402 protein-coding genes, 9 tRNA genes, 1 other RNA gene, 6 pseudogenes and 1 other annotated feature (2 of these 419 cut by a window edge) are annotated in these 461373 nt (G+C 52.6%); of the genes and pseudogenes, 199 read left to right on the plus strand and 219 right to left on the minus strand.

Going from position 1 to position 461373, the window contains the following annotated elements:
* Together glnS and nagE are read right to left on the minus strand one after the other, a co-directional pair.
* On the minus strand, nt 1-1084 hold the 5' portion of the coding sequence (gene glnS / locus AC3ITF_RS15800; protein WP_117342232.1) for a glutamine--tRNA ligase. It extends 584 nt beyond the left edge of the window; only the first 1084 of its 1668 coding nucleotides appear in the window; its start codon is at nt 1082-1084; its stop codon lies off the left edge, out of view.
* Between the two features lie 212 nt (nt 1085-1296).
* Nucleotides 1297-3243, minus strand: a complete 1947-nt coding sequence (nagE, locus tag AC3ITF_RS15805) for a PTS N-acetyl glucosamine transporter subunit IIABC (RefSeq protein WP_117342231.1) — start codon at nt 3241-3243, stop codon at nt 1297-1299.
* A 344-nt stretch (nt 3244-3587) separates the two neighbouring features.
* Between nagE and nagB the strand changes: the two genes are divergently transcribed.
* The 12 genes from nagB to AC3ITF_RS15865 all read left to right on the plus strand — a co-directional run bounded on the left by nagB (nt 3588) and on the right by AC3ITF_RS15865 (nt 10531).
* Nucleotides 3588-4388, plus strand: coding sequence for a glucosamine-6-phosphate deaminase (nagB, locus tag AC3ITF_RS15810; protein WP_003022803.1), 801 nt, complete (start codon nt 3588-3590; stop codon nt 4386-4388).
* Nucleotides 4389-4449: 61 nt separating this feature from the next.
* Nucleotides 4450-5598 (plus strand): N-acetylglucosamine-6-phosphate deacetylase, encoded by a 1149-nt coding sequence (gene nagA / locus AC3ITF_RS15815; protein WP_115259090.1) that lies wholly within the window; start codon nt 4450-4452, stop codon nt 5596-5598.
* An 8-nt stretch (nt 5599-5606) separates the two neighbouring features.
* Complete coding sequence (nagC, locus tag AC3ITF_RS15820) at nt 5607-6827, plus strand: DNA-binding transcriptional regulator NagC (protein WP_115259091.1); 1221 nt, start codon at nt 5607-5609, stop codon at nt 6825-6827.
* 103 nt (nt 6828-6930) lie between these two features.
* Entirely contained in the window at nt 6931-7683 is a 753-nt protein-coding gene (gene nagD / locus AC3ITF_RS15825; RefSeq protein ID WP_096757877.1) for a ribonucleotide monophosphatase NagD, read from the plus strand.
* 253 nt (nt 7684-7936) lie between these two features.
* A complete protein-coding gene (gene asnB, locus AC3ITF_RS15830) occupies nt 7937-9601 on the plus strand; it encodes an asparagine synthase B (RefSeq protein ID WP_096757878.1) in 1665 nt (554 codons plus the stop codon).
* Between the two features lie 223 nt (nt 9602-9824).
* A tRNA-Met gene (locus tag AC3ITF_RS15835) sits at nt 9825-9901 on the plus strand.
* A gap of 8 nt (nt 9902-9909) precedes the next feature.
* Nucleotides 9910-9994: transfer RNA gene (locus AC3ITF_RS15840), tRNA-Leu, on the plus strand.
* Nucleotides 9995-10017: 23 nt separating this feature from the next.
* A tRNA-Gln gene (locus AC3ITF_RS15845) sits at nt 10018-10092 on the plus strand.
* A gap of 36 nt (nt 10093-10128) precedes the next feature.
* Nucleotides 10129-10203: transfer RNA gene (locus tag AC3ITF_RS15850), tRNA-Gln, on the plus strand.
* 21 nt (nt 10204-10224) lie between these two features.
* Nucleotides 10225-10301, plus strand: a tRNA-Met gene (locus AC3ITF_RS15855).
* Nucleotides 10302-10345: 44 nt separating this feature from the next.
* Nucleotides 10346-10420 (plus strand) — tRNA-Gln (locus AC3ITF_RS15860).
* Between the two features lie 36 nt (nt 10421-10456).
* Nucleotides 10457-10531: transfer RNA gene (locus tag AC3ITF_RS15865), tRNA-Gln, on the plus strand.
* A 120-nt stretch (nt 10532-10651) separates the two neighbouring features.
* Here the strand turns inward: AC3ITF_RS15865 and ubiF are convergent.
* The gene (ubiF, locus tag AC3ITF_RS15870; RefSeq protein ID WP_115259092.1) at nt 10652-11827 is read right to left on the minus strand and encodes a 3-demethoxyubiquinol 3-hydroxylase; all 1176 of its coding nucleotides are present in this window, start codon (nt 11825-11827) and stop codon (nt 10652-10654) included.
* Between the two features lie 145 nt (nt 11828-11972).
* On the opposite strand from ubiF, the gene miaB reads away from it, so the two are divergent.
* The 5 genes from miaB to lnt all read left to right on the plus strand — a co-directional run bounded on the left by miaB (nt 11973) and on the right by lnt (nt 17708).
* Nucleotides 11973-13403: a tRNA (N6-isopentenyl adenosine(37)-C2)-methylthiotransferase MiaB gene (miaB, locus tag AC3ITF_RS15875; protein WP_096757880.1), complete on the plus strand. Its 1431-nt coding sequence runs from the start codon at nt 11973-11975 to the stop codon at nt 13401-13403.
* A gap of 254 nt (nt 13404-13657) precedes the next feature.
* Complete coding sequence (locus tag AC3ITF_RS15880) at nt 13658-14704, plus strand: PhoH family protein (protein ID WP_167456046.1); 1047 nt, start codon at nt 13658-13660, stop codon at nt 14702-14704.
* Entirely contained in the window at nt 14701-15168 is a 468-nt protein-coding gene (gene ybeY, locus AC3ITF_RS15885; RefSeq protein ID WP_115259094.1) for an rRNA maturation RNase YbeY, read from the plus strand. Before AC3ITF_RS15880 ends, ybeY begins: the two co-directional genes overlap by 4 nt.
* 98 nt (nt 15169-15266) lie before the next feature.
* A complete protein-coding gene (corC, locus tag AC3ITF_RS15890; RefSeq protein WP_096757884.1) occupies nt 15267-16145 on the plus strand; it encodes a CNNM family magnesium/cobalt transport protein CorC in 879 nt (292 codons plus the stop codon).
* 24 nt (nt 16146-16169) lie between these two features.
* Nucleotides 16170-17708, plus strand: coding sequence for an apolipoprotein N-acyltransferase (lnt, locus tag AC3ITF_RS15895; protein WP_137362427.1), 1539 nt, complete (start codon nt 16170-16172; stop codon nt 17706-17708).
* Nucleotides 17709-17742: 34 nt separating this feature from the next.
* On the opposite strand, the gene AC3ITF_RS15900 is transcribed toward lnt, so the two are convergent.
* Nucleotides 17743-18084 carry a hypothetical protein gene (locus AC3ITF_RS15900; RefSeq protein ID WP_170974161.1) on the minus strand — a complete coding sequence of 114 codons (342 nt, stop codon included), beginning with the start codon at nt 18082-18084 and terminating at the stop codon, nt 17743-17745.
* On the opposite strand from AC3ITF_RS15900, the gene gltI reads away from it, so the two are divergent.
* The 5 genes from gltI (at nt 18079) to rihA (ending at nt 22337) form a co-directional block, all read left to right on the plus strand.
* Nucleotides 18079-18987, plus strand: coding sequence for a glutamate/aspartate ABC transporter substrate-binding protein GltI (gltI, locus tag AC3ITF_RS15905; RefSeq protein WP_096757887.1), 909 nt, complete (start codon nt 18079-18081; stop codon nt 18985-18987). The two genes, AC3ITF_RS15900 and gltI, sit on opposite strands and share 6 nt — an antisense overlap.
* 158 nt (nt 18988-19145) lie before the next feature.
* A complete protein-coding gene (gene gltJ, locus AC3ITF_RS15910; protein WP_096757888.1) occupies nt 19146-19886 on the plus strand; it encodes a glutamate/aspartate ABC transporter permease GltJ in 741 nt (246 codons plus the stop codon).
* Entirely contained in the window at nt 19886-20560 is a 675-nt protein-coding gene (gltK, locus tag AC3ITF_RS15915; RefSeq protein WP_096757889.1) for a glutamate/aspartate ABC transporter permease GltK, read from the plus strand. The genes gltJ and gltK overlap by 1 nt, the downstream gene beginning before the upstream one ends.
* Nucleotides 20560-21285 (plus strand): glutamate/aspartate ABC transporter ATP-binding protein GltL, encoded by a 726-nt coding sequence (gene gltL, locus AC3ITF_RS15920; RefSeq protein WP_096757890.1) that lies wholly within the window; start codon nt 20560-20562, stop codon nt 21283-21285. Before gltK ends, gltL begins: the two co-directional genes overlap by 1 nt.
* A gap of 116 nt (nt 21286-21401) precedes the next feature.
* On the plus strand, nt 21402-22337 hold the full coding sequence (rihA, locus tag AC3ITF_RS15925) for a pyrimidine-specific ribonucleoside hydrolase RihA (RefSeq protein ID WP_117342226.1): 936 nt from the start codon (nt 21402-21404) through the stop codon (nt 22335-22337).
* A gap of 60 nt (nt 22338-22397) precedes the next feature.
* Here the strand turns inward: rihA and AC3ITF_RS15930 are convergent, their stop codons facing one another.
* On the minus strand, nt 22398-22880 hold the full coding sequence (locus AC3ITF_RS15930) for a zinc ribbon-containing protein (RefSeq protein WP_115259097.1): 483 nt from the start codon (nt 22878-22880) through the stop codon (nt 22398-22400).
* Nucleotides 22881-23115: 235 nt separating this feature from the next.
* Here AC3ITF_RS15930 and leuS point away from each other — a divergent pair, with 235 nt between their 5' ends.
* The 4 genes from leuS to nadD are packed head-to-tail and all read left to right on the plus strand — an operon-like array spanning nt 23116 to nt 27980.
* Nucleotides 23116-25698 (plus strand): leucine--tRNA ligase, encoded by a 2583-nt coding sequence (gene leuS, locus AC3ITF_RS15935; RefSeq protein WP_115259098.1) that lies wholly within the window; start codon nt 23116-23118, stop codon nt 25696-25698.
* Between the two features lie 14 nt (nt 25699-25712).
* The gene (gene lptE, locus AC3ITF_RS15940) at nt 25713-26306 is read left to right on the plus strand and encodes an LPS assembly lipoprotein LptE (RefSeq protein WP_117342225.1); all 594 of its coding nucleotides are present in this window, start codon (nt 25713-25715) and stop codon (nt 26304-26306) included.
* Nucleotides 26306-27337: a DNA polymerase III subunit delta gene (holA, locus tag AC3ITF_RS15945; RefSeq protein WP_115259100.1), complete on the plus strand. Its 1032-nt coding sequence runs from the start codon at nt 26306-26308 to the stop codon at nt 27335-27337. Before lptE ends, holA begins: the two co-directional genes overlap by 1 nt.
* Nucleotide 27338: 1 nt before the next feature.
* On the plus strand, nt 27339-27980 hold the full coding sequence (nadD, locus tag AC3ITF_RS15950) for a nicotinate-nucleotide adenylyltransferase (protein ID WP_115259978.1): 642 nt from the start codon (nt 27339-27341) through the stop codon (nt 27978-27980).
* Here nadD and cobD read toward each other — a convergent pair.
* A complete protein-coding gene (gene cobD, locus AC3ITF_RS15955) occupies nt 27955-29049 on the minus strand; it encodes a threonine-phosphate decarboxylase CobD (protein WP_489176450.1) in 1095 nt (364 codons plus the stop codon). The genes nadD and cobD overlap by 26 nt on opposite strands.
* Before the next feature lie 96 nt (nt 29050-29145).
* Between cobD and AC3ITF_RS15960 the strand changes: the two genes are divergently transcribed.
* The 10 genes from AC3ITF_RS15960 (at nt 29146) to lipA (ending at nt 38602) form a co-directional block, all read left to right on the plus strand.
* Nucleotides 29146-29757, plus strand: coding sequence for an adenosylcobalamin/alpha-ribazole phosphatase (locus tag AC3ITF_RS15960; protein WP_117342222.1), 612 nt, complete (start codon nt 29146-29148; stop codon nt 29755-29757).
* Between the two features lie 254 nt (nt 29758-30011).
* A complete protein-coding gene (gene rsfS, locus AC3ITF_RS15965) occupies nt 30012-30329 on the plus strand; it encodes a ribosome silencing factor (RefSeq protein ID WP_096757898.1) in 318 nt (105 codons plus the stop codon).
* 3 nt (nt 30330-30332) lie between these two features.
* The gene (rlmH, locus tag AC3ITF_RS15970) at nt 30333-30800 is read left to right on the plus strand and encodes a 23S rRNA (pseudouridine(1915)-N(3))-methyltransferase RlmH (protein WP_003022725.1); all 468 of its coding nucleotides are present in this window, start codon (nt 30333-30335) and stop codon (nt 30798-30800) included.
* A gap of 30 nt (nt 30801-30830) precedes the next feature.
* Complete coding sequence (gene mrdA / locus AC3ITF_RS15975; RefSeq protein WP_096757899.1) at nt 30831-32732, plus strand: peptidoglycan DD-transpeptidase MrdA; 1902 nt, start codon at nt 30831-30833, stop codon at nt 32730-32732.
* Nucleotides 32733-32734: 2 nt separating this feature from the next.
* Nucleotides 32735-33847 (plus strand): peptidoglycan glycosyltransferase MrdB, encoded by a 1113-nt coding sequence (gene mrdB, locus AC3ITF_RS15980; protein WP_096757900.1) that lies wholly within the window; start codon nt 32735-32737, stop codon nt 33845-33847.
* A gap of 10 nt (nt 33848-33857) precedes the next feature.
* On the plus strand, nt 33858-34949 hold the full coding sequence (gene rlpA / locus AC3ITF_RS15985) for an endolytic peptidoglycan transglycosylase RlpA (protein ID WP_489175823.1): 1092 nt from the start codon (nt 33858-33860) through the stop codon (nt 34947-34949).
* Between the two features lie 142 nt (nt 34950-35091).
* Complete coding sequence (dacA, locus tag AC3ITF_RS15990) at nt 35092-36303, plus strand: D-alanyl-D-alanine carboxypeptidase DacA (RefSeq protein ID WP_096757902.1); 1212 nt, start codon at nt 35092-35094, stop codon at nt 36301-36303.
* 106 nt (nt 36304-36409) lie between these two features.
* Entirely contained in the window at nt 36410-36673 is a 264-nt protein-coding gene (ybeD, locus tag AC3ITF_RS15995) for a DUF493 family protein YbeD (protein WP_003022706.1), read from the plus strand.
* Nucleotides 36674-36789: 116 nt separating this feature from the next.
* Nucleotides 36790-37431, plus strand: a complete 642-nt coding sequence (gene lipB, locus AC3ITF_RS16000) for a lipoyl(octanoyl) transferase LipB (protein WP_117342219.1) — start codon at nt 36790-36792, stop codon at nt 37429-37431.
* Nucleotides 37432-37636: 205 nt separating this feature from the next.
* The gene (gene lipA, locus AC3ITF_RS16005) at nt 37637-38602 is read left to right on the plus strand and encodes a lipoyl synthase (protein ID WP_049269752.1); all 966 of its coding nucleotides are present in this window, start codon (nt 37637-37639) and stop codon (nt 38600-38602) included.
* A 97-nt stretch (nt 38603-38699) separates the two neighbouring features.
* Here the strand turns inward: lipA and tatE are convergent, their stop codons facing one another.
* Entirely contained in the window at nt 38700-38903 is a 204-nt protein-coding gene (gene tatE, locus AC3ITF_RS16010; RefSeq protein ID WP_045441030.1) for a twin-arginine translocase subunit TatE, read from the minus strand.
* A 128-nt stretch (nt 38904-39031) separates the two neighbouring features.
* Nucleotides 39032-39820, minus strand: coding sequence for a deaminated glutathione amidase (locus AC3ITF_RS16015; protein WP_489175824.1), 789 nt, complete (start codon nt 39818-39820; stop codon nt 39032-39034).
* Between the two features lie 90 nt (nt 39821-39910).
* On the opposite strand from AC3ITF_RS16015, the gene crcB reads away from it, so the two are divergent.
* Complete coding sequence (crcB, locus tag AC3ITF_RS16020) at nt 39911-40294, plus strand: fluoride efflux transporter CrcB (protein WP_096757905.1); 384 nt, start codon at nt 39911-39913, stop codon at nt 40292-40294.
* A gap of 51 nt (nt 40295-40345) precedes the next feature.
* Here crcB and cspE read toward each other — a convergent pair whose 3' ends face one another.
* Nucleotides 40346-40555: a transcription antiterminator/RNA stability regulator CspE gene (gene cspE / locus AC3ITF_RS16025; RefSeq protein ID WP_000034826.1), complete on the minus strand. Its 210-nt coding sequence runs from the start codon at nt 40553-40555 to the stop codon at nt 40346-40348.
* 188 nt (nt 40556-40743) lie between these two features.
* The gene (gene pagP, locus AC3ITF_RS16030; RefSeq protein ID WP_117342216.1) at nt 40744-41307 is read right to left on the minus strand and encodes a lipid IV(A) palmitoyltransferase PagP; all 564 of its coding nucleotides are present in this window, start codon (nt 41305-41307) and stop codon (nt 40744-40746) included.
* Nucleotides 41308-41768: 461 nt separating this feature from the next.
* On the opposite strand from pagP, the gene dcuC reads away from it, so the two are divergent.
* Nucleotides 41769-43151, plus strand: a complete 1383-nt coding sequence (dcuC, locus tag AC3ITF_RS16035) for an anaerobic C4-dicarboxylate transporter DcuC (protein ID WP_096757907.1) — start codon at nt 41769-41771, stop codon at nt 43149-43151.
* Nucleotides 43152-43267: 116 nt separating this feature from the next.
* On the opposite strand, the gene dpiA is transcribed toward dcuC, so the two are convergent.
* Nucleotides 43268-43948 carry a two-component response regulator DpiA gene (gene dpiA / locus AC3ITF_RS16040; protein WP_096757908.1) on the minus strand — a complete coding sequence of 227 codons (681 nt, stop codon included), beginning with the start codon at nt 43946-43948 and terminating at the stop codon, nt 43268-43270.
* The gene (gene dpiB, locus AC3ITF_RS16045; RefSeq protein WP_096757909.1) at nt 43917-45578 is read right to left on the minus strand and encodes a sensor histidine kinase DpiB; all 1662 of its coding nucleotides are present in this window, start codon (nt 45576-45578) and stop codon (nt 43917-43919) included. Before dpiB ends, dpiA begins: the two co-directional genes overlap by 32 nt.
* 386 nt (nt 45579-45964) lie before the next feature.
* Here dpiB and citC point away from each other — a divergent pair, with 386 nt between their 5' ends.
* The 10 genes from citC (at nt 45965) to uspG (ending at nt 54814) form a co-directional block, all read left to right on the plus strand.
* Nucleotides 45965-47041 carry a [citrate (pro-3S)-lyase] ligase gene (gene citC / locus AC3ITF_RS16050; RefSeq protein ID WP_115259108.1) on the plus strand — a complete coding sequence of 359 codons (1077 nt, stop codon included), beginning with the start codon at nt 45965-45967 and terminating at the stop codon, nt 47039-47041.
* Nucleotides 47038-47334, plus strand: a complete 297-nt coding sequence (citD, locus tag AC3ITF_RS16055) for a citrate lyase acyl carrier protein (protein WP_489175825.1) — start codon at nt 47038-47040, stop codon at nt 47332-47334. The genes citC and citD overlap by 4 nt, the downstream gene beginning before the upstream one ends.
* The gene (locus AC3ITF_RS16060; RefSeq protein WP_115259109.1) at nt 47331-48239 is read left to right on the plus strand and encodes an aldolase/citrate lyase family protein; all 909 of its coding nucleotides are present in this window, start codon (nt 47331-47333) and stop codon (nt 48237-48239) included. Before citD ends, AC3ITF_RS16060 begins: the two co-directional genes overlap by 4 nt.
* Before the next feature lie 9 nt (nt 48240-48248).
* Nucleotides 48249-49781, plus strand: a complete 1533-nt coding sequence (gene citF / locus AC3ITF_RS16065) for a citrate lyase subunit alpha (protein ID WP_115259110.1) — start codon at nt 48249-48251, stop codon at nt 49779-49781.
* A gap of 3 nt (nt 49782-49784) precedes the next feature.
* Nucleotides 49785-50336 carry a citrate lyase holo-[acyl-carrier protein] synthase gene (citX, locus tag AC3ITF_RS16070; RefSeq protein WP_135912400.1) on the plus strand — a complete coding sequence of 184 codons (552 nt, stop codon included), beginning with the start codon at nt 49785-49787 and terminating at the stop codon, nt 50334-50336.
* Nucleotides 50308-51213, plus strand: a complete 906-nt coding sequence (gene citG, locus AC3ITF_RS16075) for a triphosphoribosyl-dephospho-CoA synthase CitG (protein ID WP_117342211.1) — start codon at nt 50308-50310, stop codon at nt 51211-51213. Before citX ends, citG begins: the two co-directional genes overlap by 29 nt.
* A 23-nt stretch (nt 51214-51236) precedes the next feature.
* Nucleotides 51237-52700, plus strand: a complete 1464-nt coding sequence (citT, locus tag AC3ITF_RS16080; protein WP_115259113.1) for a citrate/succinate antiporter CitT — start codon at nt 51237-51239, stop codon at nt 52698-52700.
* Between the two features lie 123 nt (nt 52701-52823).
* Nucleotides 52824-53630 (plus strand): ribonuclease I, encoded by an 807-nt coding sequence (rna, locus tag AC3ITF_RS16085; protein ID WP_489175826.1) that lies wholly within the window; start codon nt 52824-52826, stop codon nt 53628-53630.
* Nucleotides 53631-53776: 146 nt separating this feature from the next.
* Nucleotides 53777-54187, plus strand: a complete 411-nt coding sequence (rnk, locus tag AC3ITF_RS16090) for a nucleoside diphosphate kinase regulator (protein ID WP_003022104.1) — start codon at nt 53777-53779, stop codon at nt 54185-54187.
* A gap of 198 nt (nt 54188-54385) precedes the next feature.
* Nucleotides 54386-54814: a universal stress protein UspG gene (gene uspG / locus AC3ITF_RS16095; protein ID WP_096757918.1), complete on the plus strand. Its 429-nt coding sequence runs from the start codon at nt 54386-54388 to the stop codon at nt 54812-54814.
* Nucleotides 54815-54944: 130 nt separating this feature from the next.
* Here uspG and ahpF read toward each other — a convergent pair whose 3' ends face one another.
* Nucleotides 54945-56510 (minus strand): alkyl hydroperoxide reductase subunit F, encoded by a 1566-nt coding sequence (gene ahpF, locus AC3ITF_RS16100; protein WP_489175827.1) that lies wholly within the window; start codon nt 56508-56510, stop codon nt 54945-54947.
* Between the two features lie 241 nt (nt 56511-56751).
* Nucleotides 56752-57315 carry an alkyl hydroperoxide reductase subunit C gene (gene ahpC / locus AC3ITF_RS16105; protein ID WP_115259117.1) on the minus strand — a complete coding sequence of 188 codons (564 nt, stop codon included), beginning with the start codon at nt 57313-57315 and terminating at the stop codon, nt 56752-56754.
* 371 nt (nt 57316-57686) lie between these two features.
* Here ahpC and dsbG point away from each other — a divergent pair, with 371 nt between their 5' ends.
* The 4 genes from dsbG to AC3ITF_RS16125 all read left to right on the plus strand — a co-directional run bounded on the left by dsbG (nt 57687) and on the right by AC3ITF_RS16125 (nt 61534).
* The gene (gene dsbG / locus AC3ITF_RS16110; RefSeq protein WP_181625103.1) at nt 57687-58433 is read left to right on the plus strand and encodes a thiol:disulfide interchange protein DsbG; all 747 of its coding nucleotides are present in this window, start codon (nt 57687-57689) and stop codon (nt 58431-58433) included.
* A 204-nt stretch (nt 58434-58637) separates the two neighbouring features.
* Nucleotides 58638-59543: a DNA-binding transcriptional repressor CitR gene (gene citR, locus AC3ITF_RS16115; protein WP_117342209.1), complete on the plus strand. Its 906-nt coding sequence runs from the start codon at nt 58638-58640 to the stop codon at nt 59541-59543.
* 165 nt (nt 59544-59708) lie between these two features.
* The gene (locus tag AC3ITF_RS16120) at nt 59709-60932 is read left to right on the plus strand and encodes a phosphoadenosine phosphosulfate reductase (RefSeq protein WP_137400279.1); all 1224 of its coding nucleotides are present in this window, start codon (nt 59709-59711) and stop codon (nt 60930-60932) included.
* Complete coding sequence (locus tag AC3ITF_RS16125) at nt 60917-61534, plus strand: IbrB-like domain-containing protein (protein ID WP_096757924.1); 618 nt, start codon at nt 60917-60919, stop codon at nt 61532-61534. The genes AC3ITF_RS16120 and AC3ITF_RS16125 overlap by 16 nt, the downstream gene beginning before the upstream one ends.
* On the opposite strand, the gene AC3ITF_RS16130 is transcribed toward AC3ITF_RS16125, so the two are convergent.
* The gene (locus AC3ITF_RS16130) at nt 61535-62695 is read right to left on the minus strand and encodes a pyridoxal phosphate-dependent aminotransferase (protein ID WP_489175828.1); all 1161 of its coding nucleotides are present in this window, start codon (nt 62693-62695) and stop codon (nt 61535-61537) included. It abuts the gene before it with no gap.
* A 132-nt stretch (nt 62696-62827) separates the two neighbouring features.
* On the opposite strand from AC3ITF_RS16130, the gene AC3ITF_RS16135 reads away from it, so the two are divergent.
* Nucleotides 62828-63916: an oxidoreductase gene (locus tag AC3ITF_RS16135; RefSeq protein ID WP_489175829.1), complete on the plus strand. Its 1089-nt coding sequence runs from the start codon at nt 62828-62830 to the stop codon at nt 63914-63916.
* Nucleotides 63917-64027: 111 nt separating this feature from the next.
* Here the strand turns inward: AC3ITF_RS16135 and AC3ITF_RS16140 are convergent, their stop codons facing one another.
* The 7 genes from AC3ITF_RS16140 to entC all read right to left on the minus strand — a co-directional run bounded on the left by AC3ITF_RS16140 (nt 64028) and on the right by entC (nt 71439).
* A complete protein-coding gene (locus AC3ITF_RS16140; RefSeq protein ID WP_096757928.1) occupies nt 64028-64225 on the minus strand; it encodes a YbdD/YjiX family protein in 198 nt (65 codons plus the stop codon).
* A 63-nt stretch (nt 64226-64288) separates the two neighbouring features.
* Nucleotides 64289-66394 carry a pyruvate/proton symporter CstA gene (gene cstA, locus AC3ITF_RS16145; RefSeq protein ID WP_489175830.1) on the minus strand — a complete coding sequence of 702 codons (2106 nt, stop codon included), beginning with the start codon at nt 66392-66394 and terminating at the stop codon, nt 64289-64291.
* A 184-nt stretch (nt 66395-66578) separates the two neighbouring features.
* A complete protein-coding gene (entH, locus tag AC3ITF_RS16150; protein WP_115259979.1) occupies nt 66579-66992 on the minus strand; it encodes a proofreading thioesterase EntH in 414 nt (137 codons plus the stop codon).
* Nucleotides 66993-66994: 2 nt separating this feature from the next.
* Nucleotides 66995-67750, minus strand: a complete 756-nt coding sequence (gene entA, locus AC3ITF_RS16155; protein WP_489175831.1) for a 2,3-dihydro-2,3-dihydroxybenzoate dehydrogenase EntA — start codon at nt 67748-67750, stop codon at nt 66995-66997.
* Nucleotides 67750-68607, minus strand: coding sequence for an isochorismatase (locus AC3ITF_RS16160; protein WP_115259126.1), 858 nt, complete (start codon nt 68605-68607; stop codon nt 67750-67752). The genes entA and AC3ITF_RS16160 overlap by 1 nt, the downstream gene beginning before the upstream one ends.
* 12 nt (nt 68608-68619) lie before the next feature.
* Nucleotides 68620-70230: a (2,3-dihydroxybenzoyl)adenylate synthase EntE gene (gene entE, locus AC3ITF_RS16165; protein WP_297712887.1), complete on the minus strand. Its 1611-nt coding sequence runs from the start codon at nt 70228-70230 to the stop codon at nt 68620-68622.
* 33 nt (nt 70231-70263) lie between these two features.
* Complete coding sequence (gene entC / locus AC3ITF_RS16170) at nt 70264-71439, minus strand: isochorismate synthase EntC (protein ID WP_489175832.1); 1176 nt, start codon at nt 71437-71439, stop codon at nt 70264-70266.
* A 187-nt stretch (nt 71440-71626) separates the two neighbouring features.
* Here entC and fepB point away from each other — a divergent pair, with 187 nt between their 5' ends.
* Entirely contained in the window at nt 71627-72583 is a 957-nt protein-coding gene (fepB, locus tag AC3ITF_RS16175) for a Fe2+-enterobactin ABC transporter substrate-binding protein (protein WP_117342199.1), read from the plus strand.
* Between the two features lie 27 nt (nt 72584-72610).
* Here the strand turns inward: fepB and entS are convergent, their stop codons facing one another.
* Nucleotides 72611-73849, minus strand: a complete 1239-nt coding sequence (gene entS, locus AC3ITF_RS16180) for an enterobactin transporter EntS (protein ID WP_181631464.1) — start codon at nt 73847-73849, stop codon at nt 72611-72613.
* Nucleotides 73850-73959: 110 nt separating this feature from the next.
* Here entS and fepD point away from each other — a divergent pair, with 110 nt between their 5' ends.
* Genes fepD through fepC form a run of 3 tightly spaced genes read left to right on the plus strand, consistent with a single transcriptional unit; the run spans nt 73960 to nt 76750 of the window.
* A complete protein-coding gene (fepD, locus tag AC3ITF_RS16185; protein WP_096757936.1) occupies nt 73960-74967 on the plus strand; it encodes a Fe(3+)-siderophore ABC transporter permease in 1008 nt (335 codons plus the stop codon).
* Nucleotides 74964-75956 carry an iron-enterobactin ABC transporter permease gene (fepG, locus tag AC3ITF_RS16190; protein ID WP_170974162.1) on the plus strand — a complete coding sequence of 331 codons (993 nt, stop codon included), beginning with the start codon at nt 74964-74966 and terminating at the stop codon, nt 75954-75956. Before fepD ends, fepG begins: the two co-directional genes overlap by 4 nt.
* Nucleotides 75953-76750: an iron-enterobactin ABC transporter ATP-binding protein gene (gene fepC, locus AC3ITF_RS16195; RefSeq protein ID WP_115259131.1), complete on the plus strand. Its 798-nt coding sequence runs from the start codon at nt 75953-75955 to the stop codon at nt 76748-76750. The genes fepG and fepC overlap by 4 nt, the downstream gene beginning before the upstream one ends.
* Before the next feature lie 46 nt (nt 76751-76796).
* On the opposite strand, the gene wzz(fepE) is transcribed toward fepC, so the two are convergent.
* The 4 genes from wzz(fepE) to fes form a co-directional block, all read right to left on the minus strand.
* On the minus strand, nt 76797-77930 hold the full coding sequence (gene wzz(fepE) / locus AC3ITF_RS16200; protein ID WP_489175833.1) for an LPS O-antigen length regulator Wzz(fepE): 1134 nt from the start codon (nt 77928-77930) through the stop codon (nt 76797-76799).
* A 227-nt stretch (nt 77931-78157) separates the two neighbouring features.
* Nucleotides 78158-82048, minus strand: coding sequence for an enterobactin non-ribosomal peptide synthetase EntF (entF, locus tag AC3ITF_RS16205; protein ID WP_489175834.1), 3891 nt, complete (start codon nt 82046-82048; stop codon nt 78158-78160).
* On the minus strand, nt 82045-82263 hold the full coding sequence (locus AC3ITF_RS16210; RefSeq protein ID WP_096757939.1) for an MbtH family protein: 219 nt from the start codon (nt 82261-82263) through the stop codon (nt 82045-82047). The genes entF and AC3ITF_RS16210 overlap by 4 nt, the downstream gene beginning before the upstream one ends.
* A 30-nt stretch (nt 82264-82293) precedes the next feature.
* The gene (fes, locus tag AC3ITF_RS16215; RefSeq protein WP_489175835.1) at nt 82294-83511 is read right to left on the minus strand and encodes an enterochelin esterase; all 1218 of its coding nucleotides are present in this window, start codon (nt 83509-83511) and stop codon (nt 82294-82296) included.
* A gap of 252 nt (nt 83512-83763) precedes the next feature.
* Here fes and AC3ITF_RS16220 point away from each other — a divergent pair, with 252 nt between their 5' ends.
* Nucleotides 83764-86019 (plus strand): TonB-dependent siderophore receptor, encoded by a 2256-nt coding sequence (locus tag AC3ITF_RS16220; RefSeq protein WP_117342194.1) that lies wholly within the window; start codon nt 83764-83766, stop codon nt 86017-86019.
* 49 nt (nt 86020-86068) lie between these two features.
* Nucleotides 86069-86722: an enterobactin synthase subunit EntD gene (gene entD / locus AC3ITF_RS16225; protein WP_489175836.1), complete on the plus strand. Its 654-nt coding sequence runs from the start codon at nt 86069-86071 to the stop codon at nt 86720-86722.
* On the opposite strand, the gene AC3ITF_RS16230 is transcribed toward entD, so the two are convergent.
* Together AC3ITF_RS16230 and AC3ITF_RS16235 are read right to left on the minus strand one after the other, a co-directional pair.
* A complete protein-coding gene (locus AC3ITF_RS16230) occupies nt 86712-87791 on the minus strand; it encodes an alpha/beta hydrolase (RefSeq protein WP_489175837.1) in 1080 nt (359 codons plus the stop codon). The genes entD and AC3ITF_RS16230 overlap by 11 nt on opposite strands.
* 83 nt (nt 87792-87874) lie before the next feature.
* Nucleotides 87875-88579 carry a GNAT family N-acetyltransferase gene (locus tag AC3ITF_RS16235; protein WP_489175838.1) on the minus strand — a complete coding sequence of 235 codons (705 nt, stop codon included), beginning with the start codon at nt 88577-88579 and terminating at the stop codon, nt 87875-87877.
* A 267-nt stretch (nt 88580-88846) separates the two neighbouring features.
* Between AC3ITF_RS16235 and AC3ITF_RS16240 the strand changes: the two genes are divergently transcribed.
* The gene (locus AC3ITF_RS16240) at nt 88847-89965 is read left to right on the plus strand and encodes a YbdK family carboxylate-amine ligase (protein WP_489175839.1); all 1119 of its coding nucleotides are present in this window, start codon (nt 88847-88849) and stop codon (nt 89963-89965) included.
* Nucleotides 89966-90031: 66 nt separating this feature from the next.
* On the plus strand, nt 90032-90280 hold the full coding sequence (locus AC3ITF_RS16245; RefSeq protein WP_115259141.1) for a DUF1158 domain-containing protein: 249 nt from the start codon (nt 90032-90034) through the stop codon (nt 90278-90280).
* Between the two features lie 21 nt (nt 90281-90301).
* Here the strand turns inward: AC3ITF_RS16245 and AC3ITF_RS16250 are convergent, their stop codons facing one another.
* Together AC3ITF_RS16250 and AC3ITF_RS16255 are read right to left on the minus strand one after the other, a co-directional pair.
* Nucleotides 90302-90643, minus strand: a complete 342-nt coding sequence (locus AC3ITF_RS16250) for a RamA family antibiotic efflux transcriptional regulator (protein WP_045440915.1) — start codon at nt 90641-90643, stop codon at nt 90302-90304.
* A 16-nt stretch (nt 90644-90659) separates the two neighbouring features.
* Entirely contained in the window at nt 90660-91772 is a 1113-nt protein-coding gene (locus AC3ITF_RS16255; protein ID WP_489175840.1) for an MBL fold metallo-hydrolase, read from the minus strand.
* Nucleotides 91773-91961: 189 nt separating this feature from the next.
* On the opposite strand from AC3ITF_RS16255, the gene AC3ITF_RS16260 reads away from it, so the two are divergent.
* The 4 genes from AC3ITF_RS16260 to AC3ITF_RS16275 all read left to right on the plus strand — a co-directional run bounded on the left by AC3ITF_RS16260 (nt 91962) and on the right by AC3ITF_RS16275 (nt 94993).
* A complete protein-coding gene (locus tag AC3ITF_RS16260) occupies nt 91962-92543 on the plus strand; it encodes a TetR/AcrR family transcriptional regulator (RefSeq protein ID WP_115259143.1) in 582 nt (193 codons plus the stop codon).
* The gene (locus AC3ITF_RS16265) at nt 92543-92911 is read left to right on the plus strand and encodes an MmcQ/YjbR family DNA-binding protein (RefSeq protein ID WP_115259144.1); all 369 of its coding nucleotides are present in this window, start codon (nt 92543-92545) and stop codon (nt 92909-92911) included. The genes AC3ITF_RS16260 and AC3ITF_RS16265 overlap by 1 nt, the downstream gene beginning before the upstream one ends.
* Nucleotides 92912-93030: 119 nt before the next feature.
* Nucleotides 93031-93684 carry an oxygen-insensitive NAD(P)H nitroreductase gene (gene nfsB / locus AC3ITF_RS16270; RefSeq protein ID WP_115259145.1) on the plus strand — a complete coding sequence of 218 codons (654 nt, stop codon included), beginning with the start codon at nt 93031-93033 and terminating at the stop codon, nt 93682-93684.
* 64 nt (nt 93685-93748) lie between these two features.
* Entirely contained in the window at nt 93749-94993 is a 1245-nt protein-coding gene (locus AC3ITF_RS16275; protein WP_115259146.1) for a mechanosensitive ion channel family protein, read from the plus strand.
* A 3-nt stretch (nt 94994-94996) separates the two neighbouring features.
* On the opposite strand, the gene AC3ITF_RS16280 is transcribed toward AC3ITF_RS16275, so the two are convergent.
* The 6 genes from AC3ITF_RS16280 to AC3ITF_RS16305 all read right to left on the minus strand — a co-directional run bounded on the left by AC3ITF_RS16280 (nt 94997) and on the right by AC3ITF_RS16305 (nt 102295).
* Nucleotides 94997-95977 (minus strand): LacI family DNA-binding transcriptional regulator, encoded by a 981-nt coding sequence (locus AC3ITF_RS16280; RefSeq protein WP_137362454.1) that lies wholly within the window; start codon nt 95975-95977, stop codon nt 94997-94999.
* 75 nt (nt 95978-96052) lie between these two features.
* On the minus strand, nt 96053-97204 hold the full coding sequence (locus tag AC3ITF_RS16285; protein ID WP_489175841.1) for a Gfo/Idh/MocA family protein: 1152 nt from the start codon (nt 97202-97204) through the stop codon (nt 96053-96055).
* Nucleotides 97201-98229 (minus strand): sugar phosphate isomerase/epimerase family protein, encoded by a 1029-nt coding sequence (locus AC3ITF_RS16290; RefSeq protein WP_117342187.1) that lies wholly within the window; start codon nt 98227-98229, stop codon nt 97201-97203. Before AC3ITF_RS16290 ends, AC3ITF_RS16285 begins: the two co-directional genes overlap by 4 nt.
* 15 nt (nt 98230-98244) lie before the next feature.
* The gene (locus AC3ITF_RS16295; protein ID WP_115259150.1) at nt 98245-99486 is read right to left on the minus strand and encodes an MFS transporter; all 1242 of its coding nucleotides are present in this window, start codon (nt 99484-99486) and stop codon (nt 98245-98247) included.
* Between the two features lie 165 nt (nt 99487-99651).
* Nucleotides 99652-101046 (minus strand): phenylalanine transporter, encoded by a 1395-nt coding sequence (pheP, locus tag AC3ITF_RS16300; protein ID WP_096757960.1) that lies wholly within the window; start codon nt 101044-101046, stop codon nt 99652-99654.
* Nucleotides 101047-101212: 166 nt separating this feature from the next.
* Complete coding sequence (locus tag AC3ITF_RS16305) at nt 101213-102295, minus strand: YncE family protein (RefSeq protein ID WP_115259151.1); 1083 nt, start codon at nt 102293-102295, stop codon at nt 101213-101215.
* A gap of 300 nt (nt 102296-102595) precedes the next feature.
* Between AC3ITF_RS16305 and AC3ITF_RS16310 the strand changes: the two genes are divergently transcribed.
* The 3 genes from AC3ITF_RS16310 to AC3ITF_RS16320 all read left to right on the plus strand — a co-directional run bounded on the left by AC3ITF_RS16310 (nt 102596) and on the right by AC3ITF_RS16320 (nt 114508).
* On the plus strand, nt 102596-103771 hold the full coding sequence (locus AC3ITF_RS16310) for a coiled-coil domain-containing protein (RefSeq protein WP_153879365.1): 1176 nt from the start codon (nt 102596-102598) through the stop codon (nt 103769-103771).
* Nucleotides 103772-104385: 614 nt separating this feature from the next.
* Nucleotides 104386-104964, plus strand: coding sequence for a helix-turn-helix transcriptional regulator (locus AC3ITF_RS16315; protein ID WP_146717197.1), 579 nt, complete (start codon nt 104386-104388; stop codon nt 104962-104964).
* Nucleotides 104965-105160: 196 nt separating this feature from the next.
* Entirely contained in the window at nt 105161-114508 is a 9348-nt protein-coding gene (locus AC3ITF_RS16320) for an autotransporter outer membrane beta-barrel domain-containing protein (RefSeq protein ID WP_489175842.1), read from the plus strand.
* A 145-nt stretch (nt 114509-114653) separates the two neighbouring features.
* Here the strand turns inward: AC3ITF_RS16320 and AC3ITF_RS16325 are convergent, their stop codons facing one another.
* The 6 genes from AC3ITF_RS16325 to rclA form a co-directional block, all read right to left on the minus strand.
* Nucleotides 114654-115421: a putative bifunctional diguanylate cyclase/phosphodiesterase gene (locus tag AC3ITF_RS16325; protein ID WP_117342181.1), complete on the minus strand. Its 768-nt coding sequence runs from the start codon at nt 115419-115421 to the stop codon at nt 114654-114656.
* Between the two features lie 96 nt (nt 115422-115517).
* Nucleotides 115518-116099: a helix-turn-helix transcriptional regulator gene (locus tag AC3ITF_RS16330; RefSeq protein ID WP_170973020.1), complete on the minus strand. Its 582-nt coding sequence runs from the start codon at nt 116097-116099 to the stop codon at nt 115518-115520.
* A gap of 21 nt (nt 116100-116120) precedes the next feature.
* Nucleotides 116121-116816: a flagellar brake protein gene (locus AC3ITF_RS16335; RefSeq protein WP_115259155.1), complete on the minus strand. Its 696-nt coding sequence runs from the start codon at nt 116814-116816 to the stop codon at nt 116121-116123.
* Between the two features lie 388 nt (nt 116817-117204).
* Entirely contained in the window at nt 117205-117765 is a 561-nt protein-coding gene (rclC, locus tag AC3ITF_RS16340) for a reactive chlorine resistance membrane protein RclC (protein WP_115259157.1), read from the minus strand.
* A gap of 11 nt (nt 117766-117776) precedes the next feature.
* Nucleotides 117777-118013 carry a reactive chlorine resistance periplasmic protein RclB gene (gene rclB / locus AC3ITF_RS16345; RefSeq protein ID WP_170973021.1) on the minus strand — a complete coding sequence of 79 codons (237 nt, stop codon included), beginning with the start codon at nt 118011-118013 and terminating at the stop codon, nt 117777-117779.
* Nucleotides 118014-118190: 177 nt separating this feature from the next.
* Complete coding sequence (gene rclA, locus AC3ITF_RS16350; protein ID WP_489175843.1) at nt 118191-119516, minus strand: reactive chlorine resistance oxidoreductase RclA; 1326 nt, start codon at nt 119514-119516, stop codon at nt 118191-118193.
* Between the two features lie 236 nt (nt 119517-119752).
* Between rclA and rclR the strand changes: the two genes are divergently transcribed.
* The gene (gene rclR, locus AC3ITF_RS16355; RefSeq protein WP_181618844.1) at nt 119753-120607 is read left to right on the plus strand and encodes a reactive chlorine-specific transcriptional regulator RclR; all 855 of its coding nucleotides are present in this window, start codon (nt 119753-119755) and stop codon (nt 120605-120607) included.
* A 43-nt stretch (nt 120608-120650) separates the two neighbouring features.
* Here the strand turns inward: rclR and AC3ITF_RS16360 are convergent, their stop codons facing one another.
* The 4 genes from AC3ITF_RS16360 to AC3ITF_RS16375 form a co-directional block, all read right to left on the minus strand.
* Entirely contained in the window at nt 120651-123794 is a 3144-nt protein-coding gene (locus AC3ITF_RS16360) for a CusA/CzcA family heavy metal efflux RND transporter (RefSeq protein WP_174360612.1), read from the minus strand.
* An 11-nt stretch (nt 123795-123805) separates the two neighbouring features.
* Complete coding sequence (locus tag AC3ITF_RS16365; protein WP_117342175.1) at nt 123806-125107, minus strand: efflux RND transporter periplasmic adaptor subunit; 1302 nt, start codon at nt 125105-125107, stop codon at nt 123806-123808.
* 75 nt (nt 125108-125182) lie between these two features.
* The gene (gene cusF, locus AC3ITF_RS16370) at nt 125183-125530 is read right to left on the minus strand and encodes a cation efflux system protein CusF (RefSeq protein ID WP_115259162.1); all 348 of its coding nucleotides are present in this window, start codon (nt 125528-125530) and stop codon (nt 125183-125185) included.
* A gap of 32 nt (nt 125531-125562) precedes the next feature.
* Nucleotides 125563-126945 (minus strand): efflux transporter outer membrane subunit, encoded by a 1383-nt coding sequence (locus tag AC3ITF_RS16375; protein ID WP_181539949.1) that lies wholly within the window; start codon nt 126943-126945, stop codon nt 125563-125565.
* 181 nt (nt 126946-127126) lie between these two features.
* On the opposite strand from AC3ITF_RS16375, the gene cusR reads away from it, so the two are divergent.
* The 7 genes and pseudogenes from cusR (at nt 127127) to AC3ITF_RS16410 (ending at nt 132147) form a co-directional block, all read left to right on the plus strand.
* Complete coding sequence (gene cusR, locus AC3ITF_RS16380; protein ID WP_489175844.1) at nt 127127-127810, plus strand: copper response regulator transcription factor CusR; 684 nt, start codon at nt 127127-127129, stop codon at nt 127808-127810.
* Entirely contained in the window at nt 127800-129251 is a 1452-nt protein-coding gene (locus tag AC3ITF_RS16385; RefSeq protein WP_489175845.1) for a Cu(+)/Ag(+) sensor histidine kinase, read from the plus strand. The genes cusR and AC3ITF_RS16385 overlap by 11 nt, the downstream gene beginning before the upstream one ends.
* Before the next feature lie 144 nt (nt 129252-129395).
* Nucleotides 129396-129722: a copper-binding protein gene (locus AC3ITF_RS16390; RefSeq protein ID WP_489176451.1), complete on the plus strand. Its 327-nt coding sequence runs from the start codon at nt 129396-129398 to the stop codon at nt 129720-129722.
* A gap of 52 nt (nt 129723-129774) precedes the next feature.
* Nucleotides 129775-130155: pseudogene (locus AC3ITF_RS16395) on the plus strand (DUF302 domain-containing protein); the annotation flags it as partial.
* Nucleotides 130156-130490: 335 nt separating this feature from the next.
* Nucleotides 130491-130997, plus strand: a complete 507-nt coding sequence (locus AC3ITF_RS16400; protein WP_117342170.1) for a hypothetical protein — start codon at nt 130491-130493, stop codon at nt 130995-130997.
* Nucleotides 130998-131011: 14 nt separating this feature from the next.
* Nucleotides 131012-131263: a membrane lipoprotein lipid attachment site-containing protein gene (locus tag AC3ITF_RS16405; protein ID WP_096757980.1), complete on the plus strand. Its 252-nt coding sequence runs from the start codon at nt 131012-131014 to the stop codon at nt 131261-131263.
* Nucleotides 131264-131343: 80 nt separating this feature from the next.
* Nucleotides 131344-132147 (plus strand): MBL fold metallo-hydrolase, encoded by an 804-nt coding sequence (locus AC3ITF_RS16410; protein WP_137400225.1) that lies wholly within the window; start codon nt 131344-131346, stop codon nt 132145-132147.
* Nucleotides 132148-132225: 78 nt separating this feature from the next.
* On the opposite strand, the gene AC3ITF_RS16415 is transcribed toward AC3ITF_RS16410, so the two are convergent.
* Complete coding sequence (locus tag AC3ITF_RS16415) at nt 132226-134670, minus strand: trimethylamine-N-oxide reductase 2 (protein ID WP_096757982.1); 2445 nt, start codon at nt 134668-134670, stop codon at nt 132226-132228.
* A gap of 21 nt (nt 134671-134691) precedes the next feature.
* On the minus strand, nt 134692-135786 hold the full coding sequence (locus AC3ITF_RS16420) for a NapC/NirT family cytochrome c (protein ID WP_489175846.1): 1095 nt from the start codon (nt 135784-135786) through the stop codon (nt 134692-134694).
* 445 nt (nt 135787-136231) lie between these two features.
* Here AC3ITF_RS16420 and uspF point away from each other — a divergent pair, with 445 nt between their 5' ends.
* The 4 genes from uspF to AC3ITF_RS16440 all read left to right on the plus strand — a co-directional run bounded on the left by uspF (nt 136232) and on the right by AC3ITF_RS16440 (nt 139985).
* Nucleotides 136232-136660, plus strand: coding sequence for a universal stress protein UspF (uspF, locus tag AC3ITF_RS16425; RefSeq protein ID WP_096757984.1), 429 nt, complete (start codon nt 136232-136234; stop codon nt 136658-136660).
* 406 nt (nt 136661-137066) lie between these two features.
* Nucleotides 137067-137429 (plus strand): GtrA family protein, encoded by a 363-nt coding sequence (locus AC3ITF_RS16430; protein WP_489175847.1) that lies wholly within the window; start codon nt 137067-137069, stop codon nt 137427-137429.
* On the plus strand, nt 137426-138346 hold the full coding sequence (locus AC3ITF_RS16435) for a glycosyltransferase family 2 protein (RefSeq protein ID WP_489175848.1): 921 nt from the start codon (nt 137426-137428) through the stop codon (nt 138344-138346). The genes AC3ITF_RS16430 and AC3ITF_RS16435 overlap by 4 nt, the downstream gene beginning before the upstream one ends.
* A 1-nt stretch (nt 138347) precedes the next feature.
* Nucleotides 138348-139985 carry a DUF3329 domain-containing protein gene (locus tag AC3ITF_RS16440; protein ID WP_489175849.1) on the plus strand — a complete coding sequence of 546 codons (1638 nt, stop codon included), beginning with the start codon at nt 138348-138350 and terminating at the stop codon, nt 139983-139985.
* Nucleotides 139986-140029: 44 nt separating this feature from the next.
* Here the strand turns inward: AC3ITF_RS16440 and AC3ITF_RS16445 are convergent, their stop codons facing one another.
* Nucleotides 140030-141316: a hypothetical protein gene (locus AC3ITF_RS16445; protein ID WP_489175850.1), complete on the minus strand. Its 1287-nt coding sequence runs from the start codon at nt 141314-141316 to the stop codon at nt 140030-140032.
* A gap of 38 nt (nt 141317-141354) precedes the next feature.
* Here AC3ITF_RS16445 and AC3ITF_RS16450 point away from each other — a divergent pair.
* Nucleotides 141355-142488 (plus strand): annotated as a pseudogene (locus AC3ITF_RS16450) (site-specific integrase); the annotation flags it as partial.
* Nucleotides 142489-142503: 15 nt separating this feature from the next.
* On the opposite strand, the gene AC3ITF_RS16455 reads toward AC3ITF_RS16450, so the two are convergent.
* Nucleotides 142504-142580: transfer RNA gene (locus AC3ITF_RS16455), tRNA-Arg, on the minus strand.
* A 39-nt stretch (nt 142581-142619) separates the two neighbouring features.
* On the minus strand, nt 142620-142799 hold the full coding sequence (locus tag AC3ITF_RS16460; RefSeq protein WP_115259164.1) for a hypothetical protein: 180 nt from the start codon (nt 142797-142799) through the stop codon (nt 142620-142622).
* Between the two features lie 37 nt (nt 142800-142836).
* Between AC3ITF_RS16460 and fimW the strand changes: the two genes are divergently transcribed.
* From fimW to fimZ, 4 genes are all read left to right on the plus strand, one after another.
* Complete coding sequence (gene fimW / locus AC3ITF_RS16465; RefSeq protein WP_117342168.1) at nt 142837-143430, plus strand: fimbria biosynthesis transcriptional regulator FimW; 594 nt, start codon at nt 142837-142839, stop codon at nt 143428-143430.
* A gap of 164 nt (nt 143431-143594) precedes the next feature.
* The gene (locus tag AC3ITF_RS16470) at nt 143595-144320 is read left to right on the plus strand and encodes an EAL domain-containing protein (RefSeq protein WP_182292460.1); all 726 of its coding nucleotides are present in this window, start codon (nt 143595-143597) and stop codon (nt 144318-144320) included.
* 22 nt (nt 144321-144342) lie between these two features.
* Nucleotides 144343-145065 (plus strand): fimbria biosynthesis regulator FimY, encoded by a 723-nt coding sequence (gene fimY / locus AC3ITF_RS16475; RefSeq protein WP_489175851.1) that lies wholly within the window; start codon nt 144343-144345, stop codon nt 145063-145065.
* A 590-nt stretch (nt 145066-145655) separates the two neighbouring features.
* Nucleotides 145656-146288: a fimbria biosynthesis transcriptional regulator FimZ gene (fimZ, locus tag AC3ITF_RS16480; protein WP_117342165.1), complete on the plus strand. Its 633-nt coding sequence runs from the start codon at nt 145656-145658 to the stop codon at nt 146286-146288.
* A 37-nt stretch (nt 146289-146325) separates the two neighbouring features.
* On the opposite strand, the gene sfmF is transcribed toward fimZ, so the two are convergent.
* The 6 genes from sfmF to fimA form a co-directional block, all read right to left on the minus strand.
* Nucleotides 146326-146844, minus strand: a complete 519-nt coding sequence (gene sfmF, locus AC3ITF_RS16485; protein ID WP_489175852.1) for a fimbria assembly protein — start codon at nt 146842-146844, stop codon at nt 146326-146328.
* Nucleotides 146845-146854: 10 nt separating this feature from the next.
* A complete protein-coding gene (gene fimH / locus AC3ITF_RS16490) occupies nt 146855-147862 on the minus strand; it encodes a type 1 fimbria D-mannose specific adhesin FimH (RefSeq protein ID WP_117342163.1) in 1008 nt (335 codons plus the stop codon).
* A 13-nt stretch (nt 147863-147875) separates the two neighbouring features.
* A complete protein-coding gene (locus AC3ITF_RS16495) occupies nt 147876-150488 on the minus strand; it encodes a fimbrial biogenesis usher protein (RefSeq protein WP_489175853.1) in 2613 nt (870 codons plus the stop codon).
* Between the two features lie 6 nt (nt 150489-150494).
* Nucleotides 150495-151187: a type 1 fimbria chaperone FimC gene (gene fimC / locus AC3ITF_RS16500; protein ID WP_489175854.1), complete on the minus strand. Its 693-nt coding sequence runs from the start codon at nt 151185-151187 to the stop codon at nt 150495-150497.
* A gap of 41 nt (nt 151188-151228) precedes the next feature.
* Entirely contained in the window at nt 151229-151762 is a 534-nt protein-coding gene (fimI, locus tag AC3ITF_RS16505; protein WP_489176452.1) for a type 1 fimbrial protein subunit FimI, read from the minus strand.
* Between the two features lie 77 nt (nt 151763-151839).
* Complete coding sequence (fimA, locus tag AC3ITF_RS16510) at nt 151840-152394, minus strand: type 1 fimbrial major subunit FimA (protein ID WP_115259167.1); 555 nt, start codon at nt 152392-152394, stop codon at nt 151840-151842.
* A 574-nt stretch (nt 152395-152968) separates the two neighbouring features.
* Here fimA and folD point away from each other — a divergent pair.
* From folD to AC3ITF_RS16525, 3 genes are all read left to right on the plus strand, one after another.
* Nucleotides 152969-153835 (plus strand): bifunctional methylenetetrahydrofolate dehydrogenase/methenyltetrahydrofolate cyclohydrolase FolD, encoded by an 867-nt coding sequence (gene folD, locus AC3ITF_RS16515; RefSeq protein ID WP_096757996.1) that lies wholly within the window; start codon nt 152969-152971, stop codon nt 153833-153835.
* A 1-nt stretch (nt 153836) separates the two neighbouring features.
* Nucleotides 153837-154049, plus strand: a complete 213-nt coding sequence (gene ybcJ, locus AC3ITF_RS16520; protein ID WP_096757997.1) for a ribosome-associated protein YbcJ — start codon at nt 153837-153839, stop codon at nt 154047-154049.
* 124 nt (nt 154050-154173) lie between these two features.
* The gene (locus AC3ITF_RS16525; protein ID WP_096757998.1) at nt 154174-154698 is read left to right on the plus strand and encodes a metal-dependent hydrolase; all 525 of its coding nucleotides are present in this window, start codon (nt 154174-154176) and stop codon (nt 154696-154698) included.
* 91 nt (nt 154699-154789) lie between these two features.
* Here the strand turns inward: AC3ITF_RS16525 and cysS are convergent, their stop codons facing one another.
* A complete protein-coding gene (gene cysS / locus AC3ITF_RS16530) occupies nt 154790-156175 on the minus strand; it encodes a cysteine--tRNA ligase (RefSeq protein ID WP_115259170.1) in 1386 nt (461 codons plus the stop codon).
* 172 nt (nt 156176-156347) lie between these two features.
* Here cysS and ppiB point away from each other — a divergent pair, with 172 nt between their 5' ends.
* Both ppiB and lpxH read left to right on the plus strand, forming a co-directional pair.
* Complete coding sequence (ppiB, locus tag AC3ITF_RS16535; protein WP_115259171.1) at nt 156348-156842, plus strand: peptidylprolyl isomerase B; 495 nt, start codon at nt 156348-156350, stop codon at nt 156840-156842.
* Between the two features lie 2 nt (nt 156843-156844).
* Entirely contained in the window at nt 156845-157567 is a 723-nt protein-coding gene (gene lpxH, locus AC3ITF_RS16540; RefSeq protein WP_181490485.1) for a UDP-2,3-diacylglucosamine diphosphatase, read from the plus strand.
* Nucleotides 157568-157767: 200 nt separating this feature from the next.
* On the opposite strand, the gene AC3ITF_RS16545 is transcribed toward lpxH, so the two are convergent.
* On the minus strand, nt 157768-162801 hold the full coding sequence (locus AC3ITF_RS16545; protein ID WP_489175855.1) for an Ig-like domain-containing protein: 5034 nt from the start codon (nt 162799-162801) through the stop codon (nt 157768-157770).
* A 314-nt stretch (nt 162802-163115) separates the two neighbouring features.
* Nucleotides 163116-163700 (minus strand): hypothetical protein, encoded by a 585-nt coding sequence (locus tag AC3ITF_RS16550; RefSeq protein ID WP_181625549.1) that lies wholly within the window; start codon nt 163698-163700, stop codon nt 163116-163118.
* Between the two features lie 372 nt (nt 163701-164072).
* Here AC3ITF_RS16550 and AC3ITF_RS16555 point away from each other — a divergent pair, with 372 nt between their 5' ends.
* The 5 genes from AC3ITF_RS16555 (at nt 164073) to mnmH (ending at nt 168255) form a co-directional block, all read left to right on the plus strand.
* Entirely contained in the window at nt 164073-164918 is an 846-nt protein-coding gene (locus tag AC3ITF_RS16555; RefSeq protein WP_117342275.1) for a winged helix-turn-helix domain-containing protein, read from the plus strand.
* Complete coding sequence (locus tag AC3ITF_RS16560) at nt 164902-165393, plus strand: hypothetical protein (RefSeq protein WP_135912434.1); 492 nt, start codon at nt 164902-164904, stop codon at nt 165391-165393. Before AC3ITF_RS16555 ends, AC3ITF_RS16560 begins: the two co-directional genes overlap by 17 nt.
* Nucleotides 165394-165499: 106 nt before the next feature.
* Nucleotides 165500-166009, plus strand: a complete 510-nt coding sequence (gene purE / locus AC3ITF_RS16565; protein WP_096758002.1) for a 5-(carboxyamino)imidazole ribonucleotide mutase — start codon at nt 165500-165502, stop codon at nt 166007-166009.
* The gene (gene purK, locus AC3ITF_RS16570) at nt 166006-167073 is read left to right on the plus strand and encodes a 5-(carboxyamino)imidazole ribonucleotide synthase (RefSeq protein WP_096758003.1); all 1068 of its coding nucleotides are present in this window, start codon (nt 166006-166008) and stop codon (nt 167071-167073) included. Before purE ends, purK begins: the two co-directional genes overlap by 4 nt.
* Nucleotides 167074-167169: 96 nt before the next feature.
* Nucleotides 167170-168255: a tRNA 2-selenouridine(34) synthase MnmH gene (gene mnmH, locus AC3ITF_RS16575; RefSeq protein ID WP_153879377.1), complete on the plus strand. Its 1086-nt coding sequence runs from the start codon at nt 167170-167172 to the stop codon at nt 168253-168255.
* On the opposite strand, the gene AC3ITF_RS16580 is transcribed toward mnmH, so the two are convergent.
* From AC3ITF_RS16580 to ybbA, 6 genes are all read right to left on the minus strand, one after another.
* Nucleotides 168252-168911 carry a methionine ABC transporter permease gene (locus AC3ITF_RS16580; RefSeq protein WP_005125237.1) on the minus strand — a complete coding sequence of 220 codons (660 nt, stop codon included), beginning with the start codon at nt 168909-168911 and terminating at the stop codon, nt 168252-168254. The genes mnmH and AC3ITF_RS16580 overlap by 4 nt on opposite strands.
* Entirely contained in the window at nt 168904-169920 is a 1017-nt protein-coding gene (gene sfbB / locus AC3ITF_RS16585) for a virulence-associated ABC transporter ATP-binding protein SfbB (protein ID WP_135912437.1), read from the minus strand. Before sfbB ends, AC3ITF_RS16580 begins: the two co-directional genes overlap by 8 nt.
* Nucleotides 169921-169982: 62 nt before the next feature.
* Nucleotides 169983-170813 (minus strand): MetQ/NlpA family ABC transporter substrate-binding protein, encoded by an 831-nt coding sequence (locus tag AC3ITF_RS16590; protein WP_096758006.1) that lies wholly within the window; start codon nt 170811-170813, stop codon nt 169983-169985.
* Between the two features lie 283 nt (nt 170814-171096).
* Nucleotides 171097-172230 (minus strand): porin, encoded by a 1134-nt coding sequence (locus AC3ITF_RS16595; RefSeq protein WP_135912438.1) that lies wholly within the window; start codon nt 172228-172230, stop codon nt 171097-171099.
* Between the two features lie 190 nt (nt 172231-172420).
* Nucleotides 172421-174835 (minus strand): putative ABC transporter permease subunit YbbP, encoded by a 2415-nt coding sequence (gene ybbP, locus AC3ITF_RS16600; RefSeq protein ID WP_489175856.1) that lies wholly within the window; start codon nt 174833-174835, stop codon nt 172421-172423.
* Nucleotides 174832-175518 carry a putative ABC transporter ATP-binding protein YbbA gene (gene ybbA / locus AC3ITF_RS16605; RefSeq protein ID WP_115259178.1) on the minus strand — a complete coding sequence of 229 codons (687 nt, stop codon included), beginning with the start codon at nt 175516-175518 and terminating at the stop codon, nt 174832-174834. The genes ybbP and ybbA overlap by 4 nt, the downstream gene beginning before the upstream one ends.
* Here ybbA and tesA point away from each other — a divergent pair.
* From tesA to AC3ITF_RS16620, 3 genes are read left to right on the plus strand one after another with little or no spacing between them, the layout of a single operon-like run.
* Entirely contained in the window at nt 175486-176112 is a 627-nt protein-coding gene (gene tesA, locus AC3ITF_RS16610) for a multifunctional acyl-CoA thioesterase I/protease I/lysophospholipase L1 (RefSeq protein ID WP_220131787.1), read from the plus strand. The two genes, ybbA and tesA, sit on opposite strands and share 33 nt — an antisense overlap.
* A 28-nt stretch (nt 176113-176140) precedes the next feature.
* Nucleotides 176141-176911 carry an SDR family oxidoreductase gene (locus AC3ITF_RS16615; RefSeq protein ID WP_135912439.1) on the plus strand — a complete coding sequence of 257 codons (771 nt, stop codon included), beginning with the start codon at nt 176141-176143 and terminating at the stop codon, nt 176909-176911.
* A gap of 59 nt (nt 176912-176970) precedes the next feature.
* Nucleotides 176971-177825: a co-chaperone YbbN gene (locus AC3ITF_RS16620; protein ID WP_115259180.1), complete on the plus strand. Its 855-nt coding sequence runs from the start codon at nt 176971-176973 to the stop codon at nt 177823-177825.
* Between the two features lie 105 nt (nt 177826-177930).
* Here the strand turns inward: AC3ITF_RS16620 and fetB are convergent, their stop codons facing one another.
* Both fetB and fetA read right to left on the minus strand, forming a co-directional pair.
* Nucleotides 177931-178710 (minus strand): iron efflux ABC transporter permease subunit FetB, encoded by a 780-nt coding sequence (gene fetB, locus AC3ITF_RS16625; RefSeq protein WP_117342149.1) that lies wholly within the window; start codon nt 178708-178710, stop codon nt 177931-177933.
* On the minus strand, nt 178697-179374 hold the full coding sequence (fetA, locus tag AC3ITF_RS16630; RefSeq protein WP_137362753.1) for an iron efflux ABC transporter ATP-binding subunit FetA: 678 nt from the start codon (nt 179372-179374) through the stop codon (nt 178697-178699). Before fetA ends, fetB begins: the two co-directional genes overlap by 14 nt.
* A gap of 132 nt (nt 179375-179506) precedes the next feature.
* Here fetA and AC3ITF_RS16635 point away from each other — a divergent pair, with 132 nt between their 5' ends.
* Genes AC3ITF_RS16635 through AC3ITF_RS16650 form a run of 4 tightly spaced genes read left to right on the plus strand, consistent with a single transcriptional unit; the run spans nt 179507 to nt 183730 of the window.
* On the plus strand, nt 179507-180424 hold the full coding sequence (locus AC3ITF_RS16635) for an SPFH domain-containing protein (RefSeq protein ID WP_096758014.1): 918 nt from the start codon (nt 179507-179509) through the stop codon (nt 180422-180424).
* On the plus strand, nt 180421-180873 hold the full coding sequence (locus tag AC3ITF_RS16640; protein ID WP_117342146.1) for an NfeD family protein: 453 nt from the start codon (nt 180421-180423) through the stop codon (nt 180871-180873). The genes AC3ITF_RS16635 and AC3ITF_RS16640 overlap by 4 nt, the downstream gene beginning before the upstream one ends.
* Before the next feature lie 26 nt (nt 180874-180899).
* A complete protein-coding gene (locus tag AC3ITF_RS16645; RefSeq protein ID WP_489175857.1) occupies nt 180900-183044 on the plus strand; it encodes a PA5441 family protein in 2145 nt (714 codons plus the stop codon).
* A complete protein-coding gene (locus AC3ITF_RS16650; RefSeq protein ID WP_489175858.1) occupies nt 183014-183730 on the plus strand; it encodes a DUF3142 domain-containing protein in 717 nt (238 codons plus the stop codon). Before AC3ITF_RS16645 ends, AC3ITF_RS16650 begins: the two co-directional genes overlap by 31 nt.
* On the opposite strand, the gene cueR is transcribed toward AC3ITF_RS16650, so the two are convergent.
* A complete protein-coding gene (gene cueR, locus AC3ITF_RS16655; protein ID WP_181618827.1) occupies nt 183727-184137 on the minus strand; it encodes a Cu(I)-responsive transcriptional regulator in 411 nt (136 codons plus the stop codon). The genes AC3ITF_RS16650 and cueR overlap by 4 nt on opposite strands.
* 109 nt (nt 184138-184246) lie before the next feature.
* On the opposite strand from cueR, the gene copA reads away from it, so the two are divergent.
* The 3 genes from copA to ybaK all read left to right on the plus strand — a co-directional run bounded on the left by copA (nt 184247) and on the right by ybaK (nt 188377).
* Nucleotides 184247-186748 carry a copper-exporting P-type ATPase CopA gene (copA, locus tag AC3ITF_RS16660; protein ID WP_135912444.1) on the plus strand — a complete coding sequence of 834 codons (2502 nt, stop codon included), beginning with the start codon at nt 184247-184249 and terminating at the stop codon, nt 186746-186748.
* 153 nt (nt 186749-186901) lie between these two features.
* Complete coding sequence (locus AC3ITF_RS16665) at nt 186902-187696, plus strand: TraB/GumN family protein (RefSeq protein WP_146717220.1); 795 nt, start codon at nt 186902-186904, stop codon at nt 187694-187696.
* Nucleotides 187697-187897: 201 nt separating this feature from the next.
* Nucleotides 187898-188377 (plus strand): Cys-tRNA(Pro)/Cys-tRNA(Cys) deacylase YbaK, encoded by a 480-nt coding sequence (gene ybaK, locus AC3ITF_RS16670; RefSeq protein WP_489175859.1) that lies wholly within the window; start codon nt 187898-187900, stop codon nt 188375-188377.
* A 107-nt stretch (nt 188378-188484) separates the two neighbouring features.
* Here the strand turns inward: ybaK and ushA are convergent, their stop codons facing one another.
* Nucleotides 188485-190137 (minus strand): bifunctional UDP-sugar hydrolase/5'-nucleotidase UshA, encoded by a 1653-nt coding sequence (gene ushA / locus AC3ITF_RS16675; protein ID WP_135912446.1) that lies wholly within the window; start codon nt 190135-190137, stop codon nt 188485-188487.
* Between the two features lie 162 nt (nt 190138-190299).
* Here ushA and AC3ITF_RS16680 point away from each other — a divergent pair, with 162 nt between their 5' ends.
* The gene (locus tag AC3ITF_RS16680) at nt 190300-191520 is read left to right on the plus strand and encodes an MFS transporter (RefSeq protein ID WP_115259189.1); all 1221 of its coding nucleotides are present in this window, start codon (nt 190300-190302) and stop codon (nt 191518-191520) included.
* Nucleotides 191521-191745: 225 nt separating this feature from the next.
* Complete coding sequence (gene ybaL, locus AC3ITF_RS16685) at nt 191746-193425, plus strand: YbaL family putative K(+) efflux transporter (protein WP_115259190.1); 1680 nt, start codon at nt 191746-191748, stop codon at nt 193423-193425.
* 104 nt (nt 193426-193529) lie between these two features.
* On the opposite strand, the gene AC3ITF_RS16690 is transcribed toward ybaL, so the two are convergent.
* Nucleotides 193530-194834: an inosine/guanosine kinase gene (locus tag AC3ITF_RS16690; RefSeq protein WP_135912448.1), complete on the minus strand. Its 1305-nt coding sequence runs from the start codon at nt 194832-194834 to the stop codon at nt 193530-193532.
* A 153-nt stretch (nt 194835-194987) separates the two neighbouring features.
* Between AC3ITF_RS16690 and aes the strand changes: the two genes are divergently transcribed.
* Nucleotides 194988-195947: an acetyl esterase gene (gene aes, locus AC3ITF_RS16695; RefSeq protein ID WP_115259191.1), complete on the plus strand. Its 960-nt coding sequence runs from the start codon at nt 194988-194990 to the stop codon at nt 195945-195947.
* Here aes and hemH read toward each other — a convergent pair.
* From hemH to AC3ITF_RS16735, 8 genes are all read right to left on the minus strand, one after another.
* Nucleotides 195944-196906, minus strand: a complete 963-nt coding sequence (hemH, locus tag AC3ITF_RS16700; protein ID WP_137400398.1) for a ferrochelatase — start codon at nt 196904-196906, stop codon at nt 195944-195946. The genes aes and hemH overlap by 4 nt on opposite strands.
* 222 nt (nt 196907-197128) lie before the next feature.
* The gene (adk, locus tag AC3ITF_RS16705; RefSeq protein WP_115259192.1) at nt 197129-197773 is read right to left on the minus strand and encodes an adenylate kinase; all 645 of its coding nucleotides are present in this window, start codon (nt 197771-197773) and stop codon (nt 197129-197131) included.
* Between the two features lie 236 nt (nt 197774-198009).
* Nucleotides 198010-199884, minus strand: a complete 1875-nt coding sequence (htpG, locus tag AC3ITF_RS16710) for a molecular chaperone HtpG (protein ID WP_117342134.1) — start codon at nt 199882-199884, stop codon at nt 198010-198012.
* A gap of 110 nt (nt 199885-199994) precedes the next feature.
* Nucleotides 199995-200600 (minus strand): recombination mediator RecR, encoded by a 606-nt coding sequence (recR, locus tag AC3ITF_RS16715; protein WP_096758029.1) that lies wholly within the window; start codon nt 200598-200600, stop codon nt 199995-199997.
* Nucleotides 200600-200929, minus strand: a complete 330-nt coding sequence (locus tag AC3ITF_RS16720) for a YbaB/EbfC family nucleoid-associated protein (protein ID WP_046276079.1) — start codon at nt 200927-200929, stop codon at nt 200600-200602. The genes recR and AC3ITF_RS16720 overlap by 1 nt, the downstream gene beginning before the upstream one ends.
* Before the next feature lie 62 nt (nt 200930-200991).
* Entirely contained in the window at nt 200992-202917 is a 1926-nt protein-coding gene (dnaX, locus tag AC3ITF_RS16725) for a DNA polymerase III subunit gamma/tau (protein WP_135912452.1), read from the minus strand.
* Nucleotides 201595-201659, minus strand: a sequence feature (DnaX frameshifting element). Its footprint overlaps the gene before it by 65 nt.
* Nucleotides 202918-203126: 209 nt before the next feature.
* Nucleotides 203127-203678, minus strand: coding sequence for an adenine phosphoribosyltransferase (apt, locus tag AC3ITF_RS16730; protein ID WP_096758032.1), 552 nt, complete (start codon nt 203676-203678; stop codon nt 203127-203129).
* Nucleotides 203679-203872: 194 nt separating this feature from the next.
* The gene (locus AC3ITF_RS16735; protein ID WP_096759456.1) at nt 203873-204250 is read right to left on the minus strand and encodes a DUF454 family protein; all 378 of its coding nucleotides are present in this window, start codon (nt 204248-204250) and stop codon (nt 203873-203875) included.
* A 69-nt stretch (nt 204251-204319) separates the two neighbouring features.
* Here AC3ITF_RS16735 and priC point away from each other — a divergent pair, with 69 nt between their 5' ends.
* The gene (gene priC / locus AC3ITF_RS16740; protein WP_096758033.1) at nt 204320-204847 is read left to right on the plus strand and encodes a primosomal replication protein N''; all 528 of its coding nucleotides are present in this window, start codon (nt 204320-204322) and stop codon (nt 204845-204847) included.
* A gap of 14 nt (nt 204848-204861) precedes the next feature.
* On the plus strand, nt 204862-205023 hold the full coding sequence (rsmS, locus tag AC3ITF_RS16745; protein WP_117342132.1) for a pleiotropic regulatory protein RsmS: 162 nt from the start codon (nt 204862-204864) through the stop codon (nt 205021-205023).
* Between the two features lie 46 nt (nt 205024-205069).
* Here the strand turns inward: rsmS and mscK are convergent, their stop codons facing one another.
* Both mscK and acrR read right to left on the minus strand, forming a co-directional pair.
* Nucleotides 205070-208435 (minus strand): mechanosensitive channel MscK, encoded by a 3366-nt coding sequence (gene mscK, locus AC3ITF_RS16750; RefSeq protein WP_489175860.1) that lies wholly within the window; start codon nt 208433-208435, stop codon nt 205070-205072.
* 126 nt (nt 208436-208561) lie between these two features.
* Nucleotides 208562-209206 carry a multidrug efflux transporter transcriptional repressor AcrR gene (acrR, locus tag AC3ITF_RS16755; protein WP_096758037.1) on the minus strand — a complete coding sequence of 215 codons (645 nt, stop codon included), beginning with the start codon at nt 209204-209206 and terminating at the stop codon, nt 208562-208564.
* Between the two features lie 141 nt (nt 209207-209347).
* On the opposite strand from acrR, the gene acrA reads away from it, so the two are divergent.
* The 5 genes from acrA (at nt 209348) to AC3ITF_RS16780 (ending at nt 215677) form a co-directional block, all read left to right on the plus strand.
* Nucleotides 209348-210541, plus strand: coding sequence for a multidrug efflux RND transporter periplasmic adaptor subunit AcrA (acrA, locus tag AC3ITF_RS16760; protein WP_096758038.1), 1194 nt, complete (start codon nt 209348-209350; stop codon nt 210539-210541).
* Between the two features lie 22 nt (nt 210542-210563).
* A complete protein-coding gene (gene acrB / locus AC3ITF_RS16765) occupies nt 210564-213713 on the plus strand; it encodes an efflux RND transporter permease AcrB (protein WP_096758039.1) in 3150 nt (1049 codons plus the stop codon).
* 488 nt (nt 213714-214201) lie between these two features.
* Nucleotides 214202-214576 (plus strand): Hha toxicity modulator TomB, encoded by a 375-nt coding sequence (gene tomB / locus AC3ITF_RS16770; RefSeq protein WP_115259201.1) that lies wholly within the window; start codon nt 214202-214204, stop codon nt 214574-214576.
* A gap of 27 nt (nt 214577-214603) precedes the next feature.
* Nucleotides 214604-214822, plus strand: coding sequence for an HHA domain-containing protein (locus tag AC3ITF_RS16775; protein ID WP_002892050.1), 219 nt, complete (start codon nt 214604-214606; stop codon nt 214820-214822).
* A 381-nt stretch (nt 214823-215203) separates the two neighbouring features.
* A complete protein-coding gene (locus AC3ITF_RS16780; protein ID WP_096758041.1) occupies nt 215204-215677 on the plus strand; it encodes a YlaC family protein in 474 nt (157 codons plus the stop codon).
* 73 nt (nt 215678-215750) lie between these two features.
* Here the strand turns inward: AC3ITF_RS16780 and ykgO are convergent, their stop codons facing one another.
* Together ykgO and AC3ITF_RS16790 are read right to left on the minus strand one after the other, a co-directional pair.
* Nucleotides 215751-215891 carry a type B 50S ribosomal protein L36 gene (gene ykgO / locus AC3ITF_RS16785; RefSeq protein WP_005125190.1) on the minus strand — a complete coding sequence of 47 codons (141 nt, stop codon included), beginning with the start codon at nt 215889-215891 and terminating at the stop codon, nt 215751-215753.
* A 1-nt stretch (nt 215892) separates the two neighbouring features.
* On the minus strand, nt 215893-216153 hold the full coding sequence (locus tag AC3ITF_RS16790) for a type B 50S ribosomal protein L31 (protein WP_115259215.1): 261 nt from the start codon (nt 216151-216153) through the stop codon (nt 215893-215895).
* 184 nt (nt 216154-216337) lie between these two features.
* Here AC3ITF_RS16790 and AC3ITF_RS16795 point away from each other — a divergent pair, with 184 nt between their 5' ends.
* A complete protein-coding gene (locus tag AC3ITF_RS16795; RefSeq protein ID WP_115259216.1) occupies nt 216338-217891 on the plus strand; it encodes an EAL domain-containing protein in 1554 nt (517 codons plus the stop codon).
* A gap of 53 nt (nt 217892-217944) precedes the next feature.
* Here the strand turns inward: AC3ITF_RS16795 and AC3ITF_RS16800 are convergent, their stop codons facing one another.
* Nucleotides 217945-218298 carry a DUF1428 domain-containing protein gene (locus AC3ITF_RS16800; protein WP_115259217.1) on the minus strand — a complete coding sequence of 118 codons (354 nt, stop codon included), beginning with the start codon at nt 218296-218298 and terminating at the stop codon, nt 217945-217947.
* Between the two features lie 82 nt (nt 218299-218380).
* Complete coding sequence (gene yczE / locus AC3ITF_RS16805; protein WP_182037762.1) at nt 218381-218992, minus strand: membrane protein YczE; 612 nt, start codon at nt 218990-218992, stop codon at nt 218381-218383.
* An 88-nt stretch (nt 218993-219080) separates the two neighbouring features.
* On the opposite strand from yczE, the gene yczR reads away from it, so the two are divergent.
* Nucleotides 219081-220508, plus strand: a complete 1428-nt coding sequence (gene yczR / locus AC3ITF_RS16810) for a MocR-like transcription factor YczR (protein WP_096758046.1) — start codon at nt 219081-219083, stop codon at nt 220506-220508.
* 50 nt (nt 220509-220558) lie between these two features.
* Here the strand turns inward: yczR and ffs are convergent.
* Nucleotides 220559-220655, minus strand: an RNA gene (gene ffs / locus AC3ITF_RS16815) — signal recognition particle sRNA small type.
* Nucleotides 220656-220739: 84 nt separating this feature from the next.
* On the opposite strand from ffs, the pseudogene AC3ITF_RS16820 reads away from it, so the two are divergent.
* Nucleotides 220740-221129 (plus strand): annotated as a pseudogene (locus AC3ITF_RS16820) (MGMT family protein).
* A 31-nt stretch (nt 221130-221160) separates the two neighbouring features.
* Here AC3ITF_RS16820 and AC3ITF_RS16825 read toward each other — a convergent pair.
* Nucleotides 221161-221730: a YbaY family lipoprotein gene (locus tag AC3ITF_RS16825; RefSeq protein ID WP_115259223.1), complete on the minus strand. Its 570-nt coding sequence runs from the start codon at nt 221728-221730 to the stop codon at nt 221161-221163.
* Between the two features lie 212 nt (nt 221731-221942).
* Between AC3ITF_RS16825 and tesB the strand changes: the two genes are divergently transcribed.
* Complete coding sequence (gene tesB / locus AC3ITF_RS16830; RefSeq protein WP_096758049.1) at nt 221943-222803, plus strand: acyl-CoA thioesterase II; 861 nt, start codon at nt 221943-221945, stop codon at nt 222801-222803.
* Between the two features lie 74 nt (nt 222804-222877).
* On the opposite strand, the gene amtB is transcribed toward tesB, so the two are convergent.
* The 5 genes from amtB to decR all read right to left on the minus strand — a co-directional run bounded on the left by amtB (nt 222878) and on the right by decR (nt 228807).
* The gene (amtB, locus tag AC3ITF_RS16835; RefSeq protein ID WP_096758050.1) at nt 222878-224164 is read right to left on the minus strand and encodes an ammonium transporter AmtB; all 1287 of its coding nucleotides are present in this window, start codon (nt 224162-224164) and stop codon (nt 222878-222880) included.
* A gap of 31 nt (nt 224165-224195) precedes the next feature.
* Entirely contained in the window at nt 224196-224534 is a 339-nt protein-coding gene (glnK, locus tag AC3ITF_RS16840) for a P-II family nitrogen regulator (protein WP_096758051.1), read from the minus strand.
* 226 nt (nt 224535-224760) lie between these two features.
* Nucleotides 224761-226539, minus strand: coding sequence for a SmdB family multidrug efflux ABC transporter permease/ATP-binding protein (locus AC3ITF_RS16845; protein ID WP_174360588.1), 1779 nt, complete (start codon nt 226537-226539; stop codon nt 224761-224763).
* Nucleotides 226532-228304 carry a SmdA family multidrug ABC transporter permease/ATP-binding protein gene (locus AC3ITF_RS16850; protein ID WP_181688413.1) on the minus strand — a complete coding sequence of 591 codons (1773 nt, stop codon included), beginning with the start codon at nt 228302-228304 and terminating at the stop codon, nt 226532-226534. Before AC3ITF_RS16850 ends, AC3ITF_RS16845 begins: the two co-directional genes overlap by 8 nt.
* Nucleotides 228305-228348: 44 nt before the next feature.
* Nucleotides 228349-228807: a DNA-binding transcriptional regulator DecR gene (decR, locus tag AC3ITF_RS16855; protein ID WP_164496612.1), complete on the minus strand. Its 459-nt coding sequence runs from the start codon at nt 228805-228807 to the stop codon at nt 228349-228351.
* Between the two features lie 112 nt (nt 228808-228919).
* On the opposite strand from decR, the gene AC3ITF_RS16860 reads away from it, so the two are divergent.
* Nucleotides 228920-229975, plus strand: coding sequence for a PLP-dependent cysteine synthase family protein (locus AC3ITF_RS16860; protein WP_489175861.1), 1056 nt, complete (start codon nt 228920-228922; stop codon nt 229973-229975).
* Nucleotides 229976-230026: 51 nt separating this feature from the next.
* Here the strand turns inward: AC3ITF_RS16860 and cof are convergent, their stop codons facing one another.
* Nucleotides 230027-230845, minus strand: a complete 819-nt coding sequence (gene cof, locus AC3ITF_RS16865) for an HMP-PP phosphatase (RefSeq protein ID WP_115259227.1) — start codon at nt 230843-230845, stop codon at nt 230027-230029.
* 123 nt (nt 230846-230968) lie between these two features.
* Here cof and AC3ITF_RS16870 point away from each other — a divergent pair, with 123 nt between their 5' ends.
* Nucleotides 230969-232669 (plus strand): SgrR family transcriptional regulator, encoded by a 1701-nt coding sequence (locus tag AC3ITF_RS16870; RefSeq protein WP_153879392.1) that lies wholly within the window; start codon nt 230969-230971, stop codon nt 232667-232669.
* A 64-nt stretch (nt 232670-232733) separates the two neighbouring features.
* Nucleotides 232734-233429 (plus strand): 7-cyano-7-deazaguanine synthase QueC, encoded by a 696-nt coding sequence (gene queC, locus AC3ITF_RS16875; protein WP_117342123.1) that lies wholly within the window; start codon nt 232734-232736, stop codon nt 233427-233429.
* A 104-nt stretch (nt 233430-233533) separates the two neighbouring features.
* On the opposite strand, the gene fadM is transcribed toward queC, so the two are convergent.
* From fadM to bolA, 9 genes are all read right to left on the minus strand, one after another.
* Nucleotides 233534-233932 (minus strand): long-chain acyl-CoA thioesterase FadM, encoded by a 399-nt coding sequence (fadM, locus tag AC3ITF_RS16880; RefSeq protein ID WP_096758059.1) that lies wholly within the window; start codon nt 233930-233932, stop codon nt 233534-233536.
* A 106-nt stretch (nt 233933-234038) separates the two neighbouring features.
* Nucleotides 234039-234413, minus strand: a complete 375-nt coding sequence (locus AC3ITF_RS16885) for a helix-hairpin-helix domain-containing protein (protein WP_096758060.1) — start codon at nt 234411-234413, stop codon at nt 234039-234041.
* Nucleotides 234414-234559: 146 nt separating this feature from the next.
* Complete coding sequence (ppiD, locus tag AC3ITF_RS16890; RefSeq protein ID WP_489175862.1) at nt 234560-236434, minus strand: peptidylprolyl isomerase; 1875 nt, start codon at nt 236432-236434, stop codon at nt 234560-234562.
* A 203-nt stretch (nt 236435-236637) separates the two neighbouring features.
* Nucleotides 236638-236910: a nucleoid-associated protein HU-beta gene (gene hupB / locus AC3ITF_RS16895; RefSeq protein ID WP_003021629.1), complete on the minus strand. Its 273-nt coding sequence runs from the start codon at nt 236908-236910 to the stop codon at nt 236638-236640.
* A gap of 208 nt (nt 236911-237118) precedes the next feature.
* Nucleotides 237119-239473, minus strand: coding sequence for an endopeptidase La (gene lon / locus AC3ITF_RS16900; RefSeq protein ID WP_096758062.1), 2355 nt, complete (start codon nt 239471-239473; stop codon nt 237119-237121).
* A gap of 187 nt (nt 239474-239660) precedes the next feature.
* On the minus strand, nt 239661-240935 hold the full coding sequence (gene clpX, locus AC3ITF_RS16905) for an ATP-dependent protease ATP-binding subunit ClpX (protein ID WP_489175863.1): 1275 nt from the start codon (nt 240933-240935) through the stop codon (nt 239661-239663).
* A gap of 251 nt (nt 240936-241186) precedes the next feature.
* Nucleotides 241187-241810: an ATP-dependent Clp endopeptidase proteolytic subunit ClpP gene (clpP, locus tag AC3ITF_RS16910; RefSeq protein WP_096758064.1), complete on the minus strand. Its 624-nt coding sequence runs from the start codon at nt 241808-241810 to the stop codon at nt 241187-241189.
* A gap of 247 nt (nt 241811-242057) precedes the next feature.
* Complete coding sequence (gene tig, locus AC3ITF_RS16915) at nt 242058-243356, minus strand: trigger factor (protein WP_096758065.1); 1299 nt, start codon at nt 243354-243356, stop codon at nt 242058-242060.
* 346 nt (nt 243357-243702) lie between these two features.
* Nucleotides 243703-244020: a transcriptional regulator BolA gene (gene bolA / locus AC3ITF_RS16920; RefSeq protein ID WP_096758066.1), complete on the minus strand. Its 318-nt coding sequence runs from the start codon at nt 244018-244020 to the stop codon at nt 243703-243705.
* A 307-nt stretch (nt 244021-244327) separates the two neighbouring features.
* Here bolA and AC3ITF_RS16925 point away from each other — a divergent pair, with 307 nt between their 5' ends.
* The 7 genes from AC3ITF_RS16925 to cyoE all read left to right on the plus strand — a co-directional run bounded on the left by AC3ITF_RS16925 (nt 244328) and on the right by cyoE (nt 251944).
* Complete coding sequence (locus AC3ITF_RS16925) at nt 244328-244906, plus strand: lipoprotein (RefSeq protein WP_096758067.1); 579 nt, start codon at nt 244328-244330, stop codon at nt 244904-244906.
* Between the two features lie 43 nt (nt 244907-244949).
* Nucleotides 244950-246425, plus strand: a complete 1476-nt coding sequence (ampG, locus tag AC3ITF_RS16930) for a muropeptide MFS transporter AmpG (RefSeq protein ID WP_137362732.1) — start codon at nt 244950-244952, stop codon at nt 246423-246425.
* A 725-nt stretch (nt 246426-247150) separates the two neighbouring features.
* Nucleotides 247151-248098, plus strand: coding sequence for a cytochrome o ubiquinol oxidase subunit II (cyoA, locus tag AC3ITF_RS16935; RefSeq protein ID WP_115259235.1), 948 nt, complete (start codon nt 247151-247153; stop codon nt 248096-248098).
* Nucleotides 248099-248117: 19 nt separating this feature from the next.
* Complete coding sequence (gene cyoB / locus AC3ITF_RS16940) at nt 248118-250109, plus strand: cytochrome o ubiquinol oxidase subunit I (protein WP_096758070.1); 1992 nt, start codon at nt 248118-248120, stop codon at nt 250107-250109.
* Nucleotides 250099-250713 carry a cytochrome o ubiquinol oxidase subunit III gene (locus tag AC3ITF_RS16945; RefSeq protein WP_096758071.1) on the plus strand — a complete coding sequence of 205 codons (615 nt, stop codon included), beginning with the start codon at nt 250099-250101 and terminating at the stop codon, nt 250711-250713. The genes cyoB and AC3ITF_RS16945 overlap by 11 nt, the downstream gene beginning before the upstream one ends.
* Complete coding sequence (locus tag AC3ITF_RS16950) at nt 250713-251042, plus strand: cytochrome o ubiquinol oxidase subunit IV (protein ID WP_096758072.1); 330 nt, start codon at nt 250713-250715, stop codon at nt 251040-251042. The genes AC3ITF_RS16945 and AC3ITF_RS16950 overlap by 1 nt, the downstream gene beginning before the upstream one ends.
* An 11-nt stretch (nt 251043-251053) precedes the next feature.
* Entirely contained in the window at nt 251054-251944 is an 891-nt protein-coding gene (gene cyoE, locus AC3ITF_RS16955) for a heme o synthase (RefSeq protein ID WP_096758073.1), read from the plus strand.
* 94 nt (nt 251945-252038) lie between these two features.
* On the opposite strand, the gene AC3ITF_RS16960 is transcribed toward cyoE, so the two are convergent.
* From AC3ITF_RS16960 to AC3ITF_RS16970, 3 genes are read right to left on the minus strand one after another with little or no spacing between them, the layout of a single operon-like run.
* Nucleotides 252039-252398 carry a DUF1493 family protein gene (locus tag AC3ITF_RS16960; protein ID WP_489175864.1) on the minus strand — a complete coding sequence of 120 codons (360 nt, stop codon included), beginning with the start codon at nt 252396-252398 and terminating at the stop codon, nt 252039-252041.
* The gene (locus AC3ITF_RS16965; protein WP_174360582.1) at nt 252398-252847 is read right to left on the minus strand and encodes an STM2901 family protein; all 450 of its coding nucleotides are present in this window, start codon (nt 252845-252847) and stop codon (nt 252398-252400) included. Before AC3ITF_RS16965 ends, AC3ITF_RS16960 begins: the two co-directional genes overlap by 1 nt.
* 11 nt (nt 252848-252858) lie before the next feature.
* Nucleotides 252859-253341 (minus strand): Hcp family type VI secretion system effector, encoded by a 483-nt coding sequence (locus tag AC3ITF_RS16970; protein ID WP_489175865.1) that lies wholly within the window; start codon nt 253339-253341, stop codon nt 252859-252861.
* A gap of 183 nt (nt 253342-253524) precedes the next feature.
* Between AC3ITF_RS16970 and AC3ITF_RS16975 the strand changes: the two genes are divergently transcribed.
* On the plus strand, nt 253525-254889 hold the full coding sequence (locus AC3ITF_RS16975) for an MFS transporter (RefSeq protein WP_174360580.1): 1365 nt from the start codon (nt 253525-253527) through the stop codon (nt 254887-254889).
* A 94-nt stretch (nt 254890-254983) separates the two neighbouring features.
* On the opposite strand, the gene AC3ITF_RS16980 is transcribed toward AC3ITF_RS16975, so the two are convergent.
* Nucleotides 254984-255475 (minus strand): YajQ family cyclic di-GMP-binding protein, encoded by a 492-nt coding sequence (locus tag AC3ITF_RS16980; protein WP_096758076.1) that lies wholly within the window; start codon nt 255473-255475, stop codon nt 254984-254986.
* A gap of 174 nt (nt 255476-255649) precedes the next feature.
* Here AC3ITF_RS16980 and panE point away from each other — a divergent pair, with 174 nt between their 5' ends.
* From panE to AC3ITF_RS16995, 3 genes are read left to right on the plus strand one after another with little or no spacing between them, the layout of a single operon-like run.
* Entirely contained in the window at nt 255650-256561 is a 912-nt protein-coding gene (gene panE, locus AC3ITF_RS16985) for a 2-dehydropantoate 2-reductase (protein ID WP_117342117.1), read from the plus strand.
* Nucleotides 256524-257114 carry a protein deglycase YajL gene (yajL, locus tag AC3ITF_RS16990; RefSeq protein ID WP_096758078.1) on the plus strand — a complete coding sequence of 197 codons (591 nt, stop codon included), beginning with the start codon at nt 256524-256526 and terminating at the stop codon, nt 257112-257114. The genes panE and yajL overlap by 38 nt, the downstream gene beginning before the upstream one ends.
* A gap of 32 nt (nt 257115-257146) precedes the next feature.
* On the plus strand, nt 257147-258229 hold the full coding sequence (locus tag AC3ITF_RS16995; RefSeq protein ID WP_489175866.1) for a hypothetical protein: 1083 nt from the start codon (nt 257147-257149) through the stop codon (nt 258227-258229).
* A 105-nt stretch (nt 258230-258334) separates the two neighbouring features.
* Here AC3ITF_RS16995 and thiI read toward each other — a convergent pair whose 3' ends face one another.
* The gene (gene thiI / locus AC3ITF_RS17000; protein ID WP_135912466.1) at nt 258335-259783 is read right to left on the minus strand and encodes a tRNA uracil 4-sulfurtransferase ThiI; all 1449 of its coding nucleotides are present in this window, start codon (nt 259781-259783) and stop codon (nt 258335-258337) included.
* Between the two features lie 194 nt (nt 259784-259977).
* On the opposite strand from thiI, the gene xseB reads away from it, so the two are divergent.
* Genes xseB through AC3ITF_RS17020 form a run of 4 tightly spaced genes read left to right on the plus strand, consistent with a single transcriptional unit; the run spans nt 259978 to nt 264037 of the window.
* A complete protein-coding gene (xseB, locus tag AC3ITF_RS17005; protein ID WP_096759458.1) occupies nt 259978-260220 on the plus strand; it encodes an exodeoxyribonuclease VII small subunit in 243 nt (80 codons plus the stop codon).
* The gene (gene ispA, locus AC3ITF_RS17010) at nt 260221-261120 is read left to right on the plus strand and encodes a (2E,6E)-farnesyl diphosphate synthase (protein ID WP_115259240.1); all 900 of its coding nucleotides are present in this window, start codon (nt 260221-260223) and stop codon (nt 261118-261120) included. It begins immediately after the preceding gene.
* A gap of 24 nt (nt 261121-261144) precedes the next feature.
* Nucleotides 261145-263007, plus strand: coding sequence for a 1-deoxy-D-xylulose-5-phosphate synthase (gene dxs, locus AC3ITF_RS17015; protein WP_115259241.1), 1863 nt, complete (start codon nt 261145-261147; stop codon nt 263005-263007).
* 55 nt (nt 263008-263062) lie between these two features.
* Nucleotides 263063-264037, plus strand: coding sequence for an aldo/keto reductase (locus AC3ITF_RS17020; RefSeq protein WP_489175867.1), 975 nt, complete (start codon nt 263063-263065; stop codon nt 264035-264037).
* Nucleotides 264038-264095: 58 nt separating this feature from the next.
* Here AC3ITF_RS17020 and pgpA read toward each other — a convergent pair whose 3' ends face one another.
* The 6 genes from pgpA to nrdR form a co-directional block, all read right to left on the minus strand.
* Nucleotides 264096-264614, minus strand: a complete 519-nt coding sequence (gene pgpA / locus AC3ITF_RS17025) for a phosphatidylglycerophosphatase A (protein ID WP_096758084.1) — start codon at nt 264612-264614, stop codon at nt 264096-264098.
* Nucleotides 264592-265569: a thiamine-phosphate kinase gene (thiL, locus tag AC3ITF_RS17030; protein ID WP_096758085.1), complete on the minus strand. Its 978-nt coding sequence runs from the start codon at nt 265567-265569 to the stop codon at nt 264592-264594. The genes pgpA and thiL overlap by 23 nt, the downstream gene beginning before the upstream one ends.
* Nucleotides 265570-265645: 76 nt before the next feature.
* Nucleotides 265646-266065, minus strand: coding sequence for a transcription antitermination factor NusB (gene nusB, locus AC3ITF_RS17035; RefSeq protein WP_096758086.1), 420 nt, complete (start codon nt 266063-266065; stop codon nt 265646-265648).
* Nucleotides 266066-266084: 19 nt separating this feature from the next.
* Complete coding sequence (gene ribH, locus AC3ITF_RS17040; RefSeq protein ID WP_003021575.1) at nt 266085-266555, minus strand: 6,7-dimethyl-8-ribityllumazine synthase; 471 nt, start codon at nt 266553-266555, stop codon at nt 266085-266087.
* 86 nt (nt 266556-266641) lie between these two features.
* Nucleotides 266642-267745, minus strand: a complete 1104-nt coding sequence (gene ribD, locus AC3ITF_RS17045; protein ID WP_096758087.1) for a bifunctional diaminohydroxyphosphoribosylaminopyrimidine deaminase/5-amino-6-(5-phosphoribosylamino)uracil reductase RibD — start codon at nt 267743-267745, stop codon at nt 266642-266644.
* A gap of 3 nt (nt 267746-267748) precedes the next feature.
* Nucleotides 267749-268198 (minus strand): transcriptional regulator NrdR, encoded by a 450-nt coding sequence (gene nrdR / locus AC3ITF_RS17050; RefSeq protein WP_096758088.1) that lies wholly within the window; start codon nt 268196-268198, stop codon nt 267749-267751.
* A 154-nt stretch (nt 268199-268352) separates the two neighbouring features.
* Here nrdR and AC3ITF_RS17055 point away from each other — a divergent pair, with 154 nt between their 5' ends.
* Both AC3ITF_RS17055 and AC3ITF_RS17060 read left to right on the plus strand, forming a co-directional pair.
* A complete protein-coding gene (locus AC3ITF_RS17055) occupies nt 268353-268892 on the plus strand; it encodes a SadB/YajI family lipoprotein (RefSeq protein ID WP_181820033.1) in 540 nt (179 codons plus the stop codon).
* Nucleotides 268893-269190: 298 nt separating this feature from the next.
* A complete protein-coding gene (locus AC3ITF_RS17060) occupies nt 269191-270069 on the plus strand; it encodes a nucleoside-specific channel-forming protein Tsx (RefSeq protein ID WP_115259246.1) in 879 nt (292 codons plus the stop codon).
* Nucleotides 270070-270246: 177 nt separating this feature from the next.
* On the opposite strand, the gene secF is transcribed toward AC3ITF_RS17060, so the two are convergent.
* The 5 genes from secF to queA are packed head-to-tail and all read right to left on the minus strand — an operon-like array spanning nt 270247 to nt 275710.
* Entirely contained in the window at nt 270247-271218 is a 972-nt protein-coding gene (gene secF, locus AC3ITF_RS17065) for a protein translocase subunit SecF (protein ID WP_096758091.1), read from the minus strand.
* A gap of 10 nt (nt 271219-271228) precedes the next feature.
* Complete coding sequence (secD, locus tag AC3ITF_RS17070; protein WP_096758092.1) at nt 271229-273076, minus strand: protein translocase subunit SecD; 1848 nt, start codon at nt 273074-273076, stop codon at nt 271229-271231.
* A gap of 27 nt (nt 273077-273103) precedes the next feature.
* Entirely contained in the window at nt 273104-273436 is a 333-nt protein-coding gene (yajC, locus tag AC3ITF_RS17075; protein ID WP_052283894.1) for a preprotein translocase subunit YajC, read from the minus strand.
* 22 nt (nt 273437-273458) lie between these two features.
* Nucleotides 273459-274586, minus strand: a complete 1128-nt coding sequence (tgt, locus tag AC3ITF_RS17080) for a tRNA guanosine(34) transglycosylase Tgt (RefSeq protein ID WP_096758093.1) — start codon at nt 274584-274586, stop codon at nt 273459-273461.
* Between the two features lie 53 nt (nt 274587-274639).
* On the minus strand, nt 274640-275710 hold the full coding sequence (queA, locus tag AC3ITF_RS17085; RefSeq protein ID WP_096758094.1) for a tRNA preQ1(34) S-adenosylmethionine ribosyltransferase-isomerase QueA: 1071 nt from the start codon (nt 275708-275710) through the stop codon (nt 274640-274642).
* Between the two features lie 93 nt (nt 275711-275803).
* Here queA and acpH point away from each other — a divergent pair, with 93 nt between their 5' ends.
* Both acpH and AC3ITF_RS17095 read left to right on the plus strand, forming a co-directional pair.
* Nucleotides 275804-276385: an ACP phosphodiesterase gene (gene acpH / locus AC3ITF_RS17090; RefSeq protein ID WP_096758095.1), complete on the plus strand. Its 582-nt coding sequence runs from the start codon at nt 275804-275806 to the stop codon at nt 276383-276385.
* Between the two features lie 167 nt (nt 276386-276552).
* Complete coding sequence (locus AC3ITF_RS17095) at nt 276553-277155, plus strand: peroxiredoxin (RefSeq protein ID WP_048212444.1); 603 nt, start codon at nt 276553-276555, stop codon at nt 277153-277155.
* 46 nt (nt 277156-277201) lie between these two features.
* Here the strand turns inward: AC3ITF_RS17095 and malZ are convergent, their stop codons facing one another.
* The 5 genes from malZ to phoB form a co-directional block, all read right to left on the minus strand.
* Entirely contained in the window at nt 277202-279019 is a 1818-nt protein-coding gene (malZ, locus tag AC3ITF_RS17100; protein ID WP_489175868.1) for a maltodextrin glucosidase, read from the minus strand.
* A 138-nt stretch (nt 279020-279157) separates the two neighbouring features.
* Nucleotides 279158-280531 carry a proline-specific permease ProY gene (gene proY, locus AC3ITF_RS17105; protein WP_181219087.1) on the minus strand — a complete coding sequence of 458 codons (1374 nt, stop codon included), beginning with the start codon at nt 280529-280531 and terminating at the stop codon, nt 279158-279160.
* 81 nt (nt 280532-280612) lie between these two features.
* Complete coding sequence (gene brnQ, locus AC3ITF_RS17110; RefSeq protein WP_115259249.1) at nt 280613-281932, minus strand: branched-chain amino acid transporter carrier protein BrnQ; 1320 nt, start codon at nt 281930-281932, stop codon at nt 280613-280615.
* Nucleotides 281933-282344: 412 nt separating this feature from the next.
* Complete coding sequence (gene phoR / locus AC3ITF_RS17115) at nt 282345-283640, minus strand: phosphate regulon sensor histidine kinase PhoR (protein ID WP_096759459.1); 1296 nt, start codon at nt 283638-283640, stop codon at nt 282345-282347.
* 50 nt (nt 283641-283690) lie between these two features.
* Nucleotides 283691-284380 carry a phosphate response regulator transcription factor PhoB gene (gene phoB, locus AC3ITF_RS17120; protein WP_096758099.1) on the minus strand — a complete coding sequence of 230 codons (690 nt, stop codon included), beginning with the start codon at nt 284378-284380 and terminating at the stop codon, nt 283691-283693.
* Nucleotides 284381-284572: 192 nt separating this feature from the next.
* Between phoB and sbcD the strand changes: the two genes are divergently transcribed.
* From sbcD to araJ, 3 genes are all read left to right on the plus strand, one after another.
* A complete protein-coding gene (sbcD, locus tag AC3ITF_RS17125) occupies nt 284573-285775 on the plus strand; it encodes an exonuclease subunit SbcD (protein ID WP_489175869.1) in 1203 nt (400 codons plus the stop codon).
* Nucleotides 285772-288903, plus strand: coding sequence for an exonuclease subunit SbcC (gene sbcC / locus AC3ITF_RS17130; protein ID WP_181694952.1), 3132 nt, complete (start codon nt 285772-285774; stop codon nt 288901-288903). Before sbcD ends, sbcC begins: the two co-directional genes overlap by 4 nt.
* A 193-nt stretch (nt 288904-289096) precedes the next feature.
* On the plus strand, nt 289097-290281 hold the full coding sequence (araJ, locus tag AC3ITF_RS17135; protein ID WP_137400420.1) for an MFS transporter AraJ: 1185 nt from the start codon (nt 289097-289099) through the stop codon (nt 290279-290281).
* 5 nt (nt 290282-290286) lie between these two features.
* On the opposite strand, the gene mak is transcribed toward araJ, so the two are convergent.
* Nucleotides 290287-291195, minus strand: a complete 909-nt coding sequence (gene mak / locus AC3ITF_RS17140; protein ID WP_135912475.1) for a fructokinase — start codon at nt 291193-291195, stop codon at nt 290287-290289.
* 125 nt (nt 291196-291320) lie between these two features.
* Between mak and rdgC the strand changes: the two genes are divergently transcribed.
* Nucleotides 291321-292232 carry a recombination-associated protein RdgC gene (rdgC, locus tag AC3ITF_RS17145; RefSeq protein WP_489175870.1) on the plus strand — a complete coding sequence of 304 codons (912 nt, stop codon included), beginning with the start codon at nt 291321-291323 and terminating at the stop codon, nt 292230-292232.
* Nucleotides 292233-292285: 53 nt separating this feature from the next.
* On the opposite strand, the gene ppnP is transcribed toward rdgC, so the two are convergent.
* The 5 genes from ppnP to AC3ITF_RS17170 form a co-directional block, all read right to left on the minus strand.
* A complete protein-coding gene (ppnP, locus tag AC3ITF_RS17150; protein WP_115259253.1) occupies nt 292286-292570 on the minus strand; it encodes a pyrimidine/purine nucleoside phosphorylase in 285 nt (94 codons plus the stop codon).
* A 71-nt stretch (nt 292571-292641) separates the two neighbouring features.
* Entirely contained in the window at nt 292642-293319 is a 678-nt protein-coding gene (locus tag AC3ITF_RS17155) for an AroM family protein (protein ID WP_115259254.1), read from the minus strand.
* Nucleotides 293320-293532: 213 nt separating this feature from the next.
* Nucleotides 293533-293724, minus strand: a complete 192-nt coding sequence (gene yaiA / locus AC3ITF_RS17160; RefSeq protein ID WP_096758106.1) for a protein YaiA — start codon at nt 293722-293724, stop codon at nt 293533-293535.
* Between the two features lie 26 nt (nt 293725-293750).
* Nucleotides 293751-294296, minus strand: a complete 546-nt coding sequence (gene aroL, locus AC3ITF_RS17165; RefSeq protein WP_115259255.1) for a shikimate kinase AroL — start codon at nt 294294-294296, stop codon at nt 293751-293753.
* A 185-nt stretch (nt 294297-294481) separates the two neighbouring features.
* Nucleotides 294482-294937 carry a YaiI/YqxD family protein gene (locus tag AC3ITF_RS17170; protein ID WP_096758108.1) on the minus strand — a complete coding sequence of 152 codons (456 nt, stop codon included), beginning with the start codon at nt 294935-294937 and terminating at the stop codon, nt 294482-294484.
* Nucleotides 294938-295118: 181 nt separating this feature from the next.
* On the opposite strand from AC3ITF_RS17170, the gene proC reads away from it, so the two are divergent.
* Nucleotides 295119-295928: a pyrroline-5-carboxylate reductase gene (proC, locus tag AC3ITF_RS17175; protein WP_096758109.1), complete on the plus strand. Its 810-nt coding sequence runs from the start codon at nt 295119-295121 to the stop codon at nt 295926-295928.
* A gap of 15 nt (nt 295929-295943) precedes the next feature.
* On the opposite strand, the gene adrA is transcribed toward proC, so the two are convergent.
* The 5 genes from adrA to AC3ITF_RS17200 all read right to left on the minus strand — a co-directional run bounded on the left by adrA (nt 295944) and on the right by AC3ITF_RS17200 (nt 300786).
* Nucleotides 295944-297059 (minus strand): diguanylate cyclase AdrA, encoded by a 1116-nt coding sequence (gene adrA, locus AC3ITF_RS17180; protein ID WP_489175871.1) that lies wholly within the window; start codon nt 297057-297059, stop codon nt 295944-295946.
* A gap of 99 nt (nt 297060-297158) precedes the next feature.
* A complete protein-coding gene (gene psiF, locus AC3ITF_RS17185) occupies nt 297159-297479 on the minus strand; it encodes a phosphate starvation-inducible protein PsiF (protein ID WP_096758111.1) in 321 nt (106 codons plus the stop codon).
* A gap of 97 nt (nt 297480-297576) precedes the next feature.
* Entirely contained in the window at nt 297577-298992 is a 1416-nt protein-coding gene (gene phoA / locus AC3ITF_RS17190; protein WP_181517477.1) for an alkaline phosphatase, read from the minus strand.
* Nucleotides 298993-299098: 106 nt separating this feature from the next.
* The gene (locus AC3ITF_RS17195; protein WP_096758113.1) at nt 299099-299341 is read right to left on the minus strand and encodes a sigma-S stabilization anti-adapter protein IraP; all 243 of its coding nucleotides are present in this window, start codon (nt 299339-299341) and stop codon (nt 299099-299101) included.
* 248 nt (nt 299342-299589) lie between these two features.
* Nucleotides 299590-300786, minus strand: coding sequence for a multidrug efflux MFS transporter (locus AC3ITF_RS17200; RefSeq protein ID WP_096758114.1), 1197 nt, complete (start codon nt 300784-300786; stop codon nt 299590-299592).
* A 301-nt stretch (nt 300787-301087) separates the two neighbouring features.
* Here AC3ITF_RS17200 and ddlA point away from each other — a divergent pair, with 301 nt between their 5' ends.
* Entirely contained in the window at nt 301088-302182 is a 1095-nt protein-coding gene (gene ddlA / locus AC3ITF_RS17205) for a D-alanine--D-alanine ligase (protein ID WP_489175872.1), read from the plus strand.
* Between the two features lie 22 nt (nt 302183-302204).
* Here ddlA and AC3ITF_RS17210 read toward each other — a convergent pair whose 3' ends face one another.
* Nucleotides 302205-302423 carry a DUF2754 domain-containing protein gene (locus tag AC3ITF_RS17210; RefSeq protein WP_115259258.1) on the minus strand — a complete coding sequence of 73 codons (219 nt, stop codon included), beginning with the start codon at nt 302421-302423 and terminating at the stop codon, nt 302205-302207.
* A 265-nt stretch (nt 302424-302688) separates the two neighbouring features.
* On the opposite strand from AC3ITF_RS17210, the gene AC3ITF_RS17215 reads away from it, so the two are divergent.
* A complete protein-coding gene (locus AC3ITF_RS17215; RefSeq protein ID WP_115259259.1) occupies nt 302689-303012 on the plus strand; it encodes a DUF2755 family protein in 324 nt (107 codons plus the stop codon).
* Here AC3ITF_RS17215 and AC3ITF_RS17220 read toward each other — a convergent pair.
* On the minus strand, nt 302997-304100 hold the full coding sequence (locus tag AC3ITF_RS17220) for a DUF1615 domain-containing protein (RefSeq protein WP_096758117.1): 1104 nt from the start codon (nt 304098-304100) through the stop codon (nt 302997-302999). The two genes, AC3ITF_RS17215 and AC3ITF_RS17220, sit on opposite strands and share 16 nt — an antisense overlap.
* Nucleotides 304101-304114: 14 nt before the next feature.
* Nucleotides 304115-305335 (minus strand): peptide antibiotic transporter SbmA, encoded by a 1221-nt coding sequence (sbmA, locus tag AC3ITF_RS17225; RefSeq protein ID WP_096758118.1) that lies wholly within the window; start codon nt 305333-305335, stop codon nt 304115-304117.
* A gap of 383 nt (nt 305336-305718) precedes the next feature.
* Here sbmA and ampH point away from each other — a divergent pair, with 383 nt between their 5' ends.
* On the plus strand, nt 305719-306876 hold the full coding sequence (gene ampH / locus AC3ITF_RS17230; protein WP_096758119.1) for a D-alanyl-D-alanine-carboxypeptidase/endopeptidase AmpH: 1158 nt from the start codon (nt 305719-305721) through the stop codon (nt 306874-306876).
* A 1-nt stretch (nt 306877) separates the two neighbouring features.
* On the opposite strand, the gene iprA is transcribed toward ampH, so the two are convergent.
* Both iprA and ehaB read right to left on the minus strand, forming a co-directional pair.
* The gene (gene iprA, locus AC3ITF_RS17235) at nt 306878-307501 is read right to left on the minus strand and encodes a hydrogen peroxide resistance inhibitor IprA (RefSeq protein WP_115259261.1); all 624 of its coding nucleotides are present in this window, start codon (nt 307499-307501) and stop codon (nt 306878-306880) included.
* A gap of 82 nt (nt 307502-307583) precedes the next feature.
* Nucleotides 307584-310508: an autotransporter adhesin EhaB gene (ehaB, locus tag AC3ITF_RS17240; RefSeq protein ID WP_489175873.1), complete on the minus strand. Its 2925-nt coding sequence runs from the start codon at nt 310506-310508 to the stop codon at nt 307584-307586.
* A gap of 492 nt (nt 310509-311000) precedes the next feature.
* Between ehaB and hemB the strand changes: the two genes are divergently transcribed.
* Nucleotides 311001-311975, plus strand: coding sequence for a porphobilinogen synthase (hemB, locus tag AC3ITF_RS17245; RefSeq protein WP_117342100.1), 975 nt, complete (start codon nt 311001-311003; stop codon nt 311973-311975).
* Between the two features lie 81 nt (nt 311976-312056).
* Here hemB and tauD read toward each other — a convergent pair whose 3' ends face one another.
* The 4 genes from tauD to tauA are packed head-to-tail and all read right to left on the minus strand — an operon-like array spanning nt 312057 to nt 315469.
* Nucleotides 312057-312908 (minus strand): taurine dioxygenase, encoded by an 852-nt coding sequence (gene tauD, locus AC3ITF_RS17250; protein WP_115259265.1) that lies wholly within the window; start codon nt 312906-312908, stop codon nt 312057-312059.
* On the minus strand, nt 312905-313732 hold the full coding sequence (tauC, locus tag AC3ITF_RS17255) for a taurine ABC transporter permease TauC (RefSeq protein WP_115259267.1): 828 nt from the start codon (nt 313730-313732) through the stop codon (nt 312905-312907). Before tauC ends, tauD begins: the two co-directional genes overlap by 4 nt.
* Nucleotides 313729-314496, minus strand: coding sequence for a taurine ABC transporter ATP-binding subunit (gene tauB, locus AC3ITF_RS17260; RefSeq protein WP_115259269.1), 768 nt, complete (start codon nt 314494-314496; stop codon nt 313729-313731). Before tauB ends, tauC begins: the two co-directional genes overlap by 4 nt.
* Before the next feature lie 10 nt (nt 314497-314506).
* On the minus strand, nt 314507-315469 hold the full coding sequence (gene tauA, locus AC3ITF_RS17265; protein WP_181490518.1) for a taurine ABC transporter substrate-binding protein: 963 nt from the start codon (nt 315467-315469) through the stop codon (nt 314507-314509).
* A 335-nt stretch (nt 315470-315804) separates the two neighbouring features.
* Between tauA and AC3ITF_RS17270 the strand changes: the two genes are divergently transcribed.
* The 8 genes from AC3ITF_RS17270 to AC3ITF_RS17305 all read left to right on the plus strand — a co-directional run bounded on the left by AC3ITF_RS17270 (nt 315805) and on the right by AC3ITF_RS17305 (nt 326065).
* The gene (locus tag AC3ITF_RS17270; RefSeq protein WP_115259273.1) at nt 315805-316434 is read left to right on the plus strand and encodes a response regulator transcription factor; all 630 of its coding nucleotides are present in this window, start codon (nt 315805-315807) and stop codon (nt 316432-316434) included.
* Nucleotides 316434-317975 (plus strand): MASE1 domain-containing sensor histidine kinase, encoded by a 1542-nt coding sequence (locus tag AC3ITF_RS17275; RefSeq protein ID WP_137400427.1) that lies wholly within the window; start codon nt 316434-316436, stop codon nt 317973-317975. Before AC3ITF_RS17270 ends, AC3ITF_RS17275 begins: the two co-directional genes overlap by 1 nt.
* Nucleotides 317976-318060: 85 nt before the next feature.
* Nucleotides 318061-319365, plus strand: coding sequence for an MFS transporter family glucose-6-phosphate receptor UhpC (uhpC, locus tag AC3ITF_RS17280; RefSeq protein ID WP_489175874.1), 1305 nt, complete (start codon nt 318061-318063; stop codon nt 319363-319365).
* Complete coding sequence (locus AC3ITF_RS17285; protein ID WP_181219069.1) at nt 319362-320393, plus strand: ABC transporter substrate-binding protein; 1032 nt, start codon at nt 319362-319364, stop codon at nt 320391-320393. Before uhpC ends, AC3ITF_RS17285 begins: the two co-directional genes overlap by 4 nt.
* Nucleotides 320394-320529: 136 nt before the next feature.
* Nucleotides 320530-322608: an ABC transporter permease gene (locus tag AC3ITF_RS17290; RefSeq protein WP_489175875.1), complete on the plus strand. Its 2079-nt coding sequence runs from the start codon at nt 320530-320532 to the stop codon at nt 322606-322608.
* A gap of 11 nt (nt 322609-322619) precedes the next feature.
* Nucleotides 322620-323666 (plus strand): ferric ABC transporter ATP-binding protein, encoded by a 1047-nt coding sequence (fbpC, locus tag AC3ITF_RS17295; RefSeq protein WP_489175876.1) that lies wholly within the window; start codon nt 322620-322622, stop codon nt 323664-323666.
* 202 nt (nt 323667-323868) lie between these two features.
* Nucleotides 323869-324591, plus strand: coding sequence for a hypothetical protein (locus AC3ITF_RS17300; protein WP_489175877.1), 723 nt, complete (start codon nt 323869-323871; stop codon nt 324589-324591).
* Between the two features lie 7 nt (nt 324592-324598).
* Nucleotides 324599-326065, plus strand: coding sequence for a PAAR domain-containing protein (locus tag AC3ITF_RS17305; RefSeq protein ID WP_489175878.1), 1467 nt, complete (start codon nt 324599-324601; stop codon nt 326063-326065).
* A 435-nt stretch (nt 326066-326500) separates the two neighbouring features.
* Here AC3ITF_RS17305 and AC3ITF_RS17310 read toward each other — a convergent pair.
* From AC3ITF_RS17310 to AC3ITF_RS17355, 10 genes and pseudogenes are all read right to left on the minus strand, one after another.
* Nucleotides 326501-326626, minus strand: a pseudogene (locus AC3ITF_RS17310) (hypothetical protein); the annotation flags it as partial.
* A gap of 35 nt (nt 326627-326661) precedes the next feature.
* Entirely contained in the window at nt 326662-327594 is a 933-nt protein-coding gene (mmuM, locus tag AC3ITF_RS17315; protein WP_115259286.1) for a homocysteine S-methyltransferase, read from the minus strand.
* A complete protein-coding gene (gene mmuP, locus AC3ITF_RS17320) occupies nt 327581-328984 on the minus strand; it encodes an S-methylmethionine permease (protein WP_117342092.1) in 1404 nt (467 codons plus the stop codon). The genes mmuM and mmuP overlap by 14 nt, the downstream gene beginning before the upstream one ends.
* A gap of 277 nt (nt 328985-329261) precedes the next feature.
* Entirely contained in the window at nt 329262-330476 is a 1215-nt protein-coding gene (gene mhpT, locus AC3ITF_RS17325; protein WP_181506158.1) for a 3-(3-hydroxy-phenyl)propionate transporter MhpT, read from the minus strand.
* Between the two features lie 68 nt (nt 330477-330544).
* Nucleotides 330545-331558, minus strand: a complete 1014-nt coding sequence (gene mhpE / locus AC3ITF_RS17330) for a 4-hydroxy-2-oxovalerate aldolase (protein WP_096758134.1) — start codon at nt 331556-331558, stop codon at nt 330545-330547.
* Entirely contained in the window at nt 331555-332505 is a 951-nt protein-coding gene (gene mhpF, locus AC3ITF_RS17335; protein ID WP_096758135.1) for an acetaldehyde dehydrogenase, read from the minus strand. Before mhpF ends, mhpE begins: the two co-directional genes overlap by 4 nt.
* Complete coding sequence (gene mhpD, locus AC3ITF_RS17340; RefSeq protein ID WP_115259290.1) at nt 332502-333311, minus strand: 2-keto-4-pentenoate hydratase; 810 nt, start codon at nt 333309-333311, stop codon at nt 332502-332504. The genes mhpF and mhpD overlap by 4 nt, the downstream gene beginning before the upstream one ends.
* A 9-nt stretch (nt 333312-333320) precedes the next feature.
* Nucleotides 333321-334187 carry a 2-hydroxy-6-oxonona-2,4-dienedioate hydrolase gene (mhpC, locus tag AC3ITF_RS17345; protein ID WP_096758137.1) on the minus strand — a complete coding sequence of 289 codons (867 nt, stop codon included), beginning with the start codon at nt 334185-334187 and terminating at the stop codon, nt 333321-333323.
* A 28-nt stretch (nt 334188-334215) separates the two neighbouring features.
* On the minus strand, nt 334216-335160 hold the full coding sequence (gene mhpB, locus AC3ITF_RS17350; RefSeq protein ID WP_096758138.1) for a 2,3-dihydroxyphenylpropionate/2,3-dihydroxicinnamic acid 1,2-dioxygenase: 945 nt from the start codon (nt 335158-335160) through the stop codon (nt 334216-334218).
* Nucleotide 335161: 1 nt separating this feature from the next.
* Nucleotides 335162-336826 (minus strand): bifunctional 3-(3-hydroxy-phenyl)propionate/3-hydroxycinnamic acid hydroxylase, encoded by a 1665-nt coding sequence (locus AC3ITF_RS17355; protein WP_489175879.1) that lies wholly within the window; start codon nt 336824-336826, stop codon nt 335162-335164.
* A gap of 191 nt (nt 336827-337017) precedes the next feature.
* Here AC3ITF_RS17355 and AC3ITF_RS17360 point away from each other — a divergent pair, with 191 nt between their 5' ends.
* The gene (locus AC3ITF_RS17360; protein ID WP_135912487.1) at nt 337018-337830 is read left to right on the plus strand and encodes a DNA-binding transcriptional regulator; all 813 of its coding nucleotides are present in this window, start codon (nt 337018-337020) and stop codon (nt 337828-337830) included.
* 29 nt (nt 337831-337859) lie between these two features.
* On the opposite strand, the gene AC3ITF_RS17365 is transcribed toward AC3ITF_RS17360, so the two are convergent.
* The 11 genes and pseudogenes from AC3ITF_RS17365 to AC3ITF_RS17415 form a co-directional block, all read right to left on the minus strand.
* On the minus strand, nt 337860-339848 hold the full coding sequence (locus AC3ITF_RS17365) for a putative bifunctional diguanylate cyclase/phosphodiesterase (protein WP_489175880.1): 1989 nt from the start codon (nt 339846-339848) through the stop codon (nt 337860-337862).
* Nucleotides 339849-339865: 17 nt separating this feature from the next.
* Entirely contained in the window at nt 339866-340360 is a 495-nt protein-coding gene (locus AC3ITF_RS17370; RefSeq protein ID WP_096758142.1) for a putative pterin-binding protein, read from the minus strand.
* Nucleotides 340361-340618: 258 nt separating this feature from the next.
* Nucleotides 340619-341095, minus strand: a complete 477-nt coding sequence (locus AC3ITF_RS17375; protein ID WP_096758143.1) for a cold-shock protein — start codon at nt 341093-341095, stop codon at nt 340619-340621.
* 73 nt (nt 341096-341168) lie between these two features.
* Nucleotides 341169-341414 carry a YmjA family protein gene (locus AC3ITF_RS17380; protein WP_115259298.1) on the minus strand — a complete coding sequence of 82 codons (246 nt, stop codon included), beginning with the start codon at nt 341412-341414 and terminating at the stop codon, nt 341169-341171.
* A gap of 988 nt (nt 341415-342402) precedes the next feature.
* Nucleotides 342403-342645, minus strand: coding sequence for a hypothetical protein (locus AC3ITF_RS17385; RefSeq protein ID WP_181637147.1), 243 nt, complete (start codon nt 342643-342645; stop codon nt 342403-342405).
* Nucleotides 342638-343282: pseudogene (locus AC3ITF_RS17390) on the minus strand (VENN motif pre-toxin domain-containing protein); the annotation flags it as partial. The gene AC3ITF_RS17385 and the pseudogene AC3ITF_RS17390, both read right to left, overlap by 8 nt.
* Nucleotides 343283-343323: 41 nt before the next feature.
* Nucleotides 343324-343557, minus strand: a complete 234-nt coding sequence (locus AC3ITF_RS17395) for a hypothetical protein (protein ID WP_489175881.1) — start codon at nt 343555-343557, stop codon at nt 343324-343326.
* Nucleotides 343554-344217, minus strand: a pseudogene (locus AC3ITF_RS17400) (VENN motif pre-toxin domain-containing protein); the annotation flags it as partial. The gene AC3ITF_RS17395 and the pseudogene AC3ITF_RS17400, both read right to left, overlap by 4 nt.
* A gap of 5 nt (nt 344218-344222) precedes the next feature.
* A complete protein-coding gene (locus tag AC3ITF_RS17405; RefSeq protein ID WP_181629290.1) occupies nt 344223-344477 on the minus strand; it encodes a hypothetical protein in 255 nt (84 codons plus the stop codon).
* Nucleotides 344474-354385 carry a hemagglutinin repeat-containing protein gene (locus tag AC3ITF_RS17410; RefSeq protein WP_489175882.1) on the minus strand — a complete coding sequence of 3304 codons (9912 nt, stop codon included), beginning with the start codon at nt 354383-354385 and terminating at the stop codon, nt 344474-344476. Before AC3ITF_RS17410 ends, AC3ITF_RS17405 begins: the two co-directional genes overlap by 4 nt.
* 12 nt (nt 354386-354397) lie before the next feature.
* Nucleotides 354398-356017: a ShlB/FhaC/HecB family hemolysin secretion/activation protein gene (locus AC3ITF_RS17415; RefSeq protein ID WP_489176453.1), complete on the minus strand. Its 1620-nt coding sequence runs from the start codon at nt 356015-356017 to the stop codon at nt 354398-354400.
* A 343-nt stretch (nt 356018-356360) separates the two neighbouring features.
* Between AC3ITF_RS17415 and AC3ITF_RS17420 the strand changes: the two genes are divergently transcribed.
* Both AC3ITF_RS17420 and AC3ITF_RS17425 read left to right on the plus strand, forming a co-directional pair.
* The gene (locus AC3ITF_RS17420) at nt 356361-357137 is read left to right on the plus strand and encodes an MBL fold metallo-hydrolase (RefSeq protein ID WP_115259307.1); all 777 of its coding nucleotides are present in this window, start codon (nt 356361-356363) and stop codon (nt 357135-357137) included.
* A gap of 18 nt (nt 357138-357155) precedes the next feature.
* Complete coding sequence (locus AC3ITF_RS17425) at nt 357156-358109, plus strand: GlxA family transcriptional regulator (protein ID WP_115259309.1); 954 nt, start codon at nt 357156-357158, stop codon at nt 358107-358109.
* Nucleotides 358110-358115: 6 nt separating this feature from the next.
* Here AC3ITF_RS17425 and AC3ITF_RS17430 read toward each other — a convergent pair whose 3' ends face one another.
* Nucleotides 358116-358724 (minus strand): class I SAM-dependent DNA methyltransferase, encoded by a 609-nt coding sequence (locus AC3ITF_RS17430; protein ID WP_117342080.1) that lies wholly within the window; start codon nt 358722-358724, stop codon nt 358116-358118.
* Nucleotides 358725-358898: 174 nt separating this feature from the next.
* Here AC3ITF_RS17430 and AC3ITF_RS17435 point away from each other — a divergent pair, with 174 nt between their 5' ends.
* The 3 genes from AC3ITF_RS17435 to AC3ITF_RS17445 all read left to right on the plus strand — a co-directional run bounded on the left by AC3ITF_RS17435 (nt 358899) and on the right by AC3ITF_RS17445 (nt 364512).
* On the plus strand, nt 358899-359969 hold the full coding sequence (locus tag AC3ITF_RS17435) for a LacI family DNA-binding transcriptional regulator (RefSeq protein WP_181517492.1): 1071 nt from the start codon (nt 358899-358901) through the stop codon (nt 359967-359969).
* Between the two features lie 154 nt (nt 359970-360123).
* Entirely contained in the window at nt 360124-363201 is a 3078-nt protein-coding gene (locus AC3ITF_RS17440) for a beta-galactosidase (protein WP_489175883.1), read from the plus strand.
* A gap of 57 nt (nt 363202-363258) precedes the next feature.
* Nucleotides 363259-364512, plus strand: coding sequence for an MFS transporter (locus AC3ITF_RS17445; RefSeq protein ID WP_117342077.1), 1254 nt, complete (start codon nt 363259-363261; stop codon nt 364510-364512).
* Between the two features lie 69 nt (nt 364513-364581).
* Here AC3ITF_RS17445 and prpE read toward each other — a convergent pair whose 3' ends face one another.
* From prpE to prpB, 4 genes are all read right to left on the minus strand, one after another.
* A complete protein-coding gene (prpE, locus tag AC3ITF_RS17450; protein ID WP_117342076.1) occupies nt 364582-366468 on the minus strand; it encodes a propionate--CoA ligase in 1887 nt (628 codons plus the stop codon).
* Nucleotides 366469-366507: 39 nt separating this feature from the next.
* Nucleotides 366508-367959, minus strand: a complete 1452-nt coding sequence (locus tag AC3ITF_RS17455) for a bifunctional 2-methylcitrate dehydratase/aconitate hydratase (protein WP_489175884.1) — start codon at nt 367957-367959, stop codon at nt 366508-366510.
* Nucleotides 367960-367998: 39 nt separating this feature from the next.
* Complete coding sequence (gene prpC, locus AC3ITF_RS17460; RefSeq protein ID WP_115259321.1) at nt 367999-369168, minus strand: bifunctional 2-methylcitrate synthase/citrate synthase; 1170 nt, start codon at nt 369166-369168, stop codon at nt 367999-368001.
* A 118-nt stretch (nt 369169-369286) separates the two neighbouring features.
* Nucleotides 369287-370171: a methylisocitrate lyase gene (gene prpB / locus AC3ITF_RS17465; RefSeq protein ID WP_115259323.1), complete on the minus strand. Its 885-nt coding sequence runs from the start codon at nt 370169-370171 to the stop codon at nt 369287-369289.
* 251 nt (nt 370172-370422) lie between these two features.
* Here prpB and prpR point away from each other — a divergent pair, with 251 nt between their 5' ends.
* Entirely contained in the window at nt 370423-372018 is a 1596-nt protein-coding gene (gene prpR / locus AC3ITF_RS17470; protein ID WP_135912495.1) for a propionate catabolism operon regulatory protein PrpR, read from the plus strand.
* Nucleotides 372019-372066: 48 nt separating this feature from the next.
* Here the strand turns inward: prpR and yahO are convergent, their stop codons facing one another.
* Nucleotides 372067-372342 carry a DUF1471 family periplasmic protein YahO gene (yahO, locus tag AC3ITF_RS17475; RefSeq protein ID WP_115259327.1) on the minus strand — a complete coding sequence of 92 codons (276 nt, stop codon included), beginning with the start codon at nt 372340-372342 and terminating at the stop codon, nt 372067-372069.
* Nucleotides 372343-372705: 363 nt separating this feature from the next.
* On the opposite strand from yahO, the gene AC3ITF_RS17480 reads away from it, so the two are divergent.
* The 4 genes from AC3ITF_RS17480 (at nt 372706) to AC3ITF_RS17495 (ending at nt 376830) form a co-directional block, all read left to right on the plus strand.
* The gene (locus AC3ITF_RS17480) at nt 372706-373338 is read left to right on the plus strand and encodes a LysE family transporter (protein ID WP_115259329.1); all 633 of its coding nucleotides are present in this window, start codon (nt 372706-372708) and stop codon (nt 373336-373338) included.
* 91 nt (nt 373339-373429) lie between these two features.
* Nucleotides 373430-374818, plus strand: coding sequence for a diguanylate cyclase (locus AC3ITF_RS17485; RefSeq protein ID WP_115259331.1), 1389 nt, complete (start codon nt 373430-373432; stop codon nt 374816-374818).
* A gap of 218 nt (nt 374819-375036) precedes the next feature.
* Nucleotides 375037-376128 carry a 4Fe-4S binding protein gene (locus tag AC3ITF_RS17490; RefSeq protein ID WP_137362778.1) on the plus strand — a complete coding sequence of 364 codons (1092 nt, stop codon included), beginning with the start codon at nt 375037-375039 and terminating at the stop codon, nt 376126-376128.
* 192 nt (nt 376129-376320) lie between these two features.
* A complete protein-coding gene (locus tag AC3ITF_RS17495) occupies nt 376321-376830 on the plus strand; it encodes a hypothetical protein (RefSeq protein WP_115259990.1) in 510 nt (169 codons plus the stop codon).
* 127 nt (nt 376831-376957) lie between these two features.
* On the opposite strand, the gene foxA is transcribed toward AC3ITF_RS17495, so the two are convergent.
* The 3 genes from foxA to AC3ITF_RS17510 all read right to left on the minus strand — a co-directional run bounded on the left by foxA (nt 376958) and on the right by AC3ITF_RS17510 (nt 380935).
* Nucleotides 376958-379066 (minus strand): ferrioxamine B receptor FoxA, encoded by a 2109-nt coding sequence (gene foxA, locus AC3ITF_RS17500; RefSeq protein ID WP_117342072.1) that lies wholly within the window; start codon nt 379064-379066, stop codon nt 376958-376960.
* 121 nt (nt 379067-379187) lie between these two features.
* A complete protein-coding gene (locus AC3ITF_RS17505; RefSeq protein ID WP_489175885.1) occupies nt 379188-380171 on the minus strand; it encodes a helix-turn-helix transcriptional regulator in 984 nt (327 codons plus the stop codon).
* Between the two features lie 200 nt (nt 380172-380371).
* A complete protein-coding gene (locus AC3ITF_RS17510) occupies nt 380372-380935 on the minus strand; it encodes a DJ-1/PfpI family protein (protein WP_181219028.1) in 564 nt (187 codons plus the stop codon).
* A 399-nt stretch (nt 380936-381334) separates the two neighbouring features.
* Between AC3ITF_RS17510 and AC3ITF_RS17515 the strand changes: the two genes are divergently transcribed.
* The 3 genes from AC3ITF_RS17515 to AC3ITF_RS17525 all read left to right on the plus strand — a co-directional run bounded on the left by AC3ITF_RS17515 (nt 381335) and on the right by AC3ITF_RS17525 (nt 383889).
* Nucleotides 381335-382447: an agmatine deiminase family protein gene (locus AC3ITF_RS17515; protein WP_489175886.1), complete on the plus strand. Its 1113-nt coding sequence runs from the start codon at nt 381335-381337 to the stop codon at nt 382445-382447.
* Nucleotides 382448-382689: 242 nt separating this feature from the next.
* Nucleotides 382690-383226: a tetratricopeptide repeat protein gene (locus AC3ITF_RS17520; RefSeq protein WP_135912505.1), complete on the plus strand. Its 537-nt coding sequence runs from the start codon at nt 382690-382692 to the stop codon at nt 383224-383226.
* 405 nt (nt 383227-383631) lie between these two features.
* Nucleotides 383632-383889: an Arm DNA-binding domain-containing protein gene (locus AC3ITF_RS17525; RefSeq protein ID WP_489175887.1), complete on the plus strand. Its 258-nt coding sequence runs from the start codon at nt 383632-383634 to the stop codon at nt 383887-383889.
* 378 nt (nt 383890-384267) lie between these two features.
* Here the strand turns inward: AC3ITF_RS17525 and AC3ITF_RS17530 are convergent, their stop codons facing one another.
* From AC3ITF_RS17530 to AC3ITF_RS17550, 5 genes are all read right to left on the minus strand, one after another.
* Nucleotides 384268-387300: a UvrD-helicase domain-containing protein gene (locus AC3ITF_RS17530; protein ID WP_489175888.1), complete on the minus strand. Its 3033-nt coding sequence runs from the start codon at nt 387298-387300 to the stop codon at nt 384268-384270.
* Between the two features lie 177 nt (nt 387301-387477).
* Entirely contained in the window at nt 387478-390609 is a 3132-nt protein-coding gene (locus tag AC3ITF_RS17535; RefSeq protein ID WP_489175889.1) for a type I restriction endonuclease subunit R, read from the minus strand.
* Entirely contained in the window at nt 390609-391790 is a 1182-nt protein-coding gene (locus tag AC3ITF_RS17540; RefSeq protein ID WP_489175890.1) for a DUF4268 domain-containing protein, read from the minus strand. Before AC3ITF_RS17540 ends, AC3ITF_RS17535 begins: the two co-directional genes overlap by 1 nt.
* Nucleotides 391783-393126 carry a restriction endonuclease subunit S gene (locus AC3ITF_RS17545; protein ID WP_146717484.1) on the minus strand — a complete coding sequence of 448 codons (1344 nt, stop codon included), beginning with the start codon at nt 393124-393126 and terminating at the stop codon, nt 391783-391785. The genes AC3ITF_RS17540 and AC3ITF_RS17545 overlap by 8 nt, the downstream gene beginning before the upstream one ends.
* Nucleotides 393116-394825 (minus strand): class I SAM-dependent DNA methyltransferase, encoded by a 1710-nt coding sequence (locus AC3ITF_RS17550; RefSeq protein ID WP_146717485.1) that lies wholly within the window; start codon nt 394823-394825, stop codon nt 393116-393118. The genes AC3ITF_RS17545 and AC3ITF_RS17550 overlap by 11 nt, the downstream gene beginning before the upstream one ends.
* A gap of 333 nt (nt 394826-395158) precedes the next feature.
* Between AC3ITF_RS17550 and zorA1 the strand changes: the two genes are divergently transcribed.
* From zorA1 to zorD, 4 genes are read left to right on the plus strand one after another with little or no spacing between them, the layout of a single operon-like run.
* Nucleotides 395159-397348 (plus strand): type I Zorya anti-phage system protein ZorA1, encoded by a 2190-nt coding sequence (gene zorA1, locus AC3ITF_RS17555; protein WP_146717486.1) that lies wholly within the window; start codon nt 395159-395161, stop codon nt 397346-397348.
* 13 nt (nt 397349-397361) lie between these two features.
* Nucleotides 397362-398102 carry a type I Zorya anti-phage system protein ZorB1 gene (gene zorB1, locus AC3ITF_RS17560; RefSeq protein ID WP_146717487.1) on the plus strand — a complete coding sequence of 247 codons (741 nt, stop codon included), beginning with the start codon at nt 397362-397364 and terminating at the stop codon, nt 398100-398102.
* Nucleotides 398099-399781: a type I Zorya anti-phage system protein ZorC gene (gene zorC, locus AC3ITF_RS17565; protein WP_489176454.1), complete on the plus strand. Its 1683-nt coding sequence runs from the start codon at nt 398099-398101 to the stop codon at nt 399779-399781. Before zorB1 ends, zorC begins: the two co-directional genes overlap by 4 nt.
* Entirely contained in the window at nt 399781-403023 is a 3243-nt protein-coding gene (gene zorD / locus AC3ITF_RS17570; protein ID WP_146717488.1) for a type I Zorya anti-phage system protein ZorD, read from the plus strand. The genes zorC and zorD overlap by 1 nt, the downstream gene beginning before the upstream one ends.
* A 156-nt stretch (nt 403024-403179) precedes the next feature.
* On the opposite strand, the gene AC3ITF_RS17575 is transcribed toward zorD, so the two are convergent.
* From AC3ITF_RS17575 to proB, 3 genes are all read right to left on the minus strand, one after another.
* Nucleotides 403180-403255, minus strand: a tRNA-Thr gene (locus AC3ITF_RS17575).
* Nucleotides 403256-403369: 114 nt separating this feature from the next.
* Complete coding sequence (gene proA, locus AC3ITF_RS17580; RefSeq protein ID WP_096758187.1) at nt 403370-404623, minus strand: glutamate-5-semialdehyde dehydrogenase; 1254 nt, start codon at nt 404621-404623, stop codon at nt 403370-403372.
* An 11-nt stretch (nt 404624-404634) separates the two neighbouring features.
* A complete protein-coding gene (proB, locus tag AC3ITF_RS17585) occupies nt 404635-405738 on the minus strand; it encodes a glutamate 5-kinase (RefSeq protein WP_096758188.1) in 1104 nt (367 codons plus the stop codon).
* Nucleotides 405739-406026: 288 nt separating this feature from the next.
* On the opposite strand from proB, the gene phoE reads away from it, so the two are divergent.
* Entirely contained in the window at nt 406027-407082 is a 1056-nt protein-coding gene (gene phoE, locus AC3ITF_RS17590; protein WP_117342053.1) for a phosphoporin PhoE, read from the plus strand.
* Between the two features lie 56 nt (nt 407083-407138).
* Here phoE and crl read toward each other — a convergent pair whose 3' ends face one another.
* From crl to gpt, 3 genes are all read right to left on the minus strand, one after another.
* Nucleotides 407139-407540 carry a sigma factor-binding protein Crl gene (gene crl, locus AC3ITF_RS17595; RefSeq protein ID WP_096758190.1) on the minus strand — a complete coding sequence of 134 codons (402 nt, stop codon included), beginning with the start codon at nt 407538-407540 and terminating at the stop codon, nt 407139-407141.
* A gap of 57 nt (nt 407541-407597) precedes the next feature.
* Nucleotides 407598-408842, minus strand: coding sequence for an esterase FrsA (gene frsA, locus AC3ITF_RS17600; protein ID WP_489175891.1), 1245 nt, complete (start codon nt 408840-408842; stop codon nt 407598-407600).
* A 99-nt stretch (nt 408843-408941) separates the two neighbouring features.
* A complete protein-coding gene (gene gpt, locus AC3ITF_RS17605; protein ID WP_115259349.1) occupies nt 408942-409400 on the minus strand; it encodes a xanthine phosphoribosyltransferase in 459 nt (152 codons plus the stop codon).
* Between the two features lie 262 nt (nt 409401-409662).
* On the opposite strand from gpt, the gene pepD reads away from it, so the two are divergent.
* Nucleotides 409663-411120 (plus strand): cytosol nonspecific dipeptidase, encoded by a 1458-nt coding sequence (gene pepD, locus AC3ITF_RS17610; protein ID WP_115259350.1) that lies wholly within the window; start codon nt 409663-409665, stop codon nt 411118-411120.
* Between the two features lie 103 nt (nt 411121-411223).
* Here pepD and dinB read toward each other — a convergent pair whose 3' ends face one another.
* The 11 genes from dinB to lafA all read right to left on the minus strand — a co-directional run bounded on the left by dinB (nt 411224) and on the right by lafA (nt 420532).
* Nucleotides 411224-412279, minus strand: coding sequence for a DNA polymerase IV (gene dinB / locus AC3ITF_RS17615; protein ID WP_146717490.1), 1056 nt, complete (start codon nt 412277-412279; stop codon nt 411224-411226).
* 64 nt (nt 412280-412343) lie between these two features.
* A complete protein-coding gene (locus AC3ITF_RS17620; RefSeq protein WP_117342049.1) occupies nt 412344-412991 on the minus strand; it encodes a DNA primase in 648 nt (215 codons plus the stop codon).
* A gap of 57 nt (nt 412992-413048) precedes the next feature.
* Entirely contained in the window at nt 413049-414047 is a 999-nt protein-coding gene (lafU, locus tag AC3ITF_RS17625) for a putative lateral flagellar export/assembly protein LafU (RefSeq protein ID WP_135912521.1), read from the minus strand.
* Nucleotides 414048-414049: 2 nt separating this feature from the next.
* Nucleotides 414050-414913: a flagellar motor stator protein MotA gene (gene motA, locus AC3ITF_RS17630; RefSeq protein WP_117342047.1), complete on the minus strand. Its 864-nt coding sequence runs from the start codon at nt 414911-414913 to the stop codon at nt 414050-414052.
* Nucleotides 414914-414942: 29 nt separating this feature from the next.
* Nucleotides 414943-415659, minus strand: coding sequence for a FliA/WhiG family RNA polymerase sigma factor (locus tag AC3ITF_RS17635; protein ID WP_146717491.1), 717 nt, complete (start codon nt 415657-415659; stop codon nt 414943-414945).
* A gap of 20 nt (nt 415660-415679) precedes the next feature.
* The gene (locus AC3ITF_RS17640) at nt 415680-416144 is read right to left on the minus strand and encodes a flagellar basal body-associated FliL family protein (protein ID WP_117342045.1); all 465 of its coding nucleotides are present in this window, start codon (nt 416142-416144) and stop codon (nt 415680-415682) included.
* 7 nt (nt 416145-416151) lie between these two features.
* Nucleotides 416152-417333, minus strand: a complete 1182-nt coding sequence (locus AC3ITF_RS17645; RefSeq protein WP_489175892.1) for a flagellar hook-length control protein FliK — start codon at nt 417331-417333, stop codon at nt 416152-416154.
* Entirely contained in the window at nt 417330-417647 is a 318-nt protein-coding gene (locus tag AC3ITF_RS17650; protein WP_117342043.1) for a flagellar protein FliT, read from the minus strand. The genes AC3ITF_RS17645 and AC3ITF_RS17650 overlap by 4 nt, the downstream gene beginning before the upstream one ends.
* A gap of 4 nt (nt 417648-417651) precedes the next feature.
* Nucleotides 417652-418044 (minus strand): flagellar export chaperone FliS, encoded by a 393-nt coding sequence (gene fliS, locus AC3ITF_RS17655; RefSeq protein ID WP_117342042.1) that lies wholly within the window; start codon nt 418042-418044, stop codon nt 417652-417654.
* Between the two features lie 33 nt (nt 418045-418077).
* Entirely contained in the window at nt 418078-419412 is a 1335-nt protein-coding gene (gene fliD / locus AC3ITF_RS17660) for a flagellar filament capping protein FliD (RefSeq protein ID WP_117342041.1), read from the minus strand.
* Nucleotides 419413-419617: 205 nt separating this feature from the next.
* Nucleotides 419618-420532: a lateral flagellin LafA gene (gene lafA, locus AC3ITF_RS17665; RefSeq protein ID WP_117342040.1), complete on the minus strand. Its 915-nt coding sequence runs from the start codon at nt 420530-420532 to the stop codon at nt 419618-419620.
* 565 nt (nt 420533-421097) lie between these two features.
* Between lafA and AC3ITF_RS17670 the strand changes: the two genes are divergently transcribed.
* Nucleotides 421098-422048 carry a transcriptional regulator gene (locus AC3ITF_RS17670; RefSeq protein WP_135912525.1) on the plus strand — a complete coding sequence of 317 codons (951 nt, stop codon included), beginning with the start codon at nt 421098-421100 and terminating at the stop codon, nt 422046-422048.
* Complete coding sequence (locus tag AC3ITF_RS17675) at nt 422026-422505, plus strand: hypothetical protein (protein ID WP_489175893.1); 480 nt, start codon at nt 422026-422028, stop codon at nt 422503-422505. The genes AC3ITF_RS17670 and AC3ITF_RS17675 overlap by 23 nt, the downstream gene beginning before the upstream one ends.
* Here AC3ITF_RS17675 and AC3ITF_RS17680 read toward each other — a convergent pair.
* The 12 genes from AC3ITF_RS17680 to AC3ITF_RS17735 all read right to left on the minus strand — a co-directional run bounded on the left by AC3ITF_RS17680 (nt 422502) and on the right by AC3ITF_RS17735 (nt 432633).
* Nucleotides 422502-423503 (minus strand): flagellar hook-associated protein, encoded by a 1002-nt coding sequence (locus AC3ITF_RS17680; protein WP_297712616.1) that lies wholly within the window; start codon nt 423501-423503, stop codon nt 422502-422504. The two genes, AC3ITF_RS17675 and AC3ITF_RS17680, sit on opposite strands and share 4 nt — an antisense overlap.
* An 89-nt stretch (nt 423504-423592) precedes the next feature.
* A complete protein-coding gene (gene flgL / locus AC3ITF_RS17685; protein ID WP_117342036.1) occupies nt 423593-424522 on the minus strand; it encodes a flagellar hook-associated protein FlgL in 930 nt (309 codons plus the stop codon).
* Nucleotides 424523-424536: 14 nt separating this feature from the next.
* Nucleotides 424537-425913: a flagellar hook-associated protein FlgK gene (gene flgK / locus AC3ITF_RS17690; RefSeq protein WP_117342035.1), complete on the minus strand. Its 1377-nt coding sequence runs from the start codon at nt 425911-425913 to the stop codon at nt 424537-424539.
* Between the two features lie 97 nt (nt 425914-426010).
* Nucleotides 426011-426313, minus strand: coding sequence for a rod-binding protein (locus AC3ITF_RS17695; RefSeq protein WP_117342267.1), 303 nt, complete (start codon nt 426311-426313; stop codon nt 426011-426013).
* 8 nt (nt 426314-426321) lie between these two features.
* Nucleotides 426322-427458, minus strand: a complete 1137-nt coding sequence (locus AC3ITF_RS17700; RefSeq protein ID WP_117342034.1) for a flagellar basal body P-ring protein FlgI — start codon at nt 427456-427458, stop codon at nt 426322-426324.
* Nucleotides 427458-428123 (minus strand): flagellar basal body L-ring protein FlgH, encoded by a 666-nt coding sequence (gene flgH, locus AC3ITF_RS17705; RefSeq protein WP_117342266.1) that lies wholly within the window; start codon nt 428121-428123, stop codon nt 427458-427460. The genes AC3ITF_RS17700 and flgH overlap by 1 nt, the downstream gene beginning before the upstream one ends.
* A 66-nt stretch (nt 428124-428189) precedes the next feature.
* Nucleotides 428190-428975 (minus strand): flagellar basal-body rod protein FlgG, encoded by a 786-nt coding sequence (gene flgG / locus AC3ITF_RS17710; protein ID WP_117342033.1) that lies wholly within the window; start codon nt 428973-428975, stop codon nt 428190-428192.
* Between the two features lie 30 nt (nt 428976-429005).
* A complete protein-coding gene (locus AC3ITF_RS17715; protein ID WP_135912530.1) occupies nt 429006-429743 on the minus strand; it encodes a flagellar basal body rod protein FlgF in 738 nt (245 codons plus the stop codon).
* A gap of 11 nt (nt 429744-429754) precedes the next feature.
* Nucleotides 429755-430957 carry a flagellar hook protein FlgE gene (gene flgE / locus AC3ITF_RS17720; RefSeq protein WP_117342031.1) on the minus strand — a complete coding sequence of 401 codons (1203 nt, stop codon included), beginning with the start codon at nt 430955-430957 and terminating at the stop codon, nt 429755-429757.
* Between the two features lie 22 nt (nt 430958-430979).
* The gene (locus AC3ITF_RS17725) at nt 430980-431852 is read right to left on the minus strand and encodes a flagellar hook capping FlgD N-terminal domain-containing protein (protein ID WP_117342030.1); all 873 of its coding nucleotides are present in this window, start codon (nt 431850-431852) and stop codon (nt 430980-430982) included.
* Nucleotides 431852-432283, minus strand: coding sequence for a flagellar basal body rod protein FlgC (gene flgC, locus AC3ITF_RS17730; protein WP_117342029.1), 432 nt, complete (start codon nt 432281-432283; stop codon nt 431852-431854). Before flgC ends, AC3ITF_RS17725 begins: the two co-directional genes overlap by 1 nt.
* A gap of 2 nt (nt 432284-432285) precedes the next feature.
* Complete coding sequence (locus AC3ITF_RS17735; RefSeq protein WP_117342265.1) at nt 432286-432633, minus strand: flagellar basal body protein; 348 nt, start codon at nt 432631-432633, stop codon at nt 432286-432288.
* Between the two features lie 82 nt (nt 432634-432715).
* Here AC3ITF_RS17735 and flgA point away from each other — a divergent pair, with 82 nt between their 5' ends.
* From flgA to AC3ITF_RS17785, 10 genes are all read left to right on the plus strand, one after another.
* Nucleotides 432716-433486, plus strand: coding sequence for a flagellar basal body P-ring formation chaperone FlgA (gene flgA / locus AC3ITF_RS17740; RefSeq protein ID WP_146717494.1), 771 nt, complete (start codon nt 432716-432718; stop codon nt 433484-433486).
* An 82-nt stretch (nt 433487-433568) separates the two neighbouring features.
* Nucleotides 433569-433859: a flagellar biosynthesis anti-sigma factor FlgM gene (gene flgM, locus AC3ITF_RS17745; protein WP_146717495.1), complete on the plus strand. Its 291-nt coding sequence runs from the start codon at nt 433569-433571 to the stop codon at nt 433857-433859.
* 12 nt (nt 433860-433871) lie between these two features.
* Nucleotides 433872-434300: a flagellar protein FlgN gene (flgN, locus tag AC3ITF_RS17750; protein ID WP_117342026.1), complete on the plus strand. Its 429-nt coding sequence runs from the start codon at nt 433872-433874 to the stop codon at nt 434298-434300.
* A 138-nt stretch (nt 434301-434438) separates the two neighbouring features.
* Nucleotides 434439-435383 carry a lysine-N-methylase gene (locus AC3ITF_RS17755; protein ID WP_135912532.1) on the plus strand — a complete coding sequence of 315 codons (945 nt, stop codon included), beginning with the start codon at nt 434439-434441 and terminating at the stop codon, nt 435381-435383.
* 47 nt (nt 435384-435430) lie between these two features.
* A complete protein-coding gene (locus tag AC3ITF_RS17760; RefSeq protein ID WP_489175894.1) occupies nt 435431-437992 on the plus strand; it encodes a glycosyltransferase in 2562 nt (853 codons plus the stop codon).
* A gap of 29 nt (nt 437993-438021) precedes the next feature.
* Entirely contained in the window at nt 438022-439092 is a 1071-nt protein-coding gene (locus AC3ITF_RS17765) for a glycosyltransferase family 2 protein (RefSeq protein WP_153879449.1), read from the plus strand.
* A gap of 2 nt (nt 439093-439094) precedes the next feature.
* Nucleotides 439095-440207, plus strand: coding sequence for a DegT/DnrJ/EryC1/StrS aminotransferase family protein (locus tag AC3ITF_RS17770; protein ID WP_153879450.1), 1113 nt, complete (start codon nt 439095-439097; stop codon nt 440205-440207).
* Nucleotides 440204-441472 (plus strand): ATP-grasp domain-containing protein, encoded by a 1269-nt coding sequence (locus AC3ITF_RS17775; protein ID WP_181218993.1) that lies wholly within the window; start codon nt 440204-440206, stop codon nt 441470-441472. The genes AC3ITF_RS17770 and AC3ITF_RS17775 overlap by 4 nt, the downstream gene beginning before the upstream one ends.
* Before the next feature lie 3 nt (nt 441473-441475).
* Complete coding sequence (locus AC3ITF_RS17780; protein WP_489175895.1) at nt 441476-442669, plus strand: sulfatase-like hydrolase/transferase; 1194 nt, start codon at nt 441476-441478, stop codon at nt 442667-442669.
* Nucleotides 442670-442708: 39 nt separating this feature from the next.
* Nucleotides 442709-443440: a class I SAM-dependent methyltransferase gene (locus tag AC3ITF_RS17785; RefSeq protein ID WP_489175896.1), complete on the plus strand. Its 732-nt coding sequence runs from the start codon at nt 442709-442711 to the stop codon at nt 443438-443440.
* A gap of 50 nt (nt 443441-443490) precedes the next feature.
* On the opposite strand, the gene AC3ITF_RS17790 is transcribed toward AC3ITF_RS17785, so the two are convergent.
* From AC3ITF_RS17790 to AC3ITF_RS17825, 8 genes are read right to left on the minus strand one after another with little or no spacing between them, the layout of a single operon-like run.
* Nucleotides 443491-443886: an FAD synthase family protein gene (locus AC3ITF_RS17790; protein WP_146717502.1), complete on the minus strand. Its 396-nt coding sequence runs from the start codon at nt 443884-443886 to the stop codon at nt 443491-443493.
* A complete protein-coding gene (gene fliJ, locus AC3ITF_RS17795) occupies nt 443883-444326 on the minus strand; it encodes a flagellar export protein FliJ (protein ID WP_489175897.1) in 444 nt (147 codons plus the stop codon). Before fliJ ends, AC3ITF_RS17790 begins: the two co-directional genes overlap by 4 nt.
* A gap of 2 nt (nt 444327-444328) precedes the next feature.
* Nucleotides 444329-445672: a flagellar protein export ATPase FliI gene (gene fliI, locus AC3ITF_RS17800; protein WP_489175898.1), complete on the minus strand. Its 1344-nt coding sequence runs from the start codon at nt 445670-445672 to the stop codon at nt 444329-444331.
* Complete coding sequence (gene fliH, locus AC3ITF_RS17805) at nt 445665-446375, minus strand: flagellar assembly protein FliH (RefSeq protein WP_489175899.1); 711 nt, start codon at nt 446373-446375, stop codon at nt 445665-445667. Before fliH ends, fliI begins: the two co-directional genes overlap by 8 nt.
* A gap of 3 nt (nt 446376-446378) precedes the next feature.
* Nucleotides 446379-447395 carry a flagellar motor switch protein FliG gene (locus AC3ITF_RS17810; RefSeq protein ID WP_117342014.1) on the minus strand — a complete coding sequence of 339 codons (1017 nt, stop codon included), beginning with the start codon at nt 447393-447395 and terminating at the stop codon, nt 446379-446381.
* Entirely contained in the window at nt 447373-449043 is a 1671-nt protein-coding gene (fliF, locus tag AC3ITF_RS17815; RefSeq protein WP_181218985.1) for a flagellar basal-body MS-ring/collar protein FliF, read from the minus strand. Before fliF ends, AC3ITF_RS17810 begins: the two co-directional genes overlap by 23 nt.
* Before the next feature lie 4 nt (nt 449044-449047).
* Entirely contained in the window at nt 449048-449410 is a 363-nt protein-coding gene (gene fliE / locus AC3ITF_RS17820; protein WP_117342012.1) for a flagellar hook-basal body complex protein FliE, read from the minus strand.
* A gap of 47 nt (nt 449411-449457) precedes the next feature.
* Nucleotides 449458-450444, minus strand: coding sequence for a sigma-54 interaction domain-containing protein (locus tag AC3ITF_RS17825; protein ID WP_117342011.1), 987 nt, complete (start codon nt 450442-450444; stop codon nt 449458-449460).
* A 597-nt stretch (nt 450445-451041) separates the two neighbouring features.
* Here AC3ITF_RS17825 and AC3ITF_RS17830 point away from each other — a divergent pair.
* The 7 genes from AC3ITF_RS17830 to flhA are packed head-to-tail and all read left to right on the plus strand — an operon-like array spanning nt 451042 to nt 457289.
* A complete protein-coding gene (locus AC3ITF_RS17830) occupies nt 451042-451905 on the plus strand; it encodes a FliM/FliN family flagellar motor switch protein (protein WP_489175900.1) in 864 nt (287 codons plus the stop codon).
* Entirely contained in the window at nt 451898-452269 is a 372-nt protein-coding gene (locus AC3ITF_RS17835) for a FliM/FliN family flagellar motor switch protein (protein ID WP_117342009.1), read from the plus strand. Before AC3ITF_RS17830 ends, AC3ITF_RS17835 begins: the two co-directional genes overlap by 8 nt.
* Nucleotides 452266-453024, plus strand: coding sequence for a flagellar type III secretion system pore protein FliP (gene fliP / locus AC3ITF_RS17840; RefSeq protein WP_117342008.1), 759 nt, complete (start codon nt 452266-452268; stop codon nt 453022-453024). Before AC3ITF_RS17835 ends, fliP begins: the two co-directional genes overlap by 4 nt.
* Nucleotides 453025-453026: 2 nt before the next feature.
* Nucleotides 453027-453299, plus strand: a complete 273-nt coding sequence (locus tag AC3ITF_RS17845; protein WP_117342007.1) for a flagellar biosynthetic protein FliQ — start codon at nt 453027-453029, stop codon at nt 453297-453299.
* 1 nt (nt 453300) lies between these two features.
* Nucleotides 453301-454083, plus strand: coding sequence for a flagellar biosynthetic protein FliR (gene fliR / locus AC3ITF_RS17850; protein WP_117342006.1), 783 nt, complete (start codon nt 453301-453303; stop codon nt 454081-454083).
* A complete protein-coding gene (flhB, locus tag AC3ITF_RS17855; protein ID WP_137363204.1) occupies nt 454073-455212 on the plus strand; it encodes a flagellar biosynthesis protein FlhB in 1140 nt (379 codons plus the stop codon). Before fliR ends, flhB begins: the two co-directional genes overlap by 11 nt.
* A complete protein-coding gene (gene flhA / locus AC3ITF_RS17860; RefSeq protein ID WP_117342004.1) occupies nt 455196-457289 on the plus strand; it encodes a flagellar biosynthesis protein FlhA in 2094 nt (697 codons plus the stop codon). Before flhB ends, flhA begins: the two co-directional genes overlap by 17 nt.
* A gap of 37 nt (nt 457290-457326) precedes the next feature.
* Here flhA and AC3ITF_RS17865 read toward each other — a convergent pair whose 3' ends face one another.
* Nucleotides 457327-458088, minus strand: a complete 762-nt coding sequence (locus AC3ITF_RS17865) for a C40 family peptidase (protein WP_096758196.1) — start codon at nt 458086-458088, stop codon at nt 457327-457329.
* Between the two features lie 348 nt (nt 458089-458436).
* Between AC3ITF_RS17865 and dpaA the strand changes: the two genes are divergently transcribed.
* A complete protein-coding gene (gene dpaA, locus AC3ITF_RS17870) occupies nt 458437-459177 on the plus strand; it encodes a peptidoglycan meso-diaminopimelic acid protein amidase (protein WP_117342003.1) in 741 nt (246 codons plus the stop codon).
* On the opposite strand, the gene AC3ITF_RS17875 is transcribed toward dpaA, so the two are convergent.
* Together AC3ITF_RS17875 and lpcA are read right to left on the minus strand one after the other, a co-directional pair.
* Nucleotides 459148-459915, minus strand: coding sequence for a class II glutamine amidotransferase (locus AC3ITF_RS17875; RefSeq protein WP_115259356.1), 768 nt, complete (start codon nt 459913-459915; stop codon nt 459148-459150). The genes dpaA and AC3ITF_RS17875 overlap by 30 nt on opposite strands.
* A 111-nt stretch (nt 459916-460026) precedes the next feature.
* Nucleotides 460027-460605, minus strand: coding sequence for a D-sedoheptulose 7-phosphate isomerase (gene lpcA / locus AC3ITF_RS17880; protein ID WP_096758199.1), 579 nt, complete (start codon nt 460603-460605; stop codon nt 460027-460029).
* Nucleotides 460606-460844: 239 nt separating this feature from the next.
* On the opposite strand from lpcA, the gene fadE reads away from it, so the two are divergent.
* Nucleotides 460845-461373, plus strand: partial view of an acyl-CoA dehydrogenase FadE gene (gene fadE, locus AC3ITF_RS17885; protein WP_181625021.1) — the 5' portion only. The gene runs 1916 nt beyond the window's last position; 529 of the gene's 2445 nt are visible here — the first part of the coding sequence; it begins with the start codon at nt 460845-460847; the stop codon falls past the right edge of the window.

Consider the following 461373-nt stretch of genomic DNA (forward strand, 5'->3'; position numbering starts at 1 on the left):
TTTCACCCTGCGGATAGTTTTCGATAACCAGTTTCACTGGATCGATAACCGCCATCGCGCGCGGTGCGTTTTCGTTGAGATCTTCACGAATACAGGATTCCAGAGAGGCGATCTCAATGGTGTTATCCTGCTTGGTCACGCCAATACGTTTACAGAACTCACGGATAGCGGCAGCAGTATAACCACGGCGACGCAGGCCAGAGATAGTCGGCATACGCGGATCGTCCCAGCCTTCAACGTGCTTGTCGGTGACCAGCAGGTTCAGCTTACGCTTGGACATCACGGTATATTCCAGATTCAGGCGCGAGAATTCGTACTGCCGCGGGTGAACCGGAATGGTGATGTTGTCCAGTACCCAATCGTACAGACGACGGTTGTCCTGGAACTCCAGCGTACACAGGGAATGCGTGATGCCTTCCAGCGCATCGCTGATGCAGTGGGTAAAGTCGTACATCGGGTAGATGCACCACTTATTACCGGTCTGGTGGTGCTCGGCAAATTTAATGCGGTACAGCACCGGGTCGCGCATGACGATAAACGGCGAGGCCATATCGATTTTCGCGCGCAGGCAGGCTTTCCCTTCTTCAAAACCACCGGTACGCATTTTTTCGAACAGCGCGAGGTTCTCTTCAACGCTACGATCGCGGTACGGGCTGTTTTTACCAGGCTGCGTCAAGGTGCCACGGTATTCACGGATCTCGTCAGCTGACAGTTCGTCGACGTACGCCAGGCCTTTGTTGATAAGCTCTACCGCATAGGCATGCAGCTGGTCGAAGTAATCCGACGAGTAGCGAATATCGCCAGTCCAGTGGAAACCTAACCATTCAACGTCATTTTTGATGGATTCAACGTACTCGATGTCTTCTTTAACCGGGTTCGTATCATCAAAACGCAGGTTGCACTGGCCCTGGTAATCTTGCGCAATACCAAAGTTCAGACAAATGGATTTCGCGTGGCCAATGTGCAGATAGCCATTTGGCTCCGGCGGAAAACGGGTATGGATAGTGGTGTGCTTACCACTGGCCAGATCTTCATCGATGATCTGACGAATAAAGTTACTCGGGCGGGCTTCAGCCTCACTCATCGTGGATTCCTCAAAGCGTAAACAACGTATAACGGCGTATGATCTTATAAGCAGGACTGACTGACAACCTTTAGTTACGCAAAATACGTATCAGACAGTCATTATGCGGGCATTTGCTGCAAAAAAAAGCGGCGGAGATTGCTCCCCGCCGCTGGTGACGCATTTCATGTTGCCGGATGGCAGCGCTTACGCCTTCTCCAGCCTACGCGCGATTACTTACTTTTAATCTCGTACAGTGGCGTTTGACCGGCAACCACATGGCCTTCGGCTTTAATCACCAGGCCACCGAAGTCATCGCTGTTGCTGCAGACAACCGGGCTAATCATTGAACGAGCATTGGCGTTCAGGTATTCCAGATCCATTTCCAGGATTGGCTGACCTGCTTTGACTTCCGCACCTTCTTCCACCAGACGCGTAAAGCCTTTACCTTCCAGCGCCACGGTATCGATACCCATGTGGACCACGATCTCCGCGCCTTTCAGCGTTTCCAGGCAGAACGCATGGTTGGTATTGAAGATTTTCACAATGGTACCCGCTGCCGGAGAAACCACGATTTTGTCGGTTGGTTTCACCGCCACGCCGTCGCCGACCGCTTTGCTGGCGAAGGCTTCATCAGGCACCTGCTCCAGCGCAACCACGTCACCGGTAATCGGAGAAACCAGCGCTTCAACGGTGACAGCATTCGCCACAGCCTGCGGTTTTGCAGCCGGGGCTGCTGCAGGCGCGCTGTCAGCAGACGCTGCGGCAACTGGACCACGTGCGACAACTTTCTTCATTTCGTCGCCAATAGATTCCGCTTTCGCGCCGACGATGACCTGAATAGTCTGCTTGTTCAGCTTAACCACACCGGAAGCACCCAGGCGTTTACACATTGCATCGCTCACTTTCGCGGAGTCGACAACGGTCAGACGCAGGCGAGTGATACAGGCATCAATGGCTTTCAGGTTATCGGTACCGCCAACCGCAGCAATGTAGCTGGTGGCCAGTTGTGCTAAACCTTCTTCGGTGTTGCTGTTGGCTTCGTCAGTAACAATTTCATCGTCTTTATCTTCGCGGCCCGGCGTTTTCAGGTTAAACATACGAATAACCGCGCTGAACAACACAAAGTAGATGACGAAGAACACCAGCCCCATCGCGACCAGCATCCAGACGTTCTTACTTGCAGCCGGCAAGTTGTACATCAACACGTAGTCGATAGCACCTGCTGAGAAGGAGAAGCCCGCGTGGATCCCCAGTAATGTCGCAACGAACAGGCTGATACCCGTTAACAATGCGTGCAGGAGATACAGCAATGGTGCCAGGAACATGAACAGGAATTCCAGCGGCTCGGTCACACCGGTCAGGAACGCGGTGATGGCCACGGACAACAGCATACCGCCAACCATCGGACGACGCGCTTTCGGAGCGGCAAAGTACATTGCCAGTGCCGCACCCGGCAGACCAAACATCATGATCGGGAAGAAGCCGGACATGAACATACCTGCAGTGCCGTCACCCGCGTAGAAGCGGTTGATGTCACCGTGGAAGACCGCACCTGCCGCGTTGGTGAATTCACCAATCTGGAACCAGGCGATGGTGTTCAGAACCTGATGCAGACCGGTTGGGATCAGCAGACGGTTGATGAAACCAAAAATACCGGAACCCAGCGCGCCAGCGCCCACGATCCACTCACCACCCGCATGGATGGCATTTTGTACCGGCGGCCATACGTAGCCGAAGATAGCCGCCAGAACCAGACAGAAGAAACCGGTGGCGATTGGCACAAAGCGTTTACCGCCGAAGAAGCTCAGGAAGTCAGGCAGTTTGATGCCAGACCAGCGGTTATACACGGCACCGCCGACCAGACCGGTAATGATACCTGCCAGCACACCCATATTGATCGCCGGGTTAATGGTAACCATTGCTTTGGTCAATATGAAATAACCAACGGCACCTGCCAACGCTGCCGCACCCGCACTGTCTTTAGACCAGCTGGATGCCACACCGATGGCAAATATTAACGCGAGGTTATCAAAGATGGCCCCACCCGCTTGCGCGATGAAGGCGACGTTAAGCAAATCTGGTTGGCCAAATCGCAGCAACAGTGCCGCGACAGGCAGCACAGCGATGGGGAGCTGTAACGCCCTACCCAGCCGCTGGAAAAAACCTAAAATATTCATTTTATTCCCCCTACGAGACCCCGATTAGGCTCCTTTGAAGCCATATTTTTATTGTGCGACCAATTCTGACAGCAAGATATTCTGGAACAACGATATTAACCATTCATCTACATTCAGAGTGTGTGGAAAATTAATTCGTATCGCAAATTAAAAGCGTGTTTTTTGTGATTACAGTCACCAAATATCGTTATTAACCCTCCCTTCCACTGGCTAACTACGAAAACTTATTTTATCATTCAAAAAATCGAAACGGATTGATCCTTACCGATGCAAAACCAGGTTACGCTTAATACTGCACAGCGACTCAATCCGCCAACTGCTTACATTGACTACTGAGGTGAAGAATGAGACTGATCCCCCTGAATACCGCTGAACAAGTCGGCAAATGGGCTGCTCGCCATATCGTTAACCGTATCAACGCGTTCAAACCAACGGCAGATCGTCCGTTCGTTCTGGGCCTGCCGACTGGCGGCACCCCACTGACAGCCTATAAAGCATTAGTCGAAATGCACAAAGCGGGCCAGGTTAGCTTCAAACATGTTGTCACATTTAATATGGACGAGTATGTTGGCCTGCCGAAAGAGCATCCAGAAAGCTACCACAGCTTCATGCATCGCAACTTCTTTGATCATGTTGATATTCCAGCAGAAAACATCAACCTCCTCAATGGTAACGCACCAGATATCGATGCAGAATGCCGTCAGTATGAAGAAAAAATCCGTTCCTACGGTAAAATCCACCTGTTTATGGGTGGTGTAGGCAACGACGGGCACATCGCATTTAACGAACCGGCGTCGTCTTTAGCCTCTCGTACGCGTATCAAAACGCTGACCCACGACACACGCGTGGCGAACTCTCGTTTCTTTGACGGTGACGTAAGCCAGGTGCCGAAATATGCGCTGACCGTTGGCGTGGGTACACTGCTTGATGCCGAAGAAGTGATGATTCTGGTGCTGGGCCACCAAAAAGCGCAGGCTCTGCAGGCTGCCGTTGAAGGTAACGTCAACCATATGTGGACCATCAGCTGCCTGCAACTGCATCCAAAAGCCGTTGTGGTTTGCGATGAACCTTCCACAATGGAACTGAAAGTGAAGACGCTGAAATACTTTAACGAGTTAGAAGCCGAAAATATTAAAGGTCTGTAATGCTGTTTCCGCCCAGCCGAAAGCGTTGCAGGGCGGCATTTTTTTGAAATCGGGGGTCGGAATGTATGCTTTAACCCAGGGCCGGATCTTTACCGGTCACGAAATTCTTGATGACCATGCGATTGTCGTCGCTGATGGCCTGATAGCCAGCGTTTGCCCACTGGCTGAATTACCGCCGGAGATTGAACAACGCTCATTGAATGGGGCCATTCTTTCCCCCGGTTTTATTGATGTGCAGTTAAACGGCTGCGGCGGCGTGCAGTTCAACGATACGGCAGAAGCTGTGACCGTTGAAACACTGGAAATCATGCAGAAAGCCAACGAGAAATCGGGCTGCACTAACTACCTGCCTACGCTTATCACCACCAGCGATGAGTTGATGAAACAAGGCGTTCGCGTGATGCGTGAATACCTGGCAAAACACCCGAATCAGGCATTAGGACTTCACCTTGAAGGCCCATGGCTGAATCTGGTGAAAAAAGGTACCCATAACCCAAGTTTTGTTCGTCAGCCTGACGCTGCGCTGGTCGACTTCCTGTGCGATAATGCCGATGTGATCACCAAAGTCACGCTGGCACCAGAAATGGTTCCTGCTGACGTGATCACCCGACTGGTCAATGCCGGTATTGTCGTTTCAGCGGGTCACTCAAACGCGACGGTAAAAGAAGCCAAAATCGGTTTCCGTGCGGGCATTACCTTTGCAACACACCTGTTCAACGCCATGCCTTACATTACTGGCCGCGAACCGGGTCTGGCTGGTGCCATCCTTGATGAAGCCGATATTTATTGCGGTATCATCGCCGATGGTCTGCACGTCGATTACGTTAACATCCGTAACGCTAAACGCCTGAAAGGTGACAAGCTGTGCCTGGTGACCGACGCCACCGCGCCGGCGGGTGCAAATATTGAACAGTTCATTTTCGCTGGTAAAACAATATACTACCGCAATGGACTGTGTGTGGATGAGAACGGCACCCTGAGCGGCTCGTCATTAACCATGATTGAAGGTGTACGTAATCTGGTTGAACATTGCGGCATTGCGCTGGATGAAGTGCTGCGTATGGCAACACTCTACCCCGCTCGCGCCATCGGCGTGGACAAGCAACTCGGCAGTATCGCCCCTGGCAAAGTCGCCAACCTGACCGCGTTCACACACGACTTTAAAATTATCAAGACCATCGTTAATGGCAACGAGGTCGTTACAGAGTAAGAGAAAGAATGACACCAGGCGGACAAGCTCAAATAGGTAATGTTGATCTCGTAAAACAGCTTAACAGCGCGGCAGTTTATCGCCTGATTGACCAGCATGGGCCAATCTCGCGCATCCAGATTGCCGAACAGAGCCAGCTTGCTCCCGCCAGCGTAACTAAAATTACGCGCCAGCTTATTGAACGCGGGCTGATCAAAGAAGTGGATCAGCAGGCCTCCACCGGGGGCCGCCGCGCTATCTCTATCGTCACTGAAACACGCAATTTCCACGCCATTGGCGTGCGTCTTGGCCGTCATGACACTACGCTAACGCTGTACGATATGAGCAGCAAAGCCGTCGCTGAGGAGCACTACCCCTTACCCGAGCGCACCCAGGAAACGCTGGAACATGCGCTACTCAATACCATTGCCACCTTTATGGACAGCTGCCAACGGAAAGTCCGTGAGCTAATTGCCATCTCCGTTATTCTGCCAGGCCTGGTTGACCCAGAAAGTGGCGTCATTCGCTATATGCCGCATATTCAGGTTGAAAACTGGGGGCTGGTCGAGGCGCTGGAAAAACGGTTCCAGGTGACCTGCTTTGTTGGTCACGATATCCGTAGTCTGGCACTTGCCGAGCACTATTTCGGGGCAAGTCAGGACTGCGAAGACTCCATTCTGGTGCGAGTGCATCGCGGAACCGGTGCCGGGATCATCTCCAATGGCCGCATTTTTATTGGCCGTAACGGCAACGTTGGCGAGATTGGCCATATTCAGGTAGAGCCGTTGGGCGAGCGCTGTCACTGCGGTAACTTTGGTTGTCTGGAAACTATCGCGGCCAACGCGTCCATCGAGCATCGCGTGCAAAACTTACTCAAGCAAGGTTATCCAAGTCGGCTAACGCTTGATGATTGCAGTATCAAATCTATCTGTAAGGCTGCCAACAAAGGCGATAACCTGGCATCGGAAGTGATTGAGCACGTGGGCCGCCACCTGGGTAAAACTATCGCTATAGCCATCAACCTGTTTAACCCACAAAAAATCGTTATTGCTGGTGAGATTACAGAGGCAGATAAGGTCCTGCTGCCAGCGATCGAAAGCTGCATTAATGCCCAAGCGTTGAAGGCATTTCGCCACAATTTACCCGTGGTTCGCTCCACGCTGGACCACCGTTCCGCCATTGGCGCATTTGCGCTGGTGAAACGCGCCATGCTCAACGGAACGTTGCTACAACGTTTGCTGGAAAGCTAATACACCTCACTCTTCAAGCTGCCTCTGTATCGCAGAGGCAACTCGAATAATTGAGTGTATTTTATGTATAGTAACGCCTTCTTATTTTGATGTCGGATTGTCCATGGCCATTAAGAATGTAATTTGTGATATCGACGGCGTGCTGATGCACGACAATGTTGCCGTACCGGGTGCGGCAGAATTTTTGACCGGCGTGATGGAGAAAGGCTTGCCGTTAGTCCTGTTGACTAACTACCCTTCGCAGACCGGACAGGATCTGGCAAACCGCTTTGCCACCGCAGGTGTCAATGTTCCTGACAGCGTGTTTTATACCTCCGCCATGGCTACCGCCGATTTCCTGCGTCGCCAGGAAGGAAAAAAAGCCTATGTTGTCGGTGAAGGCGCACTGATCCACGAACTGTACAAAGCGGGCTTCACCATTACCGACGTTAACCCCGATTTTGTGATCGTCGGCGAGACGCGTTCCTACAACTGGGACATGATGCATAAAGCGGCATACTTTGTGGCCAATGGCGCACGTTTCATTGCCACCAACCCGGATACGCACGGTCGCGGTTTTTATCCTGCCTGTGGTGCGCTGTGCGCCGGTATTGAGAAGATTTCAGGCCGTGAGCCCTTCTACGTAGGTAAACCCAGCCCGTGGATTATCCGCGCGGCACTCAACAAAATGCAGGCGCACTCGGAAGAGACCGTCATTGTTGGCGACAACCTGCGTACCGATATTCTGGCTGGCTTCCAGGCCGGTCTTGAAACTATCCTGGTGCTGTCTGGCATTTCCACCCTTGATGATATCGACAGCATGCCGTTCCGACCAAGCTGGATCTACCCGTCCGTTGCCGAGATAGATGTTATTTAAGCAACGCTGTGCCGGATAACCCTAAGAACACGTTAACCGGCACACTAAATAACCCCATCTAATAAAACCGCCATTTTTCTGGCGATTCATCAATAAATACGCTCATTACATACTCTTTTTTCACTATTCAACAATCATCATTGAGTTTTTTCTTTTCTCCTCACCAAACTCCTTGCGCCCTCTGCGGCTTTACGGCATTTTCTTTATTAAGCAAACATAAAAAGCATCACGCAACGGGTTAACGGAGAAGGTTATGTGTTCTATTTTTGGCGTATTTGATATTAAAACCGACGCAGTTGAGCTGCGTAAAAAAGCCCTCGAGCTGTCTCGTCTGATGCGCCACCGCGGCCCGGACTGGTCGGGTATTTACGCCAGTGATAACGCGATCCTGGCACATGAACGTCTGTCCATTGTCGACGTTAACGCCGGTGCTCAACCGCTATACAACGTGAAAAAGACGCATATCCTGGCGGTAAATGGCGAGATTTATAACCATCAGGCGTTACGTGCTGAATACGGCGATCGCTATCAGTTCCAGACCGGTTCCGACTGCGAAGTTATCCTTGCGCTGTACCAGGAAAAAGGGCCTGAATTCCTTGACGACCTGCAGGGCATGTTCGCCTTCGCACTGTACGACAGCGAGCAGGATGCGTATCTGATCGGCCGCGATCACATTGGGATTATCCCTCTGTACATGGGTCATGATGAACACGGCAACTTGTACGTGGCGTCTGAGATGAAAGCGCTGGTTCCTGTTTGCCGCACCATTAAAGAATTCCCGGCCGGTAGCTACCTGTGGAGCAAAGACGGAGAAATCCGTCAGTACTATCAGCGCGACTGGTTCGAATACGATGCCGTAAAAGACAATGTGACGGATAAAGACGAACTGCGTCAGGCGCTGGAAGATGCGGTTAAAAGCCATCTGATGTCAGATGTGCCTTATGGTGTGCTGCTGTCTGGTGGCCTGGATTCGTCCGTGATTTCCGCTATCACCAAAAAATATGCAGCGCGCCGTGTTGAAGATCAAGAGCGCAGTGAAGCCTGGTGGCCGCAACTGCACTCCTTCGCCGTGGGCCTGAAAGGCGCACCGGATCTGAAAGCCGCTCAGGAAGTCGCCAACCACCTGGGGACCGTACACCACGAGATCCATTTCACCGTACAGGAAGGCCTGGATGCCATCCGCGATGTGATTTATCACATTGAAACCTATGACGTCACCACCATTCGCGCCTCAACACCGATGTACTTAATGTCAAGAAAAATCAAAGCGATGGGCATTAAAATGGTGCTATCAGGCGAAGGTTCTGATGAAGTATTTGGCGGCTATCTTTATTTTCACAAAGCACCGGACGCAAAAGAACTGCACGAAGAAACAGTACGTAAACTGCAGGCACTGCATATGTTCGACTGCGCCCGAGCCAACAAAGCCATGTCGGCCTGGGGCGTTGAAGCCCGCGTACCGTTCCTCGACAAGAAATTCCTCGATGTCGCGATGCGCATCAACCCACAGGATAAAATGTGCGGTAACGGAAAGATGGAAAAACATGTCCTGCGTGAATGTTTTGAATCCTACCTGCCAGCCAGCATTGCATGGCGTCAGAAGGAGCAGTTCTCTGACGGCGTCGGTTATAGCTGGATTGACACGCTGAAAGAAGTGGCGGCAGAGCACGTTTCCGATCAACAACTGGAAACCGCCAGCTTCCGCTTCCCGTACAACACACCATCGTCTAAAGAAGCGTATTTGTACCGTGAGATTTTTGAAGAGCTGTTCCCGGTAGCCAGCGCCGCCGAGTGTGTGCCGGGTGGCCCGTCCGTCGCCTGTTCTTCTGCCAAAGCCATCGAATGGGACGAAGCGTTCAAAACCATGAACGATCCATCAGGCCGTGCGGTTGGCGTGCACCAGTCGGCTTATAAGTAAGCCCATCATCCACTAAGAGCCCTGAGGGGCTCTTTTTTTATGTCGGTTTTACGTGCGGAAAAACAATTAATAACGAATAATTGCCGAATATTGCGTCACGCTGTTCGCAACCTAACCAAACAGTCACATTCCAGCTATTTTCAATGAAAAAGGGGTTGACGCTTCAAGGCTCAATACGCATAATGCGCCCCGCAACGCCGATAAGGTAACGCGAAAAAAAGATGGCTACGTAGCTCAGCTGGTTAGAGCACATCACTCATAATGATGGGGTCACAGGTTCGAATCCCGTCGTAGCCACCATCTTTTTTGCGGGAGTGGCGAAATTGGTAGACGCACCAGATTTAGGTTCTGGCGCCGCAAGGTGTGCGAGTTCAAGTCTCGCCTCCCGCACCATTCACCCGTAAGCGTTGCACGGATGGGGTATCGCCAAGCGGTAAGGCACCGGTTTTTGATACCGGCATTCCCTGGTTCGAATCCAGGTACCCCAGCCACTTTTCTTCGATATAGCGGTTCACCGCAACGGTCATTGGGGTATCGCCAAGCGGTAAGGCACCGGTTTTTGATACCGGCATTCCCTGGTTCGAATCCAGGTACCCCAGCCATCGAAGAATATGATAGTATTTGGCTACGTAGCTCAGCTGGTTAGAGCACATCACTCATAATGATGGGGTCACAGGTTCGAATCCCGTCGTAGCCACCATATTAAGGGCGTATCGATTTAATTCGGTAAATCCAAAAAATTGTTGGGGTATCGCCAAGCGGTAAGGCTCTGGTTTCTGATACCAGCATTCCGAGGTTCGAATCCTCGTACCCCAGCCAATTTCAAAAAGTCGTCCACTTTGTGGGTGCACCCGTTGGGGTATCGCCAAGCGGTAAGGCTCTGGTTTCTGATACCAGCATTCCGAGGTTCGAATCCTCGTACCCCAGCCATTTTAGAAAAGCTCGCTTCGGCGAGCTTTTTGCTTTTCTAACGCCGGGTGACGGCAAGCCTTACCCGGCCTACATGACGCGTAGGCCTGATAAGCGCAGCGCCATCAGGCACCACTTGAGCTACAACCCTAATGCATACTTCAGCGCCTGACGTTTTAAAACGCCTGCACGCTCGGCGGCCATTAGACCAAGATTGCGCATAATACGCAGCGGCTGCAGGTTGTTGCTGAATCCGGCGTAAAACAGATCCATACCACTTTGCATGATGAAGTTATCGGTCATACGACGCGTTTGGTAGCGCTTCAGTACCCGCTGACTGGCCCACTGCTCACCATAGCTACGGGCGTTCACCAGCACATCAATTAACGCATCGACATCACGGTACCCCAGATTCACCCCCTGCCCGGCAAGCGGATGAATGGTGTGCGCGGCATCGCCCACCAGCGCCAGTCCTGGCTGTACATACTGCAACGCGTGGCGACGAGTAAGTGGAAACGCCCCTGCGGCAACAGGCGTAACGTCACCCAGACGTGAAGGGAAATATTTTGCGATTTCCGCCTGGAGCTGCGCCATATCGAGACTCTGCAACTGGCGGATGCGGGCCGGAGAGTCATACCACACCAGCGAAGCCCAGTTATCGAACAGCGGTAAAAACGCCCGCGGTCCGTCAGGGGTAAACTGCTGCCAGGTACTGTCTCCCGGTGAATTCTCGCATTGCACGGTAATCAGCATGCAGGATTGCGCGTACTGCCAGGCATGGATGCCAATCCCGGCCATTTGACGTACCTGAGAATTCGCGCCATCGGCACCAATCACCAGTTTTGCCGTTATCTTTTCACCGCCAGTCAGTTCAAGCTCATGCCGATCGTTATGTTGATGCAGAGAAATCAGTGATGCCGGCACGCGCAGGGTCACGTTGGGATGCGCCTCCATCGCCTGCCACAACGCCTGTTGCAGGACGTTGTTTTCGACCATATAGCCCAGCAATGGGAGTTTTAGCTCTGCCGCATCAAACACCACATGGGCATTCTCCCACTCCCAGGTTTCCAGACGACGATATGGATGAGTGCGCATGCCCTGCACCGCATCCCAGACACCCAACCCTTTCAGCAACGATGCAGACGCGGAGCTAATGGCTGAAATACGGATATCGGGCTGACTGTCAGCCACAAACGGCACGGGCGCGGCGTGCTCTATTACCGTCACCCTGAATCCATGCTGCGCCAGTCCCAGCGCCAGCGCGCCGCCGACCATCCCCCCGCCGACAATGGCAATTTCCGTTGGTTGATTTGTCATGGTCAATCATCCTGTTACATGTATTGTGTAAGTTTACAGGATTTTTTACCCCTTGAGGCTGACATCCGTCATACTGGTCACAACCGCGCCAACGCAGTACACTATGCGCCCTGCATTTCAGCCACAATTTCGCAAGAGCAAGTCGATGACTAAAAAACTCCATATTAAAACCTGGGGCTGTCAGATGAACGAATACGATTCATCGAAGATGGCCGATCTGCTGGATGCCACTCACGGGTATCAACTGACCGACGTGGCGGAAGAAGCGGATGTGCTGCTGCTGAATACCTGCTCAATTCGCGAGAAGGCTCAGGAAAAAGTTTTCCATCAGTTAGGTCGCTGGAAACTCTTAAAAGAGAAAAACCCGAATCTGATTATCGGCGTGGGTGGCTGTGTCGCCTCCCAGGAAGGCGACCATATTCGTCAACGTGCACACTACGTCGACATTATTTTTGGGCCACAAACCCTGCACCGCCTGCCGGAAATGATCAACAAAGTGCGCGGTAGCACCAGCCGTAGTCCAGTGGTGGATATCAGCTTCCCGGAAATCGAAAAGTTCGACCGCCTGCCGGAACCGCGTGCTGAAGGTCCAAGCGCGTTTGTGTCCATCATGGAAGGCTGTAACAAATACTGCACTTACTGCGTGGTGCCCTACACCCGTGGTGAAGAAGTCAGCCGTCCGGCGGACGATATCCTGCTTGAAATTGCCCAACTTGCGGCGCAGGGCGTACGTGAAGTCAACCTGCTGGGGCAAAACGTTAACGCTTGGCGCGGTGAGAACTACGACGGCACGACCGGCTCATTCGCAGATTTACTGCGTCTGGTAGCGGCGATCGACGGCATTGACCGTATCCGTTTCACCACCAGTCATCCAATTGAGTTCACCGACGATATCGTTGAAGTCTATCGCGACACCCCGGAGCTGGTAAGCTTCCTGCACCTGCCGGTACAGAGTGGCTCAGATCGCGTACTAAACCTGATGGGACGTACCCATACCGCGCTGGAATACAAGGCAATCATCCGCAAACTGCGCGCTGCACGCCCGGATATTCAGATTAGCTCCGACTTCATCGTGGGCTTCCCTGGCGAAACCACACAAGATTTCGAGCAGACCATGAAGCTGATTGCCGACGTTAACTTCGACATGAGCTACAGCTTTATCTTCTCAGCTCGTCCTGGCACGCCTGCCGCCGATATGGTTGACGACGTCCCGGAAGAAGAGAAAAAGCAACGTCTGTATATCCTGCAGGATCGCATCAACCAGCAGGCCATGGCCTGGAGCCGCCGTATGCTCGGCACCACCCAGCGTATTCTGGTCGAAGGCACGTCGCGTAAAAGCGTAATGGAGCTGTCGGGTCGTACTGAAAATAACCGTGTGGTGAATTTTGAAGGCACCCCGGATATGGTCGGTAAGTTTGTGGATGTTGAAATTACCGACGTCTGGACTAACTCCCTGCGCGGTAAAGTCGTGCGTACCGAGGACGAAATGGGCCTGCGCATCGCAGAAAGTCCGGAGTCGGTCATTGCGCGTACCCGCAAAGAGAACGATCTGGGTGTCGGCATTTATCAGCCGTAATTACCATAACCCCTCCTCTATCCCCTAAAGCGACAAACGAGCAAATCCCCAGGAGCATAGATAACTATGTGACTGGGGTGCGCGAGTGCAGGCAACGCCTCTGCGGCTTGAAGTATGACGGGGAGGGTCTTGTATTTCCTCTCTACGCCCCCATCTTCATTGCAATGCTTGCGCCTTTTCCCTGTGGCGTGAATAATTTCCCTACATGCCGGTAAATGTTCGACGTCCGGCGATATCTGCATAAGAGGAACGGTTTGAACATAGACACTCGCGAAATTACCCTTGAGCCCGCAGACAATGCCCGTCTGTTGAGCCTGTGCGGTCCTTTTGATGACAACATCAAACAGCTGGAACGTCGCCTTGGTATCGAAATTAACCGCCGCGACAACCACTTTAAGCTGACCGGTCGCCCGATTTGCGTTACCGCTGCGGCAGATATTTTACACAGCCTGTACGTCGATACCGCGCCAATGCGCGGCAAGACGCAGGACATCGAGCCGGAACAAATTCACCTGGCAATCAAAGAAGCGCGTGTCCTTGAGCAGAGCGCAGACAGCGTGCCGGAGTTTGGCAAAGCGGTGAATATCAAAACCAAGCGTGGCGTGATCAAACCGCGTACGCCGAATCAGGCGCAGTACATCGCCAATATTCTCGACCACGACATCACCTTCGGCGTCGGTCCTGCAGGGACGGGTAAAACCTACCTGGCGGTAGCCGCCGCGGTCGATGCGCTCGAGCGTCAGGAAATTCGTCGTATTCTGCTGACCCGTCCGGCGGTTGAAGCCGGTGAAAAACTGGGCTTCCTGCCGGGCGATCTCAGCCAGAAAGTCGATCCTTATTTACGTCCGCTGTATGATGCGCTGTTCGAAATGCTCGGTTTTGAGAAGGTGGAGAAGCTTATCGAGCGTAACGTCATTGAAGTCGCCCCGCTGGCTTATATGCGCGGCCGTACGCTGAACGATGCGTTTATTATCCTTGATGAGAGCCAGAACACGACTATCGAACAGATGAAAATGTTCCTGACCCGTATTGGCTTCAACTCCAAAGCGGTGATCACCGGCGACATTACCCAAATTGACCTGCCGCGCAGCACCAAATCCGGTCTGCGTCATGCCATCGAAGTGTTGGCTGAGGTCGATGAGATTAGCTTTAATTTCTTCCATAGCGAAGACGTGGTACGCCACCCGGTGGTTGCCCGTATCGTGACGGCGTATGAAGCCTGGGAAGAAGCAGAACAAAAACGTAAAGCCGAACAGGCAGCGGAACGCAAGCGTGAAGCCCAGGAACAGGAACAAAAATGAGTCAGGTTATTCTCGATTTACAGCTGGCATGTGAAGATAACGCCGGTTTACCGGATGAGCGCCAGTTTCAGGCATGGCTGGATGCGGTGATCCCGCAGTTTCAGGAAGAGTCAGAGGTCACCATTCGCCTGGTCGATGACGCTGAAAGCCACGAACTGAACCTGACCTATCGCGGGAAAGACAAGTCAACCAATGTGCTGTCCTTCCCGTTTGAGGCCCCACCGGGCATCGAACTGCCGCTGCTGGGCGATTTGATCATCTGTCGTCAAGTGGTCGAAAAAGAAGCGCAGGAGCAAGGTAAGCCTCTTGAAGCCCACTGGGCACACATGGTTATACACGGTAGCCTGCATCTCTTAGGCTACGACCATATCGAAGACGACGAAGCGGAAGAAATGGAATCCCTCGAAACAGAGATTATGCTTGCTCTGGGCTATGAGGATCCGTACATTGCCGAGAAGGAATAACCTGCTACCGGTCAAGCCGGTGACAGGTCACCACGCCGGGCACTGAGTTTACGTGCCTTGAGCAATCTATTAACTAACATGAGAACCCATACGACGCCATGAGCGACGACAATTCACACAGTAGTGACACCTTACACAGCAAAAAGGGATTCTTTTCCCTGTTACTGAGCCAACTTTTCCACGGTGAACCAAAAAACCGCGACGAACTGTTGGAGCTGATCCGTGATTCCGGGCAAAACGACCTTATCGATGAAGATACGCGCGATATGCTCGAAGGGGTGATGGACATTGCGGACCAACGTGTTCGCGACATCATGATCCCCCGGTCCCAGATGATCACACTGAAACGCAACCAGACTCTGGATGAGTGTCTTGATGTCATCATCGAGTCCGCCCACTCGCGTTTCCCGGTGATCAGCGAAGACAAAGATCACATTGAAGGGATTCTGATGGCGAAAGACTTGCTGCCGTTTATGCGCAGTGATGCCGAAGCTTTCAGCATGGAAAAAGTGTTACGCCCGGCGGTTGTCGTACCTGAGAGCAAGCGTGTTGACCGCATGCTGAAAGAGTTCCGCTCTCAGCGGTACCATATGGCTATCGTTATCGACGAGTTCGGCGGTGTCTCGGGTCTGGTGACCATTGAGGACATTCTTGAACTGATCGTCGGTGAAATCGAAGATGAATACGACGAAGAAGACGATATCGATTTCCGTCAGCTTAGTCGCCACACCTGGACCATTCGTGCGCTGGCCCCGATCGAAGACTTCAACGAAGCCTTCGGCACCCACTTTAGCGACGAAGAAGTCGATACTATTGGCGGTTTGGTGATGCAGGCCTTTGGTCATCTGCCCGCACGTGGAGAGACTATCGACATTGATGGCTACCAGTTCAAAGTTGCCATGGCCGACAGCCGTCGTATTATTCAGGTTCATGTCAGAATTCCGGACGACTCACCCCAGCCAAAACTGGACGAATAAACCCGAAACTGGATCAAAGACTACATGGCATTTGCCCCCTTAATTGAACGCCAGCGCATTCGCCTGCTGCTGGCGTTATTATTCGGTGCCTGCGGGACGCTGGCGTTCTCTCCGTATGACATCTGGCCTGCGGCGATTATTTCGCTGATGGGTCTGCAGGCCTTAACTCTCAACCGTCGCCCACTCCAGTCTGCCGCTATCGGCTATGTCTGGGGAATGGGTCTTTTTGGCTCCGGCATCAACTGGGTCTATGTCAGCATTGCGCAATTTGGCGGTATGCCAGGCCCGGTTAACGTATTCCTTGTGGTATTGCTTGCGGCATACCTCTCGCTGTACACAGGTTTGTTTGCGGGCGTTCTGTCGCGCCTGTGGCCAAAAACCAGCTGGCTGCGGGTGGCGATTGCTGCCCCGGTAGTCTGGCAGATAACCGAATTCCTGCGCGGCTGGGTGCTGACCGGCTTCCCATGGCTACAGTTTGGCTACAGCCAGATTGACGGCCCGCTGAAAGGCCTGGCGCCGGTAATGGGCGTCGAGGCGATTAACTTCCTGCTGATGATGGTCAGCGGCCTGCTGGCGCTGGCTTTAGTCACACGTAACTGGCGTCCTCTGGTTGCTGCCGTGGTATTGTTCGCTCTGCCCTTCCCGCTGCGCTACATCCAGTGGTATACACTGGAGCCAGAAAAAACCACCCAAGTTTCGATGGTGCAAGGTGACATTCCGCAGTCGCTGAAGTGGGATGAAGGTCAGCTCATCAACACGTTGAAGATTTACCTTGATGCCACGCAGCCTGAAATGGGCAAATCACAGCTGATCATCTGGCCAGAGTCCGCTATTCCTGATCTGGAGATCAATCAGCAGCGGTTCCTCGGCATGATGGATGACCTGCTAAAATCTAAAAACAGCACGCTAATCACCGGTATTGTTGACGCGCGCCTTAACAAGCAAAACCGCTACGATACCTACAACACCATCATCACGCTGGGTAAAGACAGTCCGTACAGCTATGACTCCAGCAATCGTTACAACAAAAATCACCTTGTCCCGTTTGGTGAGTTTGTGCCGCTGGAATCGATTCTACGCCCACTGGCGCCGTTCTTTGACTTACCCATGTCATCCTTCAGCCGAGGGCCGTATGTGCAGCCACAGCTGCAGGCGCACGGCTTTAAGCTGACGGCGGCAATCTGCTACGAAATTATTCTTGGCGAACAGGTACGGGATAACTTCCGCCCGGATACGGACTACTTGCTGACCATCTCCAATGATGCCTGGTTTGGTAAATCCATCGGTCCATGGCAGCACTTCCAGATGGCACGCATGCGGTCACTGGAGCTAGCGCGTCCGCTGTTGCGTAGCACTAATAATGGCATCACGGCGGTGATTGGCCCGCAAGGTGAAGTGCAGGCCATGATCCCGCAGTTTACCCGACAGGTACTGACCACCAGCGTTACCCCGACAACGGGTCTCACGCCGTATGCGCGTACCGGAAACTGGCCGTTATGGCTGATTACCGCGTTGTTAGGCTTTGGCGCGATCGTCATGAGTCTGCGCCAGCGTCGTAAATAATCTCTGCTCTCGTCATATTGCCGGATGTTGGCGCTCACGCGCCTTGTCCGGCTAACACATCCCCTCTCCTCTCCCATTCTGGCACGCCTATTGCTTTGTTATACAAGGCAAACGCTGTTTTGGTTGAATGTGCAACCTGGTCGCACCAAATTTGAGCACAGGTAGCACCTGAAATGTGCAACAAGATATTTTTGCCCTCAAACGGTGCGGCGCACTTCGCAAAAATAAACAATAACACAGCAAATTCTTTACATTCATCCAAACTAAATGTTAACAAACACATACAAGACTGCACTTTTAAGTAGCAAACAATAACAACATCACAATGGGTATCAATGCGTCCCTGACGCAGACGATAAAGGAGTTGGATATGCAATTACGTAAGCTCGCCACTGCCATGCTGGTCGTGGGAATGTCTGCCGGTCTGGCGCACGCGGAAGATGCCGCCCCTGCGGCAAGCAGCACCCTGGACAAGATCGCTAAAAATGGCGTCATCGTCGTCGGACACCGTGAATCCTCGGTCCCGTTTTCCTACTACGATAATCAGCAGAAAGTGGTCGGTTATTCACAGGATTACTCCAACGCAATTGTTGAGGCCGTGAAGAAAAAGCTGAACAAACCTGACCTGCAGGTGAAGCTGATTCCGATTACCTCCCAGAACCGCATTCCGCTGCTGCAAAACGGCACCTTCGACTTTGAATGTGGTTCCACCACCAACAACGTTGAACGCCAGAAACAAGCGGCATTTTCTGACACCATTTTCGTTGTCGGCACCCGCCTGCTGGCGAAAAAAGGCGGCGACATCAAAGATTTCGCTGACTTGAAAGGCAAAGCGGTGGTTGTGACTTCCGGTACCACCTCGGAAGTGCTGCTGCATAAGCTGAACGAAGAACAAAAAATGGATATGCGCATCATCAGTGCGAAAGACCACGGTGACTCTTTCCGTACCCTCGAAAGCGGTCGCGCCGTCGCCTTTATGATGGATGACGCCCTGCTGGCTGGTGAACGCGCGAAGGCGAAGAAACCGGACAACTGGGAGATCGTCGGCAAGCCACAATCTCAGGAAGCGTACGGCTGTATGCTGCGTAAAGACGACGTCGCGTTCAAAAAGCTGATGGATGACACCATTGCGCAGGCACAAACTTCAGGTGAAGCAGAGAAGTGGTTTGATAAATGGTTTAAAAACCCTATTCCGCCAAAGAACCTGAATATGAATTTCGAACTGTCGAGCGAGATGAAGGCCCTGTTCAAAGAACCAAATGATAAAGCACTCAACTAACTAAAATAAATGGGGCGAGTTCACCTGGCCCTCACGATTGTCGGGAAGCATGGACAGACTATACGCTGAGTGGCCGTTCCCCACTCAGCGCGAAAAATGAGCTTCTCAACAATCTTCGAGGGTAGCGCTGCTACCCTTTTTTTTTCTGGAGTAGATTTATGTCTATAGACTGGAACTGGGGGATTTTTTTACAAGAAGCCCCGTTCGGCAACACCACCTATCTCGGCTGGCTCTGGAGTGGTTTCCAGGTCACCGTCGCGCTTTCAATCACCGCATGGATTATTGCTTTCCTGATAGGTTCCCTATTCGGCATCTTACGCACCGTTCCCAACCGTTTCCTTTCCGGGATAGGCACGTTGTATGTTGAACTGTTTCGTAACGTTCCGCTGATCGTACAATTTTTTACCTGGTATCTGGTAATCCCGGAACTGCTCCCAGAAAACATTGGCATGTGGTTCAAGGCTGAGTTGGATCCCAACATCCAGTTTTTCCTCTCCTCAATGCTCTGCCTGGGGCTGTTTACCGCCGCCCGCGTTTGTGAGCAGGTGCGCGCCGCGATTCAGTCTTTGCCTCGCGGACAAAAAAACGCCGCGCTGGCGATGGGGCTGACGCTACCGCAGGCCTATCGCTATGTTCTGCTGCCCAACGCCTACCGCGTGATCGTACCGCCGATGACATCAGAAATGATGAACCTGGTGAAAAACTCCGCCATCGCCTCAACCATCGGTCTGGTCGATATGGCAGCACAGGCAGGCAAGCTGCTGGATTACTCTGCCCACGCCTGGGAGTCGTTTACGGCTATCACCCTTGCCTACGTCTTGATTAACGCCTTTATTATGCTGGTGATGAATCTGGTTGAACGTAAAACTCGCCTGCCTGGCAATTTGGGAGGCAAATAATGTACGAATTTGACTGGAGTTCCATTGTCCCCTCCCTGCCGTATCTGCTGGATGGGCTGATGATCACGCTGAAAATTACCGTTACGGCGGTCATTATTGGCATCGTTTGGGGAACTATCCTTGCGGTAATGCGTCTGTCCAGCTTCGCGCCCATTGCCTGGTTTGCGAAGATCTACGTGAACGTATTCCGCTCTATTCCGCTGGTCATGGTGCTGCTGTGGTTCTATCTGATTGTACCAGGGTTCTTACAGAACGTATTAGGCCTGTCACCGAAAACCGATATTCGTCTGATCTCAGCGATGGTGGCGTTTTCGATGTTTGAAGCGGCGTACTACTCAGAGATTATCCGTGCCGGGATCCAGAGTATTTCTCGTGGACAGTCCAGCGCCGCGCTGGCGTTAGGGATGACCCACTGGCAGTCGATGAAGCTCATTATTCTGCCGCAGGCATTTCGCGCGATGGTGCCGTTGCTGCTAACCCAGGGCATCGTTCTATTCCAGGATACCTCGCTAGTCTACGTATTAAGTCTTGCAGATTTCTTCCGTACCGCCTCCACCATTGGCGAGCGTGACGGCACACAGGTCGAGATGATCCTGTTCGCTGGCGCCGTCTATTTTGTATTCAGTCTGAGCGCATCGTTGTTGGTCAGCTATTTGAAGAAAAGGACAGTTTAATGATTACCCTGAAAAATGTTTCTAAATGGTATGGTCACTTTCAGGTTCTGACCGACTGCTCCACGGAAGTTAAAAAAGGTGAAGTGGTGGTAGTTTGCGGTCCGTCAGGCTCCGGTAAATCGACGCTGATCAAAACGGTAAACGGCCTGGAGCCAGTGCAGCAGGGTGTGATCACCGTTGACGGTACCGTCGTGAATGACAAAAAAACCGATCTGGCCAAACTGCGTTCTCGCGTGGGCATGGTCTTCCAGCACTTTGAACTGTTCCCACATTTGTCGATCATCGAAAACTTGACCCTGGCCCAGGTAAAAGTACTTAAACGCGATAAAAAGCCTGCTCGCGACAAAGCACAAAAACTGCTTGAGCGCGTAGGACTGTCGGCCCATGCCGATAAGTTTCCGGCCCAGCTTTCTGGTGGACAGCAGCAGCGCGTGGCCATTGCCCGGGCGCTGTGTATGGATCCTATCGCCATGTTGTTTGATGAACCCACCTCAGCGCTCGATCCAGAAATGATCAACGAGGTGCTGGACGTCATGGTCGAGCTGGCTCATGAAGGGATGACCATGATGGTGGTCACCCACGAAATGGGCTTCGCTCGGAAAGTGGCGAACCGGGTAATCTTTATGGATGAGGGTAAGATTGTGGAAGACTCGCCGAAAGAAGAGTTCTTTGCCAATCCAAAATCAGACCGCGCCAAAGACTTCCTCGCCAAAATATTGCATTAATCTTTCCGGCGCGCACATCAAAGTGCGCGCCAAATCACGCTTTCTTTCTTCGCATCTCGAATCACATACAGCCCGGCGTTAACCTTGTCACGAAGTCCCACCCACAAGGAGTCACAATGGCACTTCCGATCCTTTTTGATTGCGATCCAGGTCATGACGACGCTATCGCAATGGTTCTCGCCCTCGCCTCACCGGAACTTGATGTTAAAGCCATAACATCCTCAGCGGGCAACCAGACGCCTGATAAAACCCTGCGTAATGTGTTGCGTATGTTAACGCTGCTCAACCGATCGGATATTCCCGTTGCCGGAGGCGCGTTGAAGCCCCTGATGCGCGAGTTGATAATTGCCGATAACGTTCACGGAGAAAGTGGCCTAGACGGCCCCGTACTGCCGGAGCCGGCATTTGCCCCGCAAAGTTGTACAGCCGTGGAGTTAATGGCGAAAACCCTGCGCGAAAGTCCGGAACCGGTCACGATTGTATCAACTGGCCCCCAAACTAACGTAGCACTGCTGCTGAATAGCCACCCCGAGTTGCATAAGAAAATCGCCCGTATTGTGATTATGGGCGGCGCGATGGGACTCGGAAATTGGACACCGGCTGCTGAGTTCAATATTTATGTTGATCCCGAAGCGGCAGAGATGGTGTTTCAATCAGGTATTCCGGTAGTGATGGCTGGGCTGGACGTCACACATAAAGCACAAATTCATCGTGAAGACACCGAGCGATTGCGCGCGATTGGCAATCCTGTGGCGAGCATTGTCGCTGAGTTACTGGATTTCTTCTTCGAATATCACAAAGACGAGAAATGGGGATTCAAAGGCGCACCGCTACATGATCCATGCACCATTGCCTGGTTACTGAAGCCCGAACTGTTTACCACCGTTGAACGCTGGGTCGGCGTAGAGACGCAGGGAAAATACACGCAGGGAATGACCGTAGTGGATTACTATTTCCTGAGCGGAAATAAACCCAACGCCACGGTTATGGTTGACGTTGACCGGCAAGGTTTTGTCGATCTGCTGGCCGAACGGCTCAGGTTTTACGCCTGACATTTATCATTAAGTGCGTAGGCCGGATAAGACGCGTCGCGTCGCATCCGGCACAAAAAATCACGGCTCAAATGGTCTGCGCTGGAACTGATCGTGACCACATTTCGGGCATAGCGGCAGCACGTCTGGCGTGTAAACGGCTAAATGGAAGTGGCATTTCTCACAGACCAGATTCCCCAACCCGACCACCTCACCACTGTGATAAACCCCGTGATGACTCAGGTCCTGGAATACTTCGCGCCATTCAAGCTGGGTTTTATCGGTAATATCCGCCAGTTCTTGCCAGATACTCTCTTTGATGACCCGCATAAAAACGCTGTCAGTCTCCTCATCAAGACTCTCTTCATAACTGATCGCGAACTCTTCAAGGTCGCGTCTGACGGCCCTGGTGAGTTCTTCTACCTCGGTTCGCGTTAACTCCCCGGTCTGCATAACTCGCTGACGAGCCTGGTCCACCAGCGCATCGATATCGCGTTCACCATTGCGTAGACGTTCGCTAAGTGACGTCACCAGTTCACGGTAATATTGAGCAACCTTGTTCATCGCTTCGCCTCCTGGGTCGTTAACTGTCTATAATAATAGACGTTATTTACACTACGCTTTGCAAGACTGTCCACAGAGTATGTAAATTCGTGCAATATTTATCCTTGCGGGAATTCAATGCTGAATGCGCGAAAGGCTGTTTTGACGCGGACGTTTGGGCTATGCTATGCGGATCTGAAACACCACATCTAAAGCTACGTTTGTAGCTGTATTGAAAACAGGACCACTGGCTGCCATGCAAGAGCAATACCGCCCGGAAGAGATAGAATCCAAAGTACAGCTTCACTGGGATGAGAAGCGCACATTTGAAGTTACCGAAGACGAGAGCAAAGAGAAGTATTACTGCCTGTCTATGCTTCCCTATCCTTCTGGTCGACTACACATGGGCCACGTACGTAACTACACTATCGGTGATGTGATCGCCCGCTATCAGCGTATGCTGGGCAAAAACGTTCTGCAGCCGATTGGCTGGGATGCATTCGGCCTGCCAGCTGAAGGCGCGGCGGTGAAAAACAATACCGCGCCTGCTCCATGGACGTACGACAACATCGCTTACATGAAGAACCAGCTCAAAATGCTGGGCTTCGGCTATGACTGGAGCCGTGAGTTGGCGACCTGCACCCCGGAATATTACCGTTGGGAGCAAAAGTTCTTCACTGAACTGTACAAAAAAGGTCTGGTGTACAAGAAAACCTCTGCGGTCAACTGGTGCCCTAACGACCAGACAGTACTGGCGAACGAACAGGTTATTGACGGCTGCTGCTGGCGTTGTGATACCAAAGTTGAGCGAAAAGAGATCCCGCAGTGGTTCATCAAAATCACCGCATACGCTGACGAACTGCTGCGCGACCTGGACCGTCTGGATCACTGGCCTGACACCGTAAAAACGATGCAGCGCAACTGGATTGGCCGCTCTGAAGGCGTGGAGATCACCTTTGATGTCAACGGTTATGACAACACGCTGACCGTTTACACCACCCGCCCGGACACCTTTATGGGTGCCACTTATCTGGCCGTTGCCGCAGGTCACCCGTTGGCGCAGAAAGCCGCGGCGAATAACCCGGAACTGGCGGCGTTTGTTGACGAATGCCGCAACACCAAGGTTGCCGAGGCTGAAATGGCGACCATGGAGAAGAAAGGCGTCGACACTGGCTTTAAAGCGATTCATCCGCTGACCGGTGAAGAGATCCCGGTTTGGGCTGCAAACTTCGTGCTGATGGAATACGGTACAGGTGCCGTGATGGCCGTGCCGGGTCACGATCAGCGCGACTACGAGTTCGCAACCAAATATGGTCTGAGCATCAAGCCAGTTATCCTGGCGGCTGACGGTTCAGAACCGGATCTGTCTGAGAAGGCACTGACCGAGAAAGGCGTGCTGTTTAACTCTGGTGAGTTTAACGGTCTCGATTTCGAAGCGGCTTTCAACGCCATTGCCGACAAGCTTGTCGAAAAAGGTGTGGGTGAGCGTAAAGTTAACTACCGTCTGCGTGACTGGGGCGTTTCCCGTCAGCGTTACTGGGGCGCTCCAATCCCAATGGTCACGCTGGAAGATGGCACCGTGTTGCCAACCCCAGAAGATCAGCTGCCGGTTATTCTGCCGGAAGATGTGGTGATGGACGGTATCACCAGCCCGATTAAAGCCGACCCAGAGTGGGCAAAAACCACCGTTAACGGTATGCCGGCTCTGCGTGAAACCGACACCTTTGATACCTTTATGGAATCATCCTGGTACTATGCGCGCTACACCTGCCCGCAGTATCAGGAAGGCATGCTGGACTCTAAGGCTGCCAACTACTGGCTGCCGGTTGATATCTACATTGGCGGTATCGAACACGCCATCATGCACCTGCTCTATTTCCGTTTCTTCCACAAGCTGATGCGTGACGCGGGCATGGTAAACTCTGACGAACCGGCTAAACAGCTGCTGTGTCAGGGCATGGTGCTGGCGGATGCCTTCTACTACGTCGGTGCCAACGGCGAGCGTAACTGGGTTTCTCCGGTTGATGCTATCGTTGAGCGCGATGAAAAAGGCCGTATCGTGAAGGCGCAGGACGCCGAAGGTCATGAACTGGTCTATACCGGCATGAGCAAGATGTCCAAGTCAAAAAACAACGGTATCGACCCGCAGGTGATGGTTGAGCGTTACGGCGCAGACACCGTGCGTCTGTTCATGATGTTCGCCTCTCCGGCTGATATGACGCTTGAATGGCAGGAATCCGGTGTTGAAGGAGCTAACCGCTTCCTGAAACGTGTCTGGAAACTGGTTTACGAACACACCAGCAAAGGTGATGTTGCGGCCCTGAACGTTGACGCATTGAGCGACGATCAGAAAGCGCTACGTCGCGATGTTCACAAAACTATTGCGAAAGTGACCGATGATATCGGCCGTCGTCAGACCTTTAACACCGCGATTGCGGCGGTTATGGAACTGATGAACAAGCTGGCGAAAGCACCGCAGGAAGACGAGCAGGACAGAGCTCTGATGCAGGAAGCGTTGCTGGCCGTTGTGCGTATGCTCAACCCGTTCACCCCGCACGTATGCTTCACCTTGTGGCATGCGCTGAAGGGCGAAGGCGATATCGACAACGCACCGTGGCCGGTTGCTGACGACAGCGCAATGGTCGAAGACTCAACGCTGGTTGTGGTGCAGGTGAACGGTAAAGTACGTGGAAAAATCACCGTTCCAGTCAACGCCACCGAAGAGCAAGTGCGTGAACGTGCTGGCCAGGAGCATCTGGTAGCAAAATATCTTGATGGCGTTACCGTACGTAAAGTGATTTATGTACCGGGTAAACTCCTCAATCTGGTCGTTGGCTAAGCGCGGGAGGAAGCGTGCGACATCTGACAACTCTGTTGTTATCCCTGGTGGTGCTGGTCACCGCTGGGTGTGGTTGGCATCTGCGTAGTACTACGCAGGTACCGCCCACAATGAAAACTATGATCCTGGACTCTGGCGATCCGAACGGCCCGTTAAGCCGCGCGGTACGCAACCAGTTACGTCTGAACGACATCGAACTGCTCGAAAGCGGTTCTATGCGTAAAGACGTGCCGTCCCTGCGTCTGGGCGGCGTGAGTATCTCGAAAGACACGGCATCGGTATTCCAAAACGGTCAAACCGCCGAATACCAGATGGTGATGACTGTCAAAGCTTCCGTTCTGATTCCGGGTCACGACATTTATCCGATTAGTGCCAAGGTCTATCGTTCGTTCTTTGATAACTCACAGGCTGCACTGGCGAAGGATAACGAGCAGGATATGATCATCAAAGAAATGTATGACAAAGCGGCCGAACAGTTGATTCGTAAGCTGCCAAGCATACATATTGCTGATACTCAGTCATCCAGTGATGACGTACAGCCTGCTGAGAATGAAACAGCCGCGCCAACGTCTTCTCAGGCGCGTGTTTCCACCACGCTGGGTAACTGATGCTCAAGTTGTACCCTGAACAACTCCGCGCACAGCTCAAAGAAGGGCTGCGCGCGGCGTACTTATTACTGGGCAACGATCCCCTCTTGTTGCAGGAAAGCCAGGATGCCGTCCGTCTGGCCGCCACTGTGCAAGGATTCGAAGAACACCACACGTTCACCCTCGATACCAGCACTGACTGGGGGGCTATTTTTTCCCTCTGCCAGGCCATGAGCCTATTTGCCAGCCGGCAGACATTACTTCTACAACTGCCTGAAAACGGCCCTAATGCCGCCATTAACGAACAACTCGCCACGCTGGTTACCCTGCTGCATGACGATCTGCTGCTGATTGTTCGCGGCAACAAGCTGACCAAAGCACAGGAAAATGCCGCGTGGTATACCAGTCTGGCGAGCCATGCTGTTCAGGTGAGCTGCCAGACGCCAGAGCAGGCGCAGCTCCCTCGCTGGGTTGCCGCCAGAGCGAAACAAAGCAACCTGCAACTGGACGAAGCCGCCAATCAGCTATTATGTTATTGCTATGAAGGTAACCTATTAGCCCTGGCGCAGGCGCTGGAGCGGTTATCATTGCTGTGGCCTGATGGAAAACTCACGTTGCCTCGTGTGGAGCAAGCGGTTAACGATGCGGCGCACTTTACCCCCTTCCATTGGGTCGATGCGCTGTTGATGGGCAAAAGTAAACGCGCGCTACATATCCTGCAGCAACTGCGCCTTGAAGGCAGTGAGCCGGTTATTCTGCTGCGCACGATACAGCGTGAATTACTGTTACTGGTCAACTTGAAAAGGCAATCAGCCCACACACCATTACGCGCCTTGTTTGATAAGCATCGGGTATGGCAAAACCGCCGCGGCATGATGGGTGATGCACTAAACCGGCTGTCATCTGAGCAATTACGCCAGGCGGTACAGTTGTTAACGCGCACGGAAATTACGCTTAAACAAGATTATGGTCAGTCAGTATGGGCCGAGCTTGAGGGACTTTCTCTTCTGCTCTGCCATAAATCACTGGCAGATGTTTTTATTGATGGTTGATATGAAATCATTACAGGCTTTGTTCGGTGGCACCTTTGATCCGGTGCATTATGGTCATCTTAAACCCGTGGAAATTCTGGCTAATCTGATTGGCCTATCACGGGTGATTATCATGCCTAATAATGTGCCGCCGCATCGTGCGCAACCCGAAGCCTCCAGCGCACAGCGTAAACAGATGCTTGAGCTGGCAATTGCTGACAAGCCTTTGTTTATCCTGGATGAACGTGAGCTAAAACGAGATACGGCCTCTTACACCGCCCAAACTCTCAAGGAGTGGCGCGAGGAACAAGGGCCACTCGCGCCGCTGGCGTTTATTATTGGTCAGGACTCACTGCTCACCTTTCCTTCCTGGCACGATTCCGACACCATTCTGGACAATACCCATCTCATCGTCTGCCGACGACCGGGGTATCCGCTGGAGATGGCGCAGGCGCAGCACCAGCAGTGGCTCGAACGTCATCTGACTCATTCGCCAGATGACCTGCACCAGCTTCCTGCCGGGAAAATTTACCTGGCAGAAACCCCTTGGTTCAATATCTCCGCTACCCTTATCCGCGAACGACTGGAACACGGTGAGCCGTGTGACGATTTAATGCCAGACTCCGTGCTGGACTATATCAATCAGCAAGGGTTGTACCGCTAAGCGTGTAGCGTAATGCCGCCAGCAGGCGGTTGTTCTCTTCAGCGCCACGGACAGCCACCCGGTAGTAACGCGCATCCAGCCCCGGATAGTTAGCGCAACTGCGGATCAACACATGCTGTTCCAGCAATGATTTTTGCAAATCTAAACCCGGTCTTTCGCAGCGTAACAGGCGATAATTTGCCCGTCCGGGATACACCGTCAGGCCAGGCAGATTTTGCAGTTGTTGATCGAATCGGTTCCCCTCATGCGCCAGCCATTCCCATGTCGCCTGCTGATAGACGCTATCGTGGAGAATCATTTCGCCCGCCAGTGCGGCAAAGGCATTGATTGACCAGGGCATTTGCCGGCTGCGCAGGTGTGCTACCGCCTGCTCGTTGCTGTTAACCAGATATCCCAGGCGCAGGCCGGGTATCGCATAAAATTTGGTGAGTGAACGCAAAACCCAGATGTGCGGATTCTCTTGCAACAGCGGAATAAACCCCTGTTCCCCGGCGATAAAATCGATAAACGCTTCATCGAGGATCAATGCGATCCCGAGCTGTTTACAACGCCGAGCTATCTCCTGCAACAGGTGATGTTCGGGCAACAGCCCGGTGGGATTGTTAGGTGTACACAGGAACAGGCAATCCAGCTCCGGGGTAAGAGCATCGAGAATCTCTCCGGTCAGCTGCCAACCGTCCTCTTCGCGCAGCGCAAACTCGTGTATTGCGCATTCGCCCCATTGCAGTGCCCGGCGATATTCCGCAAATCCGGGAATGACGATCATCGCATGACGCGGCTTAAGACCATCAACCAACGTAAAGATCGACTCCGTCTCCCCGTTACCGGCGAGGATCCACGACGCAGGAACATGATGGTGCTCCGCCAGAGTGGCATGCAAATGGGCGTAATCCACATCCGGATAGCGCTCAGCACGGTCCAAATTGTCGATTAGTGCGCGTTTTAAGCTTGCCGGCATACCCAGCGGGTTAATATTCGCGCTAAAATCCAGCAATTGCCCAGGCGAGATGCCCAATAATGCGGCGGCTTCCCGGGTGTTACCGCCATGCGCGCTCTTTAATAAAGACATCATGCCGCTCCAGTTTTAAAAGGGTATTTTATTGAAAAGTCACTGCGCAATCAGGGCAAATATCATGTTTTGTGCGAATAGCCTCACGAGGGAAAAATGAGACTCTGGTTAGTACGTCATGGAGAAACCGACGCCAACGTTGCCGGGTTATACAGCGGTCATGCCCCTACATCGCTCACTCAGCGGGGAATAACCCAAGCTGAAACACTGGCCGCACTATTACACAACGTTCCTTTCGACCACGTCCTCTGCAGCGAGCTTGAACGCGCGCGCCATACCACGCAGTTGCTCTTAGCAGGGCGCGACGTTCCACTGCGGATCATGCCCGAGCTTAATGAAATGTTCTTTGGCGACTGGGAAATGCGCCACCATCGCGATCTGGCGCGTGAGGACGCAGAAAACTATGCGCTGTGGTGTAACGACTGGCAGAATGCGACCCCCACCAACGGCGAAGGTTTTCAGGCATTTTCACAGCGAGTTGAGCGCTTCATTGCCCAACTTGCTGATTATAAAAATTCGCAGAACCTTCTGGTGGTCAGCCATCAGGGCGTACTCAGCGTGCTGATCGCCCGGCTCATGTCAATGCCCGCGGCATCAATGTGGCATTTCCGCGTTGAACAAGGGTGCTGGAGCGCAATTGATTTCTGCGACGATTTTGCGGTGCTGAAAGTGTTAAACAGCCGAGCCATCTGGCGCGAGGGGGAGTGAATACACGGTTTTTTCTGTCGAAGGGGCTCGCGCCCATTGACACCCCATGACAGGCTGCTATTCTCCGCAGCCTGACTTTTCCCGCCTTTCAGAGCTTTGCAGAAATTGTTTTACAAAAATGGCGATGCATTCTGTTGCGTGGGGTGGGATGATAGCGCACCTCAAAAGCGCTTTCGGAGACATTTGTCCCGATATCGCCTCTGGTTCAGGTATACTAACAAGCCTTTTTAACTCTTTTCACCCAGGGGGAACACTTGCAGGGTAAAGCACTTCAGGATTTTGTAATCGACAAAATTGATGACCTTAAAGGTCAAGACATCATCGCCTTAGACGTTCAGGGCAAATCCAGCATCACTGACTGCATGATTATCTGCACCGGCACATCCAGCCGCCATGTCATGTCTATCGCTGACCACGTTGTTCAGGAATCTCGCGCCGCTGGCCTGCTGCCGCTTGGCGTTGAAGGTGAGAACGTGGCCGACTGGATCGTCGTCGATCTCGGCGAGGTGATTGTCCACGTTTTACAGGAAGAAAGCCGTCGCCTGTATGAACTGGAAAAACTCTGGAGTTAATGCGTGAAGCTGCAACTTGTCGCTGTGGGTACGAAAATGCCTGACTGGGTGCAAACCGGTTTTACGGAGTATCTCCGTCGGTTTCCAAAAGACATGCCTTTTGAGCTTATCGAGATCCCAGCAGGAAAACGCGGCAAGAACGCGGATATTAAACGCATACTCGATAAAGAGGGTGAACAGATGCTGGCTGCCGCTGGCAAAAATCGCATCGTCACCCTTGATATCCCAGGAAAACCCTGGGACACGCCGCAACTGGCAACCGAGCTGGAACGCTGGAAACTGGATGGTCGTGACGTCAGTCTGCTGATTGGCGGACCGGAAGGATTGTCTCCAGCCTGTAAGGCTGCCGCGGAGCAAAGCTGGTCACTCTCTGCATTAACCCTTCCCCACCCTCTTGTTCGGGTTCTGGTGGCAGAGAGTCTGTACAGAGCGTGGAGCATTACCACCAACCACCCTTATCACCGTGAGTGATCATTGAGTCTTGAGTAGATTAAGCAGCGGATGAAACTACAGAATTCTTTTCGCGACTATACGGCTGAGTCCGCGCTGTTTGTGCGTCGGGCGCTGGTTGCTTTTTTGGGGATTTTGCTGCTCACTGGCGTGCTGATCGCCAACCTGTATAACCTGCAAATCGTTCGTTTCACCGATTATCAGACCCGTTCAAACGAAAACCGCATCAAACTGGTGCCAATCGCCCCCAGTCGCGGCATCATTTATGACCGCAACGGCATTCCCCTGGCCCTCAACCGCACCATTTACCAGATAGAAATGATGCCTGAGAAGGTCGATAACGTTCAGCAAACGCTGGATGCGCTGCGGGAAGTGGTTGATCTCAATGACGACGATATTGCCGCCTTTAAAAAAGAACGAGCACGTTCCCACCGCTTTACGTCCATTCCGGTGAAAACCAATCTGACGGAAGTGCAGGTTGCACGCTTTGCCGTCAATCAATATCGTTTTCCCGGTGTGGAAGTCAAAGGCTATAAGCGCCGTTACTATCCCTACGGCTCTGCGCTAACTCACGTCATTGGTTACGTCTCAAAAATTAACGATAAAGACGTTGAACGCCTGGACAAAGACGGCAAGCTCGCCAACTACGCCGCTACCCACGATATCGGTAAGCTGGGTATTGAACGTTATTACGAAGACGTTCTGCATGGTCAGACCGGTTACGAAGAAGTTGAAGTCAACAACCGTGGTCGCGTGATTCGCCAATTGAAAGAAGTGGCGCCTCAGGCCGGGCACGATATCTATTTAACGCTGGATTTAAAGCTCCAGCAGTATATTGAAACCCTGCTGGCCGGCAGTCGTGCCGCCGTGGTGGTCACTGACCCGCGTACCGGCGGCGTGCTGGCGCTGGTTTCTATGCCCAGCTACGATCCCAACCTGTTTGTGGACGGTATCTCCAGCAAAGATTATGCAGGGTTGCTCAATGACCCCAATACCCCACTGGTTAACCGCGCGACGCAAGGTGTTTACCCCCCTGCCTCAACCGTTAAGCCTTACGTGGCGGTATCCGCACTAAGCGCGGGCGTGATTACCCGTAATACCGGGCTGTTCGATCCAGGCTGGTGGCAGTTGCCCGGTTCTGAAAAACGTTATCGCGACTGGAAAAAGTGGGGGCATGGTCATCTGAACATAACCCGCTCACTGGAGGAATCTGCGGATACGTTTTTCTACCAAATCGCCTATGATATGGGGATAGACCGTCTTTCAGAGTGGATGAGTAAATTCGGCTATGGCCATTATACGGGGATCGATCTGGCCGAAGAGCGAGCCGGTAATATGCCAACGCGTGAATGGAAGCAAAAACGGTTTAAAAAGCCATGGTACCAGGGTGATACTATTCCGGTGGGCATCGGTCAGGGGTACTGGACAGCAACCCCTATTCAGATGAGTAAATCGCTGATGATTCTTATCAACGACGGCGTGGTAAAAGTCCCGCATCTGCTGATGAGCACCACGGAAAACGGCAAGCAGGTGCCATGGGTTCAGCCGCATGAGCCGCCGGTGGGTGACATTCATTCCGGTTACTGGGAAATTGCCAAAGACGGTATGTACGGTGTTGCAAACCGTCCTAACGGTACCGCGCATAAATATTTTGCCGGTGCACCGTATAAAATTGCGGCAAAATCCGGTACCGCTCAGGTCTTCGGTCTGAAAGCCAATGAAACCTATAATGCGCATAAAATTGCCGAACGTTTACGCGACCATAAGCTGATGATCGCATTTGCGCCCTACGATAAACCCGAGGTCTCTGTCGCGATTATCCTCGAAAACGGCGGGGCCGGTGCGCCTGTAGGTACCATCATGCGCCAGATCCTTGACCATATTATGTTGGGCGACAACAACACCAATCTGCCTGCGGAAAACCCGGTGGCTACCGCAGCTGAGGACCAATAATCGTGACGGATAATCCGAACAAAAAAACGTTCTGGGATAAAATTCACATCGATCCCACGATGTTGCTTATTTTGCTGGCACTGCTGGTTTACAGCTCGCTGGTTATCTGGAGCGCCAGCGGCCAGGATATTGGCATGATGGAGCGTAAGGTCGGCCAAATAGCCATGGGTCTGGTCATCATGGTGGTGATGGCGCAGATCCCTCCCAGGGTCTACGAAGGCTGGGCCCCCTATCTCTATATTGTCTGTATTATTCTGCTGGTAGCGGTAGATGCCTTTGGGGCCATTTCTAAAGGCGCACAGCGCTGGCTGGACCTCGGCATTGTGCGTTTTCAGCCGTCTGAAATTGCTAAAATTGCAGTCCCGCTGATGGTAGCACGCTTTATCAACCGTGATGTTTGTCCGCCGTCGCTGAAGAATACCGCTATCGCGCTGGTGTTGATTTTCATGCCTACGCTGCTGGTTGCCGCGCAACCTGACCTCGGGACCTCTATCCTTGTTGCCCTTTCCGGCCTGTTTGTGCTGTTCCTGTCGGGCTTAAGCTGGCGCTTAATCGGCGTGGCCGTGGTTCTGGTCGCCGCATTTATCCCGATACTGTGGTTCTTCTTGATGCATGATTACCAGCGTCAGCGCGTAATGATGCTTCTCGACCCTGAAACCGACCCACTGGGCGCGGGATATCACATTATTCAGTCTAAAATTGCTATTGGTTCCGGCGGTCTGAGCGGCAAAGGCTGGCTGCACGGTACGCAGTCACAGCTTGAATTTTTACCCGAACGCCACACCGACTTTATCTTTGCGGTGTTAGCCGAAGAGCTTGGGCTAGTAGGGATCTTAATTCTGCTGGCGCTGTACATTTTGCTGATTATGCGTGGGCTATGGATTGCCGCCCGAGCGCAAACCACTTTTGGTCGCGTCATGGCCGGTGGTTTAATGTTGATATTATTCGTTTATGTCTTCGTAAATATTGGTATGGTGAGCGGTATTCTGCCCGTAGTAGGGGTTCCACTCCCGCTGGTCAGTTACGGAGGCTCTGCACTGATTGTGCTGATGGCCGGGTTCGGGATTGTGATGTCGATCCACACCCATAGAAAAATGTTGTCAAAAAGCGTGTAAGGGGTACGCAATGCGTAAGCAGTGGCTTGGAATCTGCATCGCAGCAGGAATGCTCGCGGCGTGTTCGAATGATGATGGTCAGCAACAGGGTGCTGTCGCGCCGCAACCAGCGGTGTGTAATGGTCCGATTGTTGAAATCAGCGGAGCCGATCCGCGTTTTGAACCCCTGAACCCAACGGCTAATCAGGATTACCAGCGTGATGGTAAAAGCTATAAAATTGTTCAGGATCCCTCTCGCTTTAGCCAGGCCGGATTGGCCGCAATCTATGATGCGGAACCCGGCAGCAATTTAACCGCATCTGGTGAGGCATTCGATCCCATGCAGCTCACCGCTGCGCATCCGACATTACCGGTTCCCAGCTACGCCCGAATTACCAACCTGGCAAACGGCAGGATGATCGTCGTACGGATTAACGATCGTGGTCCTTATGGCAACGATCGCGTGATTTCACTTTCACGCGCTGCGGCCGATCGTCTGAACACCTCGAACAATACGAAAGTGCGTATTGATCCGATAATCGTCGCGCAAGACGGTTCGTTGTCAGGCCCTGGTATGGCGTGTACGACGGTCGCAAAACAGACTTACGCCCTGCCGTCTCGTCCTGATTTAAGCGGGGGTAACACTATGCCTTCTGCACCGGACGCAGACCAGCCGCAAGGCGATATTCGTCCTATCAGTAATTCAACGCTGAAAAGCGATGACGCTACCGGTGCGCCAGTTAACAGCAATGGTTTCCTTGGTGCGCCAACTACGCTCGCCGCAGGCGTGCTCGAAGGCAGCGAACCCACACCGGCTCCACAGCCCGTAACAACAGCGCCTGCAACAGTGTCAGCACCGGTATCTGCTCCGGCCGCTGCTACACCCGTTGCTGCAACCAATGGCCGTTATTTCGTTCAGGTGGGTGCCGTCAGCGAGCAGGCCCGTGCGCAGCAGTACCAAAAACGACTGAGCCAGCAGTTTGGCGTGCCGGGCCGCGTGGTACAAAACGGTGCCGTATGGCGTATCCAGATGGGGCCGTTCACCAGCAAAGCGGAAGCCAGTACATTGCAGCAGCGCCTGCAATCCGAAGCGCAATTACAGTCCTTCATCACCGGCGTGTAGTAACGTAAAGCAGGCACCCATTCTGTCAATTTCTGTCAATGACATTAACAAAGTCATGTGGAAAGTCGGATGCCTGTAAGTTACGCATTTGCTATAGTAGGGCACTTTTTTTACTTTCATCACGGACGTCGTAGTTCAGACCATGAAGACCACTTTTTCCGCTCGTTTCGTGCAGCGCATCGCGCTCACCGCGGCTCTCTGCGCAGCCTCTCTCTCTGCTGCCCATGCCGATGACCTGAATATTAAAACCATGATCCCGGGCGTTCCGCAGATCGACGCGGAGTCCTATATCCTGATTGATTACAATTCAGGAAAGGTTCTGGCCGAACAGAATGCGGACACTCGCCGCGACCCCGCCAGCCTGACCAAAATGATGACCAGCTATGTCATCGGTCAGGCCATGAAAGCCGGGAAATTCAAAGAAACCGATTTGGTCACCGTGGGCAATGACGCGTGGGCTACCGGTAACCCGGTGTTTAAAGGTTCATCGCTGATGTTTCTGAAACCGGGAATGCAGGTTCCCGTTTCACAATTGATCCGTGGTATTAACCTGCAATCCGGCAACGACGCGTGCGTGGCAATGGCTGACTTTGCTGCCGGTAGTCAGGATGCTTTCGTCGGCCTGATGAACAGCTATGTTAATGCGCTGGGACTGAAAAACACCCACTTCCAGACCGTCCACGGTCTGGATGCTGAAGGTCAGTACAGCTCAGCACGTGACATGGCGTTGATTGGTCAGGCGCTGATTCGCGACGTGCCTAACGAATACTCTATCTACCGAGAAAAAGAGTTCACTTTCAACGGCATTCGTCAGTTAAACCGTAACGGCCTGCTGTGGGATAACAGCCTGAATGTTGACGGGATTAAAACCGGTCACACCGATAAAGCGGGCTATAACCTGGTGGCATCCGCAACCGAAGGTCAGATGCGTCTGATCTCTGCCGTCATGGGCGGTCGTACCTATAAAGGTCGTGAAACCGAAAGCAAAAAGCTGCTGACCTGGGGCTTCCGTTTCTTTGAAACCGTGAACCCACTGAAGGTCGGCAAAGAATTTGCCTCTGAACCGGCCTGGTTTGGTAATACCGATCGTGCCTCGTTAGGTGTTGATAAAGATGTCTACCTAACCATTCCGCGCGGCCGTATGAAAGATCTGAAAGCGAGCTATGTGCTGAACACCACTGAACTGCACGCGCCGCTGCAGAAAAACCAGGTTGTCGGCACCATCAATTTCCAGCTCGATGGCAAAACCATTGAACAGCGCCCGCTGGTGGTCCTGCAGGAAATCCCTGAAGGCAACTTCTTTGGTAAAATCATTGATTACATTAAATTAATGTTTCATCACTGGTTTGGCTAAAAATTGAGCACTTGAAAGTGTGATTTACGTCCCCATATACTAGGTATCCAGATAACTCCCACTCAGCGTGGGAGTTATTATTTTTTGATGTAACGCCGGAGCTGACATGAAAACCAAACTTAACGAACTGCTTGAATTCCCTACTCCATTTACTTACAAAGTAATGGGGCAGGCGTTGCCGGAGTTGGTTGATCAGGTGGTTGAAGTGGTACAGCGCCATGCGCCAGGTGATTACTCTCCAACAGTAAAACCGAGCAGCAAAGGCAACTACCACTCGGTCTCTATCACCATCACTGCTACGCACATTGAGCAGGTTGAAACCCTGTACGAAGAATTAGGCAACATCGACATCGTACGTATGGTGCTGTAACAGCCTGTCGGTTACCCGTTGCATTCTGCTCGGGTAACCTCTCTCTCCTTCCCCTGTGATATACTTTCCCCTCTTTATATTCTCTACTCGATGTGAGTATCTACGGAGATACCGTTTTGTATCAGGATAAAATTCTTGTCCGCCAGCTCGGTCTTCAGCCTTACGAGCCCGTCTCTCAGGCCATGCACGAATTCACCGATACCCGCGATGAAAACAGTCATGATGAAATCTGGCTGGTAGAGCATTATCCGGTCTTCACTCAGGGGCAGGCAGGCAAAGCAGAACACGTTCTGGTGCCGGGTGATATCCCCGTTATTCAGAGCGATCGTGGCGGTCAGGTAACGTACCACGGCCCAGGGCAACAGGTGATGTATGTCCTGTTGAACCTCAAACGCCGAAAACTGGGCGTTCGCGAACTGGTCACGTTGCTGGAACTAACCGTGGTAAACACGCTTGCAGAAATGGGTATCGATGCACACCCACGAGCCGATGCGCCAGGCGTTTACGTCGGTGAAAAGAAAATCTGTTCGTTAGGGTTACGGATTCGTAGAGGATGTTCATTCCATGGCTTAGCGCTTAACGTGGATATGGATTTGTCGCCTTTCCTGCGCATCAACCCTTGCGGCTACGCCGGAATGGAGATGGCGAAAGTTTCACAGTGGGACAGTCATGCCACCACCGAAAGCGTTCGTCCTCGTTTGCTGGCAAACATATTAGCGCTACTCGGTAACCCACCACACGAGTACGTCGCAGACTAAAAACGGGGCAGACATTGCCGCAGCATATGTTGTGGCAAATGGCACAAAACAACAACTATTTTACATTTTGCCAGCCTGTCAGGCTGCTTTCTGGCCCGTTTCAATGATATACTGCGTATCACTAATTCAAAAATAGTTGATAAATACAACATTCCCTTGAATTGAAACGCTTTCCTTCGTTATTCGCAACTGGAACACGCAAGCTATGAGTAAACCCATTGTGATGGAACGCGGTGTTAAATACCGCGATGCCGATAAGATGGCTCTTATCCCGGTAAAAAATGTGGCAACAGAGCGTGAAGCCCTGCTGCGTAAACCGGAATGGATGAAAATAAAACTGCCAGCGGACTCCACTCGCATCCAGGGCATCAAAGCGGCAATGCGCAAAAATGGCCTGCACTCTGTCTGCGAAGAAGCGTCCTGCCCTAACCTGGCTGAATGTTTCAATCACGGCACCGCAACCTTTATGATCCTCGGCGCGATTTGTACCCGCCGCTGCCCATTCTGTGACGTTGCCCACGGCCGTCCGGTTGCCCCGGATGCCAACGAACCGTTAAAACTGGCTCAAACTATTGCGGACATGGCGCTGCGCTATGTCGTCATCACCTCCGTCGATCGCGACGATCTGCGCGATGGCGGTGCTCAACACTTTGCGGACTGCATCACAGCTATCCGTGAGAAAAGCCCGTCGATTAAAATCGAAACGCTGGTACCTGACTTCCGTGGTCGAATGGACCGCGCGCTGGATATCCTCACCGCAACGCCGCCAGACGTGTTTAACCACAACCTTGAAAACGTACCGCGTATTTACCGCAATGTACGTCCGGGTGCAGATTACAACTGGTCACTGAAGCTTCTGGAGCGTTTCAAAGAAGCCCATCCGGAGATCCCAACCAAATCAGGTCTGATGGTGGGTCTGGGTGAAACCAACGCGGAAATCATTGAGGTCATGCGTGACCTGCGTCGTCATGGCGTTACCATGCTAACGCTGGGGCAGTATTTACAGCCAAGCCGTCACCATCTGCCGGTTCAGCGCTATGTTAGCCCGGATGAGTTCGATGAAATGAAAGCGGAAGCCATGGCGATGGGCTTTACCCATGCAGCTTGCGGTCCATTTGTACGTTCTTCATATCATGCAGACATGCAGGCAAAAGGGCTGGAAGTGAAGTGATCGCGTAATACTCACTTACATTTCAACAATAAAAAAACCGGCAAATTGCCGGTTTTTTTCATGCAGAGTTTGCAGTACGAGCATCATGCTCCTGACATCACTCTTTATGAGAAAGCTTCTCAGCCTGAACGCTACCATCTGCATCTTTCTTCGCATCGGCATTTTCATCGTTCATCGCTTTCTTGAAGCCTTTAATTGCCGTTCCCAGGTCTCCACCCAGAGTACGTAACTTCTTGGTACCAAACAGCAGAACGACCAGTGCGGCAACCACCAGCAGTTTGGTAATACTAATCTCACCCATAGATACCTTCTTCACTTAAACCAGGCTGCATAAAGCGCCATATTAACCTGAGAATTTTAACGGCCTTTCGACGCGGGCACACAATAGCAATCTGTAACAAGGTGAATCAAGTCTTGTTTAAAAAAACGTCATAATAATTGCGGTGGCGCAAAGCGTCGGTTGCGTAACACCGGAAGTTGCGCCCTGACCTGTCGCACTCGCTCGGCAGAAACCTCAGTAACAATCAGCGCGGGTGTTTCTGCGGCAGCGGCAATCGTCACGCCAAACGGATCGATTATCCGGCTTTGACCAATATTCTTATTGCCACACTCACCGGCAGCAATCAGATAGCAGGTCGCATCCAACGCTCTGGCCGCCAGCAGCGTAGCCCAGTGATGTTCTTTTAGCGCACCGCGTACCCAGGCCGCAGGGAGTACCAGAATATCTGCCCCCTGCAAAGCATGTGCTAATGCCAGCTCAGGGAAGCGTAAATCGTAACAGGTCATCACACCGACTTTAAGACCTTCCACGTCCAACAGCGGCGGTACGACATCGCCTGCATCAACATTACGCGACTCCTGAATCGAAAAAGCATCATAGAGATGTAATTTGGCGTAATGAGCCACAACCTGACCTCTTCGTAGCGCCACCAGCATGTTAAACGCCCGTCCCGGCAGCGAGGGAACATGAATCGTCAGGATCGTTGTCATCTCATTCTGCACGCTTTCTCGCAGTAATCGCGTCAGAAATCCCCCTTCCAGCCATTGAGCAGATTTCACTGACAGGTCAGGGTCAAGATCGTCACGGGCCAGCAACGCTTCGGGTAAGACCAACAATGAGACGCCCTCGCCCGCGGCCTGGGACATCAATGATACGCACGTTTCGGCATTTTTCTCCCATGAGGGACCCACGGCGAATTGCCCTGCAGCAACGAACATACTCCCTCCTGAAAAAACGGTTAGGCTCGCCAATAATGATTATTCAGCGTTACACTCACACTATATACAATCAAATAGCAGGATTATGCAGTGTCACAACTCCTTTTAGCGGTTTTTATTGGCGGTGGTACAGGTAGCGTAGCCAGATGGCTGTTGAGTATGCGATTTAACCCCCTTCATCAAGCGATTCCCTTCGGCACGCTGGCTGCAAACTTAATTGGGGCGTTTATCATTGGTATGGGGCTGGCGTGGTTCAATCGCATGACCCACATTGACCCTATGTGGAAGGTATTGATTACGACAGGCTTTTGCGGCGGGCTGACCACCTTCTCAACGTTCTCAGCAGAGGTGGTGTTTTTACTGCAAGACGGACGTTTTGGCTGGGCAATGGTGAACGTACTGATCAATCTGTTGGGGTCTTTTGCGATGACCGCCCTGGCGTTCTGGCTGGTTTCCGCTTCTTCGGCACACTGAAGATAAAAAAACCCGCAATTAAGCGGGTTTTGAATTCTTGCTGTCGTATGCTTACAGAGCGGTTACGTTTGCAGCAGAAGGGCCTTTGGCACCGTTAGTGATTTCGAACTCTACACGCTGACCTTCAGCCAGAGTTTTAAAACCATTGGTCTGGATTGCAGAGAAGTGTACGAACACATCTTTGCTGCCATCTTCCGGAGTAATGAAACCGAATCCTTTGGACTCATTAAACCACTTAACGTTACCTTTAATCTTAGACATCAAAATTACCTTTACATGAAAAATAGACACAAATGCTGTGTCGGGTATCAGTACAACAATTGTGGTGGACTTTGTCCAGTCGAACTTTGCCAAAAAGTGATAAATGTCGCGTTATTTTTGCAGTAACGTTCGTAACCAATTGTTTTTTAATGGTTTATACTTAGCTGTATAACAATTCACATCGTTCATCAAAACTGGAAACGCATCCAGGCAAAATAGACATTCCCGTTATTATACGTACCGGGTATGTAGGTCATCTGAAACGTTGCCGGACCATAACCTATCGATGCCAGTGGCAGTATCACCGGCACAGGAATGTAGTTCCAGTTATCACGCGCGGTGAAACCGGCGGTAAAGCCCAGACCAGTATGGAAGTTATCATCGGCCAGCGGGCGCCAGGTTTTTTCCCAGCCATATCCTCCGATGGGTTCCCACTTATTGTAGGAATCCTTAAAGGCCATAATATACAGCCCGTGCCAGTTGCCTTTATCATCCCAACGGGACTGACCAAATCCCGCTCCCCAGGGGCGTTCATTGTAACGATCTGTTTTATCTTTATCGTAGGCAAATCGCGCATGCCAGGTTATGGCGGGCACGTACAGGTCATAATGCTCCGGCTGCTGCCAGGTTTCACTGACATTATCTGTGAAGGTATCAAACCAACCTTTATCTTCAGCTGTGGCCTGTGGAATAACAGCCAACTGAATAAAAACAAATGAAATAAACAGGAAATAGCGCTTCGCGACAATCACAACGTAATTACCATTCTGGGGTTCTGCATTAATTGTAGCAAAGCCATCCTTAATGTTAACTTAACGAAAATGCTTAGGGTTAAAAATCAGAATATTCCCTTCGTATGCGCGTAGTTTATTTCCCTTATATTTCCCGAGCCTTATCTGAAACGGTCATTACTCTATTAATATCAATAAATTGTTCATTTTACATGCAAAAGTTAAATAAATTAACAATTAGAAAACAAAACAAGATCAATTCAATGTCAAATCCCACACAACCACAGACGACTTCACACTTTTTGATTGCAGCATTCCCGGTTCATCCGCTATGTTGAAAAAATGGCTCAGCCATTGGTTTAATCCGTATTTTTATTGATTTCAATCAGCGAGGGTTATCCGTTTATTAGGCACATTCTCTCACCGTTTTATGCTTTTTTTAGTTTTTTTACTTTCTGGGCGTCAATATGACAGGGGAAATAATGTTGACATTTATAGAACTCCTTATCGGAGTTATGGTTATTGTGGGTGTAGCGCGCTACATCATTAAAGGTTATTCAGCGACCGGCGTACTGTTTGTCGGTGGCCTTGTTTTACTGATTATCAGCGCCCTGATGGGTCATAAAGTTTTGCCTGGTAGTGCCGAAAGCACGGGCTACACAGCAACAGACATCGTTGAATACATTAAAATTTTGCTGATGAGCCGCGGTGGCGATCTCGGCATGATGATCATGATGCTGTGTGGTTTTGCCGCCTACATGACGCATATTGGTGCAAACGATATGGTGGTTAAACTGGCTTCCAAACCACTGCAATATATCAACTCACCCTATGTGTTAATGATTGCCGCCTACTTTGTCGCCTGCCTGATGTCACTGGCGGTTTCTTCAGCGACGGGGCTGGGCGTACTGCTGATGGCAACCCTCTTTCCGGTCATGGTTAACGTGGGTATCAGCCGTGGTGCTGCGGCGGCCATTTGCGCCTCCCCTGCCGCCATCATTCTATCCCCCACTTCTGGTGATGTGGTTCTCGCCGCCAAAGCCGCAGAAATGCCGTTGATCGACTTCGCATTTAAAACCACGCTGCCGATTTCCATTGCCGCCATTATCGGCATGGCGATTGCCCACTTTTTCTGGCAGCGCTATCTGGACAAAAAAGAGAACGTTTCTCACGAAATGTTAGACGTGGCCGAAATCACCACCACCGCGCCATCGTTTTACGCCATCCTGCCGTTTACTCCGATTGTCGGGGTTCTCATTTTTGATGGTAAGTGGGGACCGCAACTGCACATCATTACCATTCTGGTGCTGTGCATGCTTATTGCCGCAGTGTTGGAGTTTGTCCGCGGGTTCAATACCCAGAAGGTTTTCTCAGGTCTGGAAGTGGCCTACCGCGGCATGGCTGATGCCTTTGCTAACGTGGTAATGCTGTTAGTTGCCGCCGGAGTTTTCGCCCAGGGTCTGAGCACTATCGGCTTTATTCAGAGCCTGATCTCGATCGCCACCTCGTTTGGCTCCGCAAGCATTATTCTGATGCTGGTGCTGGTTATTCTGACCATGCTGGCAGCAATGACCACCGGCTCCGGTAATGCCCCGTTCTATGCCTTCGTTGAGATGATCCCAAAACTGGCGCACTCTTCAGGCATTAACCCCGCTTACCTCTCCATCCCGATGCTGCAAGCGTCGAACCTGGGGCGTACGATCTCCCCGGTCTCTGGTGTGGTCGTTGCCGTTGCGGGTATGGCGAAGATTTCACCGTTTGAAGTGGTCAAGCGCACGTCTGTGCCGGTGATGGTCGGGCTACTGATTGTCATTATCGCCACGGAAGTGATGGTGCCCGCTACAACCGCCGTGATTGGAGGTTGATAGCGAACAAAATGTAGGCCGGATCAGGCGGTTACACCGCTATCCGGCATTGCAACCGCACGTTGCCGGATGGCGATGCTAAAGCATCTTATCCGGCCTACGTCAGAAATCCGCATTTAGCCGCCATGATAAATACGCTGCGGCCGCCCAACCTTCCCGTGAATAATCTCCGCAATAATCAAATGCCGGCTGGCACAGTACTCCAGATAACGCCTGGAGGTTGTGCGGCTGATGGTCAACGCCTGTGCAATGGTCTCCGCAGTATGGTGTACCGTCGGATCAGCGAATAATTTCAGCACCGCATTCAGCGTTAGCGCATCAATACCCGTAGGCAAATCCCCTTTTGGTTCACCCCGCGCATAAGCGTTAAACATTTCATCAATCTGCTTTTGACTGGCACTGTCGTTACCCGCCAGCATGCGTCTGCGCTGCTGATAGCGCGTTAGCGTCTGCCCCAGTCGCTCGTAGGCAATCGGTTTGACCAGATAATCAAACGCCCCGCCGCGCACCGCCTCTGACACCGTATCCATGTCACTGGCAGCCGTAGTAAACACCACGCCGCCAGGGTAGCGTGCCTGAGTCAACTCATGTAGAAGGGTAATGCCCTTACCGTCCGGTAAATAGTTATCGAGAAGAATCAGACCGGGCTTAAAACGCGCGATCATCATCCGCGCCTGCTCCAGGTTCCCCGCCAACCAGATCTGGCTGAAACCGGGTATATGGCGGATATATTCAGCATGCATCTCCGCCAGCAGCGTTTCATCCTCAACGATCAATAGCGTTAATGGTTCCGTCATCGTTTTTTTTCACTTTCGGAAGAAATAGAGAAAATAAAGTGCCGCAGGGGGTGTTATCTTCAAGCGTAATAACCCCATCACAGCGCCTCACATAACTTGCAATCAGATACAAACCGATGCCATGTTCACCTGGTTCATCGGTACGGGTGCTCACACCCTGTTCAAATATTTTTTCACGTAACGCTTCCGGTACGCCGCACCCTTGGTCGGCAACTTCAATGATGACCTCTTCCCCTTCATCACTCAGAAACAGTTCAACAACCTTATTCCCTTGTTGGGTACGTAAGCTGGCCTCAAATGCATTATCAAGCAGATTGCCAACAATTGCTGCAAACTCTGTGCTATCCAGCCCTTCGGGAAGTTGATGAAGTTGACTTCCGGGAACAATCGTCATTTTGAGCCCCAATTCCCGCGCACGCTGGACTTTACCAAACAGCAGACCGGCAACCTGGCGATCGGCAAAGGCACCGCGCAGGTCATCAATCAGCTGCTGCTGGGCCTGGGATTCCCCCTGCACCATCTCAAGCACGCGATCGTATTCTTTCATTTGCAGCAGGCCATTAATGGTCGACATCCAGTTCAGATGTTCATGACGCAGTGTTCTCAGGCTCTCAACATATTGTTTGATTTGTGTCAGCTGGGCATTGAGGGTGGCTATTTCATCTTTGCTACGAAAACTGATAATCGCCCCGAGTAATTCATCGCCGGAACGAATAGCCTCACGGTTGGCGATAACGCTTAGCCCGTTAAAATTCACCATCGCATCCTGACGTTGCTCCGCAATCTGCTGCGTAAAAAAGTCCGACGGATTAACAACCTCATCAATGGGTTTCCCCAACCACTGCCGCCCTGGCGACGGAAGCCCCAGCATTTTTCGCGCACTGCGATTGATAGCAGTTATGCACCCGTCCAGGTCAACGGCAATCAAGCCTTCGTATACCGAGCTAAATAACGCGTCCTGTTGGCGCACCACACGGGCAATTTGTTTGGGCTCCATTCCCAGCATCTGGCGGCGAATATGGGCGGCAAAAAACCAGGAGAGCAGCATCAGTAACAACAGCAGCAGAAGAAACACACCCGCCATCGGCAGTAAAAAATCCGATCGCCAACTGTCGATTTTACTGATCAAATAACCTATCGAAACCACGCCAATAATCTTGCCATCATCATCAAAAATGGGCGTTTTAGCGCGCATTGCCAACCCAATAGATCCCGTCCCGGTAATAAAGTAGCTTTCCCCATTTGCCAACGCACCGGGCTTGGTGAACTGCATTGGGTAGCCAATTTTTTGCGGATTCGGATGGTAGAGGCGAATAGAGTTCTCATCACCGATCACCACATAATCGAAATCAGTCCCGCTCTGAAGCTTGTCGGCAATGGTCGCCAGACGCGTGTAATCGCGATGCTTCACCGCAGTGATGATGCTGTCGTTAGAGGCGATGATTTTCGCCTGGTTCATTGCCATATCACGGACGTGCGTTGTCAGGTAGTCTTCAAAACTGGCGGTGAAGTATTTCGCCAGCGCGGCGATGATAAAAATGGAAACGACCAGGATCAGCAGGAAAATACGCAATGGAAACGCCAGTCTGCGGAAAAAAGAAAACCGTGTTTTATTTTTATGTTGTGACATAATTTTTCCTCAACGACGTTAACCGCAACTTATTTTTTTGTATTTGTAATGAAAATGTTTTATTTACAAGTCACGCCATAAAATAGGATCGTTACAGATTCCCCACCTTAAATCAATTAAACAAATTAAAACCACGCGCTATTTCAGGGTTAAATTAATTAAAAAACTTAAAACCATAAAACACATAAAAACCTTCTAACGTATTGTGAAATAAATCAAAATTTACCTCTAAAATACCCCTTACGATGTATGCAGTAGGGAAAAAAAGAAATACTCCGTAATAAAAAAACTTCCCTTCATTTGCAAACAAAACGTTATCAGGTTGCTAAGCCTGGCAACAAAACCTAAAAGCCAGTAACAAATATACCATCAGGACACTTTTTACTATGTTCGGTAATAATATATTCTCGCACGTGAAGCGCTCAGAAAATAAAAAGATGGCGGCTATCGCTCAATTTCTGAAAGAGAATGATTTGAGCGTGGATACGACCGTTGAAATATTTATCACCGTCACCCGTGATGACCGCCTGATTGCCTGCGGCGGTATTGCCGGAAATATCATTAAATGCGTGGCTATCAGCGAAACCGTGCGCGGCGAAGGCTTAGCCCTGACGCTCGCCACTGAGCTGATCAATCTCGCGTATGAGCGTCACTGTACACATCTCTTCATTTATACCAAAACCGAATACGAAGCGCTGTTTAAGCAGTGTGGCTTCTCTACGCTGACCAGCGTACCGGGCATTATGGTGCTGATGGAAAACAGCACCACGCGTCTGAAGCGTTACGCCGAATCGCTGACAAAACAGCGTCGCGAAGGAAAAAAAATTGGCTGTATCGTCATGAACGCCAACCCTTTTACCAACGGTCATCGTTTTCTGATCCAACAGGCAGCGGCACAGTGCGACTGGCTACATCTGTTTCTGGTAAAAGAAGACACCTCACGCTTTCCGTATGAAGACCGTCTGGATCTGGTACTTAAGGGAACAAAAGATATTCCGCATTTAACCGTGCATCGCGGATCGGAATACATCATTTCTCGTGCCACGTTCCCGTGCTACTTCATCAAAGAGCAGAGCGTCATTAACCACTGCTACACCGAAATAGACCTGAAAATCTTCCGCCAGTATCTGGCCCCGGCACTTGGCGTCACGCACCGCTTCGTCGGTACCGAACCATATTGCACCGTCACCTCCCAGTACAACAACGACATGCGCTACTGGCTGGAGACCCCAACGCTCCCCGCCCCACCGATTGAACTGGTGGAAATTGAGCGGCTGTGCTTCCAGGAGATGCCGATTTCCGCCTCCTGGGTACGCAAGCTGCTGGTTAAAAAAGATCTCACGGCTATCGCCCCTCTGGTTCCTGAAGCCACGTTGCACTACCTGCAAAACATGCTTGAGAGAACCTCGCCAGGCGCGGTAGTCCGCCAAAATACCCCCGCATTAGCAACAGGTGAAAAATGAAAATAAAGCAGGCAGCCGTCGCAGGCACTCTCGAGTCCGGTGATGTGATGATTCGCATCGCCCCGCTCGATACGCAGGATATCGACCTGCAGATTAACAGTAGCGTTGAAAAACAATTTGGTGATGCCATTCGCACCACCATCCTCGACGTTCTGTCCCGCTACAACGTACGCGGCGTGCAATTAAATGTTGATGATAAAGGCGCACTGGACTGCATTTTACGTGCGCGACTGGAAGCATTACTGGCCCGCGCCAGCGGCATTCCGGCACTGCCATGGGAGGATTGCCAGTGATTTCTGAATCTTTGCAACAACGTAAATCCCGCACACGCCGTAGCATGTTGTTCGTACCGGGCGCCAATGCCGCAATGATCAGCAACTCGTTTATCTACCCGGCAGATGCGCTGATGTTCGACCTGGAAGACTCCGTCGCACTGCGCGAGAAAGATACCGCGCGTCGTCTGGTGTACCACGCGCTGCAGCACCCGCTGTATCACGACGTTGAAACCATTGTTCGCGTAAATGCCCTCGATTCTGAATGGGGTATCAATGACCTCGAAGCGGTCGTTCGCGGTGGCGCTGACATCGTGCGTTTACCTAAAACGGATACTGCGCAGGATGTTATCGACATCGAAAGCGAAATTCTGCGTATCGAAAACGCCTGCGGTCGCGAACCTGGCAGCACCGGTCTGCTCGCTGCTATTGAATCACCGCTGGGCATCACCCGCGCCGTTGAAATCGCTCACGCCTCTGAACGTCTGATCGGTATTGCACTGGGTGCAGAAGATTACGTGCGTAATCTGCGCACCGAGCGTTCGCCGGAAGGCACCGAACTGCTGTTTGCCCGCTGCTCTATTTTGCAGGCGGCACGCTCTGCGGGCATTCAGGCATTTGACACCGTTTATTCCGATGCCAATAACGAAGCCGGTTTCCTGCATGAAGCCGCACACATCAAGCAGTTGGGTTTTGACGGTAAATCGCTCATCAACCCGCGTCAGATCGACCTCCTGCACAACCTGTATGCGCCAACGCGCAAAGAACTGGCGCACGCCCGTCTGGTTGTAGAAGCCGCTGAAGCCGCCGCTCGCGAAGGCCGTGGCGTTGTCTCCCTGAACGGCAAGATGGTCGACAGCCCGGTTATCGAGCGCGCCCTTCTGGTTATCTCCCGTGCAGAACTTTCCGGCATTCGCGAAGAATAAGGCAAAAAAATGACGCAGAAAATCGAACAGTCTCAACGACAGGATCGCGTGGCGACCTGGAGCCGTCATGCTGAAAGCGACCTTTCCGCTTTCCACAGCAGCGCAAAAGTCGCGTTACAGGCGCAAAAACCCCGCGACAAAAAACTGTGCGCTAACCTGGAAGACGCTATTCGCCGTTCAGGTTTACAGGATGGAATGACTATCTCTTTCCACCACGCTTTCCGCGGTGGCGACCTGACCATTAACCTGGTGATGGATACCATTGCCGTCATGGGCTTTAAAAACCTGACGCTGGCGTCCAGCTCCCTGAGCGACTGTCACGCTCCGCTGGTGGAACACATTCGTCAGGGCGTCGTCAGCCGCATTTATACTTCCGGTCTGCGTGGTCCGCTGGCGGAAGAGATCTCCCGCGGTTTACTGGCTGAACCTGTGCAGGTCCACTCTCACGGCGGTCGCGTACACCTGGTGCAAAGCGGTGAGTTAAGCATTGACGTAGCCTTCCTCGGCGTACCGTCCTGCGACCAATTTGGTAATGCTAACGGCTACACCGGTAAAGCCTGCTGTGGCTCACTCGGCTACGCCCGTGTCGATGCCGATAACGCTAAACAGGTGGTCCTGCTGACCGAACAACTGCTGAGCTACCCGCATAATCCGGCCAGTATCACCCAGGATCAGGTGGATCTGATCGTGCAGATCGAGCAGGTCGGTGATGCGGACAAAATTGGCGCCGATGCAACCCGCATGACGACCAACCCGCGTGAGCTGCTGATCGCTCGCAGCGCGGCAGAGGTGATTGCCAATTCCGGTTACTTCAATGAGGGCTTCTCTTTGCAGACCGGTACCGGTGGCGCCTCGCTGGCCGTAACCCGCTTCCTGGAAGACAAAATGCGCAGCCGCGACATCCGCGCCGACTTCGCACTGGGCGGCATCACTGCCACCATCGTTGACCTGCATGAAAAAGGGTTAATCCGCAAACTGCTGGATGTACAGAGCTTCGACAGTGCCGCCGCAAAATCCCTGGCCCGCAATCCAAACCATATTGAGATCAGCGCTAACCAGTACGCTAACTGGGGTTCGAAAGGCGCATCGGTTGACCGTCTGGATGTCGTAGTGCTGAGCGCACTGGAAGTGGATACGAACTTCAACGTCAACGTGCTGACCGGCTCCGACGGTGTGCTGCGCGGCGCATCCGGTGGCCACTGCGATACCGCTGTCGGTGCTGCACTGTCGATTATCGTCGCCCCATTGGTTCGCGGTCGCATCCCGACGCTGGTTGATAACGTGCTGACCTGCGTCACCCCTGGCTCCAGCATTGACATCCTGGTCACTGACCACGGTATCGCCGTCAACCCTGCACGTCCTGAACTGGCTGAACGTTTGCAGGAAGCGGGGATGAAAGTGGTCTCCATCGACTGGCTGCGCGAGCGTGCACAGCAGCTTACCGGTCAGCCACGCGCCATCGAATTCACCGACCGGGTGATTGCCGTTGTGCGTTACCGCGACGGTTCAGTGATTGATGTTGTGCATCAGGTGAAGGAATAAGCCATGCACCTGCTCCCTGAACATGCCACCTGCCACGCGGTTTCTATTCCCGAGCTGCTCGCCAGCCGCGATGAGAGACAAGCACGGCAGCATGCCTGGCTCACCCGCCACTGCGCGCCACTGGTCTCTTTTACCGTGGTCGCACCGGGTCCGATTAAAGACAGCGAACTCACTCGTCGCATTTTTAATCACGGTATCACTGCCTTGCTCACGCTGGCGGAAAAATCGGGCTGGATAGTCAGGGAGCAATCTACGCGGGTTTCTGCCAGCGGGCCGGAAGGTCTGTTGTCTATAGAGGCCCCGGCACACGACCTCAAGCTCGCCACCATAGAGCTTGAGCATTCACACCCGCTGGGACGGTTATGGGACCTCGATGTCCTGACTCCGGAAGGAGAAATCCTGTCTCGCCGTCATTTCACGCTCCCTGCCCGCCGCTGCCTGCTGTGCGAGCAAAGCGCAGCCGACTGCGCGCGGGGTAAAACCCACACGCTTTCCGAGTTACTTATTCGCATGGAGGAACTGCTGCATGATGCCGATTCCCGCAACATCGACTAAATCCGCCGTTCTTCCTCAGGATTTACCAGAAGCGTACGCGACGCTCGCGTGGCGTGCCATGCTGACGGAAGTCAACCTGTCTCCCAAACCCGGTCTGGTGGATCGTATTAACAACGGCGCGCACAAAGACATGGCGCTGGATGACTTTCACCGCAGCGCCGAGGCGATCCACGCCTGGCTGCCGCGTTTCGTCGAATACGGGGCCTTCAGCGCGCAACTGGTACCTGAAGATGTGCTGAAAGGACTGCGTCCGGTGGGGATGGCCTGCGAGGCCGAGATGTTTCGCGCCACTGCCGGGGTGAACACCCATAAAGGCAGTATCTTTTCGCTGGGATTGCTGTGCGCCGCCATTGGTCGCCTGCACCAGCTCAGCCAGACCGTCACACCTGAAACCATTTGCTCTACAGCAGCAGCCTTTTGCCGCGGCCTGACCGAGCGCGAACTGCGCCAGAACAATCAACAACTCACGGCTGGCCAACGTCTGTATCAACAACTGGGATTAACCGGGGCTCGCGGTGAAGCCGAAGCGGGCTATCCATTAGTGATCCACCACGCGTTACCGCACTACCGCGCGTTGCTGGCTCAGGGTCGCGATCCTGAACTGGCATTGCTCGATACCTTACTGCTGCTTATGGCAATCAACGGCGATACCAACGTAGCTTCCCGCGGTGGCGCTGAAGGTCTGCGCTGGTTACAGCAGCAATCTGCCACATTATTGCAGCAAGGGGGAATTCGCACCCCCGCCGATCTCAATTACCTGCACCAGTTCGACCAACAGTGTATTGAACGCAACCTCAGTCCCGGGGGCTGTGCCGATCTGCTGATTGTCACCTGGTTCTTAGCTCAGATTTCACAAGTTCATCATTATCACCATTAAAGATCCTTTCCGGAGAATCATTCATGTCTTTATCAAAAGATAGTATATGGAAGTTACTGGCCCCGCTGGTCGTCATGGGTGTCATGTTTCTTATCCCCGTCCCTGATGGAATGCCCCCGCAGGCCTGGCACTACTTTGCCGTGTTTGTGGCCATGATTGTCGGTATGATCCTCGAGCCTATCCCGGCAACAGCGATCAGCTTTATCGCCGTGACAATTTGCGTGATCGGCAGCAACTACCTGCTGTTTGATGCCACAGAACTGGCAGACCCCACCTTTCACGCCGGCAAACAGGCGCTGAAGTGGGGTCTGGCTGGCTTCTCCAGCACCACCGTCTGGCTGGTGTTTGGTGCGTTCATCTTCGCACTGGGTTATGAAGTCACCGGTCTGGGTCGTCGTATCGCGCTGTTCCTGGTGAAGTTCATGGGGAAACGTACCCTGACACTGGGCTATGCGATTGTTATTATCGACATCCTGCTGGCACCATTTACACCGTCGAACACCGCGCGTACCGGTGGTACCGTTTTCCCGGTTATCAAGAACCTGCCGCCGCTGTTTAAATCATTCCCGAACGATCCGTCAGCTCGCCGTATCGGCGGTTATCTGATGTGGATGATGGTGATCAGTACCAGCCTGAGCTCCTCTATGTTCGTTACCGGCGCTGCGCCAAACGTACTGGGTCTGGAATTCGTTAACAAAATTGCCGGTATTCAGATCAGCTGGCTGCAATGGTTCCTCAGCTTCCTGCCAGTCGGTATTATTTTGCTGATCGTTGCGCCGTGGTTATCCTACGTTCTGTACAAACCCGAAGTCACTCACAGTGCAGAAGTTGCCGCATGGGCCGGTGACGAACTGAAAACCATGGGTAAACTAACCCGTAAAGAGATGACCCTGATCGGTCTGGTGCTGCTGAGCCTGGGTCTGTGGGTATTCGGCGGCAAGCTGATTGATGCCACCGCCGTGGGTCTGCTGGCGGTTTCTCTGATGTTGGCTCTGCACGTGGTACCGTGGAAAGACATCACCCGCTATAACAGCGCATGGAACACGCTGGTCAACCTTGCCACCCTGGTGGTAATGGCCAACGGCTTAACCCGTTCCGGTTTTATCGACTGGTTCGCTAACACCATGAGCTCACACCTGGAAGGCTTCTCGCCTAACGCGACCGTGATCGTGCTGGTGCTGGTGTTCTACTTTGCTCACTACCTGTTTGCCAGCCTGTCTGCGCATACCGCGACCATGCTGCCAGTAATTCTGGCGGTCGGTAAAGGGATCCCGGGCGTGCCAATGGAGCATCTGTGTATTCTGCTGGTGCTGTCCATCGGTATCATGGGTTGTCTGACACCGTATGCCACCGGCCCTGGCGTGATCATCTACGGCTGTGGTTATGTGAAGTCCAAAGACTACTGGCGTCTGGGCGCCATCTTCGGCGTTATCTATATCGCCATGCTTCTGCTGGTCGGCTGGCCGATTCTGGCAATGTGGAGCTAATCGTACTTCTTAGTCCTTAGCAAAAACGCGTAACGAAAATGATGCCGCTCAGCTAAACCTGAGCGGCTTTTTTTATGATTTAATAGATGACATTCAGAAATTATATAAGTATCCGAATTCATCATGACATCGACATGGCGTTATTGCTCTTTGCTGGCGGCACTTCTGCTGCCGGTTTCTGCGGCCCAGGCCGAACAACTTCAGGCAAAACAGTACGGTGACTTTGATCGCTATGTGCTGGCGCTCTCCTGGCAAACCGGTTTTTGTCAGAGCCAACACGAACGTAATCGTCAGGAACCCGACGAATGCCGCCTGCAAAAAGAAACTGCAAATAAAGCAGATTTCCTGACCGTTCACGGTCTGTGGCCTGGCCTGCCAAAATCGATTGCTGCCCGCGGTGTAGATAATCGTCGGTGGATGCGCTTTGGCTGCGCCACGCGCCCTATACCAAACCTGCCGGAGGCTCGTGCCAGTCGCAAATGCGCCGCGCCAGAAACGGGGCTTTCGCTGGAAAGCGCCGCAAAACTGAGCGCTGTGATGCCCGGCGCTGGCGGAACATCGTGTCTCGAACGTTACGAATATGCCAAGCACGGCGCCTGTTTTGGTTTCGATCCTGACGCGTACTTTGGCACTATGGTGCGAATGAATAGTGAGATAAAAAATACCGAACTCGGCAAATTTATTGCCGACAATTACGGAAAAACCGTCAGCCGCAACGCATTTGACGACGCCGTCGCGAAAACCTGGGGTACAAAAAGCGTGAAGGCAGTGAAGTTAAGCTGTCACGGTAATCCGGCCTACCTGACTGAAATCCAGTTTACGCTCAAGGCAGCCACCATTAATGCCCCGCTTTCCGCAGCATCGTTCCTGCCGCAAGCGCATCCTGGAAACTGCGGCAAGCAGTTTATCCTCGACAAAGTCGGTTATTGATCGCCTGAATGTGAACTAAATCACTTCAAACCTGGGGTAAGTCTCAGTATCATCATAAAAGCTAAACCCTTGCCGCCTGACGGTGAGGGTTTTCTTTTGGGATTATTTACCTGCGCACCCGCAGTATCGACGACATGGAGTAATAAATGTCCAGACCAACTATCATCATTAACGACCTCGATGCTGAGCGCATTGACCGCCTGTTGGAGCAACCTGCGTTTGCGGGTTTACCGATTGCTGACGCCTTAAACGCCGAGCTGGATCGCGCCCAAATGTGTTCTCCAGAAACCATGCCGCACGATGTCGTCACCATGAACAGCCGCGTGAAATTCCGCAATCTGAGCGATGGTGAAGTCCGAGTGCGTACCCTGGTGTATCCGGCCACGATGACCGACAGCAGTACTCAACTGTCGGTGATGGCCCCGGTAGGTGCTGCCCTTCTGGGTCTGCGCGTTGGCGACACGATCCACTGGGAACTACCAGGTGGTACATCAACCCATCTCGAAGTCATCGAACTTGAGTACCAGCCTGAAGCTGCGGGCGACTACCTGCGCTAACTCTGTTATAGCAAAGCTACTCGCTTTATCTTACAGGGGATGCTTACGCATCCTCTTTCCGATGATATCCCCGCCCCTCATTGACATTATTGCTGCTTTCCCTTTCCTGCTCGCAAAACATAAATCTGTGTCGTGACTGACAGAATCATTTTTAATACTATGCTGTTATGTGTTCATGTAATGACAAGGAGAATGTTTATGTACAACACAATCATAATGCCTGTTGATGTATTCGAAATGGAACTAAGCGACAAGGCTGTTCGCCATGCAGAATTTCTGGCACAGGAAAATGGGATTATCCATCTTCTGCATGTGCTTCCTGGCTCCGCCAGCCTGAGCCTGCATCGTTTTGCTGCTGACGTTCGCCGTTTTGAGGAACATCTGCAGCACGAAGCGGAAACCCGCCTGCAAACGATGGTCGGTCACTTCAGTATTGATCCTTCTCGCATCAAACAGCACGTTCGCTTTGGTAGCGTACGTGATGTAGTCAACGAGTTGGGCGAAGAGCTGAACGCCGATGTGGTGGTCATTGGATCGCGCAACCCATCAATCAGCACCCATCTGCTGGGTTCTAACGCCTCCAGCGTAGTCCGCCACGCCACCCTGCCGGTGCTGGTCGTTCGTTAAAAAAAGGGGCTACCTTTCGGTAGCCCCTTTTTATTCCGCATCGATGTTATTTCACCGAATCGGTAAGCCTGAAACGCGTTTGCGACCTCAGGCATTTTCCTTCTTTTGCAGGTGAGTCTTACTTTCTTTCTTATTGTACGGTGGAGCGAATCAGGTAATCAAAGGCGCTCAGTGAGGCTTTTGCACCTTCGCCGGTAGCTATGATTATCTGTTTGTACGGCACGGTGGTGCAGTCACCCGCAGCGAAAACCCCTTTCACGCTGGTTTCACATTTGGCATCAATAATAATTTCGCCCATGCGATTACGCTCAACGGCACCTTCCAGCCAGTTGGTGTTTGGCAGCAGGCCAATCTGCACAAAAATACCCGCCAGTTCCACATTGTGGACGTCGCCGCTGACGCGATCGCGGTATTCCAGACCGGTCACCTTGCTACCGTCACCCTTCACTTCAGTAGTTTGCGCATTCAGAATAATGTCGACGTTTTTCAGGCTACGCACTTTATTTTGCAGAACCTGATCAGCCTTCATTTCCGGCGCAAACTCAAGCAGCGTCACATGTTCAACTATACCGGCCAGATCGATAGCCGCTTCAACGCCCGAGTTACCGCCGCCAATCACCGCCACGCGTTTGCCTTTAAACAGTGGGCCATCACAGTGCGGGCAATAGGTTACGCCTTTGGTCCGATACTTATCTTCGCCCGGTACGTTCATGTTGCGCCATTTGGCTCCGGTGGCAATAATAATGCTGCGTGCTTTTAGCACCGCGCCGGAGGCCGTTTCAATCTGGTGCAAGCCGCCTTCCTGCGCAGCAGGAACCAGCTTGCTGGCGCTCTGGCTATCAATCACATCAACATCATAGTCATCAACGTGTGCTTTCAGCGCGCCTGCCAGTTTTTGACCTTCGGTTTTCGGCACCGAGATATAGTTTTCGATATCAACGGTATCCAGCACCTGACCGCCAAAGCGTTCACCCATCAAGCCGGTACGAATACCTTTACGTGCGGAATACACTGCCGCCGCCGCCCCTGCAGGACCCGAACCGACGATCAGCACATCATAGGCATCACGTTTATTCAGCTCTTCTGCCGCGCGCTTCTCAGCACCGGTATCGACTTTGGCGACGATTTCCGTCAGCGTCATACGCCCCTGACTAAACTCTTTGCCGTTCATATACACGGCCGGAACGCCCATCACGTTGCGATCGGTAATCTCATTCTGGAAAGTACCGCCATCAATCGCCGTATGCTTGATACGCGGGTTCAGCACCGACATCAGGTTCAGCGCCTGCACCACGTCAGGACAGTTGTGGCAGGACAGTGAATAATAGGTTTCAAACTCAAAATCGCCATCGAGATCGCGGATCTGCTCTAGCAGAGACTGCGCTTCTTTTGACGGATGACCACCGGTCCACAGCAGCGCCAAAACCAGAGACGTAAACTCGTGGCCCAGTGGAGAACCGGCAAAACGCGGTCCCTGGTGAGAACCTGGATTAGTAATCAGAAACGATGGCTTACGTACTGCCAGCGTGTTGTCTTCTTTAAAGGTTACTTTCTCTGACAGTTCAGCAATTTCAGTTAGCAGTTCCTTGATTTCTGCCGATTTAGCGCTGTCATCCAGCGTAGCAATCAGCTCAACAGGTTTGGTCAGTTTCTCAAGGTAAGCCCTGAGCTGGGTTTTCATATTTGTGTCGAGCATTGTTCTTCCCTCTCTGAAAACATCATCATGCAAGCCGATTTCACGGGACTGCATCAATGCAACTTGCATCATGATGCTGGAATAAAATGGGCGCGCCTGCGCCCATGACTGACGTAATTTCCTAAGTATTTCGCGTCAGAGCAAGGCGGCTAGCCTGGTAACCCCCGGGAGCTTACAGAAGTAAGTGACCGGGGTAAGCAGGTGACGCCAACACGGCTATGACGTGAAAGACGACGGAAATTTAGATTTTACCGACCAGGTCCAGGGACGGCGCTAATGTAGCTTCACCCTCTTTCCACTTCGCCGGGCACACTTCGCCAGGGTGAGAAGCGACATACTGCGCGGCTTTAATTTTACGCAGCAGGTCAGACGCATCGCGGCCGATACCTTCAGCGGTAACTTCGATCGCCTGGATGATACCCTGCGGGTCAACAACGAACGTAGCGCGGTCAGCCAGACCTTCATCTTCACGCATGTTGTCGAAGTTACGGGTCAGGGCGCCAGTCGGGTCACCGATCATCGCGTATTTGATTTTGGCGATGGTGTCAGAGCTGCTGTGCCAGGCTTTATGCGTAAAGTGGGTATCGGTAGATACAGAGTAAACGTCTACGCCCAGCTTCTGCAGTTCTTCGTAATGGTCTGCCACGTCGCCCAGTTCAGTCGGGCATACGAACGTAAAATCAGCCGGGTAGAAGAAGAAAACACTCCAACGACCTTCGATATCTTTCTCGGTAACTTCGATGAACTCACCGTTTTTGAACGCCTGGTTTTTGAAAGGTTTAATTTTGGTATTAATCAAAGACATCTGTACTTCCTCCGTGTTTTCGTTGAGGGATAAGTTAACGAAAATCTTTCATCAGGGCTAATGCGTTTCCTTTATCAAATCAATAAGCGTTAACTAACAACCGACTCAACAAAATGTTGTGAAACCGTAGCAAAAAGTAAAAAGGCCCCCTTTGCAGGGAGCCCATTACCCGAGTTACCCGCAGATAACTTCAGTGCCAGCGGACTGGCTAAGTGTTGCGCTCTACATTACCTTAACAAAGGTTGTAACAGCGATTGGGATTACATCACCCCACTCAAGAAAGGGCAATCGACAGACCGTCGGTCTTACCTATGGCTGTGATAGGTTTTGCATTTCAGCCCCCTTTCCTTTTGATTTTATAAGGAAAATCAATGTTTAAACGTATATTACTCTTCGCTTTGCTCCCTGCCGTCGTGCACGCCGAAGAACTCCCTGCCCCGGTAAAAGCCATCGAAAAACAGGGCATTACCATCCTCAAGCCGTTTGACGCGCCGGGTGGAATGAAAGGTTACCTGGGAAAATACCAGGATATGGGAGTGACTATCTATGTCACGCCTGACGGGAAACACGCCATTTCCGGCTACATGTATAATGAAAAAGGCGAAAACCTCAGTAATACATTGATAGAAAAAGAAATCTATGCACCTGCAGGCCGTGAAATGTGGCAGCGCATGGAAAAAGCGTCGTGGATTCTGGACGGGAAAAAAGACGCGCCGGTTATTGTCTATGTTTTCGCCGATCCCTTCTGCCCATATTGCAAACAATTTTGGCAACAGGCACGTCCATGGGTTGATTCAGGAAAAGTACAACTCCGGACATTGTTGGTCGGCGTAATCAAGCCCGAGAGTCCGGCAACCGCCGCAGCAATTCTGGCCAGCAAAGATCCGGCTAAAACATGGCATGACTATGAGGCCTCTGGCGGTAAACTCACGCTGAAAATGCCAGAGACGCCCCCTTCCGAGCAGCTGAAGGTATTGAATATCAACCAAAAATTGATGGATGACTTGGGCGCTAACGTCACGCCGGCAATCTACTACATGAGCAAAGACAACACATTACAACAGGCCGTCGGGCTGCCGGATAAAGAAAAACTGGACATTATAATGGGTAATAACTAAAACTAATATTATGAGTGATTGTTATCGTTCTCATTTCAATCACTCATGATGCATTTTCTACTCGTCAAATTAATACTGACTGTGATACTTTAGTTTAAGTTAACTATTCATTAAGCGCATAAAAGATTCTTAAAAGAAATAATTTGCAATTCAAATATATAAAAATGAAATATTTCCACATAAAATAACAATGAGAATATACATATGGCTAACCTCTATGACCTTAAAAAATTCGATCTCAACCTATTGGTTATTTTTGAGTGTATTTATCAACATTTGAGTATCAGTAAGGCCGCCGAAACGCTGTATATCACGCCATCCGCCGTAAGTCAGTCGTTGCAAAGACTACGCACACAGTTTAATGACCCTCTATTTATTCGGTCTGGTAAAGGGATCACGCCTACGGTGACAGGCATCAACCTGCACCATCATCTTGAGCAAAATCTTAACAATCTGGAGCAAACGATAAATATCATGCATAGCTCCAGCCTGAAAAAGAAGTTTGTCATTTACTGCCCACAACTTGTTACCGGTTTTAATATAAGAGAGTTAATTCATTATCTGAGAGAGGATGCCGATGTCGAAATTGAACATCATGATATATTAATGTCAGCAGAAACGGCTGAAAACATATTGGCTTATCGCAAAGCAGATCTGGTCGCTACTATTGTACCCGTGCGCAATCGTTCCATTATCTGCGCCCCGTTCAAAACCATCGAAGGTGTATTGGTTTGCAGTAGCAACCACCCCAGAATAAATGCTTCAAGCACACTTAAACAAGTACTGGAAGAACAGTTTACCTCTCTTCTCTCTGAAGAACTGGGTATGAAAGAGTACCAGTCAAAAACTAACGAATTTATGGCCAATCGTAATATAGGGTTTAGCAGCGACTCTCTTATTTCAATTACCAACGTCATTTCCAGCACTGATATCATCGGTATTATTCCCAGAGTCATTTTCGAGCACTACGCACCTATTTTCAATCTAAAAGAAATAGATATTGGTATAAAGATACCGTCAGCCGAACTTTTTCTGATGTATAATCGCGCCTCACTTAACAACAGCGGTTTTGCTGAATATATAAAAAGAATTATACCCGAGAGCGAATGAGCCAACATCGTTTATTTTTTAATTCAATGCATGCGCGATATGAATCAATGGAACCCATACACCAAGTAAATATATTTAAAAAAGTTGCGTGACCCGTAAATTAGCATATCTTATTGCAACCATTTATTATGTATAAAAATAATAAAGTTACGACCTGAGCTTGATATGTCTGTTTATAAAATACCGCTAAGTAAAAATGTACTTGAAGCCGCTCAGGAGCGCATTACGTGGACGCTGGAAACGCTGCCGCGCATTTGTGTTTCATTATCAGGTGGCAAAGATTCAGGGGTGATGTTGCATCTGACGGCCACACTGGCCCGTCAGATGCATAAAAAAATTCACGTATTATTTATCGACTGGGAGGCCCAGTTTTCCTGCACTATCGACTATGTGCAGGCATTGCGCGAACATTACTCCGACGTTATTGAACGGTTTTATTGGGTCGCCTTGCCGTTAACCACGCAAAATTCACTCTCGCAATTTCAGCCGGAATGGCAGTGCTGGGAGCCGAATACGCAATGGGTTCGCCAACCGCCAGCAGATGCCATTACCGATCCCGAGTTCTTCCATTTCTATCAGACCGGAATGACCTTTGAACAATTCGTTCGCGAGTTCGCTGACTGGTTTTCAGAAAAGCGGCCGGCCGCAATGCTGGTCGGGATCCGTGCCGACGAGTCATATAATCGCTTTGTCGCGATTGCCAATTCACATAAGCAGCGGTTTGCCGATGATAAACCCTGGACCACCGCCGCGCCTGGGGGACATACCTGGTACATTTATCCCATCTATGATTGGAAAACGGCCGATATCTGGACCTGGTTTGCTAAAACAAATATGACATGCAACCCCTTGTATAACCTGATGTACCAGGCCGGTGTCCCGACGCGATACATGCGCATTTGCGAACCCTTTGGCCCGGAACAGCGCCAGGGCCTTTGGCTCTATCACGTTATTGAACCGCAGCGATGGGCAGCCATGTGCGCCCGCGTGAGCGGCGTTAAAAGTGGGGGTATTTATGCCGGTCATGACAACCATTTTTACGGACACCGGAAAATATTAAAACCGGATCATTTAAGCTGGCAAGAGTACGCCATGCTGCTACTAAACAGCATGCCAGAACAGACAGCTGAGCACTATCGCAACAAAATCGCCGTCTATATTCAGTGGTATAAGAAAAAAGGTATGACCGATATCCCGCAAAATCAAGACGGTGATATTGGGTCCAGAGATATCCCCTCATGGCGGCGAATCTGCAAAGTCCTGCTGAATAATGATTACTGGTGTCGGGCGCTTTCTTTTAGTCCAACAAAGTCAAAAAGCTACCAACGCTATAACGAACGCATGAAAACAAAACGTCAGGAATGGGGGATTTTATGCAACAACGATTAACACAGGAGCTCCTCGGTTTTCTTTCTGAACTCCCCGAAAAAGAGCGAATTGAGGCCATTAATGAATTCAGAATAGCCATCCACAGCGTCAGTCCTTTTCGCGAAGAGCCGGTAGATTGTGTGTTATGGGTCGAAGGAAATCATATTACGCCTAACGACTACAACCCTAATAACGTGGCGCCGCCGGAGAAAAGACTGCTGCTGAAATCCATCGAGGCAGATGGATTTACCCAACCCATCGTTGTGGTTCACTCAACGGAAGAAGAATATGAAATCATTGATGGTTTTCATCGACATGAATTAGGCAAAAGCAAACCCTCGCTGAGATCCCGACTAAAAGGTTATTTACCCATCACCTGCTTGCAGCGTGAACGCCATGAACGCATGGCGGCAACGATTCGTCACAACCGTGCTCGCGGACGGCATCAAATCCACGCCATGTCTGAAATTGTCCGTGAATTATCACTCCTCGGCTGGAGTGAAGAAAAAATCGGTAAAGACCTCGGGATGGACAGTGATGAGGTATTACGTCTCAAGCAAATCAACGGTCTGCAAGAATTGTTCGCCGACCGCCGATTCTCCAAAGCCTGGACGGTGAAGTAACTACAGCGCGGCCAGGCGTTCTGCTGCCGCCAACAGCGTCGATTCCTGCTTGGCAAAACACAGGCGAATCAACTTGTGTGGGAAAGGATCGGCGCAAAAAACTGACAGAGGGATCGCTGCTACCCCCACCTCTTTGGTCAGCCACTGGCAAAACGCCACATCATCGAGATCCGAGACGGCACTGTAATCGATCAGCAAAAAATACGTCCCTTCGCAGGGCAAAATGTCCAAACGACTGTCACGGAGTGCGTTCACCAGCACATCACGTTTTCGCTGATAAAACGCGGGCAGGTCGCGGTAATGCGTTGGATCGGCCCGCAGCATATCCGCCAGTGCCAACTGCGCTGGCGTATTGACCGAGAAGGTCAAATACTGGTGTACCTTACGTAATTCGACGCTGATGTTTTTTGGCGCCACACAGTACCCAACCTTCCATCCGGTCATATGGTAGGTTTTGCCGAATGATGAGACCGCAACCGCACGCTCGCGCAGCTGCGGATGTGCCAGCACGCTGGCATGCCCTTGCGCGGCAAAGCAGATGTGTTCATAGACTTCATCGCTTACCACAAAAATATCGCGTGCTTTAATGGCCTGCCACAGCACATCAAAGTCTGCTTTTTGCCAGACGGTGGCAGAGGGGTTATGCGGTGTGTTGAGGATCACCAGTCGGGTCTTGTCGCTCAACAACGCGGTAAATGCCTGCCAGTCCACGCGAAAAGATGGCGGCTGCAGCGCGATACGTTTAACCACACCACCAGATAGCGCCACAGCGGGCGCATAGCTGTCATAGCTCGGGTCAAAACAAATCACTTCATCGCCGGGTCGCACTAAGGCCGTAATCGCCGAGTACAATGCTTCCGTCGCTCCCGCCGTCACCGTAACCTCACTGTCAGCATCCGGTTTATAGCCGTATAACTCGGCGGTTTTGTCGGCGATGGCTTCACGCAGCGGCTGCACACCTGTCATGGGGGCATATTGGTTCGCCCCTTGCGCTACATGGTACGCCAGGCGTTCTTGCAGATAGTGCGGGCCGTCAAAATCCGGGAATCCCTGCGACAGGTTAATCGCCTGATGTTCCTGCGCCAGGGCGCTCATTTGCGAGAATATGGTAGTGCCTAAATTGGGGAGCTTGCTTTGCACAATCAGCGAGTTATTACTCATTATTGTTATCCTGACGTGTGATGTTGTGGTTGAAGCCACTATAACACGATGTTAGTATTTGGCAATCAAGACGTTTAGACGTCTATATAAAAATAACCTGCGTGGACAGGACAGCCAAAAGGACAACACAACATGAGTCAGAGCGAAATTCGCGTCGTCGTCGGCCCGGCCAATTACTTTTCCCATACCGGCAGCCTGTCCAGACTGCATGATTTCTTCACCGCCGACATACTGTCACGTGCCGTCTGGGTGTATGGCGAGCGAGCTATCGCCGCTGCCCGTCCCTATCTGCCTGGCGCATTTAATTGTGACGGGGCAAAGCACCTGCTATTTACCGGTCATTGCAGCGAAACAGACGTTCAGCAACTGGCAGAAGATGCCGGTGATCACCGCAGCGTGGTGATTGGCGTGGGCGGCGGCACATTACTCGACACCGCCAAAGCGCTGGCCCGTCGTCTCGGTTTGCCTTTCGTAGCGATCCCAACCATTGCCGCGACCTGTGCGGCCTGGACGCCGCTCTCCGTGTGGTACAACGATGCCGGTCAGGCGCTGCACTTCGACATTTTCGATGACGCCAACTTTCTGGTGCTGGTGGAGCCGCAGATAATCCTCAATGCACCAGAGGAATACTTACTGGCGGGCATCGGCGACACGCTGGCGAAGTGGTACGAAGCAGTCGTGCTGGCACCGCAGCCCGAAACGTTGCCGCTGACCGTGCGCCTGGGGATTAACGGCGCGCTGGCTATTCGCGACGTGCTGCTGCAATACAGCGAGCAGGCGCTGGCTGATAAAAAGCAGGGGAAACTCAGTCAGGCGTTTTGCGATGTGGTGGATGCAATCATTGCCGGCGGCGGCATGGTGGGCGGTCTGGGCGAGCGTTACACCCGCGTGGCGGCGGCACATTCGGTGCATAACGGTCTGACGGTGCTCCCGCAGACGGAGTCGTTTTTACACGGTACCAAAGTGGCCTACGGCATCCTGGTACAGAGTGCGCTGCTGGGGCAAGACGATGTACTGGCTCAACTCACTTCAGCCTACCAGCGTTTCAATTTACCCACCCGGTTGGCCCAGTTAGACGTGGATATAAATAACCGTGCTGAGATCGATAAGGTGATTGCGCACACATTGCGCCCGGTGGAATCCATTCACGCACTGCCGGTCACGTTAACACCAGAAACCCTGCGCGCGGCGTTTGAGAAGGTGGAATCGTTTACGGTGTGAGTGCGATGTGGGTTACCTGATGGTGGGTTGCCTGATGGCGGCTTCGCCTTATCAGGCCTACGCAATGCGGTGTTGTAGGCCGGATAAGCGTCAGCGCCATCCGGCAAAAAATCAACAGCACTTCGCGCCGCCTTTGCCCCCATAGCGCGCATCCTGACGCTCACGGAAGAATTCTTCGTAGGTCATCGGCGCCTGCTCCGGATGCGTGACGCGCATATGCTCAACATAGTTGTCATAATCCGGCACGCCAATCATCAGGCGGGCGGTTTGACCTAAATATTTCCCGGCTTTTGCGAGTGTTTCAAACATAGTCATTCCCTGTCATGCAAACGCCCTCCCCGCTGCGGAGAGGGCTTGTGGGTTATGAGAATATTAGTGCGCGCCTTTCGCCTGCGCCACGATCTCTTCGACATTCTCTGGCATCGGTTCGTACGGCGTTTCTTTTGACGTCGGTTTGTCCTCTTTCAGCGCAACCCTCGCCGTTTTAATGGCGAACAGACCCAGAACCACCACCACCACCATGAAGAAGATGGTCAGTCCAGCATCCAGACGGTTGTTAAACACCAATTGTGAAAGCTGCGACTGGGTGTATTGCGCCGGAATGTTACCGCTGTCGATCATCGCCTGGAACTTGTTGGCGATCGCCAGGAAGCCAATTTTGGTATCCGGGCTAAACGCTTTCTGCCAGCCGGCGGTCAGAGTACAAATCAGCAGCCAGGCGGTTGGCACCAGCGCCACCCATGCGTAGCGCTGACGTTTCATCTTGAACAGTACCACCGCACACAGCATCAGCGCCATGCCAGCCAGCATCTGGTTGGCGATACCAAACAGCGGCCACAGGGTATTGATACCGCCTAATGGATCCACCACGCCCTGGTGCAGGAAGTAACCCCAGGCCAGCACGCACAGCGCCGTTGCCAACAGGTTCGCAGGCAGTGAATCAGTACGCTTCAGGCCTGGTGACACCACGCCCAACAGGTCCTGCAACATAAAGCGTGCAGCACGTGTACCAGCATCGACCGCGGTCAGAATAAACAGGGCTTCGAACAGAATAGCGAAGTGATACCAGAACGACACATCCATCATGCCACCCAGCGCACCGTGCAGAATGTACGCCATCCCTACCGCCAGCGTAGGCGCACCGCCCGCACGAGAAATAATGGATTGCTCGCCCACTTCGTTAGCGATTTGATGCAGGGTATCCGGGGTAATGGCAAAGCCCCAGCTACTGACCACCTGCGCCGCAGAAGCGACCACATCCACCGTGCCTGCAGGTGCCAGCACCGCCATCGGGCTGTTCATCGCAAAGTACACGCCCGGATCGATGATACACGCAGAGACCAGCGCCATGATGGCGACAAAGGACTCCATCAGCATCCCGCCGTAGCCGATAAAACAAGCCTGCCCTTCATTTGCCAGCATCTTCGGCGTGGTGCCGGACGCAATCAGCGCATGGAAGCCAGAAACCGCCCCGCAGGCAATGGTAATAAACAGGAATGGGAACAGGTTGCCCGTCCACACCGGACCGGTGCCGTCAACGAATTTGGTCAGCGCAGGCATGGTCAGCGTTGGACGCATGATCAGAATGCCCACCGCCAGGCCGACAATGGTACCAATTTTCAGGAAGGTAGACAGGTAGTCACGCGGTGCCAGCAGCAGCCACACCGGCAGTACGGCGGCCACGAAGCCGTAACCCACCAGCATCCAGGTCAGCTGTACACCGGTAAAGTCAAAGTACGGTGCCCAGGTTGGGCTTTCAGCCACCCAGCCGCCGGAAATAATGGCAAACACCAGGAATACCAGGCCGATAATCGACACCTCACCAATGCGACCCGGACGCAGATAGCGCAGGTAAATGCCCATAAAGATCGCCAGCGGGATGGTAAACGCTACGGTGTAGGTTCCCCACGGGCTGTGGGTCAGCGCTTTCACGACGATCATCGCCAACACCGCGAGGATAATCACCATGATCATAAAACAGGCCACCAGCGCAATCACACCCGCCGTTGGGCCCATCTCTTCTTTCACCAGTTCGCCCAGGGAACGGCCATCGCGACGGGTGGATACAAACAGCACCATAAAGTCCTGCACCGCGCCCGCCAGTACCACCCCGGCCAGTAGCCAGATCATGCCCGGCAGGTAGCCCATTTGCGCTGCCAGCACCGGTCCGACTAACGGACCCGCTCCGGCAATCGCCGCAAAGTGGTGACCAAACAATACTTTTTTATCGGTAGGAACGTAATCCAGACCGTCGTTATGCCGCACGGCTGGCGTCATACGCGTCGGGTCCAGTGCCAGCACATTTTTCGCGATGTACAGGCCATAAAAACGGTAGGCAATAAGATAGACACAGACCGACGCCACCACAATCCACAGCGCGTTGATCTGTTCACCACGGTTTAACGCAATATATCCCAGGGCAAATGCTCCGATAACGGAGAGCAATGTCCAGAGAAGGTATTTCCCTGATTTATTCATGGTTGTTGTCCGTTTGCGTGATCCAGAAAGATGTTACATTTTGTTTCTATAACACCTTTCCTGAATTTAACAACCTGACAACTACATAAACCCGAGACTCTACTGACTATTTACATTGCATTGTTAACTAGATCACTTCATTTACCTGTTAAGCCTGCAATTTCATTTTACGATGTCGGCAATGTCACCCCATCACCGCCGTGCCTAAGCGACAGGTACAGCAGCGCCGTCCTTGCTCATCAAAAATCACGATCTCCCAGCTTTGGTTCTGCCGCCCGAGATGTAGCGGCTGACAAACGCCGCGCACTTTTCCCTGCGATACCGCACGATGGTGGGTAGCATTGAGTTCCGTACCGACCACACATTGTCCATCGCGGGTCATCATGTAGCCCGCCATCGATCCCAGCGTTTCCGCCAGTGCCGCCGACGCGCCACCGTGCAGCAGACCAAACGGCTGATGGGTACGATGGTCCACCGGCATTTCAGCTTCCAACACGTCATCGCCCAGCCGGGTATAGACCACGCCTAAATGCGCCACCAACGTGTTCTGGCTGGTGGCATTGAGTTCATCGAGCGTGAGGTGTCGTTTCCAGATCATCATTACGCTCCCAGCGTCGAGCCGCCGTCCACCACGATATCCTGCAAGGTGATATGGCTGGCCAGATCGGAGGCGAGGAATAAGACAGTGTTGGCGATTTCCTGCGGACGAGCAATCTTACCCAACGGAATGCCAAGCTTAAACTGCTCGCCAAACCCGCGAATACGCTGCTGTTCGGCGTCGTCACTGACCCACAGCGTACGTTGCATATCGGTGTCGGTCGACCCCGGCGAAACTACATTACAGCGCACGCCACTCGTAGACAGTTCCAGACCGACGGTCAATGCCAGGCTTTTCAGCGCGGCTTTTGACGCGCCGTAAGCGCTCATACCGATGCGTGGCGTATGTGCCGCATCCGATGCAACGGTGACTATCGCCCCGCCCTGCTGGCGGCGAAACTGCGCCATGGTGTGCTGAAACAGATTGAACGCGCCGCCCACATTGACGGCGAAGGTCTGCTGCCAGTCCTCAACGCTCAGCGTGTCGGTTGGCCCCATACGTAAAATCCCGGCGGCGTTGACCAGCACGTCCAGCCGCTCGGTGTTCGCCAGCAAGCGCTCGCACACCTGCGCCACCTGCGGTGCGTCCGCCACATTCATTACCTCGGTGGCAAACGGATAAGCTTCACCGTCAAACGCCAGATCGAAGCCGGTCACCCGCGCACCCGCGTCAACAAACGCCAGCGCCGTGGTGTAACCAATGCCTTTTCCTGCGCCGGTGACCCAGACGGTTTTGCCTGTGAAATCAAACCCAACCATTACTTCACCTCGCGGGAAAGCAGTTTCCACCAGGCGTCAATGGTCGGATTTTTCGCCAGCATCACGAAGTCGATATCGCCATGCACTTTACGCCAGCGGGCGGCCAGCGCCATCATCCGTACCGAATCCAGACCGTAGTCGATCAGATTTTCGTCATCCAGCGGCTCATCGGATTCATCCAGCAACGGCAGAATAACGCTGCGTAGCGCCTCTTTACTGGCAGGCACCGGCGTTGGCAAGAGTTCCTGCGTCATCACCACCCGCCCAGAGCGTCCGGCAACATATTTCAGCGACATCAGGTGTTCATCGCGGCTAAAGTCAGCCAACGCATCGGCCACCATAAACGGCTTAATGTCGCGCATGAACGCGTCGGTTGCGGTGGTCATACAGCCAATATGCGCGTAGACGCCGGTAATAATCAGCTGATTACGCCCAGTTTCTTTCAGCATCTGTTCCAGCGGGGAGCGATGAAACGCGCTGTAGCGCCATTTCACCAGGATTGTATCCGCTTCGTCCGGGGCCAGCGCGTCGACAATCTTCTGCTGTTCCGGCGAGCGCGTCAGCCCCGGTCCCCACATATCGTTCAACAGGGCACGGTCTTCATCGCTTTGATCTTTCGGCTGGGCAGTGTAATAGACCGGAATGTTATGCGCTTTGCAGTACTGGCGCAGCGCGGCAATATTGGCCACTACCTGCTCCATCATCGGGCAGTTATCGCCCCAAAAACCGATAAAATAGTCCTGCATGTCGTGGATCAGCAGCGCAGCACGCTCGGGTTCAAACGCCCAGTCAACTTTATTGGCGGGAACATCAAGCGCGGTGGGCAGCGCATAAGCCTGCAGTTTAGGAATTGCCATCTCTTTTCTCCTTCAGGCCAGTGAACGTGATGCCAGCCACTGACGTAATTGTTTTTTATCCACTTTCCCGACCGGGGTTAGCGGCAGCGACGCCACGCACTCGACGCGGTCCGGTAATTTGAACTCCGCCACGCCCTGCTCACGCAGGAAACGACGCACCTGAACTGCGCGCAGCGGTTCTTTCACCACCAGACAGGCACAGCTTTTCTCGCCCATCAACTCATCGTCCACGCTGACCAGCGCCGCATGAACCACCGCCGGGTGGCGCAGTAACAGGTTTTCTATCTCTTCGGCGGCGATCTTCTCCCCGCCCCGGTTGATCTGATCCTTCTCGCGCCCTTGTACGGTGATGTAACCATCATGATCGATGGCGATCAGGTCGCCTGAGCAGTAGAACCCGTTGGCATCAAAGGCGCTGGCGTTGTGTTCAGGACTGTTGAAATAGCCGCGGAAGGTATACGGCCCGCGCGTCATCAGGCGTCCGGTCTCACCCTGCGGCAAAGGATTACCGTCGGCATCAGCCACCCAGACCTCGTCATCCGGGCACATCGGGCGTCCCTGGGTATTGATGATTCGCTCAGGACTGTCGTCCAGACGGGTGTAGTTCACCAGCCCTTCCGCCATGCCGAAGACCTGCTGTAACTGACAGCCGATCTCTGCCGGAATACGGGCGGCAAGCGAAGCAGAAAGCCTCGCCCCACCGACCTGCAACAGTTTCAGCGATGCCAGTTGCGCATGACTGCCCCATTCTGCAATCGCCTGCAGCCACAGGCTTACCGCCGGGGGAACCAGCGCCGTGACGTTAACCTGATGCTTCTCAATCAGCGGGAAGCACAGCGTGGCGCTCGGGTCCGTCGCCAGCACCACGGTTCCACCGGCGAGGAACACGCCCAGCGCGCCCGGTGAGCTCATGGCGTAGTTATGCGCGGCCGGGATCGCACATAGATAGCGCGTTTCTTCGGTAAAATGGCAAATTTCGTTGCTGCGCCGCACGCTGTAGTAATAATCGTTATGGGTACGCGGGATCAGCTTCGGCGTCCCGGTGGTGCCACCGGAAAGTTGGAAATACGCCACTTCATCGGCAGGCGATGGCGTGGCGGTAAAATTGTGAGCAGGCTGGCTTATCGCATTTTGCAGGTTGTGTTCACCCTCGTCATTGAGCAGCAGCACCACGCGTAGCGAGCTGTGTTCACTCACAAATGCGTTCAGGAAGTCATCCGCAGCAAACAGCGCATGTGCGCGGTCAGCAATCAGCAGCACCGGTTTGATTTGCGTCGCGTAGGCGTTGAGCTCAGTGCGTTGATGGCTGTACAACCCAAAAACCGGAGCCACGCCCAGCTTGAGCAGCGCAAAGAAGGTGATATACAGCTCCGCCACATTGCCCAACTGCACCAGCGCGGTTTCACCGGGTTTAATGCCCTGACGACGCAGGCTGCTGGCAAGATTGTCTGCTGACTGGTTAAGCTGGCGGTAGCTCAGATGCCGCGCTCCATCAATCACCGCCGTATGGTCACTGTCGGCATGACGGGTCAGAATGTCGGTCAGCGGCAGATCCTGCCAGTAGCCTTTTTCACGGTAACGGCGGGCAAATTCTTCCGGCCAACGGGTGAAAGGAATACTCATTATCGCTCCTTAGAGGCCTGGTCAATAAGGCTCTTAATGCAGTCCAAAAACATTCAACATGGTCGAAAGCTTGGCACCCGTTTCACGCCATTCGGCAACCGGGGAAGAGGCAGGCACAATGCCGGCACCGGCGAAGAAACGCACCTGATTACGCAACAGCTTCGCGCAGCGGATCGTCACCACCCACTCGCCGTTGCCCTGCGCATCACACCAGCCGACAATGCCGCCAAACAGTTCGCGCTCGAACGGCTCCAGCTCGGCAATCAGTTTCTGCGCAACGTGATGTGGAAAACCGCTCAGCGCTGGCGTCGGGTGCAGCAGGCAGGCCAGCGTCAGGGCGTTTTCCTGCGCGTTAGCCTTACCTTCAAATGGCGTACCGAGATGCCAGAGCGTGGGCGTGGTGACCAGTTGAGGAGAAGACGGCAGTTGCAGTTCACGACTGCGATCGCGCAGTACCGTTTTCATAGCCTGCGTCACGAGATCGTGTTCATGGCGGTCTTTCTCGGAGGCCAGCAGGCGGATCCCGGCTTCTCTGTCCAACACGTCATCCGGCTGACGCCGCGCCGAACCCGCCAGTGGCAATGAACTGAAATGGTCACCGTCTTTACGTAACAGCAACTCCGGACTGGCGCCGATCAATACGCCGCCATCTTCGATCGGCACATGGAAGTTATAACTTGCCGGATTTTGCGCCACCAGACGCTCCAGCAGCGCACCGCTGTCAATGTTGGCGTCGGCGGTGATATCGATCAGCCGCGACAACACCACTTTGTCCACTTCCGGGGTGGCGGTCCGGGCCGCCGCCTGGGCGACCATGTGTTCAAATACGTCCTGCTCGGGAATCGCTTTACGTTCCACGACGCTCAGCGACTGATGCGCGGTAAAGTAGCGCGACGATTGTTGCTTCGCCGTGCGGGAGAAGCTCTGCCAGGACTGGGGGATAAACAGCGACGATGGCTGGCGGGTATCAAAGGGGATGGCCCCAACCATGATGGGATTAGCGATACCCTGCGATTTGGCATCGGCAAACAGGGCGTGCATTTTTTGCTGGAACGGGCTGTCCGGTGAATCCCCATCAACTGCCGGTTCCGCATAGCGGGCAAAGCATCCTGACGTCGTAAAGCTACGGTACGGCGACATAAAGAAAAAACTGTCGGGAGCAAGTGTTGCCATAGTCTGCGGTATTTCCTCGGCCAGTGACGTATCCATATCATCCTCCAAAAATGATAAAGGTTTTAATAATGATTATCATTTATATTTTCGGTCGCTAACCTAAAAGCAAAGCGCCGGTATGTCAACTCTTGCCGTCACACAATGTGCGACTTAGGCTTGCATCCCTGCCCGCTAACAATGAAAATGAGAAGCATTAACTATATTGATAACAGGAAACTTATTCGTGCAACTCCCCGCGTTTTACCGAACGGCGCTCTTATTGGTTGGGCTGTCTCTTTCAGGAATTTCTTTAAGCCATGCTGCTGACTGGCCGCGTCAGGTCACCGACAGCCGTGGGACTCATACGCTGGAACAGAAGCCACAGCGCATTGTCTCCACCAGCGTGACGCTGACCGGGTCGCTGCTGGCCATTGATGCGCCAATTATCGCCAGCGGGGCCACCACGCCGAATAACCGCATCGGCGATGCACAGGGTTTTTTACGCCAGTGGAGCGAGGTGGCAAAAGCCCGCAAGCTGAGCCGTCTGTATATTGGCGAACCGAGCGCCGAGGCCGTTGCCGCACAAATGCCGGACCTGATTCTGATCAGCGCCACCGGCGGTGATTCTGCCCTCGCCCTGTACGATCAGCTGTCCACCATTGCCCCCACGCTTATTATTAATTACGACGACAAAAGCTGGCAGTCGCTGCTGACGCAGTTAGGTGAGATCACCGGGCATGAACAACAGGCGGCGGCACGCATTGCCGAGTTTGATAAGCAGTTGCAGGCGGTTAAGCAGCGCATTACCCTGCCGCCACAGCCGGTCAGCGCGCTGGTGTACACCGCCGCCGCGCACAGCGCCAACCTGTGGACGCCAGAGTCTGCGCAGGGCCAGCTGATGGAGCAGCTCGGTTTCACGCTGGCACCGCTGCCTGCCGGACTGCATACCAGCCAGAGTCAGGGTAAACGTCACGACATTGTGCAACTTGGCGGTGAAAACCTGGCAACCGGACTGAACGGCGAGGCGCTGTTCCTGTTTGCAGGCGACAGCAAAGATGCCGACGCCATTTACGCGAACCCGCTGTTGGCACACCTGCCAGCCGTGCAGAATAAACGCGTCTACGCACTGGGCACTGAAACCTTCCGTCTGGATTACTACAGCGCCACGCTGCTGCTGCAACGCCTCTCCGCACTGTTTTAATCTTTAGTGCCGGATGAGGTTTACGCCTTATCCGGCATTCACCGGCATCTGCCGAAAACGACGGACCTCACTCAACAGCAACAGCAGCAACAGACCAACGATAGCCAGGCCGAATCCACTGACGCTTGCCGACGCGACCGGCGTCATCATCGCACCCAAACCGCCTAACAGCGCTGCGCCGATGGCATCACCGGTGACGTTCTGTGCGGTCCACAAACCGTTAATACGCCCGAGCATCGCTTCCGGCGTCTGCGTCTGTAACAGGGTGTACTGCAACAGAGAACTCACCGCGCTCAGCCAGCCAAACAGCGCCAGGCAGACCACGCCCAATTGCCAGACCGGCATCAGTCCAAACAGACCAATTGCGAGGAAGGACGCCACGGTCGACGTCAGCATAATCAAACCAGGACGCACGCTGTGCGCCAGTTGCCCACTGGTCAATGCGCCGATGGCGGCACCCAGCGGGATCGCCGCATACAGCAGACCAATCTGGGCGCTCGACATCTGCCAGCTCATCGCCAGCGCCGGGTAAAGTACGCGCACAGCGCTGGCCATGGTCAGCAGGCCGCCCAACAGCGCAATGCCGCCAATCAGCGGACTGGCAAGCAGGAAACGAAATGCTGCCAGCAGGGATTTCAATGGGTGTTCACGTGGCTGGGGCGGCGGCGGTAATGCAGGAAGGCTCAACAACGGCAGTAAGGTAATAAAAGTGCCTGCCGCCGCCAGACCATAGTTCCAGGCCACGCCGCCGGTGGCGAGCAGTACCCCACCTGCCATCGGCGATATCACCGATCCCAGGCGCACCGTCAGCATGGTGATGGCCCCCGCCTGCATCAGGTTTTCACGCCCAACCAGCGCCGGCGTTGCCGCCAGCAGCGCCGTAACGCCCAATGAAGCAAAAAAGCCGTCCCATAAACCGAGGATATAAATTGCCAGCAGCGACGGTTCCGGGAGCAGCGCATTCAGACACAGACCAATAAAGCCAATGCCGCAGGTGCCACGCGCCAGCAGGATCACTTTTTTACGCTCATAGCGGTCGGCCAGCACGCCGCCGATCATCAGGCCAATAAACATCGCGCTGCCGGTGAGCGTTACCGACAAACCAACCTGCCAGGTCGACTGGGTCATCATCTGGATCTGTACCGGCACCGCCACGCCGAGTAGTCCCAGAGAGACGATGGAAATAAAACGGGCAAGGAAAACGGCGCGAAATGCAGGGTGGGTCTTTAGCAGGCTGAGATTGAGCAGCCAGGATTGTCGATTCATTACAGAGCCTTACCAGGTACTTTTTCAATATCCATTCAATGGCTGCACATGCTAACATACCTAAATAAGATCGATAACGATAATTACTATCATTATCAAGGATAGTTGATATGTCATGCTCTGTTTCCGCGACACGCGCCTTTGCCGTGCCCGGACTGTTGTTATTACTTGTTGTCACCACGGTATTAAGTCTGGTTATTGGCGCCAGGTCGCTCCCTGCCTCCGTGGTGCTGGATGCGCTCACCGGCAGTTGTCATAGCGCTGATTGCACCATTGTGCTGGACGCGCGACTCCCGCGTACGCTGGCAGGATTGCTCGCAGGCGGCGCGCTGGGACTGGCGGGTGCCTTGATGCAAACGCTGACCCGGAATCCGCTGGCCGACCCCGGTATTCTTGGCGTCAATTCTGGTGCCAGCTTCGCTATTGTGCTGGGGGCCTCGCTGTTCGGTTTCTCCTCCCCGCAAGAGCAACTGCTGATGGCCTTTTCCGGGGCGCTAGCCGCGTCGCTGATTGTCGCCTTTACCGGCAGCCAAGGGGGTGGTCAGCTCAGCCCGGTTCGCCTGACGCTGGCTGGCGTGGCGCTGGGGGCAGTACTGGAGGGATTATCCAGCGGCATCGCCCTGCTCAACCCTGACGTCTACGATCAACTGCGTTTCTGGCAGGCCGGTTCGCTGGACATTCGCAGTCTGCAAACCCTGAAAGTGGTCCTGATCCCGGTACTGATCGCCGGAGCCGTAGCCCTGTTCCTCAGCCGTGGTCTGAACAGTCTGAGCCTGGGCACGGATACCGCCACTGCGCTGGGCAGTAAAGTCGCCCGTACGCAGTTTATCGGTCTGCTGGTAATCACCGTCCTGTGCGGAAGCGCGACCGCGATTGTCGGCCCTATCGCTTTTATCGGCCTGATGATGCCGCATATGGCGCGCTGGCTGGTGGGAGCCGATCACCGCTGGTCGCTGCCCGTCACCTTACTGGCAACGCCTTCCCTGCTGTTAATTGCCGATATTATCGGTCGCCTGATTGTGCCCGGTGAGCTACGCGTATCGGTGGTCAGTGCGTTTATCGGCGCGCCGGTGCTTATTTTTCTGGTACGCCGTAAGCAGCGTGGAGGTGGCGCATGATGCACCTTTCTCGTCGACTGATGATCAGTTGCCTGCTGCTGGTTGTGGGCTGTATCGCCGTCGGATTATGGAGCCTGCGTAGCGGCGTTGTGACGCTGGAAACGCAGCAGATCATTGCCGCCCTGCTGGGCGATGCACCGCGCAACATTACGCTGGTGGTGACGGAATGGCGTTTACCGCGCGTGCTGATGGCACTACTGATTGGCGCGGCTCTGGGCGTCAGTGGCGCAATATTCCAGTCACTGATGCGTAACCCTCTGGGCAGCCCGGACGTGATGGGCTTCAATACCGGCGCCTGGAGCGGCGTGCTGGTGGCGATGGTGCTATTTGGCCAGCATCTTACCGCCATTGCGCTGGCGGCCATGCTCGGCGGGGTCCTGACCTCGCTGGTCGTCTGGGCGCTGGCCTGGCGCAACGGTATAGAAACGTTCCGCCTGATTATCATCGGCATCGGCATTCGCGCCATGCTGGTGGCGTTTAACACCTGGCTGCTACTGAAAGCCTCCTTAGAAACCGCGCTGACGGCCGGACTGTGGAACGCCGGATCGCTCAATGGTCTGACTTGGGCGAAAACCTGGCCATCCGCGCCGCTGATTATTCTGATGCTGGTGTGCGCCACGCTGCTGGTGCGCCGCCTGCGCTTGCTGGAAATGGGTGATGACAGCGCCTGTGCGCTGGGCGTCAGCGTCGAACGTTCGCGTTTAATGATGATGCTGGTGGCGGTAGTACTGACCGCCGCCGCCACCGCGCTGGCGGGGCCTATCTCGTTTATTGCCCTCGTCGCACCGCATATTGCCCGTCGCCTTAGCGGCACTGCTCGCTGGGGATTAACCCAGTCAGCGCTGTGCGGCGCACTGTTACTGCTGACGGCCGATTTATGCGCCCAGCAGCTATTTTTGCCTTATCAGCTTCCGGTCGGCGTTGTCACCGTAAGCCTCGGCGGTATTTATCTTATCGTCTTGTTAATTCAGGAGTCCCGCAAAAAATGACCGAATCAGTAGCCCGTTTGCGTGGCGACCAGTTAACGCTAGGGTATGGCAAGTTTACCGTGGCAGAAAACCTCGACGTGTCGATCCCCGACGGTCACTTTACCGCCATTATTGGCCCCAACGGCTGCGGGAAATCAACGCTGCTGCGCACATTGAGCCGTCTGATGACGCCAGCGCACGGCAAGGTGTGGCTGGATGGTGAACATATTCAACATTACGCCAGTAAAGAGGTGGCGCGTCGCATTGGCCTGTTGGCGCAAAACGCCACTACGCCGGGCGATATTACCGTACAGGAGCTTGTCGCCAGAGGCCGTTATCCGCATCAGCCGCTGTTCACCCGCTGGCGTAAAGAAGATGAAGACGCGGTGATGAACGCCATGAAAGCTACCGGGATCACCCACCTGGCAGCACAAAGCGTAGATACGCTTTCCGGCGGACAGCGCCAGCGAGCGTGGATCGCCATGGTGCTGGCGCAGGAAACGTCAATCATGCTGCTTGACGAGCCGACCACCTGGCTGGATATCAGTCATCAAATAGATCTGCTGGAACTGCTCAGCGAGTTAAACCGCGAGAAGGGCTATACGCTGGCCGCCGTGCTGCACGATCTGAACCAGGCCTGCCGTTATGCCACGCATTTAATCGCGCTTCGTGAAGGGAAGATTATTGCCGAGGGTGCGCCGAAGGAAATTGTTACGCCGCAGCTTATCGAAAAGATCTACGGACTGCGCTGCATGATTATTGACGACCCGGTGGCCGGAACGCCACTGGTGGTGCCTCTCGGGCGTCAGAAATAACGTTATTTATTGTATGGCGACGTGTTCGTCGCCATACAATAATAAATCACACCAGTTGCTGCCCAAGGATCGCAATATCACGTTTACGCGATAGCATGGCATAATTCAGCAGCGTCCCACCGCACGCCGCCATTCCCCCCAACAGCGCCGCCAGAATAACGATCATGGATTTCGCGGGGCCGTCTTTTTTCACTGGCAGAGACGAGGCAAGTTGATATTTAAACGGTGAGAATTTGACGTCACTGACATTCATCGCCAAGAGCTGTTCAACGTGATACTGGCGGTTACGCAATTCACCGTTGATCTCTGCTACATCGGTTACTGATTTTTCGATTTCTAATTTACGCGCAATGCCATCCGCACCCAGCGAAATAGAGAAATCAGGATCGTCCTTCACGGCTTGTCCATTACTGTAAACCGGTTTTTTGATGCCAGCCGCATTCGCAATCTCGAGCGAATAATTCAATCTCTGAATGTTTGCATCCAATTGATTCTTCAGCCTGATTCGATCCATCGCCAGTCGTTCTTTCTCAAAGCTGGTTTTGATGGCCAATTTATTGCGAATATTCTCCAGCGTTTCTGTCACAACACGGTCAGAAATAAACTGGATATACCCTGCCAGCACGGCCTGGGCTTCTTCAGCCAGCGGTGCGGTAAAGCTTAGCGTCCACGCGGTATACAGCGAGGTTTCATTCTTCTTACCCTGATTTGCATCAACCGCTTTCATTTTTTCACTGAGGCGTGCTATCGCCCGATGCAAATTCATTTCGTCTATATCAGCGCCTTTCAGCTGATCCATCACATAAGGTGAAGAGCGCAGGTACTCTTCCAGCAGCGATGGCGACTGAAATTTCTTGATAAACAGGTTAAATACATCATCACGGCTTACCTTAATATCCATATCGAGTACGCGTAAACTCGTCAACGTATTCTCGAGTCCTTGCCACTGTACAGCTTCGGCCGGGGTGACAATTGCCTCACTGGTCCATTTCTGCGGAAGCAGGAAAGACACCAGAATCCCCACACAGGCAAACGCGAAGACGGTAGCAATAATCTTGTTCCTGGCGCGCCACAAAATCTCGAGCAGGTTGAATAAATCAATTTCATTACCGCTTACCGTAGTCTGCGGATACGCAGCTAATTCTGAATCATTATCTTTCTTTATTTTTAATGATGACATGTTGTGTAACCTGAATTTCTGGCCAAAAGAAACGTCTTCCTGTAGACAAAGTCTACCAGCTAATAAGAATTATCCGAAACACTCTTTGCCCCTAATAACCTGCCAGATATTATATTCAGAATTTATTAAGCCTTATGGTCTCACAGATCAGCATAAACAAAACAACCCCATAACATTTTATTTACATTATGAGGTTATTCAAATAAGCCAATAGTGAGTATTCCCGGCTACGCAGGCGGAGCGATCAACCTGTTTATTATCGGCCCAATACTCTCAAACGCTGCCGGCGAAATAATATCAACGTGTGCACAGTCCTGACGGTAGATATCCAGACTGGCTATCCACGGCGACCAGCTGTGTTTAGGGCTGACGCCCTGCGGTAGCGTACGTTCGGCCACAAACAACGTAGCATGACCGTCAAAAGCCACGCTGTGCGCGGTGGTTAACAGACGCACCGCATCGGCATAGTTACCTTCAATGGTGCTAAACAGCGTGTCGGACGCATTGCCCTGCTGGGCCGCCAGAAACGCCTCGCGTTCGCGTTCGATTTCCGCCAATACGGCAGGATCCAACCCATTGGCCTCTTTTTCCTGCCAGTTTTGCGTTTCCGGCGGCCAGGTATCCAGCAACCCCAGGAATGCAACCTTCTCTCCCCTGGCATGCAAGCGTGCCGCAATACCCTGCGCCAGCGTGCCGCCCAGCGAATACCCCAGTAAATAGTAGGGGCCGTGAGGCTGCTGCTCCAGCAACGTTTTAAGATGGTATTCACAGACCTCATCGAGATTTGCTGCCGTCTGCATCGGCCCACTAGGCCGTGGCGACTGAATGCCAGTAATTGACCACTCAGGGTTCAAATAGCGCGATAACACGCTAAACTGCCAGGCAAAGCCGGACGCTGGATGGAAACAGAACAGCGTTGGGCCGTGGCTGGTGCGCAGCGGTAGCAGCGCTTCAAACCCCAGTTGCTGTGACTGTGCGTCATCGTTGCTGTCCAACAGCGTACTGAGTTGTTCAACGGTGGAAGCAACCATCACCTGCCCTGGCGTCACCTGACGTTCAAATATGCGACTCAACTGCGCCGCCAGCTTCATCGCCAGCAACGAATGACCGCCGAGCGCGAAGAAGTCTGCTGCTACATCATTAACTTCACAGCCCAGCAGCGCGGAAAAGGCCTCGGCAATGGTGGTCTCCGTGCCCGGGTATGGCGCGCGTCCTGTCGTGCGCGGCGTCAACTGCGGCATCGGTAAGGCTTTACGATCCAGCTTACCGTTGGCGCTGAGCGGTAACTCCGCCAGCTGCAATAACACGGACGGCACCATATGCGCAGGCAGCGTTTCACGCAGTCTCGCCTGTAGTGCGGGAATATCCAGCGGTAACCCCGAATGCGACACCAGATACCCGACCAGCTGGCGCGCATCGCCGCCGGTAGCTACCGCCTGATTGAATACGCAGGCATGGGCCACGGCATGCTCGACATCCGGTAGCGTCTGCATTACCCGATCAATCTCACCCAGTTCAATGCGCTGCCCGCGAATTTTTAGCTGGTCATCGCTTCTCCCGAGGTATTCCACCGCACCACTGTCCTGCCAACGCGCCACGTCCCCGGTACGGTACATGCGTTCACCGGGCGCAAACGGATCGGCAATAAAACGGCTTGCCGTCAGGTCCGGGCGCCCCAGATACCCCTGCGCCAGTTGGATCCCTGTCAGGTACAGATCGCCCGCCACGCCGACGGGCACCGGGCGCATCATGGCATCAAGGATCCGCAGGCCCGTATTCCAGACCGGATAGCCAATCGGCACGCTGTTACCGGTCACGGCGGCAAGTGCATCTCCGCATGCCGGATACCAGCTGACATCCACCGCCGCTTCGGTCGGGCCGTACAAATTGTGTAGCGGTGCGTGGGTCAGCTGTTCCCACTCGCGGCACAGTTCTGCTGGCAGGGCTTCGCCGCTGCAGAACACCTGTTTCAGCGTAGTGCAGCTTTCCCGCGCCGTCTCCGGCGTCAGCGAGGCAACAAACGCCGCCAACATCGACGGTACAAAGTGCGTGGTGGTCACGCCATATTGTGCAAAGAACTGCTGCATCGCCAGCGGGTCACGATGCGCCTCAGGCTCCGCCATCACCAGCTTTGCGCCCGCAATAAACGGCCAGAAAAACTCCCACACCGAGACATCAAAACTGCATGGCGTTTTTTGCGCCACCACATCATCGGCGGTCAGCGGATAGTGATTTTGCATCCACAACAGGCGGTTAACGATGGCGGTTTGCCCCACCATCACTCCCTTTGGTCTGCCGGTCGAACCCGAGGTAAAGATAATGTAGGCGGTATGTTCTGGGCGCGACACCGCGCGCGGCGAGATATCCTCGCGAGACAGCGGCGCGTTATAGCACAGACTGTCCAGCCCCGGAATATCGCGAAAGCGGGACAACTGTTCCTCGGTGGTGACCAACAGCGACGGGCGCGCGTCTTCCAGCATCATCCGCAGACGATCGTCCGGATAGCCGGTATCCAGCGGCAGCCAGGCGGCACCCGCTTCCACAATGCCGTGTAATGCGAGCGTCAGGAACACAGAGCGCGGTAAGGCCACGGCAACGCTGTCCCCTGGTCGCACGCCGCGTTCACGCAGTACCTGCGCCAGTGCAACAACCTGCTCACGCATTTCGCGGTAGCTGAACTGATAGCGAGCGTCGGCCAGCGCCGGCGCATCCGGTGTTTTCGCGGCCTGTTCCGCCACCAGCGCGCTGAGCGTGGTGAACGGAATATCAATCGCCGTCTCGTTTATTTGCGCCAGCTGTTCTTGCTCTGACGGCAACAACATATCGGCATCGCCGCAGCGCAGCGCCGGGTTGTCGGCAAACTGGCCCATCAGCGCGGTTAAACGCGACGCATGTTGCGCCAGCGTCGCCTCATCATAACGCTGTTTATTGGCGAGAATTTCAATGCTCAGACCGCCGTTTTCATCCGGGAACAGCGCCAGTTCCAGATCGTTAACCGGCCCGGTCGCCAGCGTATGGGTTTGTGCCTGGATGCCGGGAAGATCCAGCTGGTAGTCAAAGATTTTCACGTTCAGTACCGGACCAAACAGCGCCTCTTCACCGGCCGCTCGGCCGCCGTCGCGCACAATTTGCTCCGCATCATAACGCTGATGACGACGCATCTTCTTGAGCTGCCCGGCCAGTCGTTTCGCCAGTTCAGGTAGGCTTTCCGCGGCATCAAGATGCACACCGAATGGCAGCACATTCAACACCGGCCCGGTTGCCGTTAGCGCCGCCGACCCCATGCGGCGCATGAAAATAAACCCGGCGGCATAATCCATCCGGCTGCATAAACGCCCCAACCATAGTGCCACCAGCGCCAGCGCTAAATCCGCACGCTGAATGTCAGGCATGCGCGCGGCAAGCTGGCGGAATACGCCGTCGGGGGCGGTCAACTGCATGCGAATAATATCCGCGCTGGTCGCCCGGCCCGGCAGGGGTTTGCCCGACAGCGAAGCCGGTGACGGCAACTGCTCTCGCTGCCCGGCCCAGAATGCGCCGTCACGTTGATACGCCTCGCTGTGGCGATACTGCTGATACTCTTCCACCACCTCGGCAAAGGGGGTAAAAGGTGATTCCGGCGTCGGTTCGCCGCGCTGCCATGCGCGGTAAATGGCGGCTATCTGGCGGGTGATGGCAGGAAAACTGAAACCATCCACCAGCAAATGATGATAGCGCTGATACCAGTACCAACGGTTATCTGCCACTTGAATAAGTTGATGGCAGACCAGGGGTTTTGCGCCATCGGCACGAATGTCTTGCTGCAAGTCAGCCTGCATCAACGCCCGAGCGGCGTCGTGCGGACTGGCCATGTCACGGACATCGATAATCTCGGGTTGCGTAAAAGTGAACGTTGGATCAACCCACTGCCAAACCTCGCCGTTGTCTTCGCAAAACCGCATACGCAGGGTATCAGCATGCCCCAGACCGACGACAACCGCTTTCGCCAGCAGCGGTGCGTTCAGTTCCCCGGTTAATTCCACGTAGTGCGCGACGCTCCATGCTGAAGGCAACGTGGAGAGTTTTTCCGCCATCCAGATCCCCGGCTGGGCCGCGACTAACGGTAAGCGCTGAGTCATTCTGCCTCCTGTACATCGGCATAATTTGCAGGTGTTAGCGTGGTCCAGTTTTCCGCGAGCCATTGCTGGCAGGCTTCCTGGGATTGCGGTTCGCATGCGATGGCCCAGCCAGCAGGAAGCGAGCACTGCTGCGGCCAAAGGCTAAACTGACGTTGGGGATTTTGCAGAATGTAAAACTGACCCTGCGGGTTATCGAAAGGGTTACTGAATTCCATACTCAACTCCTGTCGTGGAACATCGTCCGGTTAAATCGTATCGGTGAGCGGCTGCCAGAGCGTCATCAGCCCGTGCATTAAGCCGCCGCGCCAGCAAAGCGCGTCGTGTCCACCTTCAACCTGACGCCAGAAAATAGACCGTGGTGCATGCGGTAACTGTGCGAAGAGCGCCTGATTGGCGCGAAAAATAATCGGTTCACGAATTCCGGCTTCCAGAACAATACGCAGCCCCTGCGCGCTCAACGTTCCGGCCCTCAGTTGTTCAATCACGATCCCATCCTGATGCCCTGCGCGATGCGGCCACCAGTAAGATCCGGACTGACTGAGCACGCAGCCAAAACGTTCCGGCCAGTTCAGACCGGCATACAGCGAGGACAATCCCCCAAAGCTTTGCCCGGCGACGACCGTGCGCTGCGGCTCGTCACTGAACGCGGCAGTCGCGTTCACCAGCGGCAGTAACTCCTGTTGTACCGCCAGCCAGAAATCGGCATTGCACGGCAGCTCGCGACTGCGATGAGGCGTATCGATGGCATCAATCAGGAGATAAACGGCAGGAGGGAGCTGATGTCGCTGGGTCAGTGAGGTCAGCGCGGGCCAGACCGGCATGCTGTGCGCCCAAAACTGTCCGTCCAGCAGGACTGCCAGCGGACGTTCCCCGGGATTTGCCTCGCCGGTGGTAAACACCCACACGCGGCGCGTATTACCTAACCTTTCGCTGTGCCATTGCAAGCAAAGCGCTGGTGAATCCGGAGGTTGGGGACTGTCCCAGCCAGGCTGAACGGGGGCGTCGGGCATTTCCAGCGCTGAGACCGCATGCCCGCGCCCGCCTTGCCAGCTTTGAGGATTGAGAGGATCGGCGATGGCCTGCGGCAACAACTGTCGCCAGCCTTCGCGTAATAACGTTCTGTCCGGAGTGTCGCCTGCGTTCAACGTGGCAAAAATGTCGTCTCGTGTAGAAGGGATGAAACAGTAACTGCCGCGCCAGCGGGAGTTCAGGGTAATGCTCCAGCACCAAACATCTGTACCGTCAATACGTTGCATCGACTGGGGAACGGCATTTTGATGGTGGTCGGTCACGCCGGTAATGTAGACCCACACGCGACGAATTGTTGAGTGTTTTTCCGTTCCCTGCGGGTCACGCCACCAAAACGTCACGCGGTAATCGCCGCTGTCCTCACGCACCCATTCCGGGCCATTTTTTGACTGCCACCACGCCTCGCTTCCCATCATTAACGCCGTCACCGTCATAACCCCATGTTTATTGTGCAATTTTAAATCTAATCGTGAAATATATTGATAATATTATTGATAACTATTTGCATTTGCAATAGCGTATTGTCGCGCTGTGGGAAGCGCGTACAGTTTTTCACCACTCATAAACCGACCTGACGCTGCGAACTTTTTCTGGAACGGATGGTTTTCGCAGGAGCGGGCGACATCAGGCCAAATGCCCCACAACGGCATATTGGTTCACGTGGCTAAAAGAAAGCAGGACATACAATGAACAACAAGATTCATTCACTGGCCTTATTGGTCAATTTAGGGATTTACGGGATAGCGCTGCCAGCCATGGCAGAAGATAAAACCGATAGCACCGCCGTCTCGCATGAAGATACCATCGTCGTTACCGCCGCCCAGCAGAACCTGCAGGCACCAGGTGTTTCCACCATCACCGCTGATGAAATCCGTAAGAATCCTCCCGCGCGCGATGTGGCGGAAATCATCCGTACCATGCCTGGCGTTAACCTGACCGGTAACTCAACCAGCGGCCAGCGCGGCAACAACCGTCAGATTGATATTCGCGGCATGGGGCCAGAAAACACCCTGATCCTGATCGACGGCAAGCCGGTCACCAGCCGCAACTCCGTACGTCAGGGCTGGCGCGGCGAGCGTGATACCCGTGGCGATACCGCCTGGGTGCCGCCGGAAATGATCGAGCGTATTGAGGTGCTGCGTGGTCCTGCCGCGGCGCGTTACGGTAACGGTGCTGCGGGTGGTGTGGTGAATATCATCACCAAAAAAGGCAGCAACGAGTGGCATGGTTCCTGGGATACCTATTTCAACGCCCCAGAACACAAAGAAGAAGGCTCCACCAAACGTACCAACTTCAGCCTGAATGGCCCACTGGGCGGGGATTTCAGCTTCCGTCTGTACGGTAATCTTGATAAAACGCAGGCTGACGCCTGGGACATCAACCAGGGTCACCAGTCAGAACGTACCGGGACCTATGCCAACACCTTACCGGCGGGTCGTGAAGGGGTCATTAACAAAGATATTAATGGCGTAGTGCGATGGGACTTTGCCCCACTCCAGTCTCTCGAACTGGAAGCCGGTTACAGCCGTCAGGGCAACCTGTACGCGGGTGACACCCAAAACACCAACACCAACCAGTTGGTGAAAGATAACTACGGTAAAGAGACCAACCGTCTTTATCGCCAGAACTACTCCCTGACCTGGAACGGCGGCTGGGATAACGGCGTCACCACCAGCAACTGGGTACAGTACGAACACACGCGTAACTCCCGCACCCCGGAAGGATTAGCTGGCGGCACGGAAGGGATCTTCGATCCGAAAGCGTCGCAAAAATATGTCGACGCCGACCTGAGTGACGTCATGCTGCACAGTGAGGTCAGCATTCCGCTGGATCTGCTGGTCAACCAAAATCTGACGCTCGGTACCGAGTGGAACCAGCAGCGTATGAAAGACATGCTGTCCAACTCGCAAACCTTTATGGGCGGTAATATTCCTGGTTTTAGCAGCACCAACCGCAGCCCGTACTCGGATGCCGAGATCTTCTCTCTGTTCGCCGAAAACAACATGGAACTGACCGACAGCACCATGCTGACGCCGGGCCTGCGTTTCGATCACCACAGCATCGTGGGCAATAACTGGAGTCCGTCTCTGAACCTGTCTCAGGGACTGGGCGACGACTTTACCCTGAAAATGGGCATCGCGCGGGCCTATAAAGCGCCGAGCCTGTACCAGCTCAACCCGAACTATATTTTGTACAGTAAAGGCCAGGGCTGCTACGCCACCGGTTCCGCCAGCGGCATCGGCTGCTACATGATGGGCAACGACGACCTGAAAGCGGAAACCAGCATCAACAAAGAAATTGGCCTGGAGTTCAAACGCGACGGCTGGCTGGCTGGAGTCACCTGGTTCCGCAACGATTACCGCGATAAAATCGAAGCCGGTACCGTACCGTTGAACCGTATTAACAACGGTAAAACAGATATCTACCAGTGGGAAAACATTCCTAAAGCGGTAGTAGAAGGCCTGGAAGGTACGTTGAACGTCCCGGTTAGCCAAACCGTTAACTGGACCAACAACATCACCTACATGCTGCAAAGTAAAAATAAAGAGACCGGTGAACGTCTGTCGATTATTCCGCAGTACACGCTGAACTCCACGCTGAGCTGGCAGGCGCGCGACGATCTGTCCTTGCAGTCCACCCTCACCTGGTATGGCAAACAGCAGCCGAAGAAATACGATTACCAGGGCAAACCAGTGACCGGCAGCTCGGCTGATGAAGTCAGCCCGTACAGCATTGTCGGCCTGAGCGCGACCTGGGATGTCACCAAAAACGTCAGCCTGACCGGTGGCGTGGATAACGTCTTTGACAAACGCCTATGGCGCGAAGGGAATGCCCAGACCACGGGTGATATTGTGACCGGAAATTATATGGCGGGCGCAGGCGCATACACCTATAACGAACCGGGCCGCACCTGGTTCATGAGCGTTAACACGCACTTCTGATAACGTTTTTCCCTCTCCTCCATCGAGGAGAGGGAATTCGTGAGCCATCATGCACACAACCCACATTCCACTGTCCTTCGCCAGCCATACGCTGCATCTCGTTGAATTTGCCCCCGACAGCCTGCATGAACACGATCTGCTGTGGCTTCCTCATTACGCCCAGCTCGCAGCCTGCGGGCGTAAACGACAAGCGGAGCATTTAGCGGGGCGTATTGCCGCCGTCCATGCGCTGCGTGAATATAGCAGTAAAGCCGTGCCCGGCATCGGCGAACGCCGCCAACCGCTGTGGCCACCGGGTCTGTTTGGCAGCATCAGCCATAGCGCCTCGACCGCGTTAGCAGTTGTCTCGCCGCATCCCATTGGGCTAGACATTGACGCTATTTTTACACCCGACACCGCTACCGAACTGGCTGACAGCATTATCGACCACCATGAACGACAGGTTTTGCAAGGTTGCCCGGTCCCCTTTCCGCTCGCCTTAACCCTGGCGTTCTCCGCCAAAGAGAGCGTATATAAAGCGTTCAGTGCGCAATCTCGCGGACTGCCGGGCTTTGCCAGCGCCAAAATCATCGCCCTCACCGCCACGCACTTAACGGTGCAAATAATGCCGTCATTTTCGGCAAACCTCGGCGGACTGAACGTCAACGTGCGCTGGACCTCACGCGATAACAGCGTCATTACCCTGTGTGACGCTACTTTTTAACAAACTCACCAATCGCCTGATACGTAGCCTGCGCTTCCTGCGGGACTTTATCTTCCAGCATCAAATAGGCATGAGTCATCCCCGGAAAGTGAACGTGCTGTACGGGAATGCCCTCAGCTTGCAGTTTGGCAACAAAGGCAAAGTCCTCATCGCGCAACGGATCCAGCCCGCCGCTAAAGAGTAATGTGGCCGGAAAATCTTTACGCAATGGAAAATAGAGCGGTGATGCCAGTTTACGATCTTCATCATTCTGGAAATACTGCTGGAAGTACCAGCGTATTTTGCTTTCATCGAGCAGTTTCCCTGTGCCATTTTCCTTCACGGACGGCCAGCCTAGCGTGTAATCCAGACTCGGGTAGATCAGCACCAGCCGATTAATCAGCCCCGGCTGATGACGGGAAAGCGACGCGGCGAGCGTTGCGCTGAAAGCACCACCACCGCTGTCACCGACCAGGGTCAGTTGACGCTGATAGGGAATGTGCTGACGCTCGAGCAATGAATAGACATTTTCGACCACGGCTTTAGCATCGGAGAGACCTGCCGGATACGGGTTTTCCGGTGACCGCCGATAGTCGACCGACACCACCGTGTTGCCGGTTGCCGTCGCCAGATGCCGGGCTACGGGATCGTAGACCTCCACTGATCCACTCAGGTGTCCGCCGCCGTGAATAAACACCAGCACCGCAGGCGAACCGGCTAATGACGGACGATAAATACGTACCGGGATGCGACGCTCCCCGGTATCCACTTCATCATTGATGACCGCTGCCATGGGGTCGGAAGTGGTGACGTTGGCTTTGGTCAAAGCCGCTAATCCTGCTCGCGAACTGAGCGTGTCGTAAACCGGTTTATCAGTCGTGGGTTGGGCGGCGAGAAATGCCGCCAGAGGCGCTGGCGGGGCTTGCGTCAGCGGGCCATGTTCCTGTTGCCAGCGTTGCTGATAGCGCTGTTGCTGCTCCTGCAACGCGTCGGCGCTGACCGCTGCGCTGAAAAGACTCGCCGCCATGGCGACTGCGGCGGGTTGGACTAAGGCCTTGCCGGATAACCCTAATCGGCTACCTGATTTCATGGTACGTTCTCCGTTGAACCGTTTCGCGAAAGAGTATAGCCGTTGCTAATAATCTGTCTGAACGGTTATGGCGGATGACGGCGTTATCCCTGCCGACACGCAGCCAGCGACTGACGCTGCTGACCCTGCGCATCAAAGTTTTCCGCGGCCAGCCAGCGTTGTAAAACGGCATCACATTGTGGCCACTCGCCGTCAATCATCGATAGCCAGTCGCTGTCGCGGTTACGGCCCTTGCGCACAATTTTCTGGCGGAAACGCCCTTCAAAGACAAAACCTAAGCGTTCTGCCGCCCGTCGCGACGCATCGTTCAGCGAGTCACATTTCCACTCCACACGACGATACCCGAGGGCAAATGCCTGACGCAGCAGCAGCCAGACGGTTTCCGTCCCCAGCACCGTATTTTTCATCCGCGGCGACCAGGTTACATGACCAATTTCGACCGAGCCGTTCTCGCGGTCCATCGCCATAAAGCACACCAGCCCGACGGCGCGCCCCGAGCGCAAATCGATAACCGCGTAGGGAACCAGCCCGGCGTCAGTAGATTTTCCCTTCACCCAGTGGGCCGCTACCGCAACGCTCGTCGGCCGCTCGCTGGCAAGCCAGGTCCAGTCACGTTCGTCCGGCGCTTGCGCATAGGCGTCAAATAAATCGGCGGCATGGCGGTCTGCATCCAGCACCTCAAGACGGCAATATCGCCCTTCCAGCACAACCCGAGGCAGCACTGCCGCCCCATTCCAGTCCGGCAGGGCATTGCCTACCGTCTGTCCATACAGATTAATTTCCGGCACTGCTCACCCCCGTTGTGAAAGCAAAAAACAGTTATAGCACCTGTCATTTTGCGTTCAAAGCGCAGGATGTGGATTTCCCTTATCGTACGGAAAACCGCCAGTCCTTCTATACTCTAAGGATTTCGAGTTGCAGGAAGGCGACAAGACTGCAAATTCCTGGGAGCTTACTAAAGTAAGTGACCAGGATGAGCAAGCGCTGTCAACGCACCTGCGGCTCGAAAGACGACGAGTAAATACTGATTAAAAATCAACGCTCAAGGGAACGCTATGTCACTACCCGACTTTCATGTCTCCGAACCGTTTACATTGGGCATTGAGCTGGAAATACAGGTGGTTAATCCGCCAGGCTATGACCTGAGCCAGGACTCTTCCCGACTGATTGACACCGTAAAACCGCAGCTCACCGCCGGAGAAGTGAAGCACGATATCACCGAAAGTATGCTGGAGATGGCAACCGGCGTCTGTCGTAATATTGATCAAGCGGCAGCAGAGTTTTCCGCCATGCAGCAGATAATCCTGCAGACCGCGGCGGAATATCACCTCGACATCTGCGGTGGCGGCACGCACCCGTTTCAGACATGGCGGCGTCAGGAGGTGTGCGATGACGAGCGCTACCGGCGCAACCTGGAGAACTTTGGTTATCTCATCCAGCAGGCAACGGTGTTTGGCCAGCATGTTCACATAGGTTGTACCCACGGCGACGACGCCATTTACCTGCTGCACGGCCTGTCACGCTTTGTGCCGCATTTTATTGCGCTCTCTGCCGCCTCACCGTATATGCAAGAAGCCGATACGCGATTTGCCTGCGCTCGACTCAATATCTTCTCAGGATTTCCCGATAACGGTCCGATGCCGTGGGTTAACAACTGGCAGGAATTTGAGGGATTATTTCGTCGACTGGCCTACACCAGCCTCGTTGACAGCATTAAGGATTTGCACTGGGACATCCGCCCCAGTCCGCACTTTGGCACGGTAGAAGTTCGCGTAATGGATACCCCGCTCACCCTCGAGCATGCGATCAACATGGCCGGACTCATTCAGGCTACGGCCCACTGGTTGTTGAAAGAGCGTCCCTTCAAACATCAGGAGCGTGATTACCTGCTGTATAAATTTAACCGTTTTCAGGCCTGCCGCTTTGGTCTGGAGGGGATCGTTACCGACGTGCATACCGGCACTCATCACCGACTGGCGGATGACACACTTCGATTGCTGGAGCTTGTCGCCCCCTCGGCGGATAAAGTGGGTGCCGCCAGTGCCATTGACGCCTTACACCAGCAGGTAAAAAATGGGCACAACGAAGCGCAGCGCATGCGTGATTTTGTGGCCGATGGCGGATCGCTAAGCGGACTGGTGAAAAAACATTGTGAGATCTGGGCGGGGCGTTAAGCGAGGGGTTTGCGTTAGCACGGGAGATCCCGGACAATGGTCTTTTAACTCAAGTTTAACAATGTTATGAAACACCCGCTTGAATCACTGATGACCGCCGCCGGGATCCTGCTGTTGGCCTTTCTGTCCTGCCTGCTGCTGCCCGCGCCTTCGCTTGGCCTGGTGCTGGCGCAAAAACTCGTCGCCACTTTACATTTGATGGATCTTAACCAGTTTTATACGTTGCTATTTTGCTTGTGGTTTTTACTGCTTGGGGTGATTGAGTATTTTATTCTGCGTTTTATCTGGCGACGCTGGTTCTCGCTGGCGGATTAGCCCCGCGAGAACCTTTCGTCGTTAATGCGTACGGCTGTGGTTTTCTTTGCGGTACGCCCCAGGTGGCTGGCTGAACGTACGGGTGAAGATACGCGTAAAGGTTTGTTGCGAATCGAAGCCGTACTTCAGGCAGATATCGTACACTTTCTGGTCGGTATCACGTAAATCACGCGCCGCCAGCAGCAGCTTACGCTCGCGAATGTAGCGCCCGAGGCTCTCGCCTTTATACTGCATAAACAGACGCTGCAGATGCCATTTTGAATATCCCGCGTGGCGGGCAATATCATCAATGCGCAATGGTTGATTCAAATTATCATCAATCCATTCGACAATCGTCTCGATAACTTGTGCAGAAATCGTCATCGTTATCTCCCTTTTTTCATTGAGCCGCTGGCTGCCACCAGGCCGTGAACGGTTGGTCCGGTTCGGACAGTACTACCGGCTCACCCAGCATCGGCGTCAGCAGACGGTAATCTTTGAGACGGCTGGCCAGCGCCAGACGCTTGTAGGGATCGTCCCAGCTATGTTTCGCCAGTACAAAACGACCGGCATGACCGGGCACAACGGCTTTGGCATGGAGATCGGCGGATGCCTGCGCGGTCTCTTCCGGCATCATATGAATGAACTTCCAGTCCTGGTCATATTGACCGTTCTCCATAATCGCCACATCGACCGTGCCGAACTGTTCGCCAATCGCTTTAAAATGCGGCCCGTAGCCGGAGTCTCCACTGTAATAAATATTTTGCTCTGGCGTTTCCAACATAAAGCTGGCCCACAGGGTCTGGTTACGCTTGATGCCGCGCCCTGAAAAATGCCGTGCTGGCAGGACATGCACAATCAGTGAGTCCGTCACCCTGACGGACTGATTCCAGTCCCGCTCTTCAATTATCTTGCTGTTCATTCCCCAGTACCGCAGATGCGACCCGACGCCAAGCGGCGTAATCACCCGCTTAATCTTCGGCATCAACGCCTTTATGGTGGCAAGATCCAGATGGTCATAGTGGTCGTGCGAGATGATGAGCAGATCGATTTCGGGCATGTTTTGAGCCGTCCACGGATACTCCCCGGCAAAGGCTTTATTCAGAAATGAAAACGGCGCAGCGTAGTTACTCAATACCGGGTCGATGAGAATGCGTTGACCCGCCAGCTGCAAATACCACGAGGAATGACCCAGCCAGACGAGAGTATCCTGCTGCGGTGACAGACGCGCGAGTTCGGTTGCCACCAGCGGCAATGGTTGCGCAGGGCGGGCATTTTCGCGCTTCGCGACCAGAAATTCCCACCAGGCTGCCAGCATGCTTTTGTTGCCGGTGTAACCCAGCGTGGGCACCTGATTATGAAACTGTCCGTCACGGTAGTGTGGTGACTGTTCAACCTCACTCAGTTGTGCCCCTTGCGGCGCCTGACCGAATCCGGCATTGAGTACAAACGGTAAACTTGCAGCTGCAGCAATGAGCATAATAACAACCACACAAACGGTGAGACGCCTCATATCCTGACCTTAAACGCGCCCCTTTCCGCTGGTTTGCGCGACTGACTCTTGATTATGAGTGAGTAAGCACTCATTATAGAAATCGCAAGTTCGCCGTCAAGATGATTTTCAATCTTTGACATTCACCGTTGCGGTGCTGCGAAGGCCGTGATTCAATCGTGTTTTTAACAGGCTTAAGGGTAAAGTGTAGTGGCTCGTCCGAAGAGTGAAGATAAAAAATTGGCATTACTGGAAGCAGCAACCATAGCATTTGCGCAGTCCGGCATTGCGGCCTCTACCGCCGTCATTGCCCGCAATGCAGGCGTTGCTGAGGGAACTTTGTTTCGCTATTTCGCGACAAAAGATGACCTCATCAACGAACTTTACCTCCATTTAAAGCACGATATGTGCCAGTCAATGATGGCTAACCTGGACCGTTCAGTGACCGATGCCAAAACCATGATTCACTTCATCTGGAATAGCTACATTAGCTGGGGCCTGCATCACACCGCCGGGCATCGTGCCATCCGTCAGCTTGCCGTCAGCGAGAAAATCACCAAAGAAACCGAGCAACGGGCTGAGGATATGTTCCCCGAACTGCGTGATTTTTGTCATCGCTCGGTGCGCCCGGAGTTTATGTCCGACGAGTATCGCGCCTTTGGCGACGCGTTTTTTCTGTCACTGGCTGAAACCACAATGGAATTTGCTACCCGCACCCCTGCCCGCGCCGATGAATACATTGCCATGGGATTTGAAACCATGTGGCGCGCCCTCACCCGCGAGGAAAAATAATGGACGGCCAGACATTACATGCGTGCGCAAAACGCCTTGCGCTTGAACTGCCGTTTACCGAACACTGCTGGCCGTTTGGCCCGGAATACGATGTCTTTAAGGTCGGCGGCAAGATTTTTATGCTGGTCTCAGAGCATCACGGACGCCCGCTGGTCAACCTGAAGTCAGACCCGCAAAAGTCGCTACTCAATCAGCAGATCTACCCCAGTATTGAACCCGGTTATCACATGAATAAAAAGCACTGGATTTCAGTTTATCCCGGTGACGATATTACCGAGTCCTTACTGGCAGACCTGGTGAATGACTCGTGGCATCGGGTGGTGGACGGCCTGCCTAAGCGGGATCAAAAACGCCTGCGTCCCGTCTGATTTATCGCTAACCCCGATAAGTGTTTATGCCTTTTTCTGTCTTATCTTTTTGCCGCTTTCCCTGTACCCTGCTGAAACAAAACGCACCCGCAGGGTAAGAAAAACGACCAGGAGTTTTTATGGATATTGTTTCTGTCGCCTTAAAACGCTACTCCACCAAGGCATTCGATCCGACCAAAAAACTGACCGCTGAGCAGGCAGAAAAATTAAAAACGCTGCTGCAGTTCAGTCCGTCCAGCACCAACTCGCAGCCGTGGCATTTTATCGTGGCCAGCACTGACGAAGGCAAAGCGCGCGTAGCCAAAGCCGCCGCCGGCGGTTTTGTGTTCAACGAACGTAAAATCCTCGACGCGTCCCACGTCGTAGTGTTCTGCGCCAAAACAGCGATGGACGATGCTTGGCTGGAACGTGTAGTGGATCAAGAAGAAGTCGATGGTCGTTTCGCCACGCCGGAAGCCAAAGCCGCCAACCACAAAGGCCGAACCTTCTTTGCCGATCTGCACCGCAAAGAGCTCAAAGATGATGCGCACTGGATGGCAAAACAGGTGTACCTGAACGTCGGTAACTTCCTGTTAGGCGTGGCGGCAATGGATCTCGATGCGGTACCCATCGAAGGCTTTGATGCCGCGGTTCTCGATGCAGAATTTGGTCTGCAAGATAAAGGATTCACCAGCGTGGTTATCGTCCCGGTGGGCCACCACAGCGTAGAAGACTTCAACGCCGCGCTGCCAAAATCACGTCTGCCGCAGGAAACTACCCTGACGGAAGTCTGATCCTCACATTTGCATAACCTCCACACAGCGGTCATCATAGACCGCTGTTTATTAAGGAGACGTTATGCAGGAATTGATATCTCAGGTAGAAGACCTCGGCATTGAAATGAATCACACCACTTCGCTGGTGATGATTTTTGGCATTATTTTTATCACCGCCATTATTGTTCACGTTATTTTGCACTGGGTGGTACTACGCGCATTTGAAAAACGCGCCAACGCCAGCTCCCGCCTGTGGCTGCAAATCATCACGCAGAACAAGCTATTTCACCGCCTGGCGTTTACGCTGCAAGGTATCATCGTCAATATACAGGCCGCGCTCTGGCTACAAAAAGGCAGCGAAGCCGCAGAGATATTAGTCACCTGCGCCCAGTTGTGGATCATGATGTACGCCCTGCTGTCGGTCTTTTCTCTGCTCGACGTTATTCTTAATCTGTCGCAAAAACTCCCCGCCGCCTCGCAGTTGCCGCTGAAAGGCATCTTTCAGGGGATCAAGTTAATCGGCGCGATTCTCGTCGGCATTCTGATGATTTCACTGCTGATTGGTCAATCACCCGCCATCCTGATAAGCGGTCTGGGTGCCATGGCGGCAGTCTTAATGCTGGTGTTTAAAGACCCGATCCTCGGTCTGGTAGCCGGAATACAGCTTTCGGCCAACGATATGCTCAAACTGGGCGACTGGCTGGAAATGCCGAAATACGGCGCAGATGGTGCGGTGATCGATATTGGTTTAACCACCGTCAAAGTACGCAACTGGGATAATACCATCACCACCATTCCCACCTGGTCGCTGGTCTCTGACTCGTTTAAAAACTGGAGCGGCATGTCAGCGTCCGGCGGTCGGCGAATTAAGCGCAGTATCAGCATCGATGCCACCAGCATTCGTTTTCTCGATGAAGATGAGCGCCAGCGATTGCATAAAGCGCATCTGCTGAAACCGTATTTGACCACGCGCCTTCAGGAAATTAACGAGTGGAACCAGCAATTAGATGCGCCTGAATCCGTCTTGAATCATCGCCGGATGACCAATATCGGGACGTTTCGCGCCTACCTGAACGAATATTTACGTCACCATCCGCGCATTCGCAAAGATATGACGTTAATGGTGCGCCAGTTAGCTCCGGACGACCACGGGTTGCCGATTGAGATTTATGCTTTTACTAATACAGTGGTGTGGCTGGAATATGAAAGTATTCAGGCTGACATCTTCGACCATATTTTTGCTGTGGTCGAAGAGTTCGGATTACGTATTCATCAGTCGCCGACCGGGAATGATATTCGCGCCCTGTCAGGGGCGTTTCAGCGTTAATCTTTAGCTACTGGCGCGCGCAATATAGCGCCAGTCCATCATCACCCTTTCTGTTGGGGCATCGGGGTTATCGATTTTATTCAGTAATAACCCCACCGCCTTGCGGCCAATATCACGCGAAGGTTGCTCAATAGTTGAAAGCTGTGGGGAGACCATTTCAGCCAATTCCGTACCGTCAAAGCCCACCACGGCGATATCCTGCGGGATCTGTAACCCGGCGTTGCTAATAGCACGCATCGCACCGGCTGCCAGCGTGTCCGATACCGCAAACACCGCGTCGGGTTTCGCCTCGGCCGCCAGCAGGTTTTCCATCGCCGCGATCCCGGCGCTGGAACTTAACTCACGGGCGTACTCCACTGCCTGATACTCCAGCGATAACGCATGCAGCGCCGCCTTGTAGCCGCGTTCACGCAAACGGGCGTATTTGTAGCTCAGGTCATGGTTGATCAGCGCAATACGCCGATAGCCCTTGTCTACCAGATGCGATATCACCGACTGCGCGGCGTCTACATCGTTAATGCCCACACAGGAAACCGCACCTTTATCGGCATATTCCGCACACTGCACCCACGGAGCATCGCCAATCAGGGTGGTCAGTTCCGGTAATTTTGAGAAGGCATCCATGGTGATGATGCCATCAACAATTTTACCTGACAGCAGCTTCAGCGCTGACTTCGAACGCGCTGTATCGGAACCGGAATTACACAGCAGAATGCGATAGCCATTTTTCTCCGCCTCCTCCTCAATACCTTTCACCACCTCGGCACAAAACGGGTTGGCAATGTTGGAGACCATTACGAGGATCATCGAGCTTCGCGCCGTGCGCAATTGACGAGCCAGCAGGTTGGGCTGGTAATTACTTTCCTTAATAGCCTGCAGCACACGTTCGCGGTTTTTGGCCTTGACGGACTCACTGTTATTCAGCACACGTGATACCGTCGCTACCGACACACCGGCAAGCTGGGCGATTTTTTGAATAGACATAACGACGACACATCCTGCGTTTTACGCTTTGTGCTGAGGCTACCATAAAATCACCGCCCGGCGAACCGGACCGGTTTAACGCTGTACCGACACCCAGCGCTGCTGTTGATGGCTTTTTATAATCGCATCAATGATGTACATCACGTCTGCGCCATCCTTGAACGAGGCAAAACGTCGGGCCTGTGGCGCGGGCATTTGGCCTGTCTGTACGGCCTGATAGAACTGCAGCATCATATTTTTAAACGCATCCGGCCAGCCCTCAATATGCCCACCGGGGAAATGCGCGCTGGCGGCGACATCGGCATTCATTAGCCCCGGATCGTCCGTCAGGATCTGGTTCGCCTGTTGGCGGTGGCCCACCCACAGTTGCTGCGGCGTTTCCTGATCCCAACTCAACGCACACTGGCTGCCGCTAATCTCAAAGCTCAGATGGTTTTTGCGCCCGGCGCTAACCTGCGAGACGCTAAAGCAGCCTTTGCTGCCGTCGTCAAACCGCACCAGCACCGACCCGCGGTCTTCGGTGGTCACCGGTTTATCCTCCAACTGCCGACCAACCGTCTGCGAATTAAACGTCGCACCACCGGCCACGTCCGCTTTCCGCGTGGGCCAGACGATCGCGAGATCGGCCATCACCTCAACAATGCGTTTACCGGTGACAAACTGCACCGTGTCGCACCAGTGCGAGCCAATATCGGCCACCGCCCGCGAGCCGCCGCCCAACGCCGCATCAACCCGCCAGTTGTAGTCGGTCTCCAGCAGCATCCAGTCCTGTAAATAGCTGCCCTGCACGGCAAACAGACGTCCAACGCTGCCATTGCGTACCATGCTGGCCGCCTGCTGCACCATCGCAAACTGGCGATAGACAAAACTCACGCCGTGCACGACCCCCGCCTGCTCCGCCAGCGTCACCAGTTCATGGGCCTCTTCGGGGGCCATGCACAGCGGTTTTTCAGAAAATACGTGCAGCCCGGCACGCAGTATCTGCCGGTTGATGTCGGCATGCAGATGATTCGGCGTACAGTTGTGGACCACCTGTAGCCCCGGGTGCGCCAACAGCGCTTCCACACTGCCATATGCATGAGGCACCTGTAGAACGCTGGCCCGCGCCTGAGCCACCGCCAGCGAACTGTCGCAGAGTGCCACCACCTGCACATTCCCCAGTCGACGCAGCGCCTCAATATGCGCAGGCCCAATAAACCCGCTGCCAATAATGCCAACCTGGATCATTTGCGTACCTCATCGCCTGCGGCGAAATCATCAAATGCGTGGGATGAAACCGGAATAATATGCCGCTGAATAAACTCACGGCCTTCGCGGGCGCCGGTTTCTGCGTCTTTCAGGCAGCATTCCCACTCCAGTACCGCCCAGCCGGGATAATCATATTGTGTGAGCTTGCTGAAAATCGTTTTGAAATCAACCTGCCCGTCGCCTAATGAGCGGAAGCGTCCAGCGCGGTCGATCCACGGCTGGTAACCGCCGTAGACGCCGCTGCGGCTGCTGGCTCGATACTCCGCATCCTTGACATGAAACGCTTTTATGCGCGAGTGATAGGCGTCGATAAATCCGAGATAGTCCATCTGCTGCAACAGCAGATGGCTGGGATCGTAGAGCATATTGCAGCGCGGATGATTATCCACCAGCGCAAGAAAACGCTCGAACGTGATGCCATCATGCAGATCTTCGCCGGGATGAATTTCAAAACAGACATCAACCCCCTGCTCATCAAAACCGTCGAGAATCGGCCGCCAACGGTCAGCCAGTTCCTGAAATGCCTCGGCAAAACGCTGCGCATTATGCGGCGGCCAGGGGTAAAAATAGGGCCACGCCAGCGATCCGGAAAACGTGGCGTGTGCCGTCAACCCCAGTTTTTGCGAGGCTGCCGCAGCCTGGTGTAACGTCCGCGTCGCCCACGCCTGTCGGGCCTGAGGATTACCGCGTACCGCCTGCGGCGCAAAACCATCAAAAGCGTCATCGTAGGTGGGATGAACGGCAACCAGTTGGCCTTCGAGATGGGTGGATAATTCGCTGATCGTCAGTCCGTGCTGCGCCAGCATTCCACGAATATCATCGCAGTAAGTCTGGCTAACAGCGGCCTGTTCAACATCGAACAGCGACGCATGATTACACGGCATCTGTATGGCTTTGTAGCCCAGACCCGCGGCCCACTGCGCCAGCCCGTCCAGGGTATTGAACGGGGATTGCCCGCCGATAAACTGCGCCAGAAAAATCCCCGGTCCCTTAATGGTTCTCATAACCCCTCCTGAATATTACGCCTGCTCTTTCTCGTCATACTTGAAAGAGAAAAGGAAAATCACGGCAATCACCGCCGCGGCAACCGCCGGGATCCACCAGAACGGGATCCATGACTCAGGTACTGCCTGCCCCGCCACCAGACGGTTATACAGCGCACCGGAAATTTGCGAGCCCAACAGCATGCCGATCCCGTAGGTAAACATTACGATCATGCTTTGCGCCTGGCCTTTCACCTTTTCCCCGGCAATACGGTCGGTGTAGATAAAGCCGACCACAAAGAAGAAGTCGTAACACACCCCGTGCAGCAAAATACCGAGATACAGCAGGATGCGCCCTTCTTCGCTGATGCCCAGCGCAAAGAAGGCGTAACGCACAAACCAGGCACACATGCCGATCAGTAACATGTATTTCACGCCCAGCCGTCTGAACAGGAATGGGATCACCAGCATGAAGAAGATTTCGGACATCTGACCGAACGACATCGCGGTACTGACATCCCCAACGCCCGCATCCGCCAGAAACGATGCGGTGTACGCGTAGTAGGTCCCCAGTGGTACCGAGATTAACGTAGCGCAGAGTGAGAAGACGAAGAAGTGACGGGTTTTGAGTAAGGCGAAAGCATCGGCGCAAAACAGATCGCGGACTTTTACCGGCAACCCTTTTGCGGGCGCAGGCGTGTTTGGCAGCGTCAGGCTGTAGAGCGCCAGAATCACAGAGATAACCGCCGCCAGCGTAAAGATGCCGGTGGTATCCGAAATGCCTGTCACGCCGATAAAGATCCCCGCAACAATCCAGCCTATGGTGCCAAACACCCGTACTACCGGGAAGGTTTTGTCTTTATCCGACAGGCTGTGAAACGCAATATTATTGGTCAGCGCCAGCGTCGGCATGTAGCACAGCGTGTAGCCAAACAGCAGGCCAATCAGCAGCGCACCGTTTTGCGCTACCAGCGCCTGCGGCACAAACCACAGGATCGCCGCCCCGGCGAGATGCATCACCGCCATCACTTTTTGCGAGGCAAAAAAGCGATCCACCAGCATACCTAAGACAAACGGCGACAAGATTGAGGCTATCGGTCCGGCGGAAAACGCATCGCCAATCAGCAGCGACATGTTGTGCTGGCTCATCACCAGTCCCAGCGTGACGGACCAACTTCCCCAGATAAAGAACTGTAAGAACATCATCAGCGACAGCCGCGGCACCAGCAGCCGGTACTGTACGCTCTGTTTTCCACTACTCTCGGTTGTCGACACCATTTTTTGCCCCACCCTTAAAAAAGTAATCGATTACAAATAGGTTCAAATGAAAAGTAATCGATTACAAAACAAAGATCCTGTCAGTAAGAACAGAACTGGGAGATCAATCACGATAAAGTTCAGGGAGTGACCGATCTCATCGCAAAGGATGAGATCGGTAAGGGATTAGCGGGCTTTACGGCGCAGCAGTTTGAAGGCCACAAACAAGAACAGGATCCATGCCGGTAGCAGCATCGCCGACAGACGCATCTCATCCATGGTGCACATCAGCACCAGAATCATGCCGAGGAACGCAATACACAGGTAGTTTCCGGCCGGGTACAGCAGCGCTTTAAACTGAGTGTCACGCCCTTTGCGACGCATTGCCGCGCGAAAGCGCAGGTGCGCCAGGCAAATCATGATCCAGTTCAACAGCAGCGTCGCCACGACAAGCGCCATCAGCAGGCTGAAGGCCTTTTGCGGCAGCGCGTAGTTGATCAGCACCACCAGCGAGGTGATCGCCCCGGAAAGCACCAAAGAGTTAACCGGTACGCCGCGACGGCTGACGCGGGTCAAGAACTTCGGCGCATTGCCCTGCACGGAGAGGCCAAACAGCATGCGGCTGTTGGAGTACACGCCGCTGTTATACACCGACAGAGAAGCCACCAAAATAACGAAGTTCAGCGCGGAAGCCACCACGTTGCTGTCAAGATTATGGAAAATCATCACAAACGGGCTGCTGTTTGATTTCACTTCAACCCACGGGTATAGCGCCAGCAGCACCACCAGTGAACCGATGTAAAACAGCAGAATACGATACACCACCTGGTTTACCGCTTTCGGAATACTTTTTTGCGGATCCTGCGCTTCTGCCGCAGTAATACCGATCAGTTCCAGTCCACCAAAGGAGAACATGATCACCGCCAGCGAGAGGATCAGCCCGTTCCAGCCGGTGGCAAAAAAGCCGTTATAGCGCCAGAGGTTATCGATACTTGCCTGTTCGCCACCGTGACCAGAAAACAACATCCAGACGCCGAAGCCAATCATGCCAATAATCGCCAGCACTTTGATCAATGCAAACCAAAACTCGGTTTCGCCATACAGTCGCACGTTGACCAGGTTGATGGCATTGATGATCACGAAGAATACGGCGGCCCAAATCCAGGTAGGCACATCGGGAAGCCAGTATTGCATGTAGATCCCAGCCGCCGTCAGTTCAGCCATGCCGACCAACACAAACATCACCCAGTAGTTCCAGCCAGACAGAAAACCGGCAAACGGTCCCCAGTATTTATAGGCAAAGTGGGCAAACGATCCGGAAACGGGTTCTTCAACCACCATTTCGCCCAGTTGGCGCATGATCAGAAACGCGATGATCCCGGCTACGCCATAGCCCAACAGCACCGCCGGTCCTGCCATTTGAATCGCCGGGCCAATGCCCAGAAACAGACCCGTACCAATTGCGCCGCCCAGCGCAATTAACTGAATATGGCGGTTTTGCAACCCCCGCTGAAGCGTCGGCTCACTCGTTGACGCGGCATCGGACACGCTGGTGTCGGATGCAGATGACGCGTTTTTCACGCCCTACCCCTGTGTCGTTTATATTGAAGGGGCTTCTTTTAACATTTCAACCTGGTTGTCGCAAGGCGCAATCGTTTGGATACGCCGGGCATCCTTGCCCAACGCACCGAGGCGCAGGAAAAAAGTCACCAATCAACGGGCGTTAGCGGAAGCCAACGCGTTGTTGTTATTTATTCAGATCAATACGCACCACGTTATCGGGTGCATCCGTGGAGTGGTCTTTATTGAATTTCTGCTTCACAGTGACAAACAGCGTTTGCCCATCCGCAGAGAGCAGCAGGCTATTCGGGTTCGGCGGCAGATCCCAGCTTTTCTTCACACTGTAGTCGGTTGCATTCAGGCTAAGTAGTTTCCCGGCATCACGCTGGGTAATATAGATTTCGTTGCGCTTTGCATTGAATTTCACCGCTAACGAATCGCCAACATCGAGTTGCTTGAGCAATTTACCGGTGTGGATATCCAGCACCAGAGTCGTTTTCGCTTGCGAGTTATCGGTGACAAACAAACGGCCCGTTTGCGCGTCTTCTGCCATATTCAGCAACAGCGCAGGTTTCTCACCCAGCGGCTTCCAGCGTTTCTCTATACGCTGATTACGCGGGTTGATCACCAGGATTTCGCCACCGCCATTGGCGGCATAAATACGCTGAGTGACGTCAGAGTAATGCAGACCGGTCATCCATTTACCGGTGTTTTTGATACGGGTTTTCAGCTTCAGGGTTTCGGCATCCACCACCCAAATTACCGCCGGGTCAGCCACCGCGCCAATATAGAGCAGGCCATTATGCAGCAGCACCTGGCGCGCACCGTACGGGAAACCTTCGGCATTACGTTCCGGGAACAGTACACGATTTTTCACTTTACCATCGGCGGTATTCAGGGCGCTCAAGCCGCCGTCCAGTGAGTTAGTAACGTACACCGTTTTACCGTCTGGCGAGAGCGCCATACCAAAGTTTTTCATATCGGTATGGCTTAGACCGAGCGTCTTGAGCGTTTTCGGATCCAGTTTGTAAACCACCCCGCCCTGGACATCTTTAAATCCTTCCGCACTGGCAACATACAGCGCATCGCCCGCCGGACTCAGCGCCATTTCATACAGACCATCAGCCAACGCACGCTGCTGGACATCAGTAGCAGCTGGCGTCACCGCTTTTTCCTGTACCGCCGTACGACTGGCTGGCGTTGAATGTGCGGCACAGCCACTTAGCGCTGCGGCAATCAGCAATGCCAGAGCGGATGTTGTTTTTTTCATTGCGGGGATCCTTACCAGAGTGTACGGAAATGGTTAATAACAAAAGAGAATGAGAACTATACGCATTATCTTTATTGAATCAAGAATAATTAGCTCGTGAATAAAAAAGATGAAACGGAGGTTTGAAGAGTGCGACTGACGCGCGCTACCTCCGCTTTCTTATAATTACCGTGAATTATTCTGGACGAAAAGGCACCGCAGGCCACAAAATGCACCTTACTGTTTTTTCAACATTTTTAAACGCGTTCCCCAGGTCAGGTTCCTGTCACGCGCTTTAAGCCACGCCGGGCAGCGACCGTCATGAATAAGATCATTAAACGTCTTGAAATCATCAAAAGTGCCATCGAACTGGAAGATGATGAGATCATTTTCCAGCAACTAGTGCATTTGAAAAATGACACGTTGACGGACGTACCGAAGACGATCGTTCAGGCGCTTGAAGCACGACGCTTCAGCGATGCCCTGCATGAAATCACCGGCTGGCTGCAATCACAGCGAGCGGTATCAACGTGGCAAGATCCCGGCATCGCTGCCAGCAAACTTGAGCTAAAAGCACTTGAAACTCAGTTGCGCGACTTAATTGATAAACGCAATGCACGCATTCAAATCCTTGATGACTTCAACGACTTGTATCATCAGCACCTTGGGCCACTGATGAGTCGTATTCTCGAGTTGCGTAAACATCTGGCCGCCAGTGCGCAACGTAAGCAGGAAGCTGAGCGCAAACGCCGGGAAAAAGATTATCAGTCCTGTCAGCACTTTATTTCTCAGGCGGTCGATCAACTGGCGCAACTCAAACAGCAGTGGATGAGCCAGCGTTCAGACTCGCGCGAATCAGTGGAAACCCGGCAGCGCATTCAGCAGCAAACGGAGCTTATCACCGCCCTGCTGGCGGAAATTCGCGAACTGGAAAACGACTTTTCCCGCCAGGATGACAGCGCCACCCGCCAGGCGCAGGAAGAAGCCCGTCACGAATATGATGAATATCAGGAGCAACAGCAGGACGCGCAGCATCGTTATAACCGCGAACGGACACTTTCTCATGATGAGCGCAATGAACTAAAACGCCTGTGGCGGCAGGCCAGTCGCCTGTGCCACCCGGACGTGGTTGCGGATGACCTAAAAGATAAAGCGCACCAGATGATGGTACAGTTGAATCAGGCGCGACAAAATGCCGATCTGGCCGCCGTTCGTACGCTGCTTACCCAGTTGCAAAACGGTCTCGAACCGATGATGGCAAGCGACCGCCTCAACGATCTGCAACATTTACGCCGCAAGATACAGCAGCTCAGAGAGCAAATTAGCAGCTTGCTCAACGAGATTAGCGAACTGGAAGCTGAGAACGCCTGGCGTCTCGCCGCCTCTGTGACAGATAAGGAAGCCTACTTTGCCGACCAACAACGGGCGTTAACCGAGATCCGCAATACGCTGGAAGATCAGGTACGCCAGGTCGAGCAAGAACTGCTGGCCGGATAAGCCGACGACGTACAAAAAACAAGCTAATCGCTATTCTTTCGTGTGATTTTCAAATTAAGCACAAAAAGACAATTTTAGAATTAAATCCTTGAAACTTATAAAATCAAAGAACATAACACCATAAAACAAAATGAAGACGTAAATAAATTTGAATATGGCAATATTTTCATCCCTCCCCTATACACCCTCCGCGCCAGCCTGGTTTAAGTTAAGAATTATCTTACAGCGTTCTCATTGTGCTAAAAATGAGCCCTATCCAACTGAATTACGCTCTTTTTTGGCGACCTTCTTAGCCACACCTATCAGAATCCCCTGTGTCTCTAGGGTTATCCAGTCCGCAATTTTCTCGATTCATAAGCGAAATCTATCAATCATCTGCCCAGAGGTGATTTAAACGATTTATCTTAAATTTTAACAAAGTGTAATATCAACATTAAGAATAGTTAAAGATTTTAATAAATACAGAAAGTATCTGTTGAAACCGAAATTAATAAGGATACGTTCAAAACACAGAACGGGATATTCGTTTTAATTAACATTTCACGCATCGCGAGGAACTCTTTTTAATAAAAAAAAGAGGCGATTGCTTGCATCAAAATTTCAAGGAGATCGTTATGTCTAAAGCTATATTTTTGGGTGACTCACTTTACCCATGGCTTGGCATGCGAGAAATTTTACGTGGTTCAGCATTATTTACGGATATCACGTACCACTCCTCTCAGACGCTTTCTGCCGTCAACATACATTCTCATAAATTGGATTGCATCATTATTAATCCTGGCAATTCTGATTTTTTAAAATATGCCAGAGTTATCCGCAACATGGCCTTACGCCCTGCGACGATGATTATCGTTCTGGCCGATGAAGCCACTTTTTCACTTTTTCAAACCGTTTGCGGGATGAACATGCATTTTCTCGATCAAGACGACTCTCTTGATCAACTTTTGCACGCATTCACCTCTATCACTCAAATAAAAAAATCACGCACTATCAAAGCAGTACATAACAAAATAACCGCAAACGAATTTAACGTCATGATGATGTTGGCCCGCGGTTGGACGCTGACTCAAATCGCCGGCGCATCGCAAAAAAGTGAAAAAACCATTGGGGCGTACAAAAGCAACATTGCCAGAAAGCTTGGCAAAACCAATACCCGGCTCAAGTACACCATCTCGCACTATAGCCAGCCGTAACTGACTTATTTAAGGACGACCATAACGATTATTTTTTAAAAGGGACTCACTTTCAGTTCGTCTTTTATTCCGCGAAACCCGGAAGGCATCCCCATTTTTAAAAATCGACCTGCCAGGTAGCACTCCCGCGTGCCAACCATAGCCAACAACTCAACGTAATAACGCATGCAATATAAAATGCAGATAAGGGTTATATATGAATAAAGTTTACAGCATTATTTGGAACGCGGTACTCGGTATCTGGGTTGTCGTTTCTGAATTAACCAAAGGCAAGAAAAAAAGCAGTTCGCGTAAAACTGTCGCGGTATTGGCGGCCAGTGCATTAAGCGGTGCTTCAATGCTGGCATCTGCGGCACCGATTATCGATACAGGTGAGCACAATATTTATACTGACTATCAGAGAGGTATTTCAGCTGAGGTAAATGAAGGAATTCATAATTATGGCTTCTTATATGAAGATAACTCTACCGGTCAGGCGCTCAACATCAGCGGCGCAATCCCAACGATTGCCCCAGGTCAAAGCGGCGTTGTGGAGTCAACCACCATCAGAGAGCTGCTGCAAAACGGAAAAATCACCCTAAAAGCCACCGGGCCGGATCAGAACGTCAAAACGATCTCCACCGTGGAGCAACTGGCAGAATACCTGACTCATACTCAATCGGCGAAACCTTCGCAGAGCATAGATTTTGATGTTTTTGATCCGGCGCTTCCGGGAGAACCCGAGCCAATTAAAGTCTTCGATACCAGCGCATTAGCCGGTTTTATCACCGAATCACAAATCGGTGATGCGGTGTTGAACACTTATGATCCACAGCAAACGCAAATCTATAAGCAATTTGGTATCGCTCTGGCGACAAACGGAGGCATCGCCAATCTGAATATTGGCAACGACACGCTTAACGTACGTGACAAGGCCAATACCATCGAATTGCTGGCCAAGGACTCCTCACTGCTGCAAGCGCAGGGCGCCAACAGCCAGGTGAACTGGCAGTCCGATAACTACATAAAATTCAACGCTGCCCCGGTTGTACCAACGGAAACATTTCACGGCTCACGGACCACCTCCGTATTTGGCACTGATGTAACGCTAATGGCTTACGGTTATAACGATGCCGGTGAGGTTATCGAAACAGGTACCAAAACGTTCTCAATTACAACGGCCGCGGAGCTGGCTAAGTTCAATAGCTGGCTGTTAGGCGAAAGTGATGACGCCGCACAAAAACCGGATGGACAAAAAGTCAGCCAGATCCAGCTGTGGCTGGATGCCGAAAATAGCCAAATAACGACGGTATCCGCTGCGCAAGCGAAGTATGCCAAGTTGATTGAAAACGTGCTTAGTTCCGGTAAAGAATCTGATGTTATCACCTGGGATTACAACGTCTGGACCGACGGCCTGTCGCATACGAATAACACTACCGCCGGGCGTGGTGAGCTGCACGCTATCTATGCCAACGGCACAGGGACTACCGGCACCCTAAACCAAGGTGCGATGATCGCCGTTGACGGCAGCATTAATGGCGTAATGAAAGCCATTGACGGTGGGGTTATCACTAACCTCGGCGAACTGAACGCATTGCGTTCCTCCGGCGGGCAAAGTTTGGCCATCGGCATGTTGGCGAAAGACGCGACGGCAACCAACCACGGAACGATCAACTCCGGGTTGTTTATTGATAAAGACGGTAATCAAAAGGTCAACAGCTATGGCGCATTTGGTATGCAGGGACAAGGCGCCAGCACCATTACCAACAACGGCACCATCAACCAGGCCATCACCACCGATAACTTCGGTACCGCCTCTGCCGCCGACCCCTGGAGCAAGGATAGTCCCGATACCTCGCTGACGCTGGCCATTGGCATGCAACTGTCCAACGATGCGCAGGGCGTGAATAACGGCGTTATCAATATCGTCGACGGGAGCAAAAACGGTGCATCCTATGGTAAAGGTACTGCCTTTGGCGTAGAAGTCGCCGACAACGCGACCTTTACCAACGCGCAGAATGCCTCTATTTATCTTGGTCGCAACGCCAATGATCTGTCCCTGGATGCCACCCTGCCAGGCGGTTCCAGCCCAAGCGCCGGGATCATGACCAAAAGTGCCAGCGAGGTCATCAATAAGGGGCTCATCACGCTGGGCGTCGGCATACGCAACGCTGCGGGGATCTTGATCGGCAACGCGACAGGCAACGTGCTGAATACCGGCAATATTGTGGTCAATGGCGATGGTCGTGGAGGGAATATCAAGAACTACGGCATCACTGTTCGTGACAGTGGCGCTGAAAATGGTCAGATCATTCGCAATGACGGCAAGATCAACGTCAATGGCACCAACAACGTCGGCATTCACGTCAGCGCGACGAAAAAAAATGCCCTGGTGACCACCAGCGACTCAGGCTCTATTGTGGTAGACGGTACCGGCGGTGTGGGTAACCGTAACTACGCTATCTGGGCTGAGGGTGGCGTTAATGGTCAGGCGACGGTCAACGTCGATTCCGCTATCACACTTAACAAAGCCGGGAACATCGGCGTGCACGTGCGTGATAACGCCATCGCGAATGTCGACACCCTGAGCAGTCCACTATTCAACAGCACCAACCAGATTGGTTATTACCTGTATGGCAAAGGGGCTACCGCCAACATTGGTCAGGCGGTGATGAATGACAACGGTCAGGCTAACACCACTATTTTTCGTATCGCTAATGGTGCAAAACTTGCAGGTAATACGACCAACCCGAAAGATAATTCGAGTTCCAATCTCGACCTGACCTTAAGCGGCAAAAACTCCGTCGGAGTCCTCGCCACCGGCGCAGGCAGTAGTGTAGACACCGGCGAAGCCACGTTTAGCGTGAAAGGCTCCGATTCCGCAGCCCTGCTGATTGAAGGCGGCGCAACAGGTAACATCAGCGATAAAACCACCATCAATTTAACCGGTGAAAGAACCATTGCCGGGATTGTTGACGGTCAGGCGCATCAGTTGAATGGCGACGACGAGCAAGGTAACCCGACTGAAACTACCCTCACCTCAAACGCGAAGATCACCTCTGAAACTGGCGGTAACGAGGTTATTGCCTATGTGGCAAGAAATCTCGGCAATCTGACCCTTGGTGCCAACGCCATTATCGATCTAGCCAGCACCGACAGCATCGGTGTTGATGTACAGCAAGGCGGGCGTTTCACCAACAATTCCGACAATGCCCTGCATGTCAGTAACGGTATCGGTGTTCGGGCTTCGGGAGCCAGTGCGCAGATTAATAAACTGGGCCAAATCCTGGTCGATGATGGTACTGCCGGTGTTCTACTGACTGAAGGTGCCAGTTTACTGATTAATGGCATTTCCGGTGACAGTATTACCACCAACGGTTCCGCTGACGGTATTCGCCTCGCCGATAAAGCCGGTGCGCTGTCCGCGCAAAGCGTGATGATCCGCGCCGATGGAACTGGCGCAGGCATTCAAAACGATGCCAACAACAACAATATCCTGCTGCGCAACGTGACCATTGACTCCAACGATGGCGCGGGGATCCGCACCAGCGTGGCGCTCACCATGACCGATCGTGACAGCGAGGGAAATATCCTCAACGTTCACGGGAAAGGTACCGGCTTCGCCTTTGAACAACGTAATGGCGGCGAAACATCGGGCGACCTGAGCATAGGCAAAGGCTATACCATTGAGGTCCTTAAGGCTGAAGGCAGCGGTATTCGCGCGAATACCGATGGCGCGCTCACCACCAATGCCGATATCAATGTACGTGACGGCGCAGGCGGCTCGGCGATCATCGCGAAGAACGTCCGCGCCGTCAGCAATAGCGGCAAAATTATCTCTGCCAGCACCAGCGCACCGGTGATTGATGCCAGCGGTGACAGCAATAAAAAAATCACCAACACCGGCACCCTGCAGGCCATCAACGACACGGCCGTAGCCATTCAGTCTGGTAAAGGCAATGACGCCATTGATATCAGCGGCGGTGTGACCAGCGGCGTGATCAACACCGGTGAAGGCACGGACACCTTTAACTGGCAAAGCGGCACCTTTGCGGGCGAGGTGAATTTCGCCGGCACCGGCGGCAACAATAAAGCCAGCATCGGCAATGTGACGCTGGATAAAACGCGCCATATCGTGACAGCCGAAGGTAAAGGTAACGCCCTCACCTTCAGCGATACAAAAGATGCGAAGATTGGCACGCTGGCGAGCGACAACCTGAATACCGGCACCAACATTGGCACCGGCTGGGACTCGCTGACCATTACCGGGTCAAACGCGGATGTCCGCGTCGTTGAAAATCTGAGTCTGGCGAGCAAAACCATTGCCGTAAACAATGGTGCAACGCTGCGTACCGGCGACCACGTCGAGTCCACCAGCACCGCCGCGACCATTGGCAATTATGACGTGAAAACCCAGGGCACCAGCAGCAGGGTTATCTTTGATACCCAGGGCGATACGTCAGCCGCGCAAATTTACGACGGCGTCATCAGCGGTGACGGGAAATTTGAACGTGCGGCAGGTGGGACTACGATCTTCACCGCCAACAACACCTACACCGGTTCCACCTCCATTGATCAAACGGGGACGCTGCAGTTAGGTTCCGGCGGCGATACCGGCGAAGTCAGCGCCGTATCAAACATCCTCGACAACGGCGTACTGGCGATTAATCGCGCCAATAATGTGCTGCTCGGCGGCGTGATTTCGGGTATCGGCGCGCTGCAGCAAATCGGCGGTGGCATTACGCGCCTGGCGGGCGATAACACCTATACCGGTGACACCACCGTCACCCACGGTACGCTGCTGGTAAACGGTAATCAGAGTGCGGCTACGGGCGCAACCATCGTCAGCGGCATGTCCACGCTTGGCGGTAACGGCACTATCGGCGGCAATGTGCTGATGAACGACGCCTCGACCCTCAGCGCGGGTGACGGCGGTGCGGGAACGTTAACCATTAACGGCGGCCTGCAACTGGGCAGCAAAACCACCTCCGCCTTCGAGCTGGGTCAGGCGTATACGCCGGGTGGCGCGCTGAATGACCTGATTACTGTCAGCGGCAATCTGCAACTGGACGGGACGCTGGACGTCACCACGTCTCAGGGCGGTAATTTTGGACCGGGTGTCTACCGTATTTATAACTACGGCGGTACGCTGGATAACCGGACGCTGGAGCTGGGCGCGGTGCCAGACAGTCAGGATAAGAGCAACATTTTTGTCCAGACCGCTATCGACAAACAGGTCAACCTGGTCAACGCCAACGGCGTCACGCTGCAATTCTGGGACGGCGCAACCGTCAACCAAAGCCACGGTAAATCGGGCATTGAAGGCGACAGCAAGATTGACGGCGGCGATGGCAAATGGATGGCGATTGGCGATCAGGGTGACAACAACTGGACAACGGCCACCGGCGAGGGCAACGCGCCGTGGGCGCAGAAATCCTTCGCCGTGTTTACCACCAAAGGCGGTACCGTCACCGTGGATGACGCCAAAGGTGACGTCAATTTCTCCGGAGCACAGTTTGACGCCGACGGCTATGTCGTGAAAGGCGATGCGCTCAACGCTTATGCCACCACCGAAACGGCCACACATGCGGGTCAAACGCCGGGCACCGGTGAACTGCTGCTGCGCGTCGGGGCCGGTGGCGCGGGACAAAACTATACCGCGACCATTGAATCTATCCTTCGCGAGGCCAGCGCCCGCGATCGGCTGACGCTGGTGAAAACCGACCTCGGCCGTCTGATCCTCAGCGGTGATAACGAATATCGCGGCGGCACGCGCATTGACGGCGGCACCTTGCAAATCTCCGCCGACAGCAACCTCGGCCAGAGTGGCACGGATTTGGTCATCAATAACGCCTCCACGCTGCAACTGGGCGCTGATTTGACCAGCAACCGTACCATCGAGCTGGGCGCCAATGCTAACGCGGCGGTATTTGATCTCAATTCGCACCATTTCACCCCAACCGGCGATATTACCGGTGATGGCAAGCTGAAAGTGACCAGTAGCTCAAGCGATGCGGGCAGTACCTTAACGCTTGACCGCGCCAACAGCTACCAAGGGGAAACCGAAATTGCCGGGACCGGAAATAGCCATAATGTGACGGTTAACGTCAGTAAAACCGGGGCGTTCGGCAGCAATGAAAGCAGCACTGTTAACGTCACTAACGGCGCAACGCTGAACATCAATGGTGCAGACACCAGCCTGACATCGCTGACCATGAACATCGCCGACAGTCTGTTAACGCTGGCCGATACCGTCACTGCCGCCAGCGCCAACCTGAATCTGACAGGTAAAGCGAAAGCAGTATTACGCGATAAAACCACCGCCGCTAACGCGACGGTCAACGTAGCGAAAGACAGCACCCTGGCACTGGAAGACAACGCCAGCGGCGGCAATGCCACGGTAAACAACAGCGGCCTGATGACCGCGGCTGATAACGCGATGGCGGAAAATACGGTGGTCAAAAACCTGGCGGACGGCCTGGTGGATGTCAGCGCAGTCAACAGCGCCACCTCCATCGGTTCACTGTCCGGTGCGGGTAATGTCGAGCTGGGTAACAAGCAACTGTCGCTGGGTAATCTAAATCTGGCTGACACTATCAGCGGCGTTATCAGCGGCAACGACGGCAGCCTGGTGAAAATCGGCGACGGTACGCTGACCCTGACCGGCGACAACACCTGGACCGGCATCACGGATGTTGACCAGGGCGTGCTGCTGGTCAATGGTAATCAGTCTGCCGCAACCGGCCAGGTCACGGTGAAAACCGGCGCTACGCTCGGCGGTAACGGCATTATCGGCGGCGCGGTGGATGTGCAGGATAACGGTCACATTACCGCCGGTGCGGCCATCAACAGCGTCGGTAAACTGACCACCGGTTCGCTGACGCTAAGCGATAACGCACAGCTGGATTATCAGTTTGGTCAGGCCTATACCCCAGGCGGAGCTTTCAACGATCTGATTGATGTCAACGGCGATCTGACGCTTGACGGCAAGCTCAACATCGAGACCTCACCGAACGGCAGTTTTGACGTTGGGGTTTATCGCGTGATCAACTATACCGGCACGTTGACCAATAACGTGATGGATATTGCTAACGCACCGGAAGCCGCGGACAGCCTGTATGTACAAACCTCGGTTAAAAATCAGGTAAACCTGGTCAACCATGCCGGGCTGACGCTGCGCTTCTGGGACGGCACCGGCGGTGAGAACGGCAACCTGAAAAACAACGGCGTGATTAACGGTGGCGACGGGATCTGGCAATCCAGCCAGGGGAATGACAACTGGACCACCGATGAATCCACGCCAGAAGGCGCGCTGAACGCGCCATTTACCGATGCCGCGTTTGCCGTCTTCCAGGGCGAGGCAGGCAATGTGACGGTCGATAACAGCAAAGGCGACGTCATCATCAGCGGTGCACAGTTCGCCACCGACGGCTATCGCGTCGGCGGAGAGGCTATCACCACCGATACCGCCAATACGCTGATCCGCGTTGGCGATGGTACGGTAGACGGCGTTAACTACACCGCCACCATTGACAGCGTGATCCGTGGCACCGGCGGTCTGAATAAAGGCGATCTTGGTACGCTGATCCTCACGGGCGACAATACCTACAGCGGTGGCACCACTATCACTTCAGGTACGCTTCAGGTAGCCGGTGATACCAACCTTGGCGCAGCAGATACTGGCATCACCTTTAATGGTGGTACGCTGAAATATGGCGACGCGTTCGATACCGCACGTCAGGTAACGCTGGAATCCGGTGGCGGGACGTTCGACACCAACGGGCACGATGTATCCCTGCTGACCGAAGTCGAAGGTCATGGTCAGTTGATTAAAACCGGCAAAGGTTCACTCACCCTGACGCTGGATAACACCTACACCGGCGGTACCACCATCAACCAGGGCGTATTACAACTCGGCACCGGCGGCGATATCGGCAGCATTCAGGGTGATATCGTTGATAATGGCGTACTCAGCGTCAATCGCGCTGATACCCTGGCATTAACCGGTGATATCAGCGGCAAAGGTCAACTGCACCAGACCGGCAACGGCACCACCGAGTTGCAGGGTAAAAACAGCTACAGCGGCGCAACGCTGATTACCCACGGCGTGCTGCAAGCGGGTGATACCAACACCCTGAGCGCGGCGTCGCACCACTATGTGGTTGCGGACACTACGCTTAACACCCAAGGCTACAACCAGACGGTAGCCGGGCTGAGTAACGGCGGCGATGTGTCGCTTATCGGTCAGCAAATTGGTACAACCTTAACCGTCAAAGGAGACTACACCGGCGAGAAAGGCACTATCAACATGGCAGCCACGCAGAATGGTCGCGGCGCGGGTATTGCCGATCGCCTGATTATCGACGGCGGTAAAGCCAGCGGGAAAACGTTGCTTGATGTTGACGGCTCCGGCCTCGGCGCGCCTACCGTGGGTGACGGCATCGAAGTGGTCACCGCGCTGAATGGCGCCACCACCACCGCGCAGACCTCGCGAGACGCCTTCCATCTTGCCGCTGAACGCATGGCTGCAGGTGCATTTGAGTACCAACTGCACGCCGGTAACGCGCAAGGTCAGGGTGAAAACTGGTATCTGAGAAGCGAATACCGTCCGGAAACCATGCTGTACTCCGGCCTCGCCAGCGTCGTTCGCCAGGGTGACATCAGCCTGCTGGGTAACATGCACCAGCGTATGGGTGACGAGGTGAAACCGGGTATTGATGAAGATAACCGCGCGTGGGCCAGAATGATTGGTTACTCCGGCAAAACCAAGCTGGATGATGCGACAGGGACACAAACCAATTCACATACCATGGGCATCCAGGTCGGCGTCGATATGTACGCCAATGAAAGCTGGAAAGCCGGGATGTATGCCAGCGTGCTCGACATCGACAGTAGTGTTAAAGGCACCAAAACCGGCAGCGATGGCAAAGGCGGTAATATCGACGACAACGCGTTTTACGTTGGCGGTTATGCCACTTGGTTCTCGGATGACGGAATGTATGTCGACAACGTCCTGCAGTACGGTAACCATAAATCCCGTCTGTCGGCATCCGGAAATAACGGCTCGCACACGGTGAAAGGCAATACGCTGACGGCCTCAACGGAAGTGGGCAAGTCATTCCGCTTAGGCGCCAGCGCCTGGAGTCTGGAGCCTCAGGCGCAGTTGATCTATCAGTACAGCAACTTCGATAACAGTACGTTGGATGGCGTCACCCAAACGAAGGTCAAGATGGATACCGCCGATTCGTTTACCGCGCGTCTGGGTGTGCGTCTGGTCGCAGACTATGATACCAACCACGGCAAATTCCAGCCTTACGGCCGGGTGAACGTCTGGCAGGGTCTGGGTTCAAAAGACAAGACGCAGTTTAGCAATGCGGTTGCCACCACTACGCTGGAATCGTCACAGCAGTACTCCAGCACCGAAGTCGCCGCCGGTCTGAGCTGGTCTATTGACCGGAATGTGCAGGTCTACGGTGAATTGGGTACGCAATTCAGCAACGGCAGCAGTAAGTCGCAGATTGAAGCCCCGGTGAATGCATCTATTGGCTTTAAGAAATCGTTTTAATCTAACGTAAACGTAGCCAGCCCTCTGTTATTACAGAGGGCTTTTTTATGCGCGAGGGAATCAACATCGGTTGTCCGGCGGTTGTCCGGATAACGCGCGTGCGCCGCCATCAGGAAAAAGGCGTTATAGCCCAGGGAGAGAGTGATTAACGGCTAAATTGGGTTAACAGTGCGGGAATGTCTTCGGCCATCACCGGAGGAGAGATGAAAAAACCCTGAATTTTATCGCAGCCAATCAGCGTCAAACGTTCTAACTGGGCATGGGTTTCTACCCCTTCAGCCAGCACTTCAATGCCAAAATTGTGAGCTAATGAAATAATACCCTCAACGATCTTTGCCGATCGGGTATCGGGCTCGATGCCTGCAACAAATTCTTTATCAATCTTTAAGGTATCAAACGGATACTTCAGCAGATAATTAAGGTTCGCGTGCCCGGTACCAAAATCATCAAGCGCCAGCTTCACCCCAATCGCCTTCAGTTCTGTCATGTTTTTAGCGGCTATCTGGCTGTCGCACAGCGGCGACGTTTCCGTGATCTCTATTTGGCATCGATGAGCAGGCAGTCCACTGGCGGCGAGATTTTGTCTGACACGTTGTGGGAGCAGTGGATCGCAGAATTCAAGGGCAGAAATATTAACAGAGAGAGAAAGAGGGTCTGGCCAGGAGGCGGCAATATCCCATGGAGGGTTGCTTACCATCTCCTCTATGGAAAATATATTGCCGCTATTTTCCAGCACCGTAATAAAAACATCAGGGGAGATCATGCCCATCTGCGGGCTATTCCAACGCATTAACGCTTCAAACCCACTAATAGTGTGGGTTTGTAAGTTAAAAATAGGTTGATAAACCATATAAAGCTGACTGGTATTGAATGCTTTTTCAAGCGCCGTTAGCACATCACTGGAATCTAACACACCCCTTCCCCCCCATCACCACAACAAAAACCAGTCGAAATCACTCCCAAATTGTATCTACTTTTACGTATTTCACATCAGAAAAGAATATTCAGATCAGGGTAAAAAAGACAAGCTATGGGTAAACCTAATAATTAATTTATTTAAATCAGAGGTATTGGCCAGTCCCAGTTTCGTAACGACCCGCATCTTGTGCGCTTGAATCGTTTTATAATTCAAACTGACTAATTCAGAAATTTCTCTGGCAGTATAACCACTTACCAACAGATTGAGGATCTGCTGTTCTCTTTCCGTGAGCCTTTTCTGCGACCGATACAGTCGGGGATTCCATTTCCCAACCGCCAGCGTAGCCAGTTGTCCAAAATCACGCAGTGATGATTTTTCCGTCAGGACAATGGTCTTTTCCACATATAATAACTCAACACATAATTTCGCCACCAAACTGTCAGCGACAATGACAATAACGTTATTATAAAATTTAAATCGGTTTTTATTCAAAAACTGCACAATTGCAGAACACGGTTGTTCATTGTTAATGATATTAAAAACCATTGTTTGATGTTGGCACAATGATGATTGCTGCAACATATCCTCAAACGGGAATGTTTTGATAGGGATATGTTTACTTGTCAGATAGGCGAACATACCGCTGCCCACAAAATTATCAGTGCCGCACATCAACATCCTGTTCACCGTTCCTTATAAACTTCGAATCTTATTACTCATTAAAAATTTGATGATTATTTTCTCGACTTCCGCCTCTTCACGACGGTTCTTATAGTCAAACTCGCACGATATCTGGTAGCAGGAGTACAACTGATTATCATCATCAAACTCATTGATCATGACGACATCAATCACTTTGAGATCAAGCAGTAAACTGCCAAACACATCAAAATCCAGGGTGGCACCTTTAATAACCGCATCTTTATAAAGGAATCGTGCATTCACATCCTTAACGATTAATGCGCAGCCCCCCTGAGAAATATTTTTAATCTTCAGTGAGTAATTTTCGCCGTTTTTGTAACGACCAGAACAGAAAAAATCATAGCCCTTGAGGAAGGAGAAACGCTGATTTTGTCGCTGTTGCGCAAAGAAAATCATATCCGGGATAAGGTACGACAACCCTGCTTGCGCATCACCTGCGGACGCCTGTTCGTATCTGGCGCTAAATTTAACAATCCCGCTATCACTGTGCAGGATGAAGTATTGGACCTTTTCAGGAACGATGTCTTTGTGCGGAGAAAGCACAAAGCGCTCGAAATCAATCTTTTCTAACTGTGTGATAACGCTGTTGTTTTCACATAAGACTTCCAGTTTAGTCTTCTTGTGCAACTCTTCGCGCAGGATCGCTATGATTTCAAACTTGTTGTCCTTTGCTAATCCAAAGCTCATTCTCAAACCCTTATTTCCATATTTAAGAAATGTTCCGGTCTTGTTCGCAGACAAAAACACGAAATCAGCATCCACTCCTGGCGCTTAATTACCTTAGTGGATTCCATGTCAAACTGTTGATAAAAATTTAAGTTTTTAACTATCTTTAATGTTTTATTGATATGTAAAAACGTTTGATACGGGTTAATTCTAGCTGAAGTGAAGTCTAAAACCACGCGAAGTTGCGCAACAAGCATAACAAAAAAGAATAACAAGACGTTTTCAGCAGGGGTTTGGGGATAACGAATTTAGCTTATGGCAAAAAAAAGCCAGCATCATGCTGGCTCCGGTAATTACCGTATTAAACTCTAGTGGCATACTATCTTACAGAGGGTACAACGTGAGAAAATCAGTACTGCTGCTTAACGAGGGTCCGAGCTGAATCCGCAATAATCATTACTGCACCCGCCAGCATTAATGTATCTTTTAACACTAGCCGCCCGGCCCCCGATAAATACGGGAAACCGTGGTGCAGATCGCCTAGCGGCATAACCCATGCTTCAGGCGTGGTGATTAAAAAGGACAGGGTGACAATCGGTGTAGCGAATGCCAGAATCCCGCCGATTAATCCTAACCTGCGGCTGAGCGGATTTGCCAGCACCAACAAGGCAATAATTATCTCAACCACGCCCAGTCCATTAGAGAAGCTGTAGGTATTATTCGCTGCTTGCCATTCCCGCTCCTGCGGTTTAAATTCCCCTTCATGCGTCAAATGCTGCTGATACTCTTGCGGATGTTCATAAAAAAATGACATTAGCGGACTGTTGGCCACGAATGGCGTAATACTGTCGGCTTCGTATGGAACGAATTTTAATAATCCAATCCAGATAAACACAATGGCGATGCTCAGGCGAATCAGGGTTAATCCGATGCGATCGGCCTTGCCCAGTAAGCGAAGATATTTTTCCATACCAACCGCCCTTACTTGTACAAAATCGCCGTAGCGTAAGTGCTGCTGTCAATACGCATTGAGGTGATTTTCCACGATGATGCCTGTTTCTCCTGCGCCAGTTTTGCAATGGCCTCCTCAATCACAGAAGGCGCGGCGGAGACGGCTGACACGCTAACGTGGGCAATTTCGGTTGGCGACTGCGCCAGCGCGGAAAACGTGACAGGTGCAGTCAGTAAAGAGGTCATCAGTAAAGTTGCTTTCAACATATTCATTTCTATTTCCATTAACCAGTCAATTCAGTGTTAATATAATAAACTCACACATTCTATTTATTGCCATCCGTAACGCCAGAATAACTGTTCATACGTATTATTTAGGTACTGTGCTACACGCATAAAAAAAGCCCCACACGGGTGGGGCAAAAAGGCAGACACAGCGTTTTATTATTTAACTAATGCGAATAGATCGTTTAATGATTCGCTCATGCTCGGGTGGGTAAATATTTGGTCACGTAAAACGGTATAGGGTAATCCGGCATCCATAACGGTTTTAACGATATTAATCATTTCATGTGAATCTACACACAATAGCGATACACCTAATATCCGTTGGGTATTCACATCAACCACGGCTTTGAGCATACCGCGCGTATCATCCATCACCCGAGCCCGCGGGATCGCCGTAACGGGTAACGTCACGACCTGAACCTCCGCCCCGCTGGCTCTGGCCTGCGCTTCACTCATCCCCACGCGAGAAAGCGGCGGTGTCATAAACACGGAATACGGCACATTCTGGCGGTCGCCGGTGTTGCGCAACCCATCGCCCAATAAACTGTCGCGCACAATGCGGAAATCATCCAGCGAGATATAGGTAAATTGCAATCCGCCAGTCACGTCGCCCACGGCCCAGATATTATCTGCCGAGGTGCGCAGATATCTATTCACGATAATTCCGCCCCGCTCGTTGACGTCCACGCCAGCATTTTTCAGTTGCAGTGCTTCCGTTGCCGGTTTACGCCCCGAGGCGATCAGTAGCGCGTCCACCGAATGCGTCTCTTCTGGCATCTGTATCTGTACCGCACCGTCCTGGGACGATACCGAGTGTACATTGGCGTTCAGAATCAGCTCGACACCTTTGTCGCGCAAAATGCGGGCAATGGCATCAGCGACATCCCGGTCTTCACGCGGTAAAAATAGCGGCGCGGCTTCAAAGATAGTGACCTTGCTTCCAAAATTGGCAAACATGGACGCGAATTCCACGCCAATGTACCCGCCGCCCAAAATCCCCAACCGCTGAGGACGCTGCGCCAGATTCAGCAACCCAGTGCTGTCGAATACGCCAGGTGTGCTGGATAATCCTTTAATATCAGGCATCGTCGACTGCGCACCGGTATTAATGAAAATCTTCTCGCCGCGGAGTTCACGCGTGCCGGTCGCCTGGATGACCCGCACAGTATGGTTGTCAACAAACTCAGCGCGCCCTTCAATCACATCGACATTGTCCAGACCGGCAAGGTTATGGAAGTTTTTATCACGCAGAAAGCGAACAACGTCTGTTTTGCGTTGCATTGCGGCGGCAAAGTCATGCTGCATTTCGGCATCATGCACCAGCGTTTTAGTGGGTATACAGCCGATATTGATACATGTCCCGCCATACATGGTGTTGGACTGCTCAATAATCGCCACCTTCCAGTCTGCTTTTGCCAGCGTCGCCGCCAGCGTTTTACCTGCTTTGCCAAAACCAATAATGATCGCCTGATACTGATTCATACTGCCTCTTTGCAAAATCACTGTTCATTTGTTAACCCGAAGTATAAGGACTGACGAACATGAACAGCGTATCCATAACGCGCTTATTTATGTCAAATCGTCTAAAGTGAACCATGCAAATTTGTGAAAGCACAAACCATATTACCAACTAACCATTTGATGGTATTAATTTAATATAAAATTATAGCGATAATGGCGATATCTCCCCAAGGGTATAAAATTGTTCAGGAGTCTTTATGGACGCGCTTAGCCGATTATTAACGCTTAATGACCCGCAGGGGTCTATTGATAAAAACTGCTTGTTGAGCAGAGACTGGCAGTTGCCACATGCGGCGGGAGAGCTGTCGGTTATTCGCTGGCATACGGTAACTCAGGGTGCGGCTCAGCTTGATCTCCCGGACGGCTCGTCCTACACGCTGCATCCTGGCGCAGTGGTTATGCTGGCACAAAACTCCGCCCACAGGCTGTGCCAGTCAGGCGAGGAACAAACGCATCTCGTCTGCGGAAGCCTACGGTTGCAGGCATCTTCACGCTATTTTTTAACCGCACTGCCGGAATTGCTCATTCTGGCCCCCGAGGAAAATAGCCCTGTTGGTCAGTGGCTGAGAGCCATGATTGAACTGCTGCAACGGGAATCAATGAGCACGCTGCCAGGTTCTGAGGTGGTATGCAGCCAGCAATGCGCCACGTTGTTTACCCTTGCTGTACGCGAGTGGCTGACACGGGCCGCACCGGGTAAAAACATGTTGAATCTGCTGCTGCATCCCAAACTGGGGGTTATCGCTAACCTGATGCTGGAGTTGCCCGCTCATCCGTGGACTGTCGAAGAGCTGGCGCAGCGCGCGCATATGTCGCGGGCCAGCTTCGCGCAACTGTTTCGTGAAGTCTCAGACTCCACGCCGCTCGCGGTCTTAACCACATTGCGTCTGCAATTCGCCGCCCAGATGTTAGCGCGTGATTCACGGCCGTTGATCGTGATTGCTGAGGCGGTGGGCTATGCCAGCGAATCTTCGTTTCACAAAGTTTTTCTGCGTGAATACGGCTGCACGCCGGGTGAGTACAGAAAGCGGGTCAAGGCGCTGGAAAAATAGCGTTGCGCCGTATTACGTTCTCCGGCGCAACGCTATTCAGGCGTTATTTCTGCGAACGATGGCGGTGCAGCCACATCAGCTTATACGCCGCCGGAATGATAAACAGCGACAGCAGCGGCGCGGTGATCATACCGCCAATCATCGGGGCGGCAATCCGGCTCATCACCTCCGACCCGGCCCCGGTACCCCATAAAATCGGCAGCAGGCCGGCAATAATCACCGCCACGGTCATCGCTTTGGGGCGCACGCGAAGCACCGCCCCGTGATACAGCGCCTCATCCAGCTTAGCCACCGTAAAGGTCTGCGGATTTTCCAGCGCGGGCTCCGCCTCAATGGCGTGGCGCAAATACATCAACATCACCACGCCAAACTCGGCGGCAACACCTGCCAGCGCAATGAATCCAGTGCCGGTCGCCACCGACATATGGAACCCCATCCAGTAGAGGAACCAGATCCCACCCACCAGTGCGAATGGCACGCTGGTGATAATCAGCAACGCTTCACCAAAACGACGGAACGCCAGATACAGCAGCACGAAGATGATCATCAGCGTCATCGGCACCATCAGTTTGAGCTTATGGCTGGCGCGTTCAAGCAGCTCAAACTGGCCCGAAAACGCCACGCTGGTCCCTGGTTTTAGCTGGACGTTTTCGGCAATCGCTTTTTTCAGATCGTTTACCACCGAGACCATGTCACGATCGCGGGCATCGATGTAGATCCAGCTGGTCGGGCGTGCGTTCTCGGTTTTCAACATCGACGGACCTGAAACAACCTTCACATCCGCCACATCCGCCAGCGTGATTTGTTGCTTCATGGGCGTCAGGACCGGCAATTGCCGTAACGCTTCCGGACTGTCGCGATAGCTTTGTGGGTAGCGAAGATTGATCGGATAGCGGGCAATCCCTTCCACCGTTTCGCCCACCATCGCGCCGCCGACTGCCGAGGTAATGAACAGCTGTACATCACCTACGGTCATGCCATAACGCGCGGCCTTTTCACGTTGAATATCGACGCTGAGATAGCGCCCGCCTTCCAGACGTTCCGCCAGCGCAGATGCGACACCCGGCACGGTCCTCGCCACCTCTTCGATTTGCTCCGCCGTGGCGTCAATGTCCGCCAGCACGGTGCCCGAGACCTTAATCCCGATTGGACTTTTGATCCCGGTAGACAGCATGTCGATGCGGTTACGAATCGGCGGTACCCACAGGTTCGCCAGGCCCGGCAGCCGGACCGTTTTATCCAGTTCCTCGATGATTTTGTCCATCGTCATCCCCGGACGCCACTGATCCTGCGGTTTCAACTGGATGGTGGTTTCAACCATTTCCAGCGGCGCGGAATCGGTGGCGGTTTCAGCCTTACCGGTTTTACCAAATACCCGCGCCACTTCCGGCACGGTCATGATCAGCTTGTCGGTTTTTTGCAGCATATCCGCCGCCTGCGCCGCCGAGATCCCCGGCAGGGTCGACGGCATATACAGCAGGTCACCTTCGTTGATCTGCGGTAAGAACTCGCCGCCGACTTTATTGAGCGGGAAAATAACCGTCAGGATCGACAACACCGCCACCAGCAGGGTGGCCTTCGGCCAGTGCAGCACCTTCAGCAACAGCGGATGATAAATGCGGATCAGAAAACGGTTAAGCGGGTTACTGCTTTCCGCCGGGATCGTGCCGCGGATCCAGAATCCCATCAGGATTGGGATCACCACAATCGCCAGCAATGCGGCCCCAGCCATGGCATAGGTTTTGGTGAACGCCAGCGGGCCAAACAGTCGCCCTTCCTGCCCCTCAAGGGTGAAAATAGGGATAAACGACAGGGTAATAATCAGCAAACTGATGAATAGCGCTGGTCCCACTTCCACCGAGGCGTTGGTGATCACCTGCCAGCGCGTGGCGTTATCCAGCTTTTCTCCCGGATGCTGATGCGCCCACTCTTCCAGCCGCTTATGCGCGTTCTCAATCATCACAATCGCGGCATCAACCATCGCCCCTACAGCAATGGCGATGCCGCCAAGCGACATAATGTTGGCGTTCAGTCCCTGGAAATGCATCACGATAAACGCAATACACAGCCCTAGCGGCAGGGAAATAATGGCGACCAGCGCCGAGCGGATATGCCACAGGAACAGCGCACACACCAGCGCCACAACGATAAACTCTTCCAGCAACTTGTAGCTCAGGTTATCAATCGCGCGGTCGATAAGCTGACTGCGATCGTATGTTGTAACTACCTCAACGCCTTCCGGCAGGCTGCTTTTCAGCGTCTCAAGTTTGGCTTTGACGGCGGAGATTACGTCACGTGCATTTTTACCCGAGCGCAGGATCACCACACCGCCCGCCACTTCGCCTTCACCATTCAGTTCGGCGATGCCACGGCGCATTTCCGGTCCAATTTGTACGCGGGCAACATCGCGCAGGTAAACCGGCACACCGTCAGCCCCAGATTTCAGCACAATAGTATTGAAGTCATCGAGGGTTTGCAGATACCCGCTGGCTCGCACCATGTATTCCGCTTCCGCCATCTCCACGGATGAGCCACCCGCCTCCTGGTTAGACGCATCCAGCGCCGATTTCACCTCAGCCAGGCTGATACCGTATTGCGTCAGCTTCATCGGGTCGATAACCACCTGGTACTCTTTGACCACGCCGCCTACCGACGCCACTTCTGCGACATTGGGAATCGTTTTCAACTCATACTTTAAAAACCAGTCCTGCAGAGAACGCAGTTCGGCCAAATCGTGTTTGCCGCTGCGGTCCACCAGCGCATATTCAAAGATCCAGCCGACGCCGGTGGCATCTGGCCCCATTTCCGCGCTGACGCCTGCGGGCAGTTTTCCCTGCACCTGGTTGAGATATTCCAGTACGCGGGAGCGTGCCCAGTAAGGGTCGGTGCCGTCTTCAAAAATGACATACACGTAAGAGTCACCAAACTGCGAGAAACCGCGCACCGTTTTCGCGCCAGGCACCGACAGCATGGTGGTGGTCAGAGGATAAGTGACCTGATTCTCAACGATTTGTGGCGCTTGTCCCGGATAGCTGGTTTTAATAATCACCTGCACATCAGAGAGATCCGGCAGTGCATCTACTGGGGTGTTGATAATGGTCCATGTTCCCCAAATACTGAGGAACAACGCCCCCATCATCACCAGAAAACGGTTAGCCACTGAGCGGCGAATAATCCATTCAATCATGTGTTATATCCTCAGTGTGAATGGGTCGCCGGGGTCGGCATTGCGGGCATAGCCGCGGCGTCTGGCGTCCCACTCTTCCGGGCGCGCATGCGGTCCAACGCCCCGGCGATATTCGCCTCGGAATCAATCAGGAACAGGCCGCTGGAGACCACCTTCTCACCTTCCGTCAGACCGGAGCGGATAGCCGTTAGCCCCTGAGATTCATGGAATACGGCAACCTGCTTCGGCACAAAGCGTCCGTCGTTATCCACGGTGATCACCCGCTGCTCGCTGCCCGTATCAATCAGCGCTTTGGACGGGATCAGCAGCATCGGCTCACTTTGTGTTTTCAGCTTGAGGTAAGCATTCATCCCCGGCTTGAGTGCCTCGTCAGGGTTTTCGACCTGCAAACGTAACTGGAGGGTACGCGTCGTGGCATCCACGCTCGGCAAAATACTCCACTTGCTGATGGTGAATGTTTTATCCGGCCAGGCGGGTACGGTAATCGCAAACTGCGAGGCGTCTTTAATCAGCCAGGCGATAGACTCCGGGACCGATGCGCTGACCCACACCGGATCCATGCCCTGAATTTTTGCTACCACGTTATCTTTCGAAATGTTCATGCCGGTGCGCAAATCAAAGGCGGTGATCACCCCATCGATGGGCGCGCGCAGGGTGAAGCGGGTTTGAATTTTCCGCGTCGATTTTAAGCGCTGGATGTCCTGTTCGGGCATCCCGGCCAGACGCAATCTTTCGAGAATACCGTCGACTTGAGTGGCGGTACCGCCGGTCTCGCGCAGCAGAAGATATTCGCTCTGCGCTTCAACCCAGTCGGGGATGGTCAGATCAATCAGCGGCGCGCCTTGCTTAATTTTATCGCCAACGGTCAGCGGATACACTTTTTCGATAAATCCCGCTGAGCGGGCCTGCACAATCACAAACTGATATTCGTTATAGCTAACGTTGGCCGGGAACGTTTGTGCATACTGCAGCGGTCCACGACGTACGGCCTCGGTTTTTAGCCCCAGATTTTGGGTTTGCGTCGGATCGATTCGCACCCCTGCGGCGGCGTCGCTCGCGGTCTCTTCATCGGCATATTTCGGGATCAGATCCATATCCATAAACGGCGATTTACCCGGCTTATCAAAACGGGTATTCGGATACATCGGGTCATACCAGAACAGGACTTTACGCGCTTCTTTTTGCGCATCGGGGCCACTGTCAGTCGGGACGTTTGCTGATGACAAATAAGGATAGATACCGACGGCAATAACCCCACCGACAATCATGCTGGCAAGAATAAGCGCGGTATTTTTAATATTTAAAGACGCCATAGTGATTTCCATTGCGCGAGTGTCTCACCCGCGTTCAGAGAAAACGGGTGAGAATAAAAGAGACCTGCGACTGCGTTATTGACTGACGTGAATATCACGTAATACAGAGAGATTTCCCTGTTGAACAAAGGTAAAGGCGACCTTATCGCCGGGCTTAATATCATCAGCCTTCGTTTCCGGGACCAGCGTAAATCGCATGGTCATCGCAGGCCAGTTCACCGCCGGAATAGGTTCGTGCTTGATGGTGATTTTTTTGCTCGCCATATCAATAGATTCAATCACGCCCGTGGCGCTGATGACTTGCTCCTGCTGGGTAGCGGGCTGCATATTCATCATCTCGCCATGCTGATGCTCATTGGCCTGAGCGTTAAACATGACCACAGACAACACAGTAAACAAAGCGGCTTTAGCGGTACTTTTCATGTCATATACTCCTGAGAATTTATAATTAAATATCATTCAACCCAGCCGCCGCCTAAGGCAGCAAACAGCTTAATTTCATTAACCTGCTGGGCGTAATTAAGATCGAGCAGTGATTGCCGGGTAGCGAATAAAGAACGCTCTGCGTCCAGTACTTCGATATAACTCACCGCACCATGTTGATAGAGCGCTCTGGCGCGTTGCAGCGTGATTTGCAAAGAGTCCAGATAGCGCTGCTGAGCGGTAATTTGATCTGCCAGGCTTTGGCGCAACACCAGCGCATCCGCCACTTCTTTAAACGCGTTCTGGATTTTTTGTTCGTAATTCACCACCGACTGCTGCTGACGAATTTCGGCCAAATCGAGGTTTGACTGATTACGTCCGGCGTTAAAAATCGGAATATCGATTTTGGGTACGAAATTCCACATGCCGCTGGCGGCATTAAATAAGCTGGAGAGGTCACTGCTGCTACCCGATAGCGAACTGGTGAGAGTAATGGACGGGAAAAAGGCCGCCCGTGCAGCACCGATGTTGGCATTTGCCGCCATTAATGCATGCTCGGCTTCTAAAATATCCGGTCGCTGAAGCAGTATTTGCGATGGCAGCGACGGCGGCAGCGTCACCGCGTTGATATCACCGTGGCTACGTGCCCGGTCATCCGGTAATTTCCCGTAGGAGCCAAGCAACAGTTGCAGCGCATTATTCGCCTGCGCCAGTTCGCCTTTACGTTTGGCGATATCGGCGCGCGTGCTTTCAATTACGCCCCGCGCCTGTTCCAGCGCCAGCACGTTGGTGCTACCGGTTAACAGTTGTTTCTCAACAAAAGCGTATGAACGCTGATAGTTTTGCAGCGTCTCTTCGGCAATTTTCAGCTGCGCGTAAGCCAGTCGCTGGTTGAAATAACTTTGCGAGACGTTGGAAATTAACAAGATATGCACCGCCCGACGCGCTTCTTCACTGGCAAAGAAATTCTGTCGTTCGGCTTCACTCATATTTTTCAGGCGACCGAAGAAATCCAAATCGAAACTGAGATTCAGCCCGGCCTCAAATTCTTTCTGCGTGCTGGTTTCGCCTTTAAATTTGCCGCTATAGGTACCGCTGGAGCCAGCATTAAGCTGCGGATAGCGGTCTGCGTCCGTCACCCCATATTGTGCTCGTGCTTCCTGAACCTTGAGGGTGGCCATGCGCAGATCACGGTTATTCAGCAACGCCTCGCCAATCAGCGCTTTCACCTGATCATCAACGAAAAAGGTGCGCCAGCCCGTATCCTGGTATCCCTGTGGTGCCGGTACCAGCGCATTCTGGCTCAACGAAAATTGCTGCGGTATCGGCATTGCCGGACGCTGATACTCCGGCGCCAGCGAACAACCGGCCAGAATAAAAACAACGCTGAGAGTAAGAAGCTTAAATTTGCACATAGTTCTTTTCGTCCAAACCGGACTGGAATGTGAATTTATTACCGTGCACCTTACCGAATCGACTCTGTTTAAGCGGTGACAGGAAAATGACAAAGCTGTCATTTTCCCAATAACTCATTGCTATCCGATCCCGCTTCTCTAGAATTGAAACCCGCACAGCCAGTGGGTGAAGGAGAATGTGATGAAGATTTTGGTCGTCGAAGATGAGAAAAAAACCGGCGAATACCTGACGAAGGGCCTGACGGAAGCCGGTTTTGTTGTCGATTTGGCGGATAACGGCCTGAACGGGTATCACCTGGCCATGACCGGCGATTATGACCTGATCATCCTCGACATCATGCTGCCTGACGTGAACGGTTGGGATATCGTGCGTATGTTGCGCAGCGCTAACAAAGGCATGCCGATTCTTCTCCTCACCGCGCTGGGCACGATTGAACACCGGGTCAAAGGCCTGGAACTGGGGGCGGATGATTATCTGGTGAAACCCTTCGCCTTTGCCGAACTGCTGGCTCGGGTCAGAACACTGCTGCGCCGTGGCGCGGCAGTGATTGTCGAAAGTCAGTTTCAGGTTGCGGATTTAATGGTTGATCTGGTCAGCCGAAAAGTCACCCGCAGTGGCACCCGCATTACCCTTACCAGCAAAGAATTTACGCTGCTCGAGTTTTTCCTGCGCCATCAAGGGGAAGTATTACCCCGCTCGCTGATTGCCTCACAGGTCTGGGACATGAATTTTGACAGCGACACCAATGCGATTGACGTCGCCGTAAAGCGCCTGCGTGCCAAAATTGATAATGACTTTGAACCGAAGCTGATTCAGACCGTACGCGGTGTGGGGTATATACTTGAGGTACCGGATGGCTATTAAACGCCTGCAGCGCCCTTTTTCGCTGGCCACGCGACTGACCTTTTTTATCAGCCTGGCAACCATCGCTTCGTTTTTCGCCTTCGCCTGGATAATGATCCACTCGGTGAAAGTCCATTTTGCCGAGCAGGATATCAACGATTTAAGAGAGATCAGCACCACGCTGGAACGGATCCTTAATCAACCCAACGAACCGGAATCCCGGCGGCTGGAAATCTTAAAAAACGTGGTTTCCGGTTACTCTAACGTTATTATTTCACTGGAAGATGCTAACCAAAAAGCCATTTTCCATTCACCTGGTGCGCCGGATCTGCGTCAGTTTATTACCCATGCGAAACCGGATAAAAACGCCGGTAATAATAATGTCTTTTTAATCTCCGGCCCCATGCTACGCACGCAAAATCACGAGCACGGGGAAAACACGCCCTCCAACTGGCGCATGATTCGTTTGCCGGTAGGCCAGTTAGCGGACGGCAAACCGGCCTGGACGCTGTATATGGCGTTATCAATAGACTTTCATCTGCACTATATTAACGATCTGAAAAACAAGCTAATTATGACGGCGTCGCTGATCAGCATGATGATTATTTTCATCGTATTGTTCGCCGTCTATAAAGGTCATGAACCGATCCGTAACGTCAGTCGCCGTATCCAGAACATTACCTCCAAGAATCTCGATGTCCGCCTCGATCCCCAGGCCGTACCGATAGAGCTGGAGCAGCTGGTCGGGTCGTTTAACCATATGATCGAACGCATCGAGGATGTGTTTAAACGCCAGTCTAATTTCTCAGCGGATATTGCCCATGAGATCCGCACCCCCATCACCAATCTGGTCACCCAAACGGAAATCGCACTTAGCCAGCCCCGTAGCCAGAAAGAGCTGGAAGATGTGCTCTATTCCAATCTCGAAGAGTTTGGCCGAATGTCGAAGATGGTGAGCGACATGCTGTTCCTGGCACAGGCGGACAATAATCAATTGATCCCGGAAAAGACGGCACTCAACCTGGCGGATGAGGTCGGTAAGGTGTTTGACTTCTTCGAGGCGTGGGCAGAAGAGCGCGAGGTAAGTTTACGCTTTGAGGGCCGCGCATGCTGGGTGTCTGGCGATCCGTTAATGCTGCGCAGAGCCCTGAGCAATTTGCTGTCGAACGCCATGCGTTACACTCCCAAGGGCCAGTCGGTGACCGTACGGGTAAAAGAGGCGGACGAACAGGTACACATCATTGTCGAGAATCCCGGCACGCCCATCGCCGCGGAGCATCTGCCGCGACTGTTCGACCGTTTCTATCGCGTAGACCCATCACGACAGCGTAAAGGTGAAGGGAGCGGTATTGGCCTGGCGATTGTGAAATCAATTGTCGCGGCCCATCAGGGAAAGGTGGCGGTCACCTCTGACACCCGCGCCACCCGCTTTATTCTGACACTGCCAAAACACGCAAATTAGCCCTGCAGGGTGGCACGAATGTGCCATCCGCTGACCTGCTGGCATTTTTATTGATTCTCTGACGTAACCGTCATAATTCTGTCACCTCGCTGAGCGCGCCTGCTTATTATCATTTCTTCCGTAAACCCATACTGGAGAAATATGATGAACAAGATGTCTTCTTTTTTTGCTATTGCATTTTTTATCTCAGCTGGCGTGAATGCCGCAGAAAGTGTTGATACCCATCAACAGGCGGCGATGGCCCATGAAATGATGAATAATAGCGATGCCCCTGCCCATCAGAAAATGGTGCAGGCACATCAGATGCAAGTACGTAATAGTCAGTCCACTAAGGCCGTTGCGCCGTCATTTCCACAAATGGATGAGCATGAAAAAGCAATGGTTGTACATGAGTCAATGAATAACGGTCATGCGTTTTCACATCAGCAACAGGCAGAAAAACATCGCCAACAGATCCCCGCGCAGGGATAACTCATGTACTATTCTGGATGAATAACACCACTCTCCCATTACGGATGGAAATTCCATGAATAAGCTATTCAGCGCCTTTGATTTTCAGCAAACACGTCAGCGCCTGCTGGCCAACATAAAATCACATGGCCTTGTTTTATTTGGTGAGTTTGATCATGCCAAAGCTGCTGCCGAGGTGGAATTAATACTTCCACCCACTACGGTACTTATTTTTGGTAACCCCAAAGGGGGTACTGCGCTAATGTTGCAGCATCCAGAATTAGCGCTCGACTTACCCTTCAGAGTATTAGTTAGCCAGCAACCGGACGGGCTGGTTTGGGTCGGTTTTCATCCGGTCGAAACGCTGGAGAAATACGGGCTGGATACGCATGCTATTCAGGCACTAAAAAAACTGGAAAATCTTGTAGAACAAAGCATTGCCAGCATTGACTGAGTCACACACGCAGGCTTATTGTTCAATAAGTCTGCATTTCTCATTACCTCCTTCATTCTTTCTCTCCTCGATTAATGTCAATATTAATATTCCATTAAATCGCACATCAAAAATTAAACAACCTCCAGAATAATAAATGAATTGTATACAATACGTAAAATACCTACGTATTATGTTGTATATCCCCATAATTTAACGCCCTCAGAAAATATAAATTAGGAATCCCCCTGGTATGCACCGTTAATATTTAATGGGAAACTTTCTTCGTCATAAACATGACAGCAATAAAATCAATATTCCTATAAATAAATTTAATGATGATAGTGAGTAACAGAATGAATAAACGTCTGCTGGCCATCTTTGTTCTGGGTCTGACAACCGCGACAACTGCATGCGCCATTACCCCGGCGATGCAGAAAAAATATGAACGCTCAGGCTGTACGCAAATGAGTGAACTCAACGGTTGCGATGTGAATAAATCCTATGAGTGGAACCGCGATCACGGGTTTATCGACAATGCGGAAAACCATCATCAGCGCCATCATCGTCATGATGAAGACCGCCAGAACAGCGGTAATCAGGATAATCATGACCAGGCCGGTATCGACGGTAAGTTCACCGGTAATTACGTGGCTAAATTTGAAAACGGTCAACGCAGCGTTGATATTCACGTAGAAGATTCCGGCGTTTACATCAACGGCAATGAAGTACGCGATGTGAATACCTATAAAGATACGATGACCTTCCGCGTGGGGTATGCCACTTACACCCTGAAAGCGAACGGCCGCGGTAGCTGGAACGATAGCGACGCCGGTAACGCTGGCAAGATTGTGCGTGAATAACGGATGACACCACAATGAAAAAACTGATATCTGCACTGGTAATCATGGCCAGCCTGGCAGGCTGTGCTGAGCATCCGTACCTGTCTGCCGCAGCCGCAGGTGTAGGCGCTGCAGCGGTTGCCACGGCGATTGCTAACCACAAGAATCGTGAATCCAAACGCGATAAAGAGCATAAACGCCAGGAGCAGGAAGACAGAGAAAACCAGCACGCCTGGCGACATCACCACCGGCATGACGACGACAACGACCAGTACTATCGCCGCTGAGTAGCCCCGAAGAGCGCTGAGATCACAGCGCTCTTACTTTCCGTGCGTTACAGTATGACGCTTTAATGCCGGAGTCTGGTATGGCTTTAACCCTTACGGTATTGCTTGAAAACACACGCGCTGCCGGTGCTGACAAATCATTGCAGGCAGCCCCTGGGTTAAGCCTGCTCGTCCAGGATGAAACAACCTCTGTTTTGTTTGATACCGGGCCGGATGACAGCTTTAAGCTGAATGCCGCGAGAATGGGCGTTGACCTGTCTCAACTTACCGCCGTGGTACTCTCGCACGGGCATTACGATCACTGTGGCGGCGTGCCGTGGCTGGCGGATAATACGCACGTCATCTGCCATCCACACATTGCCTGCGAGCGTTATTCTGCAATCACCGTTGCCGGATATAGCCAAAAAATCAAAAAATTATCACGCGAGAATGATTACTCTCGCCTGCATATGACCTATACCCGCGAGCCATTCCCGATTAGTGAGCGCTTTCTGTGGTCCGGAGAAATAAACGTGCCGACGCCACAGGCTTACGGCGTTATTCAGGAGCAAACACCCCAACCGGATTACATCACCGACGAAGGCGTATTGATTTATCAGTCTGAGCGTGGACTGATCATTATTACCGGCTGCGGGCATCGAGGAATAGAGAACATCGTCCGCCATTGTCAAAACATTACGGGTATCACCAGGATCTACGCCCTGATCGGCGGCTTTCATTTACGCGCGGCGTCGCCGCAAAAATTGTGGAAAACGCGTCGGTTTCTCCGTCAACAAAAGCCCGAAAAGTTGCTCGGCTGTCATTGCACCGGTTCGTGGGGACGTTTTTGGCTGCCCGGAACAGACGCGCCAGCAACGGGAGATGTGATTGTTCTGGCTGAGTAAAAACGGCATACCCAATAAGGAAAACGGAAGCCTCGCGGCTCCCGTTTTATCTTCGTAACAGGAGTGAGTTAACTATCACTACATCGTAACGATAGCGGGCTCATCAAATACGGTCAGTTTTGGCGCTTCGCCGGTATATTTTTCTGCATACACCAGACTGGTATTGCCTGCACAGCCATTCGCCAGTCTTGAGGTTGGAATATCTGCCGTCAATACGTTGGCGCCGCCGTTTTTACAGATACCGTTTTCAATATCTGGCCAGGCCCCTTCATGAATACAGATGATCCCTGGTTTGATTCCATCGCTGACGTGCGCCCCAACCAGCACCTGTCCACGACCATTCCAGACGCGTACCAAATCCCCTTCGACGATACCTCTGGCTTTTGCATCGTCCGGGTGAATAGTCACCGGTTCGCGATTAGCAATCGCGTACTCTTTACGCAGCGCAGCGTAGTTCAGCTGGCTATGCAGACGATGCGCCGGATGCGCCGTCAGTAACTGCAGCTGATCCTTATCCGCAGAACCTTTCCACTCATCCGGTTCAATCCATGACGCATGCGGCGGACAGTCTTTGTATTTATAGCCCTCAATCGTTTTCGAGTAGATTTCAATCTTACCGCTCGGCGTACCGAGCGCGTTCATCACCGGATCGCTGCGGAAATCGGCGTAGCGCACATATTTGTTGTTCTTCTCATTTTCCCGCATTTCTATCAGTTTATTCTGCTGCCAGAATGCGTTGAACTGCGGCATAGCCACACGCTGGGCGCGGGCGGCTTTTTGCGCAACGTCGTAGAATTGCTTCAGCCACGCCATTTCGTCTTTGCCTTCGCTATAGACTGCTTTTCCGCCAGGCTTGAGCATTTCGGCCAGATCAGCAAATACGTCAAAGTCATTCCGCGCTTCAAATTGCGGCTCAATGACCTGCTTCATCGGCACCAGGTGCTGATTACTGTAATCGCCGGTCATGGTCAGATCGTTACGCTCAAACGAGGTGGTGATCGGCAGGACAATATCGGCATGTTTGGCTGCGGCCGTCCAGTAGCACTCCGAGATAACAACCAGTTCGGGCTTCTGCCAGGCTTTAATTAAGCGGTTGGTATCCTGATGATGAGTAAAGTTAGCGCCACCCGCCCACCAAATCATTTTGATCTCCGGGAAGGTCTGCTCTTTACCATTATGCTGATATTTTCCGCCCGGATTCTCCAGCGCTTCGACGATGCGCGCTACAGGCAGGTTCGTCACGGCATCAGAAACCGCCCAGTCATTTCCTGCTGACGAGCCGCCCTCAATTTTGGCCGAAATCGCCGGTAATACCCCGCCGGTACGCGTCGGGTTTCCACCGTTGGAGTAGTGATAAGAGAAACCAAAACCACCGCCTTCGGTACCAATTTGCCCGAGCATTGCCGCCAGCGTCACCAGCATCCAGTGTTTTTGCTCACCGTATTGCTGACGTTGGATCCCCCACCCAGCCATCAGCATGGTTTTGTTACTGGAGAAAATGTCTGCCAGTTTCTCCAGCTGTTCCGCAGGTACGCCACACACACCTGATGCCCATGCAGCGGTTTTCTCAATACTGTCGCTCTTGCCCAGCAGGTACTCTTCAAACTGCGGATATCCGGTGGTGTATTTTTCCAGGAATGCTTTGTCGTGGAGATTTTTCTTCACCAGCGTATGGGCAATGCCGAGCATCATCGCAACGTCAGTGCCCATGTTAGGCGCGATCCAGGTGGCATTGTCCCCAAAGAATTCAATCGTTTCAGAACGCATCGGATCGATTGCGATGACGCTTTTCCCTGATTTCTTCAGCAGATTAAAATATTCGATACCTTGTTCGTCCGTACTGCTCCAGGCAATTTTTAATGTATTCAGCGGGTTCATACCCCACAGCACTACGACCTGGCTGTGTTCCAGCACCATAGGCCAGGTGGTTTGCTGTTCGTAGACTTCAACCGATCCCACAACGTAGGGCATGATGACCTGCGCGGCCCCAGTGGAATAATCCCCGGTATGCCCGGCATATCCACCCGCCATGCTCATATAACGTTGCAGCAACGTTTGTGCTTTATGCAAAACCCCGCTGGAGCGCCAACCGTAAGAGCCAGCAAACACCGCGGCTGGACCGTAACTGCTGCGGATCCGGCTATGCTGTTCATGAATCAGTTTTAGCGCCTGCTCCCAACTCACCCGCACAAAAGGATCGCTGCCGCGTTTGCCGTCCGCTTTACCCGGATTTTCCAGATAGCTTTTGCGCACCATCGGATATTTTACGCGGATATTGGTGTGCACCTGGTCCGGCGCAGTTTGTTGTAATGAATTCGGTACTGTTTTCGGTAATGCACCTTTTGAAGAAACAACCTTGCCGTCTTTTACTTCCACATACACAGCTCCCCAACGTGCGGCCGTCAGGATTGCCCCGCCATTTTGGCCTTCCGCCCAGGCTGGCATCGGGATCACCGAAGAAATCGCCATAGTCCCGGTTGCCGCGCCAGCCGTCTTGATAAAGTCACGTCTTGTGAGTTTCATGATTTCTCCTGGTGTTATCGCTTATTTGTTCATGTCTTTCGCGTTGTACTGGAAGTAACGGCTCAGGATATCCAGTTCGTTTTCACTGATATTGGTGCGCGCGCCCATCCCTTTTGCCACTGAAGGCCAGGCGTTGAGCGTAAAGTGATTAGCAGGAATCGGTGCATGGCAACCTGCGCAATACACATTGTCGAGCTTGCGGGCGTAATCCCACATCGGTTCGCGACTGGCGAGCGCGGAGCCACTCCATTCTCCTTGCAGAGCCACGTCCCGCCACGTATTGCCGTAGTCATCCTTTTTCCAGTCGGAGAGAACCTTGAGCGATTGCTGTCCTTTTTCACTGAGGCTTGCAAGGATCAAACGCTGCCCAGCCGCGTAGTAAATAACCTGTTCACTTCCCTGCATCTGGCTGCCGCGGATCTCCACCAGCCGTGAATTTTCCATTGATTTCAGTACCTGCATTTGGGTCGCCGGATAAACCGTTCCCAGATCCCCGAGTGGGGTATTACTGACGGCATAAAGTTTTTCTGCCGTTGCAGGCGTAGAGGCAGACTGTGCTTCGAGCCCTTTTAGAGCACTGTCATCCATTTTTATTTCAGGAGGGAAATGAGCGACGCCTTTGTGGCAATCAATACAGGTTTGTTTTTCCGCAATCCCCATTTTGTGCATTTTCTGCGCATCGGCGCTTTGTGCAGCAAGATCCATCGCATCCATACTGTGGCAACTGCGACAAGTCGCCGAGTCGCTGGCTTTCAGTTGCGCCCACACGGTTTGCGCCATTTCCAGGCGATGTTCTTCAAACTTTTCTGGGGTATCAATTTTCTTAGTAACGAACTGATGATAAACATCTTTTGTTGCCCGGAGTTTGGCAACCAGGAAATCAAGTCCTCCTTGTGGAATATGACAATCCGCACATTCAGCGCGAATACCTTTCTTATTTTGAAAATGGACCGAACCGGTATATTCCTCATTAGGTGCTTGCATCGTATGGCATGACAGACAAAATTCAGTACTCGACGTTTTATGTAATGTCCATTGCCCAGCCAAAACGATCACAGCCCCCAGAACAATGCACAGCAGCATTGTCCATAGAATAGTTTTATTTATTTTTCTCATTTTTCATTCCCACAGGCAACCTACCCTTTAATAGGTAGACAGTAATTACACTGGCTGGGTTACTTATTGATATTCATCAAGGCCAGAAGGAAATGAGAATCAGCAGATAGGCAAGTTTGAAGGCGATCGCATATTTATTACAACAGAGGTTTTTCTTTAAAATTCAACATAAAAACAGAACAATAAACCTAGCGATAAGTTTAATAACCCATTATTAAATAAAATATCAGTTTAAAAAGTGGAAGACCCAGTCCAGGGGCATCTATCCCCCCCAAAAAATACTACGTTATATAAATAAATACATAATGAAAAGGAAAAAAATGAATCTCTTTCACCAGGTATGAGATAGGGAGATAAGCACCTATTCTTGATCTGGCTGCTTATTATACAGGTTATCAATTCGCTACACTCAGGATGGCGGTATAACAAACAAGAGGTGGTGAATATGTATCGTTCTATTCTGGTGCCGATTGATATCTCTGAAACCGATGTAACGCGTCAGGTGATCCCACAGGTCGAGGCGCACGCAAAAACCGCAAAGGTCCATTTTTTAGCCGTTATCCCTACTGTCCCATTCTACGCATCACTGGGACTGGCCTACTCCAATGAATTCCCGGACAGAAGTGGCATTCAAGCTAAGGCCACCGAAAAGCTGCAAGAGATTGTTAAACAATTCAACATTCCTGCCGGCAGGACGGAACTGCACGTCGTTTACGGCCCGCCTAAAGATCAGATCTTAAAGTTAGCGGAAGCGGTAGATGCAGAACTCGTCATCATCGGTTCGCATAAGCCGGGTTTTAGCACTTATCTGCTGGGTTCAACGGCCTCCGCCGTGGTGCGCCACGCAAAATGCCCGGTGCTTGTAGTGCGGTGACATGCCGACAAAAGACCATACATACGGGAGCGAATCAGCTCCCGTTCTTATTCGTTTCGGATTTCCTGAGTCTCGCAGAAAAAGTCAAATACGGAGCGAATGGTGGTTTGTTGCAATGGCGAATACGACAGGGATGATTAGAGAGGAATGCTGTAAAATGGTACGCCCTGTAGGATTCGAACCTACGACCTACGGCTTAGAAGTTCCTAGAACCACCTTCTAAGTTAATAACATACCCCGCCAACACTGCGCTCACACGTCCCATCTTCGAAAAACATGCAAAGCCTTACAAACCGATGCAAAGCTTTGTGTGTCCCGTTTTTGTCTCACCCACCAACATCACAGGTCGATCGTTCCCCATTCAGATGCTAAACTTTCGGCCTCTAAGAATTCACTGATTTTTATAATGTTAAAGCTATTCGCCAGGTACACATCAATAGGTGTTATCAACACGCTCATCCATTGGGTAGTGTTCGCCATTTGCATATACGCATTTCATACGGGGCAGGCTCTCGGTAACTTTGCAGGATTCGTTGTATCTGTGTCGTTCAGTTTCTTTGCTAATGCAAAATTCACCTTCAAGGCATCAACCACAACTATGCGCTACATGCTCTACGTCGGGTTCATGGGAACTCTTAGTGCGGTTGTTGGCTGGGCAGCAGATAAATCAGGCCTGGTACCAATAGTAACGCTCGTAACCTTTTCCGCTATCAGCCTGGTATGCGGTTTTATTTACTCGAAATTCATTGTCTTTAGGGATGCGAAATGAAAATTTCTTTGGTCGTTCCGGTCTTTAACGAAGAAGACGCTATACCTATTTTTTATAAAACGGTTCGCGGTTACGACGAGCTGAAAAAATATGAGGTGGAAATAGTCTTCATTAACGACGGTAGCAAAGACGCAACAGAATCAATCATAAACGCGCTTGCTGTTGCCGATCCGCTTGTGGTTCCTCTGTCATTCACCCGTAATTTCGGAAAAGAGCCGGCACTTTTCGCCGGGCTTGACCATGCAACTGGTGACGCAGTAATTCCAATTGACGTCGATTTGCAGGACCCAGTGGAGGTCATCCCAAACCTGATCGAAAGGTGGAAGACTGGCGCTGATATGGTGCTTGCAAAGCGCTCTGACCGTTCAACTGATAGCCGACTGAAGCGGAAATCTGCAGAATGGTTCTATAAACTTCACAACAAAATCAGCAATCCGAAAATCGAAGAGAATGTTGGCGACTTCCGGCTTATGTCCCGCGAAGTAGTTGAAAACATCAAGCAAATGCCAGAGCGTAACCTTTTCATGAAAGGGATTTTGAGTTGGGTCGGCGGTAACGTAGAAGTGGTTGAATACGCACGAGCAGAACGCGTTGCTGGAACAACAAAGTTTAACGGGTGGAAACTGTGGAATCTTGCGCTGGAAGGAATTACCAGTTTCTCCACGTTCCCTCTTCGTATCTGGACGTATATTGGACTGAGTGTTTCATTATTCGCATTTCTGTACGCAGGGTGGATGATTATCGATAAGCTAATCTGGGGTAATCCAGTCCCTGGCTATCCATCGTTAATGACCGCTATCCTCTTCCTTGGTGGAGTGCAATTGATTGGGATTGGCGTTCTTGGTGAGTATATGGGGCGCATTTACATTGAGACCAAGAAAAGACCAAAATACATATTGAAAAGGAAGGGGTTATAACGTGTATTGCATTAAAAAAAAGGAATCTCAGACGTTTCTTTTATCGCTTGCTATTTGTTTTGCGCTAACATTTTTAATAGCGCTAAAAACACCTATGCATTCTGATGACTATCTCTATGCTATAAAGGGCTTAACGCTTGAAAGTCATTACAACCATTATGTAAAATGGAGTGGCAGGGTTGTTTCAGACTATATAAGTCCGATTCTTCTGCTTCTTCCTCATTGGTTGAGAGCGATTATTAACTCACTTGCCTTGGTTGTTTTAATTTGGTCTATAGTTCTTTTCGGGAAACAAGAAAAGAATATTAACTTCAAAGACTCCATTTCAGTCCTGTTAATATCAGCTCTGTACTACATTGCCAATAGCAACCTTGGGCAAACAACTTTCTGGATTGTTGGCTCTGCAAATTACCTATGGACAAATATGTTCATAGTTTGCTTCTTATTGTGCATTAAAAGAAAAGTAAATGTTGTAGTAACTTCTTTGTTCGCCTTCTTTGCTGGATGCTCAAATGAGAATACATCTGTCGTAGTTATTCTCTTGACTGCTTCATATGTGATTTACCAGTTCATCATAAGAAATGGAGATTATAAAAAAACCATCTGGTATTTGGTGTTGAATGTTATAGGTTGCTTGGTGCTATTACTTTCTCCAGGTAATATGGAGCGAGCAAAGTTCTTTGAGGAATGGTTCAGCAAGCCTCTTATTAGTAGGCTATTCGAGCATGTAACTTATAGAATTCCAACCATGGCAGAGCACTTCTGGGCGTTACTGTTGGTTATGGCAGTTGTCTCTATCTTATTTTCTCTTAGAAATAATAGCGATAAATCCCGAATAAATATTAACTCCACTCTATGCTTGGTTTTTGTGGTCGCAGCAATTGCATCCATGTTGGTAATGTTTGCCGCGCCATCTTACCCCCCGCGATCAGGAAATGGTACTCTTGTACTTTTGATGATTTCGCTTTCTTTGATGATTGGGCAAACAGTATCTGAAGATAATAAAAAAACAGTTGGTTGTGGCCTTGTATTAATATTGTTATCAATAATGCCTTTCTTCGTACCTGCGTATTACCTAATGCACAAAGAGTATTCAAATACGTTTGACCAAGACAAGATTAGAATGGCTCTAATTGAAAGACTTAAGAATGAAGGCCGCCGCGACTTTAAAATTCCAAATTTCTTCTTTGGCCAACTATCTAGCGACAGATATAAATTTGATTTGTATCATAACAAATGGTCATACGGTGCTTTCTTTGGAGTAAATTCCATAGATGTCGGCTACTCCAACTTTGATTACTCATCAATTTTGAATAGCAAAGAAATTGTTGTCAACAAAGAGCTAATACCGAAACAAGCTATATTGAAGAAATTATACATATCTAACAAGGGGTATCTGATATTTATTACCAATCGTAATATGTCACTACCTGACAATGGAGAAGATAAGCTTTTCATACATGTATACTATAAAGACAAGAGTAAATTTAAAAATTACGACTGCTATCCCAAGTCGATGATGATTGATAAAGATTTTGTCACTGGCATAAAAGCAGATACCAGCAACGTAGATTACATACATGTAGGCGTTTTTAGTGGCTCGGTAAGAAAAACAGATTTAATTATTAAAGTTGATTAATAAAAAACCCCCGGCAAAGTAATCATATCTATGCCAGGGGTTTTTTACGCAGATGCGTTCATCTTAAGCCAACTCGTACCATTCCATTGCCATGCTATTACTGGATCAGAAGGAAATGATGCAGGTGATGCTCGGTAACACATAAAACCAATTGGAGTTATTGTTACAGGGATTGTTGGCGTCCCACTATTTCTCATTATTGACTTACTCCATCCGCAAAATGTTGGTAACATGCAAGCGTTATAACTACTAAAATAAGAGCAACCAATAACTCCTGTTTTACCAGCATCAACCGTGATCCTTAATCTATACGCCTTTGTTTTATCATTAGTTGGAGCCGATATGCGGTATAATCTCCATCCATTACTAGTTCCCATTAGAGTATATTTATCAATAGGCATATAGATAGTATTGGAACCTGACTGGTCCTCGATAACAATTTCCACCGGATCATCGCCCCTGTAGAAAAATGCCCCTCTTATATATCCTGACTGTGTTTTAGTAAGGTTGGCAATTATTCTACATCTCACCGATGCATTACTTACTCCAAAGTATCTTCCTGCCCCACCTGGTTCCAATGCATCATCAAATGATATTGCCTCTCCTGGTATTGTTAGCAGTGAATAATCCTCTGGAAATCCTTTCTCGTTAAGAACAGACCAATCACCAGATGGACAAAGGTTATTGCAGGATAGGCTTATAGTCTCACCTCCTTGCTGCCCTGCAGTTGGATCTAATCCAAGCGCTGATGTCATATGGCTCATAGTTGATACCCAGCCATTGAACTGAACTCTACCACCAAATATTGACCAAGGCCCCCTAACCTTGCCGTTACCAGTCACTTCTCCATATAGTCCATATACATAGTTTAACTGAGCAGGAATAGATTGGTTATCAAGTAGGTAATCAGATGACCCTGATGTGTCAACACTAATAAACACATTTGCATTACCCTCATAGTTACCACCTCCAGATCCAACCCCTTGGCCAAGAATTACCAAACCACCACCGCTAATTTGAGTGAAGGTATTTTGGTTTACAGAGCCTTCAAAAATATTAATATAAAGCTTACCGCCTCCGGAAGTCGTCCAGGTCTTTATACGAGAGAAGTTATTCCAATAACTACCGCCCCCCCATGTCGAAAGCCCAGGGATTGGAAGAGCACTTGTTGAACCCTTTATTGTTACATCACCTATAGTATCAATATTCTCAACATTTATATGCTGAATACCCTGGAAGATTAGGTTCTTACACGATATTCCTCTGATATGGTTTCCTTTCACATGCAGAATCGTAAACTCACCATTTGGCACCCTGCCATCCCATACCATGTCACACCTAATAATCATCCTACCAAGCAACGCATGATTACGCGTCCTACTCGACACCGGGCGGGAAGCGAATTAAGGAAAGCCTTGGGACTTCCGACAAGCGGCTCGCTACTGAGCTACATGACAAGCGCAAAGCTGAATTGTGGCGAGTAGACCGACTCGGAGATTTCCCTGACGTAATGTTTGATGATGCCTGCATGCGATGGCTGGAGGAAAAGGCAGAGAAGAAATCACTGAAGGATGACCGCAGCCGTATGGCTTTCTGGCTGGCGCATTTTGAGGGGATCCGGTTAAAGGATGTGACCGAGCAAAAGATTTACTCAGCAGTGAACAAGATGAGCAACCGCAAGCAACTTGAGATATGGAAAATTAAAGCTGCAGCGGCGCAGAAGAATAGAGAACCAGCGCCAGTCTATTCAGCTAAACCGGTCACCACCTCCACCAAGGCCAAACATCTGGCATTGATGAAGGCAATTCTGCGGGCGGCAGAACGTGACTGGAAATGGCTGGAGAAAGCGCCGGTAATCAAGGTTCCATCGGTGCGCAATAAACGCGTCCGGTGGCTGGAGGCAGATGAGGCGAAAAGGCTGATTGATGAATGTCCGGAGCCGTTAAAGTCGGTTGTTAAGTTTGCGCTGGCAACCGGCCTGCGTCGTTCGAACATCATCAATATGGAATGGCAGCAGATCGACATGCAACGTCGTGTTGCCTGGGTGAACCCTGAAGACAGCAAGTCAAACCGCGCTATTGGCATAGCGCTGAATGACACTGCCTGTAAGGTTTTGCGTGACCAGATTGGCAAGCATCATAAATGGGTGTTCGTGCATACGAAAGAAGGCATCCGGCCTGATGGGTCAAAAACGCCAACCGTGAGAAAGATGCGCGTCGATGATCAGCGTGCATGGAACGCAGCTTGCCGCCGGGCCGGTATTGAGGATTTCCGATTCCACGACCTGAGACACACGTGGGCCAGTTGGCTGATTCAGTCCGGAGTGCCGCTTTCTGTTCTGCAGGAAATGGGAGGATGGGAGAGCATCGAAATGGTACGTCGATACGCTCACCTTGCGCCGAACCATTTAACGGAACACGCGAAGCAAATTGACTCAATTTTCAGTGATGATGTCCCAAATATGTCCCATCTGGAAAATAAGGAACTTGCAGAAAATGGTTAAGTTACTGAAATATAATGGTACGCCCTGTAGGATTCGAACCTACGACCTACGGCTTAGAAGGCCGTTGCTCTATCCAACTGAGCTAAGGGCGCATTGCGAAGTGAAGACTTCATGCGGATGAAACGCGTGAATTATACGGTCAGCGCCTGCTGAGTCAATGCCTTTTGTTCTGGTTGCTTGCGAAGTGTACGAATGGTGGTTTTTTCTGCTCGTCCACGGGTATCCAGGAAATCACCTGGTAACAACTGAGGCGCCGTAAAGCCCGGTTTAAGGTTAAATGTATTTAGAAAATTAATGATTTTGCTTAACATTCTCCTACACCCTTCCCTGCGGTTTAGGATCCCTTCAATGTTAAGTATCGCCATCAAAGACGAAAATAGTCACTTCGAACATGGTCTGAAAATCATCATTACTCGTCTGACGAATCAGTGGCGTCAGGAGATTTGCTTCTTGCCTGTCGACGATATCGATCGTGCAGACATCGCCTTTTTATCGCTGGATGAAGAGTGGCTCAGCGCGGGCTGTTACGAAATTCCCCACCACACCCGTCACCAGCATCGGGTCATTATTTGCAGCAAATGCGATAAAGATAAGCTGATGTTCAGGCCCTGCCTGTACATGCTACCGCTGATTTATCGCGAAGATGATGTCGAAGAGATCGGCAAAAAAATGGTACTCATTTTGCAAAAACGCGCACTCCGTTCCAGCGTCCCTGCCACCATCTGTCACTACTGCACCACCCGCAACTTTTCCATTGCAGAGCGTCAGTTTTTAATGTTCCTCGCCAGCGGATATACCTCCGCCGAAACCGCACAGCTTCTTGCACTTAGTGAGGTAGAAGCGAAGGTAACGCGTCGGAGTATTATGAGAAAACTGCAGGTGAAAAATGAACAACAATTCTTAAGATACATCAGGGTTAACCTGAGTTTTCTACAAAATTGAACCGTTTCTTATGCGCTGGAAACTTTATGAGAAATGTCTCATGTGCAATTAAGTATATGCGCCTACTGCCCCCATTTCTATGCTGCCACAATAATGCCTATGTGTTATTTCCGGGGTAAAAATAAAACACTCTCGGTAATATTTGCTCCGCGTGGGAGAATATCATGATGCCGAGCCTGTTATTGTGCAACGATAAATATGAGTACGCACATCCTTCAATAAAAAATGATGCTAACGTTCTACTTTCAACACTGAAATTAGAACCCATTGTCGAGTTATCGACTTCGCACCGATACGGCTTTGAAGTCCTGACCCACCTCCCGCGAAAAATGAATAGCGAGAACTATTTTCGCCAGCTTTCTTTCGCACAACAACAAAGCCTGTTTTATCGCCAAATAGCCAACATCGTACATTATCAGCCCGGCTACGTTTATTCACTGAACCTGCCGATGAAGGCCTTTCTGAACTGGACGTCATTTCATTGCCGTGATGTTACGTATCCACCTAACCTTGTCATCGAAATACAGGACCCTGCTACATTCCTTTTGCTCAATGTTGCTCAACGCCATGTGGCGTATAACGCTATGCAGCATGTTGAAGCGTCAGGCACCCCTATCTGGATGGATGACGTCAATGAAGAATTACTCATCGCATTCATTGAGGCTAATTGGCACCTGTCAGGCATTAAACTGGATAAAAATACCTTTTGGACACTGAGTAAAAAACCCAGCAGGCTCCAGCAGATCATTAAGAAAGGACAAGCAATCGCAAATCAGGTGATTGTCGAAGGGATTGAAACCCAAACGCACAAGGAAATTGCCCAGCGAGCCGGCGCAAAATTGGGTCAGGGGTATTTATGGACCGCCATTTATCCAGGGCAGGAGAAATAAAACGGAAAGGAAAACAGGAAGGATGCGCAGCGTACTACGTCGGGAACGACATCGCCGTTTACAAAACACTCACTGTACCCATCAATATCATCACTGTGCGCCGCAGGTATTTGACCGGCTTGAGTATCTGGCACAAAAAATCAATTATACATTACCGGGAGACACTGTATCTCAGGCAATTATCACCACTGATTACTATCTCGCATTTACACTGAACCGCTATTTATTTTCAGGTACCCGTACGGCTGTTTTCCAGAATTTTGAGTCGGCGCTCGACAGTCTGCAATCCCCTGAATCCAGTCAGTTAGTGATTGATATGGAAGGATTGCCATTCTCATATTTCGAGACGCTCCAACAGTTACGCCTGCTGGTTAAACAGCGTAATGACATACAGATTTTTTTATTACTCAACGATAATGACGAAAGTCTGGGTAAATTTATTGCCATGACCGGTCCTTTTTATGTTCTCCCCCGCCGTCAGCGCCTTGCAGACATACGTCACGCTTTATTATCGCCAAATCTAAATAATATTCATTCTTCGCGTTTAAACCTGGCTGACTGGGAGATGGTTTCATTACTATTGCAAGGTGAATCCTTAAAAAAGATTGCCTGCATACAAAACCGGCCTTACCACCGGGTTATCTATCGTCTGAATCAACTGATTACGCACCTCGGATTGCCACACCGCCAACGTTTTTTGCATCTGATACACCGTCTTAACGCTACCTCTCATCATTTAATTTAACACCATAAACCTTTGTGAAATAAGATTTTTTAGGAAATTACTTATTTATTACTGAGACGCCCCATGTAATTTTTACATAAATTTAATATTTACAACTAATCCTGGTATTATGCCTGCGGCGTGCAAAGCACTTAACCCTACGAACTCTGTGCATTACGTCGTAATGGCCATCTAAGACCTCCTTAACAAAACCTAAACAATCAGCCTGTTGTGTTGTTTTTAGTATTTTAAAAAAACTTTCAATCTGCCATAATTAAAACAGAAGGAAAATAATACTAACAATCGTAAGCATATTGGGTTCTTTCAGGATATCGTAACAGCCATTAAGAAGTTACTTACCGCAAGACTTTTCCGAATGAGTAGAGTAGGTATAATCCCTACTGTTTAATGATTAATTGTAAATTTTTCCTGGTGTGAAATGGATATTCCACACACTCATTGTTCTTACCAAGAACGGCTGAATAAACAAGGATGAAGTCTTATTTATTCGGTTCTTCTCGCAGAACAACCCTTGGCTATTTGACAATATTAATAACGCCTGATGTTTTATCAAAATCGCAAGATACACGAACAGTTTGAGGCATACAACAATGAAACCAGCATCCGTTATCATTATGGACGAACACCCTATTGTCAGAATGTCGATAGAAGTGCTGCTCGAAAAAAATAGTAATATCGAAGTGGTACTGAAAACTGACGACAGTCGTACAGCAATTGATCACCTACGCACCTATCCTGTCGATCTCGTCATTCTGGACATTGAACTGCCTGGTGCCGATGGATTTACCCTACTCAAGAGAATTAAATCACTGCAGGAAAAGACGCGGGTTCTGTTTCTGTCCTCAAAATCAGAATCTTTTTACGCCGGACGCGCTATCCGGGCAGGTGCAAATGGTTTTGTCAGTAAACGCAAGGACCTGAATGATATCTACAATGCGGTGAAAATGATCTTATCCGGTTATTCTTTTTTCCCGTCAGATACGCTTAACTTTATTAATAACATTAATATACGTAAAGGAGAGCTGAATGACATGCCGCTTTCCAATCGCGAGGTCACGGTGCTACGTTATCTGGCAAATGGGTTATCCAATAAAGAAATTGCAGAGCAGCTATTACTCAGCAATAAAACGATCAGTGCGCACAAAGCCAATATCTACTCCAAACTTGGTTTGCATACCATTGTCGAGCTGATCGATTATGCGAAAATGCATGAATTAATGTAACACCACTCCCGACGAGATGACGTTCGGGAGTGAGTGGTCAGTTATAGTTGATCATAAACGTCGCATCAGCCCTGGCAAGTCCGGGCTGGACCCCATCCGCTAAGGCAATATAGTTGGCGAAAAAGGTCAGTGTGGCATTGCCATTTTCGTCAATACTCACCGTCTGGCTCACCTGTTCGAGCGGCAACCGTGTACGATCGCTGTCATGCAGTTCAATCGCCACCTTTTGCGCCATCGCCGTATTATCCAGCGCCAGTAGCGTGGTACCCGCTGCCGGCGTACCGGAAAAGGTGATTGACGCCGACCCAGGCGGGCAGCCTTCCAGCTTTAGCGAAAAAGGAACCGGTTGGGTGGTATCACCACTGGTTTTTAACTGCTTTGTCGGCCAGGTACCGAGGTCCACGTATTTATTGCTGTCGCTGGCAATCACGGCACAGGTAAAGTCCACTACATTACCGCGCAACTCAATATTGATCTCGCCCAACGACGTATCCGCCCGACTTAGCGAGGTAAACGACAGCAAGGCAGCAACCACCAACAGTATGCGAATGACCATTGCGCGCCTCTTAGTCATAATCTACTCGCAGATATCCACGGGCAGTAAATGGCCCTTCCGCCGGTTTATTGCCCGTCACGCTAACCGGCCACGCCCGGATACTGACGCTCGCCGCGGCGTTATCATCCAGGCGAAACGGAATGGTGCTGGACAGGTTGTTAGGGGTTAGCGGTACGCCGCTGCTGTCGGCAACAATAAAGCCTAAATCGGCGTTGTCCGACACCATCATTTGCCCCGAAGATCTTTCAGCCTCCACGCGCATGGTCAGGTAGGCCTGCGCGGCAACATTGGTACATTTTATGGCCATCGTTTTAGTCTGCGGGTTAACGCCTTCTGGCCGATTTCCAGCCCCAGCTTTGCTAAACAACGACGCGCCGATATCACCAAAATCAAACTCGACAACCTGTCCGGCATTCACTTCGCAGTTTTGCGGCACCTCGACCTTGCCGCTGTAGCTGATGGTGTATACCGGCACACTCAGGGCATCGCCGATGCTGGTCGTGACATAGACCCTAAACATCGTTTGGCGGGGGATTGGTACCATGTTAATAAATGAGCGGATCACTTTTAATTTGAATACCAGCTTTGAATCCATGACGCCAAAGGGTTTCTGCTTAGGTACGTTTGGGTGAGTTCCCATACGAATATCGTTACGTGGAGGATAAAACAGCCCGGCATAGCTGTCGGTGATACTCATAGCCCCCAACAGGTAATCATTCAGCTTCAAATACTGAAAGCCCCCTTCCGTACTTTGCACCGGGAGTTCCGTCACGTAGCTGCGGTAGGTGTAATTTACCGTCGTCCCCGCAGGACAGGTCGCATTAACCCCAACCCAGCCGGACTTTTCCGGCAACGTCACGACCTGACCGGGGCGGTTATTACTGCTGTTAAAGACGTTCGACAGATCGTAAAACACATCCGTCGGCGTGCCATTCGAATTCTGGCAGACCGTGGCCCATGACGAATTTGCCAGCAGCAGTAAAGCGCTCCCGAGTAACCAACCAGTTTGTCGTTTCATCGTATTATTCCTTTCATGCCGACGGGCGTTCGCAGGTCACATTGGTGAGCGTTACCGCCTGTTTCAGGCTCTCCTCAGGCAAGGCATAGTGCGCCGTACAGCGCGCGTTCGCGCCTTCGCCCCACTGGATCAGCAACTCACCTTTTAGCGGCAAACCGCTCAGGTAGATTTGTCCATCGTCTCCCACCATGCTGGTTACGCCGCTGGCGGTTTCACGCACAATGGAGCCAAACGGCACCGGTTTACCCGCCTGTTGCACCGTAATTAACGCGCGTACGCCGATACGTGTATCAAACGCCGCTCTTACCAGCGCCCCCTGTGTCGGTACTACGCTGCTGACGTTATTTTCCACATCGGTATGGTTGTTCATTGAATTGGTATCCAGCGCCACACGGTTATAGCGATAGACGGTGGCGTACGGCATGACCGCGTAGCCACGCCAGTCGGTCTGCACCCCGGTCTGGTTCTCTATCCTTACTCCCTGGGCGCCTGGTGCTTTGATCAGCACATTGGTATCGCCCAGCGGCTGGCTCAGGGTGATTCCGTCCGCATGCCCAATCACGCCGCCGGAGAGCTGCCAGTTATAGTCATGCTGGTCGCGGTCGTAGTTGTATCCCATACCCAGCGTGCCATAGGTCGCCTGCCAGTTTGCGCTGGCGCTACCGCTGTAACCGTTGGTGCTGCTGTGCCCCTGGTTTACGCTGTAGCTCAGGTTGCGCCCGTCAAGCAACGTCCCGCCAATCCCGCTCTGCCAGCTGTTTTGTCCGTTGCTATTGCGGTTAGCGTTGAAGGTGGCATAGGTGCGATCGAGCGCGTTATCGCGCGTGTAGCGTCGCCCGGTCAACAGGCTAAACGGCACCGACATATTGAAGGCCAGAATCCTGTCGGTGTCGGCAATCCCTACCGATTCGTTCCACGACCAGGAGAGCGAATAGCTAATCCCCTGCCAGCCGCTGGCATAGCCGAGCTGATACCAGGTGTTGGTATCGGACGTATTCCAGTAAGTTTGCTGACTGCCTGAGACATACAGCGATCCGTAATCTCCGAGATTCTGCGAGATGTTGATCTGAAAACGGCCTTTTTTGCTGTAGCTCAGATTGTGATAGCTCTGGACCACCGGCACTTTATGGCGATTGCCTTCGCTGTCGTATTCGTACTCGTAACCTTCCATATTGCGATACGCCACGTCGTCGAGGGTATAAAACCCCCGGGTCGAATAGCGATATCCCAGTAACTGGAAGTTGGTGCCGACATTATTCAGTGATTTTGCGTACAGAAAACGCAGCGATTGCCCCTGGTGGGTACTGTCATCCGCCAGTTGGCTGCGCGCATGGGTTAAATCGACGGAGACCGCGCCCCAGTCGCCGAGGTTGCGCCCAGTACCGAACACCAGCGCGCGGTAACGAGAGGCCAACTGCGTGCCGCCATAGGCCGTATAGCCTTCAGGTAGCCCGGCGATTAACGTGCCCTGGACAAAAAACGGTGATGACTGCTGGCTGTTACCGCTGCGGAAATCCCCGGCCACCAGGTCGTATTTCAGTCGCCCTTCGCGCTGTAACAGTGGAACCGTGGAGTACGGGACGGTATAGCGCTGCTGGCTGCCATCTTTTTCATCTACCGTCACCTCCAGGTCACCGCTGGACGACGTCGGGTTAAGATCGGTAATCGAGAACGCCCCAGGCGACACATAGCTTTGATAGATAACATAACCGTTCTGGCGAATGGTCAGTTTCGCCGCCGTACGGGCAATGCCGCGAACCGTTGGCGCGTACCCCTGCAAGCTATCCGGATACATGCTGTCTGACGAGTAGAGCCGCGCCCCGCGAAACCCGACGCTGTCAAAGACGTCGTTACCGGTGTTGCTGTCGCCCATCACCAGCTCACCTTTCAGCGGGATAATGGCGCGCTGAAGCCAGGTACCGATGTTTTTCCAGCTCTGCGAGTGATATCCGTCGCCTTTGGAATAGCTCCAGGCGCCGTTGTTTCTCAGCCGCCAGGGGCCATAGTTCAGGCCGCTCAACATGCTTAAGAAATAGCTGTCAGAATCGCTGCCACGACTGCCGGTAAAGCTGTAGTTCACCAGCGCAGCCGGGATCCCTTCATCCCATTCCTCAGGCGGAATATATCCCCGCGCGCTATTCAGCATACTGGCCTGCGGCAAGCTGATGTTCAGGCGCAGCGTAGAGAAATCGAAGGCGATTTCGCTGCCGGGGATAGCCTCGGGCAAATTAATACAGGTACTGTTCGGGTCCTGACTGAGCGCCGGAAACGCCGCCGTGTTGACCCCCAGGCGCTTAACCCAATCGAGACCAAAACATGGCGTCAGCCCACCAGATTTCTCGCCGGTACTCGCCTTACTGGTGGCAAAATGAACATCCTGGGTGGCAATAAATTCATCATTGCGCCAGATATCCACGCGGTAGACGCCCTCAGGCTGGTGATTCCCTTTTTCAAAACGCGACAAATCCGCCACGGACGCCGTATCCGCAGATAAAAATGCCGGGTTAAAATAGCTTTCCCCGTGGCCTGACAGCGGAAATAAGGCAGCCAGCGTGGACAACGCCACGCCCGCCAGCGGTGGCGTAATCCCCGGTAACCGGCCAGGTAAGTACGTTGTCTTATTCATCGTTTATCAACGCACGCTAACCGTTTTGGCAGGTGTCACTGCGCCGTAGTCATTAACCGTCTGGAACGTCACGCTGCCCTGAACGCCCGCAGGCAGCGGGATCTGCGCCGCGTTCTTCGGTGCCACCATGACGTTATCAACCTTCGTTTTTCCCACATTGAGGTTAACCAGCGTGACGTAATACGCTGACGGATTCGTAATTTTCAGCTGCGTGCCGGAACGGGAAAATTGCAACATGCCGGGCGCGTCTTCCGGTACCTGTGGCAGGTTATTTGGGCGGACAAAGAGTTTAATACGCGACAAAATCGCCAGTTGCAGAACGTTTTTACCCTCAAGGCTGTCTTTATTGACTGACGGGATCGCCTTCACGTTCATCCAGAACAGCGATTCGCGGTCTGTAGGCAGTGGCTGACCGGCATAGATAATGCGCAGCGTATTTTCACTTTTGGGCTCGCTGACAAACAGTGGAGGCGTCACCACAAAGGCTTTTTCTTTAACGCCTGCGCTATTCTCAATCCATGAATTAACCAGGAAACGTTCTTTAGTATCGCTATTGCTAATAGCCAGCGATGTTTGTTTAGCCTCGGCGGGATAAATAACGCGGGTAGCACCTAATGCAATTCCCCCAGCAGCCTGAGCACTGCAGGAAACAAATAAGGCGAGGAAAATAATAAAACCTGATTTAAGATAATTAAACATGGCTACAAATACCTTTGGTGTGATTATCGTTGGTAAATAAATCAGGGATAGACCAACGTAAACCACACGTCTGAACGAAGCGTTCCTGGCGTTATCTTTTCCGAGACAGCCCGATAGCGCGCGGTGAAGTGAAACGTCATTTCCTGCGTTAAAATTGGGGCGTAATGACGCGGCAGCGCATTCGGAATAATTTGTCGTTGCCCCTCATCAAATAATGCCAGGCCAATACCCGAGGCCGCAGACGCCTCACCGCTGGCCAGAAAGACCTGCGGATCTTCTGCAGGCGTGACGCCGGCAAACGCAATCCCAACATGGTCATAAACGTCGGCACTGCAGGACGTTAAGCGCAGTGAAAACGGTACGCTGGTCGAGGCAAAGCTTCCCGGTTCGCCAAATGCATTGGTGCGATACTGCCCCATCTGTATCCGCAAGTTCTGGCTATCGGTGGCCACCGTACAGGCCCCATTGACCAGTTGCCCACGCAGGTGAAGGCGACCGCTTTCCAGTATTACCGTGTGTGCAAGCGCAGGCATTACGCACAGCATTCCCGCCAGCGTCATGCCTTTGAAAATCAGTTGCCACATCCTTCGTCATCCCCGGATATTGCCTCATCCATTGAGGCTGTCGTCTTCCTTGCGCCAATCAGAACGGCTTATTCGTACTTCATGATGAAGGTGGCGTCGGCGTTTGCCTGGCCTGGCGTGGCGCTTGCAGCGGTCGCTTTATAACGTGCGGAGAAACGCAGGGTGTTGGTGCCTTCTACCAGCGCCTGGGCAGTAGAGAAGGTGGCACCATCTGGCTTCAGCGCGGTAGACGCGTTGTCCAGAATTTCGATGCCTACACCGCCAGCGGTGGTGGTGTTATTCCCTGAAGATACCGCCAGCAGAGCTGAGTTGGAGGCATCCGCCTGACCCGAAAACGCCACAGCTGCCGTCGCGGCAACCGCAGGATCGCAGTCGTTCAGCACGATGGAGAACGGAATCTGTGCCGTGGTATCGCCGATGGCTGCAAAGCTGGCGGTACGATATTGCCCTAATGTCACCACCTGATCGGCTGACTGTGTGCTTACCGCACAAGCTGCATTGACCAGTTCACCTTCAAAATGAACAGTACCGCCGCTCACGCTGACCGGATCGGCTGCGACTGCGGCCCCTGCAACTAACATCAGGCTGGCAATAACAGAAGTATTTATTAATTTACGTTTCATGGATTTCCCTTGAATTACACACATCCGGTTCCGGTATCCTGCCGGCTCCGTTTGAATCATTATCGACATAAAATGTCAGGCAAATTATCTCTGCATCCTGTAAAGATATATATCGAAAGAGAATTAATGATGCTTGACCCCAACTCTCCTGAGCGCGAGATTCACTAATTAATCTTTACGAATATGACAATTCGTCACAGGGATAAATTAAACATTTCAATTAATGAAAAATACCTGCAAATCCTTGTAATGGCCCTGGCTAATTCTTATTGGGATCTAAGAAATGTCTGGGTAAATATTACTTAAACACCACCACAATGGTACGTAACAGACTGGTTTACGACGCATTACCCATGAAAACAGAAGGGTGATGAGTTGTTTCACTAACGTTAAAATTAATTAGCGTACTCAGTAATTATTCCTGTCTTTACGATATTGACACCTCACCCGTTCGCACAGCGAGACGTTCCTAATCTCACCTAAAAATGCAAACGAAAACTGACAGCACGCCGCGCTTCTGACAAAATAGTGACATCCCCTTCGATTTAACGTAACAGACGGAATCCTCTCTCTGATGGCAGCAAAGATTATTGACGGTAAAACGATTGCGCAGCAGGTACGCTCTGAGGTGGCTCAAAAAGTTCAGGCGCGTTTAGCGGCTGGATTACGCGCCCCAGGCCTGGCTGTTGTGCTGGTAGGTAGCAACCCGGCTTCGCAAATTTACGTAGCAAGTAAACGCAAAGCCTGCGACGAAGTGGGGTTCGTCTCCCGCTCCTATGACCTGCCTGAAACCACCAGCGAGGCGGAACTTCTTGAGCTCATTGATACGCTCAATGCGGATGCCGCCATCGACGGTATTCTGGTCCAGCTGCCGTTACCGGCGGGGATCGACAACGTTAAGGTGCTGGAACGCATTGCACCGGATAAAGACGTCGACGGCTTCCACCCGTATAACGTCGGTCGCCTGTGCCAGCGTGCACCGCGCCTGCGTCCGTGTACGCCTCGCGGCATCGTGACACTGCTTGAGCGTTACAACATCGATACCTACGGCCTGAATGCCGTGGTGATTGGCGCCTCAAACATTGTCGGTCGTCCGATGAGCATGGAGTTGCTGCTGGCGGGCTGTACCACCACGGTAACCCACCGCTTTACCAAAGATCTGCGTCGCCACGTAGAGCATGCTGACCTGCTGATTGTCGCCGTCGGCAAACCGGGTTTTATTCCCGGTGAATGGATCAAAGAAGGTGCGATTGTGATTGATGTCGGCATCAACCGTCTGGAGAATGGCAAGGTTGTTGGCGATGTGGTCTTTGAAGATGCCGCTGCGCGCGCCGGGTATATTACACCGGTGCCGGGTGGCGTTGGCCCGATGACGGTCGCCACACTTATCGAAAACACGCTTCAGGCGTGCGTTGAATACCATGATGTAAAGGACGTTTAAGATGGCCACATTTTCACTGGGTAAACACCCACACGTTGAACTCTGCGATCTGCTAAAGCTGGAAGGCTGGAGCGAAAGCGGCGCCCAGGCAAAAATTGCCATTGGCGAAGGGTTAGTGAAGGTCGATGGAGTAGTAGAAACACGTAAACGCTGCAAAATCGTTGCCGGACAGACCGTGAGCTTTGAAGGTCAAAGCATTAACGTCGTGGCATGATCCCAGGGCCGGATGGCGGTTCACACCACATCCGGTCCGTTCCCCCTGATTTTCAGATAATTAACTTCACCTTCACTTCACGCCAGGCTGTTAGCCTATCGTTTTCTTATACGAAGCGACTATCATGCCAACCATCGTTACCCACGCAGCTGTACCTCTTTGTTTAGGATTGGGTCTGGGGCTCAAAGTCATTCCCCCACGCTTGTTGTTTGCCGGGGTTGTACTGGCAATGCTGCCTGACGCCGACGTCCTGTCGTTTAAGTTCGGTATTGCCTACGGCAACGTATTCGGTCACCGCGGATTTACCCACTCGCTACTGTTCGCCTTCGCGGTGCCGTTACTGTGCATCATGATAGGTCGACGATGGTTTAAAGCCGGGCTGGTTCGCTGCTGGTTATTTTTGACGGTGTCGTTGCTGTCACACAGCCTGCTGGATTCGGTGACCACCGGAGGTAAAGGCGTTGGCTGGCTGTGGCCATGGTCAGATGAGCGCTTCTTTGCGCCGTGGCAAGTGATTAAGGTTGCGCCGTTCGCGCTGTCACGCTACGCCACGCCGTATGGGCATCAGGTGATTATCTCGGAATTAATGTGGGTGTGGCTGCCGGGAGCCGTCATGATGGGTGTGCTGTGGTGGTACAGACGTCACTAATAGTGCCTGATGGCGCTACGCTTATCAGGCCTACCGATCATTCCATCGTAGGCCGGATAAGCCGTTAGCCGCCATCCGGCAATTGAGAGAATTACTTACGACGCCAGGTGGTGCCTTGTGGACCATCTTCCAGCACAATACCCATCTCGTTCAGACGGTCACGTGCCGCGTCGGCCGCCGCCCAGTCTTTCGCTTTACGGGCATCTAAACGCTGTTGGATAAGCGCTTCAATCTCAGCGACCTCACCGTCATCCGCCTGCGCACCGCTTTGCAAGAACGCTTCCGGATCCTGCTCCAGCAGGCCCAGCACGCCGGACAACTTGCGCAGATGCGCGGCCATAGCGTTAGCCGCCGCCATATCTTCACCCTTCAGACGGTTGACCTCACGCGCCATATCAAACAGCACCGAGTAGGCTTCCGGCGTATTGAAATCATCGTTCATTGCTTCAATGAAACGCGCTTCAAAGGCATCACCACCGGCTGGCGCCACGGATTTGTCAGTACCGCGCAGCGCGGTGTACAGACGCTCCAGTGCAGAACGTGCCTGCTTCAGGTTCTCTTCGCTGTAGTTCAGTTGGCTACGATAGTGGCCGGACATCAGGAAGTAGCGAATGGTTTCGGCGTCGTAGTATTTCAGCACGTCGCGCACGGTAAAGAAGTTGCCCAGTGATTTGGACATTTTCTCACGATCAACCATCACCATCCCGGAGTGCATCCAGTAGTTGACGTATTCGCCGTCGTGCGCACAGGTGGACTGGGCAATTTCGTTTTCATGATGCGGGAACATCAGGTCAGAGCCGCCGCCGTGAATATCGAAATGGTTGCCCAGCTGTTTGCAGTTCATCGCAGAACATTCGATGTGCCAGCCCGGACGGCCTGCGCCCCAAGGAGATGGCCAGCTCGGCTCGCCCTCTTTGGACATCTTCCACAGCACGAAGTCCATCGGGTTACGCTTCACATCCACCACATCCACGCGGGCACCCGCCTGCAGCTGATCCAGATCCTGGCGCGACAGCTGACCGTAGTGCGGATCGGTCGGCACGTCGAACATCACGTCGCCGTTATCAGCCACGTAAGCGTGACCTTTGGCGATCAGCTGTTCGGTGATTTCAATAATTTCCGCAATATGATGCGTCGCACGCGGTTCGAGATCCGGGCGCAGGATATTCAGCGCGTCGAAGTCGTTGTGCATTTCCGCGATCATCCTGTCGACCAACGCCACAAAGCTTTCGCCATTTTCATTAGCGCGTTTAATGATTTTGTCGTCGATATCGGTAATGTTACGCACGTACTTCAGCTTATAGCCGAGGAAGCGCAGATAGCGCGCAACCACGTCAAAAGAGACGAAGGTACGTCCGTGACCAATATGACAGAGATCGTAAACGGTGATACCACACACGTACATGCCGACTTCCCCGGCATGAATAGGTTTGAATTCCTCTTTTTGGCGCGTCAGTGTATTAAAGATTTTTAACATCGAAGATTCCGTGTAGACGTGTGTGGATAACAAAGCCCTATAATACCTATAAATTGGCCCCGAAGCAGCACACTTTGCAAGGTGATCGAATCTTGCGGTTATGCTATAACACACCCCTAACTCTGACCCTGACCAGGGTCGAAGCACCACTCTATCGGAACAGGATGCAAAAATGGTTACTTTCCACACTAATCACGGCGATATCGTAATCAAAACATTTGATGATAAAGCGCCTGAAACAGTTAAAAACTTCCTGGACTACTGCCGCGAAGGTTTCTATAACAACACCATTTTCCACCGTGTGATTAATGGTTTCATGATTCAGGGCGGCGGTTTTGAGCCTGGCATGAAGCAAAAAGAAACCAAAGAGGCTATCAAAAACGAAGCCAACAACGGTCTGAAAAACACCCGTGGTACGCTGGCGATGGCCCGTACTCAGGCTCCGCACTCCGCAACGGCGCAGTTCTTCATTAACGTTGCCGACAACGACTTCCTGAACTTCTCCGGCGAAAGCATGCAGGGCTGGGGTTACTGTGTATTTGCTGAAGTGGTTGAAGGTATGGACGTGGTTGATAAAATCAAAAACGTTTCTACCGGTCGCAGCGGCATGCACCAGGACGTACCGAAAGAAGACGTTATTATCGAAAACGTGACCGTCAGCGAGTAATCGTGGCGACACTGTTTATTGCAGATCTTCACCTCTGCACGGAAGAACCGGCGATTACCGCCGGTTTTCTGCGTTTTTTAGCCGATGAAGCACGAACAGCCGATGCGCTGTATATTCTTGGCGATCTGTTCGAAGCTTGGATAGGCGACGATGACCCCACTCCGCTGCACCATGAAATCGCCGTCGCAATAAAATCGCTGGCTGATTCCGGCGTCCCCTGCTTCTTCATTCACGGCAACCGTGATTTTCTGCTCGGCAAGCGTTTTGCCCGCGAGAGCGGCATGACCTTGTTACCCGAGGAAAAAGTGCTCGACCTGTATGGCCGCAAGGTGCTGATCATGCATGGCGACACGCTGTGTACCGATGATGCCGGTTATCAGGCATTTCGCGCTAAAGTGCATCAGCCCTGGCTACAAACACTGTTTCTTGCTCTGCCGTTGTTTGTTCGCCAACGCATTGCCGCAAAGATGCGCGCCAACAGCAAAGCCGCCAACAGCAGCAAATCGCTGGAAATTATGGATGTGAATCCGCAGGCCGTGGTTACCGAGATGGAAAAACACCAGGTCCAGTGGTTAATTCACGGGCATACCCATCGCCCGGCGGTGCATGAACTGACAGCCAATAGACAACCTGCGTTCCGCGTAGTATTAGGTGCGTGGCACAGCGAGGGTTCAATGGTTAAGGTCACGCCCGACGACGTTGAGCTGATCGCGTTTGCATTTTAAATACATCACACAATCTGGCTCCGGTTAGCAAAATGTTCGCTCACTGTCGCAACAACTCAGTACCTCATCCTCATCTCGCCACCGTTTTACCACGAAGACGCTAATTGTCAGACTTTAGCCGTTTGGCCAAACAGAACTGACTACACCTCCCCACAAAACGTAGGGAGGTGTGATGGTTACGTCGTCAGTTCCCTGTATATTTAGAAATCCTCAATGCACAGGAAACGTGATTTAGCAGATATTCCTGCCCCCCCGGAATAGACTCCGTTAATAAGATAACGTACCCACAGATAGGGGGCTGCATTATTAGTCGTTTTTATCCAAAAACGTACGCTATCGGTATAAATATGAGACGGAATTACAGATTGCTCATATTTAGACTTAGTACCCCAGAAATCACTAAAACCATCTCTCGCATCTGCCGGGAGTCTCATGTTCAGTGAAGCACATGCTTCCAGGGCATCGGGATAGAATACCTCATTGTCATAAACCGAAATCCATCTATCAAGTTTGAAGGTATGGCGAATAATGCCAAACGTTTTCCCATTCTTAGGTGTGGCCGTCACAGTGACCTCCCTGGCCTGATGGCTTGCTATCGTCGTTTTTAGCATCACCACGCCGCTCCCATCAACCGTTGCCCAATCCGCATTGGTACGCCAGTTATAATCCGTGCGATCGCCGCCCCCCTGTAAGTCCAGGACAAACTGAGCACCGTAGAAACCCTCTTTGGGGTGATTCAAGCCCATATTTGTATCTCTGCTATGGAGTCCCCTCACATTACGAAAAACTGGCATAACATCATAATTTGTTGTAACAATATCTGACGCCCAGCCATTGAGTCTAAATGATGCCTGTAGATCTTCACCTTTAACGCTCGCCGTTATCGTGAATGAGTAAGAACCATTACTATTCATCTCCAGTTTATTTATTACGGTATCTGAACCAGGCGTTTTGAATGTTGCATCACTTAAAACGCTCTCAGGGTCCATCCTGACCACATTTCGATTTCCATCTCGTAGAATTAGGGTGAATATCATCTCTTGATTCACCAAATAACCATTAGCGTTGCGGGTTAATGTTGACGTTGAGGCAACAGGTTCTCCGGCAACAATGCTATAAGGCAGCGACGTCACGCCAGTGTCCCAGTCGCTAAGCTGAAGCTTTGCGGTAGCACTACTCGTCACCTTCACGGCGGTGAACGTCGCGATATATTTCCCACGCCCTTCGTCCTGCCAGCTACTTCCCTCTTTTATGGTTGCATTGTTTACGTCAACGGTACTCGAACTCAGCTTATCCACTTGATTAATAACAGCATTTCCATGCTCATCATTAAGTGTTACGGTCACAACAACATCATCACCAGAGGTATAGGTATCCTTATCCACAGCCACTTCTGACCTCGAGAACGCCGCCTCTCCAACAACAAATGCCGTCTCCTTGCTGGCGGCATTATTGCCTACCGTTGCCGTCACGATAATTTTCCCGGCCACGGTGCTGGTCAGCGTGGTGCTGGCCTTACCGTCATCGCCCGTGGTCACCACCGCAGACGCAAACATAACCCCGGTGTTATCTGCCGTGAACGTCACGTCGGCCTTTGCCACCGGATTGCCCTGCGCATCCGTCACCAGCGCCACAACGGCGTTGCCTGCCTGCCCGTCCGCCTTCGCTCCGGAGGTGACGCTCAGGTTGCTGTCGGTGATGTTGGCGGTGTCCCGGTCGGCGATAAATGCCGTCTCCTTGCTGGCGGCATTATTGCCTACCGTTGCCGTCACGATAATTTTCCCGGCCACGGTGCTGGTCAGCGTGGTGCTGGCCTTACCGTCATCGCCCGTGGTCACCACCGCAGACGCAAACGTGGCTCCTGTATTATCGGCCGTGAACGTCACCTCTGCCTTTGCCACCGGATTGCCCTGCGCATCCGTCACCAGCGCCACGACGGCGTTGCCCTCCAGACCGTCTGCCTTCGCTCCGGAAGCGACAGTCAGGTTGCTGTCGGTGATGTTGGCGGTGTCCCGGTCGGCGATAAATACTGTCTCCTTGCTGGCGGCATTATTGCCTACCGTTGCCGTCACGATAATTTTTCCGGCCACGGTGCTGGTCAGCGTGGTGCTGGCCCTGCCGTCATCGCCCGTGGTCACCACCGCAGGCGCAAACGTGGCTCCTGTATTATCGGCCGTGAACGTCACCTCTGCCTTTGCCACCGGATTGCCCTGCGCATCCGTCACCAGCGCCACAACGGCGTTGCCTGCCTGCCCGTCCGCCTTCGCTCCGGAGGTGACGCTCAGGTTGCTGTCGGTGATGTTGGCGGTGTCCCGGTCGGCGATAAATGCCGTCTCCTTGCTGGCGGCATTATTGCCTACCGTTGCCGTCACGATAATTTTCCCGGCCACGGTGCTGGTCAGCGTGGTGCTGGCCTTACCGTCATCGCCCGTGGTCACCACCGCAGACGCAAACGTGGCTCCTGTATTATCGGCCGTGAACGTCACCTCTGCCTTTGCCACCGGATTGCCCTGCGCATCCGTCACCAGCGCCACGACGGCGTTGCCCTCCAGACCGTCTGCCTTCGCTCCGGAAGCGACAGTCAGGTTGCTGTCGGTGATGTTGGCGGTGTCCCGGTCGGCGATAAATGCTGTCTCCTTGCTGGCGGCATTATTGCCTACCGTTGCCGTCACGATAATTTTCCCGGCCACGGTGCTGGTCAGCGTGGTGCTGGCCTTACCGTCATCGCCCGTGGTCACCACCGCAGGCGCAAACGAGGCCCCTGTATTATCGGCCGTGAACGTCACGTCGGCCTTTGCCACCGGATTGCCCTGCGCATCCGTCACCAGCGCCACTACGGTGTTGCCTGCCTGCCCGTCCGCCTTCGCTCCGGAAGCGACAGTCAGATTGCTGTCGGTGATATTGGCGGAGTCCTGGTCGGCGATAAAGTGCGTTGTCGTGTCGGTTGAACTTCCGGATTCACGTATAGATGCGTTGACCTTATACTCTCCGGCAGTCTGAGTTCTGATAATCGCATTCACCAGACCCTCATCATTACTTGCAAACGTGTCTGCCGTAACCGTCGCTTCCGCCGTTTCGCCAACGGCGCTAATATCCACGATCACCCCCCCGGCAATATTTCCCCGGGTATCCGTCACCTTTATCGTTACCGCATTGCTGTCCATTCCGTTGGCTTTGGCACCCGCCGTAACCCTCAGATCACCTTCAGCAATATGCGCGGCTGATTTGTCTACGACAAAGTGCACCGTAGTCGACAACGCAGCTCGCGTTGCCGATCCTGAGCGAACGGCAACATTCGTTTCTCCGGCACGCTCATTGGTGATCTTCAGCGTCGTTTTACCCTTTGCATCGGTTAACAATGATGTATCGACCACACCATCATTATCTGCATCCGCTTCAACGGTAAAATTCGCCAGCGGATTACCCTGCGCATCCAGAACAACAGCTTCAATTTCGTTCGAACTTAAACCATCCGCATGAGCATGATTTTTGGTCACGTTCAGACCACTGATCATTGCAGTATTAGCATCAGCGGCAAATAATACCTGTGCTTCCCTGGTACTCCCGTCATCCGTTGTGACCGTCACAGAACCCTTTTTTGCTACCTTACTGCGCAGCATGACCGTTCCCTTTCCATCCGCATCCGTGGTAACAGAGAGCACTTTGCTGTTCGATTGCGTATCGGTATAAAGCGTGGCCGAGGGGTTGTTATTCTCATCCGTCAGGCCCGATACGCTGAAAGTCAGCTGTTGCCCAGGCACGCCTAAACCAGACTCATCGTTTACGGCGGCCGTCAGTGAAACAAACTGGCTGTTATCTGCGATAACGGGGATCTTCGGCGTGACGACAAGTTCCCCCATCTCGTGGTGAGAGGGGCTAACACGGATAATTGTGCTGGCTGTATTCGAACGATTACCTTTATTATCAAAGCTTACCGCAGTCAGCGTGTATTCCTGCGCAGCCCCACTACGTGTCCCTTGGGTATAAGCAGGGATACGAACGTCAATTTCTCTTTCTGAACGTTTCTGCAGGGTCCCTCCCTGCTCTACGAATCCTGGCGATGACGTCCATTGCGTCTCTTTCAGCCCATATTTATCCTTGTGCAAGGTAACAGGAATACGGATCAGCTCTGAAGAGCGCGCCTCTGTAACATCCGGCAAACTGATACGCAGCACTTCCTGCTGACGATACTCAAGAACAATATTGTTGTTACGATCAACCAGATCGTATCGGCTGCCAGCCAGACTACGCATTGCCGCCACTGATGACGGATCGATCTGCTGATTCCACGGCATACCCAGTTGATAATTAAAACCGATCCCCATACGGGTATCATTTTTGCCCGACTGCCCCTGACGCTGCTCAGCGTTTAAACTCAGTAACGGGATCGGCGTGTATTCAAGGCCGGCCGTGACCGCAAACGGGTTACGTTGGCGATTATTCTTTCCAAATAGTGCAACGTCTTTGCCATAGTACTGCTCCCAGGTCAGCTTCCCCCCCAGTTGCGGGGCAAACGGTAACCAGCCTTGTGTCCGAACATCCCAGCCATTCGCCGGGCGTTCATCATAATCTCTGACATCCGGGGAATCCTTCCAGCCGGTGAGTCTGAAATAACCATTCGCACTTAATTTAACAAAGTCACGCCAATATTCCGCACCAATACCGGCGCGGGCATGTTCGCGGGAGAGGTCATAGTCGCCAAACGTATTAACGCCCAGCATATAATCAGAGATGAAGTGACGAATCCCCACCCCCAGATTCGACTGGTTGCGGTCATCCGTACGATGGAGACTTCCCTGGGTAAACACCACCCTATCCCCCCGATCGTAAAGTGGAACCAGCAGGTCAAGCTGAGAATTTTTCAGCGACAGTTTTTTGTCAGTCTCCAGCTGCACGCGGGCGGTTCCGAAGCGGTTCAGGAGCTCCTGCACCTCACTACTGGCCGCGGTGGTTGCCATGCTGTTGCCCAGGGTAACGGCCGCATCCGTATCAGGGTTGTTAGCCAAAAAGCTCCCGGCGCGGGACGCAATTCCGGCAATATTTTTCTCGCGTTCATTGTCAACTGAAGGGAGCGGGTCGTTTTCACCCCAGGCTATCTCAGGAAACGGGGTTAACGGCACATCCAGTTCATCACCCGCCTGCAATGCATTAAAACCGCGCGAAAAGGTACGTAATTGATTGAGTCTTTTCAGCGCATCCGTACTCATGTTGAATTTCGCCGCAACGGAATCCACACTTTCGCCAGGCTGGAGAATATACACCTGGGTTGGAATATCTACTGTAGAATTTGCCGATGGTGTATTAAGAAATCGCCGTTCGCTTCCCGTACCAGCAATCGCTGGCGTGAACGCAACCGTCACGGGGAATAAGAACTGGGTTATTATATTAATCCAAACAAAACGTCGAAAAAAATTTCGCATACATTAAAATACCTGTATAAAAAGAATGCACCATCCCCTCCTTGACAGAAAGGATATAATTACGTAATTTATATAAAAGTTGGCCAGCATGGCCGCGATACCGTCAACCATTATTTACACATTATAAATTAAGCTATTTCAATTCCGATAAATTGCCTGACTTCAGTAACATGTTGTAGATTGAGTTTACGGGCGATCACTCCCACTCGCGAATAAACCGTCTTGTTATTCGCATTAAGAAATGTTGCCACTGCAGATATATTCGAATGCTGCGCAACTGCAATAGCAATCTTCTTCTCTTTTTCAGTCATCATGGAAAGTTCCTGCACCCTGGCTATATAATCTTCAATATCTGTCCAGGTCATCGAGCGGCCACTCTTGATACAACACAATATTTCACTCAAACCATCATCTCGATCAAAAGCTGTAATAGGTGCCAGAACCTTAGAATGAACGCTAATACCTTTCATCAGAAAGACATTCTGTTCAATATCCATATACTCAATAACATCCAATAACTCACCAAACGAATAAAACGAGTCGATATCAACAATGCATATTTTGTAGTTAAAATCACACTTTTTAAGCACATATCTAAATGCTAATTTTATATATGTGTTTTTCGACAGAATTTTATACCTCATAACAACAATACAACTCATTAACAATGAAAGCAGATAAAAACCTTTGTCTGAAAGACTTAAAGAGACCATCAAAAACCTGAGTTGTTCTCCCGAGTGGTCTGGTGATTGTCATTGTGTTGCTCCTTATACGCACTAACTCAGGCGTGGCGAGAAGTGTGAACGTTAGAGACACGCCCTCAGCTAAAACCGTTCAGTCCTTACTCATTTACTTATACGACTAATCCTAACAACTCAATGCCGCAATAAGATACTTGTATCGAAAATTTAAGCATTTACAGACACATAAACTTAAATACAGTTAAAGTACAAACAATTTAACTACGAAAATGTGAGGGTTATCTAAATGTGCTATCATGCCAACATCAATGCTGATAAGAAAACAGCACGAGGAATGCAGGTGGTTTAAGCCATTATGTCACCATGAGGCACGGAGAGGCAGGAATGGTTTATTTGATTGATAAACGGATAAAATATCGTACTGAGGATGGCTCAATATGGCCGTTGGGCGATGAGGAATCAACTGTCATTTTGACCCTCACCATGAACCGACTCCTGGCATGTCTTCTTAATCGCCATGGACAAGTCCTGACCCGTAATGAACTGCTTGATGATGTTTGGGATGCCCATGGTCTGCGTTCATCAAATCATACACTGAATAAATACATATCCGAACTCAGAAAATGTTTTTCCCGTTTAGGTATTTCTGCCGAATGTATTACGACCGTACCCCGGGTTGGTTTTATGTTCAGCCGTAATATTGACGTCCAGATTATCGATAATGATATTCCTGAAAGCCTCTCTCAGTCTGAAACGGTATTGCAACAGGAAAACACCCTACAGATAAGCAAACAAGCAGAAGAAAGCCGTAGCGATCTGGTAGAAAAAAAACAAACACCCTATCAGCGATTCAGATACACAATATTATCGTTAATTATTGTAATAATGAGCATTATCATGTTAACAGAGAAATACTGGTATCCCGAGAACCGAACCGCAGACATAAAAGATACCCCGAGATATTTTTTATTTAACTATGAAACGTGTCCAGTCTACACCATTCAGAAAAATTCAATTTCACTTACAGAGAAGAAAAAAAGATTGTTTCTGGAACTCGTTAGACGAGAAAATATATCATGTCTTACCGGTGCTTCTTTTACTTACCATGCTTCTGAATCTTATTTGTATGGTAAAGAAGGGCGTGTATTTATTAGTCGCTGCACCTCTAAAGATAGAAACTATATATCTTGCCTGAACTATTACTGGAGCGGTCATGAAAGTAATATATAAACAAAAATGGCTGTTCCCCTTTATGCTGTTATTGCTATTAGCATTCTCATTTTACAGATTTATATTCAATCGGTACCAGACTCCCGGTTTAGATATTAACTGTGCAACAATTATACATTACGATCATCTAGATCCCATCTTTATCTCTACTATTGAAATGAACTTTCGTCTGGGTAAGGATCACAATGGTAAAGTAATATTATCAGGAAATATCAAAACGGGTAGCAATGTACAAACCATCTCGCGAATGGCCGTGTTTGATTATGAAATAACCTCCCCAAACGAGATTTCAATCTATAATGTGGAATATATGAAGAACGCGCGCGATACCGCAAACGATGAGTTATTTAGAAATAGCTTCTTTTATGCTCAGAAAGGAACAAGTAGACAAATGCACCTGAGTCCGTCAGGTAATGCGTGGTTAATCGGAAACCTGCAGTCACCCTTTGCGTTATGTGTAAATAAAGAGGGATAACTACGCGTTCCCTCCTCCTGCGCAATCGTTTTCCTTGACGTTAAAACATGCTATTCTCTGTGGCCTCAAAAGTCGAGTGTTGTGCACCACAGGAGTTTTCAGACGCATGTCTTCCCGCAATAATCCGGCGCGTGTCGCCATCGTGATGGGGTCCAAAAGCGACTGGGCTACCATGCAGTTCGCCGCCGAAATCTTCGAAATCCTGAATGTCCCGCACCACGTTGAAGTGGTCTCTGCCCACCGCACCCCCGACAGACTGTTTAGCTTCGCCGAAAGTGCTGAAGAGAACGGCTATCAGGTGATTATTGCAGGCGCAGGCGGTGCAGCACATCTGCCCGGTATGATTGCCGCCAAAACGCTGGTACCGGTATTAGGTGTTCCGGTGCAAAGCGCAGCGCTGAGCGGCGTAGACAGCCTGTACTCCATCGTGCAGATGCCGCGCGGTATTCCGGTGGGCACGCTGGCGATTGGTAAAGCGGGCGCGGCGAATGCGGCCCTGCTGGCGGCACAAATTCTGGCGACACACGATAAAGAACTGCATCAGCGTCTGCATGACTGGCGTAAAGCACAGACCGACGAAGTACTGGAGAACCCGGACCCGCGAGGTGCGGCATGAAGCAGGTTTGCGTACTCGGCAACGGTCAGCTAGGACGCATGTTGCGCCAGGCCGGTGAGCCGCTGGGGATTGCGGTCTGGCCCGTCGGGCTGGATGCCGAACCCGCTGCCGTTCCCTTTCAGCAAAGCGTGATTACCGCCGAGATTGAACGCTGGCCGGAAACCGCACTAACCCGCGAACTGGCGCGCCATCCGGCGTTCGTCAACCGTGATATTTTCCCGATTATTGCCGACCGTCTGACGCAAAAGCAGCTGTTTGACAAACTGAAGCTGGCTACCGCGCCGTGGCAGCTGTTGGCAGACAAAAGCGAATGGTCTGCGGTATTTGAAACGCTGGGAGAGCTGGCGATCGTCAAACGCCGCGTCGGCGGCTACGACGGTCGCGGGCAGTGGCGTTTACGCGCCCACGAAACAGAACAACTGCCGGACGACTGCTACGGCGAGTGTATCGTCGAGCAGGGTATTAACTTCTCCGGCGAAGTATCGCTGGTTGGCGCCCGCGCCCACGACGGCAGCACCGTCTTCTATCCGCTGACCCATAACCTGCATCAGGACGGCATTCTGCGCACCAGCGTCGCGTTCCCGCAGGCCAATGCCAAACAGCAGGATCAGGCCGAGGCGATGCTGTCTGCCATCATGCACGAGCTGGGCTATGTTGGCGTAATGGCGATGGAGTGTTTTATCACCCCGGAAGGCTTGCTGATCAACGAACTGGCCCCGCGCGTACACAACAGCGGACACTGGACACAGAATGGCGCCAGCATCAGCCAATTTGAACTTCACCTGCGCGCCATTACCGACCTGCCGTTACCTGTGCCGGTGGTGAACAGTCCGTCAGTGATGGTGAATTTAATTGGCAGCGACCTGAATTATGACTGGCTGAAACTGCCACTGGTGCATCTGCACTGGTATGACAAAGAGGTGCGCGCAGGTCGTAAGGTCGGTCACCTGAACCTGACCGATAGCGATACCGCTCGCCTGAGCGCCACGCTGGAAGCGCTGATTCCCCTGCTACCGCCGGAATATGCCAGCGGCATTATCTGGGCACAGTCCAAACTAAAATAAGCCATTAATGCCGGGGAATGGAATTTGTCCTTCCCCGGCCCCTCCTCTGGCGCGTAAAATCCCCTCCATTGCTGTTTTGTATTTTCAGGATTGAACATGAACGATGGAACGGACTATCGCGCGATTCTGCTCGCCGGTACGCCCTTAATCGATGTACGCGCCCCCGTTGAGTTTCAACAAGGTGCGATGCCGGGTGCAATCAACCTTCCCCTGATGAACGATGACGAACGTGCCGCGGTCGGGACCTGTTACAAACGTCAGGGACCGGACGCTGCGCTGGCACTGGGACATCAGCTTGTGAGCGGTGACATCCGCCAGCAGCGAATGAATGCCTGGCAAGCGGCGTGTCGCCAACACCCTGAGGGAATTTTATGCTGCGCACGCGGCGGTCAGCGTTCACACATTGTGCAGCAATGGCTGCGTGAATCCGGCATTGACTACCCGCTGGTCAGCGGCGGTTATAAAGCCCTGCGTCAGGCTGCGATACAAATAACCGAAGAGTTGGTGCAAAAACCAATTGTCTTAATTGGCGGCTGTACCGGCAGCGGTAAAACGCAGTTGGTGCAATTGCAGCCAAACGGCGTGGATCTCGAAGGTCTGGCGCACCATCGCGGCTCTTCTTTTGGTCGCACGGTTGAGCCGCAACTGAGCCAGGCCAGTTTTGAAAACCTGCTGGCGGTCGAGATGCTGAAAACCGACAGCCGTCAGGACCTGCATCGCTGGGTGCTGGAAGATGAAGGCCGCATGATTGGCGCCAATCATTTGCCCGAGTGCTTGCGCGAGCGCATGACTCAGGCCGCGATTGCGGTGGTTGACGATCCCTTTGAACTTCGCCTTGAGCGGCTGCGTGAAGAGTATTTTGTCCGCATGCACCACGATTTCACCCAAGCGTACGGGGAAACCCAGGGCTGGCAGGAATACAGCGAATACCTGCACCACGGTCTGTTCGCCATCCGCCGTCGTTTAGGGTTACAACGTTTTGCGGAACTGACCGAACTGCTCGACGTCGCGTTGAACGAGCAACAGGCCAGCGGCAGCACCGACGGTCACATGGGCTGGCTGGTGCCGTTACTCAACGAATATTACGATCCGATGTATCGTTACCAGTTAGAGAAGAAAGCCGCGAAAATCGTCTTTCGCGGCACATGGCAGGAGGTGAATGACTGGGTTCAGACGCATTAATGCCGGTCGCGCTTATCCGCGCGTTTCGCCAGCCAGTCGCCCAGCACCTGAACAACCTGTACCAGAATAATCAGCGCCACCACGGTGACGATCATGACCTGGGTTTCGTAGCGGTAATAACCGAAGCGAATCGCCAGGTCACCAACGCCGCCGCCACCAACAATCCCGGCCATCGCGGAATAGCCGATCAGGCTGACCAGCGTTATCGTCAACCCACGCAGCAGGCCGGCACTGGCTTCCGGTAACAGCACCGTACAAATGATGCGCATCGGGCTGGCGCCAAAGGCCTCCGCCGCTTCAATAATGCCTTTATCGACCTCGCGCAGGGCGCTGTCCACCAGTCGGGCATAAAATGCAATCGCCGCTACCGACAGCGGTACCGACGCCGCAATCGGCCCGATGGTATTGCCGAGCAAAAACTGAGTTAACGGCAGCAGCAGCACCAGCAGGATCACAAACGGCACCGAACGGATGATATTCACCAGCACGGAGCTGAGCAGATACACAAAACGGTTCTGCCAGAATAAATGACGGTCGGTTACGAAGATTAAAAAACCCAGCGGCAGGCCGCCAACAATTGCCAGCACCGTTGAGATGCTCAGCATCTGGAAGGTTTCATTGAACGCCAGCGTCAAATCCGGCAATAAATCATCCACGAATCACCTCCACCTGTGCGGTACGTTGACGAATGTGCTCCACGGCGACATCGACCGCCGCAGGATTATGCGGCGCGGTCAGTTGCACCACCAATATCCCCAGCGCCCGCTCGCCAATATATTCAATTTTGCCGTGCAGGATATTCACCGCCACGCCAAATTTCACCGCCACCTCGGACAGCACCGGCTGTTCTGCCGAATCGCCAATAAACAGAATTTTTAACAGCTGCCCCGGCAAATGTTGCCGCAGGCGATCCGGTAGCGTCAGGTTGAGCGTGTGTGATACCAGCTGTTGGGTAAACGCGTGCTGCGGATGGGCAAAAACATCAAACACCTCGCCGGATTCCACTACCTTGCCACCGGACATCACCGCCACGCGATCGCAGATAGATTTGATCACGTTCATCTCGTGGGTGATCAGGACGATCGTGATCCCCAGTTGGGCGTTGATCTGCTTGAGCAGTGCCAGAATGGTAGCGGAGGTTTCCAGATCCAGCGCCGAAGTCGGTTCATCGCAGAGCAGCACATCCGGGTGGTTGGCAATCGCACGGGCAATACCCACACGCTGCTTTTGCCCGCCGCTGAGCTGCACCGGATAACGGTTGGCCTTATCAGACAGTCCCACCAGGGCCAGGATCTCCGTCACGCGTGGGGCAATTTTACTGCCCTCCCAGCCTGCAGCCTTCAGGCTGAAGGCCACATTTTGCGCCACGGTGCGGGTATGCATCAGGTTAAAGTGCTGGAAGATCATGCCGATACGCTGACGCGCCTTGCGTAAATGACGTCCCTCAAGCGCGGAGATTTCCACGCCATTCACTTTTACGCTTCCCTCGCTCGGGCGCGTTAAGGCGTTCAGGGTACGCAGCAGGGTACTTTTTCCCGCGCCGCTGGTCCCAACAATACCGAATATCTCGCCTGCGCCGATCCGCAGGCTGACGTCATCCACCGCGCGGGTTGACGGCCCACGGCCTGCGGCGAAGTCCACGCAAACCTTCTCTATCTCAATCATAGCCACCTCAGAAATGCGAAAAGGGCAGTCATCGCTGCCCTGTTAACCCATTGGCGCAGCGATTACTGGGCTGCCGACATCCATTCCGGTTTCTGGAAGGCGCTGTAAATATTTTTCGGGTCGTCAATCACCGCGCGATAAGCCGGTGATTTCACCGCCTCAACAATGTCTTTGGCGAACGGTTTATCCGCATCTTCACTGCGTACCGCGATGATATTTTTCAGGTTTTCATCCAGGTGCTCTTGCTTCAACGCACTCGCGAGATCCAGTTTTGCGGCAACGGCGAAGTTACCGTTGACCAGCGCGCCGGTCACGCCGTCGAGCGTACGCGGCAACTGCGCAGCTTCCAGCGGTTTGAAAATCAGCCCTTTCGGGTTGCTGGCGATATCACGCTCGGAAGCTTTAGTGGGATCGATATTATCTTTAATGGTGATCAAATCGATGGATTGCAGGAAGCGCAGCCCGCGAGCCAGGTTGGTAGGGTCGTTGGAAAGCGTAATCACGTCCCCTTTCTTCAGCTCATCCAGGCTTTTGATTTTATGTGAGTAGAACCCCATTCCGGCCGTCGGGACCACAATCAATTTGCTCAGCTTCAGGCCTTTGTCGGCAGTGAATTTGTCAAAGTACAGCGAGTGCTGGAACAGGTTGGCGTCAATGCTACCGTTGGAAAGCGCCATATTGGGCTGGACGTAGTCGCTGAATTCGCGCACCACCACCTTGTAGCCCTTTTCTTTCAGCGTCGGGGCAATAGCCTGTTTTACCATGTCACCATAAGGACCCGGCGCGACGCCGAAAACGATAGTCTGTGGATCGCTATTGGCGTGAGCAAACTGTAAGCCGCAGGCCAGTAATAATGCTCCGGTCGCGATGCGTAAATTGTGGCGCAATCCCATAATCTCTCCATTTTAACGTTGTGATGTGGTGTCTCACGCCGTTCATGCGGCGTTGTTGTTGTTGACCTGCCTAACAGGCTGATTGTTAACATGACACAGATCACAACCTGCTGTCCTTGAAATTATTTCATGATGTTGCAGAGTGTGTAATTGAAGGGGAAGGCATGAAAAAAGCCGGATGGCGGCACAAGCACCTTATCCGGCCTACAAATAACTCGATTACGCTGCTCTCGTAGGCCCGATAGCACACGCGCGTCAGGCATTCCGTTTGGCAGGTGTTCGATTAGAAATCGTAACGCAGACGCACCAGGTTCATGTCGCCCAGGTTGTCGGTGCTGGAGGTAAAGACGTGTTCGTAATCTACACGGAAGCCGTAGTCCAGCTGGAAGCTGATCCCCACGCCGTTGTCGGTACGCAGGTAGTTACGGCCATTCACGTATTCAATACGATCGCCCATAAAGTAAGGCTGAACGGATTTCAGTGCATACTGGCCAACCGGGAAAGTGTAACCGGCAAAGTATTCCAGACCCCACGCGTCACCGGCAAAATAGTCGTTAACCGACACTTTCTTGGTGGTCATGAAGTTTTGATACCAGCCGCCACCCAGGGAGAAGGTCCAGTTGTCCGGTTTCCAGCTCAGCGCAGTACCCACGATGTTCTGATCGTACGTTTTGCTGCCATTGCCGCGCATTTCCGCACGGGTGTAGTTCCACGCCGTACCCCAGGTTAAGTCATCGGTAATGTGGTAATCGGCACCCAGCGAGCCGCCGCCTTTACGTTTGTAGCGCAGACCGTTGTTCGGGTTGTAGTCATCGCTGAAAAGATAAGAGGCATAGAGATCTACATCGCCCACGGTTTTCTTATACTTCAGTGATTTACGCGTACGATATGAACCATCGTAGTCGCCATTAATCCCGTTACCTGGTGCCTGACCGATCATGTCGTAGTCCCAGATATCTGTTTTCGCACCGACCACATCATAGTAAATGCTGTTCTGTTGACCAAAGGTCAGCGTACCCCAGGTCGCACTCTTCAGCCCGGTGTACAGCATACGACGCGTGGTGTCGTTGGCGCCGTCGGCATGGTGATTATCCCAGTCGAACATCGCCGGGAAGTTAACACCCAGCTCGTAGTAGCTTACCCAACTGATGTCATCAAACAGATAGTAGTCTGCGGCGAAGCGGAAACGGGTACCGCCATCGAAACCGTTACGCTTGTAGCCATTCTTGCCATCGTCGCCCGCCATGTTCTGGAACTGGGGACGGATACTGCCACCGACGGTGAAGTTAAGACGGCTCAGCGGATTACCCGCCTGCGGATCTTGTTTCAGGACGGTGATTTCCGCCTGGGCGGCGAACGTCGTTAATGCCACTACTGCGCCGATCGATACCGCCAGCGCTGTTTTTTTTATAGTCATGGATTGTTTTACCTTGATAGATAGCCTGCCAATTATTCAGCACGCAAATATTAACGTTTATTAATACTCGCGTGTTGGCGGGTTTTTATTGTTCCGTGCGGTTAAATATCAAGGAGTTATCAATTTGTGCGGGATAACCGAAAAATACGCCCCGGTGTAAAAACCGGTGCGTAATCATCACTAAAATGAATTAATTGTTAAACTGACGAAACAGGGCCTTGCCTTTTAGCAGACGTGCGCCGAGCCACCCACCGCATAATGACAGCAGCAACGCCCCGCAAACCGGTAAGATGACCCACAGCCGCCAGTCAGGCTCCCACGGGAAATCAAACACGCGGGTTTGCAGAACCGCCAGCGCGGTTTCTGCGCCAATGGCCGCAACCAGCCCGGAGACCATCCCCAGCATGGCGAACTCGCACCAAAGCGTGGTGCGCAGCAATTTCTTGCCCGCCCCCAGCGTCCGCCAGACCACCAGTTCCTGATGCCGCTGACGCATGCCGACCTGCACCTGTGCCAGCAGCAACAGCATGCCACAAGCGGTAACTAGCACCACCATCACCTCCAGCGCCCGGCTGACCTGTTCAAGCACCTGGCCAACCTGTTTGAGGATCGCGCCGATATCCAGCAGGCTGATGGTCGGAAACTCGCGGTTAAGCTGCGTCAGCATGCCGTTGCCATTTTCCCAACGGAAGCTGGTCAGCCAACTTTGCGGCTGCCCGTCCAACGCGCCCTGCGGGAAGATAAAGAAGAAGTTAGGCCGCAGGCTTTCCCAGTCCACCTTACGCAGGCTACTGACCGTAGCGCTGAAATCCTGGGTGTCACCCATAAAGGTCACGCGATCGCCAAGTTTGACGTTCAGTCGCTTCGCCAGCCCTTCTTCCATCGACACTTCACCTGCTTTTGGCGGCCAACTTCCGGCGGTTAACGGGTTATGATCCGGACGGGTATCCTGCCAGGTCAGGTTCAGTTCGCGGTTAAGCGACTCATCCTGATTACCTTCGGTTGCCTTGTCATTGATGGCGGTCAGACGCGCCCGCACAATCGGGTAGAACGACTCAGGGATCACCTGATGCTCGGACAGGAACGCCTTCAGCGGCCCCACCTGTTCAGTGGCAATATTGATGAGGAAGTAGTTCGGGCTTTCCGGCGGCATTTGCTGCTGCCAGCGGTCGAGCAGATCGCCCCGTAACACCAGCAACAGCGCCAGTAGCATAAAAGAGAGCGAAAAGGCCGACAGCTGACTCAGCGTTGACCACGGCTGGCGCAGTAAGCGACTGACCGCCAGACGCAGCGGCAGCGAGGTGAGCGTCAGGCCGCGCAGCAGGTTGAGCAGCATCCAGCCCAGCACGCCGCACAACAGCGCCAGCACCACCGCACCGGCCAGCACCGCCCACAGTAGCATGCTTCCGCCCATCAGCCCGGCCAGCAGCGCAACCACCACGATCGTCGCCACGGGCAAATAGATCTTCAGCGGCCAGACGTTGGCCACCACGTCGCGGCGCAGCACCCGCAGCGGCTGCGTGGCCAGCAGCAGACGATAGGGACGCAGCCCGACCAGCAGTGAAATGACGGTTATGGTGCCGAACGCCCACAGCCACGGCCACAGGCTGGCAGGCGGCAATTCACCCGGTAAAACGGGCCTGAGCAGCAGCACCAGTATGCGTTCAAACAGTAGACCACACGCCCCGCCGGTGATACCGGACAACGCCAACACCATCAACCACTGGCCGACAATCAGCTTGCGTAGCTGCGCCCTGCCCGCGCCGAGCGTTTTTAGTATCGCCACCAGATCGTAGCGGCTGCGGCAGTAATGATTCATCGCCACGGCAACGGCGGCAACCGCCAGCAGCAACGTTAACAGTGCCGACAGCAGCAGGAACTGTTGCGAGCGTTCGAGAGATTTCCCCAGCGCGCCTTCATCTTGTTCCAGCCCGTACCAACGCTGCTCCGGTTTTAACTGCGGCAACAGCCACTTTTCATAATCTTCCAACTGCTGCGGCGTGCCGCCAAATTTATAACGCCAGGTCACACGGCTTCCAGGCTGGACGGCCCCCGTTTTTTCGACATCGGCAAGATTCATCATCAGACGCGGCGCGATCTGAAACGGGTTAAACCCGGAATCCGGCTCCTGTACCACCTCGCCAGCAATACGCAGCGTGGCGTCCCCGACATCAATGGCATCACCGATTTTCAAATTGAGCAGCGCCATCAGACGCGGGGCCAGCAGCACTGAACCGGGCTGCGGTTTCAGCCCTGGCGGGTTGGTTTGCAGCGCACCATACAGGGGGTACACGTCATCCACCGCTTTGACGTTCGCCAGTTGCGGAGTATCGGCGGCAAAGGTCATGGTGGCGAAGGTCAGCTGTTCGCCCACCTTCAGGCCGCGCTGTCGCGCCTCGTCAATCCAGGCTTTCGGCACGTCCCGCGAGCTTTGCAGCGCCCGGTCGCCCGCCATAAATTCGCGGCTTTGCTGGCTCAGCCCTTTTTCCATGCGGTCGCTGATATTCCCCAGCGCCAGCACGCAGGCCACCGCCAGGCTGAGCGCCAGCCAGACAATTAATAATGAGGGCGAGCGCCATTCGCGCCAGAACCAGCGTGCAATCATGCCTCCTCCTGTAGCAGCCCGTTAACCAGACGTAAACGCCGGTCGCAGCGCGCCGCCAGCTGCGGGTCATGCGTGACCAGAATCAGGGTGGTGCCGTGTTCACGGTTGAGAGAGAACAGCAGATCGGCAATTTTGTCTCCAGTTTGCCGATCGAGGTTGCCCGTCGGCTCGTCGGCAAACAGCACGTCCGGGCGTCCATTAAACGCCCGCGCCAGCGCCACGCGCTGCTGCTCCCCGCCGGACAGCTGGGCCGGAAGGTGGTCAAGGCGTTTGCCTAACCCCAATTGCTCCAGCAAAGCTTTGGCTCCAGCCTGACTGCTGCCACTGTTTTCCCCGCGCAATAACGCCGGCAGTTCGACGTTCTCGAGTGCGTTGAGGGTCGGAATGAGCATGAAGGACTGAAAGACAAAGCCGACATGCTGCGCGCGCAGCTGCGCCCGGGCTTCTTCGTCCATACTGTGCAACGGTTGCCCGACCAGGTTGACTTCGCCGCTTGTGCCATCGTCCAGCCCGGCGAGGATCGCCAGCAGCGTGGATTTCCCCGAACCCGACTCACCAATCAGCGCAATGGTCTCGGCGCGTTTGACAACCAGTTCAACTCCGGTAAGGATGGATAGCTCCTGATCACCCTGACCGACGGATTTCTTAAGATGATGAACTTCAACAATGTTTTCCGCTGGCATTTGCCCTTCCTGTTCCTGGTTCTGTTAACTTTCCGCGCCGCCGCGGCGGACACGTTATTAATTCTGGGTGACAGCCTGAGTGCCGGATACCGAATGTCGGCCAGCGCAGCGTGGCCAGCACTGCTGCATGATAAATGGCAAAACAAAACATCGGTGGTGAATGCCAGCATTAGTGGCGACACCTCACAGCAGGGCCTGGCGCGTCTGCCCGCATTACTGCAACAACACCAGCCACGCTGGGTGCTGGTCGAACTGGGCGGCAATGACGGCCTGCGCGGGTTTTCACCTGCGCAAACTGAACAAACCTTGCGTAAAATTTTACACGACGTCAAAGCGGCAAAGGCCGAACCGCTGCTGATGCAAATTCGTCTGCCAGCCAACTACGGTCGCCGGTATAATGAAACCTTTAGCGCAATTTATCCAAAGCTCGCCAGCGAGTTTGATATTCCTCTGCTGCCCTTTTTTATGGAAGAGGTCTATCTGAAACCCCAATGGATGCAGGATGATGGTATCCACCCTAATCGTGACGCCCAGCCGTTTATCGCCGACTGGATGGCGCAACATCTCACACCTCTAGTAAATCACGACTCGTAAAACAACGGAGATCCTGACAGGTAAAGTTATGCAAAAATCGGTCTTAATAACAGGATGTTCCAGTGGAATCGGCCTGGAAAGCGCGCTTGAGCTGAAGCGCCAGGGTTTTCAAATTCTGGCAGGCTGCCGCAAACCCGACGATGTCACACGCATGAACGGCATGGGATTCACCGGCATCTTGCTGGATCTGGACTCTACAGAAAGCGTGGATCGCGCAGCCGATGAGGTGATCGCCCTGACCGATAATCGTTTGTATGGGATCTTTAATAACGCCGGATTCGGCGTGTATGGCCCGCTGCCAACCATCAGCCGCGAGCAGATGGAGCAGCAGTTTTCCGCCAACTTCTTTGGCGCGCATCAGCTGACCATGCGCCTGCTGCCCACCATGTTGCCCCACGGTGAAGGGCGTATTGTGATGACGTCCTCGGTGATGGGCCTGATCTCCACGCCGGGACGAGGTGCCTATGCCGCCAGCAAATACGCGCTGGAAGCCTGGTCCGATGCGCTGCGTATGGAGTTACGCCACAGCGGCATCAAAGTCAGCTTGATTGAACCCGGCCCTATCCGCACCCGTTTCACCGAGAACGTTAACCAGACACAGAGCGATTCCCCGGTAGAAAACCCCGGTATTGCCGCACGGTTTACGTTAGGACCTGAGGCCGTGGTCGCCAAAGTGCGTCATGCTTTTGAGAGCGATAAACCGAAACTGCGCTACCCCGTCACCCTGGTGACCTGGGCAGTCATGCTGTTGAAGCGCCTGTTGCCAGGTCGTGTAATGGACAAAATTTTACAGGGCTGAGTTGAAGCCAGCGCGTCTGCCCCCATGTAAAAACAAATCGACGAATAGAGAGTGACTCCATGTCCGTACAAAATATTGTCAATATTAACGAATCTAACCTGCAGCAGACCCTTGAACTGTCGATGACCACGCCGGTCCTGTTCTATTTCTGGTCTGAACGCAGCCAGCACTGTCAGCAATTGACGCCGGTGCTGGAAAGCCTGGTCGCGCAGTACAACGGTCAGTTTATTCTCGCCAAGCTGGACTGCGACGCCGAGCAGATGATCGCCTCGCAGTTTGGCCTGCGTGCCATCCCAACGGTGTATCTATTCCAGAACGGTCAGCCGGTGGACGGTTTCCAGGGTCCGCAGCCGGAAGAGGTGATCCGTGCGCTGCTCGAGAAAGTCCTGCCAAGTGAAGAAGAGCTGAAAGCACGCCAGGCCATCGAATTCATTGAAGCTGGCAACCACGCTGACGCACTGCCGCTGCTGAAAGAAGCCTGGCAGATGTCCAACCAGAGCAGCGAAATTGGGTTGCTGCTGGCAGAAACGCAAATCGCCCTGAACCGCTCCGACGATGCCGAAGCGGTGCTGAAAACCATTCCGTTACAGGATCAGGACACCCGCTATCAGGGTCTGGTCGCCCAAATTGAACTGCTGAAGCAGGCGGCAGACACGCCGGAAATCCAACTGTTGCAGCAGCAGGTCGCAGACAACCCGCAGGATGCCGCACTGGCCACCCAACTGGCGATCCAACTGCATCAGGTCGGACGTAACGAAGAAGCGCTGGAGCTGCTGTTCAGCCACCTGAGAAAAGATCTTGCTGCCGCTGACGGCCAGGCGCGTAAGACCTTCCAGGAGATCCTCGCCGCATTGGGCACCGGCGATGCGCTGGCGTCGAAGTATCGTCGTCAGCTGTACGCGTTGTTGTACTAATCCGCGTGATGTTGCCCGATGGCGCTTGCGCCTATCGGGCCTACAAATTCTACAAATACCGATCCCGTAGGCCGGATAAGGCGGTAGCCGCCATCCGGCTTCACATTACGTCTTCTTCAGATGCGTTACGACTAATTGGTGACGCGAATTATAGAACTTCCGATAGGTTAAATAGCAGGCGATAATGGTCGACAGGCTGGCGGTAGAAAGCAGCATGAAGGTCACCATAATCTGATATTTGATCGCTTTTACCGGATCGATACCGGCAAAGATTAACCCCGACATCATCCCCGGCAAGCTCACCAGACCGACGGTTTTCGCGGAATCAATGGTTGGGATCAACGACGCACGAATACTGTCGCGAATTAACGGCGCGGAGGCAATCTTCGGCGTGGCACCGAGGCTCAACTTTTCCTGAATTTGCTGCTGCTCGCTGTTAAATCGCTGGCCCAGATTGTTATAACACAGCCCGACCGCCACCATCGCGTTGCCCGCAATCATGCCGGAAATCGGGATCACCTGCATCGGCGTGAACGCAATGGAGCCTGACAGCACCAGTACCGCCAGCGTCAGTCCGGCCCCTGCCGTTATTGCAATAAACGACGAGATAAAGGCGTTGCCGATATATTTACTGCGTTTTTGCGCGTTATAGGCGGCGTTAAGACAGATAAACAGCACCATCAATAAGGTCAGAATACTGTGATTCACGCCAAAGATATATTTCAGCACGTAGCCGACGATAATAAGCTGGATAACCGCCCGACAAACGCTCCAGAGAATATCTTTTTCCAGCGCCAGTTTTTCTTTATGGCTAATCAGAATAGCCACCACCACCAGCATCATCGCTAATGCCAGCGACTCATTGGTAATATTATGCTCGTTCATTGCGTGTTTCCTGCATTTCTCCGGCATGCGGTTGGAGGGTTATGACATTATCCGCATGATTAATTTCATCTTTGTCGTGCGTCACCCACAACACCGCCATATTTTTCTCGCGAACGTAGCGATGTATAAGCTCATTTACATTCCGCTTATTGGTTTCATCCAGCGCGCTGGTGATTTCATCGAGCAGCAGAATTTTGGGCAAAAACTGCAAATTACGAATGAGCGAGACGCGTTGCTTTTCACCGCCGGACAGTTCATTGATGCCTTTTTTGAGGATCGTCTCGGGCAGCTCAAAGCGCGCCAGATCGTCGAGAAATGCCTCTTCTTGTGGGTGTTTATGCCGAATTTGCCACGGAAAAATGAGATTGTCGTAAACGGTGTCGCCAAACAATGCGGGGGTTTGCGCACAATACGAGACCTGCTGTCGATACGCTTCGGGTTTGAGCGTGGATATCTCCTTTCCCTCAAAGAGGATCTCACCGTTGCTTGGGCTAATTAACGAGGCCACAATCTTCAGCAATGTGCTTTTACCGCAGCCGGATGGGCCTGTTATAAGCTTAAATTCCCCGGCGTGGAGATTAAAACAGATATTATTGAGAATCTTCGTGTTACCCGCCTGCCAGCCGACATCGTTGAGCTGGAGCAAAATACTGCTTTCTTCCATTATCATTCCCTTTTCACCGCTTTCGTGCAGACAGTCTATCCCTGTAATTTATTATTGGGGAGCCACCTTGATAAATCGGGTATAATTTGACTTATCAGGCAGTAAAGGACAGCGTAACAGGAGGTTTTATCGATGCTCATTTTCATCCCCATTCTCATTTTTGTCGCGCTGGTGATTGTTGGCGCAGGCGTCAAAATCGTCCCTCAGGGATACCAGTGGACGGTGGAACGCTTTGGTCGTTACACCAAAACCCTGCAGCCAGGCTTAAGCCTCGTGGTACCGTTCATGGACAGGATTGGTCGTAAGATCAATATGATGGAGCAGGTTCTCGATATTCCGTCGCAGGAAGTTATCTCCAAAGATAACGCCAACGTATCCATCGATGCGGTGTGCTTTATTCAGGTGATCGATGCGCCAAAAGCGGCGTATGAAGTCAGCAATCTGGAACTGGCGATCATCAACCTGACGATGACCAACATCCGTACCGTTCTCGGCTCGATGGAGCTGGACGAAATGCTTTCCCAGCGCGACAACATCAATACGCGTTTGCTGCATATCGTTGATGAAGCCACCAACCCGTGGGGCATCAAAATTACCCGTATTGAAATCCGCGATGTGCGCCCACCGGCCGAGCTTATCGACGCCATGAACGCCCAGATGAAAGCCGAACGAACCAAGCGCGCCTATATTCTTGAGGCCGAAGGGATCCGCCAGGCCGAAATCGTCAAGGCCGAAGGTGAGAAGCAGTCGAAAATCCTGAAAGCGGAAGGTGAACGCCAGTCCGCGTTCTTGCAGGCCGAAGCGCGCGAACGTTCCGCCGAAGCTGAAGCCCGTGCAACGCAGATGGTGTCTGAGGCCATTGCCGCCGGGGATATTCAGGCCGTGAACTACTTCGTGGCACAGAAATACACCGAAGCGCTGCAACAAATCGGTTCGTCCAATAACAGCAAAGTGGTGATGATGCCGCTGGATGCCAGCAGCCTGATGGGCTCCATTGCCGGTATTAGCGAACTGATTAAGGACAGCGCCAGCGAGCGGAACAAATCATGATTGCGATGATTCTGGTTCATCCACACCTCTTCTGGCTCAGCCTCGGCGGTCTGTTACTGGCCGCTGAGATGTTGGGCGGCAACGGCTATCTGCTGTGGAGCGGTGTGGCGGCAGTCATCACCGGTCTGGTCGTCTGGCTATTGCCGCTCGACTGGGCCTGGCAGGGCGCGATGTTCGCCGTCTTAACGCTGCTGGCAGCCTGGCTGTGGTGGAAGTGGTTGGCAAAGCGTGTGCAGGAACAAAAACCGGCAGACAGCCATCTCAACCAGCGCGGACAGCAACTGGTCGGCCGCCGGTTTGTGCTGGAAACGGCGCTGGTGAACGGGCGCGGACATATGCGCGTGGGCGACAGCTCCTGGCCGGTCAGCGCGCGTGACGATTTGAGTGCAGGAACACAGGTTGAGGTGATTGCCGTTGAAGGCATTACCCTGATTATCAGAGCCTTATAACCCACATAATGACAGGAATAAAGATTATGGTCAGGAAGACACCCCTCGCCTTTGCCGTGTGTACCTTGCTGGCGGGTGCCCCACAGGCATTCGCCTCTTTTGATATGGAAGACTGTAAATGGAGCGATGCGAGCTGTCTGCTGAAAGGCATCCCGGTCCTCAGCCCGGAAAACGACACCCGTGATAACCTGCTGCGTCTGTTGAGCCAGGAGAAATCATTCACCCTGCCGGTGCAGTCACTGCCTGCGGATGTTACCCGCTCCCGCGATTACTATTTTGCATATCATCCACAGTGGGATGAAATATCTCCGCCGCCAGCCGACGCCCCAGTGCAAAGCAAAGATGATGCGCTTGCCCGCCAGATGGCCGAACTGCAGATTACCGTCGAAGAGACAAACGCCGACGACGCAGAGCATGAGAACCGCCATGTGTCGAATACGACAGCCAGCGTCAGCCAGTTCTTTGCCGCACTGCTGGCGGATACTACGTTAACAGCTGAACAACGCCAGGCGTTAGCCCGGGCACGCCTGGGACTACTGTCCGGCGCGAGCGCTGAGCAAATTACATCCTCGCTTGCCACCATCCCTGCCGACGCCTCTGCGCAACAATACAAAACCTATCTGATCGCCGCCGCCCGTTTCTATGAAGGCGACTACGTCACTGCCGAACAGGATTTCACGCAGCTAGCCACCAGCAGTAGTCCGTGGCTGGCAGAAACCGCGCAATACATGCTGATGCGCACCGCGTTGAACAAGAGCAGTCAGAACAGCATTGGCCAATTCGGCGATTTTGATATCGCAAAAATTAACCGCGAAGACGCTACTCAGGCTCAAACGCTGGCGCAGGCCTATCTGCAGCGATTTCCCCAAGGGCTCTACGCCGACTCCGCACGCGGCATGCTGCGCCGGATTAACTGGTATTTACAGGCGTGGCCGCAGTTGGTCGGGTTGTATGAGCAGACGCTCCAGCAGTCGGCTGACGCACAGCAACTGCGTGAAATCGTCATCGAATACGATAATGTATTCGGTATGCAATTCTTTGAAGACCCCGTGGTAGAGGCCTTCCCCGACGCGCCGCTGGTCAGCTATATCGAACTGCTGCGCGCGCTGCGTTTGAATGGTGATTACAAACTGACATTAACCCAAGAACAACTCGACGCCAGCAAACCGGTATTTGAGAAGAGCGGAAAACTCGCCCTGTGGCAGGATCTACAGCTGAATATGTGGATGGCAACGGGCAATTACGCAGCCATTGTGCAGGCGGTAACCCCGGCGCAAAAACTCCCCGCACACGACATTCTCGCCTTCAGTGAGCAGGTGATGTACGGCGCAGCGCTGATGGGGCAACAGCAGTGGCCCGCCGCCCGCGCGTTCTGGCAGCAGCTACTGAAAATCAGTCAGGACCCCGAACAGCAGCAGTATGTACAGGCCAAGCTGGCGGCAACGCTGGTTTACAGCGGCGACATTGCGTCTATTTTCGCCCCGGACAGCGCGGTGACGAACCTGCGTTTTCGTTCGCAGGTGCTAAAAGCACAGGCAACACCAGAGCTGCTGCGCCAGCAGGCCACTCGCGGCCCCAACAACGAAGAACGCACCATCGCCCTGCATACATTGTTGGTACGCGATCTCACCGAGAATCGTTTTAGCGACTGGTTGAACGACAAAAAGCTGGCTGGCGCGATTACGCCACCGGTGATTGGCGAGTCGTTTGCTGATGTAAATCTGAGTACCTTTGACTGGAACGGCGACGCCGCCCAGGCCGGTTATACCTGCCGTAGCCTCGATGAAACGGTCACTGTGCTAAGCAAAAAAGCGGATGATGCCCACGCGCTGAACTGCCTGGGGGAATTCTTCCGTACTTCGCAAACCCATGTGGATCTGCAGGCAGACAGTGCCGGTAACGACGTGCTGGGCACGGGCATCTCACGCAAAGAGCCGTTCGGGCAGTTTGACCGCCAGCGTTATTATCAGCAGGTGATCGCTTCCCCCAACGCAGAAGTCGAAGACAAAAGTTTTGCGCTGTACCGGGCCATCATGTGCTATGCACCATCGGGTTATAACGAATGCGGCGGTGAAGAGGTGGACAAGTCGCAGCGTAAAGACTGGTACACACAGTTGAAGACGCAGTATCCAGGAAGCCCGTGGGCGCAAAAACTCAAATACTACTGGTAATTGCGCTGCTGAGCGGACAGGCTCAGGCCGCAGAAACGGTAGCTGCCCGTGAACATCAGGCCTTTTGGTTATGGTCCGGGGTAAAAGCCAGCGACGAGCTGCGGGACGCGCAAACGGTGTATCTGCACCAGGGGGAAGTGCTGACCCGCTCGGGCCTGGTGGTCTTTCAGCGTCTGGGTCTGCCGGTCAGCCGCCTGACCTTTCCGTCAATTTGGCTGACCGTGCGTTTTACTACCCTCGACGTGCCGGATGCGATCCCGGCACGTATCGTGCGGCTGTTGCAGCGCTGGCTGGCCGCAGGCAACCACGTGGTCGGTCTACAGGTTGATTTTGACGCGGCAACCCATCAGCTCGCCGATTACGCCCGATTTCTGCAACAGTTGCGCCAACAGCTGCCGCCGGAGTTCGCTCTTGGGGTAACCGGACTGCTGGACTGGGCCAAGACCGGCGATGTCGCCACGCTGAATGCGCTACCGGTTGATGAACTGGTGGTGCAAAGCTATCAAGGACGTCACACGGTAGCCAATTATCAGGCGTATCTGCCCGCACTCACCCGGTTACGCATTCCGTTTAAGCTCGGGCTGGTACAACACGGTAGTCGGAATGTGCAGGCGGAAGCGCAGTTGGAGACATCACCGTGGTATCGCGGCACGGTGGTCTTTATGCTGCAACCGCCTCGCCTTTAGGCCTTCGCTTTGTGGTGGCAGCAGCCGGAGAGATTATCGATGATCGGGCATTCGGCGCTGTCATCGCCGGGACAGCTGTCCGCCAGCGCCAGCAAATGCGTGCGCATCGCCTGGAGTTCATTAATGTGCTGCTCAATGTCCGCCACTTTTTCCAGGGTGCGCTTTTTCACATCTGCGCTGTGGCGTGCCGGATCGTTAAACAGGTTTACCAGCTCACCGCACTCTTCAAGGTTAAAGCCAACCTGCCGCGCCTGACGCAGCAACGTCAGTTCGTTCAGATGTTGCTGCGTATAGGTGCGGTATCCGTTTTCGCTGCGCATCGGCGGCGTCACCAGCCCTTTCTCTTCATAAAAGCGGATAGCTTTACTGGTTAAACCGGTTTTTTTAGCAACATCGGATATATTCACATCTTCCCCCTTGACCTTCCCCTTGATGGAAGGTTTAACCTTTATAACAGTTAGTCAAAACGATTGCCAAGGTCAATAAACCACCGACCAATCATAGAGGATTATTGTTATGTCTCAAACCATCGACCTGACCCTGGACGGATTGTCCTGTGGTCACTGCGTTAAACGCGTCAAAGAAAGTCTCGAACAACGTCCGGACGTTGAGCAAGCGGATGTCACTGTTACCGAAGCACACGTTACCGGTAGCGCCAGCGCCGAAGCGTTAATTGAAACCATCAAACAAGCTGGCTATGGCGCAGAGTTAAGCCACCCAAAGGCTAAACCGCTGGCGGAGTCATCAATCCCGTCGGAAGCGCTGACAGCGGTCTCTTCTGAGCTTCCGGTAGCGACGGCTGAAGATGACAGCCAACAGTTGTTGTTGAGCGGCATGAGCTGCGCCAGCTGTGTTTCCCGGGTACAAAATGCGTTGCAAAACGTACCGGGCGTCACGCAGGCACGGGTAAATCTGGCGGAGCGTACTGCGCTGGTAATGGGCAGCGCTTCCGCCGAAGAATTAGTCCAGGCCGTAGAGAAGGCCGGCTACGGCGCTGAAGCCATCGAAGACGATGTTAAACGTCGTGAACGCCAGCAGGAAACGGCCGTTGCCACCATGAAACGCTTTCGCTGGCAGGCAGCCGTTGCGCTGCTGCTGGGCGTACCGGTGATGGTGTGGGGCATGATGGGCGATAACATGATGGTCACCGCCGATAACCGTAGCCTGTGGCTGGTCATCGGTCTGGCGACGCTCGCCGTGATGGTCTTCGCAGGCGGTCACTTTTACCGCAGCGCATGGAAAAGCCTGATGAACGGCACCGCCACCATGGATACCCTGGTGGCGCTCGGAACCGGGGTGGCCTGGCTCTATTCAATGAGCGTTAACCTCTGGCCGCAGTGGTTCCCGATGGAAGCACGCCACCTCTATTATGAAGCCAGTGCGATGATTATCGGTCTGATTAACCTCGGACATATGCTGGAGGCGCGCGCCCGTCAACGCTCCTCCAAAGCACTGGAAAAACTGCTCGACCTCACGCCACCGACCGCGCGCGTGGTGACAGAAGAAGGCGAAAAAAACGTCCCGCTGGCCGATGTTCAGGCAGGCATGTTACTGCGCCTGACCACCGGTGACCGCGTCCCGGTGGACGGTGAAATCACCCAAGGCGAAGCCTGGCTGGATGAAGCCATGCTCACCGGCGAGCCAATCCCACAACAAAAAGGCGAAGGCGACAGCGTCCACGCCGGTACGGTAGTTCAGGATGGCAGCGTGCTGTTCCGCGCCAGCGCTGTCGGCAGCCATACCACCCTGTCGCGCATTATTCGCATGGTCCGTCAGGCGCAAAGCAGCAAGCCAGAGATTGGCAAGCTGGCTGACCGCATCTCCTCGGTGTTCGTTCCGGTGGTGGTAGTGATTGCGCTGGTCAGCGCCGCAATCTGGTATTTCTTTGGCCCGGCACCGCAGATTGTCTATACGCTGGTGATTGCCACCACCGTACTGATTATCGCCTGCCCGTGTGCGCTGGGTCTGGCAACACCGATGTCGATTATTTCCGGGGTCGGTCGTGCCGCAGAGTTTGGTGTTCTGGTCCGCGACGCCGATGCGCTGCAGCGTGCCAGTACGCTTGATACCGTGGTGTTTGATAAAACCGGGACGCTGACCGAAGGGAAACCGCAGGTTGTCGCCATCAAAACTTTCGGTGATATCGATGAAGCGCAGGCCATCCGTCTGGCCGCAGCCCTTGAACAGGGTTCCAGCCACCCGCTGGCCCGCGCGATTCTGGATAAAGCCGGCGATGCGGCCCTGCCGCAGGTCAATGGGTTCCGTACGCTGCGCGGCTTAGGCGTTAGCGGTGAAGCGGAAGGTCATTGGCTGCTGCTGGGCAACCAGACGCTGCTCCATGAACAGCAGGTGGTCACCACGGAGATGGAAGCTGAAATCACCGCGCAGGCCACTCAGGGGGCGACTCCGGTGCTGCTGGCGATTGACGGCAAAGCGGCCGCACTGCTCGCGGTTCGTGACCCGCTGCGCAGCGACAGCGTGGCGGCACTGCAGCGCTTGCACCGCGCCGGGTATCGTCTGGTGATGCTCACCGGGGACAACCCAACCACCGCTAACGCTATTGCCAAAGAAGCAGGCATCGACGAGGTGATCGCAGGCGTTCTGCCGGACGGAAAAGCAGAGGCGATTAAACGCCTGCAAAGCCAGGGACATCAGGTGGCGATGGTCGGTGATGGGATCAACGATGCGCCAGCACTTGCACAGGCCGACGTAGGGATTGCCATGGGCGGTGGCAGCGATGTCGCCATTGAAACCGCGGCGATTACGCTGATGCGCCATAGCCTGATGGGCGTGGCGGATGCGCTGTCTATCTCGCGGGCCACCCTGCGGAACATGAAGCAAAATCTGCTCGGCGCATTTATCTATAACAGCATTGGTATTCCCGTTGCCGCCGGGATCCTGTGGCCGTTTACCGGTACCCTGCTTAACCCAGTAGTGGCTGGGGCGGCGATGGCGCTCTCTTCCATCACCGTGGTAAGCAACGCGAACCGACTGCTGCGCTTTAAACCCAAAGAGTAACCCTGTGCCGGATGACGCTAACGCTCATCCGGTCTACAAAATGCAGGTGATATCGTAGGCCGGATAAGACGCTTTCGCGTCGCCATCCGGCGATTCACGCATTGCACCTTCCCGGACCACGCGCTAGCATGGGATTTTTCAACGGGAGGTCGTATGGATCTGTTATACCGGGTAAAAGCATTATGGTCTGCACTACGCGGTCACCATTATACCTGGCCTGCTATCGACATCTCGTTGCCCGGCGATCGCCATTTTCATCTGATTGGCAGTATTCATATGGGCAGCCGTGAAATGGCCCCTCTGCCCGCCAAACTCCTGAAAAAGCTCTACCGCGCCGATGCGCTGATCGTCGAAGCCGATGTTTCCGGTGACGATGCGCCGTTTGCTAACCTGCCCACGTTTGCCGCTCTGGAAGACCGCATCAGCGACGAACAGCTCCGCCACGTGCAAAAAGTCAGCGCTGAGTTGGGCATTTCCCCTTCCCTGTTTTCCACCCAACCTTTGTGGCAAATCGCCATGATATTGCAGGCAACCCAGGCGCAGCAGTTGGGGTTACGTGCGGAATACGGAATTGATTACCAACTGCTGAAACAGGCGAAGCAGGTGCAAAAGCCGGTTATCGAGCTGGAAGGTGCTGCCAGCCAAATCGATCTTTTATGTCAGCTACCGGATAACGGTCTGGCGTTGCTGGACGATACCCTGACACACTGGCATACCAATGCCCGTCTGCTGCAACAGATGATGGGTTGGTGGTTAAAAACACCGCCGCAGAATAACGATCTCACGTTACCCAATACGTTCAGTCAGTCGTTATATGACGTCCTGATGCACCAGCGAAATGAGGCATGGCGGGACAAGCTTAACGCGTTGCCCGCAGGCCATTATGTGGTGGCAGTAGGCGCACTGCATCTTTATGGAGAAGGGAATTTGCCGGAGATGTTGCGATAAAAAAATGGCCAATATTTCTATTGGCCCGTCAAAGAGGAATTTCATCATTATTATTATGCCGACGCTTAAAGCATCGGTGTAGGTCGATTGTCGCTCAAAGTCAGCATCCTGCCAATACTATTGCGCAAGATGGTACTATTTTTTCGACCGCCATCAGGCGTATGCTTTAGTCGTATTTTGTCTGAGCCAGGAAAAATTGCTATGACACCCGCCGTTAACTTACTCGAAAAAAACAACATTTCGTTCCAGATTCATACCTATGATCACGATCCGTCAGAGACTAATTTTGGTGATGAAGTGGTGCGTAAACTGGGTCTGAATGCGGATCAGGTCTATAAAACGCTGCTGGTTGCCGTGAATGGCGATATGAAACATCTGGTCGTCGCCGTCACGCCGGTAGCCGGACAGTTGGATCTGAAAAAGGTCGCCAGGGCGCTGGGCGCGAAAAAGGTCGACATGGCCGACCCAATAGTGGCGCAGCGTACCACCGGCTATCTGGTGGGCGGCATCAGCCCATTAGGGCAGAAAAAAAGATTGCCGACGCTTATCGACGCCCCCGCCCGGACGTTTGACACTATTTATGTTTCCGGCGGCAAACGCGGGCTGGATATTGAACTGGCGGCGGACGATTTGGCCAAAATTCTGGATGCGAAATTCGCCGATATCGCACGCCGCGATTAACCTGTTTTGGAATGATTGCCTGATGGCGCGCAGCTTTAAGGCCTACAAACCGCATTGACTCGTAGGCCGGATAAGGTGCTTGCACCGCCATCCGGCACTGCGCTCAGTTATTGCCAGCTAACTTCACCCTTCGGCTCAAACGCACTGGCATCCAACGGTGAATTCTTCTGCACATACTCTTTCAATACTTCCGCATCGATAAACCCGGTATTCACATAACCCGGTTTGTTATCAATTCGCGGATAGCCATCACCGCCGGTGGCGTTGAAACTCAGCGTCGCCATGCGATAGGTTTTGGCCGGGTCGACGGGCTCACCGTTGATTTTCAAATCGTTAAGCTTGCCGTCTTTCGCCACAAAGCTAACGTTGGCAAATTGCGGATAGGCCCCCGAGTCCGGCTTCATTTGCGCGACGGCGGTCAGATAGTCAACCACCTCTTTACCACTCATATCGGCATAGACCACTATGTTGCCAAACGGCTGAACCTTGAGCACGCTTTTATAGGTAATATCGCCGCCTTCAATGGAGTCACGGACGCCACCACCGCTCATCACGCCAAAATCAGCACCGGTGCGCGCCATTTGCGCCGCCAGTAGCAGACGCCCCATATTGGTCTGAACAAAACGGACTTTGCTGCGGTCTCCTTCCAGACGCCCATTAACGCTACCAATTTTGACCTCCAGCTGCGCTTTGCCTTTATTCTGGAACGGCGTTAGCAGGGATAGCATTTGCGGGTTTTCAGCGATTTCCGGGGTGAAAAGTACGCGCTCACTTTTGCCGTTATCCCAGGTCACTTTCTTCTTCAGGTTTACCGGAATGAGCTGGTAGTTGACCATTTTCATTTCGCCGTTGCGGAATTCAAAGTCCGCGCGGCCTACGTATTTTCCCCACTCGTGCGCTTGGACGATCCAGATACCATTTTGTTTATCTGGCGCACACGGGGTACCTGGTACGTAATCCACCTGCTTTTTGTTTTCCGATGCCATGCACACCGGATCCTGTGAGTGACCACCCACAATCATCGCCAGCGCGCCTGCGGGCAGGCTACGCGCCATTTCCACATCGCCTGGAGCGTTGGAGCCGTGGTTGCCGTTGTCGTAATGCCCCATGTGCGTGGTGGCAATAATGACATCGGGCTTTTCACCCATATTGAGTTCCTGAATCACCAGTTTGGCTTCATCCGCAGGTTTACGGAACTCGATGTCGGTGAAGAACTCCGGGTTGCCAATTTTCGCCGTGTCGTCGGTGGTTAAACCGATAACGGCAATTTTTAAATCCTGGCGCTTAAAGATGGCCCAGGGTTTGAATAAACGCTCACCGGTGCTTTTCTGGTAGATGTTGGCGGAGAGGAGCGGGAATTTGGCCCATTTTTCCTGCTGTCGCAACACGGTCAGTGGATTATCAAATTCGTGGTTTCCCACCGCCATCGCGTCATAGCCAATCAGGTTCATGCCGCGAAAATCCGGTTCAGCATCCTGAAGATCGGACTCCGGTACACCGGTATTAATGTCACCGCCGGAAAGCAACAGGACGCTTCCGCCCTCGGCTGCCACCTCATGACGAATACCGTCCACCAGCGTTTTTTGCGCCGCCAGCCCGTATTCGCCGTATTCGCTGCGCCAGAAGTGGCCGTGATGATCGTTGGTATGCAGAATGGTTATTTTATAGGTTTTATCTTTTTCGTAAGCCTGAGCAGGCTGACCTGCCAGCGCAAAGGCGGCAAATAATGCCAGCGCCACGCCCCGTTTCAAAAATTTCATGCTTCTCTCCCTGACCCAATATCAACCGCTGAAATTACAATGATATGAAATAATAGCCGAAAATGTTTTCAGAAATGAGACTTCCTTCAAACACCTTCCGCAGGTATGTTAGTCGGATAATAATTACACCTGTTCCTGTCTCATCATTACTGAAGTGGACCTATGGCTACCAATCAAACCGCTCAACCGCTCCCCGGCTCTGCTGCGCCGTCGCAAAAAGCACGCACCTCGTTTGGCATTTTAGGGGCGATCAGCCTTTCTCACCTGCTCAACGATATGATCCAGTCGCTGATCCTGGCGATTTATCCGCTGTTGCAGTCAGAGTTCTCGCTGAGCTTTATGCAGATCGGGATGATTACCCTGACTTTCCAGCTCACCTCCTCGTTGCTTCAACCGGTGGTAGGTTACTGGACAGACAAATATCCGATGCCATGGTCACTGCCTATTGGCATGTGCTTCACGCTGAGTGGACTGGTATTGCTGGCAATGGCCGGTAATTTCCATATGGTGCTGCTCGCCGCCGCGCTGGTCGGCACAGGTTCATCGGTGTTTCACCCGGAATCGTCTCGCGTGGCACGGATGGCTTCCGGCGGTCGCCATGGTCTGGCCCAGTCTATTTTCCAGGTGGGCGGTAACTTCGGCAGTTCTCTGGGGCCATTGCTGGCGGCTGTCATCATCGCGCCATACGGTAAGGGTAATGTAGCGTGGTTCGTGCTGGCCGCGTTGTTAGCGATTGTGGTACTGGCGCAAATCAGCCGTTGGTATTCGGCCCAACATCGGATGAGTAAAGGTAAGCCGAAAGTCGCCATCGTTAACCCGCTACCGCGCAACAAGGTGGTGCTGGCGATTAGCATCCTGCTGGTGCTGATTTTCTCCAAATACTTCTATATGGCGAGCATCAGCAGCTATTACACCTTTTATCTGATGCAAAAATTCGGATTATCGGTACAAAATGCGCAGTTCCACCTGTTTGCGTTCCTGTTTGCCGTTGCGGCAGGGACGGTTATTGGCGGACCGCTAGGTGATAAAATCGGTAGAAAATATGTCATTTGGGGCTCTATCCTCGGCGTAGCGCCGTTTACCCTCGTTTTACCCTATGCAACGCTGGAATGGACCGGGATTTTAACCGTGATCATTGGTTTTATCCTGGCATCGGCCTTTTCTGCCATTCTGGTATACGCTCAGGAGCTGCTTCCGGGGCGTATCGGCATGGTTTCTGGGCTGTTTTTCGGTTTTGCCTTTGGCATGGGCGGCTTAGGGGCCGCGGTGTTAGGGCTGGTTGCCGACCATACCAGTATTGATTTGGTCTATAAAATATGTGCTTTCCTGCCTCTTCTGGGGATACTGACCATATTCTTACCTGATAACCGACATAAAGCCTGATTTTATGGCGGCCAAAAGTAAACTTTGGCCGCCATCACTTACAGTGACCATCAGCGTTTGCTCTATGCTCCCCCCCGCAGTTATCCGATCCGTGCTTTTTTACGACTAAATTCCTGTTTTCATCAAATTTCAATAATTATTCATAAACATAAACATTAAAATTGTCATAAACTATTACTCGTAATTAGGGTTTTCAGGATCACCACAGCAATCAAAGGAGACGGAATGCATCACGCCACCCCGCTTATCACCACCATTGTTGGCGGCCTTGTGCTCGCTTTTATATTTGGCATGCTTGCCAATAAACTGCGTATTTCTCCTCTGGTGGGATATCTGTTAGCGGGCGTTCTGGCCGGTCCATTTACACCTGGTTTTGTTGCGGATACCAAGCTTGCGCCGGAACTGGCAGAACTTGGCGTGATCCTGCTGATGTTCGGCGTGGGGCTACACTTTTCGTTGAAGGATTTAATGGCGGTAAAGTCCATCGCCATTCCCGGTGCGATAGCCCAGATAGCCGTGGCGACGCTGCTGGGTATGGCGCTTTCAGCTGTGCTGGGCTGGTCGCTGATGGTCGGTATCGTCTTTGGATTATGTCTGTCTACCGCCAGTACCGTGGTGCTACTGCGCGCGCTTGAAGAACGACAGTTGATTGACAGCCAGCGCGGGCAGATCGCCATTGGCTGGCTGATTGTTGAAGACCTGATGATGGTGCTAACGCTGGTTCTCCTGCCAGCCATCGCCGGTATGCTGGAAAAAGACAACGTTGGCTTTGCGTCACTGGCCGTTGATATGGGCATCACCATCGGTAAAGTAATCGCGTTTATCGCCATTATGATGCTGGTCGGTCGTCGCCTGGTGCCGTGGATCATGGCCCGTAGCGCCGCCACGGGCTCGCGTGAACTGTTTACCCTGTCGGTACTGGCACTCGCATTAGGTATCGCGTTTGGTGCCGTAGAAGTATTCGATGTTTCCTTCGCACTGGGCGCGTTCTTCGCCGGTATGGTGCTGAACGAATCTGAACTGAGCCACCGTGCGGCGCATGACACCCTGCCGCTGCGTGATGCATTTGCGGTGCTGTTCTTTGTTTCCGTCGGCATGCTGTTCGACCCATTGGTCCTGATCCAGCAACCGCTGGCTGTGCTGGGCACGCTGGCAATTATCATCTTTGGTAAATCCCTCGCCGCCTATTTCCTGGTGCGCCTGTTCGGTCACTCTCAGCGCACAGCGCTCACCATTGCCACCAGCCTGGCGCAGATTGGCGAATTTGCTTTTATCCTCGCCGGCCTTGGCATGGCGCTTAACCTGTTACCACAGGCGGGACAAAACCTGGTGCTGGCCGGGGCCATCCTGTCCATCATGCTAAATCCAGTGCTGTTCGCCGTGCTGGAAAAATACCTCGCAAAAACCGAAACGCTGGAAGAGCAGACGCTGGAAGAAGCTATCGAAGAAGAGAAGCAAATCCCGGTCGATATCTGTAATCATGCCCTGCTGGTCGGTTTTGGCCGCGTCGGTAGCTTGTTAGGTGAAAAACTGATGGCTGCGGGTATCCCGCTGGTGGTTATCGAAACGTCGCGGACTCGCGTGGACGAGCTACGTGAACGTGGGATCCGCGCGGTACTGGGCAATGCAGCCAACGAAGAGATCATGAACCTGGCACATCTGGACTGTGCGCGCTGGCTGCTGCTGACCATCCCGAATGGTTATGAAGCCGGTGAGATTGTGGCTTCCGCGCGTGAGAAGTGCCCGACGATTGAGATTATCGCCCGCGCGCATTATGACGATGAAGTGGAATACATTACCGAGCGTGGTGCTAATCAGGTGGTGATGGGTGAACGTGAAATCGCGCGCACCATGCTGGAACTTATTGAAACGCCACCAGCGGGTAACGTTGCTACCGCCAGTTAATGTTGTGTGCCGGATGGTGCTAGCGCTTATCCGGCCTGCGGGTACACCGCATTATGCAGGCCCGGTAAGCAATAACGCCACCGGGCAATGTCGCGCAATACCGCTTAACGCTCCCAGTAAGCCTCTTCGAGGCTGTCTTCCTTCTCCGGCAATCCGCGCGTCAGGCGCGGTGAATGCTGGTTCAGCACCTGATAACTCACGCGATTGGCATATTTACACACCTGCGCTAACGAGGAATAGGTCAGCCAGGTGTACTTGTGCTTGCTGGAGTTCGGCACATTGCCGCGATGGTAGCTGTTTGCCGTAATATCATGCAGCAAGGCCGCCAACGCACCGTCACCCGCGCCGTTGGTGTTCATGATTTTCTCAGGGCCACCCATGTACGGGGCAATGTGCGAATAAATGCGCAACGGGTTGATACAGTCTTTATGGCGCATCGCGCGGCTGAACTCGTACTGGTTGAATTCGGCAATAGCGCCCGGCAGCAGCGGATGCTGCGTTTTGCGTTTGACCTCATCTTCCGTAAACCCAGCCATATACAGGCCCACCGGACCGGCGGTACACAGCACCAAATCCACCCAATCCAGCGCTTTGTCAGATGCCAGCAGCGGGTCATTCAGGCCGGTCAGCGCTTCGGCTTCTTCTTCGTTCATCGCCAGAATGGAGACATTCTCTTTCAAGAATTCCTGCCACCACTGCGGGTTATCCGCAATAACGAATTTGGTTCCTAAGGTCAGCACCACCGGGACATTGTGCTTTTTGGCGAACTCAATGGCCTTCATGGTCGCTTCCGGCATCGGCTCGCCCGGTTCGCAGCGCACCAGATATGAGGTCAGCACCAGCGCAGAGGCACCGGCAATCACCGACTCGGGAATGCTGTCTGCCCGCAGTTTGTTCATGTGACCGGGGCTGATGGCGAAGGTACGCTCGCCGGATTCGCCAATCAGCGTGAAGCAGCGACCAATCGGCCCGTCAACGCCCTGCAGGTAGTTCAGATCGGTACGGCTGGAGGTATTGCATAAATAGCGATACGCGTAGCTACCAATCTCAATGTTGCTACACATGACGCCCAGCAATACAGAGCGGTCATCCGCCAGTACCGAATAGTTGTGCATGGTGTTACCGATGGTTCCGCCCGCAAACTGATGGGTGATTAAATTGTCACGCACCAGTTCCTGATAGAGCGCCTCAGCAACATCATCAGCAATCACCAGAGAATGCCCGGCGCTTAATCCATAACGCTTCACAAAGTCGTCATCGACTTTGGCTTCTATATCCACCAGAGTCTGGTCGATACCGACGACCCAGGCGGCGCTGGTCTCGTTTTCAGGCTGAATTTGTTGCAGCAACGGATCGCGCGCGCTGACGGGAAAATAGTGTTTGGATTTGCGTTTGCCGGGAAATTTCATGGTCGATTTTACGGGTGGTTAACTGAGCGATGCATGGTAGCACATTCCCTCCTGCGCGCGCGATGCGGTGCTAATTTTCAATATCGGGCGGCGAGATCGCAGTTTATCTGCCGTTAATTTCTACAATACATCACCTTTTACAAGGAGCGTTTTATGCAGCCGGAAAACAAGATCCCCGTCCTCGACCTTATTTCAGACGAAATGAAAAGCGTGGTGAACTTTCATCGCGATGACCTGCCGCCGTGGCCCGCCGCGGATGATTTCGTTGCCCAACGCCAACACTACGTGCATGAGCGTCAGTTCTGGAATGCCGATGCTCCGCAGATGAGTACCCGGGAGTGCGTCATTTCTACCGCGTGCGGCCCGGTGGCGACGCGGATTTACTCCCCCCAACCCCATAGCCAGGCCACGCTGTACTATTTGCACGGCGGCGGTTTTATTCTCGGTAATCTGGATACGCACGATCGCATTATGCGCTTGCTGGCGAGTTACACGCGCTGCACTGTAATTGGCATCGACTATTCACTTTCGCCGGAAGCGCGCTTTCCACAGGCCATCGAAGAAATTGTCGCGACCTGCCAGTACTTTCATCACCATGCCGCTGACTATGCGCTGAACGTAGAGAATATCGGTTTTGCCGGTGATTCCGCAGGCGCCATGCTGGCGCTTGCCAGCGCACTGTGGCTACGCGATAAGCAAATTGCCTGCGGTAAGGTCGCGGGCGTGCTGTTGTGGTACGGGCTGTACGGTTTACGGGATTCGATCAGCCGACGACTGATGGGCGGAGAATGGGATGGCTTAACGCGAGACGATCTGCAGATGTACGAAGACGCCTATCTGCGCAGCGTCGATGACCGCGAGTCGCCGTACTATTGTTTATTTAACAACGATCTCACCCGCGATGTGCCGCCGTGTTTTATCGCCAGTGCAGAGTTTGACCCGCTGATTGACGACAGCCGCTTACTGTTCCAGACGCTCCAGGCGCATCGGCAGCCCTGTCAGTACAAAATGTACCTCGGCACGCTGCACGCCTTCCTGCATTACTCGCGGATGATGAAAACCGCCGACGATGCCTTGCGGGATGGCGCGCGTTTCTTCAGAGCGCAGCTTTAGCGATAGGCAGCGGTCAGTTTCAGCATCATTTCGATGTGTTCCGGTGCGTCATTCAGCGCCGGAATATATTCGTATTTCTGCCCGCCCGCTTCGAGGAAAATTTCTCGGTTTTGCTCGGCGATTTCTTCCAGAGTTTCAAGGCAATCAGCAGCAAATCCCGGACACATGACCTGGATATGCCGGGTTCCTTTTTCCGCCAGCATTTTGAGCGTTTCGTCGGTATACGGCGTCAGCCATGGTTCCCGACCGAAGCGTGACTGGAAGGTCATCATCACCTTTTCCGGCTGCAGCCCTAACGCCGACACCAGCTCCCGCGTGGTGTCGCGACAGCGTTGCGGGTAATCATCGCCTTCATCAGCGTAGCGCTGTGGAATACCGTGGTAAGAAAGCAGCAGTAAATCGGGTTCGCCGTGCCGGGCAAACGCATCACGGGCGCTTTTGGCCAGCGCATCAATATACGCGCTGTCGTCTGCGTAATCGCGAATAAAGGAGACGCCGGGGATCGCACGCTTGCGCGCTAAAATGCGCGCCAGTTCATCCCACACCGCGGCCACCGTTGAACAAGAGTATTGCGGATACAGCGTTAACACCACAATGTGTTCAACGCCGCTCGCTAGCAGTTCGTCGACCGCGCTTTCCAGCGAGGGGGAACCGTAGCTCATCCCCAGCGCAACCGGCGTATCCGGCAGGCATTTTGCCAGCGCCTGTTGCTGACGGCGGCTGTAGACCATCAGCGGCGAGCCTTCATCCATCCAGACTGACTGGTATAGCTTCGCGACGCGCGGCGCGCGCAGCGGCAGGATCACTCCGCGCAGCAGCGGCCACCACAGCAGACGGGGAGTATCGACCACGCGTGTGTCGCTTAAAAACTGGCGCAGATAACGTTTAACTGCTTCGGGTGTGGGGGCATCGGGGGTGCCGAGATTTGCCAGCAGGATACCGGTTTTCGTCTGACGCATTACCGCCTCGTATTGATTCAAATTGTTGATAATTGTAGCGGAAAAGCGAGGAAGAAGAACTAATTGCTGCGAGAGGTAAGAATATGCCTGATGGCGCTAATGATACCGGTAGGCCGGATAAGGCGTTTACGCCGCTATCCGGCACCGATTGCCTGATGGCGCTGCGCTTATCAGGCCTACGAAATAATGGCAGGCCTGATAAGGGGTTCACAACGCTAAAACTTAACCGAGGATTTTTTCCAGGTCAGCGCGAACAGCGGCAACAGCCTGCGTACCGTCAACTTTCGCGTATTTGGTTTGACCCGCTTCCGCTTCTTTCTGGTAGTAACCAATCAGCGGGGCAGTCATCTGATGGTATTCAACCAGACGCTTACGCACGGTCTCTTCCTGGTCATCTTTACGGGTGGTCAGTTCATCGCCGGTCACATCGTCTTTGCCTTCAACTTTAGGTGGGTTGAATTTGATGTGATAAACACGGCCAGATGCCGCGTGAACGCGACGACCAACAATACGGTCAACGATCAGTTCGTCCGGTACCGCGAATTCCAGAACGTAATCCACAACGATACCCGCTTCTTTCATGGCGTCAGCCTGCGGAATAGTACGTGGGAAGCCGTCCAGCAGGAAACCATTACGGCAGTCTTCCTGTGTAATACGCTCTTTGACCAGCGCGATCACCAGCTCATCGGTCACCAGTTTACCGGCGTCCATGATGTCTTTCGCTTGTTTGCCCAGCTCGGAGCCAGATTTCACGGCAGCACGCAGCATATCACCGGTGGAGATTTGCGGAATACCATATTTCTCCATGATGAACTGAGCCTGAGTCCCTTTACCCGCGCCCGGAGCGCCAAGCAGAATGATACGCATTACGAAAATCCCCTTAAAGGTTGTCGATATTTTAAAAAAGCGCTAAACGATACCACCATCACGCAATTGGCTCAAGAAAGGCGCTTGACGCTGAAACGTTTAACGGTGGGAAAATTGAAAATAAGAAGAGAAAATGCCGGATAGCGGTGTAAATACCTTATCCGGCCTACGGTATACGAGATTTTGTAGGCCGGATAAGCGTTAGCGCCATCCGGCATCACATAACGCAACCGCTATCAGGACACCAGCAGCTGGTTCATGCGACGGATAAACTGGTTAGGATCTTCCAGCGTGCCGCGTTCTGCGAACAGCGCCTGATCCAGCAGCAGTTCAACCCACTCTTTAAACTGCTCATCATCCTGGGTATCCGCCGTGCGTTTAACCAGCACGTGGTCCGGGTTGAGTTCAAAGATGTATTTCACTTCCGGCACGGCCTGGCCCGCAGCGGCAAACAGCTTCGCCATTTGCGTGCTCATTTCGTCCGCATCGGTGGTTACGATAGCCGGTGTGTCGGTCAGACGGTGCGTCAGGCGCACTTCTTTCACGCGATCGCCCAGCAGGTTTTTCACGCGCTCAACGAACGGGGTCAGCGCTTTTTCAGCTTCTTTTGCCGATTCGTCGACTTCATCCGCCAGTTTGTCGATAGACTCGTCAGCTTTAGCAACGGACTGGAACGGCTTGCCGTCGAACTCGGTCAGGTAGTTCATCATCCACTCGTCGATGCGATCGGACAGCAACAGAACTTCGATGCCTTTCTTACGCAGCAGTTCCAGGTGCGGGCTGCTCTTCGCCGCCGCATAGCTGTCAGCGGTGATGTAGTAAATCTTCTCCTGTCCTTCTTTCATCCGCGACACGTAGTCTTCCAGCGACACGGTCTGTGCAGAAGAGTCGGTGTGCGTAGAAGCAAAGCGCATCAGCTTGGCGATGGTTTCCTGGTTGGCGTGGTCTTCCGCCGGACCTTCTTTCAGGACCAGGCCAAACTGTTTCCAGAAGGTCTGGTATTTTTCTGCATCGTCTTTCGCCAGTTTTTCCAGCATCTGCAGTACGCGTTTGGTCAGCGCGCTGCGCAGGTTACGGGTGACGGTGCTGTCCTGCAAGATCTCACGGGACACGTTCAGCGGCAGATCGTTGGAATCTATCAGACCGCGCACAAAACGCAGGTAGTTCGGCATGAACTGCTCGGCGTCGTCCATGATGAACACGCGCTGGACGTACAGCTTCAGACCGTGCTTGTGATCGCGGTTCCACATATCCCACGGAGCCTGCGACGGGATGTACAGCAGGCTGGTGTACTCCTGCTTACCTTCCACACGGTTGTGGCTCCAGGTCAGCGGGTCGGTGAAGTCATGAGCGATGTGCTTGTAGAATTCGTTGTACTCGTCGTCTTTGATTTCCGACTTGTTACGCGTCCACAGCGCCTGCGCCTTGTTGATTTTCTCCCAGGAAACCACGGTTTCACCGTCTTTCTCTTCCTGTTTTTCAATCTCTACCGGCAGGGCGATATGGTCAGAATATTTGCTGATGATGGAGCGTACACGCCAGTCATCGAGGAACTCATCTTCCCCTTCACGCAGGTGCAGGGTGATTTCGGTGCCGCGATCGTCTTTGGTAATGTCGGCCACGGTGTATTCACCTTCGCCCGCAGACTCCCAGAACACGCCGTTCTCCGGCTTGTCGCCCGCTGCACGGGTGCGCACGGTGACTTTGTCAGCCACGATAAATGCAGAATAGAAACCAACCCCGAACTGGCCGATCAACTGGCTGTCTTTCGCCTGATCGGAACCCATAGATTCGAGGAAAGATTTGGTACCGGATTTAGCAATGGTCCCCAGATGATCGATAACGTCATCGCGGTTCATCCCCACGCCGTTGTCGGCGATGGTCAACGTACGCTTATCTTTATCGAAGGAGACACGCACGCGCAGTTCACCGTCACCTTCATACAGGTCCGGGTTAGACAGCGCACGGAAACGCAGCTTGTCTGCCGCATCGGAGGCGTTAGAGATAAGCTCACGCAGGAAGATTTCTTTATTGGAATACAGAGAATGGATCATCAGGTGCAGAAGCTGTTTTACTTCTGACTGAAAACCACGAGTTTCTTGTCCTTTCATGTAGATCTACCTCAACAATGCCATTTTTAATGGTAAAAACACGTTGAGAGTGAAATGGGGACAGGGAATGATAATTTCAAGCGGAAACCGCCGTCGCGGCTTCCGTTTGTTCAGAATTTAATCTTATGACGCCCGGCAAGAGAGTGCGACAGCGTGGTGCCATCGACCATTTCCAGCTCACCGCCAACCGGTACGCCGTGGGCGATACGGCTGGCTTCAACGTCATATTGCATGCACAGCTCGGCAATGTAGTTGGCGGTAGCCTCGCCTTCGACCGTCGGGTTGGTCGCCAGGATCACTTCATTGATGTGCTCAGACGCCAGTCGCTGCTCCAGACGATCAAGCCCGATATCATCAGGCCCGATGCCATCCAGCGGCGACAGGTGTCCCATCAGCACGAAATAACGGCCGGAAAACTGCCCCGTTTGCTCAATGGCGTAGATGTCCGCAGGACTCTCTACCACGCAAATTTGGCCGTTTTCCCGGCGACGCGGATTCGCACAGATGTTGCATACTTCTTGTTCTGTGAAGGTGCGGCAATCAGCACAGTGGCCGATTTCCGACATCGCCTTCGTTAACGACTGCGCCAGACGCATCCCGCCGCTGCGATCGCGCTGAAGTAGCGCGAACGCCATGCGCTGCGCTGACTTCGGGCCAACGCCCGGTAGGCAGCGCAGTGCTTCCATAAGCTGAGTTAACAGCGGGCTGGTTTGCATCAGAACGGCATCTTAAAGCCAGGCGGCAGCTGCATACCAGAGGAAACGGAGGCCATTTTCTCTTTCTGGGTCTCTTCAATGCGACGAGCCGCATCGTTGAATGCCGCAGCAACCAGATCTTCCAGCATGTCCTTGTCGTCTTCCAACAGGCTTGGGTCGATTTCCACACGACGGCAGTTATGCGCGCCGTTGATGGTCACTTTCACCAGACCCGCACCCGATTCGCCGGTCACTTCCAGCTTGGCCACTTCTTCCTGCATCTGCTGCATTTTTTCTTGCATCTGCTGGGCCTGTTTCATCAGGTTACCCAGACCGCCTTTACCAAACATAGGCTTCTCTCTCAATCACGTTAAGGGATGACAACCATAAAACCATGGAAAATGGCTTACGATCAAATGGGGCGAATACTCTCTTCGTCCAGCTCCGCATCGAAGAAACGACGCAGCGTCTGAATGTTATTATCCGCAATAATTGACTCACGCGCCTGCGCAAGTTTTTCTTCATAAATGGCCTGACGCCACTCCAGCGGCGTGCGCACCGCAGGATTATCATCTTCAACGATGGTCAATTCAACCGCTGAGCCCGTTAAGCTGCTCAATGCTTCAGCAAGTCGTTGCTGCGCACCGCTGGAATTGAGGTGCCGCTGCGTGGAACGCAGGTGCAGGCGAACCTCGTTGCCATTCTCTTCTTTCCAGGCATTGAGCGCCACCTGCTCCACCAGCTTAGGCAATGAAAGCTGACTGACCTGCGCGGCCCACGGGTCGCGTTCAATGGCTTCCGCCGCCAGTTTTGCCGCCAGTTCCGGTGTTTTTTCATGTTCCAGCGCTTTTTTCAGCGCCTTTGGCGTGGCAACAACTTCTTTGACTTCTGCAACCGGATTGGTCGTCTTCCAGCGATAGGCTTCTTTTTTCGCCGGTGCCTTCTCCAGCGTAGAGGCCGCCGGGCGCGCCTGAACGCGTTCCGTCACCGACGCCAGTCTTTCCAGCGCAGCATTATTCACCGGCCGCGCGCGGGATGCGGCTGCCGGTTCACTCTTTTTTGCTTTGGTCGCTCCCTGAGCACGCTGCAGCTGACTACGCGCAGCCAGCACCTGGCTGGTTGCCTCAGACAACGGCACGTCCTGATGCGCAGGCGCAGGTTGTTGCTCCGGGGCCTGTGTCGGTGCCATGATCGCGGTAGGAGCCGCGGGTGCAAACGACTGGCGAGGGACTTCGGGTTCCGGTAGCGGGACGCGCGGGTGAAAAGCCAGCGCCCGCAGCAGCGTCATTTCTACGCCCATACGCCTGTCCGGCGCATACGGCAGCTCTTTACGTCCAATTAACAGAGTCTGGTAATACAGCTGAATATCGGTCGGCGGCACGGTCCGCGCCAGTTCGCGCATACGTTGTTCAATGGCGGCCATATCGCTACCGAGCGCGGAAGGCGTGAGCTGAACCATCGCAATCCGGTGCAGCAACGCCAGCATCTCAACCAGCAGCGCTTCCCATTCAATACCACGCGCGGCAGCGTCATTAACCAACGTCATGGCGCGTTCGCCATTCCCGGCAACCACCGCCTCAACCAGAGACAGCGCTTGATCGTCGTCAAGCGTACCGAGCATGGTACTCACCGCCTGAGTTGAGACCTGACCGTCGCCACTGGCAATCGCCTGATCGGTCAGGCTTAGCGCATCGCGCAGGCTCCCGTCCGCCGCGCGCGACAGCAGCTGCAGTGCACGCGGTTCGTGGGCGATGTGTTCCTCATTGAGTATATGCTCAAGCTGATGGCGGATCTGCTCAACGTCCAGCGCTTTAAGATGAAATTGCAGACAGCGCGACAGGATAGTGACCGGCAGCTTCTGCGGATCGGTAGTCGCCAGCAGGAACTTAACGTGCGCTGGCGGCTCTTCGAGCGTTTTCAGTAAGGCGTTAAAACTGTGGCGCGACAGCATGTGCACTTCGTCGATCAGATAGACTTTGAAGCGTCCACGTGCGGGCGCGTACTGGACGTTATCCAGCAGATCACGGGTATCTTCAACCTTGGTGCGCGACGCGGCGTCAATTTCAATCAGATCGACAAAACGTCCCTGCTCGATTTCACGGCAGTTGTCACACACCCCGCAGGGCGTGGCGGTAATGCCGGTTTCACAGTTGAGTCCCTTCGCCAGCAGACGGGCGATAGAGGTTTTACCGACACCACGGGTGCCGGAAAAAAGATAAGCATGATGAATACGCCCTAACGACAAGCCGTTAGCCAGTGCCGTCAGCACATGTTCCTGGCCGACGACGTCAGCAAAGGTTTGTGGGCGCCATTTTCGGGCTAAGACCTGATAACTCATTGGCAGGCTCTGAAAGGCTGGAGGGTGGATTCACAGGGGAGTAATGCTAACACAACCTCGCAGCGACGGCGAGGTTGACACGTTATATTCGGGCGTTATCGTTGCAGTCAGTTTGGTTTCGGGCAGCGCACAGAAACCGGAGCGTACACGTAGTACGTGAGGATTTTGAGCACTGACCGGGGCCAAAATGGCAAAAAAGATAGTCCGACTTAGTGGCCCGGGAAAGGGACCAGGCTGTAGCAGGTCAGCCCTTGTTTTTCCAGGCGCTGTTCGCCACCCAGATCGAACAAATTGATGATGAACGCCGCATCGGTCACTTCACCACCCAGACGGCGGATCAGCTTCACGGTCGCTTCGATGGTTCCGCCGGTCGCCAGCAGATCGTCTACAACCAGAACTTTGTCGCCCGGTTTGATAGCATCAACATGGATTTCCAGCTGATCTGTGCCGTATTCCAGCTCATAGCTTTCAGCAATCACTTCGCGTGGCAGTTTATGGGGTTTACGCACCGGAACAAACCCAACGCCCAACCCCAGGGCGACTGGTGCGCCAAACAGGAAGCCGCGCGCTTCGGTGCCGACAACTTTCGTGATACCCGTATTTTTGTAACGCTCAACCAGCAGTTCAATGCTGAGTGCGTAAGCTTTCGGGTCTTCCAGCAAGCTGGTGACATCGCGGAAAAGAATGCCCGGTTTTGGGTAGTCGTTGATGCTTTTGATGCTATCTTTGAGAAACTCAAGCTGCTGTGCAGTTGCGGTCATAAGTTTGTGCCTGATTGATACGGTATTACTTCACGGCGCACTATATACTTCATCCTCGACGCGTCTTGAATGACTTTGTGTATATATAAAGAGCAAAGGTTACATCTGTTTAACCTTTGACCGCCTGCGCCCGTGCTCGAAAACGGTCAAATTTACTGGCTGCGGGAGACAATTGCAACAGCGATTATTATGCTTCAGTGCTTTTGTTGCTCTTCATCAATCACCGGGATCCGCCACATAAAAATCAACAAGCAGGCGAGAATAACCAACAGCAGTCCGCGTACCCACATCATCTCAACCAGCCACAGCGAAACGCCAAACGTCAGCAAAATAAACACAATGGCGCGCGGCTTTGCCCCTGACGGCATCGCACGGTGTTTCTGCCAGTGGCGCAGATAACCGCCGAACCATGAACGGTACAGCAGCCAGTCGTGAAAACGCGGCGATGAGCGGGCAAAGCACCAGGCGGCCAGCAGCATAAACGGTGTTGTGGGCAACAGGGGCAAAACCACACCCAGTGTGCCTAATACTACCGCTATCCAGCCAATGATGATTAGAATAATGCGTCGCATAATATCAATACTTAACACAGAGAATCGCTACTTTAGCATAACGGTTCTCATTTTCATCGGAGTGTTATCGTGAAAACCGCCCTGCTGCTTCAGACGCTCGAAAGCCAGCTCAACAGCCTGCGGCAGCGTTGCGCCCCTCTTGCGCATCACGCAACGCTTAGCGCCCGCTTCGATCGCCAGCTTTTTCGCACCCGCAGCACACGGTTACAGGCCTGCCTGGATGAAGCCGATGCTAACCTGAGCGCGTTACGCCATGCCGTTGAACACCAGCAGCGTCCCCAGGTAGCCTGGCTGGCTGAACATTTAGCGTCTCAACTGGAAGCCATTTCCCGTGAGACCGCCACCTGGTCGCTCAGAGAATGGGACAGCGCGTCGCCAGGGCTTGCCCGCTGGCAGCGCAAACGCGTTCAACATCAGGAATATGAGCGCCGACTGGTCGAGATGACACGCGAACGTAAGGCTCAACTGGCTCGGGCAACTAATTTTGAGGAGCAGCAGCGCCTGCTACGAGAAGTGGAAGCCTTCGAGGCGCGTCTGGCACGCTGTCGCCATGCGCTGGAAAGAATAGAAAACGTGCTCGCACGTATCACCCGTTAATCGTCGGAGAATGTATGTCACTTGAAAGCGCCCCGGACGAAGTCAAACTGGCCGTCGATTTGATTGTCTTACTTGAAGAGAATCAGGTTGCGCCTGAAACCGTGCTGAAAGCACTAGAGATCGTTAAGCGGGATTATGAAACGAAACAGCTCGCCTCATCCAAAAAAGAACGGTAGCAGGATTGCCTGATGGCGCTGCGCCATCAGGCAATCACATTTCCTATTAGCCTACTGAAGGCGTCGGATCATCACCGTTGATGATATCGCGCTTAACTTCAGTCACAGTATCCCCTTTGGCGTTGTGCAGGTGCACTTCGAGTTGGTTAAAGGCGATATCAATGTTGTTTTCACGGCACAAGCGGTCAACCGCGCGGTTAAGTTCATCAACCGTGTGGCTGCGGTCGCGCAGTTCACGGACATACAGACGCAGTTCGTGATCCAGCGTGCTGGCACCGAAGGCGGTGAAGAACACGGCTGGCTCAGGATCGTGCATCACTTTCGGGTGTTCCATTGCCGCCTGCAGCAGCACTTTCTTCACTTTATCGAGATCTGAACCGTAAGCGACCCCAATGCGGATAACCAGACGCGTGGTGGTATCTGAAAGCGACCAGTTGATCAGTCGCTCGGTCACAAACGCTTTGTTCGGGATGATCACTTCTTTGCGATCAAAGTCGGTAATGGTGGTCGCACGAATACGAATCTTACTGACTGTCCCGGAATAAGTGCCAATCGTGACGGTATCGCCGATACGCACCGGGCGTTCGAACAGAATGATCAGACCCGAGACAAAGTTACCGAAGATTTCCTGTAAGCCAAAACCGAGACCGACCGACAGAGCCGCGGCCAGCCACTGCAATTTATCCCACGATACGCCGAGCGACCCGAAGACCGTCATCGCACCGATAGCAATGATCGCGTAGTTGAGGATTGTGGTGATCGCATACGATGCGCCCTGGCGCATTTTCAGGCGCGACAGCACCAACACTTCCAGCAGACCCGGTAAGTTGCGGATCAGCGCCCAAGCCACCATTGAGGCAATAATCGCAAACAGCAGGCTGCCCATAGTGACATCTTTCACCACCGCGGCACCGGCTTCTGTGCCGTTGTAATGCCAGAGCGTGATACTGTCGAGATAGCTGAACACGGTGATCAGATCGGACCATATAGCCCAGAACAGCACGCCAAACAGGGCCACCATCAGCAGCATGGTAATACGCAGCGTTTGCTGGTTGACCTGCTCCAGCGCAATGGTAGGTTCTTCCTGCGGCTCAGCGCCTTCGGCCCCTTCTTTCACCAGGTTCTCACGACGGGCAAGTGCACGACGCCAGGCAATTCGGCGCGCCGCAACGCTCAATCCGCGCAGCACCGTCTGGTACAGCAGGTTCCAGATGATCACCAGATACACAGTCTCAATCCAGCGACCGGATAAACGCAGCGTGGTATAGAAATAACCGGTCGCCGTCAGCACCATTAGCGCGATCGGAATAATCGACAATACGGTTATCGTCACCAGGCGCAGACCGTGCGATTCCTTATCACGCCAGCTCTCACGACACATTGGCCATACCAGGAAGGCAATAAGTAGCAAGTTAAAGAAAATAACAATCTGCCCAAGCACATCATCCATCAGATTGAGAGGCGAAAGCTCAGCGACCACCGACCAGAAATTCAGCGGCAGCAGTGCCAGGCTAATACGCACGATCTGGCGACGCCAGTGGCTGGTCTGTTTCGCGGGCATGCCGAAGTGGCGGATCGCCACGCCGTCTTTTTCCAGCACCTTCCAGCACAGGCCAAACACCAGCCAGAAGACGGCCATTTTCTTGCTAAATGCCCATAGCAGATCGCTGACGTTCAGTTGCATAGTCAGCAGAATCAAGCCCACGGCAAGGATAATCAGGCATGCGGGCAATGCGCGAATCAGATCGATCAGTATCGCTTTAGGTGTGTTGAGCTGGCTGTCATTGCGCAAGTTACCCACCGCGGCGGCGAGTTTCGCCTGGTACGCTTTCAGCCACTTCAGGCGCCAGCGGATAAGCCCGGCTACCAACAGCAGCGGCAAACCGGCCAGGAATGCGATAAACACCGCCGGCCAGGCTTTTTCCCAGTTCACGGTGATTTTCATCGACTTAAACTGGTCTTTGAGCGTTTGCGGGAAGGATTTCACCCAATCCCAGTCCATTGGGCGGTTGCTGTTAACCCAGAAAATTTGCTGAGTGAGGATGCTCTTGAGGTTCTTCGACACGCTCATTAACTGCTGCTGGTTGATCTGCAGGTTAATCGCCATCATCAGCTGATTTCCCAACTGCTTATTCAGCTGGTCCAGCAGTTCACGGCGCATATCCACAACCTGCAGCAGCGCATCATGAACTTCGCCGTTCACTTCATTGCTGTGCCCTTCTTCCAGTTTGGCAACGAAGGTATCATTCTGGAACAGCGCATCACGCTGCTGGTTGACTTCAAATTGCTCCAGACGCAGATCGGCAATGCGGTTAGTCATATCAGCAAGCTCGTCTGCCGACGGCAGCGTTTGCTGCTGCTGATACAGAATGCGCGATAGCAGCAGACTGCCCTTCAGCACAGCGATTTGTTCTTTAATATTGCGTTCCGATTGCAGCGCACGATCAAGCCAGTTTTTGACTTTAATGTTTTGCTGCATCAGTGAGTTGCCGTTTTCCGTGGCGGAAATCAGGCGCTGGCTAAGCTGATGGTTAATATCCAGTTCCTGTTTTACCAACGGATTGGTCTGGATACGATCCGCTTCATCTGGCGTCACTGCTTCCTGCGCGGTTTTTTCGGTTAACGTCAGACGTTTGCTGTTCACCGCTTCCTGCAGCAACTGGAGCTGATGTTCGAGCCTGTTGGTGTTGGACGTCACGTAATCCCGTTGTTTTTGCAGGGTATCCTGCAAAACCGTGTTGCCCTCCAGGCTTTTACGCTGCTGGTCGATTTGCGCATTCAGCAACGCCTGCTGCGCCTGAAGCAGCACCTGCTGGCTGGGGCGTAATGCCGCCTCGCCAACGCTGGTTCCATCCAGGCGATTGCGGATTTGCTGCATTTGCTGCGAGGCGGTGTACATCGCGTTTTGCACGCGCTCAGGCTGCGTCTGCAACGAGACCAGTTGGCTGTTATAAGCGGCCAGATCGTTTTGCGCGCTTTGCAGGTCATCCAGCACCTGGGCGACGCGCGACTCGAGTTGTCGCAGAGAGAGCGCGCTCAGTGTTTTTCGCGTTTCATCGTCATTATCGACATCGCTGAGCGAATTTAACGCCGCCGTCGCCTCGCGCATTTTTTCCGGCGCCTGGGCCACTTTCTGGCGTAGTTGAACGGTCTCGTCCTTCACGCGTTCAATTTTATCGAGCGTGGCGAGGGTATCGATGAGATCCTGCTGAACCAATTTATCCTGCGCAGAAAGGTCTTTTTGTTTATTCAGCGTGTCTAGCTGGCTCTGAATATCCGCTTTCGTCGGCAGTTCGCCATTCTGTTGCGCTCGCGCAAATGCTGATGACTGGCAAGACAGCAATAGAATGAAGAAAATAATGGTAATAGCAATGAGATGCTGTGAACGTTTATAAAGCTGCAACATAGTCATGAGGATGAATGTTTCTAACCAGAAAAGTGACCGAAAATAGTCAAGCAGCTAGAATATCACGGCTGTGATGGACAAAATAGCGGGGGTGAAAATGTCCAGGAAAATTCCTGGAGTGAAACCCTCTGGTCAGCAGGTCTCAGGCACACGAAGCGTAGGGCACAGCAGACACATTTCCAGCAGCACAGCGACATATTCACGCGCGTCTTTTTTCAGATCAAAAGACTCTGGTGCAAATAACCAGTTTTCTAAAATGCCGGAAAGATAGCTGCGCAGTAACACCGCCACACGACGCGTGTTCAGGTTCTCCGGCAACATTTTTGCGTTCATACAGTTGCGAAGGGTTTGCTCGATGCGATCATAGTTTTCAAGACACAGGCTACGTTGTGCCAACTGAACAGAGGCTATTTCCCCGACAAACTCGCATTTGTGGAATATAATCTCCATCAGCAAACGCCGGCGTTCTTCTGTCACGGTAGCTTCAAGAACGTAAACTAAAATTTCTCTTAATACTGATAGTGGATCGTCAGGGAATTTTGCCTGATACTCAGACTCTAGTTCATCAATATTGGGTTTTGCCAGCTCCCAGATTTCACTGAATAAATCCGACTTGTTTTTGAAATGCCAATAGATTGCACCACGCGTGACGCCAGCGGCTTTTGCGATCTCTGCAAGCGAGGTGGAAGAGACCCCTTGTTGCGAGAACAAACGCAGAGCTACATCGAGAATGTGTTGACGCGTTTCCTGCGCTTGTTGTTTGGTTTTTCGTGCCATATGTTAGTGAATTTACAGGCGTTAGATTTACATACATTTGTGAATGTATGTACCATAGCACGACGATAATATAAACGCAGCAATGGGTTTATAGGCTTTAAGCCATTGATCAATTTGAAATCGGACACTCGAGGTTTACATATGAACAAAAACAGAGGGTTAACGCCTCTGGCAGTCGTTCTGATGCTCTCAGGCAGCTTAGCGCTAACAGGATGTGACGACAAACAGGCCCAACAAGGGGGCCAGCAGATGCCAGAGGTTGGAGTTGTGACGCTCAAAGCTGAACCTCTACAGATAACAACTGAACTCCCGGGTCGCACCAGTGCTTTCCGCATTGCAGAAGTTCGCCCTCAGGTTAGCGGCATCATCCTGAAGCGTAATTTCACAGAAGGCGGTGACATTGAAGCGGGTGTGTCTCTCTATCAGATTGATCCTGCTACTTACCAGGCCGCATATGAAAGTGCAAAAGGCGATCTGGCTAAAGCGCAGGCGGCAGCTAATATCGCTCAGTTGACGGTGAATCGTTATCAGAAACTGTTGGGTACCAAGTACATCAGTCAACAGGAATACGATACCGCCAAGGCCGATGCGCAACAGGCAAATGCTGCCGTTATTGCCGCGAAAGCCGCAGTAGAAACGGCGCGTATTAACCTGGCGTATACCAAAGTCACGTCGCCAATTAGCGGCCGTATTGGTAAGTCTGCCGTTACGGAAGGTGCCCTGGTGCAAAACGGTCAGGCGACCGCGCTGGCAACCGTACAGCAGTTGGATCCGATCTATGTCGACGTCACACAATCAAGCAACGATTTCCTGCGACTGAAACAAGAGCTGGCGAACGGCAAGCTGAAGCAAGAGAACGGTAAAGCGAAAGTGGAACTGGTGACCAGCGACGGCATTAAATTCCCGCAGTCCGGTACGCTGGAGTTTTCTGACGTGACAGTTGATCAGACCACCGGTTCTATCACGCTGCGCGCCATCTTCCCTAACCCGGATCACACCTTACTACCGGGTATGTTCGTCCGTGCTCGTCTGGAAGAAGGGATCAACCCAACGGCAATACTGGTTCCGCAGCAAGGCGTAACCCGTACACCGCGCGGTGAAGCCAGCGCGTTAGTTATCGGTGCTGATGACAAAGTGGAAACCCGCCAGATTGTGGCAGCACAAGCAATTGGCGATAAATGGTTGGTCACAGAAGGACTTAAGCCAGGCGACCGCGTGATTGTCACGGGGCTGCAAAAAGTACGTCCAGGCGCGCAGGTAAAAGCGCAGGAAGTCACCGCGGATAACAACCAGCAAGCCGCAAGCGGTAGCCAGCCTGAACAGTCCAAGTCTTAACTTAAACAGGAGCCGTTAAGACATGCCTAATTTCTTTATCGATCGCCCCATATTTGCGTGGGTGATCGCCATTATCATCATGTTGGCAGGGGGGCTCGCGATCCTCAAATTGCCGGTAGCGCAATATCCAACTATTGCACCGCCTGCAGTGACGATCTCCGCGACCTACCCTGGCGCTGATGCGAAAACAGTACAGGATACTGTTACGCAGGTTATCGAACAGAATATGAACGGTATCGATAACCTGATGTACATGTCCTCCAACAGTGACTCCACGGGTACCGTGCAGATCACCCTTACCTTCCAGTCAGGTACGGATGCGGATATCGCACAGGTGCAGGTACAGAACAAACTGCAGCTGGCGATGCCGTTACTGCCTCAGGAAGTTCAACAACAAGGGGTTAGCGTAGAGAAGTCTTCAAGTAGCTTCCTGATGGTTGTCGGTGTTATCAACACCAACGGCACCATGACCCAGGAAGATATTTCAGACTACGTGGGCGCTAACATGAAGGACGCCATCAGCCGTACTTCAGGTGTGGGTGACGTTCAGCTGTTCGGTTCCCAGTACGCAATGCGTATCTGGATGGATCCGAACAAACTGAACAACTTCCAGCTGACGCCGGTTGATGTGATCAACGCCATTAAAGCGCAGAACGCCCAGGTTGCAGCCGGTCAGTTAGGTGGTACGCCACCGGTGAAAGGCCAGCAGCTTAACGCGTCAATCATCGCGCAAACCCGTCTGACCTCTGCCGATGAATTCAGCAAAATTCTGCTGAAAGTGAATCAGGACGGTTCTCAGGTTCGTCTGCGTGACGTGGCGAAAGTGGAGTTGGGTGGCGAGAACTACGACATCATTGCGAAGTTTAACGGCAAACCGGCTTCCGGTCTGGGTATCAAACTGGCGACAGGTGCTAACGCCCTGGATACCGCTAGCGCCATCCGCGCTGAACTGGCGAAGATGGAGCCGTTCTTCCCATCAGGCCTGAAAATTGTTTACCCGTATGACACCACGCCGTTCGTGAAAATCTCAATTCACGAAGTGGTGAAAACGCTGGTGGAAGCAATCATCCTCGTGTTCCTGGTTATGTATCTGTTCCTGCAGAACTTCCGCGCGACGTTGATTCCGACCATTGCCGTACCGGTGGTCTTGCTGGGTACCTTTGCAGTGCTGGCCATTTTCGGCTTCTCGATAAACACCCTGACGATGTTCGGGATGGTGCTCGCCATCGGCCTGTTGGTGGATGACGCCATCGTGGTGGTCGAGAACGTTGAGCGCGTTATGGCGGAGGAAGGACTGCCGCCGAAAGAAGCGACGCGTAAATCAATGGGCCAGATTCAGGGCGCACTGGTGGGCATCGCGATGGTGCTGTCAGCGGTATTTATCCCGATGGCATTCTTTGGCGGATCTACCGGGGCAATCTACCGTCAGTTCTCCATCACCATTGTTTCTGCAATGGCGTTGTCAGTACTGGTGGCGTTGATTCTGACGCCGGCTCTTTGTGCCACCATGCTCAAACCGATCGCTAAGGGCGATCACGGAGAAGGCAAAAAAGGCTTCTTCGGCTGGTTTAACCGCATGTTCGATAAGAGCACCAACCACTATACCGACAGCGTTGGCGGCATTCTGCGCAGTACGGGTCGTTATTTGGCGCTGTATCTGATCATTGTCGTCGGCATGGCTTATCTGTTCGTTCGCCTGCCAAGCTCCTTCTTGCCGGATGAAGACCAGGGGGTATTCCTGTCCATGGCTCAGCTACCTGCAGGTGCTACGCAAGAGCGTACCCAGAAGGTGCTGGACGAAATGACGGATTACTATCTGACCAAAGAAAAAAATAACGTTGAATCAGTATTTGCCGTTAACGGCTTCGGTTTTGCGGGACGCGGTCAGAACACCGGTATTGCCTTCGTGTCGTTAAAAGACTGGAGCGAACGTCCGGGTGATGAGAACAAGGTCGAGGCAATCACCGCTCGCGCGATGGGGGCGTTCTCGAAGATTAAAGATGCGATGGTCTTTGCCTTTAACCTGCCCGCAATTGTCGAACTGGGTACCGCAACTGGTTTTGACTTCCAGTTGATTGACCAGGGTGGTTTGGGCCATGACAAACTAACACAGGCGCGTAACCAGCTGTTTGGTGAAGTGGCTAAGCATCCGGATCTGTTGGTCGGTGTTCGTCCTAATGGCCTGGAAGATACGCCGCAGTTCAAGATCGATATCGATCAGGAAAAAGCGCAGGCGCTGGGCGTTTCCATTAGTGATATTAATACAACGCTGGGTGCAGCATGGGGCGGAAGCTACGTGAACGACTTCATCGACCGCGGTCGTGTGAAGAAAGTTTACGTCATGTCTGAAGCGGAATACCGTATGTTGCCGGAAGATATTGGAAACTGGTACGTTCGCGGTAGCGATGGACAAATGGTACCGTTCTCCGCCTTCTCTACCTCACGTTGGGAATATGGTTCACCGCGATTGGAACGCTATAACGGTCTGCCTTCCATGGAAATCTTAGGCCAGGCCGCACCGGGTAAAAGTACCGGTGAAGCAATGGCAATGATGGAGCAACTGGCAAGCAAACTGCCGTCCGGTATCGGCTATGACTGGACCGGGATGTCCTATCAGGAACGACTGTCTGGCAACCAGGCTCCGGCCCTGTATGCCATTTCACTGATCGTCGTCTTCCTGTGTCTGGCAGCACTGTACGAGAGCTGGTCAATTCCGTTCTCCGTTATGCTGGTGGTTCCGCTGGGGGTTATCGGTGCGTTGCTGGCCGCGACGTTCCGCGGATTAACTAACGACGTTTACTTCCAGGTAGGCCTGCTCACAACCATTGGGTTGTCGGCGAAGAACGCGATATTGATCGTCGAATTCGCCAAAGACTTGATGGATAAAGAGGGTAAAGGGTTGATCGAGGCGACGCTGGATGCAGTTCGTATGCGTTTACGTCCGATCCTGATGACCTCGCTGGCCTTTATTCTTGGCGTTATGCCGTTGGTTATCAGCTCCGGCGCAGGGAGTGGCGCGCAGAACGCCGTTGGTACTGGCGTAATGGGCGGGATGGTTACAGCAACCGTACTGGCTATCTTCTTCGTTCCAGTGTTCTTTGTGGTGGTTCGCCGCCGCTTTAGCCGCAAGAATGAAGATGTTGAACACAGCCACCCGGTTGATCACCATTGATTCATCGCTAATGAAAAGGCCGCGCAAGCGGCCTTTTTTCTGGAAAAATCATAAAAATCACTTATTGTGATTACGTTTATTTTCTGCCGAGTGAATAAGCGATATAATCCCTGTAGGCTTAAAGGCTATTCTTAAGAATTCTTGAGGTTTCTTATTTTACCTGAATAATTATTAAGATTAATCCTAGCAGCTAATCTGCATTGTTAGAGGTTGCCTTTGATTGCTAAAGCTAACTCCGTTAACCTGATGATTGCCCGAACAATAAAGAAGTTGTTCCATTTCGAATACCTTCATTTTTAAGGTAAAATGTAAAAAGGGTGCCACATCATAATTTTACGCAATTGTAATTTTTCATGATATGACGATGAAATCTTTTTTAGAGTAGATTATAGTTAAATCATCAGGCGTCACGGGCAAGTTTCAGGTAGTTTGTTGTATCCACCCCGAAGGTGTTCGGTTAGTTTAAACCACTAAGAAGGGGATGCGCTATGGACGAGTACTCACCCAAACGGCATGATATCGCGCAGCTTAAATTTCTCTGCGAAACCTTGTATCATGACTGTCTTGCAAACCTTGAACAAAGCAACCATGGCTGGGTTAATGACCCGACTTCAGCAACCAGCCTGCAGCTCAACGAACTGATAGAGCATATTGCAACCTTCGCACTTAATTATAAAATTAAGTACAATGAGGACAATAAGCTGATTGCGCAGATTGATGAATACCTGGATGACACTTTTATGTTGTTCAGCAATTATGGTATTAATACGCAGGATTTGCAGAAATGGCGAAAGTCCGGAAATCGACTGTTTCGCTGTTTTGTCAATGCCACCAGGGCTAATCCTGTTAGTTTGTCTTGTTAAAAAATATTACAATCATAGGTAAGAGTTATGTCTGATAAACCATTAACTAAAACAGATTATTTGATGCGTCTTCGACGCTGCCAGACAATTGACACGCTCGAGCGCGTTATTGAGAAAAATAAATATGAATTGTCCGACAATGAACTGGCTGTATTTTACTCAGCAGCAGATCATCGCCTTGCTGAATTGACGATGAATAAGCTGTACGACAAGATTCCAACTTCCGTTTGGAAATTTATTCGCTAATTGTTCACGAGGTTAAGTCAGGTATCGCGTTAGATTTGTTTGTCTGGCTGACCACCTCCTCATATTTACAATAGTTATTTAATTCAAATCAGGTGACTTCGATCACAATAAGGTAATGGGAACGCTCCCCTGTGCGCATTGCATTTTATTGTTTTGCCATAATGAACGTTCGGCAAACAGAAGATGCAGACTGTCCTGCATAACCTGTTGGGTCAAAAACACCGTTGTAGGCGGCAATCCTGCGCGCCTCATCAAAACGCTATACGTTCAAATGTAACTGTTATGCTAAATTGTGGTTAATCTGTTACTTTTTTCAGGCACTATCCCCTCTTAAAATGGGTCGATCCCACCTGAATATTGAAGACATCACGAAGGCAAGAGATGACAGAAATACAGCGCCTGCTCACCGAAACAATTGACGACTTAAATGTGCGCGAAAAGCGCGATAACAGACCGCGCTTTAGCATCAGCTTCATTCGCAAGTATCCGGGACTGTTTATTGGCATGTATGTCGCCTGGTTCGCCACGCTGGCGGTTATGCTGCAATCAGAAACGCTGGTCGATTCAGTGTGGTTGCTGGTGGTATTGTTTGTCATCCTCAATGGTTTTTTCTTTTTTGACGTCGCGCCGCGTTACCGTTTCGAAGACATCGACGTGCTGGACTTCAGAGTCTGCTATAACGGCGAATGGTATAACACCCGTTTTGTTCCGCCAGCGCTTATCGAGACCATTCTGCATTCACCGCGGGTGGATGGCGAACGTAAAGCCCAATTGCAAAAAATGATGGCGCGGAAAGGCGAACTCTCTTTCTACGACGTCTTCACGCTAACTCGCGCAGAAGCTGCCGGTCAGTAGCTTGCCTACCAGCCAATAAAAAAGTGCGTACCCGCTGGCACGCACTGGTTTCCCTGAAATGTTGGCAAAATGTCTAACGTCTTTTCTTCCTGCCCTGCACCGCTTTAAATCGCGGATTCGTTTTGCAGATAACATACAAACGCCCTTTGCGTTTGACTATCTGACAGTCAGGGTGGCGCTGTTTGGCACTTCGAAGTGAATTAAGAACCTGCATATTAACCTCGCTTAGTGCCAATAAAATGGCCAAAACGTTTCTGGAAGCGCGCCGCACTGCCTTCGTTGTCGAACGTCTTCTGCTTCCCGGTGTAGTACGGGTGTGATTTAGACGAAATATCAAGGGTCACGTAGGGATACGTTTGCCCCTCAAATTCAATCTCACGTTCCGTTTTGATGGTCGAACCGACCTTAAAGTACTCATTGGCACTGGTGTCGTGGAATACCACAGTACGATAAAAAGGATGGATATCCGGCTTCATAGCAACCTCTAATTGTTACATTATAACATAACAATAAAGTACACTACTCTCGTCCCTGGCTCAACCTCATTTACACAGTGGGTAATTAATCTGGAAATACCCCTCTTAAATCTATTAGGTCATTCGAATAGATTTTTCACTTTCGGATATACTTTCCCTACGCTGTGTAAATAAGGATATCACTGTGACAACACGACATTTGATCGGCCTGGTGACCGGAATACTGATTCTGTCCATCCTTGCGCCAGTGGGTTTGAGTCTGTGGCTGGCGTATCGTCAGGTTGAAACTAAATTTATGGACGAGCTTGATTCTTACACCAGCCGGGTTGCTTTGCGCACAGAAAGGGTCGGCGAGCAGGCGAAAAAAGCATTACGCCAGATTGAGACCTTCAAGGGAGAACCTTGCGGAACGGAACATTTACTGGAAATGCGTCGTTTGTCATACAGCTATCGTTACATTCAGGAAGTGGTGTACCTCAAGGACAACGTCCCGCAATGCTCTTCCCTCGAGAATAAAAGCCGTGCTGTCGCCTTCCCTGCGGCGATGAAAGTCACCGAGGATGGCTACCGTGCCTGGTTAACCACGGATAACGACTTAGGTATCCAGCGTTTTATGGCTGCATTAGGCAGCGAAAACTATGTGGTGATGGTCGATCCCGCCACGTTCATTGACGTTGTTCCGTTTGGTTCGTGGCCGATTGATGTCGCCATTATTGGCGCCGATAAAAGCAGGATTGTCACCAGTAGCGGAACGCTACCAGAAGATATTTTGCAAAATTTTCAACAAGATAATGCCACTACGCATTTGCAAAAAGAGGGCGTTATTTACAACGCCCGCCCCTTCCCTGCATTAGGTATTACCGTCGTCAGCTGGGCATCTACGCTGCCGCTGAAAAAAATATGGCACCGACAGGCGCTTATCTGGCTCCCGGCGGGAATTCTTATCGGTCTGCTGACCGCCGCCTTTGTTCTGCGTATTTTACGTCGTTTGCAGTCTCCCCATCATCAGTTGCAGGAGGCTATCCAGCGCCGTGAAATTAAGGTGTACTATCAGCCGATCATTTCTCTTCGTACCGGGAAAGTGGTAGGTGCCGAAGCGCTGGCCCGTTGGCCGCAGCCCGATGGCAGTTTTCTCTCACCAGAGATTTTCGTCGCGCTGGCACAGCAGACCGGCCTGACAACCCCTCTCACTCGCCTGATTATCGAAAGCGTGTTTGACGATCTGGGCAAATGGCTTCATCACCATCCGGAGCAGCATATCTCCATCAATCTTGAAGCCGATAATCTGACATCAGAAACGCTGCCAGGTCTGCTCAGCCGGAAGGTGAATCACTATCAGATAAACCCGTCGCAAATTGCACTCGAACTCACAGAACGCGCCTTTGCCGATCCGAAAACCAGCGCTCCGTTCATCGCCAAGTACCGCCAGGCAGGCCATTCGATTTACATTGATGATTTTGGCACCGGTTATTCCAGTCTCAGTTACTTGCAGGATCTGGATGTCGATATTTTGAAGATCGATAAATCGTTCGTGGATGCGTTGGGATACAACAACGTGACGCCGCATATTATCGAGATCGCAAAAACGCTGAAGCTGGAAATGGTGGCAGAAGGTATCGAGACGAAAAATCAGGAAGAGTGGCTACGACAGCATGGCGTGCAGTACGGCCAGGGCTGGCTATACAGTAAGGCATTGCCAAAGGCAGAGTTTATCCTGTGGGCGGAGACACGACTGTAGCCGACATGCGAAAAGATTGAGATGGCTGGCGGCACGCCGCACAGCCAGTCACGTCAGTCATCCATAATGGGCGAGAATCCACCGTAGATCATGCGCTTGCCATCAAAGGGCATCGATTCGCCAAATTCCTTCATTCGGGGATCGGACATCATCTTCTGATTCGCCGCGTCACGGACTTCTTTTGAAGGATACTCAATCCAGCTGAATACCACTTCTTCATGATCCTGCGCTTTTACCGCCATGCGAAAATCGGTCAATTTGCCGTCAGGGACATCGTCTGCCCAGCATTCCACCACGCGCAATGCACCGAACTCCTTGAAAAGCGGAGCCGCTTTTGCCGCCATCGCGATATACGCCTCCTTGTTTTCAGCGGGTACGGCAACCACAAAACCATCAACATACTTCATGAGAAAAGCCTCCGAAGTTTACTGCGCGGCAAGCCAATTCTGGCCGCGTCAGTCGAGATTAAGTTTAGTCGTCAGCTCGCGATCATGCCGTAGGTTCATTCCGAACCCGAACACGTGACTGCGGCTGATGCCGAAACCACGGCAGACAAAGCTGAATGAGCGGACCAATCGCCAGTGCATACAGCACCGTACCAACGCCCAGGGTTCCCCCGAGTAGCCAACCGATAAACAACACCGACACTTCGATGGCCGTTCGAATTCGCCTCACCGGCCAACCAGTACGCGCGTGAATGCCGGTCATCAGACCATCACGTGGGCCAGCACCGAACCCCGCACCGATATACAGACTGGTCGCTAAGGCGTTCAGTATCACCGCAGATACCAACAGACCGCTGCGGGCAAACAGGGATTCAAATCCCGGGATTACCATCAGCGCCACATCAGCAGCCAGCCCAATCATAATGACATTACTCAATGTGCCAAACCCCGGACGCTGGCGTAGTGGGATCCATGCCAACAGGACCAATACGCCCACGGCAATAATCACCAAGCCGATGTTCATCGACAACAGATTTGCCACACCCAGATGAAAAACGTTCCAGGGATCAGCGCCTAAATCCGCACGCACAAACATCGCCGTCGACACGCCGTAAAGCGTCAGCCCGATAAACAATTGCAGTAAACGACGCAGCATGCTTTTCTCCTCTCCCTGCGCAGACAGTCTTCATCTTCAACGCAATTGGCACTATGATTAATGACCAGTTTCCAAAAAGTGGACTGCAATGTCATCTCGCCGTTATGGAAGTCAGTCTCTCCAGCGCCTGCTCGGGCACTGGCAGGAGAGTCCCTCACGTACCCCAATCTGGCGACAGCTGGCCGAAGCCTTGCGCCTGCTGATACTGGATGGCCGGCTGGCGCTGGATAGCCGGCTTCCCGGCGAGCGCGAACTTGCTACGGTGCTGGAAGTCAGCCGAACAACTATCGCCAGCGCAATGGCACAGCTGCGGGAAGAAGGATATCTGGAAAGCCGCCAGGGTAGCGGCTCACGGGTGATCCTGCCGGAACATATTCGCCATGTACCGACTCGCACCGTCACCGGTACCGCACTCGATCTGTCCACCGCCGCGCTCAGCGCAGGTCCCGAAATTCATCAGGCTTACCAGCAGGCGCTGTTTGCCATACCGCAGCATCTATTAAGTTCCGGGTATCTGCCCCAGGGGCTACCGTCTTTGCGCGAATCCATTGCCCGGCATTACTGCGAACGCGGATTACCCACGCAGCCGGATGAGGTTATGGTGGTCAATGGTGCAGTCAGCGGGCTGGCGCTGATCCTGCGGTTGCTTACCGGTCCAGGCGATCGCGTAGTGGTTGATCATCCTACTTACCCGCTCGCTATTGCGGCGATTCAGGGGGCCTCCTGCCGACCCGTGGGGGTGTCGCTGCCTGAACAGGGATGGGATACTGCGGGTCTTGTCGCCACCATCGCACAAACCGCCCCACGCATGGCCTACCTGATGCCGGATTTTCACAATCCTACCGGACGTTGCATGGACGCCGCCACACGCCAAGTGGTGGCCGATATCGCCGCCAAAACGCACACCACGCTGGTGGTGGACGAAACCATGGTCAATCTGTGGTATGACGCCCCGCCACCACCGCCGCTCGCCGCCTTCAATCGCGATGCACCCATCATTATGTTGGGGTCTGCCGGTAAAAGTTTCTGGGGAGGATTACGTCTTGGTTGGGTGCGGGCGTCATCACGGACTATTGCCGCACTGGTGCAAACCCGCGACACGTTCGATTTAGGCTCACCGGTGCTGGAACAGCTCGCTACCGGCTGGCTGCTGGATAACGCCGCGCAGTTTCTCCCGGACAGAAGACAACTGCTCACCGCCAGACGCGACCAGTGCCATACTCTGATGCGATCGCATTTCCCGGAATGGCAATTTACCCAACCGCAGGGCGGGTTATCTTTCTGGGTAGAATTGCCCGATACGCTGGCGACGCTGTTTGCCACTCGCGCCGACAGCGCCGGTATTCAGTTAGGTACCGGAACGCGCTTTGGGTTAGCGGGTGCATTCGATCGTTTCTTACGCATGCCCTTCGCGCTGCCGGATGACACGATGCGCGCCGCCTTCAACACATTGCAGCCGATCTGGGACACTCTGCGTTCACAGGCAAGTCATGGGAAAATACGTAAAATAATCTAAGTGACGAGGAAAGGTGAAAGAGATTGCCGAACGGCAGAATTGGGTGGGGGCCCTGCCAGCTACATCCCGGCACACACGTCATCTGCCTTGGCTGCTTCCTTCCGGACCTGACCTGGTAAACAGAGTAGTGTTGCGGGAGAACCAACAGAGCCCCCATTGAGAGCGTTGTTAACCAACGCGCAGGCGCATTATCACTGCTGCACCGTGTAATTGCAACCCATCCAGCACCAGATGCTGTTTTCTTGTGCAATGCGGCTTCACTCACCCGCCATTCCAGATTATGCTGGGGAATTAGCGCAGGAATAAATGATGGATATACAAGACTCTTTCCCCCAACGCGTCTGGCAAATTGTCGCCTCAATCCCCGAAGGATTCGTCACTACCTATGGTGATGTCGCCAGACTTGCCGGATCTCCGCGTGCAGCGCGTCAGGTCGGCGGCGTCCTCAAACGGCTTCCCGAAGGCAGCACCCTGCCGTGGTATCGAGTCGTTAATCGCCATGGTGCTATATCGCTGACCGGGCCGGATCTACAGCGCCAGCGTCAGGCATTGCTGTCTGAAGGGGTGGTGGTTTCGGGAAGTGGGCACATCGATTTACAACGTTATCGCTGGGTGTATTAACCCTCCCCTGGCGGAGAGGGTTATGCCAGTCTTAGTACTGCGTAGGTGCAGGGACGGCTGAAGACGGATTCACCTGCGTGGGAGACGTTGACGGCACCGTAGTTGCCGCACCACCGCTGGCCTGAACCGGAACTTCCGTCTGCTGAACAGGAACCAGCGTCAGATCGGCCTTGGTACCGCCCTGGTTGATAACCGGCTGCACGGTGTCCGTAATAAACACCAGTTTGTCGTTCACCATAATGGCTGCACTCAACAAAATACGGGCGTTCGGCTGAATATCTGCCGGGTTAAACGGCAGCACAAAGCTAAATGGCGCCTGCTTCCCTTCAGTACGCACCGCTTTTTGCGACAGGACTTTTGACGGGGCATCCGCCAGCGAAGCGTCCGACAGTGTGACGGTCAGTACGGCATCCGGTGGCAGCGCAACTTTCTGGCGGATCCACACCGTACCAGAAACATTCGGCTGTTGAATTTTTGACTGTGTGTCAGCAATTGACGTAGTAGGGCTTGGCGCAGGTGTCTGAATATCTGCACTTTTATCAGCACAGGCCGCCAGCGCGACCGCAACGGCTAAACCACTTACCATGTGCACGAGTTTCATTAAATTCTCCTTATCGTCAATGCACCAGCGAGAACTTTCCTCGCCAGAAGAGTGGTTAACAAAAACATAACGTGACTAAGTGTGGCACAAAGTAGCTATTTTTGCCTGCAATCGACCGGTAATTCAGACAATTGCACCCATCGGACCACTTTCAAAATTGCGTTATACTCTGCCTACTTCGCTGCGACATCGACATGACCTGGAGAGCACCTATGAGTCTGGCACTAAAAAGTTTGCTGACATTGTTGAATTTGGAAAAAATTGAAGAAGGACTCTTTCGCGGCCAAAGTGAAGACTTAGGATTACGCCAGGTTTTTGGCGGGCAGGTCGTCGGACAGGCGCTGTATGCCGCTAAAGAAACCGTGCCGGAAGAGCGGCTGGTGCACTCCTTTCACAGCTACTTTTTACGTCCCGGCGATAGCCAAAAACCGATAATTTACGATGTCGAAGTGCTGCGCGATGGTAACAGTTTCAGCGCTCGCCGCATTGCCGCCATCCAGAACGGGAAGCCCATTTTCTACATGACCGCCTCTTTTCAGGCGCCGGAAGAGGGCTTTGAACATCAAAAAACCATGCCGCACGCACCTGGGCCCGACGCGCTGAAATCCGAAACCGAAATTGCCCGTTCAGTGGCACATCTGCTGCCACCGCTGTTGAAAGAGAAATTTATCAATGACCGCCCACTGGAAGTGCGTCCGGTGGAGTTTCATAACCCGCTCAAAGGCCATGTCGCCGAACCGGCACGCCAGGTGTGGATCCGCGCCAACGGTACGGTGCAGGACGATCTACGCGTGCATCAGTATCTGCTGGGTTACGCCTCCGACCTGAACTTCCTGCCTGTGGCGCTACAGCCGTACGGAATTGGTTTTTTGGAGAAAGGGATTCAGATAGCCACTATCGACCATTCGATGTGGTTCCATCGTCCTTTCAATATCAATGAGTGGTTGCTGTATAACGTCGAGAGCACCTCTGCCTCCGGTGCCCGGGGCTTTGTGCGCGGGGAATTTTATACACAGGACGGCGTGCTGGTTGCCTCTACCGTACAGGAAGGGGTGATGCGCAATCGCAACTGATGTCTTATCCGGCCTACAGACTACATCTGTCGTAGGCCGGATAAGCGTTTAGCGCCATCCGGCAGAGTGAAATATCAAGCGTTGTAGGCGTTTTCACCGTGGCTGTTCACGTCCAGCCCTTCGCGCTCCTGCTCTTCCGGTACGCGCAGCCCTACCGTCATGTCCGCCAGCTTATAGCCGATGAAGGCCACCACGCCGGACCAGACAATGGTAATCGCCACGCTTTCGAGCTGCACCAGCACCTGATGCCCCATGGTCACGCCCTCAGCAAAGCCTACGCCACCCAGCGAACTGGCGGCGAACACCCCGGTCAGAAGACAGCCGACAATGCCGCAAACGCCGTGCACACCGAACACATCGCACGGGTCATCAACGCGCAGAAAACGCTTCAGCATCGTCACGCCCCACAGCCCCGCCAGACCGGCGATTGCCCCGATGATCAACGCACCGCCGACGCCAATGTAACCACAAGCAGGGGTCACGCCAACCAGGCCCGCAATGGCACCAGAACACGCCCCCAGCAGCGACGGTTTACCGCGCAGCGCCCACTCACCGAAGATCCAGCCGAGAATGGCTGCAGCGGTCGCCACCACAGTATTCACAAAGGCCAGCGCAGCGATTTCATTTGCCGTCCCAGCAGAACCTGCGTTAAAACCAAACCAGCCGATGTAGAGAATCGCGGTCCCGGTAAAGACCATCGGCAGGTTATGCGGTTTGAAAGCCTCTTTGCCAAAACCCACACGCTTGCCAATCAGATAAGCACCCACCAGCCCAGCGATCGCGGCGTTGATATGCACCACCGTCCCGCCCGCAAAATCCAGCGCGCCATGGGAGGCCAACAGACCACCGCCCCAGACCATATGCGCAATCGGAATGTAGGACAGCGTCAGCCATACCACCACAAAAATCAGTACCGCAGAGAAGCGAATGCGTTCAGCCAGCGCCCCAACGATAAGTCCAACGGTGATGCAAGCAAATGAGCCCTGGAACGCAACGTGAATGTACTGGTAGAAACTCCCCGTTACCGCCGTCAGGGCAATGTTTTTCAGCATCACCCAGTTGAAGTTGCCGAAGAAACTATTCCCCTCGCCAAAGGCCAGCGAGTAGCCATACACCACCCATAAAATGCAGACCAGTGCAAACGTCACCGTCACCTGCGTCAGCATCGACAGAACGTTCTTGCCACGAATCAAACCGCCGTAAAACAGCGCGATGCCCGGAATGGTCATAAACAACACCAGCGCGGTACATATCATCATAAAGGCGTTATCAGCTTTGTCCGCGACGGCTGGCGCTGCCATCGCCAGTCCCGGCAGCAGTGCCAGTGAAGCGATACCCGTTTTCATCGTTGCTATCTTCATTTTTTGGTTTCCTATCACTGTGTGCCAGAAGTTACAGTGCGGCTTCGTCGGCTTCGCCGGTACGAATACGAATCACACGTTGCAGCTCGGCGACAAAAATTTTGCCGTCGCCAATTTTTCCGGTATAGGCCGACTTGCTGATGACGTCGATCACCTCATCAAGCTGATCGTCGGCAATCGCCACATCAATCTTCACCTTCGGTAAAAAATTGACGCTGTATTCGGCTCCCCGATACAACTCGGCATGGCCTTTCTGTCGACCAAAGCCCTTCACTTCGGTGACGGTCAGCCCCTGAATACCAATAGAAGACAGTGCTTCACGGACGTCTTCCAGTTTGAACGGTTTGATTACCACGGTAACCAGCTTCATAGATCCCCTCCAGTCAGAATTCAGTAGTGGCTGCAGATACACAGGATGAATATTGCAAGGGGTGTGCCAGGAATGAAAAACGCGGGATGATTCAGGCTCGCAGGGCACGGCCGGGGTAGAAAAAGAAAAAACGCACTATAACGGTGCATAGTGCGTTACATTTTTGCACCAGATTGTTGATGCTTCTCGAACCAATTTAGCCGTAGGCCTGAAACGCACTGCGCCATCAGGCAATAATGGAATCCTCATGCGCACTGGCCGCCAGCTCTTCACCGGCCAGTTGCAGCTGATACATTTGCCAGTAGCGGCCTTGCGCCGCCAGCAATTGCTGATGTGTGCCGCGCTCGACGGCCTGCCCCCGGTGCAGCACCAGAATGGTGTCTGCTTCCACGATCGTGGAGAGTCGATGGGCAATCACCACCAGCGTAGTGTGTTCGCGCACAGCAGCCAGCGCCTGCTGAATGGCCTGCTCCGTGCCGGAGTCAATACTGGCGGTAGCTTCATCCAGAATCAGTACCTGCGGCGTTTCAACCAGAACCCGCGCCAATGCCAGCAGCTGTTTCTGCCCCACGGACAAATTATTGCCCTGTTCGCCCAATCGGGTGTGAATACCGTCACTCAGACCGCGTGCCAACTCAGCCAGCTGTACGGTCTCCAGCGCCTGCCACACTCGATCTTCAGAAATATCGCGGCCCAGCGTGACGTTTGCCAGGAAGGTGTCCGCCATCACAACCGGATCCTGCTGCACCATCGCGACGCCCTGACGTAAGACGCCGTGACTCAACGAGGAGAGGGGGCGCCCGTCCAGACGGATCTCCCCTTGCGTCAGCGGATAGTAGCCCATCATCAGGCTGGCGAGCGTACTCTTGCCACTACCGGTATGCCCAACCAACGCCACAAAACTGCGTGAAGGCACGGACAGGCTGATATTTTTCAGCACCAGATTGTCATCGCGATAAGCAAATGACACGTTATCAACCTCAATGTTGCCACTCTTCAGCGGCTGATCATCATCGCCATAATGCTGACGCGGTCTGTCCATCAGTTCGAAGACGCGCTCACCGGCGACAACCGCTTGCTGCAGCATAGATTGTTGGGTCGTCAGCTCAATCAGCGGCTCGTTCAGACGCCCGAGATAGCTGATAAACGCATACAGCACGCCAACCTCGATGGACGAGCCAGAGGTCACGCTGAACAACATCAGTAAACCACAGAGGATCAGGGCGGAAAACAGGCTCAGCAACGGACGCAGTAAAAAACCGTCCAGCCGCAAGGTCTGCATGCGTGCCATATAGTGCGAACGGCTGGCCTCGCCCATGCGCTCCCCAAAGCGCGCCTGCTGGCGAAACTGTTGGATCACGCTCATACCGTTAATGACTTCATTGAAGCCATCGTTGATATCGGCCAGATAGGCACGAACGCGGCGCACAATCGGCGTGCTGTAGCGCTGATAAATCACCATCACCACCATCACCGCCGGGAATATAGCCATCGCCACCAGCGCCATACGCCATTCGAGGCTAAACATCGCCACCAGCATGGCACCAATCAGAGCCGCACTGCGCAGTACCGTCGCCACGACCGTCACGTACAGGTCGCGGATCACTTCGGTATCGTTGGTTACACGAGAGATAAGCTGTCCGACGGGCTGGATGTCAAATTCACTCAACGGTTGGCGCAGCGCAGCATCCATTACATCCGTGCGTAGCTGTTGCACCACACCGACGGCAGCCTGGTTAAACAACAGTGACTGCGCATAGTGCAGTCCCGCCGCCAGCAGTTGCAGACCGACATAAGCCGCAACCAGACCGGCCACCATCGCCAACGGCAAATTGTTTTTCGCCACCATGTTATCAATAAAGTAGCTTATCAGCAGCGGACCGCTGACTTCTGCCGCCGCCGCCACCCACAGCATCACCACCGCAATGCCCAGTGGTTTTCGCCACGGTGAACCATAGCGCAGCAGCCGTTTCAGCGTCGGCCATAATTGCCCAAAACTACGCATTCGCCGCCCCCTCATTTAACGCCGGGGCATCAGACAGCGCCGCTTCCAGCTGCTGATAGCGATACATATCGCGGTACCAACCGGGTTGCTGGACCAGCGTGTCATGGTCGCCACGCTGGGCAATATGTCCGTGCTGCATCACGATAATCTCGCTGGCTTCTGTCAGCGCCGACAAGCGGTGGGCGCTGATAATAACCGTTCTTCCCTCGCCCCACTGGCGCAGGTTATGCAGGATCTGATGTTCGGTACGGCCGTCTACCGCCGACAGCGCATCGTCAAGAATCAGAATTTCCGCATTAAGCAGCAGCGCGCGCGCAATAGAAATTCGCTGTTTTTGCCCGCCCGAGAGCATCACGCCCCGCTCGCCCACTTCGGTGTCATATCCCTGCGGCAAACGTAAAATATCCTCATGCACGCTGGCGAGGCGCGCCACATGTTCGATTTCGGCCTGCGTCGCCTGCGGGCGTCCAAGTGCAATGTTATTGCCGACGGTGTCCGAAAACAGGAACGGCGTCTGGCTAACAACTGCCAGCCGACTGCGCCAGCTATCAAGCTGTAAGCGCGTCAGCGGAATATCATGAAAGCGCACGTCGCCCTGGGTAATATCAAAGTGGCGCTGGATCAGCGACAGAATGGTACTTTTTCCCGCACCGGTCGGCCCACAAATACCCAGCATCTGCCCAGGCTTAAGCTGGAAATTAACGTTTTCCAACGTCGGGCGCGCCATCAGCGGGTAGCTGAACTCACGAATCGCAACCGCCAGTTCCCCGCGCCCTTCCGGCACGGGTTCCGTGCCATCATTAACCACGGGAGCTTCCGCCAACATGGCGCGAATACGGCTGTAGGCGGCGCTACCGCGCTCGACGATATTAAACATCCACGCCAACGCCAGCATCGGCCAAATCATCAGACCGAGATACATCATAAAGCTGGTCAGCTGACCGAGCGTCAGCGAACCGTGAACCACCATCCAGCTTCCACCACCAATCGCCAGCAGGTTCGCCATACCAATAGCGATATAAATGGTGGGATCGAAGCGGGCGTCGATGCGCGCGACGCGCATATTTTTCTTACCGGTATCCTGCGCATCTGCGGCAAATAAGGCCGACTGCCGGTCCTCCAGACCAAAGGCTTTAATCATGCGAATGCTGGTCAGGCTCTCCTGAGTACGATCGTTGAGGCTGGAGAATGCCGCCTGCGCTTGCTTAAAGCGGTTATGAAGCCGATCGCCGTAACGCTTAATCATCAGCGCCATCACCGGCATCGGTAGCAAGGCAAATAGCGTCAACTCCCAGCTTATTTGCGTAGACATGACGATAAGCACCGCACAGCCCATAACCAGCGAGTCGACCAACGTCAGCACACCTTCTCCGGCGGCGAACACCACCCGGTCAACATCATTGGTGGCGCGCGCCATCAGATCGCCCGTGCGATGGCGCAGATAAAATTCAGGATGTTGACGGCTCAACTGACGGTAATAATCTTCGCGCAGTTCTACTGCCAGCTGGTAGGATGCCCCAAACAGCAGCACGCGCCAGACGTAGCGCAGCAAATAGACCACCACCGCAATCAGCGCAATTGTGCCAACCCACATAAGCAGGCGTTCGGTCGTGAAACGTTGAGCCGTCACGCCATCAACAATAATTCCGACCACTTTAGGCGGAATAAGTTGAAGGATAGCGATGATGATAAGCAGGGCCACTGCCCCGAGGTAGCGACGCCACTCCCGGCGAAAGTACCAGCTTAATTGAGCAAATAATCGCACGCGTTATGTCCTGACATGATTTCCGACAATGAGCGCCGGGAGAATTATTCAATAGGTAGAGCAGTTGTGTATTTAATCTGTTCCATCGCAAAGCTTGAGGTAACGTCCGACAACCCCGGTACGCTGTTCACCAGCCGTTTGTAGAAGTCATCATAGCGTTTCATGTCGGCGACCTGCACTCGCATCAGGTAGTCATACTCCCCGGCCATGCGCCAGAATCCCAGTACCTCTGGCATCCCGGTCACTTCAGTCACAAAGCGACAGTACCATTCACTGCTGTGATGCTGCGTTTTGATCAGCACAAAGGCCGTTAACCCAAGTCCCAGCTTTTCGGGATCCAGCAGCGCGACTTTGCCAAGCAGAACGCCGTCATCCTCAAGTCGCTTGAGTCGTTTCCAGCAGGGGGTGGTTGTCAGATTAACGGCATCTGCGAGTGCCTGCAAAGAAAGGGTGCAATCCTGTTGCAGCAAGCTGAGCAGCTTGCGGTCAATTTTGTCTAACATATCCACTCCACAGAGAAGAATTTTCTCCCTACATTCTATTTTAAAGGCTAAATGGCAACAATTTTTTCCGTGCTTTTCGTTACTCTAGGCACAAAATGACAAATGGATATTAATGATGAATAGCTCCTGGGTTAAAAACGCCATCAATGAAATCAATGCGGATTATCAACGCTCCGCAGATACTCATCTTATCCGCCTGTCACTTCCGGCGTTCCCGGGGATTCAGCTGTACCTGAAAGATGAAAGTACACATCCGACCGGTAGCCTGAAGCATCGACTGGCGCGTTCACTGTTCCTGTACGGACTGTGCAATGGTTGGATCAAAGAAGGCACCACCATTATTGAGTCGTCTTCCGGCTCCACGGCGGTTTCTGAAGCCTATTTCGCCCGCCTGCTGGGGCTACCGTTTATCGCCGTCATGCCGTCCTGCACGGCAAAACGCAAAGTTGAGCAGATTGAGTTTTACGGCGGTCGCTGCCATTTCGTGGAAAGCGCCTGCGAAATTTATGCCGCGTCTGAACAGCTGGCCCGTGAACTCAACGGCCATTATATGGATCAGTTCACCTACGCCGAGCGCGCTACCGACTGGCGCGGCAATAACAATATTGCCGACAGTATCTTCCGCCAGATGTCATGCGAGCCACATCCCGTTCCCCGCCACATTGTGATGAGCGCCGGAACCGGCGGCACGTCAGCAACCATTGGGCGCTACATTCGCTGCCAGGGTTACGACACCAGGCTGATGGTGGTCGATCCGGAAAACTCTGTTTTTCTGCCATACTGGCAGGCGCGTGACGCCACATTACGCAGCCCGGTGGGCAGTAAAATCGAAGGTATCGGTCGCCCGCGCGTCGAGCCCTCTTTCATTCCGGACGTGGTTGATGAAATGCTGCGCGTGCCGGATGCCGCCAGCGTCGCTACCGCGCACTGGCTGGAAACGCAGTTGGGCCGCAAAGTCGGAGCTTCAACCGGGACCAATATGTGGGGTACGCTGCAACTTGCCGCCCGCATACGTGAGGCTGGAGAAACAGGTTCACTGGTAACGTTACTGTGCGACAGCGGCGAACGTTATCTTGAGACCTACTACAACCCAGAGTGGGTTAATGCGCACATTGGCGATTTGACACCATGGAAAGCGGAAATCGCCCAACTGCTGAATACCCAGTAAACCGGCAAAAAAAAGCCAGACCTAATGGTCTGGCTTGCTGGAAGGGATCTCTCATTCGGGGGAATAAGGTAGATGCGGATTATCCAGCCAATGTGTTAAAAAGTGCGATACCGCCTGATTGCGACAATGTCCAATCACCGGTAAATCAGGAAGCTCAGCAATTAATTGCGGCATGGCGTTGCCCATAATCAAACCTCGCCCTACGCTGCCCAGCATCTCGCGATCGTTCATCGCGTCACCAAATGCCATACACTCGGCCATAGAAAAACCTAAATGGTCACTCAGTACCGCCAGCGCGGAGCCTTTGTTACAGCCCAGCGGCAGCACTTCAAGACAGTCTACGGCGGAAAAACAGAGATTTGCCTGCTCACCCAGCGCCTCATTCAATTGAATGCGCAGGCGTATCAGGTCGTCATGATCGCCGCAGAAGCAGATCTTCGTCACCTGATGTGCGGGGATACGTTTCACATCCACGACCTGATAACGGAATCCGCTGTACACATGCGCCTTGAGGATCGACGGGATCTCCTGCCCGGTGAACCATCCATTGTCATTGAAGACATGCATGCTGGCCTGGGTATCCCACTTCTGATGCAGGACGATATCTGCTGCCTCGGGTGCCAGATCCTGACGATGCAGTACATCCCCTTCCAGCGAATGAATACGCGTCCCGTTACCCGTTATCAAAAATGCGTCCAGCGAGAGGGTCCCTAAGATATGACGCATCTCCAGCACATGGCGGCCAGTGGCAAACGTCAGGGTGATGTCGCGTTCACGCAGGCGCGCCAGCGTCGAGAGTGTTTCGTCACCTAAATGGTGATTCGGCATCAGCAGGGTGCCATCCATATCAAATGCAGCCAGACGAGCCATTTCTTTCTCCACACTGTGACGCGGTTAACTTGTGGTTCAGTATCACCTGAGATATACGGAAGTAATAGTGAATAGATAAAACGAATTGTTCCGGGTTTATGTTGCCCGAAGGATGAAGTGCAAATGCGACTTTTGAATCGATTGAATCAGTACCAACGCCTCTGGCAGCCCTCAAACGGAGAGCCGCAGTCGGTCACCGTCGGCGAACTGGCTGAACGCTGTTTTTGCAGCGAGCGCCATGTCCGTACGCTGCTACGCCAGGCACAGGAGGCGGGCTGGCTGGCATGGGAAGCACGCTCAGGACGCGGAAAACGGGGACAATTGCGCTTTTTGGTCACGCCCGACTCGCTGCGTAATACGATGATGGAGCAGGCGTTGCAAAAGGGAGAACAGCGTAGCGTGCTGGAGCTGGCGCAGCTGGCTCCCGGAGAATTAAGAACGCTGCTGCAGCCGTTTATGGGCGGCCAGTGGCATAACGATACGCCAACCCTGCGTATTCCCTACTATCGCCCACTTGATCCCCTCCGCCCCGGCTTTCTCCCCGGTCGTGCCGAACAACATCTTGCCGGGCAAGTCTTCTCCGGACTGACCCGTTTTGACAGTACGACCCAGCGCCCCTGCGGTGATTTGGCCCACCACTGGGATATCTCCGCCGACGGCCTGCGCTGGGATTTCTATATTCGCTCCACGCTGCACTGGCATAACGGTGACGCGCTTAGCACCTCGCAGCTACATCAACGCCTGCAACAGCTGCTGGAGCTGCCCGCGCTCAATAAATTATTTATCAGCGTGAAGCGTATTGAGGTGACTCACCCTCAATGCCTGACGTTTATTTTACATCGCCCCGACTTCTGGCTGGCACACCGTCTGGCCAGCTACAGCAGTCATCTGGCGCACCCGGAACAGCCGCTCGTCGGCACCGGTCCGTTTAGGCTGACGCTGTTTACACCGGAACTGGTCCGTATCGAGAGCCATGACCACTATCACCTCAGCCACCCGTTGCTGAAAGCCATTGAATTTTGGATAACACCGCAGCTTTTCGACCAGGATCTGGGTACCAGCTGCCGCCATCCGGTGCAAATTGCCATTGGCAAGCCTGAGGAACTGCCGATGCTTAGCCAGGTCAGTAGCGGGATCAGCCTCGGATTTTGTTATTTAACCCTCAGGAAAAGCGCACGACTGAACGTGCTTCAGGCGCGTCGGCTGGTCAATATCATCCACCGCTCTTCCCTGTTGCAGACGCTTGAGGTGGAAGAGAATCTGATTACCCCAAGCAATGCGCTGCTGCCAGGGTGGACCATTCCGCAATGGGATCAGTTGGATGAAGTGGCCCTGCCGGAAAAACTGACGCTGGTATATCACCTGCCAGTAGAGTTGCACGCCATGGCCGAACAGCTTCGCCAGGTACTGGCAACGCTGGGCTGCGAGTTAACGCTGATTTTTCACAATGCCAAGAACTGGGACGGTGACCATCCTCTGGCCCAGGCCGACCTGATGATGGGCGACCGTCTGATTGGCGAAGCACCAGAATATACACTTGAACAGTGGCTACGCTGCGATCAGCTCTGGCCGCATGTTCTGGATGCCCCGGCATTCTCTCATCTACAGGCCACGCTGGATGCGCTGCAAACCCAGGCTAATGAGGATCATCGTCACGCGGCGTTACAGCAGGTTTTCACTAACCTGATGAATGACGCCACGCTAACGCCGCTGTTTAATTACCATTACCGCATTAGCGCCCCACCGGGCGTCAACGGCGTGCGGCTCAACCCCAGAGGCTGGTTTGAATTCACCGAGGCCTGGCTGCCGCCGCCTTCATCGTGAAGAAGCTGGTCGACGCCGCGCCCAGGCGCTACCATAGGGTTTTCGTTATTTGTCAGGAAAAACCATGAAACGTGCCGTTGTCGTATTTAGTGGAGGTCAGGACTCCACCACCTGTCTGGCGCAGGCGCTGCATCAATATGATGAAGTGCACTGTGTGACCTTTGATTATGGTCAGCGCCATCGCGCTGAGATTGATGTCGCACGTGACCTGGCCTTAAAACTCGGCGCACGCGCACACAAAGTTCTCGACGTCACGCTGCTTAGCGAACTGGCGGTCAGTAGCTTGACCCGCGATAACATTCCGGTACCGGATTACGAACCGGAAGCCAACGGTATTCCCAACACCTTTGTGCCCGGACGTAATATTTTGTTCTTAACGCTGACGGCGATTTATGCATATCAGGTGCAAGCGGAAGCGGTCATTACTGGCGTTTGCGAGACCGATTTCTCCGGCTATCCTGATTGTCGCGATGAGTTTGTCAAAGCGCTGAATCATGCCGTAAGTCTGGGCATGGCAAAAGATATCCGCTTTGAAACCCCGTTGATGTGGCTTGATAAAGCCGAAACCTGGGCACTGGCCGACTACTGGGGCAAGCTGGATCTGGTGCGTGAAGAGACGCTGACTTGCTATAACGGCGTTAAGGGCGACGGTTGCGGCCAGTGTGCCGCCTGTAACCTGCGTGCCAACGGCCTGAAACATTATCTGGCGGATAAACCGGCAGTGATGGCGGCCATGAAGCAGAAAACCGGGTTAAAGTAATTTATTGCGATGATAATGCCGGATGGCGACGCTAATGCGTCTTATCCGGCCTACAAATCGGTATCATTTGCAGGCCTGATGTTTGCAGGCCCGGCAATCTTCCCTTACTTCACCATCTGCTCCAGCTTTTCGCGCAACTCCCCTTCCAGCGGCAGCGCTTTCTGCGTTTTTAAATCGATACAGACGAAGGTAATCAACGCATCGGCCACTACCTGCCCTTCCGGCTCTAACGTGATGGTCTGGTTTAACACACCGCTTTTGCCATTTAACTGTTGTACCTGACTGGTGACGGTCAGCAGATCACTCAGCACGGCGGGGCGCCGGTAGTTGATATTAATGTTAACCACCACAAAAGCGATGTTGTGCGCGGTCATCCACTGGAAGCTATCACTGTTTTCCAGACCGTCCCAGCGGGCTTCTTCCAGAAACTCAAGGTAGCGGGCATTGTTAACATGTTGATAGACATCGAGATGAAAACCACGAACTTTGATTTGTGTTTGCATAGCGCAGGAACCCTAATTTGTTTTTATAGGAATAGACTTGAGGATAAGGAGGCCATAACTGGTATGACCTCTACAGTCTGGCAAATTTTCAGCGCTCTGCAAGTTATTAAAGTGTTAAAACAGCCAGGTTACGCTCCACCAGTGAACTGCCCATTCCCGGCACCTGTTTTAAGTCATCAACCGTTTTAAACGGCCCGTACTCCTCCCGATAGCTGACAATCGCCTGCGCTTTCTTTAGCCCGACACCATTCATGACCCGCGCTAAATCCTCCGCCGACGCGGTATTGATGCTTACCCTGGTGCCTTCATCATCGCTGGCTTTCGTCGGTACCGTCGCTTTGCTATGCGCCGCACCCGCCCCCTCTGCTTTGGTCTGGACCGCCTGGCTTTTAGCGACCGGTTCCGCGGCTAGGGTACTTTGGCTCACGCCAGCACAGGTTAATGAAAGGGTGATAAGCAGTGCTTTGATTCCATGTTTCATACTGTTTTCTCCTTGTTTGTTAACAGTGGAATCACGATAGCGAGGTGGAGAACAGCAGACAAATGGCAAAATTCAGAAATGGAAAAGGCCGCGAAAGCGGCCTTTGGTGTATACAACTTTTTGCAATTTTTTGCGAAGCGTCTCGATTATTGCTGCTGTTCCAGCGCGTCACCGACTTTAATTTTTGCCGCTTTACGCAGGTTACTCATCAGCGCTTCAAAGACAATCTGCGCGTTGTTCTGAGTAATCCCCTGAACCATTGCTTTCTTCTGCTCTTCTGGCATTGAACCCGCTTTCACCGCGTCGAGCGCCAGCAGAACAACGTTGCCCTGCATATCGTTCGCTACGCCGTAGCTCGGCTTGTCATTCGCCGGCAGCGCCAGACCAAACGCCGCCTGGCTCAGCGGATCCTGACCTGTACGGCTCAGGGTTTTCGCTTCACCAAAACTCAGACCTGCCGCTTTCATTGCTTCATCGCCTTTACCGGCTTTCAGCGCAGCCAGCAGTTTGTCGGCATCCAGCTTCGCTTGCTGCTCTGCTTTGTTATGCTTAACAAGCGCGGTTACCTGATCTTTCACTTCAGCCAGCGGCTTAACAGCTTCCGCTTTGTGCTCAGCAATACGCAGCACAAACGCGCGATCGCCATCCACGGTGATGATGTCAGAGTTGCTGCCCGGAGTGCCATTCTCACCAACCAGGCCACCATTGAAAATGATGTCTGAAACCGGTTTGAAATTCAGCTCTTCAGGCAGGCTGTCACGGCTAAACCAGCCTGTTTCAACGGCTTTCATACCCGCTGCCTGCTCAGCCCCCGCGAGGGATTCGTTATCGTTGCTTGCCGCATCGCTGACTTTCTGCTGCAGCGCATAGTAGGCATCCAGCGCTTTTTCCTGCTTCACTTTCGCCGCAATCTCTTCACGTGCTTCGCTCAGCGGTTTAACCTGCGCTGGCTGGACATCATCAAGACGAGCAACCAGGAAACCCACAGAAGACTTGATCACGCCTGACAGTTGGCCTTTTTCTTTCAGACCCGCATTCTTCAGCTCTTCTGGCGTGGTGGATTCTTCCAGCCATCCCATATCACCGCCGTTACGGGCAGAGATAATGTCGGCGGATTTTTCCTTCGCCAGGGCGGCAAAATCACCACCTTTGTTCAGCGCATCCAGTACCGCTTTGGCTTCATCTTCCGTTTTGGTCTGGATGATGCTGTAGCGATTACGCTGCGGTTGAGTGAACTGATCCTGATGCTGGTCATAATAAGACTGAATATCCGCATCGCTGGCTGTTTCCTGCATAGCTGCAGCATCCAGCTTGATGTAGCTCACACGGAACTGCTCCGGCATCATAAAGTGGTTTTTATTCTGCTCGTAGTAGCTGGCAACTTCCTGCTCGGAAACCGACTGTTTCGCTGCAAGTGCGTTGACGTCAATAGTCGCTTCACGCACGATACGCTGCTGTGCAACCAGCGCCGCCAGTTCGTCCGTTTCCCCCTTCAGCATGAACTCTGTCCCGGCTACGCCGTTGATCAACTGCTGGGTGGTGAGTTGGTTACGCAGCGCCTGAGCATACTGGTCTGCGGTCATCCCCATCTGATTTACAATTGCGTTATAGCGGTTGTTATCAAATTTACCGTCAACCTGGAAAGCAGGCGTTGAGAAGATAGCCTGTTTAACCTGCTCATCGCTGATGCTGAGCTTCAGTTCGCGAGAGTATTGGTCCAGCAGCGCTTCGTCTACCAGACGATTCAGCACCTGCTGACGCAGCGTTTTCATGTAGCCTTCATTCGCCGCCAGCTCAGAGAACTGATCGCCCAGCTGCTGCTGCATGCGATTACGTTCACTGTTAAACGCATTCTCAAACTGCCCGCGGCTAATTTCCTGGCCATTCACTTTTGCGGCGTAGTTGTTGCTTCCGCCAATCAGGTAACCACTCACGCCGGTCAAAATGAACGACACGATAATGATACCGAAAATAATCTTGAGCACGAGACTGTTAGCAGCCGTGCGTAAGCTGTCCATCATGGTGTAACCACACTCCGCTGTAGGTGACTGTATACCTCACGCAGCATAGCGTTTTCTGAACGCTGCGTGGAAAGGTCTATTGTGACAAGAAACAGGGGCGATTGTCAGCCCACAACACGTAGAAAGTCCCGGAATCACAAATAAAAAAGGCACATCTGTTGATGCGCCCTTGTACTTAGTCACATCCCCAAAGGGGGAATCACTTAGTTTACCGCGTCTTTCAGTGCTTTACCTGCACGGAAACCCGGTACTTTAGCCGCGGCGATAGTGATCTCTTTACCAGTTTGCGGGTTGCGACCAGTACGGGCAGCACGCTCTTTAACGGCAAAAGTACCAAAACCTACCAGCGCTACGTCATCACCTTCTTTCAGGGATTCGGTAACAGAAGCAATAATTGCATCTAACGCACGTCCAGCCGCAGCTTTAGAGATATCAGCCCCTGCAGCAATTTTGTCGATCAGTTGAGATTTATTCACTCTTCTCTTCCTCTTTATAATTTATATCGCACCTGAATCCTTCAAAGTGCGAACGCGCAGCAGTTATATCAGGCCTGCCATGCCCTTACAACACCCGTTAATGATGGCAAGCCTAATCCGTCATCTAAATTAGCTATACAAAAAAAGGCTGGCAAGTCCGAAATGGCCTGCCAGCCCTGTTTTTATTGACGCTCTTTGCGCGAGGTCACTATTTTGCCGTCACAACCTGCATACCTGAAGGTTCGTTTTGCAGTGCCAGAGTCAGAACTTCCTCAATGCGCTTCACCGGATGGATGTCCAGATCGGCGAGAACGTTGTCCGGAATCTCTTCCAGGTCACGTTTGTTTTCATCAGGAATTAAGACCGTTTTGATACCACCACGGTGTGCTGCCAGCAGTTTTTCTTTCAAACCACCGATCGGCAAAACCTGACCACGCAGGGTGATCTCGCCGGTCATGGCAACATCCGCACGAACCGGGTTACCGGTCAGGCACGATACCAGTGCGGTACACATAGCAATACCTGCGCTTGGACCATCTTTCGGCGTTGCCCCTTCAGGGACGTGAACGTGAATATCACGTTTTTCGTAGAAGTCCGGGTTAATACCCAGTTTCTCTGCACGTGCGCGTACCACGGTCAGCGCTGCCTGAATGGATTCCTGCATCACTTCGCCCAGAGAACCGGTGTAGGTCAGCTTGCCTTTACCCGGCACACAGGCGGTTTCGATGGTCAGCAGATCGCCACCCACTTCAGTCCACGCCAGACCAGTGACCTGACCTACGCGGTTTTCGTTGTCCGCACGGCCGTAGTCAAAGCGCTGTACACCCAGGTAATCGTGCAGGTTATCGCCATTGATCTCGATATGTTTCAGTGACTTATCAAGCAATAGTTGTTTCACCGCTTTGCGGCACAGTTTGGAGATTTCACGCTCCAGACTACGCACGCCCGCTTCACGGGTGTAGTAACGAATAATGCCCACAATGGCGCTATCGTCGACCGTCAGTTCACCTTTTTTCAGCGCGTTACGCTCAATCTGCTTCGGCAGCAGGTGGCGTTTAGCAATATTCAGCTTCTCGTCTTCGGTATAACCGGACAGACGGATCACTTCCATACGATCCAGCAGCGGTGCCGGAATGTTCATGGAGTTAGAGGTCGCAACAAACATCACGTCGCTGAGATCGTAGTCCACTTCCAGGTAGTGATCGCTGAACGCCACGTTCTGTTCGGGATCCAGCACTTCAAGCAGTGCGGAAGCCGGATCGCCACGCATGTCGGAAGACATTTTGTCGATCTCATCGAGCAGGAACAGCGGGTTTTTAACGCCCACCTTGGCCATTTTCTGGATCAGTTTGCCCGGCATTGAACCGATATAGGTCCGGCGGTGACCGCGGATTTCCGCTTCGTCACGCACGCCACCCAGCGCCATACGGATGTATTTACGCCCGGTCGCTTTAGCAATGGACTGCCCCAGAGAGGTTTTACCCACCCCCGGCGGCCCTACCAGGCACAGGATCGGCCCCTTGATTTTGTTGACTCGGCTTTGAACCGCAAGATACTCAAGGATGCGGTCTTTCACGCGCTCCAGACCATAATGATCGGTATCGAGGATCTCCTGCGCCTGACGCAGGTCTTTTTTGACCTTGCTACGCGCGTTCCACGGTACCTGCACCATCCAGTCGATGTAGCCGCGAACCACGGTCGCTTCTGCCGACATCGGAGACATCATTTTCAGCTTCTGCAGTTCTGCTTCCGCTTTCTCTTTTGCCTCTTTCGGCATTTTCGCCGCGTCGATTTTACGTTTCAGCGCTTCGTTTTCATCCGGCGCGTCGTCCATCTCGCCGAGTTCTTTCTGAATGGCTTTCATTTGCTCGTTCAGATAGTACTCACGCTGGGACTTCTCCATCTGCTTTTTCACGCGATTGCGAATACGCTTCTCAACCTGCAGCAGATCGATTTCAGATTCCATCATTGCCATCAGATATTCCAGACGTTCGTTAACGTCTGACATCTCCAGCACGGACTGCTTATCCGCCAGTTTTAGTGGCATGTGCGCAGCGATGGTGTCCGCCAGGCGTGCAGGATCGTCAATGCTATTAAGCGACGTCAGCACTTCTGGTGGGATTTTCTTGTTCAGCTTGATATAGCCTTCGAACTGGCTGATTGCGGTACGCACCAGCACTTCCTGTTCGCGCTCATCAATGGCCGGCGAATCAAGGTACTCCGCTTTCGCAGAGAAATGCTCACCGTTATCAGACAGCGCAGAAATACGCGCGCGCTGTAACCCCTCGACCAGCACCTTTACGGTGCCGTCAGGCAGTTTCAGCATCTGCAAAATAGAGGCCACGGTCCCGACGGTGAAAAGATCGTTTACACCCGGCTCATCCGTTGATGCTTCTTTCTGTGCGACCAGCATGATTTTTTTATCATGGTCCATGGCCGCTTCCAGACAACGGATAGATTTTTCCCGCCCTACAAATAAGGGTATGACCATGTGCGGATAAACCACCACATCGCGCAACGGCAATACGGGGATTTCAATGCGTTCAGAACGCTCAGGATTCATAGAGCTCTCTCTTAGTTTAGTGTCCGCCAGGTAATCAGGTGGCATTGCTGTGCTTCTTATTACCACCTTTAACATGTATGTCAGTATATGGGGATGTTTCCCACACATTCAACGCCATGTTTACGGAAAAATAAAAGGGGAGATAAAATCCCCCCTTTTTGATTAACCGATTGTATAAAATGGTTAATTATTCGCCAGATGCCTGCTGCGCTTCCGGCTTACCGTAAATCAGTAATGGCTTGCTCTGACCACCGATAACGGACTCGTCGATAACCACTTTTTCGACGCCTTCCATAGAAGGCAGATCGTACATGGTGTCGAGCAGTGCAGCTTCAACGATAGAACGCAGACCACGAGCACCGGTTTTACGCGCCATCGCTTTCTTGGCGATAGCATCCAGCGCTTCGTCACGGAATTCCAGATCCACGCCTTCAAGATTGAACAACGCCTGATACTGCTTGGTCAGGGCGTTTTTCGGCTCTTTCAGGATTTGGATCAGCGCATCTTCGCTCAGCTCGGTCAACGTTGCCACCACCGGCAGACGTCCGATGAACTCAGGGATCAGACCAAATTTGATCAGATCTTCCGGCTCAACCTGCGACAGCAGTTCACCTTCGCTGGCTTTATCAGACTGGGCTTTTACCGTCGCGCCAAAACCAATGCCGGAGCCGGTTTCAACACGGTTAGCAATCACCTTATCCAGACCGGCAAATGCACCGCCACAGATAAACAGGATCTTAGAGGTATCAACCTGCAAGAACTCCTGCTGCGGATGTTTACGTCCGCCCTGCGGAGGCACAGCAGCAACCGTACCTTCGATCAGTTTCAACAGCGCTTGCTGTACGCCTTCGCCGGAAACATCACGCGTGATGGACGGGTTGTCTGATTTACGCGAGATCTTGTCGATCTCATCAATATAGACAATGCCGCGCTGCGCTTTCTGTACGTCGTAATCGCACTTCTGCAACAATTTCTGAATGATATTTTCAACGTCCTCACCCACATAACCTGCTTCGGTCAGGGTGGTGGCGTCGGCCATAGTGAACGGAACGTCCAGCAGGCGCGCCAGCGTTTCAGCCAGCAGCGTTTTACCGGAACCCGTCGGGCCGATCAGCAGGATGTTACTTTTGCCCAACTCGACGCCATTGCTGGTGTCGCCGTTGCGCAGACGTTTGTAATGGTTGTATACCGCGACCGCCAGCACTTTCTTCGCCTGCTCCTGACCGATAACGTAATCGTCCAGGTGGTTGCGAATTTCATGCGGCGTCGGCAGCGCACTGCGTTCACGATGCGGTGCGACTTCCTTAATCTCTTCGCGAATGATGTCATTACATAAATCAACACATTCGTCGCAGATATACACGGATGGTCCGGCAATCAGCTTGCGCACTTCATGCTGGCTTTTGCCGCAAAAAGAGCAGTACAACAATTTGCCCGAGCCATCTTTGCGTTTATCTGTCATGAGTCAAAACCTCTTCTTTGTTCTTTGTGCCGCACACGACGACGCAAATGCCATTCTCAGGCGCAAGCCGCTTGTCAGCGTTGTGCCGCCCTTCATTAGTATATACACAAAATCATTCGAGCTACATCGAGGCGGCAACTAAGCGACTCCCCAGGCGCTTACATAAGTAAGTAACTGGGGGGAGCGCTGGCAGCCAACAAAGAGGTAGCGTGAAGGATGAAGTGTATAGCGACACACTTGCGTCCTGGGCATCAATTACGATGGGTCAAAATCGAGTCGACCAGACCGTACTCTACTGCTTCAGAAGCAGAGAGGAAGCGATCGCGCTCGGTGTCACGTTCAATCTGCTCAAGCGATTGACCCGTATGATGCGCCATAAGTTCATTCATGCGCCCTTTCACTTTAAGGATTTCACGGGCATGAATTTCAATATCCGTTGCCTGGCCCTGGTAACCGCCCAGAGGCTGGTGGATCATGACGCGAGAGTTAGGCAGGCAGAAGCGTTTATCTTTTGCCCCTGCAGTCAACAGGAACGCGCCCATTGAGCACGCCTGGCCCATACAAATGGTGCTAACGTCCGGCTTAATAAACTGCATGGTGTCATAGATAGACATCCCTGCGGTAATTACCCCACCCGGGGAGTTGATGTACAGGTAGATATCTTTTTCTGGGTTTTCCGCTTCCAGGAACAGCATCTGCGCCACGATCAGGTTAGCCATATGGTCTTCGACCTGGCCGGTCAGAAAAATGACGCGTTCCTTAAGTAGACGAGAATAGATATCAAAAGAGCGCTCGCCACGTGAGGTCTGTTCAATGACCATCGGCACCAGCGCCATATGGGGTGCAAAGTTATCTCGTTCGCCGCTGTATGACATTTCCGTCTCCTGGATAAAATTTGAAAAAACCTGCTGTGCTGATTGTAACCTTATGGACGGATTATCAGCTAGTCCCTCAGTAATGGGTACGACATCGCCATAATTCAAGCATAACAATCTTTTGTTGTAACGCTAACACTGAAACGCTGTTTTCGCACCCTTCCCATGCAAAATGCGTGACAAAAAAAAACCCGCCACCGGAAGGTGACGGGCTTATGTGCGAATTTCGTGCTAAAAACGCGACGAATTACGCCTGCTGGTTCATCAGTTCGTTGAAGGTAGTGGCTTTTTCAGTCACTTTTGCCTTCGCCAGAACCGCTTCAACAGCCTGCTCTTCCAGAGCGACGTTACGCATGTTTTCCATCAGCTCTTTGTTCTTGCTGTAGAATTCAACCACTTCTTTCGGATCTTCGTAAGCAGAAGCCATCTCTTCGATCAGGCCTTTTACGCGTTCTTCGTCAGCTTTCAGCTCGTTGGTACGAATAACTTCGCCCAGCAGCAGGCCAACAACAACGCGACGCTTAGCCTGTTCTTCGAACAGTTCACGCGGCAGTTCCAGAGCTTGTTTCTCGTTGCCACCGAAACGCTGTGCAGCCTGACGACGCAGAACGTCGATTTCGTTGTCAATCATGGCAACAGGAACGTCGATGTCATTCGCTTTTACCAGACCTTCGATCGCCTGAGACTTAACGCGGTTACGCACGGCGCCTTTCAGCTCGCGTTCCATGTTTTTACGCACTTCAGCACGCAGACCGGCAACAGAACCATCTTCCACGCCGAAACGCTTGATGAATTCTTCAGTCAGTTCCGGCAGTTCACGCTCTTCAACTTTCTTCAGGTTGATAACGAATTTAGCCGCTTTACCTTTCAGGTTTTCAGCGTGGTAGTCTTCCGGGAAGGTCACTTCGATAGTGAACTCTTCGCCAGCTTTGTGACCTTTAACGCCTTCTTCGAAGCCTGGGATCATACGACCCTGACCCATTGCCAGTACGAAGTCAGACGCTTTGCCGCCTTCGAACTCTTCGCCGTCTACAGAACCGGTGAAGTCGATGGTGACACGGTCTTCTGCATCAGCAGCGCCGTCTTTGTCTTTCCAGGTCGCCTGCTGCTTACGCAGGGTGTCCAGCATGACGTCAACGTCAGCGTCGGTGACTTCAACAACCGGTTTTTCAACTTCGATTGCGTCCAGACCCTTCAGCTCAACTTCCGGGTAAACTTCAAACTCTACCGCGTAAGTAAAATCTTCACCCAGTTTGTATTCGCCCGGAACGTAGTTCGGAGAGCCAGCCGGATTAATTTTTTCTTTGATGATTGCATCAACGAAGTGACGGCTCATCAGGTCGCCCAGAACGTCCTGGCGAACAGAAGCGCCATAACGCTGAGCAACAACATTCATCGGTACTTTTCCCTTGCGAAAGCCGTCAATACGCACTTTCTTCGCTACGTTGACCAGCTCGCTTTTCACAGCGTTTTCGATGCTGTCAGCAGCGATAGTAATCGTTACACGGCGGCCAAGGCCTTGAGTGGTTTCAACTGAAACTTGCATCTTGTTACCTCAAAAAATCACAGTGCTCGGTCAACTCTTCTCCGCAAGCACAGGTTGTTGGCTTCGCGGAACCGGGATGTTCTCAAAATCAATCACATTCCCTGTCGTCAGAATCATCCCGAAGACATTCCGAAAAATAAGACGCGCATTATAGCGGCATCACTTTTATGAGTCGAGAACGGTTATCGCGCGTTGCTGCGGCTTTTTTCACAATTCCCGGCTAATTTTTGTCTGAATACTGTACGACTGACTCAGAATTCAGACAAAATAAAACGGCCCGTAGGCCGTTTTCACATAATCTGTAGCAACATACTGGAAAAGCGCCGGTTGTTGCAAATCCGTTTTTCTACGCGATGCTTCCCGCTCCACGACAGGGAGGCGATGCAAAAATCGTGTCCTGCAACGCTTCCCACTCCTTGGTGGTGTAGGTATGCAGGGCTAACGCATGTACGGTTGTGGAGAGTTCCGCCGTTAACGTACTGTAAATCATCCGATGACGATTAAGAAAACGTTCACCTGTAAAGCGATCGCTGACCAGCACAACCTTAAAGTGGCTTTCAGAACCTGCCGGAACATTGTGACGATAGCTTTCATCCACAACTTCGAGGAACACGGGTTGGAACGCTGCCCTTAATTTTTCTTCTATTTGCTCACGAATCATCATGAAATTTTTCCTCCGACAACGCTGAGATGTCACCCATCCCTTTAAATACTAGCCGCTTTTACCGTTTCCATTACACCTTAGCAACAAAAAATTAGCGTTTATCTGATTTTCTCAGCCAAACGAATGAAGTTCACTGATTCAACTGTCCGGTTTATTGCAAAAAGTCCATTTATGGTCTCATCAAAGTAGATAAACGGACAACGCAATGAATTTACATGCGTTACCCACTTCCCCTCGTCTCTGGCAATGTTATGATGGCGGGAATTTTCTCTAACCATAAAATGTAGATCCACTGAGAACCCCTGGCATGTTTAAAAAAATCCTCTTTCCGTTAGTCGCGCTGTTTATGTTAGCTGGATGCGCAACACCACCGACCACCATTGACGTTTCGCCAAAAATTACCCTGCCGCAGCAGGACCCTAGCCTGATGGGTGTGACCCTCAGCATTAATGGGGCCGATCAGCGTCAGGATCAGGCTCTGGCCAAAGTCACCCGCGACAATCAACTGGTAACGCTGACTGCATCCCGCGATCTGCGTTTCCTGCTGCAAGAAGTGCTGGAAAAACAGATGACCGCACGCGGTTATATGATTGGTCCAAACGGTGCTGTTAACCTGCAAATCATCGTGAGCCAGCTGTACGCCGACGTGTCTCAGGGTAGCGTGCGTTACAACATCGCCACCAAGGCAGACATCGCCATTATTGCTACCGCAGCCAACGGCAACAAGATGACCAAAAACTACCGCGCAAGCTATTCTGTTGAAGGCGCGCTGCAGGCCTCTAACAAAAATATTGCTGATGCCGTTAACAGCGTCCTGACCGATACCATCGCTGATATGTCTCAGGACACCAGCGTTCACGATTTCATCAAGCAGAACGCACGTTAATTTCTGCCCTTATGGCCCGGCGCACGTCGGGCCTAAAGACGCCATGTCCAGTCACTACTTACGTATTTTTCAGCAACCTAAGTCAGCAATTCTGCTGATGCTGGGTTTTGCTTCCGGTTTACCGCTCGCGCTGACCTCCGGTACGCTTCAGGCGTGGATGACGGTCGAGAACATCGATCTTAAAACTATCGGCTTCTTTTCTCTGGTCGGTCAGGCCTACGTCTTTAAGTTCCTCTGGTCCCCTGTGATGGACCGCTACACACCGCCGTTTTTGGGTCGACGTCGAGGCTGGCTGCTGACCACACAGATTTTGCTGCTGATTTCTATTGCTGCAATGGGTTTTCTGGAGCCCGGCACGCAGTTGCGATGGATGGCAGCATTGGCGGTAGTAATCGCCTTTTGCTCAGCGTCGCAGGATATCGTCTTTGATGCCTGGAAAACGGATGTTTTACCCGCCGAAGAACGCGGCACCGGCGCTGCCATCAGCGTGCTCGGCTACCGCTTAGGGATGCTGGTTTCCGGTGGCCTGGCGCTGTGGATGGCCGATCGCTGGCTTGGCTGGCAGGGCATGTACTGGCTGATGGCGGCCCTGCTGATACCGTGTATTATCGCCACCCTGTTAGCCCCCGAACCCACAGATGCGATTCCGGTCCCTAAAACGCTGGAACAAGCAGTTGCCGCGCCGCTGCGCGATTTCTTTGGCCGTAACAACGCCTGGTTAATCCTGCTGCTGATTGTGCTGTATAAGCTTGGCGATGCCTTCGCCATGAGCCTGACCACCACCTTTTTAATCCGCGGCGTCGGATTTGACGCCGGTGAAGTTGGGGTGGTCAATAAAACGCTGGGGCTGCTGGCGACAATTGTTGGCGCACTGTACGGCGGGATCCTGATGCAACGCCTGTCGCTGTTTCGCGCATTGCTGATTTTTGGCATTTTGCAGGGCGCATCGAACGCGGGTTACTGGTTGCTCTCCATTACCGACAAACATATGTTTAGCATGGGTGCGGCAGTATTCTTCGAAAACCTGTGCGGTGGGATGGGGACAGCAGCATTTGTTGCTCTGCTGATGACGCTGTGCAATAAATCCTTCTCCGCAACGCAGTTTGCCCTGCTCTCCGCGCTTTCCGCTGTGGGGCGCGTTTATGTCGGCCCGGTCGCGGGCTGGTTTGTCGAAGCACACGGTTGGCCCACGTTTTATCTGTTCTCCGTCTTTGCCGCGATCCCAGGCCTTATTCTGTTGCTGGTCTGTCGCCAGACGCTGGAACATAGCTGGAAAAACGAAAGTTTTATCCCGCGCACGGAGTTTCGTAGCGCGTACAACCTGGCATTGATGACGCTGGTGGCGGGCTGTTGTTTGCTGGTGGTCTGGCTGTTACTGCTGACAATGAACGCCCTGGATTACACTAACTTCTCCTTTCTGCCGGAACTGCTTGAAGTTGCGGTCGTGGTCGCAGTCTGCGGTGTGGTATTCGGTGGATTGCTGGATTATCTGGCGCTGCGCAAAACGCGTCTGGCGTGATGTTGCACATTTATGCTCTAAATAATTCGAGTTACGGGACAAAAGGCGTGAGCGTTTTGAACAGCGCTTGCGCTGGCCCCGTAGGGGAGAGGCCGAAAGGCCGAATCACGCGGCGACGCAGCAAATCCCCAGGAGCTTACATAAGTAAGTGACTGGGGTGAGCGAGGACAAATTCGTCGGGAACGAATTTGAACGCTGTTCACAGCGCCCGTAAGGGTGAGGCCCAGGATGGGCCGAGTTATTGCCAACACACCCGTAGCTTGAAGTATGACGAGCATATTTGGCCGTTGTAATAACTCTGCGTAATTATAACGGCTAAATAAACAACACTTAATAAAAATATTATTTGTTGTTTTGTGCGCCATAGATTTTGGAAATTATTGACGCCTTTTATAAATTCTATTTTCCTTACTCGATTCAGCCAACGCCATTCTATTTTTTGTTCTCTAATTGTCCTTTTAATGATAATCAATTGTTAATTAATTGTTTTATTTTAGCATTGGTTATACCAATTGCCCTTCGCACTGCCCCCGCATGCCCGCTTTCGTTATAACGTGATGTTGCAACAGGTTCTTAAAGTCAACGCGGTATATATTGCAACATATGTGACATGCACGGCAGAACCCGGTAACACAGATCCAATGATGTTTACAGTAATGTAACCTTCCCGTAAAATGCCCTCACACTTTAAACGCCACCCGGTCCCGTGGAATTGAGGTCGTTAAATGAGACTCAGGAAATACAATAAAAGTTTGGGATGGTTGTCATTAATTGCAGGCACTGCATTACTCAGTGGCTGTAATTCTGCGCTGCTTGACCCTAAAGGACAGATTGGTCTGGAACAACGTTCATTGATACTGACGGCATTTGGCCTGATGTTGATCGTCGTTATTCCTGCCATCTTGATGGCTGTTGGTTTTGCCTGGAAGTACCGTGCAAGCAATAAAGATGCGAAGTACAGCCCGAACTGGTCACACTCCAATAAAGTGGAAGCTGTGGTCTGGACGGTGCCTATCTTAATCATCATTTTCCTTGCCGTACTGACCTGGAAAACCACGCACGCGCTTGAGCCAAGCAAACCGCTGGCGCATGACGAGAAGCCCATTACCATCGAAGTGGTTTCCATGGACTGGAAATGGTTCTTCATCTATCCGGAACAGGGTATCGCTACCGTGAATGAAATCGCCTTCCCGGCGAACACTCCGGTTGAATTCAAAGTGACATCCAACTCCGTGATGAACTCCTTCTTTATCCCGCGTCTGGGTAGCCAGATTTATGCCATGGCCGGTATGCAGACTCGACTGCATCTGATCGCCAACGAAGCCGGTACTTATGATGGTATCTCCGCAAGCTACAGCGGACCAGGCTTCTCCGGTATGAAGTTCAAGGCTATCGCAACAAAGGACCGCGCCGAATTCGACCAATGGGTTGCTAAAGCTAAACAGTCCACGAACACCATGAGTGACATGGCAGCGTTCGAGAAAGTGGCTGTACCAAGCGAATACAACCAGGTGGAATATTTCTCCAACGTGAAACCGGATTTGTTTAAAGACGTTATTAACAAATTTATGGCTCACGGTAAGAGCATGGACATGGCCAAACCAGAAGGTGAGCACAGCGCACACGAAGGAATGGAAGGCATGGACATGAGCCACGCGGAATCCGCTCACTAAGGGGCCGAGGAAGAATACGATGTTCGGAAAATTGACACTGGATGCAGTCCCGTTCCATGAACCAATCGTCATGGTTACGATCGCTGCCATTATCATCGGTGGGGCGGCCTTACTGGGCCTCATTACTTACTTCGGTAAGTGGACCTACCTGTGGAAAGAGTGGCTGACTTCGGTTGACCACAAACGTCTTGGCATCATGTATGTCATCGTCGCCATCGTCATGTTGATTCGTGGCTTTGCTGACGCCATCATGATGCGTAGTCAGCAGGCGCTGGCGTCTGCAGGTGAAGCGGGCTTCCTGCCACCTCACCACTACGACCAGATCTTCACGGCTCACGGCGTGATCATGATCTTCTTCGTCGCCATGCCATTTGTTATCGGTCTGATGAACCTGGTGGTTCCGCTGCAGATCGGCGCACGTGACGTTGCCTTCCCCTTCCTGAACAACCTGAGCTTCTGGTTCACCGTTGTCGGCGTTATCCTGGTTAACCTGTCTCTGGGCGTAGGTGAATTCGCACAGACCGGCTGGCTGGCCTATCCGCCGCTCTCGGGAATAGAGTACAGTCCAAGCGTCGGGGTTGATTATTGGATATGGGCGGTGCAGTTGTCCGGTATCGGTACAACCTTAACCGGTATCAACTTCTTTGTGACCATCATCAAGATGCGTGCACCGGGTATGACGATGTTCAAGATGCCGGTATTTACCTGGGCATCTCTGTGCGCCAACATCCTGATTATCGCCTCCTTCCCAATCTTGACGGTCACCGTCGCGTTGCTAACCCTGGATCGCTATCTGGGCACCCATTTCTTTACCAACGATATGGGCGGCAACATGATGATGTACATCAACCTGATTTGGGCCTGGGGCCATCCGGAAGTGTACATTCTGATTCTGCCGGTCTTCGGGGTGTTCTCCGAAATCGCAGCGACCTTCTCGCGTAAACGCCTGTTTGGCTACACCTCGCTGGTGTGGGCAACCGTGTGTATCACCGTTCTGTCGTTCGTTGTTTGGCTGCACCACTTCTTCACCATGGGTGCAGGCGCTAACGTTAACGCCTTCTTCGGTATTACCACCATGATTATCGCCATCCCTACCGGGGTGAAGATCTTCAACTGGCTGTTCACCATGTATCAGGGCCGTATCGTATTCCACTCAGCGATGCTGTGGACGATCGGCTTCATCGTGACCTTCTCAGTCGGCGGTATGACCGGCGTACTGCTGGCGGTTCCGGGTGCGGACTTCGTACTGCACAACAGCCTGTTCCTGATTGCGCACTTCCACAACGTTATCATCGGCGGCGTGGTATTTGGTTGCTTCGCCGGTATGACCTACTGGTGGCCAAAAGCGTTTGGCTACACGCTGAACGAAACCTGGGGCAAACGCGCATTCTGGTTGTGGATCATCGGCTTCTTCGTGGCATTTATGCCGCTGTATGTGCTGGGCTTTATGGGTATGACCCGTCGTCTCAGCCAGCAGATTGACCCGCAGTTCCATCCGATGCTAGTCGTTGCCGCCTGTGGTGCCGCGCTGATTGCACTGGGTATCCTGTGCCAGCTGATTCAGATCTACGTGTCTATTCGCGACCGCGAGCAGAACCGTGACCTGACCGGTGACCCGTGGGGTGGTCGTACGCTGGAGTGGGCAACCTCTTCCCCGCCTCCGTTCTACAACTTTGCCGTTGTGCCACACGTTCACGAGCGTGATGCCTTCTGGGAAATGAAAGAAAAAGGCGAAGCGTATAAGCAACCTACGCACTATGAAGAGATTCATATGCCGAAGAACAGCGGCGCCGGTATCGTCATTACCGCCTTCGCAACACTGTTTGGTTTCGCCATGATCTGGCATATCTGGTGGCTGGCAATTGCAAGCTTCGCAGGCATGATTATCAGCTGGATCGTGAAAAGCTTTGATGAAGACGTGGATTACTACGTGCCGGTCCCGGAAGTCGAAAAACTGGAAAATCAGCATTTCGATGAGATTACTAAGGCAGGGCTGAAAAATGGCAACTGATACTTTAGCGCACGCGAATGCCCACGCGCACGAACACGGGCACCACGATGCAGGTCAGAACAAAATCTTCGGATTTTGGGTCTACCTGATGAGCGACTGCATTCTGTTCTCTATTCTGTTTGCAACCTATGCCGTTCTGGTGAACGGCACCGCAGGTGGCCCAACAGGTAAGGACATTTTTGAGCTGCCGTTCGTCCTGGTAGAGACCTTCCTGCTGTTATTCAGCTCCATTACTTACGGCATGGCGGCGATTGCCATGTACAAGAACAACAAGAGCCAGGTGATTTCCTGGCTGGCGTTGACCTTCTTGTTCGGTGCCGGATTCATCGGGATGGAAATCTATGAATTCCATCACCTGATTGTTAACGATATGGGCCCAGATCGTAGCGGTTTCCTGTCGGCGTTCTTCGCGCTGGTTGGTACGCACGGTCTGCACGTCACTTCCGGTCTTATCTGGATGGCGGTGCTGATGGTGCAAGTTGCCCGTCGCGGCCTGACCAGCACTAACCGTACCCGCATCATGTGCCTGAGCCTGTTCTGGCACTTCCTGGATGTGGTGTGGATCTGCGTGTTCACTGTTGTTTATCTGATGGGGGCGATGTAATGAGTCATTCAAACGTGAGCGGCGGCGCATCCCATGGCAGCGTAAAAACCTACATGACAGGTTTTATCCTGTCTATCATCCTGACGGTCATTCCGTTCTGGATGGTGATGACAGGTTCTGCCTCTCCTGCCGTTATTCTGGGGACTATCCTCATTATGGCAGTGGTACAGATACTGGTTCACCTGGTGTGCTTCCTGCACATGAATAGCAAATCTGATGAAGGTTGGAACATGACGGCCTTTGTCTTTACTGTGCTAATCATCGCCATTCTGGTTGTGGGCTCCATCTGGATTATGTGGAACCTGAACTACAACATGATGATGCACTAAGAGCGGCGATTATGATGTTTAAGCAATACCTGCAAGTAACGAAACCAGGCATCATCTTTGGCAACCTGATCTCGGTGATTGGTGGATTCCTGCTAGCCTCTAAAGGCAGCATTGATTATCCCCTGTTTATCTACACGTTGGTTGGGGTGTCACTGGTTGTGGCGTCGGGTTGTGTATTTAACAACTACATCGACAGGGATATCGACAGGAAGATGGAGAGGACCAAAAACCGTGTGCTGGTTAAAGGTCTGATTTCTCCTGCGGTCTCGCTGGTATACGCCACCTTGCTGGGTATTGCTGGCTTTATGCTGCTGTGGTTTGGCGCGAACCCTCTGGCCTGCTGGCTGGGGGTGATGGGCTTCGTGGTCTATGTTGGCGTGTACAGCCTGTACATGAAACGCCACTCGGTCTACGGTACGCTGATTGGCTCACTCTCCGGCGCTGCGCCGCCGGTGATTGGCTACTGCGCCGTGACGGGGAGCTTTGACAGCGGTGCGCTGATTCTGCTGGCGATTTTCAGCCTGTGGCAGATGCCGCACTCTTACGCCATCGCGATTTTCCGCTTTAAGGATTATCAGGCTGCCAACATTCCGGTACTGCCGGTGGTGAAAGGCATTTCGGTGGCGAAGAACCATATCACGCTGTATATCATCGCCTTTGCTATCGCCACGCTGATGCTGTCTCTGGGCGGTTACGCCGGCTACAAATATCTGGTTGTGGCGGCTGCGGTCAGCGTCTGGTGGTTAGGCATGGCGCTGCGTGGGTACAAAGTGGAAGATGACAGAGTCTGGGCGCGCAAGCTGTTCGGTTTCTCCATCATTGCCATCACCGCGCTTTCCGTGATGATGTCCGTCGACTTTATGGTGCCAAACTCTCAGAACCTGCTGACTTACGTCTGGTAAGTTAATCGTCACATCTTCTATGCCGGATGGCGGCTAACGCCTTATCCGGCCTACAAAAAGCACATTGCTTGTAGGCCGGATAAACGTAACCCCATCAGGCATCTTCCAGTTTATTATTCGTCCAGATTTCAAACTGCCATTTCCCCGCTTCAGCCGACTCAGCAAACATCCTTACGGTTAACGGTAAACGTGTTGCTTCCACTTCTTCCCGTTTAGCTTTGAACCATCTCGTGAATAGTGGCAGATTGTGCCATGGATAATAAGGTTTCCAGTTCACACATGATAAATCGACTTTGAACTCTTTCTCATATCTATCCAGAGCACTGTGGAGATCATCACCGGGGGCGTCAAACAATTCTGAGTCGAGTTCTAAAGGAACCTCCTTCCAGTTTTCATCCAAAAACCCAGGTATTTCTTCCCTGAAAAGCTTTAACACATCGTCTTGAATACTCATTAGAATGATGTCCACTGAATGCGATCTTTAGGTCGAGCAATTAAATTGTATTTTAGCTGCGTCTTTCTTGATACTTGCACAAGTGCATTTACTAGACCAATCCACCCAAGCCAAGGTATATACCGAGCAATCACAGCAGCAAGTTTGTTAGTGCTTTGTATCCTGAAACCCACTGGGGTGGGGACTTTAATACCAAATGGAACCCGCGCATCTCTCAGAAGCATTCTCCCGTATTTGGAAACAACACTTGTTCCTTCAATAGCCCCAGAAGGTTTCTGTCTTGTCTTCAACCAAGGTTGACCAGCCAGAATAGCGGCTCCCGATTCAATACCAATTCCTAACTCATCACAAAACTGTTCCAGAAAGATGAGATCGAACAATTCCCCAGCTGATAGATTGCTGTGACCGTGATACCAATAGGTACCCTTAGCTTCTTCCGTAGTGTCCATTCAATCACCTATTATGCCGTCTGCCGGTCATTCCATGCATCGGTATAGATAATGTTCCCGTCGCAATGCTTCCAGGTGATTTTTTCGTAGCGTAATTCGATGGTTTCAAGATGGTTATTGTTCATGTCCTTTGGACCAGCCATTGTGGGAGAAACGGAGACAATCCGCACGCCTTCGAGCAGCATATTGAAATACTCCACCTCCTGACCCGCATCATTAATCTTGTACCAACGAATCTCAGCAGACTTAAGATTTTGGCCTGTTGCAACCGCTTTGTATAAATACGGACTAGAGTAGTCGAACTCTTTGACAATCATCATCGGCGAATGCTGGCGTGTGCCTGTTGGCTTACCCGTTGCATTATCGGTAGGGATAGAGAGATTATGATGAAACCCCTTAAATTCAATACTGTTTTCTCGTCCCTTCACGTCGCACCCGCCTTTGATCAGCGCGCCGCCATCGTCATACATCCACATATTGCCCGGAATCGCCATTTTCCCTGTTCCTTATTCCGTAAAAAAAGACCACAAAAAATGTACACTTGAAATTATTGCATGTAAATTAGTTGCCATCGTAACAACAGTTTTTACACCTCTTCACGGCTCCACATATTGTATGTGGTTTACCCCATCCTCTCCCCGCTTTACACTAGGCGCGAAATTAAAACAGAGGTGGGAATGAACGATTATAAAATGACGCCCGGTGAGTTGCGCGCCACCTGGGGTTTAGGGACCGTATTCTCGTTGCGCATGCTTGGCATGTTTATGGTCCTGCCGGTTCTGACCACCTATGGCATGGCGCTGCAGGGCGCCAGCGAAGCGCTGATCGGGCTTGCCATCGGCATTTATGGTCTGGCACAAGCGGTCTTCCAGATCCCCTTCGGCTTGCTTTCCGACCGCATCGGTCGTAAACCGCTTATCGTCGGTGGGCTGGCGATATTCGTTTTCGGTAGCGTGATTGCCGCGCTCTCGGACTCTATCTGGGGAATTATACTCGGACGTGCACTGCAGGGTTCCGGGGCGATTGCCGCCGCGGTGATGGCGCTGCTATCTGACTTAACCCGCGAACAAAACCGCACAAAAGCGATGGCGTTTATTGGCGTCAGCTTTGGTATCACCTTCGCCATTGCCATGGTGCTTGGGCCGATCGTTACCCACGCGCTGGGATTACATGCGCTGTTCTGGATGATCGCCGCACTGGCAACCACCGGCATCGTACTGACCATTTGGGTGGTTCCCAATAGCACCACCCACGTGCTGAACCGCGAATCAGGCATGGTCAAAGGCAGCTTCAGTAAAGTCCTGGCGGAGCCTAAACTGCTGAAGCTCAATTTTGGCATCATGTGCCTGCATATTTTACTGATGTCCACTTTCGTCGCCCTGCCAGGCCAGCTGGCAAAAGCAGGCTTTCCCGCCGCCGAACACTGGAAGATTTATCTGGTGACGATGCTGCTGTCCTTTGTTTCCGTGGTGCCGTTCATCATCTATGCCGAAGTAAAACGCCGGATGAAGCGGGTATTTCTGTCGTGTGTGGTGCTGATCCTGGCTGCTGAGATTGTCCTGTGGAGCGCTAACATTCGTTTCTGGGGGCTGATTGCAGGTGTTCAGCTCTTCTTCCTCGCCTTTAACCTGATGGAAGCACTTCTCCCCTCGCTCATCAGCAAAGAATCACCGGCGGGTTATAAAGGAACGGCGATGGGCGTTTACTCCACCAGCCAGTTCCTCGGTGTCGCCATCGGTGGTTCACTGGGCGGTTGGGTGGTCGAAATGTTTGATGGTCAGGCGGTATTTTTGGCAGGCGCATTACTGGCTGCAATCTGGCTACTGGTGGCCAGCACGATGAAAGAGCCGCCGTATGTCAGCAGCCTGCGCGTGGAGATCCCCCCTGAGATCGCCGCAGATGACACACTAAAACAGCGACTGCAGGCAAAAGAAGGCGTGAGTGAGGTGTTAATTGTGGCAAAAGAGCATTCTGCCTATGTGAAAATCGACAGCAAAGTGACCAATCGATTTGAAATTGAGCAGGCGATAAGCCAGGCGTGAGGATTGCCGGATGGCGACTATCGCCTTATCCGGCCTACAAATAGCGTCTGCGATCGGTAGGCCTGATAAGCGTAGCGCCATCAGGCAGAACGGCTTAGTCGCGGAAGTTCTTGAACTGGAACGGCTGGCCGAGATCGCCGCCACGCACCAACGCCATGACGGATTGCAGATCGTCACGCGCTTTGCCGGTCACACGAATTTCTTCGCCCTGAATCTGCGCCTGCACCTTCAGTTTGCTGTCTTTAATCAGCTTGACGATTTTCTTCTGTACCGCGCTTTCAATGCCCTGCTTCAGCTTCGCTTCCACAAACCAGGTTTTTCCGCTGTGCGTAAAGGTTTCCGGTACGTCCAGTGACGTCCCTTCAATCCCGCGCTTCAGCAGCTTGGCGCGCAAAATATCCAGCAACTGATTAACCTGGAAATCAGACTCGCTCAGCACCTTAATGGTCTTATTGGCTTCGTTCAGCTCAAAAGTGGCTTCAACGCCACGAAAATCGAAGCGTGACTCCACTTCGCGGCTCGCGTTATCGACCGCGTTACGCGCTTCCTGAAGATCAACTTCAGAGACAATATCGAAAGATGGCATCTTTTCCTCTCCCTTCGTTTTTGATGCGAAGCATAATACCTGCAAAGTTACTCAACAGACAGCGCTATACTAGGCTGTATCCCCTAATTGTACGTGCCAATGGTAGCGGCGAACAATAATGGGATGCAGACGATATGGATTAGCACCTGGTGCTGTTGCAGGTGAGGAGGATGAATGAGAATTACCGTACTGGGATGCGGAGCCTTAGGGCAGCTTTGGCTTACCGCGCTATGCAAACATGGACATGAGGTTCAAGGGTGGCTACGCGTGCCACAACCTTATTGCAGCGTGAATTTGATTGACACGGATGGGTCAGTTTTTAATGAATCCCTGACGGCAAACGATCCCGACTTTTTGGCAAAAAGCGATCTGTTACTGGTGACGCTGAAAGCCTGGCAGGTTTCTGATGCGGTAAAAAGCCTGGCAACTATTCTGCCAAAGACCACCCCAATTCTGTTGATTCACAACGGAATGGGCACCATTGATGAGCTGCAAAGCATTACGCAACCACTGTTGATAGGCACCACCACGCAGGCCGCTCGCCGTGATGGCAACATCATAATCCATGTGGCGAAAGGAACAACGCGCATCGGCCCGGCGCGTGAACAGGATGGCGATTTCAGTTATCTGGCTGAGATCCTGCAAGAGGTGCTGCCTGACGTTGCCTGGCACGACAACATCCGCGCTGAACTGTGGCGCAAGCTGGCAGTCAATTGCGTCATTAACCCACTCACCGCGCTGTGGAACTGCCAAAACGGCGAGTTACGCCAGCATCCTGAAAAAATAGCGCAGATATGCGAGGAAGTGGCGGCGGTTATCGAACGCGAAGGCCACCATACATCCGTGGACGATTTACGCTATTATGTTGAGCAAGTAATTGACAGTACGGCAGAAAATATCTCATCCATGCTGCAGGACATTCGTGCTCTGCGCCATACGGAGATTGACTACATTACCGGTTATTTGTTGAAACGTGCGCGTGCGCACGGCATCGCCGTCCCGGAAAATGCCCACCTGTTTGAAATGGTAAAGCGAAAGGAAAGTGAATATGAGCGCTCAAGCACTGGTATGTCTCGCCCCTGGTAGTGAAGAGACCGAAGCGGTCACCACTATCGATCTGCTGGTTCGAGGCGGGATCCAGGTGACAACCGCCAGCGTAGCCAGCGATGGCGACCTGACGATTGTCTGCTCGCGCGGCGTCAAGTTGCTGGCGGATGCACCGCTGGTTGAAGTCGCCGACGGCGATTACGACATTATCGTGCTGCCCGGCGGCATTAAAGGCGCAGAATGTTTTCGCGACAGCCCGCTGCTGATTGAAACCGTTAAACAGTTTCATCGTTCTGGGCGTATTGTGGCAGCTATATGTGCCGCAGCCGCCACCGTGCTGGTTCCGCATGACATTTTCCCCATCGGCAATATGACCGGCTTCCCGGCGCTGAAAGACAAAATCCCCGCTGAACAATGGCAGGACAAACGCGTCGTCTGGGATCCGCGCGTCAACCTGCTGACCAGCCAGGGGCCAGGAACATCAATTGATTTTGGCTTAAAAATCATTGATCTGCTGGTCAGTCGCGAAAAGGCTCATGAAGTGGCGTCACAACTGGTGATGCCCGCAGGCATTTATAACTACTACGAGTAACACTTAGGCCACTCCCTCTAAAAGGAACCGTTATGAAAGGATATCTGAGCGGAGTGGTTTTACTGCTCCTTTCCAGCACCACCGCCGCAACCCAGCTTGAAATTAAGAGCCTTGAGTACCGTTATCCCAATAGCACTGAAATGCAGTATCGCGTGCCATGGTTTTCCTCAACGGATAACCCGCAGGTTGCAAAACGTATTAACGATTATATTTTCGCAAGCTTCATCAATCGGTTACCAGGGAATAACCCACAGGCGACAGTGAATCAGTTTGCGAAATCAGAGATGAATTCCACCGCCAACCTTGACTACACAGTCGAATATCGCGACGCCAATGTGCTGACCCTGAATATGTTTGCCGAAGGCTGCGGAGCCTATTGCGAGTCGTATAATGTGCCGATGAGCTTCGATTTAGCCAATGGCGCAGCAATTACCCTTAACGATCTCTTTTCCCGCGCCACGATGGCTGAATTAAACACCCGCATCAGAAAAGATATCCGCAGCCAAATTGATACCTTTGTTGCCGCACAGAAATCACAAAAGTCGGAGCCAATAAAAGAGGAAGACGGTGAAGATTTGGGCTATGACGACTTCTACGCCTCATGCGCCACCTACACCGACGGGTTGTACTACATCGACAAATTCTCCCTGCAAAAAGATCATCTGGCTTTCCTGAACGGACGCTGTAGCAACCACGCCAACCGCGCGGGTGACGAACTGGGCGATTTCACAACAAAAATCCCGACCGCAGAACTGCATAATCAGTTCACGCCATACGGCCAGTATCTGACTGGCGCAAAGGGTACAACACCGGTTGAGCCCGCGCCCGGCATCGACGGCAAGGTGATGTACGGCACGCTGGGAAAAAGCCTGCGTATTGTGTTGAAGGTGGACTGCAAATACGGTGATTATTTTGAAGGGGCTTACTTCTACCAGAAATTTGGCGCACCGATTGAATTAACCGGCAAGTGCGACACTGCCAACAATCAACATTATGAACTGAAGACCTCTGACGCAGAACAGGCGCAAGAGAAGATGACGCTGGAATTGAAAGACGGTGTCTATCAAGGCGTCTGGGAATCGAACGGGAAGACGCTCCCCGTTCGATTTGAATAACGCTTTCGCACAACATTGCCAGATGGCGATGTAAACACCTTATCAGGCCTACAAAGACCTACAGCTTGTAGGCCTGATAAGCGCAGCGCCATCAGGCAGAAGTCACTACGGGCGATACACCTTCACGTTTGCAAAACCCTGCTCGCGCAGATACAGCGCCTGCAGGCGGCTCATCACACCGCGTTCACACCACAGCAGCCAGGTTTTATTCTGGTCCAAATCGCCAAAGTGGGTGCTCAGCTTGTAGAACGGCAGCGAAACCACGTCCACGCCTTCCACTTTCAGCGGCTTATCATCCTGTTCATCCACAGAGCGGATGTCCAGAATCACGTCGTTGGGGCCAAAACCGCTCACGGTTTCAACTTCCACCACGGCCTGCTCGGTCTGCTGAGCGATATCGCGGATATCGATATTATTGGCTTCTTCCACCACTTTATCGAGGATGGCAAAATCGAAGTTTTGTTCTTCGGCTTCAATCTTCGCTTTAATGGCTTTTACCGTCGGGCTTTTTGAGATAACACCGCAGTACTCCGGCATGGTTCGAGCAAAGTCTTCGGTACCAATTTCACGCGCCAGATTAATGATGTGTTCTTTATCGTGCGAGATCAGCGGACGCAGGATCAGCGTGTCGGAGACGTTGTCGATCAAACGCAGGTTAGTCAGCGTCTGGCTGGATACCTGCCCAAGCGCTTCACCGGTCACCAGCGCCTGGACGCCGTAGCGCTCGGCCACTTTAGACGCCGCGCGAACCATCATACGCTTGAGGACCACGCCCATCTGGCCATCGTCAACTTTCTCGAGGATCTCACCCACCACCGGTTCAAAATTGATGGCGACAAAACGTACGCGATGCGAACTCCCGAAGCGGTTCCACAGGTAATGCGCCACCTGACGAACGCCGATTTCGTGCGCCGCACCACCGAGGTTAAAGAAGCAGTAGTGCACGCGACAGCCGCGACGCATCAACATATAGCTGGAAACGCCAGAGTCAAAACCGCCGGAAATCAGCGACAGTACGTCTTCCTGGGTGCCAATCGGATAGCCGCCAATACCTTCGTAGCGACCTTTCACCAGCAGCAGTCGGTCGTTTTCGATTTCAAGATTGACGGTCACATCAGGCTTGGTCAGCTTCACGCGCGCGGATTCAATATGTTGATTCAGCCCACCGCCAACATAACGTTCCACTTCAATGGAGCTAAACTCATGCTTACCACGGCGCTTCACGCGCACGCAGAAGGTTTTGCCTTCCAGTTGATCGCGGTACTGCACCAGCGCTTTCTCGAAGATATCGTGCATATCGGTAAACGGCACGTCTTCCACTTCGAGAATATGGTGGATCCCCGGAATACGGGTCAGCGCGTCACGAATATCCAGACGCTGGGTTTCATCTTTGGCGCGAACCTCAACATGGTCCCAGTGGCGGACGACAGCAAGGTCTTCATCATAGTGTTTTAAAACGTTACGGATGTTCCCTGTCAGAATTTTTATAAAGCGCAAACGCACAGATTGGCTTTTGATGGTGATTTCTGGGAACAATTTAATGATAAACTTCATGGCGGCAATGGTTCTTTGGCAAGCATCAAAGGCTTGTATTGGGGAATAATACAGCAGCCCATACCTGCGGCTGCATCCAGGCGCGGAAGTATACCACTACGCGAGCTTCCTGTGCACATTGCGCATTATTTGATAATTGCCCGAAGTCCGTTACCATGGCTTGGGCTGAAAATATTGAGAGTCAGACATTCATTATGCCGAAGAAAAATGAAGCGCCCGCCAGCTTTGAAACAGCGCTGAGCGAGCTGGAACAGATTGTTACCCGTCTGGAAAGCGGCGACCTGCCGCTGGAAGAGGCGCTGAACGAATTCGAACGTGGCGTACAGCTGGCGCGTCAGGGACAGGTTAAGTTGCAACAGGCTGAACAGCGCGTGCAAATCCTGCTGTCTGAGACGGAAGATGCCGCCCTCACGCCTTTTACACCGGATAATGAGTAAATGGATTTTACGCAGCAGCTACAGGCTTGCGTTGAGCAGGCCAACCAGGCACTGAGCCGTTTTATCGCGCCATTGCCCTTTCAGAACACTCCCGTGGTAGAGACCATGCAGTATGGCGCATTATTAGGCGGTAAACGTCTGCGCCCGTTCCTGGTATACGCAACCGGTCAGATGTTTGGCGTCAGCCTGAGTACGCTCGACGCTCCCGCCGCGGCGGTTGAGTGCATCCATGCTTATTCGCTGATGCACGATGATTTACCCGCGATGGACGACGACGATCTGCGACGCGGCCTGCCGACCTGCCACGTTAAGTTTGGCGAGGCGAATGCGATTTTAGCGGGTGATGCGCTGCAAACGCTGGCGTTTTCCATTATCAGTGACGCCCCCATGCCGGAGGTCGCCGACCGTGACCGCATCGCCATGATCTCTGAACTGGCTCAGGCCAGCGGTATTGCCGGCATGTGCGGCGGTCAGGCGCTGGATCTGGCGGCTGAAGGCCTCCAGGTTGAGCTGGAGGCGCTGGAGAAAATCCATCGCCATAAAACCGGGGCCTTAATTCGCGCCGCCGTGCGTCTGGGGGCATTAAGTGCCGGAGACCAAGGCCGAAACGTCCTGCCGATACTCGACAAGTACGCCGAAAGCATCGGTCTGGCGTTCCAGGTTCAGGATGACATACTGGATGTGGTAGGCGATACTGCAACATTGGGTAAACGTCAGGGTGCCGACCAGCAGCTTGGCAAAAGTACCTATCCTGCACTTCTGGGTCTTGAGCAAGCCCGGAATAAAGCCCGGGATTTAATCGAGGATGCCCGCCAGTCGCTCAGTCTGCTGGCCGCACAGTCACTCGATACCTCGGCACTGGAAGCGCTAGCGGACTACATAATCCAGCGTGATAAATAAACCAACATATCCGATGAGCTTGCGATGAGTTTTGATATAGCCAAATACCCGACCCTGGCGCTGGTCGACTCCACCCAGGAGTTACGCCTGCTGCCAAAAGAGAGCCTGCCCAAGCTTTGCGACGAACTGCGCCGCTATTTGCTCGACAGCGTGAGCCGTTCCAGCGGGCATTTTGCCTCCGGTCTGGGCACGGTGGAGCTGACCGTCGCGCTGCACTACGTCTACAACACCCCGTTTGACCAGTTAATCTGGGATGTGGGACATCAGGCGTACCCGCACAAGATTCTGACGGGGCGCCGCGATAAAATCGGCACCATCCGCCAAAAAGGTGGCCTGCATCCGTTCCCCTGGCGTGGCGAGAGCGAGTATGACGTTTTAAGCGTCGGACACTCCTCCACCTCCATCAGCGCCGGTATTGGCATTGCGGTTGCCGCCGAGAAAGAAGGCAAAGAGCGCCGTACCGTTTGCGTGATTGGCGACGGTGCCATCACTGCCGGCATGGCGTTTGAAGCCATGAACCACGCGGGCGATATTAAGCCCGACATGCTGGTTATCCTGAACGACAACGAAATGTCGATTTCAGAAAACGTCGGCGCGCTGAACAACCACCTGGCACAACTGCTCTCCGGCAAACTGTATTCCTCATTGCGTGAAGGCGGGAAGAAAGTCTTCTCCGGCGTGCCGCCGATAAAAGAGCTGCTTAAACGTACCGAAGAACACATTAAAGGCATGGTGGTGCCGGGTACGCTGTTTGAAGAATTGGGCTTTAACTACATCGGCCCGGTAGACGGTCACGACGTGCTGGGACTGATCACCACGCTGAAGAACATGCGCGACCTGAAAGGCCCGCAGTTCCTGCACATCATGACCAAAAAAGGTCGTGGCTATGAGCCTGCAGAAAAAGACCCAATCACGTTCCATGCGGTACCCAAATTCGATCCGTCCAGCGGATGTCTGCCGAAAAGCAGCGGCGGCCTGCCGAGCTACTCCAAAATCTTCGGCGACTGGCTGTGCGAAACGGCGGCCAAAGACAACAAGCTGATGGCGATTACCCCGGCCATGCGCGAAGGCTCCGGTATGGTGGAGTTTTCACGTAAATTCCCGGACCGCTACTTCGACGTGGCGATTGCCGAGCAGCATGCGGTGACCTTTGCTGCCGGACTGGCAATTGGCGGCTATAAGCCGGTGGTCGCGATTTATTCCACCTTCCTGCAACGCGCCTACGATCAGGTGCTGCATGATGTCGCCATTCAGAAACTGCCGGTCCTGTTCGCCGTGGATCGCGCGGGGATCGTGGGCGCGGATGGACAAACCCACCAGGGCGCGTTCGATCTTTCTTTCCTGCGCTGCATCCCGGAGATGGTCATTATGACCCCGAGCGATGAAAACGAATGCCGCCAGATGCTGTTTACCGGTTATCACTACACTAACGGCCCGGCCGTGGTGCGCTACCCGCGCGGTAATGCGGTTGGTGTTGAGCTGACACCGCTGGAAAAATTACCTATTGGTAAAGGCATCGTGAAGCGTCACGGGACAAAAGTGGCAATCCTTAACTTCGGCACCCTGATGCCAGAAGCCGCTCAGGTTGCGGAATCGCTGAACGCCACGTTGGTCGATATGCGCTTTGTCAAACCGCTGGACGAAACGTTGATTCTGGAGATGGCGGCCCGCCACGAGGTGCTGGTTACGCTTGAAGAAAACGCCATTATGGGCGGCGCGGGCAGCGGCGTAAACGAAGTGCTGATGGCGCATCGTAAGCCGGTTCCGGTGCTTAACATTGGTCTGCCTGACTTCTTCATCCCACAGGGGACACAGGACGAAGCGCGCGCCGATCTCGGTCTTGATGCCGCCGGCATTGAGGCCAAAATCAAGGCCTGGCTGGCATAATCCCCTCCCCGCTCCTGCTATGCTTAATGATTAACACGCTAAGCAGGAGCGGAATATGCAATACAACCTCTTAGGAAAAACTGACCTTCGGGTTTCTCGCCTTTGTCTGGGCTGCATGACGTTTGGCGAGCCCAATCGCGGCAATCACGCCTGGACGCTGCCGGAAGAAAGCAGTCGCCCAATTATCAAATATGCTCTTGAAGGCGGTATTAACTTTTTTGATACTGCCAATAGTTACTCCGCTGGCAGCAGCGAAGAAATTGTCGGTCGCGCCCTGCGTGACTTCGCCCGCCGCGACGAGGTGGTGGTCGCCACAAAAGTATTTCACCAGGTAGATGATTTAGCGGAAGGGTTATCCCGGGCGCAAATCCTGCGTTCTATCGACGACAGCCTGACTCGCCTTGGCATGGACTATGTCGATATCCTGCAAATTCACCGCTGGGATTACAACACGCCTATCGAAGAAACCCTGGAAGCGCTCAACGACGTGGTGAAGTCCGGCAAAGCACGCTATATCGGCGCCTCTTCGATGCACGCCTCCCAGTTTGCGCAGGCGCTGGCCTTGCAGAAACAACACGGCTGGGCGCAATTTGTCAGCATGCAGGATCACTACAACCTTATCTACCGTGAAGAAGAACGCGACATGCTGCCGCTGTGCTACCAGGAAGGCGTGGCGGTGATCCCGTGGAGCCCACTGGCACGGGGACGTCTGACGCGCCCCTGGGGAGAAACGACCGCGCGTGTCGTGTCGGATGAAGTCGGCAAAAATCTGTACCGCGAGAGTGATGAAAACGACGCGACAATAGCGGAACGGTTAACCGGGGTGAGTGAGGAAATCGGCGCTTCGCGCGCGCAGGTAGCGCTGGCGTGGCTGCTGAGCAAACCGGGCGTCGCTGCGCCCATAATTGGCGCCTCGCGCGAAGAACAGCTGGATGAGTTGCTCAACGCGGTCGATTTAACGCTAAAACCGGAACAGATTGCCGAACTGGAAATGCCGTACAAACAACATCCGGTGGTGGGATTTAAATAATCTGGTATTGCCCGATGGCGCTGTGCTTATCGGGCCTACAACATAACCCTGGGAAGGGTTAAATAATGCCAAGCGGCCAGTGATGCCCGATAAAATAGAGGATCCCTGCGGAAAGTATCCCCGCCACAATATCGTCGATCATAATCCCCGTACCGCCATGCACGTTACGATCGAACCAGCGGATCGGCCAGGGCTTCCACATATCCAGAATGCGGAAAATCACAAATCCGGCGGCGACCCACTGCCAGTCGAGTGTCGGCAGAGCCATCAGAGTTATCCACATCCCGACAAACTCATCCCAGACGATACTGCCGTGATCGTGTACACCCATATCTTTCGCCGTTTGATGGCACAGATAGACACCGATACAAATAGCCAGCATGACGACCAGTGAATACAGCTGCCACGGCAGAAACGTCATCAAATACCAAAATGGGATCGCCGCCAGCGATCCCATGGTACCGGGTATAATTGGACTTAATCCGCTGCCGAATCCGGTGGCCAACAGGTGCCACGGATTACGCATACTCAAACGGCTTTTTGCGACATCTTTTTTAAGGCGCAGCAAAATGGTCATATCCTTTCCAGTCAAACGTGACAGGCTTACCGTCACGCGTAAAGTGCATCCCTTCCACGTCCGCACTCATCTGCCCAATGCAGGTAAATGATACGCCAAGATGCCCCAGCGCGACGTCCAGTGCACCACGGTTTATTTCCGGTACGGTAAAGCATAACTCATAATCTTCACCACCTGAGAGCGCCCAGCGCAGCGCCTGCTCCGGCTCAACGTGCTGGGAAAATGCCGTGGAATACGGTAACGCATCGACATTAACGCGTGCGCCGCAGCCGCTGGCATTAACGATATGTCCGAGATCGGAAATCAGACCGTCGGAAAGATCGATAGCCGCACTGGCCAGGTCGCGCAGGGCCTGCCCCTGTAAAATTCTCGGCGTGGGACGCAGGTGACGTTTAAGCAGATACTCCGCGTCTTTGGCATCTGTTACCTGCAATCGGTTTTGCAGAATAGCCAAACCGGCAGCGCTGTCGCCCGGCGTACCGGTAACGTAAATCCAGTCACCCGGCTTCGCACCCGAGCGTTTTAAGGCTCGCCCGACCGGGACGTAGCCATGGATACCCAACGTCATCGACAGTGGCCCACGCGTGGTATCACCGCCAATCAGCTGCATATCATAGTAATTAAGGAGTTCAAACAGGCTGTCACTGAAGGCTTCGAGCCAGGATTCATCAACGTCAGGTAACGTGAGCGCCAGCGTCAGCCATGCCGGGTCAGCTCCCATCGCCGCCAGATCGCTTAAATTAACCGCCAGCGCTTTCCAGGCCAGGTCCGTTGGATCAATATCGGGAAGGAAGTGATTGCCTGCCACCAGCGTGTCGGTGCTGATCGCCAGCGTTTGTTTTTCAGGGATGTTCAGGAGTGCGCAATCGTCACCAATGCCGGTTTCGACGTCAAGACGAGAGCTTCTAACACGGTCAAAATAACGGGCAATCAGGGAGAATTCGCCACATGCCATACGTTATGCCTCAGCAGGAAAAAAGAAAAGGCCGGCGACAGCGGAAATAGATTCCGCCATCCTGCCGGCCTGGCGATCACTTTTTGTTGGGGCGAATCGCAGGTGCTGCTTTATCCAGTACGCCGTTGACGAACTTGTGGCTATCTTCGGCACCGAAGGTTTTCGCCAGTTCAATCGCTTCGTTGATGGCCACTTTATACGGCACATCACTACGTTTAGACAGTTCAAACAGTGCAATACGCAGTACGGCTTTCTCTACCTGACCCAGCTCTTCCAGCAGACGAGACAGGTAAGGCTTCATCAGGCCATCCAGGTACGCGCTGTTAGTCGCCACCCCGGACAGCAGTTCACGAAAATACAGGACGTCGACATCTTTCACGTCCTGTTCCGCCAGGAACTGGTATTCAACATCAGAGATGTCGTTCTGGGACAACTGCCAGGAGTAGAGCGCCTGGACGGCACACTCACGGGCGCGGCGACGAGCAGCAGGTTTCACGGATTTCCCCTTACAAAAATCAGGCCTTAATGGCTTTCAATACATTAATCATTTCAAGCGCGGTCAGTGCAGCTTCTGCGCCTTTATTACCGGCTTTCGTGCCAGCACGTTCGATGGCTTGTTCAATACTTTCGGTGGTCAGAACACCGAAGGCTACCGGAATACCGCTGTCCTGAGCGACGTGCGCCAGGCCATTGCTTGCACCGCCAGCCACATATTCGAAGTGTGCGGTACCGCCACGGATAACTGTACCCAGCGCAATCACCGCGTCATATTTACCGGTTTTCGCCAGTGCATCAGCTGCCAGCGGCAGCTCATACGCGCCTGGAACCCAAACGACGGTAATGTTTTCATCTTTAACCTGGCCAATACGCTTCAGGGCGTCGATAGCACCTTCCAGCAGGCTGTCATTGATAAAGTTGTTGAAACGCGCAATGGTGATGGCGACGCGAGCGTCCGGAGTAGCAACGTTAGCTTCAATAATGTTCATATTCTTCCTTCGGATTCACTAGACCCCGCAGGGGGGCGGATTTTATCATAATAATCTGTGCGCTGCTTCCCTTTCGAACCGGGAGATCATGCGCTCACTAAATGCAGGCAAACGTCCGGACCTACATGGCGTATCTCGTTGAATTTGAAATGGGGGGCATCGGCCAGTTTCTCAAGGCCTGGCAGCACACATAATCCTCGCGCGTCACTGCCTAACAGTTTAGGCGCAACATAGACGATTAGCTCATCCACCACCCCGGCCTGCAATAATGCGCCTGCAAGCGTTGGGCCAGCCTCAACCCAAATGCTGTTAATTTGCTGCTTGCCCAGTTGCATCATCAACACCACCAGATCCAGATTGCCGTTATGCTCCGGCACATTCAGCGTGCGAACACTCTCCGGCCAGATACGCGAATCGTCGCTGCTGCGCGCAATCCAGGTTTCTCCCGGCTGCTGCACAATACGATGTTCAGGTGTGACCTGGTTTTGACGATCGAGAACAATGCGGATTGGCTGACGCAGGTTTTCCTGCGGATACAGCGCCTGGGTCGATTCATCAAGCTCCGACCAACGGACGGTAAGCTGGGGGTCGTCAGCCAGCACCGTGGCGCTGCTGGTTAAAATAGCATGGCTTTGCGCACGCAGGCGCTGCACGTCGCGACGTGCCTGTGGTGAGGTTATCCACTGGCTTTCGCCGCTGGCCATCGCCGTACGGCCGTCAAGCGATGCGCCGAGCTTAAGCTGAACATACGGAAATCCGGTGCGCATCCGCTTGAGAAAACCTTTATTCAGCTGTTCGACGTCGTTCATCATCATGCCGTGGCTGACATCAATACCGGCCTGCTGCAAACGGTAAAGTCCACGCCCCGCCACCTGCGGGTTAGGATCCTGCATCGCGGCAACAACACGCGTCACGCCCGCAGCAATCAGCGCATCGCAGCACGGCGGCGTACGCCCGTGATGACTGCACGGTTCGAGCGTGACGTAGGCGGTTGCCCCCTGCGCTTTAACACCGGCCATACGCAGCGCATGGACCTCGGCATGGGGTTCGCCCGCGCGGTGATGATATCCTTCACCGACGATTTCCCCGTCTTTAACAATGACACAGCCCACGTTGGGATTAGGGTGGGTCGTGAAACGTCCACGCGCGGCCAGCTTCAGCGCTCGCGCCATGTACAACTCATCCTGCATGGCTTAATCCTGTAGGCGAGCAATCTCTTCGCCAAATTCTTTGATATCTTCAAAGCTCCGGTAAACCGAAGCAAAACGGATGTAGGCCACTTTATCGAGCTTTTTCAGTTGCTCCATCACCAGATTACCGATCATTTTACTCGGCACCTCGCGCTCGCCCGTCCCACGCAGCTGTGATTTTATATGGTTTAACGCCATTTCGACGTCATCTGCGCTGACCGGCCGTTTCTCAAGCGCTCTCAGCATGCCGCTGCGCAGCTTCTCTTCATTAAAAGGCTCGCGCACGTCGTTGCTTTTTACAACGCGTGGCATAACCAGTTCTGCCACTTCAAAAGTGGTAAAACGTTCGTTACAGACCAGACACTGCCGACGGCGGCGTACTGAAGAGCCCTCGCCGACAAGACGAGAGTCAATTACCTTTGTGTCTACGGCGAAACAGAATGGGCAATGCATACGGCGTCCTGTACCTCAGTGGTTCATAGAGATCTATTTTACCCTGAACTGGCGCGACAACAAAGGCAGAGCGCTTTTGAGACAAAGGATCGATGCCTTCGTGCTCTGAGCACACTACCATTATGCTATCGCGACAATGTAGGAAGTAATCATAATGACAAGACGTTACCTAAGAATTCTCCTGGTGGGAAGCCTCTTTAGTCTTAATGCCTGCGCACAGCAAGCTGAAGTACGACAGATACATCAAAGCGTAAGTACCTTGAGCAAAGAGATGACCCAGCTCAATCAGGAAACGGTAAAAATAACGCAACAAAATATGTTGAATGCGAAATCCACCCGCGGCGTCTATTTATTACCGGGTTCGAAAACCCCCGCCCGCCTGAACAGCCAGATTGGTACGCTCCGCATGTCACTGGTCAATATTGCACCGAATGCGGACGGTACGCGCCTGACGCTGCGCATTCAGGGAGAATCCAACACACCGTTACCGGCATTTAGCGCCACCGTAGAGTACGGGCAAATCCAGGGCACCACGGACAACTATCAGGAAATGAACGTTAAGAATGAATTGATCAACGCTCCGGCAAGCCTTCTTGCCCCCAGTGATGTAGACATTCCGCTGCAGCTCAATGGCCTGTCACTTGACCAACTCGGCTTTGTACGCATCCATGACATCCAGCCTGTGACCCAATAAACTTTTTTGCGGAGCGTTTTGTGCGTTCCGCAACACCCATCCCCGTCATTTTGTTACTCCGCTGACATCACCGATATTTTTAGTAAAACTTGGCAACATTCATGGGAGTCAGTACAATTCGCCGCCTAAAGTACGCAAACGTGAACGCAATCGATTACGTAAATGATAGAACTGTGAAACAAGACATATTTTTGTGAACAATGATTTTTATAATAGGCTCCGAAGAATTACGAAATATTTAGAAACGCAAATTGCGCCTTTTTCACTCCCGAAAGGGATTTCAAACAGTGGCATACATATGAAAAAAACATTACTTGCAGCCGGTGCAGTGCTGGCGCTCTCCTCGTCTTTCACTGCTAATGCAGCAGAAAACAACAAACCGGAATACCTGTCCGACTGGTGGCACCAGAGCGTTAACGTTGTCGGCAGCTACCACACCCGTTTCGGACCGCAGATCCGTAACGATACCTACCTGGAATATGAAGCTTTCGCTAAAAAAGACTGGTTTGACTTCTATGGTTACATGGATGCGCCGGTATTCTTCGGTGGTAACACCGATGCGAAGGGTATCTGGAACCACGGCTCCCCGCTGTTTATGGAAATTGAACCACGTTTCTCCATCGACAAATTGACCGGTGCCGATCTGAGCTTTGGTCCGTTCAAAGAGTGGTATTTCGCGAACAACTATATCTACGATATGGGTCGTAACAAAGATGGTCGCCAGAGCACCTGGTATATGGGTCTGGGTACTGATATCGACACCGGCCTGCCGATGAGCCTGTCCATGAACGTGTACGCCAAGTACCAGTGGCAGAACTACGGTGCCGCGAACGAAAACGAATGGGACGGCTACCGTTTCAAAGTGAAATACTTTGTCCCGATTACCGAACTGTGGGGCGGTAACCTGAGCTATATCGGCTTCACCAACTTTGACTGGGGCTCCGATCTCGGTGACAAAGACTTCACTGATGTAAATGGCAAGAAAGCACGTACCAACGATTCGATCGCCTCCAGCCACATTCTGGCGCTGAACTACGATCATTGGCACTATTCTGTTGTTGCCCGTTACTGGCATAACGGCGGCCAGTGGAAAGATAACGCGGACGTGGTCTTTATGAACGAAAACGTTCGTTCTACCGGTTGGGGTGGTTACTTTGTTGTAGGTTACAACTTCTAAATTGAGGTTGGTTGTCCCCGGATGGCGCTATGCTTATCCGGCCCAGGTATACAAAAGCCAGCTTAATTGCTGGTTTTTTTTTGTCTAAAGAAAACCCATAGACAATTTGTAGGCTTTCTTCAGGCAAAAAAAATCCCGACCTTGCGATCGGGATTCCTGTGTAACGCCCTGCGTCGGTTAAGGCAGAATAGACGGCTGATCCGCCCCTTCTTTCTCAACTTTCTGCTGCAGCATATGCTCACGCTTCATACCCAGCTTCAGTGCCAGCGCCGATGCCACGTAGATAGACGACGCGGTACCGATGGACACACCGATAAGCATAGTCAGCGAGAAGCCTTCCAGTACCGGACCACCAAAGAGGTACAGCATCAGAATAACCACTAACGTTGTACCGGAGGTAATCAACGTACGGTGCAGCGTTTGGGTCAACGACACGTTAAAGATTTCATAAGGCGTCCCGCGACGGATTTTGCGGAAGTTCTCACGAATACGGTCAGAAACCACGATGCTGTCGTTTAGCGAGTAACCGATAACCGACATCAACGATGCGACGATAGTCAGGTCAATCTCGATATGGAACAACGACAGGATCCCAAGCGTGATGATCACGTCGTGCGCCAGCGAGATAACCACGCCCGCCGCCAGTCGCCACTCAAAGCGGAAACCGACGTACACGAGGATGGAGATCAGCGCCACGATCAGCGCCATCGCACCGTTTTGTGCCAGATCGGCACCGACGCTAGGCCCGACGAATTCGATACGCTTCACCGCTGCATGCTGGTTGGTGGCTTCGTTAATGACGCTCAGCACCTTGCTACCCAGCACTTGCCCACCGTTTTCACCTTCGGTTGGCGGCATACGTACCATAATGTCGTGGCTGCTACCGAAGTTCTGCAGCAGCGGCTCGACGAAGCCCGCTTTCTCCAGCGCATCGCGCATCACGTCCATTTCCGCCGGTTTTTCCAGCGTGATTTCAATTACCGTACCACCGGTGAAATCGAGCCCCCAGTTAAAGCCACGTACGCCCATCACCACGATGGCCGCAATCAGCAGGAAACCAGAGATGCCGAAAGCCCAGTAGTCCCAGCGCATAAAGTCGATGACTTTACGGCCGTGGTTCAATTGTTCAACAGTATATTCCTGTGCCACTTCGCACTCCTCAGATTGACAGCTTTTTGACGCGCTTGCCGCCATACAACAGGTTTACGATGGCACGTGTCCCGACGATCGCGGTAAACATCGACGTCGCCACACCAATACCGGTAGTAATCGCGAACCCTTTAATTGCCCCGGTACCGACTGCATACAGGATCAGAACTTTAATCAGCGTCGTGATGTTCGCATCGAAGATGGAACTGAATGCGCCCGCATAACCTTCGTTGATCGCCTGCTGAATCGAACGTCCGTTACTCAACTCTTCTTTGATACGTTCGTTGATCAGTACGTTCGCATCGACCGCTACGGCAAGGGTTAAGACGATCCCCGCGATACCCGGCATACTTAGCGTAGCGCCCGGCAGCAGCGACATGATACCGACAATCAGTACCAGGTTCGCAATCAGCGCGCTGGTCGCAATCAGACCAAACTTCTTGTAGAAGAAGATCATAAACAGAATAGAAACAGCCAGACCAGCCAGACACGCTTCCAGACCCTGCTTGATGTTCTGCATACCCAGAGTCGGGCCGATGGTGCGTTCTTCAACAATCTGAATCGGCGCAATCAACGCACCGGCACGTAGCAGCAGTGAAAGCTGACGCGCTTCATTCGGGTTGTTGATACCGGTGATACGGAAGCTGTTGCCCAAGCGAGACTGGATGTTGGCGATGTTAATCACCTCTTCCTGTTTCACCAGCACTGAACGGCCATTCGCATCTTTTTTACCGCTGTCTTTATACTCCACGAACAGGGTCGCCATCGGCTTACCGATGTTATCCTTGGTGAAGTTAGACATGATGTTACCACCCGCGCTATCCAGCGAGATGTTAACCTGCGGCTGATTGTATTCGTCCTGGCTGGAAGTGGAATCGGTGATATGGTCACCGGTCAGGATCACGCGTTTATACAGCACAACCGGCTGTCCTTCACGAGACTGTTTCACTTCCGAGTCACCCGGTACGCGCCCGGATGCCGCCGCAGACTGGTCCACGTTGGTGTTTACCAGACGGAACTCCAGCGTCGCCGTTGCGCCCAGAATCTCTTTCGCACGCGCGGTGTCCTGAATACCCGGCAGTTCGACCACGATGCGGTCGGCGCCCTGGCGTTGAACAACCGGCTCAGCGACACCCAGTTGGTTAACACGATTACGCAGAATATTGATGTTCTGCTGTACCGCGTACTCACGGGCTTCACTCAGACGTGCATCGGTCATCACTGCACGCAGCGCATTGCTGCCCTGGCTGGAAATAACCAGATCCTGATGACGCTTGCTCAGATAAGAGATCGCGTCGTCACGCGCCTTGCCATCACGGAAGGTGATGCTCAGACCGTAGTTATCTTCTTTACGAACGGTAGTATAAGGAATGCCTTTTTCACGCAGATCGCTGCGCAGGCTATCGATATTTTGTTCCTGCAGTTTACCCAGCGCGGTGTCCATATCCACTTCCATCAGGAAGTGAACGCCACCACGCAGATCAAGACCGAGTTTCATCGGTTCCGCGTGAATAGCAGCCAGCCAGCGAGGGGTTGCCGGAGCAAGGTTAAGCGCCACGACGTATTGATCACCCAGCACGCCCAGCAGCACTTCACGTGCGCGCAATTGGGTATCGGTGGAGTCGAAGCGCGCAAGAATAGCGCCCTCTTCCAGAGCCACAGACTTAGGTGTGATTTTTTCTTCTTGTAACGTTTTCTGGACCTGGATCAGCGTTTGCTCACTGGCGGCGGCACCGCGCACGCCAGTGATTTGAACAGCCGGATCCTCACCATACAGGTTGGGAAGTGCGTAAAGCAGGCCGACGATAATCACGACGACCAGCATGATGTACTTCCACAAAGGATAACGGTTTAACACGGCAGTTCCCTTTGGGAAAACGGAATATTACAGCGCCTTCATGGTGCCTTTCGGCAGAACGGCAGCTACGAAGTCACGTTTGATAACCACTTCAGTGGTGTCGTTCAGTGCGATAGAGATGTAGCCAGTTTCCGCTACTTTGGTCACACGACCGACCAGGCCACCGTTCGTCAGGACTTCATCACCTTTGGCAATGGAGCTCATCAGATTTTTATGCTCTTTGGTACGCTTTTGCTGTGGACGCAGGATCATGAAGTAGAAAATCAGACCAAACACCACCAGCATCAGAATCAGAGACATCGGGCTGCCCTGCGCCGGAGCACCTGTTGCCGCTACCGCATCAGAAATAAAAAAGCTCATTCAAATTCCCTCATTATTAAAATTAATCAACGTTCACAGGTGGAACAGGTCGACCCTGACGTTGGTAAAAATCGGTTACGAAGCTCTCTAATTTACCCTCTTCAATAGCCTTGCGTAAACCCGCCATCAAGCGCTGGTAGTAGCGAAGGTTATGAATGGTATTGAGTCGCGCGCCCAATATTTCGTTGCAACGGTCAAGATGATGCAAGTAAGCGCGTGAATAATTGCGACAGGTGTAACAATCGCACTCAGCGTCGAGTGGACTGGTGTCGCTTTTATGTTTCGCGTTACGAATTTTTACCACGCCGTCAGTCACAAACAAATGGCCATTACGGGCATTTCGCGTTGGCATCACACAGTCAAACATATCGATACCACGACGCACGCCTTCAACCAGATCTTCTGGTTTGCCGACGCCCATCAAGTAACGAGGTTTATCTGCCGGAATTTGTGGGCAAACATGTTCCAGAATACGGTGCATGTCTTCTTTCGGTTCACCCACAGCCAAACCGCCGACAGCGTAGCCATCAAAGCCTATATCTACCAGACCTTTAACAGAGATATCACGTAAATCTTCGTAAACGCTGCCCTGAATGATGCCAAAAAGCGCATTTTTGTTGCCGAGGCTATCAAAACGGTCACGGCTACGCTGTGCCCAACGCAATGACATCTCCATCGAGCGTTTAGCATAGTCCCAGTCAGCCGGGTACGGTGTACATTCGTCGAAAATCATCACGATATCGGAACCGAGATCGTATTGAATCTCCATCGATTTCTCAGGATCGAGGAAAATCGGATCGCCGTTGATCGGGTTGCGGAAATGTACACCCTGCTCGGTAATCTTACGGATATCGCCCAGGCTGAATACCTGGAAACCGCCAGAATCGGTGAGGATCGGTCCTTTCCACTGCATGAAGTCATGCAAATCGCCATGCAGCTTCATGATTTCCTGCCCAGGGCGCAGCCACAGGTGGAACGTGTTGCCGAGAATAATTTGTGCGCCGGTCGCTTCAACTTCTTCCGGCGTCATACCTTTCACCGTACCGTAGGTACCGACAGGCATAAAAGCAGGCGTTTCCACTACGCCACGATCAAAAACAAGGCGTCCGCGGCGAGCGCGACCGTCTGTGGTATCCAGTTCAAATTTCATCTTAACTCCTGCGTCAGAAAAACAGTCCGACGTAAAATACTCATGCCGGGAACTTACTCCCCGACACGCTCAGAAATAGCCTGCGGATTGTACGTGATAAACATCGCATCACCGTAACTAAAAAAGCGATATTCCGCTTTAACCGCTTCATGATAGGCGTTCATGGTGTTTTTATAACCTGCAAACGCCGAAACCAACATAATCAATGTCGATTCAGGGAGATGGAAGTTGGTTACCAGCGCATCGATGACGTTGTACTGATAGCCCGGGTAGATAAAGATTTGCGTATCCCCGAAGAACGGTTCAATCAGATCATTTTTCGCCGCCTGAGCCGCGCTTTCCAGCGAACGAACTGAGGTCGTCCCTACCGCGATCACGCGATTACCGCGCGCTTTCGCCGCCAGTACCGCGTCGACCACGTCCTGCGGAACTTCCGCATATTCGGAATGCATGATGTGATCTTCAATGGTGTCTACGCGCACCGGCTGGAACGTCCCCGCCCCAACGTGCAGCGTCACAAACGCCATCTCAATGCCCTTTTCACGCAGTTTTGCCAGTAACGGATCGTCAAAGTGCAGACCCGCTGTCGGTGCCGCCACGGCGCCAGGTTTTTCGCTGTATACGGTCTGGTACAGTTCACGGTCGGCGTCTTCATCCGGGCGGTCGATATACGGCGGCAGCGGCATATGGCCGATGGCGTTGAGGATATCCAGTACGCTGCGTTCGTCGTCAAACGCCACTTCAAACAGCGCATCATGGCGCGCAACCATCGTCGCTTTAATGCTTTCATCATCGCCCAGCAACAGCTCAGCACCCGGCTTCGGCGCTTTGGATGCGCGAATATGAGCCAGAATACGTTTGTCATCGAGCATGCGCTCAACCAGCACTTCAATCTTGCCGCCGCTGGCTTTACGCCCAAACAGGCGGGCCGGGATCACGCGGGTATTGTTAAAGACCAGAAGATCTCCGGGGTTGAGCTTGTCGAGCAAATCGGTGAAAGTACCGTGCGTCAGCGCGCCCGTTGGCCCATCCAGCGACAGCAAACGGCAGCTACTGCGCTCTGCTTGCGGATAGTGGGCAATCAGGGATTCAGGAAGTTCAAAGGTGAAATCGGTAACGCGCATGACACTGACTCAGACTAAAATAAGAGGCGGGTAGTCTAGTGCCGGGGCGCTTTCCCTGCAACCTTTACCCCGCTTTTGGACAGATAATCGATAATGAATTTTCTTGCACATTTACATCTGGCGCATTTAGCCGACAGTTCACTCTCCGGCAACCTGCTGGCGGATTTTGTTCGCGGAAACCCGGCATCCAGTTTTGCGCCTGAGGTGGTGGACGGCATTTTCATGCATCGTCGAATCGACGTCATGACCGACAACCTGCCGGAAGTCCGTGAAGCTAAAGAGTGGTTTCGCAGCGAAACGCGCCGCGTCGCGCCGATTACGCTCGACGTGATGTGGGATCACTTTTTATCGCGCCACTGGGCAGAAATCTCGCCCGACTTCCCATTAGCAGCCTTTGTCCGCTACGCCCATACTCAGGTTGCCACAATCTTGCCTGAATCGCCGCCGCGCTTTGTCAATCTGAACAATTACATGTGGTCAGAGAAATGGCTGGAGCGCTATCAGGATATGGATTTTATCCAGGATGTGCTCAATGGCATGGCCAGCCGCCGCCCGCGTCTCGATGCCCTGCGCGACTCGTGGTATGACCTGGACAGACATTACGACGCGCTGGAAGAACGCTTCTGGCGTTTTTATCCGCAGATGATGGAACAGGCCCGCCGTAAAGCACTTTGATCGCCCGACAGCACTGGGCCGAATAAGGTGACGCCACCATCCGGCAAAACATTGATAGCCAAAACCTGTCTCATTGATTGTCAGCGCCTCTTTGTCTTATTCCCGAACACTCTCTATACTGGCCCGCGTTGCGTTCCAAAAAACCCTTAACTTTGCAGGAGAATTATATGGTACTGGTAACTCGTCAGGCTCCGGATTTCACAGCAGCTGCGGTACTGGGTAGCGGTGAGATTGTTGATAACTTCAACTTCAAACAGCATACCAACGGTAAAACCACCGTTCTGTTCTTCTGGCCGATGGACTTCACCTTCGTTTGCCCGTCTGAACTGATCGCGTTCGACAAACGTTACGAAGAATTCCAGAAGCGCGGCGTTGAAGTGGTTGGCGTTTCTTTTGACTCTGAATTTGTCCATAACGCATGGCGTAACACCCCTGTCGACAAAGGCGGCATCGGTGCAGTGAAATACGCAATGGTTGCTGACATCAAGCGCGAAATCCAGAAAGCTTACGGCATCGAGCACCCGGAAGCGGGCGTTGCTCTGCGCGGTTCTTTCCTGATCGACGCGAACGGCGTTGTTCGCCACCAGGTGGTTAACGATCTGCCGCTGGGTCGTAACATCGACGAAATGCTGCGTATGGTTGACGCGCTGCAGTTCCACGAAGAGCACGGTGACGTTTGCCCTGCACAGTGGGAAAAAGGTAAAGAAGGTATGAACGCGTCTCCGGACGGCGTGGCAAAATACCTGACCGAAAACGTCTCCAGCCTGTAATTGGCATGAATTGAACAAGGCCCGCAAATGCGGGCCTTTTTTTATCTCAATGACCCGACCACACCGACGCTGAGATTGCAGGCAACGTCAGTACATCACCCATGACCTGGCCTTTGCCCTCTTCGTGCCGCCACTGCGCGACATTGAGCAACGGCGACGACGGCAGGACCACTTCACAGGCGTGTCCCCGGTTAATCGCCACCAGTACGCGCTGCTGGTTAAGCATCCGAACAAATACCACCACGTTATCTTCGGCGTAAATTACCTGACAGCCGCCGTGGCGTAGCGCCTTGCTACGATGACGTAATTTCGCCAACCGCTGGTACAGCGCCAACAGTTCGCCGTCCTGTTGATCCTTCTGCCACGGGAACGGTTTACGACAGAACGGATCGTTATTTCCATCCAGCCCCACTTCATCACCGTAGTAAATACACGGCACGCCAGGCCACGTAAACAGCCACACCACCGCCAGTGGCAGGCGCGCAACATCTTTGCCCAGTAAAGATTTAAAACGAGCGGTATCGTGGCTGTCGAGCTGGTTGAACATACGCAACTGCTGCTGATGCGATAATCCCGCACGGTAGTTATCCATCCACGCCATGCACGTTTGAGCATCAATAGATTGCGGATCGTAAGAGATGTCGGTGTTGGCGAGAAATCCCCAGAGCGGGAAGGTAAAACCACGGTAGTTCATGGCGGCATCTTCGGCATCGGCCTGCAGCCACTGGCGCGCATCGCCAAAGTGTTCACCGACCACATAGGCTTCTGGCTGCGTTTCTTTCGCCGCCTGGGTGATCCCGGCCACATGCTGCAGGTTATTGCGCGCTCCACCGGCTTCTCCCAGCATGTGCACAACATCAAGCCGCCAGCCGTCCATGCTCCACGGCGCTTTTAACCAGTGACGGACAATGCTGTCCTCGCCGCGATAAATTTCGTTTACCAGGCTTTCCGAGGCAAAATCCAGCTTCGGCAGGCTGGCGTAACCCAGCCAGTCCAATGCGACGCCGTCGTCAGAGAAATGGTACCAGTCGCGCCAGGGCGAGTCCGGGTTATGGCACGCCCCGTCTGTTCCCTGATGATGCCTGTCGAACCAGGCGTGCGAATCGCCACTGTGATTGAATACGCCGTCCAACACCAGGCGCATTCCCTGTTGCTGCGTGTTATGCCGCAGGCGTAATAGCGCCCTGTCGCCACCAAACTGGGGGTCAACATGGCGATAATCTTCGGTATCGTATTTATGCACGCTCGGTGCGGTAAACACCGGGTTCAGATACAGTGCTGTTACCCCTAAGCTTTTCAGGTACGGCAGCTTCTCGCTGATCCCGTCCAAATCACCACCGTAGAACGTCGAGCCTCCGGCCTGTGCGTTCAGCGGTTCATCCCAGTCGCGCTGCACAATATCGTGCCCGGCCGCGTGGTGGTAATAGACGTTATCCTGTTCTGTATCGCGCGACTGACCGCGGGCAAAGCGGTCCGGGAAAATCTGATAGAAAACCTGGTCGGCCACCCATTGCGGACCATTGTCTGGCACATCCACAGCAAACTGTTCCAGCCGCGCGGGCGGAAATCGGCTGAACCCTTGCGGGGTAAACCACAGCTGGCGATCGAGCCACAGCAGCTTAAAGCTATAGCGTCGACGAGGCTGGCCGCAGGAGAGATCGATTGCCGCGCGCCACGCGGTCACGCCAGGCTGCGGCTGGCTGCGCTGCTTATGCATGCCGAGCGAGATCTCTTCGTTATCATTTTCTGCGCGTAACGTGACCCGCTGGGGTTGATTGTCCCCTGCCAGCCAGAGCGTAATCGTCAGTTTATCGTTGTTTTGCTTAACAAATGGGGCAACCGGAAGGTGCCAGGCGTTCAACATCACGTATCCCCTTTGATGAAAATGAAGTCACCTTGCCATAGGAAAGTTAAGGATCACTCATCATCTTAACGTTTATTGGGGGAGGAGTTCGGGGGAGGAGAAAATGCCGGGAGGCGCAAGCCTTACCCGGCAAAAAAATTACTGTGCTTCAGCCAGTTGACGCTCACGGCGGCGTTTGAACACCCACCCCACCAGCAGTAGGGCAATCCACGCGAAACCAACGTACAGCGAAATACGGGTATCCGGATGGTAGCCAATAAGCCCGATGATAAAGACCAAGAAAATCAGGCCAATCACCGTCGTAACTACACCGCCCGGTACTTTAAACGTCAGTGCTTTGACCTCTTCCGGCGGCAGACGACGGCGGAAGGCAATCTGCGACAGCAGGATCATGATCCATACCCACACCGTGGCAAACGTCGCCAACGAGGCGATCACCAGGAAGATGTTCTCCGGCATGATGTAGTTGAGATACACCGCAAACAGCAGGGCAATGGTCATCACCATCACCGTCACCCACGGCACGCCGCGACGCGAGGTTTTGGCGAACATTTTCGGTGCACTTCCCTGCTCCGCCATACCGTGCAGCATACGGCCCACGCCAAAGACATCAGAGTTGATCGCCGACAGCGAGGCGGTCAGCACCACAAAGTTAAGGATACCTGCCGCAAAGGTAATGCCCATATGCTGGAACGTCAGAACAAAAGGACTCCCGTCGGTGCCCACCTGATTCCATGGGTAAATAGACATAATGACGAACAGCGTGCCCACGTAAAACACGAGGATTCGCATCGGCACGGAGTTAATTGCACGCGGGATCGACTCCTGCGGGTTCTTCGCTTCACCGGCAGTAATGCCGATGATTTCAATGCCACCATAGGCAAACATCACCATTTGCAGCGACATAATCATGCCCAACCAGCCGTTACTGAAGAACCCACCGTTGCTCCACAGGTTATGGATGCCGGTTGGTTGCCCACCGTTGCCGATCCCCCAAATGATGATGCCAAAACCGGCGACAATCATAATGATGATGGTGGCGACCTTAAAGAATGAGAACCAGAACTCTAGTTCGCCAAACACCTTCACACTCATCAGGTTGATGGCGCAGATAATCAGCACTACGCTCAGAACCCAAATCCAGTGCGGCACCGCCGGGAACCAGACGCCCATATAAATACCGAAGGCGGTCACGTCGGCAATAGCGACAATCAGGATTTCAAAACAGTAGGTCCAGCCGGTAATGTAGCCTGCCAACGGTCCGAGGTTTTCCTGCGCATAGCGCGAAAACGAGCTGGCTGCTGGGTTATGAACGGACATTTCGCCCAGCGCGCGCATGATAATGTACGCCGCCGCGCCGCCGATAATATAGGCCAACAACACGCTCGGCCCTGCCATTTTGATGGCATCGGCTGAGCCATAGAACAGCCCGGTACCAATTGCCGAACCTAATGCCATAAAGCGGATGTGCCGGGTGCTCAGCCCACGCTTTAGCTTGTTATTACTTTCCATCGATTCCTAACCTGTTAACACAATAAAAAAACCACGGGGCCATATTAATAGCCCCGTGGTTAAAACTTATTGTCAGTGATATTAGTGTGCGCTGGAGGTCACTTGTCGACCTGCTGCGCGGTCCCAAATTACGGCCAGGACCACCATCACGACTGTTGGCATCAACCACGCCAGACCTTGCTCTGCCAGCGGTAAACGCTGGGTCCAGGCCGGTAACACGTCGCCAATTGCAGAAGCTTTAATGCCATCAAGGATACCAAAAATCAGGCTGATAAACATCGCAGGTGCAATGACGCGGGAAGAATTATGCCACCATGAGCGGGTAAAGCTTAATACAACCAGTGCGATACAGGGCGGATAAATAGCCGTCAGGACCGGAATCGAGATCTGAATCAGGTGGCTCAAGCCGAGGTTTGACACCACCATCGAGAAGCCGCCAAGGATAAACACCAGCGTACGGTAAGACAGTGGAATGTACTGCGCAAAGAACTCAGCACACGCACAAGTCAGGCCAACCGCCGTCACCAGGCAAGCGATGAAAATCAACGCGGCCAGCAGCAGGCTACCTGCACCGCCGAAGGTGTGCTGAACATACGCATGCAGAATTGCCGCGCCGTTAGCAGACTGATCGACCAGAATCGCGCTGTCTGAACCCAGACGGAACAAGGCGAGGTACAGCAGCGTTAAGCCGACACCAGCCATCAAACCTGCCCAGACGGTATAACGTGTCAGTAGACGTGCTTCAGTAACGCCACGCGAACGCGCGGCGTTCACGATAACAATACCAAAGACCATCGCCCCCAGCGTATCCATCGTCAGATAGCCGTTCACGAAGCCGTTGGAAAACGCCGCAGTTTGATAGGCTTCCATGGCATTGCTGATCGGACCGGCAGGCCAGATAATCGCAGCAACAGACAGCACAACCAGCGCCAGAATTTTCAGCGGCGCGAGGAAATTCCCCACGGTATCCAGCAGTTTGCCCGGATAGAGCGACACCAGGATGACAATCGCGAAATAGACCACGCTGTAGATAAACAGCGGCAGCGCGGAGTCACCGGTCAGCGGGGCAATCCCCACTTCAAAGGAGACCGTTGCGGTACGCGGCGTTGCAAATAACGGCCCAACGGCCAGATAACAGACGGTAGCCAGTACTAAACCGGCCACTTTGCCGATCGGAGTGCTGAGGCTGTCTACACCACCGCCGACTTTCGCCAGCGCCACAACGGTGAGCACCGGCAGGCCAACAGCGGTAATCAGAAAGCCAAAAGCCGCAGTCCAGACGTGTTCGCCGGCCTGCAAACCAACCATTGGGGGGAAAATAATGTTACCTGCACCTACAAACAGTGCAAATGTCATAAATCCCAGTGCGATGATATCGCGCGATTTTAACTGATGGGTCATAAAGTCTTACAGCCTGTGGATGTGAATGTGGTGTTGTAAAGGTTAAATTTTTGCCCTTCCCTTTTGGGACGATACAGCGGCATTTTTAATCAATTCCAGCGGGAAATTCTCCCAGCCGGGCGCGGCGAAGAATAGTTTTTCGATTTACCGCGTAAATGCAGTCGGTATGACAGCACATGGTGCGCAATTTAAACGCTTATAACGTTTTAAAGCAAGGTGGGATCTAAAAACCAGAACAATATAGCGATATGAAAAATCCAGTTAGAACAAAACACCATTTCCGGGAAAAAGGTATGGGTAATAATGCGAACAAAAAACAATCAGACGTCGTAAAATTCAGGATGACTGTATTGACCCGCGTAAAAAAGCCAGCTTTCGCTGGCTTTTGGAAAGATAATCTTACGGATACGCCTCAATCGTTACTTTTGGCAAGTAAACGTTCCGCTAGCACAAAGCTAAACCGCGTCCCTTTGCCCGGCGTACTCTCGATATTCAATCGGCTGTCGTGATGATTTAAAGCATGCTTCACAATAGCCAGCCCCAGCCCGCTACCGCCCGTTTGCCGCGATCGCGCTTTATCCACGCGGTAGAAACGCTCGGTCAAACGAGGAATGTGCTCAGGCGCAATTCCAGGCCCATTATCTTCGACGCTGAACTCGGCTCCCGCCGTCGCCCGCTGCCAGCGCACGGTGATGTGTGTTCCCGCCGGCGTATGGTTCACCGCGTTATAGATAAGATTCGAGATTGCGCTACGCAGTTGCTCCTCGTTACCCATCACGCTCAGGCGATTATCCACGTCGAAGGTAAACGTGTGTTTATTCTGGCTCAGCGTTTGTGCTTCGTGCTCAGCCACGCGCAGTATCATCGGCACATCTACTTTTTCATTCTGCGGCAGTGTCGGTGCGGCTTCTATTTTCGATAGCGTCAGCAACTGTTTCACCAGCCCTTCCATACGCTGCGTTTGCTCACGCATGGTATCCAGCGCTTTCTCTCGCGTTGCCCCTTCCAGGGGATGCTCCTGCATCATCTCCAGATAACCTTGCAGCACCGTCAGCGGCGTACGCAACTCGTGGCTGGCGTTGGCAAAGAAATTACGCCGCGCGCCTTCCAGTTGGTGCATCTGCGTGACATCGCGCGCCACCATCAGCAACTGCTTGTCGGTATACGGCATCACCCTAATTTCCAGATGCCGCCCGGTATTAAGTACCAAATTAATTGGCCGACTAAAGTCGCGCGTTTTCAGGTATGAGGTAAATTCCGGGTAGCGAAGCAGGTTAAGAATATTTTGCCCACTATCGTCCGGCCAACGCAGTCCCAGAACCTGCTGTGCCAGGCCGTTACACCAGAAAATCCCACCCTCTTCGGTGGTCAGTACCACCGCATCAGGCAGCGATTCAGCCCCGCTGCGAAAACGTTTAATCAGATTACCCAGTTCGCGGCGGCGTTTTTTGTTACGCAGTTGCATTTGATGCAGGCCGTAAAGCAGCGGTTCCCAACTGCCCCGCCCCGGCGGAGGCGTCATACTCCTGTCGACCCACAGCCACCAGGACAAACGCAGTAAATTCCAGAAATGCCAGATAAGCAGACCCGTTACCGATGCCAGTAAAAACCACGGCAGATAACCGAAAAAAGCACTAAGGATAAAAGCCGGAATGCAGCAAAGTATCAGCTCCAGTACCAGCCTTTTCCATGACAATCGTTCCAGCAAACGTCGCACTCCCTATACAACTTGATCTAATGGGCTATTTTCCGTGCCGGTCAGAAGCGGGTTGAAAAACGGTATCCCGTTCCGCGTACCGTCTGCACCATGCGATCGTGGCCGCTGTGCTCCAGCGCCTTACGCAAGCGGCGGATATGCACGTCAACCGTCCGGTCTTCTACGTACACGTTGGTGCCCCAGACATGATTAAGTAGTTGTTCGCGGCTGTAGACGCGCTCAGGATGAGTCATAAAGAAATGCAGCAGTTTGAACTCAGTTGGCCCCATATCCAGCGGTTCTTCGCCGGTCATTACACGATGCGAGGTGGGATCAAGGCTCAGCCCCTGCATCTCAATAACTTCTTCAACCGCCATTGGTGAAATACGACGCAGTACGGCTTTAATGCGCGCCACCAGTTCCTTCGGCGAAAACGGCTTGGTGATATAGTCATCCGCACCGGTTTCCAGCCCACGTACGCGATCTTCTTCATCACCTCTTGCCGTCAGCATCATCACCGGGATGTCCCGCGTCATCGCTTCACGTTTGAGGTGTTTAATGAACTGTAACCCCGAGCCACCGGGAAGCATCCAGTCAAGCAGGATAAGATCCGGCCAGGGTTCATTGAGTTGATTCACCGCACTGTCATAGTCTTCGGCTTCTACAGGTTGGAACCCGTTTTGCTCGAGCACGAAGCAGACCATTTCACGAATTGGAGCTTCATCTTCTACGACCAGAATACGTCTCGCCATGATTTGCCCTGTTTTAATTTAATCGTTCATACCCTCTATACGCCGCCATTATGCGTCAGATTTATGACAGATTTATGAAAAAGATAGTCCAGGCTTAACCAATGTTGTTGAATTATGACAGCCCGGAAACAAGATATTCACGCCATTGCAAGGGTATAATCCCCCTCATTGCTTTTTCGTCATGGAACTCGTATGCGCATCCTTCATACCTCAGACTGGCATCTGGGCCAAAACTTCTACAGCAAGAGCCGCGCCGCCGAGCATCAGGCCTTTCTTGACTGGCTGCTGGAGACCGCACAATCCCATCAGGTGGATGCCATTATTGTGGCAGGCGATATTTTTGATACCGGCTCACCGCCGAGCTATGCCCGCGAGATTTACAACCGCTTTGTCGTCAATTTGCAGCAAACAGGCTGCCACCTGGTGGTGCTGGCAGGCAACCATGACTCGGTCGCCACGCTTAATGAATCACGCGATATTTTGGCGTTTCTGAACACCACGGTGGTCGCCAGCGCAGGCCATGGACCGCAAATACTGAAACGCCGCGACGGCACGCCAGGCGCCGTGCTGTGCCCGATTCCCTTTTTACGCCCACGCGACATCATCACCAGCCAGGCGGGACTCACCGGCAGCGAAAAACAACAGCATTTGCTGGGGGCAATTACCGACTATTACCAGCAGCAGTACCTGGACGCCTGTGAACTGCGCGGTGAACGCAACCTGCCGATCATTGCAACCGGGCACCTGACGACCGTCGGTGCCAGCAAAAGTGACGCGGTACGTGACATTTATATTGGCACACTGGATGCCTTTCCGGCGCAGAATTTCCCGCCAGCAGATTACATCGCGTTGGGACATATTCACCGGGCGCAGGTCATCGGCGGAACAGAACATATTCGCTACTGTGGCTCGCCGATTGCCCTCAGTTTTGACGAATGTGGCAAAAACAAAGGCGTGCATCTGGTGAGCTTCGAAGACGGCAAGCTACATACCGTCGACAATCTCACCGTACCGGTCACGCAGCCGCTGGCAGTATTGAAAGGCGATTTAGCCGCCATTACCGCCCAGCTTGAGCAATGGCGCGATGTAGAGCTGCAAACGCCCGTCTGGTTAGATATTGAAATCACCACCGACGATTACCTGCACGACATGCAGCGCAAAATTCAGGCGTTGACGGAAGACCTGCCGGTAGAGGTTCTGCTGGTGCGCCGCAGTCGGGAGCAGCGCGAGCGTATTATGGCCAATGAGCGGCGTGAAACGCTGAGCGAACTGAGCGTGACGGAAGTCTTTGACCGCCGTCTGGCGCTGGAGGAACTGGAAGCGCCGAGGCGGGAACGTCTTAATCAGCTGTTTAATGACACGTTACAGACGCTTGCCGGGGAGGCTGACGCATGAAAATTCTTAGCCTGCGCCTGAAAAACCTCAACTCCCTGAAAGGGGAATGGAAAGTCGATTTTACGGCAGAGCCTTTTGCCAGCAACGGTCTGTTTGCCATCACCGGGCCTACAGGGGCCGGAAAAACCACCCTGCTTGATGCGATTTGTCTCGCGCTGTACCACGAGACACCGCGCCTGAATACCGTATCACAGTCGCAAAACGACCTGATGACCCGCGACACCGCCGAGTGTCTGGCAGAGGTCGAGTTCGAAGTTAAAGGCGAAGCCTACCGCGCGTTCTGGAGCCAGAATCGGGCGCGTAATCAGCCTGACGGCAATCTGCAGGTCCCGCGCGTGGAACTTGCCCGCTGCGCCGACGGAAAAATCCTCGCCGATAAAATCAAAGATAAACTGGACATGACCGCCACGCTCACCGGGCTGGATTACGGACGGTTTACGCGTTCGATGCTGCTGTCGCAGGGGCAATTTGCCGCCTTCCTTAACGCCAAACCCAAGGAGCGCGCTGAGCTGCTGGAAGAGCTGACCGGCACCGAAATCTACGGACAAATTTCGGCAATGGTGTTTGAAAAACACAAAGCGGCGCGCAATACGCTCGAAATATGCGAAGCGCAGGCGGCGGGTGTCGTACTGTTAAGCGAAGAGCAGCAACAGCAGTTGCAGCAAAGTTTGCAGGTACTTACTGACGAAGAAAAAATTTTGCTGGCGCAGCAGCAACATCAGCAGAAAGATTTTCAATGGGTTACGCGCAGCGAAGAACTGGTTCGTGAACAGCAGCGCGTGGCTAGCTTAGCGCAGCAGGCCCAACAGGCGCTTGCGGACGCCGCGCCTGAGCTGGCAAGACTCCAGCTCGCTCAGCCTGCCAACCAGCTTCGTCCACTGTGGGATCGCCAGCAGGAGCAGACTGCACGCCTGGCGCAAACAAAGCAGCGGATCATTGAAGTAAATACTCGCTTACACGCTAAAACCTCGCTGCGCGCGCGCATCCGCAACGGTGCACTGCGCAGCCACGAGCAACTTCAGACCGAACTTACCGCACTGGCGCAGTGGTTGGCGGAGCATGATCGATTCCGCTTATGGGGCCAGGAGATTGCGGGCTGGCGCGCTCTTTTTTCTCAGCGTAGTCGCGATAAGCATCAGCTTACGGCGCTCGCTGCCCGTATCGCTGAGTTACGCCAGAAACTGGCGGCGTTGCCGGAAAATGCCCTGACGCTCACCGCGGATGAGGTTGCGGTCGCGATGGAACAGCAAGCGCAATCACGGGCTTTCCGTCAGCGTCTGACCTCACTTCATGCTCGCTATCAGCCGTTGCAAAAACGTCTGCGTCAGAACGGTGAAAGCGTGCAAAAAGCGCAGGCGCAGCAGGCCGCGCTCAATGAAACGCTCGCGCTACGCCGACAGCAATATAAAGAAAAAAATCAGCACTACCTGGACGTTGAAACGCTCTGCAAACAGGAAGAAAAAATCAAAAGTCTGGAGGCAGAGCGCGCGCTTTTGCAGGCCGGACAGCCCTGCCCGTTATGCGGCTCTACTGCACATCCTGCGGTCTCGGAGTATCAGGCGCTGGAACTGAGTGCAAACCAGCGGCGTCGCGACCAGTTAGCCAAAGAAGTCACAGCACTGAAAGAGGAAGGTCTGCTGGTTCTGGGGCAGGTCAATGCCCTGACACAGCAAATCCAGCGTGAGACAGAAGAGATACAGACGCTCTCTCAGGAAGAGCAAGCACTCACTAAAGAGTGGCAGGACGTTTGCACCGCTCTGAATATTACGCTGAATATTCAGGAGGATATTACCGGCTGGATGGGCGAACAGGAGCACTACGAGCGCCAGCTTTATCTGCTCAGCCAGCGCCTGACGCTGGAAAACCAGTTACACGATCAGCAACAACAGGAACGCCAGTATCAACAACAGCTGGCGACGACGCATCAGGGGCTGGAAAGCGCCTTGTCCGCGCTGTCACTGACTGCACCGGAAGACGGCACAGAGGCAGCCTGGTTAAGCGCCCGCGAAACCGAATTCGCGCAGTGGCAGGAGAAACAGACGCAGCATGGCGTGATTCAGGAACGCATTCACGCCCTGAAGCCGCTGCTCGACACGCTTCCGGCAACGGACACCGCAGAAGCCGAAACGGTTATCCCTGAAAACTGGCGCGAAATTCACGACGACTGCGTGTCGCTGCAAAGCCAGCTTGCCGCACAGCAACAGCAGGAAACGCTGGAAAGCGAACGTTTGCAACAGTCGCAGGCGCAATTTACCGCCGCCCTGGCGGCCAGTTGCTTTGCCGATCAAGAGGCGTTCCTCTCCGCGCTGCTGGATGACGATACCGTCCGCCGCCTTGAGCAGTTAAAACAGACGCTGGAAAATCAATCGCAGCAGGCAACGGCGCTGTCCGGGCAAGCCAGCCAACAACTGCAGACGCATCAGGCGCTGCGCCCGGAGGGGCTGGACGCCGACGCACAAACCCTGCAAGCCCGGCTGCAACAACTGGCGCAACAACTTCGAGAGAACACCACCCAACAGGGGGAGTTACGCCAGCAGCTTAAGCAGGACAGCGATAACCGCCAGCGTCAGCAGGCATTAATGCAGCAGATTAAAGAGGCGGCCAGCCAGGTCGAAGACTGGGGCTATCTGAATGCGCTAATTGGCTCGAAAGAAGGGGATAAATTCCGCAAGTTTGCCCAAGGTCTGACGCTGGATAACCTGGTGTGGTTGGCTAATAATCAACTGACCCGCCTGCACGGTCGCTATCTGCTACAGCGAAAAGCCAGCGAAGCGCTGGAGCTGGAAGTGGTTGATACCTGGCAAGCCGACGCCGTTCGCGATACCCGCACGCTGTCCGGCGGTGAAAGCTTCCTGGTAAGTCTGGCCCTGGCCCTGGCACTGTCCGATCTGGTCAGCCACAAAACGCGCATTGACTCCCTGTTCCTTGATGAAGGTTTTGGCACGCTGGACAGCGAAACGCTGGATACCGCGTTGGACGCGCTGGATGCGCTAAATGCCACCGGCAAAACCATTGGCGTTATAAGCCACGTCGAGGCCATGAAAGAGCGCATTCCGGTGCAAATCAAGGTGAAGAAAATCAACGGACTGGGTTATAGCAAACTCGACAAGATGTTTGCGGTGGAGTAGTCGGCAGACGGGTGCGGCTTCACAGGCCGGATAAGCGTTAGCGCCATCCGGCACAATATGTAGCATAATATTGCATACTCAGAGACGGATATGAAATGGCATTTCATTTCACTTATCCGCAAGCTATGCTCTTATTGGCGGCGAACGTTCGCCGCTGTGGCGCACATCAGCGCTGATATTGCTGGCAGGTCGTATGAAAAAAGTGATTTTCTCTTTAGCCCTCGGGACGTTTGGGCTGGGCATGGCCGAGTTTGGCATCATGGGTGTGTTAACCGAGCTGGCGCGAGATGTAGGAATTTCCATTCCTGCGGCGGGCCACATGATTTCGTTTTACGCCTTCGGCGTGGTGCTGGGTGCACCGATTATTGCGATCTTTTCCAACCGCTTTTCGCTGAAACATATTCTGCTGTTTCTGGTCACGTTGTGTGTAATAGGTAACGCCATCTTCACCCTCTCCTCATCCTATTTTATGCTGGCGGTCGGCAGGCTGGTTTCCGGTTTTCCGCACGGTGCATTCTTTGGCGTCGGGGCCATAATTCTGACTAAACTCGCACGCCCGGGGAAAGTCACCGCCGCCGTCGCTGGCATGGTCAGTGGGATGACCGTCGCCAACCTGATTGGCATTCCCGTCGGTACCTGGCTGAGTCAGGCATTTAGCTGGCGCTACACCTTTTTGCTGATCGCCGTGTTTAACATTGCAGTCATTGCGTCGATTGCCTTCTGGGTGCCCAACATCAGTGACGAAGCAAAAGGCAAACTGCGAGAGCAATTTCACTTTCTGAAAAGCCCGGCACCGTGGCTTATTTTCTCCGCTACGATGTTTGGCAACGCCGGCGTGTTCGCCTGGTTTAGCTATGTGAAGCCATACATGATGTATATCTCCGGTTTTTCTGAAGCGCTGATGACCTTCATCATGATGCTGGCTGGATTAGGCATGGTGCTGGGCAATCTGCTGAGTGGGCGGATTTCGGGCCGCTATACGCCGCTGCGCATTGCGGTGGTGACCGACTTCGTGATTGTGCTGGCCCTGGTGATGCTGTTTTTCGTCGGCGATATGAAAGCCGCGTCGCTGACCTTCGCCTTTATTTGCTGCGCGGGTCTGTTTGCGCTGTCGGCCCCGCTACAAATTTTGCTGCTGCAAAATGCGAAAGGCGGCGAACTGCTGGGTGCCGCCGGTGGGCAAATGGCCTTTAACCTCGGTAGCGCGGTTGGCGCATACTGCGGCGGCATGATGCTGACGCTGGGTTTTGCCTACAACTACGTAACCCTCCCAGCGGCCCTGCTGTCGTTTTCCGCCATGTCATCGCTGCTGCTGTATGGGCGTCTGAACCGCCCTACGGGCATAAATTGTATGCCGGATAAGCGCCATCCGGCATAGCAAAATTACCCCTGCGGCCACAGCCAGGCCGCACCGCGAACCCCACTGGAATCACCGTGCAACGCCTTGCGTAAAGGCGTTGCACACTCACCGCCAAAGACGAACTGTTTAATCAATGACGGAACGGTCTGATACAACCTGTCGACATTGCTCATCCCGCCCCCCAGTACGATGACGTCCGGGTCAAGGATGTTCACCACATGAGCCAACGATTTTGCCAGGCGCAATTCATAGCGGCGTAACGCCTGTTCCGCCAGCGCATCACCTTCGCTCACCAGCCGAATAATATCGCTACCTTTCAGTTTATTACCGCTCAGGCGATGATAATCCGTGGCGAACCCGGTCCCGGAGATGAAGGTTTCAATACAACCTTGCTTCCCGCAGTAACACGGTACTTCCTGCCGATAGCGCAGTTCATCTTCGTCCATCCACGGCAGCGGATTATGCCCCCACTCACCCGCAGTACCGTTGCCGCCGATATGTGCCCGACCATTGAACGCCACCCCGGAGCCGCAGCCGGTACCGATAATCACCGCGAACACCGTTTGCGCGCCCGCCGCAGCGCCGTCTACCGCTTCAGAGACCGCCAGGCAGTTAGCATCGTTAGCCAGACGGACCTCCCGGTTCAGACGCACGCTTAAGTCTTTGTCAAAAGGCTGCCCATTGAGCCAGGTTGAGTTGGCATTCTTCACCACCCCCGTGTAAGGGGAAATCGATCCGGGGATCCCCATACCAACGGTTCCGGTCTGTCCGGTGGCTTTTTCCGCCATATCCACCAGTGCGGCAATAGTTTCTATGGTTTGCCGGTAGTCATCACGCGGCGTGGGCAGGCGATGGCGGAAAAGTTGCTCCCCCGCATCACTCAGCGCGATAACTTCTGTTTTGGTACCACCTAAATCGATTCCTATACGCACACGCTGGTCCTCATTTTTTGGGAATATCAACAGAGTAGAGGCGAGCATGGTGTTAGGCAATGCACGCCCGCCGACAATTCGTTATTATGCCCGCTGAATTTAACGACAAGGCCGTGGAAATTATCATGCTGTGGTTCAAAAATTTAATGGTTTACCGTCTTAGCCGCGATGTTTCTTTGCGCGCCGAAGAGATGGAAAAACAGCTTGCCTCAATGACGTTTACCCCTTGTGGTAGCCAGGATATGGCAAAAATGGGCTGGGTTCCGCCGATGGGATCGCACAGCGACGCATTGACGCATTCTAACAATGGCCAAATTATTATCTGCGCCCGCAAAGAAGAAAAAATTCTGCCGTCGCCGGTGATCAAGCAGGCGCTGGAAACCAAAATCTTCAAGCTGGAAGCTGAGCAGGGTCGCAAACTCAAGAAGACCGAGAAAGACTCGCTGAAAGATGAAGTGTTGCACTCCTTGCTGCCGCGTGCCTTTAGCCGCTTTAGCCAGACAATGATGTGGATAGACACCGTTAATGATTTGATCATCGTCGACTGTGCGAGCGCCAAGAAAGCGGAAGATACGCTGGCACTGCTGCGTAAAAGCCTGGGCTCACTGCCGGTAGTCCCGCTGACCCTGGAAAACCCGATAGAGCTCACGCTCACCGAATGGGTCCGTTCCGGGACGACTGCGCAAGGATTCCAGTTGCTGGATGAAGCCGAACTGAAAGCCATGCTGGAAGACGGTGGTGTGATCCGGGCGAAGAAACAGGACCTGGTGAGTGATGAGATCGCCGTGCACATTGAAGCCGGAAAAGTCGTCACTAAGCTGGCTCTCGACTGGCAGCAGCGCATTCAGTTTTTGATGTGTGACGATGGCTCGATTAAGCGTCTGAAGTTCTGCGATGAGCTGCGCGACCAGAACGAAGATATCGACAGAGAAGATTACGGTCAGCGTTTTGATGCCGATTTCATCCTGATGACCGGTGAACTGGCAGCGTTGATTAAAAGCCTGGTGGAAGGATTAGGCGGCGAAGCGCAGCGCTAAGCGCACCCGTCTTGCCGGATAACGCCACAAGCGGCTTATCCGGCATATTACGCTTACAGGTAACGGCAAAGATAGGACGTCGGCTCTGCGACCTGCAGATGAAATTCACTGTGCCCAGGCACGTTAAACGTCTCCCCGGCAGCATACACTTTCCACTCAGTTTCGCCCGGCAGCAATACATTCAATGCCCCGCTCACCACCGTCATCTCTTCAGGTGCCGCCGTGCCAAAGGTGTACTCGCCTTCCACCATCACACCCACGCTGGCGCGGCCAGTACTGCTGCTGGTAAAACCAATCGATTTTACTTTGCCGGAAAAGTATTCATTACTTTGAAGCATACCACTGGCCCTATCTCGTTATTAAGTTAACAACCAATATAGGGGCCTGACGTTCCCTCTGTCACGCAAAATTACGCCAGAAGTTCCGAAGCCAGACGGGCTATCAGCACATTCGACAACAGTACCGGAACGTCGAGTGATTTTTGCAGTACATCACGATGACGCTGATTAAACCCCAGGCAGTCGAGCATAATCACGTCGGCACCTTGTTCAAGAAGTTGCTTTCCAGCATCAATCAGTTGTTGTTCAGTGCCATCAATGGGATTGGCCACGGCATAGACTGGCGGCGTTTGTAGCACCTGCCATTTCTGCGTCTGGGCGGCGAGTAATTCAGTGACGGGTACAATCACACCAACCTGATGCCCGTCGACAATCGACGCCACCAGAGGGGGAATAATACGTAAGGGCTCCAGCAGGATGCCGTTTCGGATCGTCAGACGAGTAATGACCGCAGTGCTCATCAATAAAATAACGTCAAAGCCCTGATTATCCAGCACCTCAACGATACCTTGCAGCGCGCGTTCCACTTTCTGGCGCGAAACGTGCGCCAACTGTTGGTCACTGAGCAGCGTTAATAACACATCGTCGCCCGGCGAGATGGCGTACTCGGCCATCACCTCTTCCCGCCGCATCTGCCCTAGCAAACTATGGTGGGTAATGTGTTGCTCATCGATATATTCCGTCAGGAGCGGTAATACCTCACACATCGGCACAACGCCAATCGTGAGGATAGCCAACGACGTACTCATGTGTTGCTCCACCGTCTTCTTACTTTGCTGTGAATTCCCGGATAAATGCCGGGCACTGACCTGCGCTACAAATGTTCAAAAGCGTAGCAGCAGATAAGCAATACATTGTGTAAAGATTCCAAATCATTCTAATAATTTATTGTTATCGTTTACTTTTCATTTTTCGCACTCTCCAGAGACGTGCGAAAAATGTGACACAGACAGCGTCCGACCTCAGGTTTTCTGCGGATCCTCATAGCGTTTTTTGGCATCCATTGCTTCCTGCGCGGACGGATGTTCGCTAATCAACGAATTCGGCTTCGGGTGGTCAGCGCGGAGTTGATACCAGGTGACCGTCTGGCCTGGCGTACCTTTTTCAACAGTAACAATCGTCGCTTTACGTGGATAAGGGGGGTTTGTCGGCATAGCGCTTCCTTTTGAATGGATAAGCGTTAAGTATAGACCCCACCCTGCAACCGCGGCGCAGCCTGGGACATCATCGCCAGGATATCAGCCACAACCTGAGAGGGTTCGTGCGTTGCATCAACAATAAAGTGCGCCGCTTGACGATACAGCTCGTCGCGTTGCTCAAGCACTTCCTGCACCTCTTCGGTCAGCGGTTTACCGGTTAAGGTTGGGCGCAATCCTTCTTCAGGCGCGGCTTCCAGGCGACTCACCAGTACCGAGACCGGCGCGCTTAAATAAATGACCATGCCGTTATTTCGCATGTAGTGACGGTTATATTCGGTAAGAATAATGCCGCCACCGGTCGCAATAACCGTTGAGGGGCCGGTCACGGCCTGCAAAGCGGTCGTCTCCTGAGCGCGAAATCCTTCCCACCCCTCTCTTTCAACGATTTCGGCAACGGTCATTTGCACATGTGATTGCAACCAGCGATCGGTATCAACAAACTGGAAGTCGATAGCTTTCGCCAGCGCCATACCGGTTGTCGTCTTACCACAGCCCCGCGGGCCAACAAGAAAAAGAGGTTGCGTCATCGAAGAAATTCCCCAGAGAGCCGCCCACAAGCGGGATCTGATGCTGTTAAAGTTATAATCATACCATCAAACTAGTACATCACAAAAACGTAAAGAATAAGTTCCACTACAGACTAAAAAGCCCATTAATTCTCACTATAACAAGATTTCACAATGATGAAAGTGTAAAAAATAAATTACAGTCGTTATTTTCTACGCTGAACTTCCAGCCACCACTTATCCAGTTCAGCAGCAAAATGCTGTCGGTCGCGCGGTGAAAGCGTGTCCGGGCCTCCGGTCTGGATCCCACTGGCACGGAGTGTATCCATAAAATCACGCATCATCAGACGTTCACGGATGGTGGCTTCGGTATAGCGTTCGCCACGAGGATTCAGCGCCGCGGCCCCTTTTTCAATCACTTCAGAAGCCAGCGGTATATCCGCCGTTACCACCAAATCGCCTGCGCTACACTGGCGCACAATCTCGTTATCGGCAACATCAAACCCGGCAGGAACACGTAATGTACGGATAAAACGCGAAGGCGGCACGCGCAAACTCTGGTTGGCGACCAAAATCAGCGGCATCTGCATACGCTCTGAAGCCCGGTACAAAATATCTTTAATCACATTCGGACACGCATCCGCATCCACCCATATTGTCATAACACCTCCTGGTTCCTGTGCAATCGCACATTGTCTCGTGCTTTTACTTTCCGGCAAAGTGCTGTTTCTCCTTCTGAACATATCCATTCCGCGCTAAGCTTAACTTTCCCAGGTATACCCTAAGTAATTCAAAAGTATGACGGGTATAAAACAATGAATATCACGCATAGGGAGTGACAAGATGGACAAGAAAATTGGTTTTATCGGCTGCGGCAATATGGGCAAAGCCATTCTTGGAGGCATGATCGCCAGTGGTCAGGTTCTCCCCGGACAAATCTGGGTCTATACCCCCTCTCCTGATAAAGTCGCCGCATTACACGACCAGTACGGCATCAACGCCGCGCAGTCGGCGCAGGAAGTCGCCCAAATTGCCGATATTGTCTTTGGTGCTGTGAAACCCGGCATCATGGTTAAAGTGCTGAGCGAAATCACCTCCAGCCTGAACAAAGATTCACTGGTCGTCTCTATTGCCGCTGGCGTCACGCTCGATCAGCTTGCCCGCGCGCTGGGTCATGACCGTAAAATTATCCGCGCGATGCCCAACACACCGTCGCTGGTTAATGCGGGCATGACCTCCGTAACGCCAAACGCGCTGGTGACGCCGGAAGATACGGCTGACGTATTAAATATTTTCCGCTGCTTTGGCGAAGCTGAAGTGATTGCGGAATCGATGATTCACCCGGTCGTCGGCGTCAGCGGTTCTGCGCCGGCCTACGTGTTTATGTTTATTGAAGCGATGGCTGATGCGGCCGTCCAGGGCGGCATGCCCCGTGCGCAGGCGTATAAATTCGCCGCACAGGCGGTGATGGGGTCAGCAAAAATGGTTCTCGAAACAGGAAAACATCCTGGAGAACTGAAGGATATGGTGTGCTCACCAGGTGGAACAACCATTGAGGCCGTGCGCGTTCTGGAAGCCCGTGGTTTCCGTTCTTCAGTCATTGAAGCGATGGTTAAGTGCATGGAACAGTCGGAAAAACTAAGCAAATCCTGAGTGGGCAATCGGACGTCAGGCCGCCGCTTCAGTGCGGTTACGTCCGGAATTCTTTGCTTTATAAAGCGCCATATCCGCCGATTTCAGCCATTCTCGATAGTGTTCCGTTTCTGAAGTCAGCGGTGCGACGCCGACGCTGATACGCAGAGCAACCTGCGGAGCACAGGACAATCGCAATAGGCTGAGTCGTTCGTGGACGCGAGACATGGCGGCGATGGCGCTGCTCGCCGGGGTACCGCACATAATCACAGCAAATTCATCGCCACCAAAACGCCCTATGACATCGCTGCCGCGCAGCGTCATCTGCAACTGACGCGTTAGCGCGACAATAGCCTCATCGCCAACGCCATGGCCCCAGGTATCGTTAATACTTTTGAAGTGGTCGATATCGATAATCAGTAACGTGGCGTCGCGCTGATAACGGCGGCAGTTATCAAATTCATTGCGCAGCAAAAGCTCCCAATGACGTCGGTTATACACACCGGTCATACCATCTCGCGTGCTCATCACCTGCAACCGACGCTTGTGCTCAGCCAGTTTGATGACCGTCTTATAGCTCACCCACGCAAACAGCAGCGGATACAACACCAACACCGGCAGCGACAACATCACACTCAGTTGCGTACTGCTAAACACCACGGGGATGTCCGTCAGTTGCAGGGTGACCAGACATGAGACAATCGTCAACACCAGACCGGCGATGAATAACCGTATTCCCCCTGCGCCCATCAGGTTAATACAGATAATCATCAGTAGGGCCGTCGACGGTAGCAGGTTTACCCCCATCAGCCCTATCCATATTCCGGTCAGAATCGCATCGGCTTTTAAGTTGGTGAATTCGCTATGCATCGGGTCATCTGCTTTGCCCGCCAACTGCCATGCCAGATGCGGCCAGACAAAAGCCCATCCTACCAATAAAAGCCACCAGCCTCCGGTGATCGGCTGAGACACCAGGACCGACGCGATAGGGAAAAACATCCCGCCCAATCCCACCGCGCGCGGCAGCCTGATCCGTCGGGCAAATCGCAGTCCGGAGCGCTGATGGTCATTTTGATGAAGCGATAAAACCGCTTCATTTGGGACGACCTTTTTTTGATAGAAACTTTCATCATTCATCGTATTTAGGAACATTCTGAAACAAATTTCCCAAATTATAGAAAGGAGGACGTACGCGGGAGTATGATATTTCGGGTGAGCGAATTTCGCTGCTCACCCTTATGTACTACGCAATTACGCTGCTTTTTTCAGGCAGGCACTCATAAATTTATTGCGATCATCACCTTTCAGCGACTGTTCCGTTGCCTGAACATTACATTCACGCATCTTCTGTTGCTGTGGCGTCAGGCTTTTTTCCTCGGGGGCCGATTTACTGTTTTTCAGGCAATCACTCATATAGCTCTTACGCGCATCCCCTTTTAAGGTCTGCGCTGTGGCCTGCTGGTTACAGGTGGTCATTCGTTGTTGTTGCGGGGTTAGCGTTTTCTCGGCGGCGCCAACAGTCGCTAAAAAAAGCAGACCAAAAAGCAACGTCATGACTAATGATATTTTCATAGCACCTTCCTTTTCTGAACGACGAGACACAGATAAGTCTGGCTGCTAACGATAAAAAAACCACCCGACAGCAAAAGTAATGCCGCCGGGCGTGTACTTATTTCAGCCCTAAGGCCGATTTCATGGTGTAGAACAAATCGGTCTGGTCGGTCAGGCCAACCACATTCGCCGCATGCGGCCCATAGGCAGCAATACGCAGTTGGCTGCCCGTATGCTCCTGAGATTCTTCTTCAGAGTTGCCGTAGCTGATGACCATCACCGCGCCATCTTTGGTGTTCAGCGCCTGAGTCAGGCCCGGCGCTTTGGTATCTGGCGCCACTATCTGGCTGGCATGCGCGTGATCGGCGGTTACCACCACCAGCGTATTACCGTCTTTCTTCGCAAAGGCCAGCGCGCGCTGTACGGCTTCGTCCAGATCGACCGTTTCGCCAATCTGCCCGCACGGGTTAGCAGCATGATCCTGTTTATCGATTGACGCGCCTTCCACCTGCAGGAAGAAGCCTTTTTCATTTTTGCTTAACAGCTCAATCGCTTTATCCGTCATCTGTGCCAGCGTCGGCACCGTGTCGTTGCGTTTGGCATTTGGCGTACAGGTCACAGCCGGCTTATCAATGTTGCCATGATACGAGGCTTTTGGTCCTTCCCAACGCACCGGCATATTACCTTCAGAGAACAACCCCAGCAGCGGTTTATCCTGACTGGCGTCAGTGATTGCCGCAAGCGATGTTGCGTCGCTCACCAACTGATAGCCGCGCATCTGCGCCTGCTCACGCAGCGTCTTGCCCTGCCATTCACCCGCAGCAGCGGTTTCAGCAAACGTTTTTGCCCCGCCCCCCAGCGTGACGTCGGCACGGGCATTCAACAATTGTTCAGTGATTGACCCTTTACCGCCGTTTTCCAGCGCATTAGTCGGGCATTTTTCACGGGTCACGCTCGGACCGTAGCATTTACGTGACGTCACATGCGCAACCAGCGCAGCCGGAGTGGCATCCTGTAATTCAGCTGTAGAAACGTTGCCGGTAGCCAGACCTACGGCTTTTGCCATTTCCAGAATCGTGGCGTGATCTTTTTCATGGATATCAACGCCCAGCGCACCATTATAGGATTTCACCCCGGTGGTCCACGCCGTTGCCGAAGCCGCTGAATCTGTCACGTAATCGGGTTTACCCGTTTTCTTATCCAGCGAATAGTGGGTGTATTGTCCAGTCAGGGGTAGCGCATCAATCCCTTTAAAAAAGCCGCCCGCGCCTTCGGCATAATTTCGCGCTGCAGTAATTTCTGAGTCACCCATACCATCGCCGATCAGCAAAATAATATTTTTAGCCGGTTTATTAATCAGTGAATCACGCAGAGCGGCCGTTTGATCGCCGGCTAATCGGCGAGCGCCACCCGGCGTGGTGATATCCCCCTGAGCGGCGCGATTATCCATAACCGGCACAGCAGATGATTCTGCATAAATAACCGGGGTAAACAGCAAAGGTAACAGGGCAATAGCGAGTGCGCTTTGTTTCACTTTATTTTCTCCATGTATAAATACGGTAAAATTAAAACAAAGCGACTATAAGTATTTGATGTGACACTTTTATGATGATTCAACGTCGTGAGGCGCTACGCAAACCTCAATACGCTTTGGGTACCCTCTCGCCGACGTCATGCAAGGTTGTTAAACAGGCTGGCATGCGGCTTACGCCTGCCAGCGCGCCCTCAATATGACGAATCAGTGTTTGCTGCTCATGCGTCGCCATCGTATGCAGCATTTCCATGATAACGCGCTCTAAGGTTTCTACCTGAGCGGCGAGGTCCTGTGACTCTTCTTCTTTTTGGGCGAGCTTAAGTAACAACTCAGTGACGAGATTTTTCATTTGTGTATTCCCTTAACAAAATATGGGTCACGGTAGCATTATGGCTCCCAACTGCCTAGGGGATGAAAGTTGTATTTTTAGCAGAAATAAAACGTTTTGCGAAAACAATCACACCGCAAAATAAGATGAATTGGGAATTACGACAGAATTATTCAATATAAAAGGGTGAGAAGCTTAATAATCACCCAGTAATATAATACAAACTTATGGATAAACCCCGCTGACAGCCAACGGGGTTTATTCGCCATTCAGCGCGTGCGACGCCGACGTCGTAACGCGACAGCCAGTTGCCAAATGTTGATCAGCACAATGCTCGCGGTCGCGATAAACACCCAGCGAAAACCCGCCATGGCCGACACGGTGGCTCCCATTAACGGTCCGGCGACGTTGCCCAGATACATAAACGACTGGTTATAGCCAAAAATACGCCCGGTTACCTGGTCGCTGGAGTATTTCACCAGTAGCGTTTGCACGGCAGGAAGCATTGCGCCATCGGCAAAGCCTAGCAGGAAACGCAATACCCCCAACTGCAACGGCGTTGTGACCCAGGACATGGCGAAAAACAGCACCACGGCAAAGATAAGCGTCGCCATGAGGATCCGTTCAGTTCCCACCCGATCGCCTAATTTGCCCAGCCGGGGGGCTGAAATCAGCGCCGATATACCAGGCACCGAGGCAATCAGCCCGCTGAGAAAGGCAATATTGCCGCTGTCTGGCACCATCGATTTAATAAACAGTGCCAGAATGGGACCGATTGATCCGTTGCACAACTGGATAACTAGGGTAGTAAAAAACAGGCTGATTACCAGCGCCGGATAAGGCAGCGAGGCGAACACAGCCTTGCCGCTTAAGCGTTCACTTTTTTTAATCGTTGGGCGCACACCCTCTTTAATGAAGAATAGCGTGACCATGAAACTGACCACCAGCAGCCCGGCGGTAATACAAAATACCGCGCGCAAGCCCACGTGGTCGGCAATAAAACCGCCCATCAGCGGCCCACCAATCACCCCGCTAATCTGTGCCGTAGAGAGCGTACTTAGCGCCCAACCGCTGCGTTCACGCGGAACCTGCGACGCCACTAACGCCATCGCATTAGGGATGTATCCCGACGTTAATCCCATCACACCACGCAGCAGGAAAAGCTGCCAGACATTAGTGGCAAAGGCCTGCAATAAAATCGCAATCGCCATCCCCAACGAGGCGCGCAGCAGCATCAGCTTACGCCCTTTACGATCGGCTAAACTGCCCCACATCGGCGAAACAATGGCGGAAATCAGAAAGGTGACGCTAAACGTTAACCCGGACCACATCGATAGCGCTTCATGCGAGGTCACCCCAAGCTGGGAAACATAGAGCGGTAAAAAAGGCAGGATTTGGCTGATCGCCAGTCCGGTAAAAAAGCACCCGAACCAAACGGAAATAAGGTTAACTCTCCAGGATTCCATAGGGACTCATAACGATAAGTAGCTGAAAACTGCGAGCAGCTTAACAAATTACGTGTCCGGACAAGGGCCCAGAGGTGCGATACCTCACAGTTTAGTATTTTATCTCCCCGCTCATCATATTTGTGATATTCATCACACATAACCCCTATTTATTGCAGGGGAATATGCTTTGAGGCTCCAGCGCAGATTTGTGAGTTTCCTTTCCCTGGCGACGCACGAAAACATTCTGCCAGAAGCCGAGGAATCCTGCGTTTTGTCGTGGTAATGTATGTGCTTTGCATTCATGGAATGGGTTTTTAAGATGGCAAAGTTGCGGGTAGGAATCGTATTTGGTGGTAAATCAGCAGAACATGAAGTGTCATTGCAATCGGCAAAAAATATTGTCGATGCCATCGACAAGACTCGCTTTGATGTTGTGCTGTTAGGTATTGATAAAGAAGGGCAATGGCACGTCAGCGATGCCAGCAACTATCTACTTAATGCCAACGACCCGGCGCGTATTGCGCTGCGTCCTTCGACAACCAGCCTGGCGCAGGTACCGGGAAAGCAAGAACACCAGTTGATTGATGCGCACAACGGTCAGCCGCTGCAAACCGTCGATGTTATTTTCCCGATTGTGCACGGTACGTTGGGCGAAGATGGTTCCCTGCAAGGTATGCTGCGCGTGGCAAATCTCCCGTTCGTCGGTTCCGACGTGCTGGGCTCAGCGGCATGCATGGATAAAGACGTGACTAAACGTCTGCTGCGCGACGCCGGATTAAACATTGCCCCCTTTATTACGCTCACCCGCGCTAATCGTAATAGCATCAGCTTCGCAGAGGTTGAATCGCGCCTGGGCCTGCCGCTGTTCGTCAAGCCGGCTAATCAGGGCTCGTCCGTTGGGGTCAGTAAAGTCACCAACGAAGCTCAATATAACCAGGCCGTGGCGCTGGCATTTGAGTTCGACCATAAAGTGGTGGTGGAACAAGGGGTCGTTGGTCGTGAGATCGAATGCGCGGTGCTGGGGAACGATCATCCGCAGGCCAGCACCTGTGGCGAGATCGTTCTGAACAGCGATTTTTACGCCTATGACACCAAGTACATTGACGATAACGGTGCCAAAGTCGTGGTCCCGGCGGCCATTGCGCCGGAGATTAACGACAAGATCCGCGAGATAGCGATTCAGGCTTACCAGACGCTGGGTTGCGCTGGCATGGCACGCGTAGATGTGTTCTTAACCGCGGAAAATGACGTGGTGATCAACGAGATCAACACGCTACCGGGCTTCACCAATATCAGTATGTATCCAAAACTATGGCAGGCGAGCGGCTTAGGTTATACCGATTTGATCACCCGTCTGATCGAACTGGCACTGGAGCGTCACGCAGCAAACAGCGCGCTGAAAACCAGTATGTAAACCCCGCCAGGGTGCCCGATAGCTATTGGGCATCCTGCGTTTCGTCATCTTCCGCGCGGCGGCGGATAATCAATCCGGCAAGCCAAAAGCTAATCACCCAGGTAACCAGCCCCACCGCATAGGTTTGCCACCCCTTCGCTTCAAATCCCAGTAATCCCACCACCCCGTTGAGAATAAAGATAAGCCCAATAGCAAACGCGTAGTAGTGCCAGTCGCGGCGAAGTTTTACAGGCAGGTTCATAACAGCTCCGGGGATCACAACGTTATAAAGACGCATCCTCGCACATTTCTCTCTGGCGGTCTGTGGCGTAGGCAGAATTTCTTAGATGTAATCTAATTTCACTTAAGGTTACATATTTGTGACGACAGGCAAAAAAACGAAATCCAGGAATAATCCCTGGCTGAAATTACCATCATTCTGATATTGACAATCCCGATCACCTGTCAGACTCACTGTCAGTTACTGGCATTACGTCAAGAAAAGCAGGTTGTTGCTGGAGGTCTTTATGGCTGATTTTACGCTCTCAAAATTCCCGTTTAAGGGCAAGCATCGGGATCCCTCCTCGCTGACCGGCAACATTGTCTATGCCGTCTTTGTGCTGTTTTGCTTTTGGGTCGGGGCGCAGGTATTAACCCTACTGGCTCACGCACCCGGTATTTATGAACAGCTAATGCAACTGCAAATGCAGGAGAGCGGACGCCCGCACATCGAGATCGGATTGGGCGTAGGAACAATTTTTGGTTTGATTCCCTTCCTGGTCGGCGGTCTGATTCTTGGCACCATCGCAGCCGTGTTGCACTGGCGCCAACGCCATCACAAAGATGACTGACCCATACATTTTGCCCGTCGCTCATCCACCCGTTTCGCAAACCACGCGGTGGTCAGATTACGGGTAATCTTTGGACTTTCGAGCTGAATACCCGGCAGCATTTCGCGGGGTAAGGTTTTGCCCGTTTTCGCTTCCGCTAGCTTATACACGTTCTTGTACAACGCGGTCTCTTCAAACGCGAGGCTGTCACCTTTTTGCAACTGCCGATGGATATCACTCTCGCTCATGTCCAGCTTCCCGGCCAGCTTACGTACCGCCAGCTCTGTTTTGCCTGGATCGTTGCTGTCGTAGCGAATCAAATCACCGTCCAACGCCAGTTTCACGCCGCTGGCCTTAGTCACCGCGTTCTGGAAAGCCGCATTACGACTGGCGTACCAGCCCGCATTAAAATCAGCGAAACGGAAGATAGGCGCGCTATAGTTCGCCGGGTAATTCAGCAAATGATAGGTCCCGAACCACAGCCCACCACGACGGGTGAAGACTTCCTGACGTACCGTCCCCGCCATTTTCCACGGATAGCCTGAAGCGTGTTGTTCAGCAAACGCGATGCTGACCTGCATCGGACCGCCTGTATGCACCGGATTAAGCGAACCGAATAGCGTCTGCCCCATCGGCACCATATTGATAAAATCATCAAAAATAGCGCTAAGCTGCTTTTCCGTTTTTACCGAATCCAGACGCTCGCTGTAGGTTTTGCCGGTCGGCGAGTTAATCTTCAGCGCGGTGTGCACCACAAACAGCGGAATATGCATGCGCTCAGCGCGGCGGTCGATCTCTTTCCAGGCTATTTTATTTAAGCCCGGTACCGCCGGGTCCGCCTGATAGTTAGACTCCTGCTGCGCTACCGCCAGCACCGAACAGACATTCTCAACCGTCGGTGCCAGCTTCTGGCTTTCAAACGTCCTGGCCAGATCCTGCGCCCAGGCGTCTCTGTCCTTCACGCTGGCCGGCATCTTCTGACGGACCACGCTCGCCACATCGACGGCTTTCTCCCCTTTTTTTAACGGCTGCGAAGACTGGCTACTGCATCCCACCAGCACCAACGCCGCCAGACAAGACCAGGGGTAAAGACGGGAAACCGTCGACATAACATCTCCTTTTGTTAGCTAAGCGTATGGGTTACGGCCTGAATATCCTGACCATCCAGCTCACGTTCGAAGCTGCGCAGACGCTTATAGATAGACATTAATTCCACTAACGTCGTCCAGGAGTTAATCAGATACTGGAACGATCCGCGCACCTGACCAAACACGTTGGTGATTTGCGTCATCAGACCGAGCGTAATCGTACCGGCAACAATTGACGGAAACAGCAGGAACAAACCGAAAACGTTATCCACCTGCAGGTAAAGAATACGGGCGATATTAAAGTACATATAGTGAAAATAGAGGCGGAAATAGTTCTGACGCACCGCGTGAAACAGCTCGCGCACGGTCGGCGGCGTTGCGCGATTAGCATCATCTTCGCCGTAGACCAGTTCTTTACGGTAAGCAGCTTCCACGCGCTGGTTTTTAAACTCCAGACCCGGGAGTTTGATCCCCACCACCGCCAGCAAGCCGGTGCCCATCAACGACCAGACAATGGCAGCAATCACCAGACCATAGGGAACATGGCCAACAATCGGCAGATCAGGGACATGCGCAGACAGCGTGACCAGCACCGGTAAGAAGGCAATCAGCGTCATAATCGCATTGATAAAACTGACGCCCATATCTTCCAGCGTAGAGGCGAAGCGCATGGTGTCTTCCTGCACACGCTGCGCGGCGCCTTCGATATGACGCAGATGCTGCCAGTGCGCCATATAATGTTCGTTCATCGCGGTACGCCAGCGGAACACGTAATGGCTGACGAAGAAATTGTTCATCACCCCAATTACCACGGCAATCAGCGCGATGCCAAGGAAGATCCCCACTTCATGATAGAACTGTTCAATCTTCACCTTATGAGGAGCGCTCAGTGCGGTTTGAATCAGGTCATAGAACGGCGCATACCAGGCGTTGACGGCAACCCCGACTTCAACCAGAAACCAGGTCACAAAGATAATCAGCGACGTGCCCAATATGGACCAATACTGCCAACGGTGTGGACAGTAGATAAACCAGAACGCGGCGAACAGGCCGACGCAGAGAAGGTAATATGCATAAAAAATCAGATAATCCAGCGACCAGAACCGGGCGGCGCTTATAGGCACATCACCCGATGCGCCGGTGATATGTGCAACCCAGGCTCCCCCACCTGCCTGCCAGAATACAACGGCGACCAGTGCCCAAATAAATGCCGAAATAAAGAACGGTCCCGGCTTTGGGAAAAAAGACGTAAACATAGTGCTCTCCTGCTAACTTCTTATCGTTATGACGACTGCTGTGCATTTGCCAGCGTGCAAACGATGGCAAGACGGCTAACGCCCAATAAACACATGCTGAAACCGACAATTGTGACCAGAACCGACGCGCTTAGTTCGCTATCGGCCCTGAAGAATTGTTTCTATGGTTTTCATACCTGACAGCGTTCCGGCATATTCAGATTATCGCAGCGTGAGATCACAAAAGCGAACATCCACTCCGGGGGAAAAGGTAACGTTTACTCATCGTTACGTTTTTCACACTATGATTGGCGTAATAGCACTTTGCAATATGCCGATGAGTAGTATAAATACGCATACGCACGTCATCCTTTTTTACTACCCCTAACTCATGGACACCACCGTTGAAACGTAGTCTGCTTTTTTCTGCCGCGCTGTGTGCGGCGTCATTGACATCTGTCCAGGCGGCACAGCCTATCACCGATCCGGTCTTCGCCTCTGATATCGTCGATCGTTACGCCGATCACATCTTCTACGGCAGCGGGGCGACGGGAATGGCGCTCGTAGTCATTGACGGTAATCAGCGTGTATTTCGCAGCTTTGGCGAAACACGCCCTGGCAATAATGTTCATCCGCAGCTGGATTCGGTGATCCGCATCGCCTCAATTACCAAATTGATGACCAGTGAAATGCTGGTCAAATTACTCGATCAGGGCACGGTAAAACTGAACGATCCATTGAGTAAATATGCACCGCCCGGTGCACGAGTCCCGACCTGGCAGGGAACGCCGATCACACTGGTGAATCTGGCGACTCATACCAGCGCCCTACCCCGCGAGCAGCCAGGCGGTGCGGCAAAACGCCCGGTATTTGTCTGGCCAACGCGCGAGCAGCGCTGGAGTTACCTCTCTACCGCCACGCTGAAAGCTGCTCCCGGATCGCAGGCCTCCTACTCGAATCTGGCGTTCGATCTACTGGCCGATGCGCTGGCAGCCGCGTCCGGTAAGCCTTATCAACAGCTGTTTGAAGAGAAAATCACCCGACCGCTCGGGATGAAAGACACCACGTTTACGCCTTCACCCGATCAGTGCAAGCGCCTGATGGTCGCCGAAAAAGGGGCCAGCCCGTGTAACAATACGCTGGCGGCTATGGGCAGCGGCGGCGTCTATTCGACGCCTGGCGATATGATGCGCTGGATGCAGCAGTATCTCTCTTCAGACTTTTATCAGCGCAGCCAGCAGGCTGACCGGATGCAGACGCTGATTTATCAGCGTACACAGTTAACCAAAGTAATTGGCATGGACGTGCCAGGCAAAGCCGATGCGCTGGGCCTGGGCTGGGTCTATATGGCACCGAAAAATGGCCGCCCGGGGATTATTCAAAAAACCGGTGGGGGTGGTGGATTCATTACCTATATGGCGATGATCCCGCAGAAAAACGTAGGGGCCTTTATTGTGGTTACCCGTTCTCCGCTGACCCGATTTACCAATATGAGCGATGGTATCAACGATCTGGTGAGTGAGTTGAGCGGAAACAAACCCCAGGTTATCCCCGCATCCTGATTTAGTACTCAAAAGGCAAACGGTTAATATTCACCAGTTTGCCTTTATTCATTTCAATGTAGCCGCCTTTACGCAGTGCCGCGAGAATTTCTGCGACGACAGAGCGTGAAATACGTGTTCGTTGGTGGATATAGTTCATAACACCAACGCGAGAGCGCAGTAACTCATCCCATTTCATCATGGATATCAGCGTGGCGCGGATTTGATCGTAGGAGTTATTGCCAATTAATTGCAGGTCGCGTAATTCAAGCATGCAGTGCTGCCATGCTAACCAGCTAAAGGCCTCGCGCCATAGCTGGCATTGTTCAATGATATTAATCGTTTGGGACGCGGGCAGATAATAACCCGTACAGTAACCTTCTGTTATTAATCTATATTGAATATCTGTTTTCATCACACCATCAGCAAGTCCCATAATAAACGGTGCCTGTGTAATGCCAACCAGTATGGTTTCTCCTCGCCTCAGCGAGACAACCCCCTTTAAAACAACAAAAGTGTCGTTTTTATTTACATCACTGGAATATATTATTTGTTTTTCATTTTCATATTCAAAACGCTCGCCATATTTCGACAAACATTTATCCAGCTTACCAAATTCCAGAAAAGGCTTATCTACAGATAACATTTACGCATTCCTTGCATAAAAGCCCGTCAAATCCTTGACGGGCTTATTGGGATTAAAATACCGAGTCCTCTAATAGGGATTCTTACCAGGTATATTTAACGCCTGCATTCGCAGACCAGTCTTGATCGACATCACCACCGCCGAGGTAGCTGGCATCGGTATATGCGCTGAAGTTTTTGGTAAAGCTGAACTGAGTACCCAGTCCAACACGTACCGCAGAACCTTCTGTACCATTGTCGATGGAATCACCGTTGACGTTAGCATCGTTACCCGCATCGTCATAAACGTACGCCAGTTTGAAGTACGGAGTCAGCGCCTGGTCATCGCTGTAAGCGAAGGTATAACCGGCATCAACACCCAGTTCATAACGCATGCTGTCATAAGACTGACCGTCAACTTTCATGTCGTTGCTCAGCTTATAGTCATCACCAGACTGGAACAGACCGGATACGCTACCGTAAGGCGTCACGTAACCTGCGTCACCCAGTTTCAGGTCATAGCCCAGTTTCAGACCGAAGCCCCAGGCATCAGAAGCACTGCTACCGTCAACGTACTGACCGTTGCTCATGTTAGCAGACAGATCGTTGTTGAAATGAGAGTAGTTCAAAGAACCATCAATAAAGAGGTTGTTTGCGAAGCGAGCAGAAGAGTAGATATAGGCAGTCTGGCTATCCTGATCCACCTGTCCGCTGTTATCGCTTACGTCACCTTTCGCAAAGCCCGCTGCGGCACCGACAATCCACTGTGCATTGTTACCGTCAACTTTGGTATCAAGGCCGACCATGATGCCGTTAACGTCCTGATCGTAGTTAATGGTGCCGTTGTCGCCGTTGAAGCTGCCGCCGAAGTAGCTCACCCACGCGCCACCGTTATCCGCCAGACCGTGACGTGCATTGGTCAGACGCGTACCGACAGTATCTTGTTCCAGGTTCCAGATATTGGTGTTAGCAGACGGGATGCTCAGCGCCATGTTCGCGTAGTCTGTCAGTTCCATCTGCTGCAGAACAACGGTGTTACCCTGCTGCTGCGCCTGATAAGTGTAAGCACCCAGGTCAGCTTTGTTAGCCGCAGAGAAGGTCGCGTTGCTGTTCGTGTCGTTAACGTAGATCAGCTCGTTACCTTTGTAATCAGCAACAGAGCCTGCACCAGTGGCGTTATCGATGCGAACTTTATAGTTACCGGTTGCCGCCGCTACGTGGTCACCATAGTTATCAACTTCAGACTGATCGCCTGAAGTGTCAGAATCGCCATTACCGTTGATAGTCAGATGACCATCAGAGTTCATCGCGATCACGCCGTAACCGTAGTTAGACTGGGTAGTGTCGTTGGTGCGATCGTTGGTCAGATCAGCATTCAGCACATAGTTGGTGCTGTTGATATCGAAAACACCGGCATTGACATTGTTGTAAGCGTCGGTGTAACTGGTCAGGTTCAGTGTATCAACTTGCAGTGCATCGCCCGTGCTGTTGCCGACATCCAGAACACCGTTGTTGGTAACGTTAATGGTATTGGCATACAGCGCAGCACTACCTACACTCCAGCCAGCAGCAACATCATCAGCAATCGTTACGGTACTGTTGTCAATAGACAGCGTATCCGTCGCAACATGCCCATCTTCGTTGATGTTCAGTGCTGAAGCACCGGTCAGGGAGAGGGTGTCAGAAATCAGCGTAGAATCACCCACGTTCACAACGGAACCGCTGTTGATGCTCAGAGTATCAATCAGAGAAGTTTTAGTGGTATCCCACTGTGAAGCGCCGTTCAGCGTGACGTTAAACAGACCGCTCTGGTAGACAGAGTTGCCAACCACATGACCATTTTCGTCATAAGAGGTCGTGTCACTATCGACACCGTAGGTTGAATCAGGCCACAGGCTGTTGGCGGTGATGTCGATCAGCGTAGCGGTAGCTTCAGTGCCCGCAGAGTAGCTGTCATAAACACCATCACCATCGGAATCCACCTGGTGTACGGACATTGCCGCACCAACCCACTTGCTGCCGTTGTTCAGGGTCAGATCCAGACGGTCAGTACCATCCCAACCGTTGGTATCCAGGTCGGCATCAGTATCACGGTAAGTATCTGCGCCGTTCGGGAAGAAGTTCTCATCAAAGTTGCTAGAGAACAGCACGTCACCCATCAGCGTAGAATTATTAAACGTGGCAGTGGTCTGCATCGCGTTATCTGCATTTGGATTTGCAATAACCGCTAATGCTACATCATTAGCGTTCCAACCGTTACCATTGTAGTCGCTCGCATTGCTGGTGTTGCCAAACCAGCCGGATGTTCCTTCATCAGACCATGAACCCGAGGTCAGGGTGGAATCGGTAACCGCGATGGTGTTGTTAAACACTTCGCTGCTGTTTACGCCGGTGCTGACGGTGTTATCGTCAATGTCCTGCCACTCATAACCCTGAGTCAGGGTAATACCCGCTACGTGAGAGTTGGCGGAGATAGACAGATCAACTTCTTGATCCAGAGTGATAGCCGTACCCAGGTTGTAAACATCTACAACGTGTGAATCAACTGCGTCATTATAGCTACCGTTGTAGGTATAATGTTCGTAATTGTCATCGATAGTTGAGTTGATAACGCTCATCGCCAGACGATCGTAGTAATAATCGGTACCACTACGGTTAGTACAATCCGTCGTCATACATTCGGATGTTACCATACCGTGAATAGTGCTGTTTTTAATCGTCAGACTATTGGTATTACTGTTAGTCGAAAGACCATCATCCAGATAGTAAGTCGAAATGACACCATTAACGGTGGAGTTATTAATTACTGGGTAAATATCACCGTTATAAATACTATCCGTGTCGTAGTTATTCCAGCCAACATATCCATCATAGTAAACACCATCGCTGTAGGAAGCATCATTGTAATGATTGAACGTGGTATAGGTAGTTCCAGAGATATCAGTTGAAGCATTCGCCTGAGAAGTGATTGCCAATGTGCAGGCTAATGCTAATTGTGAGACTACGAGTTTCTTTTTCCAAGTGTGCATTTGTCATCCCTCCTCAGGGACGTAATATAGTTGATCCATCAATTATTAATGCATAGTAAACATATTATGTTTCGCCGAAAGATTATGCGGTGTCATAGATAAAAGGTTCAATTATTCTTTACTTTAAGTCCGAATGCGGACAATAAACGAAATACAAACAAAAAAAGCATAAACCTTTTACTTTCAGTAAATTATGGGAAAATTAATAAAATAAACCATACAATACAATGATAACTAAAAACAAAACCACAAGGACAGCAAATAAACACACGCACAATGAAAGGTATTTAATCAACGATTAAACAAAATCAAACCCACAGCAAAACCTATTGATATTAAAAATGATAAATTCAATAAAGTATAAATAACGCATATTAAATTTTTAAAAATACGGTACGCGGGTGTCACTCGCATAAGGCCAACTTTCGTAAAACACCCACACACAGGTTGAGGTATACTACGGCCTTCGATTCCACAAACATCAGGCATACCATGACAGACCTAATCCAACGCCCTCGCCGCCTGCGCAAATCCCCTGCGCTGCGCGCCATGTTTGAAGAGACAACACTCAGCTTAAATGACCTGGTGTTGCCGATCTTTGTTGAAGAAGAACTCGACGATTACAAAGCCATCGAGGCCATGCCCGGCGTGATGCGCATTCCAGAGAAACATCTGGCACGCGAAATCGAACGCATTGCCAACGCCGGTATCCGCTCGGTGATGACCTTTGGTATTTCCCACCATACCGATGACACCGGCAGCGATGCCTGGAAAGAAGACGGACTGGTGGCGCGCATGTCACGCATTTGCAAGCAAACCGTGCCGGAGATGATCGTCATGTCCGACACCTGCTTCTGCGAATATACCTCGCACGGTCACTGCGGCGTATTGTGTGACCACGGCGTAGATAACGATTTAACCCTCGCGAACCTCGGTAAACAGGCAGTGGTTGCCGCCGCGGCGGGCGCCGACTTTATCGCACCGTCCGCCGCCATGGACGGTCAGGTGCAGGCTATTCGCCAGGCGCTGGACGCCGCGGGCTTCACTGATACCGCGATCATGTCCTACTCCACCAAGTTCGCCTCCTCCTTCTACGGTCCATTCCGCGAAGCCGCGGGCACCGCGCTGAAAGGCGATCGTAAAACCTACCAGATGAACCCGATGAACCGTCGTGAAGCCATTCGCGAATCACTGCTGGACGAAGCCCAGGGTGCAGACTGCCTGATGGTGAAACCGGCCGGTGCATACCTGGATATTCTGCGTGATATTCGCGAACGTACCGAACTGCCGATTGGCGCCTACCAGGTCAGCGGCGAATACGCGATGATCAAATTCGCGGCCCTGGCAGGGGCAATAGATGAAGAGAAGGTCGTGCTGGAAAGTTTAGGCTCGATCAAACGCGCAGGCGCGGATCTGATCTTCAGTTACTTTGCCCTGGATCTGGCTGAGAAAAAAATTCTGCGTTAATGACGCAGTGTTGCCGGATGGCGGCTTCGCCCTGTCCGGGCTGCACGCCGGGGCCCGGTGGGCAAAGCGCCATCGGGCACGTTAGCTCGCACGATAGTAAGGCTTGTCTCCGAGAATCGTCGCCCGGTGCATAATGCGCCGCTGCGGCAGGTAGTCTGCATTGGCATAATGCTGCGTCACGCGGTTATCCCAAATCGCCACATCGTCAGGCTGCCAGCGCCAGCGTACCTGAAACTCCGGTTTGGTGGTGTGGGCAAACAGAAATCCGAGCAGCGCCTCACTCTCTTTTTCCGTCACATCGACAATTCGTGTCGTGAACCCTTCATTCACAAACAGCGCCTGTTTGCCGCTCACCGGATGCGTTCGCACTACCGGATGCAGCAACGGTGGGTGCTTTGCCACCGCCTCCAGCCAACGCTGATGCTCTTCTTCGGTATTACGGTATTTGAACTCCTGAAACGATTTACGGAAATCATGTTCGGCCCGCAGGCCGCTCAGCAATTGGCGAAAAGGTTCTGAAAGCGCTTCAAAAGCGGCAATGCCGCTGGTCCACAGCGTATCGCCACCTGTTGATGGCAGCTCTTTTGCCGCCAGAATCGCCCCGGCAGGTGGCGTCTCAATAAAGGTTACATCGGTGTGCCAGTTGTCGTTATCCGGCGGATTGTCGTTGTGAGTATCGAGGACGATGATCTCCTCAACGCCCTGCGCATGCGGGTAAACCGGATGGATATGCAAGTCGCCAAAACGCAACGCCAGCGCCCGCTGCTGCTGTGGTGTGATCGCCTGCTCGCGCAGGAACACCACCTGATGACGAAGTACCGCGTGGTACAACTGTTCAAACTGGTTATCGCTCAGCGGTCGCGTCAAATCCGCCCCGGTGACCTGCGCACCTATATAGGGCCCCAGCGGGAAAATGCTCAGACGTTCACTCATTGTACTTCTCCATGCCAGGGCGTCAGACGGCGCTGAAGCGCACGCAAACCCAATTCTAAAATAAAGGCGATCACGGCAATCACCATAATTCCCGCCAGCACCACATCCGTTGCCAAAAACTCACCGGCTGACTGCACCATAAACCCCAGACCTCGCGTCGCGGCAATCAGCTCCGCCGCCACTAATGTCGACCACCCCACACCCAGTCCAATCCGCAGCCCGGTAAGAATTTCCGGCAAAGCACCCGGTAAAATTACAAACCACAATACCTGTGCGCGGCTGGCCCCCAGCGACTGAGCGGCCCGCACCCGCACCTGCTGCACACTTTTGACGCCCGCCAGCGCAGACATCGCCACAGGGGCAAAAATCGCCAGATAGATCAGCAGGATCTTCGAGGTTTCGCCGATGCCAAACCAAATAACCATCAGTGGCAAATAGGCCAGCGGCGGCACCGGACGATACAGTTCGATGATCGGATCGACGATCCCGCGCACCGTCGGACTCAGCCCCATCGCGATCCCCACCGGCACGCCGAGCAGCACCGCGGCCAGCAGAGCAATGACGATACGCGTCAGGCTGGCGGCCAGATGCTGCCACAGCGTGGCATCCATAAAGCCCTGAGGTCCGGCAATGACGATAAGTTTTTGCAGTACCTGCCCCGGCGGCGGTAAAAACAGCGGGCTGATGAATTGCAGTGCCGCCACTGCCCACCACACCACCAGAAGCACGCCCAATGTGCCAACACTTAACGTCATCTGACGTGAAAGCGGCCAGCGCCAGCGCAACGCACGCGGACGGAGTTTATCGTTAATCACCACGCTCATGAGAACGCCTCCCGTTGCGCGAAAACGCGGCCTAGCACGTATTCACGCATGGCAATAAACTGCGGATCGGATTTAATGCTGCGACTCGGCTCCCCGGCCACAAAGCGGCGGGCGAAATTTAGCGGTAAGCGTTCCAGCACCCGGCCCGGTCCCGGAGACAACAGCACCAGTTCGGTCGCCATAAACACCGCCTCTTCGATATCGTGGGTAATCAGCAGCACCTGTTTGCCGGTCTCCTGCCACAGCGTCAACAGCAGGGTTTGCATCTGCTCGCGGGTAAAAGCATCCAGCGCGCCAAAGGGTTCATCCAACAGCAACAGTTGCGGATTTGCCGCCAGCGCCCGGGCAATGCCGACGCGCTGACGCTGACCACCGGAAAGCTGCCAGATAAAGCGCTTTTCCGCGCCTTCCAGCCCAACCTTCTTCAGCATATCCTGCGCGATGCGTTGACGCTGTGACTTCTCTACACCGGCCAGTTGCAGGCCTAATCCGACGTTATCCTGCACGTTACGCCACGGCAGCAAGCCTTCGTTCTGGAACACCACGCCGCGCTCGGCCCCCGGGCCTGTCACTTTTTTACCCGCCAGCACGATGCTGCCGTGCTGATACGGCACAAACCCGGCAATCAGATTCAGCAGCGTGGTTTTGCCGCAGCCGGAAGGCCCGAGCACCACCAGCAGTTCACCGCCGTCGAGCGTCAGGTTGATGTCGTCCAGCACCGGCTTTCCGTCATAGCGGGCGGCAAGATGAGAGATTTGCAGCATCAGCGCCCCCTTATTGCACGAAGCGATCGGTAACGTACTGGCTGTAATCCGTCGCCACAGCGGGCACTTTGCCCTGCTCTTTGAGGAACTGCGCAGTGTCGATAATCGCTTTATTCACCGGTCCGGTCAGCTCGGCGGTTTGCTGCTGCGGTGTCAGGTAGGTGTTACCTTTTACCAGTCCCGGAATATCCGCTTCCGGCACGCCGCTTAAGCGCGACAGCTTGCTGATGTTGTCCGGCTGCTTTAGCCATTCATCGGGATTAGTAATATAGGGCTGTTGGGCATCAATCGCGCTTTTGGCAAAGGCCTTCACCACCTCAGGATGCTGCTCGGCAAAATCTTTGCGCACGACCCACACGTCCAGCGTCGGCGCGCCCCACTCACCTACTTTTTCCGAGTCGGTTAACACCTTGCCGTCTTTTTCCAGCGCGTTCACCGCCGGTGCCCAGACGTAGGCGCCGTCAATATCCCCGCGCTGCCAGGCGGCAATAATCGCTGGCGGCTGCAGGTTCACAATCTCCACCTGACCGGGCTTGATGCCCCAGTGTTTTAACGCGGCCAGCAGGCTGTAATGGGTGGTGGAGATAAACGGCACGGCAATACGTTTACCGATCAAATCCTCAGGTTTGTTGATGCTTTTCTTCACCACCAGCGCCTCGGAGTTACCGAGTTTGGACGCCAGCAGGAACACCTCAATCGGTACCTGTTGGCTGGCCGCAACCGCCAACGGGCTGGAGCCAAGATTGCCAATTTGTACGTCGCCAGACGCCAGCGCCCGGACGATGCTCGCCCCGCTGTCGAACTTACGCCAGTCAACGGTGGCCCCGCTCTCTTTAGCAAATGTGTTATCCGCCTGCGCCACTTTGGCCGGTTCAGCGGAGGTCTGATACGCGACGGTGACGTTCACCGCCTGCGCCTGAAATGCAACCACTGCCAGTACGGCAAGGAGTGTATTACGCGATGATATAGCCATGATTGTCTGCTCCCCTGTCTTGTTATGTGGGGCAGTATTTCGTTACGGCACACTTTGATAAAGGAATTAAAAATTCTGGCTAAGAACAAAGCGTTTTTAGAAAAAAAGCGGCAATAGTTAGCTATTTCGCTCATGACAGATGGAATTCGTAGGCCTGATAAGCGCAGCGCCATCAGGCACTGTTGCCGGATGGCGGCGCAAGCGCCTTATCCGGCCTACAACACCTGCAAATTATTGCGATTTTGTTACATTCGTTACATAACAGCATCCCGGTGATTGCCAGCGTAATGCGGGCAGGCATCATAGACGCCATTGTCAGACAAGAGAGCAAGAAAATGATCCATGTTGTGCTGGTGGATGACCATGTGGTGGTGCGTTCCGGCTTTGCGCAATTACTCAGTCTTGAAGATGACCTGAACGTCATCGGTCAATACAGCAGCGCGGCAGATGCCTGGCCTGCGTTACTGCGCGATGACGTCAGCGTGGCGGTGATGGACATCGCTATGCCGGATGAAAATGGTCTGAGCCTGTTAAAACGGCTGCGGGCGCAGAAACCCAACTTTCGCGCCATAATTCTCAGCATTTATGACGCGCCGACGTTTGTGCAAAGCGCGCTGGATGCCGGTGCCAGCGGCTATCTGACCAAACGCTGCGGGCCTGAGGAACTGGTACAGGCGGTACGTTCAGTGGGCATGGGTGGGCATTACCTGTGCGCTGACGCATTGCGGGCGCTACGCGGCGGCGAACAACCCGCCCAGGTGCTGGAAGTCCTCACCCCACGCGAGCGCGAAGTGTTTGATCTGCTGGTCAAAGGCGACAGCGTGAAAGAGATCGCCTTCAAACTCGACCTCAGCCACAAAACGGTCCACGTCCACCGCGCCAACGTGCTGGGTAAACTGCAATGCCACAGCACTATTGACCTGGTGCATTTTGCGCTCGACCATCAGCTACTGACGGGGCACTGATGTCGCGCTCGGCTCGCCATTGGGTGATCTCCCTGTTTATCCTGCTGGCCTGGGGCTCAGGCTGGCTGATGCTGTGGACGCTGGGATTTTACCTGACCCAAAACGGTCAGCAGGCAACGCTATTTCTGCCGCACGGCGTCTATCTCGCACTCTTGATCCTGCTGTCACGCCGCTACTGGCCCGCGCTGGTACTACCACCGGTGCTAATGCTGTTCTGGCTACACAGCGAACAATTATTAAATGGTTATATTCTGCTGGCCGCACCGTTAATTAGCCTGATCCCGGCCAGTATCGGCCAGTCTTACTGGCACCGCTTCCCACTCTACTGGCAGCGCTTAACGCTGCTACTGGCCGCCGTCACCGTCACCGCATTGCTCAATACCGCCCTCCTGTCGCCCTTTATCGAAAGCCCGGCGATGTTAATTGGCCTGGCGTCGTTTACCGGCGGCGTGCTGTTGACGCCATTTGTTTATTTGATTTACGAATTTCTGCGCCAGCAGCACCGCTATCATTTGCTCGGCCTGGACACCCGTAATCCGCCGCTGCGCACCTCGCTTATCATTTGGTGCAGTCTGTTTTTTATTATCGGCATCGGCACTCAGATGGTGCTGTCACCAGACATTGAGCGCCTGCTGCTGATCGTAGTGTTTCTGCCCAACGTGGTGATGGCATGGAAGTTTGGCTGGCAGGGCGGCGTATTATCCGGGTTGCTTGGCAGCATGATGATCACCATCGCCCGGCAAATCGGTGTGGGGTTCAGCAATTTACTGGAACTGGAAATTTTTCTCGCTACCCAGGCGTTGTTGGGTATTGGCCTGGGTATCGCTATCAGCCGCCAGCAGCATCTGGCGCAGAACCTGCACCACTATCGCCAGCGTCTGGAAGCCGAGCTGACGGCACGACGGGCGTTAACTGAGCAACTGATCCGCAGCGAAGAAAATACGCGCAAGAGTCTGGCGCGGGAGCTGCACGACGAAATTGGGCAAAACATTACCGCCATTCAAATCCACTCTCAGCTGGTCAAGCGAGCACAGGATCCACAGCAAACGCTGGACGCAGCGAATCAGATCAATGACCTTGCCCGGCGCATTCATCACTCCACCCGCCAGTTGCTGCGCCAGCTGCGTCCTCCCGCGCTCGATGAACTGTCCTTTCAAGACGCGCTCCATCATCTGGTGAATGAGTTTGCCTTTGCCGAACGGGGCATCCGCTGCCGGTTTGACTATCGGCTGGAAAATACGCCAGACAATGAAACGGTCCGCTTTACGCTGTACCGCCTGTTGCAGGAGTTACTCAATAACGTTTGTAAACATGCCGACGCCAGCGAGGTGTCGATTACGCTCCGCCAACAGGAGCACAGCCTGGTTCTGCACGTTGAGGACAACGGCGTGGGCATTCTGCCAGAAAAAATCCCCGGTTTCGGTATTCAGGGAATGCGTGAACGGGTAAGCGCACTGGGTGGCGAGCTAACGCTTGAGTCGCACAACGGTACGCGGGTAATTGTTAACCTGCCCACAAATTTGCAACAAACCCATCATTAACCAGGAAAAAGTCTTAGTCACTCTGGACTTTCTCTCATCCCCTTTTGCTTTCACTTTCCTATAGTCAGCACAAATGGAGACCGCCATGCACGCACGCGCATCACGCGAAACAGATCAACGCTACCGGGCGCTACGTCCCCGGCTACTGATGTGCATGGTCATTGGCTACGCCGCGTTCTACCTGACGCGCAAAAGCGTCAACTACGTGCTCCCGGCGCTGCAAACGGATCTGGGGCTGGATAAAAGTGATATTGGCCTGCTGGGTTCGCTGTTTTATCTGACCTACGGCCTGTCAAAGTTCACCGCCGGATTATGGCATGACAGCCACGGGCAGCGGGCGTTTATGAGCATCGGCCTGTTTGCCACCGGCGTCTTAAACGTGGTGTTCGCCTTTGGCGAATCACTGACGCTGCTGCTGGTGGTGTGGACGCTCAACGGGTTTTTCCAGGGCTGGGGCTGGCCCCCCTGCGCCCGCCTGCTGACTCACTGGTATTCGCGTAACGAACGCGGTTTCTGGTGGGGCTGCTGGAATATGTCTATCAACATCGGCGGAGCCATCATTCCGCTGATTAGCGCCTTCGCCGCCCACTGGTGGGGCTGGCAGGCAGCGATGCTGACACCGGGGATAATCAGCATGGCATTAGGGATCTGGCTCACCCTGCAACTGAAAGGCACGCCCCAGGAAGAGGGATTACCGACGGTTGGAGAATGGCGGCAGGACCCGCTGGAACTGCGCCAGCAGCAGCAAAGCCCGCCGATGGGGCTGTGGCAAATGTTACGCACCACCATGCTGAAAAATCCGATGATCTGGCTGCTGGGCGTGTCATATGTGCTGGTCTATGTGATCCGCATCGCGCTTAACGACTGGGGCAACATCTGGCTGACCGAAAGCCACGGCGTGAATCTGCTCAGCGCCAACGCCACGGTGATGCTGTTTGAAGTCGGTGGCTTGCTCGGCGCGCTGTTTGCCGGATGGGGATCAGATGTGCTGTTCAGCGGTCAGCGCGCGCCGATGATCTTGCTGTTCACGCTCGGGCTGATGGTCTCTGTCGCCGCCCTATGGCTGGCACCGGTTCACCACTATGCGCTGCTGGCGGCCTGTTTCTTTAGCGTGGGCTTCTTTGTTTTTGGCCCACAGATGTTGATTGGCCTGGCCGCCGTCGAATGCGGACACAAAGCAGCCGCAGGTTCGATCACCGGTTTTCTCGGGCTGTTTGCCTATCTCGGGGCCGCGCTGGCGGGTTGGCCGTTGTCGCTTGTCATTGAACGTTATGGCTGGTCGGGAATGTTCAGTTTGCTCTCGGTTGCCGCTGTCGTTATGGGTTTATTGCTGATGCCGCTGCTTATTGCAGGCATTACCCCTTCTCTCAGTCAAAGGATAAAACAATGAAAATGACGCTTACCTCTACCCTGATTGCTTCCACCCTCGCGCTGGCGGCGTTAAGCAGCGTTGCCCAGGCTGAAGGTCGTCTGGTGGTCTACTGCAGCGCCACCAACGAAATGTGCGAAACCGAAACCAAAGCCTTCGGTGAAAAATATGATGTGAAGACCTCATTTATTCGCAACGGCTCCGGCAGTACGCTGGCGAAAGTGGATGCCGAGAAGAAAAACCCGCAGGCGGATGTCTGGTACGGTGGAACGTTGGATCCGCAGTCTCAGGCCGGAGAGATGGGCCTGCTGCAGCCATATAAATCACCGAAACTTGACGAGATCATGGAGAAATTCCGCGATCCGGCGAAAGTGAAAGGTAACCTCTCCTCCGCCGTTTACGTCGGTATTCTGGGCTTTGGCGTCAATACCCAGCGCCTGAAAGAGAAAAACCTACCGGTGCCAAAATGCTGGAAAGATCTGACTAAACCGGAATACAAAGGCGAAATCCAGATTGCCGACCCGCAAAGCTCCGGCACCGCCTACACCGCGCTGGCAACCTTCGCCCAACTGTGGGGGGAAGATCAGGCCTTTGATTACCTGAAGCAACTCAATGCCAACGTTTCTCAGTACACCAAGTCTGGTATTGCCCCGGCACGTAACGCTGCCCGTGGCGAAACGGCGATCGGCATTGGCTTCCTGCACGACTACTCGCTGGAAAAAGAACAAGGCGCCCCGCTGGAGCTGATTTCGCCGTGCGAAGGCACCGGCTATGAAATTGGCGGCGTCAGCATCCTGAAAGGCGCGCGTAACCTCGACAACGCCAAACTGTTCGTTGACTGGGTACTGTCAAAAGATGCCCAGGAACTGGCATGGAAGAAAGGCAAATCCTATCAGATCCTGACCAACACCACCGCCGAGACGTCACCGAACTCCCTGAAGCTCGACGACCTGAAGCTTATCAATTACGACATGGATAAATATGGTTCTACCGATGTTCGTAAAGCGTTGATCAATAAGTGGGTTAGCGAAGTGAAGATGGGCAAATAAAACATGATGACCTTCTTCGGATAAGGTTACGTAGGCCGGATAAGGCAACGCCGCATCCGGCAATGATCGTCACCCTGAATGCCGGATGGCGCACAAGCTTATCCGGCCTACATCAGGATTGAACACCGGAACCGCTATGTCACAGACACTTGCACTCCATCCCGTGAAAAAACGGGATGCGATATTCCTTTGGGTTTTACTCGGCTGGCTGGCGTTTGCCCTGCTGCCAAGCTGGAGCCTGGACTATGGACTGCTGGAGTCCACGCGCGAGGAAATACTCGCCGCCTACAGCTGGTCACATTTCAATATTAGCTGGTTGTGGTATCTGCTACCGAGCCTGCTGCTGGTACGTCCGTTCCAGGAAGCCAAACGCGAGCAGCGCAGCCGCCACACTCTCGACGCGAGCTGGTCGCTATTCTGTATGGCCTTTATTGTCGCCAGCGCCACCCTTGAAGGACGCGGCCTAGGCTATGCCACCATCGTACTGTTTGTCGCGCTGGGCGCGATTATGACGCTGGCGCTCACCCGCCTCGAATGGCTGGGTGGCGACCGTTTCGTTATCGGATCGCTCACCGCCATTGTCGCGCTGATCGGGATTTTTATCGTCTGGCCTAGCATCGCGATTTTCATTCCCATGTTCACCAACGACGCCGGAGAGTTTGCCCCGCTGGCGTTTATGAATGTGCTGTCGCAGGCGCATATCATTCAGGTGATCCTCAACTCCATTATGCTGTCGATCGCCGTCGGCGTCGGCTGTACCTTCTTCGGTCTGGTGCTGGCGATTTACACCACTCGTATTGCCAGACGCAGCGCCATTATTGGCCGCATTTTCTCGATCCTGCCGATCGTGACGCCGCCGTTTGTCGTCGGCCTTGGCGTCACCTTAATGATGGGCCGCTCCGGTTACATTACCGAATTAATGGTGGACTGGTTTGGCTTAACCAACACCAACTGGCTGTACGGGTTTACCGGCATCTGGCTGGCGCAGGTGCTGGCCTTCACCCCGATGGCGTTTATGATCCTTGATGGGGCGATCAAGACCATTCATCCGTCGCTGGAAGAAGCGTCGTACACCCTGCGCGCCAGCCGCTGGCAGACCTTTAACGGCGTGTTTGTCCCGCTGCTAAAACCGGCGCTGGCAAACGCCTTTTTGATTGTCATTGTGCAGTCGCTGGCTGACTTCAGTAACCCGCTGGTACTCGGCGGTAACTTTGACGTGCTGGCGACACAAATCTACTTCTACATCACCGGTTCACAGCTCGATTACCAGGCCGCCAGCACGCTCGGCGCGTTCCTGCTGCTGTTCTCCCTGCTGGTGTTCTGCGTGCAGTACATGTGGATCGGCAAACGCTCGTACGTCACCGTTTCCGGTAAATCATACCGTGGCGACGTGCAGCCGCTGCCGGTAACGCTGGTGTGGAGCGTAGTCGCCATTCTGGCGGTATGGATCGCCTTTAACGCCCTGCTCTACGGCAGCATTTTCTACGGCAGCTTCACCGTCAACTGGGGCGTGGATTACACCCTGACGCTGGATAACTTTATCAAGCTGTTCGGCCAGGGAATGAGCGACGGAGCATGGCCTTCCCTGCTCGACACCCTGCTGTACGCCGGGATTGCCGCGCCGATCACCGCCGCCTTCGGGTTACTGATCGCGTGGATCGTGGTGCGCCAGCAGTTTAAAGGCAAAAAGACTATCGAGTTCACCACCATGCTGTGCTTTGCCGTTCCCGGCACCGTGGCGGGTGTCTCGTATATTCTGGCCTTTAACAGCGCCCCGGTGTACCTCACCGGGACGGCGGCCATCGTCATTATCTCAATGGTGATGCGTAACGTGCCGGTCGGCATTCGTGCAGGCATTGCGGGCTTAGGGCAAATCGATAAATCGCTGGATGAAGCCTCGCTCAGCCTGCGCGCCGGTTCCCTGCGCACCATTACGCATATTCTGCTGCCGCTGCTGCGTCCGGCGATCCTCTCGGCGCTGATCTACAGCTTTGTGCGCGCCATTACCACCGTCAGCGCCATTGTGTTCCTTGTCACGCCGGATACCCGCGTGGCGACGGCTTACATTCTGAACCGCGTGGAAGACGGTGAATACGGCGTGGCCATTGCCTACGGTTCGATCCTGATCGTGGTGATGCTGGCGATTATTTTCATCTTTGACTGGCTGATCGGTGAATCACGTACCTCCCGTTCAAAAGCCAAAAACCCGGCGTAATGGAGCGCACTATGACTCAGAAAAATTTCGTTGAACTGCGCAACGTCACCAAACGTTTTGGCAGCAACACGGTTATCGACAACATCAATCTCACCATCCCACAAGGGCAAATGGTGACGCTGCTTGGCCCTTCAGGCTGCGGCAAAACCACCATTTTGCGCCTGGTTGCCGGACTGGAAAAACCGAGCGAAGGGCAGATTTATATTGATGGCGAAGACGTTACCCATCGTTCCATCCAGCAGCGCGATATCTGCATGGTGTTTCAGTCTTACGCCTTGTTCCCACATATGTCGTTGGGTGAAAACGTCGGCTACGGCCTGAAGATGCTCGGCGTATCGCGCAGCGAACTGAAAGCGCGGGTGAAAGAGGCGCTGGCGATGGTGGATCTGGAAGGATTCGAAGACCGCTATGTCGATCAGATCTCCGGCGGGCAACAGCAGCGCGTGGCGCTGGCCCGGGCGCTGATCCTCAAACCGAAGGTGCTGTTATTTGATGAACCGCTGAGTAACCTCGACGCCAACCTGCGACGCAGCATGCGTGACAAGATCCGCGAACTGCAAAAGCAGTTTGATATTACCTCGCTGTACGTGACCCACGATCAGAGCGAAGCCTTCGCGGTGTCCGACACCGTACTGGTGATGAACAAGGGACATATCATGCAGATCGGCTCACCGCAGGATCTGTACCGCCAGCCCGCCTCGCGCTTTATGGCGAGCTTTATGGGCGATGCCAACCTGTTCCCGGCCGCGTTCAGCGAGGCGTTTGTCGATATTTACGGTTATCGCCTGCCAAGGCCGCTGCATTTCGCCACCCAGGGAGAAGGTACGGTTGGCGTGCGTCCGGAGGCAATTACGCTCAGCGATCGCGGCGAGGAGAGCCAGCGCTGTGTGATCCAGCACGTCGCCTATATGGGGCCGCAGTATGAGGTCACGGTAGAGTGGCACGGGCAGGAAATTCTATTGCAGGTCAACGCCACGCGCTTACAGCCAAACGCTGGCGAGCAGTATTACCTCGAAATCCACCCGTACGGCATGTTTGTCCTGGCGGATGCGGCATAATTTGTGCCGGGCTACGATCAAACAACGGACCAGATAAAATTAATTTGATTATAGAGAAGGAAAAATCTTTATAAAATATTTATTAAGTGAATGCATATGAACTTAATTATTTCAAGCCTGAATCATCCTGAATTGGATTCAGGCTTTTTTATTGCTTATGCGATCAGCCGCACAACTTTCACAGAGGAAATAGTATGTCATCATGCTTTCAACGGATGAGAGAGATCCAAAAATGTATTTTCAGCAGGAAGAAAATCAGCACACCCAATATATAAGCGAGCACGAATTATGGGTATTGGGCCGTGTCAGTGGAATATACAACAAAACAACGCATAAAAAAGAAGAAATGTTAGAGCCATTGTGGAGGAGGTACGATCGAAGTATAGAAGGCATTCTAATTTTTTATTCAAAGATGGAAGCATCAATTTACTCCACTTACTTAGAGAAAAAATTCAATGAAAAGTGGAGCGTATATGCACTGGATGATTTTAATATTGAGGAAATGATAAAGAATAATAAAATAATAAAAAATAGCGATGATTATTATCTGCTGTTGAGTGCGGGGTTTTGGGCTGATAAACAATGCAATGTTATATATCATGGTTATCATTTATCTCAAGTTACAATCCCCGTCAAATATACTTTTAGCAGTTTCAATGAAAATGAAAGACTCCCTACCCTAAAAATACCTGAAAAAGTTACAGATAGATTTCATCAAATGTGGAAGAAAAGATTCCATGATTTTCTAAGTCATACTCAATCGCAATGTAATTATCATAATGACTATTTAAAAGAACAAAGTCTAATCGCTTATAATAATATGCAATTCAAAGAATCAAATAAAATCGAAGATTGTGTTTATATGGCAACATGGAAAAATGACTGGTTTTTTTGCAATCCGGAAAGTTTAACTTTATTAAAATGAGAATTGTATGGGAATTGCCTATTTTTTAAGGGTCGGAGATAAAACAACCTGCGGTGGCACTATTTTAACAGGTTGTACTAATCATATACTCGACGGACAGCCAACGGCACGACATGGCGATAGCTATATATGTGGTAAAGATAAAAAACTCTACCACATAGCAGGAGGGCAACCAGGTTATTTTATACATGGTGTTCAGGCTGCCGGAACAGCACATAGCGTTGGCACATGCCCTTGCAAATGCCGATTTATTAGCTCAATTTCAAATGTCAGTTATTTCTATGAGAGTGAAGTTCTCTCCACACCTAAACCAGTCACAAACAGAGTGGTCTCTGTAACGCCGCAGAACGTACCAAAACCGCTCACGATGGCACATGGGCCATATTGTCCGACTGAAGCTGAAGAGGATAAACCGCCTCGTGAGCCTGTAGATGCGGGATTTTGTGTATTGCCCTATGAGGCTAAACCATCAACATATGAACCGTATATTTTTGTTAATCCCCCCGATGGTACGAGAGAGCTATATCACAAACTGAACCCTGATATGAAAAAACAACCTGGTTCAATTCTGATTGTTGTTGATCCTGAAAAACAAGATCAGCAACAGATTGAAGCATTACAAAAAGCACGAGATCGAATTGATAAATCTCTGGCCCCACTTACCTTGCAGGATGCAAAGTTATTGCATGATAACAGAGGAGCCGTGGATGCATTTTCATATCAACTTTTCGGTAATTATTTAGGAAATGCTGGAGATAGTTTTGGATATATTAGTGAGATAGGTAAAAGTTATTACGAAGAAATAAAACAAATATTAATTGAAATTCAGGAGTTATATAAAGATACGTACACCCATAACAAAGGAATCATATCGGGGGAGGAATTTTTTGGTCAACGAGCAAGACTGTTTAAAAAATTAAATGTTATCTTAAATAAATTCTCCAAAACCCATCTTAATCTGAAAGAATATAATAGTATTAAAAAAGCTTTAGGTTTATCAACAAGCTCAATTATGCATAAATGGGATAAAACTGGAGTGGATAATATAGAGGGCTATGCTACATATATTGAAAATTCGGCAAAATTAGTTAAACTGATGAAAACCGTTGGTTTTGTTGGCATAGGTTTAGATTTCGCTGGATATACATCAAATATTTATGATGCCTGTGCAAAAGGCCGTGAAAGTGCATGCAAAAAAGCCGCTATTACTGAATATAGTAAATTTGGATTCAAACAGGCTAGTAGTATGCTTACTGGTCTGGCGGCTGGACGTGCAGCAAATGTGGTTTGTACGTGGGTATTAGGGCTTTCTACTATAGAAGCTGGAGGGGTCGGTGCTGCACTGTGTTTTGCTACAGGGGTTGGTGTTACTATTGCGTCAGGTAAGATTGCAGAAAAATATGGCGAGGACGCTGGTGAAAAATTAGGTAATTATGTAGGAGATCATATTATATATGAAAATATTTTTCATTGAAAATGATGAAGTTATAAAAATCTTAATTTGCCTTTCGTTTGCATTTGATTTTTTAATATTCATGATGTGTTATTTTTACAATAAAAAAGCATACAAAAAAATAGTTGAAATATACGAAAAAGAGATAGGCCCTCTACCGCTTTCAACAAAGTTATGCAAAGATGCAAGTGTTTTTTCTACTCCATATTTATATAATACGAAAGTTAGTTTTATAACTAGAAGCTTAAACTTTAAATACCATAAGCATTTACATTATGGTATAAGCATAGAAGGGTATAATCTAATAAGAAATCTTCCAAAAAAATTAACACTAGGATTTAGAATTGAATCATTGTCATTATTGATTTGCATTCCAATAATGATCGGTTTTTTTATCATTTTCTAAATAAAGGGACTCCATTGGAGTCCCTTTATTTAATTTTATTTCAATGCACCCTATATTTGGTCAACAATCCGGTCGTAAGTAGCAGCAGGTAATAACCCACTCACAAAAACATTTGGATTCACTTTAGCATCGGCTGCTGGCGAGTGTGGCCTGTTACCTAAAATCACAATAGCCATATCGCCACATCATTCACTGTAGGCCCGATAAACTCTCAGCTTTGCGCTTTTAGCGCAGCAATATCCGCAGGCGTGGTGCGACAGCACCCGCCAATCAACCGGGCGCCCGCCGCACGCCACTGGGGTAAATAATCCGCCAGCGTTTTACACGCTTCACCGTGAGTGTGCCAGGTTTTGCTCTGCGCATCGTAATGCTCGCCGGAGTTGGGATAGACCACCAGCGGCAGCGCCGTTAAGCCGTGTAAATGCTGCAACGCCTCGGTAGTGTTTTCCAGCGCAATGCAGTTGATACCAATAGCCAGCACCTGCGGGTAGTTTGCCAGTAACGCCACCACTTCGCGCAGCGGCGTGCCGTCGCTCAGGTGTTCGCTGTCACGTAGGGTAAACGAGAACCACGCACGCGCACGCGGGTATTCCGCCAGCAGTTCAGCCAGCGCCTTAATCTCAGTAAAATTCGGCAGCGTTTCGCAGGCTAACAGGTCAGCTCCGGCGTCCAGCAGCGCTTCAACGCGCGGTCGGTGAAACCCCTGAAACTCGTCTTTGCTGCGCACGTAATCGCCACGGTATTCCGAGCCATCCGCCAGATACGCGCCATACGGTCCCACAGACCCGGCCACCAGCAATGTACCCGCCTGCGGGTTTTCCGCCAGATACGCCTCGCGCGCTTTACGCGCCAGCTCTACGCTTTTGCCAATCAGCGCCTTCGACTGCGCCTCATCCAGACCTCGGGCGGCAAAACCTGCCGGCGTGGCCTGATAGCTGGCGGTGATCGCACATTGAGCACCCGCCCGGTAGTAATCTAGATGGACTTCGCGGATAAGCTGCGGGTTTTCTACCAGCACTTTCGCTGACCACAGGCTATCGGCCAGGTTACAGCCGCGCGCCTCCAGTTCCGTCGCCATCGCACCATCCAGCAACAGGAAATCCTGTTTCTCAAGAAGGGTACGTAACGGATTATTCTGCGACATGGTGTGGCTCCTGTTTTACTTTACGGGGTTGAGTAAGGAAATAAGCACCATAGCACAACGCCACAAACGGTAACCCGCACCACAACGCAATTCTCTGCGCGGGATCGAAGGCCAGGCCGACACAGGCCACCAGGCACAGCACAAACCCCAATACGGGAACCAGCGGATACCACGGCGCACGATAATGCAATTCACTCACAGCCTTTCCTTGCTGTAAGTGACGGCGGCGAAAAACAAAATGCGAAGCGCAGATGCTCAGCCACACCGCCACCACCGCAAACCCGGAGATCGCCGACAGCGCCACAAATACCGTATCCGGGGCGATCACGCTGGAAAACAGCGCCAGCACGCCGCCGAGCATGCTGACCGATATGGCTGTCAGCGGCACGCCGTTTTTGGTTACCCGCGCAAAACAGGCGGGCAGCGTACGTTCATTCGACAGCGACCACAGCATGCGCCCGGAAGCATACAGTCCTGAATTCGCAGCCGAAAGAATGGCCGTCAGGATCACGACGTTAAAAATATCCGCCGCATATGGAATCCCCACCTTCTCAAACACCAGCACAAACGGGCTTTTCTCCACTCCCGCCTGCTGCATCGGGATCAATGCCGCCAGCACAAACACGGTGCCAATAAAGAAAATAATCAGTCGTGCGATAGTGGTACGAATCGCCACCGGAATCACCTTGCGTGGGTTTTCCGTTTCGCCCGCCGCGATGCCGATAAGCTCGGTTCCCGAGAAAGCAAAGTTCACCGCCACCATGGTCATCAGGATCGGTAGGCCGCCATGTGGAAACCAGCCTTCTGCGGTGAGATTGCTCAACCCCGGCGCGGGTGAACCATCCTGCATCGGGATAAAGCCAAAAATGGCCGCCCCGCCGAGGATAATAAAGGCGATGATGGTGATGACTTTTACCAGTGAGAACCAGAATTCCCCTTCGGCAAAAAAGCGCGTAGAAATGACGTTCAGGCCAAAGATAACGACGCAGAAAACCACGCACCAGATCCACACCGGCACCTGTGGGAACCAATACTGCATGCAGAAACCGGCGGCGGTAAAGCTGGAGCCAAGCGCCACGGTCCAGGTCAGCCAGTAGAGCCAGGCTACGGTGTAACCCGTCGCCGGGCCGAGATAGCGCGCGGCATAAACGTGAAACGCGCCGGTTTCCGGCATCGCCACCGACAGTTCACCCAGACATTGCATCACTAGCCAGACCACCAGCGCGCCAATCAAATAGGCCAGCAGCGTCCCCGCCGCCCCGGTGGTGGAGATGATGTACCCGGTATTAAAGAATAACCCTGTGCCAATCACGCCACCTAAAGAGAGCATAATCAGGTGACGCGTTTTCATTGTGCGCTTCAGTGGCGCATTTTGTTGTGTTGTTTGCATATGACCTTCTAAACGTATGGACATCTAAACATCCAAAGAAGGTTTGTTATACCGCGTTTGTAAACACAATGCAAAGTTAGCCCTGCACCAGACGCAGATGCCCGCGCCGGGCGCTCAACATAGGACGAGGATTAACAATAAGATACAAAAAAGGTCGCCAGGCCATAACGCCTCCGCTATCAGGGTTTATTCAACTCTGGCAACGGAGACGTCCAATGACGTTCCCCCGAAAGTAGGAACCGCGCGTCACACCTCATACGTCCGGATGAGCGCACGGTCAGGAGCCGCTGGCTTGAACCTGTATCTGTGATTTACGGCTCATCAGCACAAACACCGCCAGCCCGGCCAGCAAAATACCCGGTGCGGAGGCCGCCATCACGCCTACCGTTCCAGTGCCCAGCGCCAGCATTTTCCCCGCCAACAGTGGACCACTCATCGCCCCTAGGCGCCCAACGGCCACCGCGGTGCCTACGCCGGTGGCGCGGATGGGGGTGCTGTAAAACAGCGGAGCCAGCGCATACAGCACGCTTTGGCCGCCGGTGGCAAACATCCCTGCGACAAATCCGGCCACCAGCATACCGCTCAATGACGACACCGTACCGAGCGCCAGCAGTGAAGCCAGCATCCCGGTGTAAATCAGTAGCGACATCACCACCGGGCGCAGTTTATCCATCAATGCACCGAGGATTAACGTCCCGCTGGCCGCGCCGATTTGCAGGGCAAACATCACGCCCGCCGCCTGTGAGGGACGAAAGCCCTGTTCAACCAGCAGCATCGGCAGCCAGTTGATCAGCATATACACCACCAACAGGGTGAAGAAATAACACAGCCACAGCAGCAACGTGGCGGTCGCGGTGGCAGGGGCAAACAGCGCACGCAACGGTGCGGCGGCGGCCTGCGTTTGCTGGGCATACACATGTGATTCCGGTAGCCAACGCATCAGCAACGGCACCAGCAGCAGCGGGATCACCCCACCAACCCAGAACACAGTTTGCCAGGCGGAGGCCACACCGCTAAAACCCAGCGCCGCCGCCAGCGCTGCGCCAATCGGCACCCCGCAGTACATCAGGCTCACCGCGGTGCCGCGAAAGCGCGGGCCTGCGGCTTCGGAGGTCAGCGCGATCAGGTTCGGCAACGCCGCCCCCAACCCGACACCGGTCATCAGGCGGGCAAACACCAGCGACGAGAAATCCCAGGATATCGCCGTCGCCAGCGAAAACAGGCCAAACAGCGCCACGGAGCCAATAAGGATCCGCTTGCGCCCATAGCGGTCAGCCAGCATACCGCCCACCAGCGCGCCGGGCAGTAATCCCAGAATACCGGCGCTGAAGATCCAGCCCATCTGCATTTTATCTAACGCAAAAGCCTGGGCGATGCCGACGGCAGCGATACCGGCGGCCTGTAAATCCAGCCCTTCCATCAGGGCGACTAAAAAACACAGCCCGACGGTCAGCGTCAGACGGGAGGAGGATGCGGGGGTACGGGTTGTCATGAGGTGTACCTCTGAGGTCACGATGCAGGTGAAGCGCGGCTGATACGTTGCCAGCCGCGTCATTATTTTTATTTGCTGTTGCGCAGATCCAGCGCCACGTCGACGATCATATCTTCCTGGCCGCCCACCATTCGGCGTTTGCCCAGTTCAACCAGTATATCCACCGCGCTCAGGCCATAGCGCGCCGCCGCCACTTCGCAATGACGCAGGAAGCTGGAATAGACCCCGGCATAACCCAGCGCCAGCGTTTCGCGATCCACCCGCACCGGGCGGTCCTGCAGCGGACGGACTAAATCGTCGGCGGCATCCATCAGCGCGTAAAGGTCGGTGCCGTGCTGCCAGCCGAGCTTATCCGCAGCGGCGATAAACACCTCCAGCGGCGCATTGCCCGCCCCTGCGCCCATGCCCGCCAGACTGGCATCAATACGGTCACAACCCTCTTCCACTGCGGCCAGGGAGTTCGCCACACCGAGGCTCAGGTTGTGGTGGGCATGCATCCCGGTTTCCGTTTCCGGCTTCAGCACCGCTTTCAGGGCGCGGAAGCGATCGCGAATGTCCGTCATGTTCATTGCCCCGCCGGAATCGACCACATAAATACAGGTCGCACCGTAGTTTTCCATCAGCTTCGCCTGCTGCGCCAGTTTCTCCGGCGTGGTCATGTGGCTCATCATCAGAAAGCCGACGGTGTCCATACCCAGCTCGCGCGCATACTGAATATGCTGGGCCGACACGTCCGCTTCGGTGCAGTGGGTCGCCACGCGCACCACCCGCGCACCGGCCTGGTATGCGTTTTTCAGGTCATGAATCGTGCCGATACCCGGCAGCAACAGCGTGGCGATTTTGGCGTGCTCCACCACGTCCGCCGCCGCTTCAATCCATTCCAGATCGCTGTGCGCGCCAAAGCCGTAGTTAAAGCTGGAGCCCTGTAACCCGTCGCCGTGCGCCACCTCAATGGAATCGACACGCGCATCGTCCAGTGCTTTAGCGATTTGGCGGACGTTTTCCAGCGAATATTGATGACGAATAGCGTGCATGCCGTCACGCAAGGTCACGTCAGAGATATAGAGTTTTTTACCGTTCATGCTGCTTCTCCTGCCTGACGCGCGAGTGACTGTGCCATCTTTTCAGCGGTCGCCAGCGCGCTGGAGGTCATAATATCGAGATTGCCCGCGTAGGCTGGCAGGTAGTGCGCCGCACCTTCCACTTCCAGATACACCGCAGTTTTCAGGCCAGAGAACTGGCCAATACCTGGCAGATTCACCGGTTTATCCTGTGGGATGACCTCAAACTGCACGCGCTGTTTCAGGCGGTAGCCCGGCACGTACGCGTGTACCGCCGCTGCCATTTGGTTAATCGACGCCTCAATTTCTGCCTGAGAAGCCTCTTCGCTCAGCACATACACCGTGTCGCGCATCATCAGCGGCGGCTCCGCTGGGTTGAGCACAATAATCGCTTTGCCTTTCTCGGCACCGCCCACCACTTCAATCGCCTTCGAGGTGGTTTCGGTAAATTCATCAATATTGGCGCGCGTGCCCGGCCCCGCGGACTTACTGGCAATAGAGGCGATAATCTCGGCGTAATACACCCGCGCCACGCGGGACACCGCCGCCACCATCGGGATGGTCGCCTGGCCGCCGCAGGTCACCATATTGACGTTCAGCCGATCCACGTTGGCCTCGAGATTCACTACCGGCACGCAGTACGGGCCAATCGCCGCCGGCGTCAGGTCGATCAGGCGGATCCCCGGCTTAACCGCGCGTAAGGCGGCGTCATTTTTCACGTGCGCACCCGCGCTGGTGGCGTCAAACACGATGTCGATATCGGCAAATTCCGGCATTGCCATCAGCCCCGTTACCCCTTCATGGGTGGTGGCGACGCCCATGCGTCTGGCGCGCGCCAGACCGTCGGATCCCGGGTCGATACCGACCATCACCGCCATCTCAAGCTGCTTGCCGTGACGCAGAATTTTAATCATCAAATCGGTGCCGATATTACCGGAGCCGATAATGGCAACTTTACGCTTACTCATGACTGACTTCCTTTTGTAACCGCCGCAGAGAACGTGGCGGCGACTGAACCAATACCCTCGATATGGGCCTCAAAACGATCACCCGCATTTACCGCGACCATCGGGCCTAACGCCCCAGTGAGAATGATGTCTCCGGCACGTAGCGGCTCGCCGAGGCTGGCCATTTTGCGCGCCAGCCAAACGGCGGCGTTGATCGGATGCCCCAGACATTCGCTACCGCGCCCGCTGGAAACCTCCTCGTTATTACGCGTCATTTTCATCGTGCAGTTTTTCAGATCTAACCCCGCCGGGCGCTGCGCCGGGCCGCCAACCACGTACACGCCGCAGGAGGCGTTATCCGCCACGGTATCAACAAATTGAATCGACCAGTCGCGAATACGGCTGCCGACCACTTCCATTGCGGGCAGCACCCACTCGATGGCGTTAACCAGCTCATCAAACGTGGTGTCGGTCGCAGGCAGGTCGCGGTTCAGCACCAGCGCAATCTCCGCTTCAATCCGCGGTTGCAGCACGCGCTCAAACGGGATGGTGTCGTTATCGCCGTAACACATGTCGGCAAACAGCGTGCCGAAGTCGGGCTGACTGACCCCCAGTTGCTGCTGGACTTTCGGGTGCGTCAGCCCCACCTTACGCCCAACCACGCGACGCCCCTGCGCCACGTCGTGCTGCACGTTGATGTGCTGAATGGCGTAGGCCGCCTCGGCGTTGTCCACACCAATCAATTCGCGCAGCGGGGCAATCGCGACACCCTGCTCCTGTGCCTGGCGTAAATCAGCGGCTAACTGTTCAAGATTACGATTCGTCATTTCCGTTCCTTAAGGTCGCGCGAGGAAGTTCAGCACCAGCTGATTAAAGGCGTCCGCATGTTCCCACTGCGCCCAGTGCCCGCAGTCGCGGTAAATGTGCAGCTCTGAACCCGCAATTCCGGCGAGCAGGCGCAGCCCGGCGTCCATCGGTACGAAGCGATCGTTGCGTCCCCAGACAATCAGAGTCTGGGCTTTGATCTCCGCCAGACGCGGACTAAAGTCCGGGAACTGTTTTGGATTGGCTTCCAGGCTCTGGACAAAGTTTTCCAGGTGATCGCGACGCGACAGCATGTTATTGAGTCGTGCCTCAAACAGCGCGTCGGTCAAGTCGCTGGTGTCGAACACAAAGATGTCCATCATCAACTTCAGATTCTCGATGGTCGGCTCGCGATACAGCTGGTTCAGGCGCTTGATGCCTTCAGTTGGCATCGGCGTAAACAGGCTCATACCGCCCGTCCCACCGCCCATCAGCACCAGCTTGCCCACGCGCTCCGGCCAGCTCAGGGTGAACGCCACGGCGCTGTGGCCGCCCATCGAGTTGCCCAGTAAGTGGACTTGCTGAAGATCCAGCTGATCGACCACACTTTTCAGGATGCGGGCGTTCAGATCTGATCGCGACCCGCGGTTAACGATCCCATCGCTTTTCCCCCAGCCCGGGCAATCCAACAGGATCACCCGGTAACCGGCCTCAACCAGCGGATCGATATTGCGGCTGAAGTTGGCCCAGCCCGTGGCGCCCGGGCCGGATCCGTGCAGCAGCACAACGGTCTCTTCGCCCTGCCCACAGTCATTGACATGTACGCGTAGGGTTTCGCCAGCTTCCTGCACCTCAAGAAAACGGCTGCTGGCGGCTTCGGTTTGCGGTTGGTAAGTCATGATGTTCTCCTGCATGTTCAGTTCTGTTTCAGTTCTGTGTGGCGGCGCTCAACGAGCCAAATCCGGCGATCCACTCCGGGATCGGACGGTAGTAACGGCCTTCGCTGCGCCAGTGACCAAAAGCAGAAATAGCGGCGAAGGCGGCAACCCAGGTTTTCACTTCGTGCGTCGATTTGCCCGCCATCGCGGACAGCTCTTCGTTGCTGACGCCGTCCAGTTCCGCCAGACGCCCCTGCTCAAGCAGAGTCATAAAGCGGTTATCCCAGACGGGGTTGAGCGGGTGCAGCGTGTTCTGATCTTCAACAAACTTTTCGGCGGCGCTGATCACCCGCTGCTGGCGTAGCTGGCGTTCGTTTTCTGGCAACTGCTTACCGCTGCCAAGCAGACGGTCGCGCATGTGGGCGTCGGCCTTCGCCAGCTCGGGCACCGGCGGCTGGTGCGACAGCCCACCGGAGCCTATAAACAGCACGCGTTTATTCAGTGAGCTGGTGAACCGACCAATCGCCTCGCCGAGCAGGCGAGTGCGCTGGAAGCCCGGCAGCGGCGTAGCGACGCCGTTAATAAACACCGGCAATACCGGGACCTTATCCAGCCCGCCGAGCAAAAACTCCAGCGGCTGAGCAAAGCCGTGATCGACCTGCATGTTGTACGACACGGCAAGATCGATGCCGCTTTTCATCACCGCGTGGGCGCAGGCTTCCGCGAGATCCGCCGGCACCGGCAGTTCTCCCGCCGCGCTGCCAAAATCACCGATCGCCGTGGCGCCAATGCCTAAGCAAAACGGCGGCATCACATCGTAGAAAAAACCGTTGTAGTGATCGGGGGCAAACAGCACCACCAGTTCGGGATCGAACGCCGCAATGCGCGCACGGGCGCTGGCGATCACGCCGTTGACCTCGTCGAGCACGGCCTGTGCCGGGTCGACATAGCCCACCAGCGGCGAGTGGGAAAGACAGTGAAGATAAGCGTGCATATCAGGCGACCTTTTCGACAGGAACCGCGACATGAGTGCGGGTGAGCGTCATCACCGACGCCAGTTTATTCAGGGTGCTGCCCAGGGTTTGCGGAATGGCAACCGCAGCAACGAAGCGATCCGGACGCATCACCACCAGCGCGGCGTTATGTTGGGAAAACCACGCGCGCAGGCGATTTTGCGTATCACCAATACGGATAACCCCGTCGTGGTTATCCTGTGAGGTATTGATCTGCGTGTCCGGCACCACCTGGATAAACCGCGTGCCGAGCGCGCGCCACAGCTGGATTTGCTCGTCACTCATACCCCACAGCGGATTACAGCCCCAGCCAATCACCGCAAAATTCGGCCCGATGACGTTGTCGAGCAGCGTCACGTCACCCGTTTCCAGCGTCACCTTTGGCTGAATAAACATCTTGCCGACCGGGGAGGCTTTCGCGTCGCCTTCACGCACCAGCGCCCCGACGTGATATTGCGGCATCGGCTTGAAGCGCATTTCGAGGAAGTAGCGTTTGACCGGCGGAATGTAGTTCAGCAGCCAGGAAATGCCGTCACGCACCGCGCCATGCCAGCGTTTCGGCGGTGCCAGCACGTTACCCGCAGTCACAGACAAATCAATCATGGCTTTGGCGTGATCGCGGCGTTCCTGCTGGTAGGTGTCCAGCAGCGCATCACCGGCTTTGCCCTCAATGACCAGCGCCAGTTTCCACGCCAGGTTGAAGGCATCGCGCATGCCGCTGTTGTACCCCTGCCCCTGCCAGACCGGCATAATGTGTGCTGCATCGCCCGCCAGCAGCACGCGGTCAATACGAAAACGTTTGGCCAGACGGGCGTTATGGGTATACACGCGCTGGCGGATCAGCTCAACGTTGTCCGGGTTCGGCAGCACTTTGCTCAGCAACTGGCGCATATTCTGCGGCTCGCTAAGCTGCGCTTCGGTTTCCCCCGGCATCACCATAAATTCAAAGCGGCGCACCGCGTGCGGCAGTGCGGCGGAGACATACGGACGCACCGGATCGCAGCACAGATACACGTGTGGGGTACTGAGCGGATCGTTGGCGATATCCACCACAATCCACTGATTTGGCGCGGTTTTACCTTCGAATGGCACATTCAGCGAGCGCCTGACGACGCTGCCGCCGCCGTCGCAGGCCACCAGCCACTGGGCCTGCACCGTTTCACGCTGACCGTCCGGTGCCTTCAGGTTCAGCGTCACTTCGCCATTCTTCTGACTGAACGCCTCCAGCTCGCGAGAGAACAGGCAACGCACGTTGGGAAACCGCGACAGCCCTTCCAGCATCACCGCGTCTACCTGCGGCTGAATAAACGCATTACGGCGCGACCAGCCAAACTCGTCGGTCATTGGCTGGATATCAGCAAAGCAGCGGCCCTTGGGGGTAAGAAAGCGCATCGCATGCCATGGCGTGGTGTGCGGCAGCACGTTATCGACCAGACCGACGGACTGCAGGGTGCGCAGCGCTTCATCGTCAATGCCGATGGCGCGCGGATAGTCGATCAGCGCATCGAGCTTCTCCACCACCAGCACCTCAATGCCCATCTGGCCGAGATAGTTCGCCATCATCAGCCCCACCGGACCGGCTCCGGCAATCGCCACCTGCACGGTGTGTTGCACAGCGGGTTGGATATCCGGGTTTATCGTTGTCATTTCAGAACCTCACTACGCGGACAAAACGTCATGGCAGCCTCTGGAGAGACGCACCTGGCTTTGTTAAAAATATGTGAATAATTTTTTATTGTGCGGTCAGTATAGGAGGGTGTTTTTGCGCTACAATCAAAACATACCTGGATGTGCACTTAGTGCACTACGTTGTTTTATCTGTAGATTTGTCAACGAATATGAAAAGTGACGAGAGTACCGAATACAAAACCGTGCGCGGATTAACCCGCGGGTTAATGTTATTAAATATGTTAAACCGGCTCGACGGTGGGGCCAGCGTTGGTCTGCTGGCAGAGCTGAGCGGCCTGCACCGCACCACGGTCAGACGACTGCTGGAAACGTTGCAGGATGAGGGTTACGTCCGGCGCAGCCTGTCCGATGACAGCTTTCGCTTAACCATCAAAGTTCGTCAGCTCAGCGAGGGATTTCGTGACGAGCAGTGGATTTCCGCGCTGGCCGCGCCGCTGCTGGGGGATTTACTGCGCGAGGTCATCTGGCCGACCGACGTTTCCACGCTCGACGTCGATGCCATGGTGGTGCGTGAAACCACCCACCGCTTCAGCCGCCTGTCATTTCACCGGGCGATGGTCGGGCGTCGTCTACCGTTGCTGAAAACCGCCTCCGGCCTGACCTGGCTGGCGTTTTGTCCGGAGAATGAACGTCAGGAGCTGATCGAAATACTGGCATCGCGACCGGGAGAAGAATTCCAGCTGGCGCGCGAACCGCTGAAGCTGGACGCCATCCTGACTCGCGCGCGCAAAGACGGTTTTGGACAGAACTATCGCGGCTGGGATCAGGAGGAGAAAATCGCCTCTATCGCCGTGCCAATCCGCAGCGAACAGCGGGTGATCGGCTGCCTGAACCTGGTGTATATGGCCAGTGCGATGACCATCGAACAGGCCGCGGAAAAACACCTTCCGGCCTTACAAAAAGTGGCGAAGCAGATCGAAGACGGCGTGGCGTCACAGGAGATTTTGGTTGCCGGGAGGTGAGATGGATCACATTTCCCCTCCCCCTCTGATTAAGAGCCACGTTCACTGCGCAATGTGTCGTCGTTATCTGCCAGCAGAGACGTTCGCGATTTACCGTTTCTGATTTTTCCATCAATACCAGGTTGAGGTTTACCAAACAGATAGCCTTGTGCGAAATCGCAGCCCAGAGCCTGAAGACTTTCCAGTTGTTCCTGTGTTTCAACCCCTTCTGCAACCGCCTTCATATTGAGAGATTTCGCCATACCGGTGATAAGTTTGATGATGTTAAGGGCGTCTTCCTGTGTAGATATCGAATGCACAAAGGACTTGTCTATTTTGATTTTGTCGAAGGCAAGCCTGCTCAGCCGCGAAAGCGAAGAGTATCCCGTACCAAAATCATCAATGGAGATTTTCACGCCCAGGGCTCTGAGCCTGTTAAGCGTATTCATCGGCGTATTGCTGTCAGTAAAGAGAGAGGATTCCGTTACTTCCAGTTCAAGACGATCAGCCGGAAGTCCTGTTTCTTTCAGAATAGACAACACTATTCCGGCAAAGGCTTTGCTGCTTAGCTGGACAGGCGAGACATTGACTGAAATTTTAGCCGGAACCGCCCAGGAAGCCGCTTCCCTGCAGGCCATTTCAAGCACCGATTTCCCCATCTCATTAATCATTCCTGTTTTTTCAGCAACAGGAATAAAGCTATCCGGCGACAGCAGGCCTTTAAGAGGATGTATCCAGCGGATAAGGGCTTCATAGCTGTAAATTTCCCTGCTGAAAGAATCTACAATCGGCTGGTAATAAACCACGAATTCTTTATTCGCTATTGCCATCGCCATATCATGCTCAAGGGTTCTGCTTTCTTGCAACTTATCTAACATTCGTTGCCGGAAGACTTTTATCTTACCAGAACCTTCTTTTTTGGCTTCATATAGGGCGAGATCGGCAAATTTATATAGATAGTCGGAGCGGCGTTCAGTTTCGGAAATAACAATGCCAACGCAGGTGGTAATGTTGATAATTGTGTTATAAATCGTGTAGGGCTGGTTGATAAATTCACATATTTTTTGCGCGCGAGAAACAGCATGACTCTCAGTCAGACCCATCGAGAGAAACGCAAACTCATCCCCACCTAAGCGATAAAGCGTATCTGAAGTCAGGCTCATCGAAACCAGGCGATGGGATATCTGACGTAACAATGAATCACCGACATCATGACCATACGTATCATTGACCTCTTTGAATCGGTCTAAATCAAACAACATCACTGTCACAGAACTATTATTCTTTTCTGCCGTCTCGATGGTTTTATTTAAATCTTCCCAAAAAAGCTGGCGGTTATTCATCTCGGTAAGAGAATCATGGTAGACGTCATATTCCAGTTTTGTATTCTGGATTTGCAGTTTTTCTTTAGATTTCTGCAATTCTTCAGCAAGACGCTTAACCTGAAGATGCGCCTGCAAAATATTTCTGTTCTGATAGAATATCAGCACGCCCAGTATCGCACTCAGTATGATCAGCAGTACTGAGATCGCTGAATAAATATAGTACAGCGCTTGAATTTTGAGGTTTGTACTATTAATCGAGTTAACATCTTTATTTAGCGCACCGGATGAAAGGCGGCCTAGCGGCGCATCCAGCGCATGCATTTTTTTCAAGTATGTCTGGAGCTCTGAACGATTCATTTTCTCAAGATGAACATCCAGATAGTTAAGTGTGTTTTCCAGTTGTAAAGCCAGTTCACCATGCGCTTCATTATTTTGTATATAATGTCCCAACTCACCTTCTTTCATTAAATCATTCTGGCTGAGCATGATGTCGAGGCGCAGACGTACATCATCGAGGTTCATAGAATCATCGATAGTGTAAAGACCAAGCCATGACTCAAAACGGTAGTATTCTGATACCAGTTGTGCAGCGGACCATGAATCGGTGTAGTGAGTCAGTTTCTGTAACTCTTGTTGCCGTTCATGCACGAGGTAAGAGATATACCCGGTAGATATAAAAAGAGAAAATATGATGCCCGCCAGTATTCTGTTCATGATGTTCTTCTGAACTCCTACTCAATATTCATTCTGCTGACCTGCCATGCTGAGCGTGCATAAAAAACCTGATTATTCAGTTCAGGCATGCTGTCATAGGGGTACACAATGAACAAGGGACCTTTATCACGGACGCGAATGTATTTTTCGTTGATTTTTACAGCCAGAATAACATTATATTTTTTGAAATCACTGAGTGGGATAACCGTGGTGTAGTCATTGAGCGCGGTGACCTTAACCACAGAACCTTTCGCGCCAACATAATCCATGAGCTTTTGCAGTGGAATACCCGTAAAGGTAGTGCGTCCATTATACCAGGGCGAGGTGGTCTGGAAACTGACCATGCCCAGCTTCTCAAGGCTGGCAATATCAAAAACGGCTTTCCCGTCTTCATTTGTATTTTCTATATTACCGGACAGCGTTAAAAGGGCTTTACCGGCAGGTTTAGAAAGTTCACCCGCCCAGAGCTGTGTGGAGACGACAAAGCTTAACAACATAACAATTAATCGCATTTTAACCTCGCCTGCCGACCGGATGTAAACGAATTATAATTTAGTTATAATGCTATTTACATATGCTGCCTGGATATTATTGGTGCAATAAACCCATTCATATTTTAAATCATCAAAATCAACAGGTTAGCCATCACTCCATTTTTATACTAATTAATAGCTCAGACAATGTCCGCCTGCCACCATGCAGGCCAAAAAAAACCGAAACCCCGCTCATAAAATGAGCAGAATTTCGGCACACGTTCAGCCTGGAGCGCTTTAGACTTTAAGCAGCTTTACCGTTTCTTCGATGTCTATCTCATCTTCCGAGAAGATCAGCGTCGTACCCTGGAAGGTAGTAATGGCCAGCTTTTTCAGCGAACGCATTTCGCCAGGCTTGACGTCTGACTTCGGCTTAATGCTGTTCATCAGCGCGCCCACGGACAGCACCGCATTTTCTTTATCAATGCGGGTTTCAACCGGCACTTCTTCGCTATACACCACCCAGGACTTGATCGCCGTGAGTTTCAGGCGCTCACCCGCGATATAGATGTATTTGCTGTCGGGCACCACTTTCACCGCATAGGCTGACAGGCCTTTGTTGTTAGTGGTCGGCTCGAAGGTCACCGCCGCGTCTTTCTTGATCAGCTCAGGATTAGCAACCTTAATCACATGAAAATAGCGGTTATCGCCGTTTTCATCTTTGATAAATCCAAAGCCTTTATCTTTAAACCACGTTGTGATTGTTCCGTTCATTGCTGTTTCCGCCTGATTAAAACGTCATACTCGTAAATTTGCGCGCAGTGTAAAACATCGGCCACGTCTTTGGCTACTCGTTGCCCCAGCGGTTGAGGAACTCGGCGATATCATCGATACGCTGTGCGTCGATCCCGGCAACGGTTGCCATCTCCTGCTGCGCGTCTTCGCCGATCTCTTCGTTGTTCATCAAACGGACGATCAGCTGTTGGAAGTAGTGCGCCAGCGCGTCGCGTTCTGCGTCGCTAACCGGCTTTGCGGCCTCGGTCGCGTACTCGTCGGCGATATCATAATATTTTAGCGGAATGTCGTTGTTCATCAGGTGCTCCGGGGTGAATGCGTGTGCCAGCAGTTGTCTGCCGCGTCTGAGGTGAATGATAGCATTCTTATTTCACCGTTAGCGATCTGTTTTATTGACTGCAATATGTTTCATATATCCGAAATATTTTCTGGAGCCACTTCGCATTTAATAAATCTCATTACGTTTAAATGACCCCATTTTTATACTCAGAAAAAAAATAATTAATAACGGATACATTAACAACTCCTGTTTCAAAATAGGAAACAACAGGATTAATAAAAAGTGCAAAAAATGAAATTGAACTCATAGCCATCATCAGAGTAATGAAAACAACGAACCATCGAAAGAAGTTATTTTTCATCCCCAGTTCCTCACTGTAAATTATTAGTAGTTTTAGAACCGCCTTGCCCTGTTGTTTCTGTTATGATTGATGATATAGCGTTACCAGATGTTCCAGGTATTGGTGATAAAGGTAATGGTTTACTTACTCCCATCCCCATATTAACCCACTCGTAATTTTTCCATGTATGAACCCATTTATCTAATGAAATTGGGGCAGCCTTACCTAATCCATATCCGATACCCGAAGCGGCACCACTTATTACACCACCTTTAAATGGATCATCTCCGTTCAGATAACTTGACGTTGCACCACCCGCCGCATTCCAGCCTACTGTTCCCCAGACTCCCGTACTTGCAGTAAATGCTCCAACATAACTGGCAATCAGGACTCTGTTGGATTGACTGTGCCATTGGCAAGATACTGAATACCCGCATTGGCTGTCCCACCAATTCCTGCAGTTAGCTGCATCCCTCCCGGCAGATAAGTCAGCCCTGCTGAGGCCATTGCAAATGCCACTGAATCACGTTTATTTATCGCTTCCTGACAGGCGGCTCCACCAGGATTATCCGAACAACTCGCTATATCTATCCCATACTGACGTATCCATGCTGCCTGCGCATCCTCACTCCCACCCATCAGGTTATTCGTCACAACAAACAGCTATTAAAACCCTTTTAATCCTAAACACCTGGCTATAACACATCCAACACCGATAAATGAGCCAATCACACACCCCATGAATAAAACACGGCTTACACCATTCCATGTAATGTTCAACTTTCCTGTAGCTATCCACTCAAAAATAGAGAAAAGGATATCTATACAAAGAAAAGAAAGGATAATTGATAAAAATGCGATCAAAAAAATAACCGATAAATCAGTTAAACCTGTCTGCCGATTACTCATTTTTTTCTCCCTGAATATGGGATTCGATTCTTTTACTCTCATATTCAGATGCGAAAGAATCTGCTACATCACCAGCAATGCCAGGAATTTGGCTTGGTGTAATTTTCTTCGAAATCCCAAAATCACCTTTTACTTCAGTATACTTCTGAAGTGTCGGGTTAAATTTCGGATCCCAGCCACCTTTCCACCAGTTTGCCCCTGCATTAACCCCCCATGAAAGTCCTTTACCAATACCATAACCGATACCAGAACCGGCACCATTAATAATCGCCCCAGACAGTGGATCTTTGTTGTCAATCCAGTTACCAAATGCACCACCCGCCGCATTCCAGCCTACCGTTCCCACCACACGATTCCCCATACTGAACACATTCACCCAGCCAGCCACTACCGCGCTGGAAGGGTCAACCGAACCATCCGCCAGGTAGCCAATTCCAGCATTTGCCCCCGCGCCAAGTCCCCACATCGCCTGAGCACTGCCAGGAAGCAGAGCCACTGTACCTGTTGCCAGCGCCAGCCCTACCGCATCACGCTCATTTATCGCTTTCTGACAGGCGGCTCCACCAGGATTATCCGAACAACTCGCCATATCTATCCCATGCTGACGTATCCATGCTGCCTGCATGTCTTCACTCCCGTCATCAGGGTATTCGCCACAACTACCCGTCACCAAATTGGCTATTTTTTAATCGAACTAGCAACCCATAACATTAAACCGGCAAAGCTACCGATAACTATACTTATTTTACTTAAAAGTAAAATAATACTTGATGAAAAAGATATTTCTATTCCTTTATAAAAAAAGAAAAAAAGCTCCCCGCATATATATAAAGCGATCCCTGTTAGAAAAATTGAAACCATACTAAATACAATTAAAAAAAACAGAGGAAGAATAAATTTTAGTGCCTTCATTTACCACCTCCTTCTTGGTTCATTTTGTACTCTGTATACTTACCTCCAGCTTCTGAAGTGATACTGCTTCCAATGTCACCAATTGAACTGGGGACATTGCTTGGCTTCATTTCTTTTGAAATACCATAATCCCCTTTCACTTCAATAAACTGTCTGAGGTCAGCATTAAACTTCGGATCCCAACCTCCTTTCCACCAGTTTGCCCCGGCATTAACACCCCATGAAAGTCCTTTACCAATGCCATAACCGATACCAGAACCGGCACCATTAATAATCGCCCCAGACAGTGGATCTTTGTTGTCAATCCAGTTACCAAATGCACCACCCGCCGCATTCCAGCCTACCGTTCCCACCACTCGATTCCCATACTGAACACATTCACCCAGCCCGCAATAGCTACGTTTTCCGGGTCTATAGTGCCATCCGCCAGGTAGCCAATTCCTGCATTTGCCCCCGCGCCCAGTCCCCACATAGCCTGGGCACTGCCAGGAAACAGAGCCACTGTACTTGTTGCCAGCGCCAGCCCTACCGCATCACGCTCATTTATCGCTTCCTGACAGGCGGCTCCACCAGGATTATCGAACAACTCGCCATATCTATCCCATGCTGACGTATCCATGCTGCCTGAGCATCCTCACTCCCGCCCATCAGGTTATTCTCCGCTATTATTTATTTTTTCTATAATTTCGATAATAGAGTAACCAACAGCCACCGCCGCCTATACAACCACAGAATGAACTTACTTTAAAAAGTTTTTCAAAATCATATGTATGCATGTCTAACCTTATACCTTCTGCGATATATAGATATATATCTATTAATAAAGACATAGATAGTATGGTTATAAAAACACCAACAGCACTACCAGTCACCATCCATATTAAAAGGATCAGGATCTTTTTGCGGTCAGAAGAACTCATTTCTTATCTCCTGATTTATCACTCAAAGATTTACCTATTCGATCGTTGATGTATTCTGTAGACGCAGAACCTCCCATATTGCCGATAGCCCCAGGCAGTGGATCTAATGGCATTGGCTTCGATATGCCCATACCAACATCAATCCACTCCCAATTCTTCCAGTTTGGATTAATGAACTTATCGAGTTGCCCCTGAAGAACTTTGCCAGCACCATATCCTAATCCTGACGCCATTCCACCCATTGCCCCACCTTTCAGCGGATCATCACCTTTTAGATAGCTGGATGTGGCTCCGCTGGCCGCATTCACACCCATCGTCCCCCACAGCCCAGTTCCTGCTGTAAAGACTCCCGTCCAGTAACCAAGAATGACATCATTTGGATTCACTTCACCGTTAATCAGTAACCCGATGCCGGCATTCGCTCCTGCACCTATCAGACTTGTAGTGGCTGCCGCCCCTGGCAATAGCGGCCATACCATTGCACTTCCCATCGCTGCGACTGCTGTTTCACACGAAACCGGCGTACCACCACTGCACGCCTCTCTAATCGCAGCCTGCTGCTCTTCCTGCCATTTCTCTGCAGTCCCTGCTTTGTTCGCTTCCGCTGCTGCCAGTACATGCGCCAGCGAGTTATTCTCAACCGCATTCTTCCCGGCCTGCGCACCCGCTGCCGCAGACGACGTACTGTCTCCCGCCAGAGCGCCCGCCATTCCCGCGGACAGACTCGCCAGCATGCCGATGGTCTGCTTTTCCGCTTCGCTCAGCTCACTGACCCGCTTATCCGGGTACATCACCTCCATTATCGCTTTCGCCGCCAGCTCGCCCGTGACGGCCCCTGCCGCTCCCGCCGCCGCGCTGTTTCTCTGCATCGCCGCTGCCGCGCCACCCAGTATCGCATGCGCTATCAGCGCCGCATCATCGCTTAATCCCGAATCATGACCAATAATATTCGCCAGGTACGGGGCCGATGCCCCCGCCAGCGCCGCGCCGGCATCTCCACCCGCCAGCCCCTGAAGCGCTGCCGTCGCCGCCTGAATACCACGCTGAAAATCACTCCCTGTACCATATTCCGCCTGTGCATCACGCCAGGTCTGCGTCTCTTTCAGCTCTTCCGCCGTTTTATCCGGGTAAACCTTCCGCGCTTCCTCCAGCGCATTCAGCTCCCCCTGCGTCCGTGCGATATCTGCCGCCTGGCTGCCCATCTCCCCGATGAGGCTCACTTCCTGCAGCCGCTTCTGCTCTTTCTCTTTGTCAAAAATCGGGCTGATGCTGTCGTTCGCATGCTCCGTGTCACGGCTCAGACCCGCCACATCCTGCTGCTGATTCGCCGTGTCGCGAGCCGTTATCGTCCCTTCCGCTACCGCCGCCTGCGTCGTCCCGTCCGCATGACCGCTGTTGCCCCCGACCGTAACCATCCCGACCGGCATGTTGCCTTTGAACCCGCCGCCCGTGTCTCCACCGCCAGCGCTCACGCTGGCTCCCGCATGGCTGACCGTAAAGTCCGCTTCGTTATGAATATCCCTGAAACCCAGCGTCCCGGTGTCCAGACTGTTTTTATCCGCCGTCGCCGTCGAAGCGATTACCGCGCCGTCCAGCTGCGTGTGCCCGCCCACCGTCACGTCAAATCCACCGTCGCCGGCAAACAGCCCCGTCTGCTCCTGCACCGAGGCATAGTCGCTCTTCATCTGGTCCTGGCTGGCGCTGATATAGCCTGAGCCGGACATGCTGCCGTAGGTAAAGCTGCCCCCGGCCGCCGCGCTGCTCTGCTTCGACCGGTAGTCATTGCTGTCCTGGGCGCTGCTCATCCACAGGTCGCCACCGATGTCAGCCACCACGCTGTCACCGCTGACCTGCGCCCCGTTCAGGATGGCGTCACGCCCGCTGACCAGCGAAACCGTACCGCCGCTGTCCAGCGTGGTCTCCGTCCACGCCGTGCCGTTGCCCTTTTCACTGCCTTTTGCGCCGTTGACGTTGGCGAAGACGCTGATGCCGTAACTGTCTGCGTTGACGCCGATACCGACGCCCACCCCGCCCCCGCTGCTGCTGTTTGTACCGGTCGTCTGCTGGGTGTTTGCCGCACCGCTCAGCACAATATCGTTCGCCGCCACCAGCGTGGTGTCCCCGCCCGCCTTTATCTGGCTGCCGCCGATCAGGATGTTGCCGCTGTTGCCGCTTTGGCCGCTGCCCGTCGCGGCGATAATCAGGTTATTCCCGGCATTCAGGGTACTGCCCGTCACGGTATCAGTCTGAACATGTTGTTCAGATTTGGCGCTCTGCGACGTCAGCGAGACGCTGATACCCAGCCCGCTGTCCGCTTTGTCGCTGGCCCGGGCAACCGCTGCCGCCTGCACCGCCTGCGCGCCAGAAAGCACCGCTTTGGTGGCCTGCAGCGCCGCCAGACGGTCATCGCTCTCCCCCTTCGCATCCTGTGAGGTTTGCACCGCGCTGTTTACTGCGCTGCCTGCTGCACCTGACAGCGCCACCGTCAAGCCGCTGCTCTTCTGCTCAAACGTCTCATCGCGGGTACGTTTGTCATGGCCGGGCTCAATCACCACGCTGTCGCCGAGCACGGCAATATCTTTCTGTGCGATGATATCCGCGCCGCCGATGTGCACCTGCTGACCGGCGGTAATGCTGACGTTGCCGCCGGTTGACCCGACCGTGCTGAAGCTCTCGCTCTGGGTGGTGCCCTGCTCGCGCAAATCATGCGTGGTTTTACTGCTGCCGATGGAAAAACCGATGCCGCCTGTTCCCATCACGCCGCTTTTTTTCGTTTCTTTAAATCGCCATGCGGTGTCGGTATTGGTTGCGGCAATAATATCGACGTTGTTTCCGGCACCGAGCGCCACATCGCCATCACCGACGACGGCTGAGCCCTGTACCAGAATGTTGTTCCCGGCAGCTACAGTCACATTGTCACCGCTCAGCAACGTGCCTTTTTCACGCGTGGCGCTGTCCTCCTCAATCGTGTGGGTGGTCTTTTTATTGAGGAATCCTTTTTTGGTTTTGGTGGTTTCTTCGTAGTGGTAGTCACTTTCCGTCGCCGTAATGAGATTCACATCCCGGCCCGCCGCTACGCCGATATCCCCCTGAGCAATCACATCGGTTGCCTGCGCATTCACATCGCGCCCGGCGATAATGACCGTGTCGCCACCGCTGGCAACTTCCGTTCCCTGCTGGCGCACGGACTCATTGATGATGGTTTTTTTCTTCGCGCGGTAACTGTCGCCTTCGGCCGTGGCCTCGGCCAGCAAATTGACATCGCGTCCGGCCTGCAGACCCACATCATTTTCCGCCGCCAGGCCCGCCGCGTGGGCGTTAATATCCTGACCCGCGATCAGGACCAGGTTATCGCCCGCAGAAATAGTGGTGCGATCCAGCCCGGAACGGTGCGATTCACTGCCCCCGTCGCGGCTGTTCTCAAGCGTGGTGGCCGCATTCAGGTTGAGATCGTTACCCGCAGTCAGCACCGCACTACCGCCAGCGTTCACGTCGCTTGCCGTCAGGTTGAGATTATTCCCGGCATTGATGCCAAGGTCCCCTCCTGCGCTGATGCTGCTTCCCTGCCAGCCTTGTGATGAACGGCTGGTCTCGTCAGTCCAGCGTCCGGCATGGCTCTGCGCATCGTTAATGTGATTCGCATTCACCGCAATATCTCCCGCGGCATTCATCTGCAGTGAATCGCCCGCCGAAAGCGTTGCGCCCGTGACGGTGATATTCTTGCCTGCCGAGAGCGACAGCCCATCCTGTGCGGTAATCGACGCCGTCGTGCCCAGCAGCGTGTCTTTAAAACTCACATTGCCGTATTTATCCCACGCATTGATGTCTATCTGCTCCACCTGCGTCAGGTTATTAATGCTGCCGTCGAGACTTGCCAGCTGAACCGTTTTTCCGCTAATAGCGGCGCTGATGTTATTGATATCACCAATAGCGCTCAGGTCGAGGTTGCCCCCGGCCTGCATCAGGCCATTGTTGAGATTGTTAATGCTATTCTGGCTATCGAGGGTCAGGGTGTTATTTGCCAGCAGAGTACTGCCGGTGTTAGTGATAGTACCGCCTGCCAGCTGGACGTTATTTCCAGAGATGACGCTCCCGTTATTGACGGTGATATCCTTCGGCGACAGATAGAGCTTCGGTATCATCACCGTTTCACCGTTGACGGTCGCCGCTTCCCACCACAGCATGCTCTGCTCAAGAGAGGCAATTTGCTCCGCCGTCAGGGCCACGCCAAATTTCAGCCCCAGCGACTGCTGTGCGCTAGCGGCACTGTCCATCAGATAACGCATTTGATCCAGATCGGAACCTATACCGTTGATATAACGGCTTCCTGTCTGATTCAGCATCGCATTACTGACGTAACGGGTATCGAACGCCGCGTCACCGAGAAAACGGTAATCGTATTCCGGATTCAGGTTGAGACGGTCCAGCATATACGCCGATCCGAGGAACTGATTTTGATCGGTATAGGCGCGGTTGGTTTCACGTGGGGCATCGCCAGGCGTAATCCCCAGCAGTACGTTCAACTCGGCAAACAGAGCCGGATCCAACTGACCCAGGCCGTTAAGCTTAGGATTAATGTTGATCAGGTACGGGCTTTGCGGATCGTCAGAGACAACAAAGTAGCCGTTTTGACCAAAAGGCAATGGATACGCGCTGGTATCCACCGCTTCCCCCTGATTAATCTGGCTGTTCTTATCGGTAGAGACGGTGTCCAGCGTTGTATCCGCGACATTCCCGGCATCCAGCGTACCGCCGTTAATCTGCTGCAGGGCATCTTGCAGTTGATCGTTCCACTGCGGCGAATTAACGCTAACCGCTTCACTATCTGCCAGTGTCTGCTTTTGCACCCCGGCGTCGATGGTCTGGTTGCTGAGAGTATTCAGGGTTGGGGTAACGAGGGTATTTATCGCCCCACCCGCACTCGGGGTGGTTGTGGTATTGCTGATATCCTGCGAAAAATTAGCCAGAATTGTTCCGCCAGACTGAATAACAGCGCGGTATGCCGTTCCTCCAGAGGTTTCCTCCCGGTCATTACCCTGAGCGATATAGTGAATCGGGCCGCTATTATATCTATCCGCGTCTACCGAAGCGGCAGGGGTCTCCCAGGTAAAACCTGATTGCTCAGCAACATACGTCCGATAACGGGTGATTGTACCGTCAGTCCAGGACTGATTTTGCAGGATTGAACCGGAAAGGGACATATCCCCGCCCGCAAGCAGCGTGCTGGCATTATTTTCCAGATGATCTGCCTGGATTACCATCCCGCGCGCGGCGCTGATGCGCCCGGCACCGCCGTTTGCGGAGACTGAAAGGGTAGAACGTGAAATAGCGATCTCTTTCGCAGGGCTGTTTTTCATCGCCAGGGGTATTGCGACATCGCTACAGTTTGGGCCTGCGCCGTGCCCTGGGCTACCGCCTCCGCTGCAGGATCGACTAACAACATAGCCGTAGTCAGTTCCCAGAATAAGTTCTGACAGAGGAATGTCGGCATATCCCTCATTCAGCCATGCATACTGTTGTGTCAGATCTTCAGTGTTACCATTACTTACCACCAGCCCGTCCCTCTGGTTCAGAAGATGTCCGGTTTTAATCGTGATATCGCCGCTCTGCGTCTCGATGGTGCCGGAGGTGTTGATGACCTCGCGGTTGGCATTTCCCGCCGCATCCTTCTGCATCCACAGACTGTTGCCCGCAAGAATATCGCCGCGCTGATTGGTGATAGAGTCGGCATACAGCGCCATGTTATTTGCCGCATACAGCAGCGCCGTGTTGATGATCGCCCCTGGTGTATTGAGCGTGAGCGTTCCGCGCGTGCCGGTAAAACCGTCTACGGTAATAGTGTCGCGACTGGTGACCATGATGTCACCCCCACCCTGTACCGTTCCGGCGGCATTAAGCGCCACGTTGCTGCCACTGAGGCTGCTCGTACCGCTGCCGGTGGTAATTTGCCCATTGTTGCTCAACTGCCCGCCTGCGGTCAGGTTTACCACCTGCCCCTGCATGACATTGCGGTTGTCGATGGCACCCTCGCTGTTAACAGTGAGCGTGTTGCCCGCAGCAAGCGCACTGTTGGCGGTGAACGCATTCACCAGTTTCAGCGTCAGATTACCCAGCGCAACCACCTGCCCGAAGGCGTCCAGAGATTGGCTATTGAGAGTCAAATCGCCACCGCTGAACAGTTTGCCAGCCGTATTCTGGCTCACCCGATCGGCATTAACGGTCAGTTGGGACGTTCCTAACACCGTACCGTTATTGGTCAACTGCTGGTAATTGAGCGTAAGTTGTCCCGCCTGCGTCATCCCCTGGTTAGTGAACTGACTGCCCGTCAGCGTTGCGCTGTCGGCAAGCCAGTTCCCGTTGTTGGTGGCCGTTGCCGCATTCAGAATGAGATTTGTCGCCTGTAGCCAGCCCGCGCCGGAATACTGCGGCGTGGTGAGTCTCAACTCGGCGCCGGAAAGCAGCTGCCCCTCGTTCAGCGCTCGGGTTGTGGCGTTAAGACGCGTGTTGCCGCCGCCCTGAATCACGCCGTAGTTAAACAGTATGGGCGTGGCAATCGTCAGTCCCTGACGGCTGACAATTTCACCACCCGCCAGGTTCGTCAGGTCACCGCTCAACGCCAGCGTGGCGTCATTATCCCCCTGCAGGCGTCCGCCATTGGTTAACGCGCCGGACGTTATATTTAGCGTCGTCCCCTGAATGCTGCCCGCGTTAGCCACCGATGCCGCATTGAGATCCAATGCGCCGCCGGTGAGCATGCTGCCCGACGCCTGTTGGCTGACCGCGCCATTCATGGCTAACGTCAGGCCATTGACCCCGCTGATTGCCCCGGCGTTATCCAGCGTTGTTCCGTTTAACGTCAAATAACTCGCCGCCCATTGCCCGTTATTCGTCAGGGATAGCGCCTGTAGCGTGGCATTGCCGAGGGCGGTGACTTTGCTGCCCTCGGCAGAAGTGAGATTTTTGACGAGCATAAGCTGTAGCGCGTCTGCGCTTTGGATTGCTCCGCTATTAATCAGCGACTGCGCATTGAGCAGAATCGACTGCCCCTGCCACGTTCCTGCGTTGGTCACATCACCGGACGTCACTTTCAGCATTCCCTGGGTTAGCAGCGACCCGCCCGCCGCATTCATCAGTTCCTGCTGCGGGGCTGCCACCGTCAGGCTTTGCAGACCAATCAATACGCCCTGGTTATGAATACGATCCTGGCTTAGCGTCAGGGTATTTCCCTGTACCACCCCAGTATTTGTAAGCTGCTGACCATCAAGCGTAATGTCACTTTCACTGAGGATGTTTCCGGCATTATTCAACTGCTGTGCAGCTAACGACATGGCTCCCTGACTCATCAAGTCGCCCGGCAGGGCAAATCTGTTACTGATGTCAGCCGTCAGCGCACCAAGGCTGACCAACGAACCCGCGTGCTGCCAGTCATCAGACGTCACCGCGACCTGTTGTCCCTGTAACGTACCTTGCGTAATCATCGTACCGACATCAACGGTCAGCGCGCCGCCGCTCAGCGTCAGAGACGTCGTGCCTGTGCTAAGCGTATCGCCGCGTAAAGCCAGTCCGTTCGCGCCCTGCCACAAGCCATTGTTGCGCAGCGTCGTTGCCGCAAGCATGAGCGAATCCCCCACGATACGCCCGGCGCTGATCAGGTCGTTTGCGGTGAGCGAGAGTCCGCCGCCGCTTTGAATTTGTCCGACGTTGGTCAGTTGCCCGGTCAGTATCCCTTCCAGGCCACGTAAACCGTTGAGCACACCGCTGTTATTCAGCGCATCGGCTGTCAATGTAAGGGTATTCCCCTGCATCACCCCGGCGTGCTCTACCGTACCCGCGTTCACCATCAGCGCATTACCGGTTAGCCATTGCCCCGTCGTCGCAGTCGTCAGAGCACCCGCAGAAATCAATGCGCTGTCATTCCCCTGAACCAGACCACCGTTCTGAACAGTGTTTCCTTCGAGAGTGATAGTATTCGCCACCAGCATGCCGCTATTTTCCAGCGTTTGCGCCGTGAGTTGCGCACTCTGGTGCGCGAGCAGACGCCCAGAATTATTTATCGCGTCGCGCAGTTGCAGCTCAAGCGTGTCGGCCTGAATGTCGCCAGCGTTAATCAACTGAAGACCACCAAGGCGCAGATCGCCATCGGTAGCAATAATCCCGTCGTTAGTCAGGTACGGAATGTCCAGCGCCAGAGCAGTAAGGCTGTAGATCGTACCGCCGCTCAGGTTTTGCAGATTATCGGTACGCAGATTCAACGCCGCGTTACCATGCAGCAGGCCGCTGTTAGCAATATGCTGGCTGTCGAGACTGAGGTTGTCTGCCAACAGCGTGCCGTTTTGAGTGATTGTTTGCGCCACGTTCAGGTTCATCTGCGTGGCACTCGATTTTCCGTCATGGGTGAGGGTGTTTGCCGTCACGGTCAGGTCATTCTTCGCCGCGTGGGTGCCGTTCAGATTTACCATCTCGGCTTGCAGGGCGATATTCTTCCCACTTTGCACCTGAGCATCCGTGGCTGTAGAGATACGCTGGCCTTTAATCGTCAGCGTATCTGCCGCATTGAGCTGACCACTAAGATCAACATCACGCGTGGCGGCAATATCCAGCGATTTCCCCTGCATCACACCGCTGTTGGTCACGCTGCCACCCTGAATACGGGAAGCATCCCCCGCACTCCATTGGCCGCTGTTACTCAGCGAATCCGCCTTCACACTCAGCTGTTTTCCGGCAGTGACCGTTCCCTGCGTGGCAACATGATTGCGCCCGGTCAGCGAAACATTTCCAGCGGCATCTATTTGCGCCGCACGCTGCTGGGCTATATCGCCGGCCGTCAGCACAATATCCTGACCCGCAGTAAGCGCGCCGCCATTCTGCACCAGCGTTCCTTGCGCAGTAAGCTGCAGGTTTTTATCACTGACCAGGGCGCTATCAGTCAGGGCGATAGCACCCTGACTGGTGATGGATAAATTATCCCCCGCTTTATGATCGCCAGAAAGCGCAACCTCTTGCCCTTTCATGGAAACAGCCCCACTGGCCAGGCTGGACTTAACGGTTAATTTTCCATTTGCATCAAGCGTGATATCACCCTGACGGGCGTTCAGATTCCCGAGGTTGACCCCCAAACCTTTCTCGCTGGAAACCAGACGGATCCGGTTGGCATACATTCCGCCTAGCGCACCGGTATCTACCGCGATTTTCGGTACATCCCCTTCGCCTTGCAGTTGACTCACCTGCCCCTTCGCCGTTATGCGGTTAGCTCCGGCTATCACACTGAGATTTTTTGCATGCAGTGCCGCGTTAATTTCCGTGGCGCGGGCAATAATCGACACCGCATCGCTCTGGCTACCATCCAGCCCTTTGCCTTCGATGGTAATGCTGCCTTTGCTTACATCCAGCGACTGCAGATTACCGTTAGCATCTAACACCGGTTTACCGGTAGTCAGGGTGGCGTTAGGCGTGTTGATAAATCCGCACCCGTTACAGGTAATGCCATAAGGGTTGGCGACCATGACGTTGGCGGCTTTCCCCGCTACTTCGGTATAGCCCTGGAGCTGTGAACGGCTATTCCCGGTAACTTCGTTGATGATCCCTGTCGCTTCTTTTCCTGAACGCAGGTTCGGGTTGTTCTGGATAATGCCGCCAAGCTGGGTCTGATTTAATTGCCCGGTGGCGTTGTTAAGAATCAGCCCCTCTTTTCCCACGTTGTAGTCGTTATATTTGTTGTGTGAAATCCCGGACGCGTTCGGCGTAGCGATGTTCACTACCGGAACACCGTTGGCCGCCTTATCCATTTGCGTATTGCCGACAGGGGTGATGGTGGCGGCAATGGCCGGAAACAGCGGCTGCGTGGCCAACAGGGCGCTCAATACCCCACTAAGAACACGCTGAGAGAAACGAATCTGATCCTTTGTCATTATCCTGCTTCCTTAAAATGCCACGGCCACGCGGTAATAAATATTGAGATGATCCGGTGCCAGCCAGTCCGGGTACTTCACCGGCGTTCCAACGGTAAACTGACTGGAGAACCAGCGCCCTGAACTGGTTAATCCCAGCGCAGCGCCCCACAACGTGCCGGAGGCTGAACTATCAAAGCCATCCTGTTTCAGCCAGCCTCCGTCGAATGCCGCCATCGCGCCAATCTGCCCAAATACCGGCAACGTAAAGAGCGAATAATTCACTTCGTTGCGCCAGTAGCCGCCGTTATCCCCGGAAATGTATTGTTCTTTAAAGCCACGAACTGACGTTTCACCGCCCAGCGTCAGGCGTTCGCTGCCGTAAAGGCGGTCCGGTGACCACTGAAAATAGACGCTGCTCAGCCACCACAGATTCTCTGTCAATGGGCGTTGAAAGCTGCCGCTAGCGCTCCATTTGCGAAATTCTGCCTTCGGGACATCACCCTGTTTATTATTGTCATTCTCTGCGCCAAACCACGGCACACCCTGGGTAAACGTGGGGTTAAGCGTGGCAACGCCGGAGGCGATTTTTTGCGTATGGTTGATACCCAGCGAAATACTGGAAAGCTTGCGGCTACTGGTTTCCAGCAGGACATCATTCAATTTGTTACGGTTAATTCGATGCGTCAGGCCCAGCGCTGCCGCGGTTTTGATATCACCATTGCGAAACAGCCCCCAGGTGCCGGTCAGACGATGGGTTTCGCTGTCGCCAGTTGAACGCCAGGCATAGCCATTGTTATCAATGGTGCTGAGGTAATTACTCCAGCTGTAGTTGTAATCAAATAGCCCGTAGCCGTAAGGAATGCTCACGCCCGCAGCAACGTTCTGCGCATCTTTACTGCTGGAAAAATCGCTGCTGCGCCCACCGCTGATAAACCATTTATCCGCCAGGCCGAACGGGTTATTGGCAAATAACGCCCCGCTCAGTTGCCCCGTTCCGGTACTCTTTTGCCCGCTGTTATCAAAACTGACTGAGCCAGTAAGCGGCGATTCAGGCGCAGCCGTCAGGTTTACTATCGAGAAGCCTTGTTGGCTGCCAGGTAAAATTTCTATTTCAACCGGCGTCTGGCGAACCCGGTTCAATTGCTCCATACCCTGTTCAATATCGCGCAGATTGAGAATCTTTCCTTCCAGCCCAGGAAAGGTCATTTTCAGCGTGCGTGACGGGACACCTTCGAGACGAATCTCCTGCAATTTTCCCTCAAGTACCGTAATGCGCAGCACACCGGAGGAGAGATCCTGCTCGGTTAAAAAAGCACGGCTGGTGATAAAACCGCGGCTGATGTACCAGTCAGAAATCGCGTTCGTCAGCGTCGTCAGGCGAGCGATGTCCAGACACTGATTTACCCACGGTGCGGTTAGTTTTCTGGCGGTTTTGGGTGATAACTGGCTTGCGCCCTCAATATCGATACGAGAGGTCGTAAAACAGGCCCCAGAGGGCGTGGCAGGAAGCGTTGCCTTTTCCGATTCAGGGAGGACAACGCTACGGCCTAACTCTTCGCGCTGACGCTGGTTCTCATCAAGTAATTGCTGCTGCTGTTGCTGAACTGAACTGCGATCGGCAGGTGATAAAGGCGCAGCGTGCCCCGTCATGGTCAATGACAGAGCCCACCCTGACAGTAAAAAAGTAATCCCGACGTCCCTGATCTTCACCCGCAGCCCCACTTTCCATAACCCATCATGGCTGTTAAAAAATGAGCAAACTAGGTTAAAAGGCACAAAATGTAAATAAATGACACAGTGACATTCAGTTTGTAACCGTTTTCCTATTGCTTTTTAGGAAAAGTGCCCGGCTTAAATATCAAGTTTTCACCTGGAGGGCTTTATTTTCCCAGCGATTGGCCCAATCCCATCGCTAGTCGCCCATTTGCCCACATTCATCTTCTGGACAACACTCCAGGATGACACCACTGACCCAACACGTGGAGCAAACACCATGAACATCACGCAAATCCGTAATGCCACACTGCACATCACCTTTGGCGGCAAGACCTTCCTCGTTGATCCAATGCTAGCCCCGAAAGGTGCGTATCCGGGTTTTGCCGGAACGGCGCGCGCAGAGATCCGCAATCCGACCGTGGAGCTGCCCGTTGACATCGACACCCTGCTTAACGTCGATGCGCTAATCGTCACCCATCTGCATGAAGATCACTGGGACGAGGTTGCCGCGCGCGTTGTGCCGAAAGACAAGCCGATCTACGTACAAAATGATCAGGATGCGCAGGTGCTGCGAGGACAGGGGTTCACCCAACTGAGCGTATTGACAGAAAATACCGCGCTGGGGGACATCACCCTGCGTAAAACCGGCGGCCAGCACGGGTCAGATCGCGCCTACGCCGTGCCGCAAATGGCAGAACGCCTGGGTGACGCCTGCGGAGTTATCTTCCAGCATACAGCAGAAAAAACGCTGTATCTGGTTGGCGATACTATCTGGCGCGATGAGGTAGAGGCCAATATGCAGACCTTCCAGCCTGATGTCGTGGTACTGAACGCCGGTTTTGCCCACGTCATCGGCTTTGGGCCGATCATTATGGGCGCGGAAGATGTGCTAAAAACCCACTTTGTGCTGCCTGAAGCGCAGATTGTGGCGACCCATATGGAAGCCATTAACCACTGCCTGCTGACGCGCGCGGCGCTGAAAGAATATGCGTTCGACAACCAGATTGCGCAATTCGTCAACGTGCCGGAAGATGGGGAAACCCTGACCTTTTAATGCCAACAGAGGAATCGTATGCGCCCGCTTACCGTCGCCATTGTCGCCGTGGAAGATTTCAGCCCGTTTCATTTTTCGGTGCCGTGCATAATTTTCAGCGACAAAATGGCGGCGAAAAAGCGCTTTGAGGTGCAGATATGCGCCGAAAATCCCGGCATCGTCTCTTCGCAGGATGGCTTCTCCGTCACCGCCTCTCACGGTTATGAGGCGGTGACGGCAGCCGATATTGTGGTGGTCCCCTACTGGGGCACTACCGGGCATCGCCCGCCGCAGGGTCTGCTCAATGCCCTCAATTGCGCGCGGCAAAACGGCGCACAGATTGTCGGGCTGTGTCTGGGCGCGTTTGTCCTCGGCTACGCGGGCCTGTTAGACGGAAAGCGGGCCGCGACGCACTGGGAATTTGAGCAAGATTTTCAGACGCGCTTCCCGGCGGCGCGTCTGGATATCAACGCCCTGTACGTTGATGACGACGGTATTATTACCTCGGCAGGTACCGCCGCCGCACTGGATTGCTGCTTGTACGTCATCCGCCAGCACTTTGGCAGCACGGTAGCGAACCAGATTGCCCGACGGATGATTGTGCCACCGCACCGCGAAGGGGGACAGGCGCAGTTTATTGAGCAGCCGGTGGCGAAAAATACCCAGGATCAGCGCATTAACACCCTGCTCGATTATTTACGCCAGCACCTCCATGAGCAGCATAACCTCGACACGCTGGCGCAGCGGGTGATGATGAGCCGTCGCACCCTAACCCGCCATTTTATGAAGGCCACCGGGTCAAGCGTGGCCGAATGGCTTATTACCGAGCGCCTGCGACGCAGCCAGGAGCTGCTGGAGTCCAGTTCGTTACCCGTCGAACGTATTGCTGAACAGGTCGGTTTTCTCTCTCCGGTCACCTGGCGCCAGCATTTTAAAGCCCACTTCGGCGTCAGCCCGGCTGAATGGCGCAAGACCTTCCGCGGCGCAGCGTAAACAGGCTCAGCCTCTTTTTTGCGCCAGCCACACCGTATGCCCGGTGCACTGTGGGTCTTCCATGATCACGTCAATGACCTCAAAGCCGTGCGCGGACAACAATGCACGGTATTCGTCGGGCGCCAGGCTTGCATGAAACAGCGGCTCACCTTCAAATTGCCCCATTGCGATGCCGTTTCCGGTACCGCTGGTGAACATCAGCGCGCTGCCGGGATGACTGAGCTGGTCAAAGATCGGAAACATCCTGTGTTGGTCCTGCTGGGGTAAATGGAAAAAGCTGTCCCACGCAATCAGGCCATCAAAGGTGCCATCAAGCGCGAGCTCACGCATATCCTGCTCCAGCCAGCACTGGTCGGGAAAAGATTGCCGGGCGCGCGCCAGCATCGCCGCGGAACCATCCACTCCTGTTAGGTGAAAGCCTTGCCGGATAAAATACCCGGCAATCGGCTGACCATTCCCACAGCCGATATCCACAATACTGCCCTTCCCGCCCATTACCGCGATGAACTTATCCAGCCACGGTTTCTCAAACAGCGTGCGTGAACGCTGGCTGGCAAAGGCATCAGCATGGCGTCGGTAGATAGACAGAATGTTCTGGGCCGCAGAGTCGCTCACGATTTCCTCACTGTTTTACTCGTTCTGCCATCATGTTAAGCATAAAGACGCCATGCCCGCTATCACGCGTCACTGGCCCTGGAATGCGCCTCGCAGAACCCAACCACAAATACGCCAAAACCCTACGTGCTGTGGCATGATAGCGCGTAGATAACGTAATGAAGGGTGAAGAATGTGAAACCGGTAACGCTATACGATGTGGCAGACCATGCAGGTGTCTCTTACCAGACCGTCTCGCGCGTCGTGAATCAGGCCAGCCACGTTTCCGCCAAAACCCGTCAGAAAGTTGAGGCCGCGATGGCGGAGCTCAATTACATCCCCAACCGCGTTGCCCAGCAGTTGGCCGGTAAACAAACGCCATTGATTGGTGTGGCGACGGCGAACCTTGCCCTGCACGCGCCCTCGCAAATCGTTGCGGCTATAAAATCCCGCGCCGACCAGTCCGGGGCCAGCGTGGTGATCGCCATGGTCGAGCGTAGCGGCGTAGACGCCTGCAAAGCAGCGGTGCATAACCTGCTCTCCCAGCGGGTGACCGGGCTTATCATCAACTATCCGCTGGATGAAGACGACGCAATTGCCGTCGCCGCCGCCTGCGGTACGGTACCGGTGCTGTTTCTGGACGTCTCTGACCAGTCGCCGGTTAACAGCGTGATTTTCTCCCATGATGACGGCGCACGCCTCGGCGTTGAGCACCTGATCCAGCACGGGCATCAGCGTATCGCCCTGCTGGCCGGACCGCACAGCTCAGTCTCGGCGCGGTTACGGCATGCGGGCTGGCATAAGTATCTGGCGCACTATCAGCAGCAACCCGTCGCGGAACTGGAAGGCGACTGGAGCGCAATGTCCGGCTTTACACAAACCATGCAGATGCTGAACGACGGCGTCATCCCGACCGCCATGCTGGTTGCCAACGATCAAATGGCGCTGGGCGCGATGCGGGCCATCAGCGAGTCCGGCCTGCGGGTGGCGACCGATATCTCGGTGATTGGCTACGACGATACCGAAGACAGCTCCTGTTATATCCCGCCACTCACGACCATCAAGCAGGATTTTCCGACGCTCGGGCAAACCAGCGTCGATAAACTGCTGCAGCTTTCACAGGGGGGTGAGAGCCTCGGCAATCAACTCCTGCCGGTGACGCTGGTCGAGCGTAAAACGGTGCTGCCCCCGAACAGACAACAGGCAACGCCGCAGGCGCTGGCGGAGTCGCTGATGCAGTTGGCACGTCAGGTTTCTCGGCTGTAACGTCTCCACAGCGAGCGCTCACATCTGCTGTTACTGAGCTGAATTACTGTGAGTCAGCTCACTGATTACCCACCCCATCCTTTACAGGATAATCTCAATCCTCGTATGTTCAGTTAAATTGTGAGCGGATAACAAATTTACACAGGATACTGCCATGACCCTGAACACGGATTCACTCGCCGCCGTACTGGCACGTCGCGACTGGGAAAACCCCGGCGTCACTCAGCTTAATCGTCTTGAAGCGCACCCGCCGTTTTGCAGCTGGCGCTCTGCGCAGGACGCCCGTAACAACCACCATTCGGCACAGTTACAGTCGTTGAACGGCGAGTGGAAGTTTGCCTGGTTTGCCTCACCTGAAGCGGTGCCGGAAAGCTGGCTTGCGGGCGATTTGCCGCAGGCCGATAGCGTAACCGTACCGTCTAACTGGCAAATGGATGGTTACGATGCGCCGATCTACTCCAACATTACCTACCCGTTCCCGGTCAATCCGCCGCACGTTCCAACGGAGAATCCGACAGGATGTTACTCGCTCACATTCAAAGTGGATGCCGCGTGGCGACAGACGGGACAGACGCGCATTATTTTTGACGGCGTGAACTCAGCGTTTCATCTGTGGTGCAATGGCCGCTGGGTCGGCTACGGGCAGGACAGCCGCCTGCCGTCCGAGTTTGATCTCAGTGATTTCCTGAGCGACGGCGAAAACCGTCTGGCGGTGATGGTGCTGCGCTGGAGCGACGGCAGCTATCTGGAAGATCAGGACATGTGGCGCATGAGCGGTATCTTCCGCGACGTCTCGCTGCTGCATAAGCCGGACACGCAGATCCGCGACCTGCGTATCCACCCCCGTTTTAACGATGATTTCAGCCGCGCGGTGCTGGAAGCCGACGTCAGAATGGCGGGCGAGCCGCGCGATGATTTACGCGTGACGCTGCAACTGTGGCAAGGCGATACGCTGACCGATGAAGCCACTTCGCCTTTTGGTAGTGAGATTATTGATGAGCGCGGCGCGTATGCCGATCGCACCACTCTGCGCCTGAACGTTGAACGTCCGGCGCTGTGGAGCGCTGAAACCCCGAATCTGTACCGCGCGGTAGTGCTGCTACATACCGCCGACGGCACGTTGATTGAAGCCGAAGCCTGCGACGTTGGCTTCCGCCAGGTCAGCATTGAAAACGGTCTGCTGTTGCTCAATGGGCAGCCGCTGCTGATCCGCGGCGCCAACCGTCATGAACATCACCCACAAAACGGTCAGGTGATGGATGAAGAAACGATGGTGCAGGACATCGTCCTGATGAAGCAAAACAACTTTAACGCCGTGCGCTGCTCGCATTATCCAAACCATCCGTTGTGGTACACCCTGTGCGACCGCTACGGCCTGTACGTGGTGGATGAAGCCAATATCGAAACCCACGGCATGGTGCCGATGAACCGCCTGAGCGATGACCCCACCTGGCTACCGGCGATGAGCCAGCGCGTGACGCGCATGGTGCAGCGCGACCGCAACCATCCGAGCATTATTATCTGGTCACTGGGCAACGAATCCGGGCACGGCGCAAATCACGACGCTCTCTACCGCTGGCTGAAATCCGAAGACCCGTCCCGCCCGGTGCAGTATGAAGGCGGCGGGGCGGATACCGCTGCGACCGACATTATTTGCCCAATGTATGCCCGCGTTGACCAGGACCAACCCTTCCCGGCGGTACCGAAATGGTCTATCAAAAAATGGCTGTCGATGCCCGGCGAGCAGCGCCCGCTGATCCTCTGCGAATACGCCCACGCGATGGGGAACAGTCTCGGGGGTTACGCCAAATACTGGCAGGCGTTCCGTCAGTATCCGCGTCTGCAGGGTGGGTTTGTCTGGGATTGGGTTGATCAGTCGCTGACAAAATATGACGACAACGGCAACCCGTGGTCAGCCTACGGCGGCGATTTTGGCGACACGCCGAATGACCGTCAGTTCTGCATGGACGGGCTGGTATTTGCCGATCGCACGCCGCATCCGTCGCTGTATGAAGCCAAACACGCGCAGCAGTTTTTCCAGTTTACGCTGTTGCCGGGCGACGAACGCCAGATTGAAGTGCGTAGCGAATACCTGTTCCGCCGCAGCGATAACGAAATCCTGCACTGGTCTGTCGCCCAGGACGGCAATCTGCTGGCCACCGGCGAGGTCACGCTGGATATCGCCCCGCAGGGTTGTCAGCGGGTTACCCTGCCGGATCTCCCCATGCCGGACACCGCCGGTCAGCTGTGGCTGACCGTGCGCGTGGAACAACCTCAGGCCACCGCGTGGTCAGACGCCGGGCATATCAGCGCCTGGCAGCAATGGAAGCTGGAAGAGAAACTCAGCCTGACGCTCCCCCCACGCGCCAGCGCCATGCCACAGCTCACCGTCAGTGACGATACATTCGCGGTGACCGTCAGCGATAAACGTTGGGAATTCTGCCGTCAATCAGGATTGCTGACGCAATACTGGCTGGGCGGCGACGCGCAACTGTTAAGCCCGCTCATTGACCAGTTCACCCGCGCGCCGCTGGATAACGACATTGGCGTCAGCGAAGTGACGCGCATCGACCCTAACGCCTGGGTCGAACGCTGGAAAGCCGCCGGCCACTATCGCGCAGAACCTCAGCGGGTGTTGTGCGAAGCCGAATCCCTGTCGGAAAGCGTGCTGATTACCACCGCGCACGCCTGGCAGTATCAGGGCGAAACGCTGTTTATCAGCCGCAAGTCCTACCGTATCGACGGCCATGGCAAGATGCACATCACGGTGGATGTCGATGTCGCCAACGGAACGCCGCACCCGGCACGTATCGGCCTCAGCTGCCAACTGGCGCAGGTTGCCGAACGCGTAAACTGGTTAGGTCTCGGCCCGCATGAGAACTACCCGGATCGCCTGAGCGCGGCCTGTTTTGACCGTTGGGATCTGTCGCTGGATGAGATGTACACCCCTTACGTCTTCCCGAGCGAAAACGGCCTGCGCTGCGGTACGCGCGAGCTGCGCTACGGGGCGCATCAGTGGTGTGGTGACTTCCAGTTCAACATCAGCCGCTACAGCCAAAAACAGTTAATGGAAACCAGCCATCGCCATCTGCTGTCGCCGGAGGCGGGAACCTGGCTCAATATTGACGGTTTCCATATGGGCGTCGGCGGGGATGATTCGTGGAGCCCTTCCGTTTCCCCGGAGTTTCTGCTGAGCGCAGGGCGTTATCACTACCAGGTTATCTGGGGCTAAACATAATAATAATGGGCAGGTTACGACCTGCCCTTATTTTGCCTGAGGAAGTCTATTATGTATTATTTAAAAAACACTAACTTCTGGATGTTCGGTTTTTTCTTCTTCTTTTACTTTTTTATTATGGGTGCTTATTTCCCTTTCTTCCCGATTTGGTTACACGATATCAACCATATCAGTAAAGGCGATACCGGCATTATCTTCGCCTGTATATCGCTGTTTTCGTTGCTGTTCCAACCGGTATTTGGTCTGCTATCTGATAAACTCGGCCTGCGTAAGCATCTGCTGTGGATAATCACTGGCATGCTGGTGATGTTTGCCCCGTTCTTTATTTACGTGTTTGGGCCATTATTACAGTTCAATATTTTAGTAGGCTCGATTGTCGGTGGCATCTACCTGGGCTTTATTTATAATGCCGGGGCGCCTGCGATTGAAGCTTATATTGAAAAAGTCAGTCGCCGCAGCAATTTTGAATTTGGCCGGGCGCGAATGTTTGGCTGCGTTGGCTGGGCATTGTGCGCATCCATTGTCGGCATTATGTTTACCATCAACAATGAATTTGTCTTCTGGCTGGGTTCTGGCTGTGCGGTAGTCCTCGCCCTGCTGCTGTTTTTCTCGCGCACCGATACCTCGTCATCAGCAGAGGTCGCCAATGCCGTCGGTGCAAACCACTCTGCCTTTAGCCTGAAGCTGGCGCTGGAATTATTTAAGCAGCCAAAACTGTGGTTCCTGTCGCTGTACGTGGTTGGCGTGTCCTGCACCTACGATGTGTTTGACCAGCAGTTTGCCAATTTCTTCACCTCGTTCTTTGCAACCGGTGAACAAGGCACGCGGGTATTTGGCTATGTCACCACCATGGGGGAATTACTCAACGCCTCGATCATGTTCTTTGCGCCGTTGATCGTAAACCGTATTGGTGGGAAGAACGCTCTACTGCTGGCCGGGGCGATTATGTCGGTACGTATTATCGGCTCATCATTTGCCACCTCGGCGCTGGAGGTCATCATCCTCAAAACGCTGCATATGTTTGAAATCCCGTTCCTGATCGTCGGCTGTTTCAAATACATTACCAGCCAGTTTGAGGTACGGTTTTCTGCCACCATTTACCTCGTGTGCTTCTGTTTCTTCAAACAGCTGGCGATGATTTTTATGTCGGTGCTGGCGGGCAATATGTACGAAAGCATTGGCTTCCATGGCGCGTATCTGGTGCTGGGTATTATTGCGCTGACTTTTACGCTGATTTCGGTGTTCACACTGAGCGGGCCGGGGCCGTTGTCTCTGCTGCGTCGCCGGGAAAGCCCGGCGCTATAACGCGGGGTTTGCCAGAGGGTGTAATAACAAGCCCGGTAAGCATCGCGCTACCGGGCCGTTTAACGGGGATTATTCTTCGATTGCCTGGCGAATTTGCTGCAACGACGCGGGATCGTCGATGGTGGTCAGATCGCCGGGATCGCGGCCTTCACAGATCGCCTGGATCGTACGCCTTAGCATCTTGCCCGATCGCGTCTTCGGCAATTGTGACACAAACCAGACATGTGCCGGACGGCCAAAGTTACCAATCTGGCTGTCCACCAGCGCCATAATCGCCTTCTCTTCTGAATGCGCAATGTCGCGGTCTTCCAGACTGTCACTCTGTTTCGGGATAACAAACGCCACCGCCACCTGCCCTTTCAGCGCATCTTTCACGCCGACCACCGCCACTTCCGCGACGTTCGGATAGCTGGAAATACTCTCCTCTATCTCACGGGTGCCCAGCCGGTGTCCGGCCACGTTTATCACATCATCGGTGCGGCCTAAGATGAAGTAATAGCCGTCTGCGTCGCGGATCCCCCAGTCGAAGGTGGCGTAAACCTGGCGGGAGAACAGCGACCAGTAGGTGTTCACAAACCGTTCGTCATCGCCCCAGATGGTCTGAATACAGCCCGGTGGCAGCGGCCCTTCAATCACCAGCATACCCTTTTCGTTCGCTTCGCAGGGTTCACCGGTCACTTCGTTGAGCAACTGAACGTTGTAGCCATACATCGGCACACCGGGGCTGCCCAGACGCGACGGCCTGTCGTCCACGCCACGGGCAATTGCCATAATCGGCCAACCAGATTCGGTCTGCCAGTAGTTGTCGATCACCGGCACACCCAGCGTTTGGGTTACCCAACTCGCAGTGGGTTCATCCAGCGGCTCGCCCGCCAGATACAGCACCTCCAGCGAGGAGAGATCGTGATTGCGGATCTGCGCGGTCGGGAACTTCTTCAGCACGCGAATGGCGGTCGGCGCAGAGAACATTCTGCTGACCTGATATTTTTCGACAATCTTCCACCACACACCGCAGTCCGGGTACGTCGGCAGCCCTTCGTACACCACCGTCGCCATCCCCGCCAGCAGCGGGGCATAAACGATGTAGGAGTGTCCGACCACCCAGCCGATATCCGAGGCACAGAAGAACACGCCGCCCGCTTTGCCGCCAAAGATGGTCTCCATCGACGTCGCCAGCGCCACCGCATAGCCGCCAACGTCACGCTGCACGCCCTTCGGCTTGCCGGTCGTGCCGGAAGTGTAAAGTATGCAGGAGGTTTCGTTCGACTCCAGCCACACCACCGGCACGCGCGCCCCGAGATGCTGCTGGCGCAGCGCGGCAAAATCGAGATCGCGCCCCTCGACCCGCGCCATTTTCGCCAGCCCACGATCGACCAGTACCACGTGGTGCGGCTGATGCTGCGCCTGGCCAATAGCCTCATCGAGCAGCTTTTTATACGGCAGGATCTTGCCCCCGCGCGCCCCGGCATCCGCCGACACGATGACCTTCGGTCGGGCATCGTCGATTCGCGCCGCCACGCTGTGCGAGGCGAAGCCGCCGAACACCACCGAGTGGATCGCGCCAATGCGTGCACAGGCCAGCAGCGTAATGTGTGCCTCGGCGATCATCGGCATGTACACCAATACCCGATCGCCGCGCTGCACGCCCAGCGACAGCAGAATAGCGGCCGTCACGTTGACTTCGTCATACAGCTGACGAAAGGTAAACGTGCGCTCTTCTTCGGTTTCCGAGGAAACGGCAATCAGCGCCAGCGCATCGGGCTGCTTCTCCAGCCAACGGTCAATGGCGTTATGGCACAGATTGGTCGTCCCACCGCAAAACCAGCGCGCAAACGGCGGATGGCTATGGTCCAGCACCTGAGTGAACGGCTGCTGCCAGTCAATACGCTGGGCCTGCTCGGCCCAGAATGACTCAGGTTGAGTGATAGATCGTTGATAAAACTCGCTAAAAGACATAATGCTCTCCTGTTGAACTTACGCCTAATGAGTCAGGTTTTAGATAATGAACAAATCCATGTACTCATTAACCGGCATCTGTTCCAGGCGAGTTCTGTCCAGGGAAACATCCAGAATGCGCTGTTGTTGGCGGGTCGGGAACTGGCGCGCCAGGTTGATTTTGAATTTCTCAACCAGCTTCGGCATGCCGTCAGTCCGACGACGCGCGTGGCCGATCGGGTATTCCACCACCTCTTCGTCAAAACGGGAGCCGTCGGTAAACTCCAGGGTGATAGCGTTGGCGATGGCGCGTTTTTCCGGGTTGTGATAATCGGCGGTAAAGGCCGGATCTTCGACGCAGTTAATTTTCTCACGCAGCGCGTCGATGCGTTTATCCTGCGCCACACCGTCTTCATAATCAGCCGCCGTCAGGCGTCCGAACAGCAGCGGGACCGCCACCATGTACTGGATGCAGTGGTCGCGATCCGCCGGGTTATCCAGCGGGCCTTTTTTGTCGATGATGCGAATGCAGGCTTCGTGTGTACGAATCGTCACTTTTTCGATATCGGCAGCCGTCTTACCGGCAGCCAGCAGTTTTTCATGCAGCGTCATGGCGGCTTCTACCGCGGTCTGGGAGTGGAACTCAGCCGGGAAGGAGATTTTAAACAGCACGTTTTCCATCACGTAAGAGCCGTACGGACGCTGGAAGCGGAACGCTTCTCCTTTGAAGGAGACATCATAGAAGCCCCAGGTTTTCGCCGTCAGCGCAGACGGATACCCCATCTCGCCGGTTTTGGCCATCAGCGCCAGACGTACCGCCCGGGATGTGGCATCCCCCGCCGCCCAGGATTTACGCGTACCGGTATTCGGCGCATGACGATAGGTTCGCAGCGACTGTCCGTCGACCCACGCCAGCGAAACCGCGTTGAGGATCTCATCGCGGGTCAGTCCCAGCATCTCGGCGACTACGGCGGTCGAGGCCACTTTCACCAGCAGAACGTGGTCCAGGCCGACGCGGTTAAAGGAGTTTTCCAGCGCGATACAGCCCTGAATTTCATGGGCCTTGATCATACCGGTCAGCACGGTTTTCATAGTCAGCGGCGCTTTACCCGCTGCTACCGCATTGCGCGACAGCCAGTCAGCGGTGGCCAGAATCCCGCCAAGGTTATCGGAAGGATGGCCCCATTCCGCGGCAAGCCAGGTGTCGTTGAAGTCCAGCCAACGGATCATCGCGCCAATGTTAAACGCTGCCTGCACCGGGTCAAGCTGAAACTGGGTGCCCGGCACGCGAACACCGTTCGGCACCACCGTCCCCGGGACAATCGGCCCCAGCAGTTTTTTACAGGCCGGATATTCCAGCGCTTCCAGCCCGCAGCCGAGGGTGTCGAGCAGACAATAATGCGCGGTGTCATACGCCACCGTCGAGGTGATGGCGTAATTCATCACGTAATCAACGATATCAACGATTTCACGGTCAAATTCAGGGCGAACATTCGAAATATGAGCGGACATAGGGTACGTTTCCTGTTTTTTATCTTTAGAGGTTTTGCATTAGCAACGCTTTTCAATAGCGACAAATACGCGATCTTCCGGGCCGGTGTAGTTGGCGGAAGGCCGGATGATTTTATTATCCTGGCGCTGTTCAATGATGTGCGCCGCCCAGCCGGTGACGCGGGCGATGACAAACAGCGGGGTGAACATTTCGGTCGGGACGCCCATCATGTTGTAGGAAACCGCCGAGAACCAGTCGAGGTTCGGGAACATCTTTTTGGTATCCCACATTACTTCTTCCAGACGGTCGGCGATGTTGTACATTTTCAGCGAGCCGCCTTCCTGGGAAAGCTGCTTCGCCACGCGCTTGATCACCTGATGCCGCGGGTCAGCAAGGGTGTAGACCGGGTGACCAAAGCCAATCACCACCTCTTTGTTTTCTACACGTTTACGGATATCAGCTTCGGCTTCATCCGGGGTTTCGTAGCGCTGCTGAATTTCCAGCGACACTTCGTTCGCCCCGCCGTGTTTCGGACCGCGTAGCGCGCCAATGGCGCCGATAATCGCGGAATACATATCCGATCCGGTTCCCGCAATCACCCGTCCGGTGAAGGTCGAGGCATTGAATTCGTGTTCGGCATACAGCACCAGCGAGATGTGCATCGCTTTTTCCCAACTGGCCGACGGTTTTTCGCCGTGCAGCAGGTGCAGGAAATGACCGCCAATGGAATCGTCATCGGTTTCCGGTTGGATACGCTCACCGTTGTGGCTGTAGTGATACCAGTACAGCAGGATCGAGCTGAGCGAGGCCAACAGTTTATCGGCAATGTCGCGCGCGCCGGAGACGGTATGCCCCTCTTTTTCCGGCAGCGTGCAGCCCAACGCAGAAACGCCGGTACGCATCACGTCCATCGGATGCGAAGCGGCAGGCAACGCTTCCAGAACGGTACGCACGTTTGCCGGGAGGCCACGCAGCGCTTTTAATTTAACCTTGTAGGCGTTGAGTTCATCGCGGGTGGGTAATTTTCCGTGGATCAGCAGGTGCGCCACTTCTTCAAATTCGCACTGTTGCGCGAGGTCGAGAATATCGTAGCCACGATAGTGTAAATCGTTACCGCTTTTACCAACGGTGCACAGGGCGGTATTGCCGGCGGTCACGCCGGACAGCGCGACCGATTTTTTTGGCTTAATAACATTCGTACTATTTTGCAGGATCGTTGTGTCGCTCATGTTGTCCTCGTTATTTTTATATATAGGGTATTGAGGGTATGCATCGCGTCGTACGTTGTAGGCCGGATAAACGTAGTGCCATCCGGCATTGCCTGATGGCGGCTGCGCCTTATCAGGCCTACGGCTTCGTGGCGTACAACGCGTCGAGTTTCTCTTCGAACTGGTAGTAGTTGATGCTTTCGTACAGCTCGTTGCGCGTCTGCATGATGTCGATAACGTTCTTCTGCGTGCCTTCCTGGCGCAGCACGTTGTACACCTGCTCGGCGGCGCGGTTCATGGCGCGAAATGCCGACAGCGGATACAGCGCCATTGCCACGTTCGCACTGCGCAACTCATCGGTGGTGAACAGCGGCGTTGCGCCAAATTCAGTAATGTTGGCAAGGATCGGTACCTGCACGGCATCGGCAAATTGGCGGTACATTGCCAGCTCCGTAATGGCTTCCGGGAACAGCATGTCAGCGCCCGCTTCGACATACGCCTGCGCACGATCGATAGCGGCGTCTAACCCTTCCACCGCCAGCGCATCGGTACGCGCCATAACAACAAAGTTCGGATCGGTACGCGCATCCACCGCCGCACGGATCCTGTCGACCATCTCTTCTTTCGATACGATCGCCTTGTTCGGACGATGCCCACAGCGCTTGGCGCCGATCTGATCTTCAATGTGCAGCGCAGCGGCCCCGGCTTTGATCATCGATTTCACAGTGCGTGCCACGTTAAACGCGGATGATCCGAACCCAATATCGGCATCCACCAGCAGCGGCAGCGGGCAGACATCGGTGATACGGCGGATATCGGTCAGTACATCATCGAGGGTAGAGATACCGAGATCCGGTAACCCTAACGACCCGGCAGCCACGCCGCCGCCAGAGAGATAAATCGCCTGATACCCAGCGCGCTGGGCCAGCAGAGCGTGGTTCGCATTGATGGTACCAACAATTTGTAATGGATTTTCTTTAGTGAGCGCGGCGCGAAACGCCAGCCCCGGAGAGTGCAGAGACATATCCCATCCTCTTGTTATCAACTTGTTATCGTTCGTTGATTAACCTAAAGCAAGGGGTATGCCAACGCCTTTATTGAGTGCGTTATTTTTACTTACCTCTTTTAAAACAATTAATTACAATTTTACTCTGCGTTTTTGTCGCACAAAAGCGTGTCAGCACGCGTTTCATGAAACCGGCCTGAACGTTTCATTGCAACATTTATGAAACACAACTAAACCCAATATTCGGTTCTTTAATTTTGGGGTTAGCGATGGCTGAGACACATCTTCCACCACGCATGAATGACGACAAACCGGTTATCTGGACGGTCTCCGTCACGCGCCTGTTCGACCTGTTTCGCGACATCAGCCTGGAGTTTGATCACCTCGCAACCATTACCCCAATTCAGTTGGGTTTTGAAAAAGCGGTGGCCTATATCCGCAAGAAGCTCGCCAGCGAACGTTGCGATGCCATCATCGCCGCGGGTTCCAACGGCGCGTATCTGAAAAGCCGCCTGTCGATTCCGGTGATCCTGATAAAACCCAGCGGATTCGACGTGCTACAGGCGCTGGCGAAAGCCGGTAAGCTAACCCCGTCGATTGGCGTCGTCACCTATCAGGAAACACTGCCCGCATTAACCGCCTTTCAAAAGACGTTCAATTTGCGCCTGGAGCAGCGCAGCTATATCACCGAAGAGGATGCGCGCGGGCAGATCAACGAGCTGAAAGCCGGCGGAACGCAAGCGGTGGTTGGCGCGGGCTTGATTACCGATCTGGCGGAAGAAGCGGGGATGACCGGGATCTTTATCTATTCGGCGGCCACCGTACGTCAGGCCTTTAGCGATGCGCTGGATATGACCCGCCTGACGCTCCGACGCAACGGGCAATACGCCAGCGGCGATACGCTACGCACCCGCTATACGCTGGGTGATATGCGCGGTCATTCGCCGCAGATGGAGCAGGTTCGCCACACCATCATGCTGTACGCCCGCTCGCGCGCACCGGTGCTGATTCAGGGTGAAACCGGGACGGGGAAAGAGCTGGCGGCGCAGGCGATTCATCGGGAATATTTCACCCGTCAGGACTCTCGACGTGGCAAGCCCTCAGCGCCATTTGTCGCCGTTAACTGCGGGGCTATTACCGAATCATTGTTGGAAGCGGAGCTGTTTGGCTATGAAGATGGCGCGTTTACCGGCTCTCGTCGGGGCGGTCGCGCGGGCCTGTTTGAAATTGCCCACGGCGGGACGCTGTTTCTCGACGAGATCGGTGAAATGCCGCTGCCGTTACAGACCCGACTGCTGCGCGTGCTGGAAGAAAAAGAGGTCACTCGGGTGGGCGGGCATCAGCCGATCCCGGTCGATGTGCGGGTGATCAGCGCCACCCACTGTCATCTCGAGCAGGAGATGAAACAGGGCCAGTTTCGAACCGATCTGTTTTATCGCCTGAGCATTCTGCGCCTCACACTGCCGCCACTGCGCGAGCGCCTGCCCGATATCCTGCCGCTGGCAGAAGGGTTTTTAAAACAGTCACTGGCGGAACTCGACGCGCCGTTTTCTGATACGGTGCGTAAGGGACTCGGGCTGAGCCAGCAGACGCTGCTCAATTATGGCTGGCCGGGAAATATTCGCGAGCTGCGTAATATGATGGAGCGTCTGGCGCTGTTTTTGAGCGTGGAACCGCAACCTGAACTGAACATCCATTTTTTGCAGCAGTTGTTACCGGAGTTAGCCGTTACCTCCGAAGCTCCTCAGGTGGCGTCATCACTGACACCGCAGCAGGTGCTGGCGCAATGTAATGGCGATAAAACCGCAGCCGCGCGGTATTTAGGTATCAGTAGAACCACATTCTGGCGGCGATTAAAACAATAACCCGCCGGTACGATGACCAGCGGGTTGTTTGTCTTTCAGTTCAGCGCGTTATTTTTTCTTGTAAATATTAGCCGTGCCATGGATTTTATTGTCCGTTTGACCGGAGGTTAATACCAGGACGTCTGCGCCTTTCTCATCGGCTTTCTTAATCAGGTCTGCTTTAGCATCTGCGGCAGACATTTCATTGCTGGTAGAAATCGTGCCAATCTTGGTGTACTGAGACTCAACCTTATCAAAATCGACCTTCATCATCAGTTCCGCGGCATAGGCGTTGGAAACGACAAAAGCTAACGCACCAATTAATACCTTATATCCAGTTTTCATATAAAAGCTCCAATTTTTATGTTTTTACGCCATCATCGACCCCTGAACATCGATAGTGCGAGTCAAGGATGATTAATAAGTAGTTCAGCTTGTTCAAAAAATCCAGAGCTAACGGAAATATAAAGAGATTTTGCGAAACGGAGATAACCGACGATCCTACGCCGTTGCGTTCCCCGCCGCACCTGGCCGCGAATAATCGCCTGACATACCCGCTTGCAACAGCGCTATTGTTTCATAATACAGTGTGAGTAAATCCTCAGAAAAATGTACGCTGAAAACGTAGAGTAGCTGACGACGCAGAATAGTCTTAATCCAGACTGCGCATCACATACCCCTCTATTCTCACTGATGGAATCGTTGTTTATGGAACCTCTACACGCCGTCGTACTGACCGTCAGTTTGTTCGTGTTAACCTTTTTTAATCCCGGTGCAAATCTGTTCGTGGTGGTGCAAACCAGTCTGGCATCGGGACGCCGGGCGGGCGTGATGACCGGTCTGGGGGTGGCGCTAGGCGATGCGTTCTATTCTGGCCTCGGGTTGTTTGGCATGGCGACACTTATCACCCAGTGTGAAGGCGTATTCTCACTGATTAAAATTGTCGGCGGCGCGTATTTACTGTGGTTCGCGTGGAACAGCATTCGACATCAGGCGACACCACAAATGCCAACGTTACAGCAGCCGATTTCTGCACCCTGGTACGTCTTCTTCCGGCGCGGGCTGTTAACGGATTTATCCAATCCACAAACCGTGCTGTTTTTTATTAGTATTTTCTCGGTCACGCTGAGTGCAGACACGCCGACATGGGCAAGGATGATGGCGTGGGCGGGGATTGTGTTGTCTTCCGTTATCTGGCGTATTTTTCTCAGTCAGGCGTTTTCTTTACCTGCAGTTCGCCGCGCATATGGGCGGATCCACCGGATTGCCAGTCGGGTGATTGGTGCCATTATCGGAGCCTTCGCCCTGAGGCTGATTTACGAAGGCATCACCCATCGTTAACGCACCTGAAACACAGTTTCGCTTGACCATCGTGACGTAATTGTCCGTAATACCGCCTGGATTTTTAAACGTATTTTTGAGTGGCTGTGAGATGGAACAGGTTGCCCCCGCAAACGACACATTACTACTGACTGAATGGCAGGCGCTGCTGCGCCAGACGTCTCCTGACGTCCATACGATCCTGACTTCGTTAAGCGATGAGGAGATCCGCCATTTAGTGACCGTGTTTTATGACTACATGCTCTCCCATGCCGAGAGCGCATTGTTCCTGAATACTGAACAAGTCAGCACGCGGCTCAGCGGCAGCATGTTTAACTGGCTGCGCAGCGTGCTGGGTAGCGCGCAGGAAGACCTCTCACAGTTGCTGCTCAAACAACGCGAAATCGGCGTGGTGCATGCGCGTATCGGCCTGCCCATCGATCTGGTCAATCGCGGCGCGCGCAAGCTGAAAGATGAGTTGTATCGGGTGCTGAAAAAGAAAGCAGACTACCCGCCTCACCTGTTGAGTGACGCTATCTGCTTTAGCAGCCTGGCAATGGATACCGCACTGGAGGCGATGACCGTCTCCTATTCGCCAAGCTATCAAAACTCCCTGAACACGCAAGAACAGTATCGCCTGCAAACGATTTATGACGACGTCAACGTCGAGCGCGAGCGGCAAATCCGCTCGTTTACCGACTGGGAAAATCAGTTTATCTACAACATTGCCACCGGATTACCCGTTGGGGAACTGGTCTTTCTGGCAAACTCCGATTTTGGTATGTGGTTCTCCCATAAGGGAAAACATATATTCGGTAACAGCAATCTGCTTGCCGAAATGGAATCTGTGATTGCAGAAATTGATAACCGTCTGACCCAGACACTGTTGAATCTACAGCAACCTGCAGAAGCCGTACGGATGAGTTTATTACAGGATGTCCGCCAGCTGTCGGCAAAAATCCATTACCTTCTGGCCTCGATGTTTGAAGCGCTGGTCAAACAGGAAAACGGTAAAGACTCGCTGACCCAACTGCTTAACCGCCGCTTTATTCCAACCATTATGCGGCGCGAAATTTCGCTGGCATTACATGCGCGCAAGCCGTTCACCCTGGCCATGTTAGATATTGATTACTTCAAACAAATCAACGACAGCTATGGGCATAACACCGGCGACATGGCGCTGAAAAGCGTGGCGGCGGTGATTTATGAGCATATCCGCAGCAGCGACTACGTTTTCCGCTACGGCGGTGAAGAGTTTATGATCCTGCTGGTCGAGTCAGAGGTTTCACAGGCCAGTATTATTCTGGAAACCCTGCGTAAAAAGATTGCCGACCTGCGCATGGCGGCCTCGGCGACGGAATCCTTCTCGATTACCGTCAGTATCGGTATCGCCGAATATGACTACCATCCGGACTACAAACAGTTGGTGGATAAAGCCGACCGCGCACTGTATCTGGCAAAAAGCCGTGGCCGTAACCGCGTCGAAACCTATCAGGAATAACTTTTCCCTTTCCGCAGAAATAAATACCCCCTTCAGGGTATTTATCTGACCCGTGTTAATACTCGTGCTGTTATTTTTAATAGGGCTTTTGCCTGACGCAAAAATAACAGCCGCCGAATAAGATGCAAATCAAATACATGATATCTTTATCGCGTTAGCATATCCCGGTGATGCGTCCTCCTGAATGCGGGAAGGAAACGATGAGGGATAATAAAATCATGAACGGGAATAAGAGAACACGCTGGCAGCGCCGTCCAGGCACCACCGGAGGAAAACTGCCATGGAATGACTGGCGGAATGCCAGCACCTGGCGAAGAGCCACCCAGTTTCTTCTGCTGGCGATTAATATCTATATTGGCGTGACCTTTTATTACTGGGTCCGCTATTTTGAGACCGGCGGCACCAGCGTGTATATTCCCAGACCGGGAGGGATTGAAGGGTGGCTGCCTATCGCCGGGCTGATGAACATCAGGTATACGCTGGAAACCGGATACCTTCCGCCGATCCACGCCGCCTCCATGCTGCTGCTCGTCGCGTTTATTCTGATAAGCCTGCTGTTAAAAAAATCATTCTGCTCGTGGCTCTGTCCGGTGGGGACGCTGTCAGAGTTGATTGGCAATCTGGGTAAAAAACTCGTTGGCCGCCATTTCACACTGCCGCGCTGGCTGGATCTGCCGCTGCTGAGCCTGAAATATCTGCTGCTGAGCTTCTTTCTGTATATTGCCCTGTCGATGCCCGCGCAGGGGATCCAGTACTTTTTGATGTCGGCCTACGGCATGATTATCGACGTCAAGATGCTCGATTTCTTCCGCCATATTGGCACAGCGACGCTGGTTTTCGTGGCGATTATCAGCATCATGAGCCTGTTTATTCGTAACGCCTGGTGTCGCTATTTATGCCCGTATGGTGCCCTGCTCGGCCTCTTCTCCCTGCTCTCTCCATTTAAAATCCGGCGTAATGCAGACAGCTGCATCGACTGCGGAAAATGCGCGAAGAACTGCCCGTCAAACATTCCGGTGGACAAGCTTATTCAGGTCCGCACCGTTGAATGTACCGGCTGCATGACCTGCGTTGAATCATGCCCGGTCGCCTCAACGTTGACGTTTTCACTGCAGAGACCGACCGGCAACGCTGCACCTAAACCGTGGTGGCAACGCGTCGCTTTACCTGGATGGGGAATGACGCTACTGCTGCTCGGTATTCTATTTGCCGTCATTGGCTATGCGATGTATGCCAACGTCTGGCAGACGCCGGTACCGGAGCATATGTATTTCCAACTGATACCGAAGGCCAGAATGATCGGGCATTAACGTTTACCGCCTTGCAGACCATCAAACACCCTGCCAATTCTGGCAGGGTTTCCGCCTTTTCGACCATTTTAAGATTAATGAACTTGTGCCATCGGCGTCCCGTTTATACAACCTTAAATAGCCTCTGGAATAATTCTATTTTTATTTCATGTTCGGCAATAAGGGACCTCAATAATGCGCGGGAATAAAACCATGACTAAAATGAAACTGGCACTGTTATTACCTCTTTTTCTGGCTGGCTGTTCAATGAGCGACGGGGAGTTAAGAAACGCCTACGCTCAGCATTATCAGCAGCCGACGGCTTATGTTGAGGTCTATAAGCAAAAAATAGCCAGTATGGACATTAATGCACTGGCGCAATATGCCGCCACAGAAGATAAGAAGAAAATGCGCGGACAGCCGCGGCTGAAAATAGACAACTTCATTACCATTGAGAACGTACAGGCGAAGGGAAATCGGGTGGTATACGATTACTCGTTGTCAGAAAGCTGGCAGGCGTTACCCGCCGATAAGCAGCGTGAGAAGCAAACTAATATGAACAGGGATTTGATTTATCGTACCTGCTCGCTGGAAACAGTGCGTCTGGCACAGGCGAAAGGGCTGGAAGAGGAGCATAACTACTACAGCCAGTACCCGGACAAGCTCGCCTTTACCCTGAGAACCAGCGCCCAGATTTGTATCCAGAACGGCTTTACGCAATAACCGGTCTGGCCATCAACGGGCCATCAATGCCTGATGGCGCTTCGCTTATCAGGCCTACATGAGTGTGCACCCCGTAGGCCGGATAAGGCGCCAGCGCCGCCATCCGGCTAAAAACCGATGGTTAACATCAGAATTTCCACGACACGCTGCCAACGATACTGCGCTCCGCACCGAAGTAGCAATACGAGAGCGAGTTACAGGCCGCCACGTAGCGTTTATCGGTCAGGTTGTTGACGTTCAGTTGCGCACTTAAACCCTTAATCCCAATATTCGTTAAGTCGTAGCCTACCGCCATATCCACCAACGTGTACGACGGCAGAGTATGGGTATTCAGGCGATCGCTGGTGATCCCGTTGACGTAGCGCACGCCAGATCCCAGCGTCAGGCCGTCCAGCGGACCACTTTTCACATCGTAGCTCAACCAGGTGCTGGCCTGATTACGCGGGGCGTACACCGCACGCTTACCCTGCTCCTCCGGACTGCTCTTCTTGTAGCGAATGTCGGTATAGGTGTATGCCGCCTGCAGGCGGAAGCTCTCCGTCAGTTGGCTGATCGCCTCCAGCTCGACCCCTTGCGATTCAATTTCGCCAATTGAGCGGTACGGGTCGGTCGGTTCTTCTTTGGTGGCGATATTGGTCTGATTGATACGGAATACCGATGCGCTAAACTGGCTGTTCAGCCCCTCCGGCTCATACTTCAACCCGGCTTCCCACTGCTTGCCTTTCATTGGCTCCAACAGGTTGCCGTTTTCGTCGGCAAAGCTGGTCGGTGTGAACGCGGTGGAGTAACTGATGTACGGCGCAAAACCGTTATCGAACAGATAGAGCAGCGCGGCACGAGTGCTGAAGTTGTTTTTATCCAGATCGCTGCGGGTATCGTTTATCTTATCAATGTTCGACACGCTGACCTGATCGTAACGGCCACCGAGCGTAATGCGCCAGCGATCCCATGACATCTGATCCTGCAAATAGTAGCCCGTCTGGCGCAGCTTGTGTTTTTCACGCGCGTACATGTTGATGTAATCCGGCTTCGCGCCGTACACCGGGTTAAAGGCGTCAATCGGCGGGAAAGCACCGTAATAGCCGGTGGTGTTGTTGCTGCGACTCTGATAGTCAATGCCCACCAGCAGGCGGTGGTTCACCTGCCAGGTATCCACGCTGCCGTCGAGTTGGTTATCCAGCGTAATGGCCGACATATTCTCATCGGAGCCGGAATAGCCGCGGTTGAGTTCAGTGTCATTCAGCCAGCCCGCCGCATACACCTGATTAAGTTCAACATCGGTATGCAGATAGCGCAGCTTTTGTCGTACCGACCAACCGTTGTCGAACATGTGCTCGATGTTGTAGCCCACCATGTTCTCGCGACGATCGTATTTGTCGTAGTCATCCTCACCTTCAAAGAAGGTATTGGAAATCTTTTGCCCGTCGTGCGGCACCACGGTGCCATCATATGGCAGACCCGAGTGGCTGCCACCTTCCGGATCGCGGTGCAGGTAGGCCATCAGGTCGAGACGCGTCTGGTCGGTGATACGCCAGGTCAGGCTGGGCATCAGCGCGTAGCGTTCTTCCTTCAGCGGACCAAACTGCGAGTCCGCATAGCGCGTCATCCCGCTCAGACGCGCCGCCACGCGATCGTTATCGTCCAGTGCGCCGGTGACGTCAAAGGCGGCGCCACGCTGGTTGTTATTGCCGGCAAACAGCTTCACTTCGCCCCCCGCATCAAACGACGGTTTACGTGAGGTCAGCGCCACAATGCCACCCGGTGAAGAACGGCCATACAGCACCGAAGCCGGACCGCGCACCACTTCAATATTGTCGAGGAACCACGGATCGACCACCAGTGAGCTGTGCGAGTTGGTATCGCCCATCATCTTCAGGCCATCGAGATAGACGTTATCGAGGCTGCCGTCGGAGAAACCGCGCAGCACAATATAGTCAAAGCGGTTAGAGGCACCAATCTGATTGCTGTACACCCCTGGCGTGTAGCTGACGGCCTGGCGCACGCTGGTGGCTCCCTGCTCTTCAAACTGTTCACGAGTAATGATGGACACCGACTGCGGGGTTTCAATATCCGGCGTGGCAAGCTTGGTGGCGCCGCTCTGCATTTGCGAGGTGACCACCACCGTATCGTTTTTTGTTGTTTCCTGCGCCAGCAGAGGAAAAGCCACGCTGCCGGTCACCCATCCCACCAGCAGCGCCAACCGAGTCTTCGCGAACATGAACATCTCCCAAGGCATTTCTAATTGTAAATGAGAATTATTGCGCTTTTTATACCAGAGATAGCTATGCCGGATGCCAGGTTACGTATGCGCAGCGCCAAAATGCGATTCAGACGCGCGCATAAAACGGAGAAATGGATTAGCAAGGTTTGAGGATATCGCCAGGCGAGAAACCGTAGCGGCGACGAAAGGCGGTCGAAAAGTTGGTGGCGTGCTGGTAGCCCGACATCCATGCCGCCTGCTGTACGCTGTACCCTTCTAATAAATACCCCCGCGCCCGTTCCAGACGGCAGTCGCGCAGGTAGTCAAATACGGAGCAGCCATACGCCGCACGAAACTTGCTGCGCAGGCTACTGGGGCTCATCGCCGCACGCTGGGCCAGTTCGCTGAGGGAGTAGTCATTTTCCGGCGTCTGTTCCAGCAAACGACGCACAATCTCGAGGCGTTGCTGTTCGCCGCTGGCAGCCTGGCGTCTGCTGCTCTCCACCTGACAGACGCTGAGACCGTGGCCGAACAGTTGCAAAATAAGCCCTTCCAGCATCAGCTGGCGGGATACATTACTGAGCGTGCTCTGCTGGGCGTACTGTAATCCACTGAGCAAAAAGCCCGGCACTTGCCAGATAAGCGTTGGTGTCTGGCATCTTTCCCATTCAACCATTAACGACTCCAGCAACCCCGTGCGCCACGCGCCGTCCGGATACAACCCCAGCGATAACGTTCGCAGCTTGCAGTCCGCGGAGTGACGGGCGCTCATGGTCTGGTGCTCGCTGAGGCGCGAACTAAACGCCATGCCGGAACGCACCACATGCTGCTGCCCATTGAGAGTCAATGTCACACAACCTTCCAGCACCACCAGCATATACAGGGGAGTGCTGTGGCGGGAGGTGGTTTCGTAGGGTTGCAGCACCTGCACATCGGAGTGGGTAACACACATCCCGCAGGGCAGCGTCATCTCTTCGACTTTGCCCTGTAGCACGGGGCTGGCATGGGGGAAATCCAGCTGTTGCGAAAGCTGCGGAAAGCGGTAATCAATGCCGTAACGCTCACCAAAATCCATAAACTCACTGACGGAGAAGGTTCGTGCCAGCCGTGCGGCTGTATTTTGGCCGGTGGTGTTGTTCATACAGTTTTCTGCACAGGGAATGGGGTTCGCTATTTCGGGTTGGTGGCAACATTACCATTACCTACAGAATGCAACAATAATAATGAGAATTATTATCAATAATAATCTTAAAGATAAGGCTGAGAGATACCGCTAAGGTTGACCGCCCTACCGTCGGTATAGCCGAAGCGGTTATACCGACGTGCAGATTTACCGGTCAGTTACTTCATTAATACATCAACAAATTTGGCCAGCCATTCAGGATGTGCAGGCCATGCCGGTGCGGTGACCAGATTGCCGTCAACGTGAGCCTGGTCAATGCCGATATCCGCGTAATGCCCGCCACTCAGGCGAATTTCAGGCGCGCAGGCTGGATAGGCGCTACAGGTGCGGTTTTCTAACACGCCGGCCGCGGCTAACAGCTGTGGACCATGACAGACGGCGGCAATCGGTTTGCCCGCCGCGTTGAAGTCCTGAACCAGTTGAATAACATCCGGGTTCAGCCGGAGATACTCCGGGGCGCGTCCACCGGGGATCAGCAGCGCGTCATAATCGGCCGCCCGCGCGTCAGCAAAATTAGCATTCAGGGTAAAACGATGTCCGGGTTTTTCGCTGTAGGTCTGCGCCCCGTCAAAATCATGAATGGCGGTCTGAACATAGTCCCCTTCACGTTTATCCGGGCAGACGGCGTCCACGCGGTGACCTAACATTTTCAGCGCCTGAAAAGGCACCATCGTTTCATAATCTTCGACATAATCTCCGACCAGCATCAGTATTTTTTTCATCAACGTCCCCGCCCATAGCGATTAAGTGCAGAAATAACGGCCCTTTTTACTATAGTTCACGCGCTATACGTCATTAATAAATACCGTAGAATAATCGGCCGGATCACAGTCTGCACAGGGGCACGTCAGAAGGTCGCATTCATCTTAAGCGCAAGGGAAAGCGCTACTAATAAATATAAATTATCTATAAATATATAATTGAGAAATTTTAATACCAGCCTGTTACGCCCATTAATTAAGAGTGAATGAATTGCATGTAAGAATTCCTGTGTTATATTTCGACTGAACTTTCACGACATATAATTATTTATTATTTAATAAATAAATGCTGCCTATTATTTATCATCTATTATTATTCTGTTCAGCGTAAATCGGCGAATAGACAAAAAAGGTTTTCCCATGATCACAAGACGTTCGTTCGTCAGACAGAGTCTGGTGACGTCAACGAGTATGTTACTCGCCAGTATAACGGGTATCGGCTTCAGTAAATTGGCCAGCGCAGCAGAAACCCACCGCTGGCTAATGCCAGATGAAGGTGCGCCCCATGCGGCAACCTGGATGGCATTTGGCGCCAGTGCAGAGATCTGGGAGCCTCACCTGCTGCCGGTAGTCCAGGGAAACCTGGCCCTGATCGCCAAAACCATCGCCGCATTTGAACCGGTAAATATGCTGGTTCGCGAAGAAGACAGCGACCTCGCGGCAAAGCTGTGTGGGCCATCGGTCAATGTGTTGGTGCAGTCAATTGACGATCTGTGGATCCGCGATACGGGGCCGGTGTTTGTGAAAAACACTGCCGGCACACTCGGCGGAGTCGGGTTTAATTTCAACGGTTGGGGCGATAAGCAGCAACATGCACGCGACGCCGACGTCGCAGAATTTGTCACCGACGATGCTAAGGCCGAATTTATCCGCTCGTCGCTGATCCTGGAAGGCGGCGGTATTGAAGTCGATGGCGAAGGCACTGCGATTATTACCGAGAGCTGCGTTCTCAACCCGAACCGCAATCCCGGCGTGAGCAAAGCGGAATGTGAATCCGAACTGAAACGCCTGCTGGGGCTGGACAAAATCATCTGGTTACCGGGCATTGCCGGGAAAGATATTACCGATGGCCACACGGACTTTTATGCGAGATTCGCGCATCCCGGCACGGTAGTGGTGGGACTTGAGCAGGATGCTTCCTCATTTGATTACGCCGTGACCCGGCGACATCTGGCAGTCTTACACACCGCGACGGACGCGAAAGGACGCCGCCTGAACGTCGTCGCGCTGGAAGGACCGTCTACCCTTCGGCAAACCTATGCCAACGATGATTTTGCCGCCGGTTATATCAATTTTTATCTCTGTAACGGCGCCGTTATCGCGCCGGAGTTTGGTGACAAACGCACCGATCGTAATACCCGTGCGATTTTGCAGGCGCTGTTTGCTGAGCGTGAAATTATTCAACTGAATATCGACGGTATCGCGGCGGGCGGCGGTGGTATTCACTGCGCGACGCAGCAGCAGCCTCATTAAAGCGCAGCGTATTACAGCTTACGCGATCGCCTTGGGGTTTAAGTTCTTGGGCTGTAAACCCGACGCACAGGGCGATCCCCCTGTGCGTTTTTTTATTTCTGGAACACGGTGATGGGCAACGTTCGTGAAGTACTACAAAAATAAACGGCAGGTCATTTTTTGGCATCAATAATCAATAAAAGCATGCCCTGTACTGTTCCGGCATGCCGGAATCTCCCTTCACACACGCACAGGACGGGATCATGAAAATGCAATTTGCTACAAAATATCTGCCGCTGATTTGTCTGGTCTCAAGCGGGCTGCTCTATTCAGCTTCGGTAAACGCCATGGGAAATGACGATACCACGACGCCAACCTGCCCGAAGGGCCAAGTTTACGACAACAAAACCAAAAACTGTTTACCAGAAAAAAGCAGTATGATCGACGATCAGGATAAAACACAGTATGCGTATCACCTGGCGAAAACCGGTCACTATCAGGACGCTATCAATTTACTCGATACCTTACAGCAACCCAATACGCGTGAGGCCTGGAACTATCGGGGTTATGCCACCCGCAAACTGGGTCGTACGGATGAAGGGATTGGCTATTATCAACGCTCGATTGCCCTTGATCCACATTATGCCAAAGTACGCGAATACCTCGGTGAGGCATGGATGGTTAAGGGTCGCCCCGATCTGGCAAAAGCGGAACTGGCCACCATTAAAACCCTCTGCGGCACTCAATGCGAAGAATATCGCGACCTTAAAGCCGCGATCGACGGACACCCCGAGTCATAGGCCAGAGAGGAACGAGAAATAGCGGCAATGGCGTGCGTTTAGCTTCATTGGGGGCATCTTTCTGAACCGAACACAGAATGCCCCCATTAATGCCACCAACAGGAACGTGATGTCTGTTGAGGCCGATTAACGCTGGAGATTTAGAAACATGTCAGAAGCGGAAAAATACGGGCTTTAAGTTGATTTCGGTAGACTTGAGAAGAGTTTGAAATGGTGCCGATAATAGGAGTCGAACCTACGACCTTCGCATTACGAATCCAGAATCTGGTGTTTTCATGATGTTTCATCACCTTGCATAAATCACCACAAAAACAATTAATATCACCAAGTTACATAGTTAACTTATTCTAAATTGTTCCACCTTATTTCACCCTATACAATGCTAAACAAGTACGCGAGAATGAGATGGAACAGCCAAAAACAATCACCCAAGACCGACAAGTTGCCAGCCTAAAACCAGCTGATGGCAAAGACCGTATCGTTGTTAAAGTGCAGTCAAAAGCAAGTCCGGGGCTGTCAGTCGAATCCCGAAATGGGAGCCAAACCAAGAGTTGGCTTTACCGCCCCTATCTGAACGGTAAGCAGATTAAAGTGACACTAGGTGCTTATCCTGCAATGTCGCTCGCTCAAGTACGTGAAGCGCATGCCAAAGCGGGGCGGTAAATGTAAGGAATTCCTGAAAATCTTCACAGCGTCATCAAAGTTGAAACGACTGCCGGGCAGCCAATTCAGATTAAAGTTACAAACGTTAGTTGGAATGGGCATGACCCGATCCCAAATGAAGTCCTTTTTTTCGAACTACCCGCTGATTCAACAGAAAGACAAATCACTGCGCAGGTAAGGAAGCTACTGAAAAGGAAAACATTTATTCGACTTTGCGAACACTGCAATCAGTTCAACATCAACGGTTGGATGCAGAGCAACTCATGTTGCCAGTCTTGTGCTGAAAAATACTTTGGTGTTGTTTATTGAATGTGGCTTAGGCAGCACGATGCTTCCGCTGCCTCATCCATTTACTTACCCACTCTAAGGAAGATTGCGTCATCCTTCCTGCATGATTGCTGCATGGCGTTTTGCAGTGTCGACTCTGCGTTCGTACTCCTCGCTCGTAATGTTTTCATAACAACAGTCTGCCTCATCCCGACGAAATCGGTTACAGCCATAAAAAGCGCCGCCGTCTTTGTTCTTACGCTTCACCATGGTGCCAAGACCGCAGCGCCGACAGACAATTTCTATCTCCAGACATTCCGGATTTGCACATATTCTTTGCATGCCATTGTGCATCACCATCGGTGAGCTGCATTGCTTGCAGGAACTGGCCATGTAATCACAAGCTGGTGAGTGAGAGCAGACATAGAATTTCTTATCATAGCGACTCACTTTGCCCGTTAAGGAGCCGGACTCACAATCTGGACAGCTCCATTGACCGACTTCAAGAGAATCACTTTTCGTAATGAGCTGTTTACCCATTTTTGCAATTTCCTCAACAAAAGCAGAGGTATTCTGGCTATCAAAGATCATAAACACATAGTGTCGGGCACGAGTAACGGCGACATAAAATAACCGACGCTCTTCGGCAAACAGGTATGGCTCTTGCTCTGGGAGAAGAAGGTCTATCAACTCATCATTTTCTTTGGCTGATGGAAAACTCCCCTTTTCGAGCCCCAGCAGGAGCACGTAATTTGCTTCCAGGCCTTTACTGGCATGCGCCGTCTGGTATTGAATATCAAGAAGTGGAAACTCGGACATTAGCGCCTTCAGATCCAACTCCTTAAGATCCCTCATATTTTCCAGACGATAACGACCAATAAGCATGACGGGGGCCCGACGGGTACTGTTGAGCCTCACTTCCCGGCTATGGCAACGAGCAAGCGCTCTCCTGATTTGCTGACGATAAGCCTCAGCTTTTCTTTGATTGCGATCGGCAATGTGGATATTAGCGATTTGTTCCTGAATATCGAGGAGTTGGACGGCCGCATGTTCCACCTGTACGTGGGTCGTAATATCTTTCTTCAACTGCGCCGGGTTGCGAGTGACAAAGGAGGAACTGAGCTCATGAATGCGATTATTAAATCGATAACTTTTGTCCAGAGGTAACATTTTTGCAGGCGAAAATTGATGATCAAAACGGGTAAAAAAGCGGAGGTCTGAGCCATTGAAACGATAAATAGCCTGCCAGTCATCCCCTACTGCAAACAGCCGCATATTATCCCGGGTTGCCAGTAATGCCTTTAACAACTTCCCTCGGCCACCTGAAAGATCCTGAAACTCATCAACCAGAACATAGTCATAACGATGATGAAATTGCCCTTCCTGAAGTGCCGTTGTTGCTTCCGCGATCATATCGCTGAAGTCCATTTCTTGTTGCTCTTTGAGATGGGTTTCATAGGCATCATAGACGGGTTTAAATAACGCAATAAATGCCTGGGTGCGCCCCATATCTATACGTTGGGGTGACGCCAGCAGATCTGAGAACGAAAATTGCCCTTCCTTGAAAAGACTAAGGAAACGGAGCATCAAATCGATAAAGCCTTGCCACGGCGATGAACCCGAGCTTTTAAGCTCATCCAGCAGTGTGTCTGTGTCACGTAAATGCTGCGGCTCCTCTACCCGATTAAGTAAATTGAGGATATTTTCTTCCAGCGTTCCTTCACTCAACTGGTAGCTGTATAACTCTTCCAGTCGGGTTTTGTGCTGTTGATGCAGTTTCCGCTTCCAGGCTAATCCTTCAAGATATGCGGCCTGATCAACAAAGGGGGCCGTTCTCATCTCTCGATCTATGCCAAGATATTCAATATAGGTCTTACTGACTGGCAAGTAGAAGTCAGGCTTATACTGGCGGCGTTCGATGGTTGCTGTATTAACCTCATAATTCGCTTCATAAGCAAAGGGGACTGAATACAAATAGAGATAGTTGGCAACCCGTAACTCGCCGACACTTTTAACCCATTGCCCGGTCAGGGTGATCAGGCGGCAGCTTTGGAGAAACTCATGATATTCTTCAATGGCATTGAAATCATATTCACAACGCCCAGGTGTACTGTAACAAACAAAATATTTAACCAGTTGGGTTTTATAATCATCGCTGAGACTTATTTCTGCTTCTAAAGTCGCTTCAATAAATTGTCGTAGCTCATTATTTTGCTCAGCAAAACGCGTAAGTGAACGTTTGACGCCAACACTTTGAGCGACGATACGATTGCCGAACGCATGGAAGGTAGTCGCTTTTAATTTATCCCCACTTTCCGGCAGCCGCTCAGAAATACGTTCAGCCATTTCTCGCGCGGCCTTGTTACCAAAGGCCAGCATTAAGATGTTTTCCGGCTGAGCTAAACCCGCCTTCAAGAGATACCCGGCTTTACCAATCAGTGTCGACGTTTTCCCCGTCCCGGCACCTGCAACAACTAAAGTATGATCTTCATTCGTGACACAAGCTTTACGCTGAGGGGAACTCAGGGGTTGTGATTCGATATTATCAAAGAAGGTTTGATACGATGAGACTAGCTGCGGGACGACCCGTTCGTTAAAGTGCTGCCGTCCCGATTCTGATACATCATCCATGGATAACTTCAGTGCCAGTTGCACAATGGGGTTATCATTTTCCTGGGCAATAAAATCGGCGTCAATATCAAGGTCATACAGACGATTTTTGACCAACGTGAGTTGTGACAAAGCGCGCCACTCCCACGAAGAGAAATAGTGATTACCTTTCTGATAGAGTTGGACAACCTCAAGCAGCTCCCGCCACTCAGCGCTATGCTGAAAAATATCCAGCGCTGCACGTTGAATCTTTTGAATAAGTGTTTCGAGCTGCTGAGCATTGAAACCATTAAGCCGATAGGTTTCACCGTCTGTCCCAATAGAGACATTAGAATACAGCCAACTTCGTCTGACCTTAATATTTCTAATCGCATCGATCGACAGTTGCACGCTCACATTTTGGTGCCTGAATGCCAGCAGGCCTGAAGACAGAGTTATTTTATTTGAGCGTCGGCGAATAAGGCCCCACAAATCATACAGTGGATGCGTACTGAGGTTCTGTTCACTTTGCAACTGTGGGGTCAATTTGTTCATTCTTGATGGAAAAATCGGAAATGGAGAAGTTTAAAAAATAACTGAATCAAAAGGAGCATTCAGTACCGCCGTTGATTCCTGGTAGTGAGGTTCTCGCCTGCTTAATCAGAACTATTTTCACTCTTCAGGTACAACGGAGGGCGATACTCTGCCCTCTCTATCAAAAGTTGGACGTCGCTATGACGTCCAGCTGTTCGACACCACTTCCGCCTGCTTAAGGATCAGCTCTACTGCACCCGCTGTTTTATCCGGCGGATACTTATATCTACGCAGCGTCTGGCGCACCAGAATACGCAGCCGTGCGCGCACGCTTTCACGTACCTGCCAGTCGACGGTGGTGGATTTCCGCAGCTGTCGCGTGACCTCGATAGCCAGCTTTCTGAGCGTCTCGTCACCCAGTTCACGCACCGCGCTTTCATTTTCCGCCAGCGCATCGTAGAAGGCGATTTCATCCGGGTTTAAGCCCAGCGCATCATCGCGCGCCATCGCTTCCTGGAACGCTTTCGCCATCTGGATCAGCTCTTCAATCACCTGCGCGGTTTCAATCGCCCGGTTATTGTATTTCAGCAGCACGGCTTTCAGGCGGTCGGAATATTTCTTCTGCTGTACCACGTTATAACCAGAACGGGCATGAATACCGTCATTCAGCAGTTTTTCCAGTAATTCTACAGCCAGATTGCGCTGCGGCATTTCCCGCACTTCTTCCAGGAATTCATCTGACAGCAGCCCGATATTGGGTTTATCTAACCCCGCCAGGGCAAACACATCCTCAACGCCGGTTGCGACAACGGCGTTATCGAGAATCTTGCTCAGTAGAGAGTTCTTTTCTGACTGGCTAAACTTCTCTTTGGGATCCAGCTTGATAAGTCCTACTCTGACGGCAGAAAGAAACGCGAATTCTTCTTGCAGGGGTTTGGCTTCGTCCAGGGTGTTACAGAGTGACCAGGCTTTACTCATCGCCAGTGAGACGTCGAGGTAGCGTTTTTTACCGTCATCCAGCCCAAGGATGTAGTTCACCGCTTCTCGCAGGAAAGCCAACGGATCGCGGGAGAACCCTGAGTAATCAAACCCTGGCTTGCCCGCTGAAGGTGCGAACATCCCGTGAATGACGTCGATTTTTTCCAGCAGAATGGCAAAGGCTTCCCGCGCATCTACGGTGGTCTGCCCTTTTCCTTTCGAATCGGTGTACGTTTTCAGAGCCTGCTTCAGTTCGTTGGCGATACCAATGTAATCCACCACCAGCCCGCCGGGCTTATCGCGGAATACGCGGTTAACGCGCGCGATGGCCTGCATCAGGTTATGCCCGCGCATCGGCTTGTCGATATACATGGTGTGGCAGCACGGTGCATCAAATCCGGTCAGCCACATATCACGAACAATCACCAGCTTCAGCGGATCGTTCAAATCCTTAAAACGGGCTTCAAGACGCTTTTTGGTCTGCTTGTTGTAGATGTGCGGCTGAAGATGGTCTTTGTCTGATGCTGAGCCGGTCATAATGACTTTGATCGCGCCTTGTTCGACATCCGCGCTGTGCCATTCCGGACGGATCTCTGTGATGGCGTTATAAAGCTTCACGCAGATATCACGGCTCATGGCGACAATCATCGCCTTGCCGTTCATGGCTGCATTGCGCGTTTCAAAATGTTGAACCAGATCGGCAGCAACCTGCTTGATACGCGGCTCTGAACCTACCAGCTTTTCCAGACGACTCCAGTCACCTTTGGTTTTCTCCTGCTGGCCCGTCTCTTCATCTTCCACCAGCTCATCCACCTGGTCGGAGAGCGTTTCCAGCTCCTCATGATTCAGGTCGAGTTTTGCCAGTCGGGATTCGTAGTAAATCGGCACCGTGGCGCCGTCATCCACCGCATCCTGAATATCGTAGATAGAGACGTAATCGCCGAACACGGCACGGGTATCTTTATCTTCCGACGCAATAGGCGTGCCGGTGAAGCCCATAAACGACGCATTCGGCAGCGCGTCGCGCATGTGTTTGGCGTAACCGTATTTGTAGACCCCGGTTTCGCGGTCCAGCGTGGCACTCAGGCCATACTGGCTGCGGTGCGCTTCATCGGAAATCACCACGATGTTGCTGCGCTGATTGAGAGCCGGATGGCTCTGCTCACTGTCCAGCGGCGCAAATTTCTGCACGGTGGTAAAGATAATACCGCCGGATTCACGGGCATTAAGCAGCTCGCGCAGCTCGTCGCGGTCGTTGGCCTGTAAAGGCGTTTGCTTCAGTAAATCCTGCGCCTGGCAGAAGGTCGCATAGAGCTGCCCGTCCAGATCGTTACGATCCGTCACCACCACGATGGTCGGGTTGTTCATCTCCGCCTGTTGCAGCAGCTTTCCGGCGTAGCAGCACATGGAGATACTTTTGCCAGAACCCTGGGTATGCCACACCACGCCCGCTTTTTTACTGCCGGGGGTAATGTTACTGCGTAGCGGCAGATGTTTGCCGGTAGACGCCACAATCGTGGCCGCAACCGCCTCACGCACCGCGTGGAATTGATGATAGGCGGCAATCTTCTTGATCAGTCGTTTGCCGTCAGACTCAAACAGCACAAAATAACGAATGTAATCGAGCAGAAGCGCACGGTTAAAGAAGCCCTTCACGACGGTTTGCAACTGCCAGTCAAACTGTGGTTTATCGTCTTCGTTAGCCACGGTTTTCCACGGCAGGAAGCGTTCTTCATCGGCGGTCAGCGAGCCAATACGCGCGTTCTGCCCGTCGCTCACCACCAGCGCTTCGTTGCAGATAAACAGGTCGCTGAGTTCGTTTTTATAGGTCTGCAGCTGGTTAAACGCAGCCCAGATATCGGCATTGGCATCAATCGGGCTTTTTAGCTCAATCACCGCCACCGGCAGGCCGTTGATATAGCCAATGATATCCGGACGACGAACCTGTTTTATCCCCTGAATAGCCACCTGGTTCACGACCATAAAGCGATTATTGCCGGGATGGTTAAAATCCATCAGCAACGCTTTGTCGTGAACCGTCTTGTCTTCACGTTTGTACTCAACGGGCACACCGTCGAGCAACAAGTGATGGAATGCTTTATTGCTGACGACCAGATCCGGGCTTTCGGGGCGGGTAATACGCAGTATCACCTCTTCCAGCACGGAAACAGGGAGATGGGGGTTGATGGTTTGCAGCTGCTCCAGCATCACCGGGCGCAGAAACACATCATGGAATGAGGCACGCAGCGGATTGTCGCCATCCGGCGCGATATCGGGCCCATGCAGCACTTCCCAGTCCTGTTCAGCAAACCATTTCAGGCATTGCTGTTCTAAATCGTCTTCGCTCAGCATTACTCTTCCTCTCCCTCGGTGATCATACCGGTCTGTTTCAGCTCAATCGCCAGCTCCAGCAAACTCGGGCGGATCGCCTTTTCCAGACGGTTCATGCTATCCATCATCCAGTCGATAATGGCAGGCCAGGCCTCTTTATTGCCGCCATCAAACGCCTTTGAACAGACGATCTGGCAGCTTTTTCGCTCTGGCAGTAAACGCCAGTCGAGCGACTCGCCAAACAGCGATTCAATGTGCGTTTTACGTTCCTGAAGGCGTTCAAATAACCAGGTGTTTTCCAGCGCATCCCCACGCGAAATATTGAGCTGCACGCGAGCATCTTTCTGGGAAAAGATCAGTTCAAAGGGCACGCCGCTGACCCCCGATCCGGCGGCCAGCCAGTGATCGGTTGAGGGAGCGCGGTTATTAAACAGTGAGCAGGGGCTGGTGCGGAATTTTTCCAGCGCCATCGTCCAAAAATCGCGGCGCAGATAATGGCGCTGCTGCAGTTCGCTACTGCTGGAGGTGGACTGCTCTTCCGCCTCTTTTTGCGCCATGCCGATCATGTACGACTCCGCTTCCGGGGTAGGGATAACCTGGCGGATATCGACAAACACGTCTTCACCGAAACGGTAGGGGGTTACTTTGAAGCACTGCGCCCGGATACCAAACTGCATCAGCCACAGCGCGGTATTGGTGACCTCTTTACGAAAATTGGCCGCGACCATGATGACCCGCTGGGTGCCTTTACGGTTGAGCACCCCTTCTTTCAGGCTTTCCCAGCCCATAAATTCGGCGATGACGTCTGCGGCCTGGCGGTTCTCGTTGGGCTCATATTGGTCAAGATAGAGCTGGAAGATTTCAACCACGCTTTCCTGACGGAGATTGGCGCAGTAACCGGCATATTTCAGCGCCTGCCAGACGACGTCGCGCCCGGAATCATCGAGCTTGTTTTCGATGATGACCAGATTGCCTTTTTTATCGATTGCCAGCAGGTCGAGGCGCTCTTTGGTGTCGTCAAAGCCGGCGAACTCTTTCTGGATAATCAGCAGTTCGTCTTCTTTGTCGTCTTTTTTGGTCAGCGTCTGAGGATTTTTCGCCAGCCACTCCTGCAGGTGATCGCGTTCACGGAAACCGAGGCTGCTAAAAGACACCTCCTGCAGCGAGTGCAGGCTGTTGGTCGGCGTATCGACTTTATACATTTTCCGCCTCGCTTATCACCAGCTCGGCTTCCGGCAGGGTGATTTCGCCGGAAAGGAGTTTGGGGAGAAGGGTGTCGCGGAGTGTAGTCAACGTTGCTGTTGATAAATTATTTTTCTGAATCATATTCCTGATAGCCGAAATATGATTATTGAATTTATTCAAAATGGATTGAATCGGTTTCAATACTTCTAGTCGATAGACATTATCTCGATTTAATCCAGGCACTGCCGCGTCAGTATTCATACTTGAAAGATTTAACGTTTCCATTAGATAATATAGATAACTTAGTGGAACCCCATCCTTGTTAGAAACGTAATAAACGGTATCAATTGGATGGAACTTCTCATCCTCCCAATACAGAGTACCGATAGAACCTTTTCTTCCAACTATAATACTTGGACCTTCAACGAGATAACTGATATGTGAGCCAGTGATGCCACCTGAACCATAGACTGGATAAGGTCCTTCTATACGTTCTGTCTTTTTAAGCGCTTTTCCGTAATGAAGTGTTGCGATATTAGACAATCGCTGTGAACTCCATCCCTCTGGAATCTCCCCCAACTCACTCTCCCGCATCGCAGACGGGAACAGCTCTGCCGTGGTTTTTAATTCGGCATAATATTCAGGGTGTTCACGCTCAAAAACTACCAGTGTATCAGCATCTTTCCCGGAAATTGCGGTCATTGCAGCAAGCGTCGCATCTTCCTGCGAACCGCCCGCTTCCAGTACTGCCATTTTGGCTTTTACCGGTTCAAAATCAACAAACCAGCTTTTGAACAGGGCTTGTGCCATTTGTTCGAGAGTCTGGTTGATTTTTTTGTTGCTTATTATTTTAGCATCCAAAGAGGATAAAACATTGCCAATTTTTTTCTGTTGTTCAAGTTTTGGAGCATGAAACTCAATTTTTTCGAACAATGACTTTTTTAATATTGGAGTTCTTGTCGCTGTCGCACCGAGATTGAATATCTCCATTCTTTTCTCACTAAGTGTATAGTATAAAAAATCTACATCAATCAAGTCACCATTTGGAATAATTGTATTAATTTGTTGGTTCGTAACGGCTGTATTTCTGACAATTGCGGCCTTTCCCATTTGCCATCCAATGCAAGAAACAACTATCCCACATTCAAATTTCTGTTTTGCAAGTTTAGCTTCCCCCTCATCAGATAAGGTTCTTTGGGTTAGTTCAATGTATTTGTTATCTCCCATATCTGTTGGGGTTACAAAGAGTACTTCGCCACCAAAGTACTTATCTAAGGTTCCTGGGGGCGTTTTCCCTGTAATAACTTTCTTTGACACGTCAGCGATAGTATATTTTTTCCACTCAAAACTCATAACCCAGCCCCCCCAGATTCGCCTTAATCTGCTTCTCCAGCTCAGCACTCTCTTCCAGCTGATCTTTAAGCTGTGCAGTCAGCCGTGCCATCTTCTCGGCAAAGGGCTCATCATCTTCTTCCTGCTCGGCCGCACCCACGTAGCGCCCTGGGGTCAGCACAAAGTCGTTTTTCTGAATATCTTCCAGCGTTGCCGAGAAGCAGAACCCGGCTTCATCTTCGTACTCTTTATCTGCCTGCCATTTGTGGAAGGTGTCGGCAATTTTGGCAATATCTTCACGGCTGAAATCACGCAGTACGCGGTCTTTCATATAGCCAATCTGGCGCGCGTCGATAAACAGCACTTCGCCTTTACGGTGTGCTTTGCCGTTACCACCGGATTTGTCTTTGGTCAGGAACCAAATACAGGCCGGGATTTGAGTGTTGGTAAACAACTGGCCTGGCAGCGCGACCATGCACTCCACCAGATCGGCTTCAATCAAATTGCGGCGGATCTCGCCTTCGTTGTTGGTATTGGAACTCATCGAACCGTTGGCCAGCAGCAGCGCCATCGAGCCTTTCGGGGCCAGGTGATGGATCATGTGCTGCATCCACGCAAAGTTGGCATTGCCCTGCGGCGGCGTGCCGTATTTCCAGCGCACGTCGTTTTCCAGCTTCGCGCTCCACCACTCCTTCATGTTGAACGGCGGGTTAGCCATCACGAAGTCTGCACGCAGGTCCGGATGCTGATCGTCCAGCAGAGTATCGGCGTTTTTACTGCCGAAGTTAAAGTCGATGCCACGGATTGCCATGTTCATCGCCGCCAGTTTCCAGGTAGTCGGGTTGGACTCCTGACCGTAAACGGAAATCTTCTGCTTTTGCTCGGCAGCGTTGTAGTGTTTCTCGCCTGCGTGCTCTTCAATAAAGCGATCGCTGGAGACGAAGAACCCACCGGATCCCATCGCCGGGTCATACACGCGGCCGTTATACGGCTGCAGCATTTCGACGATCAGGGTCACGATGCTTTTTGGCGTGTAGTACTGACCGCCTTGTTTACCTTCTGCCAGCGCGAACTGGCCGAGGAAGTACTCGTAAACGTGACCGAGAATATCTTTGCTTTTTAAGTTGAGCTTCTCGCCGTTATATTCCGGGTTGCTGAAGTTGGCGTCAGAGAAGGTGTTAATCAGCCCGGTTAACACCTCGTTGCCCAGCTGATACTGGCTGATGCGGTTCAGAATACCTTTCAGTTTCGGGTTGGTTTTTTCGATTTCATCCAGCGCGTTATCCACCAGCCAGGACACGGAGCGCAGTGTTACATCCTTTCCGGTGGTTTCATCCACCCACAGTACGGTGCCGGTTGGCAGCATGGCTTTGTTTTTCAGCGTGTCCCAGCGCGCGGCTTTTGGCACCCAGAAGATGTTCTTTTCGGTGTAGTAATCTTCCACTTCCAGTTCATCAATAATCGCCTGCGCATACTCTTCATCAGAGTCGTAACCGTCGCGCGACATGGCGTAGATGTTGTCCGGGTTGCCGACATCCCGGAACAAGGTAATCAGCTCCTGCTGGCGTGCCTCAAAGGCATCGGACACATACTTCAGGAAGATAAGCCCCAGCACCACATGCTTGTAGTTGGCGGCATCCATATTGGCGCGCAGCTTGTCGGCGGCCTTCCAGAATTTGTTATCCAGCTCGTTCAGGAACTGTTGTTCGGCGTTGTTCATGAAAATCCTCGAGGTCGATCGCAGCGAAAGTGCACAAATGCCTTATCGCATATTCATTTTTGGAATGCAGTTCGCAAAATGATACCCGGAACGACAATGATTACAAACGACACAACGTAAAGAAATTTGCATTTGAGCAGTAAATAATAGGAAACTAGCCTGCCATTCCTTTTTATGCACTTTGATATCACCGTTCATCCCCTGAACGGCTGGGGTGTTTTGCAGGTCACGGCGCGGCGATGGCTATCACAACATATAAACATTGATTAAAAGTAATCAAAATGTTGTCGATGGTAATTTGAATGCTGATTAATATATTCAACGGGTAAAAATATGTCCTGGCTAAATTCCTTCTTAGTGACGCTTACATCTGTGGATCCCCATAATGTGCCCTTCACTGTAATCAGTATCGTGAGCCTGGCCGTTGCCTGCTTTATTTTCTTTTATTTGTTTCGGGCCATTAAAATTGTTAACAGCCTGAAAAAATATACCCAATCAATTAATAGTATTGAGAGCAGCGCCCCAGAGGCTCAGTTAGAGCATTTACAGAATCTGTTTAAGAGCCCTGAACTCAAGCACGCGTGGAATGAGTTTGAAGAGTCGTTACACCCACAACGCGAGCTGGAAGGCGGGGAAGAAAAAATCGTCCGTATTCGCGCCACTGCGCCAAGCTCGAGCTTCTTCTCTGAGCAACAGTTAGTTGATATTCCGCTAAATACTGAATTCTTCAAACACTTGCCCGGTATTCTGACCGGTGTGGGGATTATCGGCACGTTTTACGGCCTGATGATTGGCTTGAATCACTTCGACCCAGGCACCCCAGAGCAGGTCACCAGCAGCGTCAATAATTTACTGCGCGATGTGTTATATGCATTCCTCGGTTCAGCCGTAGCTATTTTCGCCTCCATTTTGGTCACCTGGCTGGAAAAACTGTCCATAGCCAAATGCTATAAGTATCTGGAAAAGTTTACCGCCTCCATCGACAAGCTCTATATCAGCGGCGTTGGCGAGGAATACCTGGCCTCACTGGTGAAGTCCAGTAACGAAAGCGCCACTCAGGCTCGCCATCTCAAAGAGAGCCTCGTCACCGATCTTCGCGATATGCTGCTGCATCTCGCTGAAAGCCAGAAAGTTGAGAATGAACGCCTCGCGAATACATTGAGCAACACCTATCGCGAATCAGGCGCACAGTTTGCTGACCAGGTGAGCGGCGCAATCGAGAACAGCCTCAAGTCACCACTGGATAAAATTGCTGGGGCGGTTCAGACCGCCAGCGGCGATCAAAGCGGCATGGTACAGAACATGCTGCAGGATGTTCTGACCGCATTTATGGCGAAGCTTGATACCACCTTCGGCCAGCAATTTACGAATCTCAACGAAATGATGGGGCAAACCGTAGGTGCTATCCAGACGATGCAAAGCGGGTTCGCCACTCTGCTACAGGATATGCGTCAGGTCAGCGATGACTCCCGACAGGGCAGCGCACAACTGATTGAACAACTGCTCTCTGAAATGAAATCAGGCCAACAGGCCATGCAGGCTGGCATGAATGACATGCTCAGTAGCCTTCAGGCATCCGTCGCAAAAATTGGTGCTGAAGGAGAAGGCGCCGGTGAACGTATGGCACGCCAGCTTGAGAAAATGTTTGCCGACAGCGAAGCGCGAGAAAAAGCTCAGGCAGAACATATGTCCGCCTTTATTGAAGCCATTCAGAATTCAGTACAGCAAGGCCAAAGTGCCACAATGGAAAAAATGGCGGCCTCTGTCGAAGCACTCGGGGATCAGTTGGGCAGTCTGTTTGGTCAGATTGATAAGGGTCAGCAACAGATATCAGCGAACCAGCAGGCTAACCAGCAGTCCCTGCACGAACAGACGCAGCAGGTGATGAGTGAGGTAGACGGTCAGATCAAACAGCTGATTGAAACGGTAGCCAGTCAGCATCAGGGCACGACTGAAACACTGAACAAACTCGCAGAACAGACCAACCGACAGATTCAGGATATGCAAAACGGCGCGGAAAAAATGCGTGTTGCCGCCGAGCGTTTTGAGCATGCAGGCGATAAGGTATCGGAAGCGAATCACCTCACGGCTGACGTACTGAATAAAGCCCAATCGGCGGGATCATCGCTCTCCCTTGCCACCAGCGAACTCACGTCTGTGGTGGCGGATTACCGTAATAATCGGGAAGCCGTTAGCAAATCCATTGCCATGCTGGAAGTGCTCGCAGCAAATACCCAGTCTGAACAAACCACCCGCAGCCAGTTCATCAACGATCTTAAGCAGCATGGGGAGCGCTTGCAAAGCTATAACCGTGAAGCGCAGACCTTTATGGAGAATGTCAGTGACGTGCTCGGAAAAGGGTTTGAAGACTTCTCAGAAGGTGTTTCTCGCAGCCTGGATAAGACCCTGGGCAAACTGGACGTCGAAATGGCGAAAGCCTCTAATCTGCTTGCAGGCTCTGTAGAACAGATCGGAGAAAGCGTCAGTGAGCTTGACGATATTCTGTCACGCGTTCGTGCCTGAGGGGTGACGGCTGATGTTTGGTAATGCATTTGGCGTTAGAAAACGCCGCGGTGATGAAGCAGAGAAACCCTTTTGGATTTCCTACGCGGATCTGATGACCGCCATGATGGTGCTATTTTTAGTCGTCATGGTGGCTTCACTGAGTTCCGTGACGCAGCGTATCCAACGTGCAGAGCAAGGGGAAAAAGTCAGAGGGCAGGATATCTCCCGATTGTGTGAGCGCCTGGAGCTGCATGCCCGCAGTGTAAATAAAACCATCGTGGTGGATTGCCACGATAACCGTATCAGTTTTGGTGAGGCTGGGCGTTTCGATCACAACCAATTTTTCCTGAATGCAGAAGGGCAAAAAGCATTGCAGGATGTCGTTCCGCTGGTGCTGGAGGCCTCTGACAGTGAAGAGGGTAAAAAGTGGTTTAAGCAAATCGTCATTGAAGGTTTTACCGACACCGATGGCTCCTACCTTTACAATTTACATCTCTCCCTGCAGCGCTCTGAGTGGGTGATGTGTAGTTTGCTCGATAGCCGTAGCCCGTTGCAAAGCAGCATCTCTGCGGAGCAGCAGATCCAAATTCGTAAGCTTTTCCTGGCAGGGGGAGTCTCGTTTAACAACGCGAAAGAGAGTAAAGAGGCCAGCCGCCGCGTCGAGTTACGTATGCAGTTCTTTGGGCTTAAGGATAAACGTGATGGGGCCGAAGAGGTAGATTTCCCTCCGGTCGTTAATAAAGAAGTTTGCCAGTTGGTAATGCCGCAATGACGCCCGCGCTCAATTCTTTATCACAACGTATTGCAGCGAAGCTCTCTTCCAGCCAGCAAGAGGACCATTATCTGCGCAATGATTTCCACGCGCTGGCTTCTGCTAGCCGTGAGATGGAAAAGCGATTTGATAAAGCAGAGAAAATTCCCATGCCTCCACATGAAATGCGGTTGGCAGCCCTGCGTCGTTTTCGTCTTGCGGAAGAACTGACTGAACGTGAATGGCGGATGGTGTTTTATGGCCTCGCCGATACCGATCCGCTCTACCCTGACCGGCCAGTATTACTGGAGGATGATACATTCTTCCCCCATGTCGACAGTGCTATCAAAAAACAGATTGAATCCAAGACACTAAAACGCAAGGACTGGGCAGCACTTTGTTCAAGTTATTTTGCCTACAAACACGAATCGCCAGAAATAAACCCGCACTGGTGTGTACTGCGTGGTCATATCGCCAGGGGGTATCCCGTGGTAAAAGCCGCTATCCGCAGAGAAAAGTCGTGGATGAAAACCATTGAGTTTTATCACGACATTTTTACGTCTCAGGCTGGCGGTGTGATATCCCAGCAGCTCCTTTCTGGTGAGAGTAACTCTTTATCATCATTAGAAAAAATAGCGCAAATCCCCGATAGCAGCTGGTTGTGGAAGCGTATTTTCACGGTGTTGCTGGCGCAGCTTGATACTCTGGACGATCCTCAATATCTGGACAAAATCAGTTGGCTATTAGGCTTGGCGGCGCAGTGGGTACGTTTTCGTGATGACATTATGACGGCGACACTGACCCGTTACTATCATTCTACCTATCGCGACCAGGCGCATTCCGCCCTGAAACAGGCCGCACTGGAATACTGGGATAACCCGCAGTTGAAAAGCCAACAGAACAAGTGGCATCAGTATGTTTCTGAACCTGTCGCGGCAATGGTGCGTGGCTGGTTAGCAAAACAGGACCTGATGCACTTCTTTGAACTGCTTCGCGGCAATGGCGATGTCGATCAGGCACGACTGCACTATTGGCTGCGTTTTGCGAATCAGATGGGGTTCACCCGCATCGTGATGGGACCAGACGCTTGGCACGATCGCGATAGCGATTTTGTGAAATTCCGCGAGGAGAATCGTGGGAGGCTAAGTCATCTGCGCGGTGGGCGTAGTTTCGACAACGCCATGATCATGCAGATTAACGATTACATTTTCGTTGAGTTTTCCGGAACGGGGAACGCGATGTATGCCTATCGAGTGGGCCAGGCTCCATTTAACCCAGAGTCACACTCATTGGATATCAATATCCAATTAAAAGACAAATACCGTAATGTTCTTCGTCTTCCACATACTCCACGAGCAGAAGGGTACAACAAGACCCAGATCACCGGCTGGATGCTGAAATACGACGATGAACTGCGTCAGTTGGGTATCCGCTGGATGGCTGAAGAGCCCGTCAAATTTGTTGATAAAAAAGCGCCCTCACCCGCCCCGGTATCTGACATCAAAATCATCAATCCATTGCGGGATACAGCAATACAGCGCCTGGTTGAAAACACCGCATGCATCGTCAGCGATAACCGACAAAAAGGTGGCGTGCTGTCTATACAGCTCAAAGCACCGGATGACACAACGGAAAGAGAGTTACTCCGACTCGGCTTCGCTCCCGTAACTAAAGAACCGCATCGCTACTGGATCAAATAATGCTGAAACGTCTGTTAAGTAAGCTGACGGGTGACCGTCAGCAGATAGAACACCACCTGAAGAATCAGTACCAGGCTGAAGAAAACGGGCTTAGTTTTCCGCACTCGTTGGTTGATGACCCGGGGCTTTGGGCGCTGGCATCCTGGCTTGAGCAACTGGCGGAAGAAGACTATCTGATATCACTCACAGACCGATGGTTGCTGAGCTGGGAGTCGCTGTATCGCCTACTGGAAGATGAAGAACATGCCAGCAGTCTGCCTTTGATTGGCGTGCCTGAGGTTTTGCCCCTACGTGCAAGTTTGAGTTCTCGAGGAGCGCTAAGCGATAATGATTTCCGCGTCTGGATTACTGAATGGGTTACGTGTCCCACGCGTAAATCGATCCGTCTTAGCCGTACCGGCGCAATTTTTACTTATGAAAATCAGCAGTATCTGTTATCACGAGAAAACTGGGCGCTCTTGCAGGCAACCGAGCAACTCAGTGCGCAGCAATTACAGTCTCCCGGCGAAACCACTAACCAGCTGGGATGGGCCACAATTCGCAAATGCGCGAAACAGGCCGCTGCAAAATTTGATGATTATTTAGAAAAAACGCACGTCATCAAACCCACTTCATTGTCGTTACGCCTGCGTAAGGCAACGATTGCTGATACTGCCGTTATCGAGATTGAGCCACACTTCGAAGACCAACCCGCTAACTGGCTGGGCAGTTTTGACAAGAACTCACAGGTCCACGATAGCTATCGCATTCCCGGGGAGAACGGCGAACTCAGCCATGTCATCATCCCACCCGAAGTAAAAGAAGTCCTGAATTCAATACACTCAATTCCTGGCCGCCGGGTTGCCGGAAGTGAAGCACTTTCCTTTGTTCGCAATCCCTATACTTTCCTGGGTGAAGATGCCGCCAGTGTTATTGCCCCCGAGGAACATGAGCAGGCACTGTTTGATGCCCATATTTTCTTCCATCATTTCAGACTTCAGCCCCGTGTAAATGATGAGAACAAGATAGAGGATATTACGTTGGTTCTGGAGCCCGTCTCGCCAGTACCACAACCGGAAGTCACCTTCCTTTTTTCCACCCCTTGGGAGCTGGATAAATTTGTACAGGCAGTGGGGATCAGCGTTGCCGCGCATATGCCAGCAGGTTCCTGGCAGGGATACGAGCTGGAATTGAGTCAATTCACTGAACAGCAATGGCATGATTGCCAGTCGCTGCTGTTGCGTTGGCAACAGGAAGCCGAAGGTAACGAATTTAACGATGTCCTGGATCTTGGTAAATATGGCGATCGCGTCATTGGCATCGGTGAGTTCGAAAAAATATCCTCTCCCTGGCTGACCAAGGCGCAAAGCGAAAACTGGCTCCCTGATGGCATCGACTTCTCCGAATTTTCGGTAGAAACACTGGATGGCTGGCAACCTGATAACCTAGAGCATTTCGATGAACTGCAGGAGAGAATTACCCAGGCAGAAGCAACTGGCGAAACGCATATCATCTCTCCCTGGAACGACTCTGAACTGCCACTGGATGCGGCGAAAACCTTCAGTAAGAACTGGGAAAAACAGCAAAATTCAGCACATGAATCAGAGAGCAATGTTGCTGAAAAAGCAGCCCGGGCAGTGCTCAAAATTGAACAGAATATTGAAGAAGCGGTTTACATTAAACAGCGCCGAAATTCACTCCTCAATGCACGCCATGCTGAACCTGAAATTCCACTGAGCCTGAAAGAGCACATCCGACTCAAAGACCACCAGCGTGAAGGTGTGGCCTGGCTTCAGCAGCTTTTCCTTCGTTCACCTCAGGAAACTGCAGGTTGCCTGCTCGCGGATGATATGGGGCTGGGGAAAACGCTACAGATCCTGAGCTTCCTGGTGTGGTTCATTGAAAAATTCCCTGACGAGCCACCAAGTCTCATCGTTGCCCCCGTCTCTCTTTTGGATAACTGGGAGCGTGAACTCGACAATTTCTTCTACACCTCCGGGATTTCGGTGATGAAATTGTATGGCGACACTATCAAAGCGGTGAAATACCCGAAACAAGCTATTCCTGCTCATCTACAGTCTCAGGGGATCAAAAATTTGCTCAAACCCGGCTGGCAGGGTGAGGCGAAAATCATTCTGACAACCTACGAAACGCTTCGCGATCAGGAGTTCTCCCTGGCACGCCAGTCATGGTCCATCATGGTCTGCGACGAGGCACAAAAAATAAAGAACCCGGCGGCATTAATCACTCATGCAGCCAATGCGATACAAGCAAGATTCAAAGTGGCATGTACCGGCACGCCTGTCGAAAACACGCTTGTAGACCTGTGGAGCCTCTTTGATTTCGCTCAGCCGGGCCTCTTAGGCGCACTCAATGAATTTGGCAAACACTATGTTCGCCCGATAGAGAACGAAGCGGGTCGGGACACAGGGCAGCTTGAAAGTTTACGAACGTTGATTGAACCACAGACATTACGCCGGACTAAAGAAGAGGTTGCGCGTGATTTACCGCAAAAAATCGAAGTCGTCAGCTGTAAACAACTGCCGCTTTCTGGCCCTCAAAAGCAACTGTATCTTTCTTCGATAGCCAACTGGCAGCAACAGCAGGCACTTAGTGAAGGAATGCAGCAAGCAGGCGCGGGGATGCTGGGGTTATTACATCGTCTTAAACTGATTTGTGCGCACCCGGCAGTCGTTAACCCTGAGCCTCGATATCGGGAAGGGTCGCCAAAGCTAAACTGGATGTTGAAAACGCTGGATGAAATTAAGCACACCAGCAAAGACAAAGTAATCATCTTTACTGAACTGCGCGATCTCCAGCGCGAGATACAGCATGCTATTCAACAGCGATTCGGTTTCCGTCCGGTGATCATCAACGGCGACACCAGTACTAAAAGTCATAGCCAGAATAGCCGCCAGCGATTGATTGATGATTTCCAGTCCCAACCCGGCTTTGGCGTGATTATTCTCTCTACCGTCGCAGTTGGATTTGGGGTTAACGTGCAGAAAGCGAACCACGTTATTCATTTCACCCGCTGCTGGAATCCGGCAAAAGAAGATCAGGCAACTGACCGCGCTTACCGTATCGGCCAGACAAAGGATGTGTATGTGTATTATCCGACGGTAATGGACTCTGAAATCACGACGTTTGAAGAAACGCTGGACGAACTCCTTCAGCGGAGACGGACATTGGCCAGAGATATGTTGTGCTCTACACCGGATCTAAGCAGCGCTGATTTTGAGAACATTTTAAAAGGGACATAACTGATCAAGGACCGAACACAGAATGCCCCCACTTATGCCCCCAACTGCGACTTGATTTCGGTTGAGTCCAGTTGATAACAGGAGATAAGATACGGGCCGTAAACCGCAGTATACGGGCTTTTAGTTGATTTCAATAGACTTGAGAAGAGTTTGAAATGGTGCCGATAATAGGAGTCGAACCTACGACCTTCGCATTACGAATGCGCTGCTCTACCAACTGAGCTATATCGGCACTGATAAAGACATGCCCACGATTGTGAACACGGGGTAGAAGGTTAAAACTAACCGGGCGACGCGTCAATGGCCTTGCGAATCAAACGCCTATTTTTGCATCACCCGGTTTCAATTACGCACGAATCGTGTCGTCACCGAAGCCGATCCACTTGTACGTGGTCAGTGCTTCCAGCCCCATCGGTCCGCGTGCGTGTAATTTCTGCGTACTGACTGCCACTTCCGCACCCAGTCCAAACTGGCCGCCGTCGGTAAAACGGGTGGAGGCGTTAACGTACACCGCAGACGAATCCACCTCGTTAACGAAGCGGTTGGCGTTGTGCATATCGCGCGTCAGGATCGCATCGGAATGCTGGGTGCCATGTTCGCGAATATGGCCGATGGCCTCATCCAGGTCGCTGACAATTTTTACGTTCAGATCCAGCGACAGAAACTCATCGTCGTACTCTTGTGCTTTTACCGCCACCACGTTGGCCGGACCGGCCTGCAATTGAGTCAGCGCGGCCTCATCAGCATGCAGCGTGACGCCGCTTTGCGCCATCTGCTGGCTCAGCACGGGCAGGAAGCGTCCGGCGATATTCTGGTGCACCAGCAGCGTCTCGACGGTATTACAGGTGCTCGGGCGTTGGGTTTTGGCGTTAACGATAATCCGGAGTGCGGCGATGATATCTGCGCTTTCATCCACATAGATATGACAAACACCAATACCGCCAGTGATCACCGGAATAGTCGACTGTTCGCGACACAGTTTGTGCAGGCCAGCGCCGCCGCGCGGGATCAGCATATCGATGTACTTATCCATGCGCAGCATTTCGCTGACCAGTGCGCGGTCCGGATTATCAATCGACTGCACGGCGGCCGCCGGTAAACCACAGGCCTCCAGCGCCTGCTGAATCACTGCCACAGTTGCCGCATTTGTCCGGTACGTCTCTTTGCCCCCGCGCAGGATCGCCGCATTGCCGGTTTTCAGGCACAGGGAGGCGACATCAACGGTGACGTTAGGACGCGCTTCATAAATCACGCCAATCACGCCCAGCGGGACGCGACGACGCTCCAGACGCAGGCCGCTATCCAGCAGACCGCCGTCAATCACCTGCCCGACCGGGTCGGCGAGGTTGCACACCTGACGTACGTCGTCGGCGATGGCTTTCAAACGTGCCGGGGTCAGCGCCAGACGGTCAAGCATTGCTTCACTCAGACCGTTTTCCCGCGCCTGCTCAACGTCTTGTGCGTTAGCGCTGAGGATGCTTTCGGTTTGTGCTTCCAGTTCATCGGCAATCTTTTCCAGCACACGGTTTTTTTCGCGGCTGGAGAGTAGCGCCAGCTTATACGACGCTGCTTTGGCAGCAATGCCCATTTGTTCCAGCATATGCCTGCTCCTTAACGGGTGATCATGTCATCGCGATGGACGGCAACCGGGCCATATTCATAGCCGAGGATCGCGTCAATCTGTTGAGAGTGGTGTCCGGCAATACGGCGCAGCGCGTCGCTGTTATAGCGAGTGACGCCGTGGGCAATATCGCGCCCTTCAAGATTGCAGATACGAATCACTTCACCACGAGAGAAGTTGCCTGTCACGCTTTTAATGCCTTTGGGCAATAACGAACTGCCGCGTTCCAGAATGGCTGAGGTTGCGCCTTCATCGACGGTGATTTCCCCGGCGGGCGGTGCGCCGAAGATCCAGCGTTTGCGGTTCTCCAGCGGAGAAGCCTGAGCATGAAAACGCGTCCCCACGGACACGCCTTCCATTACATCACCAATCACGCCAGGCTTGCTGCCTGCGGCAATAATGGTGTCGATACCGGCGCGGCAGGCCACGTCTGCCGCCTGCAGTTTGGTGCCCATACCGCCGGTGCCGAGGCCAGAGACGCTGTCTCCGGCGATAGACCGCAGCGCGTCATCAATCCCGTAGACATCTTTAATCAGCTCAGCCTGCGGATTGGTACGCGGGTCAGCGGTGAACAGGCCCTGCTGATCGGTGAGCAGCAGCAGCTTATCGGCCCCGGCCAGAATCGCCGCCAGCGCCGACAGGTTGTCGTTATCACCGACTTTGATTTCGGCGGTTGCCACCGCGTCGTTCTCATTGATGACAGGAACGATGTTGTTATCCAGCAGCGCACGTAACGTGTCGCGAGCGTTAAGGAAACGTTCTCTGTCTTCCATATCCGCACGCGTCAGCAGCATCTGCCCGACATGAATGCCATAAATGGAGAACAGCTGTTCCCAGAGTTGAATCAGTCGGCTCTGCCCTACCGCCGCCAGCAGCTGTTTAGAGGCGATAGTTGCCGGGAGTTCAGGGTAACCAAGATGCTCACGCCCGGCGGCAATCGCGCCCGAGGTAACAATAACAATGCGATGCCCTGCGGCATGGAGCTGCGCGCACTGGCGGACCAGTTCTACGATGTGGGCACGGTTCAGGCGGCGCGATCCGCCCGTTAGCACACTGGTGCCTAGTTTTACCACCAGCGTCTGGCTGTCACTCATGATTCTCTGCCATTCAAGATTGGGGAAATGATATCAAACGAACGTTTTAGCAGGACTGGCCCCGGTTGCCAACAGCCAGCGCACAAAGCATGAAATTTTATTGCGCAGGATCAGCAAGCGTAGCGGCAAGTTTTGACGTTTTTATGACAGAAACAAATAAACATTCTTTTTTAAAAATATTCTTACTTTGTCATAAAACGTTCATTGCCAGACGTTAAAAACCCTCCTGTCTTTGAACGGGGAACACACCCAGTAAATATTCGCGCGTACTTTAAATCAGGAATGAAAATGAAAAAGAGCACTCTGGCATTAGTGGTGATGGGTATTATGGCATCGGCATCCGTACAGGCAGCGGAAGTGTATAATAAGAACGGAAATAAACTGGATGTGTACGGCAAAGTTAAAGCCATGCACTACATGACCGATAATGACAGCAAAGACGGCGACCAAAGCTATATCCGTTTTGGTTTTAAAGGTGAAACTCAAATTAACGATCAGCTGACCGGTTATGGTCGTTGGGAAGCAGAGTTCGCAGGCAATAAAGCTGAAAGCGATTCTAACCAGCAAAAAACACGTCTGGCCTTCGCGGGTCTGAAATTGAAAAACCTCGGTTCCTTCGACTACGGTCGTAACCTGGGTGCGCTGTACGACGTTGAAGCGTGGACCGATATGTTCCCGGAGTTCGGCGGGGACTCTTCCGCGCAGACCGATAACTTCATGACCAAACGCGCCAGCGGTCTGGCGACGTACCGTAACACCGACTTCTTCGGCGTCGTTGATGGCCTGGATCTCACCTTGCAATACCAGGGTAAAAACGAAGACCGCGATGTGAAAAAACAGAATGGCGACGGTTTTGGTACGTCGGTGACCTATGACTTTGGCGGCAGCGATTTCGCCATCAGCGGCGCCTATACCAATTCCGATCGTACCAATCAGCAGAATCTGCAAAACCGTGGCGCGGGCGATAAAGCCGAAGCCTGGGCAACCGGTTTAAAATACGATGCCAACGATATTTATATTGCCACGATGTACTCTGAAACGCGCAAAATGACGCCTATATCCGGTGGCTTCGCCAATAAAACACAGAACGTCGAAGCAGTGGTTCAGTACCAGTTTGATTTTGGTCTGCGTCCGTCCCTGGGATATGTGCTGTCGAAAGGCAAAGATATTGAAGGTATCGGTAATGAAGATCTGGTGAATTATATCGACGTTGGCGCGACCTATTATTTCAACAAGAATATGTCAGCATTTGTTGATTATAAAATCAACCAGCTGGATAGCGATAATAAGCTGGCCATCAACAATGATGATATCGTCGCAGTGGGGATGACCTACCAGTTCTGATCTAACATAAAAAATGCCGGATGGGGTTGCGCCGCCATCCGGCATTTTGCTGTTCACTATGCCGTTAATTTAACCGGCTGATCTTTAAAGTCGTCCGCAGGTTCCAGCGCCAGATTCAGCGACGTTAGCAACCCACGCAATTTTTCATGGAACTCACGTAAGGTGTACTCCAGTCGATCTACCACTTCAGTCTCTTTGATGGGCACGGCGGTCCAGTTGCCGTCTTGATCAAACAAACCAAACTGGTAGCTGTACGTGAAGCGTTTTTCCTGTGCTTCTAACTCCATCCACCAGCCCCAGAATTCACGCTTCTCCGGCGCGGGTTTCACGTTGACGCAAACAGCCAGACAATCGAAAAAAAATCGATTATCTTCGCACTGCCCTTCCCGGATGTAGGGGCCAAGCGCGGTGAATTTCTTGATCAATCTGCTTTTCGGGTGTCCACTCGGTAACGTCATTGCGATCTCCTTAGGTGAAGCAACTGTTTTACCAAATCAATAAAATTTAGCAATCTATTAACACAATCTCTGATTGATCCATCCGGTTATTTCTTGCAGCGCTTTATCAAAATTGCGATACACCGGGTTGAACGGGATCTCCATTAGCTTACCGTCAGAGGATGACGATGTGATTAAGCGGGACTCCTCTTCCGGACTAAACGGATCGTTTTTCCAGAAGCCCGACAGCATCGGCGTTGGACAACGTCGGCCCAGCAGGCCTTGTACCTTTAATGAATAGCGATTGAGCTCGACACGCAGCGCGTCATCGGAGGCGTCGTGCATACCCAGACGGCTGGCCAGTACATCAAGATACATTTCCGGGACGCTTGCCTGCCGCTGCGGGTCGCTGAGCAGCGCATGCACTACCGGCCCCAGACACGCCACCGCTTTCAGGCGCGAAGATTCGAGATACGCCAACCGTACCGCCACGTTGGCGCCAAAGCGAAAACCAAATGCCGCGACGCGGGTGTGATCGACCCAGGGAATGTTGGGCAGTGCTTTTAATACGTGCTGATGCAGCAGGCTGGAATCCTGGGTCAGTTTCCATTTCGACGAAAACCCGACCGAAGGCATGTCCAGCGTCAGCATGGCAATACCACGCGGGGCAAAATAGCGTTCATACAGGGTGTAGTAATCCGTTTGCATGGAATCCAGCCCCCCGCACATCAGCACCGTCGGGAACGGGCCGTCACCTTTTGGCATATGCAAAAAACCGGTGATCGGCGCACCGCCGGGAACCGTGAATTCCAGTTCGCGCAGCTTACCGGGCAAGCGCTGAGCCGCCTCTTCATACGCGCGATTCGCCAGGGCCTGCGCCTGTTCAGCCAGCTCGTCGCCTTTCAGATGCGGATACGCCGCAATGTTGTACAGCGTAGAGGCGTGCAGCCAGTGGCGTCCGCTAACTTGTGGGTCCTGTTCTGCCATGGCCTTCTGTTGCCAGTCCATCGCCTGCTTCGCCCACTCGTAGATCCAGTTCCCGCCACGATAGCCAATAACCGTGTCATAGAGCTCTTTATCTGTACGCTCTGCTTCGCTCATGACGATACGCGCCTGCACCTCAAGGATTTCGCGCGGATCGACGCCGCGCCAGATCCACATCAGGCGATTCACCATGCGGTACCAGTGCGGGATGGTTGTGCCATCCAGGGCAGATTGCACAGACGGCTGCGCGCCGTGATTAAATCGACGAACCAGCGTTGACGTTTCAGGGTGTTTGAAGCGGGGTTTAAACAGGACTTCGCTGAGGTTAGCCTGTGACATAATTACGGCCTCCATGAGTACTCACTAAGGCATAGTGTAACCTGACACGGCACAAAAAGAACAACGCCCGGCATAGCCAGGCGTTGAAAACGATTTAGATTAGCGGCCTGAAATCGGCGGGACGAACACGACGCCCATATCCCACGGCTGCTCGATCCAGGTATCCTGAGGGATATCAACAACATAATCATTCACCAGCGGACGGCCTGCCGGTTTAGCGAAGATGGTGACGAAATGCGCTTTAGGGTACATTTCGCGAATCGCAACCGCGGTACCACCGGTGTCAACCAGGTCATCGATTACGATGAAACCTTCACCGTCACCTTCGGCACGTTTCAGAACGGTCAGTTCGCGCTGATTGTCGTGATCGTAGCTGGAGATGCATACGGTATCGACATGACGAATACCCAATTCACGCGCCAGCAGCGCGCCTGGCACCAGACCACCACGGCTAACGGCAATGATGCCTTTCCATTGTTCAGAAGGCATCAAGCGGCTTGCCAGTTTACGTGCATGGATCTGCAACATGTCCCAGGTGACGACGTATTTTTCGCTCATGTGAAGTTGTCCCAGCCTGTTTATCTACGGCTTAAAAAGTGTTCGAGGGGGAAATAGGTTGCGCGAGATTATAGAGATCTGACGCGCTAAAAACCAGTGTTAAGCGGAATCCAGGCCTCTTTTTGCATGCTTTTTGCTAGCCGTGAGCAGAGAAAGTGGTATTCTCAATTGCATCGCGCAAGCCTGACTTGTGGTGTTTTTAATTCTGCTAACCCCGTGGCCTGTAAGTCAATTTTGCAGGGCATCGCCAAGGAGACTCAACGTGTCTGAACTGTCTCAATTATCCCCGCAACCGCTGTGGGATATTTTTGCCAAAATCTGTTCTATTCCTCATCCGTCCTACCATGAAGAGCAACTCGCTGAACATATTCTGAGTTGGGCCCAAGAGAAAGGTTTCCACGTCGAGCGCGATCAGGTGGGTAATATCCTGATTCGCAAACCCGCTACCGCAGGAATGGAAAACCGCAAGCCGGTTGTTCTGCAGGCGCACCTGGATATGGTGCCGCAAAAAAACAACGATACCGTTCACGACTTCACCAAAGATCCGATCCAGCCTTATATTGACGGCGAATGGGTGAAAGCCCGTGGCACCACGCTGGGTGCGGATAACGGTATCGGTATGGCCTCTGCGCTGGCCGTTCTGGCGGATGACAGCGTGGTTCACGGCCCGCTGGAAGTTCTGCTGACCATGACCGAAGAAGCGGGCATGGACGGTGCGTTTGGTCTGCAGGCTAACTGGCTGCAGGCAGATATTCTGATCAACACCGACTCCGAAGAAGAAGGTGAGATCTACATGGGTTGCGCGGGGGGGATCGACTTCACCGCCAATCTGCCGCTGTCTCGTGAAGCCATTCCTGCAGGTTTCCAGACCTTTAAGCTGACGCTGAAAGGCCTGAAAGGCGGTCACTCCGGCGGCGAAATCCATGTTGGCCTCGGTAATGCCAACAAGCTGCTGGTACGCTTCCTGGCTGGCCACGCTGAAGAACTGGATCTGCGTCTGGTTGATTTCAACGGTGGTACGCTGCGTAACGCGATCCCACGTGAAGCCTTTGCTACCCTTGCTGTTGCCGCAGATAAAGTCGATGCGTTAAAAGCGCTGGTCAGCACTTACCAGGAAATCCTGAAAAACGAGCTGGCAGCAAAAGAGAAAAATCTGGCACTGCTGCTGGATACCGTCACTAACGACAAAGCCGCACTGACCGCTCAGTCCCGCGATACCTTTGTTCGTCTGCTGAACGCGACACCAAACGGCGTGATCCGCAATTCAGACGTGGCAAAAGGCGTGGTGGAAACCTCCCTGAACGTCGGTGTTGTCACCATGACTGACGACAACGTGCAGATTCACTGCCTGGTTCGCTCGCTGATCGACAGCGGTAAAGACTATGTGGTGAGCATGCTGGATTCTCTGGGCAAGCTGGCAGGCGCTAAAACCGAAGCCAAAGGCGCGTATCCGGGCTGGCAGCCGGACGCGAACTCGCCGGTCATGCACCTGGTGCGCGAAACCTATCAGCGTCTGTTCAACAAGACGCCAAACATCCAGATTATCCACGCGGGTCTGGAATGCGGTCTGTTTAAGAAGCCGTATCCGGAAATGGACATGGTTTCCATCGGGCCAACCATCACAGGTCCGCACTCCCCGGATGAGCAGGTTCATATCGAAAGCGTTGGCCATTACTGGACGCTACTGACTGAACTGCTGAAGTCTATTCCGGCGAAGTAAGTCCCTGCAATAAATGCCGGATGGCGCTGCTGCTTATCCGGCCTACGATCGCGTAGGTAAGCCGGATAAGGTATTTATGCCGCTATCCGGCAATACATCCAACTCAAAGCCCCAGTACCAACTGCCTCTCCAGCTGTGGATCCAGCAGCGTGACGTGTAATCCCACCAGCCTGACCCCACGTCCTCCCCGACGCTCATCCCAGGTTTTGCGCGCCGTGGTAATCAAATCGTCTTTACTTAAGCGCGGCCAAACGTGCTCCTGAGTGGTCTGCTGAAAGTCATTAAACTTTAATTTAATGCCCTGGCGAGCAATACATAAATCCGGTTTTACCTTTGCCAGACGCCGCTCCAGCTCCGGATAAAGCCGCTCGATAATCGCCTCACATTCTGACCACTCATGAATATCCTCTGCCAGCGTGCGTTCAACACCGACGGATTTGCGCATTCTGTCGTTATTCACATCCCGCTCGTCAATACCCTGGCTGCGCTCCCACAGCACGCGACCAAATTTACCAAAACGCTTAAGCAATATCGCCAGGTCGCACTGTTGTATATCTTCACAGGTACGTAATCCCATGGATTCCAGCTTGGCGGCGGAAACTTTGCCGACGCCGGGGATTTTCCCCAGCGGGAGCGTTCTGATAAATTCCGGCACATCATCCGGTGTGATCACATATTGCCCGTTGGGCTTATTGAGATCGGAGGCGATCTTGGCCAGAAACTTGACCGGTGCAATCCCCGCGGAGGCGGTGAGCTGTAGCTCGTCAAAAATCGTCTGGCGAATTTGCTGGGCAATCAGTGTGGCCGATCCGTGACAGTGCGTGCTGTCGGTGACGTCCAGATAGGCTTCATCCAGCGAAAGGGGTTCGATAAGCGAGGTGTAGCGTGCGAAGATCGCCTGAATCTGGCGAGACGCTTCTTTATACGCCTCATAACGACCGGGTAATAAGGTGAGATGCGGGCACAGTTTTAGCGCCATCCCCGTGGGCATCGCGCTGCGTACGCCAAATTTCCGCGCCGGGTAATTGGCGGTGCTGATCACCCCCCGGCGTTCACGGCTGCCACCGATAGCGATCGGGATATCACGCAGCGCGGGGTTATCACGCATTTCCACCGCCGCGAAAAAGCAGTCCATATCGACATGTATAATTTTACGCATCGCCCCTCCCATAACACTGTTTAAGTATACAGTATCTTTATGTAATGAGAAGTCTGAACACGTATTACGGTACTGCGGGTCCATTCATGACGAAACGGGCATCACACAGATAACGCACAACCTCTTTTGACGCATGCTCTGCAGGGTTACCCGCCGTACTGACAAACAGCTTATTCACTTTTCGCACATTCGCCTTAAGCAGATTTTCAATGGTCATCCGGCGAAAGGCATCATTTTCAACGCAGAAAAGTTCATAGTCTCCCAAACGCTCGCCGCAAATTTCACAATGGTTCATCCAGTAGCGTAGTCCGGTGGTTTTACTCTTATCCAGGTAGTAATTGCTGGCCTTGATGTTCTTCATTATCTCTTCTGGCAGCGCATTAATATGGAACAGAAACGTATTCCGCCTGACGGACAGCCAGCCTTCACCATCCTGTATTTTTTTAATATAACGGGTAAACATAACCCCATGGATTCGGGTGATTTGATGGCAGTTCCAGCAGTGCATCTTTGAGGTAATGACCAGATAGTAGGGCGCTATGATGTTGTAACTATCCATAGTGTAGGCATAGTCCAAAAGCCCCTCCTTTAGCCCATCAGGCTCGGTGTACCAGATCCCTGATACATTATCGAAATGCGCGCCCTGACAGGCCACATCTGTAACATTATCTGATTGAATATTCAGTGGAATAATTTGAGTTACAGCTATCACATTACCTTCCTTAGCAATAATATGCCCCCACGTTGCGTGGGGGACGAGAGAACAGAATTAATGAGGCACAACAACGGGGGGTTGACGTAAGGAAGTCACCTGCTTTTGTTTATCCAGCTTATCCACCAACGGCTGCACGACCTTCTCGCCGTGCTGGCCAAAGTATTGATACAGCGTGTCGGATGCACTTTGCGTTAACACCATAATCTCAATGCGGCGGTTACCCGCGCTCTCTGGATTTTTCGCATCCAGCAGCATCTGGTCCGCCATGGCGCTGACCTGCATGACTTTATCCTGCGGCATCCCCGCTTCTTCCAGCACGCGGCGGGCGGAGAGCGCCCTGTCACCAGACAGATTCCAGTTGTTATAAATATTATTTTTATAGCCCATCGCATCTGTGTGACCGGTGATGATGATCTTATTGTCCAGCGTGTCAAAAACCGGTGCCAGTTCAACCAGTAACGATCGGAAGAAAGGCATGATCCGCGCGCTACCGCGTTCAAACATATTGCGGTTCTGGTCATCTTTAATCAGCACGCGTAACCCTTGAGGGACGATCTCCATCTCCAGGTTAGTTTCCATATGCGCATTGCGAGCGATGGTGTTGATGTTAGTCGCCAGCTCTCCCAGTTCAGTCGCGGACTTTTTCTTCAGCAACGCCGTCTTCTCATTCACATCCATGACTTTTTTGGCCGTTTCTTCCGTCACTTTAGCCGTTTCCTGCGGTAGCGCTTGTTTATCTGACTTGCTGCGAGTGACATTTTTACTGCTGGCCCCCGGTGCAATCGGCTGTTTGCCAATTTTATTTAACGGTGCGAGCCCTCCCCCGTTGAAGATGGACTGGCCGTGCAGCGCCGCAACGATATTTTCGCGATCGGATTTACTGACGCTGTTGACAATCCACAGCGTCATAAACAGCGCCATCATCGCCAGCGTAAAGTCGGCAAATGCCACCTTCCACGCACCGCCATGATGACCTGCATGATTCTTTTTAATTTGTCGCCGAATAATGGTGGTCTTCGCACCACGGTCGCGACGATTTGGCGCCTTCCTCATGCTTATTCCTGCTCCAGCATCGCATTCACCCACGCGTCCAGATTGGCAAACGTTGGTTTAGATGCCAGATGCAGAAGTTTACGTCCTGCATCCACCGCCAGCAGCGTTGGCTTACCGCCAGCATGCGCCACCAGCACAGTACGCACACATTCCAGCAGAGAATGTTCCGCACGCGCCTGTTGCTCCATCGAGTTCGCCAGCGGATCCATCAGGCAGTAGCAGATAAATACCCCCAGGAAGGTCCCTACCAGCGCCGCTGCTACTTTCAGGCCGATCAGTGCAATGGAGCCATCAATAGATTGCATGGTAATAATGATGCCAAGTACCGCAGCGCAAATACCGAATCCCGGCATAGCTTCAGCCGTACGCTGTAATGAACGAGACGGTGTCAACAGCTCTTCTTCTACGGTATCCAGTTCCTGATCGAGGATCCCTTCCAGTTCGTGGGCGTCAATTTTGCCCATTGCCATCAGGCGGAAGTTATCAGCGATAAAGGTCACCAGTCGCTCTTGAGTCAGCACCAGCGGGTACTTTTGGAAAATGGTACTTTCAGCCGGTTTTTCAATGTGCTGATCCAACATGCGTAAGCCGCCGTTTTGTACCAGCTCCAGCAGTTCAAACAGGCACATTAATAGTTGGCGCTGAAACTCTGGCCCCAGCTGTTTCTTGCTGAGGACACCTTTCAACTGATGGCCGATCTCTTTCAGCACGTGCTTCGGGTTGCCGATAATCATGGCGCCAAATCCGGCGCCGAGAATAATAACAATTTCAGCAGGCTGCCAGATGGCAATTAATTGTCCACCCGCTTCAAAATAGCCGCCAAAAACACAGCCAATAACCACCAACAAACCTAAAATCTTTTGCATTCACTTCTCCGCATTTCAATTCGAAATTGTTAATCTTGATATAAACAATCACGAATTTTGTGCGTGATTTTTTTATTCATTTGACAAATTCTGGCTTCAGTTACGCCTAACACCAGCGCAATCTCTTTTAAATTCATATCGTGTTGGTAATACATGGAGAGCACGAGGCCCTCTTTTTCACTGAGTTGACCGAGGGCATAGCTCAGCATCTCTTGCGTCACAAATTGTTCTTCCAGCCCCCGCCCTTCAAGCGGTGCAATTGGCAGGTCGCCATTCAGTAACTCATCCAGGCTGGCCAGCGTTTCGGCCCCTTCCAGCTGTTGAAATTCCAGGTAATCCTCAGACGATAGCCCCCATTGCGAAAGCTCCTCCCGGGTGGGTTCGTGTCCGAGTTTTGTGCGCGCTTCACGAATCACATCCTTAATTTGATGATATTTCTGCCGTAACTGGCGCGGCCGCCAGTCAAGACTGCGCAATTCATCCAGAATAGCCCCGCGAATGCGGTGTACAGCGTACCCCGCAAAGCCTTCATCGGGCAGGCCGTAGCGGCGAATCGCATTCAGCAATCCCATCAGCGCCGTTTGCTCCATGTCCTGCCGGTCCATTACGCAGGTACATTGCGGCGCGAGTTGGCGCACGACTTTGCGCACCAACGGAAGATAAGCCTGTAAATAATGACTCTCTTGCTGTGGGGTGAGCACCGGTGTCGCGCTGAATTCCTCTGACTCGTAAGCGTCTTGCATCATTTAAATTCCTGACTCATCGCTTACTGGAACACGACTTTTTTCACCAATATATCTTTATACGGTGCGGCTATTTTTCGATTCTTTAATTCTTCCTTCAACGATTCAGCGATTAACGCCCTTATTTGCGATATTTTCATCGCGCGAACTTCTTCATATTTCATTTCAGACAGTCGCTCAACGGCAATGCTCTGATACAGCGGCTCTTGCTGTTTTATTTTCTCCGATTCTTTTTCAGTGGCGACAACCAGCACTAATTCCGCTGACATATAGTGATCGGCACCTTCATTATCGTGCAGGGTGACAATCGTCTCCTGCAACGAAACAAACAGGCTGTTACTTTCATCCATTGATTCCACGGCATCAGTATGCGCGGCTGCCGCAGGTTTTCCATTTCCGACGAAATGGTACATCCCCCATCCAGCCCCGCCACCCACGACGAGGGCCAGGACAGAGCTAATTACACTCGCTATCACGATTTTCTTCATTTGGCTTTTACACTTTGATCAGAACGGATTCATTCCGTTGAAATTGAGGCTCGTCATTAAGCATTAATGCCGATGTCACCTCGTCCTGTTGATGACCAGACTGCTGTTGTTGTTGCTGCTGCGATTGCCCCTCGGAGGAGACCTGAACATTGACCTCCATGAAGTTCTGCGCCGTCAGATGCTGGCGTAAGTTCTCGCTAAATTGCTGCAGCGAACGGCAAACATCGCTTTGGTTTGCGCCGATGTGCACCATGAGTTTTCCCGCATCCAGCTGTACGGCAATTTCCAGTTTGCCAAGCGAAGGTGGGTCAAGACGGATGGTAGACACTTGCTGCTGCTGGCCGAGCTGGAATTGGATCCGGTCTTTCAGTAGCGCCGTCAGTTTTTCACCGAGTTCATCAGGCGACATCTCCACCGGCTGCGCGGTGTGCGTGGTGATTGCGCTCGTATCCGCTATCGCACTAACCGACTGATTACCTTGTACCGCCACGTTGACCAGGTTTTGAGCTACTGCCGGCTGGGTCACGTTAAGGGCGGCGTTCTTTTTCACCACCAGCGGGCGCGGGGCAACGTGACTTTCAGTCTCTTTCACTCGCGCGGTAATTTGCTGAGAAGTCGACAGCGTCGGCTGCTGGGGTGCAATGGCGCGTAAATCCTGCGCCGAAAAGGTCGCCAGTTTCGCCTGTTGCTCAGGTGTGGCCGATTGCCCTGCCGTCGCCTGCTGCGTCAATGCCGACAGCGCACTCTGTAATTTTGCCGGTAGCGACGACAAATCCGCCGCATCCAACTGGGCTGGCGTCGTGCCATTGGCCTTCTGTTCTACCGCGCTCGACAACTGACGCAGGGCCGGTGACCCTGGGTTTGCGGACCGTGCCGCGATCAGCGCTTTCAACGCATCACCATCCGGTTGTTTTTGCAAACCAGCAGACACCGCTGACTGCACCGGTTGGGCCAGAAAAAGCGCCATCAACGCCTGCATCGCCGCCGGATCGTTATCGTGCTTTTGTGCCGCTGATGATTGCTGCTGGTTGGTTTTCGCACTATGGATACGTTCAGCCACCGCGTTTAGCGCCATTTGTGGCAAGGTAAACGCCCCACCGCTTTCGGCTGCCACCGGTGCTGAAATCGTGGCGTTTTCCGGCGTGGCATCGGTCAACGCACTGGCCGTGGCCAGCAATACAGGGTTCATGCCTTCTCCGAAATAATATTAACCATTGAATACGCCAGCACGCCTTCCTGATTTCGCTGATGCGTATCCATACGCGCTTTCAAGATTTCTGCACGCCGGGTCCGCCGTTCAATGAGGGCGGCAAACCCGGTGCGCAATGTCGCTTTTACCTTCCGCAACTCTTCTGCTGACGTCTCTGCGACTTCATATTCATGAAATAAACGCATCAACTGCTGATGCTGCGCGGGCAATCGTCGCCAGCGCTGCTGATCCAGAGATTCGTTCATCGCGTCGATCAGGGCGAAAAGCTGTTGCTGCTGGCCGTGTCTGTCCATTGACTTACCCGAGCTTGGCTGACAGGCCATCCCAGCCTTCACGCAAATTCGTCAGAATGACAATCACCTCATCGATCTTCTCAATCGATAATTCCCCGCTGGCTTCATACAGGCGGTAGACACAGTGGTCGTAAAGACGTGACAGATTCACCACCAGCTCGCCGCCGGTTTCAAACTCCAGCGAGCTGGTTAAGGCATTGAGAATATCGATGCATTTGTTGATGCTTTGCGCCTTCTTCTCAAAGCGCTTGTTTTCGATATGGCTTTTGGCGCGTTCCAGCTCGTCCATCAAACCAGAAAACAGCACCAGCACCAGTTCAAGAGGCGAGGCCGCCGCCGTGCGGGCGGCAAGATCGATCTCTTTATATTGCGAATAACCATCCTGTGTTTCGTACATATTTACAGTAAATCCTTGAGTGAACTCGGTCGGTTACGAGAATGCAGCCATGCTCATTTTCATGGTGTACACCTCAATAATGGTGTTGGTGTACTCCGTCACATAGCGGTCGTAGTTGGTGTTGTAGGTCTCGGTCAGCTGGTCACTTCTGTCATCAATGCGGGTCTGATCGTCATCCAGACCTTGTTGACGTTGGGCGATGATGCCGTTGCTGGAATCGAGATAGCTGTCCATCAGGTTATCGAGTTGGGCGACCATGCTGTCATCACCCACAAAGATTGAGGTCAGACCGTCCGGATTTTCTTCCATGGCGTCATCGAAGGTGTCAGCGTCGATCTGCAAATGGCCGTCGCTGTCCAGCGTGATGCCGTAATCCACAATCGAGGAGCCGTCGTAGTAAGAGTGAACAATGTCATCCATCTGACTGGTGAGCGATTTGAGACCAGCATCACCAGCGAATACACCTGCCGAGGTATCGTCGTCCCCGTAGGTGGTCAGCGAGTCAATGGTATCGACCAGCGAGTTATAGGCGTCGACAAAGGTCTGGACCTTGGCTTCAGAGGCAGAAGAATCTTCAGCAACCGTAAAGGTGGTGAGATCCGTCGGATCATCCAGATCGCTGACTTCACTGAACGTCATCGTGACGCCCGGGATGACATCATCAAATGTATTTGTGCTGTTGGTAATCGTCGGCCCCGTTGAACTTCCCAGATGAATAATCGCATCCTGCGATTCGGTCAGGGTGTCCAGCGTGGGTACCGTCGTACTGGTGTCATTGGTCGGATCGTGATCGATAACCGACACCGAAAAAGCGCTCTGCTCGCCGGTAGTGTCAGAGGTGAGCATGATGGTCGTCGTACCGTCCGTTTTCACCAGCGCGGCCGACACGCCAGGGTTATCGTCGGAATCATTAATCGCGCTGACCAACTCGCTGGCATCGATAAACCCATCACCATCGCCATTGGCATCTGCTGACGCCAGGTCGATGTCCATGGTGCTGTCACCCATCGTCAGTTCAAACGTCCCCGTCGCGGAATAGGTGTCATCAGTCATATCAAAAGTCGACTGCTGCGCTTGCGCTAACTGCTCAACGAAAAAAGAATAGGTTCCCGGCTGGGCCTCTGAGTTGGCAGAAACGGTTGCCGAGTCATTATTGCTCGTTGCAGAAAACACCACCGGCCCGTCGGTGTCGCTATTGAGCGCATCCACCGCAGACTGAAAATTCGTCAGCGCCGTGCTGAGCGAATCAAGCCCATTGCTTTCCGCAGTCAGATCGCTCTGCTGCTCTTGCAGGCTCGCGACCTGATTCGAGATGTCGGCATATGCCATTTTCTGCGCCATTGCTTGAACAGCACTTGTGTAACCCATGATGATTGACTCCGTGCAACGTTATTGAGGTAACAGCAAAACTCATGCCAACATTTTATATGTTGATAAATCAGTTAGTTATAAATGTGATGGAAGCTAAACTTCCGTTTATCAGGAAGGTTTGCCAAAAAATATCGCGCCGCTGAAAGCACAACACCGCCAGCAGGCGGTGTTGTGTATACGTGGCTTCACCACTAAACAGAGATTACTGCAGCAGGCTGGAAACCATGCTGGACATGCTGTTGGACTGCTTAAGCATGGTGATGCCGGTCTGCGACAGAACCTGCTGTTTAGTCATGTTGGACGCTTCCGTCGCGTAGTCGGTATCCATAATGTTACCGATAGCCACTTCCGTGTTGTCCTGCATGCTGGTCAGGTTGTTGGCGGTGTCGTTCAGACGGTTGATAGACGCCCCCAGCTTGGACTGGATCTTCGACACGTCGTCCATCGCAGTAGAAATGCTGTCAATCATGGTGTTCGCGGAGCCAGAAGCGGTCAGCTCAGTACCGCCAGAAACACCTGCGGTGCCGGTGGTATCAGCCTGGTCAGCAGAGAAAGAGGCACTGATGCCTTTCAGATCGGCGGTCAGATTACCCAACTGGCTGGAGATATCGACGGTCATGGTATCAGAAGATTCTGCGCCGACCTGGAAGGTGACAGAGCCCTGGAACAGGCCATCTTCACCGGTGTTGCTGGTGCCGGAGGTACCAAACAGGTTGGTGCCGCCGTAGGTGGTGTTTTGCAGCATGTCAGACATCTGCTGACCCAGTTCGTCGTATTCGTCCTGCATCGCCTGCAGGTCGTCGTCGTTGTAGGTTCCGTTCGCTGCCTGCGTGGCCAGGTCGCTCATGCGGCCCAGTACGTCGGTCATTTCATCAAAGGTGCTGTCAGCAGTTTGCAGCATGGCGGTCGCATCATCGATGTTGCTCAGCGCAACGCCCATACCGCTGGACTGTGCAGTCAGACGGTTAGCAATCTGTTTGCCCGCAGCATCGTCAGAAGAAGAGTTGATGCGGTTACCTGTCGCCAGACGTTCCATTGAGGTGGACAGAGAATCCATGCTGGTGTTGATGGCGTTAACGGCGGCCATTGAGGCGCTACTGGTATTAATAGATAACATGATACTGCTCCTTGGGATTAATCGTCTTTGTTTCGATACTCTGTAAAAACGACCATCCGTTTGGAAAACTTAACGCACCCTAAAAAATTTTTTTACGCCTCCCCCTCTCTTTATTGCCTCCATATAAAATCACTTACCCGCATTAATTTAGCTTTGCGTGCTCATCTCCTTCATTAACCCACCACTACAGTAAGATCTCAATCAAGTTTTAATTAAAAGATTATTAGAAATATCTAATAATGCTTTAACAACCCGCCCCATCAAAGGTTTAAGATTATGAATCAAATGAGATTATCCTTAATCCGACACATTCTAAATTCATCATTTAATCCGTTATTTTACATTTAGTTGCAAATACCATCAGCCTTGTATGTTGTGAGTTTCAGGCTCTTTCGCTACATTTCAAATCCGATTTCGGACTGCAAAAAAAACAATACTGATTATGCTGTCACTTCCTCATCCGAACAGCCAGAAAGACATCGCAGTTCATTTATGATTCTAATACGTTGATTTTTAACAGCGTGACGCAAAGGATCTAAAAAACCTTGCATGGGCAAATAACACTATGAGTATTGTTGTCAACCACTGGCGGATGGATTCTTCGCTTAATGCATTAATCCATTGTGAGACAGGTGAAACCCGTCGTCTCGGCGAGTACCATTTTATTCTGTTAGAAACATTAGCTAAAAATGCCGATACCGTTTTAGCGCGTTCGTTTTTAATGACCGAAGTTTGGAAAAACCGCATCGTCGGGGGAAATAGTCTTCCCACTGCTATTCATGCTTTGCGGGTCGCTATCGATGATGATGGTAAACAACAGGAAATCATTAAAACCATTCCCAAGAAAGGCTATTTATTTAATAAAAATTACCTCACTGAAACTGTTAACAACAATAAGTGCAATGTTAATAATGACAACATTGAAGCGGTGGCAGAGCACGCTGCACTCCCCGAGAGCACAACGGAGGATAAGCAGCAAAATGGCAATCAGGTGCTGATGTCCCCGGCATTCGACACCGCTACAGACACACTAAAAACGCCACGCACTGCGGTTAAAAAACGCCCTTATCAGGCAGCTATGATGGTAGGTTCGGTTATCGCCATTGCCTTATTTTTGTTCACATTTATGTATTACTTTAACGCACAGCCAAAAATGACAACCGCTGAAACACCACAATTAATAAAAGAAAACCTGAATAACGCTAAACGTATTACCGTTTACCACCTTTACGATCCTGATACCCAACCGGCCGCCGTTACGCCATTTTCGCAGCATATGTCACCGGGTATTCAAGGGATTAATCAGTTGCTGGACACGCATAATGCGTCAATGGAACTGTATTACCGGGTATCGCTGAATAAATTTGTTTTGGATATAGTGCTGAGTAACCAATGCAATGACAGTTGGCAGTTAGCTTTGAGCTTTGAACGCTGGCAAAACAAAGATAATGAAATGAATAATGTTATGTATAAAGAAGTGGAGAAAGTGTTGAATGAAATGCCAAAATGCAAATAATTACTTTTTCTATGCCCTTCCTGTTATTGCAGCATTTACCATCTTTACCGCCAGTGCGCGTATTGAGAATACGATTATTGCGAACTATGACCTCGAGGCGGGAACCAGCGCACATTATGAAATGATGGTCAGCCCACCGGGCAAAAACACCACCGTGACCTTGATTCCTCTCGATACCAATAAAAAAACGCCGTCCATTTTTAAAATCTCGGCCTGCGTTAACCGCTACTCTGGAGCTGTTAAACAGGGGGAGTTTCGTTTCAGTGGTGCTGAAACCGACCAGAATGATTCGCGTTTATCAAATTTAGGTTCATTCGTTAATGAACACAATCTGCGAACGTGGTGGATTCATTTAAATAAACAACAAAATTTACTGTTTAATCAAGATGTCGGTGGCCTGATTGTTTCAGACCCTTCCTCATTTTCCTTCACCGCAAAAGCCTGCCAGCCTGACTAACGTAATAAACTACGGACGGTTTGGCTGGACAGTCGAGCCTGGCCGTTAACCGCTTGCGCTAACACCTGATAATTATGATTGGCGTGATCCAACACCCCGCCAAGTGTTTCTGACGCTTTGACCGCGCTTTCGGCCTGCGGGAAACGCGCCATCCCGTCAATCAGCTGCCGGGCCTTCTCCTGCTGCGCCGCCATTTGTGAGCGCTGTTCACCAATGGTGTCCAGCGCCTGCTGAATCCCCTCCAGGCTACGGGAACTCCCCTGCTGCAAGGTTTGCAACAGCGCATCCGTACGTGAAGGATCGGCGAAAGTTTTCAGCGGGGTAAAGGTGGAGGGTTTATCACCCTCTTCATGCACGCTCAGCGTCTGTGCCAACTGCGCCCATTGTGTTTCGGTGGTGGAGAAGGTGATAGCCCCCTGATTCTCATGCGTTTGCACACCAACACGGCGTAGCGCGTTGCCGATCATCATTTTATATTGCCCAGAATCAGCATCCTCCCCAACAACCACGGCAGAGAGCTGCGTCTGACGACCGTCTGACACACTGAACATTTTCGCCCCGGTTGAACGCTGCTGGAACATTTTCTCCAGTTCGGGCGACTGGAACGTCACCCGCGCATCTCCCTGCAATACCGATTTCAGTTGCCGATCGACGGCGCCTCCTGACAAGGTTGAACGCTTATCCAGCCACTGCGCCACATCGGCCCTTTTCTGCTGCTGCGCCTGGCCGCCGCGTCGTGAGGCATGACGGTAATCCAGCAACTGCTGCTCAAGCTGCCCCAGATAGTGGTCAGCCTGTTGCAGCGTGGTGAGCTGATCGTTTAGCTGAACGCTGTAACGCTGTGGGCGTGTAGTGATCAGCGGCGAAGCCGGATAATCACTCGCCGTTGCGGGTAACTTTTGACGAACCGGGGCGTTCTGCGCAACAGCATGCTGCTGCACCGAAGGATTGAGCGCTCCGCTACCGGAGAGGGATGTTGTATTTAAACCGACCTGCATAGTATTCCTGAACTGCTGTTGACTATTGTTGCCGGATGACGGCGCACACGCCTTATCCGGCCTACAAACTCATCGGGTATTTAAGAGACTTAAAGCTGACTAAAGAGGTTTAACTCACTCACCTGCGAGTACGTTTTTAAGGTGGCTTCCATTGCCATCTCCAGACCGGTAAAGGTAATGGAAGCCGGACCGTAATCGAGATCGCTCAGCGAGCTCATTAACTGCTCGTTAGAGGTGGAAATATCCGTCTGCGCGTCACTCATCATCGTCATCGTGTTCTGCGACTCGCCCAGTGATGCGATAGAAGCGTTCAGTGAATCCGACGCGTCGTCAACCACGTCAATGGCACTGGAGATGTCGCTTTGCACCTGCGGATCAGCCGGGTCGACTGACGGATCCTGCAACTCCTGCGACAACGAGGTCAGCGTGTTAAGCACATCCAGATTGTTGCCAAAGAAATCGCTCACTGCCACGTTGGTATCCACCTCAACACCATTCGACACGGTGGTCTCGCGATGATCGCTGTTGCCCTGATAGCTGTAGCTGTCGGTGACGCCGTCGCCATCATCGTCCACCGCCACAATAGGCGGCTGGTCGTTTACCGTCCCACCGAAGACATAGTGGCCGTCTTCATCCTGGTAATTTAACGCCGCGACCATCGATTCTGTCAGGGATTGAATATCCTGACCGAGGCTGGACAGCGAGTCAGCGGTATTGGTGCCGTTAGCCGCCTGCAGCAGATCGTCACGCACAGCCAGCAAACTGTCATTGACGCCATCGAGGATCGACTCCTGCTGGCTCATCCCCGCCGAGGCGGAATCGATATTCGTCTGATACTGTTCAATCGCTGACTGCTGGCGATCCAGCTGCGTCATGCGGGTATAAGCAATCGGATCGTCCGAGGGCAGCAGAATGCTTTTTCCCGTCGCCATCTGGGTAACAACGTGTGCCAGGTCGGTGGAAAGCTTATCAAAGCTCTGATTCATGGATGTATAAGATTGTTGCGCAGTCACTCGCATGATAACTCTCCAGGTTAGCTACACATTTCCAGTACGGAATCGAAAATATCCGCACCGGCGGAAATCACTTTCAGGTTGGCCTCATAAATTTGCTGATAGGTAATGAGGTTCACCGCTTCTTCGTCCATGCTGACGCCGCTGACGCTGCTTTGCTGATTCTGCGCTTCGGAATAGACGTTGGCTGCCGCTTCCGCCTCGGTCTGGTTTTGCTGGCTATAGATGCCGATATTGCTGATGATCGACGAACACGCTTCCCCTACCGTCACGCTTCCGAGTCCGTCAATCTCCAGCGGTTCGGTGGAGATGTTGATCAACGCCTGCAGGTTATCGCTGTTGCCGCTTTCGTCCGGTGAGCTGGAAAATGCCAGTTCATCGGCGGTGATATCCGGGTTGACCTCCAGCGGGCCATCGGCTGAATTTTCATCATAAATAAACAGCGGCTCCCCGGGATTACCGTTCAGATCGTAACCCTGGGCCAGTTGGGTGTTGACGGCATCGGCAAACTGCGACGCCATGCTGTTGATGGTATCCGTCAGCGGAGTCAGCACGTCATTTTGATAATCAAACAGCGCCCCCATTGATCCACCGGTATCGGTATTCATGGTGGAGGTGGTGCCGGCGAAGGTCAGCGACATCGTTTGTGAGCCATCGGCATTGGTTTCGAGCGCAATGGTCGAACTCTCTTGCCCGCTAACTAACGGCTGACCGTTTTTCAGCGTTACGTCGTAGTTACCCTGATCGTCAGTGTTGACCTGTACGTCCATGATGCCGCTGAGCTGTTCGACCATCTGATCGCGGGCGTCATACAGCGCGGAAGCGTTATCGCCGTTGGCTTCTGCCTCGGCGATTTGCTGGTTGTAGCTGGCAATCCCACTGGTCAGGGTGTTGACCTGCGCCACCATCGCTTGCTCCTGGCTGACGATTTCACTGCTTTGCGAGTCAATATAATCCAGCGTGTTATTGACTCGCAGCGCCAGCGCGCCGGATTCGCTGATCACCTGCTCGCGCAGGGCTGAGTCATCGGGGCTGGAGGTCGCGGCATTGAGCGCGGCAAAAAAATCATCAAAACCGCCGCTCAGACTGGTGTTGTCGTCGCTGAGCACCGTTTCCAGCTGAGTTAAATATTCCTGCTGGGTGCTGTAGTAGCCGTTATCGCTGGCGGCGTACCACACCTGGCTGACCTGATACTGGTTGGACACACGGCGAATGCTGTCGACCTGCACCCCGTTACCCGCGCTGTTTGACGAACCCGAGCTGGCGCCAATGCTGCTGATCATCGCCACCTGGCGGGTATAGCCATCCGTCATCGCGTTAGCGGTGTTTTGCGCCGTTACGTTCAGCTCTACCTGCGCCGTACTGGCGCCGCTGTAGCCGATACTAATCATATCCATCAAAAAATCCTCGCCGGCCTGCTGCCCGGTGTCTCGTTAACAACCTTGCTGATAAAGAGCGGCAAAAACCTGACGGTTCTTAAGTCGCCGCCGGGCTTTACCCTTTGTGATGGGGCGACAGCTGCTTCACAATCATCGCCGCAATCCCGATACCGTGCTGCTGCGACAGCGAGTTACACAGTTGGTCATCATAAAAACCCTGCATCATGCGTACCGAGTCACTGTTGAGCGGGTTATCTTTTGAATCAAAGATTTCGTTGGTTTTACGCATCTCTTTCAACATATTGCGTAAGAAAATCGCCTCAAACTGCTGTGCGGCTTTCTGCAAATCGTTGCTTTTGATTTTGGGACCCATTAAGGCATCGCTGCCATCCGTGCCGCCGCTGCGATTCACTTTGATATCTGTCATTAAATAACCTCCAGATCGGCATCCAGCGCACCCGCTTCATGCAACGCCTGCAAAATAGACATAATGTCGTCCGGCGTGGCCCCGAGGCTATTTAGCGCATTAACCAACGTTTTCAGGCTGCTGGATTCGGGCAGAGAGATGATGCCAGGGCGCGCGTGGTTAACCGAAATGTTGCTCTGCGGCGTGACGGCAGTACGTCCTCCCGCCAGTGCGTTCGGCTGACTGACGTTGCTGGATTCATTGATCGATACCGTCAGGCTGCCGTGAGATACCGCCGCCGCATGCAGCGCGATCCCCTCACCCATCACCACGGTGCCGGTACGCGAATTGAACACCACACGAGCGCGGACTTTCTCAGCCTGCACCTGCACATCATCCAACTGCGACATAAACGCCACGCGCGCACCGGGACTGGTCGGGGCGGTGACGACGACGTTGGTCGAGCTTTGCGCGGTAGCAATGCCGCCAAACGCCGCATTGATCGCCCCGGCAATATTATTGGCGTCTTTAAAAGAAGGGCGTTTCAGGTTTAGGGTGATAGTGTTGCCCAACTGGAAGTCGCTGGGAATTTCACGTTCCACCGACGCCCCATTGGGGATAAGTCCGGCGGTAGGCGTATTCACCGTCACGCTGGAGCCACTGGCGCCGGTCGCATTCATCCCGCCAACCACCACACTTCCCTGCGCTAGCGCATAAACTTCACCATCTGCACCATGCAGTTGGGTTAACAATAAGGTGCCGCCACGCAGGCTTTTAGCATCACCAATAGACGAGACGGTGACATCAATGGTCTGCCCGCGTGAGTACATCGGCGGCAGCACGGCGCTCACCGCCACCGCCGCGACGTTTTTCACCTTCGGATCGATCTTGCTCGGCAACTGCACGCCAAATTGACGCAGCATGTTGGTAATGGTCTGGTTAGTGAACTTCACCTGGTTTTTATCACCGGTTCCGTCCAGCCCGACCACCAGGCTGTAACCCACCAGTTGGTTGGTCCTGACGCCCTGCACATTGACCAGCGATTCAAGAGATTGCGCCTGCGACGTGCCCGGTACCACCAGACACAGAGCGATCACGACGGCGTTTAACGCTTTCATCCAGCGCCCGCGTAAGTGTTGCATAGTAAAATCCTGCATTAGATCGGGAACAGTGGATGGTTAAACAGACGCGTCAGCCACCCCGCCGCGTTGGCATCGCTTAATGCCCCGCGTCCGGCGTAGGAGATGCGCGCATCCGCAATCCGTTGTGATGACACCGAGTTGTCGTTCTGAATATCGTCAGCGCGTACCAGGCCACTCAGTCGAATGTATTCATCCCCCTGGTTAAGGGTGAGCCACTTCTCGCCGCGAATTTCCAGAATGCCGTTCGGCTGCACAGAATGGACTGACACCGTAATCTCGCCGCGTAAGCTGTTCTGTTGCTGCGAGGTGGCGCTGCCGTCAAAGTCACGGTTGGCATCTATCGAGCCGGACAGCTTGTCTTTGGTATGCCCAAAGATGGTCGGCGCGCCGATGTCGACGGTATTGCTCTTACCGAAGTTGGTTTTCGCCTGCTTGCTGGACTGGGTAGATTCTTCCAGGATAACGGTCAGGATATCGCCCACCCGATAGGCGCGTCGGTCCGCCGTCAACGACCAGTTATAGCCTGTTTCAAACACACCGCCCGCACGACCATCCGCCGGAGCCGGGGCCTCTGTTTTGGGGGGCGCAAAGAATTCGTCATTTTTTTTGACTAGGATAGCCTGCGATTCACACCCACTGAGCAGGGGAAGCAGCACCATCAGCCAGAGATAATTTTTCACGTTCTGCCTATTTCGTTTAAACCTTGCCGGATGGCGCTGTGCCATCCGGCATTTCACGTTGTTGCGTTACAGCGTCTGACTAATAAACTGCAGCATGTCATCTGCCGCAGAGACCATTTTGGCGTTCATCTCATAAGCACGTTGCACCGTGATCATCGCCACCATTTCGTTGACGATATCCACATTGGAGCCTTCCAGTGCCCCTGACTGCAGCGTGCCAAGCCCATCTTCACCTGGTACCCCTTCCGTTGGCTGGCCGCTGGCGGCAGTCTCCAGATACAGGTTGTCCCCTTCGGCAGAAAGCCCGGCAGGGTTAGCGAAGTTCACCAGCGTCAGCTGGCCCAGTTCAGTGGTGTCAGTATCGCCAGGTAAGATGGCCGTCACCGTGCCATCCTCACCAATTGACACGCTGGTCGCGCCGGACGGCACGTCGATTTCCGGCTGCAACGGCAAGCCCTGGGAGTTGGTCATTACCCCATCAGCATTGACCTGTAGGTCGCCGTCGCGGGTGTAGGCAATATCGCCGTTGGCCTTCTGCACCTGCAAAAAACCCTGTCCCATAATGGCGACATCCATCGAGTTCTCGGTCGTTTCCACATTGCCTTCACTGAAGGTTTTCTGGGTTCCGACAATTCGCACACCGCTGCCGAACTGCATGCCGGTCGGCATGATATTGTTTTGATCGAGCATCGAGCCCGGCGCTTCCTGAGTCTGATAGAACAGATCCTGGAACATCACGCGGTCACGCTTAAAGCCTGTGGTGTTGACGTTGGCGATGTTGTTGGCAATCGCACTCATCTCAGCATCCTGTGCCGACAGGCCGGTCTTACTGATCCATAACGCTGCATTCATAATGCTTTATTCCTGATGGGTCACGGCGGCTCAGGAGCCGGTTAACAAACGGTTGCCCGAATCACTGATCTCTTCGGCGGTTTTCATCATCTTGATTTGCGCTTCAAACTGGCGGTTCATCGCAATGGAGGACATCATTTCACTAACCGCCGACACGTTGCTGCTCTCAAGAAAGCCCCCGCTCACTTTGATGTTTTCATCGCGCTGGGCTGGAACGCCATCGGCGGTGATCAGCATGCCCTGCGCGTTTTTCGCCAGATTGTTCACTGGTATATCCACCAGCTTCAGGCGGTCAATGTCCATGGTAGCGGTGACATCACCGTCGTCTGGCGTCACCGAGAGCGTGCCGTCGCTGCCAAAAGACGCAATGGCATTCGGCGGCAGGATGATCGGGCCGTTATCGCCTAACACCACGTTACCGTTGATGGTGAGCTGCCCCTGATCGTCCTGCTGGATATTGCCGTTGCGGGTATAGACTTCGTTACCGTCTTTATCCTCAACCGCGATATAGCCAGTGCCCTGCAAGGCTACGTCGAGTGGACGCTCCGTTTTCTCCGCGATACCGGTGCTGTCGTTCACCCCGCTTGGACTCTCCTTCGCCATATAGCGCGTATCGAATCCGCCGCCTTTCACTTTGTCATTACTCGCCATCGCCATATCCGCGCGAAACCCCGTGGTGTTGACGTTAGCGAGGTTGTTGGCGCTGATTTGCTGCTCTTGCAGCGTCTGGGTGGCCCCGCTCAGGGCGGTATATATCAAGCGATCCATTTATCCGCGCCTTACATTGCCTGGAACAGCGCATCATCAAGCTGCGTACTGGTGGAGATCACTTTCGTGTTCGCCTGGTAGTTACGCTGGGCCGTCATCAGGTCAACCAGTTCAGTGGTGATATCAACGTTGGAGCTTTCGAGCATGCCGGAGGAGAGCGTGCCGCAAGAACCGGAACCCGGTGTACCAATCAGCGGCGTGCCGGATTCCCCCGTTTGCACCCAGGCGGTGCCGCTCACCGCTTCCAGCCCATTTTCGTCGGGGAAGGTCGCCAGCACGACCTGACCTTGCAGCATGCGTTCACCGTTGCTGTAGGTGGCGTAAACTTTTCCGTCGTCATCAACCTGCACGCCGTTTTGGGTTGCAGACGCATAACCATTCGCGGAGTTGGTGGTGACGGAGAAATCAGAACCGTACTGGGTGCAACTGGAGTAATCGACGGTCAACTCAATCGGCGCGGCCGCATCGGTAGTGAATTCAACGGTCTGCGGCGTGGTCGGTGAGGTCAACTTGCCGGTGTTCGGATCGAACGTTAAGGTGGTTGGTGCTGCGCCGTCCTGAGCAGCACCATCAAAGGTATAATCAACTTCCCAGGTGTTATCCGAGGTTTTAGTAAAGTACTGGCAAACCGAGTGCTCGTTACCCAGTGAGTCATAAACTGTGGTGGTATAGCTGTCGGAATAAGACGCGCTGTTGGTGGGATCAAACGCGACCGTGGAACGATCAATGGTGGCATCACTGGCGTCAAAGTTAGCCGTAAAGGACAAGCTGTCTGACGCTTCTGCCGGAATGTTACCGGTCTGAATTTGGATATCGGACACCGTCCCGGTTTGCAGCGTACCGCTGTCATCAACCGGATAGCCCTGCAGGTAATCACCGGACGCATTGACGATATAGCCATTTTTGTCCGTTACGAAGGAACCGGCGCGGGTATAGGAGATGTTCCCGGCGCTGTCGCACATCACGAAAAAGCCATCATCGTTAATGGCCAGATCCAGCGCATTGCCCGTTGAGACCATAGAACCACCGGTGGAGATACTTTGCGCTGAACCCGCCACGCTCACGCCCATGGCCTGCGTCCCGGCATACATCGCAGAGAATTGGGTGGTCATCGATTTGTAACCCACCGTACCGGAGTTAGCGATGTTGTTACTGATCCCATCCAGTTGTTCGTTAACGGCGTTTAACCCCGTCGCTGCAATTTCATAACTCATTATTTATTCCTGTAATGTAAAATCAGATAACGTTATCGCTGTCAGAATTATCACTGCCGCCGTCGGTATCAGGTGGCGTGGTGTCATCGGAACCGCCGCTGCCATCAGTGCTATCCGGCACGCCGAACTGGGTGATCATGGTGAAAGGCACTTCCCCGACGCCGTCCACGTTAAGAACCGGTGTGCTGCCATCGAGCGGAATACGCACATCCTCAACCTCACCGGTGACTTCAATAGGTACTTCCGCTTCCCCGGTGTTGGTCACCACCGACACGTTGTAATCACCCGCCGGAATACCGTAATCAGCGGGATTAATATCGAAATCCACCTGCCCAGGTCCGACGGAGGTTTCCCCTTCCGGGATCAGCGATACGGTGTAGTCATCACCGGCGGCGTCAGTGAAATGCAGATCCACATCGGTACAGCTGTCGTCCAGCGTGACGCGCCCCTGAATCTCTTTGGTGTTGTCGGCAATATCCAGCGTGGTGGTTTGCACCATAATGTCGTCACCCACCAGATTCCCTAACGCCATGACCTGAATGTTGCTCATCAGCACGGCGTTGGTATTGGCCTGAACGCTCATCTCTTCCATCATCGCCACCTGCGCCATTGAGGCGAGCTGGTCGATATAGTCTGTCGGGTCCGCTGGATCGGTGGGATCCTGATTCTCAATCTCCGCCACAAACAACGTCAGGAACGTGTCCACGCCAGAGGAGTCCGTGGAGGTGGTTGTGGTTGTCGTAGTGGATGACGTGTCGCTGGTATCCGTGGTGGACGACGTGCTGCTGCTATCACCCAGGTTACTCGTGGAACCGACATTGTTCTCCGCCACCGCTGTCGGCTCTTGGGAAGAAGCCAGCGACTGCGATTGGGCATACAGAGCCAGGGCGTTCATTATGCTTCTCCTAATTTGAGTAAACTTTGCTGCATACTTTTGACGTTATTCAGCACATCAACATCCGTTTCAAAGTCACGGGACGCAGACATCATGTCAGCCATTTGCTCAACCACGTTGACGTCCGGGTACCAGACAAAACCATCCCGGTCTGCCATGGGATGGTGAGGCTCATAACGCTTCACCGCCCCGCCGCTTTGCATGACGTCCTGCACCTGAACGCTGGCGCCATCAATCGCGTGGCGGTTATGCGCACCAATCAGGCTATTGTGGTAAACGGCGGCAAAGACTGGACTACGCGCTTTGTAAGCCTGCGCCTCGCTGCTGGCGGGCGCTTCGGCGTTCGCCATGTTACTGGCGACGGTATTCAGGCGAATGGTTTGCGCCGTCATCGCCGAACCTGAAATCTGATAAATATCAGTAAACGACATGGTTATTTCCCTTCAATGGCCTCGTTGATACCGCTAAGTTGCAGGTTCAAGAAGGTCAGACTGCTTTGATAATCCATACTGTTTTGTGAGAACCGAGCCTGCTCGGTATTCAGCTCTACGGTATTGCCGTCCTCTGAGGGTTGCATCGGCACGCGGTACTTCACATCAACCTCTGGCATTACATTTGTTCGACTTGCCCGTTGCATCTCAGCGGCAAAATCAATATCTTTAGCTTTGAAATTTGGCGTATCGACGTTTGCCAGATTCGCAGTCAGTAACTCGGTCCTCTCAAGACGTAATTTCACTGCCTGCGGATGTACTCCCAACGCTTGCTGAAAACTGATTCCCATTTCTCGCATCACTCCTGCATCAATATCGCTGTTATAAGCAATATGTATGCCAACTTTTAAGTGATTGATGAGAAATGATTTTATGAAACTATCGTCCCGCAGCAGGAAGCCTTCCTTCCCCTTTGTCGCAATAACCCTGCTGGCATTAAGCATTGCCTTACCACTGCATGCCGCCGTCCATCCCGTTCAGCACAGCGCCCGGGAGCAGATCAACGCGCAGGTCCTCACTGCAGCAAGTCAGCAGATCGACGCCCTGGCACAAAAACAGCAGTGGCATGACTACCGCTATACCTTCAATGTCTATATCCCTTCGATGGTTGCGACCGCCCCACTCTGTCCTTCTGAGCCGCACATTAGCGCGTCATCTCCCGCCGAAACGGCCTTAAGCCGGATGAATTTTGAAGTGAGCTGTCCAGGCCACACAGGCTGGAAGGTCAGCGTGGCGGTGCGCCCGGATGTGTTTGTGCCAGTAGTGATGCCGAAATCGTTGATTGAGCGCGACACCGTGCTGACGGTGGATGATTTACAGTTGAAGAAATATCACATCAGCGGGCAGAGAAATGAGCTGTTGATGCAACTGGACGATGCCGTCGGGCTCACCAGCAAACGCACCCTGCAGCCAGGTAAACCGCTGACTCGCGCTGAATTAGTACAACCCATTCTGGTTAAGCGCGACCAGCCGGTAACTATCGTGTCGCATATGGCGGGGATCACCGCATCAATGCCCGGCGTAGCGTTGAAAAACGGCCGTAAAGGAGAAGTGATTAAAATCCGTAACACGAGCAGTCAACGGGTGATTAGCGGCGTGGTGGATGATACGGGCATCGTCAGCACGCTAACGGCAACGCAGTAACGGGATTTTTTGTGATGGAATTAAAGTTTTCTCCTTCACGGTCGCTTTTAGCAAGTAACAGAAGAATACGCACGAGGTTGCTATGAAAATAACCCCAACGCTGTCCGGTAACCGCCCTACGCCAACGACGTCCGGGAACAGTGCTGCCGACAAAAGCACAACGAAATCCAGCACCGTCAGCACCACGTCACTAACGGCTGATGATGTGACTCAGGCCGGGCTGCAGTCCGCTCAGCAGACGTTGAATGAAGACACGCAGGGCGATGTTGATTACGACAAAGTCGCACAAATGCAGGCTGCGCTGGCCAATGGCGATCTGCAGGTTGATACCGATCGGCTGGCAGGTGACATGCTCAGTTTTTTCCAGAAATAAGAGGTCAGAACCGTGAGTACTAAGCTGCAACAGGTGAAATTGTTGCTTCAGGGCATTCGGGAAGACGAAACGCTGTATGACACACTGCGAACTCAGTTGGAACAGCAGCGTTTGTGTATGATTCGTCGAGCCAGTGACGAGCTGTTGAGCGTCAATGAAGTCATCCAACAGCATTATGAACAGTTAAATAGCAGTAGCCTGCAGCGCCGCGCGATCCTGCAACAGCTGGGCGTGAGCGTCAATCGTCGCGGTCTGGAACAGGTATTTAGCTGGTTGCCCGGCCCACAAAAAAACGCCGCGCAAAGCTGGTGGCAGCGTCTGGAACAAAAAGCGGAACGCTGCAAATCCTATAACGAAAAGAATGGCGATCTGCTGATTCGCCAGTGCGAGTTCATTCAGTCGTTTTTGGGCACCGAGCCTGATTTTATTTACCAGCCTTAATCCTGCCACCTTCCGTTTTTAACGGAAGGCGCCTTTCCCCTGCAAATCTAACCCATTGATATATTAATTAAAAAAAACAGGCACGCAAATTGCAATACAGTGCCCAGATTTGAATATTGGAATTTCTGAGAACACGTTATGAGTACGATTAATTGCTACGAGCCTGACTTTGTCCGTGCATTTTTAGCCCACAACCCGGACTCTCCCTTGCATGTCCAGATGACGTGGCAACATGAAATCCGCCAGAGCCTGGCGTTAACAGACATCGCCAGTTGCACAGCCGCCCTTGGCGATGCCAATGCTTTTGTATTGCATGTCACCCAGAGTGATTGCAACTCACAGAGCGCCCTGTTATCACCACGCGATCGGGTGCTGAATCAGGCCGCACTCAATGCCGTAACGATTGCCGGTTTAACGCCAGACCTGCGTCTGTACGCGCTGGGCATTATGCTTTCGTGGTCCGAAAAGCTGCCGGGCGACGACGCCGACACGCTGGCAAAAATTGCCTCACAGCCCAACGTCCTTGCTGACTATGCCGCAACGGGAAAATTGCAGAATCAATTTTCACGTCTACCGGCCCTGCCACAATTGCAATGCCATTTGCTGTCTCTGATGGGCGGCTTGACCTTCGACTGGGAGATCCTGCCCGAAAGCCCGCGCAAAATGACGCTGCCGCTGCAGTTGAGTTTGCTCATGATGCAGGATGCCAACAGCGAAGCTTTGCTGCTCCAGCAATTACAGAAACAGTGGCATAAAGCCCATCAGCAGTACTTTGCCGAGGAAGCCTGGATTTTCAGTAACTATCTGATCTATCGCCTCTACCATGACACCTTCCCGCAGCATGAGAGCGCCAGCATCACCCAACGTCTGTTTGAGCTGGTCACCGATTTTTACCTGATCCGTACCCTACTGAGCCTGTGGACGCTGGACGGCTCGCCGCTGAGCCAGGCTGACATTTTCGCGCTGTTTACATTGCTTGAGCGCTGGCGCCACAGCGAGGAATCAGCCTCAGTACGCCAGCAGGTGCAGGCCATACTGCCAGCGGATTATCTGCTGTCTGCTTTTTCACTGCTTATTTGTTAGCGCCCCTTGGCCGGGAATCTACCGGCCCTTTTTTCCGTGAAGTCATCATGTCCAAATCCGCTAAAACTCGCACTATTTTGCCTGGCGTCGTTAAGACTCTGGATACCGGTCGTGAAAAACCGTTTGTCAGCGTCGTTACGCCGACCTGGAACCGTGCCGCTTTCTTGCCCTGGCTACTGTATATGTTCCGCTATCAGGATTATCCGGCGGATCGCAGAGAGCTGGTGATCCTCGATGATTCACCGCAAAGCCACCTGCCGCTTATTGAGCAACTGACGCAAGGCAAACCTGGCGCATTTAATATCCGTTATATCCACCATCCGGAAAGGCTGGCGCTGGGTAAAAAACGCAATATGCTCAATGAACTGGCGCAAGGTGAATATATTCTGTGTATGGACGATGATGACTTTTATCCGGCGGATAAAATCACCTATACCCTTGCGATGATGCAGCGCCATCGGGCGCTGATTTCCGGTTCAGACCAGATCCCTATCTGGTACAGCCACATCAATCGTATTTTTAAAACCCACCGTTTTGGCCCACAAAATATTCTCAACGGGACCTTCTGCTATCACCGTAACTATCTGAAAAAACACCGTTATGATGATGAGTGCAACCTAAGTGAAGAGGCGGGGTTCACCCATAATTTCACCGTTAACCCGCTGCAACTCCCTGGAGAACGCACCATTCTGTGTATTTCACACAGCCAGAATACGTTTGATAAAGATTTTGTACTGGGAGCCAGTGAACCGTTGCAGACCAGCCTCGAGCAGGCAATCCCCGATCCGATGCTGAAAAACTGGTATCAGAGCCTGCATAACGCCACCCACCATCAGCCGATCCACTGGGATGCCATCGATCAGGTGGTGATCGTCAACCTTGATGCGCGCGCGGATCGTCTGGGACAGATCCAACAGGAACTTGCCCGACTGAATGTCCCGGCGGAAAAAATCACCCGCCTGGCCGCCTGCGAAGACGTAAATGGTCAGTTGGGCCGTCGCCAGTCTCATTTGCAGGCATTGCATCTGGCACAACAGCATGGCTGGAAAAACTACCTGTTACTGGAAGACGATACCGTTATTCTGAAGCAAGAGAAGCACATCGGCGTGCTGAATGCGCTGCTCAGCGCCCTGCCAAAATTACCCTGGGAAGTGATCCTGCTCGGCGGTGAAATCAAACAGGGCACGGTTTTGAAAAGCCTCAACGGGATGATCCATGCCCGCGATTGCCGGAAAGTGTGCGCCTACCTGGTTAACGACCATTATTACGCCTCGCTTGCAAGGCAGATGGCGCAGGATCCGTCCGAGTCGCTGGAAGCACAATGGCAGCCCCTGCTGCGCGACGGAAAATGGCTGGCCTGCTATCCGAGCATTGCCTACCAACGCGCGGGCTATAGCGACATCGAAAAGCAGGAAACAGATAATATTCGTTTTTATTTCAATAAAATAAATAAAGCCCCCGCTAACTTTCAATCGGTAACTAGCGCACCATCTCAGCCCGTTAACGCGATAGATAATACGATCGCCTTCTTTATGGAGACCTCATTTCATTATGCCGTCTATCAGCCAATCATTGCCGCACTGCAAGCAATGGGGCATCCATGCTCGTTGCTGGTAAACGATCGCATTCACAAGCCTTTCCTTGATGAAATGGCGGCAACCATTAACGCTATCAACGACCCAACATTGGGTGGCGCACGTATTTCTGAAGTTATTCAGCAACGTAAACGTTTCAAATGTCTGGTCAGCCCCTACTACACGCCGGCTCTGAAAGATTTGGCCGATATTCACGTTCGCGCCATGTACGGACTGGCAAAAGAAGAGTGGAATCATGCCTGGTGGAATACGTTCTACCACCGTATTTTGTGTTACAGCCATTACAGCAAACAAGCGCTGGATATTAACGACAGCGCGAAGGTGGTTGGAAATCCCCGCTTTGATCGCTGGCATCAAGGACACGTTGAGACATCTCTCCCGGCATCGCTGAAATTTGATGCCAAAAAACCGACGCTACTGTATGCCCCAACCTACGGCGCATTAAGCTCACTACCGCACTGGGCGGAAAAGCTGAGCCATTTAAGCCATGACTTCAATATCATCTGCAAATTGCACCACGGTACCAGCTCTCGACCGGAAGAGGCCGCTTCGCTGACGTTGGCGCGCAAGTGTTTTAAAAACCGAACAGATGCGCCGGATCACGTCCTTCCGCTGCTCGCGAAGGCCGATTACGTCCTCACCGATAACAGCGGATTTATCTTCGATGCCCTTCATGCCAACAAGCGCGTCATCCTCCTCGACTGGCCGGGTATGCAGGCGTTACTGGATGGGCAGAAAAGTTTCTCCAGCCCCCGCAGTGCCGACCAGCAGATCCGAGCGATTTTACCGGTCGCCAGCGATATGGTGGAACTCAGAAACCTGCTGTCCAGCTCAAACAACTGGAACGCGTTACAGGCGCCATTGGACGAGATCCGCCAACATTATTGCGACGCGTTTATGGATGGTAAGGCGGGGAAGAGAGCGGCCAGTGAGATTGCAGAGGTGCTGGAAAACAGCTCTCTGGTGTCAATGAATACGCTACTGCTCAGTCTGCAGAAAAAATTATTCCCATGATGCTTCCAGACTTCACAGGATAGAGATAAATGACCAGCCCATTAGTGAGTATTATCGTCACCAGTTATAACCACGCTCAATATCTTGAAGAGGCACTGGAAAGTGTTTACAAACAAACATGGAAAAATATTGAGGTTATTATTGTTGATGATGCCTCTACCGACAACTCTCAAAAAATCATCAAGAAATACCAAAAAAAACACCAGTGTAAAACGATTCTGAGAGAAGAAAATTATTACTCCCAACACATTAAAAAAGGTGAAAAACCAATAATACAAGCAATGAATCTTGCACAAGGAAAGTACATTGCTGTCGTCGACTCAGATGATCTAATCATGCCCACAAAAATCTCGCATCAGGTAAACATGATGGAGAAAAATACCAACTGTTCAATGTGTTACAGTGCTGTGCAAGTTATCATGCCTGATGGCTCGATCTTTCCATACAATAATATATTCCTCAATGGCGATGTGTTCGAACATATGCTCATCACGGGTAATTTAAGCCTCTATATTGGCTCACTTATCCGCCGAGATGCTTATTTAAGAATTGAACGTTCCCCTCCTGATTTAGTACAGGAGGACTGGGACATGTTTTTAAAGCTTGCGAAACAAGGGGAGTTTATATCTTCTGAGCGAGTCGTGGCCAAGTATCGTCGCCATAATAATAACACATGGTTCAGAAGAGATAATAGCAAGTTAATGTACCGTAACAGAATGATGATCCTCAACCAATGGAAGCATGAACCTGCATGGGTAAAAGCAATAGATAGCCGTTGGAAACAATATGCGCATCCAGATCATACATTGTTAAATAAAGACATTGATGACTTACTTATTGACGATCCGACTGATGCTCTTTTACATTACCAAGGGTATTTAGTTGCCTTAAATCATAATAACGTTAACAAAATAACATATCACATCGTACAGGCAATTATCCATTGCGATTCACGCTTACAGATCTTGCCAGAACTTTATCGCATAGCGCTTCGTCATATTGATGACCAGAAAATCAGAGAACTCATTATTTTAAGTATCAAGTCGAGATTACCTGACTCTTATCAAACAATAATCAATAACTTATCTCAGGAACATTAATAATGAAATCTTTGCAGCAGAATCCCATTACGGTTACAAAACCCTTTATGCCTCCGCTTGAAGAGTTTTTACCTTATTTAGAGGATATTTGGTCATCACGACAATTAACTAACAATGGCAGCATGCATCAGCGACTTGAGGAGCACTTAGCCGCTTATTTGAACGTCCCGTATATTTCATTATTTTGTAACGCAACAATCGCACTCATTGTAGCGATGCAAGCACTAAGAATTAAAGGTGAAGTCATTACCACCCCTTACTCATTTGTTGCAACTACCCATAGTATACTCTGGAATCAATTAACACCGGTATTTGTTGATATTGATCCTGAGACTCTTAACATTAATTCCAGGCTCATTGAATCCGCAATCACCAAAAACACCGGATTAATAATGCCTGTTCATGTTTATGGACAGAGCTGCAAAACTGAAGAAATAGAAGAAATATCAAGCAATTATGGCATTCCTACCCTCTACGATGCTGCGCATGCTTTTGCGATCGAAGATGTTGGTGGCAGCATCCTGCGCCATGGCGATCTTTCAGTACTCAGTTTTCATGCAACAAAAGTTTTCAACACGTTTGAAGGCGGCGCAATCGTTAGTTACGATAAAAAGACAAAGACACGAATTGATTACCTTAAAAACTTTGGTATCGCCGACGAAGTCACTATTGTGGCTCCCGGTATCAATGGAAAAATGAATGAGATACAGGCTGCATTCGGTTTATTACAATTGAATTATGTAGATGATGCTATCGCTAAACGTAAAAAAATCGATCAGCTATATCGTCAAAACCTGGTCGGTATCAAAGGTATAAGAATACTGAATAATACCAATTATAAAAGCAACTACAGCTACTTTCCGGTATTCATCGAATCAGACTATAAAATATCCAGAGACGAACTTTACACACGCTTAAAGAACAATAATATCCTGACCCGACGATATTTTTATCCACTACTGTCTAATTTGATGATGTATCAAAAAATGCCCGGAGCACAAAAAGAAAATCTACCGGTAGCAAACTATGCTTCGGAACACATCCTGTGTCTACCAATCTACCCGGATATGACATCTGAGGAGATTAATACAATTATCGAGTTTATTGCAGCATGACTAATATACTTATATTTCCGGCAGGGACAGAAATTGGTAAGGAAATCTATTACGCCTTACGCCATGATAAGCACATCAATATTACACTGGCCGGGTCTGATTACGACAGCCACGCCCGTCACTGTGCTTGCGCATATCATGTCATTCCGGACATAGCGCAACCGAATTGGCTGGATGCCTTGCAGCAACTACTCCAGTTAGAAAAGATCGATTATATTTTTCCGGCACATGACGATGCTCTACTTGCACTCTCTGAAAAAAGAGATGCTCTTTCAGCAACGGTGTTGTGTCCCCCCCATGAAACCTGCCACACCACCCGTTATAAAAGCAAAACATATCAGTCTCTTAGAAAAATATTACCTGTTCCTGCGGTGTATACTGACAGTAACAAAATTACGCAGTGGCCGGTTTTTGTGAAACCCGATCGTGGACAGGGAGCGCAAGGCGCCAGCTGTATTGAAACGCCAGAAGCCTTAGCGTCGCTTCTTGCCCAACAAAGTGATCTGATCGTTTGCGAATACCTTAGCGGGGATGAATATACCGTTGATTGCTTTTCCGACCGCGACCGGGGATTGCTGTTTTGCCAGCCGCGCACCCGCTCACGGATTCGTGCTGGAATTGCGATGACGTCGAGGCTGGTCACGCTTGAACACGTCGAGGAATATGCTCGTGCTATTTCAGATCGATTTCACATGCGTGGAGCCTGGTTTTTTCAGCTAAAACGCGCCGCGACAGGTGAGTTGACATTATTGGAAGTCGCTCCACGTATTGCCGGTACAATGGCGCTAAATCGCGTGAATGGCATCAATTTTCCTCTACTTACTGTCTATGAAGCAATGCGGAAAAAGATTGCTTTGCTCCCCGTCTGTAAAGAACTGCAGATTACCCGTAGTCTGTCTAATCAATACAAGCACAGCATACAATTTCAGCATGTTTATATCGATTATGATGATACCGTTATTATTAATGACAAACTCTGCCTGCTTGTCATTACCTTTTTATATCAATGTATTAACCACGGAATATCAATCCACTTAATCACTCGTCATGCTGGAGATATCCATCTCGAACTTAATACACGTCGTATTAGCATGCTTTTTGATTCAATAATACATTTAGATAAAGATGCAAAGAAAAGCGACTGGATTAAACAGCAAAACTCTATTTTTATCGATGATAGTTTTTCAGAACGGATGGAAGTCTTTAACGCTAAAGAAATCCCAACCTTTGATATAAACATGCTTGAACTCTTAATTCGTGATTAAAAAATGAATAAAAACATCATATTTCTACATCTTGAAAGTCTCAATCAGACAATTTTTAGCCACAGGGAATGGTTTCCATTCCTTAGCAAAGTAAATTCGAAATCCATTAGGTTTAACAACTTCATATCCAGCGCGACATCTTCACTTATGGCCTTTAGCGACCTGTTACATGGCGAAGACAATACGCTTGAGCATAATACTCACCTCGAGACAAATATTACCCTTAAGCGTCGCTGCCCGCCACTTTTTGATACCCTGAAACAACATGGTTATCGTACAGCAGGAATGGGATATCCTAAAAACTGGGCCAATGTTGATTCAATATGGAGCGAAATAGACTCATTCAACTGGTACGACACATCGGCGACCATGCTCGCTGAAATGCGCCAGGTCGTGTCACAGACTGAGCCTTTTGCTTTATATTTATGGAACTTAAGCAGCCATCTTTGTTACCACGATGAGATAAAAAAAGGCGGTAAAAACAGTCTCGACAGATGGCAACGCGGATACCAAAGTATGGATATAATGATTGGCCAAACGATTAAAATACTACTCGATGCAGGAAAACTGGACAATACTATTATTGTCGGGTTCGGCGACCATGGTGATGATTTCTGGGGGCATGGATTTAATGGTGGATACGCCCATGGAATAGAGCCATATACTTCATTAGTGCACACCCCCGCGTTTATTTTCTGTCCGGGAATGAAATCTTGCGATATAAATCACATGGTTAGCATGGTTGATCTGCATAACACTACTTTAAATTTACTGACGATTCCTACAACACCTTGTGAAGATAATCAATTTTTCGCCTTAACGCCCAAACGTAAGGTCTGTTTTAGTCGTAATCTCTTTTCCCAACAAAAAAGTCTGCACAATGGTAGCCCATTAAAGAAGGGGTATGCTGCCACTAATGAGTATTTCCATTTATTGAAGGTGGATAAAAAATATCAGATGTTTTTATGGAAAACTGACCCAACAAACCAGCTTGATATTTTAAGTTTATTAAAATATAACAAATCTGCAATCCCTTTTATCGATCTTGAAAAAGTAAACCGACAGCGAGTGGGAGGAGCACACCCACATATCACACATTTTTTCTCCCCCGATATGGCACAGGTTATCGCTGATAATTTTCATGATTTGCAGCAACAACTTGAATTATGGATTGGTGGAAAGAAAGTCCTGCGATAATAAACATCAATCATTAACCTATTTTTTATTAAGAAAATAATGAAATTACATACTACTTCATCACCACATTGCAAAATTTGCGATACTGAAGCTGATATTTATGGCGTAACTGACTTTAATGTTTCTTGCTATGGAAACAACGTTCACCGATATAACTATCCGCTAAGCGGCCATGCCATCTATTATTATAAATGCAAGAACTGTGGATTGATATACAGCCACGCCTTTGATAAATGGTCTGATGCAGATTACTCCAGATACATTTACAATGACGAATATATAAAACATGATCCTAATTTTATTTGCAAAAGATCTCTTCACAACTTCAACTTACTTCGCAATGCATTCAAAAATCTACAAAATTTCCGTATGCTAGATTTTGGTTGCGGTGACGGACAGCTGGTACAGTTATTACAAGAATATGGCACAGATGTGGTTGGTTGGGACCCCTTCAATAATTCAGCCCCCATACCAAATGAAAAGTATGAGTTTATAACGTCATTTGAAGTCATGGAGCATACACCAACGCCAGTAAAGACTATGGAGATGATAGACTCTCTTTTAGATCAAAATAATGGTAAATATTTCTTTTCAACACTGACTAACGATTTCCATCTAAATAAGCTGATGAATTTTTGGTATATAGCGCCACGTAATGGACATATCACCATCTACTCTAACAAATCCCTCGATATACTTTTTTCCAAATTCGGAATGAAAGTAAAGCATATTTCAGAGCTTTATCACTTGGCTTACAAGCATAGTGAATAAATAGAAAATCATTGTATTCCATAGCAGAATAATGCCTTGGCACATATGTCCTACTTATATGTCTTGACCACCTCAATAATCGTGGTGGTCGAAATGGCCGGTGTCCGAGGGAAATAAACGACGTCACAAAGATACGAGAAGCTATCAAAGCGGCCGGCCCAGTCATCCCCCATCACTAACATGTCGGCATTGAACTGGCGGATATAATCGGCTTTTAGTTCCAGCGACTCTTCGAGAAACACGCGATCCACGCATTTTAACCCCGCCACAATTCCCATCCGGTCAGACTGGCTGTACACCGGTGTCCGCCCTTTCTTAGCGATATTGAGCGCATCAGAAGAGACCCCTACCACCAGTTTCCCGCCTAACTGCTTCGCCCGTTGCAGGATATTGAGATGACCAACGTGAAATACATCAAAGGTGCCAAACGTGATGATTGTTTTCATTCTTGCCGAAAGACCTTATTACGTAACCAACACTGCGTGGCAATCTCATCCACGACCTTCTGTTCCTTGATAGCGACTTCGTCCTGCAGATCTTGCCGTTTTTCATCCAGCGTCATGGCAACGATTTTTTCCTGGCAGGCTGCTGCGATCAGGTTTTTCTGGATACGCACTTCTTTAATTTTCGCCAGCGTCTTTTCCTGCTCTTGCCAGGCAATCACCTTGCGCAGCGTGCTTTTATAGCCGGACACATTTTTGAGAGATTCAATGCCAGGAGCATCAACGCCGGGACCGGTTTTTTGCACCAGGTAGCCTAGCGCTTTGATGTTGTTTTCATAGCCAGAGCACAGCTGTTGTTGTTTCGCCAACTGCACCGTGATGTCTTTTACTGATTTATCCCGCAGGCGCTGGAGTTGCGCCAGGGTATCAAGAATCTGTCGCACGGTTATTTACCTTCTGCTTTCGATTTGACGACCGGGAAAAGAGCCTGCAGACGATTTTGTACCAGCTCCAAAGAGGCGGGTTCGCTCACCTCCTGACGCAGAAAACGCTCAATCGCCGGGAAAATTTTGACCGCTTTGTCAACGCCGGGGTCAGCGCCTGCAACATAGCCACCGAGCGGAATCAACGGTTTGATTTCCATGTAGGCGGCGTAGTTCTGTTTTAGCGCCCGGGCGGCCTGCTGGTGCTCCGGGCGGGTGACCTGGGTCATGCAGCGACTGATCGACTGGGCAATATCGATAGCGGGGTAATGCCCGCCTTCCGCCAGCTTGCGGGTCAATACGATATGCCCATCCAACACCGCGCGCGCGCAGTCAACGATCGGATCCTGCTGATCGTCCCCTTCCGCCAGCACCGTATAAATAGCGGTCATCGATCCTGTGCTTTCGCTGTTGCCCGCGCTTTCAACCAGCTTTGGGATCATGCCAAATGCCGACGGCGGATAGCCTTTGGTCGCCGGGGGTTCCCCCAGAGAAAGCGCTATTTCGCGCTGCGCCATGGCGTAACGGGTGAGCGAATCCACCAGCAGTAAAACGTGGTGGCCGCGGTCACGAAACCAGGCGGCGATAGAGTGGCACAGCTCGGTGGCTTTTAAGCGCATGAGGGGGGATTCATCCGCCGGGGCGGCGACGATAATCGATTTTGCCAGTCCTTCTGCCCCCAGCGAGTGATCGATAAATTCTTTTACTTCACGGCCGCGCTCGCCGATAAGCCCAACCACCACGATATCAGCCTTGGTCTGGCGGGTGATCATCCCCAGCAGCACGCTTTTGCCGACGCCACTCCCCGCCATTAACCCAACACGCTGGCCCTTACCGATAGTTAGTAATCCATTGATGGCCTTCACACCGACATCCAGCGGTTGATTGACCGACTGGCGGGTAAGCGGGTTGATTGACGGGGCTTGAGATGGCAGTACGTCATTGCCGGTCAGACGCCCTTTGGCATCCAGCGGTTCGCCGAGGCCGTTGACCACCCGACCCAACCAGCTTTCGCTAATCAAAATTTCCTGGGCTTTTTCTTCGGGGAACACGCGTGCACCTGCCATCAGCCCGACTGGATGTTTGAAGGGCATCAGGTAGGTAATGTCACGATTAAACCCCACTGCCTGCGCATCAATTAACGTATGGTTGGCACTTTCAACGCGGCACAGTTGGCCGGTCATCAGCGGGCATCCCACGCTCTCGAGCAAAATACCGTTCACCCGCACCAGTCGGCCGGCAACCCGGGCAAGCGGAATCGACTCAATAGCGCGCAACGCGTTGTCAAAGAATGAAGGGTCACTCACCCTGCGACTCCGGCAGCAACGTCTCTTTCAGTGCCGACATGCATTGATCGAGCCGGTGTTCGCAGCCGATATCCAGCTCGGACTTATCGGTAATGACCCGGCATTCGCCCGCCTGCAAATCGGCTGAAGGCGTCAGCCCCCATTCATTCACCTTTTCCGGCGCAGCATCTTTGATGCGATTAAACTCGTCGTTACTCAGCAGCACCTGTAACGACTCGGGCAGGGTCGGAAAGGCCGAGATCGCCTCTTCGACCAGTGAGAGGAGTTGCGTCGGTTGCAGCGCCAGTTCACAGCGAATCACCTGACGGGTCACCTTTTCAACCAGTTGCAGCAGGTCTTCCCGTTGTTTACGCTGAATGTGCGCCAGATAGTCATTCACCCGGCCAGAAATACCGTCCAGCGGTTGTGCCGCGAGGGCAAATTGTTTGCGCCCTTCCTGCTGCCCGGCGAGGCTGCCTTCGGTATACCCCTGACGAGAGCCCTCTTCCTGGCCCTTTTGATGCCCTTCCTGAAAGCCCTGTTCATGACCTTCAGTCATTCCCTGTTCAAAGCCTTTTTGCAGCCCTTCCTGGAAACCGTCCATTAACTGGCGTTGATAATCCGCCGGGGTAATCCCCGGCGTGAGCTGCTCTGTTTGCAAATGGCGCTGACGCGGAGGAAAGCGGTGCAGTCGGTAACGACCACGAATGGTTTCAATCGCCATGGTTTACTCCGCCGTCTGTTCAGCAAACAGCTGTAGCTGAATTTCACCCGCTTCTTCAAGTTCACGGGCAATCCCCATGATTTCACGGCGGATTTGTTCAATGCGACTCACCGGCACCGGGCCAAGACGCGAGGTGATCGCTTCCAGTTGCTGCGCCTGACGCTTCGGCATAACCGCATAAATAGAACGACGTAGCAGCGTCTCGGTGCCTTTCAGCGCCACCGCCCAGTCTTCCATCGGCACTTCATCGAGCAAGCGACGACGTACCTCATCAGTTTGACGGCTCAGAATAAAGAAGTCGTACATCTCATCCTGTAGCTGTTCCAGCACATCTTCATCGCGTTCACGCAGCTGGTCGAGGATCACCTGCTGGTTGCCCTGGAAGCGGTTGACGATGTCGGCAGCCTGTTTGATGCCTTTCACTTTCGAGCCATGTTCGGACAGCACCGATAAACCACGTTCAATCAGACGATCCAACTCATCGACGACGTCCCGATTCACGTCATTCAGTTTCGCCACCCGATAGAGGATCTCATTCTGCACCGACTCGTTCATATACGAGAGCACCGTGGCCGAAATTTCCGGTGTCAAAAAAGCGAGAAATACCGCCTGCAATTGCAGGTGTTCTTCCGAGATCAAGATCGCCAACTGACGCGGCTCGACCCACTGCAAACGCGCCATACGTGAGCGGATCTCATCGCCATAGATCCCATTGATTACGCTACTGGCGATTTCAGTGCCCAGCGCTTTATTTAAAATACCTTGCAGCATCGAGCGCGATGCACCATTGATGCCACTCTGCTCGCGGAACTCATCAAAGAAATTATTGATGACCTTTCTCGCCATGCTGGTTTTTACCCCGGACAGACGCGCCATATTTTCACTCAGGCGAACCACCTCTTCACGGCTGAGCTTTTGCATCACCGTCGCTGCCGCTTCCTCTCCCAGACACAACAATAGAATTGCGGCCTGTTCCAGGTAGCTGTTGGTACTGCCGTTACTTGTTGTCAATTCGCTCATTGCTGGTAATCCATTGTCTGAGAACTTCAGCTACGCGATCGGTGTCGCTCATCGCCAGTTTTTGCAGGAACTCCAGCTTCACTTCCAGACCGGAACTCTGCGAAGGCAGGCTGTCGTCGCCAGGGAAAGAAGGCAGTTCAATATTTTTGCGTTCATCATCCGCAGCGGTAAGTTGCGCTGCCGGGACAGGCATTACATCCACATCCATCACAGGCTCATGAGGACGCGGTTTTTGCCGTATCGCCGTCAGACGCTTCATCACCGGGCGCACCACGAACAACAGGAGCAGCAGCGCTAGCAGGCCGCAGCCGATCATGCGTACCCAGGCCAGAATGCTGTCATCCTTCCAGAACGGGATAACCGGTTCTACCGGGACCGCCTGCGGCACAAAGTTAAGCAGGGACAGAGACAGATTATCGCCGCGCTGGGCGTCGATACCCGCCGCATTGTTCAGCAACGCGGTCAACTGCGCGGTTTGCTCAGGCTTCCAGCCTTTCAGCGCCGGTGCGCTCTGATTAAGCACTACCGCCACATTCAAGCGGTTAACTGTAAATCCAGGACGCTGGATGTGCTGCACGCTGCGGTCATAGGAGTAATCGCGCTTGCTTTCGCTGTGTTTTGACAGCGCGGCAGGATCGCGTGAGTCGGCAGTGGTATCAGTCGCTCCAGTCGCAACCTGATTGGGGGCCAGCGGCGGACGATTGCTGAGTGAACCCGGGATCCCCATCGCGATTTGGTTGGTATCGCTATCCAGAACATTCTCTTCGCGGTTGAGTTTCGGATCGTTGCCGTAATGCTCTTTTGTTTCGTCAATATTGCTCAGATCGAGATCGGGCATCACGCTCACCCGGTAATTACCTGCCCCCACCAGCGAATCGAGCACGTTCGCCAGGCTGGCACGCGTTTTATCCTGAATGTCTTTGAGGATCTGATCGTGTTTGCGGGTCGCGGCTGAAACGGCCTCGCCCGAGGCGATCCCGTCAGTCAGCAGATTACCGGCCTGATCGACGACGCTAACTTTCGACGCATTCAGACCCGGAATACTCCCGGAAACCAGATGCACAATGGCATTGACCTGATCCATATTCAGCTTCGCGCCATAGTGCAGTCGCACCACCACCGAGGCGCTGTTTTGCGGCTCATCGCTGACGACAAACGAACTTTCTTCATTCAGTGCCAGATGCACGCGCGCGCTTTCGACAGAATCCAGCGTCATGACGCTTTGCGCCAGTTCACCTTCAAGGCTGCGCTTATAGCGGATGTTCTGCACAAATTGGCTGCTGCCCAGCACTTCGTCTTTGTCCATCAGCTCGTAGCCGCTGGGCAACATCGCCTGCACACCTTTGGCGGCAAGGGTCATTCGCGTTTTGGACAGCGCATCGTCAGGAACCAGAATCTGCCCACTTTGCGGATCGATACGGTATTCCAGCTTTTCGCCATCCAGTACGGTGACTATCTGGGATACCGGCAGGTTTTCCTGTCGACCGTACAGCGAAACGTAGCCGTGATTCCCATTCCACAGCACGCTGACAATTATCGCCGTAGCCGCAATGGCCGCTGCTGCCAGTAACGCCCAGCGCTTATTGCCGTCCAGTTTGAACGACACGGCCGGGAAGGATTGCGTTATTTTTTTTATTAATTCATTCATAGCGTTAGACTGACATACTCATCAGGTCATTGAATCCAGAAGCGACTTTATTTCTGACCTGAACCAGCGCGGAGAACGACAGCGATGCCTGTTGGCTGGCGATCATTGCCCCCGCCAGATCATCGCTTTTGCCCATCTCAACGGCCGTTTGTTGTTGCTCGGCGACCTGCTGATATTGATCAACATGATTCAGCGCCCCTTGCATAATCTGGCCAAAGGAGACCTGAGATGATGCCGACTGCGCACCAACACGGTTAATCTGCATCGGCGAGAGGATGGGCGACTGCGCGACCTCCTTCATCTGCTGCATGTCCTGCATCATTTGCGTCTGCATCGTACTGGCTGGGGCTAGGATATTTATGCTCATGACCTACTCTTAAAATGAAAAAAGTGCTCGCTGCACGACCAACGGATTCAGGAGAAGATTTCGATTCCCTGTTTTCTCATTGACGCCAGACGATAACGAAGCGCACGTGGGGTAATGCCTAGTAAATCCGCAATTTTGGTTTTATTGCCCTGATATTTGCGCATCAAGTCAGCGATATACTGATATTGCGCGCTGCGGCCATGCTGGCCCAAATTATCGCCTTCGCTTATTTGCGGACTGGGCTTAGGTTGCCATTCAGGCTCGCTCCAGGAATCGGATCCCACAGACGGAAGCCCCAAGGTATCGGGATAAATTACGCCATCTCGATTCAAAATCATGCCACGTTGAATGGCATTTTCGAGCTGGCGTACATTGCCCGGCCAGGCGTAGCTGAGTAATGCTCGCCGCGATGACTCCGAGAGTTTGATATTCTTCGCCAGTACCGTGGAGTATTTTTTGATAAAGGATTCAGCCAGAGGAATAATGTCTTCCATCCGCTCGCGCAGCGGCGGCATCGTCACCGGGATAACCGACATGCGATAATAGAGATCTTCTCTGAAACGTCCTGCGGCAACTTCGGCTTCAAGATTTTTATTGGTGCAGGCAATAAGGCGGAAGTTAAGTTTAATTAAACGATTACTGCCCAGACGTTCAACCTGTTGTTCCTGCAAAACACGCAAAATCTTCGCCTGTAGTGCTAACGGCATGTCGCCGATTTCGTCGAGCAGCAAAGTGCCATTATTGGCTAATTCCATTTTTCCCGGTACGGTCGCGACGGCCCCGGTAAATGCACCTTTGTCATAACCAAATAACGTAGCTTCGAGCATATTTTCAGGAATAGCAGCACAGTTAACGCCGATATAAGGCGCCTGAGAGTCCTGTGCAAATGCAATAGAATGTATAAATTTCGCAACACATTCTTTACCTGTCCCCGTTTCACCATGAACAAGGACAGGAACATTAAAAGCAGCAATACGCTTAGCTAGTGCAAATGCATTGATGCTGGAGGTTGCTTCGGCAATAAGTTCAAACATGATTATTTTACACTTAGAAGTAAAGTTAACATCCATAACGAGAAATATACAAAATATTCCAAAGCGAGCACATTATCGAATAATAGATATCGCCCGTGCCATGTTTTTCATCCAGTCCCTGTTCATGTTTTACTGCCCTTCCACATGGCAGCCCCTTCGAAGACTATTTTCAAATAGGTTTTTTCCTAAAAAAAGATTACCACTGGTGCTATTAACAATCTTAAATTAAAAGATAATAAAAATATTATTCATTTAAAAACAATGGGTTACAATGATTTGCGTGTAGAAATTAAGCATGGGAAAGGCATTTATAGCGCTGCCGCTAACTGGTGAGAATGTCACAGTTATATGATTAATAATTTTTTAATTATAGAACCACATCATTAATAACTTGCAGAAGAGAGGGGTAGAATATTTAATATCCAGCCCGAGATTATCGATGTTCCCATGCACCTCATTTTATAGGTCATGGTCCCCAACAAAAGAGAATAGCGTCAAGGATGCTCAAAAAATTAAATGGATTTGTATTTTCTTTGATAACGTCGGGATGTGATATTTATTCATCCACCAACAAAATTACGGCTGAGAACGTGTACCATGCTGAAATATAGTCAAACACCCGGAATCTTTAAGCTTGAAGGAAACCGGCTTGGGCGTCCATATCATCGTCTGCCGACTATGTTTACGGGTAATTTTGATACAATTGAATCACATCTCGGAAACTATTTCCTGAAGAAACACCGCACAAATATAACACTCAAGAAGATACACTGCGAGATGGATGTTATTAACAAGAGTGCTGAGTTATTAATTTCGCAAGTTGGCCATTTGGCATTTGATATTGACCGCACATTATTGTTAATGCTGCTAGGTAACTTCTATGGTCTGACGTCATCAATGATTGACGAAAAGTCATCAGAAGATTTACCTACCAAAACCGAAACCCGGTTGAAAAGTCGGCTGGCACTTGATACCTGTAATATCATTTTTAATAAAAACATATCCGGTATCCCACTCACGCTTAAGCCCGACAGCAGCACCGTCCAGACCCACTGGGCTTATCAACTGGTATTTATACTAGGCGATGATGAGAACGCCAGTTTCAGGATCTTACTCGATGATTCACATACTGATTATATTTTGAATTTGATTCGTCGTAGTGAACATGGTGATAAAAAAAAGCTGGTTGATAAACCCCACGCCCAAGCGCGTAAAAAAATACTGATCAAAGAGATTATTAATACGCTGCCGCTGACCATGAACGTGAAGATAGCCGAGATCCCGCTCAATGTTGCCGACCTGACGACCATTAAGCCGGGAGATATTTTACCCATTGCGATGCCAGATACGTTCCCGGTTTATATCGGGAAGTCCGAATTATTTAACGCCCTGATCGTCGAAGATAAAGACAAACTGTTTTTGTCCGAGTTAACGAGTAAGACTGAGAAATCCTATGAGTAAGCAACAAGATATTTTAGAGCAAGGCTTCGAGTTAACCCCGGAAGCCACCACAGCGTCTGCGGTGTCGGTCACCGAAACACTGGTGACGCGGTTAGAAGATCGTTTTTCCGAATCCATGACCCTCCTCAAGCGTATTCCGGTAACGTTAACGCTGGAAGTCTCCTCGGTAGAGATCATGCTGTCTGACCTGCTGAACATTGATGATGACACCGTCATTGAGATGGACAAACTCGCAGGGGAGCCGCTGGATATTAAAGTGAATAATATCCTGCTGGGTAAGGCCGAAGTGGTGGTAGTGAATGAAAAATATGGCCTGCGGGTCCTTGAATTCAACACGCATGAAATCAACGATCTGGCCCCATGAAACGCGCACCTACCTTCACTCTGGTACTGGGTATCTCGTTGCTCATCCTTTCTCCCTTTGCCTGTGCGCAAGGGGGAGATATCCCGTTGCTGAATGTGATTTCACACGGTAATAGCCAGGAATACAGCGTCAAGATTCAGGTTCTGCTACTGATGACGCTGGTGGGCATTCTGCCTACGCTGGTGCTGATGATGACCTGTTTTACCCGCTTTATTATTGTCCTCTCGTTGCTACGTCAGGCGCTAGGGCTGCAGCAAACGCCGCCCAACCGCATCCTGATTGGCATCGCACTGTCGTTAACCATGCTGGTAATGCGGCCCATCTGGATCAACATCTACGATCATGCCGTGGTGCCTTTTGAAAACGACCAGATTACGCTTTCTGACGCGCTAAGCACCGCCGCCTCACCGCTAAAACGCTTTATGTTGGCGCAGACCAACAAAAAAGCCATTGCGCAGATCATGACCATCGCCAATGCGCACGGTAACGCGGCAGATCAGGATCTCTCCATTGTGGTTCCCGCCTATGTCCTGAGCGAGCTGAAAACGGCCTTTCAGATAGGCTTCATGATTTACATTCCGTTCCTGGTGATCGACCTGATCGTCGCCAGCGTGTTGATGGCAATGGGCATGATGATGCTGTCACCGTTGATCGTTTCACTCCCCTTTAAGCTGATGCTCTTCGTGCTGATCGATGGCTGGGCGCTGACCGTCGGGACGCTCACCTCCAGTATTCGTGGCCTGGGGCTGGGATAATTATGTTAACGATTGATGTAGCAGCCGATATTGTCGCCAGCGGCATAAAAGTCGTGATTATCCTGGTCTGCGTGCTGGTCGTGCCCAGCCTGTTGGTCGGCCTGTTGGTCAGCATTTTCCAGGCGGTGACGCAGATTAACGAACAGACCCTCAGTTTTTTACCCAGGCTGATTGTCACGCTGGCAGTATTGGGGATTGCCGGGAAATGGATGATCGTCCAGTTGAGCGATCTCTGCGTGCATCTGTTCACTCAGGCCGCCATTCTGGTGCACTGACATGCGCGAAACCGATATCACACAGCTAAGCAGCCTGATCCTGGGCATGTGGTTTCCCTTCGTGCGCATTATGGCGTTTATACACTATGCGCCGGTGCTGGATAACGCCGCGCTGACGGTCCGCATACGTATCGTGCTGTCACTGGCGCTGGCATTCATCATTACGCCGTTGATCCCCCACCCCGTCCCCAGCAGCCTGCTGTCAATAAACAGCATCATCCTGACCGCAGAACAGTTTCTGTGGGGTATGTTGTTTGGCCTGATGCTGCAGTTTCTGTTTTTAGCACTCCAGTTAGCCGGGCAGATCCTCTCGTTTAATATGGGGATGAGTATGGCGGTGATGAACGATCCCAGCAGCGGCGCATCGACGACGGTGCTGGCGGAAATGATCAACATTTACGCGGTAATTCTGTTCTTCGCGATGGATGGACATCTGCTGCTGGTGAGTATTTTATTCAAAAGCTTTACCTACTGGCCGATTGGCAATGCGCTGCATCCGCAATCTCTGCGCACTATTTCCCTGGCGCTGGGCTGGGTATTTGCAGCCGCCACGCTGCTGGCGCTACCAACCACGTTTATCATGCTGGTTGTTCAGGGCTGCTTTGGTCTGCTGAACCGCATTGCGCCCCCACTCAACCTTTATTCCCTGGGCTTTCCTATCAATATGCTGGCGGGTCTGGTCTGTTTCGCCACCCTGCTATACAACCTGCCCGACCACTATCTGCACCTGGCGAATTTCGTCCTGCAGCAGCTCGACGCGCTAAAGGGACACTATGGCGGATAGCAGCAGCGAAGAAAAAACAGAAAAACCCTCGGCGCAAAAACTTCGCAAAGCCAGAGAGGATGGGCAGATCCCGCGTTCAAAAGACATGGGGCTTGCCGCCAGCTTGTTTGCCGCATTTATGGTGATCTCCAGCAGCTTTCCCTGGTATGAAGATTTCGTGCGCGAAAGCTTCATCAGCGTGCATCAGTACGCACAGAATATTAATGACCCGGATATCATCGGACAGTTCCTCGAACATCATCTGCTGATTCTGGCGAAATTTATTCTGACGCTGTTGCCGATGCCCGTAGCCGCCCTGTTTGCCTCGCTGGTGCCGGGTGGATGGCTGTTCCTGCCGAAGAAAATTTTACCGGACTTCAGCAAGTTAAGTCCGATTAAGGGCATAGGGCGTCTGTTCTCCACAGAGCATCTGGTGGAAACCGGAAAAATGACGCTGAAGGCTATCGTGCTTTTAATCATGCTGTGGATAACCCTGCGCAATAACTTTGCCTCGTTTCTCGGGTTACAAGAGCTATTTTTTAAACAGGCGATTAGCGATGGTCTATCACTCTACAGCAGCGTGATGCGCAACTTTGTCATCTTGTTTATCTTTTTTGCTCTCGTGGACGTTCCTCTGGCGAAAAAAATGTTCACCAAAGGGCTGAAGATGACCAAGCAGGAAATAAAAGAAGAATATAAAAACCAGGAAGGTAAACCAGAGGTTAAAGCGAGGATCCGGCGTTTGCAACGGCAAATGGCGATGGGCCAAATTCGCAAAGTGGTACCGAAGGCCAACGTAGTGATCGTCAACCCAACGCACTACGCCGTCGCCTTACAGTATGACCATGCTCGCGCCGCCGCGCCGTTCGTTGTCGCCAAAGGCACGGATGAAATTGCACTGTATATCCGCCAGGTCGCTGCAGAGAACAACATTGAAGTCGTTGAGTTTCCCAAGCTGGCACGCTCTGTTTATTACACCACCCAGGTGAATCAGCAAATTCCGTTTCAACTTTATCGGGCGATTGCCCACGTCCTGACCTACGTCCTGCAAATGAAACACTGGCGTGACGGAGCACAAGCACGCCCTTCACTGAACAGACATATTTCCATTCCAAAAGAGGTTCTTAAACTGGATGCCGAAAATAACTAAACAATTCATGGCGCTGCTGCGTAACGGCAATATCGGCGTGCCGCTGGTGATCCTGTGTATTCTGGCGATGGTGATCCTGCCGTTACCACCTGCACTTTTGGATATTCTGTTCACCTTTAACATCGTGCTGGCGGTGATGGTGCTATTGGTGGCCGTTTCCGCAAAACGACCACTCGAATTCAGCCTGTTCCCGACCATTTTGCTGATTACCACCCTGATGCGACTGACGCTAAACGTGGCGTCAACGCGCGTGGTGTTACTGCATGGCCATATGGGTGCCGGTGCCGCCGGTAAAGTGATCGAGTCCTTCGGTCAGGTGGTGATCGGCGGTAACTTCGTAGTCGGCTTTGTGGTGTTTATCATCCTGATGATCATCAACTTTATCGTGGTCACCAAAGGTGCTGAACGTATCTCCGAGGTGTCCGCCCGCTTTACGCTGGACGCGATGCCCGGTAAACAGATGGCGATTGATGCCGATCTGAATGCCGGGTTGATCAACCAGGCGCAGGCGCAAACACGACGCAAAGACGTGGCGGGTGAGGCAGATTTCTACGGTGCGATGGATGGTGCTTCAAAGTTCGTGCGTGGGGACGCTATCGCCGGGATGATGATCCTGGCCATCAACCTGATCGGCGGCGTCTGTATTGGGATCTTTAAATACGATTTAAGCGCTGAGGCCGCGTTCCAGCAATACGTGCTGATGACCATCGGTGACGGCCTGGTCGCGCAAATCCCGTCTTTGCTGCTGTCGACGGCGGCGGCGATTATCGTCACGCGCGTCAGCGACAGCGGCGATATTGCTACCGACGTACGTAGCCAGCTGCTGGCCAGCCCTTCGGTGCTCTATACCGCCACCAGCATTATGTTCGTGCTGGCCGTTGTGCCGGGCATGCCACATTTCCCGTTCCTGGCTTTTACGGCGCTGTTAGGGTTCACCGCCTGGCGCATGAGCAAGCGTCCGAAAGTCGCCGAGACTGAAGAGAAAAATCTCGAAACGCTGACCAAAACCATCACCGAAACCACCGAGCAGCAGGTCAGTTGGGAAACCATTCCGTTAATTGAGCCCATTAGCCTGAGTCTGGGCTATAAGCTGGTGGCGCTGGTCGATAAATCGAAAGGTAATCCGCTGACCCAGCGTATTCGTGGCGTGCGGCAGGTGATTTCTGACGGCAACGGCGTGTTGTTGCCTGAAATTCGTATCCGCGAAAACTTCAGACTGAAACCCACGCAGTACGCTATTTTCATCAATGGGATTAAAGCGGATGAGGCGGATATCCCCTCAGATAAGCTGATGGCGCTACCCTCCAGCGAAACTTACGGCGAAATAGATGGCGTGTTAGGGAACGACCCGGCCTACGGGATGCCCGTTACCTGGATTGTGCCGGCGCAAAAAGCCAAGGCATTAAATATGGGGTATCAGGTTATTGACAGCGCCAGCGTCATTGCCACGCACGTGAATAAGATTATTCGTCGCTATATTCCCGATCTGTTTAATTACGATGATATTACGCAGTTACATAACCGCCTGTCGTCCATGGCACCGCGTCTGGCGGAAGATCTCAGTGCAGCGCTGAATTACAGCCAGTTATTGAAGGTTTACCGGACGCTGCTTATCGAAGGCGTTTCATTACGCGATATCGTTACCATTGCCACCGTGCTGGTTGCCAGCAGCGCGACCACCAAAGATCCCATTCTGCTGACGGCAGATGTCCGTCTTGCGCTGCGTCGCAGTATTACTCACCCGTTTGTACGCAAAGATGAGCTGGCGGTCTACACGCTCAATAGTGAACTGGAGAATTTACTGGCAAACGTGGTCAATCAGGCACAGCAAAGTGGCAAAGTGATGCTCGACAGCGTACCGGTCGATCCGAATATGCTTAATCAGTTCCAGACCAATATGCCGCAGATAAAAGAACAAATGAAAGCCGCGGGGAAAGAACCGATATTGTTGGTCGCTCCACAGTTACGTCCGCTGCTCGCTCGCTATGCTCGTCTGTTCGCGCCGGGGCTACAGGTGCTGTCTTATAATGAAGTGCCGGATGAGCTGGAATTAAAAATTATGGGCGCGTTGAGCTAACGCGTGATGAGGCGGTGCTGAAAGTACCGCCTGACTATTACAGAATTGTATTTTCCGTCAGAATTCGTCGGGCACCGAGATAATGATCCTGCCAGAAAGGTTCGGACAAGGTGCTGACCCGGATCGTTTCGCCGGTACGTGGCGACTCAATAAATTGCCCCTGCCCCAAATAGACCCCCATATGATCGGCAATATCCCGGCTGTGAATATGGAAAAACAGTAAATCACCACGACGTAAATCGCGATTAGAGACAATTGTCGCCCGCCGATAGTGATACATTTCATTGGCAGTACGGGGCAGTTTCGCCGCCAGAATTTTATTGTAGGCATAGAAAACGAGCCCGCTGCAGTCAAAGCCTTCATCCGGACGGGTTCCCCCCCACAGATACGGTTTACCTAACTGTTGCTCAAGGCGATGAATCGCCACTTCGGTGATGTTGTGCAGGTGATCGCTACTGAGAAAATGAGGATTTTCGGCGAGTTCCTGCCAGCGATGATCGCTGGCTTTAAGCGGACCTGGGAACCACTCCGGGTGCTGTTTAATCTGCACGCGATTCTGCTGGCGCAGTGCCTTTTTACTTTCCGCATTACCTTCTACCACGTAGCTGGCCTGCTTTTTTACCTGCACATGATACTGCTTGAGTAACCGGGCACGATTACGCATACGCAACTGCGCCGCATAGTTTAAGGGGGTATTTGATAAGACAGGCTGAACTTTGGCGATACACGGTAATGACAACACGACACACAAAGACAGCAGGCCCGGCAAAAGGCGTCGGGGTGCAGTGGCAAAAGACATGAAAAAAGAATACCTGGTCAAACACGTTCGGCGCAGTGTACTGCTATTGGCGGGATATCTTTTTTAATATTTGATTATTAATAGATTAATTTTTTAAATTCAATAGATTAGAAAGTCAGTATTAATCTTATGCAATGGACGGATAGCAGCGACAAATTACGCCGCTGTCTGACTGCCTTTAAGTCCAATGTTGCGTATAAAGAGAAACTAAAGTGTAAACGCAGCACGAGAGACTTGCGAAAAACTTTCTTGGTGCTAATGTGAGCGCTCCAAATCCAGATTTATCCGATTTGGCGACTCTATTTGCCGTCCTGGCGTGTGTAACCGTTTTATCAAGGAATAAGCAGTATGCGTAAAATCGCATTTTTTCTTGCGATGCTTTTATTACCGTGCGTTTCATTTGCCGGTTTGCTGAGCAGTAGCAGTCCAACTGCACCTGTCAGCAAAGAATATAAGCAGCAATTGATGGGATCTCCTGTCTATATTCAGATCTTTAAAGAAGAACGCACGCTGGATCTGTACGTCAAGATGGGCGAACAGTATCAATTGCTCGACAGCTACAAGATCTGTAACTATTCCGGCGGGTTAGGACCCAAGCAACGTCAGGGCGATTTTAAAAGCCCGGAAGGGTTTTACAGCGTACAACGCGGTCAGCTCAAACCGGATAGCCGCTTCTATAAAGCGATTAATATTGGCTTTCCCAACGCCTATGACCGCGCGCACGGGTACGAAGGTAAATACCTGATGATCCACGGCGCCTGCGTTTCTGTCGGCTGCTATGCCATGACCGACAACGGCATTGATGAGATTTTCCAGTTTGTCACTGGGGCGTTAGTATTTGGCCAGTCCAGCGTGCAGGTCAGCATTTACCCGTTCCGCATGACCGATGCCAACATGAAGCGCCACCAGAACTCGTATTACAAAGAGTTCTGGTCACAGCTAAAACCGGGATACGACTATTTTGAACAGACGCGTAAGCCACCGACTGTTTCCGTGGTCGATGGTCGTTACGTCGTTAGCAAACCGTTGAGCCATGAAGTGATTCAGCCACAGCTGGCGTCAAACTACACGCTCCCCGAGACAAAATAGCGCCCATTCACCTGGCATAATCTTTTGCCAGGTTTCATTGCCCGTCAGCGGCTGCGTAGCGATCACGGTGACCACATCATTGGGTGTGGTCTCGGAGCTAAAGTCGATTTCTACATCCTGATCCAATAACGTCGCCACGCCGAAAGGTGCGCGGCGGGTGATCCAGAACAGATTGGTCGAACAGAACGCCATCACATAGCGCCCGTCGGACAACAACATGTTGAAAACGCCCTTCTCACGCAGTTCCCCGGCCAGGACGGCAATATATTTAAACACCGCAGTCATGTTGCCCGGCGTACGCGGATAACGTTCAACCAGCTTATGTAGCAGCCAGCAGAACGCTTTTTCGCTGTCGGTTTCTCCGACCGGACGAAAATTACCGGTTTCCAGCGATTTATAACCGCTTAGCTGTCCGTTATGGGCATAGGTCCAGTTGCGCCCCCACAGTTCACGCGTGAACGGATGGGTATTTTCCAGCGCCACTTCTCCCCGATTCGCCTGACGAATATGAGCAATCACGGAACAGGATTTGATGGGATAGTCTTGTACCAGTTTGGCGATAGGCGAATTAAAGCTGGGTTGCGGATCTTTAAATGTACGGCAACCCTTACCTTCATAAAACGTAATCCCCCAGCCGTCTTTGTGCGGCCCGGTACCTCCCCCGCGCTGAACCAGCCCGGTGAAGCTAAAGCAAATATCGGTTGGCACGTTGGCGCTCATCCCGAGCAGTTCGCACATATATCACCTACCTTAAAACGCTGAACTGCCTGATGGCGTTACACTTATCAGGCCTACGCAAAACGCAAGTAGGCCGGATAAGGCTTCAGCCGCCATCCGGCAATAGCCTTCTTACTTAACCATCTCTTTTTCGATCAGCTGAATCAGAATATGAATCACTTTAATGTGAATTTCCTGAATACGGTCAGCATAGCCAAAGTGCGGGACGCGAATTTCAATGTCGGCGCTGCCGGCCATTTTGCCGCCATCTTTCCCGGTCAGGGTGATGACTTTCATTCCTTTCTCACGTGCAGCGGCAATGGCTTTAATCACGTTTGCCGAGTTACCGGAGGTCGAAATGCCTAACAGGACATCCCCTTCACGCCCTACCGCTTCAACATAGCGAGAGAAAATATAATCGTAACCGAAATCATTGCTGACGCAGGAGATATGGCTGACATCAGAGATAGCGATCGCCGGATAGCCCGGACGGTTTTCACGGTAGCGCCCGGTCAGCTCTTCAGCAAAGTGCATTGCGTCGCAATGGGAGCCGCCGTTACCGCAGGAAAGTACCTTGCCACCCGCTTTAAAACTGTCTGCCAGCAGGACCGCCGCGCGCTGAATAGCGTGAATATTGGCGTCATCTTTTAAAAAATTAGCCAGCGTTTCCGCCGCTTCGCTCAGTTCGTTACGAATAAGATCCTGGTACATGAGGATATCCTTCAGCATGAATGTAAATGACAAGATGCAGTGTACCGGATAGCACTACAGGCGAGAAGCATAAGCCACAGGAATGGCTGTGGCTTTTGATTTTTTGTGCCGGTGAAAACAACAACAATGTGAGCTTTGTTGTAATTATTTTGTAAACACATTGCTAAAAGAATTTACATCCACTACAACCATATCATCACAAGTGGTCAGACCTCCTACAAGCAAGGGAGCTTTTCGATATGATGATTTTGAGTATTCTCGCAACGATTGTTCTGCTCGGCGTATTGTTTTATCACCGCGTGAGCTTGTTTCTCAGCAGCGTAATTTTGCTCGCATGGACGGCTGCGCTCGGCGTAGCTGGCCTGTGGTCGGTCTGGCTGCTGGTTCCTCTGGCCATTATTCTGGTGCCGTTTAACTTTACGCCGATGCGTAAATCCATGATCTCTGCGCCAGTGTTCCGCGGCTTCCGTAAGGTTATGCCGCCGATGTCGCGCACCGAGAAAGAAGCAATTGATGCCGGTACCACCTGGTGGGAAGGCGATCTGTTCCAGGGCAAACCGGACTGGAAGAAATTGCACAGCTATCCGCAGCCACGCCTGACGGCAGAAGAGCAGGCCTTTATTGACGGTCCGGTCGAAGAAGCGTGCCGCATGGCAAACGACTTCCAGATCACCCATGAATTAGCGGATCTGCCGCCAGAACTGTGGGCGTATCTGAAAGAGCACCGCTTTTTCGCGATGATCATCAAGAAAGAGTATGGCGGTCTGG

The organism is Citrobacter sp. KH_055_1 (assembly GCF_057838705.1).

Coding starts and splice junctions, on each gene's coding strand:
- AC3ITF_RS17370 (WP_096758142.1), bottom strand. CDS start 340,360: ATGCGATTAATTGTTATGTTGTTAAGCTTTGTCGTCTCCACACAGCTC.
- prpC (WP_115259321.1), bottom strand. CDS start 369,168: ATGAGCGACACAACGATCCTGCAAAATAGTACGAATGTTATTAAGCCA.
- AC3ITF_RS16555 (WP_117342275.1), top strand. CDS start 164,073: ATGGTTTATTTGATTGATAAACGGATAAAATATCGTACTGAGGATGGC.
- gltL (WP_096757890.1), top strand. CDS start 20,560: ATGATTACCCTGAAAAATGTTTCTAAATGGTATGGTCACTTTCAGGTT.
- AC3ITF_RS17775 (WP_181218993.1), top strand. CDS start 440,204: ATGACTAATATACTTATATTTCCGGCAGGGACAGAAATTGGTAAGGAA.
- AC3ITF_RS16775 (WP_002892050.1), top strand. CDS start 214,604: ATGTCTGATAAACCATTAACTAAAACAGATTATTTGATGCGTCTTCGA.
- AC3ITF_RS16460 (WP_115259164.1), bottom strand. CDS start 142,799: ATGTTAAGCAAAATCATTAATTTTCTAAATACATTTAACCTTAAACCG.
- AC3ITF_RS17845 (WP_117342007.1), top strand. CDS start 453,027: ATGTTAACGATTGATGTAGCAGCCGATATTGTCGCCAGCGGCATAAAA.
- gltJ (WP_096757888.1), top strand. CDS start 19,146: ATGTCTATAGACTGGAACTGGGGGATTTTTTTACAAGAAGCCCCGTTC.
- dxs (WP_115259241.1), top strand. CDS start 261,145: ATGAGTTTTGATATAGCCAAATACCCGACCCTGGCGCTGGTCGACTCC.
- gpt (WP_115259349.1), bottom strand. CDS start 409,400: ATGAGCGAAAAATACGTCGTCACCTGGGACATGTTGCAGATCCATGCA.
- lipA (WP_049269752.1), top strand. CDS start 37,637: ATGAGTAAACCCATTGTGATGGAACGCGGTGTTAAATACCGCGATGCC.
- AC3ITF_RS16960 (WP_489175864.1), bottom strand. CDS start 252,398: ATGAGTATTCAAGACGATGTGTTAAAGCTTTTCAGGGAAGAAATACCT.
- AC3ITF_RS17670 (WP_135912525.1), top strand. CDS start 421,098: ATGAGTATTGTTGTCAACCACTGGCGGATGGATTCTTCGCTTAATGCA.
- lafA (WP_117342040.1), bottom strand. CDS start 420,532: ATGTTATCTATTAATACCAGTAGCGCCTCAATGGCCGCCGTTAACGCC.
- sbcC (WP_181694952.1), top strand. CDS start 285,772: ATGAAAATTCTTAGCCTGCGCCTGAAAAACCTCAACTCCCTGAAAGGG.
- prpR (WP_135912495.1), top strand. CDS start 370,423: ATGGCTGAGACACATCTTCCACCACGCATGAATGACGACAAACCGGTT.
- ppiB (WP_115259171.1), top strand. CDS start 156,348: ATGGTTACTTTCCACACTAATCACGGCGATATCGTAATCAAAACATTT.
- dinB (WP_146717490.1), bottom strand. CDS start 412,279: ATGCGTAAAATTATACATGTCGATATGGACTGCTTTTTCGCGGCGGTG.
- AC3ITF_RS17770 (WP_153879450.1), top strand. CDS start 439,095: ATGAAATCTTTGCAGCAGAATCCCATTACGGTTACAAAACCCTTTATG.
- AC3ITF_RS16280 (WP_137362454.1), bottom strand. CDS start 95,977: ATGTCTATTCAAAAAATCGCCCAGCTTGCCGGTGTGTCGGTAGCGACG.
- foxA (WP_117342072.1), bottom strand. CDS start 379,066: ATGCCTTGGGAGATGTTCATGTTCGCGAAGACTCGGTTGGCGCTGCTG.
- mhpE (WP_096758134.1), bottom strand. CDS start 331,558: ATGAACGGTAAAAAACTCTATATCTCTGACGTGACCTTGCGTGACGGC.
- AC3ITF_RS17735 (WP_117342265.1), bottom strand. CDS start 432,633: ATGGGAATCAGTTTTCAGCAAGCGTTGGGAGTACATCCGCAGGCAGTG.
- AC3ITF_RS16290 (WP_117342187.1), bottom strand. CDS start 98,229: ATGAGAACCATTAAGGGACCGGGGATTTTTCTGGCGCAGTTTATCGGC.
- fadM (WP_096758059.1), bottom strand. CDS start 233,932: ATGCAAACACAAATCAAAGTTCGTGGTTTTCATCTCGATGTCTATCAA.
- lnt (WP_137362427.1), top strand. CDS start 16,170: ATGGCATTTGCCCCCTTAATTGAACGCCAGCGCATTCGCCTGCTGCTG.
- fimH (WP_117342163.1), bottom strand. CDS start 147,862: ATGAAACGACAAACTGGTTGGTTACTCGGGAGCGCTTTACTGCTGCTG.
- hemH (WP_137400398.1), bottom strand. CDS start 196,906: ATGCGTCAGACGAAAACCGGTATCCTGCTGGCAAATCTCGGCACCCCC.
- AC3ITF_RS17550 (WP_146717485.1), bottom strand. CDS start 394,825: ATGAACAACGCCGAACAACAGTTCCTGAACGAGCTGGATAACAAATTC.
- AC3ITF_RS17455 (WP_489175884.1), bottom strand. CDS start 367,959: ATGTCCGCTCATATTTCGAATGTTCGCCCTGAATTTGACCGTGAAATC.
- fimC (WP_489175854.1), bottom strand. CDS start 151,187: ATGTTTAATTATCTTAAATCAGGTTTTATTATTTTCCTCGCCTTATTT.
- ppiD (WP_489175862.1), bottom strand. CDS start 236,434: ATGATGGACAGCTTACGCACGGCTGCTAACAGTCTCGTGCTCAAGATT.
- yaiA (WP_096758106.1), bottom strand. CDS start 293,724: ATGCCGACAAACCCCCCTTATCCACGTAAAGCGACGATTGTTACTGTT.
- decR (WP_164496612.1), bottom strand. CDS start 228,807: ATGTTAGACAAAATTGACCGCAAGCTGCTCAGCTTGCTGCAACAGGAT.
- AC3ITF_RS16645 (WP_489175857.1), top strand. CDS start 180,900: ATGGTCAGGAAGACACCCCTCGCCTTTGCCGTGTGTACCTTGCTGGCG.
- ybbP (WP_489175856.1), bottom strand. CDS start 174,835: ATGATTGCACGCTGGTTCTGGCGCGAATGGCGCTCGCCCTCATTATTA.
- cstA (WP_489175830.1), bottom strand. CDS start 66,394: ATGAATAAATCAGGGAAATACCTTCTCTGGACATTGCTCTCCGTTATC.
- AC3ITF_RS17095 (WP_048212444.1), top strand. CDS start 276,553: ATGGTACTGGTAACTCGTCAGGCTCCGGATTTCACAGCAGCTGCGGTA.
- AC3ITF_RS17785 (WP_489175896.1), top strand. CDS start 442,709: ATGAAATTACATACTACTTCATCACCACATTGCAAAATTTGCGATACT.
- fliE (WP_117342012.1), bottom strand. CDS start 449,410: ATGAGCATAAATATCCTAGCCCCAGCCAGTACGATGCAGACGCAAATG.
- rlpA (WP_489175823.1), top strand. CDS start 33,858: ATGCGTAAGCAGTGGCTTGGAATCTGCATCGCAGCAGGAATGCTCGCG.
- motA (WP_117342047.1), bottom strand. CDS start 414,913: ATGCAAAAGATTTTAGGTTTGTTGGTGGTTATTGGCTGTGTTTTTGGC.
- nagA (WP_115259090.1), top strand. CDS start 4,450: ATGTATGCTTTAACCCAGGGCCGGATCTTTACCGGTCACGAAATTCTT.
- AC3ITF_RS17485 (WP_115259331.1), top strand. CDS start 373,430: ATGGAACAGGTTGCCCCCGCAAACGACACATTACTACTGACTGAATGG.
- AC3ITF_RS17865 (WP_096758196.1), bottom strand. CDS start 458,088: ATGTCTTTTGCCACTGCACCCCGACGCCTTTTGCCGGGCCTGCTGTCT.
- fimW (WP_117342168.1), top strand. CDS start 142,837: ATGTTAAGTATCGCCATCAAAGACGAAAATAGTCACTTCGAACATGGT.
- AC3ITF_RS16230 (WP_489175837.1), bottom strand. CDS start 87,791: ATGAAATCAGGTAGCCGATTAGGGTTATCCGGCAAGGCCTTAGTCCAA.
- AC3ITF_RS17830 (WP_489175900.1), top strand. CDS start 451,042: ATGCTGAAATATAGTCAAACACCCGGAATCTTTAAGCTTGAAGGAAAC.
- rclA (WP_489175843.1), bottom strand. CDS start 119,516: ATGAATCAGTATCAGGCGATCATTATTGGTTTTGGCAAAGCAGGTAAA.
- AC3ITF_RS17680 (WP_297712616.1), bottom strand. CDS start 423,503: ATGCAGGTCGGTTTAAATACAACATCCCTCTCCGGTAGCGGAGCGCTC.
- AC3ITF_RS17170 (WP_096758108.1), bottom strand. CDS start 294,937: ATGACAATATGGGTGGATGCGGATGCGTGTCCGAATGTGATTAAAGAT.
- dpaA (WP_117342003.1), top strand. CDS start 458,437: ATGCGTAAAATCGCATTTTTTCTTGCGATGCTTTTATTACCGTGCGTT.
- citF (WP_115259110.1), top strand. CDS start 48,249: ATGACGCAGAAAATCGAACAGTCTCAACGACAGGATCGCGTGGCGACC.
- rclB (WP_170973021.1), bottom strand. CDS start 118,013: ATGTTGAAAGCAACTTTACTGATGACCTCTTTACTGACTGCACCTGTC.
- proB (WP_096758188.1), bottom strand. CDS start 405,738: ATGAGTGACAGCCAGACGCTGGTGGTAAAACTAGGCACCAGTGTGCTA.
- fepD (WP_096757936.1), top strand. CDS start 73,960: ATGTCATGCTCTGTTTCCGCGACACGCGCCTTTGCCGTGCCCGGACTG.
- AC3ITF_RS17510 (WP_181219028.1), bottom strand. CDS start 380,935: ATGAAAAAAATACTGATGCTGGTCGGAGATTATGTCGAAGATTATGAA.
- crl (WP_096758190.1), bottom strand. CDS start 407,540: ATGACGTTACCGAGTGGACACCCGAAAAGCAGATTGATCAAGAAATTC.
- AC3ITF_RS16120 (WP_137400279.1), top strand. CDS start 59,709: ATGTCTGTTTATAAAATACCGCTAAGTAAAAATGTACTTGAAGCCGCT.
- queA (WP_096758094.1), bottom strand. CDS start 275,710: ATGCGCGTTACCGATTTCACCTTTGAACTTCCTGAATCCCTGATTGCC.
- AC3ITF_RS16420 (WP_489175846.1), bottom strand. CDS start 135,786: ATGAGAAAAATAAATAAAACTATTCTATGGACAATGCTGCTGTGCATT.
- tauB (WP_115259269.1), bottom strand. CDS start 314,496: ATGCTGCAAATCTCTCATCTTGCCGCCCGCTATGACGGAAAGCCGGTG.
- AC3ITF_RS17650 (WP_117342043.1), bottom strand. CDS start 417,647: ATGGACAGACACGGCCAGCAGCAACAGCTTTTCGCCCTGATCGACGCG.
- AC3ITF_RS17020 (WP_489175867.1), top strand. CDS start 263,063: ATGCAATACAACCTCTTAGGAAAAACTGACCTTCGGGTTTCTCGCCTT.
- AC3ITF_RS16130 (WP_489175828.1), bottom strand. CDS start 62,695: ATGAGTAATAACTCGCTGATTGTGCAAAGCAAGCTCCCCAATTTAGGC.
- AC3ITF_RS17285 (WP_181219069.1), top strand. CDS start 319,362: ATGAAAATGACGCTTACCTCTACCCTGATTGCTTCCACCCTCGCGCTG.
- AC3ITF_RS16315 (WP_146717197.1), top strand. CDS start 104,386: ATGTCTAAAGCTATATTTTTGGGTGACTCACTTTACCCATGGCTTGGC.
- AC3ITF_RS16680 (WP_115259189.1), top strand. CDS start 190,300: ATGGCTACCAATCAAACCGCTCAACCGCTCCCCGGCTCTGCTGCGCCG.
- mhpF (WP_096758135.1), bottom strand. CDS start 332,505: ATGAGTAAGCGTAAAGTTGCCATTATCGGCTCCGGTAATATCGGCACC.
- phoE (WP_117342053.1), top strand. CDS start 406,027: ATGAAAAAGAGCACTCTGGCATTAGTGGTGATGGGTATTATGGCATCG.
- AC3ITF_RS17200 (WP_096758114.1), bottom strand. CDS start 300,786: ATGGAATCCTGGAGAGTTAACCTTATTTCCGTTTGGTTCGGGTGCTTT.
- cyoB (WP_096758070.1), top strand. CDS start 248,118: ATGTTCGGAAAATTGACACTGGATGCAGTCCCGTTCCATGAACCAATC.
- dsbG (WP_181625103.1), top strand. CDS start 57,687: ATGTTTAAACGTATATTACTCTTCGCTTTGCTCCCTGCCGTCGTGCAC.
- uhpC (WP_489175874.1), top strand. CDS start 318,061: ATGCACGCACGCGCATCACGCGAAACAGATCAACGCTACCGGGCGCTA.
- AC3ITF_RS17520 (WP_135912505.1), top strand. CDS start 382,690: ATGAAAATGCAATTTGCTACAAAATATCTGCCGCTGATTTGTCTGGTC.
- zorC (WP_489176454.1), top strand. CDS start 398,099: ATGACGCCCGCGCTCAATTCTTTATCACAACGTATTGCAGCGAAGCTC.
- gltK (WP_096757889.1), top strand. CDS start 19,886: ATGTACGAATTTGACTGGAGTTCCATTGTCCCCTCCCTGCCGTATCTG.
- flgM (WP_146717495.1), top strand. CDS start 433,569: ATGAAAATAACCCCAACGCTGTCCGGTAACCGCCCTACGCCAACGACG.
- purK (WP_096758003.1), top strand. CDS start 166,006: ATGAAGCAGGTTTGCGTACTCGGCAACGGTCAGCTAGGACGCATGTTG.
- holA (WP_115259100.1), top strand. CDS start 26,306: ATGCTCAAGTTGTACCCTGAACAACTCCGCGCACAGCTCAAAGAAGGG.
- miaB (WP_096757880.1), top strand. CDS start 11,973: ATGACTAAAAAACTCCATATTAAAACCTGGGGCTGTCAGATGAACGAA.
- tesB (WP_096758049.1), top strand. CDS start 221,943: ATGAGTCTGGCACTAAAAAGTTTGCTGACATTGTTGAATTTGGAAAAA.
- AC3ITF_RS17675 (WP_489175893.1), top strand. CDS start 422,026: ATGAAATGCCAAAATGCAAATAATTACTTTTTCTATGCCCTTCCTGTT.
- dnaX (WP_135912452.1), bottom strand. CDS start 202,917: ATGAGTTATCAGGTCTTAGCCCGAAAATGGCGCCCACAAACCTTTGCT.
- AC3ITF_RS17445 (WP_117342077.1), top strand. CDS start 363,259: ATGTATTATTTAAAAAACACTAACTTCTGGATGTTCGGTTTTTTCTTC.
- nagE (WP_117342231.1), bottom strand. CDS start 3,243: ATGAATATTTTAGGTTTTTTCCAGCGGCTGGGTAGGGCGTTACAGCTC.
- AC3ITF_RS17490 (WP_137362778.1), top strand. CDS start 375,037: ATGAACGGGAATAAGAGAACACGCTGGCAGCGCCGTCCAGGCACCACC.
- flgG (WP_117342033.1), bottom strand. CDS start 428,975: ATGAATGCAGCGTTATGGATCAGTAAGACCGGCCTGTCGGCACAGGAT.
- fliD (WP_117342041.1), bottom strand. CDS start 419,412: ATGGGTTACACAAGTGCTGTTCAAGCAATGGCGCAGAAAATGGCATAT.
- mhpB (WP_096758138.1), bottom strand. CDS start 335,160: ATGCACGCTTATCTTCACTGTCTTTCCCACTCGCCGCTGGTGGGCTAT.
- AC3ITF_RS16400 (WP_117342170.1), top strand. CDS start 130,491: ATGAATAAACGTCTGCTGGCCATCTTTGTTCTGGGTCTGACAACCGCG.
- AC3ITF_RS17635 (WP_146717491.1), bottom strand. CDS start 415,659: ATGATGCAAGACGCTTACGAGTCAGAGGAATTCAGCGCGACACCGGTG.
- acrR (WP_096758037.1), bottom strand. CDS start 209,206: ATGGCACGAAAAACCAAACAACAAGCGCAGGAAACGCGTCAACACATT.
- acpH (WP_096758095.1), top strand. CDS start 275,804: ATGAATTTTCTTGCACATTTACATCTGGCGCATTTAGCCGACAGTTCA.
- AC3ITF_RS16295 (WP_115259150.1), bottom strand. CDS start 99,486: ATGGTGTCGACAACCGAGAGTAGTGGAAAACAGAGCGTACAGTACCGG.
- citG (WP_117342211.1), top strand. CDS start 50,308: ATGATGCCGATTCCCGCAACATCGACTAAATCCGCCGTTCTTCCTCAG.
- AC3ITF_RS17760 (WP_489175894.1), top strand. CDS start 435,431: ATGTCCAAATCCGCTAAAACTCGCACTATTTTGCCTGGCGTCGTTAAG.
- yahO (WP_115259327.1), bottom strand. CDS start 372,342: ATGAAAACTGGATATAAGGTATTAATTGGTGCGTTAGCTTTTGTCGTT.
- nagC (WP_115259091.1), top strand. CDS start 5,607: ATGACACCAGGCGGACAAGCTCAAATAGGTAATGTTGATCTCGTAAAA.
- ybbA (WP_115259178.1), bottom strand. CDS start 175,518: ATGCCAGCGGAAAACATTGTTGAAGTTCATCATCTTAAGAAATCCGTC.
- AC3ITF_RS17300 (WP_489175877.1), top strand. CDS start 323,869: ATGCTTTCAACGGATGAGAGAGATCCAAAAATGTATTTTCAGCAGGAA.
- AC3ITF_RS16845 (WP_174360588.1), bottom strand. CDS start 226,539: ATGCGTAGTTTTGGGCAATTATGGCCGACGCTGAAACGGCTGCTGCGC.
- aroL (WP_115259255.1), bottom strand. CDS start 294,296: ATGACGCAACCTCTTTTTCTTGTTGGCCCGCGGGGCTGTGGTAAGACG.
- rclC (WP_115259157.1), bottom strand. CDS start 117,765: ATGGAAAAATATCTTCGCTTACTGGGCAAGGCCGATCGCATCGGATTA.
- ribH (WP_003021575.1), bottom strand. CDS start 266,555: ATGAACATTATTGAAGCTAACGTTGCTACTCCGGACGCTCGCGTCGCC.
- AC3ITF_RS16780 (WP_096758041.1), top strand. CDS start 215,204: ATGACAGAAATACAGCGCCTGCTCACCGAAACAATTGACGACTTAAAT.
- AC3ITF_RS16800 (WP_115259217.1), bottom strand. CDS start 218,298: ATGAAGTATGTTGATGGTTTTGTGGTTGCCGTACCCGCTGAAAACAAG.
- fliH (WP_489175899.1), bottom strand. CDS start 446,375: ATGGCGATTGAAACCATTCGTGGTCGTTACCGACTGCACCGCTTTCCT.
- corC (WP_096757884.1), top strand. CDS start 15,267: ATGAGCGACGACAATTCACACAGTAGTGACACCTTACACAGCAAAAAG.
- AC3ITF_RS16635 (WP_096758014.1), top strand. CDS start 179,507: ATGCTCATTTTCATCCCCATTCTCATTTTTGTCGCGCTGGTGATTGTT.
- fimZ (WP_117342165.1), top strand. CDS start 145,656: ATGAAACCAGCATCCGTTATCATTATGGACGAACACCCTATTGTCAGA.
- AC3ITF_RS16430 (WP_489175847.1), top strand. CDS start 137,067: ATGTTAAAGCTATTCGCCAGGTACACATCAATAGGTGTTATCAACACG.
- AC3ITF_RS17420 (WP_115259307.1), top strand. CDS start 356,361: ATGAACATCACGCAAATCCGTAATGCCACACTGCACATCACCTTTGGC.
- AC3ITF_RS17645 (WP_489175892.1), bottom strand. CDS start 417,333: ATGAACCCTGTATTGCTGGCCACGGCCAGTGCGTTGACCGATGCCACG.
- AC3ITF_RS16550 (WP_181625549.1), bottom strand. CDS start 163,700: ATGGTCTCTTTAAGTCTTTCAGACAAAGGTTTTTATCTGCTTTCATTG.
- flgE (WP_117342031.1), bottom strand. CDS start 430,957: ATGAGTTATGAAATTGCAGCGACGGGGTTAAACGCCGTTAACGAACAA.
- AC3ITF_RS16525 (WP_096757998.1), top strand. CDS start 154,174: ATGCCAACCATCGTTACCCACGCAGCTGTACCTCTTTGTTTAGGATTG.
- AC3ITF_RS17410 (WP_489175882.1), bottom strand. CDS start 354,385: ATGACAAAGGATCAGATTCGTTTCTCTCAGCGTGTTCTTAGTGGGGTA.
- AC3ITF_RS16220 (WP_117342194.1), top strand. CDS start 83,764: ATGAACAACAAGATTCATTCACTGGCCTTATTGGTCAATTTAGGGATT.
- fepG (WP_170974162.1), top strand. CDS start 74,964: ATGATGCACCTTTCTCGTCGACTGATGATCAGTTGCCTGCTGCTGGTT.
- AC3ITF_RS16790 (WP_115259215.1), bottom strand. CDS start 216,153: ATGAAGCCGGATATCCATCCTTTTTATCGTACTGTGGTATTCCACGAC.
- AC3ITF_RS16720 (WP_046276079.1), bottom strand. CDS start 200,929: ATGTTTGGTAAAGGCGGTCTGGGTAACCTGATGAAACAGGCCCAGCAG.
- AC3ITF_RS17210 (WP_115259258.1), bottom strand. CDS start 302,423: ATGAACCTGCCTGTAAAACTTCGCCGCGACTGGCACTACTACGCGTTT.
- dcuC (WP_096757907.1), top strand. CDS start 41,769: ATGTTGACATTTATAGAACTCCTTATCGGAGTTATGGTTATTGTGGGT.
- AC3ITF_RS16360 (WP_174360612.1), bottom strand. CDS start 123,794: ATGATTGAATGGATTATTCGCCGCTCAGTGGCTAACCGTTTTCTGGTG.
- ykgO (WP_005125190.1), bottom strand. CDS start 215,891: ATGCAGGTTCTTAATTCACTTCGAAGTGCCAAACAGCGCCACCCTGAC.
- ubiF (WP_115259092.1), bottom strand. CDS start 11,827: ATGACAAATCAACCAACGGAAATTGCCATTGTCGGCGGGGGGATGGTC.
- entC (WP_489175832.1), bottom strand. CDS start 71,439: ATGGATACGTCACTGGCCGAGGAAATACCGCAGACTATGGCAACACTT.
- purE (WP_096758002.1), top strand. CDS start 165,500: ATGTCTTCCCGCAATAATCCGGCGCGTGTCGCCATCGTGATGGGGTCC.
- AC3ITF_RS17355 (WP_489175879.1), bottom strand. CDS start 336,826: ATGACAACGATAAACCCGGATATCCAACCCGCTGTGCAACACACCGTG.
- AC3ITF_RS16945 (WP_096758071.1), top strand. CDS start 250,099: ATGGCAACTGATACTTTAGCGCACGCGAATGCCCACGCGCACGAACAC.
- flhA (WP_117342004.1), top strand. CDS start 455,196: ATGCCGAAAATAACTAAACAATTCATGGCGCTGCTGCGTAACGGCAAT.
- AC3ITF_RS16245 (WP_115259141.1), top strand. CDS start 90,032: ATGAAACACCCGCTTGAATCACTGATGACCGCCGCCGGGATCCTGCTG.
- AC3ITF_RS16240 (WP_489175839.1), top strand. CDS start 88,847: ATGTCACTACCCGACTTTCATGTCTCCGAACCGTTTACATTGGGCATT.
- rna (WP_489175826.1), top strand. CDS start 52,824: ATGACATCGACATGGCGTTATTGCTCTTTGCTGGCGGCACTTCTGCTG.
- cyoE (WP_096758073.1), top strand. CDS start 251,054: ATGATGTTTAAGCAATACCTGCAAGTAACGAAACCAGGCATCATCTTT.
- AC3ITF_RS16140 (WP_096757928.1), bottom strand. CDS start 64,225: ATGTTTGAAACACTCGCAAAAGCCGGGAAATATTTAGGTCAAACCGCC.
- AC3ITF_RS17275 (WP_137400427.1), top strand. CDS start 316,434: ATGTCGCGCTCGGCTCGCCATTGGGTGATCTCCCTGTTTATCCTGCTG.
- aes (WP_115259191.1), top strand. CDS start 194,988: ATGCAGCCGGAAAACAAGATCCCCGTCCTCGACCTTATTTCAGACGAA.
- asnB (WP_096757878.1), top strand. CDS start 7,937: ATGTGTTCTATTTTTGGCGTATTTGATATTAAAACCGACGCAGTTGAG.
- prpE (WP_117342076.1), bottom strand. CDS start 366,468: ATGTCTTTTAGCGAGTTTTATCAACGATCTATCACTCAACCTGAGTCA.
- lafU (WP_135912521.1), bottom strand. CDS start 414,047: ATGAGGAAGGCGCCAAATCGTCGCGACCGTGGTGCGAAGACCACCATT.
- ybeY (WP_115259094.1), top strand. CDS start 14,701: ATGAGTCAGGTTATTCTCGATTTACAGCTGGCATGTGAAGATAACGCC.
- entA (WP_489175831.1), bottom strand. CDS start 67,750: ATGGTTGGGTTTGATTTCACAGGCAAAACCGTCTGGGTCACCGGCGCA.
- AC3ITF_RS16305 (WP_115259151.1), bottom strand. CDS start 102,295: ATGAAAAAAACAACATCCGCTCTGGCATTGCTGATTGCCGCAGCGCTA.
- AC3ITF_RS17155 (WP_115259254.1), bottom strand. CDS start 293,319: ATGAGTACGTCGTTGGCTATCCTCACGATTGGCGTTGTGCCGATGTGT.
- fliF (WP_181218985.1), bottom strand. CDS start 449,043: ATGAATGAATTAATAAAAAAAATAACGCAATCCTTCCCGGCCGTGTCG.
- AC3ITF_RS17380 (WP_115259298.1), bottom strand. CDS start 341,414: ATGAACAACGACATTCCGCTAAAATATTATGATATCGCCGACGAGTAC.
- nadD (WP_115259978.1), top strand. CDS start 27,339: ATGAAATCATTACAGGCTTTGTTCGGTGGCACCTTTGATCCGGTGCAT.
- AC3ITF_RS16255 (WP_489175840.1), bottom strand. CDS start 91,772: ATGAGGCGTCTCACCGTTTGTGTGGTTGTTATTATGCTCATTGCTGCA.
- AC3ITF_RS17825 (WP_117342011.1), bottom strand. CDS start 450,444: ATGTTTGAACTTATTGCCGAAGCAACCTCCAGCATCAATGCATTTGCA.
- AC3ITF_RS16620 (WP_115259180.1), top strand. CDS start 176,971: ATGTCCGTACAAAATATTGTCAATATTAACGAATCTAACCTGCAGCAG.
- AC3ITF_RS16265 (WP_115259144.1), top strand. CDS start 92,543: ATGGACGGCCAGACATTACATGCGTGCGCAAAACGCCTTGCGCTTGAA.
- acrB (WP_096758039.1), top strand. CDS start 210,564: ATGCCTAATTTCTTTATCGATCGCCCCATATTTGCGTGGGTGATCGCC.
- cusF (WP_115259162.1), bottom strand. CDS start 125,530: ATGAAAAGTACCGCTAAAGCCGCTTTGTTTACTGTGTTGTCTGTGGTC.
- AC3ITF_RS17505 (WP_489175885.1), bottom strand. CDS start 380,171: ATGAACAACACCACCGGCCAAAATACAGCCGCACGGCTGGCACGAACC.
- folD (WP_096757996.1), top strand. CDS start 152,969: ATGGCAGCAAAGATTATTGACGGTAAAACGATTGCGCAGCAGGTACGC.
- ahpF (WP_489175827.1), bottom strand. CDS start 56,510: ATGCTCGACACAAATATGAAAACCCAGCTCAGGGCTTACCTTGAGAAA.
- entH (WP_115259979.1), bottom strand. CDS start 66,992: ATGATCTGGAAACGACACCTCACGCTCGATGAACTCAATGCCACCAGC.
- cusR (WP_489175844.1), top strand. CDS start 127,127: ATGAAGATTTTGGTCGTCGAAGATGAGAAAAAAACCGGCGAATACCTG.
- AC3ITF_RS17875 (WP_115259356.1), bottom strand. CDS start 459,915: ATGTGCGAACTGCTCGGGATGAGCGCCAACGTGCCAACCGATATTTGC.
- glnK (WP_096758051.1), bottom strand. CDS start 224,534: ATGAAGCTGGTTACCGTGGTAATCAAACCGTTCAAACTGGAAGACGTC.
- AC3ITF_RS16390 (WP_489176451.1), top strand. CDS start 129,396: ATGAACAAGATGTCTTCTTTTTTTGCTATTGCATTTTTTATCTCAGCT.
- mhpC (WP_096758137.1), bottom strand. CDS start 334,187: ATGACTTACCAACCGCAAACCGAAGCCGCCAGCAGCCGTTTTCTTGAG.
- AC3ITF_RS16365 (WP_117342175.1), bottom strand. CDS start 125,107: ATGGCGTCTTTAAATATTAAAAATACCGCGCTTATTCTTGCCAGCATG.
- entF (WP_489175834.1), bottom strand. CDS start 82,048: ATGACTCAGCGCTTACCGTTAGTCGCGGCCCAGCCGGGGATCTGGATG.
- tatE (WP_045441030.1), bottom strand. CDS start 38,903: ATGGGTGAGATTAGTATTACCAAACTGCTGGTGGTTGCCGCACTGGTC.
- rdgC (WP_489175870.1), top strand. CDS start 291,321: ATGCTGTGGTTCAAAAATTTAATGGTTTACCGTCTTAGCCGCGATGTT.
- adk (WP_115259192.1), bottom strand. CDS start 197,773: ATGCGTATCATTCTGCTTGGCGCTCCGGGCGCGGGTAAAGGGACTCAG.
- cysS (WP_115259170.1), bottom strand. CDS start 156,175: ATGTTAAAAATCTTTAATACACTGACGCGCCAAAAAGAGGAATTCAAA.
- AC3ITF_RS17375 (WP_096758143.1), bottom strand. CDS start 341,095: ATGAACGGAACAATCACAACGTGGTTTAAAGATAAAGGCTTTGGATTT.
- AC3ITF_RS16825 (WP_115259223.1), bottom strand. CDS start 221,730: ATGAAACTCGTGCACATGGTAAGTGGTTTAGCCGTTGCGGTCGCGCTG.
- AC3ITF_RS17715 (WP_135912530.1), bottom strand. CDS start 429,743: ATGGATCGCTTGATATATACCGCCCTGAGCGGGGCCACCCAGACGCTG.
- AC3ITF_RS16965 (WP_174360582.1), bottom strand. CDS start 252,847: ATGGACACTACGGAAGAAGCTAAGGGTACCTATTGGTATCACGGTCAC.
- ppnP (WP_115259253.1), bottom strand. CDS start 292,570: ATGCTTCAAAGTAATGAATACTTTTCCGGCAAAGTAAAATCGATTGGT.
- AC3ITF_RS16470 (WP_182292460.1), top strand. CDS start 143,595: ATGATGCCGAGCCTGTTATTGTGCAACGATAAATATGAGTACGCACAT.
- tauD (WP_115259265.1), bottom strand. CDS start 312,908: ATGAGTGAACGTCTGAGCATTTTCCCGCTGGGGCCCTATATAGGTGCG.
- fimY (WP_489175851.1), top strand. CDS start 144,343: ATGCGCAGCGTACTACGTCGGGAACGACATCGCCGTTTACAAAACACT.
- AC3ITF_RS17725 (WP_117342030.1), bottom strand. CDS start 431,852: ATGAACGCCCTGGCTCTGTATGCCCAATCGCAGTCGCTGGCTTCTTCC.
- ehaB (WP_489175873.1), bottom strand. CDS start 310,508: ATGCACACTTGGAAAAAGAAACTCGTAGTCTCACAATTAGCATTAGCC.
- ddlA (WP_489175872.1), top strand. CDS start 301,088: ATGGCAAAGTTGCGGGTAGGAATCGTATTTGGTGGTAAATCAGCAGAA.
- AC3ITF_RS17535 (WP_489175889.1), bottom strand. CDS start 390,609: ATGCTGAGCGAAGACGATTTAGAACAGCAATGCCTGAAATGGTTTGCT.
- fliS (WP_117342042.1), bottom strand. CDS start 418,044: ATGTACGAAACACAGGATGGTTATTCGCAATATAAAGAGATCGATCTT.
- apt (WP_096758032.1), bottom strand. CDS start 203,678: ATGACCGCAACTGCACAGCAGCTTGAGTTTCTCAAAGATAGCATCAAA.
- AC3ITF_RS16970 (WP_489175865.1), bottom strand. CDS start 253,341: ATGGCGATTCCGGGCAATATGTGGATGTATGACGATGGCGGCGCGCTG.
- zorA1 (WP_146717486.1), top strand. CDS start 395,159: ATGTCCTGGCTAAATTCCTTCTTAGTGACGCTTACATCTGTGGATCCC.
- AC3ITF_RS16320 (WP_489175842.1), top strand. CDS start 105,161: ATGAATAAAGTTTACAGCATTATTTGGAACGCGGTACTCGGTATCTGG.
- frsA (WP_489175891.1), bottom strand. CDS start 408,842: ATGTCACAGGCTAACCTCAGCGAAGTCCTGTTTAAACCCCGCTTCAAA.
- AC3ITF_RS17480 (WP_115259329.1), top strand. CDS start 372,706: ATGGAACCTCTACACGCCGTCGTACTGACCGTCAGTTTGTTCGTGTTA.
- AC3ITF_RS17765 (WP_153879449.1), top strand. CDS start 438,022: ATGACCAGCCCATTAGTGAGTATTATCGTCACCAGTTATAACCACGCT.
- fliR (WP_117342006.1), top strand. CDS start 453,301: ATGCGCGAAACCGATATCACACAGCTAAGCAGCCTGATCCTGGGCATG.
- flgC (WP_117342029.1), bottom strand. CDS start 432,283: ATGTCGTTTACTGATATTTATCAGATTTCAGGTTCGGCGATGACGGCG.
- AC3ITF_RS16385 (WP_489175845.1), top strand. CDS start 127,800: ATGGCTATTAAACGCCTGCAGCGCCCTTTTTCGCTGGCCACGCGACTG.
- tomB (WP_115259201.1), top strand. CDS start 214,202: ATGGACGAGTACTCACCCAAACGGCATGATATCGCGCAGCTTAAATTT.
- AC3ITF_RS16160 (WP_115259126.1), bottom strand. CDS start 68,607: ATGGCAATTCCTAAACTGCAGGCTTATGCGCTGCCCACCGCGCTTGAT.
- AC3ITF_RS16925 (WP_096758067.1), top strand. CDS start 244,328: ATGTTTAAAAAAATCCTCTTTCCGTTAGTCGCGCTGTTTATGTTAGCT.
- AC3ITF_RS17755 (WP_135912532.1), top strand. CDS start 434,439: ATGAGTACGATTAATTGCTACGAGCCTGACTTTGTCCGTGCATTTTTA.
- tig (WP_096758065.1), bottom strand. CDS start 243,356: ATGCAAGTTTCAGTTGAAACCACTCAAGGCCTTGGCCGCCGTGTAACG.
- brnQ (WP_115259249.1), bottom strand. CDS start 281,932: ATGACCCATCAGTTAAAATCGCGCGATATCATCGCACTGGGATTTATG.
- dpiA (WP_096757908.1), bottom strand. CDS start 43,948: ATGACGGAACCATTAACGCTATTGATCGTTGAGGATGAAACGCTGCTG.
- tauC (WP_115259267.1), bottom strand. CDS start 313,732: ATGAGCGTGGTGATTAACGATAAACTCCGTCCGCGTGCGTTGCGCTGG.
- fepC (WP_115259131.1), top strand. CDS start 75,953: ATGACCGAATCAGTAGCCCGTTTGCGTGGCGACCAGTTAACGCTAGGG.
- rnk (WP_003022104.1), top strand. CDS start 53,777: ATGTCCAGACCAACTATCATCATTAACGACCTCGATGCTGAGCGCATT.
- adrA (WP_489175871.1), bottom strand. CDS start 297,059: ATGTTCCTAAATACGATGAATGATGAAAGTTTCTATCAAAAAAAGGTC.
- yczR (WP_096758046.1), top strand. CDS start 219,081: ATGTCATCTCGCCGTTATGGAAGTCAGTCTCTCCAGCGCCTGCTCGGG.
- AC3ITF_RS16125 (WP_096757924.1), top strand. CDS start 60,917: ATGCAACAACGATTAACACAGGAGCTCCTCGGTTTTCTTTCTGAACTC.
- AC3ITF_RS16860 (WP_489175861.1), top strand. CDS start 228,920: ATGATGAATAGCTCCTGGGTTAAAAACGCCATCAATGAAATCAATGCG.
- acrA (WP_096758038.1), top strand. CDS start 209,348: ATGAACAAAAACAGAGGGTTAACGCCTCTGGCAGTCGTTCTGATGCTC.
- AC3ITF_RS16335 (WP_115259155.1), bottom strand. CDS start 116,816: ATGAGCTTTGGATTAGCAAAGGACAACAAGTTTGAAATCATAGCGATC.
- AC3ITF_RS17395 (WP_489175881.1), bottom strand. CDS start 343,557: ATGAAGGCACTAAAATTTATTCTTCCTCTGTTTTTTTTAATTGTATTT.
- AC3ITF_RS17365 (WP_489175880.1), bottom strand. CDS start 339,848: ATGAACAGAATACTGGCGGGCATCATATTTTCTCTTTTTATATCTACC.
- mnmH (WP_153879377.1), top strand. CDS start 167,170: ATGAACGATGGAACGGACTATCGCGCGATTCTGCTCGCCGGTACGCCC.
- nrdR (WP_096758088.1), bottom strand. CDS start 268,198: ATGCATTGCCCATTCTGTTTCGCCGTAGACACAAAGGTAATTGACTCT.
- AC3ITF_RS17440 (WP_489175883.1), top strand. CDS start 360,124: ATGACCCTGAACACGGATTCACTCGCCGCCGTACTGGCACGTCGCGAC.
- bolA (WP_096758066.1), bottom strand. CDS start 244,020: ATGATGATTCGTGAGCAAATAGAAGAAAAATTAAGGGCAGCGTTCCAA.
- tesA (WP_220131787.1), top strand. CDS start 175,486: ATGATGAACTTCAACAATGTTTTCCGCTGGCATTTGCCCTTCCTGTTC.
- AC3ITF_RS16615 (WP_135912439.1), top strand. CDS start 176,141: ATGCAAAAATCGGTCTTAATAACAGGATGTTCCAGTGGAATCGGCCTG.
- AC3ITF_RS16595 (WP_135912438.1), bottom strand. CDS start 172,230: ATGACTATAAAAAAAACAGCGCTGGCGGTATCGATCGGCGCAGTAGTG.
- AC3ITF_RS17530 (WP_489175888.1), bottom strand. CDS start 387,300: ATGAACAAATTGACCCCACAGTTGCAAAGTGAACAGAACCTCAGTACG.
- zorB1 (WP_146717487.1), top strand. CDS start 397,362: ATGTTTGGTAATGCATTTGGCGTTAGAAAACGCCGCGGTGATGAAGCA.
- AC3ITF_RS16870 (WP_153879392.1), top strand. CDS start 230,969: ATGCGACTTTTGAATCGATTGAATCAGTACCAACGCCTCTGGCAGCCC.
- fimA (WP_115259167.1), bottom strand. CDS start 152,394: ATGAAACGTAAATTAATAAATACTTCTGTTATTGCCAGCCTGATGTTA.
- fbpC (WP_489175876.1), top strand. CDS start 322,620: ATGACTCAGAAAAATTTCGTTGAACTGCGCAACGTCACCAAACGTTTT.
- amtB (WP_096758050.1), bottom strand. CDS start 224,164: ATGAAGATAGCAACGATGAAAACGGGTATCGCTTCACTGGCACTGCTG.
- dacA (WP_096757902.1), top strand. CDS start 35,092: ATGAAGACCACTTTTTCCGCTCGTTTCGTGCAGCGCATCGCGCTCACC.
- AC3ITF_RS16375 (WP_181539949.1), bottom strand. CDS start 126,945: ATGTGCAAATTTAAGCTTCTTACTCTCAGCGTTGTTTTTATTCTGGCC.
- AC3ITF_RS17290 (WP_489175875.1), top strand. CDS start 320,530: ATGTCACAGACACTTGCACTCCATCCCGTGAAAAAACGGGATGCGATA.
- AC3ITF_RS17835 (WP_117342009.1), top strand. CDS start 451,898: ATGAGTAAGCAACAAGATATTTTAGAGCAAGGCTTCGAGTTAACCCCG.
- dpiB (WP_096757909.1), bottom strand. CDS start 45,578: ATGTCACAACATAAAAATAAAACACGGTTTTCTTTTTTCCGCAGACTG.
- tgt (WP_096758093.1), bottom strand. CDS start 274,586: ATGAAATTTGAACTGGATACCACAGACGGTCGCGCTCGCCGCGGACGC.
- AC3ITF_RS17195 (WP_096758113.1), bottom strand. CDS start 299,341: ATGAAAAATCTCGTCACTGAGTTGTTACTTAAGCTCGCCCAAAAAGAA.
- AC3ITF_RS16495 (WP_489175853.1), bottom strand. CDS start 150,488: ATGAATAAGACAACGTACTTACCTGGCCGGTTACCGGGGATTACGCCA.
- thiL (WP_096758085.1), bottom strand. CDS start 265,569: ATGGCATGTGGCGAATTCTCCCTGATTGCCCGTTATTTTGACCGTGTT.
- fliP (WP_117342008.1), top strand. CDS start 452,266: ATGAAACGCGCACCTACCTTCACTCTGGTACTGGGTATCTCGTTGCTC.
- ispA (WP_115259240.1), top strand. CDS start 260,221: ATGGATTTTACGCAGCAGCTACAGGCTTGCGTTGAGCAGGCCAACCAG.
- mscK (WP_489175860.1), bottom strand. CDS start 208,435: ATGACTATGTTGCAGCTTTATAAACGTTCACAGCATCTCATTGCTATT.
- citT (WP_115259113.1), top strand. CDS start 51,237: ATGTCTTTATCAAAAGATAGTATATGGAAGTTACTGGCCCCGCTGGTC.
- AC3ITF_RS15960 (WP_117342222.1), top strand. CDS start 29,146: ATGAGACTCTGGTTAGTACGTCATGGAGAAACCGACGCCAACGTTGCC.
- copA (WP_135912444.1), top strand. CDS start 184,247: ATGTCTCAAACCATCGACCTGACCCTGGACGGATTGTCCTGTGGTCAC.
- thiI (WP_135912466.1), bottom strand. CDS start 259,783: ATGAAGTTTATCATTAAATTGTTCCCAGAAATCACCATCAAAAGCCAA.
- rihA (WP_117342226.1), top strand. CDS start 21,402: ATGGCACTTCCGATCCTTTTTGATTGCGATCCAGGTCATGACGACGCT.
- flgA (WP_146717494.1), top strand. CDS start 432,716: ATGAAACTATCGTCCCGCAGCAGGAAGCCTTCCTTCCCCTTTGTCGCA.
- AC3ITF_RS17360 (WP_135912487.1), top strand. CDS start 337,018: ATGAAAAGTGACGAGAGTACCGAATACAAAACCGTGCGCGGATTAACC.
- panE (WP_117342117.1), top strand. CDS start 255,650: ATGAGAATTACCGTACTGGGATGCGGAGCCTTAGGGCAGCTTTGGCTT.
- AC3ITF_RS17780 (WP_489175895.1), top strand. CDS start 441,476: ATGAATAAAAACATCATATTTCTACATCTTGAAAGTCTCAATCAGACA.
- AC3ITF_RS17220 (WP_096758117.1), bottom strand. CDS start 304,100: ATGTCGACGGTTTCCCGTCTTTACCCCTGGTCTTGTCTGGCGGCGTTG.
- rsmS (WP_117342132.1), top strand. CDS start 204,862: ATGTCACTTGAAAGCGCCCCGGACGAAGTCAAACTGGCCGTCGATTTG.
- psiF (WP_096758111.1), bottom strand. CDS start 297,479: ATGAAAATATCATTAGTCATGACGTTGCTTTTTGGTCTGCTTTTTTTA.
- AC3ITF_RS17385 (WP_181637147.1), bottom strand. CDS start 342,645: ATGAGTAATCGGCAGACAGGTTTAACTGATTTATCGGTTATTTTTTTG.
- AC3ITF_RS16735 (WP_096759456.1), bottom strand. CDS start 204,250: ATGCGACGCATTATTCTAATCATCATTGGCTGGATAGCGGTAGTATTA.
- sfbB (WP_135912437.1), bottom strand. CDS start 169,920: ATGATTGAGATAGAGAAGGTTTGCGTGGACTTCGCCGCAGGCCGTGGG.
- AC3ITF_RS16415 (WP_096757982.1), bottom strand. CDS start 134,670: ATGAAACTCACAAGACGTGACTTTATCAAGACGGCTGGCGCGGCAACC.
- lpcA (WP_096758199.1), bottom strand. CDS start 460,605: ATGTACCAGGATCTTATTCGTAACGAACTGAGCGAAGCGGCGGAAACG.
- leuS (WP_115259098.1), top strand. CDS start 23,116: ATGCAAGAGCAATACCGCCCGGAAGAGATAGAATCCAAAGTACAGCTT.
- fes (WP_489175835.1), bottom strand. CDS start 83,511: ATGACGGTGACGGCGTTAATGATGGGAAGCGAGGCGTGGTGGCAGTCA.
- AC3ITF_RS17215 (WP_115259259.1), top strand. CDS start 302,689: ATGGCTGATTTTACGCTCTCAAAATTCCCGTTTAAGGGCAAGCATCGG.
- AC3ITF_RS17810 (WP_117342014.1), bottom strand. CDS start 447,395: ATGAGCGAATTGACAACAAGTAACGGCAGTACCAACAGCTACCTGGAA.
- AC3ITF_RS17515 (WP_489175886.1), top strand. CDS start 381,335: ATGATCACAAGACGTTCGTTCGTCAGACAGAGTCTGGTGACGTCAACG.
- flgL (WP_117342036.1), bottom strand. CDS start 424,522: ATGCGAGTGACTGCGCAACAATCTTATACATCCATGAATCAGAGCTTT.
- AC3ITF_RS17415 (WP_489176453.1), bottom strand. CDS start 356,017: ATGACGGGGCACGCTGCGCCTTTATCACCTGCCGATCGCAGTTCAGTT.
- ybeD (WP_003022706.1), top strand. CDS start 36,410: ATGAAAACCAAACTTAACGAACTGCTTGAATTCCCTACTCCATTTACT.
- xseB (WP_096759458.1), top strand. CDS start 259,978: ATGCCGAAGAAAAATGAAGCGCCCGCCAGCTTTGAAACAGCGCTGAGC.
- AC3ITF_RS16275 (WP_115259146.1), top strand. CDS start 93,749: ATGCAGGAATTGATATCTCAGGTAGAAGACCTCGGCATTGAAATGAAT.
- fetA (WP_137362753.1), bottom strand. CDS start 179,374: ATGGAAGAAAGCAGTATTTTGCTCCAGCTCAACGATGTCGGCTGGCAG.
- zorD (WP_146717488.1), top strand. CDS start 399,781: ATGCTGAAACGTCTGTTAAGTAAGCTGACGGGTGACCGTCAGCAGATA.
- AC3ITF_RS16435 (WP_489175848.1), top strand. CDS start 137,426: ATGAAAATTTCTTTGGTCGTTCCGGTCTTTAACGAAGAAGACGCTATA.
- AC3ITF_RS17495 (WP_115259990.1), top strand. CDS start 376,321: ATGACTAAAATGAAACTGGCACTGTTATTACCTCTTTTTCTGGCTGGC.
- AC3ITF_RS17700 (WP_117342034.1), bottom strand. CDS start 427,458: ATGCAGGATTTTACTATGCAACACTTACGCGGGCGCTGGATGAAAGCG.
- AC3ITF_RS15930 (WP_115259097.1), bottom strand. CDS start 22,880: ATGAACAAGGTTGCTCAATATTACCGTGAACTGGTGACGTCACTTAGC.
- uspG (WP_096757918.1), top strand. CDS start 54,386: ATGTACAACACAATCATAATGCCTGTTGATGTATTCGAAATGGAACTA.
- AC3ITF_RS16950 (WP_096758072.1), top strand. CDS start 250,713: ATGAGTCATTCAAACGTGAGCGGCGGCGCATCCCATGGCAGCGTAAAA.
- AC3ITF_RS16885 (WP_096758060.1), bottom strand. CDS start 234,413: ATGAAACATGGAATCAAAGCACTGCTTATCACCCTTTCATTAACCTGT.
- fetB (WP_117342149.1), bottom strand. CDS start 178,710: ATGAACGAGCATAATATTACCAATGAGTCGCTGGCATTAGCGATGATG.
- htpG (WP_117342134.1), bottom strand. CDS start 199,884: ATGAAAGGACAAGAAACTCGTGGTTTTCAGTCAGAAGTAAAACAGCTT.
- AC3ITF_RS17540 (WP_489175890.1), bottom strand. CDS start 391,790: ATGTATAAAGTCGATACGCCGACCAACAGCCTGCACTCGCTGCAGGAG.
- citD (WP_489175825.1), top strand. CDS start 47,038: ATGAAAATAAAGCAGGCAGCCGTCGCAGGCACTCTCGAGTCCGGTGAT.
- entE (WP_297712887.1), bottom strand. CDS start 70,230: ATGAGTATTCCTTTCACCCGTTGGCCGGAAGAATTTGCCCGCCGTTAC.
- clpX (WP_489175863.1), bottom strand. CDS start 240,935: ATGACAGATAAACGCAAAGATGGCTCGGGCAAATTGTTGTACTGCTCT.
- proY (WP_181219087.1), bottom strand. CDS start 280,531: ATGGAAAGTAATAACAAGCTAAAGCGTGGGCTGAGCACCCGGCACATC.
- AC3ITF_RS16445 (WP_489175850.1), bottom strand. CDS start 141,316: ATGGTATGGGATGGCAGGGTGCCAAATGGTGAGTTTACGATTCTGCAT.
- entS (WP_181631464.1), bottom strand. CDS start 73,849: ATGAATCGACAATCCTGGCTGCTCAATCTCAGCCTGCTAAAGACCCAC.
- rclR (WP_181618844.1), top strand. CDS start 119,753: ATGGACGCGCTTAGCCGATTATTAACGCTTAATGACCCGCAGGGGTCT.
- ahpC (WP_115259117.1), bottom strand. CDS start 57,315: ATGTCTTTGATTAATACCAAAATTAAACCTTTCAAAAACCAGGCGTTC.
- ampG (WP_137362732.1), top strand. CDS start 244,950: ATGTCCAGTCACTACTTACGTATTTTTCAGCAACCTAAGTCAGCAATT.
- AC3ITF_RS16690 (WP_135912448.1), bottom strand. CDS start 194,834: ATGAAATTTCCCGGCAAACGCAAATCCAAACACTATTTTCCCGTCAGC.
- AC3ITF_RS16410 (WP_137400225.1), top strand. CDS start 131,344: ATGGCTTTAACCCTTACGGTATTGCTTGAAAACACACGCGCTGCCGGT.
- hemB (WP_117342100.1), top strand. CDS start 311,001: ATGACAGACCTAATCCAACGCCCTCGCCGCCTGCGCAAATCCCCTGCG.
- flhB (WP_137363204.1), top strand. CDS start 454,073: ATGGCGGATAGCAGCAGCGAAGAAAAAACAGAAAAACCCTCGGCGCAA.
- mhpD (WP_115259290.1), bottom strand. CDS start 333,311: ATGACGAATCGTAATCTTGAACAGTTAGCCGCTGATTTACGCCAGGCA.
- mhpT (WP_181506158.1), bottom strand. CDS start 330,476: ATGACAACCCGTACCCCCGCATCCTCCTCCCGTCTGACGCTGACCGTC.
- mrdA (WP_096757899.1), top strand. CDS start 30,831: ATGAAACTACAGAATTCTTTTCGCGACTATACGGCTGAGTCCGCGCTG.
- prpB (WP_115259323.1), bottom strand. CDS start 370,171: ATGTCTCTGCACTCTCCGGGGCTGGCGTTTCGCGCCGCGCTCACTAAA.
- recR (WP_096758029.1), bottom strand. CDS start 200,600: ATGCAAACCAGCCCGCTGTTAACTCAGCTTATGGAAGCACTGCGCTGC.
- mmuP (WP_117342092.1), bottom strand. CDS start 328,984: ATGCAAACAACACAACAAAATGCGCCACTGAAGCGCACAATGAAAACG.
- cspE (WP_000034826.1), bottom strand. CDS start 40,555: ATGTCTAAGATTAAAGGTAACGTTAAGTGGTTTAATGAGTCCAAAGGA.
- uspF (WP_096757984.1), top strand. CDS start 136,232: ATGTATCGTTCTATTCTGGTGCCGATTGATATCTCTGAAACCGATGTA.
- citC (WP_115259108.1), top strand. CDS start 45,965: ATGTTCGGTAATAATATATTCTCGCACGTGAAGCGCTCAGAAAATAAA.
- AC3ITF_RS17525 (WP_489175887.1), top strand. CDS start 383,632: ATGGAACAGCCAAAAACAATCACCCAAGACCGACAAGTTGCCAGCCTA.
- AC3ITF_RS17790 (WP_146717502.1), bottom strand. CDS start 443,886: ATGAAAACAATCATCACGTTTGGCACCTTTGATGTATTTCACGTTGGT.
- AC3ITF_RS16405 (WP_096757980.1), top strand. CDS start 131,012: ATGAAAAAACTGATATCTGCACTGGTAATCATGGCCAGCCTGGCAGGC.
- cof (WP_115259227.1), bottom strand. CDS start 230,845: ATGGCTCGTCTGGCTGCATTTGATATGGATGGCACCCTGCTGATGCCG.
- nagB (WP_003022803.1), top strand. CDS start 3,588: ATGAGACTGATCCCCCTGAATACCGCTGAACAAGTCGGCAAATGGGCT.
- AC3ITF_RS17060 (WP_115259246.1), top strand. CDS start 269,191: ATGAAAAAAACATTACTTGCAGCCGGTGCAGTGCTGGCGCTCTCCTCG.
- flgK (WP_117342035.1), bottom strand. CDS start 425,913: ATGGATATGATTAGTATCGGCTACAGCGGCGCCAGTACGGCGCAGGTA.
- AC3ITF_RS16310 (WP_153879365.1), top strand. CDS start 102,596: ATGAATAAGATCATTAAACGTCTTGAAATCATCAAAAGTGCCATCGAA.
- cyoA (WP_115259235.1), top strand. CDS start 247,151: ATGAGACTCAGGAAATACAATAAAAGTTTGGGATGGTTGTCATTAATT.
- araJ (WP_137400420.1), top strand. CDS start 289,097: ATGAAAAAAGTGATTTTCTCTTTAGCCCTCGGGACGTTTGGGCTGGGC.
- lon (WP_096758062.1), bottom strand. CDS start 239,473: ATGAATCCTGAGCGTTCTGAACGCATTGAAATCCCCGTATTGCCGTTG.
- sbcD (WP_489175869.1), top strand. CDS start 284,573: ATGCGCATCCTTCATACCTCAGACTGGCATCTGGGCCAAAACTTCTAC.
- yajL (WP_096758078.1), top strand. CDS start 256,524: ATGAGCGCTCAAGCACTGGTATGTCTCGCCCCTGGTAGTGAAGAGACC.
- AC3ITF_RS16015 (WP_489175824.1), bottom strand. CDS start 39,820: ATGTTCGTTGCTGCAGGGCAATTCGCCGTGGGTCCCTCATGGGAGAAA.
- ribD (WP_096758087.1), bottom strand. CDS start 267,745: ATGCAGGATGAGTTGTACATGGCGCGAGCGCTGAAGCTGGCCGCGCGT.
- ushA (WP_135912446.1), bottom strand. CDS start 190,137: ATGAAATTTTTGAAACGGGGCGTGGCGCTGGCATTATTTGCCGCCTTT.
- AC3ITF_RS17270 (WP_115259273.1), top strand. CDS start 315,805: ATGATCCATGTTGTGCTGGTGGATGACCATGTGGTGGTGCGTTCCGGC.
- AC3ITF_RS16665 (WP_146717220.1), top strand. CDS start 186,902: ATGGATCTGTTATACCGGGTAAAAGCATTATGGTCTGCACTACGCGGT.
- proC (WP_096758109.1), top strand. CDS start 295,119: ATGGACAAGAAAATTGGTTTTATCGGCTGCGGCAATATGGGCAAAGCC.
- AC3ITF_RS17425 (WP_115259309.1), top strand. CDS start 357,156: ATGCGCCCGCTTACCGTCGCCATTGTCGCCGTGGAAGATTTCAGCCCG.
- AC3ITF_RS16330 (WP_170973020.1), bottom strand. CDS start 116,099: ATGTGCGGCACTGATAATTTTGTGGGCAGCGGTATGTTCGCCTATCTG.
- phoB (WP_096758099.1), bottom strand. CDS start 284,380: ATGGCGAGACGTATTCTGGTCGTAGAAGATGAAGCTCCAATTCGTGAA.
- AC3ITF_RS16285 (WP_489175841.1), bottom strand. CDS start 97,204: ATGATCCAGGTTGGCATTATTGGCAGCGGGTTTATTGGGCCTGCGCAT.
- yczE (WP_182037762.1), bottom strand. CDS start 218,992: ATGCTGCGTCGTTTACTGCAATTGTTTATCGGGCTGACGCTTTACGGC.
- AC3ITF_RS17055 (WP_181820033.1), top strand. CDS start 268,353: ATGACAAGACGTTACCTAAGAATTCTCCTGGTGGGAAGCCTCTTTAGT.
- ybcJ (WP_096757997.1), top strand. CDS start 153,837: ATGGCCACATTTTCACTGGGTAAACACCCACACGTTGAACTCTGCGAT.
- clpP (WP_096758064.1), bottom strand. CDS start 241,810: ATGTCATACAGCGGCGAACGAGATAACTTTGCACCCCATATGGCGCTG.
- yajC (WP_052283894.1), bottom strand. CDS start 273,436: ATGAGCTTTTTTATTTCTGATGCGGTAGCGGCAACAGGTGCTCCGGCG.
- AC3ITF_RS16210 (WP_096757939.1), bottom strand. CDS start 82,263: ATGGAATTCAGTAACCCTTTCGATAACCCGCAGGGTCAGTTTTACATT.
- AC3ITF_RS16135 (WP_489175829.1), top strand. CDS start 62,828: ATGAGTCAGAGCGAAATTCGCGTCGTCGTCGGCCCGGCCAATTACTTT.
- AC3ITF_RS17305 (WP_489175878.1), top strand. CDS start 324,599: ATGGGAATTGCCTATTTTTTAAGGGTCGGAGATAAAACAACCTGCGGT.
- AC3ITF_RS16975 (WP_174360580.1), top strand. CDS start 253,525: ATGAACGATTATAAAATGACGCCCGGTGAGTTGCGCGCCACCTGGGGT.
- entD (WP_489175836.1), top strand. CDS start 86,069: ATGCACACAACCCACATTCCACTGTCCTTCGCCAGCCATACGCTGCAT.
- AC3ITF_RS16560 (WP_135912434.1), top strand. CDS start 164,902: ATGAAAGTAATATATAAACAAAAATGGCTGTTCCCCTTTATGCTGTTA.
- citX (WP_135912400.1), top strand. CDS start 49,785: ATGCACCTGCTCCCTGAACATGCCACCTGCCACGCGGTTTCTATTCCC.
- AC3ITF_RS17405 (WP_181629290.1), bottom strand. CDS start 344,477: ATGAGTTCTTCTGACCGCAAAAAGATCCTGATCCTTTTAATATGGATG.
- queC (WP_117342123.1), top strand. CDS start 232,734: ATGAAACGTGCCGTTGTCGTATTTAGTGGAGGTCAGGACTCCACCACC.
- citR (WP_117342209.1), top strand. CDS start 58,638: ATGGCTAACCTCTATGACCTTAAAAAATTCGATCTCAACCTATTGGTT.
- AC3ITF_RS17640 (WP_117342045.1), bottom strand. CDS start 416,144: ATGAAGAAAATCGTGATAGCGAGTGTAATTAGCTCTGTCCTGGCCCTC.
- AC3ITF_RS16640 (WP_117342146.1), top strand. CDS start 180,421: ATGATTGCGATGATTCTGGTTCATCCACACCTCTTCTGGCTCAGCCTC.
- AC3ITF_RS17545 (WP_146717484.1), bottom strand. CDS start 393,126: ATGAGTTTTGAGTGGAAAAAATATACTATCGCTGACGTGTCAAAGAAA.
- AC3ITF_RS16980 (WP_096758076.1), bottom strand. CDS start 255,475: ATGCCATCTTTCGATATTGTCTCTGAAGTTGATCTTCAGGAAGCGCGT.
- ybaL (WP_115259190.1), top strand. CDS start 191,746: ATGCATCACGCCACCCCGCTTATCACCACCATTGTTGGCGGCCTTGTG.
- proA (WP_096758187.1), bottom strand. CDS start 404,623: ATGCTGGAACAAATGGGCATTGCTGCCAAAGCAGCGTCGTATAAGCTG.
- tauA (WP_181490518.1), bottom strand. CDS start 315,469: ATGGCTATATCATCGCGTAATACACTCCTTGCCGTACTGGCAGTGGTT.
- iprA (WP_115259261.1), bottom strand. CDS start 307,501: ATGTTATCTGTAGATAAGCCTTTTCTGGAATTTGGTAAGCTGGATAAA.
- mmuM (WP_115259286.1), bottom strand. CDS start 327,594: ATGTCGCAGAATAATCCGTTACGTACCCTTCTTGAGAAACAGGATTTC.
- ybaK (WP_489175859.1), top strand. CDS start 187,898: ATGACACCCGCCGTTAACTTACTCGAAAAAAACAACATTTCGTTCCAG.
- sfmF (WP_489175852.1), bottom strand. CDS start 146,844: ATGGTCATTCGCATACTGTTGGTGGTTGCTGCCTTGCTGTCGTTTACC.
- AC3ITF_RS16590 (WP_096758006.1), bottom strand. CDS start 170,813: ATGGGATTGCGCCACAATTTACGCATCGCGACCGGAGCATTATTACTG.
- sbmA (WP_096758118.1), bottom strand. CDS start 305,335: ATGTTTACGTCTTTTTTCCCAAAGCCGGGACCGTTCTTTATTTCGGCA.
- nagD (WP_096757877.1), top strand. CDS start 6,931: ATGGCCATTAAGAATGTAATTTGTGATATCGACGGCGTGCTGATGCAC.
- gltI (WP_096757887.1), top strand. CDS start 18,079: ATGCAATTACGTAAGCTCGCCACTGCCATGCTGGTCGTGGGAATGTCT.
- pgpA (WP_096758084.1), bottom strand. CDS start 264,614: ATGACCATTTTGCTGCGCCTTAAAAAAGATGTCGCAAAAAGCCGTTTG.
- cobD (WP_489176450.1), bottom strand. CDS start 29,049: ATGTCTTTATTAAAGAGCGCGCATGGCGGTAACACCCGGGAAGCCGCC.
- nfsB (WP_115259145.1), top strand. CDS start 93,031: ATGGATATTGTTTCTGTCGCCTTAAAACGCTACTCCACCAAGGCATTC.
- AC3ITF_RS16995 (WP_489175866.1), top strand. CDS start 257,147: ATGAAAGGATATCTGAGCGGAGTGGTTTTACTGCTCCTTTCCAGCACC.
- AC3ITF_RS16250 (WP_045440915.1), bottom strand. CDS start 90,643: ATGACGATTTCTGCACAAGTTATCGAGACGATTGTCGAATGGATTGAT.
- malZ (WP_489175868.1), bottom strand. CDS start 279,019: ATGTTGAACGCCTGGCACCTTCCGGTTGCCCCATTTGTTAAGCAAAAC.